General features: G+C 63.9%; 406 protein-coding genes, 3 tRNA genes, 7 pseudogenes and 1 riboswitch. Of the genes and pseudogenes, 267 read left to right on the top strand and 149 right to left on the bottom strand.

Annotated elements, in window-relative coordinates:
* Positions 1-161: 161 nt before the first annotated feature.
* Positions 162-1,124 carry a DUF2336 domain-containing protein gene (locus QXZ85_RS23700; RefSeq protein ID WP_315707186.1) on the bottom strand — a complete coding sequence of 321 codons (963 nt, stop codon included), beginning with the start codon at positions 1,122-1,124 and terminating at the stop codon, positions 162-164.
* A 409-nt stretch (positions 1,125-1,533) separates the two neighbouring features.
* On the opposite strand from QXZ85_RS23700, the gene QXZ85_RS23695 reads away from it, so the two are divergent.
* On the top strand, positions 1,534-1,728 hold the full coding sequence (locus QXZ85_RS23695; protein WP_315707187.1) for a hypothetical protein: 195 nt from the start codon (positions 1,534-1,536) through the stop codon (positions 1,726-1,728).
* A gap of 18 nt (positions 1,729-1,746) precedes the next feature.
* Positions 1,747-2,508, top strand: a complete 762-nt coding sequence (locus QXZ85_RS23690; RefSeq protein ID WP_315768054.1) for a hypothetical protein — start codon at positions 1,747-1,749, stop codon at positions 2,506-2,508.
* 132 nt (positions 2,509-2,640) lie between these two features.
* Here the strand turns inward: QXZ85_RS23690 and QXZ85_RS23685 are convergent, their stop codons facing one another.
* The 5 genes from QXZ85_RS23685 to QXZ85_RS23665 form a co-directional block, all read right to left on the bottom strand.
* Positions 2,641-4,131 (bottom strand): acetyl-CoA hydrolase/transferase family protein, encoded by a 1,491-nt coding sequence (locus QXZ85_RS23685; protein ID WP_315727848.1) that lies wholly within the window; start codon positions 4,129-4,131, stop codon positions 2,641-2,643.
* 110 nt (positions 4,132-4,241) lie between these two features.
* Positions 4,242-4,742, bottom strand: a complete 501-nt coding sequence (locus QXZ85_RS23680) for a CYTH domain-containing protein (RefSeq protein WP_315707193.1) — start codon at positions 4,740-4,742, stop codon at positions 4,242-4,244.
* A 113-nt stretch (positions 4,743-4,855) separates the two neighbouring features.
* A complete protein-coding gene (locus QXZ85_RS23675) occupies positions 4,856-5,440 on the bottom strand; it encodes a DUF1254 domain-containing protein (RefSeq protein WP_315707194.1) in 585 nt (194 codons plus the stop codon).
* Entirely contained in the window at positions 5,437-6,015 is a 579-nt protein-coding gene (locus QXZ85_RS23670) for a DUF1214 domain-containing protein (protein ID WP_315707190.1), read from the bottom strand. Before QXZ85_RS23670 ends, QXZ85_RS23675 begins: the two co-directional genes overlap by 4 nt.
* A gap of 13 nt (positions 6,016-6,028) precedes the next feature.
* Complete coding sequence (locus QXZ85_RS23665) at positions 6,029-8,311, bottom strand: PBP1A family penicillin-binding protein (RefSeq protein WP_315727850.1); 2,283 nt, start codon at positions 8,309-8,311, stop codon at positions 6,029-6,031.
* Between the two features lie 283 nt (positions 8,312-8,594).
* On the opposite strand from QXZ85_RS23665, the gene QXZ85_RS23660 reads away from it, so the two are divergent.
* The 4 genes from QXZ85_RS23660 (at position 8,595) to QXZ85_RS23645 (ending at position 11,396) form a co-directional block, all read left to right on the top strand.
* A complete protein-coding gene (locus QXZ85_RS23660) occupies positions 8,595-9,110 on the top strand; it encodes a YcgN family cysteine cluster protein (protein ID WP_315707355.1) in 516 nt (171 codons plus the stop codon).
* Positions 9,111-9,289: 179 nt separating this feature from the next.
* The gene (locus tag QXZ85_RS23655; RefSeq protein WP_315707356.1) at positions 9,290-10,876 is read left to right on the top strand and encodes an MDR family MFS transporter; all 1,587 of its coding nucleotides are present in this window, start codon (positions 9,290-9,292) and stop codon (positions 10,874-10,876) included.
* A 68-nt stretch (positions 10,877-10,944) separates the two neighbouring features.
* Positions 10,945-11,145: a hypothetical protein gene (locus tag QXZ85_RS23650; protein WP_315765775.1), complete on the top strand. Its 201-nt coding sequence runs from the start codon at positions 10,945-10,947 to the stop codon at positions 11,143-11,145.
* Positions 11,142-11,396 carry a hypothetical protein gene (locus QXZ85_RS23645; RefSeq protein ID WP_315768048.1) on the top strand — a complete coding sequence of 85 codons (255 nt, stop codon included), beginning with the start codon at positions 11,142-11,144 and terminating at the stop codon, positions 11,394-11,396. The genes QXZ85_RS23650 and QXZ85_RS23645 overlap by 4 nt, the downstream gene beginning before the upstream one ends.
* 39 nt (positions 11,397-11,435) lie before the next feature.
* Here QXZ85_RS23645 and QXZ85_RS23640 read toward each other — a convergent pair whose 3' ends face one another.
* Both QXZ85_RS23640 and QXZ85_RS23635 read right to left on the bottom strand, forming a co-directional pair.
* A complete protein-coding gene (locus QXZ85_RS23640) occupies positions 11,436-13,031 on the bottom strand; it encodes an MBL fold metallo-hydrolase (protein WP_315765776.1) in 1,596 nt (531 codons plus the stop codon).
* Positions 13,032-13,059: 28 nt separating this feature from the next.
* The gene (locus QXZ85_RS23635; protein WP_315729554.1) at positions 13,060-14,601 is read right to left on the bottom strand and encodes a thymidine phosphorylase family protein; all 1,542 of its coding nucleotides are present in this window, start codon (positions 14,599-14,601) and stop codon (positions 13,060-13,062) included.
* A 242-nt stretch (positions 14,602-14,843) separates the two neighbouring features.
* Here QXZ85_RS23635 and QXZ85_RS23630 point away from each other — a divergent pair, with 242 nt between their 5' ends.
* A complete protein-coding gene (locus QXZ85_RS23630; protein WP_315707361.1) occupies positions 14,844-15,008 on the top strand; it encodes a Flp family type IVb pilin in 165 nt (54 codons plus the stop codon).
* A 31-nt stretch (positions 15,009-15,039) separates the two neighbouring features.
* Here the strand turns inward: QXZ85_RS23630 and QXZ85_RS23625 are convergent, their stop codons facing one another.
* Entirely contained in the window at positions 15,040-16,029 is a 990-nt protein-coding gene (locus QXZ85_RS23625) for a Ku protein (protein ID WP_315729553.1), read from the bottom strand.
* A 249-nt stretch (positions 16,030-16,278) separates the two neighbouring features.
* On the opposite strand from QXZ85_RS23625, the gene QXZ85_RS23620 reads away from it, so the two are divergent.
* The 10 genes from QXZ85_RS23620 to QXZ85_RS23575 all read left to right on the top strand — a co-directional run bounded on the left by QXZ85_RS23620 (position 16,279) and on the right by QXZ85_RS23575 (position 26,613).
* The gene (locus QXZ85_RS23620) at positions 16,279-16,431 is read left to right on the top strand and encodes a hypothetical protein (RefSeq protein ID WP_315729552.1); all 153 of its coding nucleotides are present in this window, start codon (positions 16,279-16,281) and stop codon (positions 16,429-16,431) included.
* A gap of 364 nt (positions 16,432-16,795) precedes the next feature.
* Positions 16,796-17,473: a response regulator transcription factor gene (locus QXZ85_RS23615; RefSeq protein ID WP_315707364.1), complete on the top strand. Its 678-nt coding sequence runs from the start codon at positions 16,796-16,798 to the stop codon at positions 17,471-17,473.
* Between the two features lie 64 nt (positions 17,474-17,537).
* Positions 17,538-18,914: a sensor histidine kinase gene (locus QXZ85_RS23610; RefSeq protein WP_315707365.1), complete on the top strand. Its 1,377-nt coding sequence runs from the start codon at positions 17,538-17,540 to the stop codon at positions 18,912-18,914.
* Between the two features lie 115 nt (positions 18,915-19,029).
* On the top strand, positions 19,030-20,451 hold the full coding sequence (locus QXZ85_RS23605; RefSeq protein ID WP_315707366.1) for a hypothetical protein: 1,422 nt from the start codon (positions 19,030-19,032) through the stop codon (positions 20,449-20,451).
* A gap of 127 nt (positions 20,452-20,578) precedes the next feature.
* Positions 20,579-20,833: a hypothetical protein gene (locus QXZ85_RS23600; protein WP_315707367.1), complete on the top strand. Its 255-nt coding sequence runs from the start codon at positions 20,579-20,581 to the stop codon at positions 20,831-20,833.
* Positions 20,834-20,969: 136 nt separating this feature from the next.
* On the top strand, positions 20,970-22,103 hold the full coding sequence (ccmI, locus tag QXZ85_RS23595; protein WP_316174843.1) for a c-type cytochrome biogenesis protein CcmI: 1,134 nt from the start codon (positions 20,970-20,972) through the stop codon (positions 22,101-22,103).
* Positions 22,104-22,134: 31 nt separating this feature from the next.
* On the top strand, positions 22,135-22,662 hold the full coding sequence (gene ccmE, locus QXZ85_RS23590; protein ID WP_315707369.1) for a cytochrome c maturation protein CcmE: 528 nt from the start codon (positions 22,135-22,137) through the stop codon (positions 22,660-22,662).
* Positions 22,659-24,641, top strand: coding sequence for a heme lyase CcmF/NrfE family subunit (locus QXZ85_RS23585; protein WP_315807393.1), 1,983 nt, complete (start codon positions 22,659-22,661; stop codon positions 24,639-24,641). Before ccmE ends, QXZ85_RS23585 begins: the two co-directional genes overlap by 4 nt.
* Before the next feature lie 4 nt (positions 24,642-24,645).
* Entirely contained in the window at positions 24,646-25,134 is a 489-nt protein-coding gene (locus QXZ85_RS23580; protein WP_315807392.1) for a cytochrome c-type biogenesis protein, read from the top strand.
* 135 nt (positions 25,135-25,269) lie between these two features.
* Complete coding sequence (locus QXZ85_RS23575) at positions 25,270-26,613, top strand: methyl-accepting chemotaxis protein (RefSeq protein WP_315807391.1); 1,344 nt, start codon at positions 25,270-25,272, stop codon at positions 26,611-26,613.
* A gap of 815 nt (positions 26,614-27,428) precedes the next feature.
* Here the strand turns inward: QXZ85_RS23575 and QXZ85_RS23570 are convergent.
* The 4 genes from QXZ85_RS23570 to QXZ85_RS23555 all read right to left on the bottom strand — a co-directional run bounded on the left by QXZ85_RS23570 (position 27,429) and on the right by QXZ85_RS23555 (position 29,824).
* Positions 27,429-28,094, bottom strand: a complete 666-nt coding sequence (locus QXZ85_RS23570) for a hypothetical protein (protein WP_315807390.1) — start codon at positions 28,092-28,094, stop codon at positions 27,429-27,431.
* 224 nt (positions 28,095-28,318) lie between these two features.
* Positions 28,319-28,768, bottom strand: a complete 450-nt coding sequence (locus tag QXZ85_RS23565; protein WP_315807389.1) for a hypothetical protein — start codon at positions 28,766-28,768, stop codon at positions 28,319-28,321.
* Between the two features lie 10 nt (positions 28,769-28,778).
* Positions 28,779-29,297, bottom strand: a complete 519-nt coding sequence (locus tag QXZ85_RS23560) for a hypothetical protein (RefSeq protein ID WP_315807388.1) — start codon at positions 29,295-29,297, stop codon at positions 28,779-28,781.
* 59 nt (positions 29,298-29,356) lie between these two features.
* Complete coding sequence (locus tag QXZ85_RS23555; RefSeq protein WP_315807387.1) at positions 29,357-29,824, bottom strand: hypothetical protein; 468 nt, start codon at positions 29,822-29,824, stop codon at positions 29,357-29,359.
* A gap of 1,216 nt (positions 29,825-31,040) precedes the next feature.
* Here QXZ85_RS23555 and QXZ85_RS23550 point away from each other — a divergent pair.
* The 4 genes from QXZ85_RS23550 (at position 31,041) to QXZ85_RS23535 (ending at position 37,985) form a co-directional block, all read left to right on the top strand.
* Entirely contained in the window at positions 31,041-32,624 is a 1,584-nt protein-coding gene (locus QXZ85_RS23550; protein WP_315741842.1) for a Do family serine endopeptidase, read from the top strand.
* 282 nt (positions 32,625-32,906) lie between these two features.
* Entirely contained in the window at positions 32,907-33,587 is a 681-nt protein-coding gene (locus QXZ85_RS23545; protein ID WP_315741998.1) for a response regulator transcription factor, read from the top strand.
* On the top strand, positions 33,571-35,031 hold the full coding sequence (locus tag QXZ85_RS23540; RefSeq protein ID WP_315768040.1) for an ATP-binding protein: 1,461 nt from the start codon (positions 33,571-33,573) through the stop codon (positions 35,029-35,031). Before QXZ85_RS23545 ends, QXZ85_RS23540 begins: the two co-directional genes overlap by 17 nt.
* Positions 35,028-37,985: a bifunctional [glutamine synthetase] adenylyltransferase/[glutamine synthetase]-adenylyl-L-tyrosine phosphorylase gene (locus QXZ85_RS23535; protein WP_316174844.1), complete on the top strand. Its 2,958-nt coding sequence runs from the start codon at positions 35,028-35,030 to the stop codon at positions 37,983-37,985. The genes QXZ85_RS23540 and QXZ85_RS23535 overlap by 4 nt, the downstream gene beginning before the upstream one ends.
* A 79-nt stretch (positions 37,986-38,064) precedes the next feature.
* Here the strand turns inward: QXZ85_RS23535 and QXZ85_RS23530 are convergent, their stop codons facing one another.
* The 5 genes from QXZ85_RS23530 to QXZ85_RS23510 are packed head-to-tail and all read right to left on the bottom strand — an operon-like array spanning position 38,065 to position 44,070.
* On the bottom strand, positions 38,065-38,301 hold the full coding sequence (locus QXZ85_RS23530) for a formate dehydrogenase subunit delta (RefSeq protein ID WP_315705493.1): 237 nt from the start codon (positions 38,299-38,301) through the stop codon (positions 38,065-38,067).
* Complete coding sequence (gene fdhD, locus QXZ85_RS23525) at positions 38,291-39,136, bottom strand: formate dehydrogenase accessory sulfurtransferase FdhD (RefSeq protein WP_315765817.1); 846 nt, start codon at positions 39,134-39,136, stop codon at positions 38,291-38,293. The genes QXZ85_RS23530 and fdhD overlap by 11 nt, the downstream gene beginning before the upstream one ends.
* A 14-nt stretch (positions 39,137-39,150) precedes the next feature.
* The gene (gene fdhF, locus QXZ85_RS23520; RefSeq protein WP_315768038.1) at positions 39,151-42,030 is read right to left on the bottom strand and encodes a formate dehydrogenase subunit alpha; all 2,880 of its coding nucleotides are present in this window, start codon (positions 42,028-42,030) and stop codon (positions 39,151-39,153) included.
* A 10-nt stretch (positions 42,031-42,040) separates the two neighbouring features.
* Complete coding sequence (locus tag QXZ85_RS23515; RefSeq protein ID WP_315766727.1) at positions 42,041-43,597, bottom strand: NADH-quinone oxidoreductase subunit NuoF; 1,557 nt, start codon at positions 43,595-43,597, stop codon at positions 42,041-42,043.
* Complete coding sequence (locus QXZ85_RS23510) at positions 43,594-44,070, bottom strand: formate dehydrogenase subunit gamma (RefSeq protein ID WP_315705496.1); 477 nt, start codon at positions 44,068-44,070, stop codon at positions 43,594-43,596. Before QXZ85_RS23510 ends, QXZ85_RS23515 begins: the two co-directional genes overlap by 4 nt.
* A gap of 242 nt (positions 44,071-44,312) precedes the next feature.
* Here QXZ85_RS23510 and QXZ85_RS23505 point away from each other — a divergent pair, with 242 nt between their 5' ends.
* Positions 44,313-45,206, top strand: coding sequence for a LysR family transcriptional regulator (locus QXZ85_RS23505; protein WP_315705497.1), 894 nt, complete (start codon positions 44,313-44,315; stop codon positions 45,204-45,206).
* 26 nt (positions 45,207-45,232) lie between these two features.
* On the opposite strand, the gene QXZ85_RS23500 is transcribed toward QXZ85_RS23505, so the two are convergent.
* The 13 genes from QXZ85_RS23500 to QXZ85_RS23440 form a co-directional block, all read right to left on the bottom strand.
* Complete coding sequence (locus QXZ85_RS23500) at positions 45,233-45,655, bottom strand: ester cyclase (protein ID WP_315705498.1); 423 nt, start codon at positions 45,653-45,655, stop codon at positions 45,233-45,235.
* Positions 45,656-45,727: 72 nt separating this feature from the next.
* Positions 45,728-47,029, bottom strand: coding sequence for a sorbosone dehydrogenase family protein (locus tag QXZ85_RS23495; protein ID WP_316174846.1), 1,302 nt, complete (start codon positions 47,027-47,029; stop codon positions 45,728-45,730).
* Between the two features lie 169 nt (positions 47,030-47,198).
* Complete coding sequence (locus QXZ85_RS23490) at positions 47,199-47,711, bottom strand: isoprenylcysteine carboxyl methyltransferase family protein (RefSeq protein ID WP_315705500.1); 513 nt, start codon at positions 47,709-47,711, stop codon at positions 47,199-47,201.
* Between the two features lie 341 nt (positions 47,712-48,052).
* A complete protein-coding gene (locus QXZ85_RS23485) occupies positions 48,053-50,377 on the bottom strand; it encodes a PAS domain-containing sensor histidine kinase (protein WP_315768037.1) in 2,325 nt (774 codons plus the stop codon).
* Between the two features lie 208 nt (positions 50,378-50,585).
* Positions 50,586-51,974 (bottom strand): cation diffusion facilitator family transporter, encoded by a 1,389-nt coding sequence (locus tag QXZ85_RS23480; RefSeq protein ID WP_316174848.1) that lies wholly within the window; start codon positions 51,972-51,974, stop codon positions 50,586-50,588.
* A 110-nt stretch (positions 51,975-52,084) separates the two neighbouring features.
* The gene (locus QXZ85_RS23475) at positions 52,085-53,053 is read right to left on the bottom strand and encodes a zinc-binding alcohol dehydrogenase family protein (protein WP_316174849.1); all 969 of its coding nucleotides are present in this window, start codon (positions 53,051-53,053) and stop codon (positions 52,085-52,087) included.
* A 132-nt stretch (positions 53,054-53,185) separates the two neighbouring features.
* The gene (locus QXZ85_RS23470) at positions 53,186-53,602 is read right to left on the bottom strand and encodes a CBS domain-containing protein (protein ID WP_315705504.1); all 417 of its coding nucleotides are present in this window, start codon (positions 53,600-53,602) and stop codon (positions 53,186-53,188) included.
* A gap of 295 nt (positions 53,603-53,897) precedes the next feature.
* Complete coding sequence (gene oxlT / locus QXZ85_RS23465; protein WP_315727854.1) at positions 53,898-55,205, bottom strand: oxalate/formate MFS antiporter; 1,308 nt, start codon at positions 55,203-55,205, stop codon at positions 53,898-53,900.
* A 270-nt stretch (positions 55,206-55,475) separates the two neighbouring features.
* Positions 55,476-56,762, bottom strand: a complete 1,287-nt coding sequence (oxlT, locus tag QXZ85_RS23460; RefSeq protein WP_316174850.1) for an oxalate/formate MFS antiporter — start codon at positions 56,760-56,762, stop codon at positions 55,476-55,478.
* 298 nt (positions 56,763-57,060) lie between these two features.
* A complete protein-coding gene (locus QXZ85_RS23455) occupies positions 57,061-57,198 on the bottom strand; it encodes a hypothetical protein (RefSeq protein ID WP_315705507.1) in 138 nt (45 codons plus the stop codon).
* 233 nt (positions 57,199-57,431) lie between these two features.
* Positions 57,432-58,709: a formyl-CoA transferase gene (gene frc, locus QXZ85_RS23450; RefSeq protein ID WP_315705508.1), complete on the bottom strand. Its 1,278-nt coding sequence runs from the start codon at positions 58,707-58,709 to the stop codon at positions 57,432-57,434.
* Between the two features lie 64 nt (positions 58,710-58,773).
* Positions 58,774-60,504 carry an oxalyl-CoA decarboxylase gene (oxc, locus tag QXZ85_RS23445; RefSeq protein WP_315741833.1) on the bottom strand — a complete coding sequence of 577 codons (1,731 nt, stop codon included), beginning with the start codon at positions 60,502-60,504 and terminating at the stop codon, positions 58,774-58,776.
* A gap of 56 nt (positions 60,505-60,560) precedes the next feature.
* Complete coding sequence (locus tag QXZ85_RS23440; protein ID WP_315705510.1) at positions 60,561-61,292, bottom strand: GntR family transcriptional regulator; 732 nt, start codon at positions 61,290-61,292, stop codon at positions 60,561-60,563.
* A gap of 187 nt (positions 61,293-61,479) precedes the next feature.
* Between QXZ85_RS23440 and QXZ85_RS23435 the strand changes: the two genes are divergently transcribed.
* Positions 61,480-63,624 (top strand): acetate--CoA ligase family protein, encoded by a 2,145-nt coding sequence (locus tag QXZ85_RS23435; protein WP_315768034.1) that lies wholly within the window; start codon positions 61,480-61,482, stop codon positions 63,622-63,624.
* 144 nt (positions 63,625-63,768) lie between these two features.
* Here the strand turns inward: QXZ85_RS23435 and QXZ85_RS23430 are convergent, their stop codons facing one another.
* The 3 genes from QXZ85_RS23430 to QXZ85_RS23420 all read right to left on the bottom strand — a co-directional run bounded on the left by QXZ85_RS23430 (position 63,769) and on the right by QXZ85_RS23420 (position 67,949).
* Positions 63,769-64,446 carry a nitroreductase gene (locus QXZ85_RS23430; protein ID WP_316174852.1) on the bottom strand — a complete coding sequence of 226 codons (678 nt, stop codon included), beginning with the start codon at positions 64,444-64,446 and terminating at the stop codon, positions 63,769-63,771.
* 1,162 nt (positions 64,447-65,608) lie between these two features.
* A complete protein-coding gene (locus QXZ85_RS23425) occupies positions 65,609-66,961 on the bottom strand; it encodes an IS1182 family transposase (protein WP_315764670.1) in 1,353 nt (450 codons plus the stop codon).
* Positions 66,962-67,586: 625 nt separating this feature from the next.
* Positions 67,587-67,949 (bottom strand): DUF805 domain-containing protein, encoded by a 363-nt coding sequence (locus QXZ85_RS23420; protein WP_316168724.1) that lies wholly within the window; start codon positions 67,947-67,949, stop codon positions 67,587-67,589.
* Positions 67,950-68,319: 370 nt separating this feature from the next.
* Here QXZ85_RS23420 and QXZ85_RS23415 point away from each other — a divergent pair, with 370 nt between their 5' ends.
* The gene (locus tag QXZ85_RS23415) at positions 68,320-69,255 is read left to right on the top strand and encodes a hypothetical protein (protein WP_316174854.1); all 936 of its coding nucleotides are present in this window, start codon (positions 68,320-68,322) and stop codon (positions 69,253-69,255) included.
* Positions 69,256-69,471: 216 nt separating this feature from the next.
* On the opposite strand, the gene QXZ85_RS23410 is transcribed toward QXZ85_RS23415, so the two are convergent.
* The 4 genes from QXZ85_RS23410 to QXZ85_RS23395 all read right to left on the bottom strand — a co-directional run bounded on the left by QXZ85_RS23410 (position 69,472) and on the right by QXZ85_RS23395 (position 72,012).
* Complete coding sequence (locus QXZ85_RS23410; RefSeq protein WP_315705516.1) at positions 69,472-69,987, bottom strand: SRPBCC domain-containing protein; 516 nt, start codon at positions 69,985-69,987, stop codon at positions 69,472-69,474.
* Positions 69,977-70,348 (bottom strand): ArsR/SmtB family transcription factor, encoded by a 372-nt coding sequence (locus tag QXZ85_RS23405; protein ID WP_409998215.1) that lies wholly within the window; start codon positions 70,346-70,348, stop codon positions 69,977-69,979. The genes QXZ85_RS23410 and QXZ85_RS23405 overlap by 11 nt, the downstream gene beginning before the upstream one ends.
* A gap of 121 nt (positions 70,349-70,469) precedes the next feature.
* Positions 70,470-71,330, bottom strand: a complete 861-nt coding sequence (locus QXZ85_RS23400; RefSeq protein ID WP_315705518.1) for a DMT family transporter — start codon at positions 71,328-71,330, stop codon at positions 70,470-70,472.
* A 67-nt stretch (positions 71,331-71,397) separates the two neighbouring features.
* Positions 71,398-72,012 (bottom strand): TetR/AcrR family transcriptional regulator, encoded by a 615-nt coding sequence (locus QXZ85_RS23395; protein ID WP_315741823.1) that lies wholly within the window; start codon positions 72,010-72,012, stop codon positions 71,398-71,400.
* Between the two features lie 52 nt (positions 72,013-72,064).
* Here QXZ85_RS23395 and QXZ85_RS23390 point away from each other — a divergent pair, with 52 nt between their 5' ends.
* Both QXZ85_RS23390 and QXZ85_RS23385 read left to right on the top strand, forming a co-directional pair.
* Positions 72,065-72,247 (top strand): hypothetical protein, encoded by a 183-nt coding sequence (locus QXZ85_RS23390; protein WP_315741822.1) that lies wholly within the window; start codon positions 72,065-72,067, stop codon positions 72,245-72,247.
* An 846-nt stretch (positions 72,248-73,093) separates the two neighbouring features.
* A complete protein-coding gene (locus tag QXZ85_RS23385; RefSeq protein ID WP_315705519.1) occupies positions 73,094-73,483 on the top strand; it encodes a DUF1236 domain-containing protein in 390 nt (129 codons plus the stop codon).
* A gap of 60 nt (positions 73,484-73,543) precedes the next feature.
* Here QXZ85_RS23385 and QXZ85_RS23380 read toward each other — a convergent pair whose 3' ends face one another.
* The gene (locus QXZ85_RS23380) at positions 73,544-73,897 is read right to left on the bottom strand and encodes a VanZ family protein (protein WP_315705520.1); all 354 of its coding nucleotides are present in this window, start codon (positions 73,895-73,897) and stop codon (positions 73,544-73,546) included.
* Between the two features lie 529 nt (positions 73,898-74,426).
* Between QXZ85_RS23380 and QXZ85_RS23375 the strand changes: the two genes are divergently transcribed.
* Complete coding sequence (locus QXZ85_RS23375) at positions 74,427-74,639, top strand: hypothetical protein (protein ID WP_315705521.1); 213 nt, start codon at positions 74,427-74,429, stop codon at positions 74,637-74,639.
* Positions 74,640-74,666: 27 nt separating this feature from the next.
* Here QXZ85_RS23375 and QXZ85_RS23370 read toward each other — a convergent pair whose 3' ends face one another.
* On the bottom strand, positions 74,667-75,236 hold the full coding sequence (locus QXZ85_RS23370; protein WP_315705522.1) for a GNAT family N-acetyltransferase: 570 nt from the start codon (positions 75,234-75,236) through the stop codon (positions 74,667-74,669).
* A 10-nt stretch (positions 75,237-75,246) separates the two neighbouring features.
* A complete protein-coding gene (locus tag QXZ85_RS23365; protein ID WP_315705523.1) occupies positions 75,247-77,604 on the bottom strand; it encodes an Orn/Lys/Arg decarboxylase N-terminal domain-containing protein in 2,358 nt (785 codons plus the stop codon).
* 175 nt (positions 77,605-77,779) lie between these two features.
* On the opposite strand from QXZ85_RS23365, the gene cobT reads away from it, so the two are divergent.
* Genes cobT through QXZ85_RS23350 form a run of 3 tightly spaced genes read left to right on the top strand, consistent with a single transcriptional unit; the run spans position 77,780 to position 80,153 of the window.
* The gene (gene cobT, locus QXZ85_RS23360; RefSeq protein ID WP_315764932.1) at positions 77,780-78,835 is read left to right on the top strand and encodes a nicotinate-nucleotide--dimethylbenzimidazole phosphoribosyltransferase; all 1,056 of its coding nucleotides are present in this window, start codon (positions 77,780-77,782) and stop codon (positions 78,833-78,835) included.
* Positions 78,835-79,431, top strand: a complete 597-nt coding sequence (locus QXZ85_RS23355; protein WP_315705525.1) for a histidine phosphatase family protein — start codon at positions 78,835-78,837, stop codon at positions 79,429-79,431. The genes cobT and QXZ85_RS23355 overlap by 1 nt, the downstream gene beginning before the upstream one ends.
* Positions 79,428-80,153, top strand: a complete 726-nt coding sequence (locus tag QXZ85_RS23350) for an adenosylcobinamide-GDP ribazoletransferase (RefSeq protein ID WP_315705526.1) — start codon at positions 79,428-79,430, stop codon at positions 80,151-80,153. The genes QXZ85_RS23355 and QXZ85_RS23350 overlap by 4 nt, the downstream gene beginning before the upstream one ends.
* On the opposite strand, the gene cobD is transcribed toward QXZ85_RS23350, so the two are convergent.
* Positions 80,140-81,168, bottom strand: coding sequence for a threonine-phosphate decarboxylase CobD (cobD, locus tag QXZ85_RS23345; RefSeq protein WP_315764934.1), 1,029 nt, complete (start codon positions 81,166-81,168; stop codon positions 80,140-80,142). The genes QXZ85_RS23350 and cobD overlap by 14 nt on opposite strands.
* 23 nt (positions 81,169-81,191) lie before the next feature.
* Here cobD and cbiB point away from each other — a divergent pair, with 23 nt between their 5' ends.
* Positions 81,192-82,163 carry an adenosylcobinamide-phosphate synthase CbiB gene (cbiB, locus tag QXZ85_RS23340; RefSeq protein ID WP_315745347.1) on the top strand — a complete coding sequence of 324 codons (972 nt, stop codon included), beginning with the start codon at positions 81,192-81,194 and terminating at the stop codon, positions 82,161-82,163.
* Here the strand turns inward: cbiB and QXZ85_RS23335 are convergent.
* Genes QXZ85_RS23335 through cobU form a run of 3 tightly spaced genes read right to left on the bottom strand, consistent with a single transcriptional unit; the run spans position 82,153 to position 84,813 of the window.
* Entirely contained in the window at positions 82,153-83,640 is a 1,488-nt protein-coding gene (locus QXZ85_RS23335) for a cobyric acid synthase (protein ID WP_315764936.1), read from the bottom strand. The genes cbiB and QXZ85_RS23335 overlap by 11 nt on opposite strands.
* Positions 83,641-83,644: 4 nt before the next feature.
* Entirely contained in the window at positions 83,645-84,253 is a 609-nt protein-coding gene (gene cobO / locus QXZ85_RS23330; RefSeq protein WP_315705530.1) for a cob(I)yrinic acid a,c-diamide adenosyltransferase, read from the bottom strand.
* A 23-nt stretch (positions 84,254-84,276) separates the two neighbouring features.
* Positions 84,277-84,813: a bifunctional adenosylcobinamide kinase/adenosylcobinamide-phosphate guanylyltransferase gene (gene cobU / locus QXZ85_RS23325; RefSeq protein ID WP_315705531.1), complete on the bottom strand. Its 537-nt coding sequence runs from the start codon at positions 84,811-84,813 to the stop codon at positions 84,277-84,279.
* 38 nt (positions 84,814-84,851) lie between these two features.
* Positions 84,852-85,045, top strand: a riboswitch (cobalamin riboswitch).
* Between the two features lie 117 nt (positions 85,046-85,162).
* Between cobU and QXZ85_RS23320 the strand changes: the two genes are divergently transcribed.
* The 8 genes from QXZ85_RS23320 to cobJ are packed head-to-tail and all read left to right on the top strand — an operon-like array spanning position 85,163 to position 94,095.
* Positions 85,163-85,804, top strand: coding sequence for a HupE/UreJ family protein (locus QXZ85_RS23320; protein ID WP_315768028.1), 642 nt, complete (start codon positions 85,163-85,165; stop codon positions 85,802-85,804).
* Entirely contained in the window at positions 85,801-86,214 is a 414-nt protein-coding gene (locus QXZ85_RS23315) for a DUF1636 domain-containing protein (protein ID WP_315705533.1), read from the top strand. Before QXZ85_RS23320 ends, QXZ85_RS23315 begins: the two co-directional genes overlap by 4 nt.
* Positions 86,211-87,245, top strand: a complete 1,035-nt coding sequence (gene cobW, locus QXZ85_RS23310) for a cobalamin biosynthesis protein CobW (protein WP_315705534.1) — start codon at positions 86,211-86,213, stop codon at positions 87,243-87,245. The genes QXZ85_RS23315 and cobW overlap by 4 nt, the downstream gene beginning before the upstream one ends.
* A gap of 9 nt (positions 87,246-87,254) precedes the next feature.
* Positions 87,255-90,677: a cobaltochelatase subunit CobN gene (gene cobN / locus QXZ85_RS23305; protein WP_315768027.1), complete on the top strand. Its 3,423-nt coding sequence runs from the start codon at positions 87,255-87,257 to the stop codon at positions 90,675-90,677.
* Positions 90,674-91,951, top strand: coding sequence for a precorrin-3B synthase (cobG, locus tag QXZ85_RS23300; protein WP_315768025.1), 1,278 nt, complete (start codon positions 90,674-90,676; stop codon positions 91,949-91,951). The genes cobN and cobG overlap by 4 nt, the downstream gene beginning before the upstream one ends.
* A complete protein-coding gene (locus tag QXZ85_RS23295; protein ID WP_315745350.1) occupies positions 91,944-92,576 on the top strand; it encodes a precorrin-8X methylmutase in 633 nt (210 codons plus the stop codon). The genes cobG and QXZ85_RS23295 overlap by 8 nt, the downstream gene beginning before the upstream one ends.
* Positions 92,573-93,331, top strand: coding sequence for a precorrin-2 C(20)-methyltransferase (locus QXZ85_RS23290; protein ID WP_315745351.1), 759 nt, complete (start codon positions 92,573-92,575; stop codon positions 93,329-93,331). The genes QXZ85_RS23295 and QXZ85_RS23290 overlap by 4 nt, the downstream gene beginning before the upstream one ends.
* Positions 93,328-94,095: a precorrin-3B C(17)-methyltransferase gene (cobJ, locus tag QXZ85_RS23285; RefSeq protein ID WP_315768024.1), complete on the top strand. Its 768-nt coding sequence runs from the start codon at positions 93,328-93,330 to the stop codon at positions 94,093-94,095. The genes QXZ85_RS23290 and cobJ overlap by 4 nt, the downstream gene beginning before the upstream one ends.
* Here cobJ and QXZ85_RS23280 read toward each other — a convergent pair.
* Positions 94,059-94,832, bottom strand: a complete 774-nt coding sequence (locus QXZ85_RS23280) for a cobalt-precorrin-6A reductase (RefSeq protein WP_315705540.1) — start codon at positions 94,830-94,832, stop codon at positions 94,059-94,061. The genes cobJ and QXZ85_RS23280 overlap by 37 nt on opposite strands.
* Before the next feature lie 17 nt (positions 94,833-94,849).
* On the opposite strand from QXZ85_RS23280, the gene cbiE reads away from it, so the two are divergent.
* The 3 genes from cbiE to cobM are packed head-to-tail and all read left to right on the top strand — an operon-like array spanning position 94,850 to position 97,241.
* Positions 94,850-96,082 (top strand): precorrin-6y C5,15-methyltransferase (decarboxylating) subunit CbiE, encoded by a 1,233-nt coding sequence (gene cbiE, locus QXZ85_RS23275; RefSeq protein ID WP_409977569.1) that lies wholly within the window; start codon positions 94,850-94,852, stop codon positions 96,080-96,082.
* Positions 96,079-96,483, top strand: a complete 405-nt coding sequence (locus tag QXZ85_RS23270) for a cobalamin biosynthesis protein (protein WP_315705542.1) — start codon at positions 96,079-96,081, stop codon at positions 96,481-96,483. Before cbiE ends, QXZ85_RS23270 begins: the two co-directional genes overlap by 4 nt.
* On the top strand, positions 96,480-97,241 hold the full coding sequence (cobM, locus tag QXZ85_RS23265) for a precorrin-4 C(11)-methyltransferase (RefSeq protein WP_316174859.1): 762 nt from the start codon (positions 96,480-96,482) through the stop codon (positions 97,239-97,241). The genes QXZ85_RS23270 and cobM overlap by 4 nt, the downstream gene beginning before the upstream one ends.
* Here cobM and QXZ85_RS23260 read toward each other — a convergent pair.
* Positions 97,211-98,338, bottom strand: coding sequence for a cobalt-precorrin-5B (C(1))-methyltransferase (locus QXZ85_RS23260; protein WP_315705544.1), 1,128 nt, complete (start codon positions 98,336-98,338; stop codon positions 97,211-97,213). The two genes, cobM and QXZ85_RS23260, sit on opposite strands and share 31 nt — an antisense overlap.
* Before the next feature lie 47 nt (positions 98,339-98,385).
* Between QXZ85_RS23260 and QXZ85_RS23255 the strand changes: the two genes are divergently transcribed.
* A complete protein-coding gene (locus QXZ85_RS23255) occupies positions 98,386-99,726 on the top strand; it encodes a cobyrinate a,c-diamide synthase (protein ID WP_315745359.1) in 1,341 nt (446 codons plus the stop codon).
* Entirely contained in the window at positions 99,723-100,379 is a 657-nt protein-coding gene (gene bluB, locus QXZ85_RS23250) for a 5,6-dimethylbenzimidazole synthase (RefSeq protein ID WP_316168688.1), read from the top strand. Before QXZ85_RS23255 ends, bluB begins: the two co-directional genes overlap by 4 nt.
* Before the next feature lie 102 nt (positions 100,380-100,481).
* Here the strand turns inward: bluB and QXZ85_RS23245 are convergent, their stop codons facing one another.
* Genes QXZ85_RS23245 through QXZ85_RS23235 form a run of 3 tightly spaced genes read right to left on the bottom strand, consistent with a single transcriptional unit; the run spans position 100,482 to position 104,646 of the window.
* Positions 100,482-101,210: a formyltransferase family protein gene (locus QXZ85_RS23245; RefSeq protein ID WP_315705547.1), complete on the bottom strand. Its 729-nt coding sequence runs from the start codon at positions 101,208-101,210 to the stop codon at positions 100,482-100,484.
* Between the two features lie 19 nt (positions 101,211-101,229).
* Complete coding sequence (locus tag QXZ85_RS23240; RefSeq protein WP_315705548.1) at positions 101,230-102,576, bottom strand: hypothetical protein; 1,347 nt, start codon at positions 102,574-102,576, stop codon at positions 101,230-101,232.
* Between the two features lie 54 nt (positions 102,577-102,630).
* Positions 102,631-104,646: a hypothetical protein gene (locus QXZ85_RS23235; protein WP_316174862.1), complete on the bottom strand. Its 2,016-nt coding sequence runs from the start codon at positions 104,644-104,646 to the stop codon at positions 102,631-102,633.
* A gap of 24 nt (positions 104,647-104,670) precedes the next feature.
* Here QXZ85_RS23235 and QXZ85_RS23230 point away from each other — a divergent pair, with 24 nt between their 5' ends.
* From QXZ85_RS23230 to QXZ85_RS23205, 6 genes are all read left to right on the top strand, one after another.
* Entirely contained in the window at positions 104,671-104,991 is a 321-nt protein-coding gene (locus QXZ85_RS23230) for a hypothetical protein (RefSeq protein ID WP_315768022.1), read from the top strand.
* 648 nt (positions 104,992-105,639) lie between these two features.
* Entirely contained in the window at positions 105,640-106,344 is a 705-nt protein-coding gene (locus tag QXZ85_RS23225; RefSeq protein WP_315705551.1) for an RNA polymerase sigma factor, read from the top strand.
* Between the two features lie 137 nt (positions 106,345-106,481).
* Entirely contained in the window at positions 106,482-107,309 is an 828-nt protein-coding gene (locus QXZ85_RS23220) for a flagellin (RefSeq protein WP_315705552.1), read from the top strand.
* Between the two features lie 61 nt (positions 107,310-107,370).
* Positions 107,371-109,080 carry a flagellar filament capping protein FliD gene (gene fliD, locus QXZ85_RS23215; protein ID WP_315768021.1) on the top strand — a complete coding sequence of 570 codons (1,710 nt, stop codon included), beginning with the start codon at positions 107,371-107,373 and terminating at the stop codon, positions 109,078-109,080.
* Positions 109,080-109,508 carry a flagellar export chaperone FliS gene (locus QXZ85_RS23210; protein WP_315745369.1) on the top strand — a complete coding sequence of 143 codons (429 nt, stop codon included), beginning with the start codon at positions 109,080-109,082 and terminating at the stop codon, positions 109,506-109,508. The genes fliD and QXZ85_RS23210 overlap by 1 nt, the downstream gene beginning before the upstream one ends.
* 256 nt (positions 109,509-109,764) lie before the next feature.
* Positions 109,765-110,055, top strand: coding sequence for a hypothetical protein (locus tag QXZ85_RS23205; protein WP_315705556.1), 291 nt, complete (start codon positions 109,765-109,767; stop codon positions 110,053-110,055).
* A gap of 68 nt (positions 110,056-110,123) precedes the next feature.
* Here QXZ85_RS23205 and QXZ85_RS23200 read toward each other — a convergent pair whose 3' ends face one another.
* Positions 110,124-110,432, bottom strand: a complete 309-nt coding sequence (locus QXZ85_RS23200; protein WP_315768078.1) for a hypothetical protein — start codon at positions 110,430-110,432, stop codon at positions 110,124-110,126.
* Here QXZ85_RS23200 and QXZ85_RS23195 point away from each other — a divergent pair.
* From QXZ85_RS23195 to QXZ85_RS23095, 21 genes are all read left to right on the top strand, one after another.
* Entirely contained in the window at positions 110,362-111,024 is a 663-nt protein-coding gene (locus QXZ85_RS23195; RefSeq protein WP_315727865.1) for a flagellar hook assembly protein FlgD, read from the top strand. The genes QXZ85_RS23200 and QXZ85_RS23195 overlap by 71 nt on opposite strands.
* Before the next feature lie 22 nt (positions 111,025-111,046).
* Entirely contained in the window at positions 111,047-112,348 is a 1,302-nt protein-coding gene (gene flgE, locus QXZ85_RS23190; RefSeq protein WP_315745372.1) for a flagellar hook protein FlgE, read from the top strand.
* Between the two features lie 2 nt (positions 112,349-112,350).
* Entirely contained in the window at positions 112,351-112,623 is a 273-nt protein-coding gene (locus QXZ85_RS23185; protein WP_315727867.1) for a hypothetical protein, read from the top strand.
* Positions 112,624-112,644: 21 nt separating this feature from the next.
* Entirely contained in the window at positions 112,645-113,097 is a 453-nt protein-coding gene (locus tag QXZ85_RS23180) for a flagellar protein FlgN (protein ID WP_315727869.1), read from the top strand.
* 27 nt (positions 113,098-113,124) lie between these two features.
* Positions 113,125-114,882, top strand: coding sequence for a flagellar hook-associated protein FlgK (flgK, locus tag QXZ85_RS23175; protein WP_315768020.1), 1,758 nt, complete (start codon positions 113,125-113,127; stop codon positions 114,880-114,882).
* Between the two features lie 25 nt (positions 114,883-114,907).
* Positions 114,908-115,816, top strand: coding sequence for a flagellin (locus QXZ85_RS23170; protein ID WP_315705562.1), 909 nt, complete (start codon positions 114,908-114,910; stop codon positions 115,814-115,816).
* A 221-nt stretch (positions 115,817-116,037) separates the two neighbouring features.
* The gene (locus QXZ85_RS23165; RefSeq protein WP_316174866.1) at positions 116,038-116,589 is read left to right on the top strand and encodes an RNA polymerase sigma factor; all 552 of its coding nucleotides are present in this window, start codon (positions 116,038-116,040) and stop codon (positions 116,587-116,589) included.
* A gap of 290 nt (positions 116,590-116,879) precedes the next feature.
* Positions 116,880-117,842 carry a FecR family protein gene (locus tag QXZ85_RS23160; protein ID WP_315727873.1) on the top strand — a complete coding sequence of 321 codons (963 nt, stop codon included), beginning with the start codon at positions 116,880-116,882 and terminating at the stop codon, positions 117,840-117,842.
* A 46-nt stretch (positions 117,843-117,888) separates the two neighbouring features.
* Positions 117,889-118,332, top strand: a complete 444-nt coding sequence (locus QXZ85_RS23155) for a hypothetical protein (RefSeq protein ID WP_315727875.1) — start codon at positions 117,889-117,891, stop codon at positions 118,330-118,332.
* Between the two features lie 295 nt (positions 118,333-118,627).
* Positions 118,628-120,298, top strand: a complete 1,671-nt coding sequence (locus QXZ85_RS23150) for a ShlB/FhaC/HecB family hemolysin secretion/activation protein (protein ID WP_409998217.1) — start codon at positions 118,628-118,630, stop codon at positions 120,296-120,298.
* Positions 120,298-122,310: a DUF2341 domain-containing protein gene (locus QXZ85_RS23145; protein WP_315705567.1), complete on the top strand. Its 2,013-nt coding sequence runs from the start codon at positions 120,298-120,300 to the stop codon at positions 122,308-122,310. The genes QXZ85_RS23150 and QXZ85_RS23145 overlap by 1 nt, the downstream gene beginning before the upstream one ends.
* Positions 122,311-122,314: 4 nt before the next feature.
* Positions 122,315-122,719, top strand: a complete 405-nt coding sequence (locus QXZ85_RS23140) for an ExbD/TolR family protein (RefSeq protein WP_008967785.1) — start codon at positions 122,315-122,317, stop codon at positions 122,717-122,719.
* A gap of 20 nt (positions 122,720-122,739) precedes the next feature.
* On the top strand, positions 122,740-123,234 hold the full coding sequence (locus QXZ85_RS23135) for a hypothetical protein (protein WP_315705568.1): 495 nt from the start codon (positions 122,740-122,742) through the stop codon (positions 123,232-123,234).
* Positions 123,231-123,974: a TonB family protein gene (locus QXZ85_RS23130; protein ID WP_315768018.1), complete on the top strand. Its 744-nt coding sequence runs from the start codon at positions 123,231-123,233 to the stop codon at positions 123,972-123,974. The genes QXZ85_RS23135 and QXZ85_RS23130 overlap by 4 nt, the downstream gene beginning before the upstream one ends.
* Before the next feature lie 45 nt (positions 123,975-124,019).
* Positions 124,020-125,894 (top strand): putative porin, encoded by a 1,875-nt coding sequence (locus QXZ85_RS23125; protein WP_316174869.1) that lies wholly within the window; start codon positions 124,020-124,022, stop codon positions 125,892-125,894.
* Positions 125,895-125,897: 3 nt separating this feature from the next.
* Positions 125,898-126,497 carry a hypothetical protein gene (locus tag QXZ85_RS23120; RefSeq protein WP_316174870.1) on the top strand — a complete coding sequence of 200 codons (600 nt, stop codon included), beginning with the start codon at positions 125,898-125,900 and terminating at the stop codon, positions 126,495-126,497.
* A complete protein-coding gene (locus QXZ85_RS23115; RefSeq protein WP_410051616.1) occupies positions 126,494-127,570 on the top strand; it encodes a peptidylprolyl isomerase in 1,077 nt (358 codons plus the stop codon). The genes QXZ85_RS23120 and QXZ85_RS23115 overlap by 4 nt, the downstream gene beginning before the upstream one ends.
* 7 nt (positions 127,571-127,577) lie before the next feature.
* Entirely contained in the window at positions 127,578-128,333 is a 756-nt protein-coding gene (locus QXZ85_RS23110) for a hypothetical protein (protein WP_316174873.1), read from the top strand.
* A 68-nt stretch (positions 128,334-128,401) separates the two neighbouring features.
* A complete protein-coding gene (locus QXZ85_RS23105) occupies positions 128,402-128,941 on the top strand; it encodes a YbjN domain-containing protein (RefSeq protein ID WP_315705574.1) in 540 nt (179 codons plus the stop codon).
* Positions 128,942-128,971: 30 nt separating this feature from the next.
* Positions 128,972-129,745 (top strand): transglycosylase SLT domain-containing protein, encoded by a 774-nt coding sequence (locus QXZ85_RS23100; protein ID WP_315768012.1) that lies wholly within the window; start codon positions 128,972-128,974, stop codon positions 129,743-129,745.
* A 3-nt stretch (positions 129,746-129,748) separates the two neighbouring features.
* Entirely contained in the window at positions 129,749-130,204 is a 456-nt protein-coding gene (locus QXZ85_RS23095; RefSeq protein WP_315705576.1) for a hypothetical protein, read from the top strand.
* Here the strand turns inward: QXZ85_RS23095 and QXZ85_RS23090 are convergent.
* The 6 genes from QXZ85_RS23090 to QXZ85_RS23065 all read right to left on the bottom strand — a co-directional run bounded on the left by QXZ85_RS23090 (position 130,173) and on the right by QXZ85_RS23065 (position 138,834).
* Positions 130,173-130,976 (bottom strand): alpha/beta hydrolase, encoded by an 804-nt coding sequence (locus tag QXZ85_RS23090; protein WP_316174875.1) that lies wholly within the window; start codon positions 130,974-130,976, stop codon positions 130,173-130,175. The two genes, QXZ85_RS23095 and QXZ85_RS23090, sit on opposite strands and share 32 nt — an antisense overlap.
* A gap of 3 nt (positions 130,977-130,979) precedes the next feature.
* Positions 130,980-132,275 carry an O-acetylhomoserine aminocarboxypropyltransferase gene (locus QXZ85_RS23085; RefSeq protein WP_315730658.1) on the bottom strand — a complete coding sequence of 432 codons (1,296 nt, stop codon included), beginning with the start codon at positions 132,273-132,275 and terminating at the stop codon, positions 130,980-130,982.
* A 103-nt stretch (positions 132,276-132,378) separates the two neighbouring features.
* Positions 132,379-133,002: a nitroreductase family protein gene (locus QXZ85_RS23080; protein ID WP_315705579.1), complete on the bottom strand. Its 624-nt coding sequence runs from the start codon at positions 133,000-133,002 to the stop codon at positions 132,379-132,381.
* Positions 133,003-133,072: 70 nt separating this feature from the next.
* Entirely contained in the window at positions 133,073-134,077 is a 1,005-nt protein-coding gene (locus QXZ85_RS23075) for an aliphatic sulfonate ABC transporter substrate-binding protein (protein WP_315705580.1), read from the bottom strand.
* A 1,104-nt stretch (positions 134,078-135,181) separates the two neighbouring features.
* Positions 135,182-135,367, bottom strand: coding sequence for a hypothetical protein (locus QXZ85_RS23070; protein WP_315806339.1), 186 nt, complete (start codon positions 135,365-135,367; stop codon positions 135,182-135,184).
* Positions 135,368-135,669: 302 nt separating this feature from the next.
* Complete coding sequence (locus QXZ85_RS23065; RefSeq protein WP_316174877.1) at positions 135,670-138,834, bottom strand: TRCF domain-containing protein; 3,165 nt, start codon at positions 138,832-138,834, stop codon at positions 135,670-135,672.
* An 812-nt stretch (positions 138,835-139,646) separates the two neighbouring features.
* On the opposite strand from QXZ85_RS23065, the gene QXZ85_RS23060 reads away from it, so the two are divergent.
* Entirely contained in the window at positions 139,647-139,868 is a 222-nt protein-coding gene (locus tag QXZ85_RS23060; protein WP_315705583.1) for a hypothetical protein, read from the top strand.
* Between the two features lie 324 nt (positions 139,869-140,192).
* Here QXZ85_RS23060 and QXZ85_RS23055 read toward each other — a convergent pair whose 3' ends face one another.
* Complete coding sequence (locus tag QXZ85_RS23055; protein WP_315727883.1) at positions 140,193-140,588, bottom strand: response regulator; 396 nt, start codon at positions 140,586-140,588, stop codon at positions 140,193-140,195.
* A 79-nt stretch (positions 140,589-140,667) separates the two neighbouring features.
* On the opposite strand from QXZ85_RS23055, the pseudogene QXZ85_RS23050 reads away from it, so the two are divergent.
* The 4 genes and pseudogenes from QXZ85_RS23050 (at position 140,668) to QXZ85_RS23035 (ending at position 145,721) form a co-directional block, all read left to right on the top strand.
* Positions 140,668-141,332, top strand: a pseudogene (locus tag QXZ85_RS23050) (chemotaxis protein CheB).
* A gap of 42 nt (positions 141,333-141,374) precedes the next feature.
* Positions 141,375-141,626 (top strand): hypothetical protein, encoded by a 252-nt coding sequence (locus tag QXZ85_RS23045; protein ID WP_315705585.1) that lies wholly within the window; start codon positions 141,375-141,377, stop codon positions 141,624-141,626.
* A 202-nt stretch (positions 141,627-141,828) separates the two neighbouring features.
* The gene (locus QXZ85_RS23040) at positions 141,829-144,978 is read left to right on the top strand and encodes a CheR family methyltransferase (RefSeq protein ID WP_316174880.1); all 3,150 of its coding nucleotides are present in this window, start codon (positions 141,829-141,831) and stop codon (positions 144,976-144,978) included.
* The gene (locus QXZ85_RS23035; protein ID WP_315705587.1) at positions 144,975-145,721 is read left to right on the top strand and encodes a Crp/Fnr family transcriptional regulator; all 747 of its coding nucleotides are present in this window, start codon (positions 144,975-144,977) and stop codon (positions 145,719-145,721) included. The genes QXZ85_RS23040 and QXZ85_RS23035 overlap by 4 nt, the downstream gene beginning before the upstream one ends.
* A 19-nt stretch (positions 145,722-145,740) precedes the next feature.
* Here the strand turns inward: QXZ85_RS23035 and QXZ85_RS23030 are convergent, their stop codons facing one another.
* On the bottom strand, positions 145,741-146,688 hold the full coding sequence (locus tag QXZ85_RS23030; protein WP_315705588.1) for a LysR substrate-binding domain-containing protein: 948 nt from the start codon (positions 146,686-146,688) through the stop codon (positions 145,741-145,743).
* 207 nt (positions 146,689-146,895) lie between these two features.
* Here QXZ85_RS23030 and QXZ85_RS23025 point away from each other — a divergent pair, with 207 nt between their 5' ends.
* From QXZ85_RS23025 to QXZ85_RS22985, 9 genes are all read left to right on the top strand, one after another.
* A complete protein-coding gene (locus QXZ85_RS23025) occupies positions 146,896-147,930 on the top strand; it encodes an ABC transporter substrate-binding protein (RefSeq protein WP_315705589.1) in 1,035 nt (344 codons plus the stop codon).
* A 213-nt stretch (positions 147,931-148,143) separates the two neighbouring features.
* On the top strand, positions 148,144-149,187 hold the full coding sequence (locus QXZ85_RS23020) for an ABC transporter ATP-binding protein (RefSeq protein WP_315705590.1): 1,044 nt from the start codon (positions 148,144-148,146) through the stop codon (positions 149,185-149,187).
* Positions 149,184-150,077: an ABC transporter permease gene (locus QXZ85_RS23015; RefSeq protein WP_315705591.1), complete on the top strand. Its 894-nt coding sequence runs from the start codon at positions 149,184-149,186 to the stop codon at positions 150,075-150,077. Before QXZ85_RS23020 ends, QXZ85_RS23015 begins: the two co-directional genes overlap by 4 nt.
* Positions 150,074-150,883 (top strand): ABC transporter permease, encoded by an 810-nt coding sequence (locus QXZ85_RS23010; RefSeq protein WP_315705592.1) that lies wholly within the window; start codon positions 150,074-150,076, stop codon positions 150,881-150,883. Before QXZ85_RS23015 ends, QXZ85_RS23010 begins: the two co-directional genes overlap by 4 nt.
* 8 nt (positions 150,884-150,891) lie before the next feature.
* Positions 150,892-152,031, top strand: coding sequence for an FAD-dependent oxidoreductase (locus tag QXZ85_RS23005; RefSeq protein WP_315705593.1), 1,140 nt, complete (start codon positions 150,892-150,894; stop codon positions 152,029-152,031).
* A 36-nt stretch (positions 152,032-152,067) separates the two neighbouring features.
* Positions 152,068-152,364 (top strand): (2Fe-2S)-binding protein, encoded by a 297-nt coding sequence (locus QXZ85_RS23000; protein WP_315705594.1) that lies wholly within the window; start codon positions 152,068-152,070, stop codon positions 152,362-152,364.
* Positions 152,361-153,776, top strand: a complete 1,416-nt coding sequence (locus QXZ85_RS22995) for an NAD(P)/FAD-dependent oxidoreductase (protein WP_315705595.1) — start codon at positions 152,361-152,363, stop codon at positions 153,774-153,776. Before QXZ85_RS23000 ends, QXZ85_RS22995 begins: the two co-directional genes overlap by 4 nt.
* Positions 153,773-154,906 (top strand): FAD-dependent oxidoreductase, encoded by a 1,134-nt coding sequence (locus QXZ85_RS22990; protein ID WP_315705596.1) that lies wholly within the window; start codon positions 153,773-153,775, stop codon positions 154,904-154,906. Before QXZ85_RS22995 ends, QXZ85_RS22990 begins: the two co-directional genes overlap by 4 nt.
* Positions 154,907-154,913: 7 nt before the next feature.
* Complete coding sequence (locus QXZ85_RS22985) at positions 154,914-155,261, top strand: RidA family protein (RefSeq protein WP_315705597.1); 348 nt, start codon at positions 154,914-154,916, stop codon at positions 155,259-155,261.
* Positions 155,262-155,374: 113 nt separating this feature from the next.
* On the opposite strand, the gene QXZ85_RS22980 is transcribed toward QXZ85_RS22985, so the two are convergent.
* Together QXZ85_RS22980 and QXZ85_RS22975 are read right to left on the bottom strand one after the other, a co-directional pair.
* On the bottom strand, positions 155,375-157,753 hold the full coding sequence (locus tag QXZ85_RS22980) for a metallophosphoesterase family protein (RefSeq protein WP_316174882.1): 2,379 nt from the start codon (positions 157,751-157,753) through the stop codon (positions 155,375-155,377).
* 316 nt (positions 157,754-158,069) lie between these two features.
* A complete protein-coding gene (locus tag QXZ85_RS22975; RefSeq protein ID WP_315705599.1) occupies positions 158,070-158,936 on the bottom strand; it encodes an AraC family transcriptional regulator in 867 nt (288 codons plus the stop codon).
* A 284-nt stretch (positions 158,937-159,220) separates the two neighbouring features.
* Between QXZ85_RS22975 and QXZ85_RS22970 the strand changes: the two genes are divergently transcribed.
* Positions 159,221-160,102 carry a winged helix-turn-helix domain-containing protein gene (locus QXZ85_RS22970; protein WP_315705600.1) on the top strand — a complete coding sequence of 294 codons (882 nt, stop codon included), beginning with the start codon at positions 159,221-159,223 and terminating at the stop codon, positions 160,100-160,102.
* Between the two features lie 62 nt (positions 160,103-160,164).
* On the opposite strand, the gene QXZ85_RS22965 is transcribed toward QXZ85_RS22970, so the two are convergent.
* The gene (locus QXZ85_RS22965) at positions 160,165-161,118 is read right to left on the bottom strand and encodes a proline iminopeptidase-family hydrolase (protein ID WP_315729544.1); all 954 of its coding nucleotides are present in this window, start codon (positions 161,116-161,118) and stop codon (positions 160,165-160,167) included.
* 485 nt (positions 161,119-161,603) lie between these two features.
* Here QXZ85_RS22965 and QXZ85_RS22960 point away from each other — a divergent pair, with 485 nt between their 5' ends.
* Together QXZ85_RS22960 and QXZ85_RS22955 are read left to right on the top strand one after the other, a co-directional pair.
* On the top strand, positions 161,604-161,738 hold the full coding sequence (locus QXZ85_RS22960; protein ID WP_315705602.1) for a hypothetical protein: 135 nt from the start codon (positions 161,604-161,606) through the stop codon (positions 161,736-161,738).
* Between the two features lie 129 nt (positions 161,739-161,867).
* A complete protein-coding gene (locus QXZ85_RS22955; protein ID WP_315727901.1) occupies positions 161,868-162,044 on the top strand; it encodes a hypothetical protein in 177 nt (58 codons plus the stop codon).
* A gap of 40 nt (positions 162,045-162,084) precedes the next feature.
* Here the strand turns inward: QXZ85_RS22955 and QXZ85_RS22950 are convergent, their stop codons facing one another.
* Positions 162,085-163,806 (bottom strand): tannase/feruloyl esterase family alpha/beta hydrolase, encoded by a 1,722-nt coding sequence (locus QXZ85_RS22950; RefSeq protein WP_315727903.1) that lies wholly within the window; start codon positions 163,804-163,806, stop codon positions 162,085-162,087.
* Positions 163,807-164,048: 242 nt separating this feature from the next.
* Here QXZ85_RS22950 and QXZ85_RS22945 point away from each other — a divergent pair, with 242 nt between their 5' ends.
* Positions 164,049-164,432 carry a DUF302 domain-containing protein gene (locus tag QXZ85_RS22945; protein WP_315705605.1) on the top strand — a complete coding sequence of 128 codons (384 nt, stop codon included), beginning with the start codon at positions 164,049-164,051 and terminating at the stop codon, positions 164,430-164,432.
* A gap of 64 nt (positions 164,433-164,496) precedes the next feature.
* On the opposite strand, the gene QXZ85_RS22940 is transcribed toward QXZ85_RS22945, so the two are convergent.
* Positions 164,497-165,147, bottom strand: coding sequence for a Crp/Fnr family transcriptional regulator (locus QXZ85_RS22940; protein ID WP_315705606.1), 651 nt, complete (start codon positions 165,145-165,147; stop codon positions 164,497-164,499).
* A gap of 159 nt (positions 165,148-165,306) precedes the next feature.
* Here QXZ85_RS22940 and QXZ85_RS22935 point away from each other — a divergent pair, with 159 nt between their 5' ends.
* The 3 genes from QXZ85_RS22935 (at position 165,307) to QXZ85_RS22925 (ending at position 168,275) form a co-directional block, all read left to right on the top strand.
* Positions 165,307-165,699: a hypothetical protein gene (locus QXZ85_RS22935; RefSeq protein WP_315727906.1), complete on the top strand. Its 393-nt coding sequence runs from the start codon at positions 165,307-165,309 to the stop codon at positions 165,697-165,699.
* A gap of 222 nt (positions 165,700-165,921) precedes the next feature.
* Positions 165,922-166,293 carry a tRNA-binding protein gene (locus tag QXZ85_RS22930; RefSeq protein ID WP_315705608.1) on the top strand — a complete coding sequence of 124 codons (372 nt, stop codon included), beginning with the start codon at positions 165,922-165,924 and terminating at the stop codon, positions 166,291-166,293.
* An 80-nt stretch (positions 166,294-166,373) separates the two neighbouring features.
* Entirely contained in the window at positions 166,374-168,275 is a 1,902-nt protein-coding gene (locus QXZ85_RS22925; RefSeq protein WP_316174885.1) for an alpha amylase C-terminal domain-containing protein, read from the top strand.
* Between the two features lie 25 nt (positions 168,276-168,300).
* Here the strand turns inward: QXZ85_RS22925 and QXZ85_RS22920 are convergent, their stop codons facing one another.
* Entirely contained in the window at positions 168,301-169,236 is a 936-nt protein-coding gene (locus tag QXZ85_RS22920) for a sugar kinase (RefSeq protein ID WP_315768006.1), read from the bottom strand.
* Positions 169,220-170,272: an SPFH domain-containing protein gene (locus QXZ85_RS22915; protein ID WP_315768005.1), complete on the bottom strand. Its 1,053-nt coding sequence runs from the start codon at positions 170,270-170,272 to the stop codon at positions 169,220-169,222. Before QXZ85_RS22915 ends, QXZ85_RS22920 begins: the two co-directional genes overlap by 17 nt.
* A gap of 94 nt (positions 170,273-170,366) precedes the next feature.
* Here QXZ85_RS22915 and QXZ85_RS22910 point away from each other — a divergent pair, with 94 nt between their 5' ends.
* Positions 170,367-171,113 (top strand): NUDIX hydrolase, encoded by a 747-nt coding sequence (locus QXZ85_RS22910; RefSeq protein WP_315768004.1) that lies wholly within the window; start codon positions 170,367-170,369, stop codon positions 171,111-171,113.
* Positions 171,114-171,224: 111 nt separating this feature from the next.
* Here the strand turns inward: QXZ85_RS22910 and QXZ85_RS22905 are convergent, their stop codons facing one another.
* A complete protein-coding gene (locus tag QXZ85_RS22905) occupies positions 171,225-171,788 on the bottom strand; it encodes a hypothetical protein (RefSeq protein WP_315729539.1) in 564 nt (187 codons plus the stop codon).
* A 414-nt stretch (positions 171,789-172,202) separates the two neighbouring features.
* Between QXZ85_RS22905 and QXZ85_RS22900 the strand changes: the two genes are divergently transcribed.
* Together QXZ85_RS22900 and QXZ85_RS22895 are read left to right on the top strand one after the other, a co-directional pair.
* Positions 172,203-174,302: a HAMP domain-containing methyl-accepting chemotaxis protein gene (locus QXZ85_RS22900; RefSeq protein WP_315764995.1), complete on the top strand. Its 2,100-nt coding sequence runs from the start codon at positions 172,203-172,205 to the stop codon at positions 174,300-174,302.
* A gap of 190 nt (positions 174,303-174,492) precedes the next feature.
* Complete coding sequence (locus QXZ85_RS22895; protein ID WP_315705615.1) at positions 174,493-175,722, top strand: CaiB/BaiF CoA-transferase family protein; 1,230 nt, start codon at positions 174,493-174,495, stop codon at positions 175,720-175,722.
* Here QXZ85_RS22895 and QXZ85_RS22890 read toward each other — a convergent pair.
* Positions 175,715-176,386 (bottom strand): TetR/AcrR family transcriptional regulator, encoded by a 672-nt coding sequence (locus QXZ85_RS22890; protein WP_315705616.1) that lies wholly within the window; start codon positions 176,384-176,386, stop codon positions 175,715-175,717. The genes QXZ85_RS22895 and QXZ85_RS22890 overlap by 8 nt on opposite strands.
* A 266-nt stretch (positions 176,387-176,652) precedes the next feature.
* On the opposite strand from QXZ85_RS22890, the gene QXZ85_RS22885 reads away from it, so the two are divergent.
* The 3 genes from QXZ85_RS22885 to QXZ85_RS22875 all read left to right on the top strand — a co-directional run bounded on the left by QXZ85_RS22885 (position 176,653) and on the right by QXZ85_RS22875 (position 179,471).
* Positions 176,653-177,885, top strand: coding sequence for an acyl-CoA dehydrogenase family protein (locus tag QXZ85_RS22885; protein ID WP_315705617.1), 1,233 nt, complete (start codon positions 176,653-176,655; stop codon positions 177,883-177,885).
* Positions 177,886-178,102: 217 nt separating this feature from the next.
* Positions 178,103-179,161, top strand: coding sequence for a phosphotransferase (locus tag QXZ85_RS22880; protein ID WP_315705618.1), 1,059 nt, complete (start codon positions 178,103-178,105; stop codon positions 179,159-179,161).
* A 154-nt stretch (positions 179,162-179,315) separates the two neighbouring features.
* The gene (locus QXZ85_RS22875; protein ID WP_315705619.1) at positions 179,316-179,471 is read left to right on the top strand and encodes a hypothetical protein; all 156 of its coding nucleotides are present in this window, start codon (positions 179,316-179,318) and stop codon (positions 179,469-179,471) included.
* Between the two features lie 104 nt (positions 179,472-179,575).
* Here QXZ85_RS22875 and argE read toward each other — a convergent pair whose 3' ends face one another.
* Positions 179,576-180,772, bottom strand: a complete 1,197-nt coding sequence (gene argE / locus QXZ85_RS22870; RefSeq protein WP_315705620.1) for an acetylornithine deacetylase — start codon at positions 180,770-180,772, stop codon at positions 179,576-179,578.
* Positions 180,773-181,470: 698 nt separating this feature from the next.
* Between argE and QXZ85_RS22865 the strand changes: the two genes are divergently transcribed.
* Entirely contained in the window at positions 181,471-182,571 is a 1,101-nt protein-coding gene (locus tag QXZ85_RS22865) for an IS4 family transposase (RefSeq protein ID WP_315701243.1), read from the top strand.
* A 500-nt stretch (positions 182,572-183,071) separates the two neighbouring features.
* On the opposite strand, the gene QXZ85_RS22860 is transcribed toward QXZ85_RS22865, so the two are convergent.
* A complete protein-coding gene (locus tag QXZ85_RS22860; protein ID WP_315705621.1) occupies positions 183,072-183,857 on the bottom strand; it encodes an SDR family oxidoreductase in 786 nt (261 codons plus the stop codon).
* A gap of 149 nt (positions 183,858-184,006) precedes the next feature.
* Between QXZ85_RS22860 and QXZ85_RS22855 the strand changes: the two genes are divergently transcribed.
* Both QXZ85_RS22855 and QXZ85_RS22850 read left to right on the top strand, forming a co-directional pair.
* Complete coding sequence (locus QXZ85_RS22855; protein ID WP_315705622.1) at positions 184,007-184,714, top strand: histidine phosphatase family protein; 708 nt, start codon at positions 184,007-184,009, stop codon at positions 184,712-184,714.
* Between the two features lie 125 nt (positions 184,715-184,839).
* Positions 184,840-185,607, top strand: coding sequence for an SDR family oxidoreductase (locus tag QXZ85_RS22850; RefSeq protein WP_315705623.1), 768 nt, complete (start codon positions 184,840-184,842; stop codon positions 185,605-185,607).
* Positions 185,608-185,736: 129 nt separating this feature from the next.
* Here QXZ85_RS22850 and QXZ85_RS22845 read toward each other — a convergent pair whose 3' ends face one another.
* Positions 185,737-186,960 (bottom strand): serine hydrolase, encoded by a 1,224-nt coding sequence (locus tag QXZ85_RS22845; RefSeq protein ID WP_316174888.1) that lies wholly within the window; start codon positions 186,958-186,960, stop codon positions 185,737-185,739.
* A 150-nt stretch (positions 186,961-187,110) separates the two neighbouring features.
* On the opposite strand from QXZ85_RS22845, the gene QXZ85_RS22840 reads away from it, so the two are divergent.
* From QXZ85_RS22840 to rplQ, 43 genes are all read left to right on the top strand, one after another.
* Positions 187,111-187,186 (top strand) — tRNA-Trp (locus QXZ85_RS22840).
* A gap of 342 nt (positions 187,187-187,528) precedes the next feature.
* Positions 187,529-187,720 (top strand): preprotein translocase subunit SecE, encoded by a 192-nt coding sequence (gene secE / locus QXZ85_RS22835; protein WP_315705625.1) that lies wholly within the window; start codon positions 187,529-187,531, stop codon positions 187,718-187,720.
* Positions 187,720-188,277, top strand: coding sequence for a transcription termination/antitermination protein NusG (nusG, locus tag QXZ85_RS22830; RefSeq protein WP_315705626.1), 558 nt, complete (start codon positions 187,720-187,722; stop codon positions 188,275-188,277). Before secE ends, nusG begins: the two co-directional genes overlap by 1 nt.
* Before the next feature lie 231 nt (positions 188,278-188,508).
* Positions 188,509-188,937 (top strand): 50S ribosomal protein L11, encoded by a 429-nt coding sequence (gene rplK, locus QXZ85_RS22825; protein ID WP_011088164.1) that lies wholly within the window; start codon positions 188,509-188,511, stop codon positions 188,935-188,937.
* Between the two features lie 6 nt (positions 188,938-188,943).
* The gene (rplA, locus tag QXZ85_RS22820) at positions 188,944-189,636 is read left to right on the top strand and encodes a 50S ribosomal protein L1 (RefSeq protein ID WP_315705627.1); all 693 of its coding nucleotides are present in this window, start codon (positions 188,944-188,946) and stop codon (positions 189,634-189,636) included.
* Positions 189,637-189,726: 90 nt separating this feature from the next.
* Entirely contained in the window at positions 189,727-190,677 is a 951-nt protein-coding gene (locus QXZ85_RS22815) for a 2-hydroxyacid dehydrogenase (protein ID WP_316174890.1), read from the top strand.
* 595 nt (positions 190,678-191,272) lie between these two features.
* A complete protein-coding gene (gene rplJ, locus QXZ85_RS22810; protein WP_315705629.1) occupies positions 191,273-191,791 on the top strand; it encodes a 50S ribosomal protein L10 in 519 nt (172 codons plus the stop codon).
* Positions 191,792-191,851: 60 nt separating this feature from the next.
* Positions 191,852-192,229, top strand: a complete 378-nt coding sequence (gene rplL / locus QXZ85_RS22805) for a 50S ribosomal protein L7/L12 (protein WP_315705630.1) — start codon at positions 191,852-191,854, stop codon at positions 192,227-192,229.
* 561 nt (positions 192,230-192,790) lie between these two features.
* On the top strand, positions 192,791-196,909 hold the full coding sequence (rpoB, locus tag QXZ85_RS22800; RefSeq protein WP_315705631.1) for a DNA-directed RNA polymerase subunit beta: 4,119 nt from the start codon (positions 192,791-192,793) through the stop codon (positions 196,907-196,909).
* Positions 196,910-197,040: 131 nt separating this feature from the next.
* Positions 197,041-201,240, top strand: a complete 4,200-nt coding sequence (gene rpoC / locus QXZ85_RS22795) for a DNA-directed RNA polymerase subunit beta' (protein WP_315705632.1) — start codon at positions 197,041-197,043, stop codon at positions 201,238-201,240.
* 335 nt (positions 201,241-201,575) lie between these two features.
* Positions 201,576-203,630 (top strand): FAD-dependent oxidoreductase, encoded by a 2,055-nt coding sequence (locus QXZ85_RS22790; RefSeq protein WP_315767997.1) that lies wholly within the window; start codon positions 201,576-201,578, stop codon positions 203,628-203,630.
* Positions 203,631-203,877: 247 nt separating this feature from the next.
* Positions 203,878-205,971, top strand: a complete 2,094-nt coding sequence (locus QXZ85_RS22785) for an ABC transporter ATP-binding protein (RefSeq protein WP_409998212.1) — start codon at positions 203,878-203,880, stop codon at positions 205,969-205,971.
* Between the two features lie 1,046 nt (positions 205,972-207,017).
* The gene (gene rpsL / locus QXZ85_RS22780; protein WP_008969396.1) at positions 207,018-207,389 is read left to right on the top strand and encodes a 30S ribosomal protein S12; all 372 of its coding nucleotides are present in this window, start codon (positions 207,018-207,020) and stop codon (positions 207,387-207,389) included.
* Positions 207,390-207,418: 29 nt separating this feature from the next.
* Entirely contained in the window at positions 207,419-207,889 is a 471-nt protein-coding gene (gene rpsG, locus QXZ85_RS22775) for a 30S ribosomal protein S7 (RefSeq protein ID WP_315729537.1), read from the top strand.
* 33 nt (positions 207,890-207,922) lie between these two features.
* Positions 207,923-209,995, top strand: coding sequence for an elongation factor G (fusA, locus tag QXZ85_RS22770; RefSeq protein ID WP_315705636.1), 2,073 nt, complete (start codon positions 207,923-207,925; stop codon positions 209,993-209,995).
* 39 nt (positions 209,996-210,034) lie between these two features.
* Complete coding sequence (gene tuf / locus QXZ85_RS22765) at positions 210,035-211,225, top strand: elongation factor Tu (protein ID WP_315705638.1); 1,191 nt, start codon at positions 210,035-210,037, stop codon at positions 211,223-211,225.
* A gap of 85 nt (positions 211,226-211,310) precedes the next feature.
* Positions 211,311-211,619: a 30S ribosomal protein S10 gene (gene rpsJ / locus QXZ85_RS22760; RefSeq protein ID WP_002712302.1), complete on the top strand. Its 309-nt coding sequence runs from the start codon at positions 211,311-211,313 to the stop codon at positions 211,617-211,619.
* 57 nt (positions 211,620-211,676) lie between these two features.
* Positions 211,677-212,396: a 50S ribosomal protein L3 gene (rplC, locus tag QXZ85_RS22755; protein WP_315705639.1), complete on the top strand. Its 720-nt coding sequence runs from the start codon at positions 211,677-211,679 to the stop codon at positions 212,394-212,396.
* Position 212,397: 1 nt separating this feature from the next.
* Positions 212,398-213,018, top strand: a complete 621-nt coding sequence (gene rplD, locus QXZ85_RS22750) for a 50S ribosomal protein L4 (protein WP_315705640.1) — start codon at positions 212,398-212,400, stop codon at positions 213,016-213,018.
* Positions 213,015-213,314: a 50S ribosomal protein L23 gene (locus tag QXZ85_RS22745; RefSeq protein ID WP_315705641.1), complete on the top strand. Its 300-nt coding sequence runs from the start codon at positions 213,015-213,017 to the stop codon at positions 213,312-213,314. The genes rplD and QXZ85_RS22745 overlap by 4 nt, the downstream gene beginning before the upstream one ends.
* A 12-nt stretch (positions 213,315-213,326) precedes the next feature.
* Positions 213,327-214,160 carry a 50S ribosomal protein L2 gene (gene rplB, locus QXZ85_RS22740; protein ID WP_315705642.1) on the top strand — a complete coding sequence of 278 codons (834 nt, stop codon included), beginning with the start codon at positions 213,327-213,329 and terminating at the stop codon, positions 214,158-214,160.
* Between the two features lie 11 nt (positions 214,161-214,171).
* On the top strand, positions 214,172-214,450 hold the full coding sequence (rpsS, locus tag QXZ85_RS22735) for a 30S ribosomal protein S19 (protein WP_008963465.1): 279 nt from the start codon (positions 214,172-214,174) through the stop codon (positions 214,448-214,450).
* A 22-nt stretch (positions 214,451-214,472) separates the two neighbouring features.
* A complete protein-coding gene (gene rplV / locus QXZ85_RS22730; RefSeq protein ID WP_315705643.1) occupies positions 214,473-214,853 on the top strand; it encodes a 50S ribosomal protein L22 in 381 nt (126 codons plus the stop codon).
* Positions 214,854-214,871: 18 nt separating this feature from the next.
* A complete protein-coding gene (gene rpsC, locus QXZ85_RS22725; RefSeq protein ID WP_315705644.1) occupies positions 214,872-215,579 on the top strand; it encodes a 30S ribosomal protein S3 in 708 nt (235 codons plus the stop codon).
* 39 nt (positions 215,580-215,618) lie between these two features.
* Positions 215,619-216,032 (top strand): 50S ribosomal protein L16, encoded by a 414-nt coding sequence (rplP, locus tag QXZ85_RS22720; RefSeq protein WP_315705645.1) that lies wholly within the window; start codon positions 215,619-215,621, stop codon positions 216,030-216,032.
* Positions 216,033-216,037: 5 nt separating this feature from the next.
* Positions 216,038-216,244 (top strand): 50S ribosomal protein L29, encoded by a 207-nt coding sequence (gene rpmC / locus QXZ85_RS22715; RefSeq protein ID WP_315705646.1) that lies wholly within the window; start codon positions 216,038-216,040, stop codon positions 216,242-216,244.
* A 12-nt stretch (positions 216,245-216,256) separates the two neighbouring features.
* Entirely contained in the window at positions 216,257-216,505 is a 249-nt protein-coding gene (gene rpsQ / locus QXZ85_RS22710) for a 30S ribosomal protein S17 (protein ID WP_315705647.1), read from the top strand.
* Positions 216,506-216,598: 93 nt separating this feature from the next.
* The gene (gene rplN / locus QXZ85_RS22705; protein WP_006611848.1) at positions 216,599-216,967 is read left to right on the top strand and encodes a 50S ribosomal protein L14; all 369 of its coding nucleotides are present in this window, start codon (positions 216,599-216,601) and stop codon (positions 216,965-216,967) included.
* Complete coding sequence (gene rplX / locus QXZ85_RS22700; RefSeq protein ID WP_315705648.1) at positions 216,967-217,281, top strand: 50S ribosomal protein L24; 315 nt, start codon at positions 216,967-216,969, stop codon at positions 217,279-217,281. Before rplN ends, rplX begins: the two co-directional genes overlap by 1 nt.
* Positions 217,274-217,831, top strand: a complete 558-nt coding sequence (rplE, locus tag QXZ85_RS22695) for a 50S ribosomal protein L5 (RefSeq protein WP_315705649.1) — start codon at positions 217,274-217,276, stop codon at positions 217,829-217,831. Before rplX ends, rplE begins: the two co-directional genes overlap by 8 nt.
* 46 nt (positions 217,832-217,877) lie before the next feature.
* Entirely contained in the window at positions 217,878-218,183 is a 306-nt protein-coding gene (gene rpsN, locus QXZ85_RS22690) for a 30S ribosomal protein S14 (protein ID WP_315705650.1), read from the top strand.
* A 12-nt stretch (positions 218,184-218,195) separates the two neighbouring features.
* Complete coding sequence (gene rpsH / locus QXZ85_RS22685) at positions 218,196-218,594, top strand: 30S ribosomal protein S8 (protein ID WP_315705651.1); 399 nt, start codon at positions 218,196-218,198, stop codon at positions 218,592-218,594.
* Positions 218,595-218,607: 13 nt separating this feature from the next.
* Positions 218,608-219,141, top strand: coding sequence for a 50S ribosomal protein L6 (gene rplF, locus QXZ85_RS22680; protein ID WP_316174893.1), 534 nt, complete (start codon positions 218,608-218,610; stop codon positions 219,139-219,141).
* 11 nt (positions 219,142-219,152) lie between these two features.
* Positions 219,153-219,515 carry a 50S ribosomal protein L18 gene (gene rplR, locus QXZ85_RS22675; RefSeq protein WP_316174895.1) on the top strand — a complete coding sequence of 121 codons (363 nt, stop codon included), beginning with the start codon at positions 219,153-219,155 and terminating at the stop codon, positions 219,513-219,515.
* A gap of 53 nt (positions 219,516-219,568) precedes the next feature.
* Positions 219,569-220,144, top strand: coding sequence for a 30S ribosomal protein S5 (rpsE, locus tag QXZ85_RS22670; RefSeq protein ID WP_315705654.1), 576 nt, complete (start codon positions 219,569-219,571; stop codon positions 220,142-220,144).
* A 44-nt stretch (positions 220,145-220,188) separates the two neighbouring features.
* Positions 220,189-220,380 (top strand): 50S ribosomal protein L30, encoded by a 192-nt coding sequence (gene rpmD, locus QXZ85_RS22665; RefSeq protein WP_315705655.1) that lies wholly within the window; start codon positions 220,189-220,191, stop codon positions 220,378-220,380.
* Positions 220,381-220,396: 16 nt separating this feature from the next.
* On the top strand, positions 220,397-220,885 hold the full coding sequence (rplO, locus tag QXZ85_RS22660) for a 50S ribosomal protein L15 (protein WP_315743249.1): 489 nt from the start codon (positions 220,397-220,399) through the stop codon (positions 220,883-220,885).
* Between the two features lie 181 nt (positions 220,886-221,066).
* On the top strand, positions 221,067-222,401 hold the full coding sequence (secY, locus tag QXZ85_RS22655) for a preprotein translocase subunit SecY (RefSeq protein WP_315705657.1): 1,335 nt from the start codon (positions 221,067-221,069) through the stop codon (positions 222,399-222,401).
* A gap of 83 nt (positions 222,402-222,484) precedes the next feature.
* A complete protein-coding gene (locus QXZ85_RS22650; protein WP_316174897.1) occupies positions 222,485-223,429 on the top strand; it encodes an adenylate kinase in 945 nt (314 codons plus the stop codon).
* Positions 223,430-223,611: 182 nt separating this feature from the next.
* On the top strand, positions 223,612-223,980 hold the full coding sequence (gene rpsM / locus QXZ85_RS22645) for a 30S ribosomal protein S13 (RefSeq protein ID WP_315705659.1): 369 nt from the start codon (positions 223,612-223,614) through the stop codon (positions 223,978-223,980).
* 127 nt (positions 223,981-224,107) lie between these two features.
* Positions 224,108-224,497: a 30S ribosomal protein S11 gene (gene rpsK, locus QXZ85_RS22640; protein ID WP_012045029.1), complete on the top strand. Its 390-nt coding sequence runs from the start codon at positions 224,108-224,110 to the stop codon at positions 224,495-224,497.
* Positions 224,498-224,613: 116 nt separating this feature from the next.
* Complete coding sequence (locus QXZ85_RS22635) at positions 224,614-225,645, top strand: DNA-directed RNA polymerase subunit alpha (protein WP_315705660.1); 1,032 nt, start codon at positions 224,614-224,616, stop codon at positions 225,643-225,645.
* Positions 225,646-225,791: 146 nt separating this feature from the next.
* Complete coding sequence (gene rplQ / locus QXZ85_RS22630; RefSeq protein WP_315705661.1) at positions 225,792-226,205, top strand: 50S ribosomal protein L17; 414 nt, start codon at positions 225,792-225,794, stop codon at positions 226,203-226,205.
* Positions 226,206-226,262: 57 nt separating this feature from the next.
* Here the strand turns inward: rplQ and QXZ85_RS22625 are convergent, their stop codons facing one another.
* Positions 226,263-228,257, bottom strand: coding sequence for a methyl-accepting chemotaxis protein (locus QXZ85_RS22625; protein WP_315705662.1), 1,995 nt, complete (start codon positions 228,255-228,257; stop codon positions 226,263-226,265).
* A gap of 427 nt (positions 228,258-228,684) precedes the next feature.
* On the opposite strand from QXZ85_RS22625, the gene QXZ85_RS22620 reads away from it, so the two are divergent.
* The 4 genes from QXZ85_RS22620 (at position 228,685) to QXZ85_RS22605 (ending at position 232,723) form a co-directional block, all read left to right on the top strand.
* Positions 228,685-229,479 (top strand): SDR family oxidoreductase, encoded by a 795-nt coding sequence (locus tag QXZ85_RS22620; RefSeq protein WP_315767994.1) that lies wholly within the window; start codon positions 228,685-228,687, stop codon positions 229,477-229,479.
* A 111-nt stretch (positions 229,480-229,590) separates the two neighbouring features.
* Positions 229,591-230,901 (top strand): chloride channel protein, encoded by a 1,311-nt coding sequence (locus QXZ85_RS22615; protein ID WP_315705664.1) that lies wholly within the window; start codon positions 229,591-229,593, stop codon positions 230,899-230,901.
* A gap of 241 nt (positions 230,902-231,142) precedes the next feature.
* Positions 231,143-231,844: an alpha/beta hydrolase family protein gene (locus tag QXZ85_RS22610; protein ID WP_315767993.1), complete on the top strand. Its 702-nt coding sequence runs from the start codon at positions 231,143-231,145 to the stop codon at positions 231,842-231,844.
* 30 nt (positions 231,845-231,874) lie between these two features.
* A complete protein-coding gene (locus QXZ85_RS22605; protein ID WP_315767992.1) occupies positions 231,875-232,723 on the top strand; it encodes an SDR family NAD(P)-dependent oxidoreductase in 849 nt (282 codons plus the stop codon).
* A gap of 470 nt (positions 232,724-233,193) precedes the next feature.
* Here the strand turns inward: QXZ85_RS22605 and QXZ85_RS22600 are convergent, their stop codons facing one another.
* On the bottom strand, positions 233,194-234,207 hold the full coding sequence (locus tag QXZ85_RS22600) for a zinc-binding alcohol dehydrogenase family protein (RefSeq protein ID WP_315767991.1): 1,014 nt from the start codon (positions 234,205-234,207) through the stop codon (positions 233,194-233,196).
* A gap of 115 nt (positions 234,208-234,322) precedes the next feature.
* Here QXZ85_RS22600 and QXZ85_RS22595 point away from each other — a divergent pair, with 115 nt between their 5' ends.
* Genes QXZ85_RS22595 through QXZ85_RS22585 form a run of 3 tightly spaced genes read left to right on the top strand, consistent with a single transcriptional unit; the run spans position 234,323 to position 237,485 of the window.
* Entirely contained in the window at positions 234,323-234,700 is a 378-nt protein-coding gene (locus QXZ85_RS22595) for a helix-turn-helix domain-containing protein (protein ID WP_315705666.1), read from the top strand.
* Positions 234,701-234,759: 59 nt separating this feature from the next.
* Complete coding sequence (locus QXZ85_RS22590) at positions 234,760-236,154, top strand: DegQ family serine endoprotease (RefSeq protein WP_315705667.1); 1,395 nt, start codon at positions 234,760-234,762, stop codon at positions 236,152-236,154.
* Positions 236,151-237,485, top strand: coding sequence for a replication-associated recombination protein A (locus QXZ85_RS22585; protein WP_315705668.1), 1,335 nt, complete (start codon positions 236,151-236,153; stop codon positions 237,483-237,485). The genes QXZ85_RS22590 and QXZ85_RS22585 overlap by 4 nt, the downstream gene beginning before the upstream one ends.
* Here QXZ85_RS22585 and QXZ85_RS22580 read toward each other — a convergent pair whose 3' ends face one another.
* Positions 237,486-238,433, bottom strand: a complete 948-nt coding sequence (locus tag QXZ85_RS22580; protein ID WP_316174900.1) for an alpha/beta hydrolase — start codon at positions 238,431-238,433, stop codon at positions 237,486-237,488.
* Between the two features lie 101 nt (positions 238,434-238,534).
* On the opposite strand from QXZ85_RS22580, the gene QXZ85_RS22575 reads away from it, so the two are divergent.
* The 5 genes from QXZ85_RS22575 to QXZ85_RS22555 all read left to right on the top strand — a co-directional run bounded on the left by QXZ85_RS22575 (position 238,535) and on the right by QXZ85_RS22555 (position 243,799).
* Positions 238,535-239,929: an RluA family pseudouridine synthase gene (locus QXZ85_RS22575; RefSeq protein ID WP_315705670.1), complete on the top strand. Its 1,395-nt coding sequence runs from the start codon at positions 238,535-238,537 to the stop codon at positions 239,927-239,929.
* A 150-nt stretch (positions 239,930-240,079) separates the two neighbouring features.
* Positions 240,080-240,874, top strand: a complete 795-nt coding sequence (locus QXZ85_RS22570) for an ATP12 family chaperone protein (protein ID WP_315705671.1) — start codon at positions 240,080-240,082, stop codon at positions 240,872-240,874.
* A 57-nt stretch (positions 240,875-240,931) separates the two neighbouring features.
* Positions 240,932-242,578 (top strand): flagellar hook-length control protein FliK, encoded by a 1,647-nt coding sequence (locus QXZ85_RS22565; RefSeq protein ID WP_315743243.1) that lies wholly within the window; start codon positions 240,932-240,934, stop codon positions 242,576-242,578.
* The gene (locus QXZ85_RS22560) at positions 242,575-242,844 is read left to right on the top strand and encodes an EscU/YscU/HrcU family type III secretion system export apparatus switch protein (RefSeq protein WP_315705673.1); all 270 of its coding nucleotides are present in this window, start codon (positions 242,575-242,577) and stop codon (positions 242,842-242,844) included. Before QXZ85_RS22565 ends, QXZ85_RS22560 begins: the two co-directional genes overlap by 4 nt.
* Positions 242,845-242,980: 136 nt before the next feature.
* Complete coding sequence (locus QXZ85_RS22555) at positions 242,981-243,799, top strand: penicillin-binding transpeptidase domain-containing protein (RefSeq protein ID WP_315705674.1); 819 nt, start codon at positions 242,981-242,983, stop codon at positions 243,797-243,799.
* 3 nt (positions 243,800-243,802) lie between these two features.
* Here the strand turns inward: QXZ85_RS22555 and QXZ85_RS22550 are convergent, their stop codons facing one another.
* Positions 243,803-244,285, bottom strand: a complete 483-nt coding sequence (locus tag QXZ85_RS22550) for a hypothetical protein (protein ID WP_315743241.1) — start codon at positions 244,283-244,285, stop codon at positions 243,803-243,805.
* 353 nt (positions 244,286-244,638) lie between these two features.
* On the opposite strand from QXZ85_RS22550, the gene QXZ85_RS22545 reads away from it, so the two are divergent.
* From QXZ85_RS22545 to QXZ85_RS22495, 11 genes are all read left to right on the top strand, one after another.
* Positions 244,639-246,171 carry an acyl-CoA carboxylase subunit beta gene (locus tag QXZ85_RS22545; protein ID WP_315767987.1) on the top strand — a complete coding sequence of 511 codons (1,533 nt, stop codon included), beginning with the start codon at positions 244,639-244,641 and terminating at the stop codon, positions 246,169-246,171.
* A 48-nt stretch (positions 246,172-246,219) separates the two neighbouring features.
* The gene (locus QXZ85_RS22540; RefSeq protein ID WP_316174903.1) at positions 246,220-246,939 is read left to right on the top strand and encodes an N-acetyltransferase; all 720 of its coding nucleotides are present in this window, start codon (positions 246,220-246,222) and stop codon (positions 246,937-246,939) included.
* A gap of 220 nt (positions 246,940-247,159) precedes the next feature.
* Positions 247,160-247,621, top strand: a complete 462-nt coding sequence (locus QXZ85_RS22535) for a hypothetical protein (RefSeq protein WP_315705678.1) — start codon at positions 247,160-247,162, stop codon at positions 247,619-247,621.
* A 371-nt stretch (positions 247,622-247,992) separates the two neighbouring features.
* Positions 247,993-248,757 (top strand): phosphate ABC transporter ATP-binding protein, encoded by a 765-nt coding sequence (locus tag QXZ85_RS22530; RefSeq protein WP_315705679.1) that lies wholly within the window; start codon positions 247,993-247,995, stop codon positions 248,755-248,757.
* The gene (locus tag QXZ85_RS22525; protein ID WP_315727915.1) at positions 248,747-249,562 is read left to right on the top strand and encodes an ABC transporter permease; all 816 of its coding nucleotides are present in this window, start codon (positions 248,747-248,749) and stop codon (positions 249,560-249,562) included. The genes QXZ85_RS22530 and QXZ85_RS22525 overlap by 11 nt, the downstream gene beginning before the upstream one ends.
* Positions 249,563-249,661: 99 nt before the next feature.
* Entirely contained in the window at positions 249,662-249,976 is a 315-nt protein-coding gene (locus QXZ85_RS22520; RefSeq protein ID WP_315705681.1) for a hypothetical protein, read from the top strand.
* 163 nt (positions 249,977-250,139) lie between these two features.
* Positions 250,140-250,448 carry a hypothetical protein gene (locus tag QXZ85_RS22515; RefSeq protein WP_315705682.1) on the top strand — a complete coding sequence of 103 codons (309 nt, stop codon included), beginning with the start codon at positions 250,140-250,142 and terminating at the stop codon, positions 250,446-250,448.
* A 68-nt stretch (positions 250,449-250,516) separates the two neighbouring features.
* Entirely contained in the window at positions 250,517-250,789 is a 273-nt protein-coding gene (locus QXZ85_RS22510; RefSeq protein WP_315705683.1) for a GCG_CRPN prefix-to-repeats domain-containing protein, read from the top strand.
* 305 nt (positions 250,790-251,094) lie between these two features.
* The gene (locus QXZ85_RS22505) at positions 251,095-251,508 is read left to right on the top strand and encodes a MerR family transcriptional regulator (RefSeq protein WP_315705941.1); all 414 of its coding nucleotides are present in this window, start codon (positions 251,095-251,097) and stop codon (positions 251,506-251,508) included.
* Positions 251,459-251,878 (top strand): carboxymuconolactone decarboxylase family protein, encoded by a 420-nt coding sequence (locus tag QXZ85_RS22500; RefSeq protein ID WP_315705684.1) that lies wholly within the window; start codon positions 251,459-251,461, stop codon positions 251,876-251,878. Before QXZ85_RS22505 ends, QXZ85_RS22500 begins: the two co-directional genes overlap by 50 nt.
* The gene (locus tag QXZ85_RS22495) at positions 251,875-252,702 is read left to right on the top strand and encodes an NHL repeat-containing protein (protein ID WP_315705685.1); all 828 of its coding nucleotides are present in this window, start codon (positions 251,875-251,877) and stop codon (positions 252,700-252,702) included. The genes QXZ85_RS22500 and QXZ85_RS22495 overlap by 4 nt, the downstream gene beginning before the upstream one ends.
* A 17-nt stretch (positions 252,703-252,719) precedes the next feature.
* Here the strand turns inward: QXZ85_RS22495 and QXZ85_RS22490 are convergent, their stop codons facing one another.
* Together QXZ85_RS22490 and QXZ85_RS22485 are read right to left on the bottom strand one after the other, a co-directional pair.
* On the bottom strand, positions 252,720-253,739 hold the full coding sequence (locus tag QXZ85_RS22490; RefSeq protein ID WP_409977594.1) for an alpha/beta fold hydrolase: 1,020 nt from the start codon (positions 253,737-253,739) through the stop codon (positions 252,720-252,722).
* 111 nt (positions 253,740-253,850) lie between these two features.
* The gene (locus QXZ85_RS22485; protein WP_315727918.1) at positions 253,851-254,549 is read right to left on the bottom strand and encodes a winged helix-turn-helix domain-containing protein; all 699 of its coding nucleotides are present in this window, start codon (positions 254,547-254,549) and stop codon (positions 253,851-253,853) included.
* A gap of 75 nt (positions 254,550-254,624) precedes the next feature.
* Between QXZ85_RS22485 and QXZ85_RS22480 the strand changes: the two genes are divergently transcribed.
* The gene (locus QXZ85_RS22480) at positions 254,625-254,939 is read left to right on the top strand and encodes an NIPSNAP family protein (protein ID WP_315705687.1); all 315 of its coding nucleotides are present in this window, start codon (positions 254,625-254,627) and stop codon (positions 254,937-254,939) included.
* A 39-nt stretch (positions 254,940-254,978) separates the two neighbouring features.
* Positions 254,979-255,794 (top strand): isocitrate lyase/phosphoenolpyruvate mutase family protein, encoded by an 816-nt coding sequence (locus QXZ85_RS22475; protein ID WP_315743229.1) that lies wholly within the window; start codon positions 254,979-254,981, stop codon positions 255,792-255,794.
* Between the two features lie 93 nt (positions 255,795-255,887).
* Here QXZ85_RS22475 and QXZ85_RS22470 read toward each other — a convergent pair whose 3' ends face one another.
* Positions 255,888-256,316 (bottom strand): hypothetical protein, encoded by a 429-nt coding sequence (locus QXZ85_RS22470; RefSeq protein ID WP_315743228.1) that lies wholly within the window; start codon positions 256,314-256,316, stop codon positions 255,888-255,890.
* Positions 256,317-256,453: 137 nt separating this feature from the next.
* On the opposite strand from QXZ85_RS22470, the gene QXZ85_RS22465 reads away from it, so the two are divergent.
* Complete coding sequence (locus QXZ85_RS22465) at positions 256,454-257,098, top strand: trimeric intracellular cation channel family protein (protein ID WP_315705690.1); 645 nt, start codon at positions 256,454-256,456, stop codon at positions 257,096-257,098.
* Positions 257,099-257,107: 9 nt separating this feature from the next.
* On the opposite strand, the gene QXZ85_RS22460 is transcribed toward QXZ85_RS22465, so the two are convergent.
* The gene (locus QXZ85_RS22460) at positions 257,108-258,298 is read right to left on the bottom strand and encodes a cytochrome c (protein ID WP_315765039.1); all 1,191 of its coding nucleotides are present in this window, start codon (positions 258,296-258,298) and stop codon (positions 257,108-257,110) included.
* Between the two features lie 303 nt (positions 258,299-258,601).
* Here QXZ85_RS22460 and QXZ85_RS22455 point away from each other — a divergent pair, with 303 nt between their 5' ends.
* From QXZ85_RS22455 to QXZ85_RS22415, 9 genes are all read left to right on the top strand, one after another.
* Positions 258,602-262,093 (top strand): indolepyruvate ferredoxin oxidoreductase family protein, encoded by a 3,492-nt coding sequence (locus tag QXZ85_RS22455; RefSeq protein WP_316174906.1) that lies wholly within the window; start codon positions 258,602-258,604, stop codon positions 262,091-262,093.
* Positions 262,094-262,933: 840 nt separating this feature from the next.
* Complete coding sequence (locus QXZ85_RS22450) at positions 262,934-264,091, top strand: thiolase domain-containing protein (protein ID WP_316174908.1); 1,158 nt, start codon at positions 262,934-262,936, stop codon at positions 264,089-264,091.
* Positions 264,091-264,480 (top strand): Zn-ribbon domain-containing OB-fold protein, encoded by a 390-nt coding sequence (locus QXZ85_RS22445; RefSeq protein ID WP_315705694.1) that lies wholly within the window; start codon positions 264,091-264,093, stop codon positions 264,478-264,480. Before QXZ85_RS22450 ends, QXZ85_RS22445 begins: the two co-directional genes overlap by 1 nt.
* Before the next feature lie 254 nt (positions 264,481-264,734).
* Positions 264,735-265,595, top strand: a complete 861-nt coding sequence (locus QXZ85_RS22440) for a MaoC family dehydratase (RefSeq protein WP_315705695.1) — start codon at positions 264,735-264,737, stop codon at positions 265,593-265,595.
* 130 nt (positions 265,596-265,725) lie between these two features.
* Positions 265,726-266,604, top strand: coding sequence for an SDR family oxidoreductase (locus tag QXZ85_RS22435; RefSeq protein ID WP_315705696.1), 879 nt, complete (start codon positions 265,726-265,728; stop codon positions 266,602-266,604).
* Positions 266,605-266,714: 110 nt separating this feature from the next.
* Complete coding sequence (locus tag QXZ85_RS22430; RefSeq protein WP_315705697.1) at positions 266,715-267,668, top strand: dihydrodipicolinate synthase family protein; 954 nt, start codon at positions 266,715-266,717, stop codon at positions 267,666-267,668.
* A gap of 4 nt (positions 267,669-267,672) precedes the next feature.
* Positions 267,673-268,476 carry an NUDIX hydrolase gene (locus QXZ85_RS22425; protein ID WP_315705698.1) on the top strand — a complete coding sequence of 268 codons (804 nt, stop codon included), beginning with the start codon at positions 267,673-267,675 and terminating at the stop codon, positions 268,474-268,476.
* Between the two features lie 120 nt (positions 268,477-268,596).
* Complete coding sequence (locus QXZ85_RS22420; RefSeq protein ID WP_316168765.1) at positions 268,597-271,278, top strand: PAS domain S-box protein; 2,682 nt, start codon at positions 268,597-268,599, stop codon at positions 271,276-271,278.
* Between the two features lie 171 nt (positions 271,279-271,449).
* A complete protein-coding gene (locus QXZ85_RS22415) occupies positions 271,450-271,902 on the top strand; it encodes a hypothetical protein (RefSeq protein WP_315705944.1) in 453 nt (150 codons plus the stop codon).
* 36 nt (positions 271,903-271,938) lie between these two features.
* Here the strand turns inward: QXZ85_RS22415 and QXZ85_RS22410 are convergent, their stop codons facing one another.
* Positions 271,939-272,316, bottom strand: a complete 378-nt coding sequence (locus QXZ85_RS22410; RefSeq protein ID WP_315767978.1) for a VOC family protein — start codon at positions 272,314-272,316, stop codon at positions 271,939-271,941.
* A 307-nt stretch (positions 272,317-272,623) separates the two neighbouring features.
* Between QXZ85_RS22410 and QXZ85_RS22405 the strand changes: the two genes are divergently transcribed.
* The 5 genes from QXZ85_RS22405 (at position 272,624) to QXZ85_RS22385 (ending at position 275,261) form a co-directional block, all read left to right on the top strand.
* Complete coding sequence (locus QXZ85_RS22405; RefSeq protein ID WP_315743214.1) at positions 272,624-273,205, top strand: hypothetical protein; 582 nt, start codon at positions 272,624-272,626, stop codon at positions 273,203-273,205.
* A gap of 116 nt (positions 273,206-273,321) precedes the next feature.
* Positions 273,322-273,807 (top strand): hypothetical protein, encoded by a 486-nt coding sequence (locus tag QXZ85_RS22400; protein WP_315705701.1) that lies wholly within the window; start codon positions 273,322-273,324, stop codon positions 273,805-273,807.
* A complete protein-coding gene (locus QXZ85_RS22395; RefSeq protein ID WP_315762283.1) occupies positions 273,801-274,085 on the top strand; it encodes a hypothetical protein in 285 nt (94 codons plus the stop codon). Before QXZ85_RS22400 ends, QXZ85_RS22395 begins: the two co-directional genes overlap by 7 nt.
* Positions 274,086-274,362: 277 nt before the next feature.
* The gene (locus QXZ85_RS22390) at positions 274,363-274,773 is read left to right on the top strand and encodes a DUF3775 domain-containing protein (protein WP_315705704.1); all 411 of its coding nucleotides are present in this window, start codon (positions 274,363-274,365) and stop codon (positions 274,771-274,773) included.
* Between the two features lie 41 nt (positions 274,774-274,814).
* Positions 274,815-275,261: a host attachment protein gene (locus QXZ85_RS22385; protein ID WP_315705705.1), complete on the top strand. Its 447-nt coding sequence runs from the start codon at positions 274,815-274,817 to the stop codon at positions 275,259-275,261.
* Between the two features lie 157 nt (positions 275,262-275,418).
* Here the strand turns inward: QXZ85_RS22385 and QXZ85_RS22380 are convergent, their stop codons facing one another.
* The 5 genes from QXZ85_RS22380 to QXZ85_RS22360 all read right to left on the bottom strand — a co-directional run bounded on the left by QXZ85_RS22380 (position 275,419) and on the right by QXZ85_RS22360 (position 280,509).
* Entirely contained in the window at positions 275,419-275,616 is a 198-nt protein-coding gene (locus QXZ85_RS22380; protein ID WP_315727922.1) for a hypothetical protein, read from the bottom strand.
* A gap of 163 nt (positions 275,617-275,779) precedes the next feature.
* Positions 275,780-275,968, bottom strand: a complete 189-nt coding sequence (locus QXZ85_RS22375) for a hypothetical protein (protein ID WP_315705707.1) — start codon at positions 275,966-275,968, stop codon at positions 275,780-275,782.
* A 1,013-nt stretch (positions 275,969-276,981) separates the two neighbouring features.
* Positions 276,982-277,155, bottom strand: a complete 174-nt coding sequence (locus QXZ85_RS22370) for a hypothetical protein (RefSeq protein ID WP_315705709.1) — start codon at positions 277,153-277,155, stop codon at positions 276,982-276,984.
* Between the two features lie 597 nt (positions 277,156-277,752).
* A complete protein-coding gene (locus tag QXZ85_RS22365; RefSeq protein ID WP_315767977.1) occupies positions 277,753-278,394 on the bottom strand; it encodes a DsbA family protein in 642 nt (213 codons plus the stop codon).
* Between the two features lie 21 nt (positions 278,395-278,415).
* A complete protein-coding gene (locus tag QXZ85_RS22360) occupies positions 278,416-280,509 on the bottom strand; it encodes a protein-disulfide reductase DsbD family protein (RefSeq protein ID WP_315767976.1) in 2,094 nt (697 codons plus the stop codon).
* A gap of 360 nt (positions 280,510-280,869) precedes the next feature.
* Here QXZ85_RS22360 and QXZ85_RS22355 point away from each other — a divergent pair, with 360 nt between their 5' ends.
* On the top strand, positions 280,870-281,148 hold the full coding sequence (locus tag QXZ85_RS22355; protein ID WP_315705712.1) for a hypothetical protein: 279 nt from the start codon (positions 280,870-280,872) through the stop codon (positions 281,146-281,148).
* 376 nt (positions 281,149-281,524) lie between these two features.
* Positions 281,525-283,213 (top strand): methyl-accepting chemotaxis protein, encoded by a 1,689-nt coding sequence (locus tag QXZ85_RS22350; RefSeq protein WP_315743285.1) that lies wholly within the window; start codon positions 281,525-281,527, stop codon positions 283,211-283,213.
* 45 nt (positions 283,214-283,258) lie between these two features.
* Here QXZ85_RS22350 and QXZ85_RS22345 read toward each other — a convergent pair whose 3' ends face one another.
* From QXZ85_RS22345 to QXZ85_RS22330, 4 genes are all read right to left on the bottom strand, one after another.
* Positions 283,259-283,780: a DUF6789 family protein gene (locus QXZ85_RS22345; protein ID WP_409977595.1), complete on the bottom strand. Its 522-nt coding sequence runs from the start codon at positions 283,778-283,780 to the stop codon at positions 283,259-283,261.
* Positions 283,781-283,795: 15 nt separating this feature from the next.
* Positions 283,796-284,893, bottom strand: coding sequence for a YeeE/YedE family protein (locus tag QXZ85_RS22340; protein WP_315743207.1), 1,098 nt, complete (start codon positions 284,891-284,893; stop codon positions 283,796-283,798).
* Between the two features lie 99 nt (positions 284,894-284,992).
* A complete protein-coding gene (locus QXZ85_RS22335; RefSeq protein WP_315705715.1) occupies positions 284,993-285,343 on the bottom strand; it encodes a metalloregulator ArsR/SmtB family transcription factor in 351 nt (116 codons plus the stop codon).
* A 25-nt stretch (positions 285,344-285,368) separates the two neighbouring features.
* Complete coding sequence (locus QXZ85_RS22330) at positions 285,369-285,743, bottom strand: thioredoxin (RefSeq protein ID WP_315743205.1); 375 nt, start codon at positions 285,741-285,743, stop codon at positions 285,369-285,371.
* A 73-nt stretch (positions 285,744-285,816) separates the two neighbouring features.
* Between QXZ85_RS22330 and QXZ85_RS22325 the strand changes: the two genes are divergently transcribed.
* Positions 285,817-286,551 (top strand): cytochrome c biogenesis CcdA family protein, encoded by a 735-nt coding sequence (locus tag QXZ85_RS22325; RefSeq protein ID WP_315743203.1) that lies wholly within the window; start codon positions 285,817-285,819, stop codon positions 286,549-286,551.
* On the opposite strand, the gene QXZ85_RS22320 is transcribed toward QXZ85_RS22325, so the two are convergent.
* Positions 286,552-287,277: a hypothetical protein gene (locus QXZ85_RS22320; protein ID WP_315705718.1), complete on the bottom strand. Its 726-nt coding sequence runs from the start codon at positions 287,275-287,277 to the stop codon at positions 286,552-286,554.
* A gap of 125 nt (positions 287,278-287,402) precedes the next feature.
* On the opposite strand from QXZ85_RS22320, the gene QXZ85_RS22315 reads away from it, so the two are divergent.
* The 15 genes from QXZ85_RS22315 (at position 287,403) to QXZ85_RS22245 (ending at position 298,441) form a co-directional block, all read left to right on the top strand.
* Positions 287,403-287,945 carry a thioredoxin family protein gene (locus tag QXZ85_RS22315; RefSeq protein ID WP_315705946.1) on the top strand — a complete coding sequence of 181 codons (543 nt, stop codon included), beginning with the start codon at positions 287,403-287,405 and terminating at the stop codon, positions 287,943-287,945.
* 126 nt (positions 287,946-288,071) lie between these two features.
* On the top strand, positions 288,072-288,515 hold the full coding sequence (gene soxX, locus QXZ85_RS22310; RefSeq protein WP_315767974.1) for a sulfur oxidation c-type cytochrome SoxX: 444 nt from the start codon (positions 288,072-288,074) through the stop codon (positions 288,513-288,515).
* A gap of 20 nt (positions 288,516-288,535) precedes the next feature.
* The gene (gene soxY, locus QXZ85_RS22305) at positions 288,536-288,988 is read left to right on the top strand and encodes a thiosulfate oxidation carrier protein SoxY (protein WP_315705720.1); all 453 of its coding nucleotides are present in this window, start codon (positions 288,536-288,538) and stop codon (positions 288,986-288,988) included.
* A 15-nt stretch (positions 288,989-289,003) separates the two neighbouring features.
* Positions 289,004-289,330, top strand: coding sequence for a thiosulfate oxidation carrier complex protein SoxZ (gene soxZ, locus QXZ85_RS22300; RefSeq protein ID WP_315705721.1), 327 nt, complete (start codon positions 289,004-289,006; stop codon positions 289,328-289,330).
* A gap of 33 nt (positions 289,331-289,363) precedes the next feature.
* Entirely contained in the window at positions 289,364-290,188 is an 825-nt protein-coding gene (soxA, locus tag QXZ85_RS22295; RefSeq protein ID WP_315705722.1) for a sulfur oxidation c-type cytochrome SoxA, read from the top strand.
* A gap of 23 nt (positions 290,189-290,211) precedes the next feature.
* On the top strand, positions 290,212-291,903 hold the full coding sequence (gene soxB / locus QXZ85_RS22290) for a thiosulfohydrolase SoxB (RefSeq protein ID WP_315767973.1): 1,692 nt from the start codon (positions 290,212-290,214) through the stop codon (positions 291,901-291,903).
* Between the two features lie 5 nt (positions 291,904-291,908).
* A complete protein-coding gene (gene soxC, locus QXZ85_RS22285; RefSeq protein ID WP_315705947.1) occupies positions 291,909-293,195 on the top strand; it encodes a sulfite dehydrogenase in 1,287 nt (428 codons plus the stop codon).
* Positions 293,179-293,886, top strand: coding sequence for a c-type cytochrome (locus tag QXZ85_RS22280; RefSeq protein WP_409977596.1), 708 nt, complete (start codon positions 293,179-293,181; stop codon positions 293,884-293,886). The genes soxC and QXZ85_RS22280 overlap by 17 nt, the downstream gene beginning before the upstream one ends.
* 29 nt (positions 293,887-293,915) lie before the next feature.
* Positions 293,916-294,344: a hypothetical protein gene (locus QXZ85_RS22275; protein WP_409977726.1), complete on the top strand. Its 429-nt coding sequence runs from the start codon at positions 293,916-293,918 to the stop codon at positions 294,342-294,344.
* A 13-nt stretch (positions 294,345-294,357) separates the two neighbouring features.
* Positions 294,358-295,263: an alpha/beta hydrolase gene (locus QXZ85_RS22270; protein ID WP_315743198.1), complete on the top strand. Its 906-nt coding sequence runs from the start codon at positions 294,358-294,360 to the stop codon at positions 295,261-295,263.
* A 9-nt stretch (positions 295,264-295,272) separates the two neighbouring features.
* A complete protein-coding gene (locus tag QXZ85_RS22265) occupies positions 295,273-295,713 on the top strand; it encodes a DsrE family protein (RefSeq protein WP_315705727.1) in 441 nt (146 codons plus the stop codon).
* A 28-nt stretch (positions 295,714-295,741) separates the two neighbouring features.
* Entirely contained in the window at positions 295,742-296,842 is a 1,101-nt protein-coding gene (locus QXZ85_RS22260; RefSeq protein ID WP_315743283.1) for a YeeE/YedE family protein, read from the top strand.
* A gap of 88 nt (positions 296,843-296,930) precedes the next feature.
* The gene (locus tag QXZ85_RS22255; RefSeq protein WP_315705949.1) at positions 296,931-297,473 is read left to right on the top strand and encodes a YeeE/YedE thiosulfate transporter family protein; all 543 of its coding nucleotides are present in this window, start codon (positions 296,931-296,933) and stop codon (positions 297,471-297,473) included.
* A gap of 13 nt (positions 297,474-297,486) precedes the next feature.
* The gene (locus tag QXZ85_RS22250) at positions 297,487-298,038 is read left to right on the top strand and encodes a YeeE/YedE thiosulfate transporter family protein (protein ID WP_315705728.1); all 552 of its coding nucleotides are present in this window, start codon (positions 297,487-297,489) and stop codon (positions 298,036-298,038) included.
* A 49-nt stretch (positions 298,039-298,087) separates the two neighbouring features.
* A complete protein-coding gene (locus tag QXZ85_RS22245; protein ID WP_315705729.1) occupies positions 298,088-298,441 on the top strand; it encodes a rhodanese-like domain-containing protein in 354 nt (117 codons plus the stop codon).
* A 255-nt stretch (positions 298,442-298,696) separates the two neighbouring features.
* On the opposite strand, the gene QXZ85_RS22240 is transcribed toward QXZ85_RS22245, so the two are convergent.
* The 5 genes from QXZ85_RS22240 to QXZ85_RS22220 form a co-directional block, all read right to left on the bottom strand.
* Positions 298,697-299,584 carry an MBL fold metallo-hydrolase gene (locus QXZ85_RS22240; protein WP_315705730.1) on the bottom strand — a complete coding sequence of 296 codons (888 nt, stop codon included), beginning with the start codon at positions 299,582-299,584 and terminating at the stop codon, positions 298,697-298,699.
* A gap of 69 nt (positions 299,585-299,653) precedes the next feature.
* Positions 299,654-299,851: a DUF2892 domain-containing protein gene (locus QXZ85_RS22235; RefSeq protein ID WP_315705731.1), complete on the bottom strand. Its 198-nt coding sequence runs from the start codon at positions 299,849-299,851 to the stop codon at positions 299,654-299,656.
* A gap of 110 nt (positions 299,852-299,961) precedes the next feature.
* Positions 299,962-300,630 carry a Crp/Fnr family transcriptional regulator gene (locus tag QXZ85_RS22230; protein WP_315705732.1) on the bottom strand — a complete coding sequence of 223 codons (669 nt, stop codon included), beginning with the start codon at positions 300,628-300,630 and terminating at the stop codon, positions 299,962-299,964.
* A 148-nt stretch (positions 300,631-300,778) separates the two neighbouring features.
* A tRNA-Arg gene (locus tag QXZ85_RS22225) sits at positions 300,779-300,855 on the bottom strand.
* 123 nt (positions 300,856-300,978) lie between these two features.
* Entirely contained in the window at positions 300,979-301,248 is a 270-nt protein-coding gene (locus tag QXZ85_RS22220; protein ID WP_315705733.1) for a hypothetical protein, read from the bottom strand.
* A 235-nt stretch (positions 301,249-301,483) separates the two neighbouring features.
* On the opposite strand from QXZ85_RS22220, the gene QXZ85_RS22215 reads away from it, so the two are divergent.
* Complete coding sequence (locus tag QXZ85_RS22215) at positions 301,484-301,903, top strand: hypothetical protein (RefSeq protein ID WP_315705734.1); 420 nt, start codon at positions 301,484-301,486, stop codon at positions 301,901-301,903.
* 19 nt (positions 301,904-301,922) lie between these two features.
* On the opposite strand, the gene QXZ85_RS22210 is transcribed toward QXZ85_RS22215, so the two are convergent.
* The 3 genes from QXZ85_RS22210 to QXZ85_RS22200 all read right to left on the bottom strand — a co-directional run bounded on the left by QXZ85_RS22210 (position 301,923) and on the right by QXZ85_RS22200 (position 306,249).
* Positions 301,923-304,175: a cation:proton antiporter gene (locus QXZ85_RS22210; RefSeq protein ID WP_316167716.1), complete on the bottom strand. Its 2,253-nt coding sequence runs from the start codon at positions 304,173-304,175 to the stop codon at positions 301,923-301,925.
* A gap of 239 nt (positions 304,176-304,414) precedes the next feature.
* A complete protein-coding gene (locus QXZ85_RS22205) occupies positions 304,415-304,732 on the bottom strand; it encodes a histone (RefSeq protein ID WP_315705736.1) in 318 nt (105 codons plus the stop codon).
* Between the two features lie 74 nt (positions 304,733-304,806).
* Positions 304,807-306,249 (bottom strand): deoxyribodipyrimidine photo-lyase, encoded by a 1,443-nt coding sequence (locus QXZ85_RS22200; protein WP_316174911.1) that lies wholly within the window; start codon positions 306,247-306,249, stop codon positions 304,807-304,809.
* Positions 306,250-306,335: 86 nt separating this feature from the next.
* Between QXZ85_RS22200 and QXZ85_RS22195 the strand changes: the two genes are divergently transcribed.
* Positions 306,336-308,081 carry a methyl-accepting chemotaxis protein gene (locus tag QXZ85_RS22195; RefSeq protein ID WP_315705738.1) on the top strand — a complete coding sequence of 582 codons (1,746 nt, stop codon included), beginning with the start codon at positions 306,336-306,338 and terminating at the stop codon, positions 308,079-308,081.
* A 21-nt stretch (positions 308,082-308,102) separates the two neighbouring features.
* Here the strand turns inward: QXZ85_RS22195 and QXZ85_RS22190 are convergent, their stop codons facing one another.
* The 4 genes from QXZ85_RS22190 to QXZ85_RS22175 all read right to left on the bottom strand — a co-directional run bounded on the left by QXZ85_RS22190 (position 308,103) and on the right by QXZ85_RS22175 (position 314,560).
* Positions 308,103-309,761: a hydantoinase B/oxoprolinase family protein gene (locus QXZ85_RS22190; protein WP_316174914.1), complete on the bottom strand. Its 1,659-nt coding sequence runs from the start codon at positions 309,759-309,761 to the stop codon at positions 308,103-308,105.
* A gap of 2 nt (positions 309,762-309,763) precedes the next feature.
* Positions 309,764-311,848 carry a hydantoinase/oxoprolinase family protein gene (locus tag QXZ85_RS22185; RefSeq protein WP_315767968.1) on the bottom strand — a complete coding sequence of 695 codons (2,085 nt, stop codon included), beginning with the start codon at positions 311,846-311,848 and terminating at the stop codon, positions 309,764-309,766.
* Positions 311,849-312,217: 369 nt separating this feature from the next.
* Positions 312,218-313,318 carry an IS4 family transposase gene (locus tag QXZ85_RS22180; RefSeq protein WP_315701243.1) on the bottom strand — a complete coding sequence of 367 codons (1,101 nt, stop codon included), beginning with the start codon at positions 313,316-313,318 and terminating at the stop codon, positions 312,218-312,220.
* 639 nt (positions 313,319-313,957) lie between these two features.
* On the bottom strand, positions 313,958-314,560 hold the full coding sequence (locus QXZ85_RS22175) for a CGNR zinc finger domain-containing protein (protein WP_315762308.1): 603 nt from the start codon (positions 314,558-314,560) through the stop codon (positions 313,958-313,960).
* 85 nt (positions 314,561-314,645) lie between these two features.
* Between QXZ85_RS22175 and QXZ85_RS22170 the strand changes: the two genes are divergently transcribed.
* Complete coding sequence (locus tag QXZ85_RS22170; RefSeq protein ID WP_316174917.1) at positions 314,646-315,881, top strand: MFS transporter; 1,236 nt, start codon at positions 314,646-314,648, stop codon at positions 315,879-315,881.
* Here QXZ85_RS22170 and QXZ85_RS22165 read toward each other — a convergent pair.
* A complete protein-coding gene (locus tag QXZ85_RS22165) occupies positions 315,878-316,459 on the bottom strand; it encodes a LysE family transporter (protein WP_315705743.1) in 582 nt (193 codons plus the stop codon). The genes QXZ85_RS22170 and QXZ85_RS22165 overlap by 4 nt on opposite strands.
* 124 nt (positions 316,460-316,583) lie before the next feature.
* On the opposite strand from QXZ85_RS22165, the gene QXZ85_RS22160 reads away from it, so the two are divergent.
* Positions 316,584-318,536, top strand: a complete 1,953-nt coding sequence (locus tag QXZ85_RS22160) for a DEAD/DEAH box helicase (protein WP_315807123.1) — start codon at positions 316,584-316,586, stop codon at positions 318,534-318,536.
* A 59-nt stretch (positions 318,537-318,595) separates the two neighbouring features.
* Positions 318,596-318,997 (top strand): DUF2177 family protein, encoded by a 402-nt coding sequence (locus QXZ85_RS22155; RefSeq protein WP_315807124.1) that lies wholly within the window; start codon positions 318,596-318,598, stop codon positions 318,995-318,997.
* Positions 318,998-319,170: 173 nt separating this feature from the next.
* On the opposite strand, the gene QXZ85_RS22150 is transcribed toward QXZ85_RS22155, so the two are convergent.
* Entirely contained in the window at positions 319,171-319,830 is a 660-nt protein-coding gene (locus QXZ85_RS22150; protein ID WP_315705746.1) for a peroxiredoxin, read from the bottom strand.
* A gap of 353 nt (positions 319,831-320,183) precedes the next feature.
* On the opposite strand from QXZ85_RS22150, the gene QXZ85_RS22145 reads away from it, so the two are divergent.
* Positions 320,184-320,756, top strand: coding sequence for a hypothetical protein (locus QXZ85_RS22145; RefSeq protein WP_315705747.1), 573 nt, complete (start codon positions 320,184-320,186; stop codon positions 320,754-320,756).
* 42 nt (positions 320,757-320,798) lie between these two features.
* Here QXZ85_RS22145 and QXZ85_RS22140 read toward each other — a convergent pair whose 3' ends face one another.
* A complete protein-coding gene (locus tag QXZ85_RS22140; protein ID WP_315767958.1) occupies positions 320,799-322,649 on the bottom strand; it encodes an alkaline phosphatase family protein in 1,851 nt (616 codons plus the stop codon).
* 210 nt (positions 322,650-322,859) lie between these two features.
* On the opposite strand from QXZ85_RS22140, the gene QXZ85_RS22135 reads away from it, so the two are divergent.
* A complete protein-coding gene (locus QXZ85_RS22135; RefSeq protein ID WP_315705749.1) occupies positions 322,860-323,354 on the top strand; it encodes a ferritin-like domain-containing protein in 495 nt (164 codons plus the stop codon).
* A 17-nt stretch (positions 323,355-323,371) separates the two neighbouring features.
* Here the strand turns inward: QXZ85_RS22135 and QXZ85_RS22130 are convergent, their stop codons facing one another.
* From QXZ85_RS22130 to QXZ85_RS22120, 3 genes are all read right to left on the bottom strand, one after another.
* Positions 323,372-324,625, bottom strand: a complete 1,254-nt coding sequence (locus QXZ85_RS22130; RefSeq protein ID WP_315705750.1) for an arsenic transporter — start codon at positions 324,623-324,625, stop codon at positions 323,372-323,374.
* Between the two features lie 28 nt (positions 324,626-324,653).
* A complete protein-coding gene (locus QXZ85_RS22125) occupies positions 324,654-325,940 on the bottom strand; it encodes an MFS transporter (protein WP_316174922.1) in 1,287 nt (428 codons plus the stop codon).
* Between the two features lie 65 nt (positions 325,941-326,005).
* The gene (locus QXZ85_RS22120) at positions 326,006-328,477 is read right to left on the bottom strand and encodes a PAS domain S-box protein (RefSeq protein WP_315705752.1); all 2,472 of its coding nucleotides are present in this window, start codon (positions 328,475-328,477) and stop codon (positions 326,006-326,008) included.
* Between the two features lie 312 nt (positions 328,478-328,789).
* On the opposite strand from QXZ85_RS22120, the gene QXZ85_RS22115 reads away from it, so the two are divergent.
* From QXZ85_RS22115 to QXZ85_RS22095, 5 genes are all read left to right on the top strand, one after another.
* Positions 328,790-329,920, top strand: a complete 1,131-nt coding sequence (locus QXZ85_RS22115) for a putative zinc-binding peptidase (RefSeq protein WP_315705753.1) — start codon at positions 328,790-328,792, stop codon at positions 329,918-329,920.
* Positions 329,921-329,984: 64 nt separating this feature from the next.
* The gene (locus QXZ85_RS22110; protein WP_315705754.1) at positions 329,985-330,191 is read left to right on the top strand and encodes a hypothetical protein; all 207 of its coding nucleotides are present in this window, start codon (positions 329,985-329,987) and stop codon (positions 330,189-330,191) included.
* 146 nt (positions 330,192-330,337) lie between these two features.
* Positions 330,338-332,353: an acetyl/propionyl/methylcrotonyl-CoA carboxylase subunit alpha gene (locus QXZ85_RS22105; protein WP_315762324.1), complete on the top strand. Its 2,016-nt coding sequence runs from the start codon at positions 330,338-330,340 to the stop codon at positions 332,351-332,353.
* 226 nt (positions 332,354-332,579) lie between these two features.
* On the top strand, positions 332,580-333,446 hold the full coding sequence (locus QXZ85_RS22100) for an isocitrate lyase/PEP mutase family protein (RefSeq protein ID WP_315762326.1): 867 nt from the start codon (positions 332,580-332,582) through the stop codon (positions 333,444-333,446).
* A complete protein-coding gene (locus tag QXZ85_RS22095; RefSeq protein WP_316174924.1) occupies positions 333,443-333,748 on the top strand; it encodes an acylphosphatase in 306 nt (101 codons plus the stop codon). Before QXZ85_RS22100 ends, QXZ85_RS22095 begins: the two co-directional genes overlap by 4 nt.
* Positions 333,749-333,847: 99 nt before the next feature.
* On the opposite strand, the gene QXZ85_RS22090 is transcribed toward QXZ85_RS22095, so the two are convergent.
* Together QXZ85_RS22090 and lipB are read right to left on the bottom strand one after the other, a co-directional pair.
* Positions 333,848-334,828 (bottom strand): AraC family transcriptional regulator, encoded by a 981-nt coding sequence (locus QXZ85_RS22090; protein WP_315705950.1) that lies wholly within the window; start codon positions 334,826-334,828, stop codon positions 333,848-333,850.
* A gap of 179 nt (positions 334,829-335,007) precedes the next feature.
* Positions 335,008-335,730, bottom strand: a complete 723-nt coding sequence (gene lipB, locus QXZ85_RS22085; protein WP_315705758.1) for a lipoyl(octanoyl) transferase LipB — start codon at positions 335,728-335,730, stop codon at positions 335,008-335,010.
* A gap of 64 nt (positions 335,731-335,794) precedes the next feature.
* On the opposite strand from lipB, the gene QXZ85_RS22080 reads away from it, so the two are divergent.
* The 4 genes from QXZ85_RS22080 (at position 335,795) to QXZ85_RS22065 (ending at position 337,579) form a co-directional block, all read left to right on the top strand.
* Complete coding sequence (locus QXZ85_RS22080; protein WP_315705759.1) at positions 335,795-336,037, top strand: FliM/FliN family flagellar motor switch protein; 243 nt, start codon at positions 335,795-335,797, stop codon at positions 336,035-336,037.
* Positions 336,038-336,173: 136 nt separating this feature from the next.
* Positions 336,174-336,258: transfer RNA gene (locus tag QXZ85_RS22075), tRNA-Leu, on the top strand.
* Complete coding sequence (locus tag QXZ85_RS22070) at positions 336,217-337,152, top strand: N,N-dimethylformamidase beta subunit family domain-containing protein (RefSeq protein ID WP_316174925.1); 936 nt, start codon at positions 336,217-336,219, stop codon at positions 337,150-337,152. Before QXZ85_RS22075 ends, QXZ85_RS22070 begins: the two co-directional genes overlap by 42 nt.
* Positions 337,034-337,579, top strand: a complete 546-nt coding sequence (locus QXZ85_RS22065; protein ID WP_316174946.1) for a DUF3363 domain-containing protein — start codon at positions 337,034-337,036, stop codon at positions 337,577-337,579. The genes QXZ85_RS22070 and QXZ85_RS22065 overlap by 119 nt, the downstream gene beginning before the upstream one ends.
* Before the next feature lie 232 nt (positions 337,580-337,811).
* Here the strand turns inward: QXZ85_RS22065 and QXZ85_RS22060 are convergent, their stop codons facing one another.
* Positions 337,812-338,918, bottom strand: coding sequence for a Fic family protein (locus tag QXZ85_RS22060; RefSeq protein ID WP_315766709.1), 1,107 nt, complete (start codon positions 338,916-338,918; stop codon positions 337,812-337,814).
* A 212-nt stretch (positions 338,919-339,130) separates the two neighbouring features.
* Between QXZ85_RS22060 and QXZ85_RS22055 the strand changes: the two genes are divergently transcribed.
* The 6 genes and pseudogenes from QXZ85_RS22055 to QXZ85_RS22030 all read left to right on the top strand — a co-directional run bounded on the left by QXZ85_RS22055 (position 339,131) and on the right by QXZ85_RS22030 (position 342,503).
* On the top strand, positions 339,131-340,330 hold the full coding sequence (locus QXZ85_RS22055) for a CoxG family protein (protein WP_315766710.1): 1,200 nt from the start codon (positions 339,131-339,133) through the stop codon (positions 340,328-340,330).
* Between the two features lie 136 nt (positions 340,331-340,466).
* Positions 340,467-341,282, top strand: a complete 816-nt coding sequence (locus QXZ85_RS22050; protein ID WP_315705836.1) for a crotonase/enoyl-CoA hydratase family protein — start codon at positions 340,467-340,469, stop codon at positions 341,280-341,282.
* 102 nt (positions 341,283-341,384) lie between these two features.
* Positions 341,385-341,491 (top strand): annotated as a pseudogene (locus QXZ85_RS22045) (IS630 family transposase); the annotation flags it as partial.
* Positions 341,492-341,551: 60 nt separating this feature from the next.
* Entirely contained in the window at positions 341,552-341,824 is a 273-nt protein-coding gene (locus QXZ85_RS22040) for an ABC transporter substrate binding protein (RefSeq protein ID WP_315705837.1), read from the top strand.
* A gap of 83 nt (positions 341,825-341,907) precedes the next feature.
* A pseudogene (locus QXZ85_RS22035) lies at positions 341,908-342,203 on the top strand (NAD(P)/FAD-dependent oxidoreductase); the annotation flags it as partial.
* 15 nt (positions 342,204-342,218) lie between these two features.
* Complete coding sequence (locus tag QXZ85_RS22030) at positions 342,219-342,503, top strand: hypothetical protein (RefSeq protein ID WP_315729530.1); 285 nt, start codon at positions 342,219-342,221, stop codon at positions 342,501-342,503.
* 255 nt (positions 342,504-342,758) lie between these two features.
* Here the strand turns inward: QXZ85_RS22030 and QXZ85_RS22025 are convergent, their stop codons facing one another.
* Positions 342,759-343,559: a DeoR/GlpR family DNA-binding transcription regulator gene (locus tag QXZ85_RS22025; protein ID WP_315705839.1), complete on the bottom strand. Its 801-nt coding sequence runs from the start codon at positions 343,557-343,559 to the stop codon at positions 342,759-342,761.
* A 273-nt stretch (positions 343,560-343,832) separates the two neighbouring features.
* Here QXZ85_RS22025 and deoC point away from each other — a divergent pair, with 273 nt between their 5' ends.
* The 8 genes from deoC to QXZ85_RS21985 all read left to right on the top strand — a co-directional run bounded on the left by deoC (position 343,833) and on the right by QXZ85_RS21985 (position 353,344).
* Positions 343,833-344,828 (top strand): deoxyribose-phosphate aldolase, encoded by a 996-nt coding sequence (gene deoC / locus QXZ85_RS22020; protein ID WP_316174948.1) that lies wholly within the window; start codon positions 343,833-343,835, stop codon positions 344,826-344,828.
* 10 nt (positions 344,829-344,838) lie between these two features.
* On the top strand, positions 344,839-347,223 hold the full coding sequence (locus tag QXZ85_RS22015; RefSeq protein ID WP_316174926.1) for an aldehyde dehydrogenase family protein: 2,385 nt from the start codon (positions 344,839-344,841) through the stop codon (positions 347,221-347,223).
* A gap of 165 nt (positions 347,224-347,388) precedes the next feature.
* A complete protein-coding gene (locus tag QXZ85_RS22010; RefSeq protein ID WP_315705842.1) occupies positions 347,389-347,847 on the top strand; it encodes an RbsD/FucU family protein in 459 nt (152 codons plus the stop codon).
* Positions 347,848-347,849: 2 nt separating this feature from the next.
* Complete coding sequence (locus tag QXZ85_RS22005; RefSeq protein WP_315745155.1) at positions 347,850-348,782, top strand: ribokinase; 933 nt, start codon at positions 347,850-347,852, stop codon at positions 348,780-348,782.
* A complete protein-coding gene (locus tag QXZ85_RS22000) occupies positions 348,779-349,654 on the top strand; it encodes a sugar ABC transporter permease (protein WP_315745087.1) in 876 nt (291 codons plus the stop codon). The genes QXZ85_RS22005 and QXZ85_RS22000 overlap by 4 nt, the downstream gene beginning before the upstream one ends.
* Positions 349,651-350,688, top strand: coding sequence for a carbohydrate ABC transporter permease (locus QXZ85_RS21995; RefSeq protein ID WP_315705844.1), 1,038 nt, complete (start codon positions 349,651-349,653; stop codon positions 350,686-350,688). The genes QXZ85_RS22000 and QXZ85_RS21995 overlap by 4 nt, the downstream gene beginning before the upstream one ends.
* 37 nt (positions 350,689-350,725) lie before the next feature.
* Entirely contained in the window at positions 350,726-352,183 is a 1,458-nt protein-coding gene (locus tag QXZ85_RS21990; protein ID WP_409998211.1) for an extracellular solute-binding protein, read from the top strand.
* Positions 352,184-352,249: 66 nt separating this feature from the next.
* Positions 352,250-353,344 carry a sn-glycerol-3-phosphate ABC transporter ATP-binding protein UgpC gene (locus QXZ85_RS21985; protein ID WP_315767945.1) on the top strand — a complete coding sequence of 365 codons (1,095 nt, stop codon included), beginning with the start codon at positions 352,250-352,252 and terminating at the stop codon, positions 353,342-353,344.
* A 177-nt stretch (positions 353,345-353,521) separates the two neighbouring features.
* Here QXZ85_RS21985 and QXZ85_RS21980 read toward each other — a convergent pair whose 3' ends face one another.
* From QXZ85_RS21980 to QXZ85_RS21950, 7 genes are all read right to left on the bottom strand, one after another.
* Positions 353,522-354,004, bottom strand: a complete 483-nt coding sequence (locus tag QXZ85_RS21980) for a hypothetical protein (RefSeq protein ID WP_315705846.1) — start codon at positions 354,002-354,004, stop codon at positions 353,522-353,524.
* A gap of 58 nt (positions 354,005-354,062) precedes the next feature.
* Positions 354,063-355,499, bottom strand: coding sequence for a HAMP domain-containing sensor histidine kinase (locus QXZ85_RS21975; protein WP_315705847.1), 1,437 nt, complete (start codon positions 355,497-355,499; stop codon positions 354,063-354,065).
* A gap of 8 nt (positions 355,500-355,507) precedes the next feature.
* The gene (locus QXZ85_RS21970; protein ID WP_315705848.1) at positions 355,508-356,185 is read right to left on the bottom strand and encodes a response regulator transcription factor; all 678 of its coding nucleotides are present in this window, start codon (positions 356,183-356,185) and stop codon (positions 355,508-355,510) included.
* A gap of 506 nt (positions 356,186-356,691) precedes the next feature.
* The gene (locus tag QXZ85_RS21965; RefSeq protein WP_315705849.1) at positions 356,692-357,024 is read right to left on the bottom strand and encodes a hypothetical protein; all 333 of its coding nucleotides are present in this window, start codon (positions 357,022-357,024) and stop codon (positions 356,692-356,694) included.
* Positions 357,025-357,186: 162 nt separating this feature from the next.
* The gene (locus QXZ85_RS21960; RefSeq protein ID WP_315745090.1) at positions 357,187-358,842 is read right to left on the bottom strand and encodes a glycosyltransferase family 39 protein; all 1,656 of its coding nucleotides are present in this window, start codon (positions 358,840-358,842) and stop codon (positions 357,187-357,189) included.
* Positions 358,843-359,757: 915 nt separating this feature from the next.
* Positions 359,758-360,831: an ATP-binding protein gene (locus QXZ85_RS21955; RefSeq protein WP_315705851.1), complete on the bottom strand. Its 1,074-nt coding sequence runs from the start codon at positions 360,829-360,831 to the stop codon at positions 359,758-359,760.
* A complete protein-coding gene (locus QXZ85_RS21950; RefSeq protein ID WP_315705852.1) occupies positions 360,828-361,514 on the bottom strand; it encodes a response regulator in 687 nt (228 codons plus the stop codon). Before QXZ85_RS21950 ends, QXZ85_RS21955 begins: the two co-directional genes overlap by 4 nt.
* 331 nt (positions 361,515-361,845) lie before the next feature.
* Here QXZ85_RS21950 and QXZ85_RS21945 point away from each other — a divergent pair, with 331 nt between their 5' ends.
* The 7 genes and pseudogenes from QXZ85_RS21945 to QXZ85_RS33840 form a co-directional block, all read left to right on the top strand.
* Positions 361,846-363,054, top strand: a complete 1,209-nt coding sequence (locus QXZ85_RS21945) for an efflux RND transporter periplasmic adaptor subunit (RefSeq protein ID WP_316174928.1) — start codon at positions 361,846-361,848, stop codon at positions 363,052-363,054.
* A 3-nt stretch (positions 363,055-363,057) separates the two neighbouring features.
* A complete protein-coding gene (locus QXZ85_RS21940; RefSeq protein ID WP_316174930.1) occupies positions 363,058-366,219 on the top strand; it encodes an efflux RND transporter permease subunit in 3,162 nt (1,053 codons plus the stop codon).
* 74 nt (positions 366,220-366,293) lie between these two features.
* Complete coding sequence (locus QXZ85_RS21935) at positions 366,294-367,793, top strand: efflux transporter outer membrane subunit (RefSeq protein ID WP_315745096.1); 1,500 nt, start codon at positions 366,294-366,296, stop codon at positions 367,791-367,793.
* A gap of 796 nt (positions 367,794-368,589) precedes the next feature.
* Complete coding sequence (locus QXZ85_RS21930; RefSeq protein ID WP_315727938.1) at positions 368,590-368,883, top strand: LysR family transcriptional regulator; 294 nt, start codon at positions 368,590-368,592, stop codon at positions 368,881-368,883.
* A gap of 48 nt (positions 368,884-368,931) precedes the next feature.
* The gene (locus QXZ85_RS21925; protein ID WP_315767942.1) at positions 368,932-369,147 is read left to right on the top strand and encodes a hypothetical protein; all 216 of its coding nucleotides are present in this window, start codon (positions 368,932-368,934) and stop codon (positions 369,145-369,147) included.
* Between the two features lie 296 nt (positions 369,148-369,443).
* The gene (locus tag QXZ85_RS21920) at positions 369,444-372,548 is read left to right on the top strand and encodes a DEAD/DEAH box helicase (protein WP_316174932.1); all 3,105 of its coding nucleotides are present in this window, start codon (positions 369,444-369,446) and stop codon (positions 372,546-372,548) included.
* 53 nt (positions 372,549-372,601) lie between these two features.
* Positions 372,602-372,823 (top strand): annotated as a pseudogene (locus tag QXZ85_RS33840) (HupE/UreJ family protein); the annotation flags it as partial.
* Here QXZ85_RS33840 and QXZ85_RS33835 read toward each other — a convergent pair.
* A pseudogene (locus QXZ85_RS33835) lies at positions 372,758-373,051 on the bottom strand (RHS repeat-associated core domain-containing protein); the annotation flags it as partial. The pseudogenes QXZ85_RS33840 and QXZ85_RS33835 sit on opposite strands and share 66 nt — an antisense overlap.
* Before the next feature lie 705 nt (positions 373,052-373,756).
* On the opposite strand from QXZ85_RS33835, the gene QXZ85_RS21915 reads away from it, so the two are divergent.
* The 3 genes from QXZ85_RS21915 to QXZ85_RS21905 are packed head-to-tail and all read left to right on the top strand — an operon-like array spanning position 373,757 to position 378,226.
* Positions 373,757-374,755 (top strand): hypothetical protein, encoded by a 999-nt coding sequence (locus tag QXZ85_RS21915; RefSeq protein ID WP_315705858.1) that lies wholly within the window; start codon positions 373,757-373,759, stop codon positions 374,753-374,755.
* Between the two features lie 14 nt (positions 374,756-374,769).
* Complete coding sequence (locus tag QXZ85_RS21910) at positions 374,770-377,334, top strand: hypothetical protein (RefSeq protein WP_316174934.1); 2,565 nt, start codon at positions 374,770-374,772, stop codon at positions 377,332-377,334.
* A gap of 49 nt (positions 377,335-377,383) precedes the next feature.
* Complete coding sequence (locus QXZ85_RS21905) at positions 377,384-378,226, top strand: DsbA family protein (RefSeq protein WP_315767939.1); 843 nt, start codon at positions 377,384-377,386, stop codon at positions 378,224-378,226.
* A 171-nt stretch (positions 378,227-378,397) separates the two neighbouring features.
* Here QXZ85_RS21905 and QXZ85_RS21900 read toward each other — a convergent pair whose 3' ends face one another.
* From QXZ85_RS21900 to mdcA, 7 genes are read right to left on the bottom strand one after another with little or no spacing between them, the layout of a single operon-like run.
* Positions 378,398-379,318, bottom strand: coding sequence for an ACP S-malonyltransferase (locus QXZ85_RS21900; protein ID WP_315705861.1), 921 nt, complete (start codon positions 379,316-379,318; stop codon positions 378,398-378,400).
* Positions 379,318-380,166: a triphosphoribosyl-dephospho-CoA synthase MdcB gene (mdcB, locus tag QXZ85_RS21895; RefSeq protein ID WP_315705862.1), complete on the bottom strand. Its 849-nt coding sequence runs from the start codon at positions 380,164-380,166 to the stop codon at positions 379,318-379,320. Before mdcB ends, QXZ85_RS21900 begins: the two co-directional genes overlap by 1 nt.
* Entirely contained in the window at positions 380,163-380,783 is a 621-nt protein-coding gene (gene mdcG / locus QXZ85_RS21890) for a malonate decarboxylase holo-[acyl-carrier-protein] synthase (protein ID WP_315729494.1), read from the bottom strand. Before mdcG ends, mdcB begins: the two co-directional genes overlap by 4 nt.
* A gap of 19 nt (positions 380,784-380,802) precedes the next feature.
* A complete protein-coding gene (gene mdcE / locus QXZ85_RS21885; protein WP_315745105.1) occupies positions 380,803-381,543 on the bottom strand; it encodes a biotin-independent malonate decarboxylase subunit gamma in 741 nt (246 codons plus the stop codon).
* A complete protein-coding gene (locus QXZ85_RS21880; protein WP_315767938.1) occupies positions 381,530-382,444 on the bottom strand; it encodes a biotin-independent malonate decarboxylase subunit beta in 915 nt (304 codons plus the stop codon). The genes mdcE and QXZ85_RS21880 overlap by 14 nt, the downstream gene beginning before the upstream one ends.
* Positions 382,441-382,758, bottom strand: coding sequence for a malonate decarboxylase acyl carrier protein (gene mdcC, locus QXZ85_RS21875; RefSeq protein ID WP_315705866.1), 318 nt, complete (start codon positions 382,756-382,758; stop codon positions 382,441-382,443). Before mdcC ends, QXZ85_RS21880 begins: the two co-directional genes overlap by 4 nt.
* 10 nt (positions 382,759-382,768) lie before the next feature.
* A complete protein-coding gene (gene mdcA, locus QXZ85_RS21870) occupies positions 382,769-384,415 on the bottom strand; it encodes a malonate decarboxylase subunit alpha (RefSeq protein ID WP_316174937.1) in 1,647 nt (548 codons plus the stop codon).
* Between the two features lie 193 nt (positions 384,416-384,608).
* Between mdcA and madL the strand changes: the two are divergent.
* From madL to QXZ85_RS21855, 3 genes and pseudogenes are all read left to right on the top strand, one after another.
* Positions 384,609-385,042: pseudogene (gene madL, locus QXZ85_RS21865) on the top strand (malonate transporter subunit MadL).
* Positions 385,039-385,803: a malonate transporter subunit MadM gene (madM, locus tag QXZ85_RS21860; protein WP_315705868.1), complete on the top strand. Its 765-nt coding sequence runs from the start codon at positions 385,039-385,041 to the stop codon at positions 385,801-385,803. Before madL ends, madM begins: the two are co-directional and overlap by 4 nt.
* Complete coding sequence (locus QXZ85_RS21855) at positions 385,804-386,529, top strand: GntR family transcriptional regulator (protein ID WP_315705869.1); 726 nt, start codon at positions 385,804-385,806, stop codon at positions 386,527-386,529. It abuts the gene before it with no gap.
* Between the two features lie 444 nt (positions 386,530-386,973).
* Here QXZ85_RS21855 and QXZ85_RS21850 read toward each other — a convergent pair.
* A pseudogene (locus tag QXZ85_RS21850) lies at positions 386,974-387,184 on the bottom strand (transposase); the annotation flags it as partial.
* Between the two features lie 354 nt (positions 387,185-387,538).
* Here QXZ85_RS21850 and QXZ85_RS21845 point away from each other — a divergent pair.
* On the top strand, positions 387,539-389,686 hold the full coding sequence (locus QXZ85_RS21845; protein WP_410051514.1) for a PQQ-dependent dehydrogenase, methanol/ethanol family: 2,148 nt from the start codon (positions 387,539-387,541) through the stop codon (positions 389,684-389,686).
* 182 nt (positions 389,687-389,868) lie between these two features.
* Here QXZ85_RS21845 and QXZ85_RS21840 read toward each other — a convergent pair whose 3' ends face one another.
* Entirely contained in the window at positions 389,869-390,633 is a 765-nt protein-coding gene (locus QXZ85_RS21840; RefSeq protein ID WP_315765865.1) for a serine protease, read from the bottom strand.
* A gap of 394 nt (positions 390,634-391,027) precedes the next feature.
* Between QXZ85_RS21840 and QXZ85_RS21835 the strand changes: the two genes are divergently transcribed.
* From QXZ85_RS21835 to QXZ85_RS21770, 14 genes are all read left to right on the top strand, one after another.
* Positions 391,028-392,860 (top strand): methanol/ethanol family PQQ-dependent dehydrogenase, encoded by a 1,833-nt coding sequence (locus tag QXZ85_RS21835; RefSeq protein ID WP_409977851.1) that lies wholly within the window; start codon positions 391,028-391,030, stop codon positions 392,858-392,860.
* 168 nt (positions 392,861-393,028) lie between these two features.
* A complete protein-coding gene (moxJ, locus tag QXZ85_RS21830; protein WP_315705871.1) occupies positions 393,029-393,898 on the top strand; it encodes a methanol oxidation system protein MoxJ in 870 nt (289 codons plus the stop codon).
* Between the two features lie 75 nt (positions 393,899-393,973).
* The gene (moxG, locus tag QXZ85_RS21825; RefSeq protein WP_409977610.1) at positions 393,974-394,513 is read left to right on the top strand and encodes a cytochrome c(L), periplasmic; all 540 of its coding nucleotides are present in this window, start codon (positions 393,974-393,976) and stop codon (positions 394,511-394,513) included.
* Between the two features lie 75 nt (positions 394,514-394,588).
* A complete protein-coding gene (locus QXZ85_RS21820; RefSeq protein ID WP_315705958.1) occupies positions 394,589-394,879 on the top strand; it encodes a methanol dehydrogenase in 291 nt (96 codons plus the stop codon).
* 168 nt (positions 394,880-395,047) lie between these two features.
* Positions 395,048-396,079, top strand: coding sequence for a MoxR family ATPase (locus QXZ85_RS21815; RefSeq protein WP_315767934.1), 1,032 nt, complete (start codon positions 395,048-395,050; stop codon positions 396,077-396,079).
* Positions 396,076-396,924 carry an MxaS protein gene (locus QXZ85_RS21810; RefSeq protein WP_315705874.1) on the top strand — a complete coding sequence of 283 codons (849 nt, stop codon included), beginning with the start codon at positions 396,076-396,078 and terminating at the stop codon, positions 396,922-396,924. Before QXZ85_RS21815 ends, QXZ85_RS21810 begins: the two co-directional genes overlap by 4 nt.
* Positions 396,925-396,943: 19 nt before the next feature.
* Positions 396,944-397,882 carry a nonribosomal peptide synthetase MxaA gene (locus QXZ85_RS21805; RefSeq protein ID WP_315705875.1) on the top strand — a complete coding sequence of 313 codons (939 nt, stop codon included), beginning with the start codon at positions 396,944-396,946 and terminating at the stop codon, positions 397,880-397,882.
* Positions 397,879-398,901: a vWA domain-containing protein gene (locus QXZ85_RS21800; protein ID WP_315705876.1), complete on the top strand. Its 1,023-nt coding sequence runs from the start codon at positions 397,879-397,881 to the stop codon at positions 398,899-398,901. The genes QXZ85_RS21805 and QXZ85_RS21800 overlap by 4 nt, the downstream gene beginning before the upstream one ends.
* Positions 398,898-399,530, top strand: coding sequence for an MxaK protein (locus QXZ85_RS21795; protein ID WP_315705877.1), 633 nt, complete (start codon positions 398,898-398,900; stop codon positions 399,528-399,530). The genes QXZ85_RS21800 and QXZ85_RS21795 overlap by 4 nt, the downstream gene beginning before the upstream one ends.
* Positions 399,530-400,528, top strand: coding sequence for a vWA domain-containing protein (locus QXZ85_RS21790; protein ID WP_409998210.1), 999 nt, complete (start codon positions 399,530-399,532; stop codon positions 400,526-400,528). Before QXZ85_RS21795 ends, QXZ85_RS21790 begins: the two co-directional genes overlap by 1 nt.
* Positions 400,529-400,538: 10 nt before the next feature.
* Positions 400,539-401,057: an SRPBCC family protein gene (locus QXZ85_RS21785; protein WP_315745120.1), complete on the top strand. Its 519-nt coding sequence runs from the start codon at positions 400,539-400,541 to the stop codon at positions 401,055-401,057.
* Positions 401,058-401,249: 192 nt separating this feature from the next.
* Positions 401,250-401,759, top strand: a complete 510-nt coding sequence (locus QXZ85_RS21780; protein ID WP_315731360.1) for a hypothetical protein — start codon at positions 401,250-401,252, stop codon at positions 401,757-401,759.
* A 128-nt stretch (positions 401,760-401,887) separates the two neighbouring features.
* Positions 401,888-403,246 (top strand): LapD/MoxY N-terminal periplasmic domain-containing protein, encoded by a 1,359-nt coding sequence (locus QXZ85_RS21775; RefSeq protein WP_315705880.1) that lies wholly within the window; start codon positions 401,888-401,890, stop codon positions 403,244-403,246.
* Positions 403,243-403,881, top strand: a complete 639-nt coding sequence (locus tag QXZ85_RS21770) for a response regulator transcription factor (RefSeq protein ID WP_315705881.1) — start codon at positions 403,243-403,245, stop codon at positions 403,879-403,881. Before QXZ85_RS21775 ends, QXZ85_RS21770 begins: the two co-directional genes overlap by 4 nt.
* Positions 403,882-404,006: 125 nt before the next feature.
* Here QXZ85_RS21770 and QXZ85_RS21765 read toward each other — a convergent pair whose 3' ends face one another.
* Positions 404,007-404,888, bottom strand: a complete 882-nt coding sequence (locus QXZ85_RS21765) for a LysR substrate-binding domain-containing protein (RefSeq protein WP_315745121.1) — start codon at positions 404,886-404,888, stop codon at positions 404,007-404,009.
* Between the two features lie 107 nt (positions 404,889-404,995).
* Here QXZ85_RS21765 and QXZ85_RS21760 point away from each other — a divergent pair, with 107 nt between their 5' ends.
* The 6 genes from QXZ85_RS21760 to QXZ85_RS21735 all read left to right on the top strand — a co-directional run bounded on the left by QXZ85_RS21760 (position 404,996) and on the right by QXZ85_RS21735 (position 411,075).
* The gene (locus tag QXZ85_RS21760; protein WP_315705883.1) at positions 404,996-405,745 is read left to right on the top strand and encodes an SDR family NAD(P)-dependent oxidoreductase; all 750 of its coding nucleotides are present in this window, start codon (positions 404,996-404,998) and stop codon (positions 405,743-405,745) included.
* Positions 405,746-405,759: 14 nt separating this feature from the next.
* Positions 405,760-406,608, top strand: coding sequence for a transketolase (locus QXZ85_RS21755; RefSeq protein WP_315765851.1), 849 nt, complete (start codon positions 405,760-405,762; stop codon positions 406,606-406,608).
* Entirely contained in the window at positions 406,608-407,621 is a 1,014-nt protein-coding gene (locus QXZ85_RS21750; RefSeq protein WP_315765852.1) for a transketolase family protein, read from the top strand. Before QXZ85_RS21755 ends, QXZ85_RS21750 begins: the two co-directional genes overlap by 1 nt.
* A gap of 84 nt (positions 407,622-407,705) precedes the next feature.
* The gene (locus tag QXZ85_RS21745; protein WP_315729527.1) at positions 407,706-408,719 is read left to right on the top strand and encodes a TRAP transporter substrate-binding protein; all 1,014 of its coding nucleotides are present in this window, start codon (positions 407,706-407,708) and stop codon (positions 408,717-408,719) included.
* Positions 408,716-410,575: a TRAP transporter large permease subunit gene (locus QXZ85_RS21740; protein ID WP_316174941.1), complete on the top strand. Its 1,860-nt coding sequence runs from the start codon at positions 408,716-408,718 to the stop codon at positions 410,573-410,575. Before QXZ85_RS21745 ends, QXZ85_RS21740 begins: the two co-directional genes overlap by 4 nt.
* Positions 410,576-410,613: 38 nt before the next feature.
* Positions 410,614-411,075 carry an ATP-binding cassette domain-containing protein gene (locus QXZ85_RS21735; protein WP_316174942.1) on the top strand — a complete coding sequence of 154 codons (462 nt, stop codon included), beginning with the start codon at positions 410,614-410,616 and terminating at the stop codon, positions 411,073-411,075.
* 162 nt (positions 411,076-411,237) lie between these two features.
* Here the strand turns inward: QXZ85_RS21735 and QXZ85_RS21730 are convergent, their stop codons facing one another.
* From QXZ85_RS21730 to QXZ85_RS21640, 19 genes are all read right to left on the bottom strand, one after another.
* Positions 411,238-411,660 carry a 2Fe-2S iron-sulfur cluster binding domain-containing protein gene (locus QXZ85_RS21730; RefSeq protein WP_315745130.1) on the bottom strand — a complete coding sequence of 141 codons (423 nt, stop codon included), beginning with the start codon at positions 411,658-411,660 and terminating at the stop codon, positions 411,238-411,240.
* Between the two features lie 21 nt (positions 411,661-411,681).
* Positions 411,682-412,233: a hypothetical protein gene (locus QXZ85_RS21725; protein WP_315745132.1), complete on the bottom strand. Its 552-nt coding sequence runs from the start codon at positions 412,231-412,233 to the stop codon at positions 411,682-411,684.
* The gene (locus tag QXZ85_RS21720; protein ID WP_315745133.1) at positions 412,217-413,263 is read right to left on the bottom strand and encodes a 2Fe-2S iron-sulfur cluster binding domain-containing protein; all 1,047 of its coding nucleotides are present in this window, start codon (positions 413,261-413,263) and stop codon (positions 412,217-412,219) included. The genes QXZ85_RS21725 and QXZ85_RS21720 overlap by 17 nt, the downstream gene beginning before the upstream one ends.
* Position 413,264: 1 nt before the next feature.
* Complete coding sequence (locus tag QXZ85_RS21715) at positions 413,265-414,290, bottom strand: aromatic/alkene monooxygenase hydroxylase subunit beta (protein ID WP_315745134.1); 1,026 nt, start codon at positions 414,288-414,290, stop codon at positions 413,265-413,267.
* 20 nt (positions 414,291-414,310) lie between these two features.
* Positions 414,311-414,613, bottom strand: coding sequence for an MmoB/DmpM family protein (locus QXZ85_RS21710; protein ID WP_315705893.1), 303 nt, complete (start codon positions 414,611-414,613; stop codon positions 414,311-414,313).
* A 9-nt stretch (positions 414,614-414,622) separates the two neighbouring features.
* A complete protein-coding gene (locus QXZ85_RS21705; RefSeq protein WP_315705894.1) occupies positions 414,623-415,003 on the bottom strand; it encodes a Rieske 2Fe-2S domain-containing protein in 381 nt (126 codons plus the stop codon).
* Positions 414,996-415,241: a toluene-4-monooxygenase system B family protein gene (locus tag QXZ85_RS21700; protein WP_315705895.1), complete on the bottom strand. Its 246-nt coding sequence runs from the start codon at positions 415,239-415,241 to the stop codon at positions 414,996-414,998. Before QXZ85_RS21700 ends, QXZ85_RS21705 begins: the two co-directional genes overlap by 8 nt.
* 111 nt (positions 415,242-415,352) lie before the next feature.
* Positions 415,353-416,837: an aromatic/alkene/methane monooxygenase hydroxylase/oxygenase subunit alpha gene (locus tag QXZ85_RS21695; protein ID WP_315767927.1), complete on the bottom strand. Its 1,485-nt coding sequence runs from the start codon at positions 416,835-416,837 to the stop codon at positions 415,353-415,355.
* Between the two features lie 481 nt (positions 416,838-417,318).
* Positions 417,319-417,642: a 2Fe-2S iron-sulfur cluster-binding protein gene (locus QXZ85_RS21690; protein WP_315705897.1), complete on the bottom strand. Its 324-nt coding sequence runs from the start codon at positions 417,640-417,642 to the stop codon at positions 417,319-417,321.
* Between the two features lie 14 nt (positions 417,643-417,656).
* Positions 417,657-418,418 (bottom strand): SDR family NAD(P)-dependent oxidoreductase, encoded by a 762-nt coding sequence (locus QXZ85_RS21685; RefSeq protein ID WP_315767926.1) that lies wholly within the window; start codon positions 418,416-418,418, stop codon positions 417,657-417,659.
* Complete coding sequence (locus QXZ85_RS21680) at positions 418,415-419,032, bottom strand: HD domain-containing protein (protein WP_315745143.1); 618 nt, start codon at positions 419,030-419,032, stop codon at positions 418,415-418,417. Before QXZ85_RS21680 ends, QXZ85_RS21685 begins: the two co-directional genes overlap by 4 nt.
* Positions 419,029-420,474, bottom strand: coding sequence for an aldehyde dehydrogenase family protein (locus QXZ85_RS21675; RefSeq protein WP_315767925.1), 1,446 nt, complete (start codon positions 420,472-420,474; stop codon positions 419,029-419,031). The genes QXZ85_RS21680 and QXZ85_RS21675 overlap by 4 nt, the downstream gene beginning before the upstream one ends.
* A 16-nt stretch (positions 420,475-420,490) precedes the next feature.
* A complete protein-coding gene (locus tag QXZ85_RS21670) occupies positions 420,491-421,093 on the bottom strand; it encodes an HD domain-containing protein (RefSeq protein WP_315705901.1) in 603 nt (200 codons plus the stop codon).
* 56 nt (positions 421,094-421,149) lie between these two features.
* Positions 421,150-422,958 (bottom strand): PEP-utilizing enzyme, encoded by a 1,809-nt coding sequence (locus QXZ85_RS21665; protein ID WP_315705902.1) that lies wholly within the window; start codon positions 422,956-422,958, stop codon positions 421,150-421,152.
* Positions 422,959-423,014: 56 nt separating this feature from the next.
* Positions 423,015-424,094: a PEP/pyruvate-binding domain-containing protein gene (locus QXZ85_RS21660; RefSeq protein ID WP_315767924.1), complete on the bottom strand. Its 1,080-nt coding sequence runs from the start codon at positions 424,092-424,094 to the stop codon at positions 423,015-423,017.
* Positions 424,095-424,160: 66 nt separating this feature from the next.
* The gene (locus tag QXZ85_RS21655; protein WP_315705904.1) at positions 424,161-425,414 is read right to left on the bottom strand and encodes a cytochrome P450; all 1,254 of its coding nucleotides are present in this window, start codon (positions 425,412-425,414) and stop codon (positions 424,161-424,163) included.
* Positions 425,415-425,606: 192 nt separating this feature from the next.
* Entirely contained in the window at positions 425,607-427,106 is a 1,500-nt protein-coding gene (locus tag QXZ85_RS21650; RefSeq protein WP_315705905.1) for a bacterial transcriptional activator domain-containing protein, read from the bottom strand.
* 155 nt (positions 427,107-427,261) lie between these two features.
* Positions 427,262-429,223, bottom strand: coding sequence for a hydantoinase B/oxoprolinase family protein (locus tag QXZ85_RS21645; protein WP_315705906.1), 1,962 nt, complete (start codon positions 429,221-429,223; stop codon positions 427,262-427,264).
* A 4-nt stretch (positions 429,224-429,227) separates the two neighbouring features.
* Positions 429,228-431,252 carry a hydantoinase/oxoprolinase family protein gene (locus QXZ85_RS21640; protein ID WP_316168324.1) on the bottom strand — a complete coding sequence of 675 codons (2,025 nt, stop codon included), beginning with the start codon at positions 431,250-431,252 and terminating at the stop codon, positions 429,228-429,230.
* Between the two features lie 253 nt (positions 431,253-431,505).
* On the opposite strand from QXZ85_RS21640, the gene QXZ85_RS21635 reads away from it, so the two are divergent.
* Positions 431,506-431,958 carry a hypothetical protein gene (locus tag QXZ85_RS21635; protein WP_315765863.1) on the top strand — a complete coding sequence of 151 codons (453 nt, stop codon included), beginning with the start codon at positions 431,506-431,508 and terminating at the stop codon, positions 431,956-431,958.
* Positions 431,959-432,996: the final 1,038 nt, after the last annotated feature.

Genomic DNA, 432,996 nt, shown 5'->3' with positions numbered 1-432,996 from the left:
GGTTGGGCCTCGAAGCGTTCCGCCGCATCAAATACGGCACCACTCTGAGGCTCAAAAATGTGTGAATCGAATAGCCCGCAAGGGGAGAGGGCACAGTCACTGGCCCTCCGAATGACGATGCCCCTTTCCAGCAGGGGGCGAATAAGCTGCGAGACCTGTGCTCAGCGCTTGTACCCATCGGTGCCGGTGCGCACGGTGGGCGCCGTGCCTGCCTGCGGTCGCGCCGCGCCGCCGCGGGTACGCTGCCGCTCGTCGTCGTAGAGCGTGGGACGATGCTTGGACCGCGCCGCTGCGGCGAGGGCGGAGCCGCGCCATGCAGCGAGCATGATCAGTGCCGCACGCTCGCTCAGCCGCTCATAGAGGCGCGACAGCCTGAAGACAGTCTGGACGGACTGGCCGAGCTCCGGCTTCAGAAACAACAGCACGCGCTGGAACGCCGCGCTCGGCATGCCCAACGCTTTGGCTGCACATGCCAGCGGTTCGCCCGTGGCATCGTCGACGATCTGGGCCGCGATCCGGCCCGAGAGCAGCAGGCTCTCGCCGAGCTCGGCCGTGAAATTCTCCACGTCGGAAACGAAGGCCGCCATCTCCAACGCTTCGATCGCCCGATTTGCGCGATGTTCGGGAATCCTCATGGCCGGCTTGAGCGGCGTATCGGCCAGACTCTGCAGGATGGCGGTGCGCTCGCTGGCGCTGGCGCCGAAAAACATCTCGCAGAGCTCGGCGGCATCCTTCGGCTGCATCGACAGGCCGGTCGGAGAGGGCTCGACGATGCGAGGCTCGACCGCAGGTCTCGGCAGCATGGATGCCGGAATCGGCGCGGCCTGCGGCAGCGCCTCGTTCTCGCGGGTCGGACGCAGTCCGAGCTTGCGCAGGATCTCGGTCGGCGTCGACGGATAGATCGCAAGGCGCGCGCACACCGCGGCGCGGGTCGCATCATCGACCTCGTCGATCAGTCGCGAGGCGAGCTCGATGAATTGCCGTTCCTCGTCTGCGGAATGCGCGCTCGCCTGCACATAGAGATCGGTCAACACGCGCAAGAGCGTGGGTCGGATGTCGACCCCGTCGCGGCGGGACAACGTCATCAGCCCATCAAGGCCCAGGAAAAGCGATGATCTCGTCATGTCGGGGTACGCAACTTCGGCAATTGTTGCGTCAAATTATCCCCAGTTGTTTTAATAGGCCGTTAAGGAAAATAATTCGTGAAGATCGGCCGAAATTTCCCGGTGCAAGTCTCGCGGTGAGACAAAGGCGCAACGCTTGGCTGCGATCCGCAGCGATGCGTCAGCTCCCCGAGCTGCCGGTTAAGATGCCGTTAACCACGTCCTGATCTTAATCACATTCGTTCGAGGAGCAATTGGCGGCGATGATCGCCGCCGGTTCTCTGCAAGTCTTGAGTGCCGCGCGATCTCGTCTCGCAACGTGTCAGTCGACATGCGGCATCGGTTTGTCGGTTTGCGTGTGCCCCTCTGCCTTTGAAGTTCATGCATGGGGGGATGCAAGGTCACGAACTTCGGGGCAAGAGAGAAGTACATGGCGACCATCATCGAATTTCCGGCTGACGCCGCGCGTCGCGCGCGGTCCGCCGCGACGGGCGCGCCGCAGCAGGGCATGGGGAAGATCCTGATTCTCCCCGTTGTGCGGATCGAGCGCCAAACCTCGGAGCCTAACGACGATCGTGGACCGCGCGAAGGCGCAGCCCCGACTCGCCGCCGTCGCCGTCGGTAAGAGATCATGAGAATTGGAATGCCGGACATCTTGGTTCTGGTCCGGCGCGTCGTGCCGGCTATCACGCTTCTGGCCGCCGGCAGCACGCTCGCCGCCTGCAGCGGCGGCGATTTCGGCCGGACCCGTGCCGATTTCCGCAATGACGACATGCACAAATGGATCGGAGCGGAAGCCACCGCCAGCGTCGGCGTCGCTCCGTCTCAGTTCCAGCTGACGGACAATGAGCGCCAGCTCCGCGATCTCGCTTATCCTCTGATCGAGCCGCCGCATTCCCGCCCCGCCTGGAAGAGCGTGTTCGGTGACTACCAGCCCTCAGCCTCGCCGTGGCGGCAGAAGGTGGTGTTCGACCGCACCGCCTATGGCCGGGCCTTGATCGACGAGCCGCACCGCTCGCACGCCTCGCGCTATGCGCAGCTGATCGACGACGTCCGCGACGACATCACGCGCTTCGAGCCGTTCTTTGCGTCCGCGATTCGCGTCATCGATCTCGACCGCAAGCGTGACGCCAGCATGCGCTACATGGCCGAGCTGTCGCCGCGGGAGAAGGCCGATGCGGTGGCGCGGATGCAGGAGAATTCGCTGATCGTGCAATGGGTGCAGCTCAGCCTGGAGCAGCGCGTCTCGTCCTATCGTTGGGCGCTGGAACGCCTGGTGCTGCAGGCGCCCGACGGAATGGCCGCCGATGCCGACCGCCTGATCGGCGAACTCGCGGCACAGACCGCAAACCCGCCGGTCGCTGCGCGACCGCTGATTCAGCGTCCGCTGACGACGCGAGGCTAATGCAGTCGGAATAAGGAACAGTGTTCCGCCGTCATTGCGAGCGAAGCGAAGCAATCCAGAGCCACCAAGGAAATCTGGATTGCTTCGTCGCTACGCTCCTCGCAATGACGAGATCGCCAAGGGCGACGCTCTTTAGCTGGGCCGAATGACGTTGAACGCCTCCTCGAGCAGATGCGGCGTGTGCTTGCCGGGCGACAGCCGGCAGGCGCGCTCGAAATAATCGGCGAGGGCAGGGCGGAACGACGGATGCGCGGTCTTGTCGATGATGATGCGCGCGCGCTGCTTCGGTGACAGGCCGCGCAGATCGGCGAGGCCCTGTTCGGTCACCAGGATCTGTACGTCGTGCTCGGTGTGGTCGACATGGGTGACCATCGGCACGATGCAGGACAGCGTGCCGTTCTTCGCCGTCGACGGCGTCATGAAGATCGACAGATAGCCGTTGCGGGCGAAGTCGCCGGAACCGCCGATGCCGTTCATGATCGCCGTGCCGCGCACATGGGTCGAATTGACGTTGCCGTAGATGTCGGCCTCGATCAGTCCGTTCATGGCGATGACGCCGAGCCGGCGGATCACCTCCGGATGATTGGAGATTTCCTGCGGCCGCAGCACGATGCGGTCGCGCAGGAATTCGATCTCGCGATTGAATTCGAGCGCGGCTTCGGAGCTGAGCGACAGCGCGGTCGCGGAGGCGAGGTCCATGCGGCCGGAGCGGATCAGGTTCAGCATGCCGTCCTGCAGCACCTCGGTATAAGCCGTCAGATGCGGGAAGGGGCCGTCGTCAAGGCCGGCCATCACGGCGTTGGCGACATTGCCGACACCCGACTGCAGCGGCAGCAGGTTGCGTGGCAGTCGTCCCTGCCGCACCTCGAGCTCGAAGAATTCCAGGATATGGCCGGCGATCGCCTTGGAGGTCGCATCGGGCGCCGCAAATGTCGTGTTGCGGTCCGGCGCGTTGGTTTCGACGATCGCAATGACCTTGTCGGGATTGCAGCGATAGGTGGTCTCGCCGATGCGGTCGCCGGGGGCCAGGATCGGAATCGGCTTGCGGTCCGGCGGCAGACGCGTGCCGTAATAGATGTCATGCATGCCGAGCAGCGCCGGGTTCATCCAGGAATTGACCTCCAGGATGACCTTGTCGGCCTGGTCGAGCCAGGTCTTGTTGTTGCCGATCGAGGTCGAGGGGATCAGGCGTCCATCCGGCAGGATGCCGGCGCATTCGATGACGGCGACATCGAGATGGCCGAGGAAGCCGAACCAGGCGAACTGTGCGACGTGGCTGAGATGGATGTCGAGATATTCCATGCTGCCGGCATTGATGCGCTCGCGCGTGGTCGGATCTGACTGGTAGGGCAGGCGCAGCTCGATGCCGTTGGCCTTGGCGAGCGCGCCGTCGAGCTCGGGCGCGGTCGAGGCGCCGGTCCACACGCTGATGCGAAACGGCTCGCCGCGGCCATGCGCCACTTCGATACGCCGCGCCAGCGCCTGCGGCACCGCCTTCGGGTAGCCTGAGCCGGTGAAGCCGCTCATGCCAACATTGGCGCCCGCCGGGACCAGCGCAGCCGCGTCGTCTGCGGACATCAACTTTGCGCGCAGCGCGTGCGACATCACCAGTGATGAATTCATTATGCCAACACTCCTCCCGATGCCGCTGTCCGCGGCCATAACAGCGAGGCTGTTTAGGGCCCGCATCAACCCTCTGATTTGACCCGCATCAAATTACGGACGTCGGCGGGTCACGCCCCTGCCAGGGACGGTTGGCGGACAATGGCGCGCAGGGCGCGCGGGCCTTCCGCCAGCAGGTTGCTCTTGCTGTAGCGCGGATTGCCGGTGATCTCCTCGCCGACCCAGTCGGGCAGGTGAACGGTTGCGGATTCGCTCGGCAGCTCGATCTCGGCAATCACGACGCCGTCGAGAACGTCCTGATAGACGTCGACCTGCCAGATTCCACTCTGGCCGGGCACGTAGTAGCGGGTCTTTTCCAGGATGCGGCCGCCGCAATGGGCAAAGATCGCCGCGGCATGCTCGCGCGGAATCTCATACTCGAATTCTTCGCGCGAGATCCCCTGACGGCCGCCTTTCACGCACAGCGTGGTGCGATCCCCGTAACAGCGGATGCGAACCTTCAGATCGTGCTCACGGGCGACAAGGCCGTCCCGCAATCGTTCGCTATGGGTCGCCTGGTCCCGCCAGGAGTCGTTCTTGACGAGAAACTTTCGTTCGATTTCGACCGGCATGAGCAGATGAGGGGCGATGCGCTGATGTCGCTGATACGTCATATCAGCTTACCGCAGCAAGCCACTATGCAACAATGGGTGAAGAGCCGGCTCTTGAAGCTTCCACCGGGAGATCAACGCTTGCCGCGCGGCTTTTCGACCTTCGCCGGCGGCTCGCTCTGGATGCCGCATTTGGCCGCCGCGAGCGAGGCCTGGGCCTGCGGCATCAGTCCGGGCTCCGGCGCCAGCGCTTTCAACACGATCAGGCCGGTCGGCGTCGGCGAATCGATGATCAGCCGGTCGGCCGCGGTGATCTCCTCGTCCTCCGGCAGGTCGCCGTGCTGCGCCTCGGTCATCAGGTCGAGCTCGATGACGCGTTTGCCCGCGGAGCGGTCGTTGATCGCATAATAGGCGATCTCGTTGCGCGTGTAGAACGACACCGACGTATAGGCTTGGCTCACCGGCACCGTCAGGTTGAGCGGGCCGTCAGCGAGATCGTAGCGGCAGACGGCGACCGCAAATGCCGGATCCATGAACGGCATCGGCGAGGTGTTGGGATCGGCGAGCGGCAACGGCGTCACCGCGTTGAGCGCGGTCATCGGCGTCAGCCGCGAATAGGCGTCCTGGGTCGCAATCCGCGGCAGCGCCAATACGCTGACCAGATGCACGACGCCGCCGAGCAGCACGCCGACGATGATGGTGAACAGCAGCCGGATCACGGGCACCCCACTGTTCTGATCGAGGGCATCGGCGCGTCGCGCTGGGTGCGCGTCGCGACCCCGACGGGCGTGTCGTAGAGCCGCAGCATCAGCGCATAGCGCTCGATGCCGCCGGTCGGCAGCCAGTTCCCGGAGCGCGAGCGCGAGGCGATGTGGATCTCGAACGAGCCGTCGGCGGCGCGCACGATCTCCTGGCTGGTGAAGCCATAGCGTTGCAGCGCATTGGCGACGAGATGGCCCTTCCGGTCATAGAGCGTCAGAGTCCAGAACCGCGCCGGCGGCGTGACGCCGGAGACGAGGATATCGCAGCGGCCGTCGAGCGGCTTCTTCTTGTCGTCGGTCGTTGCGGAGAAGGCGATGCCGTCGCCGGTGCCGATCGGCAGCTCGCCGTTCCGCGTGATGGTGGCGCGCGCATAGGGGTCGATGTCGGCGGTGCCGGTCTTGGGGCGGGCGGTCCAACTGCCGATCGTCAGCGTGTTGAACTCGGTGCCGCGCGTCGTCGTCATCCAGGTCGCGCCGATGCCGACGCCGGTGGCGATCAGAAGAGCCAGCAAGGTGATGAGGAGCAGCCGCACGGGATCGCTAAAGTCAGTTTTTGCGCAAAGCAGGGTCGGCGTCGCCGGAAGGCGCCGCCGCGGCATAATTTTCCGGGAAGGCGAGCGCGCTTGACGACACCGGCTTGGCCGGCTTCGGGCCGTCGCTAGGGGCAGCCTTGTCCGCGGTTCGGGCGGCGTCGTCGAGCATTTTCTCGACCTGTACCAGGATCTCGGCGCCGCGCCGGGTCAGGACCGGCGGCGGACCCGGCTTGATTTCGGGCGCCTTCGGCGCGCCGGCCGACGCCATGGCCTGCGCCGCACCTTCGCGCGGCAGCTTCTCGCCCATGCCGACGCCGGGCAGTTCCTTGATCTCGACGCCCTCATGCGCGACCGTCATGATGTCGTGCCAGGTCTGCGCCGGCAGCGAGCCGCCGGTCATGCGGTTGGTCGGCGAATAATCGTCGTTGCCGTACCAGACGGCGCAGGTGAAGTTGCCGGTGTAGCCGACGAACCAGGCATCGCGATAGGCGTTGGTGGTGCCGGTCTTGCCGGCGGTCGGAATGCCGTCCAGCGCGGCGCGCCGCGCGGTGCCCTCGCTGACCACGTGGCTCATCATGCCCGCCATGTCGGCGGCGATGGAAGCCGGAATCGCCTGGCGCGGCTTCGGCCCGTCGCGGTCCCAGCGCCAGACCAGATCGCCGGTACCGGTGCGCACTTCGAGGATCGAATGCGGCGTCACCGCCTTGCCCCGGTTCGGGAACGTGGCGTAGGCGACCGCGTGCTCGAGCACGGTGACCTCGTCGGAGCCGATCGGCAGCGACGGCGTATCCGGCAGCGGCGCCTTGATGCCGAAACGGCGCGCCACCTCGATGATCTTGGCCCGGCCGGCCTTGGGTCCCTGCTTGCCGCCGAGCGCGATCGACAGCTTCACCGGCACGACGTTGATCGAGCGCGTGATCGCCTGGGTCAGCGTCACCGTGCCGGAGTAGGAGTGACCATAGTTCTGCGGGCACCAATTGCCGATGCAGACCGGCCCGTCGACGATGGTCGAGGTCGGCTTGTAGCCGTTGAGCAGCGCCGTCGTGTAGACGTAAGGCTTGAAGGACGATCCCGGCTGCCGATAGGCGTCGACCGCGCGATTGAACTGGCTGGCGCCGTAGTCGCGGCCGCCGACCATGGCGCGGACGCCGCCGTCGAGATCGGCGACCACGGTCGCCGCTTGCGTCGCGTGATAGTCGCGGCCGAACTGGCGCAGCTGGTTCTCGATCGCCTCGTCCGCGGCGTGCTGGACGTTCATGTCGATCGAGGTGCGGACGACGAACACGCGCTCGATGTAGGATTTCGGGAACGTGTCGACCAGCTTATGCATCTCGTCGAAGGCGTAGTCGAGGAAGTAGTTTGGCGAGCTTTCGTCGCGGCGATCGACCGCGAAGGCCGGGTTGCGGCGGGCGCCGAACACCTGGCCCTCGGTCATGAAGCCGGCATCGACGAGGTTGTCGAGCACCTGGTTGGCGCGGGCGCGGGCGGCCGGCAGGTTGATGTGGGGGGCGAATTTGGTCGGCGCCTTGAACAGGCCGGCCAGCATCGCCGCTTCCGCGAGGTTGATGTCGCGCACCGACTTGTTGAAGTAGAAATGCGCCGCGCCGTCGACGCCGAAGGTGCCGCCGCCCATATAGGCGCGGTCCAGATAGAGCTTCAGGATCTCGTTCTTGGTGAGCCGGGTCTCCAGCCAGATCGCCAGGAACGCCTCGTTGATCTTGCGCTCGATGGTGCGCTCGTTCGACAGGAACAGGTTCTTGGCGAGCTGCTGGGTGATCGAGGAGCCGCCCTGGCGCACGCCGCCGGCCTGGGCGTTGGTGACCAGCGCGCGGATGGTGCCGGCGACGTCGATGCCGAAATGATCGTAGAAGCGGCGGTCCTCGGTGGCGAGCGTCGCCTTGATCAGATTGTCCGGAAAGTCTTCCAGCGGGATCGAATCATTATGCTTGATTCCGCGGCTGCCGATCGGGTTGCCGTAGCGGTCGAGGAAGGTGACGGCGAGGTCGGACTTCTTCAGCCAATCCTCGTCCGCGGTCTCGCGGAAGGCCGGGATCGCAAGCGCCAGCAGCAGGACGAGGCCGCCGAGCCCGATGGTGGCGGCCTCCGACAGCGGCTCGACGAACACCCAGCGCTTCCAGCCACCGACATAGAAGCGGTCCATGAAGGCGGAATAGCGCTCGTAGAGCTCGCGGACGCCGCGGCCGGACGAGAATAGGGTGGAGTCGATCCGCGCGTCCCAATCCAGCAGCAGATGCCGGAATTTCGTCTTCCACTCTGGTGGGATGATCTGGCGCACGGAAAACCTGGTCTCTACGAAAGCCGATCAGCTGCAAGATGCGCTCGACCACCGGCTGGGCCATCGGATGGTCTTGCGGGACTGTTGCGGCAAACCCATGGCGCTTCGGTTGCGCCGGGCATGACTCGGTGTCTTATCTAGCCGAGCGGGGGGCACAAACCAATGGTGATGCTCACAAATTGATGGGGCAAGCCTCATCTGGTCTCATGGAACCGCGATGTGGCCCTTGCGCCGGCCTGCCGCGCACCCCTAGATGCCGGCCATCTGTGACCCGGACCCAAAAATGACCGCACCGCTCAAACGTCCCTCCGGCCAGGAAGGATCTTTCTGGAAAACCAAGACCTTGGAGGAGATGTCCGAGGCCGAATGGGAGAGCCTGTGCGATGGCTGCGGACGTTGCTGCCTGGAGAAGCTGGAGGACGAGGACACCGGCAGGATCTATTTCACCCACATTGCCTGCAAGCTTCTGGATGCCGGCCTATGTGCCTGCAAAAATTATGAAAATCGTTCCGAAATGGTACCGGATTGCGTTCGTCTGACACCTGAGAATGTTCGCACCATTACCTGGCTGCCGCCGAGCTGCGGCTACCGCTTGGCGGCCGAAGGGCGCGATCTCTATTGGTGGCACCCGCTGATCTCCGGGGATGCTCAGACGGTACATGAGGCCGGCGTGTCCGTGCGCGGCCGGGTCGAAGGCAGCGAGGACAACGTCCCCGTCGACGAGCTCGAGGACCACATCGTGCAGTGGCCGGTGCTGCTGCCCAAGCGTGCCAGGCTGAAGCGCCGGCCCACCAAATAGCGCGCAGAGGGGCCGCTCACTTCGCGCTCGCAGCAACTCACATCGCCGCGACCCGCTGCCCGGTGCAGGCATGCGGCCATGCGCAAGAGCCGCTGCCGCGAGGGAAACTTATCCCTTAGATGATTGGCTGCTCAGCGAATCTTCGCGGTGCCCATCGCGCGCCGGACAACATTATTCCCATGAACAAGTTTGAACGGCAGAGCCGCTATCCTGCCGCCGCCACTTCCGTGCCCGAAGAGATCGCCGCCGAATTGCCGGCGTTGCCGCCGCAGATGCAGGCGATCGAGGACGCGCCGTCGATCGCGCCACAGGCGCCGCTGACCCGGGCCGAGGTTCGCACCATCATCATGAGCCTGCTGCTCACGATGTTCCTGGCCGCGCTCGACCAGACCATCGTGGCCACGGCGCTGCCGACCATCGGCCGCGAGTTCCAGGACGTCGCCAACCTGTCCTGGGTCATCACCGCCTACCTCCTGGCGTCCACTGCGGTGGCCCCGGTGTTCGGCACCTTGAGCGATATCTATGGCCGCCGCGCCATGATCATCACTTCGCTCACTTTGTTCATCGCGGGTTCCGTGGTCTGTGCGCTGGCGCCGAGCATGCCGGTCCTGATCCTTGCCCGCGGCCTGCAGGGGCTCGGTGGCGGCGGCATCATGCCGGTGGTGCAGACGGTCATTTCGGACGTGGTCAGCCCGCGCGAGCGCGGCCAGTACCAGGCCTATTTCAGCAGCGTCTGGATGGTGGCCGGCCTGCTCGGGCCGGTGATCGGCGGCTTCTTCGCCGACCACCTGCACTGGTCGATGATCTTCTGGATCAATCTGCCGCTTGCGATCGGGGCGCTCGCGCTGCTGCTGCCGAACATGGCGCGGATCCCCGTCTATCACCGCATGCGTAAGGTGGATTGGGCCGGCGGCCTGTTGCTGATGGGGTCCGCCGTGGTGTTCATGCTGGTCCTCACCTGGGGCGGCCATAAGCTCGCCTGGCTGTCGCCGACCCTCCTGGCCATGATCGGCACCGCGGTGGCGCTGGCGCTCGTCTTCGTCTGGCATGCGCGCCGCGCGGCCGAGCCGTTCCTTCCCTTGTCCCTGATCGGCGGTACGGTCGTGCCTTACGGCCTGTTGACGAGCGGCTGCGCGCTCGGTGCCATGATCGGGCTCACGGTGTACCTTCCGCTCTATTACGAAGTGGTCTACCACCTGTCCGCCAGCGAAGCCGGGCTCGGGCTCATTCCGCTGGCGGCGATCTCCACGCTGGGTGCGGCCGTTGCCGGCCGCACCATGGCGCGGGTCAAGCACTATAAGCGCGTCGCGATCTTCGGCACCCTGGTCGCGACCGTGGCGGCTGCCGTCATGACGCTCACGACCCCATCGCTCTGGATGCTGCTGCTGCTGCTCTCGGTGTTCGGCATCGGCCTCGGCACGCCGTTTCCGATCTGCGTCGTGTCGCTGCAGAATGCGGTGCCGCGTTCGCAGATCGGCACCATCACGGGCGGAATGAACTTCTTCCGCGCCATGATGTGCTCCTTCACCGTGGCGGCCTTCGGCGCCATCCTGTTGACGGTGTTGGGCGCGGATGTCTCGCTGGCCGAGGGCGCGAGCGGCTCGGTCAGCGGCATCGCGGAAGCCGACATGGTCCACGCCTTCCGCTTCGTCTTCGGTGCGGCCACTGCCATGCTGGGCTGTGCCGCTGTCTGCATGATCCTGATGGAAGAGCGGCCGCTCGCCGGGCCAGCCGCGCGGCCGGAGGCCATCGAGATGGCGGAGTAGCGGGGGCGCAGGCTCAGCGAGCGGCTGCCGGGCTTCTCTGACACGGTGTTGCGTGGTATCGATGTGGCATGACAACCGCTGAAGAGATCGAAAAGGCCGTGGAACAGCTCGCTCCCGCTGAGCTCGTACGGTTTCGGGCGTGGTTTGAGGCGTTTGAGGCACGCAACTTTGATGCCAGGATCGAGCGCGACGCCCGTGCCGGCAGACTTGATGCGTTGGCGGCGGACGCGCTTGCGGAGCACCGCACTGGCCGCTCCCGGGACTTGTGAAACACCGCGCCTCCCAGAGGTTCTGGGCGGCGTATGAGGCGCTGCCGTCAGCAGTTCGACGGCTTGCTGATGAGAATTTCGACCTCCTCAAACGTGATCCGCGCCATCCCTCCCTGCATCTCAAGAAGGTCGGTAACTACTGGTCAGTCCGTGTCGGTCTGCAGTACCGGGCGCTCGCAGTCGAAGTCGAGGACGGATTGCTCTGGTTCTGGATCGGCTCGCATGCCGCCTACGACAGGCTGATTGGCTGACTGCCAATTGGCTTTCACCGCCACCACCCCTGATGAAGATTAGGTGCCTTCCAGCGCCCGCCGCAGCCGGCGGACGATGACGCCGCGGGCGCGGTCGTCGGCGGCCTGCTCGATGCGCGCGTTGATGTCGAGCATGAGCTCCGACATGTCGTTGTGCCAGTCCAGCCGGGTGACCGCCTCCGGCGCGAGCCGGCGGCGGTGGGCGACGTCGAGCGGCATCGGCACCGCGGTTGTGAGCTCATAGACGTCGTCGAGCAGCGGCTCGAACAGTTTTGCCGAGGGAAGGATCCGCTCGGCCACGCGCGCCGCAAGTCCGGAAATCGCGGCGTCTTCGCCATGGACCAGGAACAGGCCGCGGCCGATGGGACGGCGCGCTGCGATCCAGCGTGCGACCTCGGCACTGTCGGCGTGACCGGAGTAGTCGTCCAGCATGCGGATGCGCGCGGCGACCCTGATCTCTTCGCCCTGGATGCGTACCGCCTTGACGCCGTCCTGCAGGAAGCGGCCGAGCGTGCCGCGCGCCTGATAGCCGACCAGGAGCACGGTGGCATGGCTGTTCCAGAGCCAGCGCTTCAGGTGATGACGGATGCGGCCCGCATCGCACATGCCGCTTGCGGCGATGATGATGTGGAAGCCGGTGAGTTTCGCGATCGCCTTGCTTTCGTCGACCGTCTCGGTGAAGCGCAGATGCGGCGAGGAGAGCAGGCGGCTGACATCGATGCTGCTGTCGAGGCTTGCGGCATGCTGCCGGAACACCTCGGTGGCACGGATCGCCAGCGGCGAGTCCAGGAAGATTGGAGCCGGCGCGATCGCGCCGCTGTCCATGAGCGCGACGAGATCGACGATCAGCTCCTGGGTGCGCTCGACCGCGAAGGCCGGGATCAGCAGCGCGCCCTTCGCCGCCGCGGCGTCGCGCACCTCCGCGGCGAGCCGCTCGCGCCGCAGCTCCGGCGTCGTGCGCTCGCGGGTGCGGTCGCCATAGGTGGATTCCGAGAGGACGTAGTCGAACCCCGCCGGCGCCTGCGGATCGGGCTGCAGCAGCTTGGCATCGGGGCCGATGTCGCCTGACACGAGCAGCCGTAGCGGTGAGCCGTCAGCGCCTTCACCCGCAATCTCGATCTCGATCGAGGCGGAGCCGAGCAGGTGGCCGGCATTCCAGTAGCGGGCTCGCACACCGGGGATGACGTCGGTCCAGCTTTCATAGTCGACCGCTTGGAAGGCGCGCATCGCAGCCACCGCGTCGGCCTGGGTATAGATCGGGCTCACCTCGGGACGGCCGCGCGCGGCGTTGCGGCGGTTGAGTGCGAGCACCTCCTGTTCCTGAATGTTGCCGGCGTCCGGCAGCATGTAGGAGCAGAGATCGATGGTGCCGCGCGTCGCCAGGATGCGTCCGCGGAAGCCGTCCTTCACCAGCTTCGGGACCAGGCCGCTGTGGTCGATATGGGCGTGCGTCAGCAGCACGGCGTCGATGTCGGAAGGGCGGAACGGGAAGTCGCCGTAGTTCAACTCCTTGAGCGTTTTCTGGCCCTGGAACAGGCCGCAATCGACGAGAAAACGACCGGCATCCGTTTGCAGGAGATAGCAGGCACCGGTCACGGTGTGCGCTGCGCCGCAAAACCGCAATGTGACGCTCATAATTTGCGCTCCGAATCGTCGCTCGCCATCACCGTGTGCCGCCGTCGAGGAACGGCGACGGACCCAGCGTATAGCCGTCGGCCGCCTTGGCCGCCGCGGCGGCGAGATCATGCTCCGAGGGATCGCAGGTGAACACGCGATAAAGCGGCTCGCCCTGCTCGACACTGTCGCCGATCTTCTTGAACAGGCGGATGCCGGCGCCCTTGTTGATCGGGGCGCCGGCGGTGCGCGCCAGCCGGTTCAGCTGCAGGCAGTCGATCGCGCTGATGACGCCGTCGCGCTCGGCCTTGACGTCGAAGGCAAGATCGCCGAGCCGGCTCTGGCATTCCGGCGGCCCCTGCGCGTCGATGATCTTCTGCATCTGCTTCATGGCCGCGCCGCTGTCGAGCAGGTCGCGCGCGCGACCGTAGCCGGCGCCGCCGCGCAATTGCGGGTCGTATTCGAGCAGATGCGCGGCCAGCCGCAGCGACTTCTCGCGCAGATCGGCCGGCGCCGCCGGGTCATTGGCGAGGACCGCCATCACGTCTCTCGCCTCCAGCACCGGACCGATCCCGTTGCCGATCGGCTGGCGGCCATCGGTCGTGATCACCTCGACGGCGATGCCGAAGCGGCCCCCGACGAACTCGAACAGCTTGCGCAGCCGCATCGCCTCCGCGCCGCTGGTCAGCTTGGCGGTCGGCCCGACCGGCAGGTCGACCAACAGATGCGTGGAGCCGGCGGCAAGCTTCTTGGACATGATCGAGGCGACCATCTGCTCGCGGGTGTCCAGGCTAAGCGGACGCTCGACCGAGATCAGGATGTCATCCGCCGGCGACAGGTTCACGTGACCGCCCCAGATCAGGCAGCCGTTGCAGGCGGCGACGATCGATTTCATTTCCTCGGCACTGACATTGACCCGTGCAAGCACTTCCATCGTGTCGGCGGTCCCGGCCGGCGATGTGATCGCCCGCGATGATGTCTTCGGGATCGGGAGGCCATGGGCGGCGACGATCGGCACCACGACCATCGATGTGCGGTTGCCCGGAATGCCGCCGATGCAATGCTTGTCGACGACGATGGGCGCGTTCCATTTCAGCTGCGTGCCGGCGCTGGCCATGGCGCCGGTCAATGCCAGCAGTTCGCCCGAGGTCATGAAGCTCGCGGAGCCGATCAGGAAGGCTGCGATCTCCATGTCCGAGTAGCGGTAATGGCAGAGGTCCTCAATGACGGAGGCAATGGCCTTGTCGCTGAAGGTCTCACCGCGGATCTTGGCGCGGACGGCTTCCAGGCTCTCGGGAGGTGTAGCGGGCGAAACGCTCGCGAGGGTGCCGACCGGCTCGGCAAAGCGGCGCAGCGCTGGTTCGGACAGGCCGATTTCGTCGGGCCCGACCAGGCCGTCATCGTCCGTGATCAGGAGCGTGGCGAGCAGGACGCGCGAATTGCAGCGCAGCTCGACGCGGCTGAAGCCGCGGAAGACCTCGGGCCGCAGCGCCCTGGACCGGCGTGAAATCACCACGACGTTTTCGCGCCCCGTATCCAGGGCGACGCTTCGGATGCGGAGCTGCGGACGTGAGGTATCGGGAGCGGTCATGGGCCACAAATTGGATCGGGAACGTCATCCATAAGCCACTGGTTCGAGACGCCTTTGACCCAGATCATGCAGGTGCGATCGGCGTGCGGATGTCGCGGAATCTTGGCAATATTGGCCGGTCTATTCGATCGAATTAACCTATTTTTCAACCCGATCTCCGAGGGTCCATCGACTCGAAGCCCCTTCATTTGTACGTCCCAGAATGACGTAAGACGATTTTGACCCGCCGACCGGAGCCTGGCATGCGCGAGATGATTGCGAAGTTCTTCGAGGATCGGGCCGCTGCCACTTCGATCGAGTATGCGATCATTGCTGGGATGCTCAGCATCGTCATTCTGGCCGCCGTCAACGGCATGGGCACGACGCTGAGCGGCAAGTTCTCCTCGGTCAACAGCTCGCTCAAGTAAGATCGAGCGGCTCGCGGGGAGAGGAGGGACCTCAGCTGACCTTCCTGGTTCGCGTCGTGCTGCGGACCGGTTTTTCGGACTTCTTCGTCTCCTGCTTCTCGGCCTGCTTCTCTGTTTCCTTGGCCTTCTTGCCGCTGATCGGCAGCAGCATCTCGCGCTGACCTTCGACCCGCTTCTTCGTCCGCTTGGCCTTGGACTTCGCAACGGGCGTTTCCTTGGGCGCTGCGACCGCCGCCGCTTGGTCTGTGCCGGCGAGGCTGCGCTTGAGCGCATCCATCAGGTTGATGACATTGCCGCTGGTCTTGGGCGCCGCCTTGGCCGTGATCGTCATACCGCTGCGCTTCTTGTTGATCAGGTCGATCAGCGCCGTCTCGTAATGATCCTCGAACTTCTCCGGTTCGAAATCGGCCGACTTCCGCTCGACGATGTGCTTGGCGAGATCGAGCATGTCCTTGGTGATCTTCACATCCTGGATGTCGTCGAAATAGTCCTGCTCATTGCGAACCTCGTAGGGGTAGCGCAGCAGCGTCCCCATCAGCCCTTTGCCGAGCGGCTCCAACGCAATGATGTGTTCGCGGTTGGTCAGCACGATGCGGCCGATTGCAACCTTGTTCATGCTGCTGATGGTCTCGCGGATCACGGCGAAGGCGTCATGGCCGACCTTGCCGTCGGGGACCAGATAATAGGGGCGGATCAGATAGCGATTGTCGATCTCGCTGCGTGGCACGAACTCGTCGATCTCGATCGTATGGGTGGATTCCAGCGCGACGTCCTCGAGCTCGTCCTTGGTCACCTCGATATAGGTATCGGTGTCGACCTTGTAGCCCTTGACGATGTCCTCGTTGGCGACCTCTTCGCCGGTCTCCGCGTCGACCTTGGAATATTTGATCCGATGGCCGGTCTTGCGGTTGATCTGGTTGAACGCGACCTTTTCGGATTCCGACGTCGCCGGATAAAGCGCGACCGGACAGGTCACGAGCGACAGGCGCAGAAAACCCTTCCAATTGGCGCGCGGGGCCATGACCTACTCCGAACTGGGTGACTCCAAACTCGACGATTTGACCGATCGCAGCAATGACGGTCCGAAAGGATAACACCCGGCCTCCCGGATTCAAGCAACGCGGCAAGCCGAATTTTGCATCGGCGTTAACCGGTCGTCGCAGGCTGCCGGGGAGCCGGAACATCGTCTGGCATGGGACGTTGCACCGGGCATAACGACGAAAATCGCCTTTTGCTGATACACCTTGCAGATACCATGGAGCTGAGCGTCATGGCCACGAGACGACAGTCGCAGATCGTCGAAACCCCGACCGAGGCCTGGCAGGGCGAGCCTGGTCCGTCGGTTTTCGCGATGCTGGCCATTTCGACTGGACTGGCTTTGTTGATCCTCGGCCTGATCTGGTTCGTGTTCTTCCACACCTGAGCGAGCAGGCGGCGGCGTCGGGCTACCGGCGCTGCCGCATGGGGCATCCGCCAGCCGGCAGCCGAGGCGGGTGCAAGCCCAAGCCCAATAGAGCGCAAGTTGGCGTCCGGAACCTCGCCCCTTGCGATCTGAGCCCCGTCGCGCAGTGCGCCGTCGGCACCTCACCCAGGGTGCGGGCTTCCCCAATGCCTCATCCAACGTCTATACCCTCCAATATCTTTGCACGCTGGCCGGGCCGAACCTGCGCTGCGGCTTTGATGACCAAAAAGTAAGGTCGGCGACACGGTTCCGTTCATGGACGGTTCACGGCGTTCCGGCTCATCTTGAAGGCACGAAATCGTGCAGTTCACCTCTGGAGGCAAGCGTGCGCCTGCTCGTTGTCGAGGACGACCCGGATCTCAATCGCCAGCTCACGGCGGCGCTGACCGATGCGGGTTACGTGGTCGATCGCGCCTTCGATGGTGAAGAAGGCCACTATCTGGGCGACAGCGAGCCCTACGATGCCATCGTGCTCGATATCGGTCTCCCCAAGATGGACGGCATTTCGGTGCTGGAGGCCTGGCGTCGCAACGGTCGCTCGATGCCGGTGTTGATTCTCACCGCGCGCGATCGCTGGAGCGACAAGGTCCAGGGCTTCGATGCGGGCGCCGACGATTATGTCGCCAAGCCGTTTCATATGGAGGAGGTGCTGGCGCGCATCCGCGCGCTGTTGCGGCGCTCTGCCGGCCATGCCCAGAGCGAGCTGACCTGCGGCCCGGTGACCCTCGACACCCGCACCAACAAGGTCACGGTCTCCGGCAATCCGGTCAAGATGACCTCGCACGAGTACCGCCTGTTGCAATATCTGATGCACCATGTCGGCCGCGTGGTGTCGCGCAGCGAGCTGGTCGAACATCTTTACGACCAGGACTTCGACCGCGACTCCAACACGATCGAGGTGTTCGTCGGCCGCATCAGAAAGAAGCTCGACGTCGACGTGATCCAGACCGTGCGCGGTCTCGGCTATCTCCTGACCCCGCCGCCATCCTCGCCGAGCAGCTGAGCCGGGCGCGAGCGGCCTGCCGTCGCGGGTGGCCGAAGACGAGACCTTCCGCTAATTTGCCGCCATGCGCCAAAGTTCGCTCGCCACCCGGCTGTTCCTGTCCGCGACCGCGTGGCTCGTGGTGATCCTCGCGATCACCGGGATCGTGCTGTCGTCGGTCTACCGCAACGCCACCGAACGGGCCTTCGATCGCCGTCTCAACCTTTATCTCCGCACCTTGATCGCGGAAGTGGCGACTCCCGACGACCCGCCGGACCGCCAGTTCCAGTCCTTGGGCGAGCCGCTGTTCGAGCTGCCGCTGTCCGGCTGGTACTGGCAGATCACGCGCACGGATAGCGACAAGCCGGACGTGCGCGCCTCGCGCTCGCTGTGGGACAAGAAACTGCCGAAGCTGGAGGACGAGGGCATTGAGCTGTCCGCGGCCGGCATTCGGATCGGCTATGTCGAAGGGCCCGAGAACCAGGAGCTGCGCATGGTCGAGCGTCCGGTCGACCTCGGCGCGGACGGCAAGTTCCTGGTCAGCGTCGCCGGCGACGCCTCGGAGATCTTCGACGAGACCAGGAGCTTCGACTATTACCTCGGCGGCACGTTCACCGCGCTCGGCATCGTGCTGCTGCTCACCACGCTGTTTCAGGTCCGTTATGGCCTCGCGCCCTTGAAGCGGATTTCCGAAGGCATCGCGGACATCCGATCCGGGCGGGCGGAGCGGCTGGAGGGCGAGTTTCCGGTCGAGATCGCGCCGCTGGCGCGCGAGACCAATGCGCTGCTGGACGCCAACCGGGAGATCGTCGAGCGTGCCCGCACCCATGTCGGCAATCTCGCCCATGCGATCAAGACGCCGCTGTCGGTGATCGTAAACGAAGCCGCCGTGCATCGTGCCGATCCGTTCGCGACCAAGGTGATGGAGCAGGCCGATGTGATGCGCGACCAGGTCGCTCATCATCTCGAGCGGGCGCGGCTGGCGGCGCGCGTCACCATCGTCGGCACGGTCACCGAGGTGGCGCCGACGATCGAGGCACTCAGGCGAACCATGGAAAAGATCCATCGCGAGCGCGGCATCGTCGTGGAGGCGACCGCCGATCCGCAGGCCAGGTTTCGCGGCGAACGGCAGGACCTCGAAGAGATGGCCGGCAACCTGGTCGACAATGCCTGCAAATGGGCGACCTCGCGGGTCTCGATCGAAGCCGCGCTCATGCCGCCCGCGCAAGCAGGGGCCGCTCCGATGCTGCGGATCGTCGTCGACGATGACGGGCGCGGGCTGTCGGCGGCCGAGCGCGCCCAGGTCTCGCGCCGCGGCCAGCGGTTGGACGAGTCCAAGCCGGGCTCCGGGCTGGGGCTGTCGATCGTCAGCGATCTGGCGGCGCTCTATGGCGGGAGTCTGACCCTGTCCGACGCGCCGATCGGCGGCTTGCGGGCCGAGTTGAAGCTGCCGGCGATCTGAGGCCGAGGCCGGCGAAATTTGCCACCCTAAAGGGGTTCTTAACATCGCTCCCCCTATGTTGAGCGGGACGGGGACGCGTTTGGCGCGCCGCCTACGTTGAAATGCATGCCGGCGCATGGGTCAGACAGCTCACGAACGCTTAAGGGACTATCTCGGGCAGCTGCCGCCGCAGGCGCAGGCGCTGCTGATGCGGGAATTCGAGCGTGCGATCGAGCGTGGCCAGGATGTGGCGGTCGCGACACTGGTGCTCGAGCAGTTGCGCAAGGTGATTCGGACCGAGGCTCATGTCGCGTCTGCCAAGCCGGCGCCGGCTGCTGAGCCGCGCGAGAGCGGCGATGCGCCGCGCCGCCTGTTCCGGCCGATCGAGCCGTTTCTGACCGAAGCCAGCGGGGCCGTCAGGCCCGGACAGATCCGCAAGTCCTCGCTGATGCCGGTGTGGCTGTGGCTGGGGCGCGAAGGCGCGCCGGACAAGACCCGTGACTACGAGGACGCCATCTCCGCCCACGGCGAGAATTCACGCGAGGCCGACATGGCCGCGCGGAAGCTGCAGCTCGCGGCTGCCGAGGCGTTGATGAAGCTGGTCGGGCCGAACGCGACCGGCGACCGGCAGCGGGCGCTGGCCCGGATCGGGACGCCGACCGTGATCGAGGACCTGTTGCCGATCGCGCTCGTCCTGCAGAACCGCGAAGCCCTCGACGGCCTCAATGGCCGGCTGCCCGGCATGATCCGCGCCCTCGGCGATTCCCAGATCGCCTCGGTGACCGACGCCATCAACGTGCCCTCGCTGCAGACCCCGCAGATGCTTCCCTTCGCGCTGTCGATGGTGACGCAGCGGCTGGTCGCGCCGTGGCAGATCATCCGGCTTGCGATCAAGATCGCCGCCTCCGATGACGAGATCCGGGTCGCAGCCACGCCCTATGGCGTTGCCGTCACGATGGCGCTGTACGATCTGGCCAATCTCGCCGCGGGACTGCGCGCCGATATCAGGCGCGGCCATTTCGCCAATCTCGGCGACACGTTGAAGACCTTGCACGACGGCGTCCGCGGCCTGCGCACCGAGCTCGATCTGCGCAGCGAATCGACCTGGGGCAAGCAGCTGACGGCGATCCGGGCCGACATCTCCAACGCCTTGCAGTCCGAGATCGACAGTGTCCCGGGCCGCGTCCGGCGCATCCTGCGCCAGCGCGCCGACAAGGACATTCCGCCCGGCGCCGGCGTGGATGGCAGCGAGGTCGAGGAAGTCGCCGCGCTGATCGAGTTCGTCGCGGTCTGCCGCACCTATGCCAGCGAGCTTGCGATCAACGAGGTGACGCTGCGCACCTATTCCGACCTGCAGCAATATGTCGAGAAGGCAACCGAGGCGCTGGTGCAATCGCTGCGCAGCGGCGATGCCAGGGCGCGGGCCTACAGGCAGTCGCAGGTCAACGCCGCGATCAAGTTCTGCGGCGTGCTGTTCGGCCAGGATTATGCCGCGCTGATGAGCCGGGCCGCCGAGAATGCGGCGAGCGGTGAGCGCAAGACTTCACGCGCCGGTTAAGGATTCGTCCACGATAATTAGTACGAGATCGACTGGTACAATTACCGGTTGACCGTCGCGCAGCTTCGCGCGTACGGTCGATTATATCATTTCATTTGTTCATTCGATTACGTCCATGATTTCCATCTTGAATTTCGTCGAGCTCGAGAATCGAGTTGTTGCAGCTACGTATCGCAATCTCATGGTGAAGGCCAAGGTCGTGCTGATCGACGCGAGCGGCGCGCAACTGGCTGATCCCGTCGTCACGATCACCTCGCGGATGCCGGTGGGGGCGGTGCGCATGAGGCTCCCCGAGTCGGTCGGGCCGGGAACCTACTGCCTGATGGCGCTGAACTCGCGGGGCGACGTCGTCGCCAAAAGCTGCGCGTTCGAGGTGGCCTAACTACGTAGTGATCCTGAGTTTTTCGCCTCCGTCTGCCGGGGTACCAAGCGGCCAATTGTGAATTGCCGCAAGGAGCGGCGCTGGCTAAAAGCGGCGCACGGCGCTTGCCGGTGAGCGCCGCCTGGAACTCTGCCCGATGACCCCTTGGTTCGTGTTCGCGCTGATGACGGCCGCGGCGATCTTTGCCGTCCTGTTGCCCCTGGGGCTCGGCGCGCGCAGCGCCGCCGGGCAGGAGGTTGCCGTCTACAAGGACCAGCTGGCGGAGATCGAGCGCGATCTGTCCACCGGGCTGATCGGCAAGACCGAGGCGGAGGCGGCCCGTGTCGAGATCGGCCGCCGCCTGCTTGCGGCCGCAGACCAGGACGAGGCACAGCCGGCCGGCAAGAGCGTCGGCATGCGCCGCACGGCCGCCGTGCTGGCGCTGGTCGGCCTGCCGATCGTCGCGCTCGCGGTCTATCTGCCGCTCGGCTCGCCGCAGCTGCCGGATTTTCCGCTGGCCGCCCGCAGCAGCCAGCCGGGCGGCTCCCAGCCGCTGGAGGCGCTGGTGGCGCAGGTCGAGCAGCATCTGCAGACCAGCCCCACCGACGCGCGCGGCTGGAGCGTGCTGGCCCCAGTGCTGGCCCGACTCGGCCGCTCTGACGACGCAATCCGCGCCTATCGCAACGCCATCACGTACGGCGGCGACAAGGCCGCGCTCCGGGCCGATCTCGGCGAAGTTCTCATCGCGACCGCCGGCGGAGTGGTCACGGCCGACGCCAAGACCGAGCTCGAGCGGGCGCATGCGCTCGACGCCGACGAGCCGAAGGCGAATTATTTCCTGGGCCTTGCGGCCGAGCAGGACGGGCGCAAGGCGGATGCCGCCGCGATCTGGCGGGCGATGCTCGCCAAGGCGCCGGCCGATGCGCCGTGGCGCCCCTTGGTGACGGCCTCGCTCGGCCGCGTCGGCGGCGGCCAGCCTCCGGCGGGCCAACCTCCTGCGGGCGTCGAGGCCCCGGCGCTGCCTGCCGAGGCCATGGCGGCGGCCAAGAACATGAAAGAGGGCGATCGCGAGGCGATGATCCGTGGCATGGTGGATCGCCTCGCCACCCGCTTGAAGCAGAACGGGGACGACGTTGACGGATGGTTGCGGCTGGTGCGCGCCTATATGGTGATGGGCGATCTCGACAAGGCCAGGAGCGCATTGTCGGATGCCCGCCAGGCGGTCGCCAACGACGAGACGCGTTTGCGGCAGCTCAACGAGGGCGCCAAGACGTTCGGGTTGGATGGATGAGCAGGGGGCTCCCTGCGGTCAGGATGACGGGATGACGCGGAAACAAAGGCGGTTGACGATCATCGGCGGCGCACTCGCCGTGCTTGCGGTTGCGGCGGCGCTGGTGCTCAGCGCGCTGCGCGATTCCATCGTGTTCTTCTCGACCCCGACCATGGTCGCGGAAAAGCATGTCGCGCCCGGCACGCGCTTCCGGCTCGGCGGCCTGGTGCAGCCGGGCTCGCTGGTCCGCGGTCAGGACCTCGCGGTAACCTTCGAGGTCGCCGACGGCGGCGCCAAGCTCCCCGTCTCCTACAAAGGCATTCTGCCGGACCTGTTCCGCGAAGGGCAGGGCGTGATCGCCGAAGGCGCGCTCGATGCCGGCGGCGTGTTCAAGGCCGACACCGTGCTCGCCAAGCATGACGAGACCTACATGCCCAAGGAAGTCGCCGATGCCCTGAAGAAGCAGGGTCACTGGAAGGACGATTACGGCAAGCCGCGCCCGGCCAAGCCCGGCCCGGTCTCGATGCGCGACGGCGCCGAGCGCAGCGCGACGGCCACGGCGACGGGAGCGACGGAGTGATCGCCGAGAGCGGACATTATGCGCTGGTGCTGGCGCTGGGCCTTGCCCTGATCCAATCCGTCGTGCCGTTGATCGGGGCGCGCCTGCGCGATCCGGCGCTGATGAACGTCGCGCGCGCCGCCGCCCTGGCGCAGCTGGTGTTTGCCGGCGGCTCGTTCGTGGCGCTGGTCACGCTGCACGTGATCTCGGACTTCTCCGTCGCCAACGTGTTCGAGAACTCGCACTCGATGAAGCCGCTGATCTACAAGATCACCGGCGTCTGGGGCAACCACGAGGGCTCGATGCTGTTGTGGGTGTCGATCCTGGCGCTGTTCGGCGGCCTGGTCGCAGCCTTCGGCAACAATCTGCCGCTGTCGTTGCGGGCGCGGGCGCTCGCGGTGCAGGCCTGGATCGCCAGCGCCTTCTATCTCTTCATCCTGACCACCTCGAACCCGTTCGCGCGGCTGGCTAATCCGCCGCTCGAGGGCCGCGATCTCAATCCCATCCTGCAGGACATCGGCCTCGCCGTGCATCCGCCGATGCTCTATCTCGGCTATGTCGGCTTCTCGATCTCGTTCTCCTTTGCCATCGCCGCCTTGCTCGAGGGCCGGATCGACGCCGCCTGGGCGCGCTGGGTGCGGCCCTGGACCTTGCTGGCCTGGATCTTCCTCACCCTCGGCATCGCGATGGGCTCCTATTGGGCCTATTACGAGCTCGGCTGGGGCGGCTGGTGGTTCTGGGATCCGGTCGAGAACGCCTCGCTGATGCCCTGGCTGGCCGGCACCGCGCTCTTGCATTCGGCGCTGGTGATGGAGAAGCGCAACGCGCTGAAGGTCTGGACCATCCTGCTTTCGATCCTGACCTTCTCGCTGTCCCTGCTCGGCACTTTCCTGGTGCGCTCGGGCGTGCTCACCTCGGTGCATGCCTTCGCCACCGACCCGACCCGCGGCGTGTTCATCCTGTTGATCCTCTGCGTCTTCATCGGCGGCAGCCTGACCCTGTTCGCGGGACGGGCGTCGTCGCTGAAGCAGGGCGGGTTGTTCGCGCCGATCTCGCGCGAGGGCGCGCTGGTGCTCAACAATCTGCTGCTGACCACGGCCTGCGCCACCGTGTTCGTGGGCACGCTCTATCCGCTCGCGCTGGAGGTGCTCACCGGCGAGAAGATCTCGGTCGGTGCGCCGTTCTTCAATCTCACCTTCGGTCCCCTGTTCGTGCCGCTTCTGGTCGCGGTGCCGTTCGGGCCGATGCTGGCCTGGAAGCGCGGCGACCTCGTCGGCGCCGCCCAGCGCCTGCTGGCGGCCGGCATCGCGGCCCTGGTTGCGGTCGCCATCGCCTGGGCCTGGGCCCGCGGCGGCAGTGCGCTGGCCCCGCTGGCGATCGGGCTTGCGATCTTCGTCATCGCCGGCGCCGCGGTCGATCTCGCCGAGCGCCTCGGCCTGTTCCGGCTGCCGGCAAGGATCTCGCTGCATCGGGCGCGCGGCCTGCCGCGGGCGATGTGGGGCACCGCCTTCGCCCATGCCGGGCTCGGCGTCGCGCTGATCGGCGTGGTCTGCGAGACCACCTGGAACAGCGAATTCATCGGCACGCTGCGCCCGGGCGACGTCCGGGGGCTGGCGGGCTACGAGCTCAAATTCGACGGCATGTCGCAGCGGCAGGGGCCGAACTACAACGAGGTCGTGAGCAAGTTCACGGTGAGCCTCGATGGCAAGCCCATCGGCGTGATGGCGCCGTCCAAGCGCAGCTTCACCACGCGCGGGATGTCGACGAGCGAGGCCGCGCTGATGACGCGCGGCGTCAGCCAGCTCTACCTCTCGCTCGGTGATGCCACCCCCGACGGCGGCATCGCCGTGCGCGCCTATCACAAGCCGCTCGTGGCGCTGATCTGGTTCGGTCCGGTGCTGATGGCCTTCGGCGGCCTGTTGTCGCTGTCCGACCGCCGCCTGCGCGTCGGCGCGCCGCAGCCTGCGCGCAGCCTGCGCGGGCTTCAGCCGGCGGAGTAGGGCGATGCGGCGACTTCTCAGCGCAGCGATTCTGTTGCTCGCCCTGGCGATATCGCCGGCGGTGCACGCCGTGCAGCCGGACGAGATCATGGCCGATCCGGCCAAGGAGGCGCGCGCGCGCAATTTGTCGCGCGAATTGCGCTGCATGGTCTGCCAGAACCAGTCGATCGACGATTCCGAGGCGCCGCTGGCGCGCGACCTCAGGCTCCTGGTGCGCGAGCGCATCGCCGCCGGCGACAACGACAACCAGGTGATCGATTTCCTGGTGGCCCGCTACGGCCAGTTCGTCCTGCTGAAGCCGCGCTTCGAGCGGGAGACGCTGCTGCTCTGGCTGCTGCCGCCGCTGGTATTGCTGGGTGGCGGCCTCGCGCTGTGGCTGCAGGTGAGGCGGCGCGGACGGCGCGCAGGCACCTCCGCACCGGGGCTCAGCGCGGAGGAGGAGGCGCGGCTGGCCGCGCTGATGTCGGCCGGGCCGCCGCCGCCTGCGGCCTGAACGGTATTTTCGTGGAAATATAACGGCGCTGCAGCCTGTCCATCCGCATTCGCCACGGGATGGAGCTTACCGCTTATTTTACCTTTCTCTGAAACTTTGCTGGCAGTCCTTCCCTGTGGTGACTGAGCAAAGCCGATGTTCTCGAACAGCAATCTGACGATCCGCGTCCTGGTGGGAGGCGTCGTGGCGTCTCTTCTGTTCCTGCTGGCGATCGGCGGCGGCACCGGCTTCATCGCGGTGCTCTACCTCAACAATCACATCACCAGCCTGTCGTCGGATTTCGCCGCCTTGAGCGGACCGGCCCGCGACCACGCCATGCTGATCTATCAGCAGGCGCAATCGGCCTTCTCCTATTTCCTCCTCGCCTGCGCCGTCATCGCCGTGTTCGCCAGCATCGTGTGCCTTGCGACCTATGCGGCCGTGCAGAACGGCATCCTGCGCCCGCTCGCCGCGATGGTGAGCGCGATGCGTGACGTCGCCGACCAGAAGTTCGACACCCGCATTCCCGGCCTTGGCCTCTCCAACGAGATCGGCCTGCTCGCGGGTGCGCTGGAAGTGTTCAAGACCAACGGCATGGAGCGGCAGCGCCTGGCCGAGCGCGAACGCCAGGAGGCGCAGCGCCAGGGCGAGCGCTCCCGCTATCTCGGCGGTCGCATCGAGACCTTCAACGACATGGTGGCTGGCGTCGTCGGCAGCGTCGCGTCCTCGGCGATCAGGCTGAAGAGCAACGCGGAGACGCTGTCGCGCGCCGCCAACGACACCTCGACCAAGGCCAACGCGGTGGCCGCTGCGGCCAGCCACGCCAATCGCAGCGTGCAGACGGTCGCGGGCTCGACCGAGGAGATGACGCAGTCGATCGGCACGATCAGCCGGCGCGTCTCCGACGCCACCCAGCGCGCCGAAGGCGCCGCCGCCCAGGCCGAGAAGAGCAAGGATACCATCCACTCGCTGTCCGATGCCGCTGAGAAGATCGGCGCGGTGGTGCAGCTGGTGCAGGCGATCGCCTCGCAGACCAACCTTTTGGCGCTCAACGCCACCATCGAGGCGGCGCGGGCGGGCGAGGCCGGCAAGGGCTTTTCGGTGGTCGCCTCCGAGGTGAAGAACCTCGCCGACCAGACCAGCAAGGCCACCGACGAGATCTCCGCGCATGTCGCCAGCATCCAGGGCATCACCGCCGAGACCCGCGGCGCCATCGACGGCATCTCCACCACGCTGTCGGAGATCAGCGCGATCATGTCCGGCATCGAGGTCGACACCTCGCAGCAGCGCAACGCCACCCAGGACATCTCCAAGAGCGTCCAGGAGGCCGCGCGCGGCACCCTCGACGTCTCCAACCACATCGCCCAGATCACCTCGACCTCGGCCGAAACCGGCAAGATGGCCAACGACGCCCGCGACGCCGCGGTCGAGCTGTCACAGCAGGCCGAGACGCTGAAGCGCGAGGTGGATGCGTTCATCGTGAGTGTGAAGGCGAGCTGACGGAGCCGCGCGCTCCACACTCCGTTGTCATCCCCGCGCCGATGAGTCGTCGCGAGGAGCCGTAGGGTGGGCAAAGGCGCATTGCAACGCTGCCTATCGCGTTCGCGGTGTCAGAAGGCGCCGTGCCCACCGGCTGGAGTTCGCAACTGGATGGTGGGCACGATTCGCTTTGTCCACCCTACGACTGCTAACACGGTGAGGGTAGAGCTGATGACGGCGCCATTTCTCGGCTCGTCATTCCGAGGCATTCGCGAAAGCGAATGAGCCCGGAATCCATAACCACCAGCGGCCATTGCTGGCGCAGAGCGCCGATGCATCTCGATTCAAACAAACAGCAGTGGTCATGGATTCCGGGCTCGCGCTGACGCGCGCCCCGGAATGACGCCGGAGATATCAGCCGAGAAGAGTATGTGCCGCCTGGTGCGCTGCGGCTAAGCCGTCGCAGGTGATGAGCTGGCGCGTGCACACACCCCGCTGTCATCCCCGCGTAGGCGGGGATACAGTATCCGGAGGCGGTCGTTATGACCCGAGAAGCCGCGCTGTACTGGATTCCCCGCATTGAGTGTCGCGAGAGCTTACACCACACCGTCATCGCTGGGCTCGTCCCGCCCGTAGCTCGGATGAGCGCAGCGAAATCCTGGCTCTCGGCTCCGTATGTCGCCGTCACTTATTGGGGCTACGTTAGCTGGCGCTCCCTAGGGGAGACGACCAACAGCATTGGAAGGCACTGAAAACTAAGGTCAAATCAGCCCGGCTGCTTCGACACTGCTACCACGATATGCTACCACCTGCCAATAGCGGGTATCGCCGATTAACTACGCCTGCTCGGCTCGAACTTGGTCGCGCCACTCTTGCTGCTCGTGCTGACGCTCAGCACGTGTAACGGTTTCGACCGGCAAGCCGCGCGAGGTCCACTTTTGTAGCTCGCTCACGAGCGCCTTCATCGCATCGGCAACCTCCTGCTCTGGATTGCCGCCAACACGAGCCATGTCTTCGAACTGACGGATGTCCAGGTGGAATGTCTCCAAACGTACTCGCTTGCCAAGATCACGGTAGGAAACCTCGATTGAGAACGGCTTGAGCTTTGGCTCTCTAAACATCTCAGGCCCCATACCGAAAAAAGTTTCGTACCGTTCGCCTTGGGGGATGGCGGTCAATGCAACTTCTGGCGCGGGGAGGTGAGCACGGTTCTTAAAATCGTCGCCACCACCAACGATGCGGAAGCGAACGTCGAAAGCCGGACCTTGGCCCACGTTAGCCAAAATGAACTGTAGAGGCCCGCTGATGCGCGGGTGGACCGCCAGGTAGGCGATAACTTGCGGTTCAGTCCCTGCCTTGCGTAGAAGCCTGTTCTCTTTAGCCAGGATCGCGGTCAGCCAAGCGTAGGCCATCGTGGTCAAGGTGAGCACGACGGTGGAAATAGCTGTCGTTACGCTGGCCCCCTCGCTAGTTTTCAAGAAGTCCCAGATGCCTGAGAGCATAACGACGCCTCCCGCTTCCACAGTTGATACTCCTACCGGCAAGACAGAGGGCTAGTGGTCGCGTGCCTGTCGTTGAAGCTGCTGAATTGCATCGGCCATGTGCAGCAGGGCCAAGCTTATGTTTCTGAGAGCTTTTAGCTCCTTGCTATCACTATCCATTGAGTGGGATAGAGCTACATCGGTAAGTAACCTGCGTACCGTTTCTATTTCCATCGTAAGCTCCTCTATCTCGTCTTCGAGCGCAGAAATTGCAGCGCCTCGTTAGCGACTTGAAGGAGGTCACGACCATCAACAACAACCGCTCCCATGGTATCCCCTACCATCGACACACCCGCCATCATTCTCCCCGCAAGGGCAGGCGGGCGCTCGTAGACCTCTGATGCTTCGAGGCCTCTCTTGTTTCTGGTTTTCACATGCTTGAATGCGTTGGCCACATCGCTAGCTAGGCGGAATTGCTCGTTCTCTTCTTTGAACCGCTCTCGAAGTCGTTTGCGGTTGACCTGATGTTCTTTGCTGTCCCAGCGGCTGCGGTCTCCCGGAAAGGCCAGATAGTCAACGGAATGATCTATTGCCACGCAAGCAAGGAAGCCAATCCTGACGCTTGACGGTCGTTGGCGGAAATCATCCACGGTCGGCTCAACGATTTCATGCAGATAGCGCTCTAGGTCTTCCATTGTGGAGCTCCTACTCCGGTAAGAATTCGGAGGCTATTTCTGAGAGGAGTACGGACAGCCTTGCGGCGTCATTGCGCACGGAAATTAGATCAGAGATTGGTCGCTTCTTTTCGATATCTCTGGTGCGCACCGCGACAGCTTCGCCTCCTGTCGAGCGCCGGTGCTTCGCGCCCTTCGGCGCAACGTCAAGCATCCACATGCTTCCCTTTGGGGTGGCAAAAATTGCGTGAACGAAGTCGTTTCTTCCCTTAGTCGTCCTTTCCACCAAATCGAAGGCTGCCTCGGCTTTCCCTAGAATTGGCAGATCGTGGCATTTCTCACGAAACACCGCGATCCATATCTTTGCGTTCGTGTGAATGCTGCTTGATGCTAGCATCGTGCGTGCCGTTTCCAACGGCAAGTCCAGAATATAGTGCAGCGTATGCACTAGCAGATGTTCGACCTGCCCTTGAATTGCACAAAGTTCTCCAAGCGTCTGTAGCTCAGAGGCAGCGAGCGGAATGCGAAATGCGGGCGCGAGGCGTTCCATGCGCGCTCCTTTGGTAACTCTTCGCGCGGTCCTAGCAACGAACGTGAGTGCAATGGGCGTTACACTTCAGGATGATTGGCTTCCATTCTATCGAACTCTGATTTGACTACTGCGACGAAGGCCGCTTTGTCTAGTTTGCCTGATTTCCGAAAGGGCGCCCGAGCCAATGCATAGATGACGGAATCGTGCACCAGCAATTGCCCGGCTTCGTCCAACTGTATCACGCCCATCTTGGACAACCGCTCCATTCGAACAACTTCGCCCATGCTCAGAATGCGGAAGCTGATGCTCTCAAGGTCAGTCGCGCCCCGAAACTCTCGGTTGATCGCGAGCAGTCCTCGGTTTTCCGCCCGATCAGCTAGACGGATTTCCGTAACTGAACCGTCGTCGTCCACAAGGTTGATCGGAAACTGACTTGGATTGGGGGCTGGACCCTTCAACTCGGCAGCAGCTCCGAACACGCCTATCGCAAACTTGAACCTCTGTGGATCAACGGGCTTGATCCGCTCAGCAAAGTTTAGCGCCATGCGTAGGCCTCCTTCGATATAGGCTTGGGCGATGAACCCTTGCGCGGAAGTCTCGGTGATTCGGGCAGATAAATGGAGGCGTGTTCGTATTTGCCGTGTCTTTCCCCCGCAAACCACAGCGCCTTAACCTTCCGCGAACAAGCCATGCAAAAGGGAATCGCTGGGATTCCAAAACGCGCGTTGTCTAAAATCTAAATGGTCGTATGAGGATTGGATAGAGCAATACCAACTGTACACCAACTGCCTGCCGGGCAAATCACCTTACCGTTCTCCACCTCTCGTCAAGCCCTTCGGAAAAACATAAATCGCTTGGCGCTTCCCCCAAATCAGTCCTATCCTCCGCCCGTTCCGTTCCGCTGAGGGACGTATCGCGATCGTCACGGACGTTGGCAACGGAATGCGATGGACGCGGGCAGGCCGCAGCGAGCGCGCATGATCCGGAAAAGTGCGAAGCGGTTTTCCGTTTCAGATCAGGCGCAACAAAAGCTCGCGGACGAACGGCAGGACGCGGACGGGAAATCGTGTGGTCCTGGCATCCCGGAGCTGATGCCGAGCGCAACGCGCGCCGCGCGTTGTCGTGACATGGGGGCAAGAGAGCCGGTCCCCAGGGAGAGCACGTATAAGCGTTAAAACCATCGCGCAGGGAGGGCCGGGATGTCTCGGCCGAACCTGTGGTTCCTGCCCCGTGCATTTCATTCGCACGGGGGCCATGGGGGCGGCGAGCTCCCGGCCTTCCCTGCGTCCTCTGCTGCAAAGAGGGCGATATTGCCGCAAAGCTCGGGCGCGCAACGCGCCGCGAGGCGGCGGGCGTATGTCTGAAGCACTTGCTGTTTGACATGTGGATCGGACGATGCCGCGGGCATCATTGCGAGGCGCATCGCGGCAGCAATCCAGAGTCGCGGGGCGGGCGCCTGGATTGCTTCGCGGGGCCTGTCATCCGGCCGCGCCTTCGCGCGGACCGGGTGGCTCGCAATGACGGAGGGCTGGGCGGGCCGGCGGGCTTCAGGACGGTATCTCAGCGAGGGATTTACCGCCCCCAGGGGGGGGCCCAGAAGGAACGTCCACCCCTGCGCTATTCTGACGCAGGTCTATTTCCGTCCATTACAGAAGTTTAACGCGCCCGCCAGCACGCCGTAAGGCGGCAATCCCCATTTTCAGCACCGAACGGTGCTTCATCTCAACGACACCGAGTCCACCTTTTCTGGAGAAAAGCCGTATGACCGACCGTTTCACCGATCTGTCTTCCCTCCCATCATACCGGAAATCCCGGCGCGCCCTGTTTTCCGCGCGCAAGTTCGCGCTGATGGCCTCGGTGGTCGCGGGGCTGGGCGTCGCTGCCTATGGGCTGAGCCCCTCGAACGGTCCGGCGGACCTGTTCTCGAGCCCCGCCCATGCGCAGGTCGCCAATGAGGTGAGCAAGGTCGCCCGTCCGATCGGCTTCGCCGACATCGTGGAGCGGGTGAAGCCGTCGGTGATCTCGGTCAAGGTCAATATCAACGAGAAGGTCGCCAAGGACGACAGCAGCAGCGGCGGCGACGACGATACGCCGTTCCAGCCGGGCTCGCCGATGGAGCGCTTCTTCCGCCGCTTCGGCGGTCCGGACGGCTTCCCGGGCATGCGCGGCAATGGTCGCCGCCAGATCACGGGGCAGGGCTCCGGCTTCTTCATCTCGGCTGACGGCTTTGCCGTCACCAACAATCACGTGGTCGACGGCGCCAGCAAGGTCGAGGTGACGACCGATGACGGCAAGACCTACAGCGCCAAGGTGATCGGCACCGACCAGCGCACCGACCTCGCTCTGATCAAGGTCGAGGGCGGCTCGAACTTCCCGTTCGCGAAGCTGGCCGACGGCAAGCCGCGGATCGGCGACTGGGTGCTGGCGGTCGGCAACCCCTTCGGTCTCGGCGGCACGGTGACGGCCGGCATCGTCTCGGCGATGGGCCGCGACATCGGCAACGGTCCCTATGACGACTTCATCCAGATCGACGCGCCCGTGAACAAGGGCAACTCCGGCGGTCCGGCCTTCAACGTCGATGGCGACGTGGTCGGCGTGAACACCGCGATCTATTCGCCCTCCGGCGGCAGCGTCGGCATCGCGTTCTCGATCCCGGCCTCGACCGTGAAGAACGTCGTCGCCCAGCTGAAGGACAAGGGCTCGGTCAGCCGCGGCTGGATCGGCGTCCAGATCCAGCCGGTGACGCAGGACATCGCCGACAGCCTCGGCATGAAGAAGGCGGAAGGCGCGCTGGTCGCCGAGCCCCAGGCCAATGGCCCGGCGGCCAAGGCCGGCGTCCAGTCCGGCGACGTCATCACCGCTGTCAACGGCGAGCCGGTCAAGGATGCCCGTGAACTCGCCCGCACCATCGGCGGCATCGCACCGGGCACCGCGGTCAAGCTCAACGTCCTGCACAAGGGCCAGGAGAAGACGCTCGACCTGACGCTCGGCAAGCTGCCCGACAACATCGAGGCGAAGGCCGATATCGGCGGCGACAATTCCGCTCCGACCCGCGGCACCGACGTGCCGAAGCTCGGCCTGACGGTGGCGCCCGCGAACAGCGTGGCCGGCGCCGGCAAGGAAGGCGTGGTCGTGACCGAGGTCGATCCGAAAAGCGCGGCGGCCGAGCGCGGCTTCAAGGAAGGCGACGTCATCCTCGAGGTCGCCGGCAAGAATGTGAGCTCCGCGGGCGACGTCCGCGATGCGCTGGCCGCAGCCAAGAACGACAACAAGAACAGCGTCCTGATGCGGGTGAAGAGCGGCGGCCAGTCGCGCTTCGTCGCGGTGCCGCTCGCCAAGGGCTGATACCGGACGCTGACGAGATGGAGGGATCGCCGGCATGTTGCCCCCGCGTCGGTGGTTCCTCCTGGGGGCGGGCGTTAGGCCCGCTCCCTCAAAACCTTCCGTTGGACAATGCCCCCCTCCGTCGGAAGGAACTCGGGCGGTGAAGTCCCCCCAGCTTCACCGCCCACCTCTCTGTTGACTGCGTTTGCCTTGCTTAACCCCTTGGCGTGGTTCGCCTTGCACCGAAACGGCGGCCGCGCCATGTAGATGGAAGCAGAAACCGTGACCGCCCCCGTTTCCGAAATGCGCCTTTTGATCGTCGAAGATGACCGCGAATCCGCCGATTATCTCGTGAAGGCGTTTCGCGAGGTCGGCCATATCGCCGATCTCGCCAGCGACGGCGAGGAGGGGCTGGCCATGGCCGAAAGCGGGGACTACGACGTGCTCGTGGTCGATCGCATGCTGCCCAAGCGCGACGGGCTGTCCCTGATCGGCGCGCTGCGCGAGAAGGGCAACCGGACGCCGGTGCTGATCCTCTCGGCGCTGGGGCAGGTCGATGACCGCATCAAGGGCCTGCGCGCGGGCGGCGACGACTATCTGCCAAAGCCCTACGCCTTCGCCGAGCTGCTGGCCCGGGTCGAGGTGCTCTCCCGCCGCCATGGCGGCCCGGCCGAGGAGACGGTCTACCGGGTCGGCGATCTCGAGCTCGACCGGCTCTCCCATCGCGTCAACCGCGGCAAGGACGAATTGACCCTGCAGCCGCGCGAATTCCGCCTGCTCGAATACCTGATGAAGCATGCGGGACAGGTGGTGACGCGCACCATGCTGCTGGAGAACGTCTGGGATTATCACTTCGATCCGCAGACCAACGTCATCGACGTGCACATCTCGCGGCTGCGTTCCAAGATCGACAAGGGCTTCGAGCGCCCGCTGCTCCACACCATCCGCGGCGCGGGATACATGATCCGTGACGGCCTTCGGTAAACTGATCCGAACCACCGCGTTCCGGCTGACGCTGGTCTATCTGGCGCTGTTTGCGCTGTTTGCGGCCTCGCTGCTCGGCTACTTCGCCTGGAATACCCGCCGCCTGATCACCGAGCAGATCTCGACCACGGTGACCGCCGAGATCAGCGAGATGACCGACATCTTCTCGCGGCGGGGCTTGCGCGGTCTCGTCTTCAACATCGAAAGCCGGGCGCTGCGGCCCGGGGCCAATCTCTACCTCATCACCACGCCGACCGGGCAGGCGATCGCCGGCAATGTCGGCTCGCTGGCGCCCGGCGTGATGGGTTCATCCGGCTGGTCCGAGACCTTCTACCGCAGGCTCGACGACCGCGGTGAGGAGACCCACCGCGCGCTGGTCTATGTCACCCAGCTCTCCAGCGGCTTCCGCCTGCTGATCGGCCGTGACCTCGAAGAGCGGAAGCGGATGTTCGGCATCGTCGCCAAGGCGGCGCAATGGTCGGTGCTGGTCGTGGTCGTGCTCGGGATCGGCGGCGGCATCTTCGTCGCGCGGCGCGTGCTGCGCCGGATCGACGCGATGACCGGCACCACCCGCCGCATCATGGCGGGCGACCTGTCGGGTCGCCTGCCGGTCGGGCGCAGCGGCGACGAGATCGACCGCCTGGCCGAAAACCTCAATGCGATGCTGGAGCGGATCGAGGCGCTGATGACCGGCCTCAAGGAGGTCTCGGACAACATTGCCCACGATCTGAAGACGCCGCTGACGCGGCTGCGCAACCGCGCCGAGGAGGCGCTGGCGAAATCGCGCACCGAGGGCGAATATCGCGCCGCGCTGGAACGCACCATCGAGGAATCCGACGGCCTGATCCGCACCTTCAACGCGCTGTTGATGATCGCGCGGGCCGAGTCGGGGCAGGCGCGCGGCGACATGATCGATTTCGACGCTGCCGAGGTCGCAAAGGGCATTCACGAGCTTTACGAGCCGCTCGCCGAAGACGACGGCATGATCCTGCGCGTCAAGGCCCCGGCGGCGCCGCTGCATGGCAATCGCGAGCTGATCAGCCAGGCGCTCGCCAATCTGGTCGAGAACGCCATCAAATACGGCAAGCCGGGCGTCGTGCCGCTCGGCATCGATGCGGCGGGGCTGGCCAAGGAGATCCTGATCGAGGCGAAGCGCCAGGGCGATCAGGTGCTCTTGAGCGTGACCGATCATGGTCCCGGCATTCCCGAAGCCGAGCGCAAGCACGCGGTCGAGCGCTTCGTGCGGCTGGAAGCCAGCCGCACCCTGCCGGGTTCCGGTCTCGGCCTCAGTCTCGCATCGGCCGTCGCGACCCTGCATGGCGGCGAACTGCGGCTCGGCGACGCCAATCCCGGGCTGATCGCAACCCTGGTGCTACCTGCCGCCGCAGGTCTGCCCGCAAGGCTTGCGGCTCAAACGGCGGATGTGCCACAGAAGGCGGCATGACCTCATCCGCGCCGGGACACGCGGACGGGCATAGCTTGGCTGCGCGTTTCGTGACCGGCCCGCATGTCCGTACGCCCGCCGAAGCCGAACACCGCCTGAACGACTGGCTCGCCGATCTCGAGCCGGCCCAGGCGGCCGGCTTACGGTCCTTGCTTGGCGAGGGACATGCGCGAACGATCCTGCTCGGCATCGCCGAGCATTCGCCTTATCTTTTCGACCTCATCCGCGCCGACGGCGCCCGCCTGCTCCGCCTTTTGCGCAGCGAGCCGCAATCGCATCTGGCCGAGCTGATTGAAAACACCGCGCGCGAGGTGTTCGCCGCCGGCAGCGAGGCCGAGGTGATGCGGCTGTTGCGGCGGATGAAATCCGAGGCCGCGCTGCTCACCGCGCTTTGCGACATCGGCGGCGTCTGGCCGGTGATGCAGGTGACGGCCGCGCTGACCGACATCGCGGTCACCTCGGTCGAGATGGCGCTGCGCTATCTGCTCCGGCAGGAGGCCGTACGCGGTCGGCTCGCGCCTCCCGACGCCGAACGACCGGAGGCCGGCACGGGACTGTTCGTGCTTGCGATGGGCAAGATGGGCGCGGGCGAGCTGAATTATTCCAGCGACATCGACCTGATCGTGTTCTTCGATCCCGAAGTGTCGACCTTGGCGCCGGACATCGAGCCGCAGCCCTTCTTCGTGCGGGTCACGCAGGCGATGGCGCGCCTCCTGCAGCAGCGCACGGCGGACGGCTATGTGTTCCGGGTCGATCTGCGGCTTCGCCCCGATCCTGCCTCGACGCAGGTGGCGATGTCGACCGATGCGGCCCTGCATTATTACGAGCGGGAAGGGCGCACCTGGGAGCGCGCCGCCATGATCAAGGCCCGCGTCTGCGCCGGCGACGTCAAGGCCGGCGAGGCGCTGCTCGCAGAGCTCTCGCCCTTTGTCTGGCGCAAGCATCTCGACTTCCAGGCGCTCGCCGATGTCCATGACATGAAGCGGCAGATGCAGGTCTATCGCGGCCAGAGCGAGATCTCGGTCGAGGGCCATAACGTCAAGGTCGGCCGCGGCGGCATCCGCGAGATCGAGTTCTTCGCCCAGACCCAGCAGCTCATCGCCGGCGGCCGGCATGCGGATTTGCGCGTGCGCCAGACCCTGCAGGCACTCGATGTGCTGGCGGCGAGCAACTGGATCACCGATCAGGCGCGCGATGAACTCGGCGCAGCCTATCAGTTCCTGCGACGGGTCGAGCACCGCCTGCAGATGATCGCGGACGAGCAGACCCATAGCCTGCCGGAGGATCCGGAGGCGGTGGAGCGCTTCGCGCAGTTCTTCGGCTATGAGGGCCGCGACGCCTTCGCCAAGGACCTGCTGTTCCAGCTCAATATCGTGCAGGGCCATTACGCCAAGCTGTTCGAGGGCGATCCCACGGGAACGGCGAGCCTGCCGCCGGTCGATTACGGCGCGGGGCCGGACGAGCCGCGGCTGCTCGATCATCTGTCTGCGCTCGGATTCCGCGACCCGCTTATGGTGGCCAGGACGCTGCAGCAATGGATGGCGGGCGAGTACCGCGTGTTCCGGACCGAGACCACGCGCTCAGCCTTCACCGATTTCGTGCCGACGCTGATCGATTGTCTCGCGCATGCCGACGAACCCGACCGCGCCGTCGTGGCTTTCGACCGCTTCCTCCAGGCGCTGCAGCGAGGCGGGCGCCTCATCACTTTGCTCGGCCAGAACCGCGATCTGGTCGCACTGGTGGCGCTCGTACTCGGCGCCGCGCCCCGGCTCGGCGACATGCTGGCGCGGAAGCCGCAGTTGATGGACGGGCTGATCGATCCGCGCTTCTTCGGCGCCATGCCGGACAGGCGCGAATTGTCGGAACGGCTGGCGGCGACGCTCAAGGATGCCGGCACCTACGAAGAGTTTCTCGATCGTCTCCGCCTGTTCGGCCAGGAGAGCCTGTTCCTGATCGGCACGCGCATCCTCTCCGGCACGGTGTCGGCGCAGCAGGCCGGCACCGCCTTCGCCGATGTCGCTGAAGGCATCGTCCACACCGTGCATGGCCTGGTCACCGAGCGCTTCGCCGCCCAGCACGGCCGCATCAAGGGCCAGGAGACCGCTATCATCGCGATGGGGCGCCTGGGCGCGCGCGAGATGACGGCGTCCTCGGACCTCGACCTGATCCTGCTCTACGATTTCGATCCCGACGCGCCGGACTCCGACGGCGAGCGGCCGCTGCAGGGATCGCATTATTTCGCCCGCTTCACCCAGCGGCTGATTTCGGCCTTCACCTCGCGCACCAATTACGGCGTGCTCTACGATATCGATATGCGGCTGCGCCCGTCGGGCCGCGCCGGGCCGCTGGCCTCGCACATCTCATCCTTCGCCCATTATCAGGAGCACGAGGCCTGGACCTGGGAGCACATGGCGCTCACCCGCGCGCGGGTGATCTCGGCCTCGCCGGCGTTTCGTGCCACGATCGAACAGATGATCCGGGCGGCGCTGGTCAGGCCGCGCGATCCGACCGCCATTGCCCGCGACGTCGCCGACATGCGGCGCGCGATCGCGATGGAGAAGGGCGAGAGCGATCTGTGGGACCTCAAACATGCCGCCGGCGGCATGGTCGATATCGATTTCATCGCGCAATATCTGCAGCTCATTCACGCCGCCAGGCTGCCGGAAATCCTCGACGTCAGCAGCGTGCAGGTGCTGCACAACGCGAAGCGGCTCGACGTGCTGCCGCGTGCGGAAGCCGATATCCTGGGCCAGGCGGCGCGGCTCTATCATGACCTGACACAGATCCTAAGGCTCTGCGTCAGCGGCAAGTTCAAGCCGGAGCAGGCGGGCGAGGATCTGTTGCGGGTGATGGCCCGTGCCGGCGACGCGCCGGACTTCTCGGCGCTGGAGGCCCGCGTGCGCGAGACGCAGAGCGAGGTGCGGCGGGTCTTCACGGCGCTGCTGGAGGAGTGATCAAGTTTGAGAGAGGCTCGGGCGCCGCCCCGATGACCTTTCACTCCCCCCTTGAAGGAAGGGGTGCACCGAGGGGGCTTCAGGCCTTTTCCTTCACCGCCTGCTTCAGCGTTCCGATCGCTTCGTACACATCGGGATCGAGGCCGGCGCCACCGGCATCGTGATGCGCGAAGATCGACTTCAGCATGCGCGGGTCCCAGAACTTCTTGATATGCTCGGCGACGCCGGCAACAGTCTTGTCGTGGCCCTGGGGATGAAAGAACTTGCCGATCTGGTTGGCCATGTAGATCAGGCGGTCGTGGGTATCATGCGACATGCATCGTATCCGCTTGGCTGGATCGGGCGCTCTCGTCGGCGCCGATGATCCGTTCGGGGTGGGTGAAAATCTCAAATCCATCGCTGCGGGCGACCGCGACCAGCGTGATGCCGGCCGCCTGCGCCATGCGGATCGCGAGCGCGGTCGGGGCAGACACGGCGACCACGACCGGCGCGCCCATGGCGGCCGCCTTCTGCACCATCTCGACCGAGACCCGGCTGGTCAAGAGCACAATGCCCTCATGCGCCGCCGTGTGCGACTGCGCCAGAGCGCCCGCCAACTTGTCCAGCGCATTGTGACGCCCGACATCCTCGCGCAAGGCGACGATGCTGCGCGCCGGCGTCCAGAATGCTGCGGCGTGCACGGCGCGGGTCTCGCGATTGAGGTTCTGCAGCGGCTCGACGGCGGCCAACGCCGCCATGATGTCGCGCGGCGCGAAGCGCCGCCCCTCGGAAACAAGCGACGGCGCGCGCACCGCTTCCGCGATCGAATCGATGCCGCAGAGCCCGCAGCCGGTGGGGCCGGCGATATGCCGCCGGCGCTCGGCCATGCGCGCGGCAAGCTCGGGCGCGAGCCACATCCTGATCTCGATGCCATCGTCGAGCTCGACGACATCGAGCGAACGGATCTCGTCCGCCGTGTCGACGATGCCTTCGCTGAGGCTGAAGCCGATGCCGAAATCGGCAAGGTCCTGTGGCGTCCCCATCATGACGGCATGGGTGCCGCCATTATAGGTCAGCGCGATCGCGCTTTCCTCCGGCACGCGACGGCTACCTTCGCTGAAGGCCCCGTCGCGCCAGACCAGACGATTCGCGATGCGCACCGCATCCGACATCACTTCGCTCCAGCTCACTCCGCCGCTTCCACCACCGACGCGATCCGGCGCGACTGCCGGGCCTGCTCGTCATAGGCCTTCTGCCAGTCCGACGGGCCGTTGGAGGGGGAGATCTGCACCGCGGTCACCTTGTATTCCGGGCAGTTGGTCGCCCAATCCGAATAATCGGTGGTGATCACATTGGCTTGCGTCATCGGGTGGTGGAAGGTGGTGTAGACCACGCCCGGAGCCACGCGTTCGGTGATCAGCGCCCGCAGCGTCGTCTCGCCGGCGCGGCTTGCGAGCCGCACCCAGTCGCCGTCGCGGATGCCGCGCTGCTCGGCATCATGCGGATGGATCTCCAGCCGGTCCTCGCCGTGCCAGACCACGTTGTCGGTGCGCCGCGTCTGGGCGCCGACATTGTACTGGGAGAGGATGCGGCCGGTGGTCAGCAGCAGCGGGAAGCGCGGGCCGGTGCGCTCGTCGGTCGCGACGTATTCGGTGACGACGAACTTGCCCTTGCCGCGCACGAAGCCATCGATATGCATGATCGGCGTGCCCTCGGGCGCCTTCTCGTTGCAGGGCCATTGCACCGAGCCGAGCTCCTCGAGCTTGGCGTAGGAGACGCCGGCGAAGCTCGGCGTCAGGGCCGCGATCTCGTCCATGATCTCGGACGGATGGTCGTACTTCATCTCGAAGCCCATCGCCTTGGCGAGGCGGATGGTGACCTCCCAATCAGCGAGCCCGTTACGCGGGCTCATCACCTTGCGCACCCGTTGGATGCGGCGCTCGGCGTTGGTGAAGGTGCCGTCCTTCTCCAGGAAGGTCGAGCCGGGCAGGAACACATGGGCATAGTTAGCGGTCTCGTTCAGGAACAGATCCTGGACGACAACGCACTCCATTGCCGAAAGTGCCTGAACGACGTGGGTCGTGTTCGGGTCGGACTGCAGGATGTCCTCGCCCTGCACATAGAGGCCCTTGAACGTGCCGTCGATCGCGGAATCGAACATGTTGGGGATGCGCAGGCCCGGCTCAGGGTTGAGCTTGACGTTCCACATCGCCTCGAACTGGTCACGCACGGCATCGCCCGAGATGTGCCGGTAGCCCGGCAGCTCGTGTGGGAACGAGCCCATGTCGCAGGAGCCCTGCACGTTGTTCTGGCCGCGCAGCGGATTCACGCCGACACCGCGGCGGCCGATATTGCCGGTAGCCATCGCGAGGTTGGCGATCGCGATCACCGTGGTCGAGCCCTGGCTGTGCTCGGTGACGCCGAGGCCGTAGTAGATCGCGGCTTTGCCGCCGGTGGCGTAGAGGCGGGCGGCGCCGCGCAGCTCTTGCGGATCGACCCCGGTCATCGCCGCGACCGCCTCGGGGCTGTTCTTCTCCTGCGCGACGAAAGCCGCCCAGTCCTGGAACTCGCTCCAGTCGCAGCGCTCGCGCACGAACGCCTCGTTGACCAGCCCTTCCGTGACGATGACATGCGCCATTGCGGTCAGCACGGCGACGTTGGTGCCCGGCATCAGCGGCAGATGGTGATCGGCCTTGATATGCGCCGACTTGACCAGCTCGGTGCGGCGCGGGTCGATCACGATCAGGTGGGCACCCTGGCGCAGCCGCTTCTTCATGCGTGAGGCGAACACCGGATGCGCATCCGACGGGTTCGCGCCGATCACCATGACGACGTCGGTGTCCTCGACGGAGTCGAAATCCTGGGTACCGGCGGAGGTGCCGAACGTGGTGGCCAGCCCATAGCCGGTCGGCGAGTGGCAGACGCGGGCACAGGTGTCGACATTGTTGTTGCCGAAGCCGGCGCGGATCAGCTTCTGCACCAGATAGGTCTCTTCGTTGGTGCAGCGGGACGAGGTGATGCCGCCGATCGCGTCGCGGCCATACTTGGCCTGGATGCCGCGCAGCTTTTGTGCGGCGAAGTTGAACGCTTCGTCCCATGACACCTCCCGCCAGGGCTCCGCGATGGTCTCGCGGATCATGGGCTTCAGGATGCGTTCCTTGTGGGTGGTGTAGCCCCAGGCGAAGCGGCCCTTGACGCAGGAATGGCCGCGATTGGCCTTGCCGTCCTTGTACGGCACCATGCGCACCACTTCCTCGCCGCGCATCTCGGCCTTGAAGGCGCAGCCGACGCCGCAATAGGCGCAGGTGGTGACGACCGAATGCTCGGGCTGGCCGATTTCGATCACGGACTTCTCGGTCAGCGTCGCGGTCGGGCAGGCCTGCACGCAGGCGCCGCAGGAGACGCATTCCGAGCCCAAGAAGCTCTCGCTCATGCCGGGCGACACCCGGCTGTCGAAGCCGCGGCCGGAGATGGTGAGGGCGAAGGTGCCTTGCACTTCCTCGCAGGCGCGGACGCAGCGCGAGCAGACGATGCACTTCGCGGGGTCATAGCTGAAATAGGGGTTGGACTCGTCCTTGGGCAGCCATGCCGGATTGGCTTCGCCACAGGCCTCGGCGAACACGTGGTTCTCGCCCTGGTAGCCGTAGCGGACGTCGCGCAGGCCGACCGCGCCCGCCATGTCCTGCAGCTCGCAATCGCCATTCGCCGCGCAGGTGAGACAGTCGAGCGGATGGTCGGAGATGTAGAGCTCCATCACGCCTTTGCGCAGCTTCTTCAGCCGTTCGCTCTGGGTGTGGACGACGAGCCCCGGTGCGACCGGCGTGGTGCAGGACGCGGGCGTGCCGTTGCGGCCCTCGATCTCGACCAGGCACAGCCGGCAGGAGCCGAAGGCGTCGACCATGTCGGTCGCGCAGAGTTTCGGGATCTCGGTGCCGGCCTCCATGGCCGCGCGCATGATCGAGGTGCCCTCGGGGACGGTGATGCTCTGACCGTCGATGGTCAGCGTCACCATGGTCTCTGACTTCGAGCGTGGGGTGCCGTAATCGGTTTCCTGGATGAGCGACATGGCGATGTCCTTACTCCGCCGCTTGCAGGCGCGGCTGCTGCGGTCCGAAATCTTCGCGGAAGTGTTTGAGCGCGCTGAGCACGGGGTAGGGCGTGAAGCCGCCGAGCGCGCAGAGCGAGCCGAGTTTCATGGTGCTGCAGAGGTCTTCGACCAATGCGATGTTGTCCGAGACGCGGTCGCCGCGTCGGATCTTGTCGATGGTTTCCACGCCACGGGTCGAGCCGATTCGGCAAGGCGTGCATTTGCCGCAGGATTCGATCGCGCAGAACTCCATGGCGAAGCGCGCCTGCTTAGCCATGTCGACGGTGTCGTCGAACACGACGATGCCGCCATGACCGATCAGGCCGTCGCGGGCGGCGAAGGCTTCGTAGTCGAACGGCGTGTCGAACAGCGCGCGCGGGAAATAGGCCCCGAGCGGCCCGCCGACCTGTACCGCCCGCACCGGGCGGCCGGTGAAGGTGCCGCCGCCTATCTCGTCGACCAGTTCGCCCAGCGTGATGCCGAATGAGGTCTCGAACAGCCCGCCGAACTTGATGTTGCCGGCAAGCTGGATCGGCATCGTGCCGCGCGAGCGTCCCATGCCGAAATCGGCGTAGGTCTTGGCGCCTTCGTCCAGGATGTAGGGGATCGCGGAAAACGACAGCAGGTTGTTGATCACTGTCGGCTTGCCGAACAGGCCGTGATGCGCGGGCAGCGGCGGCTTGGCGCGGACGATGCCGCGCTTGCCTTCCAGGCTCTCGAGCAGCGAGGTCTCCTCGCCGCAGACATAGGCGCCGGCGCCGGAGCGCACTTCGAGATCGAACGCGAAGTTCGAGCCGGCGACCTTGTCGCCGAGCAATCCAGCCTTCCTGGCGATGGCGATCGCTTTCGTCATCGCCGCGATCGCGTGCGGATATTCCGAGCGGGTGTAGATGTAGCCCTTGGTGGCGCCCACCGCGATGCCCGCGATCGTCATGCCCTCGATCAGGACGAAGGGATCGCCTTCCATCAGCATGCGGTCGGCGAAGGTGCCGCTGTCGCCTTCGTCGGCGTTGCAGATCACGTATTTGCGGTCGGCCGCCGTCTGCGCCACCGTTTTCCACTTGATGCCGGTGGGGAAGCCGGCGCCGCCGCGGCCGCGCAGGCCGGAGGCCGTGACCTCGGCGATGATCTCATCGGGTTTCAGAGTGAGGGCGCGTGCGAGGCCGCGATAGCCGCCATGGGCGCGGTAGTCGTCGAGCGAGAGCGGATCGACGACACCGCAGCGGGCAAAGGTGAGGCGGGTCTGCCGCTTCAGCCAGGGGATATCGTCCGTCTTGCCCAGCGCGAGCGGGTGGGCCTTGCCGGCGACGATGGCGTCCAGCAGCGATGGGACGTCGGCAGTCGTGACCGGACCGAAGCCGAGGCGGCCGTCGGGCGTGGCGACTTCGACCAGCGGCTCCAGCCAGTACAGGCCGCGGGAGCCATTACGAACGATCTCGATGGTGAGGCCGCGCTCGAGCGCCGCGCCATGCAGCGCGCTCACAACCTCGTCGGCGCCAACCGCAAGCGCCCCGGCATCGCAGGGAACGAACAGACGCAGGCTCATCGCTGGGCCTCCGACACGAGGGCATCGAGCCGGGCTTCGTCGAGCCGTCCGACCAGGCGGCCGTCCAGCATGGCCGACGGTGCGGTGGCGCAGAGTCCGAGGCAGTAGATCGGCTCCAGGGTAACGCGCTCATCCGGCGTCGTGTTGCCGATGGCGACACCGAGCTTGGCTTCGGCGCGGGCGGCCAGAGCATCGCCACCGGCAGCCTGGCAGGCCTCCGCGCGGCACAGTTTCAGCACATGCCGCCCGGCGGGCTTGGCCCGGAAATCATGGTAGAAGGTGAAGACGCCGTAAACTTCCGCGCGCGACAAGTTCAGCGCGGAGGCGATCATCGGCAGCGCCTCCTCCGGAATGTAGCCGAAGGCCTCCTGCAGCGCGTGAAGGATCGGCAGGGCCGCACCCTCCATCTGGCTGTGCTGGGCGATGATCTCGGCGCCGCGCGCCGCCTCCCAAGGTTCGTAGACCGGCGTCATTCTTGTCCCATCGATACGTTGCTGGCTTGCCTTGATGAGAATTGGAATTGGTCCAAATATCAATAAAGCAGTCCCGTGCTGCGATAGCGAAAGACAATCGAAGGATCGCTAAATTTGGACCCAAAACAGGCGCTTAGCGGCCGGTTGTCGCAGCTTTGCCATGTTGCGACCGCGTTCGCCATGCTAATGAAACCCATGCCGTCCATGCGCCCGGCGGCACAACTTCCGGGAAGGCCTCGTTTTTGATCGACAAGCTCGAACTTCTGCTCGCGCTCGCGAAGGAGCGGCATTTTGGCCGCGCCGCGGAGGCCTGCGGCGTCACCCAGCCGACCATGTCGACCAGCATCAAGCAGCTCGAGGAGATCCTCGGAGTGATGCTGGTGCAGCGCGGCTCGCGTTTCCAGGGCTTCACGCCGGAGGGGGAGCGGACGCTGGACTGGGCCCGGCGCATTGTCGGCGATTTCCGGGCGATGCGGCAGGAAATCAATGGGCTGAAGGACAAGCTGTCCGGCGAAATCCGGATCGCGGCGGTGCCGACCGTGCTCGGCATGGTTGCGTCCTTGACGACACCGTTCCGGGCGCGTCATCCGGACGTACGGTTCCGCATCATGTCCTGCACCTCGGCCGACGTGCTTGGGCTGTTGGAAAATCTCGAGGTGGACGCCGGCCTCACCTATATCGAGAACGAGCCGATCGGGAAGGTGCGCACCATCCCGCTTTACAACGAGAGCTATCGGCTCCTGACCGCGCCGGATGCCATGTTCGGGGATCGCGACGAGGTGACGTGGAAAGAGGTCGGGCAGGTGCCGCTCTGCCTGCTGACGCCCGACATGCAGAACCGCCGCATCATCGATCGCGCGCTCCGCGCCGCGGGCAGCGAGGTGGCGCCGACGCTGACCTCCAATTCACTGCTGGTGCTCTACACCCATGTGAAGACCGGTCGCTGGGCGAGCGTGATGCCGGCCAAGCTCGCGGAGACCCTGGGGCTCGCCGACAAGGTGCGCTCGATCCCGATCGTCGATCCCGTGATCAACTACCAGATCGGGCTCGTGATCCCGCAGCGCGATCCGATGACCCCCCTCATTGCCGCGCTGGTGCAGATCGTCCGCGAGGTCGCGCCGAGCCTGCAGGCGTGATGTCCTCGCCCGTTGTTCGGCCGTGATCAGCCTATCGGGGGTGGGCTGGTCCAATGTTCCTGCGCCACGGTGTCGTTCCACGCCGACCCGATCGGCTGCAGTGTGACCCATGTTTCGGCAAGCTTGCCGCCTTCGATCCGATAGGCCTGCAGTCCTGCGCGGGTGCAGACCTTGCCGGTCGCCTGGTCGGTCCATGTCATCGTGAAGCGATACCAAGCGCGATTGTCGTGGAGCGCATGGTCGTAGACGATGATCCGGACGTCAGGTCTGTCCTGCCTCAGTCTGGCGAGTTCGGCCGCGTAGCTTTCCCGGGTGACGCTCCGGTCGCCGACCTCATCATGCCGGACGTAATGAGGGCAGACGCAGTCGGGCACCAGATCGTAGCGGCCGTCATGCCAGACTTGCTCCCACCGGTCGAACAGGTCGCGCAAGGCTGAATTGTCGGACATCATCGAACCTCTTTGGTGAGCCTATCCGTCCAGCAGCCGTCATGCTGGTTTGCGCGAGTTGTCGCGCGGCGCTCACGCCCCCGTGACGCGCCAGATGCAATCGCCGACGTCGTCGGCCACCAGCAGCGAGCCGGCGGGGCCGAGCGTGACGCCGACCGGCCGGCCGTAGGAGACGCGCTCGTCCGGGGCGAGGAAGTCCGACAGGATGTCGCGTGGCGGCCCTGACGGACGGCCGTTCTCGAACGGGATGAAGACGACCTTGTAGCCAGAGAGCTTGCTGCGATTCCAGGAGCCGTGCTGGCCGATGACCATGCCCTGGGGAAAGCCCGGCAGGTGGCCGGCCGGCATCCAGCACAAGCCGAGCGAAGCCGTATGGCCGCCGAGCGCGTAGTCCGGCGTGATCGCGGTGGCGACCATGGCCGGGTCCTGCGGCACGCGGTCGTCGACCGTCTTGCCCCAATAGCAATAGGGCCAGCCATAGAAGCCGCCCTCGCGCACCGAGGTCAGATAGTCGGGCGGAGTCTCGTCGCCGAGGCCGTCGCGCTCATTGACCACGGTCCACAGCACGGCGGTGGTCGGCTCGAAAGCGAGGCCGACGGGGTTGCGCAGGCCTGAGGCGAAGATGCGGCTCTCGCCGCTAGCAACGTCGAGCTCATAAATGCAGGCGCGGCCTTGTTCGACCTCGAAGCCCATCTCGGCGATGTTGGTGAGCGAGCCGACACCGCAATAGAGCTTCCTGCCGTCAGCGCTCGGCAGCAGGCTCCGGGTCCAATGGCCGCCGGGCTTGAAGGTCGTGAGCCGCCGCCCTTGCGCGGTGATGCGGTCCGCCCCGGCGGTGTAGGGGAAGGCCATGATGCCGTCGGTGTTGCCGACATAGAAAGTGTCGCCGAGCTGGGCCATGCCGAACGGCTGGTTCAAGCCCTCCATGAATGTCGTCTGGATTTCGGCGACACCGTCGCCATTGTCATCGCGCAGACGTGTGATGCGGTTGGCGCTGACGCCGAGCGCCGCCGCGCGCCGCATCGTGGCCTGCATCGCATAGTCCAGGACGCTCCTGGGCGATCGTGCGACCTGCGTCGCCTCGGCGACGAGCACGTCGCCATTGGGCATCACGTTGATCCAGCGCGGATGCTTCAGGCCGGTCGCGAAGGCATTGACCTTGAGCCCGGCTGCTGCCGTGGGGACGTGTCCCGCGCTCCAGCCCTGCGCGGTCGGCATCTTCAAGGTGGGGAGCGCACCTTGCGGCTTGGCGGCGGGGATCTGCGGCTGCTGGCCCCAGGCCGGCTTCGGCGTGTCACCCTGGAGCCGGCGCCACTGCAGCGCGGCGCCGCCGACCAGCGCGACACCGCGCGCAACGATGCTGGAAAAGCTCATGGGGTTCCCCTGTCGAATTTCTGCGCTCCGGCTGCCCAGCCGGCAAAACGCCCCCGATTAGACGCATTGTCGATCTGCAAGTCTACCGGCCGACGGCGCCGCCGATCGCATAGCTCCATCGCGTGCCACGGTCATGACAGTATGTGGTCCCTGCGCGGCAGCGGAGCGTTCAGTAGTCCGTGAAGGCCTTGCGCATCACCGCTTCCTCCTGCCGGATGCGTAAGGTGAGCGGGACGGCATAGATGATCAGGCCGGCGACCAGCGTCACGAAGGCGTGCAGCGTCAGCGCATAGCCGATCAGCTCGGGAAGGATGTTGAGGAAGTAGTTGGGGTGGCGCACGGCCCGGAACAACGGATGCGTGACCAGCTGATGATCGCGGGCGATGAACAGTTTCACCGTCCAGAACCGCCCGAGCAGCCGCGACACCACGAACAGCATCACTGCGCCGAACAGGTAGATGACGAAGCCGACCGCACTGATCACATCGAGCGGCGCGGCGCGGACGATGCCCTCGGCGGTTGCGGCGAGATAGAATGCAACATGGGCAATCGCGAGCCAGCGCGAGACCGACGCGCCATATTCGGTCGCGCCTTCCGCGCGTAGGCGCTTCTCGTTTCTGATGGAGACGGCGAGCATCGCGAAGCGATACGCGAAGGCGGCGACGATGAAGAGATACAGCACGGGAGATCCATTGTTCGGGAGGCCGCTAGCCATAGTTGCCGGCGTGTTGAACCGTCAACCATGATGATTGCAAGCCTCGCGCAGGGATGTGATCACCGCGTCGATCGGGCATTCGCGCCGCGAGAAGGCGAGGTCGTTGGGCGATGGGGCGTTCCACGCACGGTGTCATTCCGGGCGCCGCATCAGCGGCGAGGCCGGAATCCATAACCACATCGTGAATATGGATTCCGGGCTCGCGCTCCGCGCGCCCCGGAATGACGCTGGGGAAAGAGCGTCACACTACACTCTTTCGTCATCGCTTGGCTGAAGTAGAGCGGAACGATAGCGCGCGTTACTGCAGCTCACGCCGCGACGGGCATCGCCGCACCGTCTTTGACTGCATCGCGCGGCAGGGTCACGCGCACCACAGTGCCGGCCTCGAGCTTGGAGCGCAGCCGCATCGAGCCGCCATGCAATTGGGCGAGCGAGCGCGCGATCGCCAGCCCCAGCCCCGAGCCGTGATAGGTTTTGGTCATCTGGCTTTCGACCTGCTCGAACGGGCGCCCGAGCCGCGCCAGCGACTGCGGCGCAATTCCGATGCCGGTGTCGGCGATGACGAGGACGATCCTGTCCTCGAACACGCGGCTGCGCACCGTGACGCGGCCGCCGTCAGGCGTGAACTTCACCGCGTTGGAGAGCAGGTTGACGATGATCTGCTTGGTCGCGCGGCGGTCGGCCACGATCGGAACGCTGCCGCCGATCTTGGCGTCGAGCACCAGGCCCTTGTCGTGGGCGCGGCCCGAGACGACGCGCAGCGACTCCGCAAGCGTCGTGGCGAGATCGAGCGGCTCCATGTCGAGCTTCATGCGGCCGGCTTCGATCTTCGACATGTCGAGGATGTCGTTGATCACCTCGAGCAGATATTGGCCGGAGGTCAGGATGTCGTGGCAGTATTCCTGGTATTTCTCCGAGCCGAGCGAGCCGAACATGCCGCTGCCCATGATCTCGGAGAAGCCGATGATGGCGTTGAGCGGCGTGCGCAGCTCGTGGCTCATATTGGCGAGGAATTTCGACTTGGTCTGGTTGGCTTCCTCGGCGCGGGTCTTCTCTTTGGAATATTTCTCGGCGAGATCGGCGAGCTCGATCGCCTGGCGCTCCAGCGCGGCCTGCGAGCGCTGCAGGTCGATGACGGTCGCCCGCAGCCGCAGATCGTTGTCGATCAGCCTCTGTTCGTGCTCCTTGATGCGGGTGATGTCGGTGCCGACCGAGACATAGCCGCCGTCCTTGGTGCGCCGTTCGCTGATATGCAGCCAGCTGCCGTTATCGAGCTGGGCCTCGAAGGTGCGCGCGCCCGGGACTTGCGGGCCGCTGTCGTGCAGCCGGGTGCGGACCTCCGGCATCTTGCCGACCTCGATCACGGTCTCATAGGAGGTGCCGGGGATGACCGCCGAGTCCGGCAGCTTGTGCAGGCTCTGGAAGTGCGAGTTGCAGAGCACGAGCCGGTTGCTCGCGTCCCACAGCACGAAGGCCTCAGGGATGGTCTCGATCGCGTCGCGCAGCCGCAGATCGGCTTCGACGGACTTCTCGGCGAGGCTCTTCTGCTCGGTGATGTCGACCGCGATGCCGATCAGGTGCAGGCCGGACTCGGTGGCGCCGTGGCTGAGTTCGCAGCGCACCCGCAGCCAGATCCAGTGGCCGCCGGTATGCCGCATCCGGAAGCTCTGGTCGATATGGTCGATCTCGCTCGCGACCAGCTGATCGGCGATGGCGAACAGGTCGATATCGTCGGAATTCACCAGCGCATTGACCTCGCCGAAGGTGAGGAGGTCGCTGCGATTGTCCAGGCCGAGCATCGCAAACATCGAGTTCGACCAGAAGATGCGGCCGCGCGACAGGTCCCAGTCCCACAGTCCGCAGCGGCCGCGGTTGAGCGCGGTGTCGATGCGGCCGCGCACGGCGTCGTTGATGAGGTCGCCTTCGCGGGCGCGGGTGGACTGCCAGTGGAAGGCGAAGCCGAGGATCAGGACGACGAAGCCGGTGGTGGCCGACAGCGTCACCGACAGCGCGGCGTCCGATCCCCAGATCGGCTCGAGCTTCTCCTGGATCACGACGACCCGGCCGGGCAGCTGCTTGACGAGTTGCGAGATCGCGAGCGCGGCGCGGCCGTTCGGCAGGACGATCTCGGTGACGGTGCCCTGCAGGCCCGGCGTCGCCAGCAGCTGTGCCGTCGAGATCAGGTCGAGGATGCGGTCGTTCGCGCCGAGGCTCGCATCGACCGGCACCCTGGCGAGAATGCGGTGATCGGCGGCGGTGACGATGACATGGCGGCCCGGGGCAACGCCCCAGGTCGGAATGAGGTCGGGCAGCAGGCTCTGCAGACGCTCGATATTGGCGAGCCTGTCGGGCTTGACCGAGAGATGGCCGATCCGATCGGTGAGGAGATCGGCAAGGGCGGCGAGGTCGCGCTTGTTGGACGCGCGCTTCTGCCGGCTCTGATCGAGCACCTGGACGAAGGCGCCGAGACAGATCGTGACCAGGAAGGCGATGATCAGAGTAGGGACAGCACGACGCAACACCGGCTCAGCGGTCAACAGCCTCTGATAGGCCGGTTTCGCGATCGATTGCGCCAACCCTTTGATCGAGTCAGAAGATTGGACGCACGCGTTCGCGGCATGCGCACGCGCCATGCTGAAGACCCCCTCAAAACTTCAGTGAACACCTAAGTTTCGAAAGAGCCCCCAGCGCTTCCGAATCAACCTGATTTGAATCCAGTTTTTGCGGACTGTCGAGAGTCAACGATTTGGTTAAGACGAATAAATCTTATCCAATGAGGAATCGCGGTGACGAAAAGCAGGCCAAACGAGTCCGAAGCGAGAACACCGTGTGAAGCCGGTGTCAGGCGTGTGGCGGTTCGGCGTGACTGATGACACGCTTCACGCCCGGGAAAGCGCGGCGCACCCCGCGCTCGATGTGATCCACATTGTCATGCACCTTGAGCACGCTCATCGACGGCGCGGCGCGGCAGTGGAAGTTGACGATCTCGCCGGCCTCGGTGTTGCGCACGCGGACGTGATGGACGTCGTAGACCTCGGTCTCCGCGGCGAGGCGCTGCAGCGCGGCGGTGATTTGGCCGACGCGGTCGGGCGCGGCATCGGTGCCGAACGGCAATTCCGGCTCCAGCGGCTCGATATGGGTGTCGACCTCGACATCCGCCCCGAATTCGTCGCGGATGCTGGCCTCGAGTTGATGCGCGATGTCGTGGGCAGTCATCAGGCTCATATTGCCGTCGACCTCGAGATCGATGGCGACGATCAGCTGACCGCTGACGTCGTGGACCGTCACGTGATGGATGGCGAGGCCGGAGTTGCGTGCGATCACCATGATGCGTTCCCGCACGCTCTCATTGCTCAGCGCCACCGGCACCGTGGTGAAGGTGACGTCGGCTCCCCCGAGCTTGGCGTCGACGGCGGCCTGCGCCTTGCGCTTGATCTCGTCGACACGGTCGATCGGGTAGGTGCGAGGCACCTCGACGGTCACGTCGACGAAATGGATGGCGCCGACCAGCCGGACCCGCAACCGCTCGATGTCGACCACGCCCGCCACGGAGCGGATCGCAGCGCTGGCCTTCTCTGCGGCGCCTTCGGGGGCGCGGTCGAGCAGTGTTTCTACGGTGGAGCGCGCAAGCCGAAATCCGAGGACGGAGATCATCACGGCCACCGCGATGGCAGCCGCCGCATCACCCCACCAGAAGCCGAGCCCGGCCAAGACAAGTCCGATGATGACGGCCACGGAGCCGAGCACATCGGAGGCGAAGTGCAGGGCATCGGCGGCCAGCGCCTGGCTGTGGGTCTCGTGCGCGGCACGGTGCAGCGCGCGCGCGCGCCAGAAGTTCACGGCGATGTCGATCAGGAGCACCAGGAACGGAGCCGCCGAGATCGCCGGCGCAGGAGCGGCCTCGCGGAGCCGGCCGTAGGATTCGACCAGCACGCCGCCAGCCAGGACATAGAGCAGGGCGATGACGCCGAGCGCCGACAGGCTCTCCAGCTTGCCATGCCCGTAATGGTGCTCGTCATCGGCCGGACGGTCGGAGACGCGGACCACCATCCAGGTGATCACGGTGGCGACGACGTCGACGGCGCTGTGCAGCGCCTCCGAGACCAGCGCGAGACTGCCGATGACGATGCCAACGGCGAATTTGGCCGCGGCCATGCTGGCGCTCGCGGCAATCGAGATCGCCGCGACGCGGGTCTTGCCGTGGGGAGGGTGGACAAGGCTGTCGGTCATGGCGCGGATTTAGCAGCCCGCTCCCGGCCGTGAAAGCCGGGATCGCGCGGGAAGCTCTCTATTCACCGCGCAATCCGATTTTACTGCGTCTAAAACTCAAAAGCACGTCGTCAGAGCGTCACGACGATCTTGCCGAGATGCTTGTTGGCCTCCATGTGCGCGAACGCCGCGCCGATATCGTCGAAGCTGAAGATGCGATCGATCGGCAGCTGCAGCGTCCGCGATTCGACCGCGCCCCAGATATCCGTCCTGACCGCGGCGAAGATCTCGCGGATCTCCTCGATCGAGCGGGTGCGGAAGGTGACGCCGATATAGTTGATGCGGCGTGCCGCATGCAGGTCGAAGTTGAAGTCGGCGTGGGTGCCGCCGAGGCGGCCGACATTGATGATGCGGCCCTTGACCTTGGTGGCTGCGAGATTCTGGTTGGCGACCTTGCCGGAGATCTGGTCGACGATCAGGTCGACGCCCGCACCGCCGGTCGCCTTCAGCACCTCATCGACCCAGCAGGGGTCGCTGGAATCGATCGCAAGATCGGCGCCGAATTCCTTCAGCCGGCCGCGGCGCGCAGGATCGGTCGAGGAGCCGATCACGAATGCTGCGCCCTTGAGCTTGGCGATCTGCATCGCCATGAGGCCGACGCCGGAGCTTGCGCCCTGGATCAACACGCTCTGACCCGGCTGCAGCGCGCCGTTGGTGATGACGGCGTTGTGCATGGTGGTGAGTGCGATCGGCAAGCTGGCGGCTTCGTCGAAATTCATGTTCGACGGCGCGAGGAACAGCCGGCCGTGATCGGCCAGCGTGTATTCGGCGAAGGCGGCCGTGCCGGATCCCATCACCTTGTCGCCGACTTTGACGCCCTTGGCTTCAGGACCGAGTTCGGCAACTTCGCCGGCCCATTCCATGCCGAGCACGGTGCCGCGGCCACCGGCCGATCCGTGAGCATGACCCTTGGTCATGCCGAGATCGGCGCGATTGAGGCCGCAGGCACGCACACGGATCAGCACCTGCGTGCCCTGCGGCGTGGGCTTCGAAACGTCGGTAAGGGCGGCGCCGTCGGCACCGTAGACATAGGCCTTCATCGAGACTGTCCCTGTCAGGCGAGAGGAGCAGGGACATTACTCGGTCGGTCGATGATGTGCATCGGCCAACACTGCATCCCGGCTGCACCGTTCGTTGATCGATGCAGCCCGCGTGAAAGCCTCAGCGTCGGCTCACGCAGCCACTGCCGCGGCGTCGTCGAACACCGCCGAGACATCGCGCATGCTGATGACGCCGGCGAGGGCGAAATCATCGATGACCGGCAGGTGGCGGATATGATGCACGTTCATCAGGTGGCGGACGTGCTCGAGCGTATCGGTGGTGCTGCACGAGATCAGCCGCTGCACCGAGATCAACTGCGACACCTTCATGTTGACGCCGGCGGCGCCATGTTGGGCAACGGCCCGGACCACGTCGCGCTCGGTGAACATGCCGACCGCCGTATTGCCCTCGGTGCGCACCACGTCCTTGACCACCAGCGCGCTGATGTTGCTGGCGCGCATCAACTGCGCCGCCACACCCACGGTTTCGTTCATACGCACAGTGACCACACGCGCTGTCTTGTTGCGCAGGATGTCTCCGACGTTCACGGCAGCCTCCCTCGTTTGTTGTGCCCGAAAGTCTGGTATACAAAATGCCAATTGTCAACGCCGATGGCTCCTCCTGCGTGTCACGGGATATGATTTAACCGACAGTGATACTTACGTATTTGAGGAGCTTGCTGCGGTCGAACCGTGGTTGCGGGCAGGAGCAGTCACCGACGGTAAATGATCTGGCATGCCAAGAAACAGCAAAACAAACGAAAAAAAGAGAGGCGCCGCTGGAGGCGCCTCTCTTCACGGTTGATGGTTGTCGTTCTCTCCGAAAGCCGGCGACGCGGTCACGTCATTCGGCTGCAACCTGGCTGACGGAGTTCTTGTTCTCGGAGACGCTCATCGATTGCCGGACCGGCCGCACCACGAACAACGCCAAGCCCACCACGATGAAGTTCATGACCGCGGCCACGAGAAACACCGCGTGCCAATTGCCGGAGTAGGTCTTGAGAACGTTGGCGAGCGGGACGCCAAAGGCGGACAGTCCCTTCGCGGTGTAGAGCAGGCTGGTGTTGGTCGTGGCGTATTTCGGCCCGAACATGTCGGTGCAGGTCGACGGGAACAGGCTGAAAATCTCGCCCCAGGTGAAGAAGATCAGGGCGGCGCAGATGACGAAGGTCCAGGGCGTGGTGCCGGCAGTGCCGAGCAGCCAATAGGCGAGACCGCCGGCCGTGAATGCGATCGCCATCGTATATTCGCGGCCGATCTGGTCCGACACCCATCCGAAGAACGGACGTGCGCCGCCATTGGCTAAATTATCGATGATGCCCGCTACGGTCAGCGTGGTCGCGCCGAACAGGAGGACCGTCTGGCCAACGCCGTAATCCTTGGCGATCAGCGCGATCTGGGCCGCTACCATCAACCCGCTCGCCGAGACGAGTACGAACATGACGTACAGGACCCAGAAGAGCGGAGATACAAGCATCTGGCCTGGCGTGCTGTTGGTCTTGGACTGCAGCACCTTCACGGCGCTCGCCGCCGGGGCTTCGCCGGGCAGCGGAGAGCGCAACAGCCAGGCCACCAGGAAGATGATGCCGCCCTGACCCAGCGCAAACCAGAAGAAGGTGTCGGCATAGCCGACGGATGCAATCATCATCTGGATCGGGATGACCGTCACCGCCGCGCCCGCACCGAATCCGGCTGCGGTACAGCCTACGGCGAGCCCCCGCCGATCAGGAAACCATTTGACGGCGTTGCCGACACAGGTCGCATAGATGCCGCCGGCTCCGACACCGGAGACGACGGCGCCGAGATAGAGCATCTCGAGCGAGTTGGCCCAGGCGTTGATGAGCCAGCCGAGCGCAACGAAAATACCACCCGCGGCGACCATCAGTTTGGGACCGCGTTGCGGGCCGAGCGAGTCGACGATCCATCCTTCGATCGGCGTAAGCCAAGTTTCCAGCGCGACGAAGATGCTGAAGGCGATCTGGATGCTTCCGACGTCCCAGGAATGGGCTTTCGCCATCGGGCTGACGAAGTAGGTCCATCCGTATTGAAGATTGGCGATCATGGCCATGCAGACAACGCCAATGACGAGCTGCATCCATCGGAAAGCGTTGGATGACCCTTGAGTGGGTCCAGTGGCGGCGCTGATGGTCATTCCATTTCCTCCCGCACGCGCTGTCTGATCGCGACTTGGTGTCGCGAGATTGTGGTTTATTGTCGCAAGCGTCGAAGTAGCTTGGTATATATTATTCCAGGATGCAAGCGCGTTTTCTGTGCGGGTGGGCTTTGGTTGCGGCGCGTCATCCGGCTCGCGTCGTAGATGTCGAAAAGCACGCGATCGGCCGTGCCCGCTTTCAATCTCCACGAGTCAAAAGAAAACGCCCGGCCTTGCGGCCGGGCGCTCCAGAAAAGGTCGTGAAAAGTCTTAGACGTTGGCCTTTGCGATCACATTTCTCCGCCACGGCTTGAGCACCGCGATGGCCAATAGCGACGCCAGGATATTGGCGCCGGCCGCCATCAGGAACACCCCGTCCCAATTTCCCGCCGATTGCTGCACATAGTTTGCGATCGGCACCAGGAGCGCCGCGGTTCCTTTTGCGGTGTAGAGCAGGCCCGCATTGGTGGTCGCGAATTTCGAGCCGAACGTGTCGGTGCAGGTCGAGGGGAAAAGCGAGTAGATCTCACCCCAGGCAAAGAACACGAAGCCCGAGAGGATGACGAACCAGACCGGATTCTGGCCGAACATGTACAGCGCCCAAATCCCGATCCCCTCCATGCCGAAGGCGATGAACATGGTGTTCTCACGCCCGATCCTGTCGGAGACCCAGCCGAAGAAAGGCCGCGTCAGGCCGTTCAGGACCCGATCGATGGTTGCGGCGAAAGTCACCGCCGTCAGTGTCATGCCGGCGAGCGTGACGGGGACGCTATCGATCTTCCAGTCGACTCCGATCGGTTTCAGATTGGCGGTCACCATCAATCCCCCGGCGCCGACAATGACGAACATGAAATACATCAACCAGAAGATCGGGTGACGGATCACTTCCGGCGGCGTGTAGTTCCGTCGTGTCTGCACCAGGTTGCCGGTCTGAACTACGGCTGGGACTTGTCCGGACTTCGGAGCGAGCAGCAGGAAGGCGAGGAGGACGATGATGATTCCTTGTCCGAGCCCGAAGTAAAGGAATGTGCTTTGGAAGCCGGAATCCCGAATCATTGCCTGGATCGGCGCAACGGTGAGCGCAGAGCCGGCGCCGAAGCCGGCTGCCGTGATGCCGGCAGCCAGACCCCGCTTGTCGGGAAACCATTTCAGGGCGTTGCCGACGCAGGTGCCGTAGACGCCGCCGGCGCCGATGCCCGCGACGATCATGCCGAGATAGTAGCCATTGAGCGTCGTCGCATGCGCATTGATCGTCCAGCCGATCGCGCAGAGGATTCCGCCGACGAGGATCACGATGCGCGGACCGTATTTGTCGACGAACCAGCCCTCGACCGGCACCAGCCACGTCTCGAACAGCACGAACAGCGTGAATGCCCACTGGATCGATGCGCGATCCCAACCAAATTTTTTCTGAATGTCAGGGACGAAGAATGTCCAGCCATATTGGTAGTTGGCGATCATCACCATTGCGGCGACGCCGATCGCCAATTGTGTCCAGCGATAGGTATCGCTGACCCGTCCGGCCGCAGGGGCCCTCGCTTGAACCACGTCTGTCATATCGCCTCCCGATTCGCGCCTTCTGATTGTATGGGCACGCTGCGGAGAGCATCTTTGTATTCACAATGCCAAGGTTCAAGCGGCAGACGACTGCCGCGCGAAAATGCCGCAGATCAGTTCGAGCATGATCTAACGGGCGTGGCGCGGTGTCCCAAGCGCATCGTGCCTTCGAGAGGCAATGCGCAACGGGATTGATCACGGTGGAAAAAGAATCGCGGTGGAAAAAGAAATGGCCCCGGAAGCCGGGGCCGTTCTTGGGGCGCAGAACTTCGCGCCGTGCCGGATCGCCTAGAGGATCTTACAGACCGACCCGCGGCACGTCACCGTTGCGGATCTGAATCTCGGCGAAGGTCATCAACCAGCGGTCGATCGCGGCCAGGAGACGGCCGAACACGGATACGGGCTGGACGAAGGGAAGGGCAGCAGTCTTGGCCATGGCTCTCTCTCATCAAGGTGGTCACTTTCTGAGAGCAATTTACGTATACCAGATACCAGAGACAATTGGCTTTATTGCATAGCGGTATGAACTCTGTGCAGTGCAACAATATACCGCGATTTGGATTTTCAATCGATTCTGGAACTTTTAATGCAAATAAGCCGCCCAACAGGGCGGCTTATGGCAATTACGGTGCTGGTCAGTGGTAATTCGGGAGGGGGCTTGGTCGCCGCTTACTCCGCGGCTTCCTTGCGCGGGGGAGCCAGCGCGCCGGAATCGTGGATTTCGGCGACCTGGTGATCCCCGAAGCCGAGCACCTCGCGGAGGATCTCGTCGGTATGCTCGCCGAGTAGCGGTGAGCGTTTCACATCGGCCGGGCTGTCCGACAGCTTGATCGGATTGCCGACCGACAGGTACTTGCCGCGGGTCGGGTGATCCACCTCGACCAGGGTGCCGGTCTTGCGCAGCGACTCGTCCTCAGCGATCTCCTTCATCGACAGGATCGGGCCGCAGGGGATGTCGAACTCGTTGAGGATCTCCATGGCCTCGAACTTGGTCTTGGTCATGGTCCACTGCTCGATGCGGCCGAAGATCTCGTTCAGGCGCGGCAGGCGGGCTGCCGGCTTGGCGTAGTTCGGATCGGTCTTCCAGGTCGGCTCGCCGATCACGTCGCAGATCTTCTCCCAGACCGGAGCCTGGGTGATGAAGTAGATGTAGGCGTTCGGATCGGTCTCCCAGCCCTTGCACTTGAGAATGCGGCCGGGCTGGCCGCCACCGGAATCATTGCCGGCGCGCGGCACGGCATCGCCGAACGGAACGCCCTCGCCGAACTGGCTGTATTCCTTCAACGGGCCATGGGCGAGGCGTTGCTGATCGCGCAGCTTGACGCGGCAGAGGTTGAGCACGCCGTCCTGCATTGCCGCCGTCACGCGCTGGCCGCGGCCGGAGTGGGTGCGCTGATACAGCGCGGTGACGATGCCGAGCGCCAGGTGCAATCCGGTGCCGGAATCGCCGATCTGGGCGCCGGTCACCAGCGGCAGGCCGTCGCGGAAGCCGGTGGTCGAAGCGGCGCCGCCCGTGCACTGCGCGACGTTCTCATAGACCTTGCAGTCTTCGTACGGGCCGGGGCCGAAGCCCTTGATCGAGGCGACGATCATTTTCGGATTGATGCTCTGGATCTTCTCCCAGGGGAAGCCCATGCGATCGAGCACGCCGGGGCCGAAATTCTCGACCAGCACGTCGCACTTCTTGATCAGCTCGGTCAGCACCTCCTTGCCCTTCGGGTTCTTGGTGTCGAGCGTGATCGAGCGCTTGTTGTGGTTGAGCATGGTGAAATACAGGCTGTCCACGTTCGGGATGTCCTGCAATTGCCCGCGGGTGATGTCGCCCACGCCGGGGCGCTCAACCTTGATCACGTCGGCGCCGAACCAGGCCAGCAACTGCGTGCAGGTCGGTCCGGACTGGACGTGGGTGAAATCGAGAATGCGAACGCCCTCGAGCGCCTTGGTCATGTGTTTCTCTCCGTAACTGAATGGTCATCCCGCGCGAGCGGGCGTTGATGGCCGGCGGGTCGCCTTACTTCTTCTTGAGCACGCTCTGCGGATTGAGGTTGCCGATGCGGCCGCTCTCGGAGCCAGCCGCCGGATCGATCACAGCGTTGATCAAGGTCGGCTTGCCCGAATCCATCGCCGCGTTGACGGCGCGCTTCAATTCGTCCGGGCTGGTCGCGTTGACGCCGACACCGCCAAAGGCCTCCATCATCTTGTCGTAGCGGGCGCCCTTGACGAACACGGTGGTGGCGGGGTCGCTGCCGCCCGCATTGACGTCGGTGCCGCGATAGATGCCGTCATTGTTGAAGATCACGACGCAGACCGGCAGGTTGTAGCGGCAGATGGTCTCGACCTCCATGCCGCTGAAGCCGAAGGCGCTGTCGCCCTCGATGGCCAGCACCGGCTTGCCGGTTTCGACGGCCGCGGCGATCGCCGTGCCCATGCCGATGCCCATCACGCCCCAGGTGCCGACGTCGAGGCGCTTGCGCGGCTGGTACATGTCGATCACACCGCGGGCGAGGTCGAGCGTGTTGGCGCCTTCGTTGACCAGGATCGCATCGGGGCGTTCCTTGATGATGGTGCGGAGCACGCCGAGCGCGCCGTGATAGTCCATCGGCGAGTTGTTGTTCATCAGGCGCGGCGCCATCTTGGCGACGTTGTCCTCGCGCTTCTTCTGCACCGATGAGGTCCACTCGACCGGGGGAGCCGGCCAGTTGCTGCCCATCGCTTCGGTGAATGCTGATACGACCGAGCCGATGTCGCCGACCACGGGGGCCGCGATCTCGACGTTGGAGTCCATCTCCTTCGGCTCGATGTCGACCTGGATGAACTTCTTCGGCGCATCGCCCCAGCTCTTGCCCTTGCCATGCGAGAGCAGCCAGTTGAGCCGGGCGCCGATCAGCATGACGACGTCCGATTCCTTCAGCACGGTCGAACGTGCCGCGCCCGCGCATTGCGGATGCAGGTCGGGCAGCAGGCCCTTGGCCATGCTCATCGGCAGGAACGGCACGCCGCTCTTTTCGACGAAATTCTTGATCGCCTCGTCGGCCTGCGCATAGGCCGCGCCCTTGCCGAGAATGATCAGCGGGCGCTTTGCATTCTTCAACAAGTCGAGCGCGCGCTTGACGGCGGATGGGGCAGGGAGCTGGGCCGGTGCGGGATCGATCACCTTGACCAGCGATGCGGCGCCGGCCTGTGCGTTCATGACCTGGCCGAACAGCTTGGCGGGCAGATCGAGGTAGACGCCGCCGGGACGGCCGGAGACAGCGGCACGGATCGCGCGCGCGAGGCCGATGCCGATGTCCTGGGCGTGCAGCACGCGGAACGCGGCCTTGCAGAGCGGCTTGGCGATCGCGAGCTGATCCATCTCCTCATAGTCGCCCTGCTGCAGGTCGACGATCTCGCGCTCGGAGGAGCCCGAGATCAGGATCATCGGGAAGCAGTTCGTCGTGGCGTGCGCCAGCGCGGTCAGGCCGTTCAGGAAGCCGGGCGCCGAGACGGTCAGGCAGATGCCCGGCTTCTTGGTGAGGAAGCCGGCGATCGCCGCGGCATAGCCGGCATTCTGCTCATGACGGAACGAGAGCACGCGGATGCCTTCTGCCTGCATCATGCGGCCGAGATCGGTGATCGGAATGCCCGGTACGTTGTAGACCGTCTCGATCCCGTTCAGCTTCATGGCGTCGATGACGAGGTGGAAACCGTCGGTGAGGTCTTCTTGGGTGTCCGGTGCCTCGGCCTTGATCGCGGTCTGCGCCATGCGCTTCATCTCCCTGGTACTATCGAAGGCGCCTCGCGCGTCTTCTTTGTTGAACGTCAGCTGAACAATTCCTGGCCGTGCGTCTCGACATAGGTCGCAAGGCCAAGCGTGTGGTCGCGGGCGCGCTTCTCGGCGAGCTCGGTGTTGCGCTCTTCCAGCGCTTCGATGATCGAAAGATGCTCGGGCAGCGACGCCGCGATGCGGTCGACGCGCCCGATCGTGAGTTGCCGATAGCCGCGCACGTGGAGCAGAATGTCGTTGGTCATGTCGACCAGAACCGGCGACTCCGACAGCGAGATCAGCGCCTGATGGAAGGCGATGTTGGCCTTGGAGTATTCCTCGATATGATCCTGCGGCAGGCGGTCCGGACCGAAATCCTTGAAGAAGTCGCGCAGCGCCGAGATGTCCTTCTTGCGCGCGGTGGTGGTGATCAGGCGCGCGGCCATGCTCTCCAGCGCGGCCCAGGCGCGGATCATGTCGACGATCTCGCTCTTGGTCCGCCTGACCACGATGATGCCGCGGCGCGGCACGGTCTTCACGAAACCGTCCTGCTCCAGCATCGCGATCGCTTCGCGGATCGGCGTGCGGCTGACGCCGAGGCGCTCGGACAAAGCGCGCTCGTCGAGCATCACCGGTTCCGGGCTCGCGTAGATGTCCATCTTGAGGATGGCTTCCTTCAAGGCCTCGTAGGCCTTGTTCTTGAAGCTCGTCTCCGGGGCGATGCGAGCGATCGCGATGTCAGCCTCGGCCATCGGCGGCAATGCCTTAGTTGGTTTCTGCGTCGACAAGACCAATCTCCTCTCCAGCGGGAGACGTCTTCATACAGCAATTTACTGTCAAGTTTTTTGGCATGCCAGATGCCAGACTGTCAAGCTGAGTGATTTTTCAGCGTTTCCACATCTTCGCTGCGCTTGACAAACTTTGTGTCTGGCATACCAAATGCCATAAACACGTGCCCCCAAGGGAGGAAGCCCCATGTCTGACGCCGCGATACCCAACGCCAAGGCCACCATCCGCGAGGTTCTCGATCGGGTGAAGGCCGATAAGCGCACCAGCCTGACCGCGCCGGAAGGCAAATTGGTGTGCGATGCCTACGGCATCCCGGTGCCGAAGGAAGGCGTTGCCAAATCGGCCGCCGAGGCGGCCAAGATGGCGTCTGACATGGGCTTTCCGGTGGTGATGAAGATCGTCTCCCCCGACATCCTGCACAAGACCGAAGCGGGCGGTGTGATCGTCGGGGTCAAGACCGCCGACGATGCCCAGAAGGCCTATGAGACCATTCTCGGCAACGCCAAGAAGTACAAGGCCGACGCCAAGATCGAAGGCATCCAGGTGCAGCAGATGCTGACCGGCGGCACCGAGGTGATCGTCGGCTCGATCACCGATGGCTCCTTCGGCAAGCTGGTCGCCTTCGGCCTCGGCGGCGTGCTGGTCGAAGTCCTGAAGGACGTGACCTTCCGCCTGGCGCCCGCGACCAAGGACGATGCCCTGTCGATGCTCGACGGCATCCAGGCCCATGAAATGCTCAAGGGCGTGCGCGGCGGCGAGGCCGTCAGCCGCGAGGCGCTCGCCGACGTCATCGTCAAGGTCTCGCAGCTCGTCAGTGATTTCCCTGAGATCGTCGAGCTCGACCTCAACCCGGTCTTCGCCACCAAGAACGGCGCGATCGCGGCCGACGTCCGCATCGTCGTCGATTTCGACTACAAGCCGCGTCCGGCGCCGCGCTCGAACGAGGAAATCGTCACCGCGATGAACCGGATCATGAAGCCCTCCGCGGTCGCCGTGATCGGCGCCTCCGCCGAGGACGGCAAGATCGGCAATTCGGTGATGAAGAACCTGATCAATGGCGGCTACAAGGGCGCGATCTATCCGATCCACCCCAAGGCCTCCGAGATCCTCGGCTACAAGGCCTATAAGAGCGTCAAGGACGTCCCCGGCGTGATCGACACCGCGGTGTTCGCGATCCCTGCGAAGTTCGTAGCGGCGGCGCTGACCGAATGCGGCGAGAAGCAGATCCCCGGCGCGGTGCTGATCCCGTCGGGCTTTGCGGAGGCCGGCGCGCCCGAGCTGCAGGCCGAGATCGTCGAGGTCGGCAAGAAGTACAATATCCGCCTGATGGGGCCGAACATCTACGGCTTCTACTACACGCCTGCCAATCTCTGCGCCACCTTCTGCACCGCCTATGACGTCAAGGGCCATGCAGCGCTGTCGTCGCAGTCGGGCGGCATCGGCATGGCCATCATCGGCTTCTCGCGCTCGGCCAAGATGGGCGTCTCCGCGATCGTCGGCCTCGGCAACAAGTCCGATATCGACGAGGACGATCTGCTCGCCTTCTTCGAGCAGGACCCGAACACCAACCTGATCGCCCAGCATTGCGAGGACCTGAAGGACGGCCGCGCCTTTGCCGAAGCCGCCAAGCGCGTCTCCAAGAAGAAGCCGGTCGTCGTGCTCAAGGCCGGCCGCACCTCGGCCGGCGCCAAGGCCGCCTCGTCGCACACCGGCGCGCTGGCCGGCAACGACAAGATCTATGAGGACGTGCTCAAGCAGTCCGGCGTGATTCGGGCGCGCAGCCTGCGTCAGCTGCTCGAATTCGCCCGCGGCGTGCCGGTGCTGCCGACGCCGAAGGGCGAGAACGTCGTCATCATCACCGGTGCCGGCGGCTCCGGCGTGCTGCTGTCCGACGCCGTCGTCGACAACGGCATGTCGCTGATGGCGATGCCGCCGGATCTCGATGCGGCGTTCCGCAAGTTCATCCCGCCGTTCGGCGCGGCCGGTAACCCGGTCGACATCACCGGTGGCGAGCCGCCGATCACCTATGTCAACACGGTCAAGCTCGGCCTGTCGGACGATCGCATCCACGCGCTGATCCTCGGCTACTGGCACACGATCGTGACGCCGCCGATGGTGTTCGCCCGCAACATGGTCGAGGTGAAGAAGGAGATGGAGGCCAAGGGCTTCGTCAAGCCGATCGTGGCTTCGCTCGCCGGCGACGTCGAGGTCGAGGAGGCCGCCGAATATCTCTACCAGAACGGCATCCCCGCCTACGCCTATTCGACCGAGCTGCCGGTCGAGGTGCTGGGCGCCAAGTACAAATGGGCGCGCGGGGCAGGGCTGCTCTGAGCTCGCTCTAGCCTAAAGACGACCAATGACGCCGCTCCGGTGCAGACCGGGGCGGCGTTTTCTTTTGCTCGGCGTCCACCGCGCTGGAGACGTGCTCGGACAACCTGCTGATCGCGTACGCGCCGCTCTATTTGCGCGTTCCGCTCAATCGTCGAAACCGACGAACACCGTCGCTTCTTCGACCGATTTTCGTTCAGAGATAACGGCGTTGGCCGGGAAATCGTGATCCGGCCAGCCGAGCGCGATGCTTTTCATGATGACCTGATCGTCGGCGATCCCGGCGTGCTCGCGGACCACGGGCGATTGCATGATGCCCTGGCTGTTGATCACGGCGCCCAGCCCGCGCGACCAGGCGGCGTTGACCAGGGCGGTGGTCACGGCGCCGCAATCGAACGGCGTGTCGTCGCTGCCATCAAGCGTACGATCATAGGTCACGATGACGCAGACCGGCGCGTCGAACTGGCGAAAACCGCGCAGCACCCAATCCCGGCGCTTGTCCTTGTCGTCCCGCGCGATCCCCATGGCGGAGAACAACTGCTTGGCGACCTGCACCTGCCGCTCACGATGCTGGCCCGCGAACGGCTCGCCGATGCGGAATTCGCGCGACTGCGGGATGCCCGCCAGCATCCGCTCGGTGTTGCCGGCACGAATCCGGTTGAGCGGCTCGCCGGTGATGACGTAGAAATTCCAGGGCTGGCTGTTCATCGAGGACGGCGCGCGCATCGCCAGAGCGATGATTTCCTCGATCAGCGCCCTGGGGACGGGATCAGGCTTGTAGCCGCGGATGCTGCGCCGACCGAGGATGACGTCATCGAACTTCATGTGTCTGGATGTCCGGATAAGAGCTGAATTTGCGGAGATTTACGCGGCTTCTTGGCTCTCATGCAAGATCGACGTGAGCGTCAGCGGCGTTCGTCACCGCAAGCCGAAAATCGCTATCAGTGCACGTCGTTATTCTTGGCTCAGCTCATAGCCGGATCAGTCTTGCTGCGTCACAACCGACGTCATTCCGGGGCAGCCTGTCAGGGCTAACCCCGGAATCACGCCCGGCTAGGCCTTGAGACCTAAGTTGAAGTTGCGAGTGTCCTTAATTTGCATCCGGCACGGGGATCAAGTTCAACTCGCGGCAGATGCCCTTCCAACCGCACCTAGGACACTCGACGGCAGCCAATTCATCAAATCCAAATTCTTCCTGATACTCGACCTCCATGTTGCGACATTTCGGACAGCAAGGCGAACCTGAGCCGAGCCGCTGGACGATTCTTTCCCAAGCCATCGAATTGTTCTTTCACCGTCTTGGTTGAGGCCGCCTCAGTTGCGGGCCTCTTTCATTCGAATGTCAACTATTGGACCCAGTGCGGACTTGGTCCTTTGGCCGGTTTCGCGTTTATGCGTTTGAAAAACGCGATCGGATACGGCCGTTGTTCAATATGCCCCTTAACATCGAGGCAAACAGTTCATGCTACTGGCTCGCCTCTGACCGACAAGATTTTGACGGTTGGTATTAAGGATAGTGTCCGATGTACGTCCTCATTTCTGGTGTGATCGTGGCGGCCTTAAGTTTCGAGGTATCGTTTCGCCGATCCTGGAATCTGTCACGGAACTATGAGCTGCTTGGCCCCGCCCAGCGGCTCGCAGTTCGGCGGCGTGCGCTTTGGCCGGTAGGCTGCGGGCTAGTCTGCATGCTGGTAGAGTGGATTGTACTTCACTTTTTTCAAGGCACGCTGGTTTCCGCTCTAATATGGCTTAACGTCACTTTCGTCGGCGGATCGTTTATTGGCGTTATCGCCGGGACGACGAATCGGGTTTGATCGCCGCGATCAACGCAAAGCGAAAAAGTGCATCGGGCTATGGCCGCCGACAGGCGACCATGACTTTGTTATTGCCCTGTTGATGTCCAGTTTTGGCCGATTCCGTTGAAAAAGTCGGCAGTAGTTTCGTCGTGAACGCCAGCTGTTTCGAGGACGAATTGGCGCGGTGTGGTTCACGCGGGCGTCGGTGTGGACATCGGGATCAGCTTGGCCATCTTACGAAGATTTTGAGCGGCTGCAGCCAGGGTGAACTCGTCGCGTGCGCCGTTCGGCCCTCTTAGTCGCAGCCGATCCAGCTTGAGGATGCGCTTGAGATGCGCGAACAGCATCTCAATCTTCTTGCGGAGCCGGCGTGAAGTGCGGCCTTCCCATGAGCTTGCGATCTCGCGTGCCATGTCGCGAGCGCCCTCGTAGATCGAGCGCGGCACTTTTCGGGCCGGGGTGTTGGGGCAACACCTGCTTCTTAGAGAGCATGCTTGACAATCGTGCTTGCTCGCACGGTAGAGGACCGTCGTATCGTTGTTCACCAGCGTCCCTGTAGTGGTGAGGGGTTTGCCAGCGGGGCAGCGATAGACGTCCCTGGTATGGTCGTAGGTGAAGGCCTCACGCGAGAAGGTCCCGTCGGTGCGGGCCGACTTGTCGAAGACGGTCACGTGCGGCTCGATCCCCTGCTCGTAGACTAGCCACCCAAGCATCTCAGCTGAGCCATAGGCGCTGTCGCCGAGAAGCCGGCTTGGATAAAGATCGAACCTTTCGATTGAACGCTCAATCATGCGCTTGGCGGCCAATACTTCTGCCTGGCGGATCGCCGTGGTCGCTTCGACATCGACGATGATCGCATTCTCGACGTCGACCAGATAGTTCGTCGAGTAGGCGAAGAAGGCTTGGCCGCCGTGCGCTCCCGTCCAGCGCGCCGCCGGGTCGGAGGGCGACACAAACTTGGGCGTGACCTCCGTCGCGGCACCGAACGCGGCATCATCAAGAACGGCAAGGTACTCGTCGATCGCTCGACCCGCAGCCTCCGGCGGAAGCCCCTTATCGCCTTCGATTCCCTTCTGCCGATTGGCATCCGCCTTGATCAGGCTCGCGTCGACTGCGAACCCTTCGCCGCCGACCAGGCGCTCCCGGATGCAGCGGCGCAAGACGGTCTCGAACACGCGACGGAAGAGATCGCTCTCACGGAAGCGGCCGTGCCTGTTCTTCGAGAACGTCGAGTGATCGGGGACAGTTCCATCCAGACCCAACCGGCAAAACCAGCGGTATGCCAGATTGAGGTGGACTTCATCACAGAGGCGCCGTTCCGATCGTATGCCGAAGCAATAGCCGATCAGGAGCATCCTGATCATCAGCTCCGGATCGATCGAGGGCCGCCCGATGTTGCTGTAGAACGGCGCCAGCTCCCGCCGTAAGTCCTCAAGGTCGACGAACCTATCGATCGACCGCAGGAGGTGGTCGGCGGGGATGTGCCTTTCCAGCGAGAACTCATAGAACAACGCAGCCTGTTCGACTTGCCGATGCCCCATCATGACCTTCAGTCCTGCCCACTAGACAGACTGAATCACCGATATCTCTGCGTCGCAACCGCTGACTTTTTCAACGAAATCGGCCCGGAACGTGAGTGCTGGGCCGCACGGGGCATTTCCGGAGCTGGGGGAAGTGCGGCTGTGTCGTCCGCCTGCCGCCGACAGCCGTCCTTGACCCGACGCTGACATGTCGGCTCTGCAATGCGAGGTAGTGGACTGATATTGAGTATTCCGATAGAAGTTCCACTGGGTAATTCAATCTCGTGATGCGCAAGTGAGCAGCGACAAACGAAAAAAGCATATGCGCGCGATGGAATTCTTGCGCTGGCTTAATGCCGAGCGGCGGGGCTCATCAAAGGGGCTAATGAGAATCGAGCGTCGGCGTCTAGACCCCGTCGTTCGCTATTGCGTGGAGCGCGGTCTAGCGAAGATTAAGCGCAAGCAATTTAGCACAAGACTAAGTGTGACGCTCTTGGATTCCGGGCTACATCGCGACGAATAGTGCGCGAGTAAAGTCCGGTTGTGGCCCGAAACGTAAGTGCTGGGCCGCACGGGGTATTTCCGGGGCTGGGGGAAGTCCGGCTGTGTCGTCCGCCTGCCGCCGACAGCCGTCCTTGACCCAGAGCGGTCATCCTACGCTGTCGGGTCTGCCATCCGGAGAGGGCTGTCGAAAATCAAATCGATTGGCGCCTTCAGTACCTTGAAGAATGCCGAGTTCGATCAGCAGCACAAATGGGCCAATGACGGGAATTAGCCCAATCAACTGGTGCCACCCGGAGCGGTTTCGGTCATGGCAACGCTTTGCGCCGATGGCCAATGCTGGCCAAATCACAAGCAGAAACAGCGTCAGAAGGGCGCGATTGAAAGCGAGCGGTGGCGCTGCGATTGCCACGCCGAGAAATATTACGAAGACTGGCAGAACGAAATAGAGCCAGTAGCTGCGCCGACTAATTCGCCCCTCGAATGAGAATAAAAAGCTCAACAATCGCATCGCGGTCCACCGATCCAAGCGCTTAGCATAATTCAATTGCGCTCATGCTCAATGGCGGCTCCTGGTACCCAACCGAAAGCCGGAAGCCGCTGATCTACGCCAACACTGTCGTTGCGCGAGGCACGCCATGGGTCGAAAGCCCCGCCGTCAGTTAATGGTTGCTACGCGTTACTTGAACCCCTGCGCTTCCTTGAGGTGCAGCCCGAAAGAGGAGCTTTGAACGCCCGCGGCTTGATCTGGCTCAATCAATAGTTGCTGAATATTGTTCAGGTTGTGGTTAGTTCGACTGCACGGGCTCGCCAGGTCACGTCTCCCAAAAGGGCCTTGCATGACAATCCTCCGATGTCCATGGAACGGTAAGGATAGGCCGATGCTCTACATGGTAACCGCAGAAAGAATCCCCGGTGACGAGCGCTCGCGAGAGCGCTCTCTCGTCGACGCGACCAATGACCATAAGGCGCGCGACAAAGCCAGTGCCGATTCCAAGGGGCTGGGCGCACTGTCCATCGTCGTGGACCTTCAGATGGGGCCGTCCTGCACCACCTCGAACGCATTAGCCGGCCTGGCCAACTTTGCCCACAGCGACGGGAGGATCGGCGAGCCGACGAGGTCCAGCGACTTTCATTCGGCCGTGCGGGCGCGATTTCTTGTGAGCTTGGCGACTGTCGGATGTTTAGCGCTTGCTCCCGTACACGCGCAGCAGGCCGGCGGCGCGTCTGATGATGTCCAGAAAGGCCATTACTTGGCAGTCCTCATGTGCTCGAACTGCCATGTTGTCAGCTCTGCCCAAGCCATCGAACCGACCCTGCAGCCAGCTGCGCCACCGTTCGAATCGATTGCCCGACGCAGCAGCACCAGCTCCGAGACGCTAGGAGCGTTTCTGAGCACAACGCACCGCAATATCGGCAACTCCACCGGTATGCCGAATCCCGACCTTCGCGACTTTCAAATGAGGCAAGTGGGAGCTTATGTTTTGAGCTTGCGCACGTCCTCCGACGCTGCTCCCATGAGCCGGAAGCCGCCAGCAACCCGGCCGGAATTGTGCCGCGATGAAATCGCACGCGTGGAGTTGCTGATGAGCAAAGCCCGCGCGAGCGGTCAGGCGTTAGTGAGCGCCCCCGAATCGTCCGCTGCACGGCTTCATCGACAGCCTACTCTCAAATCTGTCGAGCAGGCGACGAGTGAAGCCAAGCAAAACGTCGAAACGGCTGTCGCATTCGCTCGCGAATTGGAAGCTGAAGGTCTGTATGCCGAATGCACGGCGATGCTCCAGAAAATTCAGCCGCCGTCTGGTTCACCGAACTGATTGGTTCCACCGGATTATGGTGACAGTGCTGGACTGTCACCATAACAGCTAAGGGGCCCACAAGCCGAACTAAATGCCGTTGGGAGGCCACTCAGGTCAGCTTGGGGGTCTTAGCCTCGAAGTGGCACGACTTATTCGCCATCGCGCCACTATGCTGCTGCCAGCCGAGCGTTCCGACCGGATGACGTCCGACGGAACGCGTTGCGGAGGCGACTGCTATTGACCCAAGGGTTCCAGGAGGGTCTGCAGAAGTTCGTCGAGGCGCTCCATCGTCGAAGCCAAGCCATCCTTCAGACCCATGTCGATGGCCTTCTGCAGGTCTTCGGGTGAGGCGTACACAACTTTCGTTGTGACGAGCGTACGGTCGGATGCATCGTCAAAAGTAACCTCCCAACTCGATCTCGGCATCTCAGGGCTTACGATCCCGGCTTCGTCGCAAAAGCCGTCCCGAGCAGTGTAACGGTCGATCGGCTCAATCTTCAGGTAATCCAGACGATTCCAGTAGTGCTGTCCATCCGGAGTGATCATCGCATAATGCCAGTAGCCACCCTCGCGGAAATCCATATGCTTGGTTTTGGTCGTCAGCGGCTTCGGCGCGAACCACTGGTCAAGCAGTTCGCTTTTGGTATGGCAGTCCCAGACGAGCTGACGCTTTGCGGCAAACTCCCTTGATATGGTAAGCGTGTGCTTCTCCTTGTCGGCGAGGAAATCGAACCGTAGGTCAGCCTTCATTTTCTACTCCATTCAACTTTGCTAGTAGCCCATCAAGATTGCTGTAGCGGCTTCCCCAGAGCGCGTGTTGCTTACCGAACCATCGCTCGGCGGCGATCAAGCGGTCTCGATTAAGCAAGCAGGTCCGGACTCGACCCGTTTTCTTCGAAACGATCAGGCGTGACCGCTCGAGCACGCCGATGTGCTTCATGAACGACGGCAGAGCCATCTCGAACGGCTGCGCCAACTCGCTGATCGTTGCAGAGCCACGTCCGAGCCGCTGGATTACGGCCCTGCGGGTCGGGTCGGCCAAAGCATGAAAGACGGAATCTAGTGCGGTATTTTGGTGAGCCATACGGCTAACTATAATGGTGACGATCACTTAGATCAATGGCTAAGTTTTGTGCGCCGGCGATTGGATCCCATGAGCGCACGCCCTCAGCGCAGACCCGAGGGGCCGAGATCGGCCAAATCCGATCTCGGTGGGACGCGGCTTCTGGAGTTCAAATCGACCGAGCGCGCGGCCTGACCTGTGTCATGGCGACGCCGGAGAGCGCGAGCAGCCCACCGACGATCAGCCTGGCGCTGATGCGGTCGCCGAGGAACAACACGCTCGACATCAGGGCGAACACCGGAAGCAGCAGGCCAAAAGGGGCGACGCGGCTCATGGAGCAGCGGGCGATCAGCCAGAACCAGAGGCCGAACCCAACGATGCCTCCGACGAAGATCGTGTAGGCGAGTGCCAGCCAGCCCCATTCATCTGCCGTGACGAGGCTCGCCGCTTGTCCATATTCAAGCAGCAGCGACATCAACATGACCTGCGGCACCGTGAGCAGCGACGACCACCCCATCAACATCAGGGGATCAAAGGGGCCGTAGCGTTTGGTCAGGATGTTGGACACCGCGAATGCGAAGGCCGCCCCGACCACAAGCAGCAGCGGCAGCACGTTTGCCGACCGGCCAGGCTCGGCTGCCAGCACGACCACGCCGACGAATGCAAGCACCACTCCGGCTGATGTGGCGAGAGACGGCCGCTCCGCGAGCAGCGGCCAGGCCAGCAGGACGGTGAAGGGCGTGGCGAGTTGATAGGCGACGGCGGACATGCTGCCGGAGCCGAGCCCAAGGCCAACATAGAACAGCCCGAAATTCAGTCCGCCCAGGAACAGCGAAATCGCTGCGATCGGGCCGGCCTGCCGGCGCGTTGGCCGTTTGACGAACGGAATGAGCAGCAGAGCGATCGCCAGGAAGCGCAGGGCGAGGAAGAACAGCGGCGGAAACTCCGCAACGCCCACCTTGATGGCCACGAACTGATAACCCCAGAGCAGGGGAACGGTGACCGCGCAGACGATCTGGATGGCAGACACGGCACCGTTCCTTTCAAGACCAATCGGTCTAAATATCGGCGCGCCAAAGGCGAACGCGCCTTGGTCTTTATCTGATGAAGCGGTCGAGAAGAGCGTCCGCGGTGGTTTTGGATGTGGCCCGTGCCGGCGCCGTTTTGCCGACCACGCGCAGCCCCTCAACGAAACAGACGAGAATCCGGGCGGCACTCGAAGGCTCGACACCTTCGGCCAGCTTGCCCGCCGTCTTCGCACGGGACAATGCAGCCGCCACCCTGGCCTCCATGGCTTTGAAAAAGCTCGCGATGCGACGGTTCACTTCAGCATCCTGGCCGGCCAATTCCATGGCCGTAGCCACCAGCAGGCACCCGCGCTGGCCATTGGCACCGCTGGCGCGGTCGACATAGCCGGCCAGGAAGGTCCGCAGGCCGTCGACCGGATCGTGGCGGGAGTCGAACTCGGCATCCATCCGCGTCAAGGCATCGGCGATGTAGCGATCAAGCGCCCGCAGGAACAGCGAGTGCTTGTCGCCGAACGCGGCGTAAAGGCTGCCGCGCGAGAGCCTGGTTGCATGAAGCAGGTCCGGGAGCGCGGTGGCGTGATAGCCCTGCGACCAGAACACACCCATCGCGCGTTCGACCGCGGCATCCACGTCGAAACTTCGGGGGCGGCCACGGGACAATTGCACTGGGATGTGGCGGCTCATCGTCAATATATGGACCGATCGGTCTTAAATTGCAAGTGATCGCAAGTCGCAGGTGATCGTTGTTGCTGCACGTCCAAGCCTGCACGAGGTCTCGCTGCCTGCCGGGCAAATCACCATGCGGCTTTGTGCGATTTTGCTCCACGGCATCGCCATTCGGAGGGTGAAAATCGCCTGCGTGGAAAAATTCATTTCAGAAGCGAATTCAGCAGGAAGCGCCGTGCAGGGCAGGCCATGACGAATATTTCTCTTTCGTTTTTACCGAAATCGTGGATCATGGACGCATCCCGCCTCGAGGAGAGGGGCGCTGCGCGCGATCGTCACGACACGTGAGGCGGGGATGCGGTGGCCGTGACCGCCTTGGCAAGCGTGCTTCGTCACGCCGACGAGCAGGGCGGATGCGGACGTGAAATCGTGTGGTCCTGACCTCCCGGTGCTGAGGTCGTGCTGACGCGAAAGCGTCATGCGCAGCGGGGGCAATCAAGCCGGTCCCCGGGGAGATCACGTATAAGCGTTAAGACCATCGCGCGGGGAATGCCGGGATGTCTCGGCTGAACCTGTGGTACCTGCCGCCTGCATTCTTTCTGCAGGCGGGCCATGGGTGCGGCCAGCGCCCGGCATTCCCCGCGCCCTCTCGATTCTCGAAGGGCAGGTCGATCGCAACACTCGGGCGTGATCCGCCGCGAGAATGCAGACGTGCATCTGCTATTTGAGCGCGCTGTTTGAAACGTGGATAGGAAGAATACGAAGCCTCTACCTGTCGTCATTCCGGGGCACGCGAAGCGTGAACCGGGAATCCATACTCTCGGCAGATGCTGTGGGAGCAAGGTCGGGCGGAGAATGTGCCTCGCATCACGCCCTGTGATTATGGATTCCGGGCTCGCGCCTTGCAGGCGCGCCCCGGAATGACGTCGCGGAGAGAGTTCGCCTCATCGCCTCGAGGGCGCGGCGCGGCCGACAGCAAGCACGAGCTCGAACGGAGGATTCGTTCCCTCGCCTGGCAAACTTTAGGTCGCATGGAACCCGGAACCGCGGGCGATCCCCCGTTGTTGAACGGCATCTTCAATCACACTGGAGGAGAATGATGAGGACCCGTTTTGCTGTTTCACTGATTGCGGCTTCGCTGCTGGCTTCGGGCGCGGCGTTCGCGCAGTCGACCACCGTGGAAGGCGCGCATAATGGTGCGGAGGCCGGCGGCGCGGTGGCAGGTCCGCTCGGTGCAGTGGTCGGCGGCACCGTTGGGGCGGCGGTGGGCGCCGGCCTCGAAATCCCGAATGCCGTCATCCACTCGATCGACGAGGAGCGTGCGCCATCCGTGGTCGTGCACGAGCGCGTCGTGGTCGGCGAGCCGCTGCCCGACACGGTCGTGCTGCGTCCGGTGCCGCGCTACACCGAGTATCGCTATGCCGTCGTCAACGATCGTCGCGTGATCGTCGATCCGCGCACCCGCCGCGTCATCAAGATCATCGACTGATCTGACGCCGAATGATCCGGCAAGGGCCTCGCCGCATCCGTGCGGCGGGGTTTTTGTCTGCTAGGCGGCTTGCCTTCGCACTCGCTGAGTGCACCAGTCTAGCATGGCCGCGAGCAGAAATCCCGCACAGGCCGCGAGGGCGTCGACGACGAAATCCTCGAGCCGGGCATGCCGCCCTGGCGCCCACAATTGCGCGACTTCAAGCGCCCCGATCAAGACCACGGCAAGTCCCGTGGCCAGCATACGACGACCGCGATAGGCGAGGCCGAAGGCAAGCCCGACAAGGATGAAAGCCAGCGCATGCTCGCCGTCCTGGCCCAGATTGGAATGCGGCCGGACGCGCGCCGGACCGAGGGTTGCGAATGTGACGGCGGCGGCGAGCAGCCAGGCGGCGAAGCGGGTGATGAAGGTCATCCCTCCGAATAGCACAAGCCGGGCTACTGATTGGGCTCACACCCCCTTGAGCCCTCCGTGTCGTTAATGGGTTCGCTGCCGCTTCAGAGCATCACGACCCGGCTCGGCAGGACTAGGCGATGAGAAGAATTTGATCGTCGGCGGCCGCGATGCAGTAATGAACGTTCTGCCGCTCCTGCGGTCGGCGATGTAACTTTTGCTATTTTTCTCAAGCCATCGACAGCTCTCTGAGACGAGGCCATTTTTCCTTTTGCGCCAAGGATTTGCTGAGGGTTTGCGAGCGAGGTGCTCGCGCCGCGCGAGGGACGTTCGATGCGTCGATTCAATTCAATGTTGTGGGCATCAGGAAAGCGCGTTCGGCGTGTGGTGGCGCAGTTCGTGGCCATCGCGGCGGCCAGCCTTCCGGCGGCCGGCGCCTGAGCGTCCGGCTTCCGCTGCTTCATTAATTATTGCGCGGCCGGCTTGATACCGCTCAACAGTCTCTCGCAAAGCGCGCTAACATGGAGGTGCGCTGGGCGAGGAGGGTTCGATGTCGCGTTACGTCGTCAACTTCATGAAAGACGTGCTCGGCGAAAACGGCCGGCAATGTGAGATCTGCCAGAGCACGCTCGAAATCGACGCCGCCGACGAAAAGCTGGCGGCCGAGCTCGCTAAGAAGAAGTTTTGCGAGATGCAGGAGCTACGCGACTGGTCCCTGCATGCGGATCGCATCCAGGTGAGGGCGGCCGATTTCCCGTCGTGATCGACGGCTTGAGACAGCCGAAGTCGTTCAACGCCCGGAGGTGGGTGGCTCAGTGCCGCCAGCGCCGAGCGAGCGCTGCACCATCACGGTGTCCGACCAGCGGCCGTACCGGAACGCGACTGCGGGGAGAAGCCCGACCCGGGTAAAGCCAAATCGCTCGTGGATGCCGAGCGAGGCGGTGTTGTCGGCGTCGATATAGCCGATCATCTGGCGAAAGCCGGCCGCCGCACAGGCGTCGATCAATGCCTGCATCAGCAGCCGGCCGACGCCGCGGCCGAGATGCTCGTGATGCACATAGATCGAGTGCTTCACGGCGAAGCGATAGGCGGGCCGCTTCCGGAACGGCACGACGTAGGCATAGCCTACGATCTCGGCGCGGAATGTCGCGACCAGATGCGGCATGCGATGGTTGCGCAGGTTCTTGCGCCGTTGCCTGAGATCGTCCGGCTCCGGCACGCCGGAATTGGCGGCGCCGTCTTCGACCCCGCGGCGGATGTGCCGGCGATAGATCGCGAGCATGGCCTCGACGTCCTCGTCGCGCGACGGGCGGACGAGCACCGGCGGCTCGCTCTGGACGGCTGCGATCGAATTCTCCATCGGCGCGGACTCACTCGGCTGCGACATAGGTGTAGAGGCGGATGCGGCCCGCCTCGTCGATCTCCTTGTAGAGCCCTTGGATCTCGACGTCGAAACCGGGGAAGGTGTTGAAGGCCTGTTCGAACATCTTCAGGTAATCGATCATCGGCTTGGCCCGTTCCGACAGGCGTTCGCCCGGCACGATGGTGGCGATTCCGGGCGGATAGACCACGAACGGCGTGGTCGCGATCCGGCCGGCGATCTTGTCGATCGGCAGATAATCGACGTCATTGCGCATCAGGGCGCGAGCGGCTTCGCGGGGGGAGATCGCAATCTCCGGCATGTGCTCGGGCAGGAACTGCTTGGCCTGCAGCGCACTCACGTCGGCCGCACGATAGAAACGGTGCATCTCGGCGCAGAGGTCGCGCAGCCGCACCTTGCCATAACGGCCAAAGCGGCGGCGGGTGAATTCCGGGATCGCATCCTCCAACAGCACGTTGTCGTCGTGCAGCCTCTTGAAGGCGACGAGGCCGCTGATCAGCGTGCCGGCCTTGCTGGCCTCCACGCCCGGTGTCAGCAGAAACAAGAGCGAGTTGAGGTCGTTCTTCTCGGCCACGATCCGGTTCTCGCGGAGATATTGCGCGACCACGGGCGCGGGGATGCCGTGCTCGGCATAGCCGCCGGTCGCCCGGTCGAAGCCGGGGGTCAGCAGCGTCAGCTTGTTCGGATCGGTCATGGCGAAACCGGCCTCCATGTTCGGAAAGCCGTGCCAGGTGGAATTGGGACCGAGCTGCCAGAGGGACGCGTCGGTGGCCAACTGGTCGGTCGAGATCGCCTCCCACGCGACGTCATGGACCCCGCCCGGGCTTGCGGCATCCGGGATCGCCACGCGGTCCGGCACGAACGGCTCGAAGAACCAGCGCCGCGCCGGATCCTTCTCCTTCTCCTCAAATTCCCGGCGCATCGCCCGGATCTTCTTGCGCAATTCGATGCCGAGCCGGATCGTGTCATCCCACAGCACTTCGCCGGAACGCCCCTTCATCATCTGCGCGCCGACATCGAGCGAGGCGAACAGCGGATAGAACGGCGAAGTCGAGGCGTGCTGCATGAAGCTTTCGTTGAAGCGCCGATGCTCGATCCGGCGCCGCTGGCCCTTGATGTGGCGATCCTTGACGTGGATCTGCGAGGCCTGGGAGAAGCTGGCAAGCTGCTTGTGCGTGGATTGGGTGGCGATGATCCCAGGCGCGTTCGGGCCCAGTTCCGAAAGCCCCATCGCGAAGCGGCCGGCATAAAGCGGGTGGAATTTCATGAACCCGGCCCAGGCCTCGTCGAACATGATGTACTCGCAGAGGTGACCGATCCGCTTCAGGATCATCTCGGCGCTGTGGATCGAGCCGTCATAGGTGCACTGCTCGACCACGGCGACGCGGAACGGGCGCTCCCTGCGCCAGGCGTCGGGGTCCTTGACCAGCGGGTTGTTGCGGATCTGCTGGCGCAGATGCTCCTCGTCGAGCAGGTCCCAGCGCATCGGGCCGATCAGGCCCCAGGCATTGCGGACCGTCGGGACATAAATCGGGATGCCGCCGGAGATCAGCAGCGCGCCATGGTGGGCGGCCTTGTGATTGTTCCGGTCGAACAGCACGAGGTCGCCGTCGGTGACCAGCGCTCCCAGCACCACCTTGTTCGAGGTGGAGGTGCCGTTCAGCACGAAATAGGTCTTTTCGGCGCCGAAGATCTGCGCCGCTTCCTTCTGCGCCCGCAGCGCCGGTCCCTCATGGGTCAGGAGGTCGCCGAGGTCGAGGACGGAATTGTCGAGGTCGTCGCGGAACACGGCTTCGCCGAGATGCTCGACGAAGATCCGGCCGATCGGGCTGCGGCTGTAGAACACGCCGCCATTGTGCCCGGGGCAGGTCCAGAGCTGATTGCCTTCCTCGGCATAGTCGACGAGCGTGCCGAAGAACGGCGTCTTCAACGTCTCGGCATATTGCTTGAGCCGGCTGATCAGGTTCTTGGCGATGAAGGGCGGCGTTTCCTCCGACAGGAACACATAGCCGTCGATGAAGTCGAGCACCTCGACCGGCAGATCCTCGAACCGCTTGCGCCGGATCAGGAGGATGATCGGAAAATCGAGGCCGCGCCGGCGCATCAGGTTGATCAGAGCCATGGTCTTGCCCTCGAGACCCTTCTTGCCCCAATCGACCACCATGCAGCCGATCGCGGCATCGGTCTGCACGGCGATCTCGGCGTCTTCGAGCTTGCGGGCCCGCACCACCTCGAACCCGGAACGCTGGATCTCTTCGATGATCTGGTTGAAACGGACGCCCGCGAGGTCGTCGGGCTCAAAGACCGGAGCGGCGAACAGGAAGGTGAAGCGTCGGAAATAGTCCATGCGGGTCTGCCAAGTTTGGGTCGGAGGCCAGCTGTCGGTACATTCCATGACAGTTCAATGACAGTGTAGAGTGTCGTCAGGGCCAGCGCGTTCAAATCAACGGTAGGACGCTGCTTGTCACGCCGCCGGCTCGATGGCAATCGAGCCAGTTCGAATCTGTGCCAAGGATCTCAGTGTGTTACCTGAATGGATCAGCCTTGAATGCCCGGCCACCTCGGAGCGTCACCGCCAGTCGGCGCTGGCGCGGCAGGCGCAATTGACCAAGCCGCTCGGCGCGCTCGGACGACTGGAGGAGATCGCAGTGGAGTTGGCGGCGCTCCAGGCCACCGACAGGCCGGTGGCGGAGCGGGCGCCGATCATCCTGTTCGCTGGCGATCATGGCATCGCGGCCCGCGGCGTATCGGCCTATCCGCCCGAGGTCACCGTCCAGATGTTGCACAACTTCGCCGGTGGCGGGGCGGCAATCTCGGTGCTGGCGCGCACGCTCGGTTGTCCGCTCGAAGTCGTCGACGCCGGTACGTTGGGCGATCAGCCGATACCGGGTGTGATCGTCGATAAGCCACGGCGCGGGACCCGCGATTTCGGCGTCGAGACGGCTCTGACATCCGAGGAGGTGGCTTTTGCGCTCGCCTGCGGGCAGCGCGCAATCGCGCGCCAGGCGGAGCCCAAGCCGCAGCTGGTGATTCTCGGTGAGATGGGGATCGGCAATACGACCTCCGCCTCGGCGATTGCGGCTGCGCTCCTGGGATGGCCCGCGGCTGAAATCGTCGGGAGCGGCACCGGGCTGGATGGGGAAGGGCGCGCGCGAAAGGCGCGCGTGATTGCCGACGCGCTCGCATTGCATGGACTGGAAGTTGGCACCCCCGTGGAGACCGTGCTCGCCGCGGTCGGTGGGCTCGAGATCGTCGCAATGACCGGCGCGATCATTGCTGCTGCACGAATGGGCGTGCCGGTTCTGATCGACGGCTTCATCGTCTCGGTCGCCGCCCTTGCTGCCGTGAAGCTCAATCCGTCGTGTCGGCCATGGCTCCTCTTCTCGCATCGTTCGGCCGAACTGGGCCACCGCGTCGTGCTGGACGCACTCGGTGCGCGGCCGCTGATCGATCTCGATCTGCGGCTCGGCGAAGCCTCGGGGGCGGCGACTGCGTTGCCCCTGCTGCGGCTGGCATGCGCGCTTCATAACGAGATGGCGACTTTTGCCGAAGCCGCGGTGTCGGGCCGCGACAGCTGATGCGGATCGATCTGCTGCGGCACGGCGACACCGGGCGCGAGCGCTATCTCGACGGCCGCAGCGATCCGCCGCTGAGCGAGATGGGGTGGCGGCAATTTGCCAAGCAGACCCAAGACGGAGCATGGAGGCACATCGTGTGCTCGCCGCGGGCGCGGGCGCGGGCTGCTGCCGACGATTTGGCCCGACGATCGGGCACGGTGGTCCATATCGACCCCGACTGGAGCGAACTCGATTTCGGTCGTTGGGACGGGCGATCACGGGACGAGATCGCGGCGCGGCCTGATCATGCCGCATTGCTGCAGGCGTTCTACGCCGATCCCACGGCTTTTACCGCGCCCGGCGGGGAAAGCTGGGTGTCTTTGCGCGATCGCGTCGGTCGAGCCCTCGACAGGCTGACGACAGAACCTGAGCTCTCTCCCGTGCTGATCGTGACGCACGGCGGGGCCATCCGTGCAGCGCTGTCGTTGATCTTGAACTGGCCGCTGCGGTCGCTGTGGAGTTTGCGCATCAATCCCGCGACGCGTATCACGCTCGAGATCGGGCGCGGCGAGGACGATGCGCTCTGGGGCGAAATCATCGAGATCATCCAGCCATGAGTCGTCGTGAATTCTGGATCGCGCTGCAGTTTCTTACGCGCCTCCCGACCCCGCGTGTCGCCGACATGCGACCCGGCGATCTCAAGCGCGCCGCGATGTTCTTCCCCGCCGTCGGACTCGTCGTCGGGATATGTCTTGCCTTGATCGCGCGCATTCTCCACGGCAGCAATCCTTGGGTCGTTGCGCTCGCTGTGGTCGTGGCCTGGATCTGGATCACCGGCGCGCTGCATCTCGATGGGCTCGGCGACGTGGCCGACGCATTCGGCGCCTCGCACGGCAAGCCGGATCGCTTCATCGAGGTGCTGGGTGATCCTCATGCCGGCAATTTTGCCGTGGTCGCGATCGCCTTGCAGATCGCGGCGAAGCTCGTGCTCATCGCGCATCTGCCGGCGTCGCTTGCGATCGGGGCGCTGGTGCTCATTCCGGCCTGGGCGCGCTGGGGCACGTTGGTTTGGAGCAGGCTGCTCGTATCATTGAAGCCGGGGCTCGGGGCCAGCGTTGCAAACAGTGTCGGTTGGCTCCTGATTGGCGGCTGGGCGCTGGCGCTTCTCCTACTGGCCCTCATCGGCGCGCGCCCGACGCTCGTGGCGTTGATCGTCATTCCCGCCGTTGCGCTTTATTGGCAATCGCGGCTCGGCAGCATTACCGGCGATGGCCTTGGCGCCAGTGTCGAGGTGACGGAGACATTGCTGCTGTTCGCCTGCGTGTTCAGCCTGCAGTGAGCGCATCGGCGAGCCGTTGCCATTCCTCCTCGCGACCCGGCAGGCCGAAACGCAGCCAAGTCTCATTATGGGCGAACCGCCTGACGTGAATGCCTCGCTGCGCGAGGCGATCGGCCAGATGTCGGGCGGCCACGCTCTCGGCAAGACGGAACAGCGGGGTGCCGCCAACAATGTTGCAGCCGGCGGCCATCAGCAGCGCGTCGAGACGGTCGCAATCCGCAGCCAATCGTTGCCGCGCCTGCTGCAGCCACACATCATCCCGCAAGGCTGCAGCTCCGATCGCGAGCGCAGGTCCAGAGACCGCCCAGGGGCCGAGGTCACCCCTTAAGCGTTGGCAGAGTTCAGGTGCCGCAATGGCGAAGCCGAGCCGCAGGCCCGCGAAACCATAGGCCTTGCCGAAGGAGCGCAGCACGATGGTTGCTGGCGGCAGCCGAGACGTCAGGCTCGCATCACCAGGTAGAAAATCCGCAAAGGCTTCGTCCACGATCAGGAGGCCGTCACGCCGCGCCAGCTCGGAGCCGAGCGAAACGAGCGTCTCGCGCGGCAGTAGACGACCGGTGGGATTATTGGGATTCACCACGACGGCAACGTCGGCCTCGGCCAGCGCCTCGACCTCATTGACCGTGCGGACTCGATGGCCGCAACGATGCCAGCACAGCGCATGTTCCTCATAAGTAAGGCCGAGCACAGCGACCGTTCCCGGGGAACGGAGGCGGGGGATGATCTGCAGCAGCGCCTGGGTGCCTGGGGCGGCGATCAAGGAAGCAGGGGCTTGAAGTCCGCAGCGGGCCGCGGCGGCTGCGAGCAGGGTGCGTTCGTCGGCGTTGGTCGGCAACCGCGTCCAGGCCTCGGCCGCAAGCCTCGGCAGCGGATAGGCGATCGGATTGATGCCGGTCGACAGGTCGACCCAGGGCTGCGGCGCGTCGGGATAGCGGCGGCTGATCTCGTCGATATTTCCGCCGTGAGCGACCGCTTCCGGCCGGATGCCCCGCGTGCTACTCGCTTTATGGTCCATACCAGTCCTTCGATCGGGGATCGATGTTTCTCGCCGTCGCGCTTGCCGCGCTCATCATCGAGGCGCTCTTTGGCTACCCGCAAGCGCTGGTCCGCCGTATCGGACACCCCGTGATGTGGATCGGCGCGCTGATAGCATGGGCTGATGCTCACTGGAACCGCGCATCGGACTCCTTCCGTGCCCGCCGCGTCCGGGGTGTGGTGCTGGTCCTTCTGCTGGGAATGGCTGTCGCGTCTGTGGGGCTGGCGCTCGCGGCAGCCGCGCATTGGGCATTGCCGGAACCATTCGCGGCGCTGGTCTTAGGTCTCGTTGCGAGCAGTCTGCTGGCGCAGCGCAGTCTAGATCAGCACGTGTCCGCCGTAGCCTCGGCGCTCGACAAGGAAGGGATCGCCGGCGGCCGCCGTGCCGTGTCGATGATCGTCGGCCGCGATCCTGAAAGCCTCGACCAGGCGGGCGTTGCGCGCGCTGCGATCGAGAGCTTGGCTGAAAATTTCTCCGACGGCGTGGTCGCGCCGCTGTTCTGGCTGGCGGTCGCCGGCCTGCCGGGCATGCTGGTCTACAAGGCGCTCAATACTGCCGACAGCATGATCGGGCATCTGTCAGAGCGTCACCGCGCCTTCGGCTGGGCGGCGGCACGCCTCGACGACCTCGTCAATCTGCCGGCATCGCGGCTTTCGGCGGTGTGGCTGGTGCTTGCTGCCTGCGTGATCCCTGGTGCCGCGCCGCGCGAGGCGATACGTGCAGTCTGGCACGGCGCCCACAAGCATCGCTCGCCCAATGCCGGTTGGCCAGAGGCGGCGATGGCCGGCGCGCTTGGCCTGCGACTGGCGGGCCCGCGTGTTTATCACGGCCAAATCGTCGAGGATGCCTGGATTGGCGCGGGGCGCGCGGAAGCGGAGGCGCGCGATATCAGGCGCGCGCTGTCGCTCTACCGGGCCGCCTGCATGATTCAAGGTCTGGTGATTGCCGGGCTGGTGATCGCTGTCAGCCAATGACCGGCAGCGTCGGTGTGCGTGCCAGCTCCAGAATGCGATCGATATCAACGTGTCGTTCGAGATGCGCAGCCAGCTCATCCAGCGTGGTCTCGACCTCGGCCTCGTAGTCCGAGACCGTTGAATCCGCGCCGAGGCCAGCCAGCCATTGGCTGCGCAAGCCGTCGGCGCTGAACAGCCCGTGCACATAGCATCCCGCGATGCGGCCGGTTGCGACGGCCGCGCCATCGCTGCGGCCGTCCTCGAACTTGAGAAATGGCTGCGTCGTATCGGGGCCGGTGGTCTGCCCGATGTGCATTTCATAGCCGCGGAAGGATGCGCCGCCGCTCAGCAGCGTACCGCCGACCTCACGCAGCGCCTTGTCCGAGGTGAGAACGGTCGTCACATCGAGCAGGCCGAGGCCGGGGACCGCGCCGGCCTGACCTTCGCGGCCATCAGGATCGCTGATGATCCGGCCGAGCATCTGATAGCCGCCGCAGATGCCGAGCACACGGCCGCGGCGCCGGACGTGAGCTGCAAGATCGATATCCCAGCCGGTTTGCCGCAGCGCGGTCAGATCGGCGATGGTCGCTTTCGAGCCCGGCAGAATGACGACGGCGGCATCACCGGGGATCGGGGTCCCGGGACGCAGAAACTGCAATTCGATTCTGTCTTCCAGCTGTAGCGGATCGAACTCATCGAAATTGGAAATCCGCGGGTAGGCCAGTACGACGACCTTAGGCGGGCCGCTTGGAGGTGAGGCCCCGCGCGAAGGAAGCCCCAGCGCATCCTCTGCCGGCAAGCGATGCGCGCCGGCGAAATACGGCACGAGCCCTAACGCCTGCCAGTTCGTCCGCGCCGCGATCTCGGCCATTCCAGCCGCGAACAGGGCCGGATCGCCGCGGAACTTGTTGACGAGAAAGCCTGCGATGAGCGCAGCATCCTCCGCCGCCAGCACGGCCTTGGTCCCGACCAGGCTCGCGATGACGCCGCCGCGATCGATATCTCCGATCAGGACCACCGGCAGGTCCGTCGCACGGGCAAAGCCCATATTGGCGATGTCGCCGGCGCGAAGATTGATCTCGGAAGCCGAGCCAGCGCCTTCCACCAGCACAACGTCTGCGTCGTCGGCGAGGCGCGAAAGACTGTCGAGCACCGCGCCCATCAGTTGTGGTTTCATCGCCTGATAGGCCGATGCCTTGGCGTTGCCGATCACGCGGCCTTGCACGACGACTTGCGATCCGACCTCGCTCTGCGGCTTCAGCAGCACCGGGTTCATGTGTACCGAGGTCGGCCGCTTCGCCGCGCGCGCCTGCAGCGCCTGAGCGCGGCCGATCTCGCCGCCATCTGCGGTCACGGCCGCATTGTTCGACATGTTCTGCGGCTTGAATGGCGCCACTTTGAGGCCGCGCAAAGTCAGCGCCCGCGCGAGCCCGGCAACGATGAGCGACTTGCCGACGTCGGAGCCGGTGCCCTGGAACATGATGGCGCGCGCGACCATGCGGTTAAAACTCGATGCCTTCCTGCGCCTTCACGCCGGCGGTGAAGTGATGCTTGACCAGATTCATCTCTGTGACGAGATCGGCGGCTTCGATCAATTCGGGCTTGGCATTACGGCCGGTGACGACGACATGCAGATCGGGGCGACGCGCACGCAAGGTTTCGACGACATCAGTGATCGGCAGGTGATCATAGCGCAGCGCGATGTTGAGCTCGTCGAGAATCAGGAGCCGGATCGAGGGATCGGCCATGAGCTCCTTGGCCTTGGCCCAGGCGCGCTCGGCCGCGGCGACGTCGCGGGCACGATCCTGAGTCTCCCAGGTAAAGCCTTCGCCGAGCGTGTGCCATGTGACCTGGTCGCCGAACTTTTCGATCGCCTTGCGCTCGCCGGTTTGCCATGCGCCCTTGCCGAATTGCACCACGCCGATGCGGAAGCCGCGGCCGAGGGCGCGCAGCATCAAGCCCCAGGCAGCCGTCGACTTACCCTTGCCCTTGCCGGTGTGGACGATCAGCAGGCCTTTTTCAACGGTCTTCGATGCGACCTCGGCGTCCTGGATCGCTTTGCGGTTCTCCATCTTGGCCTTGTGGCGCGCATCCTCGTTGTGGTCACTCATTCTCGTTTCCTCTCGATGCGCTGCTATTTCAACGTCAGCGGCAGGCCCGCCGCCATCAGGATCACGCGATCCGCGGATGTTGCAATATCCTGGTTGAGGCGGCCCTGCGCATCGCGAAACGCGCGGGCCAGCGCGTTATCCGGCACGATGCCGAGCCCGACCTCGTTGGAGACGGCAACGATTGGGCCCCTGGCGGCAGCTAATGCATCGGCGAGCTCACGACAAGCAACGGCAACGTCGCGGCCGCTCAGCATGATATTGCTGAGCCAGAGCGTGAGACAATCGACCAGAACAGGTGTTGCAGAATCGCCGTTCGCCGCCACGGCAGCTGCAAGATCGAGAGGTGTCTCGATCGTCCGCCATCCATCGGCGCGGCGCGCTTTGTGTTCGGCGATGCGCGACGCCATCTCGTTGTCGAACGCCTGCGCGGTTGCGAGATAGATCCAGGGGGAAGGGAGGGCGGTGATCAGCGCCTCCGCGTACCGGCTCTTGCCGGAGCGCGCGCCGCCGAGCACCAGGGTCAGGCGCGGCAGGGCAGGGCTAGGCGGGGCGGGTGGCATGACGGCAGGATTTCCGATTGACGGGCTTTGGCTCGATCCCGTATCTAACAGATGACGGTTCTCCGAAAGGAGAGATTTAGGGAACGCGGTGCGGGATCTCCTCCCAAGGCCGCGGCTGCCCCCGCAACTGTAATCGGTGAGTGCGAGGCCTTTGAACCACTGGGAAACCGGGAAGGTGGTCTCGCGCGGCGACCCGAGAGCCAGGAGACCTGCCGTCGACATTGCTGTTGGCCGACCCGTCGCGCGGGGAGTCGCGATGCAGGGTTCTGATCCCGGAACTGTCTGGGATGCCGTCGGGCGCAGCGTATCGCACGAACCCTGACAGGTTCGGGCATCGACGGAGACGGCCATGAGATTTCCCACCAGATTTCCAACCCGCATCGCGTTTGCAGTCGCAGTCGTGGCACTGTTCGCCGATCCTGCATCGGCCCACCATATGATGGGCGGCAAGCTGCCGCAGACCTTGGCGCAAGGCCTGCTCTCCGGGCTTGCTCACCCCGTCATCGGGCTCGATCATTTCGCCGCGATTGTGGGAGCGGGCATCGTCGCTGCGCTGATCGGCCGTGGCTTTGCGCCGGTGTTGGCCTTCACCACGGCTATGATCGCCGGCGTGATGCTGCATGTCGGCCGCGCTGATATTCCCGCCGCAGAGCTTCTCGTCGGGTTGTCGACGGCCGCAATCGGCCTGCTGATCCTGCTGCGCGCCGGCTTCGGTGTGCTGCCGGTCGCGATCCTGTTTGCGTTGACCGGGATAGTGCATGGCTACGCGCTGGGCGAATCGATCGTTGGTGCTGAAAGCGCGCCGCTGGGCGCCTATCTCGCCGGGCTGCTGGTGATCCAGAGCGTCATTGCCGCCGGTGCGTTACTGGCCACCCGGATGATTGCTGCGCGCGGCGTTTCCTTCTCGCTTTTCGCGCTGCGGATCGCGGGCGCCGCGATTGCGCTGGTGGGCGGTGCGGCAGCCGCCATGGCGGCTGGTCTGGCCGGATGAGCAGCACAGACCCGGGCGCGACGACGTTGTTCGTCTGCGTCACCTGCCGGATGCAGAGCGCCGAGCCTGCGTCCAGCGAGCAGCCGCGTGCCGGTGCGCGGCTACTCGAGGCCATCCATGCGGTCGCAGCCGAGCATCGCGATGTCACCGTGGTGCCGGTCGAGTGCCTCTCGAATTGCAGTCGCGCCTGCACGGTTGCGGTCACTGCGCCTGGCAAGTGGACCTATATCGTCGGAGCGCTCGATCCGGATGTCCATGCCGATGATGTGCTCGCTTTTGCCAGGCTGCATCAGGTCCACGAGGCCGGCCTGCCGCCGTGGCGGGAGCGTCCCGAATACGTGAGAAAAAACACGATCGCCCGCGTGCCGCCGCTGCCGTCGCGCTCATCCAAAGAGGCTTCGCTGCCATGAAATCCTTCGCAAAGACGCCATGCACGATCGTCACCGGTTTCCTCGGCGCCGGCAAGACCACGCTGGTGCGCAACCTGATCGAGACCGCGAACGGTCGCAGGCTCGCCATCATCGTCAATGAGTTCGGCGATGTCGGGATCGACGGCGATATCCTGAAAGGCTGCGGCGTGCCGGATTGCCCGGAGGATCGCATCGTCGAATTGTCGAACGGCTGCCTGTGCTGCACCGTCGCCGACGACTTTGTGCCCGCGCTGAAGAGCCTGCTCAATCAGAACGAACCGCCCGAGCACATCGTGATCGAGACTTCCGGCCTCGCGCTGCCGAAGCCGCTGGTGCAGGCGTTCAATTGGCCGGAGATCGCAACCCGTGTCACCGTTGACGGAGTCGTTGCAGTCGTTGACGGGCCGGCCGTGATCGCCGGCCGCTTCGCCGATGATCCGGAGGCGCTGGCGGCGCAGCGCGCGGCGGACGGCTCGCTCGATCACGACAATCCGCTCGAAGAGGTGTTCGAGGATCAGCTGCTCTGCGCCGATCTGATCGTGGTGAACAAGAGCGATCTCATGACGGATGCGGAGCGGCAGGCGGTCGCTGCCGAGATCGCAGCTAAGGTGCAGCGTGCCGTCAAGGTGATCGCGTCCGAGCACGGCAAGCTGTCGGCCTCCGTGCTGCTCGGGCTGGGTGCGGCGGCCGAAGGCGACCTCGGCGCGCGGCCATCGCATCACGACAATGAGGCTGAGCACGATCACGACGATTTCGAAAGCTTTGTGCTCGACGTGCCGGCGCAGGCCTCGCCCGACGTGCTCCTGGCCCGCATCGCGGATGCTGTCGGTGCGCACGATGTGCTGCGGGTGAAGGGTTTCGTGGAAGTCGCAGGCAAGCCGCTGCGGCTCCTGATCCAGGCGGTCGGCAACCGCATCCAGCATCAATTCGAGCGGCCCTGGCGCGCCGGCGAGGAGCGGCGTGGACGGCTCGTGTTCATCGGCGAGCGCGGCCTCGACGTGGCCGCGATCAAGAACCTGGTTGCCGGCTAGCGAGGGCCGATGCATCTCCTGGCGACATCGGGTGCCGCGCTCGACGACCTCGAACAGGCCGTCGATCTCGCGCAGTCGCCGGCCGAGGTTGTGGTTCTGTCGTTCTCCGACAGCGACCTGTCGGCACTGGCCGAAGCGTGGCGAGGATCGCCGTCAGAACTGCCGAGCTTGCGTCTCGCCAGCCTGAAGCGGCTGAAGCATCCGATGTCGGTCGACCTCTATATCGATCGTGTCGCCGTTTCGGCGCGCGCCGTCGTCGTGCGCTGTCTCGGCGGGCTCGATTATTGGCGCTACGGGCTGGAGCGCCTGGCTGATGTGTGCCGGAGCCGAGGCATTCTGCTGGCGGTGCTGCCGGGCGACGACCGCGCCGACGAGCGGCTCGATGCGCTCTCGACGCTGCCGCTCGACGTCACCTCGAGACTCTATGGCTACCTGCACGAGGGCGGCACCGCCAATGCGCGCGAGGCGCTGCGCTATCTGAATTCGCTGCTGGGGCGTGAAGCCACATTTGCGGAGCCGGTTGCGCTTGGCTCTATCGTTGGATTCGCGGCCGGGCGTGGCGCCGTTCCCGTCGAGGAGTTGTGCGTTGCGGGTGACACGAAGCCATGCGCGCTGATCGTGTTCTACCGCGCCAGCCTGCTCGCGGCCGACACCGCGGCGATCGAAGTTCTGCAGGCGGCGCTCGAGCGGGAAGGGCTTGCGTCCGCCGCCGTCGCGGTGACAAGCCTGAAAGATCCTGACGTTGCGGATGGATTGGAACGGCTGATCAAGGCGCGACGGCCAAGCGTCGTCCTTAACGCCACGGCCTTCTCGGCCCTGCGTGAGGACGGCACCACCGTGCTTGACCTCGCCGTCGCGCCGGTGCTGCAGATCGTGCAGGCCCAAAGCAGTGAGGACGCCTGGACCTCGTCTGCGCGCGGTCTGTCGCCGACCGATCTCGCCATGAACGTGGTGCTGCCGGAGCTGGATGGGCGTCTGCTGGCGCGCACCATCGCGTTCAAGGGCGAGGCGCCGTTCGATGACCAGCTCGAATTCGGCGCGGTCCGTTATGTACCGCAGCCTGATCGCATCGCCTTCGTCGCGCGGCTCGCAGCGCGCTGGTGTCGCCTGCGGACGACGCCAGCGGCGAACCGCCGCCTCACGCTGATGCTGTCGGATTATCCGGCGCGAGGCGGTCGTCGCGGCTATGCGGTCGGCCTCGACACCGCGCAAAGCGCGACCGAAATCGCGCAGCTGCTCGCCGAGCAGGGCTATGATCTCGGTGCGTCCAGCCCAACTGCCGCTGACATCGAGGCGCTGTTGAGAGGTCAAGCGTCGGAGCTCGCAGTGCCTCTTGCTGCGTATCAGAGCCATCTCGCGGCCTTGCCAGACGATTTGCAGCGCGAGCTTGCGGCGAGTTGGGGCGCAGCGGAGGCAGATCCGACCTTTGTTGACGGCGCATTCCGCTTTCCGGCGCTGCGAGCAGGACATCTGCTGATCCTGCTACAGCCGGATCGCGGCGCTCATGTCGATCGCAAGGCGGGTTATCACGACACCACGGTGCCGCCGCGTCATGCCTATGTCGCGCTCTATGCGCATTTGCGCGAAGTGGAGCAGATCGACGCGCTGGTGCATCTCGGCGCCCACGGCACCTTGGAATGGCTGCCGGGCAAGGCGCTCGCCTTGTCGCAGAATTGCTGGCCGGAGGCCGTGCTCGGTCCGCTGCCGGTGATCTATCCGTTCATCGTCAACAATCCGGGCGAGGCCATGCAAGCCAAGCGCCGGCTTGGCGCGGTGACGCTCGGCCATCTGACGCCGCCACTGTCGCAAGCAGGCTTGCACGGTCCGCTGCTCGAGCTCGAGGGGCTGGTCGAGGAATATGCGGAGGCCGATGGGCTCGATAAGCGTCGCCTGAAGCTTCTGGAGGACGAGATCGTCGGGCGCGCCTGGGCAAGCGGCCTCGCTGCGGATTGCGGCCTGAAACAAGGCGCAGGCGGACGGGAGGCCGTCGCCAAGCTCGATGCGCAGCTCTGCGACATCAAGGAGCTTTCGGTTCGTGAGCGGCTGCACGTGTTCGGTCGTGCGCCGGATGATGTTGCGATCGGACTGCTCGGCGATGCTATCGCCGCTGCTGGCGGTACCCGTAACGAGGCGAAGGATCGTGCCGGGATCGATGCCTGCATCCGCGCCAGCGCCGCGGCCGAACGTGCGGCGCTGCTCGCCGCATTAGACGGCCGACGCATCGGGGCTGGACCGGCCGGAGCGCCGAGCCGCGGCAGGCTCGATGTGCTGCCGACTGGGCGCAATCTCACCGCAATCGATCCGCGCGCGATCCCGACCCGCACCGCTGCCGTGGTCGGTGCCCGCGCCGCCGATGAGGTGATCCGCCGCTATCTGCAGGATCACGGCGAGTATCCGCGGACCCTGGTGCTCGATCTCTGGGCCTCCGCCTCGCTGCGCACCGGCGGCGACGATCTCGCGCAGGCGCTCGCTTATCTCGGCGTGCGGCCGCGCTGGGATTTTAATTCCAACCGTGTCACCGGCGTCGATGTGCTGCCGCTGGCCTCGCTCGACCGTCCACGCATCGATGTGACCTTGCGCATCTCGGGCCTGTTCCGCGATATCTTCGAAGCGCAGATCGCGCTGTTCGACCTCGCGGTGCAGACCGTCGCCGCCCGTGAGGAGGACGATGCCGACAATCCGCTCGCTGCCGCAAAGCGTCGCGGCGAGAGCTTGACGCGCGTGTTCGGCGGCGCCCCCGGGACTTATGGCGCGGTGGCTGCGAGCCTGGCGCTTGGCTCCGATTGGGAGAGCCGCCAACAATTGGGTGAAGCCTATCTGGCGGCGACGAGTCACAGTTTTGGTACTGCCCCCGAGATCGCACAGGCCCAGACTGGCTTCCGCGAGCGCGTCCGCAGCGCCGATGCGCTGGTGCATCCGCAGGACGACCGCGAGCGCGACCTGCTCGACGGCGAAGAGGTGGCCGATTTCGCCGGCGGCTTCGCTGCGGCAGCGTCCGCGCTGGGTGTCTCGCCAGCGCTTCTGCATCTCGATACCAGCCGTCCCGATGCGCCGAAGGCGCGGGCGTTCTCGGAAGAGATCGCACGGGTGGTGCGCGGCCGGCTCACCAATCCACGCTGGATTTCCGGCATGCTCGCGCATGGCTATCGCGGCATCGCGGAGATCGCCCAAGGCGTGGATGCGCTGTATGCTTTTGCCGCTACGTCGGACACGGTACCCAGCCATCTGTTCGATGCGACACATTCGGCCCTGTTGCTCGATCCATCGGTGTGCGACGCGATGCTGGCGCGCAATCCTGCAGCGGTGGCTTCCATCATCTCCCGGCTCGACGATGCACTGCGGCGCCGGATGTGGGTGCCGCGCCGCAACGCCGTCGCGGATGAGCTCGCTGCAATCGCAGCGCGTGTGAGAGTTGCGGAGGCGAAGGCATGACGGCTTCCTTCGACATCAAGGGATGGTGTCCTGGCGCACGACGCCCGATGCAGAGCGGGGATGGTTTGATCGTCCGCGTCAGGCCGCATGGCGGCAGACTGCCAGTCCGCGCGCTCGAAGCGTTGGCCGAGGCCGCCGCCCGGTTCGGCAACGGACAGATCGATCTGACGCGGCGCGCCAATCTGCAGCTTCGCGGCGTGAAGCCGGAGACGCTTGCACCCTTGTGGGAGGTCCTGTCCTCGCTCGATCTGCTTGATGACGATGCAGAGCTGGAGGCCATCAGGAATATCGTCATCAATCCGCTCGCAGGGATCGACCCGACTGAGATCGCCGACATGCGTCCGGTCGCGCACGCGCTCGAACGTCAATTGATGGCCGTCGCTTCGCTGCGGCAACTGCCGGGCAAGTTCAGCTTCTTGCTCGACGGGGGAGGGCGACTTCCGCTGACGGACCTCGAGGCTGATGTTTGTCTCGTCGCGTATCGCGACGGCGCCTCGGTCGCAATCGGACTTCAAGCTGCGGCCGGGCTTGAATGGCTGGGTACGGTGGATGCGGAGCAAGCAGCCTTGGCGGCCGCTCAGCTTGCGCTCGCGATCCTCAAACATAGTCCGACCAGCCGCGCGCGCGCGCTGCCGGATGATGCGGTTGTTGCCATCCGCGCCGAGCTCGGCTTGCAAGCGTCGGGTCTTCCGATCACGCCAGCAAGGCGTGAAGCTTCGCACCGCCGCGGCCTGATCGCGCTTGCGAGTGGGAGCTATGCCGCCGGACTTGGAGCGGCTTTCGGTCGCCTCGATAGCGAGACCGTGTCGGCATTGCTGAGCGAGCTAACCCGACTTGGTCTCACCGAAGTTCGGCTGTCGCCGTGGCGTACATTCTATGTTGCTACGTCGAGCCGCCCGGACGCTGAGCAGATCCTCGCGTTTGCCCGCAGCCTCGGATTCATCGTCGATGATTCCGATCCGCTGACGCGTATCGATGCCTGTTCGGGCGTCGGTTGCTGCAGCTCGACGACGCTGGCCACGCGTGACCATGCAAGGGCATTGGCTGATATCGCGGAGCGCAGCGGCTTTGCCGGCACGCTGCACGTCTCCGGCTGCCCCAAGGGCTGCGCGCGCTCGGCCCCGGCGGATCTGGTGTTTGTCGGGGACGGGGCCCATTATCGGGTGGTACGGCAGGGAACGGTAAGAGATCGCGCCTTCATCGAACTCGATCCGTCTGGGATCTCAACCGTTGTCCCGACCTTGCTGGCCCAGGAGCGCAGTACTCATGTCTGATGTGCGCGACTATATTCGCGACGGTGCCGAGATCTATCGACGCTCCTTTGCCACCATCCGCGCCGAGGCCGATCTGTCGCGCTTCCGGGGGCTGGAAGAGAAGATCGCCGTACGCATCATTCATGCCTGCGGCATGGTCGAGATCACATCCGACATCGAGATGTCGGAGAGCTTTGCGGCAGAAGCGCGGGCCGCGTTGAACCGCGGCGCGCCGGTTCTGTGCGATGCCAAGATGGTGGCGCAGGGGATCACGCGCGCGCGACTGCCGGCAAGGAACGAGATCATCTGCACGCTCGATGATCCCCAAGTCGCAGCGTTGGCTGCGCGCCACGGCACCACGCGCTCGGCGGCCGCGCTCGAATTGTGGCGCCCACATCTTGCCGGCGCGCTGGTTGCGATCGGCAATGCGCCGACCTCGCTGTTTCACCTCCTGGATATGTTGGACCAAGGGGCGCCGCGACCCGCGGCTGTCATCGGCACCGCGGTCGGGTTCGTCGGCGCCAAGGAATCCAAGGAAGCACTCGCGGCCGACGGCCGCGTCCCGTATCTGATCGTCAGGGGACGCAAGGGCGGCAGCGCCATGGCGGTCGCCGCCGTGAATGCGATTGCGAGCGACATCGAATGAGCCTGCTCGACACCATCGCCGGCACGGCGCAGGCCGGAACGCTCTACGGCATCGGCGTCGGTCCGGGCGACGTGCGCTATCTGACCTTGCGCGCGGCAGGACTGATCCGCGCGGTGGATGTGGTGGCCTTCTTCGCCAAGCGTGGTCTCGAAGGCAATGCGCGCCGCACCGTGGCGCCGTTGATGGACACATCGCGGCACGAGTTGCGACTTGAATATCCCATCACCGAGGAAGCGCCGGTTGCGGACGCGACGTATCAGACGGAAATCGCAGCCTTCTATCGGCGCGCCGCCGAGAGCATTGCCGCGCATCTACGGGCAGGCCGCTCGGTTGGTCTGCTTTCCGAAGGCGATCCGTTCTTCTATGGCTCCTTCATGCATATGTGGCGGCGGCTGGAGCGCGACTTCCCGGTCGAAGTCGTGCCCGGCGTGACCGGCATGTCCGGTTGCTGGACCCGCGCCAATGTGCCGATCACCTGGGGAGACGATATCCTGTCCGTGTTGCCCGGCACGTTGGCGGAAGAAATCCTGTGCGACAGGCTGCAACATTGCGAAGCGGCTGTCATCATGAAGGTCGGGCGTAACCTGCCGAAGGTCAAACGTGCGGTCGCAAGCGCCGGGCTGCTGTCGCGCGCGCTCTATGTCGAGCGCGGGACGATGGACAACCAACGCATCGTTCCGTTGTCGGCCTGCGACGATGAGCGAGGACCGTATTTCTCGATGGTTCTGATCCCAGGCCAGGGACGTCAGCTATGACCGGAACGCTCACAGTGGTCGGCCTCGGCCCGGGGCGGCCGGAGCTCATGACTCCGTCCGCGGCCGAGGCGATCGCGCGCGCGACTGATCTGGTCGGCTATGGCCCATATCTCGATCGCATTGCGGCGCGGCCGGAGGGCCAGCGTAGACACGCGAGCGACAATCGTGTCGAGCTTGATCGTGGCCGACACGCGCTCGAATTGGCTGCTGATGGCAAGCACGTCGCGGTGGTTTCGGGCGGCGATCCCGGCGTGTTCGCGATGGCAGCTGCAGTGTTCGAGGCAGTCGAGATGGGGCCGGCGGAGTGGCGCCAGCTCGACATCAGGGTGGAACCGGGCGTGACTGCCATGCTCGCGGCGGCTGCCGAAGTCGGTGCTCCGTTAGGGGGGGATTTCTGTGCGATCTCGCTCTCAGACAATCTGAAGAGCTGGAGCACGATCACGCGGCGACTGCAGGCCGCAGCCCGCGGCGATTTCGTGATCGCGCTCTATAATCCCCTATCGAGGGCGCGGCCGCATCAGCTCGGGGAAGCGTTCGATATTCTGCGCCGGACCAAGCCGGTTTCCACGGTCGCCATGATGGTGCGCGCGGCCGGCACCGGCGAGGTCGGCTGTATCGTGACGACGCTCGGCGAGATCGATCCGGCGCACGCCGACATGCGAACGCTGGTGCTGATCGGATCGTCGGCGACACGCCTCATCATGCGTGACGGCAAGGCGCCGTGGGTCTACACGCCGCGTCGGGAGATGGAGCCGACATCGTGAGCGGACAGTCCTTCCAGCCAACGCAGGGCGTCGCGCGCACCGTCGAGCGGAACGCCGCGGGGCTTGTCGGGGCGCGCGATCATCACCACCGGGATCTGCAGTCGGCATGCGGCCGCGATTTTCGGATAGGTGGCGGGGCCGCCGGAATTCTTCGATACGATGGCCTGAATGCGTTCGCGCCGCAGAAAGGTTTCTTCCTTGGCTTCATCGAACGGACCGCGGTCGTAGACAAAGCTGATGTCGGGCGGCAGCGGCACGTTGCCGGCAGCATCGATCGTGCGCGCAATATAGTGATGCCGGGGCGCTGCGCTAAAGGCGGCGAGTTCGAGACGGCCGAGACTGAGAAAGACGCGGGCGGGCTCGGCGCCGAGCGCGGCCGCTGCGGCGTGCGCCGTGTCGACGTCGATCCAGCGATCGTCGTCCGCACGCATCCAGGGCGGCCGAACGATGGAGGCGAGCGGGAGGGACAGCGTCTGGCACGCCGCAACCGCGTGAGCCGAAATCTGCGCGGCGTAAGGATGGGTGGCATCGACCACGGCGGCGATGTCGTTGTCCCGCAGCCACGCCTCAAGTCCGGCGATCCCGCCGAAGCCGCCGATGCGCGTCGGAATCGGCTGCGGTTTCGGCGAGGTCGTACGCCCCGCGAGCGAGAGCGTCGGCTGGAATCGGTTGTCGCCGGCCAGCAGTTGCGCCAGCTCCGAGGCTTCCGTGGTGCCGCCGAGAATGAGAACGCGCATGAAGGGTGTGGTCCGTGATGAGTTCGGCCGCAGCTTGCAACGCGACACGTTGGCTGTCCATCGTTGGAATCGGCGAAGATGGCCCGGACGGATTGTCGCCGCTCGCGCGCCGGCTGGTTGCAAGCGCATCGCTTGTCGTTGGTGGCGCGCGCCATCTGGAACTTGCGCGCTCCTTGATCTCCGGCGAGCGGCTGGCCTGGCCGAGCCCGTTGCATCTTGCCTTCGACGAGATCGCTGCGCGACGCGGTAACGCTGTCGTTGTGCTCGCGAGCGGTGATCCCTTCAACTATGGCGTGGGCAAACAGCTCGTCGAGCGGTTTGCCGCCGAAGAGATGTTGTGCCTGCCGCAGCCGTCGTCGTTCAGTCTGGCCGCGGCGCGGCTCGGCTGGGCGCTGCAGGACGTCACGCAAATCAGCCTGCACGGCCGGGCTCTGGAAGGCATCATTCGTCATCTCAGTCCGCGTGCGCGGATCGTCGCGCTGTGCTGGGACGGTTCGACGCCGAAGAAGCTCGCGGTGCTGTTGTCGTCGCGTGGCATGGGCCACTCGCGCTTGACCGTGCTGGAGGCAATGGGCGGACCGCAGGAGCGGGTGCGTCGGGCAATTGCCAAGGAATTCGATCTCACGGACATCGGCGCGCTGACGACGATCGCGATCGAAGTCGTTGCCGATCCGGATGCGCCGATCATCAGCTTGGCGCCTGGTCTTCCGGATGACCTGTTCGAGCATGACGGGCAGCTGACCAAGCGCGAAATTCGCGCCGTGACATTGTCAGCGCTGGCGCCGCGGCCGGGCGAATTGCTCTGGGACGTCGGTCTTGGGGCCGGGTCGATCGCGATCGAGTGGTTGTTGCGACATCCATCGCTGCGTGCCGTCGGGATCGAGGCGCGACAGGATCGTGCCGATCGCGCGGCGCGCAATGCCATTGCGCTGGGCACGCCGGATCTCCGGATCATCGTCGGCTCCGCGCCGGCCGCTCTGAACGATCTGGAGTGGCCTGACGTGGTTTTCATCGGCGGCGGCATCTCAGATGAAGGTGTGTTCGAAACAATCTGGTCTCGGCTGAACCCGGCCGGCCGATTGGTGGCGAATGCCGTCTCGCTCGAAGGCGAGGCGCGGCTGACTGAGTTGTTTCACAAACATGGCGGCGAATTGGTCCGCGTGGCTGTGGCTCATGTGAGACCAATCGGCACCATGCATGGCTGGAAGCCGGCGATGCCGGTCACGCAATGGCGGGTGACGAAGCCATGATCGCGCTCGGGATCGGCTGCCGCCGCAACGCATCAGCGGATGATATTGAGAGACTGATCGCCGAGGCACTCACGATGGCAGCGTTGCAGGCCGAGTCCATTGGCGTTGTCGCGACCGAGCGCGCCAAGGCAGAGGAGCCTGGGATCATTGAAGCCGCGCGTCGGCTGGGACGTCCGCTCATCGGTATCGTCGCCAGCGAGCTTGGCAGAGTGTCGCATAGCGCAGTCACCAACAGCGATCGCGTGCAGCACCTGAAAGGGGTGCCGTCGGTGGCGGAGACGGCGGCGTTGGCGGCCGCCGGCGCGCATGCACGTTTGATCCTGCCGCGCATCGCCAATGCGAGAGCGACCTGCGCGCTCGCGGAAGGAGAGGGGCAGGCTGCCGGGGAGTTCCAAGCATGACCGTGCATTTCATCGGTGCCGGTCCTGGCGCGCCTGATCTGATCACGGTCCGCGGCCGCGACCTGATCGCGCGCTGTCCGGTGTGCCTCTATGCTGGCTCGCTGGTGCCAAAGGCGCTGTTGGATCATTGTCCGCCTGACGCGCGCATCGTCGACACCGCGCCGCTGTCGCTCGACGAGATCATTGCGGAGATGGCGCGGGCGACTGCAGCCGGCGGCGACGTCGCGCGGCTGCATTCGGGCGATCTGTCGATCTGGAGCGCGCTCGGTGAACAGCTGCGGCGGCTCGATGAGCTTGGAATCCCATTCACGGTTACGCCGGGCGTGCCGGCCTTTGCCGCGGCTTCCGCGGCGCTGGGGCGTGAACTGACCCTCCCGGGCCTGGCGCAATCGGTGGTGCTGACGCGCACCTCCGGCCGAGCCTCGGCAATGCCGGAGACCGAGACGCTCGCCACTTTCGCGCAATCCCGGGCGACGCTCGCGATCCATCTCTCCATCCATGTCCTCGAAAGCGTGGTGGAGGAACTGGTGCCTCACTACGGCGCCGACTGCCCGATCGCGATCGTCTATCGCGCAAGCTGGCCGGATCAGCGCATCATCAGCGGCACGCTGGGCACGATCGTTGCGACGACGAAGTCCGATCCGATCGAGCGTACGGCATTGATCCTGGTCGGGCAGGCACTCGCTGCAAAGGATTTTCGGGCCAGCGCTCTCTACGATGCCGATTATCAGCGCCGCTTTCGTGGGAGAGGCGAATGATCAGCACCGTCGTACTGTCCGACCAGCAGCCCAACGCGATCGAACACCGCAATGTCGAGGGCGATACCATCGCCAAGCGCACGCCTTGCGGTGCGCCACGCTGCGCGTGCGACCACGTCGCCGGCCGGAAAAGCCAGCCGCTTGGCTTCGTCGAGAACCTGCAGCGCCGTATTGGCGCCGCGCGCGGCACCCACAAGCGCATCGGGCGCACCGGCGTCGGACAGCGCGTCCGCAAGCCAGGCGCGATCGACTTCTCCGGCCCGCGAATGCAGGTCGAGCAGGCCCTGGCCGAGCTTCGTCATCTTGGCAAAGCCACCGGCGATCGTGACGCGCTTGACCGGATGGCGGCGAAGATATTTCAGCATGCCGCCGACGAAATCGCCCATGTCGATCAGGGCCGCATCCGGCAGTCCGTACAAGTGCTGCACCGCCTTCTCGGAGGTCGATCCGGTCGCGCCGGCGATGTGCGCAAGCCCGGACGCGCGTGCGACGTCGATGCCGCGATAGATCGAGTGAATCCAGGCCGCGCAGCTGAAGGGAATGACGATTCCCGTCGTGCCGAGGATCGACAGACCGCCGAGAATGCCAAGCCGCGGGTTGAGCGTTTTCTTTGCAAGCTCCTCGCCGCCGGGAATGGAAATCTCGACGATTACGTCGGAAGGACTGTCGAATGCGGCGGCAGCCTCGCGGACCGCCGCGCTGATCATCTGTCGCGGCACCGGATTGATTGCGGGCTCCCCGGGCGGCAGCGGCAGTCCCGGCTTGGTCACGGTGCCGACGCCTGGCCCGGCCCGGAACACGATACCCGAACCATCAGGCCCGCGCCGTACGGTCGCCTTGATCAGTGCGCCGTGGGTGACATCGGGGTCGTCGCCGGCGTCCTTGATGACACCAGCGGTGGCGGCGCTCGCGTCACCCTCGTGCATCGCGACCGCAAAACTGACTCGCTGGCCGCTCGGCAAAGTGATCTCGACCATTGCGGGGCAGGTTCTCGTGATCAGAAATTCATAAGCCGCGCGGGCAGCAGCAGTGGCGCAGCTGCCTGTGGTCCAGCCACGCTTCAGGGGACGTTCCGGTGCTCCCACGGTTTCAGTCATCGTCGATCGCATAGCACAGTTTGCTGCGTTGGAACGGTACCACGGCCATGACGGTGGCCGGACCAAAAGGGCTGATCATCGCCGCGCCGCGTTCCGGCGCCGGCAAGACCACGATCGCGCTTGGGCTGATGCGGGCCATGGTCCGGCGTGGAACGCGGGTCCAACCGTTCAAGTGCGGACCGGATTACATCGATCTCGCCTTCCATTCGGTTGCCGCCCGGCGGACGAGCTACAATCTCGACTGCTGGGCGATGTCAGCGCCGCAGCTTCGTCGGTTGGCGAGCGACACGACGGCCGGTGCCGATCTCGCCATCGTTGAAGGCGTCATGGGCTTGTTCGACGGCGCGCCGGGTTCGGGTCGTGCGGGCAGGGGCTCGGCAGCCGACTTGGCGGCGCTGCTTGGTTGGCCCGTCGTACTGGTCATCGACGTCAGCGGTCAGGCCGAGACGGCCGCCGCGGTCGCGCTCGGCTGCGCACGCTATCGCGACGACATCGAGATTGCCGGCGTGATCCTCAATCGCGTCGCCAGTGCGCGGCATCGCGCGTTGATCGAGCCCGCTTTCGTGCGGATCGGGATCAAGCTGCTGGGCGCCCTGATCCGCGACCAAGAGCTCGTGCTGCCGGAACGGCATCTTGGCCTGGTTCAGGCCCAGGAGATCGGATCGATCGAGCAGCATCTTGATCGTTTAGCGGATCGGATCTGCGAAACCACCGATCTCGACGTGATCAGTTCGTTGGCCCGGCCGATGGCGGGCGGGTCACATGATGCGGGCGCCGCAGGCTTCGGGATCAAGCCACCGGGGCAACGGATCGCGCTGGCCTCGGATGCTGCATTCTCCTTCAGCTATCCACATCTCACGCGCCATTGGCGTGAGTCAGGTGCCGAGATCGTGACCTTTTCACCGCTGGCGGACGAGGCCCCGGACGGGTCGGCCGATGCCGTATGGCTGCCGGGCGGCTATCCGGAACTGCATGCCGGCCGGCTGGCCGCGGCCGATCGTTTCCTCGGCGGCTTGCGGCTTGCGGCCGAGAGAGGGGCGCGCATCCACGGCGAATGCGGTGGCTACATGGTGTTGGGGACCGGCCTGGAGGATGCGCAGGGGGCTCGCCACGCCATGGCGGGTCTGCTGTCGCTCGAGACCTCCTTCGCCAAGCGGCGGCTCCATCTCGGCTACCGTCGCGCGCGGCTGCTCGCCGATTGCGCGCTCGGCGCACGGGATGCGATCGTGTTCGGCCACGAATTTCACTATGCTTCGATCTTGGCGGAAGCCGACGATCCGCTGATCGAGTGTTGTGATGCAGTGGGCGGCGCCATCGCAGAGCCGGGGGCGCGCCGCGGTCCGGTCAGCGGATCGTTTCTTCACGCCGTGAGCGGAGAGGCGTCATGAGCGAGCCGAAACCGGAGCCGCCGAAGTTCGACGCCGCGTTCAAGGATCGCTTTGCACAGCTGGTGCGCTGGCGGCGCGACGTCCGCCGCTTCCTGTCCGCGCCGGTGAGCCCGGAGCTGATCGAGCGGCTGCTGGCGCTCTCGTGCTACGCCCCCTCGGTCGGCTTCAGCCAGCCCTGGCGCTTCGTGCTGGTCGAAGATCCGAGACGGCGTGCCGCCATCGTAGCCAACTTCAAGGCCGCGAACCAGGCTGCGCTGGAAGGCTATCACGGCGAGCGGCGTGCGATCTACGCACAGCTGAAGCTGGAAGGGCTGACCCAGGCGCCGGTGCATCTCGTGGTCTGCGCCGACGAAGCGACCGAGACCGGCCATGGTCTCGGTCGCAAGACGATGCCGGAAATGCTGCGCTATTCCGTCGTCGCGGCGGTCCAGACCTTCTGGCTTGCGGCCCGCGCAGAAGGACTTGGGGTCGGCTGGGTTTCGATCCTCGATCCGCAGGCAGCCTGCAGTTCGCTCGACCTGCCGCCGGACTGGACGCTCATAGCCTATCTCTGCGTCGGCTGGCCGGAGGAGGAGCATGACGATCCGGAGTTGGAGCGTCATGGCTGGGAGGCGCGGCTGTGCGACGCCGCGGTCAAGCCGCTCAAACGTTGAGTTAGAGCATGATTCGGAAAAGTGGAAACCGGTTTTCCGAAAAGATCATACTCAATCAAAGAGATGAGATCATGATGCGATTCCTTGTAATCGCATCATGATCTAGGACGCGAGCGCGAGCGGCGGCGCTTCCACGACCACCGCTGCAATCGGTTGGGGTGCGGTGGCGCCAACGAGCTGAAAGCGCATGCCATGCAGCGTCACCGTCAGCGGAATGCCGCGGAAGTCGTCGTGGAAGGCTCGGATGCGGCGCTTCATCTCGGTCGCCGCGATGCCGGCGGGCATGTCGCACATCGCAGCATACATCTGCTTCGTGCTCTTGATGCCGTGCCACGCAACCTCCAACGCCGGCAGCGGCGCGCTTTCGCAGGCGATGTCGCGAGCCATGCGCCAGAACAGATAAGCGAGCCGCACGAACGCCATCTGTTCCAGGCCGCGGACTTCGATGCCGTCGGGAATGTCGAATTCTTCGAGGCCAACGATAGCGCCGCAATCCACGCGCGCTTCCATCACATGCGCGGTCGCACCGAAGCGTTTGACATCGTCGTAGAGTGCGAAATGGGCCGGAGCCCAGCCCGGATAGTCCGGCGGACCTGGATGGAAATTATAGGCGCCATGGCCGAGCGCGCGAAGGATGCGTGCCGGGACGATCACGCCCGTCGTAAATGCGACGAGCCGCGCGTTGGTGAGCACCGCGGGGTCGATGGCTTCGAGCTCGGCCAGGGTGACGGCGCAGCGGAACGACAGGCCCGGATTGTGCGCTTTGAGCAGTTCGGTCAAAGCCATCTGCTGGTCGCGGCTGCCGGTCAGAAGGATGATCGTGTTGAGCATGTGGCTTCGGGTCCTGAATTCAGCGGGGATTGCGCATCACGCGGGCCGGTTGCATCGCGGACTCGGAGGTCGCGAGCGAACGGAACAGATCACTCGGAAGATTCTGTGTGGGAGCGATCTCGATCACCCGGTTGTCGGCGAGGAATGCGGCCTCTTTTGCGACTTGCACATCGTCCTGCCAGGGGCAGAGCGACAGCTCGAGCCGCGCGAAGCCGCCGCAGTCGGCAGCGAACGCGCTGGTCACGGCCTGGATGCTGGCTGCGGTGGCGCGCGCTCCTGCGGCTTCGAAGTCGCGCAGGATCACGGTGACCGCCTTGTTCGATCGGACCGCCGAATTGAGCACGAGCAACGCGTCCCGTGCGCCGATGCGGCCGGCACGTCGCGCGGCCCGGACCCTATCGGCAAAGTCCGAATCCGGACCGAGATCTGCAGTCGTCGGTCTGAGATTATGGACGATCGTCGCGAGTTTCGCGCCGGCTTCGCCGGCGATGGCGTGATAGGCGCGGGGCAGCCAGAGCGTGTCGAGCGGAATTTGCGACGAGGTCAGGCTCCAGGCCTGGTCTAGCAGATAGGCTTCCCACACGGCAGGATAGGAATGGGCGAGGGTCTGCCATGTCCGCAGCATCGCTTCGGCGGCATTCGAGCGCCCGAAATACAGGGTGCGCGCCGACATCTCCCAGCCGTTCCACTTGTGGACGGCGAAATCGCAGGCCGCTTCGACCGGCAGTTCCGGTGCGGACTGCAGCATCGTGTCGGTATCGACGAATAGTAGCGGCTGAGCGTGCCGTTCCCACATGCGGGCAATGAAGTCGGCCTTCTCGAATGCGAGCATGCGGTCGTCGTGAACGCTGTCGATAGCCTCGACAATGAAGCTCAACCCGAGCCGCTCCAGCGAGCTCTTCAAATGGTAGGCCGTCATATCGCCGAGTGCACGGGGATAGCAGGACACGACGAGGGGGCCCTTAACCTGTGTCGCGCTGGCCGGTGACCTCCAGTGGAGGCCGCCCCACCAGAGTTCATGAGGGCCGTCGGCACCGCATGTGCCGACCGTTCCGAATTCCGACAGCTTGGACTTCAGGAAGTCGAAGGCGGGATTTTCGCCGAACGGGATCACGACCGCAGCCGTCGGATCCAACGAGCGGTATAATAGCTCCGCGCCTGCGCCGCTCGGTGGGTCTATCACGATGACAACACGGCCGCTTCCGGGGCGGGCGCCGCTTCCCCAGATCTCGGCGCGACCGAAGCTGCGTATCAGCCATTCGATCCGGCGATTTTGCGCATCGCCAAGCTTGACTCCTTGAGACTTCAACACCCCTCCAAGCGCTGTGCTGGTATCGTCGGTCCGGTCGGTGTTGCTGCCCATCATGCTCCTGGCTCCTCGGAGCTAGAACGGATCACGACGTCGGATCAGGCGGACTAATCATGTCGCCGTTGCCGTGCCTTGTTCGCCGAGTTGGGACGCGATCATTCGCCAGGGGTTCTCATCGGACGCGGCCGGTCGGCTGGTGCTAATCCGATCATGGTTGAGAGACGTGAGAGCGACGGTGTAGACACTGACATCGCCCTTGGCGGCCAGCACTGGAACGATGAGGCAGCCGTCCTCGCTCGTGGCGTGATAGTGGCGGCCCTGACGTTCGAGGTTTGCAAACGTCAGTCTATCGTCGGGAAGGGCTGTTACGTCGGCAGACTTGGCTGCCTCCGCGACGGTCTCGCCGCTCTGAACGGTGATGCCATGCAGAATTCCCGCGCGTGCAAATTTGGCGAGCGGCAGCACGATCATCTCGATCTTCATCCCGCGTGAGACTGGAATGCGGATCCTGATGTCGCCGAGCCCCGTCCGGTATAGGGTAATTTGTTCCATCGAAGCAGAACCGTCGGCCTTGAATAGGCCAACCTCGAGCCTGTCGCAGGCCGCTTCGCCAAACACGTCGGGCGGCAGCCGGTTGGCGCCGAACAGCGTGTAGAGATAGGAATGCGCGGGCGAGATCGAGGCGAGACTTCCGGCCAGCCACATCGGCGGCTCCTCGGCGGCGCACGCAGAGCTAAGGCCACGGGCGATCAGCTGATTATCGATGAAGCTTCTGTCGATCAACGGTTGCAGCGTAGCGGTCCCGAGATTGACGTCATGTTGGAAGCCTCCGAGCAAAGCGAGTTCGTCGTCATCCGGGAGCAACAGCAGGCGGGCCAAGGTCGCCGCGGTCCAGCGTGCCGAGACATCCGACGGGATGAATGGCTGGAGCCGATAGGTCGCCGCCAAATCGCGCGCAGCTGAGGCAAACGCGATGGCGCCGGCCTGGACTTCGGCCACGCATGCGAGCTGCGCGGCGGGAAGCGGATTGGTTTCGTGGAGGACGTCTCTGCCGCAATAGTCGCGGACGGATCCTTCCGCAGAGCTGCACAGCTGTTCGAGCAGCGCGACGTTACGGAGGAGGGCGCGCTTCATGTGCGGCGTCACGACGAGGTCGGAGATCAGGCCGCTGGCGCTGTCGCCTCGCGGGAGATCGTGAAATGCATCGTCGACGGAGAGCAGATAGGTGCCGTGCAGCCTGATCTTGACGCCTTCGCGGTCGAAGACGCGGCGCAAGGCCTTCTGCACGCTGCCGGAATAGCCGAGATCGACCAGCACCAGGTCTGTGCAGGAGTCGAACTCGGGAATTGCAGCACGGAGATAATCGAGCAGACGCGACCGCATGCCGGAGGCGAGTTGCATGCTTTCACGCCGGCTCATGAGGTCGGGAAGGGCGTCCGCAAGTTCCGAACCCTTGACGACACCATCGGAATGGGTGGCGAAGAAGTTGGCCACAGCCGGTGGCAGGACCTTGCTGATACCGAAGAAGCTGTGTGCGTCGAGTGCGGGAATCGTCTCAAGCAGTTTGCGCAGCGGCTCGAGCGTGTCGGCGGCGGCGATCACGGCCACGCGGCGGTTCACCTCGATGTAGTGGGCATCATCACGTCGGTTCTGCCAAACGCGATGCGAGAGAAAGCCGTCACGCCCGAGAAAGCCCAGGGCCACCTTTCCGCTGGCCTGCCTCAACGCAGCACAGCGGGATTCGATAAAGGCCTCGAATGCAGCCATGACCGGGCCGATCACCGTCATGCCGAGATGGAACGCGGGATATCGTTCCGCGGTCTGGGCGGCGATCATTCGCCGCAAGGTGCGCAGCCCATGATCCAGTCGGGCCGGTCGGCCCGGCGACAAGAGCTCGAACAACGCGGCTTCCCGCTGCAGCTTGGAGGCCAATTGGGCGCTCGCCTGCGGATAGTAGCGGGGCCGAATGCCATGCCGGCGCGCACCCTGGATGTCCGCGCGCTCATTGTCTCCGATGTGAAACGACTTCGCCGGGTCGACCTTCTGCTCGGCAAGATATTTGGCGAACAGCTTTTCGCTCTTGCCGTGGCCATGCTCGCATGAGGCGTACAGAAAATCCCAGCTCAAGTCGGGACAGCAGTTGCGCAACAAATGAGCAAGCTGCTTCGTGGTCCAGTAGGTGTCCGAAATAAAGCCGACGCGAAAACCTTGCCGCTTCATTTCCAGATATTGCTGAAGCATGTCCGGGTTGGTGCGGCAGAGATCGAGCTCGGCGCGAAACTCGGCAACAGCCAGGTCGTTCAGAGCGTCGCGATCGAGGCCAAACAGCTTGAAAGGAAAGAAAGAATATATGTCGGTGATCCGGACTTCGGCCGATCCACGCTTCTTCTTGGCCTCACCGCGGGCGCGCGTTTCCGCGCGAATGCGATGCTGAGTGAAATGTTCTGTAACATTCGGATGCGTGACAGATAAGCCTGAGAGCTCATAAGTCCGTTCGAAAACGCCATCCGGCATAGTGCAGGCGCGTACTACAAACGTATCGAAAACATCGAACGAGCACGCAGCAACAAGCTTCGCTCGACGCATTGCGCCGACCGCTGCGACCTTCATCTGAAAAAATCCCCCGCTCCGTATGCTATTAACGGTCGGTCGCACCAAATCAGGCGCTCGAATTTCAAAAAAAATCATCGCGCAGTTCAAAAACGCGCGCGTGACGACTGACAGATTCGAAAAATCGGATAGTTTTGAGTTCGTGATTCGGAAAAAGTTGCCGAGTACGGAGATCGCTTCGTGCGAGACTCTGCTCAGCAGAGCCGGTCATCTTCCGCCTCGTGCGCCTGCCGCATGAGCCACGTAGAGTCCGCGTAACAGCTGCGTTTCCTGCTGATTTTCCTTTCCAGATGAATGTCCTGCGATGCGGACTGAATGCTTCACTTGGTCTCTGTTTGGACGGCGGCGTCGCTCCGTCCGGCATTTTTTGCCTGCAGGTGGGCAAAACATTCCCCCTAAGCTATTGAAAAATAACGAAAATAGTTCGCCTGACTTGCTCGCCTGCGGCGTTCAAGGGGTGGAAGCCGTTTGGAGTCTGTGCATTCGGCGCTGGGGGTTGGAGATTGAGGAATGAGCTACGCGCTTGATGTCTGGGCTCCCGCCGAGTTCGAGGCGGTCAAGGAACCGGCCCAGCAAGAGGTTGCGACGGTGCCTTGGCAAGAGTCGGCCGCAATCGTGCCGGACGGCGCGCCCCCCTGTAGCGATGCCGTATTCGACGAGGACAAGGATCTGCTCGATCGGCTGGCAACCGGGGATGAGACGGCTTTTCGGCAGCTCGTCGAGCGTCACATCGACCGCGCCTACGCGATCGCGTTGCGGATCGTCGGCAGCGCAGCCGATGCAGAGGATGTCGTGCAGGACACGATGTTGAAGGTCTGGACTCATCGGGGACGCTGGCAGCACGGCCGGGCGAAGTTCTCGACCTGGCTCTATCGTGTGGTGAGCAATCGCTGCATCGATCTGCGGCGCAAGCCGCGCACCGAGAATGTCGACGTCGTTCCGGAGGTTGCGGATTCCAAGCCTGACGCCAGCAGCGTCATCGAACGCGCCGAGATGAACGATCTGCTCGAGGCTGCGATGCAGAGGCTGCCTGAGCAGCAGCGCGTTGCAGTCATCCTGTCCTATCATGAGAATATGAGCAATGGCGAGATCGCCGACGTGATGGACACGACCATCGCCGCGGTGGAGTCGCTGCTCAAGCGCGGGCGCCAACAGCTGCGTGAATTGCTGCGTCGGCACGAGCGCGACATCCGCGGTGCGTTTACCGACTGCTAATCATAAGCTCCACGGCGGAAAGAATTTTCGCCTGATCCCGGCACGACTCTCCGTTTGATCGAACAGACGGGGCTGATCCGCACCGTCAGTCCTTCCACGATCCGGCCTGTCGCGCCGACCACTCAGGAGTCTTCACTGTGCCTGCAATTTCCACCAACGTTGCGGCCAACTCGGCCGTCCGCTACCTGAACATCAACTCGAACCAGGAAACAAGCGCTCTCTCGAAGCTGTCGAGCGGCTCGCGTATCACTTCAGCGTCCGACGACGCTGCCGGTCTCGCGATCTCCACCCGCATTTCCTCGGACATCACCACGCTGCAGCAGGCCGCGACCAACGTCTCCCAGGCAACGGCGATCCTGCAGACCGCCGACGGCGGGGCCTCCAACATCAGCGACATCCTGGCGCGCATGAAGTCGCTGGCCTCGGAATCGGATTCGGGCACCACGACCAACTCCAGCCGCACCTACATCCAGTCGGAGTTCTCGCAGTTGATCAGCCAGGTCAACTCGATCGCGTCGGGTACCCGTTACAGCGGCACCAGCCTGCTCGACGGCAGCAGCGCCACCTTCACGTCGGGCGTCGCCGTGATGGTCGGCTCTTCCAGCTCCGATACCATCAACATCACGCTCTCCAACCTGAGCTCGAGCTCTCTCGCGATCACCTCGCTCGACGTCAGCACCCAGAGCGGCGCCACCGCGGCCCTGTCGGCGCTCGACACCGCGATCGACACGGTCTCCAAGGCGCGCGCCGAGATCGGCGCGCAGGAATCGCGCTTCAACTTCAGCGCCGACTCGATCTCGACCCAGACCCAGAACCTGCAGTCCGCCAACTCGGCGATCAAGGACGTGGATATCGCCGCCGAGCAGGCGACGCTGTCGTCCGCCGAGGTGAAGACCCAGGCGGCCGTTTCGGCGGAAGCCGCGGCAAACCAGATGCCGCAATATCTGCTGAAGCTTCTCGGCTGATGTGCGATCTTCCGGGCCGGCGCGATGCCGGCCCGGCACTTGCTAAGGCGGGCCCCAAATCATGACAGTGAGCAGCGCGACCTCGGGCACGAGCAGTACGACGTCATCCTCGTCATCTTCGTCAAGCTCCAGCTCCGTCACGACATCAGGCACCAGCACGACCAGCTCCATCGACTGGACCGGTCTGATCGACTCCGCCGTCAATGCCAAGTTGACGCAGGCGACGCAGATCCAGACCAAGATCACCGCCAACCAGGCGAAAATCTCGGCCTACCAGACACTGCAGACTAATCTCAGCACGCTTTCGTCCGGCTTGGCCTCGCTGGCCACCTCGGTCGTCAATTCGCTCGCGACCAACGTTTTCGCAACCCGCGCGGCAACCCTCAGCTCGACCGGCGATGTGAGCGCCTCGTCAGCGCTGTCGATGTCGGTCAACAGTGGTGCGGCGACCGGTGATCACACGCTGACGATCAGCCAGATCGCGACGGCCCAGAAGGTCGCCGGCAGCAGCCAGTCCAGCCAGACCACCGCGCTCGGCTATTCCGGAACATTTACGCTCGGTCTTTCCGGGGGCAGCACAACGAGCATCACGGTGACGAGCAGCATGACTCTGCAGGACGTCGCCGACGCGATCAATGCCCAGACTTCCACCACGAATGTACAGGCATCGATCCTCCAGGTTTCGACCGGCTCCTACGAATTGGTGCTGACCGGAACCCAGGATGCCGCCAATATCACCTATTCGAGCACGTCCGGCGACGACATTTTGAACAAGCTTGGCGTAACCGACAGCTCGGGGGCGTTCTCGACGGTGCTGCAGACGGCGCAGGCGGCGAATTTCACCCTCGATGGTGTCTCATTGACCCGCGACACCAACGACGTTTCGGACGTGCTGAGCGGGGTTACCTTCAACCTGCTGCAGGCCACCCCGAGCGGCACCTCGATCGACGTCAGCATCGGCACGGATACGAGCCAGATTCAGTCAGCTCTGCAAACTTTCGTGACGAACTACAACGCGTTTCGGGACGCTGTGATCGCTCAACAGGCCACGAATTCAGACGGTACCGCCTCGTCGAGCGCGGTGCTGTTCGGCGACGGCACCATGCGCGACATCATGAACCAACTCCAGAGTGTGCTGAGCACTTCGGTAGGCGGCATGACGATGGCTGATCTCGGCCTTTCTTTCAACAGCAAGAACGAACTGCAGCTTGACACCGGGACGTTGTCGACGATCCTCAGCACCAATCTGAGTGGTGTGACGGCGCTGTTGTCGGCACAGACGACGACGTCGTCCAGTCAGCTTAGCATCGTCAACACCGGAACCTCGCCGCAATCGTTTACGCTCGACGTGGCCGTCGATTCCTCGGGCAATCTCACCTCGGCCTCGGTTGGAGGGGATAGCTCGCTATTCACGATCAGCGGTAACACCATTATCGGCAATTCTGGAACCATCTATGCGGGAATGGCCTTCACTTATACCGGTTCGACCTCACAATCGATCACGGTGACGTCGACCCAGGGCCTTGCCACGCAGATCTATCAGCTCGCAAAGGATGCTTCGGGAACCAGTGGCTCCTTGCAGACGCTGATCGATAATCTGACGAGCCAGGACGATACGATGACCAGCAAGGTCAACGATATCGAGAGTGCTGCGTCGACATATAAGGCCCAGCTCCAGACGCAATACGCCAAGTATCAAGCCGCGATTCAGAGCGCAAACAACACGCTGACCTATCTCAAAGCTCTTCTCAATGTGAATTCGAGTAACTGATGACACAGAGTTCGATGGCCTATCGCGCCAACCAGGCCTACCGCGGTGCAGCCGTTGCAGTTCCGCCGCTCAAAGCCGTGATCATGCTGCTCAACGGCGCCGCCATGTACTTGCAGAAATCGCTGCACGCCCAGGAGGCGCGACGTTTCGAGGAAGGGCATGAACACTTGACGCGGGCAACCGCCATCCTGCGTGGTTTGAGCCACCATCTCGATTCGGTCCGTGGCGGTGCGGTCGCGGAGCGGTTGTTCCGGACCTACAATTCGCTGATTTTGGCGGCCTTGCGCTCGTATGGTCGCCCGCACATGCGGGAGAACTACCAACGCATCATCGCAAGCATTGCCGAACTGCGGGATGCCTGGGAGGCAACCGATGCCGCGACCAAGGGTGGGCCACGCTCTGCCGGGCATTCGATCCCGCGACGTTGACGGTCGCCTTGCGGCGCAACTGAGCGCCGCTCCGGCCGGCTGGCCTGATTCGCGGACCTCGGCGAATCGGGTCTGGGAGGGGCTCGCCCCCGTCCGCGGTTTGGGTCGCGATTGTGCATCGTAGTGTGCATTTACGCTGCCGGTTCGCTTGGATTGAGGTATCAGGTTAGGGTGGTCTGCTGCGACAGGTGATATCAATTTCGTGTTGCCCACGAATGGTTTATGACGCTCCGGGAGACGCTGGATTGGGCGGACGATGGACGTCAGGGAATTCGAAGATCTGATCGATCGATTGGGAGAGGACGTCTCCTGCTGGCCCGAAGGGCAGCGTCAGATTGCAGCAGAATTATTGGCATCATCGCCGGAAGCACGCGCGCTGCTCGAAGAGGCGCGCGCGTTGCGTCAGGCACTTTCGTCGCCAGCGGTTCGCGCGCCGGCCGGTCTGGCCGACCGAATCGTCGCTGCGGCGGGCCGGCTCGAGGCGGTGACGCCAGCGGCGGACGAGGGGACGGTTGAGGCCGTCGTCGACGCGCCGCATCCGGGCTGATCGCTTCCAGGGCGCATAGGCTTCGCCGGCGCCTTACCGGACGCGACGTCGCGTCCATGTTTCTTATTTTAATCCATTCTGTTTGGGCACCGTGCTGCCGGTCTCGACAGGGCCGAGTCGATCGGCTTTTTTTGCCGCCTGCATGGCGGCGCGGCGGCAAATTCTGCCGTCTTATCAAATAATTCCGCCCAATCTTTCTCCGCCTGAATTCGGCGTGCCGTCCGTTTGATCTGCAAACGCCGCCATGATCGCAAGCTTGCGACGTGGCCCGGCGCGTGAGCCACACGAGCAGGTCCGGAGTTTGCCATGACGGTTTCGGCAACGAGTTCAACGACCTCGAATTCATCAACGTCGTCCTCCAGTTCGTCGTCGAGCACGGCGATGAGTTCGACCGATTTCTTGAAGTTGCTCGTCAGCGAACTGCAGAACCAGGATCCGCTGAATGCGACGAGCGTCACGGACTTCGTCAACCAGATGACGTCCTACGCCACCTTCACCGAGCAATCGGCGACCAACACCAGCATGAGCTCGCTGGCGAGCTCATTCTCCAGCCTGGTGACGCTGAATTCGGTCAACTACATCGGCCACACGGTCGAGGCGAAGAGCGATACTGCGACGCTGTCCAACGGATCGGCGACCTACGGCTATTCGTTGTCCTCAGTCGCCTCCAACGTGTCGATCTCGATCAAGGACTCCTCCGGCAACACTGTCTGGACCGGCACCGGAACCGGCAATGCGGGGTCTAACTCGTTCACCTGGGACGGCAAAGACTCATCCGGCAATCAGCTCAGTGACGGCGGACAGTACACGATCTCGGTGTCGGCGACCAACGCAGCCGGCACTTCGGTCCTCAACTACACGACGATCACGGGCACCGTGACCGGTATCGACACCTCGACCAGCACGCCCTCGCTTACCGTGAGCGGCGCGTCGGTCAGTGCCGCGAACATCATCGGCGTAACCTCCTGACAGCATTATTCGGAGTTGGATTATGAGTCTTTCTGGAGCACTTTCCTCGGCGATTTCTGCGCTCAATGCGCAGAGCTCGTCGCTTGCGATGATCAGCGACAACATCGCCAATGCCGATACGACGGGCTACAAGACCACCTCGGGGATGTTCGATCAGCTGGTAACGGGAACGAGCGGCAAAGCTTATTCGTCCGGCGGCGTCGCCGTATCCGGTCGCTCCAATATCACGCAACAAGGACTGTTGTCGGCTACGACAAATGCCACGGACGTTGCGATCTCTGGCTCCGGCTTCTTCGTCGTGACCAATTCTCTCAATGCAGGGGGATCCACGTCCTATACGCGAAATGGCGCGTTCACGACCGACAACAGCGGCTATCTCGTCAATAACGGTTACTATCTGGAAGGATATCGCACCGACGCCAACGGCAACGTCGTTGGCAGCGGGCTCGAGCCGGTCAAGACCGATATCGCGAAGTCGAACGGCGGTGCCACGACCAAGTCGACAATTACCGCCAATTTGCCGTCGGATGCGGTCGTCAACACCTCCACGACAACGACGCCGACGGACGGCAGCTCGTTCAGCAGCTCGATGACGGTGTACGATTCCTTAGGAGACGCGCACACGCTCGACGTCACCTGGACCAAAACCGCGAGTAACACGTGGAGCGCGACTTTCGCGCCGGCGAACGCCTCCGACGTCAGCTCGATCGGAGTCAATGGCGGCGCCGCCACCTATACGATCACGTTCAACGGTGACGGCTCCCTCAGCACCGTCTCGCCGACGGATGCCACCACGGGTGAGGTGGATCCCCTCAACATCCAGTGGACTGACGGCGCCAATAGCAGCGCGATCTCGATGAATTTCGGTACGCAGAACGGCGGCACGAATGGCCTGACCCAGCTGTCATCGGGCAGCACCACGCCGAGCGTCACTGACTTCAGCGCCAACTCGGACGGTACCGCGCTGGGTACGCTGACCAGCGTATCGATCGGCCAGGGAGGCGTCGTCGAGGCGACTTATTCGAACGGCCAGACCGTTCCGATCTACAAGGTGGCCGTCGCGACTTTCGCCGATCCGAATGGTCTGCAGGCCCATAGCGACGGCATGTATACCGCGACCGCGGACTCCGGCACGGCAAAGCTACAGACCTCGGGAGAGGGCAGCGCCGGCACCGTCTATGGCAGCGAGCTTGAATCGAGCACGACCGACACCACAGGCCAGTTCAGCAACATGATCTCGGCTCAGCAGGCCTATTCGGCGGCATCCCAGGTCGTCACGTCGGTGAACAAGATGTTCGACACCCTGATCTCGGCGATGAGGTGATCATGGCCGATCTGAAGGAAGAACGGCTCGGTGAGGGCGAGGCATTGCTGCGCCGGTTGCGCCGGCTGAAGATCCGTGCGGCTGGGGTTCACGGTGCGGATCGAATGCAGTTGCTCGCGCTGATCGACGATATCGAGACGGTACGTCGCAAGCTGCTGCGCGAGTGTGCGCTGCTCGACGAGGAACGGAAGCTGGCGGCGGTCAGGGTCGCGGCATTGAACACTTATGCGCGTGTGGCGCGGACGGCCGGCTCGCCGCAGCGGAACGGTCATTGAGAACGATACGGGAGCGACAAGATGAATCCAGCAATCCAGGCCGCACCCGGCCACGGCGGCGATGATGGTGTGAAATCGTTGATCGCATTGATCGACGAATTGGTGGCGGTGGTGTCCGAGGAGAACTTGGAGCTTGCCAAAGGCCTGCCGGCGTCGCGTTCGAAGCAGCTCGACGACAAGAACCGTCTTGCGGGTCTGTTTGAGCAGCGCGTCGCCGAATGCGCGGCAAGGACCGCGAGCCTGCATGTCCAGGATCGGGTCCTGCGCGAGCAGCTGATGGAGCGGATCCTGAACCTGCGGGTGGCCATGGACGAGAATCTGATGCGGCTGCGGGCGGCGATCGAGGCGAGCAATCGCCGGATCGAGGCGGTCATGCAGGCGATCCGTGAGCAGATCGCCAGCGTCTCGCCCTACGGATCGGGCGGTCGCCGCACCGCGCGTGCGGTATCCTACGGGACGAATGTTCAAGCCTGAGGCGCGGATAGGAGTGGAGCAAAAGCGATGTCGCTCGATGTTGCACGGCTGATCGCGTTCAGCGGAATCATGGCGACAGAGACGCAGATCAGCGTGGCGTCGTCGAACATCTCGAACGCAGATACGGCGGGCTATACCAAGAAGACTGCCGATCAGACCACCAGTGTGACGGGCGGTGTCGGCACCGGAGTAACCATCACCGGGATCAGCAGCAATGTCGACAAGCTGTTGTTGAAGTCGTTGATCTCTGCCACGTCCGATCTCGGCTCGGCCGACACCACCAACAATTACATGACGCAGCTCGAGCAGCTGTTCGGCAGCGCATCAAGCTCAGGTACCTCGACCTCGGGCACTTCGGTCGCCAATTCTCTGGCGTCGTTGGAGTCAGCGCTGTCGTCGCTGGCGAGTTCACCCAGCAGCGTCTCGCTGCAGTCGGCGGTGGTGAGCGCGCTCGACGATGTGGCCTCCCAATTGCGCGATACCTCGCAGGGCATCCAGACTCTGCGGTCAAACGCGGATCAGGACATCGGCTCGTCGGTGACCAGCATCAATAGCGACCTGAAGCAGATCGCCGACCTGAACGTCCAGATCAGGAAGATGGGCGCGGCCGGACAATCGACCGCGGATCTTGAGGATCAGCGAAATTCGGCACTGAAAGACCTGTCGTCCTATATGAACGTGAGCTACTACACGGCATCGAACGGGGACTTGCAGGTCTACACATCGTCGGGGCGAGCGCTCGTGGATTCGTCGGCGCATACACTGAGTTATTCGACGTCGGCAAATGTCACCGCGTCGACCAGCTATAGCTCGGGCGGCTTCAGCGGGATCACGGTCGACGGGGTCGACATCACCTCGCAGATCACTTCAGGCAAGATTGGCGCGTTGATCACGCTGCGTGACCAGACGTTGCCGGCCGAACAGTCGCAGCTCGACCAACTTGCGACGCAGTTGAAATCGACGCTGAACGCGATCACCAACGGGGCATCCTCGGTGCCGGCGCCGACCAGTCTGACCGGTACGGCGTCGGTCACGAGCACGGATGCCTTGTCGGCGACCGGTTCGGTCCGGATTGCGGTCTCCGACCAGAGCGGCAATCTGGTTTCCTATCAAGATCTCGACCTGTCATCCTACTCGACGGTCGGCGATCTCGTGACGGCGCTGAACGGCATCTCCGGCGTCTCGGCATCGATCGATTCCAGCGGGCATCTGGTGATCGGTTCGACCACGTCCGGCGACGGCGTGGCCATCAACGACATGACGAGCTCGGTGAGCGGGGTAGGCTTCTCCGACTATTTCGGGATGAACGATCTGGTCACCGGGACCGGCGCCTCCGACTTCGCGGTTCGGAGCAGCATCTTGTCCGGCAGTTCGGGGCTGCCGACGGATACGCTCGATGGCTCCGCCACGTTGACGACGGGCAGTCCGGTGTTGACCTCCGGTTCGGCGACCGTCATCAACAGTATCTACAACGCGTTGACCGGCTCCAGAAGCTTTTCGGCTGCCGGTGGGCTGAGCGCCACCACCGGCTCTTTCGCCAACTATGCCGCAGCGATCGTGGCCAATGTCGCCAGTAAGGCGTCGCAAGCGTCCTCGGCGTATACGGCAAAGACGACTGCGCAATCCACTTACGCAAGTTCGCTATCCTCGGAGACTGGCGTCAATATCGATGAGGAGACGGCGCGGATCAGCGCGCTGCAAAACAAATACGCGGCGGCCTCGCAGCTGATCTCGGCGGTCAACAGCATGTTCTCGTCGCTCATCACCGCGATGCAGTCGGGTTAGTTAGTCGGGACGAGAGAACAGTGTCATGATCATGCGGATTGCCACTTTCGCCAATACCGACCAGATGGTCTCCAGCGCGCTGCGGACGCAGGCGATCATGGCCAATATGCAGGTCCAGGAGGCATCAGGTCTGAAGTCGGAATATCTCGCCGGCTACGGCGCCGACACCCAGCACGTCGTCAATCTCCAGGTCTCGGTGACGCGCGCGCAATCCTACATCGACGCTGCGACGCTGGCCGACAGCAAGGCGCAGGTGCTGTATTCGGCAGTGGGCCAAATCTCGGACGTGGTGAGCCAGTTGCGGACCGCGCTCAGTGCCGCCACGACGGGCAGCAGCACGGAGCAGGCATCGGCGATCAGCACCGCGCAACAGCTGTTGCAGCAGATGGGAGGAATTCTCAACACGCAATACGACGGCCAATATGTCTTCAGCGGGGCCAAGACCTCGACCGCTGCCGTCGATCTGTCCAGCTTCGCCTCGGGGACCGGCTCGCTGACCGGAACGGATACCAGTTACTACCAGGGCGACAGCGAGCTCGCCTCCGTCCGTGTCTCGGACGGTCAGAGCGTGACCTATGGAATCAGCGCCGACAACTCGGCCGTCGAGGAGGTGATGCGGGTCTTGAAGTTCGTCGCCAACAGCTCGTCGCTGTCGGGCAGCGACATCACCAGCGCGCTGAAACTCGCCGACAGCGCCGTCGACGATGTTGCGACGGTTCAAGCCAAGCTCTCGAACGCCACGTCGCAGATCGAGAGCGCGAAATCGCTGCAGAGCGATTTCAAGAGCTACGCCGAGAGCCTCAACACCGATCTCACCAGCGTCGACGTGGCGTCGATCACGGCCCAGCTCTCGACCTATCAGGCCCAGCTTACTGCATCCTATACGGCGATTTCGAAGATCCAGAGCCTCACCCTGGCAAGTTATCTGCGATAGGTCGCGCGCTCGCTGCTCGCGCCGGGGGACTACGGGGATCGACAAGCGGGGGCCGCGGCGAGGCACGACCGGTCCGCCAGCCTCGCTCGGGCTCGATCTGGTTGGTGAGAGGCCTGTTCGGCCCCATCCACCGTCACGCCATTGTCACCCGCGGTCGATAGGTACGTTGGTGGGGCGGAGTGCCGTTGCGCGCCGAACGGCAGCGGGATGGGGCAGCGTAAGTGTCCGATTCGAATAGCAAATCGCTGCGAGAGTCCCTTGCGGCCGATTACGAAGGGCTGACCAGGCGCTTAGCCCGCCGCCTGGGCTCCGCGGACTTTGCCCGTGAGGCGCTGCACGAGACCTTCCTTCGTGTCGACCGGGTCAGTGATGCAGTCGAGGTCCGCAGCCCGCTCGATTATCTGTTTCAGACCGCGCTCAACGTTGCGCGTGACAGGCGCAGAGGCGATCAGCAGCTCCTGAGCGCGGCGGAGATTGAGACGATCGTCGATCTCGCCGACGAAGCACCGGATCCGGCAGCGGCGGCGGAATCGCGCATCGAAATGCAGGAATTCGAGAAGGCGCTGGCGGAACTGCCGACCCGTCGGCGCGACGTTTTCATCGCAGCCCATGTCCACCAGCTCCCGCATCGCGAGATTGCCGACCGCCTCGGGATCAACGTTCGGACGGTCGATTTCGATTTGCAATATGCTATGGAGCACCTCGGCCAGCGCCTCGGTCGCAAGGTTCTTCGCCGTTTTGGACCGAAAGCCAAGCCGCGAGCCTGCGACTGACAGACTGGCGCGGGAAGCGGCACTGGGATTTCGGCCGGAGCGGCCGGCCGGGAAGGACTTGGCCGCGAAAAATTCCACGCAAAAAGCTTTGAATGATTGATTGTTCCAGCCAACAAACAGCTTGAAAGCCCGCCGACGCGATGTTTTCGATTCAGTCCGGTCGGGGCTGGATCGTCTACTGATCAGGACCTGCGCGCTGTGATCGGGAATGCCGCCGCTTTCCGGCGGAGAGAGAAGAGCGACCGGCTTTGACTGCACGCAACGAAATGCCTTCCGAACTGGACCCGTTGTTGCGCCAAGCCCTCGCTTGGGTCATTCGCCTGCATTCGGGAGAGGCAACATCGGAGGATGCGGCCGCCCTCGCGCTGTGGCGGCAGCGCAGTCCTGAACATGATGCCGCTTTTCGCGACGCCGTCAGACTGTGGCGTGGTCTTGGAGATGCGGCGCGGACGCTGGCGGCGCAGGCCGAGCCGCACAGTGGCGGTCGCACCGAAGCGCGTCGCCTGGCCACGAATTCACACCTGAGCCGCCGCGTGCTGATCGGCGGCGGGATGGCAACTGCTGCGTCCTTGGCCGGCATCTATTTGGCTGCGCAACCGCCATTTGGCTTATGGCCATCTTGGGAGGAACTGTCGGCGGACTACCGGACCGCCAAGGGGGAGCGGCGTCGCATTTCTCTGGCGGAGGACGTCTCGCTCACGCTCAACACGCAGACAAGCGTTACCGTTCGGCGTACGCCGGGGCGGCCGTCGATCGAGCTGATCTCAGGTGAAGCCGCCGTTCAGGCCGCACGTGAGGCCGAGGTCCCGTTTGTGATCGGTGCAGCCGGTGGGCAGATCAGCGCGCAGCAGGCGATCTTCAACGTCAGATGCCTCGACGGCAGGGTTTCGGTGTCGTGCATCGAGGGAAGCGTCGAGATCGAATGGAAGGGGCAACGCGCGGCGCTCGCCGGCCGCCAGAAGCTCTCTTATTCTGCGCAAGCCGGCCTGATGCCGGTCTCGGATGCCGACATCGAGCAGACACAGGCCTGGTTGAATGGCCTCCTGATCGTCCGCGATTGGCCGGTCGAACGGCTGGTCCAGGAAATCAACCGCTATCGGCCGGGCCGGATCGTGGTGATGGGAGGACTTGGCCGACGCATGATATCGGGCACGTTCTATCTCGATCATCTCGATGATTTCATTGCGCAGGTGCAGAGTCTGTTCGGTGCCGATGCGCGGACTCTGCCCGGCGGTCTTGTCCTGTTGAGCTGAGGACATCACAGCGGCGCCCGAAGACCTTAAAGTGGGGAGGCGATAGATGGCATGGAGGTCGGGATCATCGGTCGGCTATCGATATTCGTCTGCGATCGCGATCATCTGCTGGCTGCTCTGCTTGCTCAACCCAGCACGGGCGCAGGATTATCGCCCGGTCGCCGGCGCGCCTTCGCATTGGGCGGCCTTTGCAAAGCTCGTGACGACTCATTTCGAAGCGAACATCAGCGCCGATGATGAAATCGCAAATCGGTTTCGGAGTTATCTGGTCGAGCACCGCGGCAAGGATGACGGTCCACCCCAAGCATTCACGGTGCAGACCTGGGTCGGTGCGCAAGGCACGATCGAGAAGGTGGCGTTTCCGCCGCTGAAGAATGTGCAGGCGGATGCGGATCTGCACACCCTTCTCGCGCGCGGGACGGTCGGCATGTCTCCACCGCCCGACCTGCTACAACCTCTGAACCTGCGCCTCTCACTCAATATAAATTAGATCTTGCTTGCACGACCCATTCGGATGGTCGCGCCTTGGAGCGATCGGCGCGTGGCGCAAATATCACAGTCATGCTTCGCGCTTCGCCGCCGGGCACATGATCGTTAAAATTTCGATTCAGTCTCGCCCTGCTTCAATCGTCTTTTGAACAAGGACACCATGAACCCGGCATCCCGCCGCGGGCTCATATGCGTGTTTGGGAGCCGAGCGAGCGTCCGTGCAGTTTGATCGGGATTTCAGGCGTGGCGGAATCGCATCCGCCCGAACGGTGATGTTTTGCCTGAGGCTGGCCATGATGGCGGTGATCGGCAGCGTTGCTGCCATCGGGCAGGCCTCGGCCGAGAAAGCTGCGCCGGCGCAAAGCGAGCAAAAGCCAACGGAGCAAAAGCCCGCGAGTTCTGCTGCGCCGGGCGCAGCGGCACCGCAGCAGCCGCTTGCGCATTTCGATATCGACGACTTCGCCGTTCAAGGCGCGGACAAGTTGCCGCAGATCGAGATCGAGGAGGCGATCTATCCGTTCCTTGGACCGAACAGGACATCGGAGGATGTCGAGAAGGCGCGAGCGGCGCTGGAGAAAGCCTATCACGACAAGGGCTTTCAAACCGTCAGCGTCGCGGTGCCTCAGCAGAATGTGAGCCAGAAGGTCGTCGTGCTCAAGGTGACCGAGCTCAAGGTCGGGCGACTGCGCGTCAAGAACTCCCGCTACTTCGATCTCGACAAGATCAAGGACAAGGCGCCGTCGCTCAAGGAAGGCACGGTGCCGAACTTCAACCAAGTCACCAAGGACATTGTCGCGCTCAACCAATGGCCGGATCGACGTGTGACGCCGGCGCTGCGCGCGGGTGTGACGCCAGGAACGGTGGACGTTGACCTCAATGTCGAGGACAAGGCGCCTATCCATGGCAGTCTCGAAGTCAATAATCGGCAGTCGCCCAATACGACCGCGACCCGCGTCAGTGCGACAGTGCACTACGACAATCTCTGGCAGCTCGGCCATTCCTTCAGTTTCACTTATCAGGTTGCGCCTGCGCGCCGGCAGGACGCCGAAGTGTTCTCGGCCTCATATCTGGCGCGTACGGATATCGACTGGTTGAGCGTACTGTTCTATGGCGTGAAATCGAGCAGCGACGTCGCAACCGTCGGCGGGACCAACATCGTCGGTCCAGGCGAGATCGTCGGCGGCCGTGCGGTGATGACCTTGCCGAGCCGGGACAACTTCTTTCACACCCTGTCGGCCGGCATCGACTACAAGCATTTCGAGCAGACGACGACACAACTCGGCTCCGGCAGCTTCGGTTCGCCTGTGACGTATTATCCGCTGGTCGCCAATTACGGCGCGACCTTCCAGTACGAGAAGTTCACCACCCAGTTCAACGCTGCGCTGACCTACAATCTGCGGCCGCTGTCGAGCGATTTTATCGCCTTCGACAATAAGCGCTACCATGCGTCGCCGAGCTTCACGCATTTCAACGTCGATATCTCGCACACCCAGGAACTGCCGGAAGGCTACCAGTTGTGGGGCAGGCTGCAGACCCAGATCGCCGACGGACCGCTGGTCTCGAGCGAGCAGCTCAGCGCTGGCGGTCTCGACACCGTGCGCGGCTATCTCGAGTCCGAGGTGCTCGGTGATGACGGTGTCATCGGCAATGTGGAAATTCGCAGTCCCGATATCGGCGCAATGCTGCAGAAGCAGATGAAGGACGAGACCGGGCAGGGTACGCCGCGATTCACCACCTTCAATGAATGGCGGCTGTTCGCCTTTTCGGACATCGGCCACGTCAACGTCCAGCATCCGTTGCCCGAGCAATTCTCGCAGTTCGACCTCTGGAGCTACGGCCTCGGGTCGCGCTTCAAGGTGTTCAACTCGATCAATGGCGTGGTCGTCGTCTCGATGCCGATGGCGAACCAGACCTATACCCGCGCGGGCGATCCGCGCGTCAACTTCCGGCTTTGGGGTGAATTCTGATGACGCTCGGATGGGATGACATGCTACGGGCCGGATATCGCCTGGCAGGCGCGGCAACGAGGGTGATGCTCACGGCCTTGCTCGCCATGGTCGGAGTGGCGCTCCTATCCGCCTCGCCGGCGCGAGCGTGGTGGAACGACGAATGGCAGCTGCGTAAGAAAATCACGATCGACGCGAGTGCGGCGGGCGCCAATATTACCGATCCGATCGGCACCACACCCATCTTGGTGCGACTGCACCCCGGCAATTTCCGCTTCAGCGCCACCAAGGATGATGGCAGCGATCTGCGCTTCGTTGCAGCTGACGACAAAAGCCCGCTGAAGTTTCACATCGAAAAATATGATGCGCTGCTCGGCGAGGCCCTGGTGTGGGTTTCGGTGCCGAACTTGCAGCCTGGTGCCAAGTCCGAGTTCTGGCTCTACTACGGGAACAAGAAAGCGGTGCCTGCGGCTGACGCCAAAGGGACATATGATCCCGACGCTGCGCTGGTCTATCATTTCACCGAGCGCGGCACGCCGGCGCTGGATTCGACGGTCTGGGCCAACAATGCCCAGAGCGTGGGCCAGCCGGCCGATGGTGCCCTGATCGGCACGGGGCTGCGGCTTGACGGGGTGACACCGCTGACCTTGCCGTCCTCGTCGTCGCTCGCGATCGCTGGCGACACCGGCTGGACGTGGTCGGTATGGGTCAAGCCGGCCGCGCTGCAGCCGAACACGGCGTTGTATAGCCGCCGCGACGGTGCGAATGCCTTCGTCATCGGCCTCGACAGCGGCGCGCCGTTCGTCGAGGTCAGCAACGGGGGAGCTACGCAGCGCAGCACCACGGCTGCGCCGATTGCGGTCAACTCTTGGCATCATATCGCGGTGGCCGCCGGCAGCGGCAAGGTGACGCTCTATCTTGACGGCAGCGCTTATGCCGCGCTCGACGTGCCGCTCCCGGCACTCAACACGCTTGCTTTCGTCGGCGGAGACACGGCTGCCTCCACCGTGGCTCCCGCGGCGGCGCCGGCATCCTCATCGCCGGCGCCGTCCGCCGATGGAAGTACAGCGACGCCGTCTGCGGATGGAAGTGCGCCGGCTGCGCCCGTAGCGGCGGCGCCGGCAGCGATGGCGGGGTTCGTCGGCGACATCGACGAGTTTCAGATCGGCAAAGTGGCGCGGCCTGCCGGCTTCATCCGCGTTGCAGCGATCGGGCAGGGCCCCGATCAGGGCAAACTGATCTCGTTCAGCGTCGACGAGGAAACCGCAAGCTGGCTGTCAGGCTATTTTGCGGTGATCCTGAAGTCGGTCACGATCGACGGCTGGGTCGTGATCGGCATCCTGCTCGTGATGGGTGCGATCAGTTGGGTAGTGATGCTTGACCGCGCCTCGTTTCTCAATCGACAGTCCCGCGGCAATGCGCGTTTCCTGCGCAGCTACCGCGACGTCAATTTCGATTTGACCCTGCTCAGCCGGGGCACGGAGCAGGAGGTCGCAACGCTCGGGGGACGGCTCAAGACCGGCGATGCGTCGCGGATAAGCTCGTCGTCGCTCTACCGCATCTATCATGTCTGCGCCGATGAAGTCCGCCGCCGGTCCGCCCGCACGGCAATGCCGGTGCTGTCGGCGAGCTCGATTGCGGCCATCCGGGCCTCGCTCGACGGCGCCGTCGTCAAGGAGATGCAGCGGCTGAACCGAATGATGGTGGTCCTGACGATCGCGATCTCCGGCGGTCCGTTCCTTGGCCTGCTCGGCACCGTGGTCGGCGTCATGATCACCTTTGCGGCGATCGCGGCGAGTGGCGACGTCAATGTCAACGCGATCGCGCCCGGCATTGCGGCGGCACTGGTTGCCACAGTGGCGGGCCTCGGCGTCGCGATCCCGGCGCTGTTCGGTTACAACTACTTGATCTCGAGGATCAAGGACCTGACCAGCGACCTGCAGATCTTCGTCGACGAGCTCGTTACCCGCATCGCAGAGCTTTATTCCGTCGATCGGCCGGACCCGGTCGATCACCGGCTGGCCGCGGAGTAGTGCGATGCAGGTCCAATCCGACTCGAAGCCCTATGACGACATCAACATCACGCCGATGTTGGACCTCGCCTATGTGCTCCTGGTGATCTTCATCATCATGACCACGGCCACCGTGCAGGGGCAGAAGGTCAATCTGCCGAAGGCATCTGCTGCGCCGAGCTTGGCGACGCAGACCACCAAGGCGATCACGGTTGCCAATGATGGCAAGATCTTTCTGGACACCATTCCCGTGACTTTGCCCGAGCTCGAGCAGCGACTGATCCAGCAAAAGGCGCTGACGCCGGAATTTCCGGTGGTGCTTCGCGGCGACGCGCAGGCTCAGTACCAGAGCGTGATGGACGTGCTCGATCTGCTCGGCCGCATCGGCCTCACACAGGTCGGCTTGGCGACCAAACCGCTCGTGAAATAAGCCGGGGGTGATCCGAACCGATGCGCAGCCCATTCCATCACACTCCAGTTCGCGACAAGGACGCGCATGATGGTGTCCTCGTGCAGATGCGCGACGCTCTGCTGCGCACGCTGGCCAGATTTCGTCCGGCCGTCGTGAGCACCGTCGCGATTGCGACTGCAGCCGAGGCGCATGTCGAGCATGGTGAGGGGGCGGTTCTGGCATTTCCTGTTCGCGGCGAGGCGCTGCTGGTCAATCTCGCGGGCACGCTGCGCGAGCGGGTGCTGCGGGCCGGTGCTGCGGACGATCCGTTCCTGATGACGATGTCGCGCAGCCCCCGGCCGCGGCTGTCGCTGGATCGCGATGCTTATGTCGAGTTTCACGCCGAGGACTCGACCTTTCACCTGAAAATCGACGCGGTACCGGCGTCGCGACTGACGCTGGAGACGGCCGAGTTCGCCACGCTGGTGAAGTTCGTCCTGCAATATCTCGCCGAGCGTCATGGCGAGCTGGACCAGAGCGGAGGCGCGCCATGAACCAACCGAGGACCGATTGGGAAGAGGATGCCGAAGCAGGGGAGGCCAAGGACCGTGGTCTGCGGGCCTATTTTGGACATCCCGGCTCGCGTTACGGTGCAGCGCTAACCGGCGTTGTGTTGTTGGTCGGTAGCGCAGCCTATTCGCTGTTTGGTGGGGACGATCTGCCTCCGCCGCGCCAGATCCATGAGATCACGATCGTCAACATTACGCCACCGCCGCCGCCGCCACCTCTACCGCCCGAACAGAAGATGATCGAGCAGCCGGTGGAGGCCGAGCAGAAGTTCATGGAGGAGAAGCCGCTCGAGAAGCCGCTGGAAAAGGAGCCGATCAAGGAAGCCAAGAACGAGGAGCCTCCGGGGCCGCTCGCGCTCGACGCCAAGGCCACTGGGCCGGGCGACTCGTTCAATCTCGGCAGCAAGGTCGGCGGCAGTCCGCTCGGGGGCGGCGGCGGAGGTGGCAGTCGCTGGGGTTGGTACGCCTCGCAGGTGCAGGCTCAGATGGAGTCTGCGCTGCGCGGCAATAACAAGACGCGAAATGCGATCATGCAGGTTCGCATCCGCTTGTGGGCGGAGAGCACAGGCCGCGTCAGCCGGGTTCAGCTCGTGTCGTCGACCGGCGATGCCGAGCTCGATTCGGCGATCCGCGATGAACTGGCGCGCCTGACCCTGCGTGAGCCGCCCCCGAAGGACATGCCGATGCCGATCGACACGCGCGTGACTGCGCGGCGGCCGACCTGACACGATTTGAATAAGCAAGACGACGAGTAAGAGGACAGGGGACCAATGTTGGACTTCACTTCAAACGCACGCCGGCGCACATTGATGCTCGCCGTTTCGCTGGCTGCGCTTGCATCCGGTATGCCCGCCTTCGGGCAGGACGCCAATCAAGCTTCTGCAAGCAAGGCCGACACCAAGCGGCCGAAGCTGTCGGATGCGAGGCCGACCTCGCCGAACGCGACGATCAATCTGGTCAATCTCCTGGTGAAGCAGGGTGTCCTCACTGAGGAGCAGGCTACGGCGCTGATCAAGCAGGCCGATGACGAGGCCTATGTATCGCGGCAGGCGGCGAAGAATGCGTCTGCCAAGGCAGATGAGGCGGCGAAGGCGGCCAATGCCGCGGCGTCCGCAGCCGAGCCGCCGGGCACTCGCCATGTCACCTACGTGCCGGAGGTCGTCAAGCGGCAGCTTCGCGAGGAGATCAAGAAGGAGGTCATGGCGAAGGCGGAGAAGGAAAATTGGGCTTCGCCCGGCCGCTATCCGGAATGGGCGCAGCGCGTCCACTTCTACGGCGACTTCCGCGCCCGCTATCAGGGCAGCTTCTTCCCGACCGGCAACGATCAGCTTGATGCGATGAATGTAACGGCGATCAATGCAGGAGCTCCGTACGATCTCAGTAGTAACGTCAACTTTCCAACCTACAATACGACGCAAAATCGAAATCAGGTTCGGTTGCGTGCACGGCTTGGGATGGACGCGGACCTCACCAACGGCTTTGCTGCCGGTTTCAGAATTGCCGCCGGCCAGGACAACTCGCCGGTCTCGACCAACCAGACGCTGGGCGGTGGCGGTTCGAATTTCTCCAAATATTCCCTTTGGCTCGATCGAGGTTATCTGACCTACCAGAACTGGAACCAGGATCTCGTGGCGTCGGTGGGCCGCTTCGATAATCCATTCTGGTCGCCGACCGATTTGGTGTGGTACCGAGAACTAGGCTTCGATGGGTTTGCGTTACAGGCCAAGCACCAGCTTTCCGAGGAATTTACGCCGTTCGGCGTCATCGGCGCCTTCCCGATCTTCAACACCGACTTCAATGCAAGTAGCAACAATTCCTTCTTTCTCGATTCAAAGTATAAGAGCCACGACAAATGGTTATTCGGAGCTCAGGCGGGCTTCGCGTCGCGTTTCGATCCGGTTCACGAATTCCGTCTCGCCGTCGCATATTACGATTTCGAGAATGTGCAGGGACAGCTTTCTTCATCCTGCGTCATCTATGTCAGCTCGGATAGCTGTAGTTCCGATCTGTCGCGGCCGCTGTTCGCGCAAAAGGGCAACACCTATATGTACCTGCGCAACATCGAGCCCGGAATTTGGAACAACAACGGCGCGATCCTGCAATATCAATATTTGGGCCTGGTGCAGAAATATCGACCGCTGGTCGCCGGCGGATCGGTCGATCTTGGCGACTTCCATCCCTACCACATCGTGATCGATGGCGAATTCGTCTGGAATACGGCGTTCAATCGGGCGCTGACTCTTCCGGGAACGGGAACGGTGCCGGCCTACACGCCGGGCATTGCAATCAACAATCGCGCCGGAACCAGCTCCAACGCGACCGGGACGGTCACATACGGGCCCTTCGACGGCGGCGATAAGGGCTGGATGGCGCGCGTCACCGTCGGCAACCGGGAGATCAAGCATCTCGGCGATTGGAACGCGCATGTCGGCTACAAATATCTGGAGTCCGACGCCACGCTCGATGCCTTCACCGATCCTGATTTCGGTCTCGGCGGCACCAATCTCAAAGGTTATTTCATCGGCGGCAATGTCGGCCTGAGCGAGAACGTCTGGGCCTCGGTGCGCTGGATGAGCGCCAACAATATCGGGGGCGTGCCTTACGCGGTCGACGTGCTCCTGGTCGATCTCAACGCGAAGTTCTGAGCCATGACCATGCGCATCATCACCCTGAGCGTTGCGTCCGTTATGTTGTGCTTGCAGACCGGAGCGGCGCGCGCGGAAACCGAAGCCGACAAGCTGCGGGAGGCCTTGCGCGCGGCGACGCTGCAGACGCGCCAGCTGGAAGACCAGCGCGCGCAGCTGCAGGCCAAGCTTGCCGCGGCGGAGCGCGAGAAGGCGGCGGCGAAAGCGCAGATCGAGGCGGCCAAGGCCGAGGTCCGCCAGGTCGAGAAGCAGCATCGCGAGGCGGTGGAGGAGTTCAACCGGCGGCTCGCCGAGCGGGACGAAACTCTGGAGAAATGGAAGTCGGCCTACGAGGAGGCCGCGAATGTCGCGCGCGACCGGGATGCCGCGCGCGCCAAGTTCGAGACTGAGGCCAACGCCTACGAGGCCTCGACCAAGGGCTGCGTCGCCAAGAATACGCAGCTGATCAAGGCCGGGCAGGAACTTCTCGGCCGTTATCAAAGTGTCACCATCGGCGACACAATTGTTGCGCGAGAGCCCGTGCTCGGGCTGCGCCGTGTCGAAATCCAGAACAGCCTCCAAGACACCAACGACAAGTTCCTCGATCAAAAGGCCGCACAATGACTTCCTTTTGCCTTGTCCGTGCTTTCCGTCCGCTTCGCTTGGCCGCTGTCGCCAGCGCGCTGAGCTGCGTTTCGCTGGCGGTGGCGGCGCAAAGCGCCGTCCCGAACCGCCCGATGCAAGCGCAGCCGGCCGTGAAGCCGAAGCCTCCGGCTCCGGCCGCAGTCGCTGCGCAGCCGGCAACTGCGCCTTCGGCGACGCAAGGTGCGGCCACGGCGGGAGCGCAAGGCGCGGCAGCTGCGAAGACCAGCGACGATGTGATTGCGCGCGTCGGCGCGACCAACATCTCGACAGATGAGATCCGCGCCTATGTCGCCTCGCTCGCGCCCCGCGAACGGGCTGCCGTCAGCCAGGATCCGGCGCTGCTCAGCCAGGCAGTCCGGATGATGCTGGCCAACCGCCTGGTGCTGCAGGAGGTCGCGGCGAAGAAGTGGGACCAGCAGCCGAACATTGCCGAACAGCTGGAGCGGGTGCGTGAGAGCGCGATAGTCGAGCTCTATCTGCAGTCGGTCTCGGCGCCACCGTCCAACTTCCCGAACGAGGACGATCTGCAGAAGGTCTACGACGCCAACCGTGCCTCGTTCCTGGTGCCGCGGCAATTCGAGCTCGCGCAGATCTTCGTGCCGGTGCCGAAGGACGCCGATAAGGCGACTGAGGACAAAGCGAAGAAAACCATCGACGAGGTGCAGCGCAAGCTGAAGGCGGCGGGCGCCGATTTTGCAGCTATCGCCGACGAGGTCAATGAGGCCAAGAACGGCGGCGAGCTCGGCTGGGTTGCCGAAGCTCAGATCAGGCCCGAGATCCGTCCGCGCGTCATGGAGCTCGCCAAGAACACGTACGCCGATCCGATCAAGCTGGACGACGGTTGGCACCTGATCAAGCTGATCGATACCAGGGCGCCCTACACACGGACGCTGCCGGAAGTCCGTGATGCGCTGGTGCAGCAGATTCGCAACGAGCGCGCGACGGCGGTGCGGCGTGCTTATCTCACCGAGCTCCTGAAGCAGCATCCGCCTGTCATCAACGAGCTTGCCCTGTCTGGCCTGGTCGGCGAACAGTCGCCGGCCGCGAGATAGCTGCGCGATGTCAGTCTCGTCGACACCACAAGCCGAGCCGGTACTGACCGCCGACCGCCTGCGCGCACTGCTCGCGGCGGGCGGTTTTGCCAGCGCGATGGCCGTCGCGCCCGGCCGGCATGTTCTGCCTGTGGGAAGCAGCATCGTGCTGCAGTTCGGCGATGAGATGACGCGCGATGAGGCGGGTAACCGGCGCATCACCGTCAAGTGCAGCATCGTGATCAACGGCGACGACAGGCGTGCCGCCAGAGTGACGCGTTGGCAGCTCTCAAGGTCCATCCCGATGGCGGTGGAGGACGAGCGCTTCAGCATCATGGTGGATGCCGATCTGCTGCTCGGCACCGTGCATCTCGACCGCCATCTGGTCGGCGGCGAGGAAGCCTTGCGCCATCTGCAGCTGTTGATTGCGGACGCGCAGGCGACGCTGCGCAATTTGCCGGTCAACGACCGGCTGGGTGCAGATGCAGGAGGGCCGGCGGTGCGGATCGAGGCAAGATTCAGTGGTGACATGGTTGTCGGCCGGTCAGGTGTCGTCCAAGCGTTCGCAGGCGGGCGGCGACCGGCCGCGCTGCGGGCCACGGCGCAGCACATCCGCATGGGGGTTGCGACCTGCGACTGCCTGGCTGGGCAGATCCTGCCGGATGTCCTCCGCGGCGTGCGAGCCGTGATGGGACCCGATCGACCGCCGGGACTCTCGCCGCAGCAAGATGCCGATCGCCGCGCCTGGCCCGAGCAGGTCACCCTTCGCGAGACGCTCCAGTGAGGCCGGGGACATAGGTTCGCCGGCCCAACGATGATCGACGTAATTGAACGACGCTGACGGAGTTTTCGATGTCCGATGCCACCATCACCCAGCTCTCGCTCGATGGCCTGCGCGACCTGTTTCAACTCGCCGGCTACCGTGTCGAGGCTTTGACCGATCCTGTTGTCAATGTTTCCTACCTGCGATCCGCAACCAACGGACTCGCTTTCGACATCCGTCCTGGCAATCGTTCGGCTGGTGACGAGCAGGGCTTCGTCGATGTCGCGCTGATCGCGGTGCTGCAGGTCCAGGGCGAATTGCCGATCGAGGTGGTCAACCGCTGGAATGCGACGCGGCGGTTCGCGCGCTTGCAGTTGAGCCCGCCGTTCCTGGCCCTGTCGCTCGATTTCTCGCTGGCCGGCGGCGTCACGCAGACCCATGTCCGTGCGCAGATCGAAATCTGGGATCATCTTGTGCAGCAGCTTGTCGGTTTCCTGCGCGAGGAGCTGGCGCATCTTGCCAGAGCGAATGCACCCGCTGCACAAACCGGCAATGCGGTGCCCGCGCAGCCGACCGCAACGATCCCTTCGCGCATTGCCGAATCCGATGCACCGCGCACGGTTCAGTAGCGGCGTCAGAAGCGGGCGCGCGGAGGGCTCATGAGGACGCAGCGGCAGCAAGCGTACGGGACAGGCAGGCGATGCGCCTACGGCCGCAGTGCGGCTGCGGCGCTCGGATTGACTGCCGCAACGATCGTCGCCGCGGCGCGCGCCGAGCCGGGCGAGGGCGAGGTGTCGTTTGCCCAGCGCGCCCCTGCGCCCGAGACATCGGTTCCCGCCGCCAAGCCGGACGAGCCGATCAACCGCGGCGATACGCTGTCGTATTATCGGGCGCTGATCACGAAAGAGGCCGGGCAGCAGGGGTTGGCGCCGGCGATCGCCGAGGCCGTGATGGCGGTCGAGAGCGGCTTCAATCCCAATGCGATCGGCGGCTCCGGCGAGATCGGGCTGATGCAGATCATGCCCTCGACCGCGCGCATGCTGGGCTTCAACGGTAACAATGCCGAACTCGCGGTGCCCGAGACCAATATCCATTACGGCGTGATGTATCTGGCGCAGGCGTGGCGGCTCGCCGGCGGCGATCTCTGCACGGCCACAATGAAATATCGGGCAGGCCATGGCGAGACGCGCTTCTCCTATCTGTCGGTCGATTATTGCGTGGCCGTGCGTGCGAAGCTCGTGGCGCGCGGCTTTCCGGTGACCGGCAGCGTGCCGGTTGCGAGTTTCGGGGCGCCCGGCAGTGTCGGGGTGAGGGCTGCGGGCGGCGGCTGCGGTCGCAAATGTCTCGGCGGCGGCGCGCTCGCGCGTGTGGACCTCGCCGCGCTGAATACAAAGCTGAGCACGCTGGTGATGCAGGTTCGTGGTGGGAGGTGAGCGATGCTGGTCTCCGTAGCAAGGCCTGCGATCATCGTCGTCGCGCTGGTCGCGGCGTTGAGCCCGGCGCGGGCGCAGGATCCGAGACCGTTGCCGCCGGTGACGGTCGATGCGCCGCCGCCAAGTCCGCTGCTGCCGAGCCCCTCCAACCCGGGCGCAGCGACGGCGGCGCCCGCCCTCGGCGGCGGGCAGGCCGGTGGCAACAAAGGGCGTTGCACCGAGGCCAAGGGCGAAACCGACACCTCGTTCGGTTGCATCAACGAGCGGCTGAGGCGCAAGGTCGATGAGGTCAATCCTCCCGTGCTCAACCTGCCGCCGATCGACGCGAAGTCGTCGGATCTCAAGGTGGGTACGGTGAACATCCCCGCCGTTCAGCAGCAATATGGCAGGAACTTCGGGCATTCCGCCGTGCCGTATCGCCCCACCGTCATCTACCCGTCGGGGATGGGGCACCGCTGAGGGCCGCAAGCAGTTCGTCGGGCCGCTCAGTCATCATCATGTGTCCCGCACCCTTCAGCACGATCGTGCGCGCATCTGCGATCGCGGCAGCCAGCGCCTTGCCGGCCTTCGCCGGCGTCATCATGTCCTTCTCGCCAATGATGACGGTCGTCGGCACCGCGATCTTGGCCGCCGAGCCCAGTGCGTCCTGATAGGCGTTGCAGGCCGAGAGGTCGCTGAACAACACACCCGGCGGACAGCGCTTCAAGATCGCCTGCGCCGCGCCATGCATCCACAGGCCCGGCGCGCGGCTGCCGCCGAGCTCGGCGCTATAACCGAGCCCCCAGATCGATACCATGTCGATCGCCGCGGGATCGTTGGCCTCCGCCGCCTTGAGCAGGTCGGGCCCGACCGTCATCGTCGCTGCCGTGCCGACCAGGCTGAGCTTGGTGACGCGCGCGGGATGGCGTGCGGCGGCATCGAGCGCGATCAGCGAACCCATCGAATGGCCGATGAGATGCGCAGGCTTGGCGCTGGCCGCATCCAGCAGCGCGGCCACCCAATCCGCCATCGCGGCAATGGTCTTGAGCGCAGGCCCGGCCGAGCGGCCATGGCCGGGAAGGTCGGGCACCAGCACGGCAAAGCCGTGATGCGCGAACCAGCGATCATGCAGTGCCCAGGCGGAATGATCGAAGCCCGCGCCGTGCAGGAACACGACCGCGGGCAGGGCGGGGTCGAAGCCGCGGCCGCCCGTTCCGACGAATACCTCGTGACCGTCAATGGAGAGCTGCATGGCTCACACCTTCTGCGAGGCGCGCAGCGCCTGTCCGAGATCGTCGATGATGTCGGTGGCTGCTTCGATGCCGACGGACAGCCGCACCAGCTCCTCGCCGATTCCCGCTGCTGCAAGCTGCGCAGCGTCCATCTGCTGATGCGTGGTGCTGGCAGGATGAATCACCAAGGTCTTGGCGTCGCCGACATTGGCCAGATGGCTGATCAGCTTCAGGCTTTCGATGAACTTGCGACCGGCAACGCGTCCACCCTTGATGCCGAACGAGACGATCGAGCCGGCGCCGCGCGGCAGCAGACTCTTGGCGAGCTGATAGTCCGGATGAGTTTCCAGCGTAGGATGCAGCACCCATTCGACTGCCTTGCTGCTCGCCAGGAATTCCAGCACGGCCTGCGTGTTCTGCACGTGGCGCTCCATGCGCACGGGCAGCGTCTCGACGCCCTGCAAAAGATGGAAGGCATTGGTCGGCGACATGCAGGCGCCGAAATCGCGCAAGCCCTCCGTGCGGGCGCGCATGATGAAGGCGGCCGGCCCGAACTGTTCGTCGAAGACGATGCCGTGGTAGCCGGCATAAGGCTCGGTCAGCTGCGGAAACTTGCCGGAGGCTCGCCAATCGAAATTGCCGCCGTCGATGATCGCGCCGCCGATCGCGATGCCGTGGCCGCCGAGCCATTTGGTGACGGAATGCATGACGATGTCGGCGCCGAGCGCGATCGGCTGGCTGAGATAGGGCGTCGCAAAGGTGTTGTCGATCAGGAGCGGAATGCCGGCCGCATGGGCGATCTCGGCCACTTTCGGGATGTCCAGCACTTCCAGCCCGGGATTGCCGATGGTCTCGCCGAGCACGAGCCGCGTCTTCGGCGTGATTGCCGCACGAAAGCCGTCGAGATCGCGCGGCTTGACGAAGCTGGTGGTGATGCCGAAGCGCGGCAGGGTGTGCGCGAGCAGGTTGATGGTGCCGCCATAGAGCGAGGCGGAGGCGACGATGTGGTCGCCGGCGTTCAAGAGTGTCGCGATTGCCAGGTGTAACGCAGCCTGTCCGCTGGCGGTGCAGACCGCGCCGACGCCGCCTTCGAGCGCGGCCAGCCGCTCTTCGAGGACGGCCGTCGTGGGGTTTGAGATCCGCGTATAGATGTGACCGGCGCGCTCCAGGTTGAACAGCGCGGCCGCGTGCTCGGCATCCTCGAAGACGTAGGACGTGGTCTGATAGATTGGTACCGCGCGAGCGCCGGTGGTGGGGTCGGGATGCTGGCCTGCATGCAGGCTCAAGGTCTCGAAGGCGGGTGGTTTTGGCGCTGGCATGCTGGACTCGCGGATTCGAACGGCGGATGGAGCATCCCTTGTGCCACAAATTGCAGCAGAGCGTCAGGGGCGGCGCTGCTGAGCATCGCCGCCCCGAAGTTCATCAGCCTCCCGCGAAGCGCTGCGGAAACAGGCCGGCTGCGGCGAACGCGGCGACCGGCTGGCGCGGACTCGGCTTTTCCCGCTCTTTCAGCTGCGGCGGCAGCTGCGCGCCGTCGCCCTGACGGCCGACCGCAACGGCGATTTCGACCGCGAAATCATCCGGCACCTGCAGCGCCTTCTGCGCGGCCTCGACATCGAAGCCGCTCATGCCATGGGTGACCCAGCCGGAGAGTGCGGCCTGATGGGCGAAATTGGCCCAGGCGGCGCCGGCATCGAAGGAATGGGTGCGCGAGACCACCGGCTCGGTCTTGCCGGCCGGTGTGAACGTCTTCTTGGAGAGCACGTAGACCAGCGCCGCCGCGTGCTGCGCCCAGCCACGATTGAATTCGACCAGCGGGCCGAGAAAGGTGTCGAACTCCGGCTGGCCGCGCAGAGCATAAAGGAAGCGCCACGGCTGCGAATTGTAGGAGGAGGGCGCCCAGCGCGCCGCTTCGAAGAAGGTCAACAATTCCGCCGCCGGAATGGCTTCGTCGCTGAAGCCGCGCGGTGACCAGCGGTCAACGAACAGACGATGGGCCGGATGGTCGGCGGTCCGGTCGGTCGGCGGGATGAGATGGGCAGTCACGGTGGTCTCCTTTGCTCTTACCTGTGCCCCGCACCCGGATCGGGACGGGACCTCTTATCACGCCGGAACCTCACGGCGCCTTCGGTGTCCAGATTTTGATCGCAGTGGTGTCGAGTTTCGCCGGCAACAGGTGCTCGGCGAAGAACGCATCGGCAATCTTCTGTTGTTCGGTCAGGCCCGCGGGCGTCACCGCACCGACCCGGTAGGAGCGATGGCTGTTGGCCTCCTCCACCGTGGCCGCATCGATGCCCCAGAGCCCGGCCAAGAGGTTTGCGGCTTCACCCGGGTGGGCTTTCACCCATTGCCCGGTCTCGACCAGCTTGACGAAGATCACGTTCAGCGTATCGGCGCGGCGATCGGCATAATCCGCGGAAGCGAGGTAATAGCGCTTGTAGCTCGCAAGCCCATCCGAGCCGTCGGCGAGCACGCGTGCGCCCGATTGCCTGGTCACGCTGGTGAGGAACGGATCCCAGGCGATCCAGGCATCGACATTGTTGCTGACAAAAGCGGCGCGGCCGTCGGCGGGCGGCAGATAAGCCGGCGTGATGTCCTTGAAGCTGAGACCAGCGCGTGCGAGCGCCGCGAGCAGCAGATAATGACTGCCGGCGCCCTTGGTGACCGCGATCTTCTTGCCCTTCAGATCAGCCAGCGACCTGATGGGGGAAGCAGTCGGCACCAGGATCGCCTGCGCCGAAGGCGAGGCGGCTTCTTCGGCGACATAAGCGAGCCTGGCGCCCGCGGCCTGGGCGAAGACGGGCACGGTATCGGCGACGTCGGCGCCGAAATCGATGCTGCCGATGTTGATCGCTTCGAGCAGCGGCAGGCCGCTGGAGAATTCGTGCCAGGTCACCTTGATGCCGAGCGGCGCCAGCGCCTTGTCCAATTCACCATTGGCCTTGAGGATCGCGGTCAGGGTCGATGATCTCTGGTAGCCGATCCGGATGTCCTCGGCCGCGGCGGGGTTCGCCAACGCCGAGATCGCGAGCAAAGCGAAGACGGCCGCGAGCAGCCCTCGCCGGATGAGGGTAGACCGCGCGAGGGCGGCCGAGCCGATGGATATGAGAGCGAATATCATGAAAGTCTCCCGGCGGCGGTGAATTCAGCGTGCCACCTTTTCATGGCATCATTTGCAGGAGCAGTGCCCCCGGTGCAATTTCACTGATTGGGGCAATGGAAGAGTAAAATTCTTCATCGGGTGATTGCGCGAGAATTATGTTCTTGCGCGTCCGCGCGAAGCCACGGCTTCGCAGTCTCGCGGCGCCATTTGCGTCCGAGTCTTGCTGCCGTCCGGCCCTCGGAAAAACGAGGGCGCAGGGAATGCCGGGCGCTGGCCGCACCCATGGCCCGCCTGCAGAAAAAAAAGCAGGCGGCAGTCACCACAGGTTCAGCCGAGACATCCCGGCATTCCCTGCACGATGGTTTTAACGCTTATACGTGATCTCCCTGGGGACCGGCTTTCTTGCCCCCATCCGCGTGATGCAAAGCATCATCGCGTCGCGACAACGCTGACGCGTTGCGCGGGCATCAGCACCGGGATGCCGGGACCACACGACTTCACGTCCGCAACAAGGTTGTTCCGTCCGCACGCTGCTTGCGTGCTGCAACCTGATGCGTCCACCGCGTCCCGCGCCCAACGTTCGTGACGATCGCGAAGCGCCCCTTGTACCGGGTGCGGGATGGCCATGGATAGCATGATTTCTGAAAAAAAGAAATAGAAATATTCGCCTTTCGTGCAGCCGCACGTCAGACCGGTTGAGCGCGCTCGCCCGCCATCTCTATCTCCACCTTGAGAACGCCGAAGGCGTCGGCAACGCGCGATTGCGGTGGAGAACAAATCATGCGCGCAGGGCTACGGCACCGACTGCATCCTGGTGGCCGAGGACGGACCCGTGACTGGCCAGGAAATGCTGGTCCGGCTGGTCGAGCGGATCATGCCTCGACGCCGAGGGCGCTCGGCTGTGTGGACGAGCTCGCGCGCTGCCAGATCGTCATGCAGTCCGGCCGACTCCCAGATCCGAGCCTATCGCAATGCCCGCGACGACCTTGCGCCGGTGACGCGATGGATCGAAGCTGCAACGCCGTCGCAGCTGCCGCGGCCATCGGTCCTGGCGGAGACGGTGGCTGACGCGAATCGAATGGTCGCGGCATTCAGAGCCGCGGCAAGCCTGCATGCGATCCGTCAGCTGGTATTCGCGCGCTTCCACTTCTCCAGATCGATATCGGGGCGATCGGGCGCGATCTGGTCCTTCTCGGGATTGCCCTGCCACGGCTTGTCGGTCTGCTTGTTGCTCGGCCAATCCGTGCGTTCCCTCGGATCGTCGTTCGGCGTTTCTCTGGGATCGTCCTTCGTCGTGTCCTTGACCATGCTCAGCTCCGTCGTCGAACGTTCTGGATCGAACGCGGGGGCGCGGATGGCGTTCCGGGATCGCGCTGAGATTACTCGGCCCACCTCATACTTTGGCTTGCTTTATCTTATGATGGTTGGTGGCCGGACCGTCCGCTAGGCTTGGCGTGCAGCACCGGATCGAACGCCTTGCGAATGACGAAGTCTGCGAGTTCCTGGCGAGTTATCGGCCATGATCGTCTCCATCTCCGTGATTTGCCGATGCAACGGCCACCGCCGGCAAAGGTTCTCATCCAACGGCGTACCCGCCGGTGCGGCGCGGCTTACGATGACCCGCCGATCGCGGTGGCGGGGCGGCCCGTCCTTTGCGCGCGGGAAGTGGTTCGCCGCGTCGGCCCGCTTGCGCTGGTCTTCTTGAGCGCGTTGATGAACTGGATCACGGTCTGCAGCATCTGGCTCTTGCTGACCCGGTGCTTGTAGACCAGCCGGTGGCGGCTGCGCGTGACGAGGTGCGACGGCGGCGCAACCGGCGCATCGGGTCTCAGCTGTGCCGCAATGCCGGTCGGCCCGACATCGATCCTGGTGATGCCGAGCGCGCGGCAGGACAGCCCGATGTCGGCGATGGCGAGAAGGTTCGAAACCTCCGGCGGCAGCGCCCCGAAGCGAAGCTCGATTTCATCCTCGATCTCGCCGAGCTCGGCCGGGCTCTCCGCCCTCGCCAGCCTGGTGTAGATGTCGAGCCGCGTCGCCTCGTCCTGCACATAGCTTGCGGGCAGCAGCGCGGGCACCTCGATGCGCAGCTCCGGCATCCACATCTCGGAGGCACGCCGTGGGCGGCCCTGCAGCGCCCGCGCCAGCAGGTCGTGGTAGAGCGCAGGCCCGAACACGTGGACGTGGCCTGCTTGCTGTTCCGATAACAGATTGCCGGCCCCGCGCAGGTCGAGGTCGCGTGCGCTGATCTGAAATCCGGCACCGGGGCGGCTCAGCTCCTGAAGCGCGGCAATTCGCTTTTGCGCCTCTTCCCCGGGCGCATCGGTGAGCAGATAGGCAAAGGCGCGCGTGCTCCCGCGGCCGACCCGTCCGCGAAGCTGGTGCAGTTGCGCCAGTCCGAAGCGCTCGGGCGCACAGATCAGGATCGTATTGGCGCGCGGGATGTCCAGCCCGTTCTCGACGATGTCGGTGGCGAGAAGTACATCTGCCTCACCGCCGACGAATTGCATCATGCGATCGTCGATGTCCTGCGCCGGCATCCGGCCGTGGACGACGACGACGCGCAGCTCGGGCACGCTGCGATGCAGCCGCTCCTCCATCGGACCGAGATCCTTGATGCGGGGGCAGATCACAAAGCTCTGGCCGTGTCGCCGCTGTTCGCGCCGCAGCGCCATCGTCAGCGTCGAATCGAGCAGGGGCGAGACCTTGGTCACGATGGGCAGCCGCTGCACCGGCGGGGTGGCGATGACGCTGAAGTCGCGCAGGCCCACCATGGCGGCGGCCATGGTGCGGGGGATCGGCGTAGCGCTCATTGTCAAGGTGTGGACGCCGGCACGCAGCGCCGACAGCTTGTCCTTGTCGGCCGCACCGAAATGCTGCTCCTCGTCGATGATGACGAGTCCAAGGTCCGCGAAGGCGATATCCTTTCCGGCCAGTGCGTGGGTGCCGATCACGATTTGCAGCGAGCCGTCGCGCAGCTGTTGTTTCACGGATCGCGCTTCGGCGGCGGCAGTCAGGCGCGACAGATGGCCGACCGCGATCCCGAACGGGGCGAAGCGCTTTTGGAATGTCAGCACGTGCTGGCGGGCGAGCACCGTGGTCGGAACGACGAGCGCGACCTGTTTGCCGGCGAATACGGTCGCCGCTGCGGCGCGCAACGCCACTTCCGTCTTGCCGAAGCCGACATCGCCGCAGACGACGCGATCCATCGGATGGCCGGCGGCGAGGTCGTTCAGCACATCCTCGATCGCCTTGGCCTGATCCGGCGTTGCGAAATAGGGAAAGCGGGCGACGAAGCGTTCGTAGTCGGCCGGCGGAGGCACCAGCCGCGGCGCCTTGGTTTGCCGCCGTGCCTGGATCGCCTGAGACAGCGTCTGCGCGGTCCGGTCGACCTCGCGTTCGGCCTCCAGGCAGCGCGCGGCCCATGAACGCCCATCGGCATCATCAAGCCGGATCCCGCTTGCATCGCTTGCATAAGGCCAGATCAGCGCAAGCTCGCCAACGGGCACCAAGACGGCTTCATCATCGGCGAAGGCAAGGCGTACCATCTCGCGGTCGCTGAGGTCGGGCGCCGACAGCCGCTCGAGACCTTGCAGCACCGCAAGTCCGCGCTGCAGGTGAACGACAGCGCTTCCGAGCGCCGGCCGGGTTGCGGCGTCGGCGGCGGCCGCGTTCTGCCGCGCCATCGGCTGCAGGTGGTGCGCCCTGCTGCCGAGCACATCCGCTGCGGCGATGACCAGCAGCGGCCGCGTGCGTCCGGTTCTGAACCCGGCATCGAGGTCGGCCAGCAGCGACGTGATCTTGCCCGCAGGCGGACGCGAGGCGCCGGCCCAGTCTGAGCGGCGCAGCGTCTTGAGCCCGGCGAGGCGCTCCATGCGCTGCAGATCTTGCTCGATCGCCGCGGCGAACAGCAGACGAGCGCCGCTCCGTCTGGCCCCGCTGATGAAGCGGCGCAGCGCCGTGCGCGCCGATGTCTCGCGCGAGAAATTGGGGATCGATTCGATCGTCGATGATTCCGGCAACACCGCCAGACCACGCATGACCTCCTGCCATTCGCGTCGGCCGATAAAGGTCGCTTCTCGGCTGCGCGCGTCGCCGCTCTCCTCGATTGCGGCGAGCCGCGCCGCCGCGCGCACCGGCACCTCGGCATCGGCAATGATCCTGACGCCATCCAGATAGGTGAAGATGCCAGCGCCGGTCGCGCCATTTCCAAGCAGGTTGCGCTCCGACATCGGATCGAGCACCAGCGCATCGAGGCTGGCGAGGTCGGTCTGATGCACCGGATCGCAGGTGTGGATGGCACGGATCAAGCCGTCGTCATGGTCGATCCGCACCGGACCCAAGGCCCCGGCGGGAAACAGCTCGATGGTCTGGCCGTGACATAACACACCGCCGGGATAATTGGCCGGCTCGTCGAGCTCATAGCCCGCCTCTGTGAGAAACCGCCGGAGCTCATCGACATCGATCGACTGCCCGACCGCAAGCCGCAGGCAGGCCTTGGACCAGGCCTGCGGCTGCGGCACACGCGGCAGCACGGCATCAACCGTGGCTATCAGAAGCGGCGGGGCGGCTCGCGCTGCGAGCCGCCGCAAGACGCTGGCGCGGCGGCCCGTGGTCTCCCGCGACGGCTCGACCTCGTCGACGAGCAACGCGTCGAAGCACGGCAGCACCAACACATCGCAGCTCGGGTCAAACGCGTGCAGGATCGCGCCAAGGCGCTCGGCGCGCACTTCGTCCTTTGCGAGAAATACGAGCCCTCGGGCGCCGGATTTTCCCAACGCCCTCAGCAAATGAAGCGCGATCAGTCCGGTCGGCGCGGCGGATGACAGTGCCTGGCGCCGTTGAGCGGATGGCGCGCGCTTGCCGGCTCTTCCGGCCTTTCTTGAACTTGGCGCGCGTGCAGGCTTGCCCATCTGGAAGGAAAACACCGCGGTTGCAGCGGAGTTCCCGCTGTGAGAGTCGACTACTACAAGTCTTGACCGCCAGGCGCAAATACAACCGGCAGCAAGCCCGCCGCAGAGAGCATGCCTCCCGCTGCTCGATAGGAACCGGCCTTCGGCTTGCACTTGGTTCGTATGGACGTCACGCAAGCCGACGGCGGTCGGTCAAGCGCCGCGCGCAAGAGATGCTCTCCTGATCGGGCGCATCGAGACGAATACGCCGGCAATGCAGGCCGAGTAGCGCGTAGGCGCTCCGCGCCTCCTGCTCGCGCTCAGCCGCATAGGCAGCATTTCCGGCGAAGCCGAACTGCCTCGCATCGATCGCTCGCTGGGACACCGTTCGTCAATTGAATGATCGTCAGATGCCGAAAAGTTCGGAGCCGGCCGTCGATCGCCAGGATCTCGTCATCCGGGTGCGTAACGACGGGCACAGCCGGCAAGTCGATCGGTCCGCCGGCTGCGAGCACTGCGGCCGTTCCCCTGGCGGGCAAAACGCTCGACGATGTTAGTCCGCTGGATGACCCATTTGCCTGCACGGTGACGAGCCGCGCGCCGACCAGGATCGTGGGCCGATTTACCTATGTTGATGCAGGTTGTTAGCCGGACTGTAAGTTCCGAGCAGGTTGAGGTCGCAACGTGGTCATGTTTGGATGGAAATCGAAACTCAGAAGAAGCGGCGCCGTCGCTTCAAACAGGCGACTCCCCTCGGAGAGCGTCTCCTAAAGTCAGCACGTGAAGCACGTGATGCGGCAAAGCAGTTGCCGCCAGGCGCCGATCAGGCGCGTCTCTTGAGGCGGGCACGAGAGGCGGAAGCCATTGCGCAACTCGAGGAGTTCTTGCGAGGGCCGACCCGATACCCACCGCGACGCTGATGAGTCCAGCGTCTCGGGCCGTGCCCCTGTGAGGTCGCGGCCATGCTGGTGGGCGGTTCGTCGCCGACGTGTCGCGATCTTGAGACGGATTCTCGGGGCCGTCTGATCGCGATGGGCTTATGTTACGAGTTGACGAGCGTTTGATCGACGATTCTGAGCCAATGCCCATCTTCGCTTCCCTTTGCGGAGCCGTTCAAGCAAATGTTGGCGCTGGCGCTCATCGGGCTGATAGCCGCTTCGTCTTCGAACTGCCGTCGCTTGCGGTGCCGGCCCGGCAGGAGCGCTGAGATCGCGTCCTCGCGCAAGGAAAGCACAAGGAAAGGATCACCGCCCCTTCAAGAGTTCGGCAACCCCTTCCGTGAAGGCGCGGATGTCGAGCGGCTTTTCCCAGAGCGGGACGTCGGCGAACTCAGGTCGGATCGATGTCTTGTCATAACCAGTGGTGAAGATGAAGAAGATGTCCAGCTCGCGCAGTGCGCGGGCGAAAGGAAAGATCATCTCGCTCCTGAGATTGATGTCGAGCAGCGCAGCGTCGATCGGCCGGCCCAATTGCAGAGCCTTCTGGGCTTCGACAACCTCCGAGACGGGGCCGATCACGTCGGCGCCAAGGCGCCTGAATTCATCGGCGAGGTCATCGGCAAGGAAATACTCGTCCTCGACGATGAGGATGCGTTTTCCCGCCAGTGGATTCGTCGGCGCAATGGGTGTGCCTTGCCCCATGAGGCTCTCCTGTCGTCGGCACGCGCTCAATAGGAACATCCGCCGGGTCCAGACCTTATGCAAAACGGCTTAGGAACCCGTGGGTTCCGAAAGCCGACATGGAAGGATCCTGATTGTGCCCAACCGCGACATCATCGTCATCATCAGTGGCTCCTCAGGGGCGACTGTGCCCCTGAAAGACATTCTCGGGCGCTTGCCCGTCGATGTGCCGTCGGCGGTGTTTGTCGTGCTGCACGTCCCGGCACGAGGGAACGGTGTTCTCTCGACCGTCGCCCGCGCCGCCGGCAAGCTGCCCGTCACGCAGGCTGCGAACGACTTGCCGATTCAGAATGGCACCGTCTATCTGGCTACGCCGGATCATTACTTGCTGATTGCAGACGGTCACCTGATGCCCGGCCGCGGTCCGCGTGAGACCTGGTCCGTCCGTCCATCGATCCGCTATTTCGCTCTGCGGCACTGCATTACGGACCTCGCGTCATCGGCGTGGCCCTCAGCAGACTTTTATCAGATGGTGCGGCGGGCCTCAACGCAATTAAGCGATGTGGCGGGGTGGCCGTGGTGCAGCATCCGTCGGATGCGGTTGCCGACGAGATGCCGCGGCACGCCATGGAGGCGAGTTCCATCGATTTCTGTCTGCCCGGTAGCGGATGTACGCGGCGCGGGGCGATCGAATATCGAGGATATGCCGATTTGATCGGGCAGATGGCGCTGCAGTTGCTCGATCCACTTCGACGGCCAGGGTGATGCAACATGGCGAGCGCTGCATCTTGTCCTGCCGAGTGGCAGGTGAACCGCGATATCCGCAGCGAAGAAGACCAGCTCCGCAAGAGCGAAGCCGATATCGCCTCAGGCTGGACACGCTTGCACAAACAGGAGGGCTTGGTCTTGCAATTGAAGGCGTCCGGCCGGGGTTACGCCGAAGCCGTGCGGTTGGCCGCCTTGCTGCGGGACAATCTGGCGGAATGGGAGCGGCACCGCGCCATGATCGAGCAGAGGATCGCCTATCTCAAACGACGACGCGCGGCCGGATCAACTTAGGCTTCAACTATCGGGCGGAGCCAGCTTCAGGAATTGCAGGCCCGACTCCGACCGGGCAAAGGCGCAGTTGCGGCCATTGGCGAAATTCCTGCTTCGACCGGTTGCGACGTCTGGAGTGCGGAACCGTTATTGCGCTTGCATATTGATCGAGCTGATTTTCACCTCTGTCCGACTGAGGCACGATTAGTATATACCGCAAGATATGACGAATAGTGGTCAATCTCAGTCGGTGGAACCGCCCAGATGGCGGCGGCCGCTGATCGTCGGGGTCGGCGCCTCGCCGAGCAACAGCGGCAGCCTGGAGCGGTTCCTGTCGAAGTTGGCGCTCGGCAATGATCTCGCGGTCGTGCTCGTGCTGCAGCATCGAGAGGCGCTGGATGAGGAATGGCTGCGCGCCGTGCTGCGGCCGCTCACGAGCGTCACCCTGAAAAACCTGGCGGATGGGGCCGAGATCGAGGGACAGACGATCTATCTTTGTCCCCCCAACATGATCGCGACCGTGCATGGCGACCGGTTCGGCGTACGTCCGGCCGAACAGGCGCCGGGTGAGCGGGCAACCATCGACAGCTTCCTGGTGTCCCTCGCCGAGGGGCGGGCCGAACAGTCGATCGGGGTCATCCTGTCCGGCACCGGCGGAGAAGGCACGCTCGGCGTTGCCACGCTGAAGAACCATGGCGGGCTTGCCATCGCCGAGCACGTCGCCGGAGACGAGAGCGACGGGTCGATGGACGGCAGCACGCCTGCGGCCATTGCGGATTTCGTGCTCCCGGCCGAGGACATTCCCGATCACATCACGGTCTATGCCCGCCATCTGCGGCGTCTGGAAGAGCGGCAAGGCTTTGACGAAGTGCTTGCGGCCGCCGCCAGCTCGATCAACCGCATCGTCGATATCCTGCGCAACAAGACCGGCAATGACTTCCACGGCTACAAGCAGAACACCTTCCTGCGCCGGGTGCAGCGCCGCATGCAGGTGGTTCAGATCGACGAGATCTCGGCCTATGTCGATTTCCTGCGCAACGACCAGGACGAGGTCCAGCATCTCTTCAACGATCTTCTGATCGGGGTCACCGAGTTCTTCCGCGACCAGCGGGAGTTCGACGTGCTCGAGCAGCAGGTCATTCCGCAAATCTTCGACGGCAAGCAGGCCGGCCAGCAGGTCCGTGTCTGGGTGCTCGGCTGCGCCACTGGCGAGGAGGCCTATTCGATCGCGATCCTGCTGTGCGAACATCTTGCGAAGCTTCATTCGCCGCCTTCGGTGCAGATCTTCGCAACCGACATCGACAGCCGGGCACTCGCCACCGCCCGGGTCGGCCGCTACTGCACCGACATCGAAGCCAACGTCTCGCCGGAACGGCTGGCGCGCTGGTTCGTGCGCGAGGGCGACACCTATTGCGTGGTCAAAGAGTTGCGGGAGATGTGCATCTTCTCCCAGCACAACGTCATCAAGGATGCGCCGTTCTCCAAGCTTGACCTGGTCTCGTGCCGCAATCTGCTGATCTATCTGGATGCCGAATTGCAGAACCTGGTGATTCCACTGTTTCATTTCGCGCTGCTGCCTGAGCGCTTTCTGTTTCTCGGCAGTTCGGAGAACGTGACGCGGCATCCGAAGCTGTTTGCTCCGGTCGACCGCCGCGCCCGGATCTTCAAGAAGCTCGATAACGGCACGCGGCTGCCGCCGGAATTCCCTATCACCACGACGGCCGCGCGGACTTCGGTCGAGCTGCCGCCGGCCCGGAGCTTCGGCTCCGATGTCGGGCTCGAACGCAAGGCGCACCGCATCGCCGAGCGCTACGCGCCGGCCTATGTGATCACCGACGATAGTTTTCACATCCTGCATTTCTCCGGCCGTACCGGGCGCTTCATCGAGCCGACCGCCGGCGCCGCCACGCTGGATCTGCTCGGCCTCGTGCATCGCGACCTTCGGCTGGAGTTGCGAACCGCCTTGAGCCGCGCGCGGGACACCAACGAACCGTCGCACACCGATCAGGTGCTGCTCGGGGTAAACGGCCACACGGTCGGGGTCGACATCACGGTCGAGCCGATCGACGCGCCGGAAGGGCAGCGCAGCTTCATCGTGCTGTTCAAGGACGGCGCGCTGCGGCCGTCCTCGGCGTCGTCCGGAAGCGCGAATTCGCTGGTGCGCAGCGAGCATGTCGAGCGCATCGAAAGCGAGCTGCGCGCCACGCGCGAGCGGTTGCATGCGACGATCGAGGAGCTGGAGAGCTCCAACGAGGAGCTCAAATCCTCCAATGAGGAATATCAGTCGCTGAACGAAGAGCTGCAATCGGCGAATGAGGAGCTCGAGACCTCGCGCGAGGAGCTCACCACGGTCAATGGCGAGCTTGCGCACCGGGTCCAGGAGCTGACGCGTGCGACCAGCGACCTGAAGAACTTCCTGGAGAGCACGCAGATCGCGACCGTGTTTCTCGACAACGACATGCGGGTGATGAATTTCACCCCGGCGATCACGCAGGTGCTGCATCTGGTGGAGACGGACGTCGGCCGTCCGATTGCCCACATCAAGGCGAGGATTCCGATCGAGGACCTCTACGACGATATCCGTCGGGTGCTGCGGACGCTGGCCAGCGCCGAGCGCGAACTGACCGCGCCGGACAGCGGCAAGCGCTATATCGTGCGCATGCTGCCCTATCGCTCCATCGACAATTTCATCGCCGGCGTCGTAATCACCTTCATCGACGTCACCGCGATCACGCGAGCGGAAGAACGTCAGCGGCTGCTGCTCGCCGAGCTGCAGCATCGCGTGCGGAACACGTTGGGCGTGGTGCGCTCGATCGCGCGGCGTTCCGCGCAGACGAGCTCGACGGTCGAAGAATATTCCGCCCATCTCGATGGCCGGCTGGGCGCCTTGGCGCGCACCCAGGCGGCCGTGACGCGCGATCCCGAGGTGGGCGTCGATCTGGAATATCTGCTCGCCGACGAATTGATGGCTTATAATGCACGCGAAGGCGAACAGGTGCGCATCTCCGGCCCGACGATAAGGTTGCAGCCGAAAGCGGCTGAGACGCTGTCGCTGGCGATTCACGAGCTGGCAACAAATGCGGTCAAGTACGGCGCCCTCAGCCAACCTGCCGGACGCGTCGAGATCAGCTGGCGCATCGACGAGGGCGTCACCCCGCCGGAACTGAATTTCGATTGGCGCGAGAAGGGAGGTCCACCGGTGAAGTCGCCGAAGCGGAAGGGTTTTGGAACGGAGATCCTGGAGCGGACGCTGGGCTTTGAGTTCAAGGGCAAAAGCGCGTTGATGTTCAGCCCGACCGGCGTGCATTTCTCGATCACGTTGCCGCTGAGCCGGGTCATCGTCCAAAAGCCCGGCCCTGACCAGGTGACATGAGCACGGCGCGCACGAGCGACCGGACGGCGGATGTCGTCATCCGTCGCCTGAGTGCATTCCGCAAGATTTCGCCGGAGACGGCGGCCATGCTCGACGATGCCATTCGCGGCCGCATCATCACGGCGATGGCCGGACAGGAGCTGGTCTGCGAGGGCGATCCGGCGGACCGGATTCGAATGATGCTCTCGGGCTGGGCTGCCCGCTACAAATCGCTCGAAGACGGGCGGCGACAGATCGTCAACCTGGCGCTGCCTGGTGATACCTGTGACGCGCAAATCTATTTGCTGGAGTGGATGGACCATTCGATCTCCGCGCTGACATCGGTGGTCTATGCGGAGATCGAGCGCGAGCGTTTCGAGTCTCTGGTCGCCGCTGACCGCGTGCTCGGCGAGGCCTTCTGGTGCGAGACGCTGTCCGACGCGGCGATCCAGCGCGAGTGGACGCTCAATCTCGGTCGCCGCGACGCATTCGAGCGGGTCGCGCATATCCTGTGCGAGGTGATCGAGCGGCTGCGGCCGGTCGGGCTATTGGATGGCGACAGTTGCGCATTTCCGATCACGCAGACCGACCTTGCCGACGCGACCGGGCTATCGGTGGTTCATGTCAACCGGACGCTGCAGGAATTGCGCTCGTCCGGCCTGATCGTGCTGCGGGAGCGGACGCTGACGGTCCACGATCTCGACGCGCTCAAGGACGCGGCCTTGTTCAACCCGGACTATCTGCACTATCGTGTGCCGGGTTGATGAGTCTTGCCGGGTAAAACTAGCCGGCGAGGACGGGATCAGAAGCCGCAGCATCGGCACTCGCAAGCCGCCGTTTCCACTCCTCCAGCTCCTGTCGCAAGGTCTCGACGAGGTCGAGCGCGACCGGGGAGGGGCTGCGCTGCGGCGGGAACACGGCGGCGAATTCGAAATCGATCTGCGGCAGGAAGCGTCGCGCGACGACGCCGCGGCCGTCGAACTCGCGCGCCGTGAACGGATCGCAGATGCCGACGCCGAGGCCGGACGACACCATTCCGCACATGATCTCGGATAACGTCGTCTCGACCCGCAGGACGCGGTGAACATCGACGCGATTGAAGACCTGATCGACCAGGTGCCTGCTGCTCGAGCCGGCCGATAGTGACACGAACGTTTCGCCCTCGAAGTCGCGCGGCTCGAGCGTCGTCTTCGCCGCCAGCCGATGTCCCGCCGGCAACACGGCGACGCGCGGCAATGCGGGAAGGCGGATGCTCGTCAAACCTGCATGCGCGATCGGCACTTCGGCGAAGCCGATATCGCATTGATGGTTCAGCACCCAATCGACCACGATCGGTGAGATCACGCCGAAGAACGAAAGATTGAGATTGGGGCGCTGGCTCAGGAACGTGCCGGCGAGCCGCGGCAGATAGCCGTTGGCAAGCGCCGGCAGGGCCGCAACGCGGAGCGTGCCGGTGCGGCGGCTGCGGATCTCCTCGGCGGCTGCGGTGATGCGGTCGAGCCCGACGAAGGATCGCTCGACCTCCATGTAGAGCGCGGTCGCCGCCGCGGTCGCCACCAGCCCGCTGCCGCGCCGCTCGAACAGCTCCATCTTCAGCAGCGCCTGGAAGTCGCGCAGCAGCCGGCTGACCGCGGGCTGTGTCACCGCCATCAGCTTCGCAGCCTCGGTCACGCTGCCGGTCAGCATCATCGCCCGGAAGGCTTCGACCTGCCGCGGGTTGATCCGGGCCATCAGGTGTCTCCATAATATTTCGGCATGAGAAGGGTGCCATTATTCATTGGACGACGGAAGAGTGCGCTGCGATCTTTTTGGTCAGATCGAGAGGTCGCCCGTTTTTTGTGCGGTGCCGTGACGTGAAGAACGCAGAACCGGCGGGATCTTTCATCGAGTGGTCTTTTGATACCGGCGAATGAGCGCCAATAGGGGAGATCTGTCCGTATGAAGCCCTTCAGCCTTCTGACAGCGGTGAGCCTTGCCGTCTTGGCCACTGCCACTCCGGGCCTTGCCCAGCAGAAGACGCTCTATGTCGCCGGCTATGGCGGCTCATTCGAGAAGACGATCCGTGACGAGGTGATTCCGCCGTTCGAGCAGGCCAATGGCGTGAAGGTCGAATACGTCGCCGGCAATTCCACCGACACGCTTGCCAAGCTGCAGGCGCAGAAGGGCAACCAGCAGATCGACGTCGCCATCCTCGACGACGGCCCGATGTACCAGGCGATCCAGCTCGGCTTCTGCGACAAGATCGTGGGCGTCCCCAGCGCCGAGCTCTACGACGTCGCGCATTTCAAGGACGATCGCGCCGTCGCGATCGGGCTCGTTGCCACTGGCCTGATGTACAACACCAAGGTGTTCGCCGAGAAGGGCTGGGCACCGCCGACCTCCTGGAACGACCTGAAGGATCCGAAATACAAGCAGCAGCTCGTCATTCCGCCGATCAACAACACCTACGGCCTTTATGCGCTGTTGATGCTGGCGAAGATGAACGGCGGCAGCGAGTCGAACGTCGAGGCAGGTTTCAAGATCTTCAAGACCGAGATCAATCCGAACGTGCTCGCCTATGAGCCGTCGCCGGGCAAGATGACCGAGCTGTTCCAGTCCGGGCAGGCGGTGCTTGCGGTGTGGGGCTCAGGCCGCGTGCAGAGTTTTGCCAATACCGGCTTCCCGGTCGACTTCGTCTATCCGAAGGAGGGCGCGGTGATGCTGCTCACCACGGCCTGTCCGATTGCCAAGCCCAACGTCTCGCCGCTGGCCTCCGCCTTCATCAAGCAGCTGCTCGACCCGAAGATCCAACTCGTGATGCTGAAGGAATACGGTTACGGCCCGGTGGTGAAATCGGTCGTGGTACCGCCCGGCGTCGGCACGATGGCTCCGATCGGCGAACGTGCCACCAAGGTCTATGCACCCGATTGGACCATCGTGAACGACAAGCGCGAGGAATGGACCAAGCGCTGGAATCGCGAGGTCGAGCGGTAAGTAGTGGCTGGTTGCAACTCTCTCGCCAGCGGCGGTCCGCTCCCTCCCCCCTTGCGGGGGAGGGTTGGGGTGGGGGGTCCCCAACGGCAGTGTTCCTGAAGACCCCCACCCCCACCCCCTCAGAGCGAGCTCTGCTCGTCTCGGCCCCGCAAGGGGGAGGGGAGTACACTGTGCGCTCGGCGACAGTGCTCATTTCCCACTCGGATATTCTTCATGTCCTTCCTCTCACTTGACCGCGTCGGCAAATCCTTCGGTCCGAACACGGCCGTCGAAGAGTTCAGCCTCGCGGTGAGCAAGGGCGAGTTCGTCTCGTTCTTGGGTCCGTCCGGCTGCGGCAAGACCACGACCTTGCAGATGATCGCGGGCTTCCTCGATCCATCGCATGGCACGATCCACCTTGAAGGCAAGGACCTCGTTGCAATTCCGCCGGCCAAGCGCGGGCTTGGCATCGTGTTCCAGAGCTACGCGCTGTTTCCCCACATGACGGCGGCCGAGAACGTCGCGTTCGGGCTTGAGATGCGCAAGGTCGCGCGCAAGGAGCGCGAGGAGCGGGTGCGCGCCGCGCTCGCGCTTGTCGGCTTGGCCGGTTACGAGGACCGTCATCCGCGGCGGATGTCGGGCGGCCAGCAGCAGCGCGTCGCGCTGGCGCGGGCGCTGGTGATCCGTCCGAGCGTGCTTCTCCTGGATGAGCCGCTGTCCAATCTCGATGCGCGACTGCGCGAGGACATGCAGATCGAGCTGCGCCAGATCCAGCGCAATCTCGGCACCACCACCATTCTCGTCACCCACGACCAGATCGAGGCGATGTCGCTGTCCGATCGCATCGTGGTCATGAGCAAAGGCCGGATCGAGCAGATCGGCACGCCGCAAGAGGTCTATGAACGCCCGGCGTCGGCCTTCGTCGCGCAGTTTCTCGGCAAGACCAATGAGTTCGCCGCGAGCATCGATCGCTCCGGCTCCACCGCCAAACTGGTTGCGGGCTCCTGGAGCACGCCGGCACCGGCTGGCCTGTCGGGCGTCGTCACCGTCAGCATCCGGCCTGAAAGGATCGGTTTCGGCGCGAGCGGATTGTCGGGCCGGATTCAGAGCCGCATCTTCCAGGGCAATCATTGGCTATTCCAGTGCGAGACCGAATGCGGCCCCGCGATCGTGATCCGCCAGAACGACGGCGAGCCGCAGCCCGCGCAGGGAGAGGCGGTGCATCTCACCTGGCGCACCGACGACATGAGCCTTCGCCCGACGCGAGGCGGTGCATGAGCGCGGCCCTCACCACAGCCCCTGCGGCAGAGCCGAGCGAGACGCGCACCGCCTTGGCGCTGGCCGTGCCGGCCTTGATGCTGTTCGTCGGCGTCGTCGTGATCCCGCTCGCAATGACGGTGATGCTCTCGTTCCACGACTGGGGACAGTATAAGGGCATCGAGCCGGTCTTCGTCCTGAAGAACTGGCAGGAGATCGCCAGCGATCCTTACTACGCCGAGATGTTCTGGCGTACCTTCCGCGTCGCCGTGCTCGCCACGCTGATCACCGCCGTGTTCGGCGTGCCCGAGGCCTACATCCTGCATCGCATGAGCGGGCGCTGGAAGGGCATCTTCCTGCTGGTCATCTTAGGGCCACTCCTGATCTCAGTGGTGGCGCGAACGCTGGGATGGGCGTTGCTGTTCGGCGGCAACAACGGCCTCGCCAACAAGCTCCTGATGTCGCTCGGCCTGATCAGTTCTCCGGTGCGTTTCATGTTCACCGAGACCGGCATGGTGGTGGCGCTGGCGCACGCGATGATGCCGTTCATGGTGCTCGCGGTCTGGACCGCGCTGCAGCGCCTTGATCCGCAGATCGAGAATGCGGCGGCCTCGCTCGGCGCGGGCTCGCTGACCGTGATCCGCCGCATCGTGTTGCCGCAGATCATGCCCGGCGTGCTCTCCGGCGCGATCATCGTATTCTCGCTTTGCGCGAGCGCCTTCGCCACGCCGGCGATCATCGGTGGCCGCCGGCTGAAGGTCGCGGCGACGCTCGCCTATGACGAGTTCCTCAACACGTTGAATTGGCCGCTCGGTGCGGCGGTCGCCGTGCTCCTGCTCGTCGCGCTGGTGCTGATCGTCGTCGGCAGCAATGCGCTGATCGAACGGCGCTATCAGGAGATGTTCCGATGAAAGGGAACGGACCGATCGCGCTCACCTTCCACGCGCTGTTCGTCGTCTTCATGCTGGCGCCGATCGTGGTGGTGTGCTGGGTGGCCTTCACGCCCGAGGGCTTCCTGTCGATTCCGACCACCAGTTTCTCGCTGCGCTGGTTCAAAGCGATCGCGGCCTATCCGGAATTCGTGCATGCCTTCGGCACGAGTCTGTGGCTCGGCGCGCTCTCGTCCTGCGTGAGCTTGCTGTTCGCGGTGCCGGCGGCGCTCGCCATCAGCCGCTATCGCTTCCGCGGCCGCGAGGCGCTGTCGGCGCTGTTCCTGTCGCCGCTGATGATTCCGCATGTCGTGCTCGGCATCGCCTTCCTGCGTTTCTTCACCTCGGCCGGCATCGGCGGCACGTTCATCGCCTTGCTGATCGCGCATATCGTCGTCGTGTTTCCGTTCGCGCTGCGCCTGACCCTGGCGGCCGCGAGCGGGATGGATCGCAGGATCGAGATGGCGGCGGTTTCGCTCGGCGCCGACGGCTGGACCATGTTCCGGCGCGTGATCCTGCCGTCGATCCTGCCGGGCTTGGTCAGCGGCTGGATGCTCGCCTTCATCCAGTCGTTCGACGATCTAACCATGACCGTGTTCCTGGCGGCGCCCGGCGCCGAGACGCTGCCGGTGCGCATGTTCCTCTACATCCAGGACAACATCGATCCGCTGGTGACGTCGGTCTCGGCCAGCGTCATCGCCATCACCATGACCATCCTGATCCTGCTCGATCGCTTTTACGGGCTCGACCGCGTGCTCACCGCCAAAGGCAGCGACGCGGGACGATAGGAGATACTATGAGTAAAGACTACGACGTCGCCGTCGTCGGCGGCGGACTGCTCGGCTCCGCCATCGCCTGGGGGCTCGGCCGGCTCGGCCAGCGCGTCGCCGTGCTCGACGAAGGCGACATCGCCAAACGCGCCTCGCGCGCCAATTTCGCGCTGGTCTGGGTGCAGAGCAAGGGGCTGGGCATGCCGGCCTATACCGGCTGGACCGTGCGCGGCTCGCAGGCCTGGCCGACACTTGCGGCCGAGCTGAAGCAGCAGACCGGACTGGACGTGGTGTTGCAGCAGAACGGCGGCTTCCATCTGACGCTGGGCGATGCCGAATACGAGCAGCGCAGTCAGCTCGTGGCACGCATGCACAACCAGGCCAGCGCGGCCGACTACCGGATGGAGATGCTGCCTGCCGCCGAGGTCAAGAAGATGCTGCCCTTGATCGGTCCAGAGGTCTCCGGCGGCAGCTTCTGTCCGTTCGACGGCCATGTGAATTCGCTGCGCACCTTCCGCGCTTTCCACACCGGCATGAAACAGTTCGGTGTCGACTATCTTCCGGAACGGCCGGTCTCATCGATCGCGCGCGATGGTGGCGAGTTCTGCCTGGCGACCGCGCAAGGCGAGCTGCGTGCGGCCAAGGTCGTGCTCGCCGCCGGCAACGCCAACCAGACGCTGGCGCCGATGGTCGGGCTGTCCGCGCCGATGGGACCGACGCGCGGCCAGATCATCGTGACCGAGCGGACCATGCCGTTCCTGCCGCATGCGCTGACGACGATTCGCCAGACCGACGAGGGCACGGTGATGATCGGCGACAGCAAGGAGGACGAACTAGACGATCGCGTGCAGAACCATCCGATCAATGCCGTCATGGCCGATCGCGCCCAGCGCATGTTTCCGCATCTGTCGCGGCTCAACGTGGTGCGCAGCTGGTCCGGCCTGCGCGTGATGCCGAAGGATGGCTTCCCGATCTACGACCAGTCGGAGACGCATCCCGGCGCCTTCGTCGCCTGCTGCCATTCCGGTGTGACCTTGGCCGCGAACCATGCCTTCGACATCGCGCGGATGGTTCAGCGTGGCGCGCTCGAGCCGGAGCTCGTCGAGCCGTTCTCGGCGCGGCGCTTCTCGGGCGACACCGCAGCGACCGGCAGCGGCTATTACTGACATCGATACGGCCGCGCGCGGCCAGGAGAATTGAGAATGTTCAAACGAACCGATGCTGACGGCAGGCCACCCGTGACGATCTATGTCGAAGGCGCGGCTGTGGAGGCGCGTGAAGGCGACAGCGTCTCCGCTGCGCTGCTTGCCTCGGGCCTTGATGCCCGCCGCGCCACTGCCGTCAGCGGCGCGAAGCGCCTGCCATATTGCATGATGGGCGTGTGCTTCGACTGCCTCGTCACCATCGACGGCGTCGGCAATCGCCAAGGCTGCCTCGTCCAGGTCGCGGAGGGGATGAAGATAGAGATCCAGAAGGGCAAGCGGGAGATCGGCCGATGAGCACGCCGAAACGGGATCAATACGACGTCGTCGTGATCGGCGCAGGCCCCGCGGGACTTGCCGCCACCGCAACGGCGGCCGGCGCGGGCCTGTCGACGTTGCTGCTCGACGAGAATGCCGGCCCCGGCGGCCAGGTCTGGCGCGCGATCGGTTCGACGCCGGTGAAGCGCGAGGCCGTGCTCGGCAGCGACTACTGGTCGGGGGCCGAGATCGCGAAGGCCGCGCGTGACAGCGGTGCGGAGATCATCCATCGCGCCACCGTGTGGAGCCTCGATCGCAATCTCGAGCTCGGCGTTTCCGTCGGCGGCGGCTCGGCCTTCATCAAGGCCAAGCGCGTGATCATCGCGACCGGCGCGCTGGAGCGGCCGTTTCCGATTCCCGGCTGGACATTGCCGGGAGTGATGACGGCGGGCGCGGCGCAGACCATGCTGAAATCCTCAGGCCTGGTGCCGGATGGTCGCACCGTCATTGCGGGGCAGGGCCCGCTGCTGTGGCTCCTCGCGGCGCAGATTTTGCGCCTGGGCGGCCGCATCGACCGCGTGCTCGATACCACGCCGCGCGCCAACTACCTGGCCGCGCTGCCGCACGCCTTTGCCTTCATGACCTCGCCCTATTTCATGAAGGGCCTGGCGATGATGCGCGAGGTGCGTGCGAAGGTGCCGGTGGTCAAAGGCGTTACCGAGTTTGCCGCCGCCGGCGATGGCAAGCTCGCGACCGTCAGCTATGTCGCTGGCGGCAAGCGCGAGACCATTCCGGCGGATCTCCTGCTGTTGCATCAGGGCGTGGTGCCCAATGTCAATCTGGCGATGGCCGCCGGTGTCGAGCATCGCTGGAACGAGCTGCAACTCTGCTGGTCGCCGGTGCTGGATCAGGACTGCAACAGCTCCGTTCCCGGCATCGCCATCGCCGGTGATGGCGCCGGCATCGGCGGTGCGCAAGCGGCGGTGTGGCGGGGGCGGATCGCGGCCCATGCTGCCGTTGTGGCGCTGGCGCCGCAGGCCGCAGCGAAGATGGCAGGGGTCGCCGATCTGCGCGCCGAGCGTGCGCGCGCTGAACGCGGGCGTAGGTTCCTCGACATCCTGTTTCAACCTGCCAAGCAGTTTCGCATTCCAAAGGGCGACACCATCGTGTGCCGCTGCGAGGAGGTCACCGCGCAGGATGTTCTGGACTCCGTGGCCATCGGTGCCACAGGGCCGAATCAGCTCAAGGCCTATCGCCGCACTGGCATGGGGCCGTGCCAGGGCCGGCTCTGTGGCCTCACCGTCACCGAGCTGATGGCAGAGGCGCGCGGCAAGACACCGCAGGAGATCGGCTACTACCGCCTGCGCGCGCCGGTGAAGCCGATCATGCTCTCGGAGCTTGCCGCTTTGCCAAAGAACGAACAGGCGACCAAGGCCGTGGTGCGCGGATGATCGTCAGGAAGGATGCCATCATCGTCGGTGGCGGCATCCATGGCTGCTCCACCGCGCTGCATCTCTGTCTCGCCGGATTGAAGCCGGTGCTGATCGAGAAGGATTATGCCGGCCGTCATGCCTCCGGCGTCAATGCCGGCGGCGTGCGCCAGCTCGCGCGTGATGTCGCGGAGATCCCACTGTCGATCCGCTCGATGGGAATTTGGGAAAGCATCGCCGATCTCGTCGATGATGATTGCGGCTTCGAGAGCCACGGCCAGGTGTTGGTCGCCGAGAACGAGACCGAGCTGACCGCGTGTCGCGCGCGCGTCGCCGACCTGAATGCGCGCGGCTTCATCCATGAGGAATTGATCGACGGCACCGAGCTGCGCCGGCTGGTGCCGGCGGTTGCCGAGAGCTGTCCGGGCGGCGTGGTGTCGCGGCGCGACGGCGCGGCACAGCCGGCGCGGACGACGACCGCGTTCCGCCGCAAGGCCGAACAGCTTGGCGCGATCGTTCATGAAGGCGTGCCGGCGACCAATATCCGCAAGGATGGCAAGCTCTGGCGCGTCGAAGTTGGGACCGAGAGCTATGCCGCGCCGGTGCTGGTCAACGCCGCCGGCGCCTGGGCCGGCCGTATCGCAGCCGCACTCGGCGAGCCGGTGCCGGTCGAGACCATCGCGCCGATGTTGATGATCACCTCACCCGTCGCCCATTTCATCGATCCCGTCGTGATCCTGCGCGGCCGCAAGCTCTCCTTCAAGCAGTTCAAGAACGGCACGGTGCTGATCGGCGGCGGCCATCTCGCCACGCCCTATCAGGACCGCAACGCGACCGTGCTCGACTGGCGCAAACTGTCGGAGAGCGCGCGCACCGTCGCCGAGCTGTTCGCGGTGATGCGCAACGCCACCATCGTGCGCGCCTGGGCCGGGATCGAGGCACGGATGCGCGACGATATCCCGGTGTTTGGCCCGAGCGCCGTTCACGAAGGCCTCTATCACCAGTTCGGCTTCTCGGCCCATGGCTTTCAGCTCGGCCCGGGTGCCGGCGCCGTCATGGCGGAGCTGATCGTCCATGGCGGCACGCAAACCCGCATCGGCGATCTCAGCATCGCGCGGTTCCGCAACTCTAGCCCTTCAACAACAGCATGAGGACATCATGACCATCACCCGCAAGATCCGCTCGGCCATCCATCATCGCATCGTCGAGGCCAACGGCTTCGTGTTCATCGGCGGCACCATCGCCGACGACACCTCCGTGTCGATGGGCGAGCAGACCCGCAACATTCTCGGCAAGATCGATGGCTTCCTCAAGGAGGCGGGCACCGACAAGTCGCGCGTGGTTAGCGGCCAGATCTTCGTTACCGACCTGTCGAAGAAGAAGGAGATGGACGCGGCCTGGACCGAGTTCTTCGGCGACGACCTGCCGACCCGCGCCACCGTCGGCGTCGCCGATCTCGGCGGCGGCGCGCTGATCGAGATCGTGGTCACGGCGCTGAAGGGCTGAAAGGCCCTCGGAAGCCGGGACGACCGCCACGCACGAAGCTGAAAAACAAGGGAGCGGATGGCGTTCGCGCCATCCGCTCCGACGATGCTTGCTATCCGGCTTGCGACCGGGATTTAGTCGCGCTCATAGTTGCCCAGCAGCTCCCGAATCTGATCCTCGACACGATCGCGGATGGAGTCGTAGTCATAATCACGGTCGCGGTTGCGATCGCAATCGACCTCGATCGGCTGGGCGGTCGCCGAGCGCAGCTTGCCGTGGATGTGACGGCTCTCCGTCGGCAGGTCGAGCGTCGCGCTGTCGCCGGCCGCGATGCGGCCCAGCGTCACGACCAGCTCGTCGCCGATCACGTTGTGGGTGTCGTCGATGGGACCGGAATAGGAGCCGGCTTCCAGCACGAGCTGCGCGCCGTTCAGCGCATATTGCGAACGGTTCTTCACCTTCAGCTTCAGCCCGCTGTCCTGGTAGACCAGCCGCACCGTGACCTTGTCGTCGAGATCGGGTTTTTCGATCGTCCATTTGTCGAGCAGAACGGACGGGCCGTCCTGGCTCGGCGTGACGACCTTGCCGGTCGCGGGATCCACCACGGTGTCCGGCACCGGATCCTTGACCGGATTGCCGTAATAATCGCGACCGTAAGGGGCCGGCAGCGCCGTGCTCGCCGAGGAGGTCGCAAGCAGCGGCTCGCTGATCTGATAGTGCGTCAGCCTGTTGCCGTCGACCACGACATGGCCGAACGAGAACACCTTGGCCTTGAAGTTGACCGTGATCTTCGCTCCCTTGCCGGCGCCGGCGATGAACGGCGACATCTCGGCGTTGGTCAGGTGGGTGTCGAGCCAGGAGGCCTGGCCCTGCGGGTAGCTGTTGCCGTCGCCCAGCACGACACTGCCGGTCGCGGAATCTTCCTGGTCCAGCCCGCGGCCGGAGCCGCGCGGGCTATCCTCGTCGCCGTCGAAGTCGCGGTTGCCGCCGGCGCCCTCGACCACGTGAAGCACGCCATCCGGCACGCGCCTCTTCACGCCGTCGAACACGGTGTCGACGGAGACCGCCTCCGGCCCGGTTGACGTCGGCACCGCCGCGACGGTCGCGCCGGCGCGCAGCGGACGTGTGCGCTGATAGTTGTGCTCATGGCCGTTGAACACGACGTTGACGCCGTGATCCTCGAGCAGCTTGGTGATCTGGCGCATCTGGTTGTTGCGGAGCGTCGCATGACCGGAGGAGAACGCCGGATGGTGGTAGACCACGATCTTCCAGGTCTTGTCGGAGGAGTCCAGGTCCTTGATCAGCCAGTCACGCAGGATCTTCGGGTAGGCCGGGAATGCCGACGGCGCCTTGGCGTAGATTGCGGCGTAATCGACCAGGGCATTGAAGAGATGCGGGTTGGAATCCAGGAAGACGAAATGGGCATTGCCATAGTCGAACGAGAAATTGCCCATGTGGTCGATCTGGCGTTTCATGCCCTGACCGGTGTCGACCGCGGTCGAGGCACGGAAAGCTTCCGCTGCCGCCGGCGATGAGTAGTTGGTGCCGTTATAGGCGAACTTGAAGCCGGTCATGTCCGAGGCGTTGGTGTCGCCGTTCAGCACATAGGCAGGATCGACACCGGTCGGACCGTTCAGCGGGAAATAATAGAGATTGTAGTAGGCGAGCGCGTCGCCGCCGCCGGTCTGGCCCTGATAGCGTGCTGCGCTCGTGGTCGTCGCGAGCAGGTTGACGTAATCGCCGCTGCCGCCGATGTCGTGGTTACCGACGACGATATAGTTCTGCATCGAGCGGATGAACGGCGCGCCCCGGTCGACGCTATCGACGTCGCTGTTCCAGACCGGCATCCAGTAGTCGCGGTAGCTCTGCTCCGAGCCGGTGTTGTAGACGTTGTCGCCGGTGTTGAGCGCGAACTCGCCGGCCGGTCGGGCCGGCTCGCCCGGCAGCGCGATCTTGCCCGAATTGTACATCAGGTGGACGATGCGGGCGAAATAGTCGGTGAGCATGCTCGAGTTGGCCTGGGCCGGGAAGAAGCCTTCGTCGCCCATCACCGTGAAGGAGAACTTGTTGCCGGTCTTGCGGGTCTGGAATTGCGCCTGGAAGCCGCCGGCGGGCAGGCCGGGGCCGGTGACACGGTAGGTGTAGGTGGTGTTCGGCTTCAGATTGCGCAGCACGGCGGTGTAGTTGGAGTGTGCGCCATAGGCGCCGGGCGGCACCGGCAGCGCCCGGTCGGCGGCGAGGTAATTGTCGACGACGCGCGCCTGAGGCTGCACGGCCGCGAACTGCTGCGGCGCGGCGGCGAACTCGACCTTGTAGGCCGACGGGTTCGGCGCGGTCTCGTCGGTCTGCCAGGCGATGACCACCTGGTCGCGGTTGCCGAGCGGGCCGAGATCGCCGGGCTGGATGTAGGGGGCGTAGGTGACCGTGGTCGCGAGCGCAGGAGACGCGAAGGCGAGCGCGACGAGCGAGATGGACGCAAGCGCAAGGCGCCGGCGTGAACCGAGAGCGGGCATCGATAACTCCTGAGGAGCGAAAACGGGAATCGGATGATGAGAATGCGCGAGAAATCGCGGGCGTGCTCTAGGGGCTCGGCGTCACCGGCCGATGACGACCTTACGAAAAGTTCATTAACTGCGGATGGCCGTTTAATGATGGATTCGTTACGCGCAGATGTTCGACAATTGGCGGTTGACGACGCGCCGGCCCGCTTCCTGCTTGTCTGATAACGGGTTGCAGGCGAGCTGCGGCGACCGCTGCCTGTTCGCAGATCGCAACCTTAGGCTGGCGCGGTTCGAGCGGAGGCGCTCGACCTTCTCTTCGACGAGAAGCCTATCGACGGCCGCGCAGTGCGCGCGGCGATACGCCGTAGGCCGACTTGATGGCGTGGGACAGGCTGGAGCTGTCGGGAAAGCCGTTGCGGAGCGCGATCGTGGTGAGCGGCGTTGCTCCGGACGGATCGTTCTCGATCTCCTGTCTCGCCTGCGCGAGCCGGACCATGCGGATGAACGCGGCGGGCGTCACTCCGTTGTCGGCGAAGCGATTATACAGCGAGCGGCGGGACAGGCCGAGGTCATGCGCCAGCCGCTCCGGTGTATAGCGGGGGTCGGCGATGTTCTGCCGGATCAGCTCGCGAGCCCGATACAGGCTCGGGGCGACCGGGTCCGACGCCGGCTTCACGATGCCGCGATTGGCGGAGCGGGTGACCAGCTCGAACAAGGACTGTACCGCGAGTTCGCTGGTGCTGTCGTGATTGGTCTGGCGCAACAGGGCCATGAAGCCGGCATGCGCCGCGGCTGCCGCGCTGCTGCAGCCGATGCGCAGCTCCTGCCCGCCGGCCTCGACGAGGTCGCGCCAGGCCGGATCGGCGCTGGGATGGAGTCTCAGCACCAGGCTTTCGTAATCGTCGCTGCCGGCCAGAAGACAATCCGAGGAATGGCGCGCCAGCAAGGCCTCGCCGGCCTTGATCGCAACCCTCCTGTCGCGGTCTTCAATGGCCATGCATCCGCTCAACAGCCAGACCAGCTTGATGCTCTCGCCGAATCCGAGCGCATCCGACTGCGCAGCCGATGTTTCGCCGGTCCATTTGCCCGAACGGATATAGGTGATCTGATGGGCGCCGATCCGGCTGTAGGCAATCTCGACGATCGAACGCGGCGGCGCGTCGAACAATATGTTCGGAAAGGCTTCAGCGAGCATGTCACGAACCTGGTGACCGCCATGGGGCAGGGTCGTTACAGCCGGTGCCGTTCGATTTGACGGCGAGCAGACAGACCCGGCAGCAGAAATGCGGGCACGTTGTTCGAGCATAGGCGACCTGATTCACGCAGTCGATGACGGCATAGGTCCGAACCGTTGCCTCAGTTTTGATCAACCGACAAGCCAATTCCATGCGAGGCTGAGGTGCGTGGGCAGAAGGAACCCGACCGCGAAGGGGTGGCGCGGCGTCGAAAAATGCACGCCTCGACAATCCGCTGCACGAGATGACAAGCGGTCTTGCTGGCCCCGTGATCAATCCGCCGGAGTGCAACCTCGAAGAGGCGGCGATGATGTATCATGACCGGCGTTGCCTGCAGGATCTGCCGGACCGCGCTGCCGGGTGGGGGACTTCGGAAGCAAGGGCCGATTTGCTCGACGATGCCGTGATCGTGAGCGACGATGGAGATTTCCGTGATCGCGTCATCTCGTTTCTCGACGGCCGCGTCCGTAGCGTCTGGTCGGCACAGCGGTCGGACCAGCTGGCGTCACTGCTGAAGAGCCCGCTGCTTGGCTTTCTGCTGATCGATCTCTGGCCCATCGTTGCGGACAGGGTGGACCAGCTCCGCTGGATCAGGTCGCAAGTCTCCATCCCCATCATCGCGACCGGGACCGAGCTCGATACCGCCGATCGCATTCTGGCGCTGAAGCTTGGTGCCGATGCCTGCTTTGCGAAGACCGGCGACTTACAGGAATTGTGGGCGATCGCGCGCGCCTTGTGCCGTCGCGAGTGCCTGGCGCGTCAGGCTCACGTTCCCGCCGGCGAACGCGGTGTCGATCGCTTCAACGGCTGGACGTTGAACCGCATGACGCGTGCGCTGATCGATCCCGAAGGCAAGGCGGTGAAACTCAATCGCGCCCAGCACGCGCTGCTTGCGGCGTTTCTGGCGGCGCCCGGACGAACCTTGACGCGGCTCCAGCTCTTGCAGGCGACGCGCCTGCGCGCGGATATTTCCGACCGGAGCATCGACGTTCAGGTTCTGCGGCTTCGGCGCATCCTTGAGCGAGCATCCTCCTCGGGGCCGATCATCGCGACGGAACGCGGCGTCGGCTACCGGTTCGTCGCGTCCGTCCGGCGCGACGACGAGCTTCTGCAGGTGCCGCGCTGAGCCTGCATCCGCCAACGATGGCGTGAACTTCGGACAAAAGGTACGAGCGTAGCGCCGCAACACTACGCCTTGTTCGACAGGAAGCCTCGCAGGATCCAGTTGTAGCTTTCCGGCTGCTCCAGCATCGCCAGATGTCGCGCATGGGGCATGACCACCAGATGCGCATTCCTGATCCCACGTTGAAGCGTGAGATGGCAGTCGAGCGTCACCTCGTCCAATTCACCGGTGAGTACCAGGGTCGGGATGTCGATCGCGGCGAGCGCGCCCTCCCGGTTCCAATCCCGCAACGTGCCGGTCATGGTGAATTCGTTGGGGCCATTCATCGGCGCGTAGGTTTTCGAGGTCGAGATGTTCTCGATCGTCTTCGCAAAATGGGGAGAGGGCGGGGTGTCGTGATAGACATGCGCATCGAGAAAGGCCTGCACGATGTCTTGATATTCCAGCGTGTCGGTCTTGCCGGCCGCTTCGAGCTCACGGCGCCTGGCGTCGAGCCCGCCGGGCATGGCCGCGAGCAGCTGCGCGGCGCCATCCGCGAATTGGCGCGCCGAAGCGGATGTTCCTGCCAGCACCAGGGCATCGACCTTGGCTTGATTGCCGTGCCGAGCGAGATACTCCAGCGCCAGCCATCCACCCCAGGAATGCCCATAGAGAATGACGCGATCCAAGCCGAGATCGGCGCGCAACAGGTCGATCTCCTGCACGAAATGGTCGATGTGCCAGAGATCGGCCGCATCGGGCTTGTCCGAGCGGCCGCATCCCAGCTGGTCGTAGAAGATCACGGGACGCTGATCGGCGAGCCTCGCCAGTGGCTCCAGATAATTGTGTCCGGCGCCGGGGCCGCCGTGTAGCAACAGCAACGGGGTGCGCGAGGTGGAGCCTTCGATCTTCCACCAGATCTTGCCGCGGGCGGTCTGGGTGTAGCCCTCGCGCGAAGGCGCGATCACGCTCGCAGCCACGGCAGCCGCAAGCGGCAGGCCGGCCGCGCCCCAGAGAAGCTCGCGTCGCGTCATGGACATCACCGGCGGACCTCCGGATGTCGGATGCCATCCGCGGCCAAGGCGGCCGCAAATCGGCTTGAACTGCTGCGCATGGATGCCATGCCTTCTTCAGGTGTCGTTCGTCTTCAGGGTGTTGTGGCGGGTTACACCGAGGGACGTCGCCTCCATCACATCGTTTTTACTGGCCGAGGCGGTCGCCGCTGGCGAACTGGCTCGGCGCGCGTGACACGGCGCGACCTGATTTGATTCGATGCGAGGTGCAACTTAGTGCGCGTTTGGCCGCCTGCAACCCGGATCGAATTACAGCTGAAACATATCTCGCGCATTCCCGGCATGCTGATGTCTTGGAGCAACGGTCCGAAAGCTGCGCTCAGAAGGCGACGTGCGCGCGCCTCAGATGTCATGGCCGCACTTTACGCCGGCAACCGTTTTGTCGGGCGCTGAAATCTGGCGGTAGCCCATGCGATCCGGAAAGGCTGCTCCAGCACGATCGAGATCAGCCGATGATTCAGACGCCGCACGAGATCCCGATCCGCCAGCCCAAGGCCGCGCCGCACGACATGCCGTTCATGTATCACCTCGCCTCGACCTCCAGGAAGCTGTCGGCCCAAGCCGAGCGGCCCGTGTCGAACCGATAGCGCGCGCACTGCGAACGGAGAGGATTCCATGCACAGCCTGGTCAAGACCTTCCTGCTTGCTGCGTTGCTCAATGGCCGCGCCGCCCTGTCCCAGACCGTGACTCAGACCGTGGTGCCCGGTGCTGCCCCGTGACCTCCGTGACGATGTCGGCGAGGTCGCGGCCGCATGTAGCTCCGCTGCCCGCGCCGATTGGCCACCGCCAGCCGAGCGTGAAGGACGTCGTCTACGACGAGTCCGGCATCGAAGCGATCGATGGGGAGAGTGCAGCGCTCGACCGCAAGCTCAGGATCTGCCGGGGATGCTGAGCGCTGCCCCGGCGGCTGTCCCGCCGGGGCAGTTCGGGTCTCACGGTCCGTATTGCGGGGCCGGCGTCTCGTTGAAGTCGTGTCCGTCGGGGACGCAGGTGAAATTCGCCGCGATGCTGGTGCTGCCGCTGCCATTATATTTCGCGACCTTGGGATAGACACAGAGCGGCCGCGTCATCTGTACGCCCGACGACGGCGTGTCGTTGACGAACTTCGTCGCAAGGATCGTCTCCGGCGCATCCGCGTGCTCGACCCAATTGACGAGCGGTGTCAGCGCGTCGAACACGTTCGGTCCCGGGCCTCCCGAGCAGTGATACATGCCGGGGACCATGAACAGCCGCGCATAGCTCTGGGTCTCCTTGAGGGCAGGGTCGTCGTCCCCCAAATGCGCCGGCTGCGCGAAGGCACGGCCATTGCGCACCAGCGCATTGAAATAGTTGATGCTGGCTTGCGATGGCAGCAGTGGGTCGGCCCAGCCGTGATACATCAACAGCTTGCCGCCATGTTCGCGGAACTCGCTTAGATCCGTGCTGGTCGCGTTCAGGACGGGCGCGAGCTGCTCGTCCACTCTTCCGATGTCGTGGTGGAAGTCGAAATTGGCGAAATTGGTCGGGCTGGTCGGAATGCCGAAGCTCGCGCCATAGACCCAATAAAACAGGCCGTCGAAGGCCGGCTCCGGAAGCTGCTCGGCGAACACGAGCCCGAGCGCCAGAACGTTGTCGGTCTCGCTGCCGCGCGCAGGACCGGGATTGATGACCTCTCCGGTCACGGGATCGACGGCGCCGAGATAATAGTTGCGCATCGTCGTCACCTGGTCGGGCGTGAGGCAGGCGGGCGGCGCCTCGCCGCCTTTACATTCCAGCACCTTGGGATCGAAGCGACAGTCCCGCGGATCGGTCAGGAACGCGTCCGTCTTGGCGCCGCCGTCGTGGCCGGCGCATTGCGCGAGCACGGCCTTGTTGATGACAGGCATCTGCGCCGGCAGCATGAAGCGCGTGGCGCTCGCATGCGTGTCCTGCCACACCGACAGCGCCCACATGTGGAGATGCGTCCGGTTGAATGCGGCGGCTCCGGCGACGATGCCATCGTAGTCATGCGGGAAGCGCTGCGCTTCCATCAGCGCATTCTGGCCGCCGGTCGAGCATCCCGCGAAATAGGCCTTGTTCGCAGCCCGCGGATAGAACGCCTTGACGATCTCTTTGCCCCTCACCGTCATCAGGTGGATCGCGCGGTAGCCGAAATCCTTGATCCGTTCCGGATGCCCGAACAGGCCGGTCGACGGGTTGGCCGGATCGCCGAACGCGATGGCGAGGGCGTTGCCCTTGTTGCCGTCGGAGCCGCAGAACAGCGGATTGCAGCCGGAGGAACCGGTGCCGAGATCGGTGTTGGCGACCGCGTAGCCGGTCTGGATGCTGGTGGCGAGCTCGGAATAGGTGATGACGCCCTGATAACCGCCGCCGCCGGTGCCGAGGAAGCGTCCGTTCCAATTGTTCTCCGGCAGCCAGACCTCGATCTTGATGTTGGAATCGGCGGTCGGCGTCAGCGTCGCGGTGACGCGGCAAAACGGCGGCAGTCCGGTGATCGGCGTGGAACCCGGCGGCGTGAACGTGCCGCCGGTGACATCGGTTGCCGAGGTGATCGTGGTGTGCATGAGGTTGAGCGTCTGCAGATTGGTGCAGGGCGAGGCAGCGGCGGGCGTAGCTATGATCGCGACTGAGGCGAATAGGCCCAGCGCCGCAGCGACGAGATCGGGTCGATGCATGGTCGTCCTCCCGGATTTCGTTATGGTTTTAAGGACGCAGGCTAGCTGCGTCGCATAACCGGCTGATGACGATCGGAGGTTGTGCGATGCGGCACGCTGCGCCGGCCACGCTTGCCGTCCCGCAGGGTCGAGGGGTAAACAATCACAACCGGTCAGCTCAGCAGCTGCCCGACAGGTCTTGGGCCTGCTGGTCATGATACGCATGATCGTATCGCGTCGCCGCCCGACCTCAGGAGAGCAGCATGAGCTACTACTTCGCCAAGACGGTCGATCTCCCATTTCAGCAGGCAGTCGATAAAGCGATCGCCGAACTCAAGGCGCGCGGATTTGGCGTGCTGACCCGGATCGATGTGCAAGCCACGCTGAAGGAGAAGATCGGTGCCGACTTGCGACCTTATGTCATTTTGGGCGCCTGCAATCCGAAGATGGCTTATCAGGCGCTGCAGGCCGAAAACAAGATCGGCACCATGCTTCCATGCAATCTCGTCGTGCAGGAGATCGATGGCAAGACCGAGGTCGCCGCCGTGGATCCGGTGGCGTCCATGCAGGCCATCCAGAACAATGCACTGGCAACGATCGCGGGTCATGTCGCCGGCGAGTTGAAGGCTGTGATCGAGGCGATCTAGCTTGCGGCCTGGTCGCTCGTTGCGAGACGGGCGGCCGCGCTGTTCAGCATGCAGCGACGTCGCGTCATCGCACGGTCAGTCGGGAATGCTCGACAATTAGTTCGCCGCGCTTCTCCATCTGCGCGAGCGTGCGATAGAGCGCCTCGTGGGTCAGTCCGAGTTCTGCCGCCCAGTCCTTCTTGGATTGTTTCAGGTCGATCGCACCTCGCTCGCCCTCGGTCTCGATGAAATGGAGGATGCGCTCCCTTGCCGTCTTGAGGCTCAATCGTTCCGAATGAGCGCGCACCCTGCGAAGCTCGCGCGCCAGATGGGCAATCCACCCGTCGCGGAACGCCTCGACGGATAGCGCCTTGCTGAAGGCCCCTCGCGGGATCGCCAGCACGGTCGAGGGCTCCGCGGCAATCGCGCCACAATGGTAGGCCGGCTGATCGATGCTGGCTTCGGCGAGAAAGCCGCGTCGCGTCCGCTGAAGGATGGTCTCTCCGCCGGAGCTTGATCGGCGGACAAGCCGCACATCTCCTGAAAGCACGAAGAACATGGCCTTGGGATGGTCGCCCTGGTTGAATACCGAAGCATGGCGCGGGATATCGAGCAATCGCGTCACCCGCCGGGCAGGTCCGGGCAGCGCAGCCAGCACGGGCGATCCGAGCGTCAGGGACTTCCAATCGAGGACTGGAGCCGCCCGGGTCTCGTTCGGGGTTTTCTCGATGGGCATATGATCGTGATCATATGCGAGGCGTCGTCTCGTTGCTATCCTTCAAGCCGTCCATCGGGAAAATTCGTCATGCGCGCTAGACTCGCTCTCCTGGTTTCGGGGACGCTGGTTCTGTCGGTCGGATATGCCGGCGCCCAGCATCAGATGCATCATGACCATATGGACCACGGCTCGTCCGAAGCCGACACGCGCGAGTTCGTCAGGTTTCCGCCGGAGCTGGTCGACCACACCACCGCGAACATGCGCGATCACCTCCTCGCGCTCCAGCAGATCAACGACGCGCTGGCCCGCAACGAGCCGGAGACGGCGGGAAAGATCGCCGAGGAGAGGCTGGGCATGAGTTCGTTGCGGCTGCATGGAGCCGCTGAGGTTGCGAAGTTTATGCCGCAAGGCATGCAGGATGCCGGAACAGCGATGCATAAGGCGGCCAGTCGCTTTGCCATCGAAGCGCAAAACGCCGCAGTGGCAGGCGACCTGAAGCCCGCCCTCGGAGCGCTCGGCGAGGTCATGGCCGCCTGTGTGAGCTGCCATGCCAGCTATCGCCTGAAATAGCGCAGTCCGCTATCGGCCGGGCGGCGGGCACGCGCTTGCAAGCGTTGGGGGCCGTTCTCGCACATAGATCAGACCGCGCGCCAGCGGATTGCCTCCGTCATACGTCTTGCGCAACCGCGGGCGCCACGATCGCATTGTCACATCCTCGGCCGGCCACTATGAAAGTCATCCGAGCCAAAGCGGCACATGTTCTGCGTCGCGCCCCCCATCGAGAAGTCCGCCATGCACCTCTCCCACGATCCCGCCGCGCCCGCGGCGCCACAGATCTCCTTCGACCAGTTTCTCGCCGTCGATATCCGCGTCGGCACCGTCGTGGCGGCCGAGCCGTTCCCGGAAGCGCGCAAGCCGGCCCTGAAGCTCTCGATCGATTTCGGCCCGGCCATCGGCATCAAGCGCTCGAGTGCGCAGATCACGCAGCATTATGACCCCGCGACGCTGATCGGCCGGCAGGTCGCGGGCGTCGTCAATTTTCCGCCGCGACAGATCGGCAAGTTCATGTCGGAGGTGCTGACCTTGGGCTTTCCGGACGAGCAGGGCCATGTGGTGCTGTTCGCGCCCGATCAGCGCGTCCCCAACGGCGCCCGCCTTTTCTGATCCTTCAACCGTAAGTCACAAAGATCGTGGATACTACTGTCGCTCGTGCTAACCTGCCGCTCTCCAGTGTCGGCTCACGCATGTCTCTAAGACAGTTGCACCTGCTGCAATCCCCGATGGGCGGCACCTTGGTGCCGGGCGGCGCGACGTTCCGCGTGTTCGCGCCGCACGCCAAGGCGGTCTATGTCTCCGGCGACTTCAACGATTGGGCCCAGGACGACAGCTGTCGCCTGGCGCCGATCGGCGCCGGCTTTTGGGCGATCTTCATTCCGGGCTTAAGGGACGGCGATGCCTATATGTACTTCATCGAGGGGACGGGTTCGGCTGGCTACAAGCGCGATCCGCATGCGCGTCTTCTCACCGTCGAGCCGCCGTTTCCGTACTGCCGTTCGGTGCTGCGCAATCCGTACGCTTTTCCCTGGCATGAGGTCGATTTCAAGCCGCCGGCCTTCAACGAACTCGTGATCTATCAGCTCCATGTCGGCACTTTCGACATGAAACCAGGCAATCCCGACGGCTGTTTTCTCGATGTGATCGAGCGGGTGCCGCATCTCGCTTCGCTCGGCGTCAACGCGATCGAGCTGTTGCCGATCCAGGAATTCCCGACCGCATTCAGCATGGGCTACAACGGGACCGACCTGTTCAGCCCGGAAACGGAATATGGCGAGGCCGACCCGGCCCACCTTGCGGGTTACCTCGCGCGCACCAACGACATCCTGGTGAAGGCGGGGCAGGCGCCTTACGAGAGCGCGGACGTGCTCCGCCATTGCGACGACCAGCTCCGCGCGCTGGTCGATGTCTGCCATGTGCACGGCATCGGCGTGCTGTTCGACGTGGTCTACAATCACGCCGGTGGCGGCTTCGACGAGAACAGCATCTGGTTCTTCGACCGCCAGCCTTACGGCAACGCCAACGACAGCCTGTATTTCACCGATCAAGGCTGGGCCGGCGGCCAGGTGTTCGCTTACTGGAATGCCGACATCCGGCAGTTCCTGGTCGACAATGCGCTGTCGCTCTATCGCGAATATCGCATCGACGGCCTGCGCTTCGACGAAGTCAGCGTGATGGACCGCTTTGGCGGCTGGGCCACTTGCCAGCAACTGACGGCGGCGCTGCGCGCCGAGAGGCCGGAGGCCATCCAGGTCGCGGAATACTGGCCGGTCAATCCCTGGGTGGTGAAGGACCATGCCGAGGGCGGCGCCGGCTTCGACGCAACCTGGAGCGATCGCTTGCGCGAGAGCGTGCGCGCGGCTGTTCACGCTGCGGCCGGGGGCGCGACCGCGCCGGTCGCGATGCAGGCGATTGCCGAAGCGATCGCCGACGACAGTCTTGGCAAACGGGCCCGCGCGGTGCATTCGATCGAGAACCACGACATCGTCTATGCCGGCCGTGAGCCGCGGATCGCGCGGCTTGCCGACGCGCTCTCGTCGCGCTCCTGGTATGCGCGCAGCCGCAGCCGCGTCGCCACGGGCCTGCTCCTGACCGCGCCGGGCATCCCGATGCTGTTCATGGGCCAGGAGCTCCTGGAGGAGAAACCGTGGAGCGACACGCCGCATCCCGACACCCAGATCGCCTGGGCGCGGCTCGACGGCGGCGATGAGACGACGCTGGATTTCCTGCGCTTCACCCGCGAACTGATCGGCCTTCGGCACAGCCTGAAGGCGTTGTCAGGCGGGGGCAGCGCGATCGTCCATGTGCATGATGGCAACCGCGTGCTCGCCTTCGAGCGCTGGGCGGAGGGCTCGGATGACGCGCTGATGGTGGTCGTGAGCCTGAACGAGACCGCGTGGACCGATTATGCGATCGGCTTCCCGGCCGGCGGCGCGTGGCACCTGGTGTTCTGCAGCGAGGATTATGAAGAGGGCGCCCATCCCGCGGAGAACCGCGAGGTGATGGCGGAAGGCCCGCCGATGCATGGCCGGCCCTGCTCGGCGCACCTGACGATTCCCGCCAATGGGCTGTTGGTGTTTGCGCGGGGGTGATGGCCGTGGCCGTGGTTTGCAGCCGTCACACGATCAGGCGGCCCTGACGTTCGGCAAGCGTAATCGTGGCCTCGGTGCCGGAATTGAAGTCGAGCCGGTCGGCCTCGATGCCGTCACTGAAGATGACGCCGTTGTCCGGCATCAGCGAGCGCAGCCGCAAGCTCTCATCCGCGCCAAGGTTGCCGCAGACCAGGCGCGTTTGCGAACTCCGGCTCGGGAACGGCTCGCGCACGGCAAACCGCAGCTCGCGCGCGTCCCAAGGCAGGGCGTCATAATGGGCGCTCGCGGACGGAGCGCCAAAACTGCCGGCGATCGCCAGCGAACCGGTGACGATGCTCTTGAACCAGGCGGTCGAGCCGAGGCCGGTGGCGACGATCAGGCCGCTGGAGGATTGACGCTCGCGCTCGCCCCCGGTCGCGATCTCGTAAACGGCAGAGACATGCGAGCGCGCGCCGATGAAAAGGTCGTTGACGGCGTACAGCGTCTGGCCGTCGGAGAGACGCGCCTTCGCCATCGTCACTGCCTTCGCCGCGCGCTTGTCAGCCGCGACCTCCGGCAGCAGGGTAGGGAGGTCGTTCGGCTTGAACGGCAGCAAAATGCCGTCATAGCGGCTGGCGTCAGGGTTCAGTCCGATCAGCGGCTGGCCCTCGAGATATTTCATCGTGTTGGCGACGACGCCGTCCTGGCCCAGCGCCACCACGATGTCATGGGGGCCGAAGAGAAAGTTGGGCAGGAAGCCGCGGTCGATGATCTGGTAGCGGCCCCATTGCTCCAGCGTCTGCACCGCACGGAGCCGTGCGGACCGATAGACCTCGTGCTCGCGTTCGTAGTCGGAGAAATCGGCGCCGAGATGCTCGACATAGAACTTCGCCTGCTCGGCGGTGAGGAACCTCGCGACGAGGTCCTCGAGCCGCGTCTTTCTGACGACCAGCACCACCTTGCGGTCATTGGCGGCGGACACGGGCGGCCTCCCGGTCGATCTGGGCGGGCTTGTCCATCAGCGCGTTCAGAAGCTCCGGCGAGACGTTCAATTGCCCGATCTTTTCGGCCTTTTCGGCAAGGCCAGAGAACGCCTGCGCGATCAGCTGCCCCGGCTGCATGCCGCTCGCAGCGAGCGCCTGGATGACCCGGGTGTCGACGCCCTCGAAGATCTTCATCAAGGCGCCGACCCGGTAGGCCTCGGCATCGGCGAGGGTGCGGGTGTTGGTGGCGTTGAGTTCGACGAAATCCCTGCGCCGGCCTTCCAACGCGATGTCGGCGACCATGCCGGCCTCGCGCAGCTCGTTCTGCTTGGCCGCGACGCTGGCCTCCGCATCCATCTGCGTCTCGCGGATCGCGCGCTTTTTCTGCTCGACTGCAATCTCGGTGTCGAGCTCGCTTTCGCGGATCGCGCGTTCCTGTTCGACGGCAAAATTGCGCCGGGCGAAGATCGCCTCGTCGGCGGTCTTCAGGATCGCCTCGCGCGCTTCGGCCTCCAGCGCCTTGGCGGTTTCGGGCGTCGGCTTCACCGCGCGCACGGAGACGCCGAGGATTTCCAGGCCGAGGGCCTCGACATCGGCGCGGCTCTTGAGGCCGTTTGCGATGGTATCGGCGATGTGGTCGGAGGCGCGCAACGCTTCTTTCAGCGTCATCTCCTTCACCGCCTGTTGCGCCAGCACCTCCACCGCACCGAGGATGCGCTGCGGCAGCTTCTCGGGATCGTCGGATTCATAGGTCTTGCCGTCCGCCCTGAGGGTGAAGTTCAGCATCGCGGCCGCCTTCCTCGGCTCGTTGATGCGGTAGGTGACATGGCCCTGCACGGTCAGGGTCTGAAAGTCGCGCGTGGTTTCCTGGAAGATGAAGGCGGCGTCGCGGCTGCCCACCGGGATCGCGACCAGCGAGGTGACCGGGCCGTAATAGAAGGTGGAGAGGCCGACGCCTTCCTGGGTCACCTGGCCGGCGCGGTATTTGAGCAGGTAAGTCGTGGGCTGGGCCTTGATGAAACGAATGCCGAACATGGCAAGCCTCCTATAAGTGCGTCACACCAACTAAGTAAGTTGGACAGTACAACTAAGCATGCTATTGTCAAGCGGCAAGCGAAGGGAGTCAGACGTGGCCGAGAAGCCGGGACAGAAGGCGCAGCAGGAGAGAGGCCGGACAGCGGCGGGCTTGGACTTCCCGCGGCCCCTGACCACGGTGGACGTCGTGATCTTCACCATCCAGGCGGACGCGCTGCATGTGCTGCTGGTTCAGAGGGGACAGGGCAACAGCGAGCCGTTTCCGGGGGCCTGGGCGCTGCCCGGCGGCTTCGTCGATGTCGCCAAGGACCGCGATCTCGAGGCCTGCGCCGCGCGCAAGCTGAAGGAGAAGACGGGCGTCGCCAGTCCCTATCTCGAACAGCTCGGAAGCTGGGGCAGCGCGGCGCGCGATCCGCGCGGCTGGTCGGCCACACACGCCTATTATGCGCTGATGCCGGCCTCCGTGGCGGAGCGCGCGCTGGCCGCGGATGCGCAATGGTTTCAGATTCTCGGAGAGCGAGTCAAAGTCAAGCTCGCCTTCGATCACGACGAGATTCTGGCGGCCGCCGTGCAGCGGCTGCGCAACAAGGTCGAATACACCTCGCTTCCGGCCTATCTGATGCCGGAGGAGTTCACCTTGCCGGAGCTGCAGCGCACCTACGAGATCGTACTCGGCCGGCCGCTGGAGAAGAGCGCATTCCGCACCCGCATGCTGTCGGCGGATCTGATCGAACCGGTCGCGAAAATGCGCAAAGGACCGAACCGGCCGGCGCAGCTCTACCGGCTCAAGGCGGCGAAGACGCCGGTGTACTTCACGCGGACGTTCAATCCGCCGGCATGATCCTTGCCGGCGGCGTGATGATCGTTCGGCAACAGAGCGTCCGATCCGAGGTCAAACCATCCGGCCGGACGCCTGCGAGGTCATGAGAGGGGAGATCGCTGTCCAGCCGGTTCAGGCCGAATAATCCAGCACCAACGAGGTGCCGCTCGTGCTCGACGAGGTCGAGCCGTTCGCGCCGTAGGATGACGAGGAGGCGTTCTTGTTGGCATCCTGCAGGGCAGCCAGCAGCTTCTTCAACAGATCCGCGATATCCGAATCCGTGCTCGACGATGACGACGAGGTCGTCGAGGCTGTGCTCGAGCTGGTGCTGGCGGAGTTATCACTCGTCTGGGCCGCGGAGGCGCCGCCGGGACCGGCTGAGAACGCGCTGGCGAACACGTTCTTCAGCTCGCTCGCCTGATTGGAGGTAAGCTTGCCGCTCGATACCTCTTTGTCGATCAGGCTGTCGATCTTGGACTGCATGTCCTGCGGCGATGGCGGCGCGCTGGAGCTCGTGCTGGACGACGAACTGCCGGCACCGCTTTTCAGCGCGGAATCGATATCGTCGAGCGCCGAGGACAACGCGGTCTGGTCGGACGAACTGACCTTGCCGGAGGAGACCTCCTTGGCGAGCTCCTGCTTCAAGAGGTCGAGCGGCGAATAGGCGGTGGTAGAGGCTGCAGAGATTGACGTCATGGCTTGCTCCCAGGTCAAACATCAAAACCTGTGAGCAGGTAAAATCGCCCGGAATTAACGGGCTCTTGCGCTGTGTTTCCCGATATGTACTGGCGCCGGTCACACACATAATGAAGCAATAAGTCCGGCGCCTCCGTGGATTTACGTGCCGCTCGACGCGCTGGCACCTTCCCGGCGAGGCGTTTTGCATCCGCCGACCGAATCAGCCGAATCGAACTGATTCGCGATATGCACGCGAACATGCGTGCAAAGCCATGTCGGCTCTCTTGCGAGCCCGGCATATGAGGATGATGATACCTTGTAACTAACAAGCGCCTCCCCTTGCGCGCGGAAACGATGGCGGCAGACAGAAAATTAACACTGATCGCGAACTAATTTCCCGTCGGAAAATCCTGACCGCAAATGGACATAAGCATGAAGCTGCTCGCCGGCCTTTCGATCCGCATCATTCTCGGTTTCATCATCGGGGCACTTGCGTTGCTCTTGGTCGGGTGTCTCGGAGTGAACCTGGTGGAATCCTTCGGCCGCTATCGCGCTGCCCAGCGCGTTGCGCAGCTCGCCGGTGCGGACCAGCAATTGTTCGCAACGTTGATCGGCTTCCGCATCGAACGTGGCACCTTCCTTGCGACGCTGGTCGCCGATGGCGCGGCTGATGCCGCTGCGGATGCGCGGATCGCAGCCAACCGTCAGGTTTCGGAGAGCGCTTATAGGAACGTGCTCGAGGCTCTGTCCGGTCTTGCCGATCCGAGGCTTGCCAACCGGCTCGGCGCGCTGGGCGCGGCGCATGACCGTCTTGCGGCGTTGCGCCCGGATGCCGAGCGAGCCATCCATCTGCCCAAGACGTCGCGCGATATGCAGGCCGCCGACGCCTTCCGCAAGGCTGCGCAGGATTATCTCGACGGCATCCTCGTCTTCGCCGCTGATCTCGAAGAGACGCTGAAGCTGGTCGACCCGGTGGTCGACCAGATGGTCAACATCAAGCAGTCTGCCTGGGCCGCGCGCAATTTCGGCGGCCTGTTTGCGGTAAGGATCGAGAACGCAGCCGCCTCCGGCAAGCCGTGGAGCCCGGCTGAGATCGTGGCGGGCGCCGAGGATGTCGGCCGGCAGGCCCAGGCATGGAGCCAAGTGCTGGTGGCAGCGGCGCGACCGGATGCGCCGCCTGCGCTGCTCGACGTGGTGAACCGCTCCAAGCAGCCGGATGTGCAGGCGATGGCCGCGCAGCAGGCCGCCTACGTTTCTGCGCTCCGTAACAACCAGAGGATCGACGTCACATTCGCCGACCTCTCGAAACTCAATACCGCCATCCTGAACTACAGCGTCGAAGCAGCCAATGCCGCGCTGGCGGAAATGGTCGCTGTCGCCGGGGCGCAGATCAGTGCGGCGCGCCAGGGCCTCGTCGCCGCCAGCGTGACGATGCTGGTCGCGATTTCAGTGGCGGTTACGGGTCTGCTCGTCGTGCAACGACGCATCTCTGCCGCGATCCTGGACCTGACGGCTGCGATGCGACGGCTCGCCGACCGCGACTATGCAGTCGAGTTGGTCGGCCTCGATCGCAGCGACGAGATCGGCGAGATGTCGCGCACCGTCGCCGTGTTCAAGGAGAGCTTGATCGCGGGCGATCGTCTGGCCGGTGAAAAGGAGGCCGATCAGGAACGCAAGGAACGGCGCCAGAGTGCGGTCGAGAAGCTGATCAAGGCGTTCGAATCCACGGTGACGACATCGCTGCGGACGCTCGCCTCGGCTTCGACCGAGTTGAACGCGACCGCGCAATCGATGTCGGCGATCGCGGACCAGGGGCGCTCGAAGGCCTCGTCGGTCGCCAACGTGTCGGAACAGGCGTCCGGCAACGTGCAGATGGTTGCAGCCGCCACGGAGGAGCTCTCGGCCTCGATCAACGAGATCAGCCGCCAGGTTTCCGAATCCACCGCGATCGCCGGTGCTGCCGCGACGCAGGCCGAGAAGACCAATGAGCAGGTTCGTGCGTTGTCGGACGCCGCGCAGCGCATCGGCGATGTCGTGGCTTTGATCAGCGGCATTGCCGAGCAGACCAACCTGCTCGCGTTGAACGCGACGATCGAAGCGGCGCGTGCGGGCGAAGCCGGCAAGGGTTTTGCGGTGGTGGCGGCCGAGGTGAAGACGTTGGCGAACCAGACCGCGAAGGCGACCGAGGAGATCATTGCGCAGGTCACCGATATCCAGGGCGCCACGCGCTCATCGGTCGAAGCGATCCAGGCGATCAGCAGTACGATCCAGCGCGTCAATTATATCGCCTCGGCGATCGCGGCCGCCGTAGAGGAGCAGGGCGCAGCGACACGTGAGATTGCGCGCAATGTATTGCAGGCCTCCGAAGGCACGACCGAGCTTTCGCGTCATGTCGTCGGCGTCTCCGAATCCACTGCCGATACCGGCCGTGCGGCCGGCGAGGTGCTGGACTCGGCAAGCACATTGGCGCTGCTGGCGGCGGATCTGCGCCGCGACGTCGATCAGTTCGTCGGCGAGTTGCGCGTGGCCTGAGCCGGGACGCGCTTCGTCCGCCCTGCGTGCACTCTCGGCGCTTCCAGCTCCGGAGGTCAGTCCCGCACAGCGGGATGGCGGCATGCCGACAGCGCAGTGCTCTTGCGCCAAAAATAGTGTATCGCGAGAGGCTTCGCGGAGAACGCTCGCTGTTCCCGCGACAAGGAATAAGACTCTCGGAGGAATGTTCATGTCGGCGCTGCCGCTCTCTGGCATCAAGATTCTCGATCTCACGCGCGTGCTTGCGGGACCGTTGTCGGCGCAGATGCTGGCCGATCTCGGCGCCGAGGTGATCAAGATCGAGCGGCCGGGCACCGGCGACGACGCCCGCGCCTTCGGCCCGCCTTATCTGCCGGACCCCGAAGGCAATGCGAACAACAACAATTCCTTCTATCTCTGCGCCAACCGCAACAAGAAGTCGGTCACGGTCAACATCGCCTGCAAGGAAGGCCAGGACATCATCCGCGAGCTGGCCAAGGACTGCGACGTCTTCATGGAGAACTACAAGGTCGGGGATCTCAAGCGCTATGGTCTCGACTATGAATCGATCCGCGCGGTCAATCCCGACGTGATCTATTGCTCGGTGACCGGTTTCGGCCAGACCGGCCCTTACGCGCCGCGCGCCGGCTATGACGCGATCTTCCAGGCCATGGGCGGGCTGATGAGCGTCACCGGCCACATGGACGGCGAGCCCGGCGCGGGGCCGATGAAGGTCGGCCCGTCGATCGTCGACTACATGACCGGCATGAACACCTCGATCGGCATTCTCGCCGCGCTCTACCACAGGGACGTCAAGGGCGGCGGCGGCCAGCACATCGACGTCTGCCTGTTCGATACCGTGATCGCCTCGCTGTCGCATTACGCGCAGATCTATCTCGTCAACGGCAAGTCGCCGCCGCGCCGCGGCACCTGGGGCAATGGCGGCATGCCGGCCGGCGTATTCCGCTGTTCGGACGGCGAGTTGATGCTGGTGGTCGGCAATGACGCGCAGTTCGCGCGCACCTGCGCCGTGCTGGGCGCGCCCGAGCTCGCGACCAACCCGAAATTCGTCAAGAACAACGACCGCGTTGTCAACGGCAAGGAGATCATGGCGATCTTCGCCGGGCTGTTCCTGAAGAACACCGTGCAGCACTGGCTGGACGAATTGGAGAAGGCCGGCGTCCCCTGCGGGCCGGTCAACGATTTCGCCCATGTCTTCGCCGATCCGCATGTGCGCTCGCGCGGCATGGAGGTGAAGGTCAACCATCCGTTCGAGCCGCATCTGTCGCTGATCCGCAACGCGCTGACCTTCTCGGAGACTCCGGTCACCGACTATCGCGCGCCGCCGCTGCTCGGCGAGCACACGCAGGAGGTCCTGTCCGGCAAGCTCGGCTATGACGCGGACAGGATCGCCGCGCTGAAGGCGAGCGGCGCTATTTGACGCTGGCGGCGGCGCGGCCCGTGGCACGCATGCCGGGGGCTGCGGCGCTCGTCAGCGCCATCGCGGCGACTTTGACCACGCGCTCGATCACGGCCTCGACATCGTCGACATCGCATTTGCCATCGGACAATTTGGTCAGCCGCTCGCTGTCGCGCACGGTCTGCTGCGCCATGGCGAGCGCGAAGTGCAGCCCCCAATAGAGTTCGACCTCGTCGCAGCCGGGCAGGGCGCGCGCCATCGCCGCGATGAATTTGCGCAAATGGTCGATCTCGCGGTTGCGGATGCGGCGGATCGGCGGCACCGACTCGATATTGACGCGGATCATGAAGCGCGCCGCGGTGGAGCGCTGGTTCTCCGGCCCCAGGCAGCCGCGCAAGGTTGGGCCGACCAGGGCGCGCAGGATGTCGTGGATATCGGCCCGCCCGCCGCCTTCCTGCTCCGCCGCCCGCAATTCGCGCAGCCGCGCACGGTTGAGCGCGATCGAATGCGTCACGAACAATTCCGCGATCAAATCGTCCTTCGAGCCGAAATGATAGTTCACCGCCGCGAGGTTGACGTTCGCCTCCGCCACGATGTCGCGCAAGGTGACGTCGGAGAAACCGCGCTCGGCATAGAGCCGCTCGGCCGCGGCGATGATGGCGGTTCGGGTCTGATCGCTGGCCATGGGTCAGCCCTCACTTTTTTCTCAGTCCGCCGCGCGCATGAGAAGGCGATAACGGCGCGGAGCAGGGGAGTTGCTTTTCAAACACTTGTATGAAACTATCGTTTGAGGAGGCCGTGATGTCAAGGCGAGCGATTTCGCGCGGCGGCATTTCGGCGCTGCGGTGGCTCGCATCGTGATCGGCGCAGGCAAGATAGAGGCTTGCGGGCGCGCGAGGGCGGGCGAACACTGCGGCCAAAGACGACGAGGAAACACCCAAGGAGGGCCCGATGGACTTCACGATGTCAGCGAAGCAGCAGGAATGGCTGGAGCGGGTTCGCAGCTTCATGACCAAGCACGTCCGCCCGGCGGTGCCGATCTACAAGCAGCAGGACGCCCAGGGCGACCGCTGGAAGGTGATCCCGGTCCTGGAGGAGCTGAAGGCGAAGGCCAAGGCCGAGGGCCTCTGGAACATGTTCCTGCCGCCCTCGCCGCATGAGGACGATGAATTCCGCGGCGCCGGCCTCACCAATCTCGAATATGCGCTGCTCTCGGAAGAGATGGGCCACATCTCCTGGGCCTCGGAGGTGTTCAATTGCTCGGCGCCCGACACCGGCAACATGGAAGTGTTGATGCGCTATGGCAACAAGGAGCAGAAGCGGCAATGGCTGCGGCCCCTGATGGACGGTGAGATCCGCTCCGCCTTCCTGATGACGGAGCCGGCGGTGGCCTCGTCGGATGCGACCAATATCGAGACCCGCATCACCCGCGACGGCGATCATTACGTGATCAACGGCCGCAAATGGTGGTCGTCCGGCGTCGGCGATCCCCGCTGCAAGATCGCGATCCTGATGGGCAAGACCGATCCCTCCGCCGCCAAGCACCAGCAGCAGTCGCAGATCCTGGTGCCGCTGGATACGCCCGGCATCAAGGTGGAGAAGATGCTGCCGGTGTTCGGCTTCGACGATGCGCCGCACGGCCACGCCCAGGTGCTGCTGGAGAATGTCCGCGTGCCCGCCAGCAACCTCCTGCTCGGCGAGGGCCGCGGCTTCGAGATCGCGCAGGGCCGGCTCGGTCCCGGCCGCATCCATCACTGCATGCGCACCATCGGCAAGGCCGAGGAGGCGCTGGAGAAGATGGTCAAGCGGCTGATGTCGCGCACCGCCTTCGGCAAGAAGATCATCGAGCATTCGGTGTGGGAGCAGCGCATCGGCGAGGCCCGCACCAATATCGAGATGACCCGGCTCCTGTGCCTCAAGGCCGCCGACATGATGGACAAGGTCGGCAACAAGACCGCGCAGGGCGAGATCGCGATGATCAAGGTGGCGGCGCCGACCATGGCGCTCAAGATCATCGATGACGCGATCCAGGCCTTCGGCGGCGCCGGCGTGTCGGACGAGGCGGGCCTCGCCAAGGACTACGCCAACATCCGCACGCTGCGGCTGGCCGACGGTCCGGACGAGGTGCACAACCGCGCCATTGCCAGGCTCGAAGTCAAGAAGTATGCAAACACGAACCACTGAGTGACGAAGATGTAGGGGGGGGCAAAGCGACCCGTCCGCCGTAGCCCGAAGGGCGTAGGCGGAAGCGTGCCCACCTGCTTCGTGACAAGGACGCAAGCCGTGGTGGGCGCGGCGCTTCGCGCGATGCATGAACGCGCCTTTGCCCACCTTACGCTTGCTGCCTCGGAACGACGATCGACGAAGAGACACAGAACTAAGTGAGACAGGGAGCCCCGTCTTGGCTGACGCCGTGAGGAAGGACGAAGATTTTTCCGGCACCAAGCCGGTCGAGGAGCGGCATCGCTTCGACGAGGCGAAACTCGCCGCCTGGATGGCGGAGCATGTCGCGGGCTTTGCCGGCCCTCTGACCGTGCTGCAGTTCAAGGGCGGCCAGTCGAACCCGACCTATCGCCTCAACACCCCGGCGCGCTCCTACGTGATGCGCCGCAAGCCGTTCGGCAAATTGCTGCCGTCGGCGCATGCGGTCGATCGCGAGTTTCGCGTCATTTCCGCACTCGGCAAGCAGGGATTTCCGGTGGCGCACGCCTATGCGCTCTGCCAGGACGATTCCGTCATCGGCGCCGCCTTCTACATCATGTCGATGGAGGAGGGCCGGGTGTTCTGGGATCCGACGCTGCCGCATGTCGATCCGTCCGAGCGGCCCGCGATCTTCGAGAGCAAGATCAAGACGCTCGCCAAACTGCATATGTACGACCCGAGCGCGATCGGCCTGTCCGAGTTCGGCAAGCCCGGCAACTACTTCGCGCGCCAGGTCGACCGCTGGACCAAGCAGTATCGGGCCTCCGAGACCCAGCACATTCCGGAGATGGAGAAGCTGATCGAGTGGCTGCCGCGCACCGTGCCCGCGCAGGAGCGCGTCTCGATCGTGCATGGCGACTACCGGCTCGACAACATGATCTTCCATGCCACCGAGCCGCGCGTCATCGCGGTGCTCGACTGGGAACTGTCGACGCTCGGCGATCCCATGGCCGACTTCACCTATCTGTTGATGCAATGGATCATGCCCGGTCTGGCCGGCGTCGATCATCGCGCGCTCAATATTCCGACCATGGAAGAAGCGGCGCAGATCTATTGCAGCGCCACCGGCATGAAGCTGCCCGATCTGAACTGGTACTTCGCCTACAATCTGTTCCGCCTGGCCGGCATCCTGCAGGGCATTATCGGCCGCATCCGCGACGGCACCGCCGCCAACGACAAGGCGATCGAATCCGTCAAGCGCATGGTGCCGATGACCAAGACCGCGTGGGAGTACGCCGAGAGGGCGGGCGCGAAGTAGGCAGCGGACCAGTCACGGTCACGAGGATTTTCTTAACTCGTGCCCGCTATGGTCATGTCAATCGCGGACGGCCTGCAAGGGCGACTCGCGAGCGTAATGCGTAAGGAAGCCCGCCGTCTCAACCCGGCGGGCTTTTCCGTGGGAAAGGTCGCCAATGTCAATCTCCTCAGCCAAGAACTACGCGCTGCGCGCCGAACGGTCGCAGGATCCCAAGGAGGCCGCAGACCTGCTGGCAAAAGCAGTGCTGGAACTGGCGGCCTCGATCGAGGCGACCGACGCCAAGGTGAAGAAGATGAACAAGTCAGGCTGATGGTTTTGCCGTCCGCCCGTCGGGACGGATGACGGGCTTCAGTTCGTAGCCCGCGTGCGCGATCCGCGAGGTCATTCCCCGAATGTCCTTGTCGCTCATCCGGGCTACTGCCGCAAAACATCCAGTCCATCAGCCTTCGAACACTGCGCGATCAATCTCTCGATCAAGCCCGCGCAACGTTCCAGCTCCGCCATCTCGACGTATTCATCGGCCTTGTGCGCCTGCGCGATCGCGCCGGGGCCGATCACCACGCTCGGGATGTCGGCCATCGCCACGAACAATCCGGCCTCGGTGCCGAACGACACCTTGATGTGGCTGTTGCGCCCGGCGAGAGTTTTGGCAAACGTCACCAGCGGATGATCGGCCGCCATGTCGAGCGCCGGATATTCGAGAATATCTTCGAATTCGACGCCGCTGTCGGCATGGCCGCGCCGCATCGCCGGCTCGATCTCGCGTTTGGCCCACGCGACGATCTCGCCGGTCTGTTGCCTGGCCTCGTGCACGCCGAGCCCGCGCGCCTCGAATTGCAGCTCGCATGTATCGGGCACGATGTTGAGCGCGGTGCCGCCCTGGATGACACTGCTGAGCAGGGTGGTGTGGGCGACCTCATAGAGCTCGTCACGTGCGCCATGTGCGGCGATCTCTCGCGCGCGGCGGCGCACCTCGGTGATCAGGTCGGCGGCATGTTCGACCGCGTTGACCCCGTGCGGCGCCAGCGCGGAATGACACGCCTGGCCGCGGAAGATCGCACGCAGCGCATGCTTGCCCTTGTGTCCGATCGCGACCTGCATCAGCGTCGGCTCGCCGACGAAGCAGGCGAGCGGCTTGACCGAGAGCTTGTTGATCTCATCGAGCAGCGGGCGCACGCCGACGCAGCCGACCTCCTCGTCATAGGACAGCGCCAGATGAATCGGCGAGGCCAGCTTCGCGCGCGCCATCTCCGGTACCATGGCGAGGCACACCGCGACGAAGCCCTTCATGTCGGCGCTGCCGCGGCCGTAGAGCCGGCCGTCGCGCTCGACGAGCGTGAACGGATCGGCGCTCCAGTCCTGCCCAGTGACCGGCACCACATCGGTATGGGCCGACAGCACGATGCCGGGCCTGTCGGCCGGCCCGATCGTCACCCACAGCGCCGCCTTACGGCCGGTCTCATCGACGATGCGCTGCGCGGTGAGGCCGAAGCCGGCGAGATAATCTTGGACGTAATCGACCAGCGCCAGATTGGACTTGTCGCTCACCGTGTCGAAGCCGACGAGATCGGCGAGGAGTGTCTTGATATGGTCGGTACGTTCACTTGGCATGATCGTCGGGAATCTCGGCCTGTATGCCCTTCGCCCAATGAGGACTGGAAGCAGGAATAGCGAAGCGCCATTATCGCTGATCGACGATGTGAATGAAAGATACGCGGCCCAACGGCCGGGTTAGGCAAATCACCTCCCGGGGGAAAGTGGCGCCGATGTGCTCGTGTGCCCGACGGGGCAGCACAAACAGCGTGCGCCGAGAAGCCAAATTCGCGTCCCCGATCAAGGCGATCACCCCTGTCCAGTCCCGGCGCGAAAAATATTTCTATTTCTCTTTTTCAGAAATTATGATTTCCTTACGCCATCCCGCCTCGATGAGAGGGGCGCTTCGCGATCGTCACGAGCGTTGGGTGCGGGATGCGGTGGGCGCATCGACGTTGCAGCGTGATCTCACGCGGACGAACAGCGTTGATGCGCGCGGTCAAGTCGTGTGGTCCAGGCATCCCGGTGCTGATGCCTGCGCAACGCGACGCGTAAGCGTCGTCGCATGGGGGCAAGAAAGCCGGTCCCCAGGGAGAGCACGAAGCAGCCGTTCCAACCATCGCGCAGGGAAGGCCGGGCGATTTCGGCTGCACCTGTGGTTCTGCCGCGTGCGTTTTTGCTGCACGCGGACCATGGGCGCCAGCCGGCGCCCGGTCTTCCCCATAGGCGTTAAGTTTATGCTTGAGTGTTGGAATCCGCCGTGATTCGAACAGGGGATGGCAGACGAATCGCTCCTGAACGAGGACTGGACGAGAGTGGTTGCGCAGCTGGGCGGGGCTGCGCAGCTCGAGAAAACTGCGCGCCAGACGAAGGCCTTCGCGCGTCGGCGGCAGATTCCAGATGCGGTGACGTTACTTCGGCTGATGCTGGCCTATTGTTTGGGTGAAAGAGGGCTGAGATCGACAGCCGCATGGGCGGCTTCTGTTGGCCTTGCCGACCTCACCAGCGTGGCGTTGTTCTATCGGCTGCGTCAATGTGGTGATTGGTTTGCGGTGCTGGTGGAGGGCTTGCTCGCTGCGGCAGCTCCGAAGGCGAGCCAAGGCCGCCTGATCCGCATCATCGATGCGACGACAGTGCCTCAGGCGGGACCGGCTGCGCGCAAGAACAGTGAGCTTTGGCGCGTTCATAGCGCATTTGATCTGCCCTATGAGCGCTTTGGTCACTTCGAGCTGACAGATCAGCAAGAGGGCGAAACGTTTGACCGGATACCAGTGGTCAAGAACGAGATCCGCATTGCTGACCGCGCTTATCTGCAACCTGACCGCATTGCGGCCGTCCGCGAAGCCGGGGCCGACGTTTTGATCCGAGCGGGCTGGAAGAACGCACGTTGGCTTGACGCCAAAGGCCTTCCGTTCGATCTGATGGCCCAATTGCGTGCCGCGAAGGCGCGCGGACTGGTCGATCGGGAGATTTGGATCAAGCGCAAGGGCGGCGCGCCTCTGGCTATGCGTCTGGTCGCAATCAAGAAGCCCACCGGTGCGGCTGCTGCTTCTCGGCGTAAAGCCCGGCAAGACGCAAAAGATGAAAACCGCATCATCTCCAAAGAAACTTTGGAGGCTGCGGATTGGGTCATTCTGATCACGTCGCTCGCGCGGGACGAGTTCTCCACCAAAGATGTGCTTGCGCTCTATCGATTGCGATGGCGGATCGAGCTTGGGTTCAAGCGACTGAAGAGTCTGATTGGCCTCAAGACGCCGCCAGGAACCGATCCGCGCTCTGCCAAGCCCTACCTGCTGGCCCACCTCCTGATCATCCTGTTGCTCGAGCCGCTTGCCAGCGACTTCGAGGACTCTCCCCACTGGACGCAGGCCGCTTAACGACGCCTGGCGCTTGGCGGGTCCTGCAGCAGCTCGTTGCATCCTTGCTGCAAGCAATCATTCCACAACCAACCATCCGTTGCTTGCGCCGCAGAAAACGCGCGTTGGGGCGCCACCTTCGCGAGCCTCCTCGAAAACGCAAGTATCAATCGATGCTCGCGCTACCTTAACGCCTATGCGGTCTTCCCTGCGCCCTCGATATCGAAGAGGGTTTCAGATTCAGCATCACCCGGGCGCAATCGTACCGCGGGAACGCGAAGGTGTGTGTTCCAGGATCGTCATTGCGAGGAGCGAAGCGACGAAGCAATCCAGACTGCCGATGCGGGGATGGTCTGGATTGCTTCGCTATCGCTCGCAATGACGTCGCGGCGGCGAGTAAAAGGCTGTCGTCTCGCGGCTACGTTGCTCGCGAGACTTCGCGGTATGGCGACGAGCGCACGGCGCTCGCGCCGAGGTCCCCCCTTTGTGGGCCGACTGGAGAAGGGGGAGCTGCTGCGGTGTTAAATCGGCTTGCCCGCATAGGGCATCGAGGCGGTCAGCCCGCCATCGACCGGGAACGCCTGGCCGTTGACATAGGAGGCCTCGTCGCTGGCGAGGAACAGGCCCATCGCGGCGATCTCGTGCGGCTGGCCGGCGCGCTTGAGCGGATTGAGCTGGCCGATCTTGCCTTCGGTGCCGCGCTCCTTGGCGCCGTCGAAGATCGGCTTGGTCATGCCGGTTTCGATCAGGCCGGGGCACACCGCGTTGATGCGCACGCCGGTGCCGGACAGCGAATAGGCGGTGGTCTGCACCAGGCTGATCACGCCGGCCTTGCTCGCCGCATAAGGATGGCCCGAGGCGCCCGACTTCAAGCCGGCGACCGATGCCGTGCAGACGATCGCGCCGCGCTGCTGCCGCACCATGTGCGGCATCGCATATTTGATCGCCAGGAACGGCCCGATCAGATTGATGCGCAGGATCTCCTGCCAATGCTCGACGGTCTGCTCGGCGATCGGCTTCAGCCCGCCGGAAATGCCGGCATTGGCCCAGATCACGTCCAGCCGGCCATAAGTGGCGACGGCGCGGTCGACGAAGCCGATCACGTCCGCCTCGGAGCCGGCATCCGCAAGCACGGCCTCGGCGACGCCGCCTTGTTGTTTCACCAGTTCGACCGTCTCCTTGACGCCGTCAGTGCGGTCGACCGCGATCAGTTTGGCGCCTTCGCGGGTGAACAGCAGCGAGGCGGCGCGGCCGATGCCGCTTCCCGCGCCGGTGATAATGACCGATTTGCCTTGAAGGCGGCCCATGCTTTCCTCCTGCTCGCTGTTGTCCCGGCGGGTTGCCCGCACGATGGAATTCAAACGCCGTTTCAAACGTGCCCCATCGCGCGAAGTCACTTGAGACGGCCGTGCGTCTCACGTACAGCCACAATGCTGGACAGGGAAGAGTGATCGTGATGTCGGACAATCAGGATAAGCCGGCCGTCGTCACCACGCGCTGGTGGTGGGTGCGCCACGCTCCGGTCCGCAACGACGGCGGCAACATCTACGGCCAGACCGACATTGCCTGCGACACCAGCGACCGTATCGTGTTCGAGGCGGTGGCGAAGATCCTGCCGCGCAACGCGGTCTGGTATGCGAGCAATCTGAGGCGGACGCATCAGACCGCGGAGGCGATCTGGGCCACCGGCTTTCCGCAACCTGAGACGATGATCAAGGAAGCGGCCTTCGCCGAGCAGCATCTCGGGCAATGGCAGGGCATGAACCGCGCGGCGTTCCTGGCGAGCCGGCCGCCCGGCAGCAACTGGTTTGCCGCGATAGATCAACCCGCGCCCGGCGGCGAGAGCTTCATGGATCTCTACAGCCGCGTCACGGGAGCGGTCGTGCGGATCGGCGCCGAGCAGGCGGGCCGCGACATCATCGCGGTTGGCCATGGCGGCACCATCAAGGCCGCGGTCGGCTTTGCGCTCGGCGGTTTGGTCGAAAAGGCGCTGGCCTTCGATATCGATAATTGCTCGGTGACGCGGCTCGACCATGTCGCGACCGGAGACCTGAGCACCTGGCGTTTGCCGATGGTGAACCAGCAGCCCTGGATGGCCGCTTCAGCGCAGGCCGCGATGCATCAGCCGGCGGGGCCGGAGGTGACGACCAGCAAGCTGGCTTGATGAGAGCCGTCATTCGGGGCGGCCCCGCAGGGCTAAACGCGGAGTGGCGTCACACGTTCGAGGCTGCGGGTTCGTCGCTGGTGCGCCGCCCCGGACCGACATTCATAAACGAGGAGGAAACACACATGACCCTGTTCGACATGACCGGCAAGGTCGCCGTCATCACCGGCTCCACCCGCGGCATCGGGCTTGCCATCGCCGAGCGCATGGCCGAGCACGGCGCCAAGGTGGTGGTCTCATCGCGCAAAGCCGATGTTTGCGATCAGGTCGCCAAAGAGATCAACGCCAAGTACGGCGCGGGCAGGGCGCTCGCCGTTCCCGCCAACATCTCCAGCAAGGAGAACCTGCAGCACCTTGTCGACGAGGCCAACCGCGCCTTCGGCAAGATCGACGTGCTGGTCTGCAACGCCGCCTCGAATCCATATTACGGTCCCTTGGCCGGCATCTCCGACGATCAGTTCAGGAAGATCCTCGACAACAACATCGTCGCCAACAACTGGCTGATCAGCATGGTCGTGCCGCAGATGATCGAGCGCAAGGACGGCTCCGTGATCATCGTGTCCTCGATCGGCGGCCTGAAAGGCTCGACCATCCTCGGCGCCTACGCGATCTCGAAGGCCGCGGACATGCAGCTCGCGCGCAATCTCGCCTGCGAGTACGGGCCGCACAATGTGCGCGTGAACTGCATCGCGCCTGGCCTGATCAAGACCGACTTCGCGAAGGCGCTGTGGGACAACCCGGACAATCTGAAGGCCGCGACGTCGCGCTCGCCGCTGCTTCGGATCGGCATCCCCGACGAGATCGCGGGCGCCGCGGTGTTCCTCGGCTCGGCAGCCGGCAACTTCATGACCGGCCAGACCATGGTGATCGACGGCGGCGCGACGATCAGTTGAGGGTAGGGATCATCTTAGTACTCCGTCATGGCCGGGCTTGTCCCGGCCATCCACGTCGAGCGACGGGCGCGGAAGAGCATTGGATGCCCGGGACGAGCCCGGGCATGACGAGCGGAGAGAGGTGCGAAACTACTCCACCGCCGCATACACGACGTCGCGCACGAGCGTGCGCAGGTAGTCGCGCTGGCCGGGACCTTGGGCCATGAAGACGCAAGTGAGCTCCTCCTTCGGATCGATCCAGAAGAAGGTGCCGGCGATCCCGCTCCAGAAGAAGGTGCCGGGCGAACCGGGGAAAGGCGCGACGCCGGCGTCCTTGCGCACCGCGAAGCCGAGGCCGAAACCGTGACCGGGGGAGAGGATCGTGCCCTCGATCTTGCAGCCGTGCGGCAGATGATCGGAGGCCATCAGCTCCAGCGTCTTGCGGCCGATCAGGCGGACGCCGTCCAGACTGCCGCCATTGAGCAGCATCTGGCAGAAGCGGGCATAGTCCATGGCGGTCGAGACCAGCCCGCCGCCGCCGGATTCCATGATCGGGCGCTCGATCATGTTGAAGAGCTGGACCTGCTCGCCGGTCCAGGGATCGCGCTCGAGCGGCTCGGCCAGACGTCCGGCATTGTGCTGCTCGGTATAGAAGCCGGTATCCGCCATGCCGAGGGGGCCGAGGATGCGCTCGGCGAGAAGGCTGCCGAGCGGCTTGCCGGAGACGATCTCGATGACGCGGCCGAGGATGTCGGTGGAGCGGCTGTAATTGAAGCCGGCGCCGGGCTGGCAGATCAGCGGCAGGCCGGCGACGATGGAGGCGTGTTCGGCATTGGTGATCTTGCGGCTGCGCACCCGCGACTGCTGATAGAGCTGGTGCACCGGGCCGGTCCCGGTGTGCTCGTAAGCGATCCCGGAGGTGTGGCGCAGCAGGTCCTGGATCGTGATGGGCCGCTCGAGCGGGACCAGTTCCAGCTCACCGCTGCCGGTCTCGACGCCGACCTTCTGGTCGGCGAATTCGGGAATGAACTTCGCGACGGGGTCGCTGAGCAGGAGTTCGCCGTCCTCGACCAGCATCATGATGGCGAGCGAGACGATCGGCTTGGTCATGGAGAAGATGCGGAAGATCGAATCCCGGGCCATCGGCGCATGGGAAGCCGGACTCTGCCGGCCGATGGCGTCGAACCAGCCGATCTGGCCGCGGCGGGCAACCAGCAGGGTCACGCCGGGCACGGTTCCCTTGTCGACCTCGCGCTTGAAGGCATCCGAGGCCCGCTGCAGCCGGGCCGCGGAGAGGCCGAGCTGCTCGGGTCGCGCTTCCGGGAGTGGCTGCGGGCGGGCACTCGAAGCGGGGCGGGCGGCGGGCACAGTCATGGTCTCTCCCTTGGATATTATTGTCGGCTTGCATCAAGTCTGGCCGAGATGCTGTGGTTTGAACAGCGGATTTGGCCCATTGCACCCTTGCATTCGGGGCTGCGACTATGCTTCAACGAGCGCGAACCGGCGACGCAGTCCCGGTTCGCTAGGAGTGTAGCTCAATTGGTAGAGCACCGGTCTCCAAAACCGGGGGTTGGGAGTTCGAGCCTCTCCACTCCTGCCAGCGAGATCAAGCACTTAAGCCCAGCTTTCAAAGAATCGGGTCGCGCAGGCGAAAGATCGGTTCGCGCTGTGAACGAGACGGGCGCAAGCGGCCTCGCGCATGCCCATATCTTGACCTTGGGCCCATCTGCCAGTAGATATCGCGCAACCTGCTGCCGGCCCGTGAGAAAAGCGGATTTCCGGCGCGGCTTTTCACTCCCCGAACAAGCGAGCCCGATTCCCGGCTCATCTCTCGAAACGAGGGTGGGCCAAAGACGGCTGTTCAAAAAGCACTGTTCGGATTCCATGCAAACTCTTTAATCGTCCGAAGACCTGATCGTCTGAAGACCACGCGGACCCCACGATGGCCACCAGCCCGTTCAAATTCCTGCAGGAAGTGCGCTCGGAGACCGCCAAGGTCACCTGGCCGAGCCGTCGCGAGACGATGATCACCACGATCATGGTGTTCGTGATGGTGGCGCTGGCCTCGGTCTTCTTCTTCGCCGCCGATCAGATCATTCGTTATCTCATCACCCTCGTGTTGGGCATTCACTGATGGCAACCGCAACGCAAACCGCCGACAAGCGCTGGTACATCGTCCACGCCTATTCGAACTTCGAGAAGAAGGTCGCTGAATCGATCCGCGAGCAGGCCAAGCAGCGCGGGCTGGAAGACCTGTTCGAGCAGGTGCTGGTGCCGATCGAGAAGGTCACCGAGGTGCGGCGCGGCCGCAAGTTCGATGCCGAGCGCAAGTTCTTCCCCGGCTATGTGCTGGTGAAGATGAAGCTGACCGACGAGGCGTTCCACCTGATCAAGAACACGCCCAAGGTGACCGGCTTCCTCGGCGCCGAGAACAAGCCGATGCCGATCTCCGAAGGCGAGGCGATGCGCATCCTGAACCAGATGCAGGAAGGCGTGGAGCGGCCGAAGTCGACCGTTTCGTTCGAGATCGGCGAGAACGTCCGCGTCGCCGACGGCCCGTTCGCCTCGTTCTCCGGCGTGGTCGAGGAAATCGACGAGGCCCGTTCGCGCCTGAAGGTCGCGGTGTCGATCTTCGGCCGCGCGACCCCGGTCGAACTCGAGTTCAACCAGGTCGAGAAGATCGCCGGCTAAGCTGGGAGCAGGGCATCCAGTCCTGCTTGAGACTTTCTTTTTCGCCCGATCTCGTGTATCGGGCGCCCTTCGCCCTCGACCGGTGTCGGGGGCATTTCGCTCGTGGGAGGCGCGGCCGGCATTGCCAGCCGGAGCCAAGCGTGCCGCACCACGGTCCCAAACCATCGCCGCGGGTTTTCCCGCAGCGGGCGTCCGTAACAGGCAAAGCGCGGGCGCATTGGAGATTGAATAATGGCAAAGAAAGTAACGGGATACCTGAAATTGCAGGTCCCGGCCGGGGCGGCGAACCCGTCGCCCCCGATCGGCCCCGCGCTCGGTCAGCGCGGTCTCAACATCATGGAGTTCTGCAAAGCGTTCAACGCGCAGACCCAGAAGGAAGAGAAGAACACCCCGATTCCGGTGATCATCACCATCTACGCGGACCGGTCCTTCACCTTCGAGATGAAGACCCCGCCGATGTCCTACTTCTTGAAGCAGGCCGCCAAGATCCAGTCCGGCTCGAAAGCTCCGGGCCGCGACAAGGCCGGCAAGGTGACCAAAGCGCAGGTGCGCGAGATCGCCGAGAAGAAGATGAAGGACTTGAATTGCGACACCATCGAATCGGCCATGAAGATGGTCGAGGGCTCGGCCCGCTCGATGGGTCTGGAAGTTGCGGGGTAAGGCGCCATGGCGATCGGAAAACGCTTGAAGACCGCCCGCGAGGGCATTGACCGCACGAAGCTCTATGCGCTTCCCGAGGCGATCAAGATGATCAAGGAGCGCGCAACCTCGAAGTTCGACGAGACCATCGAGGTCGCGATCAATCTCGGCGTCGACCCGCGCCATGCGGACCAGATGGTTCGCGGCGTGGTCATGCTGCCGAACGGCACCGGCCGCACCCTGCGCGTCGGCGTGTTCGCGCGCGGCGCCAAGGCGGACGAGGCCAGGGCCGCCGGCGCCGACGTGGTCGGCGCGGAGGATCTGGTCGAGAAGGTGCAGAACGGCAATATCGACTTCGACCGCTGCATCGCCACCCCCGACATGATGCCGCTGGTCGGCCGTCTCGGTAAGGTGCTCGGTCCGCGCGGCATGATGCCGAACCCGAAGATCGGGACCGTGACCATGGACGTCACCGGTGCGGTCAAGGGGGCCAAGGGCGGCTCTGTCGAGTTCCGGGTCGAGAAGGCCGGCATCATCCAGGCTGGCGTCGGCAAGGCCTCGTTCTCCGAGGAGAAGCTGGTCGAGAACATCAAGGCGCTCGCGGACGCGGTGGTGAAGGCGAAGCCGGCCGGTGCCAAGGGCACTTATGTCCAGCGCGTCGCGGTGTCCTCGACGATGGGCCCGGGCGTCAAGGTCGAGCCGGGCACCGTGCTCGCCTGATTTGGCGGCACATCATGTGAGAGTTTGAGAGCGGGGCCGGGCAACTGGTCCCGCTCTTGCTTTTTGAAGAGCGCGATGCCCGAGAGCGCCATGCCCGACAAAGTCCTGATCTACTCCCGCCTTCCCAAATCCCTGACCCAGCGTTTCTCTGCGGATTTCGACCTGCTCGACACCGCCGGCAAGCCGGCCAATGAAGTGTTTGCCGCCGAGGAATTGGCGCAGGTTCGCGCGCTGATCACCGCCGGCGGCACGCCGTTGCGCGCGGCTGACATGGACAGGCTGCCGGCGCTCGGGGCGATCATCTGCTACGGCACCGGCTACGATGGCGTGGACTTGAAGGCTGCCGCCGCGCGCAACATCGTGGTGGGTAATAGCCCGGGCGCCAACGCCTCGTCGGTCGCCGATGCCGCGCTGATGTTGCTGCTGGCGACGATGCGGCGGCTTCCGATCATCGATCCCTATGTGCGCAGCGGCGACTGGGTTGCGGCCAAGCCGTCGCCGCTGATGAAGCCGCCGTCAGGCCTGTCCGGCCGCAAGGTCGGCGTTTACGGCATGGGCGAGATCGGCCGCAAGATCGCGGCGCGCCTCGCGGCTTTCGAGACCGACATCGGCTATTTCAGCCGTACCCGCTACGACGACCTGCCGTATCGGTACTTGCCCAGCCTCGATGCGCTCGCCGAATGGTGCAGCGTGCTGATGATCGCAGTCCGGGCCGGCGCGGAGACGCATCATGCCGTCGATGCGGATCTCCTCAAGGCGCTCGGCGCCGATGGCTATGTCGTCAACATCTCTCGCGGTTCGGTGATCGATCAGGCTGCGCTGGTTGCTGCCCTGACCGATCATACGATCGCCGGCGCCGGGCTGGATGTGTTCGAAATCGAGCCGCATGCGCCTGACGAACTCACGCGACTGCCGAACGTGGTGCTGACCCCGCATATCGGCGGCAATACGCGGGAATCCCATGTCGCCATGCAGGGCTGTGTCGTCGCCAATCTGAAGGCGTTTTTTGCCGGGGAGAGGTTGCCGTTCCCGGTCAAGTGACACGAGACGGCCTGCGCGCAGGCTGGCGGTCCGAACGTGTTGGGCGCCCGAGCCGCTGGCCCCCGAACTGGTGTGAATTTTGCTCTTGGCAAGTCGGTGGAGACCGGCTAAATACCGCGCTCCGGACGTGCTGGCTTGGCTGGCACGTCCACGCTCGCATTCCGAATAGAGACGAACAGGAGATCATTCCTTTCAGGACGTCCCTCGCGGATCACCCGAAAGGAAGGATGGCCGTTCTCTTTTGCGGCGTGCGAGTCAGGGGCCTTTCGGCTTGCCGAGCGGCCCCGATCCTGTCCGAGACTGCAGGCGCCCGCGAGAATATGCGAATATTCTCTAAGGCTTAATCTGATGGCCTGCATAGACGGGTGAAGACCGGATTTCTCGCATCGCGCCGCTTTCGGCGGTTGGGATGCAGGTTTGGTTCGAACCTCGACACTCCGTCTCCTCAAAGGGGCGGAAGGGCAGGCTATTGAAGTCGTCGTGCCGCCCTGCGTGTCCTTAATGGTTCTTAACCGAAGGTCAGGTTTGGCGGGACGATGGGTGCAACCCGGCGGTCCCGCCTATGGCAAAGGCCGCCAACCGGAGAGAGCTTGCTGTGGAACGAGCGGCAAAGAAAGAGGCGGTCGAGCAGCTGCACGAGGTCTTCAAGACCACGGGCGTTGCCGTCGTCGCTCATTATTCCGGCCTCACCGTGGCCCAGATGCAGACCCTGCGCAAGCAGATGAAGCAGGCGGGCGCGTCGGTGAAGGTCTCGAAGAACCGTCTCGCCAAAATTGCTCTTGAAGGCACGGACGTCGTCGGCATCGGTTCCCTGTTGAAGGGGCCGACCGTGATCGCAACTTCGAACGATCCTGTCGCGGCGCCCAAGGTTGCCATGGAATTTGCCAAGGCGAACGAAAAGTTCGTCATCCTCGGCGGCTCCATGGGTAAAACCGTCCTGAATGTCGACAGCGTCAAGGCTCTCGCCTCGCTGCCGTCGCTGGACGAACTGCGCGGCAAGCTCGTCGGCCTGATCCAGGCTCCGGCGACCAAGCTCGCCCAGCTCGCCAATGCACCCGCGGCCAAGGTCGCGCGCGTCATTCAGGCTCATGCCTCAAAGGGCGAAGCGGCCTGACGCCCTTCGCAAACACTCACAACCTGGTTTCGAACCGAACCACATTAAGGAAGTACATCAATGGCTGACTTGCAGAAAATCGTCGACGACCTGTCGAGCCTCACCGTGCTCGAGGCCGCTGAGCTCGCCAAGCTGCTGGAAGAGAAGTGGGGCGTGTCCGCCGCGGCTGCGGTGGCTGTCGCTGCTCCGGGTGCTGGTGGCGCTGCCGCCGCTCCGGTCGAAGAGAAGACCGACTTCACGGTCGTTCTGGCCGCTGCCGGCGACAAGAAGATCGAGGTCATCAAGGAAGTCCGCGCCATCACCGGCCTGGGCCTGAAGGAAGCCAAGGACCTCGTCGAGGGTGCGCCGAAGCCGCTGAAGGAAGGCGTGAACAAGGACGAGGCCGAGAAGATCAAGGCTCAGCTCGAGAAGGCTGGCGCCAAGGTCGAGCTCAAGTAAGCACGGCTTGCTTCAGCTGAGATTCTGGCCGAGCGACGGCGAGGTTGGGGTCTTTTGCCAAATGTTTCGGTGGTCGGGAGGACGAAAGTCACCCGGCCATCGCGCACGAGAGATTGTGGTGGTATCCCGTGCTGGATCGGGCGCCCTGCGGGAGCTGGTGCAAAAGGCGTGCAAAGGGAGCGTCCAATGCGCGTCAAACACGAAAATGTGTGGGGATCTAGGGGCTTGCCCCTCGAATCTCGGTTATTGTCGCCCCATATTGGGTCGGCAGCACGAAAAGCCGATCGTGCAGGGAGCGGCGAGGTTTCCTGTGCAGGCCGTTGGGAGATAGGCAATTTCGGGCTTTTGCAGTCCGTAACGAGATGGTTCTGACGAGCGGGTGCGTCTTTGCGCCCCGCGCGTCGTTTTGCGTTTTGATGGTCTGAAGAACGAATTTGGGACGCTTCGGTTCCGAACCTTGTGCTTCCGATCTTCGAGATGGATCGAAATTCAACCCGAATAGCGGTGGCAGCCGCAGGTTCGGAAGGTCCGCCCCTCCGGGCGACGAAATGAGAGGCCACGATGGCGCAGCAGACATTCACCGGTCGCAAACGCGTTCGCAAGTTTTTTGGACACATCAAGGAAGTCGCCGAGATGCCGAACCTCATCGAGGTTCAAAAGGCGTCTTATGACCAGTTCCTGATGGTGGACGAGCCGGCAGGCGGCCGGGCGGACGAAGGCTTGCAGGCGGTGTTCCGCTCGGTGTTCCCGATCTCCGATTTCTCGGGCACCTCGATGCTGGAGTTCGTTCGCTACGAGTTCGAGCCGCCGAAATACGACGTCGACGAGTGCCGTCAGCGCGGCATGACCTTTGCTGCGCCGCTCAAGGTGACGCTGCGCCTCATCGTGTTCGATATCGATGAAGAGACCGGTGCGAAGTCGGTCAAGGACATCAAGGAGCAGGACGTGTACATGGGCGACATTCCGCTCATGACCATGAACGGCACCTTCATCGTCAACGGCACCGAGCGCGTCATCGTCTCGCAGATGCACCGTTCGCCGGGCGTGTTCTTCGACCACGACAAGGGTAAGACCCACTCCTCGGGCAAGCTCCTGTTCGCCGCTCGCGTCATTCCCTATCGCGGCTCCTGGCTCGACATCGAGTTCGACGCCAAGGACGTAGTGTTCGCGCGCATCGACCGTCGCCGCAAGATTCCGGTGACGTCGCTGATGTTCGCGCTCGGTCTCGATGGCGAGCAGATCCTGTCGACCTTCTACAAGAAGATCATCTACAAGCGCGCCAAGGACGGTTGGCGCGTGCCGTTCGATGCCAACCGGTTCCGTGGCTACTCGACCGCCAACGACCTGATCGATGCCGATACCGGCAAGGTCGTGCTCGAAGCCGGCAAGAAGCTCACCGTGCGTGCCGCCCGCCAGCTTCAGGAGAAGGGGCTGAAAGCCCTGCGCATGGGCGACGAGGAACTGCTCGGCAATTACATCGCCGAGGACCTCGTCAACCCGAAGACCGGCGAGATCTTTGCCGAAGCGGGCGATGAGATCACCGACAAGCTCATGAAGGTGTTGAACGAGCAGGGCTACAAGGACCTGCCGCTGCTCGACATCGACCACGTCAATGTCGGTCCCTACATCCGCAACACACTTTCGGCCGACAAGAACATGACGCGCGAGGACGCGTTGTTCGACATCTACCGCGTGATGCGTCCGGGCGAGCCGCCGACGCTCGATTCGGCGCAGGCGATGTTCCAGTCGCTGTTCTTCGATGCCGAGCGTTACGACCTCTCCGCGGTCGGTCGCGTCAAGATGAACATGCGCCTCGAGCTCGATGCGCCGGATACCCAGCGCACGCTGCGCAAGGAAGACATCCTGGCGGTCATCAAGACCCTGGTCGACCTGCGCGACGGCAAGGGCGAGATCGACGACATCGACCATCTCGGCAACCGCCGTGTCCGTTCGGTCGGCGAGCTGATGGAGAATCAGTACCGCATCGGCCTGCTCCGCATGGAGCGTGCCATCAAGGAGCGCATGTCGAGCGTCGACATCGACACCGTGATGCCGCAGGACCTGATCAACGCCAAGCCAGCCGCGGCCGCGGTGCGCGAGTTCTTCGGCTCGTCGCAGCTGTCGCAGTTCATGGACCAGACCAACCCGCTGTCGGAGATCACCCACAAGCGCCGCCTGTCGGCGCTTGGCCCGGGCGGTCTGACCCGCGAGCGCGCCGGCTTCGAAGTGCGCGACGTGCACCCGACGCATTACGGCCGTATCTGTCCGATCGAGACGCCGGAAGGTCCGAACATCGGCCTGATCAATTCGCTCGCGACCTTTGCCCGCGTCAACAAATACGGCTTCGTCGAGACGCCGTATCGCAAGGTAAAGGACGGCCGCGTCACCGACGAAGTGGTCTATCTGTCGGCCATGGAAGAGGGGCGTTATCGCGTCGCGCAGGCCAACGTGCCGCTGGATGCGAAGGGGCGCTTCACCGAAGACCTCGTGGTCTGCCGTCATGCCGGCGAAGTCGTGCCGATGACGCCGGACAAGGTCGACTACATGGACGTGTCGCCGAAGCAACTCGTCTCCGTCGCCGCGGCGTTGATCCCGTTCCTCGAGAACGACGACGCCAACCGCGCGCTGATGGGCTCGAACATGCAGCGCCAGGCGGTGCCGCTGGTTCGCGCCGAGGCGCCGTTCGTCGGCACCGGCATGGAGGGTGTCGTGGCCCGCGACTCGGGGGCTGCGATCGCGGCCCGCCGTTCGGGCGTCATCGACCAGATCGACGCCACCCGCGTCGTCATCCGCGCCACGGAAGATCTCGATCCGACCAAGTCGGGCGTCGATATCTACCGGCTGATGAAGTATCAGCGCTCCAACCAATCGACCTGCATCAACCAGCGTCCGCTGGTGAAGGTCGGCGATATCGTCAAGAAGGGCGACATCATCGCCGACGGTCCGTCGACCGATCTCGGCGAGCTCGCGCTCGGCCGCAACGTGCTGGTCGCGTTCATGCCGTGGAACGGCTACAACTTCGAAGACTCGATCCTCTTGTCCGAGCGGATCGTGAAGGAAGACGTCTTCACCTCGATCCACATCGAGGAGTTCGAGGTGATGGCCCGCGACACCAAGCTCGGTCCTGAGGAAATCACCCGCGACATTCCGAACGTCTCGGAAGAAGCGCTGAAGAACCTCGACGAGGCCGGCATCGTCTATATCGGCGCGGAAGTGCGTGCCGGCGACATCCTGGTCGGCAAGATCACGCCGAAGGGCGAAAGCCCGATGACGCCGGAAGAGAAGCTGCTCCGCGCCATCTTCGGCGAGAAGGCCTCCGACGTGCGCGACACCTCGCTGCGGGTGCCGCCGGGCGTGCAGGGCACGATTGTCGAAGTGCGAGTGTTCAACCGCCACGGCGTCGACAAGGACGAACGTGCTCTGGCGATCGAGCGGGAAGAGATCGAGCGTCTGGCCAAGGACCGCGACGACGAGCAGGCGATCCTGGACCGCAACGTCTACAGCCGTCTCGCCGACATGCTGGAGGGCCGGCAGGGCATCTCCGGTCCGAAGGGCTTCAAGAAGGACACCAAGATCACGCGCGCGGTGCTCGACGAGTATCCGAAGTCGCAGTGGTGGCTGTTCGCCTCGCCGAACGACAAGCTGATGGCCGAGATCGAGGCCATGCGGAAGCAGTACGACGAGTCGAAGAAGGGGCTTGAACAGCGCTTCCTCGACAAGGTCGAGAAGCTGCAGCGTGGCGACGAGCTGCCGCCGGGCGTGATGAAGATGGTCAAGGTCTTCGTCGCGGTGAAGCGCAAGATCCAGCCGGGCGACAAGATGGCCGGCCGTCACGGCAACAAGGGCGTCGTCTCCAAGATCGTTCCGATCGAGGACATGCCGTTCCTCGAGGACGGCACCCATGCGGACATCGTGCTGAACCCGCTCGGCGTGCCCTCGCGCATGAACGTCGGGCAGATCCTCGAGACCCATCTCGGCTGGGCTTGCGCCGGCCTCGGCAAGCGCATCGCCCAGACGGTCGATGCCTACCTGTCGAAGCAGGACGTCAAGCCGCTGAAGGAGACCTTGAAGCGGATCTACGGCGATGACGAGACCATCAAGACGCTCAACGACAACGAGTTGATCGAGCTTGGTCACAATCTGAGCCGCGGCGTGCCGATCGCCACGCCGGTGTTCGACGGCGCCAAGGAGGCCGACATCGAGGAGATGTTGAAGCTCGCCGGCCTCGACGCATCCGGTCAGTCGACGGTCTATGACGGCCGCACCGGCGATGCGTTCGATCGCAAGGTGACGGTCGGCTACATCTACATGCTGAAGCTGCACCATCTGGTCGACGACAAGATCCATGCGCGCTCGATCGGCCCGTACTCGCTGGTCACCCAGCAGCCGCTGGGCGGCAAGGCCCAGTTCGGCGGCCAGCGCTTCGGCGAAATGGAGGTGTGGGCGCTCGAAGCTTACGGCGCGGCCTACACGCTGCAGGAGATGCTCACGGTGAAGTCGGACGACGTCGCCGGCCGCACCAAGGTCTACGAGGCGATCGTCCGCGGCGACGACACGTTCGAAGCCGGTATTCCGGAATCGTTCAACGTGCTGGTCAAGGAAATGCGCTCGCTCGGCCTCAACGTCGACCTGCACAACTCCAAGATGGGACCGGCGCCGACATCGGAAGCCGCAGAGTAGTTCAAGTCATCAGGCCCGGCCGTGAGTGACGGCCGGGCATCGGCATCTTGCCCACGGGTCAGGGCAGGGCGCTTTATGAAAGAGATTTTCGAATTTGCTGCCGGCCCCGATCGGCATGCGAGGAGAAGACGATGAACCAAGAAATTATGAATCTCTTCAATCCGACGACGCCGGCTCAGGTCTTCGACCAGATCCGGATCTCGATCGCGAGCCCTGAGAAGATTCTGTCCTGGTCCTACGGCGAGATCAAGAAGCCGGAAACGATCAACTACCGCACCTTCAAGCCCGAGCGCGACGGATTGTTCTGCGCCCGCATCTTCGGGCCGATCAAGGACTATGAGTGCTTGTGCGGCAAGTACAAGCGGATGAAGTACAAGGGCATCATCTGCGAAAAGTGCTCGGTCGAGGTGACGCTGTCGCGCGTCCGGCGCGAGCGCATGGGCCATATCGAGCTTGCAGCTCCCGTCGCCCACATCTGGTTCTTGAAGTCGCTGCCCTCGCGCATCGGCCTCCTGCTCGACATGACGTTGAAGGATCTCGAGCGGATCCTGTACTTCGAATATTACGTCGTGCTGGAGCCGGGAACGACCACGCTGAAGGAACGTCAGCTGCTGTCGGAAGACGAGTATCTGAAGGCGCAGGACGAGTTCGGCCAGGACAACTTCACCGCCATGATCGGCGCCGAAGCGATCCGCGAGCTGTTGCGCGGGCTCGAGCTTGAGAAGCTCGAGGCCACCTTGCGCGTGGAGATGCAGGAGACCGACTCCGACATCAAGCACAAGAAGCTCGCCAAGCGGCTGAAGATCGTGGAAGCGTTCCGCCATTCCGGTAACAAGCCGGAATGGATGATCATGACCGTGGTTCCGGTGATCCCGCCGGATCTGCGGCCGCTGGTGCCGCTCGACGGCGGTCGTTTCGCGACTTCGGACCTCAACGACCTCTACCGCCGCGTCATCAACCGCAACAACCGCCTGAAGCGGCTGATGGAGCTGCGCGCTCCTGACATCATCATCCGCAACGAAAAGCGCATGCTGCAGGAGGCTGTCGACGCATTGTTCGACAACGGCCGCCGCGGCCGCGTCATCACCGGCGCCAACAAGCGGCCGCTGAAATCGCTCGCCGACATGCTGAAGGGCAAGCAGGGCCGCTTCCGTCAGAACCTGCTCGGCAAGCGCGTCGACTATTCGGGCCGTTCGGTGATCGTGGTCGGTCCCGAGCTGCGCCTGCATCAGTGCGGCCTGCCGAAGAAGATGGCGCTCGAGCTGTTCAAGCCGTTCATCTATTCGCGGCTTGACGCGAAGGGCCTGTCGACGACCGTCAAGCAGGCCAAGAAGCTGGTCGAGAAGGAGCGGCCCGAGGTCTGGGACATCCTGGACGAGGTCATCCGCGAGCATCCGGTGCTCTTGAACCGCGCGCCGACCCTGCATCGCCTCGGCATTCAGGCGTTCGAGCCGGTGTTGATCGAGGGCAAGGCGATCCAGCTGCATCCGCTGGTCTGCTCGGCGTTCAACGCCGACTTCGACGGCGACCAGATGGCCGTGCACGTTCCGCTGTCGCTCGAAGCGCAGCTGGAAGCGCGCGTCCTGATGATGTCGACCAACAACATCCTGCATCCGGCCAACGGTCAGCCGATCATCGTGCCGTCGCAGGACATCGTGCTCGGCCTCTACTACGTCTCGATCATGCGCGAAGGCATGGCCGGTCAGGGCATGGCGTTCGGCAACATGGCCGAGCTCGAGCATGCGCTGCATGCCAAGGCCATCCATCTCCACAGCAAGATCAAGTATCGCTGGGAGGGCATGGACGAGACCGGCAAGGTCGCCAAGCGCTGGATCGAAACCACCGCGGGCCGCGTGATGCTCGGCAATCTCCTGCCGAAGCATCCGCGCGTGACGTTCGAGGTCATCAACAAGCTGATGACCAAGCGCGAAATCTCGGGCGTCATCGATCAGGTCTATCGTCACTGCGGCCAGAAGGAGACGGTGATCTTCTGCGACCGCATCATGGCGCTCGGCTTCTACAACGCCTTCAAGGCGGGCATCTCGTTCGGCAAGGACGACATGGTCGTGCCGCAAGGCAAGTGGAAGATCGTCGACACCACCCGTACGCTGGCGAAGGATTTCGAGCAGCAGTACAATGACGGTCTGATCACCCATGGCGAGAAGTACAACAAGGTCGTCGACGCTTGGTCGAAGGCCAGCGAAGAGATCGCCAAGGAGATGATGAAGGAGATCTCCGTCACCAAGAAGACGGCGACGGGGGCGGATGCCGACATCAACTCGATCTACATGATGTCGCATTCCGGTGCGCGCGGTTCGCCGGCCCAGATGCGTCAGCTCGCCGGCATGCGCGGCCTGATGGCCAAGCCGTCGGGTGAGATCATCGAGACGCCGATCATCTCGAACTTCAAGGAAGGTCTCTCGGTTCTCGAGTACTTCAACTCGACCCACGGTGCCCGCAAGGGCCTCGCGGACACCGCGTTGAAGACCGCGAACTCGGGTTACCTGACCCGTCGTCTGGTCGACGTCGCGCAGGACTGCATCATCACGCAGGACGATTGCGGCACTCATCTTGGCATCAAGATGCGCGCGATCGTCGACGCCGGCACCCTGGTGGCTTCGCTCGGCTCGCGCATCCTGGGCCGCGTGCCCTGCGATGACGTGCGGGATCCCGCCACCAACGCCGTGTTGGTCAAAGCCGGCACGCTGATGGAGGAGAGCCACATCGACGCCATCCAGCAGGCGGGCGTGCAGGAGGTGAAGATCCGTTCGGCGCTGACCTGCGAGCTGGTCAACGGCATCTGCAAGATGTGCTACGGCCGCGACCTCGCACGCGGTACGCCGGTCAACCACGGTGAGGCTGTCGGTGTCATCGCCGCGCAGTCGATCGGTGAGCCCGGCACCCAGCTGACGATGCGCACCTTCCACATCGGTGGCGCTGCGCAGCTGAACGAGCAGTCCTTCGTCGAATCGAACTTCGAAGGCAAGGTGGTCATCAGGAACAAGGCGATCGCTCGCAACAGCGAAGGTCACCTGATCGCGATGGTCCGCAACATGGTCGTGACGATCGTCGACCCCGACGGCACCGAACGTGCGACGCACCGTATCCAGTACGGCTCGCGCATGCATGTGGACGACGGCGACATGATCAAGCGCGGCCAGCGCATCGCCGAGTGGGATCCTTACACCCGCCCGGTGCTGTCGGAAGCCGAGGGCACCATCGACTTCGAGGATCTGCTCGAAGGCCAGTCGATCTCCGAGACGCTCGACGAGTCGACCGGTATCGCCAAGCGTGTCGTCATCGATTGGCGCTCGACGCGTGGCGGCGCCGATCTGCGGCCCGCGATCGTGGTCAAGGGCAAGGACGGCAAGGTGCTGAAGCTCGCCCGCGGCGGCGACGCCCGCTACATGCTTCCGGTCGACGCCATCCTGTCGGTCGACGTCGGATCGACGGTCAAGTCGGGCGACATCCTGTCCCGTATCTCGACCGAGAGCGCCAAGACGCGTGACATCACCGGCGGTCTGCCGCGGGTGGCGGAACTGTTCGAAGCGCGCAAGCCGAAGGACGCAGCGATCATCGCTGAGATCGCAGGCACCATCCGCTTCGGCCGGGACTACAAGAACAAGCGTCGCATCTCGATCGAGCCCGTCGACAAGACCGAGGAGCCGCGCGAGTACCTGATCCCGAAGGGCAAGCACATCCACCTGCAGGACGGCGATATCGTCGAAAAGGGCGATTTCATCGTCGAGGGCAATCCGGCACCGCACGACATCCTGGCCATCAAGGGCATCGAGGAACTCGCAGCCTATCTGGTCAACGAGATCCAGGAGGTCTACCGGCTGCAGGGCGTGCTCATCAACGACAAGCACATCGAGGTGATTGTCCGTCAGATGCTGCAGAAGGTGGAGATCACCGACCAGGGCGACACCGACATGATCTCGGGCGAACAGGTCGACAAGATCGAGTTCGACGCGACCAACGCGAAGGCGAAGGAGGAGGGCAGGAAGCCCGCCACCGGCACCCCGGTTCTGCTCGGCATCACCAAGGCGAGCTTGCAGACCCGTTCGTTCTTCTCGGCGGCATCGTTCCAGGAGACCACGCGCGTCCTCACGGAAGCGGCGGTCAACGGCAAGATCGACCCGCTCGAGGGCCTGAAGGAGAACGTCATCGTCGGTCGCCTGATCCCGGCCGGCACCGGCGCCTCCATGGCGCGCATCCGCGAAGTCGCCGTGAAGCGGGACAAGCTCATTCTCGACGAGCGCGAGAAGCAGGCCGCGATCGTGCCGAGCACTCCGGAGCCGCAGCCGCTCGCGTTGCCGCCGGCGGAGTAGCCGTAAATCTACGGAGCGCGCGTCGGCGCGCTCCGGCGTTCATTCATCGAACGGAGAAAAGGCCGGCTGTCGCCGGCCTTTTTTTAACATTTTTTTGTCCTGTTGCAGGGGCACATCCCCGTTGTTCATCTTCCCTTCAGGCAAAGAGGCGCTTCTGGTGCCGTCTGATCCGCCATAATGATCTCCACCGACCGCCATCACGACGCGCCGATTTGCTTAAGCGCAAACCCTGTGTGGACTGGCTGCGCTATGGCCGATCGAGCCCCGAGGGTGGCAGACCCCCCTGAGATCGACGACCGGCGACGTCACGGACGTCCGGAGATAGCGGAACGCAGATGCTTGACCTTGCGATTGTAGGCGGTGGCCCCGGCGGGCTGATGAGCGCCTGGTACCTCAGGAAAAAGTTGGGTGACCTTTGCAAGGTCACGATCTTCGAAGCGTCCGATCGGCTGGGCGGCAAGATCGTCACGCGCAAGTTCGATACCGCGCCTGCGATCTACGAAGCGGGCGTCGCCGAAATCTACGATTATTCGATGAGCGGGCCGGATCCCCTGCGCGAGCTGATCCAGCATTTCGGCCTGCAGACCATCCCGATGGATGCGCTCCAGGTGCAGCTCGACGGCGAGTTGCTCGACGACGTTCCCGGCCTGCGCCGCAAATATGGGCCGAAGACGGCCGCCGCCGTCGAGGCGTTCCGCCAGCGCTGCACCGAGGTGATGTCACCGGTCGAATATTACGAGGGCGTCGGCGCGCACGATAACGAGCATCCCTGGGCCTATGTCTCCTGCGAGGAGCTGCTCGACAAGGAAGTCGATGATCCCACCGCCAAGCGCTTCTTCAAGGTGATGGCGCGCTCCGACATCGCGACCGAGGCCCACAACACCAATGGGCTGAATGCGCTGAAGAACTTCGTGATGGATATCGACGGCTATATCGGCCTGTATTCCATCCAGAACGGCAATGAGCAGCTGATCGAGGGCTTGCGCTCCGAGGTCGACGCCGACATCCAGCTCAATCATCGTGTGCTGAAGGTCGGCAAGACCGCGTCCGGCCGCTACCGGATCAACATGATGAACGGCAAGGGGCCGGAGACGCGGGAGTTCGACCTGGTGCTGGTCTGCCTGCCGCATTCCTGGCTTGCCACCCTCGGCTGGGAAGGTGAAAGCCTGCGTAAGTCGATGGTCAAGCACGTCGCCTATTTCGACCGTCCTGCGCATTACTTGCGCGTCTCGATCCTGTTCGACGAGCCGTTCTGGGGTGACAAGATCCCGGGCTCCTGGTTCATGTCGGAAGCGTTCGGCGGCTGCTGCATCTACAATGAGGGCTCGCGCCATGATGTCGGCCGGCACGGCGTCCTGAACTGGCTGATTGCCGGCTCGGATGCGCTCGCCTTCGCCAATCTGTCAGATCAGGAATTGATCGACGCTGCGCTGAAATCGCTGCCGGCGGCGTTTGGCGACGCCCGCGCGCATTTCATGGAAGGCAAGATCCATCGTTGGCTGTCGTCGGTGAACGCCTTGCCGGGCGGCTTGCCGGTGCGCGATGTCATGACCAATCATCGGCCCGATCCGAAGGAGCATCCCGGCATCGTGCTGGTCGGCGACTATCTGTTCGATTCGACCTTGAACGGTCTGCTCGATTCGTCGGACGCCGCGACCGACATCATCCTGACCGAGATGATACGGCTACGTCGCGCCCGGGCGCAGTCCGAGAAGCCGCTCTCGGACAAGATCGATCGCGAGTATTTCGAGAACTATCGCGGGCAAGGGCCTTATAGCGAGGCCTGGCAGCAATTCACCGATCCGGCCTATCTGACCGACCTGATCAAGATCGTCTGGAACCGCGCCCGCGGCTACAAGCTCCTGGTTGCCGGGTCGGCGAGCGGCGAACTGGTCGGCGCGTTGCGCGACCGCGGTATCGATGCCTGGGGCATCGAGAACAACCGCTACATCCATGGCAAGACGCCGAAGGCGCTGAAGAAGTTCAACAAGCTCGGTTCGGTCACCGACATGCCGTTCAAGGATGGCGAGTTCGACTTCGTGTTCGAAACCAGCCTCTGCCATGTGGCGGAAAGGCAGGTGCCTCGCGCAATCCGCGAACTCAACCGCGTGGTCAAGACGGGCCTGGTGTTCGGCTCCATCACCTCCGACATGGCGCCGGCGCTGATCGACCGCTACGATCTGTTGCGGGGCGTGAAGAAGCTCGGCACCTGGTGGGAATGGTCGGAGCTGTTCTTCGGCAACGGCTTCGACCTGTCGATGCATCGCCACGACTGTACCGACGCATTGTGGGCGGCGACGCTGGCCGCCAACAAGGGGCCGGGCCACTGGTATGCCGACGCGGACAGCCTGCGCTATTCGTTCTTTGACAAGGTCAAGGACGAGGACTGAGGCGGCCGCGCCTGTCGTGCCCCTATGTGCCGGGGGCATGTTCCGAAAAACGGAAGCCGGACGGCAAATGCCCGCCCGACTGTGCAGAAGGCCCGCGAGCAACGGTCTTCTGTCATCCATGATGCGTCGCGTTGTCGTGGGAATGCTGGCTGCGGCGGATCGCAGATGTTAAAGCCGGAGCGCTCGAGTCTTCTACGGTCAGGCCGGCCGTGCAGCATCGGTTGGTTCAATGGCGTCCAAAACTTCAATGTCTGACGGTCGGCAACCTGCGTCCGAAGGCGATCCCGCCTCGGATCCGGCCAAGCTCGTTGTGGCCAAATCCGAAGCCCTCAAGACCGAAGCTCCAAAGACGGGCGCGCCGAAACCTGCCGTGCCCAAAGGGCCGGCCGCCGGCAAACCGCCGGCTCCGGTCGACGATGAGGATGACGAGGACGAAGACGAAGACGAGCAGGACGAGGAGGAGGAGGGCCTCGACCTCGATGATGATGACGACGACGAAGACCTCGTCGTCTTTACTGCACGCGAAGCCGCCGGTGCGTTGGCGACGGTCTATGGCTTCGTCGCGCCGCTGCTGGCCAAATACAAGAAGATGCTGGCCTTCGTCACCTTGGGCGTCCTTGTCGAGACGCTGTTCAACGTGATCATGCCGCTCAGCCTCAAGTTCCTGATCGACGACGCGCTCGGCGAGGAGGATTTCGAGGCGCTCTATCGCATCCTAGGCGTGCTCGCCGCCGCCGGCATCTTCACCTCGATCGTCGCTGTGCTGTACGAGCGCTGGGACGCGCGGCTCGCCGCCTGCGTCATCTCGGATGTGCGCACGCGGCTGTTCGAGCACGTCCAGAATCTCCCTGCAGCCTATTTTCAGCGGACCAAGCGCGGCGAGATCCTGTCGCGTTTCTCCGTCGACATGTCGGCGTTCGAAGGGGTGGTGAAGAGCTTCTCGAACAGCGCGGCACTGCCGTTTCTGGAACTGATCGCGGGCATCATCCTGATGCTCTTCCTGAACTGGCAGCTGGCCGTGGTGGCGCTCCTGGTGTTTCCGATTACGCTGATCGGTCCGCGTATCCTCACGCCCATGGCGGTGGTGGCCAATTACGAGCAGAAGGTCAACGAGGCCTCGCTGCTCGGCGTGATCCACGAGAACATCGCAGCTCAGGCGGTGATCAAGGCGTTCAGTCTGCACCGCAAGGTGTTCGGCTGGTTCACCCTGCGCAATGACGCGGCCCGGCAGAAGATGGCCTCTGCCATGTTCCTGTCGACCATGGTCGAGCGCACCGTGACGATCGCGGTGCTGTTGCTCCACCTCGTGGTGCTGGCGCTCGGCGCCTATCTCGCCACCAAGGGCCAGATCACGGTCGGGACCTTCGTCACCTTCGAAAGCGCGTTCTGGGAGGTGTCCTACAACATCGCCCATGTCATGCATTTCATTCCGGTGTCGATTTCGTCGGCCGCGGCCATCCGCCATATGCAGGAGCTCTTGGACGAGCCGACCCGCGGCGCCGACCGAGCAGGCGCGCCAGACCTGCCGCGCATCAGCCACGACATCACCTTCGAGCGCGTCACCTTCCAATACGAGGGCAGCGCGACGCCGGTGCTCGACAATCTCAGCCTCAAGCTTGAGGTCGGCAAGCGGATTGCGATCGTCGGCCCGTCAGGCTCGGGCAAGAGCACGCTGCTCAACCTGATCCTGCGGCTCTATGTTCCGGACGAAGGGCGCGTCACCATCGACGGCGTCGACATCCGCAAGGTGACCCGCGACTCGCTGCGCCGGAGCATGGCGGTCGTGTTCCAGGAGAACATGTTGTTCAACATGTCGCTGCGGGAGAACATCCGACTCGGCAAGGAGGGCGCAACCGACGCCGAGGTCGTGGAAGCCGCGAAGAAGGCCGAGATCCACCGCTACATCATGAGCCTGCCGCAGAAATACGATACGTTGGTGGGTGAACGCGGCGACACGCTGTCGGGCGGGCAGCGCCAGCGCATCGCCATTGCGCGGGCGATCATCCGCAATCCCTCGGTGCTGCTGCTGGACGAGGCGACCTCGGCGCTCGACCAGACCACCGAGGCTGCCATCAACCACACGCTGCTGAAGGTCGCCAAGGGCCGTACCATGATCTGGTCGACCCATCGCCTGACCTCGGTCGTCGAGATGGACGAGATCATCGTGATCTCCGGCGGCCGCGCGATCGAGCGCGGCACTCATGCTGAACTGCTCGCCAAGAACGGGGTCTATCGCAAGCTCTGGGATGACCAAGGGCACATGCCGCAGACGGCCGATTCGGCCAATCGGACCGATCCCGACGATGATGATGATGACGACGAGGACGACGACGCGGCGTGAACGGGATCGTCGCGCGGGGTGGTGGCCGGCCATTTGCGTGGGTTGCGTAGGCCGGGGCGGTCGGGCGAATCCCATCGCGGCAGAATCGATCTGTCTGCGGCGCCAAGCGCCTCCGGGCGCCCTGACGAACTTGCGATTCCCGGCGCCCCGTCTGCATGCTCCTGATCTGAATTCGAAAAAAATCAAATAAAATCAATTACTTTTCCGAGATCTTCAATCCGAAGCTCGCAAAGCGAATCGACCGCGAAAGGGCGCGAACTGTTGGAATCGCAACGTTGGCGGGCGCAAAATCCAGCGGATCGGGCCGTCAAGATCGGCGAGGGGGCACAGTTCGGCGGCGACGCCGACAGGGGCAAGCCGGCCGGCCGCCGCCAAGGGATGACGGTCCTCAATGCCAACACCTGCGCTGTCTTTGGTGGCCGCTCGATGCTGCCTTGCGGAATGCAAAGAAAGACTTATCTCGTTGGAACATCGGTATATTCTCAATCGGATGCACATGCGGACAGGCGCCCTCGCGGGGGCACGTCCCGGCTCGGGCCGCCGCCTGCGGTGCCGCGGAAAGCGCAGCTGCCAGAGGCCTTTCTTCTGGTCTCTTGCAGCATCGTTTTGCTTGACTTGGGTATTTACCGCTTATAAAACGCGCCCACTTAACGACAGGCGGTGAGCTTCGCCAGCGTCGGTACGGAACACCCGGACCACCCCGAAACGGGCAGGGATGGGCACCACCCTCGACGAATGCCGCTCAAACGCTGTCGATTATAGCTAGGCAATGCCAGGACGATTTTAGTTCTCTTGAGCAAGTCCTCTTGAGATCGAATTCGGATGCATGACCTCAGGTGGTGGCCGTCGGCTGTGCCGACCGGCTCTGACTGCGGTCCTCTGTGGCGTCAAGCGCTTTCCGTTCAGCGATGAGCGGTTGGCGCGCTTTCGCTTTGCGCAGATGTTTTTCGCGCTGGCGGCCCGGTGAGGCGGGGAACCTCAGTAGGAATTTGCGGGCACCACGCGACGTGGTTTTCGTAAGAACGTTGAGAAGGGTGAAGGCCAAGATGCCGACGATCAACCAGCTGATCGCAAATCCGCGCGTTGTGCAGAAGTCGCGCAAGAAGGTGCCGGCGCTGCAGCAGTCGCCGCAGAAGCGCGGTGTTTGCACGCGCGTCTACACCACGACGCCGAAGAAGCCGAACTCGGCGCTTCGTAAGGTCGCCAAGGTGCGCCTGACCAACGGCTTCGAGGTGATCGGTTACATCCCGGGTGAAGGCCATAACCTTCAGGAGCACTCGGTGGTCATGATCCGCGGTGGTCGCGTCAAGGACTTGCCGGGCGTGCGCTACCACATTCTCCGCGGCGTCTTGGATACCCAGGGCGTCAAGAACCGTAAGCAGCGCCGTTCGAAGTACGGCGCCAAGCGGCCCAAGTAAGACGTTCGAGATAAGCGGGAACAGAACACATGTCGCGTCGCCACTCTGCCGAAAAGCGTGAAGTGCTTCCGGATCCGAAGTTCGGGAACGTCGTCATTACGAAGTTCATGAATTCGGTGATGTATGCCGGCAAGAAGTCGGTCGCCGAAAGCATCGTTTACGGCGCGCTCGGCATCATCGAGAGCAAGACCAAGCAGAATCCGCTGACGGTGTTCGAGCAGGCGCTCGACAACGTGATGCCGACCATCGAGGTGCGCTCCCGCCGCGTCGGCGGTGCGACCTACCAGGTTCCGGTCGAAGTGCGTTCGACGCGTCGGCAGGCTTTGGGAATTCGTTGGCTGATCTCCGCGGCGCGCGATCGCAACGAGAAGACGATGACCGAGCGGCTCTCGGCGGAGCTACTCGACGCCTCGAACAACCGGGGGAACGCCGTCAAGAAGCGTGAAGACGTGCATCGCATGGCGGAAGCCAACCGCGCCTTCTCGCACTATCGCTGGTAACGGCGACCCGAACGGAAATTTAGGAACAGGTCCATGCCCCGCCAACATGCCATCGAGGACTACCGTAACTTCGGTATCATGGCGCATATCGACGCCGGTAAGACCACGACCACCGAGCGCATTCTGTATTACACCGGCAAGAGCCACAAAATCGGCGAGGTGCACGAGGGTGCCGCGACGATGGACTGGATGGAGCAGGAGCAGGAGCGCGGCATCACGATCACGTCGGCCGCGACCACCGCGTTCTGGAACGGCAAGCGTCTGAACATCATCGATACGCCCGGCCACGTCGACTTCACCATCGAGGTGGAGCGTTCGTTGCGCGTGCTGGACGGCGCCGTGTGCGTGCTCGACTCCAACCAGGGCGTCGAGCCGCAGACCGAGACTGTCTGGCGCCAGGGCGACAAGTACAAGGTGCCGCGCATCGTCTTCGCCAACAAGATGGACAAGACCGGTGCCGACTTCTTCAAGTGCCTGGCGGACATCGTCGATCGCCTGGGCGCGAAGCCGGTTGCGATCCAGCTGCCGATCGGTGCTGAGAACAATTTCAAGGGCGTTGTCGACCTCGTGAAGATGCAGGGCATCGTCTGGAACGACGAGTCGCTCGGTGCGAAGTTCGACTATGTCGACATTCCGGCGGATCTTGCCGACCAGGCCAAGGAATATCGCGAGAAGCTGGTGGAAGCCGCCGTCGAGCTCGACGACGACGCCATGGCTGCCTATCTCGACGGCAAGGAGCCGGACGAGGCGACCTTGAAGAAGCTGCTCCGCAAAGCGGTTCTGACCGGCGCCTTCTATCCGGTGCTATGCGGCTCGGCCTTCAAGAACAAGGGCGTGCAGCCGCTGCTCGACGCCGTTGTCGACTATCTGCCGTCGCCGCTCGACGTGCCTGCGATCAAGGGCACTGACGACAAGGGCAACGAAGTCGTGCGCAAGGCGGACGACAAGGAGCCGCTGTCGCTGCTCGCGTTCAAGATCATGGACGACCCGTTCGTTGGCACCATCACCTTCTGCCGCATCTATTCGGGCATCCTGCAGAGCGGCACCGGCGTCGTGAACTCGACCCGCGAGAAGAAGGAGCGCATCGGCCGCATGCTCTTGATGCACGCGAACAATCGCGAGGACATCAAGGAAGCCTATGCCGGCGACATCGTCGCGCTGGCTGGCCTCAAGGAAGCGCGCACCGGTGATACGCTTTGCGATCCGACCCACCAGGTGATCCTGGAAAAGATGGAATTCCCGGAGCCGGTGATCGAGATCGCGATCGAGCCGAAATCGAAGGCGGACCAGGAGAAGCTCGGCATCGCGCTGGCGAAGCTGGCGGCGGAGGATCCGTCGTTCCGGGTGTCGACCGATCACGAGTCCGGCCAGACCATCCTGAAGGGCATGGGCGAGCTTCATCTCGACATCAAGGTCGACATCTTGAAGCGGACCTACAAGGTGGACGCCAATATCGGCGCGCCGCAGGTGGCGTTCCGTGAGCGCATCACCAAGCCTGCCAATGTGGATTACACCCACAAGAAGCAGACCGGCGGCACCGGCCAGTTCGCGGCCGTCTCGCTGGTGGTCGAGCCGAACGAGCCGGGCGGCGGCTACGTGTTCGAATCCAAGATCGTCGGTGGTGCGGTTCCGAAGGAATACATCCCCGGTGTTGAGAAGGGCATCGAGAGCGTGCTCGGCTCTGGCGTGGTCGCCGGCTTCCCGGTGGTCGACGTCAAGGTGGCGCTGGTCGACGGTAAGTATCACGACGTCGACTCTTCGGCGCTGGCCTTCGAAATCGCATCGCGCGCGGCCTTCCGCGAGGCGCTGCAGAAGGGCAAATCGGTTCTGCTCGAGCCGATCATGAAGGTCGAAGTGGTGACGCCGGAAGACTACACCGGTTCCGTCATCGGCGACTTGAACTCGCGGCGTGGCCAGATCCAGGGCCAGGACATGCGCGGCAATGCCAACGTCATCAACGCGATGGTGCCGCTCATGAACATGTTCGGTTACGTGAATAACCTGCGCTCGATGAGCCAGGGGCGCGCGACCTTCACGATGCAGTTCGACCACTACGCGGAAGCGCCGGCCAACGTGTCGGCGGAAGTCCAGAAGAAGTTTGCCTGATTGTCGTTAGCTCAAGTTAGCGACTGAACGGAGAGTCAAATGGCCAAAGCAAAGTTTGAACGTAACAAACCGCACTGCAACATCGGCACCATCGGTCACGTCGACCACGGCAAGACGTCGCTGACGGCTGCGATCACCAAGATCCTGGCCGAGACCGGTGGCGCGACGTTCACTGCATACGACCAGATCGACAAGGCGCCGGAAGAGAAGGCCCGCGGCATCACCATCTCGACCGCGCACGTCGAGTACGAGACCAAGAACCGCCACTACGCGCACGTCGACTGCCCCGGCCACGCCGACTACGTGAAGAACATGATCACCGGCGCCGCCCAGATGGACGGTGCGATCCTGGTCGTGTCGGCTGCTGACGGCCCGATGCCGCAGACCCGCGAGCACATCCTGCTCGCCCGCCAGGTCGGCGTTCCGGCGCTGGTCGTGTTCCTCAACAAGTGCGACATGGTCGACGATCCGGAGCTGCTCGAGCTCGTCGAGCTCGAGGTCCGCGAGCTGCTCTCGAAGTACGAATTCCCGGGCGACAAGATCCCGATCATCAAGGGTTCGGCGCTCGCCGCTCTGGAAGATTCGGACAAGAAGCTCGGTCACGACGCGATCCTCGAGCTGATGCGCAATGTCGACGAGTACATTCCGCAGCCGGAGCGTCCGATCGACCAGCCGTTCCTGATGCCGGTGGAAGACGTGTTCTCGATCTCGGGCCGCGGCACCGTGGTGACCGGCCGTGTCGAGCGCGGCATCATCAAGGTTGGCGACGAAATCGAGATCGTCGGCATCCGTCCGACCCAGAAGACCACGGTCACCGGCGTAGAGATGTTCCGCAAGCTGCTCGATCAGGGTCAGGCGGGCGATAACATCGGCGCGCTGCTTCGCGGCACCAAGCGCGAGGAAGTCGAGCGCGGCCAGGTGCTGTGCAAGCCGGGTTCGGTCAAGCCGCACACCAAGTTCAAGGCTGAGGCTTACATCCTCACCAAGGAAGAGGGCGGCCGTCACACGCCGTTCTTCACCAACTACCGTCCGCAGTTCTACTTCCGCACGACCGACGTGACCGGTGTCGTGCATCTGCCGGAAGGCACCGAGATGGTGATGCCGGGCGACAACATCGCGATGGAAGTGCACCTGATCGTGCCGATCGCGATGGAGGAGAAGCTGCGCTTCGCCATCCGCGAGGGTGGTCGCACCGTCGGCGCCGGCGTCGTCGCCGCGATCATCGAGTAACAAGCGATAGGGAATGGCGAGTGGCGGGTGGACCAGATCCATTCGCTACTCGCTACTCGCCACTCACTAGAGAAAGCATACGGCAATGAACGGCCAGAACATTCGCATCCGTCTCAAGGCGTTCGACCATCGTATCCTCGATACGTCGACGCGGGAGATCGTGAACACGGCGAAACGGACCGGCGCGCAGGTTCGCGGACCCATTCCGCTGCCGACCCGCATCGAGAAGTTCACCGTCAACCGTTCGCCGCACGTCGACAAGAAGAGCCGCGAGCAGTTCGAGATGCGCACCCACAAGCGCCTGCTCGACATCGTCGATCCGACCCCGCAGACCGTTGACGCGCTGATGAAGCTCGATCTGGCCGCCGGTGTCGACGTCGAGATCAAGCTCTAAGATTTTTGGATTCACGTCCGCGTGTTGCGGACACACAGAAGAACAGGATGCACGCCGATGCGCTCCGGAGTGATCGCACAAAAGGTCGGGATGACGCGGGTCTTCACGGAGACCGGCGAACATATCCCCGTGACCGTGCTGAAGCTCGGCAACTGCCAGGTGGTTGGTCACCGCACCAAAGACAAGAACGGCTACGTCGCGCTGCAGCTCGGCGCCGGCAGCCGTAAGACCGTGTACATGCCGAAGGCCGAGCGCGGTCAGTTCGCGGTCGCCAAGGTCGAGCCGAAGCGCAAGCTCGCCGAATTCCGCGTCAGCGAGGACGCGCTGATTCCGGTCGGCGCCGAAATCCAGGCTGACCACTTCGTTGTCGGCCAGTTCGTCGACGTCACCGGCACCTCGATCGGTAAGGGGTTTGCCGGCGGTATGAAGCGCTGGAATTTCGGCGGTCTGCGCGCCACTCACGGCGTGTCGATCTCGCATCGTTCGATCGGTTCGACCGGTGGTCGTCAGGACCCCGGCAAGACCTGGAAGAACAAGAAGATGCCCGGTCACATGGGTGTGGAGCGCGTCACCACGCTGAACCTGCGTGTGGTGCAGACGGATGTCGAGCGCGGCCTGATCCTGGTGGAAGGCGCGGTGCCCGGTTCCAAGGGCGGCTGGATCTCGGTGCGCGACGCCGTGAAGAAGCCGCTGCCGAAGGAAGCGCCGAAGCCCGGCAAGTTCAAGGTCGCTACCGAGCAGGCTGCGGAAGCTGCGGCCGTGCAGGAGGGCGCATAACATGGAACTGAAAGTCACCACCCTCGAGGGCAAGGAAGCCGGCTCGGTCCAGCTGTCCGACGCCATCTTCGGTCTTGAGCCGCGCGCGGATATCATCGCGCGTTGCGTTCAGTGGCAGCTGAACAAGCGCCAGGCCGGCACTCACAAGGCCAAGGGCCGCGCCGAAGTCTGGCGCACCGGCAAGAAGATGTACAAGCAGAAGGGCACCGGCGGTGCTCGTCACGGCTCGGCTCGCGTGCCGCAGTTCCGTGGCGGCGGCCGCGCCTTCGGTCCGGTGGTGCGTTCGCACGCCACTGATCTGCCGAAGAAGGTGCGCGCGCTTGCGCTCAAGCATGCGCTGTCGGCCAAGGCAAAGGACGGCGACCTGGTCGTGCTGGAGAACGCGACGCTCGAGACCGCCAAGACCAAGGCGCTGGTCGGGCACTTCTCCGGCCTCGGGCTCACCAACGCGCTGATCATCGACGGCGCCGAGCTGCACGGCGGGTTCGCCAATGCGGCCCGCAACATCCCGAACATGGACGTGCTGCCGATCCAGGGCATCAACGTCTACGACATTCTGCGCCGTCAGAAGCTGGTGCTGACCAAGGCGGCGATCGATGCGCTGGAGGCGCGCTTCAAATGAAGACCATCGATCCGCGCCACTACGACATCATCCTTTCGCCGGTCGTGACCGAGAAGGCGACCTACGCCTCCGAGCACAACAAGGTTCTGTTCAAGGTGGCCGCCAAGGCGACCAAGCCGCAGATCAAAGAGGCGATCGAGAAGCTGTTCGACGTCAAGGTCAAGAGCGTCAACACGCTCGTGCGCAAGGGCAAGACCAAGATGTTCCGCGGCCATTTCGGGTCGCAGTCGGACTCCAAGCGCGCGATCGTGACCCTCGAAGAGGGCCACCGCATCGACGTGACCACCGGGCTATAAGGCTGTACTGCCATGGCATTGAAGACATTCAACCCCACGACGCCGGGCCAGCGCCAGCTGGTGATGGTCGATCGTTCGGCGCTCTACAAGGGCAAGCCGGTCAAGGCTCTGACCGAAGGCAAGCTGTCGAGCGGCGGCCGCAACAACACCGGCCGCATCACCGTCCGCTTTCTTGGTGGCGGCCACAAGCAGTCGTACCGCACGGTCGATTTCAAGCGCGACAAGGTCGACGTTCCCGCCACCGTCGAGCGGCTGGAATATGATCCGAACCGCACCGCCTTCATCGCCCTGGTCAAGTATCAGGACGGCGAGCTGGCCTACATCCTGGCCCCGCAGCGCCTTGCGGTCGGCGACACCATCGTCGCCGGCAACTATGTCGACGTGAAGCCGGGCAACGTCATGCCGCTCGGCAACATGCCGGTCGGCACGATCGTCCACAACATCGAGGTCAAGATCGGCAAGGGTGGTCAGCTGGCGCGTTCGGCCGGCACCTACGCCCAGATCGTCGGCCGCGACCAGGACTACGTGATCCTGCGCCTGAACTCGGGCGAGCAACGCCTGGTGCACGGCCGTTGCCGTGGCACGATCGGCGCGGTGTCGAACCCGGACCACATGAACACCTCGATCGGCAAGGCCGGCCGCAAGCGTTGGATGGGCCGTCGGCCCCACAACCGCGGCGTCGCCATGAACCCGATCGATCACCCGCACGGCGGCGGCGAAGGCCGTACTTCCGGCGGTCGTCACCCGGTCACGCCGTGGGGCAAGCCCACCAAGGGCAAGAAGACCCGCACCAACAAGTCGACCGATAAATTCATTCTGTTGAGCCGCCACAAGCGGAAGAAGTAAGGAACGCCGAGATGGTTCGTTCAGTCTGGAAGGGCCCGTTCGTCGAGGCGTCGCTGCTCAAGAAGGCAGATGCGGCGCGGGCGTCTGGCCGGCACGACGTGATCAAGATCTGGAGCCGCCGTTCGACCATCCTGCCGCAGTTCGTCGGGCTGACGTTCGGCGTCTACAACGGCCAGAAGCATGTGCCGGTGGCGGTCAACGAGGAGATGGTCGGTCACAAGTTCGGCGAGTTCTCGCCGACCCGGACCTTCCACGGCCATTCCGGCGACAAGAAAGCCAAGAAGGCCTAAGAGTAGGCTTGAGGATTAAGCGATGAGCAAACCAAAGCGCGAACGGAGCCTCCCGGACAACGAGGCCAAGGCGGTCGCCAGGATGTTGCGGGTGAGCCCGCAGAAGCTCAACCTGGTCGCCCAGATGATCCGCGGCCGGAAGGCCTCTTCTGCGCTCGCCGACCTGCAGTTCTCGCGCAAGCGGATCGCGGTCGACGTCAAGAAGTGCCTGGAATCGGCGATCGCCAATGCCGAGAACAACCATGACCTCGACGTCGACGCCCTCGTCGTGTCGGAGGCCTTCGTCGGCAACGGCATCGTCATGAAGCGGTTTTCGCCGCGCGGCCGTGGCCGCTCGGGCCGGATTTTCAAACCATTTTCGCAGCTGACGATCGTCGTTCGTCAGGTCGAGGCGAGCGCGTAAAGGCGCTGGGAGAATACGATGGGTCAAAAGATCAATCCGATCGGCTTGCGTCTCGGCATCAACCGGACCTGGGATTCGCGCTGGTTCGCGGGCAAGGCCGAATACGGCAAGTTGCTGCATGAGGACGTCAAGATCCGCGAGATCCTGCACAAGGAGCTCAAGCAGGCGGCCGTCGCGCGCATCGTCATCGAGCGTCCGCACAAGAAGTGCCGCGTCACCATCCACTCGGCGCGTCCGGGTGTCGTGATCGGCAAGAAGGGCGCCGACATCGACAAGCTGCGCAAGCGCGTCGCCGACATCACCTCGTCGGACGTCGTCATTAACATTGTCGAGATCCGCAAGCCCGAGCTCGATGCGACCCTGGTTGCGGAATCGATCGCGCAGCAGCTCGAGCGCCGCGTCGCGTTCCGCCGCGCCATGAAGCGGGCGGTGCAGTCGGCAATGCGTCTGGGTGCCGAAGGCATCCGTATCAACTGCTCGGGCCGTCTGGGCGGCGCGGAAATCGCCCGCATGGAGTGGTATCGCGAGGGACGGGTGCCGCTGCACACGTTGCGCGCCGATATCGACTACGGCACGGCGACCGCATTCACCACGTTCGGCACCTGCGGCGTGAAGGTCTGGATCTTCAAGGGCGAGATTCTCGAGCACGATCCGATGGCGCAGGACAAGCGGATGGCAGAAGGCGACGGTGGCGGCTCGCAGCGCTCCCGCCGCGACGCGGCCTGATCGATCGCCGCGAGAACACAGGTTTGAGGGCTAACAGCCATGATGCAACCAAAGAAAACCAAGTTCCGAAAGGCGCATAAGGGCCGTATCCACGGCGTTGCGTCCTCGGGCGCGACGCTGGCCTTCGGCCAGTTCGGGCTGAAGGCCATGGAGCCGGAGCGCGTCACCGCGCGCCAGATCGAAGCCGCCCGTCGTGCGCTGACCCGTCACATGAAGCGCGCCGGCCGCGTCTGGATCCGCATATTCCCGGACGTTCCGGTGTCGAAGAAGCCGGCCGAAGTCCGCATGGGCTCCGGCAAGGGCTCGCCGGAATTGTGGGTGGCGCGGGTGAAGCCGGGCCGCGTGATGTTCGAGATCGACGGCGTGAGCAACCAGATCGCGCGCGAGGCGCTGACGCTGGCGGCCGCCAAGCTGCCGATCAAGACGCGCTTCGTCGAGCGCATTGCGGAGTAACGGTCATGGCCGAGATGAAAGTTTCCGATATTCGCGCGATGAGCCCCGATCAGATGGAGGACGCGATCCTCAACCTGAAGAAGGAGCGCTTCAACCTGCGTTTCCAGCGCGCCACCGGGCAGCTGGAAAACACCTCGCGGCTGCGTGAGGCGCGCCGCGACATCGCCCGCATCAAGACCATCGCCGCGCAGCAGCGCGCCAAGACGAAGTAAGAGGCTCGACACATGCCGAAACGGACCCTCCAGGGCGTTGTCGTCAGCGACAAGCAGGCCAAGACCGTGGTAGTGCGCGTCGACCGGCGCTTCACCCACCCGATCTACAAGAAGACGATCCGCCGCTCGAAGAACTACCACGCCCATGACGAGAACAACGAGTTCAAGCCGGGCGACACGGTCTGGATCGAAGAGAGCCGGCCGGTCTCGAAGTTGAAGCGCTGGACCGTGATCCGGGGCGAACACAAGAAAACCGCCTGAGGCGAGCGGGCCCTTTCGGGGCCGGTTTCGCTTTCGGGAGCAATCAAGGCGCGACTGTCTCGCGCGAGCATATAAAGAGGACGAGGTGCATCAATGATTCAGATGCAGACCAACCTCGACGTGGCCGACAATTCTGGCGCACGCCGTGTCATGTGTATCAAGGTGCTGGGCGGTTCCAAGCGCCGCTACGCCACCGTGGGCGACATCATCGTGGTGTCGATCAAGGAAGCCATTCCGCGCGGCAAGGTGAAGAAGGGCGACGTCATGAAGGCCGTCGTGGTGCGCGTCCGCAAGGACATCCGCCGCGCCGACGGCTCGGTGATCCGCTTCGACCGCAACGCGGCCGTTCTGATCAACAACCAGTCGGAGCCGGTCGGCACCCGTATCTTCGGGCCGGTGCCGCGCGAGCTGCGCGCCAAGAACCACATGAAGATCATTTCGCTTGCGCCGGAGGTGCTGTGATGGCTGCCAAGATCCGCAAGGGCGACAAGGTGATCGTGCTGACCGGCCGCGACAAGGGTCGCACCGGCGAGGTGTTCGAGGTGCGTCCCGACGAGAGCACCGCATTGGTGCGCGGCATCAACATGGTGAAGCGCCACCAGAAGCAGACCCACAATCAGGAGGGCGGCATCATCTCCAAGGAAGCGCCGATCCACCTGTCCAACATCGCGTATGTCGGCAAGGATGGGAAGCCGACCCGCGTCGGATTCAAGGTTCTGGCAGACGGCAAGAAGGTTCGCGTCGCCAAGAGCTCGGGAGCAGAGATCGATGGCTGAGACCGCTTACGTGCCGCGCCTGCGCGCGGAATATGACCGCAAGATCAAGAGCCAGCTGACCGAGAAGTTCGGCTACGCCAACGTCATGCAGGTGCCGCGGCTCGAGAAGGTCGTGCTGAACATGGGTGTCGGCGAGGCTGTGAACGACCGCAAGAAGGCGGAGACGGCGGCGGCCGACCTGTCGCTGATCGCCGGCCAGAAGGCGGTTGTGACCTATTCCCGCAACGCGATCGCGACCTTCAAGCTGCGCGAGAACCAGCCGATCGGCTGCAAGGTCACCTTGCGGAAGGCGCGCATGTACGAGTTCATCGACCGCCTGATCAACGTCGCGCTGCCGCGCGTCCGCGACTTCCGCGGCCTGAACCCGAAGAGCTTCGATGGCCGCGGCAACTACTCGCTCGGCATCAAGGAGCACATCATTTTCCCCGAAATCGACTTCGACAAGGCGGGGGAGAGCTGGGGCATGGACATCACGGTGTGCACCACGGCGAGCAACGACGAAGAGGCGCGTGCCCTTCTGACCGCATTCAATTTCCCGTTCCGGCAGTGAGACGCTGACTTCGAGCCTCTCAAACGCGGATACCTAGGAGCCAAGCATGGCAAAGAAGAGTTCAATCGAGAAGAACAACCGGCGCAAGCGGATGGCGAAGAACGCCGCCCCGAAGCGCGCGCGGTTGAAGGCGATCATCGCCGACAAGGAAAAGCCGATGGAGGAGCGGTTCGCCGCCACCCTGAAGCTCGCCGAAATGCCGCGCAATTCGTCGGCGACGCGCATCCGCAACCGCTGCGAGCTGACCGGGCGTCCGCGCTCGAACTATCGCAAGAACAAGCTGAGCCGCATCGCGCTGCGCGAGCTCGGCTCGAAGGGCCTGATTCCGGGCCTCGTGAAGTCGAGCTGGTAAGGAGGATCGCTCATGTCAACGCACGATCCCATCAGCGATCTGATCACCCGCATCCGCAACGCGCAGATGCGCTCGAAGTCGAAGGTCTCGACCCCGGGTTCGAAGATGCGCGCCAGCGTGCTCGAGGTCCTGAAGTCGGAAGGCTACATTCGCGGCTATGCCACGGTGGAGCATTCGTCGGGCCGCAGCGAGATCGAGATCGAGCTGAAATATTTCGACGGCGAGCCCGTGATCCGCGAGATCGAGCGGGTTTCGAAGCCCGGCCGCCGCGTCTACACCTCGGTGAAGAATTTGCCGCGCGTGAACAATGGGCTCGGAATTTCAGTGTTGTCGACCCCGAAGGGAATCATGGCCGATCATGACGCGCGGGACGCGAATGTCGGCGGTGAAGTTCTCTTCACGGTGTTCTAAGAAGGATTGAGCAATGTCACGTATTGGCAAGAAGCCTGTGGCGGTGCCGTCCGGTGTGACGGCCTCCGTCGATGGCCAGACCGTCAAGATGAAGGGGCCGAAAGGCCAGCTTCAGTTCATCGTCCATGATGATGTCGAGGTGAAGTTCGAGAACGGCCAGGTCAAGGTTGCCCCGCGCGCCGAGACCAAGCGTGCGCGTTCGCTCTACGGCACCGCGCGCGCCCAGATCGCCAACCTGGTCGAAGGCGTCACCAAGGGTTTCGAGAAGAAGCTCGAGATCACCGGCGTCGGCTATCGCGCCGCGATGCAGGGCAAGAACCTGCAGCTCGCGCTCGGCTACAGCCACGACGTGGTCTATCAGATCCCGGAAGGGATCACGATCACCGTGCCGAAGCCGACCGAGATCACGGTCACGGGCATCGACTCCCAGCGGGTCGGGCAGGTCGCGGCCGAGATCCGTGCCTATCGTCCGCCGGAGCCCTATAAGGGCAAGGGCGTGAAGTACGCGAACGAATTCATCTTCCGCAAGGAAGGCAAGAAGAAGTAACGGAGCCGGTCATGTCGAGAGCCAAGGTTACGAATGCCCGGCGCAAGCAGCGCGTCAGGCTGGCGTTGCGCCGCTCCGCGAACGGTCGGCCGCGTCTGTCGGTGTTCCGTTCGTCGAAGCACATCTATGCGCAGGTCATTGACGACCAGAGGGGCGAGACGCTCGCCTCTGCCTCGTCGATGGAGAAAGAGATGCGTTCGTCCAGCAACACCGGCGCCAATATCGACGCCGCCAAGGCGGTGGGCAAGCTGCTCGCCGAGCGGGCGGTGCAGGCGGGCATCAAGGAAGTTGTGTTCGATCGCGGCAGCTATCTCTATCACGGCCGCGTCAAGGCATTGGCGGATGCGGCGCGCGAGAGCGGGCTGAGCTTCTAACTTATTCGGATAGATCAAGAGGCTCAGGGCCTCCTTAGAGATTGGATAGCACCATGGCAGGTGAACGCGAACGCGGCGGCCGCGAACGGAGCAGGGAGCGCGAGGAGCGCGACAGCGAGTTCGTCGACAAGCTCGTCCACATCAATCGTGTCGCGAAGGTCGTGAAGGGTGGTAAGCGCTTCGGCTTTGCCGCGCTCGTCGTGATCGGCGACCAGAAGGGCCGGGTCGGGTTCGGCCATGGCAAGGCCCGTGAGGTGCCGGAGGCGATCCGCAAGGCGACCGACTCGGCGAAGCGCAACCTGACCCGGGTGGCGCTCCGCGAGGGCCGCACGCTGCACCACGACATCTTCGGCCGCCACGGCGCCGGCCGCGTCTACCTGCGTGCCGCTCCGGCCGGTACCGGCATCATCGCCGGCGGCCCGATGCGCGCGGTGTTCGAGACGCTCGGCATCCAGGACGTGGTTGCGAAGTCGATCGGCTCGTCGAATCCGTACAACATGGTGCGGGCGACCTTCAACGCGCTGAAGCACCAGGACTCGCCGCGCTCGGTGGCGGCGCGCCGCAACATCAAGGTGTCGACCCTGCAGGCTCGCCGCGTCGGCGGCGATGCCGAGGCCGCGGCCGACTAATCATTCGCGCTGCGGGGCTCGCAGCGCATCTTGGAGTTAAAACGATGGCTAGCGCCAAGACGATCAAGGTCGAGCAGATCGGCAGCCCGATCCGCCGCCACCACTCGCAGCGTTCGACGCTGATCGGGTTGAAGCTCAATAAGATTGGCCGGGTCGCCGAGCTGCCGGATTCGCCGGAGGTTCGTGGCATGATCACCAAGGTTCAACATCTCGTCCGCGTCGTCGACGAGAAGTAATTTAAGGAGAAGGGCGATGAAGCTCAGCGAGATCGCCGACAATCCCGGCTCGCGCAAGCAGCGCATGCGGGTCGGCCGTGGCATCGGGTCGGGCAAGGGCAAGACCTCGGGCCGCGGCGGCAAGGGCCAGACCGCGCGTTCGGGCGTGCGCATCAAGGGCTTCGAAGGCGGCCAGATGCCGATGCATCGCCGTCTGCCGAAGCGTGGCTTCAACAACATCTTCCGGCTCGATTTCGTCGAGATCAATCTCGACCGCATTCAGCAGGCGATCGATGCCAAGAAGCTTGACGCCGGCAGCGTGATCAACGCCGAGGCGCTGGTGAAGTCCGGTGCGCTGCGCCGCGCCAAGGACGGCGTACGGCTGCTTGGCCGCGGCGAGCTCAAGGCCAAGGTCAATATCGAGGTGCACGGCGCCTCGAAGTCGGCGATCGCGGCCGTTGAGAAGGCCGGCGGCACCGTGAAGATCCTGGCGCCCGCGCCCGTCGAAGACGGCGAGGCGGCGTAACATCTGCGTCATCGCTCTGCCTTAAGCGTCAACGGCGCGGGCAGGGCGATAGACAGATTAAACCCGCGCACCAAATATATCCGGCGCTCGCCTTCGGAAACGAAGCACTCGTCCCGCGAGCCCATCGCGGGATATGCGGCCAAAATCGGCGGCCAAGAAGGGCGGCGGGAGAAAGCCAAAGATGGTCTCAGCAGCGGAACAACTGGCGGCAAACATCAATCTTGGCGATTTTGCCAAGAACGAGGAGCTGAAGAAGCGCATCTGGTTTACCCTTGGCGCGCTGCTCGTTTATCGTCTTGGGACCTACATTCCGCTGCCGGGCATTGATCCCGCGATCTGGGATTCGGTGTTCCGTACCCAGGCCGGCGGCATTCTCGGCATGTTCAACATGTTCGCCGGCGGCGGCATTCACCGCATGGCGATCTTCGCGCTGAACATCATGCCGTATATCTCGGCATCGATCATCATTCAGCTCCTGACGACCGTCTCGCCGCAGCTGGAAGCCCTGAAGAAGGAAGGCGAGGCGGGCCGCAAGACGCTGAATCAGTACACGCGCTACCTCACCGTGATTCTCGCCGCCGTGCAGTCCTACGGCATTGCAGTCGGCCTGGAAGGCGCCGGCAACGTCGTCAGCGATCCCGGCCTGTTCTTCCGCCTGTCGACCGCGATTACGCTCACCGGCGGCACCATGTTCCTGATGTGGCTGGGCGAGCAGATCACCTCGCGCGGCATCGGCAACGGCATTTCGCTGATCATCCTGTCAGGTATCGTGGCGGAGCTGCCGTCGGCGCTCGCCAACATGCTGGAACTCGGCCGTCAGGGCGCCATGTCCACCGGCGTGATCCTGCTGGTGATCATCATGGCGGTCGCCGTGATCGCCTTCATCGTCTTCATGGAGCGGGCCCAGCGCCGGCTCCTGATCCAGTACCCGAAGCGCCAGGTCGGCAATAAGATGTTCGAGGGGCAGTCCTCGCATCTGCCGCTGAAGCTCAACACCTCGGGCGTGATTCCGCCGATCTTCGCCTCGTCGCTGCTCTTGCTGCCGACCACGGTCGCCAACTTCAACGCGGGCAAGGGACCGGAGTGGTTCCAGTGGATCACGACCCAGCTCGGTCACGGCCGGCCGCTGTTCCTGATCCTGTACCTGGCGCTGATCCTGTTCTTCGCCTTCTTCTACACTGCGATCGTGTTCAACCCGACCGAGACGGCCGACAATCTGAAGAAGCATGGCGGCTTCATCCCGGGCATCCGGCCGGGCGAACGGACCGCAGAATATATCGACTACGTGCTGTCCCGGATCACCGTCATCGGCGCCATCTATCTGGCAATTGTTTGTTTGATTCCGGAAATTCTGATTTCCTACGCTTCCGTGCCGTTCTACTTTGGCGGCACCTCGCTTCTGATCGTGGTCAGCGTGACGATGGATACCGTGGCGCAGATTCAGGGGTATCTGCTGGCCCATCAATATGAGGGCCTGATCAGGAAGTCGAAATTGCGGGGGCGGCGCCGCGGCTAGCGGCTGGTCGCGCCCGGAAAACCAACAGCCAAGAACAAGGTGCGCGGTCACTTCGCTCACCATGTGCCGGGGGGCGAATAGAGATGAGACTGATTCTTCTGGGACCGCCGGGATCGGGCAAGGGAACGCAGGCGCAGCGCTTGGTACAGCGCTACGGCATCGTCCAGTTGTCGACCGGCGACATGCTCCGCGCCGCGGTGGCGGCCCAGACCCCGATCGGGCTGAAGGCCAAGGACATCATGGCTGCCGGCGGCTTGGTGCCGGACGAGGTCGTGGTCGGCATCATCGCCGACCGGATCGAACAGCCGGATGCTGCCAACGGCTTCATCCTGGACGGCTTCCCGCGGACGGTGCCGCAGGCCGAGGCGCTCGACGTGCTGCTCAAGAAGAAGCAGATGAACCTCGATGCCGTGATCGAGCTCAAGGTCAATGAGGGCGTGCTGTTGGAGCGCGTGGAGCGGCGGGCCGCGGAAACCCGGGCGCGTGGCGAGGCTGTGCGCGCGGACGACACGCCGGAGGTGCTGACCAAGCGGCTGGCGAGCTATCGCGAGCAGACCGAACCCCTCGTTCATTACTATTCCGATCATCGCAGGCTCGCCACGGTCGACGGCATGATGTCGGTCGAAGAGGTGACGGAGGAAATCAGCCGGATCCTGGCTGCCGTCGGCGCCAGTGGCACCAGCCGCGCCGCCAAGAAGGCCAGCGCCGCCAAACGAGGCCCCAAGGCTGGGAAGAAGGCTGGCAAAAAAGCTGCCAAGACGACGGCCAAAGCGGCTGCCAAGACCACCGCCAAGGCAGGGGCAAAGAAGGCGGCAAAGGCTGGCGTTGCCAAGAAAGCGGCAAAGGCGGCCCCCAAAAAGGCTGCCAAAGCAGCCTCGAAAGCCAAAAAGGCTGGAAAATCGGCGAAAAAGGCCGCCAAGAAGGGGGCCAAGCACGCCGTCGCTGCGGCCAGCAAGGCGTCCAAGGGAGCGCGTAAGACCGCTGGAAAGGCTGCAAAAAAGCAGCGAAAAGCGGAGTCAAGAGCCTAGGGGCGGTTGACGACAGGCGTATGAATCCATTAATAAGCCCACATCCAAGTCGGATAGTTTTCAAAAAGATGCCGGGCCCCACGAATCGAGGGGTGGGCGTCTTGTTCGCGTTTGCGGACATCTGCCCGAGATAGCGAGAACGAAAGCCGCTCCGCAACGGATCGGCGACAGGAGAGAAGTCCGTGGCCCGTATTGCCGGTGTCAACATCCCGACCAATAAGCGCGTTCTGATCGCGCTCCAGTACATCCATGGCATCGGCCCGAAGATCGCGGCCGACATCCTGGACAAGGTCAAGATTGCCGAGGATCGCCGCGTCAATCAGCTGAGCGACCAGGAAGTTTTGCAGATCCGCGAAGTGATCGACCGCGACTATGTGGTCGAGGGCGACCTGCGGCGCGAGACCGGCATCAATATCAAGCGGCTGATGGATCTCGGCTGCTACCGCGGCCTGCGTCATCGTCGCGGCCTGCCGGTGCGCGGCCAGCGCACCCATACCAATGCGCGTACGCGCAAGGGGCCGGCCAAGGCGATCGCCGGCAAGAAGAAGTAATTGGCGGATTGCGGGTGGCGAATGGCGAGTAGGGGAAGCCCTATTCGCTTTTCGCCGTTTACCATTCGCCTTTTTGGTGTAGCCGCTGGCACTACGGCGGCGTTGAGATCGTAAGAAAGGTACTTATATGGCCAAGGAAGCCACACGCGTTCGTCGTCGCGAGCGTAAGAACATCGCCTCCGGCGTCGCGCATGTGAACTCGTCGTTCAACAACACCACCATCACCATCACCGACGCACAGGGTAACACCATTGCCTGGTCGTCGGCCGGCACGATGGGGTTCAAGGGATCGCGCAAGTCGACTCCTTATGCTGCGCAGGTCGCGGCGGAGGACGTGTCCAAGAAGGCCCAGGAACACGGCATGCGCACCCTCGAAGTCGAGGTCGCAGGCCCGGGTTCGGGACGTGAATCGGCGCTCCGTGCGCTGCAGGCTGCGGGCTTCACCGTTACCTCGATCCGCGATGTGACGACGATCCCGCACAATGGCTGCCGTCCGCGCAAGCGTCGGCGTGTGTGATGTGACGGAGGCGGGCCCATCGTCCGCCTCTTTGTGCTTTTGAGATATTTCGATGGCCGCGATCTGATGCGCGGATCTCCAACGCCAGTCGATCAGACCGGGATAGACTGGCCCGTATGGGTGAAACAGTGACGATCCAGAAAAATTGGCAAGAATTGATTCGGCCGAACAAGCTCCAGGTCACGCCGGGTTCCGACGCGACCCGTTTCGCCACCGTGGTTGCCGAGCCGCTGGAGCGCGGCTTCGGCCAGACGCTGGGCAATGCCCTGCGCCGCATCCTGCTGTCCTCGCTGCAGGGCGCCGCCGTGCAGTCGGTGCACATCGACGGCGTGCTGCATGAGTTCTCCTCGATCGCCGGCGTCCGCGAGGACGTCACCGACATCGTGCTGAACATCAAGGACATCTCGATCAAGATGCAGGGCGAAGGCCCGAAGCGGATGGTCGTGAAGAAGCAGGGGCCGGGTGTAGTCACCGCCGGTGACATCCAGACCGTCGGCGACGTCGTCGTGCTCAATCCGGATCTGCAGATCTGCACGCTGGACGAGGGCGCCGAGATCCGCATGGAATTCACGGTCACGACCGGCAAGGGCTACGTGCCGGCCGAGCGCAACCGTCCTGAGGATGCGCCGATCGGCTTGATTCCGATCGACAGCCTGTTCTCGCCGGTCCGCAAGGTCTCCTACAAGGTCGAGAACACCCGCGAGGGCCAGATCCTCGACTACGACAAGCTCACGATGACGATCGAGACCAACGGCGCGATCTCGCCGGAGGACGCGGTGGCCTATGCCGCCCGCATCCTGCAGGACCAGCTCAACGTCTTCGTCAACTTCGAAGAGCCGCGCAAGGAAGTCGCGCAGGAGATCATTCCGGATCTCGCTTTCAACCCGGCCTTCCTCAAGAAGGTGGACGAGCTCGAGCTGTCGGTCCGTTCGGCGAACTGCCTGAAGAACGACAACATCGTCTATATCGGCGACCTCGTGCAGAAGTCGGAAGCGGAGATGCTGCGCACCCCGAACTTCGGCCGCAAGTCGCTGAACGAGATCAAGGAAGTGCTGGCCCAGATGGGCCTGCATCTCGGCATGGAAGTGCCGGGTTGGCCGCCGGAGAACATCGACGAGCTCGCCAAGCGCTTCGAGGATCACTACTGAGCGAATGGTGAGTAGGAGTAGCGAATAGGGCAGACCTACTCGCTATTCTCCATTCGCCACTTGCTGCTACCGGGCGAACGCAGGCAGCCCACCTGAGCAAATGTCCGACGAACCGTCGCGGCAGATTGAAACTGAAGGAATAGACAATGCGTCACGGCAAGGTTCATCGGAAGCTCAACCGCACCGCCGAGCATCGCCGCGCGATGTTCGCGAACATGTGCGCCGCGCTGATCAAGCACGAGCAGATCGTCACCACGCTGCCGAAGGCCAAGGAGCTGCGTCCGATCGTCGAGAAGCTGGTCACGCTCGGCAAGAAGGGTGGCCTTTCGATGCGCCGCCAGGCGGTCTCGGAGCTGCGCGACGAGGCGATGGCCAAGAAGCTGTTCGACGTGCTGGCGCCCCGCTACAAGGACCGCAACGGCGGCTACACCCGCATCATCAAGGCCGGCTTCCGCTACGGCGACAATGCCGCGATGGCGGTGATCGAGTTCGTCGACCGCGACGTCGATGCCAAGGGCCAGGATTCCGGTCCGGTGCAGGAGACCTCGGAAGCGGCCTGAGGCTGATCCGATCACTGGTTTCAAAGCGGCGCCTTCGGGCGCCGTTTTTTTTGCGCCTCAGCCGGCGCGAACGGTGGCGATGAAGCTGTCGAGCTCATGCCGGAGACGGTCGTTGCCCTCGCTGAGCAGCGTCGCGGCGTTGAGGACGTGCGCGGACGCCTCGCCTGTCTTGGACGCGCCCTTGGTCACTTCGCCGATGCTGCCTGCGACTTGGGAGGTCCGCTCCGACGCACCCTGGATGTTCCGGGCGATGTCGCGGATGGCGCAGCCTTGCTCCTCGATCGCGGTCGCGACCGTGGATGCGATCTCGGAGATGCGGCCGATGGTGCCGACGATTCCGCTGATCGCACCGACCGATTCCTTGGTCGCGGTCTGGATGCCGGCGATCTGCTCGCGGATTTCCGCGGTCGCATCGGCGGTCTGCTTGGCCAGCGTCTTCACCTCCTGCGCAACAACGGCGAAGCCGGCGCCGGTTTCGCCGGCTCGGGCGGCCTCGATCGTCGCATTCAGCGCCAGCAGGTTGGTCTGCTGTGCGATCGCCGCGATCAACTGGATGACGCTGCCGATTCGCTCGGCCGCCGACGCCAGCTGACCCATATGATCGTCAGTCTGCTTGGCCTGCTGTACGGCCTCCCGGGCGATCGAAGCGGACTCCTCGACCCGCCGTCCGATCTCGGAGGCGGACATCATCATCTGCTCGGTCGTGGCGGCCACGTGCTGGACGTTGGCCGAGGCTTCCTCGGACGCGGTCGCAACGGCGGTGGACAGCGCCTGCGTGTGATGCACGGTATCGGTCAGGCTATGCGCTGATGTCGCGAGCTGCTCCGAGGCGGACGAGACCTGCTCGATCACCTTGCCTGCCGCGGCTTCGAAAGCGGCCGCCAGCGTCGCAAGTTCGGCCTTGTGCCGCTCGGCGGCGCGACGGTCCTCCTGCAGCCGCGCCTCGAGCTCGAAACGAGCCTTCTCCTCGGCCTTGCGCTTGAAGGTTTCGACGGCGCGCGCCATCTCGCCGATTTCGTCGCTGCGCTCGAGTCCGGGCAGGACCACATCGAAGCGGCCGGCGGCGAGTTCATGCATGGCGGCACTCATTCGGCTGATCAATCCGGCGACGCGCCGGCCGAACAACACGGCGAGCAGCGCAAGCGTCAACGCGGTGATCGCGGTGACCCAGGTCAGCATCTGCCTGAAATCCTCGGCCTTGCGCTCGGCGGCCTGCGAGCGCGCGGACGCGGCCGCCGCCGCCTTGACGAAGGCCGGCCGGGTGCGGTCGTAGATCTGTTCCAGGTCTTCCACCTGGTCGGCAAGCGTCTGGCGCGAGACCATGACGCCGGCGAAGGCCGATTTGTAGCCGCGCGCCAGCGCCACGATGTCGGACTTGGCGCCGGCGCCTAAGGTGGTCGCGGCAAGCGCAGTCTCGAACTCGCTCTCGCGTTCATTGAGCTGATCGCCGAATTTCTCCTCGCCGCGCAGCATGAAATCCTTTTCGTGCTGGCGCATCGAAAGCATCAGCACGCGCAACCGCGGCTCGTCGACGTCGGCGAGCTTCGCTTCGAGCTGCCGCACGGCAGTGCTCAGCTTGCCCTGCAATCCGTCGCTTTCGCTCAATCCAAGGATGCGCTGAGCTCCGACGATGTTCTGGAAGCGCGTCGCGTAGAGATTGATGCCGCTGCGTAGCGCGCCGATCTGCTTGACGGGATCGCCATCCGGCGCCGCCGCCGCATAAGCCTCGATCGTCTCCAGCGCCTGCAGTTCCTTCGCGATGCGGTCGGTGTGCTTCTTGATCAGTCCTTCGTCATGGGTGCGAAGGAAGCGCGCGGTGAGCTGCTGCGACTCCAGAAATCCATCCGAGAGCGAGGCTAGTTCCGCTTCAAATCGCATGCTGTCGTCCGACACGCGTTGAATTCGCGCGGCATGATCCAGGCCGCCGAGGCAGGTGGCGCTGACGACCAGCACGCCGGAGATGCCGAGCATCGCGATCTGGGTCTTCAGACTTGGGCGTAGACGGCGCAGGATCTTCGAAGTTCGGCTGTCGGGATGAGCGATCGCAAACATGTCCTGCATTCCTGTCGAGAAGGTCCGACGCCAGTATGTGGGGGACTTTGTTGTTGTTTGAGGCAGCAGTCTGCGATGCGCATCGCTGAAGCCGCCGGTCCTTTTGCGCGCACGGCCTAGCGAGCAGGGGTTGAGAATTCGTGAAGTAATTAGGTAGGGAGGGCTCTATGTCGCATGTGACGAATTCATGACCTTCTGTGCGCGCGTCCTTGTAGTTGCCGCTCGCGACGGATCGACGTTCGCGTTGAGGTGTCGTGAACGTCGTTTCTCCAATGAGCCGAGAGCGATGAACGCGCCGCGCCGGTGTCGCGCCGTTATTTCCGTCGTGCGATTGTCAGTCTCGATAGGCCTGCTTCACAGATGAGTGAGCTGTAATTGCGACTCGATCTCACGATGCCGACATCGTCCGCACATGAGGAGATTTTGAATGAAGATCGATCTTTCCGGAAAAACTGCTCTGGTGACGGGGTCCACTGCCGGCATCGGCTTTGCAATCGCCAAGGGCCTGGCGGGTTCGGGCGCGGAGGTGGTCCTGAACGGCCGCAGCCGGGATCGCGTCGATGCGGCGGTTGCCAAGCTCAGGGCCGCGCATTCGGCCGCCAAGGTTCGCGGCGTCGCCGGTGACGTCGCGACCGTCGCAGGCTGCAACGAGATCGTCACGGCGCTGCCCGAGGTCGACATTCTCATCAACAATGCCGGCATCTTCGAGCCGAAGGACTTTTTCGAGACTCCCGACGAGGACTGGAGCCGCTTCTTCGAGGTCAACGTGATGTCGGGCGTGCGGATGGCCCGCGCTTACATGCAGGGCATGCTGAAGCGCAATTGGGGGCGCGTCATTTTCATTTCCTCGGAGTCGGCGCTGAACATCCCGACCGAGATGGTCCATTACGGCATGACCAAGACCGCGCAGCTTGCGATCTCGCGCGGGCTCGCCAAGCTGACGCGCGGCACCGGCGTGACCGTCAATGCGGTTCTCCCCGGACCCACGATGTCCGAAGGCGTCGAGAGCTTCGTGAAGGACCTCGCGCGCCAGAACGGTCAATCGGAAGACGAGGCCGCATCCTCCTTCGTCAAGCAGCACCGCCCGGGCTCGCTGCTGCAGCGCTTTGCCGGGGTCGATGAGGTCGCCAACATGGTGGTCTATGCGGCCTCGAAAGAAGCCTCCGCGACCAATGGCGCCGCGCTGCGGGTCGAAGGCGGCATCATCGATACGATCGCATAGCGCATGCTTCCGCCGGCGGCCTGTCGGGTCCGTGGCCGCACTGGACCGCCGGCGGATTTTCGTCGAGGGTAGGGCGCCGGGATACCCGTCCCTTGAACCGAATCTTGCTTGATGACCATGATCTCTCGCCGCCGGAAGCGGTGGCTGAAGCTGACCTCGGCGCGCTGGCAGCGGCGCGCGATCTTTCTCGCCGGCGGCCTCGTTGTCGGCGCCGCGGCGGTGGCGCTGGCAAAACTCGCCGACCAGGCCCAACTCGCCTTCAACTGGCTGCTGTCGTTCTCTCGCTACGCCGCGCTGGTCGTGACGCCGGCAGGCTTTGCGCTGTCGGTGTATCTCACCCGGCGCTTCTTCCCCAATGCGCAAGGGAGCGGCATTCCGCAGGCCATCGCGGCACGGCACCTGTCCGACACCAGCGCGCGCAGTCCGCTGGTCTCGATCCGTATCGCGATCGGCAAGATCGTTCTGACGCTGTTGGGTCTGTTATGCGGCGCCTCGGTCGGCCGTGAAGGTCCGACCGTGCAGATCGGCGCCTCCATCATGTTCGCACTCGGCCGGTTGTCGCCGCGGCGACAGCCGGGCCTGATCCTGGCGGGTGCGGCGGCGGGCGTCGCCGCCGCGTTCAACACCCCGCTCGCCGGCATCGTGTTCGGGATCGAGGAGATGAGCCGCGCCTACGAGACCCGAACCTCGAGCCTCGTCATCGCGACGGTCATTGCCGCCGGTCTCACCTCGCTGGCGTTGATGGGCAATTACACCTATTTCGGCTCGACCCCGATCGCGCTCGGCAAGGGCATCGATTGGCTGGCGATCCCGCTTTGCGGAGTCGTGGGCGGCGCCATGGGCGGGCTGTTCAGCCGCATCCTGATCACGATGGCGCGGGGGCTGCCTGGGGCTGTTGGTCGAACGATCAAGGGCTATCCGCTTGCGTTCTCGCTGGTGTGCGGCCTCGCGGTTGCGCTGTGCGGGCTGGTCTCGGGCGACATGATCTATGGCACCGGCTACGCGCAGGTGAAGTCGGCGCTGGAGACCGGCACGCCGCTGCCGCAGAATTTCGGCGTGTTGAAATTCCTCGCCACCACCTTTGCCGCGATCAGCGGCATTCCCGGCGGCATCTTCGCGCCGTCGCTGGCGGTCGGAGCCGGGCTCGGCGCCAATGTCGCCTCGCTGTTTCACGATACGCCGCTGGCGCCGATCATGCTGCTCGGCATGGTGTCTTATTTCGCCGGCGTCGTGCAGGCGCCGATCACCGCCTTCGTCATCGTCACCGAGATGACCGACAACCACGCGATGGTGGTGCCGGTCATGATGGCCTCGCTGATCGCCTACGGCACTTCGCGGCTGATCTGCGAGGAGGGGCTCTATCACGCGCTCGCCAAGGGCTTCGTGGCGAAGGCGGAAGAGGCGGCTGCATCGAAGTCGTGATGATGCAGGGCGGCAGGGAGGCTGTGGTCAGGCGTCGCGGAGCCCTCCATTCGTCGCGACCCTTGTCGGGTGTTCTTGGGTAAGTCGCCTAGGCCCAGCCATACGGTACCGATGTGCGACGATACGTTCTCTCTCCGAATCTGGTGAGTTAGAAGTATTGTGGACCGCCTGATCCTGCCGCATTGAGCTGAGACTGGCTGTACGTCTGATCAGGGCGTGGTTTCTCAATCAGGAGGCGCCGATGACGACCTTCGTGCTCGTCCCAGGTGCGTGGCTCGGCGGCTGGTGCTGGGGTGACGTCGCGGCTTACCTCCGGGCCGGTGGTCACAGGGTGATCTGCCCGACGCTGACGGGCCTTGGCGAGCGAGCGCACCTGGCAACTCCCGACATTGGGCTCGATACCCACATCTTTGACATCACCAGCGTTTTGCATTTTCAAGACCTCAACGACGTCACTCTGGTGGGGCACAGCTACGGCGGAACTGTCATAACGGCAGTCGCCGAGCGGGTCCCGGATCGCATCCGTTACATGGTGTACTTGGACGCGGCCGTTCCCCAGGATGGAGAATCCACGAACGATGTCCTTGGACCTGAGCTCGCGGCTCGCATTCGGTCGGCCGTCCGTGGCGATAAGAAATGGCTCGTGCCCCCCGCCTCGGTGGCGGATTGGGAGCTGCCAGATGCGTTGCGGCCATGGGTCGAGGAGCGGCTGACGCCGCATCCTCTTCGCACTCTGGAGGAGCCTGTGCAGCTTCGTTCAAAAGCCGCAGCGATGCTGCGACGGGCGTTCATTCGGTCGTCCCAACGATCCCCGCTTTACGGCCGGCTGATGGAGCAAGGGCGCAGCGCGGGTTGGTATTGTCGCGATATGGATGGAGGACACTATCCTATGCTGACGCAGTCACAGGCGCTTGCTACGTCGCTGACCGAACTACCGCCGTAGCTCTCGTTTCCTCGATCAAGGTAGCCCGCGATGTCCGCACATGCCGATCAACAACCCATCCGCTTTGACGGCCAGGTCATCGTCGTAACCGGAGCGGGACGGGGGCTTGGAGCTGCCTATGCGCGGCTCTTTGCCGCTCGCGGCGGCGCCGTCGTCGTCCATGATGCAGGCGTAGCGCAAGACGGCAGCGGCTTCGACCCCTCGGTCGCGGACGCCGTCGTTGCAGAAATCGTGGCAGCAGGCGGAATCGCTGCCGCATGCTACGAGAATCTGGAAGATCCAGTCGCCGCGGTTCGCATCATTGAATTCGCCGTTTCCCGCTTTGGCCGCGTCGACGTCCTGGTCAACAATGCGGGGCTCGTCGTTTTCGCGAGCCTTGAAACGACGGATCACGCGCTGTGGGATCGCATGCTGTCCATCGGTGTTGATGCTCCTTTTCATCTCGCTCGTGCCGCCGTTCCCCATATGAAGCGGGCAGGCTATGGGCGTATCGTCCTGACCACATCGGGGCGGGCTGCGCGAGTTGAGCATTGCGCCCCTGAGCTAGTCGCCTATTCGGCAGCCAAGATGGCGCAGGTCGGTCTGATGGTCGGTCTCGCTGCAGAGCTGAAAGATACGAATATTCGCGTGAACGCCATATCTCCGGTGGCTGCGACGCGTGTACTCCGCCGGAATGCGCCGGAACTGACGCCTGAACTGGTCGCCCCCGGGGTTGTATTCCTGGCGTCCTCCGCATGCACAGCATCCGGTGTCGTTTTAAACGCCGCAGGAGGGAAGTTCTCGGCGGAATGCTGGGAACGCACTGGCGGGTTGGATCTTGGACCGGCAAATGCGTCCCCCGAGGAGATCGCGGCTCACTGGCAACGAATAGCCAATTGATGGAGTTATCAAATGGAGCAAGCGGGATGAGTGGTTGAGGCGATGTCGCAGAGCGACGCTGAGCGTCACTATGACCTTGTCACGAGCGCGCATTTGCCCATCCTACGATCAATCCGAAGCCTCTAAGCGAACGATGAGCACAAAGCCGTTGGCACGGGCTTGCGCCAAGCTTTCATCTAACGCGCCGGATTCCAATTGCACCTTTGCAAGAGATATCAGTTGTTCGGTACTCATGGCCCGGAGTTGATCGTATCCAGCGGAGTCCGGATGGCAGGAAAATTGGATTACGTTCAGTATTTCGCCCTCAGGCTCGTAACGAATACTTACGTGAAGGCCGTGCCCCACGGACGATTGCTCTGGACGGCGATGCAATGATGCTGTCCGGCAACAAAGGTGAACTGGCTTTCCATCGTTCCCTCGCCTGCCGGACAACGTGCGCCTATAATTTTGGACCTATAGCAATGGCGCGTCTACCACCCCTCCAGCACGACCTTGCCGCGCGCCTTGTTGCTCTCGATCAGGGCGTGCGCGCGCTTGAGATTGGTGGCGTTGATGGTGCCGTAATGCTCGCCGAGCGTGGTGCGGATCACACCCTTGTCGATCAGGTCGGCGACGTCGTTCAGCAGGTTGTGCTGGGCGATGATGTCGGGCGTCGTGAACGAGGAGCGCGTGAACATCGATTCCCAATGGATCGAGATCGCCTTGCCCTTGAAGGCGGTCGCGGCAAACTCGGCCGGGTCATCGATCAGGCCGAACTTGCCCTGCGGGGCCATGAAATCGACGATTGGCTTATAGTGCTGCTCGGTGTGGGTGAGGCTCGCGACGAGCTCGACCGGCGGCAGCTTCAAGGCCTCGATCTGCTCCTTCAGCGGCTTGTTGTGATCGATCACCGCATGCGCACCAAGCGACAGGCACCAGTCGCGCGATTCCGGCCGGGTCGCGGTGGCGAGCACGGTGAGGCCGGTGAGACGGCGCGCGAGCTGGATCAGGATCGAGCCGACGCCGCCGGCGCCGCCGGTGATCAGCAGCGTGCGCGGGTCCAGGCTCTTGCCAGGGACGGCGCCGAGCCGGTCGAACAGCAGCTCCCAGGCCGTGATCGAGGTGAGCGGCAGAGCGGCGGCCTCGGCAAAGGACAGGCTCTTGGGCTTGCGGCCGACGATGCGCTCGTCGACCAGGTGGAATTCGGAATTGGTGCCCTGGCGCTGGATCGACCCGGCATAGGCCACCTCGTCGCCAGGCTTGAACAGCGTGACCTCGGGACCGACGGCCTCGACCACGCCCGTCGCGTCGTAGCCGAGGATCTTGACCTCGCCCTCGGGCGGAGCGGCGCGCTTGCGCACCTTGGTGTCGACCGGATTGACCGAGACCGCCTTCACCGCGACCCGGAGGTCGCGCCCCTTGGGCTCGGGCTTGGCGATTTCGACATCGATCAGGGCGTTCGCATCCTCGATCGGCAGGGATTTCTTGTAACCGACGGCCTTCATCGTGAACCTCCGTTTGAATGGCGCGTGCGCGCTTCCTCTCCTGCTGGCGCTGAATACGCAAGTACTGTAAAAACAGGGAACTAGTCCCTGTTTGGATACTATTGGGGAAGTCTCGGTGAAACGGCGCGATTTTGAACGCAGGCCCGGCTGCGCGGTGGAGGCTACGCTCGATCTGATCGACGGCAAGTGGAAGGGGGTGATCCTCTACCACCTGCAGGAGGGCAGCCAGCGCTTCGGCGAGCTGCGGCGGCGGATGCCTGGGATCACCCAGCGCATGCTGACCAAGCAGCTCCGCGCGCTGGAGGAGGACAAGCTGATCATCCGGACGGTCTATGCGGAGGTGCCGCCGCGGGTCGAATACCGTCTGTCCGAGGTCGGCGAGAGCCTGCGGCCGGTCATCGACATCCTCAAGGCCTGGGGTGAGAGCCATCAGGAACGGCTGTCCTGCGGGCCCGTTCACGACACCGTCAAAACGCCTCATCCCGCGGCCTAAGCTTGGCCGTCCCTCACGTTCCGCCTATATCGAAGGCATTCAATTCCAGGATTCGCCGAATGACGTTGATCAGAACTTTCGCCGCGCTGCTGCTCTCGGTCTTGGCTGCGGCTCCCGCGCTGGCGCAGGACCGCCGCGTGCCGTCCTCGCCGGCCGAACTGAGGCTGTCCTACGCGCCGATCGTACAACGGGTGCAGCCCGCGGTGGTCAACGTCTACGCCGCCAAGATGGTGCAGAACCACAACCCGTTCCTGGATGACCCGATCTTCCGCAAATTTTTCGGGCTGCAGGGAGGCCAGCAGGAGCAGATGCAGCGCTCGCTCGGCTCCGGCGTGATGGTCGATCCGTCCGGCCTCGTCGTCACCAACGTGCACGTGATCGAGGGCGCCGACGAGGTGAAGGTCTCGCTGTCGGACAAGCGCGAGTTCGAGGCCGAGATCGTGCTCAAGGACACCCGCAGCGATCTCGCGGTGCTGAAGCTCAAGAACGTGAAAGAGAAGTTCCCGACGCTCGATTTCGCCAATTCGGACGAGCTGATGGTCGGCGACGTCGTGCTCGCGATCGGCAACCCGTTCGGCGTCGGCCAGACCGTGACGCACGGCATCATCTCGGCGCTGGCGCGGACGCAGGTCGGCATCACCGATTATCAGTTCTTCATCCAGACCGATGCGCCGATCAATCCCGGCAATTCCGGCGGCGCGCTGGTCGACATGACCGGGCGGCTCGCCGGCATCAACACCGCGATCTATTCGCGCTCCGGCGGCTCGCAGGGCATCGGCTTCGCCATTCCGGCCAACATGGTGCGCGTCGTCGTCGCCTCGGCCAAGAGCGGCGGCAAGGCGGTGAAGCGTCCGTGGCTCGGGGCAAAGCTGCAGGCGGTGACGCCTGAGATCGCCGACAGCTTGGGCTTGCGCTCGCCGACCGGTGCGCTGGTCGCCAGCGTGGTGCCGAACAGCCCGGCGGCACGCGCCGGATTGAAAGCCTCGGATCTGATCACGGCGATCGACGGCCAGGCCGTCGAGGACCCCAACGCCTTCGACTATCGTTTTGCCACCCGTCCGCTGGGCGGCACCGCCGATGTCGAGGTGCAGCGCGCGGGCAAGCCGGTGAAGCTGGCGATGCCGCTGGAGACTGCGCCCGATGGCGGCCGCAACGAGATCGTCATCAGTGGCCGCTCGCCGTTCCAGGGCGCGCGCGTCGCCAACGTCTCGCCTGCGCTCGCTGACGAGCTGCATCTGGATGCCGATACCGAAGGCGTCGTCATTGTCGAGCCGGGCGACGGCACGGCGGCCGCCAATGTCGGCTTCCAGAAGGGTGACATCATCATGGCCGTGAACAACCAGCGCATCGCCAAGACGACGGAGCTCGAAAAGGCCTCCCGTGACGCTGCTCGGGTCTGGCGCATCACGCTCCTGCGCGGCGGCCAACAGATCAACGTCACGCTCGGCGGATGAGCGCGAAGCGCCCACAACAGGGACCAAGTCTCTTCGCCGCCGCGGGGCTGGAGCAGGATGCGCCCCGTCCGCTTCCGGAGAAGTTGCGGCCGCACAAGCTCTCCGACGTGGTGGGCCAGGATCACATCCTCGGCCCCGACGGCGCACTGACGCGCATGCTGGAGACGCGCACGCTCGGCTCCCTGATCTTCTGGGGGCCGCCGGGCACCGGCAAGACCACGGTCGCGCGGCTGTTGGCCGACGCGACCGAGCTGCATTTCGAGCAGATCTCGGCAGTGTTCTCCGGCGTCGCCGACCTGAAGAAGGTGTTCGACGCCGCGCGTGCGCGCCGCGAGACCGGCAAGGGCACGCTGCTCTTCGTGGACGAGGTGCACCGCTTCAACCGCGCGCAGCAGGATTCCTTTCTGCCCGTGATGGAAGACGGCACCGTGGTGCTGGTCGGCGCCACCACCGAGAATCCATCCTTCGAGCTCAACGCCGCGTTGCTGTCGCGCGCGCGTGTGCTGGTATTTCATTCGCTCGATGCGGCCGCGATCGAAAAGCTCTACGCCAATGCGGAAGCGGTCGAAGGCCGCAAGCTGCCGCTCGATCCGGAAGCTCGTGCCGTGCTGATCCGCATGGCCGATGGCGACGGCCGCGCCGCGCTGACGCTCGCCGAAGAGGTCTGGCGCTCCGCGCGCAAGGACGAGATCTTCAATGCCGTGCAGCTGCAGGACATCTTGCAGCGCCGCGCGCCGATCTACGACAAATCCGCCGACGGCCATTACAACCTGATCTCGGCGCTGCATAAGTCGGTGCGCGGCTCCGATCCCGATGCCGCGCTGTATTATTTCGCGCGGATGCTCGATGCCGGCGAGGACCCGCTGTTCCTGGCGCGGCGCATCGTGCGCATGGCGGTGGAAGACATTGGCCTCGCCGATCCGCAGGCGCTGGTGATCGCCAATGCGGCCAAGGATGCCTACGATTTCCTGGGCTCGCCCGAGGGCGAGCTCGCGATCGCGCAGGCCGTGATCTATGTCGCGACCGCGCCGAAGTCGAATGCGGCCTACAAGGCGTTCGGTGCGGCCAAGCGGGTGGCAAAGGAGGGCGGTTCGCTGCTGCCGCCCAAGCACATCCTGAACGCGCCGACCAAGCTGATGCAGAACGAAGGCTACGGCACCGGCTATCAGTATGATCACGACGCGCCAGATGCCTTCTCCGGCCAGGACTACTTTCCGGAAAGCCTGGGTCGGCAGCAGTTCTACGATCCGCCGGAGCGCGGCTTCGAGCGCGAGATCAGGAAGCGGCTCGACTATTGGGCCAAGCTGCGCAAGGAGCGCGGCGGCATCTAGCTATTTTCCCGTCCGCACGAACTCCAATATCTCGCGCGTCAGCCGGTCATCCTCGGTGTTGATCGAATAGGCCTCCGACATATGGCTGTGCTGCGGCAGCATCACCGCGTGCGCACAGCCGGCCGGGCGCTTGCATGCCGCCTGTTTCAGGAGATCGAACTGCTCGACGAAGCGCGGCGGGTCGAGTTCGGCGGAGGCGATCATCAGCGGCAGGCTGGACGCCTGCAAGCCCTGCAGCGACGAGCGCTCCTGAAAGCGCGAGGGATCGGTGCCGAAATAGGCCATCTCCTTGTCGCCCAGTGGCGAGGCCGTGAGATCGTAGATGCCGGAGACCATGATGGCGCCGGCAAGGCCGCCGCCCTGAATCTTGTGAAACTCGGGATGCGCGACATAGGTCGCGACATGCACCGCGCCCGCCGAATGCCCCATCAGGAACACGCGCGAGGGATCCCCGCCATTCTGTGCCGCGTTCGCGCCAACCCATTGCACGGCGCTGGCGACGTCCTCGACGCCGGCCGGCCACGGCCATTTCGGCGCCAGGCGGTAGGTCATGTTGACGCCGACGAAACCGTTCTTGGCGGCCCACAGCATGACGTTGTCGTAGAATGGGCTGTCCGGCGTCGTGCGCTTGTTACCGGCGATGAAAGCGCCGCCATGCACGAAGATCAGGATCGGGTGCGACGACGCGCCGTACTCCGGCGTGAAGACGTCGAGCAGATTGCGTTCGGCCGGACCGTACCGGATATCCCGCTGCACCTTGACGCCGGTATACGGCTCCTTCTGCTGCAGCGGAGCGTAGATCGCAGCCGTCTTCGACGGATCGATCACGCGGCCGATCTCGATCAGCTTCCAGGCGATGTCGTCCGGCATAGGGGTCTGCTGGGCCTGGGCAGGCGTCGTCGCCAGCCACGCCGCAGCAAGCATCAGCGCCGGCTTGATCCGTCTCATCCGATTCGTTCCTCGCCTCTGCAGCCTACAAAGCCCGATTTCAGGCGGATTTATCGTGATTCCGCCGTGACTGACAGGGGCTTTTGGGGTACCCAGCTTCCATGAGCCGCCGCATCAAGCGAACAGAAACCCGATCGGATCGTTCGGCCGCGCGCAAGGATGCGCGCGTACGGACTCCTCGTCCAACCGGCGATCGCGCCAAGGGCGATCGTCCAAGCCGCGACAATCCGAGCAGCGATCGCTTCAAGAGCGAACGCGTCGCAGGTCTTCGCAATGAGACCAGGAGCGATCGGGACCGCGCGCCGCGCGGCGAGCGCAAGGATGAGCGCAAAATCAGTCGCAAGGATAGCCGGAAGGATTTTAGCGAGGAGCGGCGCTCGCGTGAGCGTCCCTCGCTCAAACGTCCCGCCGGCAAGCCGGCGCGGCCGGCCTTCGAGCGAACGGAGCGGCGGGCTGCTGCGGAGCCGGTTACGCGCAAGCCTGAACCGGAAGCGCAGCCCTTGCCGACGAAGGTGCAGACCGTCGTGGTGACCGCCGACGAGAACAACATGCGGGTCGACCGCTTCCTCGAGGCGCGTTTTCCCGGCCTGTCGTTCTCCCACATCCAGCGCATCGTCCGCAAAGGCGAGCTCAGGGTCGACGGCAAGCGCGCCGACAGCAAGGATCGGCTGGAGGAGGGGCAGAGCGTGCGCATCCCGCCGCTCAAGCTCGATGCGCCGAAAGAGCGCGGCGCATTGTCCGAGGCCGAGCGGAAGACGCTGGAAAGCCTGAAGGCGATGACGCTCTACGAGGACGACGACGTGCTCGTCCTCAACAAGCCGGCAGGGCTCGCAGTGCAGGGCGGCTCCGGCATGACGCGTCACATCGACCAGATGCTGGAGGTGATGCGCGATGCCAAGGGCCAGAAGCCGCGGCTGGTGCATCGCATCGACCGCGAGACTTCCGGCTGCCTGTTGATCGCCAAGACCCGCTTTGCCGCGACGCATCTGACCGGCGCATTCCGCAGCCGATCGGCGCGCAAGATCTATTGGGCGCTGGTGGCCGGTGTGCCGAAGCCGAAGCAGGGGCGCATCTCGACCTATCTCGCCAAGGATGAGGGCGAGGACGACACCATCATGCGTATCGCCGCGCATGGCGATGAAGGCGCGAGCCATGCGGTGACCTATTACGCCGTGGTCGAGGCCTCCGCGACCAAGCTCGCCTGGGTGTCGCTGAAGCCGGTCACGGGACGCACCCATCAGCTCCGCGCCCACATGGCCCATATCGGCCATCCGATCGTTGGCGATCCCAAATACTTCAACAAGGAGAATTGGGCGCTGCCGGGCGGCCTGCAGAACCGGCTGCATCTGCTGGCGCGGCGCATCGTCATCCCGCATCCGCGCGGCGGCGTCATCGACGCGACCGCACCGTTGCCCCCGCACATGCTGCAGTCTTGGAATCTGCTCGGGCTCGAGGCCGATCGCTTCGATCCGATCGAGAACGCGCCGGAGGAGTAAGCTCCGCTTGCTGTTCGGCGCGAGATGACGACATTGACAGGATATCCATCGGCAGCGTTGCAGCCATGTGGCGCTTGCCGCCGGGGCCAGGAGACACAAGGCCGGGAACATCCGATGCTCTCATTCATTTCGATCTGAAGGCACGTGCGCATGCGGGAATTGTTCGACGAGGTTGGTCAATCGCCGCCGGATCCGCAGGAGAAGGCGCGCGAAGCCATGCGCAGCCCTCAGCGCAAGCGGTTCTACAAACAGGCTGGCGTAAAGGAGGCCGAGGGCGGCGGCTTCGTGATCACGCTCGACGACCGGCCGATCCGCAGCCCGTCTGCGCGGATCATCACCGTTCCGGTCAAGGAACTGGCCGATGCAGTGGCGGCCGAATGGCAGGCGCAGGCCGAGACCATCGATCCCATGACGATGCCGCTGACCCGATTTGCCAACAGCGTCATCGAGGGTGTGGTCGACCGCACCGAACTCGTCCGCGATGACGTCGCCAAGTACCTGCAATCCGACTTGTTGTTCTATCGCGCCGGTCATCCGGAGGCGCTGGTGCAGCGCGAGGCGCAGCATTGGGATCCTGTGCTGGCCTGGGCGCGCGACAGCCTGGGGGCGCATTTCATCCTGGCCGAGGGCGTGATGCATGTCCTGCAGCCTGATGCCGCCGTGGAGGCGGCCCGTGCGTCGCTGCCGCTCGATCCCTGGCGGATTGCCGCCGCGCACGTGGTCACCACCATCACCGGCTCCGCGCTGCTGGCGCTGACGCTGCTCCATGGCGTGCGGGATGCCAACCAGGTCTGGGCTGCGGCCCATGTGGACGAGGATTGGAATGCCGAGCAATGGGGCGCTGACGAGGAGGCGCTGGCGCGCCGGGCGGCCCGGAAGGTCGATTTCGGCGCTGCCGCGGAGATCCTGCGCGCCTTGGACCGCGCCTGGGACAATGCCGGTTAACGCGAGGTTTAGAGGGTCCGCTTAAGCTCCGGACCCGTAACCTCGAGTGCGCGTACCATGGTTCTGAGTATCACCCCGTCACCTCCGGTGAACGGCGTCCGCAACGTCGGCACCTCGACGGCCGGGACGGCGCTGCAGTCCGGCACCGTGCTCAGCGCCAGGGTGCAGCAGGTGCTGGCGGAGAACCTGGTCCAGGTCGCGATCGGCAATCTGTCGATGGAGCTTGCCAGCGACCTGGCGCTGCAGGCGGGGCAGACCGTGCAGGTTGCGGTCACCCAATCCGGACAAGGCCTTCAGCTCGCGATCGTCGGGCAGGGCGGAGCAGCGGCCGCAACGAATGGGGCCGCATCGACCGCAGCAACCGTGATCGATGTCGCCGTGCCGCTTGCGCCCGTGGTGGCGCCCCCGGCAGACCCGCTGACCGGATTGGAGCGGATCGCGGTCGCGATCGCGACGGAAGAGGCCGCGACCCATCAGGGCGGCCAGGGGCAATTGTTCGCCGATCTTGCGACGGTCGCCAGTTCACCCAATCTGCCGCCGGCTTTGCGCGCGGCGATCGCCCAGGTGCTCGGCCAGCAGATGCCGCTCGCTCAAAGCTTGAGCGGCGAGGACGTCCAGAAGGCGTTCCAGAATTCCGGCCTGTTTCTGGAAACCTCGCTTGCGGCGGGCGTGCCGGTCGCAAGCGGCGTCGCGCCGGACCTCAAGGCGGCACTGATCGTGTTGCGGCAGACCCTCGCCTCCGTCCTGCTGAGGGAAGGGGACGTCGCACCGGGCGCAAGCGCCAGCGTGGTCACGACACCTTATGGGCCGGCCACGCCGCAGCCAGCAAAAGCACCGGCGCAGCTCGTGCAGATGCCGGCCCCGTCGCTGGTGCCGGACCCACCTGAGCAGGCCGCGCAGGCAGCCTCCATGTCGGGGCGTCCACCGGCGGATGGGCCAGCGCCCGGCAATGCGCTTGGCGCCACCTTGGCGAGCGCGCTGGCGCAGGCCAAGCCTCAATCGCTCAATCCCGGCACGGTGCTGGCCCTTCTGCAGGAGGCGCAGCAGCAGGTCCCGCGTGCGGCGGGATCGTTGCCGGCGCGCAGCGCGGCCCCGAGCGGCCGTGGCGGAGATGTGATCGTCCGGACCAGCACCCCGCCGCCGCCGTTCCGCGGCAATCTGCCGACGCCGCAGCCGGTGTCGACGCCATCGCTGGCCTCGGAAGCGCCGCTGTCGGCCATCGCGCATCGGCTGCTCGATGAGACGGACGCCGCGCTGTCGCGGCAGACGCTGTTGCAGATCGCATCGTTGCCGGATCGCACCGACGCTTCCGGCGCGCACGCCGATCCGTTGCAGCCGCGGTGGAATTTCGAGATCCCGTTTGCCACCGGCCAGGGCACCGCGATGGCGCAGTTCGAGATCTCGCGAGACGGCAGCGGTGCCTCGTCCGATGCGCCGAAACGGGTCTGGCGCGCGCGCTTCTCGATCGATGTCGAGCCGGCCGGTCCCGTGCACGCGCTGATCAGCCTGGTCGGTGAGCGGACCTCGGTGCGGATGTGGGCGGAGCGTCCGGTGACATCGGCGCGCTTGCGCGCCGGGCTGGGCGAATTGAGCCAGGCGCTCGCCCGCGCCGAGTTGTCGCCGGGCGACATCGTCATCCAGGACGGCGCGCCGCCTCCGGTGGCGCCGCCCAAAGCCGGCCATTTCCTGAATCGCGCATCATGAGCACGGACAGCAAGACGCAGCTCGCGGTCGCCCTGCACTATGACAAGGGCCACGGCGCCCCGCGCGTGGTCGCCAAGGGCAAGGGGGCGATCGGGGCCAAGATCATCGAGGTCGCCAAGGCGCACGACATCCCGATCGAGGAGAACGAAGTGCTCGCCGGTGCGCTCTCCAATGTCGAACTCGGTGACGAAATTCCGGAAGAGCTCTACAAGGCTGTCGCGGAGGTGCTGGTGTTCGTGCTCAAGCTGTCGGGACGGGTGGTCTAGCCGCGTCTCGCTGGATCGCGTGGCACGCGATGAGGATGACAGATAGCACACCTTTAATGAGCATCTTGGGCCGCCATGGTTTCACCATGATGTGGTCGCCAAAGGGGCCGCCTGTTCAGCTGCCGAGGTGTTACGCGTGATCCATCGCCGCCATGTGCTCCAACTGATTGCCGCAGCCGGCCTGTTGCCCGCCCGCGCCTTTGCGCATGTCGCGCCACAGCGCAGCGAGATCCGCGCGTCGCTCGCCAAGCGCTTCACCGACGACGGCACCAACGGCACCTTCGTCGGCTACAAGGTCGAGGATTATCTCGTCATCGCCAGCGACGCCGAGCGCTCGGGCGAGGCGAAGCTGCCGGCCTCGACCTTCAAGATCGCGAATTCGCTGATTGCGCTCGAGACCGGCGTCGTCGAAGACCCCGACAAGGATGTCTTCAAATGGGACGGCGTGGTCAGGCCGATCGAGGCCTGGAATAAGGACCACACCATGCGCAGCGCGATCGCAGCGTCCGCGGTGCCCGTCTATCAGGAGATCGCGCGCCGCATCGGCCCCGAGCGGATGCAGACATATCTCAATCTGCTCGATTACGGCAATCGCGACATCGGAGGCGGCATCGATCAGTTCTGGCTGACGGGCGCCTTGCGCATCGACCCGGTGCAACAGGTCGATTTCGTCGACCGCTTGCGGCGTGGCACGCTGCCGGTCTCAAAGCGCAGCCAGGATCTGGTGCGCGACATCATCCCGACCACCAAGGTCGGTGAAGCCGTGATCCATTTCAAATCCGGCCTGCTCGGCGCCGAGCGCGGCGAGCGTTCGCTGGGCTGGATGGTCGGCTGGGTGGACAAGGGCGACCAGCCGACCGTGTTCGCGCTCAACATGGATTGCCCGGAGCAGCGTCACGTCGCTGACCGCATGACGCTGACCCAGGCCTGCCTGACGGAGATCGGCGCGATCTGAGTGTCAGCGCCGCCGCATCTCCAGGCTCACATCCGTGACCTCGGTGCCGGCGGGCCGGATCGAGATCACTTGCCGGTTGCCGCGCGTGGTGAGTGCGAGCCCGGCCGAGAAGGTCTGCCCGCGTGCCTGTGCCTCGATGCGCTCGCCGGCCGCATGGCCCTCGATGGTGCCGGTGGCATTGTGGCTCGCCTCGCTCCATTGGCCGGAGATTGCTCCGCTGCGATAGGCGACCTCGCTGGACAGGTCGATATTGTAGCTGTCGCTGGCGCAGCGGATGTTGAGCCGCAGCTGGTCACCGTCACCGCCGACATCATAGGCGGCCCGGCAGCGCAGCCGCTGCTGCTCGCCGTTCTGCATGCTCAGCGTGCCGCCGCCGGCCCAGGAGCCCGCTATGGCGCGGAACGGCGACATTGCGGCGTGCGCTGCGCCCGCGACGATGAGCGCGGTCAAGACGGTCGTGGTGGTCGCGAGGGAAGAGACGCGCATGGCTGGTTCCTTGATCGGCATTGCAAGCAGGCGTCAACGCCGCAATCCCACAACGGTTCACGAGGGTGGCAAAGTGCGCGCCCATCGTGATCCGGCTGCTGCCTTGAGCCGATCGGCCCCCTGACGGGCGAGCCGAATCCGTCCTGATATTTGGACCATCGTGGGCCGGTGGTGGCCTACGGCCGATCCGCCCCTTCGCAGACAGCTGGAATTTCGGCGGACATCACCATGATTATGCAATCGATTCCTGCCTGGGTGACCTGCGGCAGGACGCCCGATATCCGCTTTTCGCCTCCGAAATAGCCGTGTTAGAACGGCGCCAACAGTCATGAGATCGGAATGGGCGGAGACGCATGAAGGACATCCTGGACACCCTTGAGAAGCGGCGCGCGGGCGCACGTCTCGGCGGCGGCGAGAAGCGCATCGAGGCGCAGCATGCTCGCGGCAAATTGACCGCGCGCGAGCGTATCGAGCTTCTTTTGGACAAGGGCAGCTTCGAGGAATTCGACATGTTCGTCGAGCATCGCTCGACCGAGTTCGGCATGGAGAAGACCAAGGTGCCGGGCGACGGCGTCGTCACCGGCTGGGGTACCGTCAACGGCCGCAAGACCTTCGTCTTCGCCAAGGACTTCACCGTGTTCGGCGGCTCGCTGTCGGAAACCCATGCGCTGAAGATCACCAAGCTGCAGGACATGGCGATGAAGGCGCGGGCGCCGATCATCGGGCTTTATGATGCGGGCGGCGCCCGCATCCAGGAGGGCGTCGCGGCGCTCGCCGGCTATTCCTATGTCTTCCGCCGCAACGTCATCGCGTCGGGTGTGATCCCGCAGATCTCCGTCATCATGGGGCCGTGCGCCGGCGGCGACGTCTATTCGCCGGCCATGACCGACTTCATCTTCATGGTGAAGAACACCAGCTACATGTTTGTCACCGGGCCCGATGTGGTGAAGACCGTCACCAACGAAGTGGTCACGGCCGAAGAGCTCGGCGGCGCCTCGGTGCATGCGACGCGCTCCTCGATCGCCGACGGCGCCTTCGAGAACGACGTCGAGACGCTGTTGCAGATGCGCCGGCTGATCGACTTCCTGCCCAGCAACAACAGCGACGGCGTGCCGGAATGGCCGAGCTTCGACGATATCGAGCGGGTCGACATGTCGCTCGACACGCTGATCCCGGACAATCCGAACAAGCCCTACGACATGAAGGAACTGATCCTGAAGGTCGTCGACGAGGGTGACTTCTTCGAGATCGCGGAGGCGTTCGCCAAGAACATCATCACCGGCTTCGGTCGCATCGCCGGCCGCACCGTCGGCTTCGTCGCCAACCAGCCGATGGTGCTGGCGGGCGTGCTCGACAGCGACGCGTCAAGGAAAGCCGCGCGCTTCGTCCGCTTCTGCGACGCCTTCAACATTCCGATCGTGACCTTCGTCGACGTTCCCGGTTTCCTGCCGGGCACGGCGCAGGAATATGGTGGGTTGATCAAGCACGGCGCCAAGCTCCTGTTCGCGTATTCGCAATGCACGGTGCCGCTGGTGACCGTCATCACCCGCAAGGCCTATGGCGGCGCCTTCGACGTCATGGCGTCCAAGGAGATCGGCGCCGACATGAACTATGCATGGCCGACCGCGCAGATCGCGGTGATGGGCGCCAAGGGTGCGGTCGAGATCATCTTCCGCGCCGACATGGCCGATCCCGACAAGATCGCCACGCGCACCAAGGAATATGAGGATCGCTTCCTGTCGCCCTTCATCGCCGCCGAGCGCGGTTATATCGACGACGTCATCATGCCGCACTCGACCCGCCGCCGCATCGCCCGCGCGCTCGCGATGCTCCGCGACAAGAAGATGGAAATGCCGGCGAAGAAGCACGACAATCTGCCGCTATAAGGCGCAGACGGTCGAACGTCTGCACCACATCCGGGAGGAGTGCAGACGATGGGCGAATTTCGCGACAATGCGGCCGCCAGCCGTTTCGAGCAGGATGTTGACGGCATCACCGCTTTCGTTACCTACCGGAAATCGCCCGGGGCGATCACGCTCGTGCACACCGAGGTGCCGCCGGAGCTCGGCGGCCGCGGGGTTGGCTCGAAGCTCGGCCGTGCCACGCTCGATGCGGTGAGGGTGCAGGGGCGCAAGCTGTCGGTGGAATGCGATTTCATCCGTGGCCTGATCCGGAAGACGCCTGAGTACAAGGATCTCCTTGCGCCGGAAGATGCAGCGCCCAGGACCACGGCCGCCTACAAAGCCAGCTGCTTCTGTGGTGCAGTCGAAGTGGAGGCGATCGGCCAGCCTGTATTTGCCGGCTATTGTCATTGCCGGGACTGTCAGGCCTGGTCGGCGGCGCCGATCAATGCGTTCAGCCTGTGGAGGTCGGACGATGTCCGCGTCGTCAAGGGCGAAGCCGAGATCGGGACCTTCAACAAGACCGAACATTCCTACCGCAAGTTCTGCCGGCGCTGCGGCGGACATCTCATGACCGAGCATCCGCGGATGCGGCTGACCGACGTCTATGCGAACCTGCTGCAGGGTTTCGTCCATCAGCCGACACTGCATGTGAACTACGCGAGCAAGATGATCTCGGTGAAGGACGGCTTGCCGAAATTCGCTGACCTGCCGGCCGATCTCGGCGGCTCCGGCGAGACGCTGCCGGATTGAGGGCGGGGCGCGCCCCCCATCCGTGGACTTGGGCCGGGATTGCACAGCCGCAAGCGCTCGGCTCAGCCTGGCTAAAGTGGGCGCGTGCCCTGGCGCGTCTGTTCCGTCGGCGCTAAGCTCGCGCGTTAACCACTCCTTAACGACGGGTTTGCGGTGCCTCGCTTGCCGGCCTAGCTTCGATCCTGGGGGGTGGTCAGTCACAAGCGGTAAGGTGCGTGCCATGTTGCGTAGACCATCGGCTCATCGAACATCTTGGGCTTTGCTCGCCTGCCTCGGCGCAGCCGCGTTGATCCTGCCGGTCGAGACGGCTTCGGCGCGGTCCGGCGGCGTGGTTGGGGTGGGGCCCGGCGCAAGAGGCGCTCCGATCCATGTTGCACCTCGTGTGCACGGCGCACGCGGCTTCCGCCATCATCAGCGCGGCTTCGCTTATTGGCCCGGTGCCTACGCCTACGGTCCCTATGACGGCGCGCCGGTCACGGAGTCCGCGCCGCCGCCGCCACCGCAGGGGCCGGCGGATGTGCATTACACCTATACCGAGGACGTTCCGTGGGATTGGGCGCATCGCTTTCCGCCCAATGTCACGCCCTCCGATCACCCCTATGTCTCCAGCTGTCCGACGGAGACGGTGAAAGTCCCGGGACGTGGCGGCGAGCAGACCGTCAACATCATGCGCTGCTACTGACCGGCTGCTTCCTGCGGTGACATGCGCCCGGGCATGTTCCGGCAGGCGCATCTGAGGTCACCTCAAGACACCTTGATCCAGACCCGCTCAGCGGCATCGGAACGCCTTGCAATGCCGAGGCGTTCTGGTGACGAGGCCCGGACTCCTAGGCACTCCGGGCCTCGTCCTCTCGCCGCAACCCGCGCGCATCTTGCGAGCGCAAGTCAGGTCTGCTCGCATCTCGCCGTTCCCTTGCGTGCCGACACGTGCATAATCGACGTCGTAATCGTCGGCGAGGCGAGCCCCTTCTTGCAGATATTGTCCTGTAGATCTTGCGGATCGGAGGCTCAGGCGGATGTCGCTGACCGAAGCCTCAGAATGAAGGACGTCGCGTGACGACAGCCGCTTCATCCAGCGACCTCGGCGGCGCGGCTGCGCCGATGTCGTCTCCGGATCAGAATGCTGGGCAGCCGCGCGAGGCCGCTATCGTGCTCGAAACCCGCCATCTGTCGCGTCGGGTTGGCACTCGCACGCTGGTCGATGACGTCAGCGTGCAGATCGCACGCGGCGAGATCGTCGCGGTGGTCGGGCCTTCCGGGGCCGGCAAGTCGTCATTCCTGCGGCTGCTCAACCGGCTCGACGAGCCGACCTCCGGCGCCGTTCTCCTTAACGGCACCGACTGCCGCAGCATGGCCCCGCAGGAGTTGCGGCGGCGCGTCGGCATGGTGATGCAGACCGCCTATCTGTTTCCCGGTACGGTCGCCGCCAATATTGCGTTCGGTCCGCAGCAGCGCGGCGAGGCTCTGCCACGGGAGAGGATCGCCGCGCTGCTGGAGCGCGTTGGCCTTGCCGGCTTTGCCGATCGCGATATCGGCCATCTCTCCGGTGGCGAGGCCCAGCGGGTGGCGCTGGCGCGCACGCTTGCGAACGCGCCCGAAGTGCTGCTGCTGGACGAGCCGACCTCGGCGCTGGACGAGGCCTTGGTGCGCGGCGTCGAGGAACTGATCCTCGGGATCGTGCACGAGCGGCGCATGACCTGCATCATCGTGACCCACAATCGCGCCCAGGCCGAGCGGCTCGCCGACCGGACGATGGTGATGGAAAAGGCACGGCTGGTGACGATCGGCCCGACCGCAGAGGTGCTGCATGCTGGCTGAGCTGCGCGATATGATCGGCCATGACGTCATGATCGGGCTTGCGCAGGCCGCCGGCGCCATCGCGCTGTGTGCAGCCGTCGTGCTGCTCTGCCGCTGGCAGGCCATCCGTGTCGAACGCGAAGCGGCGGTGTCGCTGCTGCGCGGGCTGGTGCAGATGGTGCTGGTCGGCGTCGTGCTGACCGTGCTGCTGCATGGCAGCCTGCTGGTCGGCACGCTGATCCTGCTGTTGATGACCGGTGCGGCGGCGGTCACCGCGGCCGGCCGCATCAAGGGCATGGGCGGGGCGCTGATGCTCTGCTTCTGGTCGATTGCGGTGGGCGCCGGAATCGTGCTCGCCGTGATGCTCGCGACCGGCAGCCTGCGCTCCGATGTCGCCGTGCTGGTGCCGGTGGGCAGCATGATCATCGCCAATGCGATGAACTCCTGTGCGCAGGCGATCGAGCGCTTCCGCGCCGAGATCACGGCCCATGTCGGACAGATCGAGGCGGCGCTGTCGCTCGGCGCCGAGCCTGCGGTGACGGTCGCGCCCTATCTCAGAAGCGCGGTCTATGCCAGCCTGCTGCCGCGGCTCGACATGATGAAGTCGCTCGGCTTGGTGTGGATTCCCGGCGTGATGGCCGGCATGGTGGTCTCGGGGGTGAGCCCGGTCTATGCCGGAATCTATCAGTTCATCATCGTCGCCATGATCCTGGCCGCGTCCGGCATCACCGGCCTCGTCGCCACCGTCCTGATGCGGCGGCGCGTCTTTTCCGCCGCGGCTCAGCTCACGTTGCGGCCGGCGGAGGAGTCGGCGACGCGGCCCTGAACGCCCATCAAGTACCAATGACCCGCGGCCTCTATGGTCCGGCTTGTTGCAACGCATGGACCGCGATAGTGATCGGCTAACCAAATACCGGAGGAGCCAATGCCCGCTGCCATGTTCGTCGTGCGCGCCACCGTGACCGATGCCGCAAAGCGCGAGGCCTTCGATCGATGGTATCGCGACGTCCACCTGCCGGATGCGATCAAGAGCTTCGGTGTGCGGAAGGCGTGGCGCTTCTGGAGCCTGACCGATCCTGCAGTGCACCAAGCCATGTATCAATTCGACGATGTCGCGATGATGGAGCGCGCCGTCGGCGGTGACGCGATGCAGCGACTCATTGCCGATTTCAGTCGCGATTGGCCCGACGTCGCGCGCACCCGCGAGAGCTTCGTCGTCACGGAGACGGTCTCGGAGTAATCGTTGGGAGCGCCGGTGTCGGCATGCCGCGGCGGCACCTGTCCGGCAGCCGCCGCCGGAGCAGATCATGAAATCTTTGTCATCCGGCAGCGTAGTTCAGCGCCCATTCAGGTGACCGCGCACAAGCTCCTCCCGATCTGCTGATCACCTCATGGAGGATAACATGGAACGTCGGAGCTTTCTGAACCTGACCATGGCCCTGGGATGCGTGGTCGCCGCAAGTGCCGCACTCCTCGCCCCCCCGTCGATCGCCGCTCCGCTGTCGCCGGCACCGCTCGTCGACAAGGCGCCGGTTGACGGCAATGCGCAGCGCGCCGTCACATCAGCCGGGGAGGCTGAACGGCTCGCGCCGCAGCAGGTTCACTGGGGCCATCATCATTGGCATCACCGCCACTGGGGCTGGCATCACCGGCACTGGCACCATCGTCACTGGGGCTGGCATCATCACCATTGGCATCACCGCCATTGGTGAGCGGCAGCCGCGAATGAACCCAGACGATGGTGACTTGACTTAAGTTTGATCCGCGGATTTGCAGCACATTGAGAAGGACGCAATTAACGAAGATTCTTGCTGCTTCTGCCTTGGCGATTGGCCTCGGCCTGTTCGGTCTGAGCGGTGCGCAGGCTGCGCCGGTGTCGCCGATCGCACCGGCGGTCGAACAGGGGACTTCCGCAGGGGAGATCATTCTGGTTGCACAGGGCTGCGGGCCGGGCTTCCATCGCGGGCCGCGCGGCGCGTGTCGGCCGCTCTACAACTGCCCTCCGGGCTGGCACATCGGCCCGTACGGCAAGCGTTGCTTCCGCAACTTCTAAGCTGACAGGACTGGGCGGAGGTCGCATCAAGGCGGCCTCTGCCGGCTCTCTTTTCTCGATTTATCTTTTGCCGATTTTTCGATCCAATCCATTGCTCACTCGTGCGGCAAGTTCGACGTTCCGATCCGTCTATCCGCACGTTGTTCCATCGATCCGACCCTCGCGAGCGGGCGGCCGCGACACCTGGCGCCAGCGAACTGCGGGTGAGGAGACTCCTGCCTTTTGACTCCGGCTTGAATCGCGCTTGACTTAGAGCGCGCTCGAAGTCGTATGTTCCTGAGCGTCGTGATGAGAGACAGGTGCTCATGAAGATCGGCGAGTTGGCCAAGCGGACCGAATTGACGGCTCATACGATCCGCTACTACGAGCGGATCGGGCTGCTTCCTGAGGTCGCGCGGGACCGGTCGGGCCGAAGAGACTATGATGCTTCGATCCTGACCTGGATCGCGTTCCTCACCCGTTTGAAGCAAACGGGCATGCCGATCCGCGAGATGCTGCGTTATGCAGCTTTCAGGGAACAGGGCGCTGGTACGGAGGCGCAACGACGCGAATTGCTCGAGAAGCATCGCGATCGCGTCCGTGCTCGCCTCGATGAGTTGAATGCCTGTCTTCTCATCCTCGATACCAAGATCGGCGGTTATGCCGATACGGAACAGAGGATGAAGTACTATGACGCAACTCTACCAGAACGGCGGCGAAAGCCGCTTCGAGCGCGGTAAGCGCGCGCTTGTCGAAATCGACGCGGAAGCGGGCGAGCGGGTCATCGCCGCGCTTGCCGACATTGCCCCGGACTTCGCCACCTATGTGATCGAATTCCCGTTCGGGGATATCTACTGCCGGCCGGGCCTCGATCTGCGTTCCCGCGAGATTGCCACGATCGCTGCGCTCGCGGCCATGGGCAATGCGACGCCCCAGCTGAAGGTCCACATCGAAGCCGGTCTTAATGTGGGGCTGACGCAGAAGGAGATCATCGAGGTTCTGATCCAGATGGCGGTCTATGCCGGATTCCCCGCGGCGCTCAACGGCCTGTTCGCTGCAAAGGACGTGTTCCGGGACCGTGCGACCGCCACGGCTGGGGCCACGTCGTGAGCACCACCCGCAGAACTCTGTTGGTCGGCGCGACCTCGCTGTCGGCGGTCGCCGCAGTCCCGCTGTCGACGACGCAAGCATCGCGGGCCGAACCGGTCCGCGCGGTGAAGCGTTATGAGGGGTTCAGCGCGCCGGTCGGCATGGCCTTCGATGCGGCGGGCAACCTTTATGTTGCCGAATGGAGCGCCGGCCGGGTTTCGCGCATCGCAGCGGACGGCACGCGGAAGGCGTTCGCGACGGGCTTGGAAGGGCCGGCCGGGCTTGCGATCGGGCCGGACGGCGCAATCTATGTCGGCTCCTATGCCCGCGATGAAATCTATCATTTCACGCCGGAGGGCCAGCGCAGTGTGTTCGTTGAAGGGCTGGCCACCCCGGCCGGGATCGGCTTCGACCGGTCGGGACGTCTGCTGATTGCCAATCGGCGGACCAACCAGGTTCTGGCCGTCACTGCCGACCGCCGTCTCGTGCCGGTCATCAGCGATCTGCAAACCCCGGTCGGCGTGGTGCAAAAGGCGGACGGTGGCTATGTCGTCGCCAACATCGCCGGTGGCATCACCATCGTTCGTGTCGACGGAAGCAGGGTCGAAGCCGGTCAGGGATTTCGCGCGCCCGGCGCCGGCATCGTGCAAACCAGCGGCGGGCGCGTATTTGTTGCCGATTACGGCGGCACGACGGTACGCGAAATCCTGATGAGCGGATCCTCGCAGGCCGTCGCCGATGGCTTCTCCAGTCCGGTCGGCCTGGTGCTGACCCCGGACCAGACGGCCCTGCTGACGGCGACTTGGGGAGACGGGTCGATCTACCAAATCGACGTCCCGCAATAGGATAACCGGCGCCGTCGTTACTTGCCGAGGAAGTCGAGCAGCAGCGCGTCGTACTTCTCTCGCGCTTCCAGGAACACCAGATGTCCTGTGTTGGGGATCACCTCGGCGCGGGCGTTGGGCATCAGCTTGGCGAGGGCGACCGCGAGCTCGGCGTTCTTGCCCATCTTGGCGCGCAGCGCTTCCGGGGCGTAAGGCCGCCCCGGCGCGTTGTGGTCGTCGGCGCCCATGATGAACAGGGTCGGCTGCGATACCAGCGGGATCTCATGGACCACCGGTTCGCGGTAGATCATCTGGTAGGAGGCGACGAAGGCGCGCAGCCAACGGGGATAATCGGCGCTGCCCTTGATGTTGAAGCGGGCCTCGATATAGGGCGCGATCTGGTCCGGCGGCAGTTTCAGCGCGTAGTTGGTCTCGAGCTGCTTGCGGTAGCCTTCCGCGGTCAACTTGGTCTCGGCTTCGATGATCTTCTCGGTCGGAACCGGCGGCACGAAGAAGCGGTAGTCTTCGAGCCCGATCGGCGCCGTCAACACCAGGTGCGCGACGCGGTCGGGGTAGGCGCGTGCGATGCGCACCGCGAGCATGCCGCCGGTCGAATGCGCCACCACTTCGGTCTTCGCGATCCCGAGATGGTCGAGCAGGGCCATGGTGTTGCGCGCGAGCGTGTCGAAATGCAGATCGCCCGATTGTTTTGAGGATTTGCCGAACCCGATCTGGTCCGGCACCACGACGCGGTAGCCTGCCTCCGTCAGCGTCTTGATCACCGGTGCCCAATAGCTCGACGGAAAATTCCGGCCATGCAGGAGCAGCGCGGTGCGGCCGTTCGGCTGCGCCGGCGCGACATCCATATAGGCCATCTGCAACTGCTCGCCGTCATTGACGACCGGGAAGAGCTGCACGGGATAGGGATAGGGGAAGCCTTCGAGGTTGATGCCGTAGGGTTCCTTGGGTTGAGGGTCCGCGGCAAAAGACGGCGAGGCGACGAGCACGGCGGCGCAGAGCAAGCCGAGGGTAAGACGGGACAGGGCAAGACGGATCATTGTGCTTCCGGCAAATCGAGAAATGGGACAGATCACTCGCCGCGCGAGCACGACAGGCGCTTCCCAGATAGGAGCAAGTTCACCGGTGCGCAGCTAAACTGCGCGTGATGGTCAGTTGTCCACCGGCCCGAACAGCTCGGCGAACCGCTTCTCGCCGGTGCGGCTGAAATTGACGACGCGGCTGCCGGGCGTGGGATCGCGCGCCGCCCATTTCAGCTCGGTGAAGCGCTTCATCAGCGCGGCGCCCAAGGTGCCCGCCAGATGATGGCGCCGCTCGCTCCAGTCGAGGCAGGCCTTGCATATGGGGCGCCGCGGATGGGCCAGCATATCGGGAGAAATCTGCAGATGCGTCGCCAGGAACTGTTCGCCTTCCGGGGTGAGGCTGATCTCCTGCTTGCGGTGGCGCACCAGCTTCCGGTCGGTCATGCTGTCGAGCATCTGCACGCCGAGATCGCCCGCGAGATGGTCGTAGCAGATGCGGGCGCGCCGCAGCGCCGGCTCCTTCGGCCCGGTGCGCACCCGCATATGACCGGCGCGCGCGGCAAGGCCGGCGAGCCGCTCGAGCACATCGGCGACATCGTTGTCGGCCAGCCGGTAGTAGCGGTGGCGGCCCTGCTTTTCCGGCTCGATCAGGCCGCCGGTCTCGAGCTTGGCCAGATGCGAGCTTGCGGTCTGCGGCGTCACGCCGGCTTCCTGCGCGAGCTCGGTCGCGGTCAGCGCACGCCCCGAGAGCAGCGCGATCAGCATGTTGGCGCGGGCGGGATCGCCGACCAGGGCGGCGACCATGGCAATGTCGGGTCCTGATTTCATGCTTCGATCTTAGCCGAAGCATCGATGCGCGGCAAGCGGGTAGATTGCGTGCGTCGCAATCCATCGGAGCTTGTCATGACCATCACCGTGTTCATCCGCTATCAGATCGATCCGTTCCAGCGCGACAAGTTCGAACGTTACGCGCAGCGCTGGCTGGCGATCATTCCGCGCTGCGGCGGCGAACTGATCGGCTATTTCATGCCGCATGAGGGCACCAACAACATCGCCTTCGGGCTGATTTCGTTCGACGGTCTCGCCGCCTATGAACGCTACCGGGCCGCCCTGCGGGACGACGAAGAGGCGCGCGCCAATTTCGCTTTCGCGGAACAGCACAAGCTCATTCTCGCCGAGCAACGCAGCTTCCTGCGCCAGGTGGTGGTCCCGGCTTGAGCGGGCCGCTAGCCTGCTGCCCTAAACAAGGAGGACGACATGATGGTTTCGACTGCGGACAAGCGCGCGACATTTCGCAGGATGCACGAGGCGGGCTGCTTCGTGCTGCCGAATCCGTTTGACGTCGGCAGCGCGAAAGCCCTGCAGCGCCTTGGCTTCAAGGCGATCGCCTCGACCAGCGCCGGCTTTGCCTGGTCGATCGGCAAGGCGGACAACCACGTCACCGTGGACGAGGTGCTCGCGCATCTGACCGCGCTCGCTGCGAGCGTCGACATTCCCGTCAACGCCGATTTCGAGGGCGGCTTTGCGCATGACACGGAGGGCGTCGTGGCCAATGTGACGCGCGCCGTTGCAACCGGCATCGCGGGGCTGTCGATCGAGGATTCCACCGGTGACAAGGCCAATCCGCTCTATGCGCGCGAACTTGCGGTCGCACGTATCAAAGCTGCGCGGCGCGCGATCGATGCGGCGGGCGGCGAGGTGCTGCTCACCGGCCGCTGCGAGGCCTTTCTGTGGGGCCAGCCCGACATCAAGCTCGTGACGGATCGGCTGATCGCCTATGCGGAGGCAGGCGCCGATTGCCTTTATGCGCCTGGGATCAAGACACGGGAGGAGATCGAGGCGGTGGTGAAGGCAGTGGCGCCGAAGCCGGTCAATCTCCTGATCGGCGCCTCCGGCCTGTCGCTGCGCGAGGCCGAGGCGCTCGGGGTTCGCCGCATCAGCGTCGGCGGCTCGCTGGCGCGCGTGGCCTGGGCCGGCTTCATGCGTGCGGCAAAAGAGATGGCGGAGCAGGGCACTTTCACCGAGCTTTCAGCGGGCTATCCCGGCGGCGAGCTGAACAAGCTGTTCGGGTAGGAATCGCCTGCATATGAGAGCGCGGCGGTGAGAGGCTCACCGCCGCGCTTGTCATCACAACTTCGTCTTCACATCCACTGTCGCGAGCGCGCGTCAGTGCGTGTTGTTGTTCTGTCCGGTCGGCTGCGGCGCCGACTGATCGACGTCCGAGCCGCCCTGCTGCTGCGAAGGGGTCGGCTGCGCGGGCCGGTTGCTGGCCGCACCGGTGGTCACGCCGGGCGCAGTGTTCGGCGCGGGGCTGTTCGGAGCCGGCTGGGTGGCGGCCGACTTGGTCGGCGGCGGATTGCTGGCCTGGTCGTGGTTCGACGAGTTGCTCAGGCCATAGAAGACGGCACCGAGCAGGATCGCGATGCCGAGCGCATAGGCTGCGATCTTTCCTCCCGAAGTCCGGCCTTCGCTGAGTTCTGGATCCGGCTGCATCTGGCTGTCGGTCTGGGCCGCGCGGTTATACTCGGTGTCGGTCATTGCAGGATCGCTCATTGCCGGCCGATACGGATCGTTCGGAAAGCGTTCGTTGGCCATGTTCATCTCCTCTTCTTCTGTGCCGGGACAACCAGCGCCTCCGCTGGCCGTTCCCGGAACTGCGGCGGTTCCGCGCCCTGGCCAGGGTGCCGCCACAGCTTTAAGTTCCCAGGCAAGAATCGACTTCGGAGCTTGCGATGTGGAACCTGCCGCCATCGGACAGCGTGCTGCACCTGCTGTCGTGGGTGGCACTGGCGGCGCAGGCCATGACGGCCGCGCTGGCGGCGGGACGCCGCAGCATGGACTGGATGGGCGTGTGCCTGCTCGGCGCGATCACCGCGCTTGGTGGCGGCACCCTGCGCGACGTGCTGCTCGGCCATTACCCGCTGGTCTGGGTCGAGCGGCCGTCCTATCTCGCACTCACGGTGCTCGCGCCGTTTGTGACCATCGCGATGGCGCGCTTGGTGCATCGGTTGACCACCGCCTTCCTGGTGCTGGACGCGATCGGGCTCGTGGTGTTCACGATGGCCGGCTGCGACGTGGCCTGGCAGATGGATGTCTCATTCGGCATCGTGATCGTCGCCGGCATGATCACCGGCTGCGCGGGTGGCGTGTTGCGCGACATCCTGTGCAACGACGTGCCGCTGCTGTTCCGCGCCGAGCTCTACGCCAGCGTCTCGCTGTTGACGGGGCTCGTCTACGCCACCGGCTTTGCGCTGAATGCCGGCGGTGAGCTGTGGACCATCATGACCTTCATCTTCGGTCTGAGCTTCCGGCTGCTTGCGATCCGCTACAAATGGAATATGCCGAAATTCGTCTTCACCGGCGAGGAGCGGAGCTGAACCGAGCGATCAGGGCCGTATGCGCCGGACGTCGTCGGCGCTCACGGTCGGCGCGGCGTTGCCCCAGGCATTGCGGATGTAGGTCGCGACGTCCGCGATCTGCTGGTCGGTGAGCTCCCGCGCATAAGCCGGCATCGGCGGTGCGTTCGGCGCGCGCGTCATGACTGCATTTTGGGTGCCGTCGAGGACGACGCGGAGCGTGCTGAGCGGGTCGCCGGATTGCAGCAGCGCATTGCCGGGGAGTGGCGGCGTGACGCCTGGAGCGCCGGTGCCGTCCGCCTGGTGGCAGCTGATACAGGCACGCGCGTAGACGGTCTGTCCCGCGATCATCGTGGCATCCGAGGGCGGGGAGATCGTCGCTTCAGACGAGCCGGCCGGCAGCTCCTTGAGGTAGACCGCGATCGCGCGCAGGTCGGCGGCCTCCATCTTGGACGTCGAACGCGCGATCACCTCCGCCATCGGTCCGGCCGCATGGCTCTTCGCATTGCGGCCGGTCTTGAGGTAGTCGACGATATCGTCGACGCTCCAGCGCTTCAATCCGCTGCGCGGCGCGTTGTCCAGGCGCGGCGCGAACCAGCCGGCGACGCGGTTGCCGCGATAGGCTGCACGGCGCTTCTCGGCGCCGAACAGGTTCTTGGGTGTGTGGCAGGCGCCGCAATGGCCGAGCCCTTCGACCAGGTAGCCGCCGCGATTCCACTCGGCGCTCTTGCCCTGATCGGGCTCGAACAGGCCAGGCTTGAGGAAGACGTAATTCCACAGCCGCAGCAGCGGCCGGTAGCCATAGGGAAAGCGCAGCTCGGGGCTGGCTACCTTGTTGCTCACCGCGGGTAGCGAGGCCAGATAGCTCCTGATCGCCAGGATGTCGTTGCGGACCAGCTTGGTGAAATGCGGGTAGGGGAAGACGGGATAATAGCGTGCTCCGTTCGGCGCCACGCCCTCGCGCAGCGCGCGCCGGAAATCGTCGTCGCTCCAGGCTCCGATGCCGGTGTCCCGATCGGAGGTGAGGTTGGGCGCGGTGATCGTGCCGAACGGTGTCTCGATCCGCTTGCCGCCGGCAAAGGGCCTGGCGGAATCGGTGGTGTGGCAACCGCCGCAGTCACCGATGGTGGCGAGCATCTCGCCGCGGGCGATCTCCTCGGCGGGATCGGCATGGGCCGCTGATGCGGTGCACAATAATAGACCCAGCAGAATCGCCCGCATGCCCCGCTCAGCTCTTCATGCCCTGACAACCTTCATCCTACGTTATAGCGCAGCGCGCCATGAAAGCGAGCGTCACGCCGTTTCGTGGGACCCGGGCTTCCCGACAGAAACCGCAACGGCGTGCGCAGCTTTCGCCATGAAATTGCGATTTGCTACACCATTACAAATGCATCGATATTTCTGGTGCGCGCGGCGGGAAAGCCGACATAGACTACATAAGTATACAGATGCGCGCGGGCGCACCGCCTCGATTGAAGCGAGGAGCTGCCGGCGCGACAGGCTGAAGGACGGCAAGAGGGCGGAATGGGACTCAACGAGAGCGCAATCAATCTCGATCAGAAATACACCGCTGACACCGGCCATATCTTCCTGACCGGCATCCAGGCCCTGGTGCGGCTGCCGATGGCCCAGATCCGGCGTGACCGCGCCGCGGGCCTCAAGACTGCGGGCTTTATCTCCGGCTATCGCGGCTCGCCGCTCGGCGGCTACGACCAGCAGCTGTTCTCGGCACGCAAGCATCTCGAGCAGTACAACATCAAGTTCCAGCCCGGCGTGAACGAGGATCTGGCGGCGACCGCGATCTGGGGCTCGCAGCAGCTGCATCTGTCGCCGGGCGGAAAATACGACGGCGTGGTCGGCATCTGGTACGGCAAGGGCCCCGGCGTCGACCGCTGCGGCGATGTCTTCCGCCACGGCAACGCGGCGGGCTCGGCCAAGAACGGCGGCGTGCTGTGTCTGGCCGGCGACGACCACGGCGCCAAATCCTCCACCGTGCCGCATCAATCGGACCACGCCTTCATCTCCGCTTTGATGCCCTATCTCTATCCGTCCTCGATCCACGAGATGATCGAGATGGGCCTGCTTGGGATTGCGATGTCGCGCTATTCCGGCTGCTGGGTCGGCATGAAGGTGATCACCGAGACGGTGGAGACCACGGCCGAGATCAATCTCAATGACGAGATGACGCCGTTCGTCATCCCGACCGATTTCGAAATGCCGCCGGGCGGATTGAACCTGCGCTGGCCCGACGACCGCTTCGAGCAGGATCGCCGGCTGCAGGACTACAAGGGCTTCGCCGCGATCGCCTTCGCCCGCGCCAACAAGGTCAATCGCGTCACGATGGATTCGCCGAACGCACGCTACGGCATCATGGCGTCCGGCAAGAGCTATGAGGATGTCCGCCAGGCGCTGCGCGAGCTCGGCATCACCGAGGAGGTCGCCGCCAAGATCGGCCTAAGGCTCTACAAGATCGGCATGCCCTGGCCGCTGGAGCCGGAAGGTGTCAGGCAGTTCGCGGTGGGGCTCGAGGAGATCTTCATCGTCGAGGAGCGGCGCGAGATCGTCGAGAACCAGGTCAAGCAGGAGCTGTTCAACTGGCGCGACGACGTCCGCCCGCGCATCATCGGCAAGATGGACGACCACGACAAGCGCTTCCTGCCCTTCGCCGCCGAGCTGAGCGTGGCCTCGCTGGCGAGCTCGCTCACGGAGCGCCTGCTGCGGCTAGACCTCAATCCCGAGATCGCGCAGATGCTGCGCGCGAAAGCCGACTGGTTCAACGGCCGCGAGGCCTCGCAGATGCAGCTGACCTCGCCGGTGGCGCGCACGCCGTATTTCTGCTCCGGCTGTCCGCACAACACCTCGACCAAGGTGCCCGAAGGCAGCCGCGCCATGGCCGGCATCGGCTGCCACTTCATGTCGCTGTGGATGAACCGCAACACCGAGACCTTCACCCATATGGGCGGCGAGGGCGTGCCGTGGGTCGGCATCGCGCCGTTCACCGAGGAGAAGCACATCTTCGCCAATCTCGGCGACGGCACCTACTTCCACTCGGGCAGCCTCGCGATCCGCCAGGCGATCGCCTCCAAGGCCAACATCACCTACAAGATCCTCTACAACGACGCGGTCGCGATGACCGGCGGCCAGCGCCATGACGGCGACCTGTCGCCGCAGCAGATCACCTTCCAGCTCCATGCCGAGGGCATCCGCGAGATCTACCTGGTCTCGGAAAATCCCGACGCCTATGCGCCGGAGACGATCGCCCCCGGCGTGAAGACCGCCCACCGCGACGAGCTCGATCACGTGATGAAGACCCTGCGCGAGACCAAGGGCGCGTCCGCCATCGTCTTCGTGCAGACCTGCGCCGCCGAGAAGCGCCGCCGCCGCAAGCGCGGCACGATGGAGGACCCGCAGCGCCGCATCTTCATCAATCCCGCGGTCTGCGAAGGCTGCGGCGACTGCTCGGTGCAGTCGAACTGCATCTCGGTCGAGCCGCTGGAAACCGAGCTCGGCCGCAAGCGCGTCATCAACCAGTCCTCCTGCAACAAGGACTATTCCTGCGTGAAGGGCTTCTGCCCGTCCTTCGTCACCATCGACGGCGGCAAGCCGCGCAGCCGCGCGCCGGCCGAGCTCGGCGAGATCGGCGCGCTGCCGGAGCCCGCGACCAAGCCGTCGCTCGATCGCCCGTACAATGTCGCGGTCGGCGGCGTCGGCGGTACGGGTGTCTTGACGATCGGCGCGCTGCTTGGCATGGCCGCCCATATCGAGGGCAAGGCCTCGATGATCCTGGACATGTCGGGCCTGGCGCAGAAGGGCGGCGCGGTGCTGAGCCATGTCCGTCTCTCCGAGCACACCGCTGATGTGACCTGCTCGCGCATCGTCACCGGCACCGCGGATCTCGTGATTGCCGCCGATGAGGTCGTGGCCGGCTCCAAGGAGACGATCACGCTGTGCGATTCGTCACGCACTTGCGGTGTGATCAACAGCCACGTGATCCCGACGGCGGATTTCGTGCTCAACCGCGACTACAACTTCCAGAACCGCAAGGTGACCAGCATCCTGGAGACCGCGCTGCGCAAGGACTCCAGCTTCCTCGATTTCACCCATCCCGCCGAAGCACTGCTTGGCGACGCCATCGCCACCAACATGATGATGATGGGGTACGCCTATCAGAAGGGGCTGTTGCCGCTCTCGGCCGAAGCGATCGAGAAGGCGATCGAGATCAACGGCGTCGCGATCAAGATGAACACCGAGGCGTTCCGGCTCGGCCGTCTTGCCGTGGTCGATCCCGCGCGTCTCGACGCGATGATGACGGGACATGACGAGGTCGCCGCGCCGAAGCCGCTGGAGGCGATGACGCTCGACGAGATCATCGCGCATCGCACCGCATTCCTGACCGACTACCAGAACGCGCGGCTCGCCAAGCGCTACCGCAAACTGGTCGATCAGGTCCGCGAGGCCGCCGACAAGGGCGGCTACGGCGAGGCGCTGCCGCGGGCGGTGGCCGTCAACTATGCCAAGCTGCTCGCCTACAAGGACGAGTACGAGGTGGCGCGGCTGTTCTCCGACGGCACTTTCGAGAAGCAGCTCCATGACGCGTTCGAAGGCGACTACAAGATCAGCTTCAATTTGGCGCCGCCGATCCTGAACTCCGGCGTCGATGCGCTGGGCCGGCCGAAGAAGCGCAGCTTCGGCCCGGGCATGATGAAAATGTTCCGGCTGCTTGCCAAGCTGAAGGGACTGCGCGGCACGCCGCTCGACATCTTCGGCTATGCGGCCGAGCGCAAGATGGAGCGCAACCTGATCGCCGGCTACGAGAAGGACGTAGCGACGGTGCTGAACCTATTGTCGCCGGCCAATGTCGAGATCGCGGTGGAGCTGTTGTCGCTGCCCGATCGCATCCGCGGCTACGGCCCGGTGAAGGAGAAGGCGGTGCAGGAGGCGAAGCTTCGCTACGCCCAGCTCGCCGCCGACCTCGCCAGCCCGCCGCCCGCGCCGCGGCAGATGGCGGCGGAGTAGGGCAACACTCCGTCATTTCGGGCTCGACACTTCGTGTCGCCCCGGAATGACGGTGGCCGGAGTGCTCAACGCGAGGTTCGGCTTGTACGCTCAATAGTTCGGAAGGGCAGGTGCATATTTGCCGTGCGCGCACTGCCCGTCGGGCACAACGGGCTGCAAGATTTCGCTTTACGAAAATCAGAAATTGTGTTTTGATGTGCGCATCCCGCCTCACCACGGAGGGGCGTTGCGCGCGATCGTCACGACACGCGAGGCGGGGAGGCGATGGCCGCGATGAAGCCGCAGCGCATCTTTGGATGCGCGGACGAACGGCAACATGCGGACGTGAAGTCGCAGGGTCCTGATACCCCGACGCTGGTATCACGCGCGTGACAATGCTCCGCATTGCACGGGCTATGGTGGCCAGAAAGCCCGGCGCACCAGGGAGACTGCGTATAAGCGTGAAAACCATCGCGCAGGGAAGGCCGGGCGTTCTCGGCTGCACCTGTGGTACCTGCCGCCTGCATCTTTTTTAGCAGGCGGGCCGCAGGCGTCAGCCGACGCCTGGCCTTCCCTGCGCCCTTCGATTTTTCAAGGGTGAGCGAGATCAGCATGACCCGGGCAGTATCTGCCGCGGGAGCGCGGCGCCGTGTGTTGCGAGATCGTCCGATTCACACGCTGTCATTCCGGGCTCGCGCGTTCCGCGCGCCCCCGAATGACAGCCAAAGAAGTGCACCGGTGTGTCAGACGTCGCGTATCGCCATCTCCACCGCGCGGAATATTTTCACCGCTTGCCAAGCTCTATCTAACGGTCCAAAAAATCTCCAACCACAAGGGACGAAACGCCAAGCGGAGAGAGTATTGACCATCAAGGGCAAGGCCTACATCGCCGGGATCTATGAGCATCCGACCCGGCATGCACCTGACAAATCCACCGCACAGCTGCATGCGGAAGTCGCCAAAGGCGCGATCGAGGATGCCGGGCTCAGTGTCCAGGACGTGGACGGCTATTTCTGCGCCGGCGACGCGCCGGGCGGGCTGTGGCCGATGGTCGACTATCTCGGCCTCGACACCAAGAGGCTGCGCCACGTCGACTCCACCGAGACCGGCGGCTGCTCCTATCTGATCCATGTCGGCCATGCGGCCGAGGCGATCGCCGCCGGCAAGTGCTCGGTCGCGCTCATTACGCTGGCGGGCAAGCCGCGCACCGGTCCGATGCCGCCGCGCGCCGCCGGCGCCGAGGCCGATTTCGAGATGGCCTATGGTGCCACGACGCACAACGCTTACGGCATGTGCGCCATGCGGCACATGCACGACTACGGCACCACAAGCGAGCAGCTCGCCTGGATCAAGGTCGCGGCCTCGCATCACGCGCAGTACAATCCGCATGCGATGCTGAAGGAGGTCGTCACGGTCGAGGACGTCCTGAACTCCCCCATGATCTCCGATCCGCTGCACCGGATGGATTGCTGCGTGGTGACCGATGGCGGCGGCGCGCTGATCGTGACGTCTCCCGAGATCGCAAGAAGCCTGAAGAAGCCGTTGGTGCGACTGATCGGCCACGGCGAGGCGATGAAGGGCCCGCGCGGCGGCAAGGATCTCGATCTCACTTATTCCGCCGGCGTCTGGTCCGGCCCGCGCGCCTTCGAGGAGGCGGGCGTGACGCCCAAGGACATCAAATACGCCTCGATCTATGACAGCTTCACCATCACCGTGTTGATGCAGCTCGAGGACCTCGGGTTCTGCAAGAAGGGCGAGGGCGGCAAGTTCGTCGCCGACGGCAATCTCATCTCGGGCGTCGGCAAGCTGCCGTTCAACACCGATGGCGGCGGCCTCTGCAGCAACCATCCGGTCAACCGCGGCGGCATGACCAAGGTGATCGAGGCTGTGCGTCAGCTGCGCGGCGAAGCCCATCCGAAGGTGCAGGTGCCGAACTGCGATCTCGCCATTGCCCACGGCACCGGCGGCCTGCTCGGCGTCCGCCACGCCGCCTCGACCTGCATTCTGGAGCGCGTGTGATGTCTGAAGCGAAGAAATATCCGGCCCCCGTCACCAATCCCGAAACAAAGGCGTTCTGGGACGCTGCGGCCGAGGGCAGGTTCATGATCAAGCGCTGCACGGCATGCGGCGAGGCGCATTATTTTCCGCGCTCGATCTGCCCGTTCTGCTTCTCGGACCAGACCGTGTGGGAGCAGAGCTCGGGCGAGGGGGTGATCTACACCTTCTCGATCATGCGGAAGTCCCCGACCGGTCCTTATGCGATCGGCTACGTGACGCTGAAGGAAGGCCCGTCGCTGCAGACCAATTTCGTCGATTGCGATTTCGATGGTTTGAAGATCGGCCAGAAGGTGAAGGTGGTGTTCAGGCCGACCGACGGCGCCCCGCTGCCGTTCTTCACGCCGGTGTAGTGCGTGAGGGAAACATGCGGGCCCGTACCGCCATTGCGAGCGAAGCGAAGCAATCCTGCGGCCAAGCAGGACATCTGGATTGCTTCGTTGCTTCGCTCTTCGCAATGACGGAGCCGCGAGTAGCGTCGTGGTCGTAGGGTGGGCAAAGGCGTGGCGCGCCGTGCCCACCGTTCCAACATGATGAAGTCGGTGGGCACGCTTCGCTTTGCCCACCCTACGAAGCCAAAGAATGACTTCGGGAGGTAACTGACAAGATGCCGATCAACTATGATGAGCTGATGGCCCTGAAGAACATCGGCCAGACATATGCCTACAGCGATCGCGAGGTGATGCTCTATGCCTACGGCATCGGCATGGGCGCCGACCCGATGGACGAGAGGGAGCTGGCGTTCGTCAATGAGGCCTGCGCGGAGCCTCGGCCGCTGAAGGTGGTGCCGACTTTCGCCTCCGTCGCCGCCTGGGGCGCCGGCCCCGGCGAGATGAATCTGAATCGCGTGCTGGTGGTCGACGGGGAGCGCGACATCACCTTCCACAAGCCGTTGGCGGTCGCAGCGAAGATCACCGCGGACTCTTCGGTGCTGGCGGTCTCTGACAAAGGCAAGGACAAGGGCGCCGTCATCCGTCACCAGACCGTCCTGCGCGACGAGAGCGGCGTGGCTTTGGCGACACTGGTGGCTTCGCGCTTTGCGCGCGGTGACGGCGGCTTCGGCGGCCCGTCCGGCGGCATCCCCGATCCGCATCCGGTGCCGGCCCGCGCGCCGGATCTCAGCGTCGACATCTCCACGCGGCCCGATCAGGCGCTGGTCTACCGCCTCTGCGGCGACCGCAATCCGCTGCATTCCGATCCCGAGTTTGCGCGGCGCGCCGGTTTCCCGCGGCCGATCCTGCACGGCATGTGCACTTACGGCATCACGTGCCGTGCCGTGCTGCAGACCTATGCCGACTACGATCCGGTCGCGTTCAAGCAGCACGCGGCGCGGTTCTCTTCGCCTGTCTTTCCCGGCGAGACCGTCACGGTCGATCTCTGGAAGGACGGTAATGTCATTTCATTCGAGGCGAGGGTGAAGGCCCGGGGTGTCACGGTAATCAAGAACGGCAAGACGATGTTGAAGTGATTGGGGCCGTCATTCCGGGGCGCGCGTGAAACGCGCGAGCTCGGAATCCATAACTACGATCCTGAGTATGGATTCCGGGCTCATCGCTTCGCGATGCCCCGGAATGACAACAAGGGTAAGGAGACGCACCATGGGATTGCTCGACGGCAAGGTGGCGCTGATCACGGGCGCAGGCGGTGGCCTGGGCGAAGCCTATGCGAAACTGTTCGCGCGCGAGGGCGCCGCTGTGGTCGTCAACGATCTCGGTGGTCCGCGCGACGGCTCCGGCTCGGACCTGTCGATGGCGGAGAAGGTGGTGGCCGCGATCGAGGCCGAAGGCGGACGGGCGGTCGCGAACGGCGCCGACATCTCGACCATGGCGGGCGGGCAATCCGTGTTCGACGATGCGATCCGGCATTTCGGCCGTGCCGACATCCTGGTTAACAACGCCGGCATCCTCCGCGACCAGACCTTCGCCAAGGCGAACGAAGCCGATTGGGACAAGGTGATCCAGGTGCACCTCAAGGGCACGTTCTGCTGCACGCTTCCGGTGTTCCGCTGGATGCGCGAGAACGGCGGCGGGGTGATCGTCAACACGTCATCCACCTCGGGCCTGATCGGTAATTTCGGCCAATCCAACTACGGCGCGGCCAAGGGCGGCATCTGGGGCCTTTCCAATGTGCTCGCGATCGAGGGCCGCAAATACAACATCCGGGTGTGGACCTTGGCGCCGGGCGCGCTGACCCGGATGACCGAGGACCTGCCGCGCTACAGGGAGAATCCCTCCGCGGCGCTTGGTCCTGAGGGCATCGCGCCGGCCGTGCTTTACATGGTCAGCGACCTCTCGGGCGATCAGACCGGCAAGGTGCTCGGCGTCTCCGGCCCGCGCGGCGTCCGAGAGATGCGGATGATGGAGATGGAGGGCTGGAAGCCGCCGTTCGCCGGCTGGAAGGCCGAGGATATTGCCGCCCACGCAGACGAGATATTCTTTTCCGAAGCGGACATCAGGAAGTCCGCGCGGCGGTTCTAGGTTATACGTCGTTCCGGGACGGTCCGAAGGACCGGACCCGGAACCTCGAGATTCCGGGTTCGCCTCTAATCGAGGCGCCCCGGAATGACACGCTGACAAAGAGGCTCCCGATGAAACTCACCGCCGATGCCAAGGGCACCTTCGCGATCGCGCCGACGCCGTTCCATGATGACGGCCGGATCGACCACGCCTCGATCGACCGCCTGGTGGATTTCTACGCGGAGGCCGGCTGCGACGGCATCACGGTGCTCGGGATCATGGGCGAGGCGCCGAAGCTGGATGCGGCCGAGGCGGCGGAGGTCGCGATCCGCTTCGTCAAGCGGGCCAAAAATATGCAGATCATCGTCGGCGTGTCCTCACCCGGATTTGCTACCATGCGCGCGCTGGCGAGGGCCACGATGGATGCCGGGGCGGCAGGCGTGATGATTGCGCCGCCGCCCAGCCTCCGCACCGACGACCAGATCACCGGCTATTTCAAGCAGGCGCAGGAGACGATTGGCGAGGACGTTCCCTGGGTGCTGCAGGACTATCCACTGACGCTCAGTGTCGTGTTCACGCCGGCGGTGATCCGGAAGATCGTGATGGATAGTCCGTCCTGCGTGATGCTCAAGCATGAGGACTGGCCGGGCCTGGAGAAGATCTCGGCGCTGCGCGGCTTCCAGAAGGATGGCTCGCTCAAGCCGCTCTCGATCCTCTGCGGCAATGGCGGGCTGTTCCTGGATTTCGAGATGGAGCGGGGCGCCGACGGCGCGATGACCGGCTATGCCTTCCCGGAGATGCTGGTCGACGTGGTGAAGTTGTCCAAGGCGGGCAAGCGCGACGCCGCACATGATCTGTTCGACGCGCATCTGCCGTTGGTCCGCTACGAGCAGCAGCCGGGCGCGGGCCTCGCGGTGCGCAAATATGTGCTGCAAAAGCGCGGCGCGATCGCTTCTGCCGCGCAGCGCAAGCCGGCATCCGGCATCAGCGCTGCTGCAAAGGCCGAGGTGGACTATCTGCTCTCGCGCGTGGCGCGCCACGACCGCCGGGCCAATCTGCAACCGCAAGCCAGCGCTGCGGAGTAAAGCGATGACTGAACCCGCCGCGATCCGTTCCGCCTCGACGGTGCTCCTGCTGCGCGACAGCGCCGAAGCGGGCGAGATCGAGGTGTTCATGATGGTGCGTCACCATCAGATCGAGTTCAACTCGGGTGCGTTGGTGTTTCCCGGCGGCAGCGTCGACAAGGCGGACCAGGCGGTCGCGGCGCGACCCGAGTTCTATTCGGGCGGCGAGGGCCTGGATGCGGACACGCTCGGCTTCCGCATCGCCGGCATCCGCGAGACCTTCGAGGAGAGCGGCATCCTGCTCGCGCGACCGCAAGGCGCGGCCACGCTGATCGATGCGGAACGGGCGCGCGAGATCGAGGCGGGCCATCGCGCGGCGCTCTGCGAAGGCAAGACGAGCTTTCTCGATGTGATCAGCAGCAACGGCATCGTGCTCGCGCTCGATGCCCTCGTGCCCTATGCGCATTGGATCACGCCGGAAGGCATGCCCAAGCGGTTCGATACCTGGTTCTTCCTGGCCGCGGCGCCACCGGATCAACTCGGTGCCCATGACGGCAAGGAATCTACCGACTCGATCTGGCTCTCTCCGCGTGAGGCATTGGCCGGCGGCGAGGATGGCCGCTTCAAGCTGCCATTCCCGACCACGCGCAACCTGATCAGGCTCGGCCAGCAAGCCGGTGTCGCAGCCGCGCTGGCGGCGGCGCGGGAGATGAACATCGTCACCGTGATGCCGGTCATGACCAAGACCGCCGATGGCGGTCGCCAACTGCGCATCCCCCGGGACGCCGGCTATGATGGCGAGGTCTTTGCGTTCGGGCCGGCCGGCTGATCGGGCATTGAATTCGCCGGGCCGAAAGGTATAATTGTTCTTTATTTGTTCTCGCGATGATCGCGTCGCCCGTATATAATAGGGTTCCGTAGTGCGGATCCCAGCGCGTATACCATGCGTATGCCAGCAGCCTTGGCGGCAGTTTTGAAGCGTATCCGACCGAAGTCGCTGTCCATCGGTCAGTTGACCTTTGGCAGCTTTCTTCTGCTGCTCGCCGTCATCACCGCCACCAGCATGGCGAGCGTGATCGCGATCCGCCATATCGATGCGACCTTTGCCGAGTTGCAGCGGTTGCAGGATGTCGGCGACCTCTCCGAGGAGATCGACCGCCGCATGAACGAGCTTCGGCTGGCGGCGCGTGACTTCGTCACCGATCCGGGAGCGCGCTCCGATCGGGTCGAGCAGGCCGCCACCGAGCTCGGGACGCTTCTGAAGAAGACCCGGCTTGGGCTCGCGCCCGAGCAGCAGGTCACGATCGACGGTGTCGCGCAGCGGCTCGCCAATTATCGCGAGGGCATCGATCGCATCAGCGCCTTGATCGCCCATCGCGCTGAGCTTCTCGCCACGCTCCCGGCCGCCCGGGTGCAGTTCGAGGCGGCGATCGCCGATAATCCGGATCGGATGACGGCGCGGGCGCTGTTCCGGTTGCAGAACCAAGTGGGCTCGGCGCTGCTGGCGCGCGATCCTGCCGATGCCGAGCAGGCTGCGCGCAGCATGCGGGCGCTGCAAATCGATGGTCCTGCGCTGCGTTCGGCGACCGACCGCTACGCCGACGCCATCATTGCGATCGCCGGGACCGAGGACGAGATCGCGCGGCTCGACAAGGAAGTGCTGGGGACCGAGGGGCGGCTGATCGGGCGCGTCACCGAGCTGTTGCGGTCGCTCAGTGCCCAGCAGGGCCGCGTCCTGTCGCGCGATTTCGCCCGCACGCTCGCCGAGACGAAGTGGCAGAGCATCATCCTCGGCGCGGCCGGCGTCCTGATCGGCATCTTTGCAGCACTCTTCGTGGTCCGCCGCACGGTGCGGCCGCTCGCCTCTATTGCGGGGTCGATTCGCTCACTGGCCGCAGGCGAGAAGGACACTTCGATTCCGCAGACCGATGTCGACAACGAGATCGGCGATATTGCCCGTGCAGCAGAAGTGTTTCGCCGGACTTTGCAGGAAGCCGACGCGGCGCGCGAGGCCGCCGTGCGTGCGCTCGCCGAGCAGCGGCTGGCCGAAGAAAGCTATCGCAAGCTGTTCGAGGCCTCGATCGACGGCATCTACGTCACTACGCCCGGCGGCCTCGTGCTCGACGCCAATCCTGCGCTCGCCAGGATCATGGGGTACGACACGGCCAGTGAGCTGATCACCAGCGTCAACGATATCGCCGATACGATCTATGTGCATGCCTCCGCGCGCGAAGAATATCAGCGGCTGATGCGGCGCAACGGCATGGTGCGCGAGTTCGAATACCAGGTGCGTAGGCGCGATGGCGATATCCGCTGGCTGTCGGATAGCGGAACGGTGGTGCGTGACGAAAGCGGCGAGGGGATCCGCTACGAGGGCATTATCCGCGACATTACCGATCAGAAGCGCGCGGAGGACGCGATCGCGGAAGCGCGCAAGCTGCTGCAACAGGTCATCGACACCGTGCCCGCCGTCATCAACGTCAAGGATCGCAACCTGCGCTATGTGCTCATGAACCGCTACATGGCCGGCATCTTCAAGGTCGAGCCCGAGGAAGCGCTGGGCCATACCACCGGCGAATTGATGGTGCGTTATGGTGCAAGCAAGACCGACGGGAACGACAAGCGGGTGCTTGCGACCCGATCCGGACTCGGCTTTTACGAGGAGGAGTATCTCGACGCGACCGGCAGTATGCGGCAATGGCTGGTCAACAAGCTGCCGATCCTGGATGCCGATGGCGAGGTCGACAGGATCGTCACCGTCGCGCTCGACATCTGCGAGCGCAAGAAGAGCGAGCAGGAGATGCGCAAGGCGAAGGAGGCGGCTGAGACCGCGCTGCGCAACTTGCGGGAGACGCAGGCCTCGCTGATCGAGGCCGAGAAGCTCGCCGCCCTCGGGCGCATGGTTGCCGGTGTCGCCCACGAGATCAACAATCCCGTCGGCATCAGCCTGACAGTTGCCTCGGCGCTCGAACGCAAGACGGAGCGTTTCGGCGAGGAGGTCGCGCGCGGTGAACTCCGCCGTTCCTCCTTGAACGATTTCCTCGAGACCAACCGCGACGCGGCAGGACAGCTTGTCGCGAATTTAAACCGCGCTGCCGAATTGATCCAGTCGTTCAAGCAGGTCGCAGCCGACCGCAACTATTCCGATCAGCGCACCTTCGACCTTGCCGATCTGACTGAACAGGTCGTGATGAGTCTGCGGCCAAGCCTGCGCAAGCACAATCTGACGCTCAACGTCGACTGTCAGCCGAACCTGATCATGAACAGCCATCCTGGCCCGTATGGCCAGGTGTTGACCAATCTGTTCCTCAACGCTGTCGCGCACGCGTTTCCCAACGGACGGCCTGGTCTGATCGAAATCCGTGCACGCGAGTCGGGCCGGGATAATGTCGAGATCATTTTCTCCGACGATGGTTGCGGCATGAGCCTCGATGTGCGCCGCCGCGCGTTCGATCCGTTCTTCACCACCCGCCGCGACCAGGGCGGTACCGGGCTTGGACTGCACATCGTCCACAACATCGTCACCAATCGGCTCGGCGGCCGGCTCGAACTCGATTCCGAGCCTGGGGCTGGCACGCGGATCCAGATCATTCTGCCGCGTGTCGCGCCGTTGGAGCAGGCCGCCGAGTAGGCAAGGCGCGCGGCTTCGATGGTGCTTCGTTCGCGCTGCTTTGCGGGAAGAGCAGCCGGGTTTCCTTTGCACCGCGTCTTGACTGTCACGAAGTCGCGAACGAATCGAAACATGGCCTGGTTGATGCATATCCATTACCGCACCGTGGGGTGGTGCTGGAGCAAGGTGGAAATGAGCAACAGGATCTTTTCCGGCGGCCATGCGCCGCACCTGGTCGGAACGGTATTTTCCCGCAACCCGCACCGGCGGCAGCAGGCAGCCGGCTTGAAGCCGCGCTTTCAAGTCACAGGTGCCGCATTGCTGATCGCGCTCAGCGTGCCGCTCGCTTTGGCACGTGATCGCGGCCAGTTTGCCAACTCGTCGCCGGAGATGAAGGCCTGGTTCGACGGCCTGCGCAGCGGCAAGGGGCCGTGCTGCTCCGATGCCGACGGCACGGCGGTGAGCGATGTCGATTGGGAGACCCGCGACGGACACTATCGCGTGCGGCTCGATGGCGAATGGCTCGACGTCCCGGACGATGCCGTGATCACCGAACCGAACCGGGTCGGCCGCACCATGGTGTGGCCGATCCGCGGCTATCAGGGCATATCGATCCGCTGCTTCATGCCGGGCAGCATGACGTAGGCCGGCGACACTAGGACCGAGGGCTTGCGTTCACGCTTATTTCCTGTCGCGCTCAAGCAACTCGATCGAGATGTCTTGCGGACCGCGGATGAAGCAGACGCGCACGCCGGGCCGGATCGTGGTCGGCTCGGTCGTGAAGGTCACGCCCTTGGCTTTCAGTTCGGCCGCAACGATGTCGATGTCTTTCACCGTCAGGCCGAAATGATCGAGGCCTTGATGCGGCGTCGCCGGCGCTGCGTTGACGCCGTCGCCCGGCTCGACCTTGGCGATGAATACGCTCGCTCCGACAAGTCTGACGTCGACACGGCCCGGGCTGCGGATGATCTCAGCGCCGAGAACATCGCGGAGCCATATCGCGGTCGCCTCGGGGTCGGGGCTGCGCAGGTGAATATGGTCCCAGGTGACCTCAGGCATGGTTGGAGTCTCTCGTGATGGTTGACCACGCCGCGGTGGCCGGCGGTGGGAATGGAGGGTGATGGGATCATGGTAGCGAGCGGCGATCGGCAAGGCCATCCCTGCCAGCAGGATTGCGTCGGGTTGCTTGGCTGCCCTCCAATTGTCGGCTTTGCCTGGAACCAATGTTGCTGTGGTCGATTGATAGTTTCGGTGCGCTGACTGGGCAGTCGATGGTGCCGATATGAGCACAGGGCTTTACCGTTTGCTGTGGCGCCGATTTGGCGGGATGGGCACGTCCGCTGCCCCTCGCGCGTCGAAGTCCGGCGTGGCTTTGAAGTCCGCGCTGATCGGTCTGGCCGCACTTGCGATCCTGTTGTTCGGTACCGTCGGGTGGCTCGTGATGTCGGTCGACGACAGCGAGAGCGCAGACGGCACGGTGGCGCAGTCGACCGGCAGGTCGACTGGCGACGATTCAGGCGCGAGCGCGACGGCTTCGGAGCCGCCGCCGGAGACATCGGAGTCCGAGGCGCGGCATGCATCGCTCGGCGAGGGGCGGGCCGATGTTGCGAAACCCGCTGCCGTTGACGACAAATCAACCGCGGCGGTCGAGCCATCACCCCTCGAGGGGCTGAAGATCAGCTCGCAATCCTGGCGGCGCGGTGGCCTCGGATCCAAGGCGCTGGTGACGTTCACACTGCGCAACAACAACCCTTATGCAGTGAAGGATGTCGAAATCGCCTGCGCCTTTCGCCGGCGGGACGGTACCCACCTGACCGACCGACGGCGGGTCATTCCCGGCGAGGTGGACAAGAGGGGGCGGAAGACCTTTACCGCCGTCCACGTCGGATTCGTCAACGTTAACGCCAGCAAGGCCAGCTGCACCTTGGTGGCGGCGAGCAAAAGTTAAAAATTTCTTTCTAAAGTTGTGATTGCGTTTGAACCATGGCGGCCACGCGTGGAACATATCTTTGTGGACTCCGTTGTAGCGAAGGCACGCGGCATCGCGGCCGGAGTGGTATTGTTATGCCCCTATTGCGCTATTTTGTGTTCGTCGGCGGTGTTCTGCTCGCGCTGCTGTTGATCTGCGATGCGATTTTCCCGAACATTCCGCTTCCGTCGACACTGACCTCCGGTACCGATCGTCCCGCCATTCGCATCTGGTCCGAGCGCAAATGGCCGGAGCGGGTGGTGATCGATACGTCCATTCCAACGCCGGTGCATTCGCAGCTCGCCGCCGCCGAGCCGAATGCGAAGGCGGCTGCCGCGCCGGCGCCAGCGCGTGAGGCGTTCGCCCAGATGATGCCGACCGAATCAAAGCAACGGCCGACCGAGGCTCAACGCTCGGCGAAGCCGACTTCGGTCCATGTTGCGGATGCGAGCTCAAGGTCAAGGGCAGCCGGGCCGAAGGCGCAGCTGAGGCGGAAGATTGCCAGGGCTCGTCCAGCTCGTCCGATCGTTGTCGCGCAGCAGCCGCATTTTGGCTTTGGCTGGTTCGCTTCGACTTGGTGACCACCTACGGCCTAGCAGCCGCGGCAGATGCTCTTCATCTTGGTGTCGAGCAGTTTGTCGAGTTCATCGGAAGCGGCTTTGACATAGGGATCGTCGGTGCGCTTGCCGCTGCTTGCGAAGGACGACGTTCCCGCACTATGGAAGCCTCGGCCAAATCCGTGTCCGCCAAAGTGATGACCAAGACCGTGGCCGCCGCGAGCGGCAGCCGGAAGAACGGTCGCGCCGATCAGAAGGGCGGCGATTCCGGTTGCCGCTGCTATGCTCTTCACCATCTGTGATTCCGTCGATGTTGCTGATATCGATCGTCGACCTAATGGGCTGGCCGGCAGGAGATGTTGCGCAGCTGGTCTCGCCGGGCAAGAGTGCTCGTGTTCAGAAGCTTGGCCGCTCCCGATCATGTGAGTTTTGGTGAGTTCCTGCCGGCGCTGCGGTGCGCCGGTCCGCCCTTGTGCCCCGCCGCGGCCTTGATCCTGCGCAAGGTACGCCCCCTCCGGACCGCTTAGCGTGTTTGTGTTGACACCAAGGGCGTTGCCCGGTCGCTCAGGGAGGCGCCGCATGCAAACAACTCCAAATTTGACGATTTCGCCGGACAAAGTCGCGTTCGTCGTGAACAAGGTCCATCAGTACGAGATGGAGTCGACCGAGCCCGAGCTGCTCTCCGACCTGACCGATGACGACACGGTTCACGGTTCGGGCGGGCGTGGCAGGAGCACCGACCGCGCTGAAGTGGCGAGCTTCATTCAAGGCCTCAATGTCGACGAGCAGATCGATCTGGTCGCTCTGATGTGGCTTGGTCGGGGTGACGGTGGGCTCGAGAATTGGGATGAACTGCGGGCGCAGGCCGCTCAGGCCCACAATAACCGCACAGCGGCGTATTTGATCGAGACTCCGATGCTCGGCGACTATTTGGAAGAGGCGCTCTCGGAGTTCGGGCTGTCGCTGGAAGATTTTGAAGAGAGCATCTAGCTGGCCGGAAGGTTGGCTGGCTGCAAGGTTGGAGCATGCTCATGGATAAGATGAAAATTGGAACCGGAGACTGGGTCGTCGTTTGCGACGGGCGCAAGGCATTGATCCTGGAAAACATCGGGGACAGCATGTTTCCGAACCTGCACACCAAGGAAGTGCGTGAGCATCCCGATGAGCGTACGGCTGCGCTCGGTGCCGATGAGCCTGGTTCGGTGCAACCGTCATTTGGCACGGCCCGCAGCTCGGTCGACCAATCCGATTGGCATGACGAAGCGGAACGAATGTTTCTGAAGTCACTGGCTGGGCGGCTGCATCAGGCTGTTCTCGCCGGAGAGACAAGGGCGCTGACGGTTGTCGCATCACCGCGGGCGCTTGGCATGATACGTGCCGACTATTCTGATGCGGTCCGCAAGGCGCTGCATGGCGAGATCCATAAGGACCTCGTGAAGATGCCGGTCTACGAGATCGAGAAGCAGCTCCTGGCGTGACCTCTCCGCGCCAACGCCCTCGCGGAAGGCGCCTCGGCCTCATGTAAGATCCTCAAAAGATACAAGGCGGGATCATTTGTGAGCCCGCCTTGCCATGCGTTCGCTCAAAAGTGAAGCGCACGTGATGCGTGCGACCGTCGGAGCTCGCTGCAACGAGTTAGTGGGCCGGCTCCAGTTTCGTCCGATCCTGAGGCTTGGCATCGGCAGGAACCAGGCTTGCGTCCCGGTGGGAATCCTTCTCGACAATTTCGTAACCACAATCGCCGAGCCAGGCGATCAGTCGGTCGGCCATGGCGTAGTCCCAGGTCGGATAGGAGCGGGCAATGACCTGCCGCGGCGTAAGCTTGCGAGACATCGTTGCGAATCCTCTTGGCTTGCGCTGTCCTCAATCGTCTCGACACAAACCGTGAAGTACCGGGCGGGTTCCATGTCGGGTCCGGACCATACTCACAACCCGGTGTGCAGGGCGTTCCTAGGCCCGCATGTTGGTCTGAGCCGGCTGTCCAAGTTGCCCGTGGTCAACAGGCGGGAGCAAGCCTTGCGTCGGCGTCCGATAGAAGAAGTTGATCGCTCCCGTTGATCTCGGATTTCTCGACGATTGTGTAGCCACAATCATCAAGCCAGGCGATCAGTCGATCGGCCATGGCATAGTCCCAGGTCGGGTACGATCTGGCGATGACCTGACGCGGCGTGAGCTTAGGAGACATGCGATGACCCTTCCTGATGCTGTCCCGAACTACTTAGAAACGCCCGTATTGTTGGGAAGAAGATTGGCTAATTTGCGGGAATCATTTTGGCGTGAAGCTGTGACTAAATGTCTCGCGCGTGCAGCTGCTCACCGGATCGATCATTCGCCCGATCGGGTTAATTACCGGCAGACCTCTTGCCATCCGCAGCCGGACGGGCCGCATACCTGAGCCTGCCGGCATTGCGAGGTCCCGAGCGGCGGCAGGGTGGGCCGATTGAGCGGCGCAACCGACGGCGCCGGAAGCGGGCAGAGTGTCGGCGGACACGGGCGTGGAAGATCGCCGGCGCGGTCGCAGATCGGCTGGACCTGGCCATCAACGCAGCGGCAGGTGCAGGCCGCGTTCGCCTTGCTGGCGATCAGCAGCAGGGCCAAGCCGATTGATAACCAACGCATGCTCCGATCCTCCCGAGCGACGATTCAGGGCTAACCGACGGACGCTGCGCGCGCAAGCGCTGCCGGAGCGGCCTTATCAATGACCATGGGGCGGCTGAGCGCGTGTGAAAAGTGTGCGCAGTTTGGTGGCGTTTCGTTGCGCTGCTAAGTCTGCCAGGAACCGGACCACTTGGCCCGGAATTGCAAACTGAGCCTCGATTCGTCTCATTTTTGAACGCAGGAATCAGGGAGGAAACCATGGCAAGACTTTTCCTGGCGGTCCTGTTCGCGTCCGCACTGATGGTGGGCATCGGCCCGGTGCGGGCCGCTGACGGATGTGGGCCTGGCTGCCATGCCGGGAGCAACGGCGGCTGCATGGTGGACGGCTGGGACAGAGGTGCACCGGTGCGGAACGAATGCCCGGCCGGGATTCAGCCGCGGCCCCCGTGCGGACCAGGCTTTGCGTGGAGCAAGCGCGATCGCGCCTGCAGGATCAAGTGAAGGCGTAAAGTTGAGAATACCATTCGCTCGGCTCTTTCATCGGTCGCGATTTGGGCGCGATCGTGAGCCAGCATTCGCATCTGTTGCGGGGCGAGCGACCTAATCGTCATTTCCGGAGCTCGTCCCCGGTCCGGCCTCCGCGAGCAGCTCCAAGGCAGCTTCGATCTTGCGCAGGAGGTGCTGAATCTCTTCGGATTCCTGCGGACCGGGATTTTCGTCCAGGCGCTCGATCAACTGTTGCTTTTGGGCTAGCAGCTTCGCGACCGTGCTCATCGACGCCTCCATGGGCCTGCTCCCAAGAACCTATAGGGCAGCTCGGCCGGCCTCCGTGATCCTGTATGCGACCTCGCCAGAGGCGAGCGGCTCAGTTTCCACCAATCCGAGTTCGATAAGTCTTGCGATGCGCTCATGGTCGAACATGGGCGGGCTGATCCAGGGCTCGGAAACCAGCCGAGCCAGGAAATGGCGCTCGATCTCGGTAAGATCCATTGAGCAAAACCTATTGAGCAAAACCTATGTTGCGCGATCAGCTCGCCCAAATCCAGAATCTTAACCTACGTCGAGGCGATGCGAATTTGGAGCCCGAACACAGGCGACGCCGAGGCATCGCCTGCGTTTCACTTCATGATCAAGCTTGCTGCTCGCGGTACGGCTCTTGAAACGATTTCAAGGGTGCCGTTGGGCGCTTCGGCGTCAAAAACGATGGCCCCACGGACCAATTGAAGCCTGGACCAGGCTGGGTCCCGGGACCGCAGTTCCGTCTCGGAGCTGACCGCTGAGACTCAACCGCGGCCCGTCGTTACGGTTCCTTGGGCCGAGACGCCGTTTAACCGCGACGGTGGCTTCTAAGCTGAACGATGCGCCGCCGCGTCATTTGCGGCGCGCGGCCGCACGCGCGTCAGCGATCGCCTGCTTGAACGCCTGTGCGTTGGGAGCGCCGGGGACGCGGAAGTGCCCGATGATGAAAGCGGGGGTCCCGCGGAAACTAAGCGCGACCGCTTGTTCGTGATTGCGTGCCAGAACGGCATCGATGGTGCTGCTGTTAGCGGCAAGATCGTTCTTGGCGCGGGCGATGTCGATGCCGGCCGCAGCGAGCGCCGCGTCGACCTTGTCCTCCGAAAGCTTCTCATGCTGCGCGATCAGCGCTTCATATGCTTCCTTGAACTTGTCCTGATATTTCGCCGCCAGCGCCAGGCGAGCGGCGTAGATCGAGGGGCCGCCGAAAATGGGCCAATCCTTGATGATCCATCTGACATGGCCGTCCTCGCGCACGACCTTGGCGAGATCGGGGCTGACCTTGCGACAATAGGGGCACTGATAGTCGAAATATTCGACGATGGTGATGTCTCCGTCCGCATTGCCGAAGGCTGGAATGTCGGGATCATGGAGGATGCGAGCTTCGCTCAGGATGTCGCCATCATCGTCGTCGGCAGCACGAACGGTGCCCGGCAGAGCGGCGACGGCGAGGAGGAGAGCCGCGGCGAGCGATGCGGCCAGTGTCTTGATTGTCATATTCTATCTTTCTTTCGGTGGTCAGTGAGAGGTGGCGGATGCGGTATCGATGGCGTCGAGCACGAGCTTCTGCGTCAGGAGCTCTGGCAGCAGGATGCCGGTCGGCGCTTTCGGTCCGAACACGGCATTGAAGGGCAGGCCGTAGCGGTCGTAGGATCTGAGATAGGCGGAGATCGCCTCGTTGGGCGTCGTCCAATCCGCCTTGACGGGAACGACATCCGTGGTCAGGCGGTGTCTCACCGCAGAGCTGTCGATGACCAGCTTCTCATTGACCTTGCACGTGACGCACCAGGCGGCTCCGATATCGACGAAGACGGTGCGGCCGGCACGCACCTGCGTGGCGATATCGGCAGGCACCAATGGCTGCCACGCGATCTCTCTGGCGGCGGCCGTTGCGGCGGGCTCGGTGATGCGGGTGGCGGCCATTACCGCCAGGCCGAGCATCACGGCAACGCCGGCTGCGCCCATCGCACGTCGCATTTGGAAGCGGCGTGCCGCCAGCACCGTGACCAGCGAGAGCAATGTGATCGCGAGCAGGGCGGCCGACGTCGGCCCACTGATCTCGGCGAGGATCGTGAGCAGCCACAGCGCGGTCGCGAGCATGGCGGCAGCCGCGAGGGCGCGTAGCGTCAACATCCAGCGGCCGGGTCGCGGGAACAGCGCGGCGAGGCCCGGCGCTGCCGCGAGACTGAGATACGGCAAAGCCATGCCGAGGCCGAGACCAGTAAAGACGAGCATGATCTGAGGTGCTTGTTGCGACAGCGCGAAGGTCACGGCCGTTCCAACGAAGGGAGCCGAACATGGCGTCGCCAGCAGCGTCATGACGAAGCCGTTGAAGACATGCGCCGTGGCCGTTCGGCCCATGCCTGCATTGCCGATGCGGCCGGTGATCCAAAAGGGCAGGGTGATTTCGAACAGGCCGAGCAGATTGGCGCCGAATGCGGCCAGCACGACGATCATCGTGATGAGGAAGGCGGGCTGCTGGAATTGCAGGCCCCAGCCGACTTCGCTGCCGCTCGCCTTGAGGATGGAGAGCGTCGCGGCCAGCACCCCGAATGACGCCACGATGCCGACTGCCGTCGCCAGGAACGCCGACCGCGGTGAGCCTGAATCGGGATGCCCGTGATCGACCAGCGAGACCAGCTTGAGCGACAGCACCGGGAATACGCAGGGCATGAAGTTCAGGATGAAGCCGCCGAGCAGGGCGATGCCGAGGATTGCCCAGATCGACGCCGATCTGCCGGCGGGCGTGGGCTTGGCCCCGATCGCTGTGGAATCTGAGGGCGACTTGGCGGCCTCGTCGGGGACGACCGCTTCCAGCGACCTGTCACCGTCCACGAGGGTGACGCGCAACTTTGCGTATGGTTTGGCCTGATCGAGACCCAGCACAGGTAGGGTCAGGCTTACATCGCTCTCCGCGCGCCGGCTCGCCTGGACGCGTCCGCCCGACACGGCGACGTCGCCATCGATGAACACGTCCATGGCGCTCAGCGATGGCGAGGCATGCACCTCGAGCCTCAGCTGCGGCGAGGGCTGCCGCTCCAGGCGCAGCGAAGTGATTGAGAGAGTGGGAGACGTCTCGCGTGGCACCCGCTGCCGCCACGCATCGATTTGCGCCTGGTTCTCGGGCTGGCTGGATGTCGGCGAAATATCGGCCTGTAGGTTCGCCTCTTGCTGCGTACAGATTTCGGAACAGACGTACAGCACAGCTTTCAGCGCCAGGTGCGCCGGCGCCGAGCCGTCCTGCAGGCGTACTCGCAGCGGAAACAGGACGTGATCGACATAGCCGAACGTGTCGACGTCCTGTTCGCTGAAGCGACGGGGAGCCGGCCATTCGACGCTGACATCGGCGACGTTGCGCGAGCCCGACCAGTCGAATTCGGGTGGCGCACCGGCATCCCCGGCGGAGCGCCAATAGGTGTGCCAGCCCGGCGCGAGGCGGACATCCAATCCGGCCCATGCCGCGGCCGTGCTGCCCTCTGCCGTGGCGTCGCCGATCAGCAAGCGTGCATCGACCTCGGCCTGCTGCGGCAGTCGGCCGGCAACTGCGACTTCCGGGGAGGATTGCAGTGCTCCGAGCAGCAGCGCGGCCAAGCCGGTAAGACGGATGGACATGATGATCTCCCTTGGCATTGATGTGCGGGCATTGATCGTGCCGCGTGAGCGGCTGCGCAGCCGGTACGGCCACAGGGCCGTCACAACTCATGGGACGCTCGGCGCCGATCTTTAGCGTGCGATCAATGATGGATGTTCGTCTGTTCAGGTCGCAGCGTTACGTTGCGCGCGACAAGATCAAGACCGCGTGCCTAGGAGATGTGGCTGGGCGGGCGATAGGGGGACGATGCGTTGCACTGCGCCGGCAAGACATCATTGTGCGGGCGCCACGTTACGACCTGGACGGCCGGGAATGGCTGAACAGTGTCGCTTTCGTTCGCTGGCACGGCCGTGAGGCTGAGACCGGCGAACGGGCACGTGTTGACGGCGCCGGGCAGGACGGCCCTCTTGCAAGGCTTCGGGGCGGCGGTCGTGGAGCCCGACCATTCCGAGATTTCGCGGGGGCCGGAATTGCTGGCCGATGCGGAATTGAACGTTCCGAGCAAGGAAGCCAGGCTCAACACGAGCACCAACAGCGCCGCCGTCATGCGGCGGATCGTCGGGGGCAACGTGATCGTCTGGGCTCTCATCGAAGGACGGTCGTCTCCATTGTGGATGGGTGGCGCGGGCGAGCCCGTGTGGCAACTGACATCTTCGTGACGGTGCAGCGTTGTCCAGATCGCTGCGATGGACTCGAAGGAAGGTCTTGCCCGCCGGTATTGGGTGCCACCAAAGGCTTCGCGCGGACGTTGGCCCGAAGCAAGGGAACTAATCCCGTCCATGAAGGTGACACGCTTCAGTCATTGACGCAGCGCTTGGCCGCCGGTCCGGCCGATCTGCTCCGAATCGGTCGTGGCCCATCCGCAAGCCGTGGCTGGCCGCTCATGATCTGAGCTTGTTAGTCCGCAGCACACAGATGCGCTCTGTAGCCAGCCGCGTTAACCATTTCACGAACGTTGGATGTTACCTTTTATCGTTGGGACGGCGCCATCACTGGTCGGGCGACACAACCGTCGAGCAACGAAAAGGACGCGAGATGTCGCAACTGTCGATCCGGGGAAAGATGGTCGTCGTCATCGCGCTGCTGCTGGCTGCCATGACGGCGCTCGGTTTGCTCGCCGTCCGGGGCATGCAGGCGATCAACACGCACACGGAGCAGATCGCCAACAATTGGCTGCCGAGCGTACGCGTACTCGGCGAATTGCGATCCGCAATCAATCTCAACCGGGCCCAGCTTCGTGCCTACATGACGGCCGACTCCGCCGAGGAGAGGGACACTCTCGACCGGAACATGAAGGCGACGCTCGCGGTCATTGGAGGAGCACGCCGGTCCTACGAGGCGATGATTTCGTCGGCCGAGGAGCGCAGCCTGTTCGACAATTGGTCGCGCGGCTGGGAGCAATATGTGAAGGCGGCGGATGGGGTGCTCGACGTTCTGCGCAACGGGAACGGTAATGCGACCAAGCAGGCGAGCGAGCTGTTCAACAAGACGGTCCGGAGCATCGCCAATCAGTCGGACGAATATCTGAAGAAGGCCATCGACCTCAACAATCGAGGCGCCGACGCCGAGACCAGGATCGCCGCCGAGGGCTATGCGCAGGCATTCACGACGGTGTCGACAATCGTCGTCCTTGCCGTCCTCATCGGCATCGGTGTGGGCTTCTGGTTCATTCGCGACATCGCCCGGTGCATCGCCTCGATCATCCGGCCCATGCAGGCGCTGGGCGAGGGGGATCTCGCGACGGAAATACCGCATCGTGGGGAGAGGACTGAGATCGGCATGATGGCCGATGCGCTGCAGGTCTTCAAAACGGCGCTGATCGCCAAGAGGGAAGCCGACGACATCGCGCAGCAAGAGGCGCAGGTGAAGCTGGAGCGCAGCAGGCGGCTCGATGAACTGACCGGCCGATTCGAGGCGGCGGTGGGCGAGATCGTCGAGACCGTCTCCTCCGCATCAAGCGCGTTGGAAGGTCACGCCGGTGGCCTCAGCAACACCGCCAATCGCGCGGAGAATCTGGCGACCGCCGTCACCACGGCGTCCGAGGAAGCCTGCACCAACGTGCAATCCGTGGCATCGGCGACCGAGGAATTGTCGGCGTCCGTCAACGAGATCAGCCGACAGGTCCAGGACTCGGCTCGCATGGCCAACGAGGCCGTGGCGCAGGCGCGCCGGACCAATGAGCAGGTCAGCGAGCTCTCCAAGGCAGCCGCGCGCATCGGCGATGTGGTCGAACTGATCAATACGATCGCCGGGCAGACCAATCTGCTCGCGCTCAACGCCACGATCGAGGCTGCGCGGGCCGGCGACGCCGGCCGCGGGTTTGCGGTGGTCGCTTCGGAGGTCAAGACGCTGGCCGAGCAGACGGCCAAGGCCACCGGGGAGATCGGTCAGCAGATCTCCGGCATCCAGGCCGCGACGCAGGAGTCGGTCGGAGCGATCAGGGAGATCAGCGGCACGATCGAGAAGCTGTCGGAAATCTCCTCCACCATTGCTGCGGCGGTGGAGCAGCAGGGCGCAGCAACCCAGGAGATCTCGCGAAACGTTCAGCATGCCGCGGCGGGCACCCAGCAGGTCTCGGCCAACGTGACCGACGTGCAGCGCGGTGCCGTCGACACCGGCTCGGCGGCGTCGCAAGTTCTGTCGGCGGCGAAGTCGCTGGCCGGCGACAGCGCAAGGCTCAAGCTGGAGGTCAAGAAGTTCATCGACGGTGTGAGGGCCGCTTGATCCGCTCCGCGTCCCGCGCGACCGGGTCGCGATGAGATTGGACCATCAGCTGCCTGCGCGATCGAGCGCGCCATAGACGCTGCCGAGAACCACGCTGTAGGTGAGCAGCATGGCAAGTGAGAACAGGGCGGGAGCGACGCCAAGCCCGGCGCCTGTCGCGAAGGCGCCGAGACCGATCATCGGGAAGAATAGAACTCCCATGACGAGCCAGCCGAGCAGGCCGTACACCGCGCCTTTGACTGCGCCGGAGGAGCCTGGCAGCGATCGATAAAGCTGACCGAAGACCAGGCCGATGATTGTCGAGCCATTCAGGAAGGACAGTGCCCAGGGCACGATTGGATCGACCGAGCTGCCCGTGATCTGGTTGAGAGTGGCTTGCAGGCTTTCATAGGGCTGGAACGAGGGAAGCAGTCCCGACCAAGACTTGAAGGACATCAACAGCAGGTGGGCCAGGCTGCCGCAGACTCCAGCAACGATCGCCTTGACGATTTCGCTTCGCGCGGCCGTTGGTTTCTCTCCAGAGTTCGGCGAATGCCCATCGCCCCCTGCTGAGGAAGAGTATGCCAATTTTCCGCGTCCGATCTATTTGGTCGACCAGGAATGCACGCTCAAGAGATTGCGCAGCGCCGGCCGCCACTCACCGGTCATCGTGTATTCCAGGCCGACGCGCGCGCCACAAGCGATCGCGAGCATCGTGAGGGGGGCCGAGACGGCCAGCGTCGAAAAGGCGGACAAACCCTGGCCGATGGTGCAGCCCATCGACATGATGCCGCCCGTTCCCATCAGCAGGGCGCCGATCATGTGACGCTTCAGCTCGCGCGCATCGTCGCAGGCTTCCCAGCGGAAAACGCGTGAAAACATCGCCGCGACAAAGGACCCGAGGATCACGCCGGCGACCGAGCCGATGGAGAAGTCGGCATGGGTGCCCGACATGGTCGCGATATACAAGACGGCGTTGCCGAGCGGAGCGACGAAGGTGAGGGAAGCGAGGCGGGCGGGATCGAAATCATCGCTTCCCAACCATCCGGTCGCGAACCAGCCGAAAACAACAGCGAGGCCGACGCCGATTCCCGACAGCAGGAGCCGCGGTGACTTGATCAGACGGCCGTCCGCGAGCGACCAGATCGTCAGGGCCACAGCTGTCGCCGATACGGCGATCGGCCGCGCGAGCGCACCGAGCCGGGGTGACAGCAGGGAATCCAGCGCCTGGGTGGTTCCTTCGGGCATCCGCACGGAGAGCGGCTCGATCAGCGCCAGTCGCAGGAATCCGGTCAGCCCGCGCATCGCCGCCAATGCCGAGATTCCAAGCACCAGGAAGACGACGATCGCGCGCAGGTCTCCGCCGCCGATGCGGACCAGCGTTCCGAAACCGCACGTGCCCACCAGCGCCATGCCGACGCCGAACGCAAACCCGCCAATAATAGCGCCGCCGAGCGGAATGGAGGGCGCGAGATAGATCGATTGGGTGAGGTCGATCAGACCGAGCGCGGCCAGACACTGAGTGCCCACCAGCGCAACGGCCGCAGCCAGCGTGAATGATTTGAGACGCCGCGTGTCTGAGCCGAAGAAGGCATCCTCCAGCATCGCGAGCGTACAGAAGCGCCCGGCTCGCCCTGCCACGCCGAGCACGGCCCCGGCGAACAGCCCGCAAGCAAACATGATGGCAGATTGGTTGAGCATTCCTCCGGACTTTTCTGCGCGCGTTGGCTGTATTGTGCGCCAAGTCGACCGGGGAATCCAGCACCGTCCTCTAGCGGAACGACGGTTCGCGTCGGGTCGCTAGCGCTTTCGTTTGCGCACCGGTTCGCAATAAACGTCGTAAATCGCCGTCAGGATCTTGCGGACGTCATCGCTGGCCAGGCTGTAGTAGATCGTCTTGCCGTCGCGACGCGTCGTGACCAGCCGGTCGAGCCGGAGGCGGGCGAGCTGCTGGGACACCGTCGACTGCCGCTCGCCAAGGAATTGTTCGAGCTCGGTGACCGATTTCTCGCCTTCTGCGAGGATGCAGAGCAGCAGCAGCCGGGATTCGTGGGATAGCGCCTTGAGCATTTCGCTCGCTTCCCGCGCCTTCTCGATCATCTGCTCCAGTTCGGCAGACGTTCCGAGATCCTTGAGCTTCGGTAGCGGCATGAGTTCGTGATCCCTTGCATTCCGTTCAAGAATGAATCTGCGATGGAGGTGCGCTCGTCAAGATACGGCCGAGCAGCCCAAAGAAGAATGAATCCCCTGGGTACCCCCGGATTCGTCCGATTTCGCGGCCCTGGTCCACGACCACGAAGGTCGGCGTGAATGCGCCGGGATCGATCCCGGCGAGGTCCGCTGGAAGCGGCTTGTCCAGATCGATCCGCCGGAGCGGAAGGGCGCGTCCTTCGTCGGTCTTGGGATAGATCGGCGCGATCTCGGCGTTGAAGCGGGCGCACCAGGCGCAACCGGGGCGTTCGAACATCACGAGCTCGGATGCGAAAGCGCAGCTCGGCAGGACCGCGCCGAGCAGCCAGGCCACGGCAAATTTTGCAATCGTATGGGACATGTAGCCATCCTATGGACTTCCACCCATATCTATCATTAAATTCGAATATGTACCAGGGATGGGTGGGGAGACGATGGATCTGGACGTGACCTTGGGGGCCGCACTGCTGGCTGGCCTGTTGTCCTTCCTCTCCCCCTGTATTTTACCGCTCGTGCCGCCCTTTCTGTTCTACATCGCTGGGGTCTCGGCAGCCGAGGCGGGGAGCGAGCCCGACGCTTCCAGGCGCGGCCGGACGGTGGTGTCGGCGCTGTGTTTCGTTGCCGGATTTTCGGCCGTCTTCGTCGGGCTCGGTGCCACCGCCTCGGTGTTCGGTCGGTTCATTTCCGGCCATCTCGCCCAGCTCGGAATCATGGCTGGGCTCGTGATCATCGTGATGGGCCTGCACTTTCTGGGCATCCTGAAGATTCCGCTGCTGTATCGCAGCGCCACGATCCAGATGGGACAGCGGCCGGCCGGCTTTCTCGGCGCGTTCGCGATGGGGCTGGCCTTCGCGTTCGGCTGGACGCCCTGTGCGGGTCCGGTGCTGGCGGCCGTCTTGATGATGGCAGGTGCCGAGGCGACGGTCGGCAAGGGCATGCTGCTGCTGTCGGCCTATTCGATCGGCACCGGCGTGCCCTTTCTGATCGCAGCGGCGTTCACCGGCCGGTTCATGACGATGTTGAAGGGCATCCGTCCTCATCTCGGGCTGGTCGAAAAGACGATGGGGGGCTTTCTTGTCCTGACGGGGGCTGCCTTTCTGACGGGCGTGATCCCGCGTATGTCGCAGTGGATCTTCGAGCTGTTCCCGGGCCTCTCTGCCATCGGCTGATCAGCCGAATCGGAAGTCCAGCAGACTGATGAAGGACTGCAGCTCGATCTGGTAGCGATGAACCAGATCGGCGTCGCCTTTGAGGGCGGCGGATCCGATCTCGCTGGCGCTCGCAATCGCGCCGTCGAGCAGCCGGCGGAATTCGGCCTCTCCGGCGACCTCTGAGGGGGCGAGAGCGTTGCAGCGTTGCAGACGCTCGCGCAGCGCCTCGCCGGATTTCTTCACCCGATCGGGATCGCTCTTCGTCGTGCTGAAGCGCGTCGCCGCAGTTCGCAACTCTTCCATGATTGGCGCCAGTTCGAAGACGCAGCCGCTGAGATCATTGACTCCGGCTTCGCGACTCAGAGCGTGAATGGCCCGTCGCAGCGAGAGAATCTCCGTCCCGGCCCGCGCCGTATCACCTGCAGCCAGCGCGTCAGCTGCGCTGGCGAGCCCGGTGTCTCCACGCACCAGCAGTTCGTGAAGAGCCTGGTTTGGGTAGATCGAAACCTGATCGGCGTGCTGGTCGAGCCGGTGCCAGTCGCTTCTTGCATCATCGATCTCGATCTGGGCCAGGGCAACGTTGCCGGTGCGCGCATAGCTTGCCGCGGTGCGCAGGCTCGCCATGGCGCCTTGAAATAACGTGGAGACATCCAAAGCCTCTGCAGCATGCGTAGTTGCAGCACAGCCGATCCAGGTGAGGACGGATGTGAGGAGAAGTGAGAGGGTGATGGCGCGATGCAACATCGAATGTCCTTTTCACATTCGTTTATTCGAATATCATGTATCGTCCGTCGTAAGCTTTGGCAAAATCCATGAAGTTCCTCAAGCTCTCGCATCGCCCGATGACGCGGCGCAGTTTCGTTGTCGCGATGCCGTCTCTCATCGCGGCAACGGCCCATTCTCCTGCGCGGGCCGAACCCGCGCTGGGCGACGACGGGCTCTATCACGAGCCCTGGTTCCTCAACAGTTTCCTCGACCTGCGTGACGATCTCGAAACTGCTGCGTCCACAGGCAAGCGGCTCGCCATCATGTGGGAGCTGCGCGGCTGCCCTTATTGCCGCGAGACGCATCTGGTGAATTTCGCCGATCCGGAGATTACGGGCTACATCCGCGCCAATTTCGAGGTGTTGCAGCTCAACCTGGTCGGCGCGCGCAAGGTGACCGATTTTGACGGCAAGGAGTTCAGCGAGAAGGAGCTGGCCGAGCGCTATGCCATTCGCTTCACGCCGACCTTCCAGTTCTTTCCCGCTTCCGGCGATGGCCTCGCTGCGAAAGAGCCGGCCGCGCGCGAAGTCGCACGCGCACCGGGCTATCTCAAGCCGCAGCACTTTCTTGCGATGTTCCGCTTCGTGCGCGAGATGGCCTACGAGCACGGCTCGTTTCGCGACTACCTGACCGCATTGAAAGGCTGAGTGCACTGCCGCACCGAAACCTGCTTGACACCATAATTATTCTAATATCATAATTTGTGAATGTGGTGGGGCCGTAAGCCCCGTTGATAAAACCGGCGAGGGTGGCCTCGTCTCAAGGGTGGAAACATGCGTAGCTGGCTTCCGGCCGCTTGCCTCTATCTGTTGCTTGCGTCGACCGTGCAGGCCGATGAGCCCATCGTGCTCACTGTCGTCGATGGCGCGCTGCCGAAATCCCTGACGGGCACGGCCGGAAATGCGGATGCGGGACGGAAGGTTTTCCTGACGCGGACGCTGGGCAACTGTCTCGCCTGTCATCAGGTTTCCAGTCTCAAATCCGAAGAATTTCACGGCGAACTCGGCCCTTCGCTCGATGGCGTCGCCGGGCGCTACACCGAGGCGCAGCTGCGCCTCATCGTTGCCGATCCCAAACGCGTCTTCGACGATACGGTGATGCCTGCGTTCTATCGCAATGAGGGCCTCAGTCGGGTCCGTCCCGAGTTCGTCGGCAAGCCTATCCTGACCGCTGCGCAGGTCGAGGATGTGGTCGCCTTTCTCGAAATCCTGAAATGACTGCCTTTGGAGGATGATGCATGAGGCCAATCAACAGACGACAGGCATTCGTTCTCGGCGGCGGTCTCGTCGCCCTGACGATGCTGCCGATGGCTGCGAATGCCGAGGTAAGCAACGATGCGGCCGAACTGATCAAGAAGTTCACGGGCGGCAAGGAAGCGGCAAGCGGCAAGATCTCGCTTGACCTGCCTGAGATAGCCGAGAACGGCAATACGGTGCCGTTGTCGTTGACCGTCGACAGTCCGATGACCGCCGATAATTACGTCAAGGAAGTGCTGTTCGTCGCCGACGGCAACCCGAATGGCGGCGTCGCGACGCTCATGTTCACGCCGTTGTCGGGCAAGGCCGAGGCGTCGATCCGTATCCGCCTCGCGCAGACGCAGAACGTCATTGCCGTGGCGAAGATGAGCGACGGGTCGCTCTTCACCGAGCGCAAGACCGTCAAGGTCACCATCGGCGGCTGCGGCGGCTGAAACAGGAGAGAAAAAATGGCAGACAAGCCGCGGATCAAGCTTCCGAAGGAAGCCAAGCAGGGCGAGATCATCCAGATCAAGACCCTGGTCTCGCACCTGATGGAATCAGGCCAGCGCAAGGATGCGCAGGGCAAGACGATTCCACGCAAGATCATCAACAAGTTCTCTTGCGAGTTCAACGGCAAGCCCGTGTTCGCCTGCTCGCTGGAGCCGGCCATCTCGGCCAACCCCTACATCCAGTTCAATGCCAGGATCGAGCAGGAGGGGACGTTCAAGTTCGCCTGGACGGACGATGACGGCTCGGTGATTTCGGCGGAAGAAAAGATCACGCTGAAGGCCTGATTGCTGCTGCGCCACGGTCACGGGGAGGGACGGATGTATACGCGCTACGGTGCACTGGCCGTCCTGGCCACGGCTGCGCTCACGTTGTCGGCGATCGCCTCATCGGGCCAGGAGGCGGAGCGAAAGGGCATTCCGGCGCCTCTCGGCCACGTCTTCAAGACCATCATCTCGGGTTACGAGTTTCGCAGCAAGGAAACGCGTGCCCTGCAGGATGACGATCTGGAGAACCCAGGCTTTCTCGCGATCGAGCGGGCGGCCGACGCATGGAAGGCGGTCGACGGTGCTGAGGGCAAGTCCTGCATGAGCTGTCACGGCGAGGCCGAGAAAAGCATGAAGGGTGTCGGCGCCGCGATGCCGAAATGGAGCGACAAGCTCAACAAGCCGGTCAATCTGGAACAGCAGATCAACATCTGCCGCACCGAGCACATGAAGGCGCAGCCTTGGGCCTTCAAGTCGCAGGAGCTGACCGACATGACGACCTTTGTCCGCTACCAGTCGCGCGGCATGCCGGTGACGGTGAAGACCGACGGCCCGATGTCGCCGTGGTTCGAGAAAGGCAAGCAGATCTACTACACGCGGACCGGCCAGCTCGACCTCGCCTGCGCCTCCTGTCACGAGAAGAACAACGGCAAGTTCATGCGCGCCGATTTCCTCAGCCAGGGCCAGACCAACGGCTTTCCGACCTACCGGCTGCGCGATCAGCGGCTGGTCCCGCTCCACGAGCGGTTCGAGGGCTGCATGTTCGACGTTCGGGCCGTGCCCTATGCGCCGTTATCGGACGAGTTCCTCGCGCTCGAGCTGTACGTGGCCTGGCGCGGGATCGGCCTGCCGGTCGAGACGCCATCGGTCCGTAACTAATCAATGCCGCAAGGAGAAGAGCGATGATATCGCGCCGGGAATTCGTTCAGGTTGCGCTTGCGACCGCCGCCCTAAGTGCCGGCGCGGGCGGCGCAGCGACGCGCGCCTTTGCCCAGCAGAAGTTGACCGAGAAGGAGCTGCTGGCTTTCGAGCCGCTCGGCAATGTGACCCTGGTGCACGTCACCGACATCCACGGCCAGCTGATGCCGCTCTATTTCAGGGAGCCGTCGACCAATCTCGGCGTCGGCGACGCCAAGGGCCAGCCGCCGCATGTCACGGGCAAGGAATTCCTGGCTCGCTTTGGAATCGCGCCGGGCTCGTCGGCGGCCTACGCGCTGACCTCGGAGGATTTCGAGGCGCTGGCCAAGACCTATGGTCGGATCGGCGGGCTCGATCGCGCCGCGACGGTGATTAAGGCGATCCGTGCCGAGCGCGGCGACAAGGTGGTGCTGCTCGATGGCGGCGACACTTGGCAGGGCTCGTGGTCGTCATTGCAGACTCGCGGCCAGGACATGATCGACTGTATGGCGCTGCTGAAACCCGATGCCATGACCGGCCATTGGGAGTTCACTTACGGCACCGAGCGCGTCAAGCAGGCCGTCGACGGGCTTGGCTTCCCGTTCCTCGGGCTGAACATCCGCGATACCGAATGGAACGAACCGGCCTTCGAGCCCTCGACGATGATCGAACGCGGTGGCGTCAAGATCGCGGTGCTTGGCCAGGCCTTTCCCTATACGCCGGTCGCCAATCCGCGCTGGATGATCCCGAACTGGTCGTTCGGCGTCCGCGAGGAGGACGTCCAGGCTCAGGTCGACAAGGCGCGCAAGGCTGGTGCCGGTCTCGTCGTGCTGCTGTCGCACAACGGCTTTGACGTCGACCGCAAGCTGGCGAGCCGGGTCAAAGGGCTCGACGTGATCCTGACCGGACATACGCATGATGCGCTGCCCGAAGCGATCAAGGTCGGCAAGACGCTGCTGATCGCATCGGGCTCGTCCGGCAAGTTCGTCTCGCGGCTCGATCTCGACGTCAAGGACGGCGAGGTGAGGGGATATCGCTACAAGCTGATCCCGCTGTTCTCCGACGTCATCACGCCGGATGCGCAGATGGCCGCGAAGATCGCCGAGGTGCGCAAGCCGTTCGCTGCCGATCTCGGCCGCGCGCTCGGCCGCACCGAGACGCTGCTGTATCGGCGCGGCAATTTCAACGGCACCTTCGACGATCTGATCTGCCAGGCGCTGCTGCAGGAGCGGGATGCGGAGATCGCGCTCTCGCCCGGCTTCCGTTGGGGCACCAGCGTCATGCCGGGCCAGGACATCACCTTCGAGGACGTCACCAACGCGACCGCGATCACCTATCCTGCAGTCTATCGGATGGGCATGACCGGCGCGCGGCTCAAGGAGATCATTGAGGACGTCGCCGATAACCTGTTCAACGTCGATCCTTACTATCAGCAGGGTGGCGACATGGTCCGTATCGGCGGCATGTCCTACGCGATCGACGTCAACAAGCCGCAGGGGCAGCGCATCTCCGACATGCGGCTGATCAAGACCGGCACCGCGATCGATCCATCGCGCGAATATCAGGTGGCCGGTTGGGCCAGCGTCAACGAAGGCACGCAGGGGCCGCCGATCTGGGAGGTCGTGTCCTCCTATTTGCAGCGCCAGAAGACCGTGCGTCTCGAGCCCAACCGCGCCGTCAAAGTCACCGGAGTGTGAGGATGATGTCCAAGGACAACAAGAATCAACCAGCCTCGCTGGCCCGGCAGTCCCGGCGCGGTTTTCTCGCTGCGGCCGGCGGGCTTGCGGCATCTGCGGTTGCACCTTCGGCGCGGGCGGACGGCAACCCGGCCAATCAACCGCCGAACGTGCCCGAATGGACGCGTTCGCTCGGTGAGGGCGTCGCAGCGCGCCCCTATGGCAAGCCGTCGAAATTCGAAAAGGACGTGATCCGCCGCGACGTCGAATGGCTGACGGCATCGCGCGAATCCTCGGTCAGCTTCACGCCGCTGCATGAGCTCGAAGGCATCATCACGCCGAACGGGCTGTGCTTCGAGCGGCATCACGGCGGCATGGCCGATGTCGATCCGGCCGATCACCGCCTGATGATCCACGGTTTGGTCGAGCGGCCCTTAATACTCTCTCTCGAAGAGTTGAAGCGCTATCCGCGTGTCAACCGCATCCACTTCATGGAATGCGCTGCCAATTCCGGCATGGAGTGGCGCGGCTCTCAGTTGAATGGCTGCCAGTTCACTCATGGCATGGTCCATTGCGTGCAATATACGGGCGTGTCGCTGCGTACTCTGCTGGAGGAGGTCGGCGTCAAGAGCAACGGCAAATGGCTGCTGGTCGAGGGCGCGGATGCGGCCGCGATGGACCGCAGCCTGCCGATCGAGAAGGCGCTCGACGACTGCATGATCGCCTACAAGATGAATGGTGAGGCGCTGTATCCGGAGCAGGGCTATCCGATGCGGCTCGTCGTGCCTGGCTGGCAGGGCAATCTCTGGGTCAAGTGGCTGCGCCGGATCAAGGTCGGCGATCAACCCTGGCAGACCCGCGAGGAGACGTCGAAATACACCGACCTGTTGCCAAACGGCAAGGCGCGGCGCTTCACCTGGGTGATGGATGCAAAATCCGTGATCACGAGCCCGAGCCCACAGGCGCCGATCAAGCACGGCAAGGGCTTCACTATCTTGTCCGGCCTCGCCTGGTCGGGCCATGGCAAGGTCAAGCGCGTGGACGTCTCGCTCGATGGCGGCCGCAATTGGTGGCCGGCGCGACTCGACGGTCCGGTGCTCGATAAGGCGCTGACCCGCTTCTATTATGAGTTCGACTGGAACGGTGAGCCGCTCCTGCTGCAGTCGCGCGTCCAGGACGAGACTGGTTATGTGCAGCCTTCCAAGGCGGAACTGCGCAAGGTGCGCGGCTACAACTCCATCTATCACAACAATGGCATCCAGACTTGGCACGTGCAGGCCAACGGTGAGGTCGAGAATGTTGAAGTCGCCTAAGCTTGTCGCAGTAGCCGCGCTGGCGTGCCTGACCGGGTCCGCCGCATTGGCCGGTGGGCTGAGCGGGTCCAAAGCCGAGTCGAAGCCAACTGTTGCACACTACGATATCGGCCGTGCACCGACGCCCGAGGAGATCCGCGGCTGGGATATCGACGTACGCCCCGACGGCCAGGGGCTGCCGGTCGGCAAGGGCACGGTCGCCCAGGGCGAGAAGCTGTTCATGGACAATTGCGCGACTTGCCATGGCGAGTTCGGCGAGGGCAATGGCCGCTGGCCCGTGCTGGCGGGCGGCAAGGGATCGTTGACCGCGGACAATCCGGTCAAGACCGTCGGCTCCTACTGGCCGTATGCGTCGACGGTGTTCGACTATGTTCGGCACGCGATGCCGTTCGGCAATGCCGAGTCGCTCGGCGTCAACGACTACTACGCGCTGGTCGCCTATGTTCTGTACCTGAACGACATCGTTACGGATCAGAATTTCGAGCTGAACGAGAAGAATCTCGCCTCGATCAAGATGCCGAACGAAGCCGGATTCATCATGGATGACCGTGCGACCAGCGAAAAGTCCTTCTGGCAGAAAGACCCGTGCATGAAGGATTGCGTCGCGCCGGTGAAGATCACCGGGCGTGCGACGATCGTTGACGTCACCCCTGAAGACGCCAAGGAAGGAAAGTCTAGAGGAGTCGAATGACGCTGGCTGCGCCCAGTGGCCGCGGTCTGATGCTGGCGATCATCTCTGCCGGCCTTCTACTCATGACTGCCGCGCCGCTTCGAGCGGCCGAACCGCACAAGCTGGCGCTGCAGATCAGCGATGACGATCCGGTGAAGATGAACGCGGTGCTCGATGTTGCGGCCAATGTCTCGCGGCACTACACGGGACAAGGCGAAGAGGTCGACATCGTCGTCGTCGCCTTCAACGGCGGGCTCGACATGCTGCTGGCCGACCGCTCGCCGGTCAAGGAGCGCATCGTCGGTTTTGCCAAATCGATGCCCAATGTCAGCTTCATCGCTTGCGGCAACACGCTCGAGACTCTCGCCAGAAAGGAAGGCCGGCAGCCGCGCTTGATTGAAGGTGTCAGCGTCGTCGACACCGGAGTTGCCGCGCTGATGGATCTTGCGGAGAAGAACTGGACGATCGTGCGTCCTTGAATGGGATCATCCGATGCGCTGCCGGTTCGCGCTTGCGTTTCTCTTTCTGACCTCTGCATCGGTGCTTGCCGCCGAAGAAGCGCGCGAATTGACCATCGCCGGGCATGTTACCCTGGGAACGTTGCGGCTGCCGCCCCAGCCTTCGGCGGACATGCCCATCGTCGTGATGACCCACGGCACCCTCGCGCACAAGGACATGGGGACGGTGCAGGGCCTGTCGAAAGCGCTGGCCGAGCGAGGCATCGCCACCCTCGCTCACACGCTGTCGCTCGGTGTCGACAGGCGCAAGGGCATGTACGATTGCGCGATCGCCCACGACTATACGTCGGAGGATGCCGTGGCCGAGATCGCGGCGTGGATTGCCGAAGCGCAGCAAACGTCGTCGCGCGTGTATCTGCTGGGCCATTCGCGCGGCGGCAACCAGGTCGCGCGCTATCTGGCGTCGCATCCGCCCGGATCCATCAAGGGAGCCATCCTGCTGGCGCCGGCCACGACCGCCGTCGAGACCGGTTTGCGCGCAGCCTATGCCGAAACTTTCGGGCAGCCGCTCGAGCCGTTGCTTGCACGCTCCGACGCTGCCGTGAACGCCGGGCGCGGCGGCGAGTGGATGACGATGCCCGGCTTCATTTATTGTCGCGACGCCAAGGTGACGGCTCGCGCTTTTTCGGCTTTCTATCGGGCCGACCCGCGCCAGGACACGGCCGGCCTGATCGCCGAAATTGCAGTTCCGGTCCTCGTGCTTGCCGCGGCTCAAGACAAGACAGTGCCGGATGTGCAACAGTCATTCGCACCGCTGGTCTCGCGGACAGGGCGTCGCGTGCGGCTCGAGACCGTCGAGGACGCCGATCATTTCTTTCTCGATCTCGCCGCCGATGATGCCACCGATCGCATCGCAGGCTTCATCACGGACGTGCGTTAGGAGGACTTCATGGAACGACGGTCGATCATGCGCGCCGGATTTGCCGGCCTCATCGGAGCTTTCGGCATCAGCCGGGCGATGGCGGCGCCTGAACGACCGCGGCAGCGCGTCGTCTACCATCTGGCGGATCAGGATCGCGTCCTGTTCGTTCTCGGTAATATCCAGAATCATATCGACGGTACCGGCGGGCCGGGCAAGGCGGATATCAGGCTGGTCGTGCATGGTCCCGCTCTGCGCGCCTTCCACGCGATCTCTGTCGATACCAATATCGCGGGACTCGCGGACCGCCTGATCAAGGCCGGCACCGTGTTCGAAGCCTGCGCCAACACGATGAAGGCGCAGGGCGTGAAGCTGGATGATCTCACGGATGGCTTCATCGTGGCCGAGAAGGGCGGGGTGGTCAGGCTGACCGAGCTGCAGCAGGACGGCTACGCCTATCTGCGCCCTTAGCGGCGAGGTCTAACGCGAGACCGTGGCCGTGTTCACCGAAGCGATCGATCTCCTGGGCGAAGATCTGGTCTCCCTGTTGGGCGGGCTCTTGGTCGGAGGCCTGTTCGGTTTCTTCGCCCAGCGCAGCCGCTTCTGCCTGCGTGCCGCGACCATCGAGTTCTCGCGCGGGGAAGGCGGGGCACGCCTGTCGGTCTGGCTGCTCACCTTTGCCTCCGCCGTGCTGGGGACGCAGGCCTTCGTCGCGGCCGGTCTGCTCGACGTCTCGGAAGCCCGCCAGCTCGCGCAGCAGGGCAGCATCTCCGGTGCCATCATCGGTGGCCTGATGTTCGGCTGCGGCATGATCCTGGCGCGCGGATGTGCCAGCCGCCTGCTGGTGCTGTCCGCCAACGGCAATCTGCGTGCCCTGTTGTCCGGCCTCATCTTCGCGGTTGCGGCCCAATCCGCCTATCGCGGACTGCTGTCGCCGGCACGGGAGTGGCTGACCAATCTCTGGTTGGTCGACGGCGGGCCTTCCCGTGACATCATGAGCTTGTTCGGCGGTGGCACGCCTGAGAAGCTCGGCTTCGGAATGTTGTGGCTGCTCGCCGGCCTCGCCGGCGCGCTGCGTTTCGGGGTCAGCCGGCGCATGATGCTGGCCTCTGTTGCCACCGGGGCAGCGGTCGTTGCCGGCTGGATCTTCACCTACCATCTGGGGCATGCCTCGTTTGCGCCCGTGACCTTGAAGAGCCTGACATTCAGCGGGCCCTCCGCCGAGCTCCTGATGCAAGTGGCTGCCAACCAGCATCTCAAGCCCGATTTCGACCTCGGCGTGATCCCCGGTGTTTTCCTCGGCTCCTTCGTTGCGGCGGCGCTGGCGCATGAGTTGAACCTCGAAGGCTTTTCCGACGGCCGCGGGATGCGCCGCTATCTCATCGGCGCCGTGCTGATGGGATTTGGCGCGATGCTTGCGGGTGGTTGCGCGGTCGGGGCTGGCGTGACCGGCGCCTCGGTGTTTGCGCTCACGGCCTGGCTGGTGCTGGGCGGAATGTGGTTCGGCGCAGCGGTCACCGATCTCGTGGTCGACCGCTGGATGGCGGCTCCCAAATCGGACCTGCGTCCCGGCGATCTCTCCGGATCGGCGGCGTCATAAATATCTTCACAAATTCGAATATACGAATATAGTAAATTTCATCAGCGTTGACGCTGTCGAAGGCAGGGAGGTGTTCGCCGTGACGATGATGACCGATGTCATGGTCCGTGACGTGCCAAGATCCGAACCGAGCAGATGGTCGCCTTATCTCGTCGGTGCAGGGATCGGCGTGTTGAGCTGGGTCGCTTTTGCCGTGTTCGGTGATCCGCTGGGCGTCACGACCGCTTATTCTCGCGTGGCATCGCTGTTTGCGCTTCCGGTGTTGGGGCCTGATGCCGTGGCGGCCAACAGCTATTGGAAAGCAATGCCGCTCAAATGGGATTATGGCGTCTGGTTCCTGGTCGGCATTCCGCTCGGCGCTTTCCTGGCCGCAATCGTCTCGGGTACCTGGCGGCTGGAACTGGTTCCGGAGGTCTGGAAGGAGCGGTTCGGCCCGTCAGTCTTCAAGCGCTTCGTCGCAGCGTTTTTCGGCGGCATTGTCATCATGTATGGCGCGCGGCTGGCCGGCGGCTGCACCAGTGGCCACGGCATCTCCGGCGGGCTTCAGCTTGCCGTGTCGAGCTGGCTGTTCTTGGCTGTGATGTTCGCGACCGGCCTGTTGGTGTCGCGCCTCATGTTTCGCAAATCGTGAAAGGGATCAGGTCATGACCTCGATGATGAGCATTGCCGGCCCGCTTCTGATGGGCGCCGTGTTCGGATATCTGCTGCAACTGGGCAAGGTCACAAGCTGCAACGTGATCGAGAACCAGTTCCGGCTGCGTGACTTCACCGTGCTGAAAGTGATGGGCACGGCAATCGTGGTCGGCGGCGTCGGTGTGCTGCTGCTGGTCGATACCGGCAATACCAAATACTATGTCAAGGACGCCAATATGCTGGCGGTTGCGCTGGGTGCCGCGTTGTTCGGCATCGGCATGGTCGTCTATGGCTATTGCCCCGGAACGGCTCTCGGCGCGATTGCCAGCGGCAGCGTGCACGCCGCCGTCGGCGCGTTCGGCATGATCGTCGGCGCCGTTCTCTATGCGCTCAGCTTCGACTGGGTGAAGGCGCATGTCCTCAACGTCTGGACGCTTGGCAAGGTGCGGTTGCCCGACATCACCGGCGTGCCCGACGCGGCCTGGTTCGTCCTTCTCGCGATCGGCGCCGGCGCGTTCTTCTTCTGGGTCGAGTCGTCGGAAGCCAAGCGGGCGCGTCGCTAGAGCGACCCCGGGAGGGGCGCAATGCAGTCAGATCATGGAGAGACCAACGATGTTGTCCGGATTATTGAGCAAGCTGACGGGATCAGCCAGCGTCCCGGCGATCGAGCACGATGAATTGGTTCGCGCGCATCAGGAGCGTAGCTGCGTCATTGTCGATGTGCGCGAGCCGCACGAGTTCAAAAGCGGGCACATTCCGGGCGCCGTCAATCATCCGCTGTCGCAGTTCGACCCGGCAAGCCTTGCCAAAGACCTTGCCGAGGACAAGCCGGTCGTCCTGATCTGCCAGGCGGGCGGCCGCTCGGCCACGGCATTGCGCCGCGCACTCGCTGCAGGCGTCGAGGGGGTGCGACACTACGCCGGCGGCATGAGCGGCTGGCGCGCGCGGGGCGGTCCGGTCGCTTAGCGCGGCGTCACCCGGGGCGGCTTGGCCATGGGCCGGCGAACTCGCCGGCGAACTCCTGGCGGCGTTCGACACTTCCGCGGGCGGTCGCGCTGCCGCCCAGGCCAGTCGAGGCGGCGCAGCTGAAGGCCCCAAGCTAGGCTGTCAGCGGACCTCTTGTCGTAGGACCGGGCTCTCCCGCCAAGTCGTACGGAGCTTCGCATCAGGCAACTGACGTGCCTGTGACGTTGAGGGGCGACGCAGAGCTATTGCGCGCTGCTAGAGCACATTGATCGGGACCTTCAAAAAGGTCTTGCCGCTGGCATCCGGTGGGGGCAGGTGCCCGGCGCGGATGTTGATCTGAAGCGAGGGAATGATCAGGCGCGGCATGCCGAGCGTCTTGTCGCGCGCCTCGCGCATGGCGACGAACGCGTCTTCGCTGACGCCGTCGCGGGCGTGGATGTTGTGCAGCCGTTCTTCGCCGACGGTCGTTTCCCAGCGAACCGCCCGGCCGTCGGGCGCATAGTCGTGGCACATGAACAGCCGGGTGCCGTGAGGCAGGGTTTCTAGGATCTTACGGATCGATCGGTATAGCGTGCGCGCATCGCCGCCGGGAAAATCCGCGCGTGCCGTCCCGCCGTCCGGCATGAACAGGGTGTCGCCGACGAAGGCGGCATCCCCGATGACGTGTGTAGCGCAGGCCGGCGTGTGTCCAGGCGTGTGCATCACGAATGCCGTCGTCTTGCCGATGGCGTAGGTATCGCCGTCCTTGAACAGCCGGTCGAACTGGCTGCCATCGCGGCGAAACTCCGTGCCCTCGTTGAACACCTTGCCGAACGTCTTCTGCACCGTCAGGATATGTTCGCCGATCCCGATCCGCCCGCCGAGCTTGCTTTGAATATAGGGCGCCGCCGAAAGATGATCGGCATGGGCGTGGGTCTCAATCAGCCATTCGAGCTGAAGCCCGTTCAACTTCACGTAATCGATCAGAACGTCCGCGGATCTCGTGCCGATGCGAGCGGCCGCATAGTCGATATCCATGACAGGATCGATGATCGCGCACGACGACGAGGATGGGTCCTTCACGACGTAGCTGATCGTGTTGGTCTCCGGATCGAAAAATCCTGCCACTTTCGGCTGGACGCTGATGTCGATGGGATAGGGCATGGCTGCTCCAGGGCTAGGGCAAGGAAGGCGTCGCGGCTCGTCCGCGTCGCCTTCCTCCGGGCGGCCCAATCATCTAGCGGATTTGGCTCCGCAAGTGTTGATGCCGAGCATCGCGTAGGGCGGGCACCAACCGATCAGCGCCGTTCCGAGCGGGATCAATCCCAGCAGTCCCCACAATGTCTTGGGGCCGACGAATACAAGGCTCAGGACCGCCAGTCCAACCACGAGCCGGATCAGCCGATCCGTCTTGCCGACATTCTGTGTCATCGAGGTGCTCCCCTTGGCTTTGCGATGATGACCGAAAGAGTAGGGCAGGGCGCGCCGGACGTATGTAACTAAGTCACCGAGCGGCGAGCGTCGGATTGGGACGGACCATATCAGCTGTGTTGCGCGAGCCGCGTGAGCGCTGCCCGGTCGACAATATCGACTGTCCCGCGCGACACTTTGAGCCAGCCTCGGCGGGCGAATTCGTTGAGCTGCCGGCTGATGACCTCCCGCGCGCTGCCGAGCTCGTTGGCAAGGTCCTGGTGCGTTGCGTTGATGTGTCCCTTCGGGCCGGAAAGCTCGACCAGCTTCTGCGCCAGTCTGACGTCGATGCGCGCGAAGGCGACTTCCTCGATGACGCGAAACAGGTTGGTGACGCGGCGACTGAAGGCGGTAAAGACGAACTGGCGGAATTCCCGCGAACTGGCGATCAATTGGTCGAACAACGCGCGCGGGATCGCAACCGCCCGGACCTTGGTTTCGGCTATTCCTTCGGCTTGGTATTCCTCGTAGCCCATCAGGCAGGCCGTGGTCAGCGCGCAGCTCTCGCCGGCCTGGACGCGGTAAAGCACGATCTCGCGGCCCGACTCCGATGTCTGCTGAACGCGAATCGTTCCTTCGAGCAGGAGCAGGAAAGACTCCGGGGCCTGGCCGGGCCCGAAGATCCGGCTGTCTTCGGGCAGCTCGACGATCAGGCTCGTGTCACGCAGTTGGACGAAGACGTCGCGCGGCAACTGCCGGATCGGCGGGAAGGCGTGCGTCCAGTCCTCGTTCGGCGACATGGCAGGATCCGTGCAAGTGCAGGCCCACTTGAGGTGGTCTGCCACAGCATCATGAATGCGTCCAGCCGAGGGGGATGGCACGATCAATCGAGACTGTTGCCGCAAGAAGCGCGTCCAGCGCCGACGGAAATGCCTGGCGAAGTGGCCTTGGCGCGCTCGGAGAGATTCGAACTCCCGACCCTCGGAATCGAAATCCGATGCTCTATCCAGCTGAGCTACGAGCGCGTGCTGGGCCTATCGGCCACGGGGCCTCCGGATAGCAGACTTGGCGAGAGAGGGCCAGTGTCCGCTGGCCCTTACGCGCGGATCATTGCGCGGTTATGCCGGGCTACCGGTCGTTGCACGAGATCAGAAGCAGGGATGGCGGGCTCGGTCCTGGCCGACATAGGCGGCCGAGCTCTGATAACAATGGTTCGTCGACGGCCCGTCATAATAAGCGAAGGTTCCGGGTACCTCGCCGGGGCCGTAATTGTGCAGGTAGCTGATCGGATAGGGCAGTCCGAGATAGCTGCGATGACCGTGATGGTGGCGATGGTGGCTGCGCGCTTCTGCCAGCGAGGGGACCAGGCTTGCCGCTGACACAATCAAGGCGGCGGCGAACAGCTTCGACATGCTCATCTCATTTCTCCGGAAACAACGCTAAGGCCCGTTGTCGAACCAATAATCTAGCGCGAACGGGCCGGAAAAGCTGCGCAAAAGCGAATGAGGATTGCCAAAATTTTGGCCTTTTCCGGATGCTTAACCGATTCCTAAGACAGTCCGGCAAAAGTCCTGCAACGTAAGGTGGGGGGTAGCGCCCCGCTGACATCCACCGGGGTTCTCTCTTTTGAAGCGCCGCCTCTCGCCTCTGCTGATGCTTTTGCTCGTCGCCGCGACGCCGGCGCGCGCCGACCTGCACATCACGCGCGACCATGGCGGCTATATCGAGGAATACAAGGCCAAATACCAGCACATCCGCGATACCAAGCAGCGCGTCATCATCGACGGTATCTGCAATTCGGCCTGCACCCTGGTGTTCGGCATCGTGCCGATGAACAAGATCTGCGTCACCCCGCGCGCAAGCCTCGGCTTCCACCTGGCCTATTACGACAAGGCCTTCACCTTCGGCATCAAGGTCACCAGCGTTGAGGGGACGTCTGAATTGATGTCCTATTACCCCGACACGGTGAAAGATTGGATCCGTCGCAATGGCGGGCTCACGACCGAGATGAAGAAGATCAAGAACGGGGTCGAACTCTGGAAGATCGTCGATCCCTGTCCCGACGCCTGGTAACGGCATCCCGTCGCCCCCGTCACGCGGCCGCGCGCTTGGCGGGCTGATTGGTTTCGGCCGAGACCAGGAGCACCGGCGCGCTCGAGCGGGCGAGCACGGTTGCAACGATCGCACCGAAATCCAGCGTCTCGCCTTGCAGGCGGTCGGCGCCCAGCACAACCAAGTCTGCGTTCATCGTGGCCGCTTCCTCCAGGATCGCTTCGTCCGGCGCAGTGTTGCCACGGGCGGATGTCGTCGCGCTCAACCGATAGTGTTCCGCGGCGATTGCGGCGTCCGCCAGCACCTGCCGCGCGCGTTCCTGTTCGCCGTCGGATCCGGCGCAGCTCGCGCCGTTGCCGCTTGTCGTGGAGATGTAGAGCAGATGCAGGCGCGCGCGACTCGTGCGGGCAATCGCAATCGCGACTTCGGCGCCACGGCGCGCTACGCTGCGCCCGGAGACCGGCACCAGAATGCGCCCGTTGTGCGGCGGAAGCTCAGCGCCCCCCTTGGCCAGCACGAGGGCCAGCGGCCCCTCGAAGCCAGCGGCGAGCTCTTGTACGGCCGGGCTGAACCCGCCCTCGGGGGACAAGACGCCCTCGATCCCGACGATCATAAGGTCAAAACCCTTGCGGGCCTCGTCCTCCACAGCTTCGCGTAGCGTGGTCTCACGCGCGCGCGTCATCACATCCAGCGCGCCCTGCGTTCCGCTCTCGCTCGCGCCTTGCTTCGCAGCATCCTTGACAGCTGCTTCCGAATTGCCGGTGGGGGCCGAACTCGAGGCATGCGCGCGCTCGTTGACCTTGAGCACGGTGATCGGCCGTGCCTCCGGTCCGGCCAGAAGCCCCGCGATCTGCGCAGCGAGGCGGGCACTCGCGCTATCATCCACCGCTAGCAACAGCCGTTCGAGATTGCTGACGAAGCTCTTGTCTTCGAACTCCTCGCGCTCCAGCCGGTCTTTCTCGTCCTGTCGTGGCGGCAAGCGCGCCAGCGCGGCGCGCAGCATTGGCGGCATTGCCAACGTGGTCAGGATCGCCATGATCACGATCATCGAGAACATGGTCTGGCTGAGAACCCCGATCGAGAGGCCGATCGAGGCGATGATCACCTCGGTCGAACCGCGTGCATTCATGCCGCTGGCGAGCGCCAGCGACTCCTTGCGGTCGAGCCCGCCAACGGCACCGCCAACCAGCGCGCCGGCAAATTTGCCGAAGCTTGCGATCACGATCAGGCCGGCCGTGAAGAGCAGCAATTCGGGCGTGCGCAACTGCGTGAGATCGGTTTCGAGACCTGCCAAGCCGAAGAATACCGGCGTGAACAGGCTCGTGATCAGGCCGCGCAGACGTTCGTCGATCTGTCGGGTCAGGATCGGGGATTCGCCGACCAGCACGCCGGTGACGAACGCCCCGAGCACCGTGTGAACCCCGATCAGATGCGTGATCAGTGCCATCGCGCTCATCAGGAGCAGGATCACGGTGACGACCGGTGATGAACTCACCAGGTGGTCATTGGCAAGCCTGATCAGCAGGAAGACCAGCCGCCGTCCGACGGTAAAGCTTAGAGCCAGAAACAGCAGTGTGCCGAGCACAGCCTGGCCGATCGAGCGCAGATCCAATGTGTCGTGCGCGGCGATGCTGAAGATCATCGCAATGATGATCCAGCCGATCGTGTCGTCGATGATCGCAGACGCCACGATGATCTGGCCGACGTTACGGCGCATGAAGTTCATCTCGCGCACGACCACAGCGACGATCTTGACCGAAGAGATCGAGAGCGCCGTGCCGAGGAACAGCGAGGCAACGAGCCGGGCCTCGGGCTGGGGCAACAGGCTCGCAGGCATCACCTCGCCAAGCGCAAAGCCGCAGGCGAACGGAACCGCAATCCCGAACAGGGAGATGGTCATCGCGGGGCGGCCGACCTTGCGCACCAGCTTGAGGTCGATCTCCATGCCTGTAAGCAGCAAAAGCAACAGGATGCCGAACTGGGCGAGGCCCTCGATCATCGCCTTCTGCGCCGGCGCATGCGGGAAGATTGCGGCTTGCGCCGAGGGCCAGATCCAGCCGAACACGGAGGGGCCGAGCAGAAGGCCGGCGAGCAGTTCTCCGATCACCGAGGGCTGGCCGATGCGCTGCATCACCTCGCCGAGCCCGCGGCCGATCCCGATCAGCAGGGCGACCTGGACGAGCAACAGGAACTCCGAGCCACGCTCGGCACCGCCGACCTCGGCATGCGCGGCCGGCGCGATCAGAACGACGGCGAACCCACCCCACACAATCGTTCGGAGCCTGCGGCCCATCGCATCCTCCGCGTTCACGACCGGTATTGTCGGTCGCAGCGGGCTAAGCGTGGTCGTACGGAGAAGTTCCAGCCCTCGCGCCGGTGGCCGGCGCGAGCAGGGCGGTATCGATCGAGCTCGCGACGGCGCGGAGCTCAAAACGAAACAATCCAGCACCAGACTGTCCCTCATCGGGCACTGGATTGTTTCGCGACAGCCAATCTCTGAGCGCCAAATGCGCTCTCGGATCGGTCTTGATCTCAGCGCTTGGCCTTCTTGGTCTTCTTCTTGCTGGCCTTCTTGGCCGTCTTGGCGGAACTCTTCGCGCTCTTCTTGGCGGCTTTCTTGACCGTCTTTTTCGCCGCCTTCTTGCCGGTCTTCTTGGCAGACTTCTTGGTCGCGACCTTCTTGGCCTTGGCGGCCCGCTTCGGCGCGGCCTGCTTCGGTGCGGCTGGTTTGGCAGCCTTCTTGGTCGCGCGTCCGACCTTGGCGACCACGGTCGTCACCGCTTCTTTCGCGGTGTCGGCCGCAGTGCTGATCGCATTCGTCGCTTGTTCGATGAGAGGCGTATCGTCCATATCGGTCCCCCGATGTGTTGAAACGCATGAACGATAGCTGGATTCTCGGACCTGTCAAAGCGAAGCGCAACTAATCAGCTCCGGCGAAGCGTTGCGTGGGCTGCGAGGGCGCGTTCCCGCGCTCGCTTGTGCTCGACGATCGGGGCCGGATAGGTTCGGCCGAGTTCGATGCCGGCGCCGGCAAGCTCGAGCGGCGGCGCGGTCCAGGGCTGATGGATGAGCGGTGCGGGGAGGCGCGCCAACTCGGGCACCCAGCGCCGGACGTAGGCGCCGTCGGGGTCGAACTTCTCGCCCTGCAACACCGGGTTGAACACCCGGAAATAGGGGGCGGCGTCGGCGCCGCAACCTGCAACCCATTGCCAGCCGGCGGGATTGCTGGCGGGGTCCGCATCCACCAGCGTGTCCCAGAACCATCGTTCGCCGGCCCGCCAGTCGATGAGCAGATGCTTGACGAGGAACGAGGCGACCACCATCCGCACGCGGTTATGCATGGTTCCGGTGTGCCAGAGCTGGCGCATGCCGGCATCCACGATCGGATAGCCGGTCTGACCACGCTGCCAGGCGGCCAGCGCTCGGCCGTCGTCACGCCAGGGGAAATCGTCGAACGATCGCTGCAGGTTGCGCCTCGCGAGGTCGGGGTTGTCATAGAGCAGCTGGCGGCTGAACTCGCGCCAGCCGAGTTCGCTGAGAAACTTGTCGATCCCAGCCGAGCGAGCCGGCTGTTCGGCCGCGGCAAAGCGCGCGGCGTGCCAGACCTGCCGCGGACTGATTTCGCCGAACCGCAGATGCGGCGACAAATGTGAGGTCGCATCGAGATCCGGACGGTCGCGATCGGCGGCATAGGTCTGCACGGACTGCGCGAGGAACGCGGCGAGCTTTGTCCGCGCGGCTTGCTCGCCGACGTGCCAGGTTGCGCGCAGCCCACCGGCCCAGTCGGGCCTGGTTGGCTCGAGCCGGAAGTCGTCGATGGCAAGGCTCGTCAATCCTGCAACCGAGCGAAAAGAATGGGGCGCCGGCAGGGGATGCGGCGGGTCGCCCATCGCCTGCACGCGTCTCCAAAACGGGGTGAACACGCGCGGTCCGCGGCCATCCTTGCCCCGCAGCACGGCGGGGTCGACCAGAAGATCGTCGGGAAAGCTCTCGCTTTCGATGCCAAGGGCGGCCACTGTCTCTGCGACCTCGGTTGCCACGGCTTGCTGCTGCGCCTGCGCGACATCGTTCCAGAACACGGCTGCCGCATTGGTCTCAGATGCGAGCGTGCGCAACACCTCGGCCGCCGCACCACGCCGCAGGACGAGGTCGGCCCCAGCGGCACGCAGACTTGCCTGCAGCGATTGCAGCGATTGCGCCAGCCACCAGCGCGTCGCGCCGCCCAGCGGGCGTAAGCCTGGACTCTCCTCGTCGAAGACATAGACGCAGATGACCGGCGCTCCGGTGCCGACGGCTGCGTGGAGGGCAGGGTGGTCCGATAGGCGGAGGCTCTCGCGGAACCACAAAATAATAGGACGCACCGGCATCTTAGGTGTCCTTCTACCGCGTGAGGGGCCCGAGTCCGTAATTCTCCGTGCCGGAAATAACGGGATCGAAACGAAATACGGGCAAGATGCGAACCGGTTGCAATTCCCAAAAAAGGTCGAATCCGTTGTCCGTCAAGCTCAAGCTGGGCACGAAGGCGCTTGTCGGCGCCGCCCTCGTCATCGCGCTCAACACCGCGCTCGTCATCGGCGCGGCCTATTGGTCGCTGACCTCCGACTTCGACGAGCGCGCCAAGAAAGATATCGAGGGCAATCTGCGCACCCTGGCGCTGACCTTTGCCGAGTCGTTCAAGGACGCCAAGGTGAGCTTGCAGGACGGCTCGGTCGTCCGCATCGAGATTCCGGCGTTTCCCGAACTCAAGGATCACGCCATCGTCGACCGCGCCGTCTCCTATGCCGGCGGCAACGCAACCTTGTTCGTCTACGACGATGCGAGCGGGCAGTTCGTGCGGCGTTCGACCAATGTGAAGAAGGAGAACGGCGAGCGCGCGGTCGGTACCCAGCTGGCATCCGATCATCCAGGGCAGGCCGCCCTGCGGCGCGGTGAAGCCTACAAGGGCCCGGCGACGCTGTTCGGGAAAACCTTCATGACGGCCTATTTTCCGCTCACCAATCCGGCCGGGAAGGTGATCGGCATCCTCTATGTCGGCGTGCCCATGGCCGAGCTCGACGCCATGCTGACGCAGGCGATGCGGACCATGATGATCGCAGCCGCCATCGCGGCGCTGCTCGTGCTCGGGCTCACCGTGGTGGTCGTACGCCGCCTCACTAAGCCGCTGTCCTCGGTGACCGCCGCGCTGACCGGCATTGCCGAAGGCCGTGACGACATCGCGATCGATTGCGATGACCGCGGCGACGAGATCGGCGAGATCGCGCGGACCTTGGCGGTGTTCCGCAGCGCCTCGAGCGAGCGGCAGCGGCTGCGCGAAGAGCAGGCGGCTGCGGCCACTGCCGCCGCGGAGCAGCGCCGGGCCGAACTGCGGCGGTTCGTGGATGGCTTCCAGGCCAGTGTCGGCGGCATCATCGAGCATGTGATGCGCGCGTCCGGCGAATTCGAGCAGGTCGCACAGCAGCTGACGCAGACCGCGCGCAGCACGGCGGAATTGTCCGGCCGGTCGGCGGGCGCATCGGAAGCGGCTTCCGAACACGTCCGCTCCGCGGCTGCGGCCTCTGAGGAGCTGTCCGGCGCGATCGGCGAGATCACCCGGCGCGTGGTGGAATCGACCTCGATCGCCGCCGAGGCGGTCAAGCAGGCCGTGGCCACCGACCAGCGTATCAAGGAGCTGTCGGAAGCCGGCAACCGCATCGGCGACGTCGTCAAGCTGATCACGACCATTGCCGAGCAGACCAACCTTTTGGCGCTGAACGCCACCATCGAGGCGGCGCGAGCGGGCGACGCGGGCCGCGGCTTCGCCGTGGTGGCCCAGGAAGTGAAGACCCTGGCGGGACAGACTGCCAAGGCCACGGAAGAGATCTCCAGCCAGATCGCCAACATGCAGCTGGTGACGCAGGAATCGGTCGAAGCCATCAAGGCGATCGGCCAGACCATCGAACGGATCAGCGAGATCGCCACCTCGATCTCGTCCGCCGTCGAGCAGCAGCGTGCGGCGACGCAAAACATCACCCAGAGCGTCCGCTCGGCCGCGAGCGGCACGAGCGAGGTCGTCAGCAACATCCGCAACGCGGCGCGCGGGGCGGATGAGACCGGCGAAAGCTCGCGCCGGATGTTCGCGTCCGCTCAGGCGCTGTCGGGCGAGAGCCTGCGCCTGAAGCAGGAGGTCGAAAACTTCCTGAACGGCATGCGCGCGGCATAACGCCGGCGCGAGGCCGTTCACTCAGTCCCTCCATCCATAGATCGTCCCGGCCTCGCCGGCCGAGACGAGTCCGCTTTCGACATCTTCGCGCACGGCCTCCGCCGTGCGGGCCTTGGGATCGCCGATGCCGGCGCCTCCGGGCGTCAGCACCACCAGCCGGTCGTCCGGCGGAATGGTCTGAAAACCTTTGCCGCGCAGCTTCTTTCCGCTCTTGAGGCCGACATAGCCGGCCTCGCCGTCACGGCCGCCGTCGCGGCCGCGCGGTGGATGATCGATGCGGTCGAAGGCGGCGAGAATGTCGAACGGCGCATCGACGCCGCTCGCCACCTCGATGATCTGGCCGAGCCCTCCGCGGGTGCGGCCGGCGCCGCCGGAATCCGGCCGCAGCTCCTTGCGCCAGAAGATCAGGGGCGTCTGCGTCTCCGCGATCTCGACCGGCGTGCCGCGCACGCCGCTGGGATAGGCCGTTGCCGACAGCCCGTCCTTGCCAAAGCGGGCACCCGTGCCGCCGTTCGAGGTCACCACCATCGAGAACCCGTAATTGCCGCCGGCGCCCGAGCGGGTCTGGCCGCGCACGTTGAGATTCCACAGGCAGGAGGTGCCTTCGGCCGGCACCCGTTCGGGGATGATCTGGCGCAGGCAGCCGAACACGACGTCCGGCAGCATCTGGCCGATCACATGGCGCGAGGCGACCGGCGCCGGCTTCGGCGCGTTGAGGATCGCGCCCGACGGCGCCGAGACCGTGAGCGGCGCCAGCGAGCCGGCGTTGTTCGGGATCTGCGAGGCGACCACGCAGCCGAGCCCGAAGACCGTGTAGGCGGTGGTGTAGGCGAGCGGCACGTTGATGCCGAACTTCGAGGCTGTCGAGGTGCCGTCGAAATCGACATGGACGCCATCTTCGGAGATGGTCAGTGCGGCCTTGAGCGTGACCGGAGCATCGTAGCCGTCCACGATCATTTCATTGCGCCAGGTGCCCTTCGGCAGCTTGGCGATCTCGGCGAGCACGGCCTCGCGCGAGCGATCGCAGATGTAGTCGCCGAGCTGATCGAGGCTTTCGATCCCGAACTCCTCCATCATCTCGACCAGACGCTGACAGCCGACGTCGTTGCAGCCGGCCAGCGAATAGGTGTCGCCCTCGGTATCGATCGGCAGCCGCGTATTGCTGCGGATCATCGCCATCAGGGTCTCGTTGACGGTGCCCTGATCGATCAGCTTCAGCATTGGGATATAAAGACCCTCCATGAAGACGTCGGTAGCATCGGGGCCGAAGCCGATGCCGCCGATATCCATCAGATGGCTGGTGCAGGAGAACAGTGCGACGACCTTGCCGTCCTTGAAGCAGGGCGTGGTGACGACGAAGTCGTTGAGATGGCCGGTGCCCATCCAGGGATCGTTGGTGATGTAGGCGTCGCCCGGCTTCATCGTGTGCAGCGGAAAATGCGCGATGAAGTGCTTCACCGACTCCGCCATCGAATTGACGTGGCCCGGCGTGCCGGTGACGGCCTGTGCCAGCATGCGGCCCTGAAGGTCGAACACGCCGGCCGACAGATCGCCGCATTCGCGCATGATCGGGCTGAAGGCCGTGCGCAAGAGCACCTGCGCCTGCTCCTCGACCACGGCGATCAGCCGGTGCCACATGATCTGGAGGTCGATCAGGCTCGTTCCAACAGTATCGCTCATGGTCAGGCTGCCTTCCGTTCCATGACGATGCTGCCGGCACCGTCGATATGGGCGTCGAAGCTCATCGACACGAAGGTCGAGGTTTCGTCTTCCGCGATGACGGCGGGGCCCGAGATGGTCGCGCCCGGCGCCATGTCTTCGCGACGATACAGCGGAATCTCGACCACGCGGCCGGCGCGGCCGTCGAAGAACTTGCGGTAGCCGGAGGCCTTGCCGGCCGGCTTGCGCGCCATCTCCGACACCTTGGCGGGATTGCGCGGTTCGGTCGTCACCAGCACCGACCAGCTCAGCACCTCGATCGCCGCATTCGGGATCGCGCGCTCGAACAACGCCGCGTAATCCGTCTCGAACGACTGCCGAAGGACAGGGAGGTCGGTCGCGGTGAGCGGCCGGTTCGGCAACTCGACCGTGATCTCATGACCCTGGCCGACATAGCGCATGAAGGCGGCGCGCCGCTCCCGCACGGGCGCGCCGGCTGCGCCAGGCTCGACCAGGGCGCGAGCTTCGCGCGCCATTTCGGCGAGCAGCTCGGAGACCGTCTTGGTATCGAAATCCTCTAGCCGGACGTGACGGCTGCGCACCAGCTCATAGGCGATGGGGGCTGCAAGAAAGCCGACGGCCGAGCCGACGCCAGCATTGGACGGCACGATGACCTTGGCGACGCCGATCTTCTCGGCGACGCGCGCCGCGTGCAGCGGCGCCGCGCCGCCGAACGCGATCAGCGTATGCTGGCCGACGATGGCGCCGCGCTCGACCGCATGCACGCGCGCGGCGCTGGCCATGTTCTCGCACACGACCTCGTGCACGGCGTAGGCGGCGGTTTCCGCCGACAGTCCCAGCGGTTCACCGATGTCGCGGAGCAGGGCTTGTTTCGACAGCTCGGGAGCGAGTCTGATGGTGCCGCCGGCGAAGGCGTCGGGATCGATCATGCCGAGCGCCACGTCGGCGTCCGTCACCGCGGGGCGCTGGCCGCCACGGGCGTAGCAGGCGGGGCCGGGCTCCGACGACGCGCTCTCGGGGCCGACGGTAACACGCTTGAGCGCATCGATATGCGCGATCGAACCGCCGCCGGCGCCGATCTCGACCATCTCGATCACCGGGATGCGCACGGGCAGGCCGGAGCCTTTGAGGAAGCGCGCGGCGCGATCGACCTCGAAGACCCGCGAACTCTCCGGCGCGAAGTTCTCGATCAGGCAGATCTTGGCGGTGGTGCCGCCCATGTCGAAGGACAGCACCTTTTCCTCGCCGAGCCTTGCCGCGATCTGCGCTGCGAAGATGGCGCCGCCGGCCGGGCCGGACTCGACCAAGCGTACCGGAAAGCGCCGCGCGGTGTCGATCGAGGTGACGCCGCCGCCTGATGTCACGAGATAGATCGCGCCGCGGAACTGCTCGACTTGGAGTGCCTCTTCCATGCGTGCGAGATAGCTGTCCATCAACGGCTGCACATAGGCGTTCGCCACCGCCGTGGAGGTGCGCTCATATTCCCGGATTTCGGGACAGACCTCCGAGGACAGCGTCACGGCGACGCCGGGCAGCTCTTCCTGAAGGATGGCGCCGGCGCGCCGTTCATGCTCGGGATTGGCATAGGCATGCAGGAACGCGAAGGCGACGCTCTCGACGTTCAGTCCGCGCAATTGCGGCACGAGCGCGCGCACGGCGGTCTCGTCGAGCGGCAGCCTGATTTCGCCATGTGCATCGATGCGTTCGGGCACGGTGAAGCGCAGGCTGCGCGGCACCAGCGGCTTGGGCTTGTCGATGGTGAGGTCGTATTGATCGTAGCGGCTCTCAGTTCCGATATCCAGAACATCGCGAAAGCCTTGGGTGGCGATCAGTGCGGTCTTGGCGCCGCGGCGCTCGATGATGGCGTTGGTCGCAAGCGTGGTGCCGTGAACGAAGACATCGATGTCGCAGATATGGGCATGCGCGTCGGCAAGAATGAGACGCGTGCCGTCCAGCACCGCTTGTTCGGGCCGCGTGGGCGTGGTCAGCACCTTGCGCGTCCTGCGCTGCTTGCCCACGTCCAAGACGATATCGGTGAACGTGCCTCCGATATCGACGGCCAGCCGCACTTCGGCGCCCTCAAGCATTCCAAAACCTCCGCATCGCAATCGACCCAGTTCGGCTGCAGTTTGAGCAAGTTCTATGCCTTGATGCCAGGGCGGCAAATGCAGGGGACCATTGCGGACAAGAGGCCACGCCTTCGCTTTCTCGCGATGCATTCGGCACCCGAGTTTTGCGAGGCGACACCCTCGAAATCGAGAGGGTGCAGGGAATGCCGCATAGGCGTTAAGGTAGCGCGAGCATCGATTGATACTTGCGTTTTCGAGGAGGCTCGCGAAGGTGGCGCCCCAACGCGCGTTTTCTGCGGCGCAAGCAACGGATGGTTGGTTGTGGAATGATTGCTTGCAGCAAGGATGCAACGAGCTGCTGCAGGACCCGCCAAGCGCCAGGCGTCGTTAAGCGGCCTGCGTCCAGTGGGGAGAGTCCTCGAAGTCGCTGGCAAGCGGCTCGAGCAACAGGATGATCAGGAGGTGGGCCAGCAGGTAGGGCTTGGCAGAGCGCGGATCGGTTCCTGGCGGCGTCTTGAGGCCAATCAGACTCTTCAGTCGCTTGAACCCAAGCTCGATCCGCCATCGCAATCGATAGAGCGCAAGCACATCTTTGGTGGAGAACTCGTCCCGCGCGAGCGACGTGATCAGAATGACCCAATCCGCAGCCTCCAAAGTTTCTTTGGAGATGATGCGGTTTTCATCTTTTGCGTCTTGCCGGGCTTTACGCCGAGAAGCAGCAGCCGCACCGGTGGGCTTCTTGATTGCGACCAGACGCATAGCCAGAGGCGCGCCGCCCTTGCGCTTGATCCAAATCTCCCGATCGACCAGTCCGCGCGCCTTCGCGGCACGCAATTGGGCCATCAGATCGAACGGAAGGCCTTTGGCGTCAAGCCAACGTGCGTTCTTCCAGCCCGCTCGGATCAAAACGTCGGCCCCGGCTTCGCGGACGGCCGCAATGCGGTCAGGTTGCAGATAAGCGCGGTCAGCAATGCGGATCTCGTTCTTGACCACTGGTATCCGGTCAAACGTTTCGCCCTCTTGCTGATCTGTCAGCTCGAAGTGACCAAAGCGCTCATAGGGCAGATCAAATGCGCTATGAACGCGCCAAAGCTCACTGTTCTTGCGCGCAGCCGGTCCCGCCTGAGGCACTGTCGTCGCATCGATGATGCGGATCAGGCGGCCTTGGCTCGCCTTCGGAGCTGCCGCAGCGAGCAAGCCCTCCACCAGCACCGCAAACCAATCACCACATTGACGCAGCCGATAGAACAACGCCACGCTGGTGAGGTCGGCAAGGCCAACAGAAGCCGCCCATGCGGCTGTCGATCTCAGCCCTCTTTCACCCAAACAATAGGCCAGCATCAGCCGAAGTAACGTCACCGCATCTGGAATCTGCCGCCGACGCGCGAAGGCCTTCGTCTGGCGCGCAGTTTTCTCGAGCTGCGCAGCCCCGCCCAGCTGCGCAACCACTCTCGTCCAGTCCTCGTTCAGGAGCGATTCGTCTGCCATCCCCTGTTCGAATCACGGCGGATTCCAACACTCAAGCATAAACTTAACGCCTATGGGGAATGCCGGGTGAAGGCCTCACCCATGGCCCGCCTGCGAAAGAAAAGCAGGCGGCAGTTACCACAGGTGCAGCCGATCAACCGGCATTCCCTGCGCGATGGCTTACGGCTTATACGCGCTCTCCTCGGGGACCGGCTTTCTTGCCCCCGTCCGCGTGATGCGAAAGCATCATCGCGTCGCGACAACGCTCAGAAGCGTTGCGCAGGCGCCAGCACCGGGGCGCCAGGACCACACGACTTCACCGTGCGCACCGGGGTGTTCGTCGGCATGATGAGATCATGCTGCAACCCGCTGCGCCCACCGCATCCCGCCTCGACGTTCGTGACGACGCGCGTACGTCCCTCTGCATGAGGCAGGATGCGCGGAAAGATCGTCCTGATTTGCCCGACGCCGCAAGCGTAGCCACGTGCGACAGAGTGGCACGACAGGCAGTTCGTGCATGCCGCGCACGCGGGAATTGCTCGTCGGGCAGTGTGAGGGATTCGCGTGCGAGTCGTGCGCCGGATTTCAACGCGCGTTAACCGGCGCCGTCCAGGCGTCGGCGTCAACGATGATCGGCTTTCCTCGCCACTCCTGTACGCCTCACGACGACGCGTTCGTCTGCCGCAGGCGTTCGCGATAGGCCCGCGTCTTCATGCGATTGCCGCACAGGTCGGACATGCACCAGCGGCGCGTCGAAGGTTTCGACCGGTCGTAGAACACCCTTCGGCATTCGTCCGAGGCGCACATTTTCAGCCGATCGAGCATGCCGCGAACGTTGCCGTCGTGGAGTTCGATCGCAATGGTGGACAGGCCGGCCAGCGCATCCTTGCGCATGCCGCTCAGCACTGTCCCGCCTTCTTCACGCATCTCAACATGTAACGGTAACCCCGCGAGCGCCGCGGTCAGCGCTTCGCTGACTGCCCTGTTGCTGCGCCGTCCGGCGGGCTCGCATTGCAGATAGTCCCGTAACGCCTGTCGCAATTGCAGCGCCTCATCGAACAGCGCGGACGTGATCCTGGCGGGGGCAGGCATGAGCGCGCGCTCGGCCAGCCAACGCGCCAGATCGGCCGGCGTGGCAAGTTCATCGGCCTGCGGATGCTGCACACCGAAACGCGTGAAGTGGCGCAGGTCGAGGGAGTTGGCGAAGTCGTAGACATTCGCCAGCTCGTCCGGAACCTTGAATTTGCGTGATTGCCGGGACATCGACACCAGTAAAGCAGCTTTAGCTGTTGACGGCAACAGAATCCGGTATAATAGTTTTAGTGGTGTTGTAACGCTCGAGGTTCCCATGCAAATCGAAACCACGCTGCGTCCCCGCATCTTCTACGGCTGGTTCGTCGTCGCCGGGGCCTTTGCCGTGACCTTCGTCGGCTTCGGCTGCGCCTATACGTTCAGCGCCTTCCTGGAGCCGCTGCAACGCGAGTTCGGCGCATCGCGTGGCTCGACGTCGCTCGTGTTCTCGCTTGCCGGATTCCTTTATTTCGCGCTTGGCGTGATCAGCGGGCCCCTGGCGGACCGGTTCGGTGCGCGCCCGCTGGCGGTCGCCGGCATGCTGCTGATCGCGGCCGGACTTGCGGCGGCGAGCCGCGCGCATGGCCTTATCGAAGTCCATCTGGCCTATGGGCTCGGCGTGGGCCTTGGTGTCGGTGCCGCCTATGTTCCCGCCGTCGGCGCCGTGCAGCGCTGGTTTGTCCGCCGACGCGGCTTCGCCTCGGGTCTTGCCGTGAGCGGGATCGGCCTTGGCAATCTCCTCATGCCGCCCTTGGCATCGCAATTGATCGGCGGGTTCGGTTGGCGCAGCGCCTATGTCGTGCTCGCGGCGATCGCGCTGATCATGGGTGGCGGGCTCTCGCTGTTGATCGAGAACGATCCGCGCGACCGTGGAGCCGCGCCGGACGGCGATGCACCTGCGCCATGGCGTGCGGCCTCCAGGAGCGAAGGCGTCGCGGTCGTCGATGCGATCCGGTCGCCGCGGTTTCTTGCGTTGTACGCTTCATGCCTGATCTGCTCGTTCGGCGTGTTCGTGCCGTTCGTTCATCTCGTGCCCTACGCCAGGGACCATGGCGTGAAGGCCGAAACGGCGGTGCTGCTTCTCGGCATGATCGGCGTGGGGAGCACCGCAGGCCGGTTCTGCCTCGGCGGGATCGCCGATCGGCTAGGCCGGGAGCGCGCATTGCTGATGATGTTGATTGGGATGGCGCTGGCGACGGCGATCTGGGCCGTCTCCACCGACGCCGCCTCACTGGCCGTCTTCGCCGTCATCTATGGCGTGTTCTATGGCGGGTGGGTGGCTGTGCTGCCGTCGGTGGCAATGGACTCGTTCGGCGGCCGCAATGTCAGCGGTATCATCGGTGTGCTCTACACCAGCGTTGCCTTCGGGACACTGATCGGGCCGACAGCCGTCGGCTTCGCTTACGACGCGAGCCACAGCTACACGCTGGCCATTCTGCTCAGCGCCGCGGCCAGTTTCGCCGCGGCCGCGATCGTCGGCGTCCTCTGCACCAACGCCGCGTTCCGGCGCTAAACGCTGAGCGATGGCAGCCAGATCAGGCTCGCGACCCCGACCAGCGCGATCGCGCCGCTGCGCGTGACGAGGTCGGGATGGCCAAGACGGCGAACGCCGCGTCCAAGCGTTGCACCGAGCGCGAGCCATGCCGCTCCTGCGGTGACGATCTGGACTGCCAGCACCACCAGCCACGGCAACAGAGCGGGCAACTCCAGCTGGAGCGGCAGCAGGACGAAGGCGAAGACGATCGCCTTCGGGTTCAACAGCGTGGTGAGCAGGACATGGCGGAACGTCACGGCACGAGCTGCGCTCAGCTCACCCGCGCGGTGGCGCCAGAGCATCCCGGCCAAGCCGAGGATATAGATCGTGAGCGCCGCGCGAAGAACCAGGCCGATCAGCGGAATCTCGGCCACGACCGGGCTGACGACGACGCGGAGCAGCGCGATGGCCGCGAGATAGCCGCAGACTTCCGCCGCCAGCAAATGCAGCGAGCGAGAGATGCCGGCGCCCGCGCCCGACGTGGCGAGCAGCGTATTGGTCGGCCCGGGCACGGCCAGCAGGGAGTAGGCGGCGATGAAGAAGGTCAGGAAACTCATGTGCGCATCTAACCGGATGCGGGGCGCAGGACTTTGATCTCCGTCATTCCGGTCCCGCGGAGAGGCATGGTGATTTCGCTCCGCTTGGCGTAAAGCAGCCGAATCAAACGAGGTTTTCGGTCAATTGTCATTCCCCGCCACAAGTCCGCCGCTCGCCCGAGCTCTGGCCGAGCGCAGTTACGAGCATCCGACCCCCGTCCAGCTTGCGGTGCTTGCGGACGAGGCGGTCGACCGCGACCTTCTCGTCTCGGCGCAGACCGGCTCCGGCAAGACCGTGGCCTATGGCCTGGCGATCGCGAACAACCTGCTGGGCGAGGCCGAGCGGTTCGAGCGCGCGGCCGCGCCGCTGGCGCTGATTGTGGCGCCGACGCGCGAGCTCGCCTTGCAGGTCCAGCGCGAGCTCGCGTGGCTCTATCAACATGCCGATGCGCGTGTCGTCTCCTGCGTCGGCGGCATGGATCCGCGCCGCGAACAGCGCGAGCTCGAGGCGGGCGCCCACATCGTCGTCGGCACCCCCGGCCGATTATGCGACCATCTGCGGCGCGGCCGTCTCGACGTGTCGGAATTGAAGGCGGTCGTGCTCGACGAGGCCGACGAGATGCTCAATCTCGGTTTTCGCGAGGATATGGAATTCATCCTCGAGACCACGCCGGAGACGCGCCGGACCTTGCTGTTCTCGGCAACCTTTCCGCGCGGCATCGTGGCGCTGGCCAAGCAATATCAGCAGCACGCATTCCGGATCGAGGTCGCGGGCGACGAAGGCGGGCACGCCGATATCGAGTACCGTGCCATCCGTATTGCGCCTGGCGATGTCGAGCACGCGGTGGTCAACGTGCTGCGTTTCTACGAATCGCCGAGCGCGATCGTGTTCTGCAATACGCGCGAGGCGGTCAGGCATTTGCAGGCTGCGCTGCTGGAGCGCGGCTTTTCCGTCGTCGCCCTGTCGGGCGAACTGACACAGAACGAGCGGACCAACGCCCTGCAATCGCTGCGCGACGGGCGGTCGCGCGTGTGCGTGGCGACCGACGTGGCGGCGCGCGGTATCGACCTTGCGAACCTCGATCTCGTCATCCATGCGGAGCTCCCGAACGATCCGGAGGTCATGCAGCATCGCTCGGGTCGCACCGGCCGCGCGGGGCGCAAGGGTGTCAGCGTCCTGCTGGTGCCGCCCGCACGGCGGCGGCGGGCGGAATTGCTGTTGAATCTGGCCGGCATCGATGCCGTCTGGGGCGCGGCGCCGCAGGCGGACGAGATCCGCAGGCTCGATCAGGAGCGCATGCTGCAGGATTCGATCTTCACCGAGGAGACGACGCCGGACGATCTGACGCTCGCACAGGCCTTGCTCGCGGAGCGCTCGCCCGAGGACATTGCCGCGGCGCTGGCGCGGCTCTATCGCGCCCGGCTTCCCGCGCCCGAGGATATTCTCGATCCGGGCCAGGATGGCGGCCGTCCTCGCAGCGATCGCGGTCGCGACGCCGTCAGGCCGGCGCGGGATGACGATCGCGTACCGACTCCCCGATCGAAAACGGGAAAGCCGTCGCCGCGTCATGGCATGGGCGAGCCGAGCGTCTGGTTCCGGGCTGCCATCGGACGCAAGAAGAATGCGGAAGCGCGCTGGCTGCTGCCGATGATCTGCCGTCGCGGCGGTATCGACAAGCAGGACATCGGCACCATCCGCATCATGGACACCACGACCGAGTTCGAGATTTCCGAGCGCGTCGCGGACGCCTTTGCCGCCAACATCCGCCGTCCGGACAAGGAGGACAACATTCGGATAGAGCCGCTGGCCGGCCCGCCGTCAGGGCAGGCGCGGTCGGACAAGCGGCCGCACGGGCGCGAAGCGGAGGCCGCCGACCAGCGTGCACCGCGACGCGAGGATGCTCGCGGGGGGACGGCGTCCAAGGAACGCAGCAAGCCGCAGCGGGACAGCCGACCGAAATCCGGCAATGAGCCGGCTTTCGCGAAGAAAAAGAAACACGGCAACAAGTCCAATCACACCGGGCAAACGTTTCCGGTGAGCAGCTCACGGGGAAGGACGCCAGGCGGAAAGAAGGCGACGAACAAACGTCGCCGCTGATTTGTGCCGAGTGCTCCGCTTCCCAGGTTCGCATCATATTGCCGCATGTGGAGCAGGGCATGAGCCGGTATGCCGTTCTTTATCTGTCGACGCTCGCCGCGTTGCTCGGGCTCGATCTGCCGTTCCTCGGGCTGGTCGCCAAGGGCTTCTTCCAGTCGCAGGTCGGCGACATGCTGGGCGAGATCAGGCTCGCGCCTGCGGTGCTGTTCTATGTGCTCTATGTCGCGGGCGTCGTCATCTTCGTCAGCGGGCAGGGGGACGCGAGCTGGCGGTCCACCTTGCTCTACGGTGGGCTGTTCGGGCTGTTCTGTTACGCGACCTTCGAGCTGACATCGCTCGCGATGCTCAGGCACTGGACCTGGCCGGTGGCGCTGCTCGACATGAGCTGGGGTGTCGCGCTCACCGCGGTCGCGGCGACCGCGGGCCTCTTGATCGCGGATTGGGCCACGCCGCGCGGATAGTTCAAACTCGTTCGGGGACGCGACGAAGTCGCGACCCCGGACTCTCGAGATCCGGGGTTCGCCTCTGCCCGCACAAAATGGCTTTGCCATTTTGTCGCGTCCGGCGCCCCCGGGACGACGTTGGCGAACTTCGTTCGCCGCCGTCACGTAGGGGCACTTGGGCTTAGTTGGGCTTACTTGGGCTGCGGCACGATGCGCAGGTAAGGCTTCGGCGCCTTCCAGCCGTTCGGATAGATGGTCTTGGCCTCGTCGTCCGACACCGAGCCTGCGATGATCACGTCCTCGCCCTGCTTCCAGTCGGACGGCGTGGCGACGCGGTGCTTGGCGGTGAGCTGCAGCGAGTCGACGACGCGGAGAATTTCCTGGAAGTTGCGGCCCGTGGTCATCGGGTAGACCAGGATCAGCTTGATCTTCTTGTCCGGGCCGATGATGAAGACGTTGCGGACGGTCTGGTTATCGGCCGCGGTGCGCTTGCTTGCATCGCCGGACACCGCCGCAGGGAGCATGTTGTAGAGCTTGGAGACGTTGTAATCGGTGTCGCCGATCATCGGATAGTTCGGCGCGGCACCCTGCGTCTCGCGGATGTCCTCCGACCATTTGGTGTGGTTTTCGACCGGATCGACCGACAGACCGATCAGCTTGACGCCGCGCTTGTCGAACTCCGGCTTCAGCCTGGCGAGCGCGCCGAGCTCGGTCGTGCAGACCGGGGTGAAGTCCTTGGGGTGCGAGAACAGCAGCGCCCAGCTGTCGCCGATCCAGTCGTGAAACTTGATGCGTCCTTCGGTGGTGTTGGCCTCGAAATCCGGGGCCACGGAGCCAATCTGCAGTGCCATAGTCGACCTCACGTCATTGCGGGTAAATTCTTTCTCCGCACTATAAGAAACGGCCGGCGCGAAGGGAACCTCCGGTTAAAAAAGAGAAGCTAATTCTCTGCATCCGCAAAAGCACAACAACTTCTTTTGAGTTCCCGGGCTGCGACGAAACATCCGTGAGAGGACCGGCCGCCCCGATTTTGCCATGTCTGGAGACCACCACGCCGGCCCCCGGGAGCCGGGCGAACCCTGACCGGGGTCACTGCGACATATCGGCAACCGGGCCGAAAACCCACCGCGGAGTTTACAGCCGTTAACCACCCGTTCAGACCAAGACCGACATGGTGGGTCTAACCAGCAACTGAGAAGCGAAAATGTCTGCCTCTGCAATGAAGGACGTCGAGACAGCCGACGTCCTTGAGCCATCCTGTTGTCAAAGCGCAGCCTCGGCGCTCGAAATCGTGCGCGACGGCGTCATCACGGGCGAAGGCCCGACCACGAGCGGCCGGGTGCATTTCTCCCGCGTGCTCGACGCCGATGACGTGGCCTGGTGCGCGCGCATCCTGACCTCTGCCCCCGTCGACGACATCCCGGTGAGCCGCGCCGAAGCCGAGGTGCTGTTCGCCATCGACGAGGCCGCGACCGAGCGCAACGACCAGGGGCGCTTCGAGGACCTGCTTGCCAAGGCGATCGCGCATCACGCGGCCTCGAGCTCCGGCCTGCCGGTGCCGCCGCGCCATGTCGCGCTGTCGCCGGACACCGCGATCGAGAGCTGGGCGCCGGCCAACGCGCGCGGCGTCAAGACCGACGTATTGGAATGGGTGGCGCGCCAGATGCGCGGCAAGCGCCCGGGCAACAAGGCGCTGATGGCGATGGTGGCGACCTTCGTCGGCGTCACCGTGCTGCCGCTCGCCAAGCTGCCGTCGATGATCGATATCGGAATGTGAGGACATCCCGATATCGCTGAGTTTGTCTTGAGAGCGGCGGGGTTATTTCCCCGCCGTTTTCTGTTTGGCGCTCTCGGCATCGAGGCCGACGGTGCGGCCGGGGAAGCCGGCGGCATCGAAATAGCGCTGGCTGCCGACCCGCTGCAGCTTCAGCACGGTGCGCAGGCCACCCTCGGCACGGTCCGAGCGGATAGTGTCGGAGACCGCCTTCGGCGTCTGGCCGTTCGGCATCGCTTCCGTCATCACCCGGCCCACCAGCTTGCCGTTCGGCTTGGCCTTCAGGTCCATCAGCCTCGCCGCGGTGGCGCCGACATCGGCGTTGCTGACGGGCAGGGGATCGGCAAAGCTTGCCTTGAAGTCCGGTCCGATGGCGGCCATGAAGTTCATGGTGTCGCCGCGGCCGAATGAGCCGTGCATGCCCTGGCCCTGGCGCAGCACGGTGTCGGCGACCTCGACCGAGCAGTTGGTCGGCTCGTTGCAGCCCGCCACGTAGGAGCGGAAGTTGACCACGATGGCGGGGACCGGCGTCACCGCCTTGCCCTTCAGGTTGATCTGCGACAGCGGCAGCGTGCCCGGAATCTCGCCGAGGCTGTCGTCGACGAACAGGCCGGACACGTAATCCTGCGCGAGCAGCGCCTTGACCGTGCGGCGGGCGAGCTTCTTGTCCTTGGTCGGCAGATAGATCAGGTCCGAGCCGCCATTGGTGGCGACCACCAGCTCAGGCTTTTCCGGATCCTTGCCGAGCAGGCCGTTGCCGGCCTTCGGGTGGCTGCCGTCCTTCACGGCTGCGTTCTTGTCGTTGGGATCGAACAGCGGCAGGTCGAGCGCCTTGGCGAGGTCGAGCGCCAAAAAGCCCATCGGCAGGAAATCCTTCGGCGTATCGTCGTAGGCGACCTTGGCCGAGGGGCTGGTCTTGCTTTCCTTGGAGATGGTCGAGAAACCGTGGTCGGCCGAGACGATGATGTTGGTCGAGGAGGCGAGCCCCAAATCGTCGAGCGCCTTGCGCAGCTGAGCCAGGTTGTCGTCGGCATTCTTGATGCTGGCCATCGTGGTCGGGCCATTGATGCCGGGGGTGACGGTGTTGAGGCTGTCGCCCTGATTATGCTGGCTGCCGTCCGGGTCGCGCGACCAGAACACCAGCACGAACGGCTTGTTGCGGACCTTGAACATCGGCAGCACCACCTTGGTGGCGACATCGGCGAAATAGGCCTGCTGGGTGGTATTGGCCGAGGTCGTGCCGGGCGTCTTGGCATCGCCCGCCTTGCCGTTGTCGCCGCGCGAGGGCGCAGCCAAAGCGAGGTTGGCCTTGGTCAACGCATCCTTCACCGCGTCGGACAGGGGAACGCCGGCCTTGCCGCCGGTGGAATCGTCGACCACGATCGAGTGGGTGGCGCCCTTGCAGGGGCAGTCGGTGTGGTCGAACAGGTAGGTCGGGCCGACCTTGCCGATCGCCGCGGTCGAGTAGCCGGCCTTGCGGGCGAGCTTCAGGATCGTCTCCTCGTCGAGATAATCGTCCTGGAAATGCTCGTCGACGTCGCCCAGCACGGCATCGTTTTCGAGGAACGGCACCACCGTGTCGCCGGCCGGCTTGGAGACATAGCCGGTCCAGATCGTGTTGGAGAAGGTGCCGGTATCGCCGAGATAATGGCCGGTTGCCATCGCCGAGCTGTTGGCCATGGTGAAGGTCGGGAACATCGAATGCGGGTTCTTGAAATTGACGCCCTTGTCGCGGATCGCGGCCATGGCCGGTGCGGTCTCCGGCGTCACCTTCAGGGCGCGCAGGCCATCGGGAATGAACAGGATCAGGTTATGGGGGGCGGCATTCTCCGCGGACGCCGCGCCGGCCGACAGCAGGGTCAGTCCGGCGCATAGCAGCACGAGCGAGCGGCGCATCAAAAACTCCTAAAAGCGAAAAGCGGAATCGCGACCTTCGGTCGCACAGAAGGGGTTTAGTTTTGCTGCATGACAGAATTGTTGCAAGCGGCCGCGTTTGCCGGAGCCGCGTCCGAAATTCGGAAAGGGCGAATTTGCGAGGCTTGCGGGTTCTGCCAGGAACCAGGGTCTTGCTGCGCGGTTGTCGCTCACAACAACAAGGAGCACACCATGCCTGCAGACAAGGACCTCAACGAACTCTTCCTCGATACCCTCAAGGACATTTACTACGCCGAGAAGCAGATCTTGAAGACGCTGCCGAAGATGGCCAAGGCGGCGCAGTCGGAGAAGCTGCAGCAGGCCTTCCAGAATCACCATGACGAGACCGAAGGCCAGATCGAACGCCTGGAGCAGATCTTCGAGCTTCTCGGCAAGCCCGCGCGCGGCAAGAAGTGCGACGCGATCGAGGGCATCATCGACGAGGGCAAGGAGATCATGGACGAGTACAAGGGCACCAGTGCGCTCGATGCCGGCCTGCTCGCTGCGGCTCAGGCCGTCGAGCACTACGAGATCTCCCGCTATGGCACCCTGAAGTCGTGGGCCACCAAGATGGATCTGAAGCAGGCGATCAAGCTGCTCGACCAGACCCTCGCGGAGGAGAAGAAGACCGACGAGCTGCTGACCAAGGTCGCCGAGAGCGAGGTCAACTACGAGGCCGCTGCTTAGAGCCTGCTCGGCTCGCCTCACCACATCGCCGCCGCCAGCGCTGCCAGCAGCGCCGGCGGCGTTGCTATGAGCCCCACCTTAAGGAACTGCCAGGCGCTGACGTCGATCTTCTCGCGCCGCAGCGCCGTCAGCCACAGGATGGTGGCGAGCGAGCCGGTGACGGAGAGATTGGGCCCGAGATCGACCCCGATCAGGATGGCGCTGACGACCTCGCGCGGCAGATGATCGCTGGCCGCCACCGAGCCCGCGACCAGGCCAACCGGAAGATTGTTGGCGATATTGTCCGCGATCGACGTGATGAAGCCCGCCGCCCAGGCCGTGCCGGCCGGCGATCGCGCCACGCCCTGATGCAGCCAGGCACTGAGCTGCCCGATCGTGCCGATCCGTCCCAGCGCCTCCACCATTACGAACAGGCCTGCGACCAGCGGCAGCACGCCCCAGGACACGCCTTTGATGATCGGCCAGGGCGATTGCCGGCTGATCAGCAGGATCGCGGTGGCGGTGACGATACCGCAGATGAAGGTCGGCAATCCCAGCTGGACGTCGAGCGCCGATGCCGTGAGCAGCACCACAGCGATGGCGAGAATCCCGAGCGCCGCCAGCCGGCCCTCGTGGCTGAGATGCGGCTTCTCCACGTCGGCCCGGATCGTCTCTTGCTTCAGCGGGCGGCGCTGCGTCAGCCACAGCGCGGCATAGGTCAGGGCGATTGCAGCGATCGAGGGCAGGGTGAACTGGCGCAACCAGTCCACCAGGTGCGGCATGCGCGTGCCGAACACCACGAGATTGGCAGGGTTGGAGATCGGCAGCACGAAGCTCGCGGCATTGGCGATGAAGGCGCAGACGAAGAGATAAGGCAGCGGCGAGGCCCCCGCGGCGCGCGTCGCGGCATAGACGGCGGGCGTCAGAACGATCGCGGTGGCATCGTTGGACAGCAGCACGGTGACCAGCGTGCCAACCGCGTAGACCAGGAGGAACAGCCGCTGCGGCGAGCCGCGCGCGTGCTCGACCGCATAGGCCGCGAGATAGTCGAACAGGCCCTCGCGGCGGGCGAGCTCGGCGATCAGCATCATCCCGATCAGGAACAGGTAGACGTCGACGCCCTTGCGGATGCCGGCAAGCGCATCGGTCGCCGGCAAGAGGCCGAATCCGACCAGTGCGATCGCGCCGGCGACGGCCCAGATCGCCTCCGGCCAGCGAAACGGGCGGATGATCACGCCGGCAGTGGCGGGAACGATGATGCTCCAGGCGAGCAGAGTGTCTTGCGGGGGCATGGTCAAAGGATGTGCTCGATAGGCGATGTCATTCGGCTGCGATAGCCGAAGGCGAGGGCGATGTCTGCCGGTTTGGCACGGAGGCTGCGGCGGTTTCCCGCCTCTCAGGCAGCATCCACCAGCACACCGCGAAACCGACAGCCGCGATCGCGCCCAGCGCGAGGAACGCCGCGCTGTAGCCGGCCTCCACCACGACTAGGCCGGCCAGCGCCGTCGACAGCGCAGCGCCGATGCTTTGCGCCGTGATGACGGCGCCCTGCGCGACGTTGAAGCGTCCGGTGTTGCGCATCAGATCGGCGACGATCACCGGCATGATCGCGCCGAAGATGCCGGCGCCGACGCCGTCGAGCAGTTGCACGCCGACCAGCCAGGCTTTGGCGTCGGAGAAGGTGTAGAGCACCGCGCGCAGCGGCAGGATCAGCAGGGCCGCCAGGAAGAAGCGCTTGTGGCCCCAGCGGTCGGCGCGCGCGCCGACCAGCATCGCCATCGGCACCATCACCACCTGCGCGGCCACGATGCAGGCTGACATCAGGCTGGTGCCGAGGTTCTCGTCCTGCAATGCGAGCTTCTGGCCTACCAGCGGCAGCATCGCGGCGTTGGCGAGGTGGAACAGAGCGACGCAGATCGCGAAGATGAGAAGCGGCCGGCAGGTCAGGAGGATGCTCAAGCCCGACGGCTGCTCGCCGCCGGCCGGCGCCGCGCGTTGCTCGTGCAGCCCGCGCGCCAGATCGTGATCGATCGCACGTTCGGGAATCGCAAGCACGCTGGCAAGGCTTCCCACCGCCATGACCGCCATCAGATAGAACACCGCCGTGGGGCCGAGCGCATAGGCGGCCGCGCCCGCAATCAGCGCCGCGGCCGCGTTGCCGGCGTGATTGAAGCTCTCGTTGCGGCCGATCCGCGCCGCGAAGGCCGCCGGACCGACCACACCGAGCGAGACGGCGGCAATCGCCGGCGGGAAGATCACGCCGGCCGCGTGCGCGATGCTCTGTGAGATGGTGATCGGCCAGAAGCCCGACATCAGCGGGAGCAGCACAGAGGCCGCGGTGACGATGAGAGCCGCAACCACCATCACCATGCGCTTGGCCCTGGTCGTATCGACCAGGGCGCCCGCCGGCGTTTGCGCGAGGATGCCGGCGATGGTTGCGATCGACATCACCACGCCGATGCTTGCTTCGTCCCATTTCTGCTCGGTGAGCAGGTAGACGGCGAGATAGGGGCCGAGGCCGTCGCGTACGTCGGCGAGGAAGAAGTTGGCGGCGTCAAGCGCCTGGCCCGCGCGGGTCAGCTGTGCGCCGTCGTCCCATCCTGCCATGCAGCCTCCCTGCAAGCCGAGCAGATGTAACAGAGAACGTCTGCGTCGGTTCCCGGCCGGGCGCGTTAGCGCGACGCCGTGGTCTTCTCCGCCATCGCCTTGCGCAGGATGCGTGACAGCGATTCCACCGAATACGGCTTCTTGATCAGCTCGAAGCCGTGATGCGCATTCTCCGCGAGCACATGACTATAGCCGGACGTCAGGACCACCGGAAGGCCGGGATAGCGCTCGCGGATGATGCCGGCGAGCTCGAGGCCGTTCATGCCGGGCATGATCACATCGGAGAAGACGAGGTCGACCTCGAACTCGTTTTTCGCGAGGATCGCGAGCGCATCCTTGGCATTGGCCACGCGACGCACGACATAGCCGAGATCTTCGAGCAGTTCCGTCGAGAAGCGGCCGACCTCGTCATTATCCTCGACCACGAGCACGCGGTAGCCGCGGCCGATCGTGGCGGGTTCGTGACGGATCGCGTTCACCTCAGCGTCGGCATGCGGCGCGTCGGCCTGCGGCAGGTAGATCGTGAAGGTGGCGCCGTGGCCGAACCGGCTCGTCACCGCAATATCGCCTTCGGACTGCTTGGCGAAGCCGAACGCCTGGCTCAGGCCGAGGCCGGTGCCTTTGCCGACCTCCTTGGTCGTGAAGAACGGCTCGAAGATCGCAGTGATGTGCTCCGGCGGGATTCCGGAGCCGGTGTCCATCACCGAGATCGCGATGAAGGCGCCGGCCCGCGCCGGCTGGCCGCGCAGGGCCGGGATCGCATCCGCGCGCCGCACCGCGATCTTGAGCTCGCCTTCGCCATCCATCGCGTCGCGCGCATTGACCGCAAGGTTGATCAGCGCAGTTTGGAACTGCGCGACATCCGCCAGGGTGAACAGGTTGCGATCGGGCACCCCGACGTCGATCTGAATGCGGGTGCCGACCAGCGGACGGATCAGTTGAGCGATGTTCTCGACCTGATCGCCGACATTGAACACCTGCGGCGTCAGCGGTTGGCGTCGCGCAAAGGCCAGCAGCTGCGCGGTCAGCTTGGAGGCGCGTTCGACCGTCTCTGAAATCGCATCGACATAGCGGCGGCGGCGTTCCTCGGCCAGATCTCGCCGGCGCAGGAAGTCGGTGGCCGAGCGGATGATGGTGAGCAGATTGTTGAAATCGTGCGCGACCCCCCCGGTCAGTTGTCCGATCGCCTCCATTTTCTGCGACTGACGCAGCACTTCCTCGCCTTGAATGCGCTCGGTGATGTCGACCACTTCGGCCACCGCGCCCGTGATCACGCCGTGCTGGTCGGACAATGGACGCATCGAGAATTCGAAGTGGCGCTCGCCGATCGGCAGCAGCAGCCGCATGTCGGTGCGGACCGTCTCGCCATTCAGCGCGGCCGCAAAAGCCTTGCGTACGATCTCGGCCATGCCTTCGCTGGCCGAGAACCAAGGTGTGTCCCAGAACGGATGGCCGAGGATGTCGTCAGCCTCCGCGCCAATCGCGGCCAGTGCCGTCTTGTTGACGTGCAGAACATCGCCGTCGATGTCGAGAATGGCCTGATACTGGTTGCTGGTCTCGAAAATGGCGCGCATCTGCGCCTCGTTCGCTTCGAGCTGGGCGGTGCGCTCCTTGATCCTCTGCTCCAGGGTCTCATTGATGCGGCGGAGCTCGATCTCGCCCTGCTTGGCCGCGGTGATGTCATGGGCTACGCCGATGAAGCCGATGTGCTTGCCGGTGGGGTCCCAGCGCGGCTGCGATTCCGAGCGCAACCAGCGCCATTCGCCGTCGGTGCGGCGATAACGCGCCTCCAGCACGAACGGTTTCAACGATGACTCGCCCGTGAACTGCTCATTGAGAATGCGCGGCAGATCGTCGGGATGCAGCACCTTGCGCCAGTCAAAGACCAGTGCATCCTCGTAAGGTTGGCCGAGGAAGTCGACATAGGCCTGGTTCACGAACGAGCGGGTGCGATCGAGCTTCGTCACCCAGATCGGCACCGGCGCGGAGTCGGCGATAAGGCGGAAACGCTGCTCGCTCTCGCGCAGCTTGGCCTGGGCCAGCATCTGATCGGTGATGTCGATATGCGCGCCCACCAGCCGCAGTGCGCGGCCGTTCCGGTCGCGTTCGATCTCCGCGATCACACGGATCCACCTGACCTCGCCGTCAGTGGGGCGGATGATGCGATATTCTGCAGTGTAATCCTCAGCCGTGCCCTTGATCGCATCGATGAAGTGCTGCTCTGCCCGCGTGCGGTCTTCGGGATGAACCCGCTGGACCCAGGCTTGATGCGTTTCGTTGGCGGCCTCGGGCGGCAGGCCGTGCAGGATCAGATATTCCGGCGAGCGACGGTTGCGCAAGCCATCGCGCAGGTCCACCTCGAACCCGCCGACCCGGCCGATGCGCTGAATGCGCGCAAGCTCCGCCTCGCGCTCCTGCACGGCGCGATAGGCTTGATCTCGGTCGCGCGCGACTTCTTCAAGGTGCTGGCGCAGTTCGGCCGCGGCAACGCCGTCGGAATCGGGCAGGACGTCGTGCGGAGCGTCCGGGGAAGTCATAGGTACCTTCGTTATTGTTATTGGAGCCGGCAATCACCTTGAGCAATGACACCTTGGGCAATGCACCTCCCGTGCAGCGCTAATGTGGCGTCTCGCAATTGCCGGTCCGGCTTGCGACAAGCACCGATCGGCAATTGCGAGACATACGCCACGATGGAGGAACGTCAATCGATCTGCAGACGAGAAGGCTCAGCGAACACCCGCGCGTGATGGGAACGTGAGGACGCAGAAAAAGTTCCGGCACCCCCGGAACGACTGATAGGGTCGGGCGTCGTCAGGCGCTGAACAACTGCAACGCGCTGGGAGCTCGTCGTGAAGCTGTTCGTTTGCCAGGCCTGTCAGAACGTCCTCTATTTCGAGAATCGCGTTTGCGCGCGGTGCGGCCATCAGCTCGCCTTCATGCCGGAGCGGCAGGTCCTGTCGGCGATCGAGCCTGCAACCGATGGCTTTGGCTTTCGCACCTTGGCCGACAACAAGGAAGGCCGCTTCTTCTGCGCGAACGCGGAGCATGACGCCTGCAACTGGCTGCTCGAGCCGGGCGAGGCTGGAGGCTTTTGTCGCGCCTGCCGCCACAATGGTACCATCCCGAACCTCTCCGACCCCGCCCAGCTCGCCGGCTGGCGCGAGCTGGAGGTGGCCAAGCACCGGCTGTTCTATTCGCTGATCCGTTGGAAGCTGCCACTGAAAACGCGCCTGGAAGATCCGCAGCACGGCCTAATTTTCAATTTCCTGGCGGACGGTCCGGACAGTCATCAGCGCGTCCTGACCGGGCACGACAACGGTCTCATCACCATCGCGCTCGCGGAGGCCGACGACACCGAGCGTGAGCGGCGCAGGCTCGAAATGGGCGAGCCCTATCGCACCTTGCTCGGCCATTTCCGCCACGAGGTCGGGCATTATTTCTGGGACGTGCTGGTGCGCGATGCCGGCCAACTGGATGCCTGCCGGGCCGTGTTCGGCGATGACAGCCAGGATTACGGCGCGGCGCTACAGCGCCACTATGACCAGGGCCCGCCCGCCGACTGGCAGCAGAATTTCGTCTCGGCCTATGCAACCATGCACCCATGGGAGGACTTTGCCGAGACCTGGGCGCACTATCTGCACATCGTCGATACGCTCGAAATGGCGTCCGAATTCGGCATGGAGGTGAACCCGCCGGCCGACCGGATCGGCGGGCTGACGGCGCGCGTCACCTTCGATCCGTATGCGATCAGGGACTTTGAGGTGATCGTGACGGCCTGGCTGCCGTTCACCTTTGCGATGAACAGCGTTGCCCGGGCGATGGGCGCGCGCGACCTCTATCCCTTCATCCTGACACCCCCAGTGATCGGCAAGCTCGGCTTCGTCCACGAATTGGTGCAAGACGCGGGGAAGGGAAGGATCGAGGAAAAGCTCGGCGACAGAACGAGGGAAAAGACCAAGGAAGCAGTCCGGATGGGGTGATCCCACCTTGACTCGAAAGAACATAAAGTGAACAATCGGGCACGAGCGGAGACGAGGGTTCGCCATGTCGCCTGATCACAAGCCAACATCCGAGGATAGCGAACTGGAGGTTGCGGTCGATCAGGCCATCGCCGCCTGCGGCGGCGACCTGCGCGGCACCATTCGCGCGCTGATTATTGCGAACGATTATCTCGAGACCGAAGTGGCCGAACTGATGAAGGCCGTGTCCAACGCCTATGCGCGCGGACGTTTCCACAGCTATTCCGGATGACGGGATCGGGGCCGGCGGCTGCGGCGCAGCCCTGCCGTGCGGCATGTGTTGCGCGCAGCCGATTTTGCTATAGACGAACCGAGAAGATCCGTGGCCCACGCCATCGCCGCGGACGGGGAGCCCGCCCAAAGGTACCAAGCAAAAACATGTTCAAGACCATTCTGATCGCAAACCGCGGCGAGATTGCTTGCCGGGTCATCAAGACCGCCCGCCACATGGGCATCAAGACCGTTGCAGTCTATTCGGAAGCCGATCGCGATGCTCTCCATGTCGAGATGGCCGATGATGCCGTGCTGATCGGCCCGCCGGCTGCGGCCGAGAGCTATCTGTTGATCGACCGCATCGTCGAGGCCTGCCGCAGGACCGGCGCGGAAGCCGTGCACCCGGGCTACGGGTTCCTCTCCGAGCGCGAGGCTTTTCCGCGCGCGCTTGCCGAGGCCGGCATCGTCTTCATCGGGCCGAACCCGAAGGCGATCGCCGCGATGGGCGACAAGATCGAATCCAAGAAGGCGGCGGCCAAGGCCAAGGTCTCGACCGTGCCGGGCTTCCTTGGCGTGATCGAGGACGAACGGCACGCGGTGCGGATTGCCGACGAGATCGGCTATCCCGTGATGATCAAGGCCTCCGCCGGCGGCGGCGGCAAGGGCATGCGCATCGCGCATTCGAAAGCCGAGGTCGCCGAAGGGTTCACCCTCGCCAAGGCGGAAGCGAAATCCTCGTTCGGCGATGACCGTGTCTTCATCGAAAAATTCATCATCGATCCCCGGCACATCGAGATCCAGGTGCTCGGCGACAAGCATGGCAATGTGATCTATCTCGGCGAGCGCGAATGCTCGATCCAGCGCCGCAACCAGAAGGTCATCGAGGAGGCGCCGTCGCCGCTGCTCGACGAGGAGACGCGCCGCAGCATGGGCGAGCAGGCGGTCGCGCTTGCGAAGGCCGTGAACTACGACTCCGCCGGCACCGTCGAGTTCGTCGCGGGGCAAGACAAGAGCTTCTACTTCCTGGAGATGAACACGCGCCTGCAGGTCGAGCATCCCGTGACCGAGCTCGTCACCGGCATCGATCTGGTCGAACAGATGATCCGGGTTGCCGCCGGCGAGAAACTGGCCATCGCGCAGAAGGATGTGAGCCTGACCGGCTGGGCGGTGGAATCGCGCGTCTATGCCGAGGACCCGTTCCGCAATTTCCTGCCCTCGATCGGGCGCCTGGTAAAGTACCGTCCGCCGGCGGAGAGCAAGAGCCACGGCATCACCGTGCGCAACGACACCGGCGTGCAGGAAGGTGGCGAGATATCGATCTACTACGATCCGATGATCGCCAAGCTGGTCACGCATGCGGAATCGCGTGCAGCCGCAATCGAGGCGCAGTCGACTGCGCTCGATGCGTTCTATGTCGACGGCATCCGGCACAACATCCCGTTCCTGTCCGCGCTGATGAACCATCCGCGCTGGCGAGAGGGGCGGCTGTCGACCGGTTTCATCGCCGAGGAGTTTCCGAAGGGCTTTGCCGCGCATGCGCCATCCGGCGAGATTGCGCGTCGGCTGGCCGCCGTGGGCGCGGCGATCGATCACGTGCTCGGCGAACGCAAGCGGCAGATCTCAGGGCAGATGATCGGCCGTCCGGTGAAGCGGGAAGGGCGTCGTGCGGTCTGGCTCGACCGCGAGGAGATCCTGCTCGACATCGTCCGCGACGGCGGCAGCATTGTCGTACGCTTCGTCGGCGCCGATGACAGCGCGGGGCCGGCGCATCGTCTCAACTCGAGCTGGAAGCCCGGCGACCCGGTCTGGCACGGGACCATCGACGGGCAGACGGTCGCCGTCCAGGCGCGCCCGATACCCAATGGCGTGCGCCTCGCTCATCAGGGCGTCGAGGCTGCGGTCTATGTCTACACCGAAGCGGAAGCGGGTTCGGCCCGGCTGATGCCGGTCGTCACCGCCGGCGACAGCGGCAAGAAGGTGCTGTGCCCGATGCCGGGCCTGGTGGTTTCGATTGCGGTGACCGAGGGGCAGGAGATCAAGGCCGGCGAAACGCTCGCCGTGATCGAGGCGATGAAGATGCAGAACGTGCTGCGCGCCGAGCGCGACGGCACCGTGAAGAAGATCCACGCGTCGGCCGGCGCGACCCTGGCCGTGGATGCGCTGATCCTGGAGTTTGCGTAAGTCTGGGCTTCGTCATTCCGGGACGGTCCAAAGGACCGGGCCCGGAATCTCGAGATTCTCAGGTGCCCAATCGCGCACCATAGTTCGATGCTGCTGCATCGCCCCGGAATGATATTGAGAAACAACATCCGTCATTGCGAGCGGAGCGAAGCAATCCAGAACCTGACGCGTTATTCTTGGATCGCTTCGTCGCTTCGCTCCTCGCAATGACGGGACGAGAGGTGCAATGACCTTCCGTGCACGTCGCGACAAACTTCGATCGATCCTGACGGGTGCTCGCTGCATCCGTCCCGGCTCCGTCTATGACGCGATCTCGATCCGCATCGCCGAGGATATCGGCTTCGAGCTCGGCATGTTCGGCGGCTCGGTGGCCTCGCTCGCGGTGCTCGGCGACCCCGACATCACGCTGATCACGCTCACCGAGCTTGCCGAGCAGATGCGGCGGATGTCGCGCGCGGCGTCCTTGCCTGTGCTGGTCGATGCCGATCATGGCTATGGCAATGCGCTGAATGTCCGCCGCACCGTGCAGGAACTGGAGGCGGCGGGCGCGGCCGGGCTGACGATCGAGGACACGCTGTTGCCGCAGGCCTTCGGGGAGACCAAGACGCAGCTGATTTCGCTCGACGAGGGTATTGGCAAGATGAAGGCGGCCCTCGACGGCCGCGGCGATCCCTCGCTGGTGATCCTCGGGCGCACGGGAGCCGTGTCGATCATCTCGCTTGAGGATGCGGTCGCACGGGCGCGGGCCTATGAGGCCTGCGGCGTGGACGGCCTGTTCTTCACCGGCATCAAGTCGCGCGCCGAGCTCGATGCGATCTCCGAGGCGACGAGCTTGCCGATCGTGCTCGGTGGCGCGCCGGAGGAGATGTCAGATCTCGATTACCTCACGTCTCGCCGCGTGCGAATCGCGCTGCAGGGCCATGCCCCGATTGCTGCAGCAACCCAGGCTGTGCATGAGACGTTGAGGGCGCTGCGCGACGGCACATCGCCGAAGCAGCTGAAGGGATTGGCTTCAGGAGAACTGACCGCGCGCGTGACGCGCGAGGCCGACGTGAAGGCGCGCAGCCGTGATTTCCTCAAGTTGAAGCCATGACGAGCCACCATACCATCGTGCATGTCATGATCCGCGGCCGCGTCCAGGGCGTCGGCTATCGGGCCTGGGTCGAGGACCAGGCGACGCTGTCAGGCCTCGACGGCTGGGTGCGCAATCGCCAAGACGGCAGCGTCGAGGCGGTGTTCGCCGGGCCGGCGGCCGATATGGCCGAACTGGTCGAATTGTGCCGCAAGGGTCCACCGGCCTGCCGGGTCGATTCGGTGCACGACATGCCGGCACATGCGGATCAGCTCCAGCTGCGCCGGGCAGGGGAAGAATTCTCGGTGTTGCCGACGGTTTGATTGCTCAGCCGGCCGCCGAAATGTGATCTGAGCGCCGCCATAGCCGTATGTGTTGTCCCCCCCAGGCGCCGGCGCGCCGCCAAGCAATGCCGCGATGCTTCAGCGCGGGGATCTGGCTAGCGTCGCCGACGGCAGTTCGCCATAGGTCTCGCGATAGTAGCGAGCGAAGTGCCCGGGATTGACGAAGTTGCAGGCCGCGGCGGCCGATGCCACCGTGATGGCGGGATCGCCAGTGAGCAGCATCTCGCGGGCGCGGCGCAGGCGGACCGATTTGGCGTAGGCGATCGGCGAATAGCCGCGCACGCGCTCGAACGCCCGAAACAGCGAGCGTGCGCTGACGCCGGATTCCGCGACCAGCCGCTCGATCGTCATGGCCTCGCGCCAATTCGCCTCGATGAAGTCCTCCAGCCGCTTGACCAGGCCGAAGTCCGGCATCTGGCCGGGCGCGGCAATCAAGTCCCTGAACTTATGACGGCTCGTGGACAGGAAGGCGATCTGCACGGCGTCTTCGAGTTCGCGATAGACTGCAGGCGCGAAGCCGGACGGATTCTCGTCGAGCTGCCACGCCAGGAACTTGAGCAGTCGGACCAGGCCGCGCGCCTGCGGATCGTCGGCAGCGATAGCGCCCTCGAATTCGTAGTCGGCTCTCGGCTTGACGTCGACCAGCGCAGCGAGGCGCCGCAGCAGTGGCTCCTGCTTGATGCGCAGGGTGAGGCGCTCGTGGCCGCCCTGGCAAACCATCTGCCAGGATACACCGGCCGAGGTGACTGCGTGCTGCCGCTCATTGATATCGGTGACCTGGCGACCGACGCAGGCGAGCCCGCGCCCCTTGAGCGCGATCTGCAGGCGCACGAAATCGGCGGCGAAGGTGTCGGCGACCAGATCGCAGCTCGTGGCCCCGAAGCCGAGTGCGATCGTCTCCAGCTCGACGGCGTTGAGCCGGGCCTGAAGGCCGCCGATGTTGCGCAAATCCAGGCGATCGGCGCCCAACCAGCGCGTCCCGAGTTGCCGCAGTTCCTCGGGGTCAGAGGTCCTGACCAGCGAGAAATGGTGCAGGGGATCAGGATGGGCTTCGCTCATCGTCACGCAGTATCTTCACGCACATGATTCGCGAGGAATTCGCATCGCTCGCGCAGCGGACGCGCGATCTGATCATGCTACATGACGAGGGGATCGCGTCAATTCCGCCGGTCTTGGCGGGCGCAGGTTCCAGGCAACGCGCGTCTCCCGGCCTTGGAACGACCGCAGCGCAGTGAGGCTCACGCCGTTTCCGGCAGTGTGGCGGCGGCCGCACCGAACACCTCGTCGAACGCTTGCCGAAGCGCGATATCGACGTCGGCCATCGCAACGGGATGACCGAGATCGACGAGGCTGGTGACGCCATAGCGCGGATCGACCACGCCGCACGGCACGATCGCTTTGAAATGCGACAGATCGGGATCGACATTGATGGCGATGCCGTGGAACGAGACCCAGCGCTTCAGCCGCACGCCGATCGCGGCGATCTTGTCCTCGTAACCGTCGCCCTTGTCCGGGCGCTTCACCCAGACGCCGACACGGTCCTCGCGCCGCTCGCCGCGCACGTTGAACGCGGCGAGCGTGCGGATGATCAGTTCTTCGAGCGCCGCCACATAGGCGCGGACATCGGGCCGTCGCCGCTTCAGGTCGAGCATTACATAGGCCACACGCTGGCCGGGACCGTGATAGGTGACCTGGCCGCCGCGGCCGGTCGAAATCAGCGGGAAGCGCGAATCGAGCAGGTGCTCGGCCTTGCCCGAGGTGCCGGAGGTGTAAACCGGCGGGTGCTCCAGCAGCCAGACCATCTCCGGCGCCTGGTGGGCCGCGATCGCAGCCACGCGCGCCTCCATGAAGGCGGCGGCCTCGGCATAGTCCACAGGCGCGTCCGAGATGCGCCATTCGACCGCGTCCGCAGAGCGGGCGGCAAAGGTCGTCAGGTCGAGGTTTTCGCGGCTGTTAACCATTGGCTAACCGTAACATGGTGTTCTCTCGGGCAGGAAATCCAGTCGTGACTTCGGTGGTCTTGCAGTGTCAACCCTCGATAAAGTGACCGTCGACCTCATGGTCGTTCTCGGGACCTCCAGCATGCCCATCCACCAGGTTCTGCGCCTGTCGCGCGGTGCCATCATCGAATTGGACGCGACCGAAGCCGACGAGGTCAAGGTGCTGGCCAACAATCTGCCGATCGCCAGCGGCGTGGTCCTGGTCGACCGCAACCGCATCGCGGTCGAGGTCAAGCAGATGCTGCCGAAATCCCCCGGCGGCGCGTAGGCGAGGAAAACCTCCACAAACCTCCCAATTGGGGAGAAGCAGGCCTTGTGGCCCCTGCACCGATTTGTTACATCGGCGCCACTGATCCGGACCGGCCCTGAGGCTGGTTCCTGGGGCCGGTTTCGGCCTTCCCTTCGCGCTCGTGGCGGAATTGGTAGACGCGCTGCCTTGAGGTGGCAGTGGGTAACACCGTGGGGGTTCGAGTCCCTCCGAGCGCACCACCCCCACGTTTAGGGTTGGAATCCTTATACTTTTTTCCGGAAGTTGCTGATCGGCGTCACGCCGACGCGCTGACGGACTGCAATTGGAAGGCGACCAAGGTCGTTACGCTGCCGCGCGAGCTCAAAAGTGGCTGCTATGCCATACGGCTGCGTTCCGGTAGCGGTGAGAGCCTCAGCGAGGAGCACGTTGTTTTTTTCGTGCGACCGGAAAAGCCGCGGGCGCGTATTGCATTCCTATTTCCAACGTTGACCTATCTTGCCTTTGCGAACGAGCGCTTGAGCTTCGACCATCCCGAACGCGAGGCATTGACCGGTCAGCCCGCCGTGCTGTCCGAGATCGATATAGAGATGTACAGGCGATTCGATTTCGGTCTGTCGACCTACGATACGCACGCCGACGGCAGTGGAGTTTGCTACAGCTCCTATCACCGTCCAATCATGAACATGCGGCCGAAATACAGGATGCCGAGCCTCGACGTGCCAATGGGATTGGCTGCGGATCTCTCCGTCATCGCGTGGCTCGATCAGAGCGACTTCGAATACGAGGTTCTGACCGACGAAGACCTGCATCGCGATGGACCGGCGGCATTGTCGCCGTACGCCTGCGTTATCAGCGGTGCTCGGCCCGAATACTACACCGAGCGTATGCTGGACGCGACCGAGGACTATATCGCCGGCGGCGGCCGATACATCTATGCCGGTGGCAACGGATTCAACGCCACGGCAGGTCTTCGCGATGGCGAACCGTGGATCGTGGAGTGTCACCGCCGCGATGATGGATACAAGCCGTGGATATCGCGCTACGGCGAGCACTACATGGCCACGGACGGGATGCGCGGCGACCCGTGGAAAGTGCTCGGACGGGCGACCCAGAAGTGGTCGGGATCGGCCTAGCGCCAGGACGCCGGAGGCGCTCGGCCCTGCCGGAATGGGCGCAGACGTCGAGACCGCGCTGCGGGCCAAACGGCAATGGTTGATCGAGCAGGGTCTGGCCCGTGAGCACGAGGGCCAAATGCGTTACGCGCGCGATCTGCTACGGACGCTGGAGACGATCGAGCTTCGTCGGGCAGCAGCTGACATAACTGTCCAAACCGGGCTTGAACGTCTGGAGGTTGGAACCGGCGACAGCATCAGCGGCGTCTGCAGGCGAATGCTGACACTCAACAGTGGCCGGTTTGCTTTGATCGAGCGCTCCCACGACTTCGCGCTGGTGCCGTGGCGGCCGGTGCTGGAGCGTGCGCGCGGCCAATTGGTCACCGGCCGCGTGGGCGGGGAGGGGATATCCTGGTCCGTCGGGATCAAACGCGGGATCGGACGCTGAAGGACGCTGGGTGTTGCGAGAGCGGGTTCAGTTTCCCCTGAAGCCGTTCGCGCAAATCCTTCCGAATGTCGCACAAGGTGCTGCGATTATTGCTGGTTATGCCATTCTCTTGCGAAGATCGTATAACCCGCGCGCGCGTTTTGGATCCTATCTCCGCCGGCTTGAGGTGGAGCCTCCGCTCTGATGCCACGCCCGAGCTTGCGTCCGATCCCGCGTCCCTTTGCGATTGGCCTCAGGAGGAGACGAGGGAGTAGCTCGTGCTCCGACCACCACCTGGATCCTTGACGAGGACGTCCTGATCAACAAGGCCCTGAATGTCGCGCAACGCCGTGTCAGGCGAGCATTTCTCGATTTTCGCCCATTTGCTCGATGTGAGCTTACCATCGAGACCGTCCAGCAAGCGGTTGAGCATATCCCGCTGCCGATCGTTGATCTGGATTGTGGCGTGCCGTTTCCAGAAATCCGCCTTTTCGAGCACGGCTGCGAGAATGGTTTCGGCTCCAGTGAATGCGCGGTCGAGACAGCCCAGGAACCACTCGAGCCAAGGCGTGATGTCGAGGCTGCCCTTTTGCGTGCTCTCCAGCATGTCATAGTAGGTCTTGCGTTCCGCCCGGATCTGCGCCGACATGCTGTAGAAGCGCTGCGGAATCCCTTCCGAGCGGGCAAGCGACATGTCCGCGATGGCGCGGGCGATACGGCCGTTGCCGTCCTCGAAAGGATGGATCGTCACGAACCAGAGATGGGCGATCGCTGCCTTGATGATCGGATCGATCTTCTCTTCGGCGTTATACCAGTCAAGAAGCCCAGCCATTTCGGCGTTGAGCTTTGCGGCGGGTGGTGCCTCGTAATGGACATGCTCGCGTCCGTAGTCGCCGGAGACCACCTGCATCGCTCCCGCCGAGGCGTCGCGCCAGGCTCCCACGGCGATCTTCTTCATATTGCTGCGGCCAGTTGGACACAGAGACGCATGCCAGCCGAACAGCCTCTCTGCCGTGAGTTCGGTTTTGAATTTCTGGGTGGCGTCGAGCGTCATCTCGACGACGCCTTCGACGTTGCGATCAGCGGACGGCAAGGCGCCCGCGTCCATGCCGAGCCGACGGGCGAGTGACGAGCGCACCATGTCGTTGTCGAGCTTCTCTCCCTCGATCTCGCTGGACTTGAGAACCTCCTCGGTGAGGGTGGTGAGGGCGGCTTCCTCCTGCTGGGGGAAACCAAGGGCCTGCATGCGGCCGATGAGTTGCCCCTGCCGCAGCCGGACAGCTGCAAGCTGCTTGGCCAAGGCAGTGGCATCCCAGGAAAACCGAGGCCATTCAGGCAGCTGATGGATATAGACTGTCATTCTCCGCATTCCTTGCGGAGAATATGGAGGTCTATCCCCGCATCCGCAAGAGTATTCTCCGCAAATCTTGCGGAGAATAAGGTTGGCATTCTCCGCGCGATCGGCCTGAGAACGGTATCATAAAACCGTGGCACTACCCCTTGCGGTTCAGCAAGGTCCCGCGGACTCCGCCGGGAAAGAGGGACGACAGCGGGATCCGCTCCGCTCAGCGAATGTTTCCAGCAAAGATCTGTGTCGGTCAGATCATTGGAGAAAGACTGATCCCCACGCCGATTGGCGCCACCTGGGAGGCGCTCAACGACCCCGAGGCGCTCAAGGCGTGCATTGCGGGGTGCGAGTCGCTGGAAGCCGTGGAGGCGGATACGTTTGTGGCCGTGCTGGCTGCCCGGGTGGGACCTATCAGCGCGCGCTTCAAGGGCATGGCGAGATTGAGCAATATACAACCGCCGAACAGTTATGAGGTGACTTTCGAAGGGCAGGGCGGGATCGCGGGTTTCGGCAAGGGATCGGCGGAGGTCTCGCTCACGGAACAGGGCTATCAGACGCTTCTGCGTTACTCGGCCCGAGCCCAGGTGGGTGGTCGCCTGGCGCAAGTCGGATCGCGCCTGATCGATGCCGCGGTAGGGAAAATCACCGAGGATTTCTTTTCGGCGTTTGAAGCGCGATTGAAGGCGGCATCGGGCAATGAAGCGGCGAACGAAAATTCCGTCCTCCGCCAGTCCTGGGCGTTCGTGCCTTCTCACCAGAGCCAGAGCAATGCCGCGTCGAAGAACGCCGCGCTGGTCTCGCCGCCAGTCCATGCCTTTTTGCGGCCACCCCTGACTCAGACCTTGGTGCACGATGCCAACGTTCAGCGCATGGCCGAGGCGCCGGCAAGGCGGCGCCTTGTCAGGAGGGCGACGCCGATCGAGCTCGTCGGAGAAAGATTGATCGACGCGCCGTTGTTCGTGACTTTCAATGCGCTCAACAATGTTGAAGTGCTCAGGCGCTGCATTCCAGGATGCAAGAGACTGGACCAGGTGCGGGCGCACGTGCTGGAGATCGAGCTGGCGATGGGCGTCGGGCCGCTCAGCCTCGGCCTGGAGGGCACGATTCAAGTGAGTGACGTTCATGTGCCGACCAGTTATGTGCTGTCGTTCAAGGGCAGGCGCGGCACCAAGGGCTCGGGCAAGATTTCGCTGACCGAAGAGGGCAGACAGACCCGCGTGCGCTATGTGCTCCAGGCCGAGATCAGCGGTCATTTGGCCAGAGTGGGTTCGCGGTTGAACGAAATGGTTGCCGCGATCCTTGTCAGGATCTTCGTCTCGGCGTTCAAGGCCCGCCTGCGGGCGGAGGCGGCGGAACTGTCCACTGGTCGGAGCAAGATCGGATCGCCGGCTTCCAAATTGGGGGCGGCATCGTCTGGTGATTAGGGCAATGGTAAAAAGTCCTTGTGCGCCGGACATCCCATTCGTTTGGCTTGTTGGCTCAGTGTGGGGGTGGCGACCGCGCGTCAGATTTTAGCCTGCGATCCTCCATTTCTCCTGCATTGCGAAAAGGCCCATCTTCATGAAGGAAACCAAATTGAGCGATCAGCGAGTCAGCATCAGTGTGGATGACGACGGCGTTGCGGATGTCGCCATGGTTCGGGCCGACAAGATGAATGCGCTGGACGACGCGATGTTTGAGGCGCTTGCCTCCGCAGTCGACCGCCTGCATGCAGACCGGTCGGTGCGCGCCGTCGTCCTGCACGGCGAGGGGCGCGCCTTCTGCGCGGGGCTGGACAAGAGCCTGTTCGATCGGATTGTCGCCCAGGGCGCGGCCGCGATGGGCGATCTCGCCGAACGCACGCATGGCCTCGCCAATCTCTGGCAGCAAGTGTCGTGGGGCTGGCGGGAGCTGCCTGTGCCGGTGATTGCCGCGGTGCACGGTGTCGCATTCGGCGGCGGCCTGCAGATCGCGCTGGGCGCTGACATTCGCTACTTGCATCCCGAGGCGAAGCTCTCCGTGGCTGAGACCAAGTGGGGATTGGTGCCCGACATGGCGGGGTGCGTGATTTTGACGGAGCTCGCGCGTGCGGATGTGGTTCGCGAGTTGGTCTTTGGCGGCCGGGTGGTTTCAGGTGTTGAGGCACTCGCTCTCGGTCTTGCGACACGAGTAAGCGATGACCCCTTGAAGGAAGCTCGCGAGCTTGCGCGGCGGATCGCTGCCCACAACCCGGAGGCCGTTCGTGCAGGCAAACGCCTGCTCAACGCCGCCGCTCCTGTAGACGCCGGGCGGGTGCTGATGGTGGAGTCGTTAGAGCAGCAGCGGCTTCTCGGCAGCTCCAACCAGATCGAAGCCGTGCGGGCCGCAACGGAGAACCGTACGCCCGAATTCCGGTGACGACATCGCGATGCGGTTCGCGCCCCGTCAGAAGTCGTCCACGATTGCCCGTGGCGCGGATGCTGAGCGCCTCGACGGTCTCGCCTGGGTCGAACTGATGATGGCGCCAAACTCCTCTATCTGTCCCCCACCGTCCCGACTTCAATCCGATTGAAAATGCCTTCGCCAAGCTCAAGGCGCATGTGCGAAAGTCCGCCGCGCGCACCCTCCGAGGAACAGGATTGGCTGGACGGAGAGCAATCACCCGTCGGCCCCACCTTGCCAACCTCATGCTTGCCGTCCTGGTTGAGCTGGGCGCGATAACTCTGTTTCCCGAGTTTGCAAAGGTCGGCGGCTTCATGGCCTCCGGTACGAACCTTATCGATCTACTTTATCAAGCAGGCGTTCTGGTCGGGAAGGTTCTTGATGAGACAAAGGCTGAAGACTTGCCGGTCGAGCGGCCGTCGCGGTTTCAACTCGTAGTCGTTCTTAAAACGGCCAAAGCGCTCGGCCTTACCATTCCAACTTCGCTGCTTTTGCGTGCTGACGAAATCGTCGAGTGAGCTTCCGCGGACGGAATGCGATTTCGATGCCGATCAAGGCCAAGGGCGGTGAAACGACTCTGAACAAAACGTGGCGGGAATAGGCGACCATCCGCCTCACCCATGGGCGCGCGGTGGAGCTGCTCCCGGCGTTGAAGCAGAGCCAGATCACGGCGACTTGGGCGAGCTATATCGATTCTACGCCGGATGGAGTGCCTGCCATCGGCGAGCTCGCCGCGCTGCCCGGCCTGATTGTAGCGGCCATGGCTTCGGCATCGCCCCCGGCACCAGCCATCTCATCGCCGATCTTGTCACCGGCGCCACGCCGATCGTCGATCCCGAGCCCCACGAGCCCGCGCGTTTCGCGCGGCATGAGTCCAAGAAGGTCGCAGACTTCTGACGATCGGATGCGACTATGCGAGCGTCTGCCGGAAATGACGTCAGCCGGCTGACCTCACCGGATATCGATCGCTGCGCGAGAGGCGCGATGCGCGCCTTCACGATCGTCGCACCAGAATTCAACGTGTTCGAAATTCAAATCTGTTGCCGTGACGATGTGACCATCCGTAACAACCAATCGCGACGAGGACGGCGTGCGGTTTTGGGTAGCGTTCTTGAAACGTCTCGCAAAACAATGATGCCATCCTTCCCAAAACGGTTTGTCAGCCCGCTGATTTTGTTGGCTTCCCCGCTTCCCTAGCGGGAGCCAGCCAGGTTTGAACCTGCTCGTCCACCCATTTTCCGGCGACGAATTGCGAAGGAGCGGCGGCCTTCGGCGAACTATCGAGACTGACGTTCCGAGTAAGGTTCGCCGGCAGGAAAACAGAGCCTGGGGGCGCGATGTAGCGCCCCCGCTACCAATCGTGGCGATTTCTACGCCAAGCTACGACTGTGATTTTTGCCGAAGATGCGATGACCTCAGCGGCGCGGCAATTTGCCAGGCGAAACGACGGCTTCAGCCCGTCCTGGTTACATACTCGACAGGGAGATGCTTGAATGGCTTGCGGTGTTCGCGCGATACGGCGCCACCAATGATGATTTTGGAGAACGCATGGAGGTCGGCGAAGAAGGCCGGCTTTAGGCTGTCGAGCTTGCTCGCATCGGCAACCAGAATGCTTTCGATCGCCGTTGCCATCGCCGCCTGTTTGACCGCCGTCTCATGAAAATTCGAGCAGCTCGCGCCCCGGGCCGCATGTACGCCGCCCGCCGAGATGAAGGCCTTGTTGATGCCGAGCCTGCGCAAATAGGACAGACCTTCTTCCGATGAGAAGGACTGCGATGAGGGATGATAGAGCCCGCCCACCAAAATCAGCTGCGTGGCGGGACGTCGCGTCACCAGCGCCGCCACGTTCATCGAATAGCAGATCACCGACAGCGACATGCCCTCCGGCAGCACCTCTGCGAGCGACTGCATCGTGGTGCCGCAGTCGATGAAGATGGTGTCGCCGTCCTGCAATGACGCCACCGCCGCGCGACAGGCGAGGCGCTTGTCATGGGTGTGCTGATCGATCTCCTGCTCGAGCGTGTACTTTGCCGCGCTCGGCGCGGCTGCATTCACGACATGGCCGCCAAGGCAGACCAGCGCGGCATCGGATGCTGCGAGATCGCGGCGCACCGTCATCTCGGAGACGTTCAGGAGTTGAGCCGCATCCTTCAGATGCAATGCGCCGTTTTCGGCGATGGCGCGCCGGAGCCGTTCCAGGCGCTGGGCGCGCGCGTCGCGCTGAGCTGCCGCGCCGATGGGGAGGTCGACCATGCTTTTCGATAACCCTGCCTTTGCTGGTTGACAATAGTCTCACATGATGTGAAAAATCCAACAAGAAGACGTTACGAATCTAACAAATCCGCCGGACGCAGAGACCGGCAGCATGGGGAGGCGGCGGCAGAGCCTGCGAATGCAGGGCTCGCAGTCGGGCTTCTTCAGGGAGGAAGCCGATGTTTCGATCCAAACATTCAGTGCGCCGCGCGGCCGGGTAGCAGGAGGCTGCGTTTGATGTCGCAGAGCGCTTCGATACCGGAGGCATCCCGCATGCCGTTGTGCGGACACGAGCGGCCGGTCTCGGTCCAGGCCGCCGCCCTCGCTCGCAATGCAGGCCGAGCCCTCGAGCTAGACTGGATCGACGAAATCAGGGTGAATCTGTCGGCGGCAGAGCGGCGCATCGCGAGCCTGCCGGGCCGGCGCACGGTGAAGAACGAGGCGCAGGCGGCGTGGCTGCTGAAGGCGATCGCCTGCATCGATCTGACCACGCTTAATGGTGACGACACGGCCGGGCGGGTCAAGCGGCTTTGCGCAAAGGCCAGGGCGCCGGTGCGGGCCGATCTTCTCGATGCGCTCGGTTTCGCCGGCCGCAAGCTGCAGACGGGGGCAGTCTGCGTCTACCATCGTTTCGTGGCGACTGCGGTCGAGTCTCTCGACGGCTCCGGCATTCCGGTCGCTGCTGTCTCCACCGGCTTCCCCGCGGGCCTCGTGCCGCACGACGTCAAGCTCAGGGAAATCGAGGCCTCGGTGAACGACGGGGCCGAAGAGATCGACATCGTCATCACCAGGGAGCACGTGCTGACGGGCGACTGGCGCGCGCTATATCAGGAGGTCAGAGACTTCCGTGCCGCTTGCGGGCGGGCGCATCTCAAGACGATTCTCGCTACCGGCGACTTGAAGACTTTGCGCAACGTCGCCAAGGCTTCCATGGTCTGCATGATGGCAGGCGCCGACTTCATCAAGACGTCGACCGGCAAGGAGAGCGTCAATGCGACGCTGCCAGTGTCGCTGGTGATGCTGCGGATGATCCGGAGCTATCACGATCGCACCGGGTTCAAGATCGGTTTCAAGCCCGCCGGCGGCATCTCGACCGCCAAGGATGTGCTCAACTACCAGATCCTGATGAAGGAAGAGCTCGGGCGTGACTGGCTCGAGCCTTCGTTGTTCCGCATCGGTGCGTCCAGCTTGCTCGCCGATATCGAGCGTCAGCTCGAACATCACGTCACCGGTCGTTACTCGGCCTTCAACCGTCATCCCTTGGCATGAGGACCCGGCCGTGACCGTCGCACACTACTACGACACGATGGACTACGGTCCGGCGCCCGAGGCAGATGCCGAGGCGCGAGCGTGGCTCGCCAGGCACGAGGCCCGCTTCGGGCATTTCATCGATGGCGCTTTTGCAGTTCCTTCCGACGGCAAGTACTTCACGACGTCGGAGCCTGCCGCCGGCAAGGCGTTGGCGAAGCTCGCGCAAGGGTCTGCTGCCGACGTCGGCGCGGCCGTCGCCGCGGCGCGCAAGGCGCAGCAGGCATGGCAGAAGCTCGGCGGCCACGGCCGTGCCAGGCATCTCTACGCGCTCGCGAGAATGTTGCAGCGTCATGGCAGGTTGTTTGCAGTCCTGGAGGCGATCGATAACGGCAAGCCACTCCGCGAGACGCGCGATATCGACGTTCCGCTCGCGGCACGGCACTTCCTGCATCATGCCGGCTGGGCTCAGCTCCAGGAGCGCGAATTCGGCGCCTACGCGCCGCTCGGCGTGATCGGGCAGATCATCCCGTGGAATTTCCCGCTGCTGATGCTGGCCTGGAAGATCGCGCCGGCGCTGGCGATGGGCAACACCGTGGTGCTGAAGCCCGCCGAGTTCACCTCGCTCACTGCGCTGCTGTTTGCCGAACTCGCCGCGCAGGCGGGCCTGCCCATGGGTGTGCTCAACGTCGTTACCGGCGACGGCACCACCGGGGCTGCGTTGGTCGCTCAGCAAGGCGTCGACAAGATCGCCTTCACCGGTTCGACCGAAGTCGGCCGGCTGATTCGCCAGGCCACCGCCGGCACGGCCAAGTCGCTGACGTTGGAGCTCGGCGGCAAGTCGCCCTTCATTGTGTTCGACGACGCCGACCTCGATGCCGCCGTGGAAGGAGTGGTCGACGCCATTTTCTTCAATCAGGGGCAGGTGTGCTGCGCCGGCTCGCGGCTGCTGCTGCAGGAAGGTATCGCGGAGACCTTCCGGGAGCGGCTCGTGCGGCGGATGGAGACGCTCCGTGTCGGCCCGCCGCTCGATAAGGCGATCGATATGGGGGCGATAGTCGATCCCGTGCAGCTCGAGCGCATCAGGTCCCTGGTCGAGACCGGTGTGACCGAAGGTGCGCAGAAATATCAGTCGCCGGGCGCGTTGCCGCCGCATGGCTGCTTTTATCCGCCAACCTTGCTGTGGAACGTGCAGCCGTCGTCGACCGTGGCTATCGAGGAGATATTCGGTCCGGTGGCGGTGGCGATGACGTTCCGCACGCCGGACGAGGCCGTGCTGCTCGCCAACAACACGCGCTATGGTCTCGCCGCCAGTATCTGGAGCGAGACCATCGGGCGGGCGCTCGATATCGCGCCAAAGCTGTTGGCGGGCGTGGTCTGGATCAACGCCACCAATCTGTTCGACGCTGGTGTCGGCTTCGGCGGTTATCGCGAATCCGGCTTTGGCCGTGAAGGCGGCCGCGAGGGCATCTACGAGTATCTCAAGCCAGTGGCTTGGAGCGGACGAAAGGCACGCATAGCGCAGCCCGCGCCCAGCGTAGCTGAAGAGCGCGCAGGTTTTGCGCTACCGCCGATCGATCGGACGCCAAAGCTGTTCATCGGCGGCAAGCAGGTCAGGCCTGACGGCAATTACTCGCGCGCGGTGCTGTCGCCTAAGGGAAGACTTCTCGGCGAGGTTGGCGACGGCAATCGCAAGGACATCCGCAACGCGGTGGCGGCAGCGCGCGCTGCCGAAGCGTGGAGCCGGGCGACGGCGCACAACCGTGCGCAGATCCTGTATTACCTGGCCGAAAACATGTCCGCCCGCGGCGACGAACTTGCCGCGCGTATCGCCGCGATGACGGGAGTTACGGCTGTCAAGGCGAAAGCGGAAGTTGATGCTGGAATCGCGCGCTTGTTCAGCTACGGCGCCTGGGCCGACAAGTATGAAGGTGCGGTGCACACGCCGCCGTTGCGCGGCGTCGCGCTCGCCATGCACGAGGCGATCGGGGTAGTCGGCGTCGCCTGTCCAGACGAGGCGCCGCTGCTTGCCCTCATCAGCCTGGTCGCGCCGTTGATCGCGATGGGCAATCGGGTGGTCGTGGTCCCGAGCGAACGGCATCCGCTGGTCGCGACCGATTTCTATCAGGTGCTGGAGACCTCCGACGTTCCGGCCGGCGTGATCAATATCGTCACTGGCCGACGCGACGCCCTGGTCAAGGTGCTGGCTGAGCATGACGATGTCGACGCGCTCTGGGTGTTCGGCTCCAAGCAGGCCGCAACCGACGCAGAGCGGTTGTCCGTCGGCAATCTCAAGCGAACGCTGGTCGATCACGGGCTGCTCACGGACTGGTACGACGCCGCGGCATCCGAAGGTCTCATTTTGCTGCGCCACGCGGTGCAGGTGAAGAATATCTGGATTCCTTATGGCGATTAGTGACGTGACAGAACGGACCTGAGCATGATCCGAACCAGCGGGAGCCGGTGTTCCGAAAGATCATGCTCCAAAAATCGATGAGATCATGATCCGATTTCTTGTCCTCGGATCATGATCGGGACCGCTGAGGTCCCCGCAATGACAAAACAACAGAAGGGAGGGAATATGCTGAAGACCATCGATCCGCTGCTCAACGCCGATGTCCTCTACGCGCTGCGCGCGATGGGCCACGGCGACCGTCTGGTCATCTGCGACACCAACTTCCCGGCCGATTCGATCGCGCGGCAGACTGTGTTTGGCGAGCTGTTGCGTATCGACAATGTCAGTGCTGCGCGCGCTATCCAGGCTGTGCTTTCGGTGATGCCGCTCGACACCTTCGTCGACGATGCCGCGATCCGCATGGAGATCGTCGGTGCGCCAACGGAAGTGCCCCCTGTGCAGCAGGAGGTGCAGGCCGTGGTCGATCGCGCGGAGGCCAGATCCTGGCCCCTGGTCGGCGTCGAGCGTCATGCCTTCTATGAGCAGGCGAAGCGCGCCTATTGCGTGATCGCCACTGGTGAGCGCCGGTTCTACGGCTGCTTCCTGTTCACCAAGGGTGTCATTCCGCCGGAGGCCGCGCAATGACCATGAGCAGGCAGGGCGTGGCCATTCTCGGCGTGTTCGTGGCCGATCTGGCATTCCGCGCAGCGCGGCTGCCGGCGATTGGCGAGACGATCATCGGCTCGGGCTTCGCGGTCGGACCGGGCGGCAAGGGCTCGAACCAGGCGGTGGCGGCGGCGCGCGCGGGTGCGAGCGTCAGCTTCATTTCAAGGATCGGCCGAGACACTTTTGCCGAACTCGCGCTCAAGACCTGGGCGGCGGAGGGCATCGTGCCGCAGGTGACGCAGGTGGAGACCCCGACGGGCGCGGCTTTCATCTATGTGCACGAGACTCGTGGGGAAAACGCCATCATCATCACACCGGGCGCGGCCGGCGGCATCTGCGTCGCCGATGTCGATGCGGCGGCGGATGCGATCCGGGCGAGCAGGGTGTTCGTCACGCAGCTCGAGCAGCCGGTGGAGGCGGCGCGGCATGCGCTGGAGACTGCGCGCGGCGCCGGCAGCATCACCGTGTTCAATCCGGCACCGGCCGTCCCGTTTGACGACGCGCTCTATGAACTCTGCGATTACGTCGTGCCGAACGAAACCGAGGCCGAAGCGCTGACGGGCATCGCGGTTTCCGATCTCGCCGGCGCGCGCCGTGCAGGCGACGCCTTGCTCGCCAAGGGCGCCGGTACTGCACTGATCACGCTTGGTGAGCGCGGTGCGCTGTTTCATGGCAAAGGTCGATCGGTTCACGTGCCGTCATTCGCCGCTGGAAAGGTCGTCGAGACCACCGGCGCGGGTGATGCTTTCGTCGGCGGCTTTGCTGCAGCGCTCGCCGGCGGTGCCGATCCGCTCGACGCCGCGCGCTTCGGCGCGGCGACCGCCGGCATCTCGGTGACGCGGCCAGGCACTGCGCCGTCCATGCCGCGCCGTGCGGAGATCGAGGCGCTGCTGAAGGAGCAGCCCGCGCCATGATGCGCAACGATCCGATCAAGCACGTCTTCATCTGGCCGGCGGTGCTCGTCGTGCTCGCGATTTCGATCTTTCCTTTGATCTTTTCCCTGACCACGAGCTTCCTGAGCTACCGACTGATCCCACCGATGCCGCCGCGTGTGGTCTGGCTCGGTAACTACGGGCAGCTTCTGCAGGAGCCGCGGTTTTGGAACGCGATCCTGACCACGACGCTGATCGCCGTCGTGGCGGTTGGCCTGCAATATGTGATCGGATTTGCGGTGGCATTGGCGCTGAAAGCGCGCATCCCCGGCGAACGGCTGTTCCGGGTCGCCTTCTTGCTGCCGATGCTGCTGGCGCCAGTCGCAGTCGCGCTGGTTGCGAGGATGATGTTCAATCCGACGATGGGGCCGCTGAACCAGCTGCTCAGCCATTTCGGCCTCGTCAACCTGCCGTTCCTGACCAATGGTCGCTGGGCACTTGGCTGCATCATCGCGGTGGAGGTCTGGCAGTGGACGCCATTTGTGATCTTGATGTTGCTCGCCGGCTTGCAGACCTTGCCGGAGGACGTCTACGAGGCGGCCGAGCTCGAGAATGCCAGCAACTGGCAGCAGTTCTGGGGCATCACCTTTCCAATGATGCTGCCGATATCGGCCGCGGTCGTCTTCATCCGCCTGATCGAGAGCTACAAGATCATGGACACGGTGTTCGTGATGACGGGTGGCGGTCCGGGCGTCGATACCGAGACTCTCACCTTGTTCGCCTATCAAGAGGGATTCAAGAAGTTCAATCTCGGCTACACCTCGGCATTGAGCTTCTTGTTCCTGATCGCGATCACCATCATCGGCGTAACCTATCTGGCGCTGCTGCGGCCGCATCTGGAGAAACGCCGATGAGCGCGAGCAGCCTCCGAGGACTGTCGCCATGGTCGCGGCGCCTGATCGCGCTCGGTTGTTTCGCCTGGTGCCTGATCACGGTGTTTCCGCTCTACTGGGTTGTTGTCACCGCGTTCAAGACGCCGCCCGGCGTCGTGGGCGGGCCAACCTATATTCCCTTTGTCGATTTCACCCCGACATTGCAGCCCTTCATCGATCTGTATCAGGGCATCCGCGGCGAGTTCTTTCGCACCTTCCTGAATTCGACCATGGTCGGCTTCTCGGCGGCGCTGATTGCGACGGCGATCGGCGCGATGGCGGCCTATGCGCTCGTACGCTTCGAATTCAAGGTGCGGCTCGGCGCTGGACTCGTGTTCTTCGGTCTCGCGCTCGGCGGATATCTCGCCTTCAATACCTATCTCGGGCTGACGCGGCCGCAGGCACTGTTGTTGGCGTTTCCGCTGGCGCTCATATCGGCGATCATCGCCAACCGGCTGCCTTTGCCGGGGCCGATCCTGGGCAATGAGGACATCCTGTTCTGGTTCGTCAGCCAGCGCATGTTTCCGCCGATCGTGGTCGCGTTCGCGCTCTATCTGCTCTACAGCGAGATCGGCCGGTTCGGCTTTCAGCTCATCGACAGCTTCATCGGCCTGACCCTGTGCTACGTGGCTTTCTCGCTGCCGATCGTCGTCTGGCTGATGCGCGACTTCTTCGAGGCACTGCCGATCGAGGTCGAAGAGGCGGCGATGGTCGATAACGTGCCGAGCTGGCGCATCTTCCTCGGCATTGTGGTGCCAATGTCGATGAACGGGCTGATCGCGACGTTCATGATCACGCTCGCCTTCGTCTGGAATGAATTTCTGTTCGCGCTGTTTCTGACGAATTCGCGCTGGCAGACACTGCCGATCCTGGTCGCGGGGCAGAATAGCCAGCGCGGCGACGAATGGTGGGCGATTTCCGCGGCTGCGCTGGTCGCCATCGTTCCGATGATGGTGATGGCAGCTCTGCTGAGCCGGATGATGCGGTCGGGCATGCTGCTCGGCGCAATCAAGTAACGACCAAAAAGGAAGCCTATAGGAGGGAGAAGACACCATGCTGAGAAGAACTGTCCTGATGCTGGCGACATCGCTCGCCACGGCCTGCACCTTCGGTCCGGCGCTGGCCTGCAGCCCCGATTACACGGGCGTGACGCTGACCGTCGCGACGCAGACCGGTCCCTACATTGCGTCGGCGCTCAAGCTCGGTGCCGATGAATGGGCCAAGAAGACCTGCGGCAAAGTCAACGTCGTCGAATTTCCCTGGTCGGAGCTCTATCCCAAGATCGCGACGTCGCTCACGTCGGGCGATGCCACCTTCGACATGGTGAGCTTCGCTCCCGCCTGGCTGCCGGACTTCGTGCCGTATCTTTCCGAGATGCCGAAGGAGATGCGGTCCGGCAAGGATTGGGATGACATCGAGCCGGCCTATCGTGAGCGCCTGATGGTGTGGGACGGCAAGATCTATTCGCAGTCGATGGACGGCGACGTCCACACCTATACTTATCGCAAGGATCTGTTCGACGATCCCAAGGAGAAGGAAGGCTTCAAGACCAAGTACGGCTACGATCTTGCGCCGCCGAAGACCTGGAAGCAATATCTCGACATCGCCGAGTACTTCCAACGGCCTGATAAAGGGCTGTGGGGCACGGCAGAAGCATTCCGCCGAGGTGGCCAGCAGTTCTGGTTCTTCTTCAGCCACGCTGCGGCCTACACCAACAATCCGAACTATCCCGGCGCGATGTTCTTCGATCCGGAGACGATGGATGCGCAGATCAACAATCCCGGTTGGGTAAAGGGGCTGGAGGAATATATTCGCGCCTCCAAGCTCGGGCCGCCGAACGCGCTGAACTTCTCGTTCGGCGAGGTCAACGCGGCGGTGGCCGGCGGCCAGGTCGCGGAATCGATCGGCTGGGGCGACACCGGCGTCATCGCCGCCGATCCGAAGCAGTCGAAGATCTCAGGCAAGGTCGGCTCGGCGGTGCTGCCTGGCTCCGATGAGATCTGGAACGCCAAGACCAAGAAGTGGGATAAATTCCCCGAGGTGCTGCCCGCTCCGTTCATGGCGTTCGGCGGCTGGCAGATCGCGGTGCCGAAGTCGGGCAAGAACCAGCAGGCGGCCTGGGACTTCGTCAAGACGCTGACCAGCCCTGAGGTTTCGGGGCAAGCCGCGATCACCGGCGGCACCGGTGTCAATCCGTACCGCAAGTCGCATACGGCGAACATCGCGCTATGGAGCAAGATCTTCACGCCCGAGGAGGCCAAGGAATATCTCGGTGCCCAGGCGGATTCGATCAACGGCAAGAACGTCGCGCTCGACATGCGTCTGCCCGGCTATTTCTCCTACACCGAGGTAGTGGAGATCGAGCTCGGCAAGGCGCTGGCCGGCCAGACCACGCCGCAGGCCGCGCTTGATGCGATGGCCAAGGAATGGAACAGGCTGACTGACGAGTTCGGCCGCGAGAAGCAACTCGCTGGCTATCGCGCTGCGATGGGCCTGCCGCCGAAGAAGTGATGTGAGGATGACAGGTCCCGGACGGTGCGAACCGTCCGGGATCGCATGAGAGACAGAAAGCGAATCATGGCCGACGTTCTGATCGACAGCGTCTCCAAAGCCTATGGGTCCTACCGGATCATCGAAGGGCTCGACCTCCACGTCGCTGACAACGAGTTTGTGGTGCTGGTGGGGCCCTCCGGCTGCGGCAAGACAACGACCTTGCGGATGATCGCAGGGCTGGAGACGGTGACGTCAGGCACGATCCGGATCGGGCAGCGCGATGTCACGGATCTGCGGCCGGGACTACGCAACTGCGCGATGGTGTTCCAGAATTATGCGCTCTATCCACACATGAGCGTCGCCGAGAACATTGGTTACGGCATGAAGGTGCGCGGGGAGCCGCGGCCGCAGATCGACGAGGCGGTCAAGGAGGTCGCACGTGTGCTCGATCTCGATCCTTATCTCGATCGCCGTCCCAAGCAGCTCTCCGGCGGCCAGCGCCAGCGCGTGGCGATTGGCCGCGCGATCGTGCGCAGCCCGGACGTGTTCCTGTTTGACGAGCCGCTGTCCAACCTCGACGCCAAGCTCAGGATCGAGATGCGCACCGAGATCAAGGCGCTGCATCGCCGGCTCGCAAAGACCGTCGTCTACGTCACGCACGACCAGGTCGAGGCCATGACGATGGCCGACCGCGTCGTGGTGATGAACAAGGGGCGCATCGAACAGGCGGCCGACCCGATCTCCCTTTATGAGCGGCCATGCAACCTGTTTGTCGCCGGTTTCATCGGCGCGCCCAGCATGAACTTCATCGAAGGCGAGGTGATCGCGCGCGACGGTGCACTTGTGTTCGCCGAAGCGTCAGGCGTGGCGCTCGCTCTGCCGAAATGCAGAGAAGCGGTCTACGGCAGACATGTCGGAAAGCCGGTGGTACTCGGCGTGCGGCCCGACCATATCGCCCGACATGGCACTGCGGCAGGCGCGGTGGCCAGCATGATTGTGAAAGATGTCGAGCCACTCGGCCCGCACACGCTGGTCATCGGTTCGGTCGGCCACTCCCCCTTCACGGCGCAGATGCCGGTCGGCGTGGCGGCCGAACCCGACAACCGCTTCGACGTGCCGCTCGATCTGGAAAAGGCGCACCTGTTCGACAAGGCCACCGGGAGGGTGATTGCGGTGTGAGATACGCGGTCTGCCAGAAGGCTGCGGCCGAAGCACACGCCGTGAGGGCGGGCCACTGGAGGCGGTTTGCGTGCCTCGTGACTGCCCGATTGCTCGTCGCCGGCCGAGCAAGAGTGAGCAGAGGCGCGTCGCTTTCGCAGATCAGTACTGAGATCTTCGTAATCGACGCCGCGTTGCCTATTGCACCACGAAACGGGAGTGATACGGCAGGTTGGCTGCGCCTACGGCCTTGGGCGCAACAAAGTTCGCGCCGTAGAGGAAATCCACCTCGGGTACCTCCTCATGAAGCTGGGAGCACAGGGTCTCTCCGAGTTTCGGTGGCGCATAGCTCGAAACGACAACGGAGTTGAAGCTGACCAAGCTCAGGAGGGAACGAACCGAATCGACGAGTTGGCGGCAACACAGACGACGCCATTCGGTGTAGTATTCCGCGGCAGCTCTCGGCAGGGCTTCCGATCCGACATCGTTCAGCGTAAGCCCATGCCGCTTCAGCTCCTCGCGCAGGCGCAGCAGCCCGACGTCATGGCTCAAGCCAAACCTGCCCCTGTGGATTTGATAGTTCAGGACGAGCCGGCTGTGCAGGTGCGGGCCAAGATAGAAGAAGAGAAAATCGGATAGCGAACGTGCTACTCCGAGCGGGGCGAGACGCTCGATATGCATATCATGATATGCAATACGCCTGCCTGTCGCCCTCGTACACTTCAATCAGTCGAAGCCCTCATGCCGCCGATACGGAGTCGCTTGTCTGCGCATCGGTCGACGTCTGATCGATCATTCTCGGTTTGGCTGGAGCCGAAGTTGGTGGTCGGCGGTCTGTAATCGGAAAATTCAATTCAATCGTGGTGCCGCCACCGGGTGTCTCGCAGATTGCGACAGTGCCATTATGCGTGGCCATGACCTGGGAAACGATGGAGAGACCTAGGCCCATCCCCTCAGCTCGGGTGTCTCCACGCCGGAACGGCTCAAGCAGAAGGTCAGGTTGGCTGGCCTTCATACCAGGTCCTGTGTCGACCACACTCAGTTGTCCCGAGGCCCTGACGTTGACATGAATGGGACTGCTGGTCGCTGCGTGAAGCACCGCGTTTCGGATCAGGTTCGAAAGCGCAACAGAGATCGCCGCTTCCGAGCCGAGGACCCAGACGGCGCAACCGGGGTCGGTGAACGCGATCTCACGCCCGCTTCTCAAGGCCATGGGCACATGATCGGCTGCAACTCTGCGCGCGAGTGCCACAAGGTCGATCTCTGTACGTTCGGCAGGCTCTATCGAAATGCGGGCCAGCTGAAGGAGCATCGTGACGATCGATGAGAGTTTCTGGTTTTCGGCAATGAGCCTGGTACGGAGCTCGGGATCGTCGACCTGCTCAAGCGTCGTGCGCGCGTTGGTGAGCGGAGTTCGCAGCTCATGGGCCGCATTGGACAAGAACGCCCGTTGCGCGTTCGATGCGCGATCAATTCGCGACAATGCCCGATTGAATGCCGCGATCAGCGGTAGCAGTTCCGCGGGAGCGTCCTGTTCCGGCAATCTGCGACCGTCAGGAACACCGTCGATCATCTCGGCCGCAGTTGCGACCGCGCGGACCGGACGTGCAATCAGCGTTGGTACAAAGACCAGGGCCGTAAACGCCGTCGCGACGAGGACGATGAGGATCGGGAGCGCGACAAACGTCGCATCGGTGAGCGTTCCGATCATGAGCTGTGTTGCAGTGTAGGCGACGCCTCCTGTCTCGATCCAGACTTCGCCGGCGGGCGTATCTCGAACGGCCACCATTTTCCTGATGTTTCGGGTCTGGCCGTCAACCGCGTAAGCAAGGAAACTTGTTCCCGGCTGTGGCATAAGTGGTTTCTGTGGGCGCCACTTTGGAATTGCGCCAAAACTGACCTCCCCACTCTTGTCAGACACAACGTACCAGAACGTTGGGAAGTCGCGAACGATCTTGTCGAGTCGCTTGGTCTGTTTGACCTCGAGCTGTCCCTGCTCGTTGCGCGCGACAGCCTCTTTCAGAGCGTCGGCCACGTCGGCGGCCCCCCACGTGCCGTCGTCATCGCCGCCAAGTCGAAGAAGCAGGGCGGCTGCGCACAACAGCATGATGGTGGTCACGACTCCGATAAGAGTCGCGGACAAGACCGTGATCGAGCGACGAAGGCGTCTAAGCATTTGACACTTCAGAATTGTTGTTCAGCCAACAGATACCCGAGGCCGCGGACCGGTCGAATTACAACCTTGCAATTTGCCTCGCGAAGGCGACGGCGCAGTCGAGAGACATGCGACTCGATCGCGTTCGACTGGATTTCGTCCTCAAAACCATAGGCCGCGAGCTCGAGCGTTTCGCGCAACACGACGCGACCGGTCCGTCGAACCATGGCCTCCAGGATCGCCAATTCACGTCGCGGAACAACGATGGGAGTCTGGTCGATGCAGACCACGCGGTTGACGATGTCGTAGCTCAGATTTCCGATGCTCACCACGGCACCCTTGTCAAGGAAGAGACGTCGCAGCACGGCCTTTGCCCTTGCCAGCAGTTCAACCGGTTCGAACGGCTTGGGTACATAGTCATCGGCCCCGTCGTTCAGCGCACGAGCAATATCGAGGGGATCGTCGAGCGAGGTCAGGACGATCGTTGCGGGGCTCGGCTTCTGCAACCTTAGGTCAGGTAGCAACGCCAGTCCGTCGCCATCCGGAAGTCCTCTATCGATCACGACGAGCTCGAAATTGCGGACTGCGACCGCGGCTCTGCCCTCGTCGAGCGTCGTCACCATATCGGAGGAGCCAAAGGCGGTCGCGAGCGCATCCCGCAGCCAAGGCCCCAATTGGGGATCATCCTCCACGACCAGAACTCGCACCATTCTCTCCTAGGGTTCTCTAGGTCATAACTCTCTCCAATCATTACCGTTAGATTGCAATAGGATTACGAGCCCAGCTCGAATTGGGCTGTTTGAGAAACAATTGATTATGCGTGTTTTTTTGTGTCTTTGCGTCAGGTCGCGAGCACTTTGGGCCGGGACCCAAGGGCGTCCCTGCTATCTCGCCAACTCGGGCGGCGGCGACACCTGCCTGGTGTTGTAGAACGATGTCATATCTCGTTGAGGTGGTGGATGGGGCTGTTAGTTTTGGTTCCCTCTAAGATCACCCACGGTCACGCAAGGCGAAAGAACGAGAACCGGTTCGCGCCGCGTAGTGACGTACTGCCGACTGGGGTGGGGGCGGATACTTCGTCCAGGATTGGAACCGCAGCACGCGCGCCGCGCGCCGAGCGGACGCCGGGAATCAGGCGCGCAAGCGAAGAGGGCGTCGTCTTCCGTTGAAGACCACGCCCTCAGCGTTCACCTGCCAGAGTCCGCCTCAGGGTTCACCAATCAGATGAGGCGTCATAGTAGCCGTCACGATAGCCTGAGGAATAGTCGTAATCCGGGTAGTCGTACCCAGAATAGGCCGGCACCTCATAGTATCGGTGAACGTGAACACGTCGCCGATACGACGGAACATAGGCGTGTTGATCCTCATAGACATAGACTGGCGCGCGATGGGAGTTCGCAATGGCAGATCCGGCCAAGGCGCCAACGGCCAGTCCGCCGATCACGCCGGCCGCAATGGCGCCGCCGTCACCGGCTTGCGCCCCCGACGGCGAAAACGATGCAACAGCGATCAGCGCCGCCGCCGCGATCACAACTGGCTTATTCATGGGATGCTCCTTCCGGATTCGTCGATGCGATGCCCTGCCATTTGCCTACCGAACATTGCCGGAGAATTACGCCTGCGATCTCCCGAGATCATCAAGCTTTGGACGCGAGATGTTGTCGGGCGACCGGAGCGTGTCCGGCAAAGCGTGCCCGCGTTGCTGCGGCTAGGGCAGAATCGGCTGCGTCTCATCGGAAGACGCGGGGGTCTCGTCGGTTGGCATCCCATTTTGGGCTCGGAGAGCCTCGGGCGCGCAAGGACGTCGCACCGCCATCAAGGCAACGATATTTCGCTTCAGCCCAGGCAAGCCGAGCAGATCAGATTGGACGGTGAACACGCGCCTGACGAACGCGACGTTCTCCGCCTGGAGCGCCGTCCGGTGCATCCAAGCGAGACAATCGATCTGGTCCTGGAAGCAGAGGGCAGCCCAGCCGCGTTCCATAGCCACCTTGTTTGGCAATTTCCATCCGTACGGATAGGCGAAAGCCCGTGCATACTGCGGATGATCAGGACTATAAAAGGCGACAGCAAAACCAAGGCTTTCATTTCCGTCGACGACTGCAAGCGGGACTCCGGTCAGCTCGCGCCAGAGCCGGGTAAGTTCGTTCGCCGCCTCGGGGTAGAAGGTACGCCCCTCCTGATAGCCGTAGCTGTTGCGGTAAAGCGCATGGATCGGAGCTGCGATCACCACGGCTACGGCAGCGATGCAGGCCACAAGGACCGTTGTGTTTACAGTATAGAACCGCTCGATGCGATAGCGCGTGCTGCACACTGCGACAACGACGAACAGAAATAGCCCTTGCAGGGCCCACAGGGAGGGCAGGTCGGTGCCGACCACGACCGCCGTGACGATTGGCAGAGCAATCGAACCAAGGGCGATGTAGAGAAGCAGTCGAAGACCGGCGTTCAGTGCCGCAAAATCGTGACCAAGGCGCCTGAGGCGATAACCAGCAATCATTGCCCAGGTTATCGCAGGGACGCTCATCGCCGCCGCAAGGCCGGCCAGGAAAGAGGCGACCTCTCGAAGCGATGTCGCTAGATCGGTGTGAGCGTGCGCCAGCGCATAGGAGAATGGTGGAGCTCCCTTCTTTATGAGCCAGAAGATATGCGGTGAGAGCGCGATCAGTCCCGTCGCCACGGAGATCCACGGCGCGGCCGTCGTAAAATATGCGCGCCGCGAGGGGTGGGCAATGGCGGCCAGAACAAAACTGGCTACCAAAAAGATGGAGTAGTATTTCCCCAACATCGCCAGGGCGGCGGTCACTCCTGCAGCGATGGCCCAGAGCGCAGTCCTCGTTTCAAAAGCGCGCAGAAAGCAGTAGGTTGCTAGTGGCCACGGCACCAGCAGGACAGCATTGGCATTGAAGCGTTGGGCGTGGAACTGATAGGCGGGAGTCAACATCAGCAAGAGCAACACGATCAGTCGCTTGTGACCGGTCACGAATTGTCTCGAAATGAGATCGACGAGCCAGAGCGCAAGAGCGGCGTTCGACATTGCCATCAATTGCAGCGACCAGTTGGTCGAAGGAAATATCGAGCTCCACGCGCCTGTGACCCAGCCCATCAATGGCGGATGTTTGACAGAGCCCCATGAGAAGTGCCGGCCTAGCGTCCATGTCTCAAGTACGTCGGGATGTAGGCCGGAGCCGACATAGGCAATCGACAAGGCGAGCGTCCAGACAACGACAAAGCAAAGGAGCAGGAGGGGCACCGCCCAACCTGCTTCGACTCCCTCGATCCATCGTATGAAGGGACGTCGCCATGGCGCGGGGCAACGATCCGATTGTCTGGCCATTACGGAAAACGCAAAGTCTACCGGCATATGATCCGCTGAGGACGCAAGAGGGGCAGGACGGAGATGCTGGAGCGCCGGAATTGGATCGGCGCCGAGACATTCCGAATGGGCTGGCTGGTCCTGAGGCTCGCTGGGCGCGATGGTGAAGCGGTCGCATTTGATCCTCGCGGACCGCGATCGTGCGTCGGCTTCGCTATGCGCCTTTCACAGGCGTTCCGTCAGGCATTCGGTGACAAGAGCTTTGCTCAGTCGCTTACCAAAGAATTACGCCGCGCTCTTCGTTGTGCGATTATGATGGCCGTGAGCGATTTTGATGCCCTACGCCGACGTTTGGCGTTGCAACTCAATGTAGGGTGAGAGGAGCGCAATTGCGTATCAGACGTGCTTCGTGGAGTGCATGAATCGAAATCCATCACACTAAGAGGAGCGGGCCGATAACGCGGCGGCCGTAATGTTTCGGTAATGCAGGTAGGCGAGTTCGGTTTAGGAAACGGACTGGAGGTGCGAATGAGAAAGTTTGCGCTCATTGAGCGGGCATTATAGGGGACCGTGCCTGCGAGCCCGTTTGGTCCCGCTGAGTTTGTGGTGCGCACCGCCGACGGCAAATCGAACGAAAAATCAAGAGCATTCACTTTCAGCAATAGCTGGCGTTCCTAGGTGCTGGAACACGAGGTTCGATGTCAGGCGGCACTGCAATCCCACGTGGTGCAACGCCCGATGAGCAGGCCGTCCGGGACGCGTCTCCAGCCCCCGTGACACCCGGACGGCCTGCGGCCGGGGATGCGTCCATGCGATTCGCTGACCTCGATGATCCGAATCTTGAGTGGCGTCGTGTAGTCGCAGCGGTTGCCACGTCGTCGGCCCGGATCGCGGCGCCAACCGCGTAGCATCGTGTCGCGCCTCGTGGCCCCGTCACCAGCGCCAACGACTGCGATATCGGTGCTAAATCTGCGACGCGGTATCGAAAGGAAGAATGATCTCGAAAATCGAACCGCCGACAACGGATGGTCTGTACTGGGCTCGCCCGTGGTGAGCTTCGGCGATCGCGCGGACGACTGAGAGACCAAGCCCGGAACCACCGAATCGTCGTGACCGGGAATGCTCCGCCCGTGCAAATGGATCGAAGGCGCGCCCTGCGAATGCCAGGCTCAAGCCTGGTCCCTGATCCTCGACGGCCAGGGTGACAACAGCTTCTTCGGTGCACAGCGAGATTTTGAGCAGCCCCGGGTCAGCGTAGCGGCGCGCGTTTTCCAGAAGGGCGAGCAGCGCTTGGCGAAGTCTGGTGCCGTCACAACACAGCGTCAGGGGGGGAGCAATCATTTCGATCGAGAAGCCTGTTTCGGCGAGAGCAGGGCGCATTGCATCGACCGCCTGCGCAACTTCCGCGGTCAAATCCGTCCGTTCGAAGTGCATTTCCAGCCTGTGGCTATCCGAAAGCGTTACGATCCGCAGATCATCGACCAGCCGTGACAGGCCTTCGACCTGGGACAACAGGTTGCGGAGCAATTCGTCGCTGGGTTCGAACACGCCTTCGGTCAGTCCCTGCAACGTGCCGCGTAGGATGGTCAGTGGTGTCCGCAGCTCGTGCGCTGCCGCGGCATTCCATGACAGCATTGCGTCTGCCACGTCTTGTAGCCTTTGGGCCATGGCATTGAAATCGTCCACCAGCTGGGTGGTCTCGCCCAGGGAACGGTCGCCGGCGGAAGCGCGCGCCGTAAGATCGCCATCGGCGATCTTACGGGCGCTTTCGGCCAATGAATTGAGGGGGGTGAGGATTCGGTGGGCCAGCCGAAGCGCGACGTGAATGGCGATCGCAAGGCCGAGAAGCAGAAAGACGGCGATCAACATGACATCCGGTGCCTCCGGAAGAAGGGGAGGCGGGCCGGGCGGCTGCGGAAACCAGGTCAGATAAATTCCATAGAAGAGGAACGAGCCGACGAAGACCATCAGGATCGCGATGACCGCGACGGCGCTCATCGAGAGTGTGATCTGCCGACCGAGACGATGTCGTCTCATATCGCTGCCAACCGGTAGCCGATCCCGCGGACAACCGCCAGCATTCCTGCTGCTCCGGCCTCATCAAGCTTGCGGCGAAGGTTGCTGACATGGCTGTCCACGGTTCTTTCGAGCGCATCACCGCCCGGAAGGCAGGCATCCACGAGTTCGCCGCGGCTAAAGGCCCGCGTCGGCGATTTTGCCATATGAACGAGAAGCCGGAATTCGGTCAGGGTCAGCTGCAACGGCACTGTGGCATCGTCGGCGCGCACGCGCGCGAGATGGCTTTCCAGGTCGACTTCGAGCTTGCCAATCCGAAAGACGGCACTGTTTCCTGAGGGCCTCGATCTTCGGAGGACGGCCTTGGCGCGGGCCACAACCTCAGCAGGGTTGAAGGGCTTAACCACATAGTCATCGGCCCCTAGACGCAGCCCCTGCAGACGGTCGATGTCCTGATCGAGGGCGGTGATCACGATGACAGGCGTGTCGCCGCGCCGCCGCAGCTCGGTCAACACCTCCCAGCCGTCGACCTTCGGCATCTTGAGGTCCAGAAGAACCAGATCGGGCTTGAGGATGACGTGCTGATCGAGCGCAGCCTTGCCATCCGTAGCACCTACGGTCCGGAATCCTTCCCGCACCAGATATGCGTCCAGAATCTTGGCGATTTCCGGCTCATCTTCCGCAACCAGAATAAGTTCGTTCATGTCTGGTAGCCCGGCTGATCTGCAAGCGTACTCTTCATCCGATCAACAGAACTCCTATCGTCGCACCGGTTCAGGAACCGCCTGCCTGACCCTCTAACGTTGCGACCGACTTCGCCCTCGATCAGGTGAGTGCTGATCCAAACCCGATTTCTCGATTTGGCATATATCCTGCTACGAGCGCGCTTGCGACGCGACGATCTGTCGCCTCCATCAGACCTCCATCAAATCTCCACGATCGCCCAATGCACGCCGGATAGGTGGCGCGTGCACTCCGCATCGCGTCTCGGCAACGGCTGGGACCGATCGCTGTGCGCTCGGAATGTGGAAGCTCATGGGTTATCGTTCAAAGATCGTAAACATCGCTGCCGTCGCGGCGAGCGTTGCGCTGGCCGGCTGCAAGCCGGTATCAAACGATGCGGTCCCTGCTGCTGGAATGACCACTCCAGAGGTCGGCATCGTCACCCTACACCCGCAGGCTGTCGCGATCACCGCAGAACTTCCCGGTCGCATCGTTGCTTCATTGACGGCCGAGGTTCGTCCCCAGGTCGCCGGCATCATCCAGAAGCGGCTGTTCACGGAAGGGGACGAAGTCGCCGCGGGCGCGCCGCTCTACCAGATTGATCCGGCCCCCTATCAGGCGGCGCATGACAGCGCCGTGGCCGCGTTGCAGAAGGCGGAAGCGGCCTTGCCGAGCGCGCAGGCGAAGGTCGAACGATACCAGGGCCTGGTCAAGCACGACGCCGTCAGCAAGCAGGATCTCGATGATGCCGGTGCCGCGCTGGCCCAGGCCAGGGCAGAGGTGGCGACTGCCAAGGCCAACGTCGAGACCGCGAGGATCAATCTCGATTACACGACCATCAAGGCGCCGATCAGTGGGCGAACCGACAAGTCTTCGTTGACGCCAGGTGCATTGGTCACCGCCGGTCAGGCGACGGTGCTCACGACAATTCGCAAGCTTGACCCGATCTATGTCGACGCCACCCAGTCGAGCACGAACCTGCTCAACCTACGTCAAGCGATCGACACCGGGCGGGTCAAGGTTACCGGCACCAATATCGCCGTGAAATTGAAGCTCGAGAATGGAGCGTTCTATCCGTTGACGGGCAGACTCGAATTCTCGGAGGCCAACGTCAGCACAACGACGGGCACGTTCACCGCCAGGGCCGTCTTTCCCAACCCCCAGCGGTTGCTACTGCCGGGCATGTATGTCCGCGCGAGCGTTGAGGAGGGCGTGGCGCAGAACAGCTTCCTCGTGCCGCAGCGCGCCGTTGCCCGAAATGCCAGGGGCGAGGCGACGGCCATGTTCATCGACAAGAGCGGCAAGGTCGAGGAGCGCGTACTGTCGGTCGCGCGCAGCGTCGGCAACAACTGGCTGGTTGGCGCCGGCGCCCGCGACGGCGACCGGGTGATCGTCGAGGGCACCCAGTTCGTGCGCATTGGGCAACAGGCCGCCGGCACCGAAGTCGTGATCGACGAGACGACGGGCGAGGTACGCGAGCGCGGGATGAGCTCACCGCGCGATCAGGACATCAAGGGCTGACAGATGATCTCCGCCTTCTTCATCAACAGGCCGATCTTCGCCTGGGTGATCGCCATCGGGATCATGCTCGGCGGCCTCCTGGCGCTGAACACGCTATCGGTTTCGCAATATCCGGAGATCGCACCTCCATCGATCCAGATCAGCGCGAGCTATCCCGGCGCCGATGCGCAGACGGTCGAGAATTCGGTGACGAAGATCATCGAGCAGGGCATGACCGGCCTCGACAACCTCGACTACATGACGGCGTCGTCGACCTCGACCGGGCAGGCCGAGATCACGCTCACCTTCACCAACAGGGCCAATCCCGACGTCGCGCAGATGCAGGTGCAGAACAAGCTGCAACTCGTCACCGCCTTGCTGCCGGCCATGGTCCAGACCACAGGTCTCACCGTCACCAAGTCCTCCAGCGGCTTTCTGATGGTCATAGGCTTCGTCTCGACAGATGGCCGGATGAGCGAGACCGATCTGTCCGACTACGTCAAAAGCTCGCTCAATGACGCGCTCAAACGCGTCGAAGGCGTCGGCAATACGCAGCTTTTCGGCGGCGGCTATGCGATGCGGATCTGGCTCGATCCGGACAAGCTCGTCAAATATGCGTTGATTCCGGCCGATGTCGCGGCCGCGATCCAGGCCCAGAACACCCAAGTGTCGGCCGGCCAGCTTGGCGGTTTGCCGGCCCGCAAGGGGCAGCAGCTCAATGCGACCGTGACCGCCCAAAGCCGCCTGCAGACGCCGGCGCAGTTCCGCAACATCATTCTCAAGAGCACGGCCGATGGTTCGCTCGTTCGTCTCAATGATGTCGCAACCGTCGAACTCGGCGCCGAAGACTATACGAGCTCATCGACCTATAACCGCCTGCCGGCGACCGGGCTTGCCATCAATCTCGCAACCGGCGCCAATGCCATCCGCACAGCCGTTGCGGTCAAGGACCTCATCGATCGGCTCGCGCCGACCTTCCCGCAAGGTTTGAAGGTCGTCTACCCCTATGACACCACCCCTTTCGTCCGGATCTCGATCGAGGAGGTGACCCGCACCCTGGTCGAGGCGATTGCGCTGGTCTTCCTCGTGATGTTGGCATTCCTGCAGAACGTCCGCGCCACGCTCATCCCGATGCTGGCGGTGCCGGTCGTGCTCCTCGGGACATTCGGCGTCCTGGCGCTTGCCGGTTATTCGATCAACACATTGAGCATGTTTGCCATGGTGCTCGCCATCGGCCTCCTGGTCGATGACGCCATCGTGGTGGTCGAGAATGTCGAACGCGTCATGCACGAGGAGGGCTTGTCGGCGCGCGATGCGACCGCAAGGTCCATGACGGAAATCACCGGCGCGCTGGTCGGCATCACCACCGTGCTGTCGGCCGTGTTCGTGCCGATGGCGTTCTTCGGCGGCTCGGTCGGTGTCATCTACCGCCAGTTCTCCGTGACCATTGTGTCGGCCATGGTGCTGTCGGTGCTTGTTGCGCTGATCCTGACGCCGGCGCTGTGCGCGACCATTCTGCGTCCGCCGAAACCGCACGATGGGAAGAGGAGGGTATTCGGCTGGTTCAACCAAGCGCTCGAACGAAGCGCGGATGCTTACTACGGCCGCACGGGCGCGATCCTGCGGCGGCCATGGCCTGGGCTTATTGCGTTCGCTTTGATCGTCGTCGGCGCGGTCCTTATGTTCGTCCGCTTACCCAGTTCGTTCCTCCCGGAGGAGGACCAGGGCCTTCTCATGGTGGTGACGCAATTGCCGGTCGGTGCCACGGCTGACCGGACCGAGCGCGTGCTCGATGAGGTCACCCGGTATTTTCTCGATCGCGAGACGAAGGCCGTCGATGGCATCATGACCGTGACGGGTTTCGCCTTCTCGGGCCAGGGCCAGAATGTCGGCATGGCTTTCGTGCGGTTGAGGGATTTCGCTGAACGCAAGACTCCTGATCTTTTTGCCGGTGCTGTGATGGGCAGGGCAATGGCGGTTTTCGGCGGTATCAGGGACGCTCGGGTTGTTGCCTTGGCGCCGCCCGCGATCGAGGGGCTGGGCACGAGCAACGGGTTCGACTTCTACCTCAAGGACATCGCCGGCGCCGGCCACGACAAGCTCATGGCCATGCGCGATCGATTGCTCGGCGCTGCCGCGCGGAGCAGGCTCCTGCGCGGCACCCGTCCAAATGGCCAGGACGACACGCCGCAGTTTTCGGTCGGTATCGATCAGGACAAAGCGAGCGCGCTCGGCGTCAATCTTGCCGATATCAACACGACGCTCTCGATGGCTTGGGGCAGCAGCTATGTGAACGATTTCATCGATCGCGGTCGCGTCAAGAGAGTTTACCTGCAGTCGGCACCGGGTTTCAGGATGCAGCCCGAGGACCTCGATCGCTGGCATGTTCGCAATGCCTCCGGCACGATGGCGCCGTTCTCTGCCTTTGCGTCAGGCCGCTGGACCTTCGGTTCGCCACGCCTGGAACGCTACAACGGATCGCCGGCCGTCGAGATCCAGGGCGACGCGGCGTCCGGCGTCAGCTCCGGCGATGCGATGGCCGAGATCAACCGTCTCGTCGCCGCGTTGCCCGCAGGCGTCGCCCATGAATGGACCGCGCTCTCGCGGCAAGAGCAGCTGTCCGGCAACCAGGCGATATCGCTCTATTCGGTCTCTATCCTGGTCGTCTTCTTGTGTCTTGCAGCGCTCTACGAGAGCTGGTCGATCCCCTTCGCCGTCATGCTCTCCGTTCCGGTCGGCGTCCTGGGTGCGCTGGTCGCGGCACTTCTACTCGGCCAGAGCAACGACGTCTACTTCAAGGTCGGCCTGCTGACGACGATCGGCCTTGCCGCAAAGAATGCCATCCTGATCGTCGAGTTCGCGATCGCTCGCCAAGACGCAGGACTGGAATTGATCGACGCTACATTGCTCGCCGCCAAACAACGCTTGCGTCCAATTCTGATGACCTCCTTCGCCTTCATCCTCGGGGTTGCGCCTTTGGCCGTCGCGAGCGGCGCCGGCTCGGGCGCCCAGAACTCGATCGGTGTCGGCGTGATGGGCGGCATGATCGCCGCAACCGTGCTCGGTATATTCTTTGTACCGTTGCTGTTCGTCTCCGTGCGGCGCGTCTTCAAGGGCGGTTCCCGGACGGATGCATCGATGGACGGCCCCAGGGCGAGCGCGACAGATGCGCAGCGCTGGGGATAGCAATGAGAACGCAAGGAGCGACAGCACAGGCGCCTGGCGCCTCTTCGAAGCGCATCTGCTCGCTGTCTAGCGGGATGTCCTTGTTGGCCGTGGGCGCAATGATGCTGGGCGGATGCGCGGTCGGTCCGGATTATCAGGCGCCGCTGCTCGCATTGCCATCGCATTGGAGCAGGGCAGAAGCCGCAAGTCCATCCCGGCCGCCTGACCTGGCGCATTGGTGGACCCGGTTTCGCGATCCGCTGCTGGATCAACTCGTCGAGGAGGCGGTTGGCGGCAATCTCGATGTCGCCGCCGCTAGGGCGAGAATCCGCGAGGCGCGGGCCAGCTATCGGCAAGCCGTCGGCGCGCTATTTCCGACGCTCAGGAACACAGAGTCGGCAATGCGTTCCAAAGGCCCTGGCTTTTCATCGCAGGGGGTGTCGGGCTTGCAGCCAATGGGCAACACACCTTCACCATCCCGACCTGGGTTCGACGGACCCTACACGCAGTTTCAGGCTGGTTTCGATGCGAGTTGGGAGCTCGATTTGTTCGGCGCGAACCGGCGGGCGGTCGAGGCGGCGGCCTATGGCGCGGAAGCGTCCGAAAACAATCTTCGCAGCGTCCTCCTGACGCTCGTCGGCGACATTGCTTCCAACTATGTTCAACTGCGCGGATATCAGGCGCGCATCACGCTGGCCCGTCGTACTGCAGTTTCTCAGGACGTGACGATCCAAATTACGCGCAATCGCCTGGCCGCCGGCTCCGGCTCTGCCGCCGACGTCGCAAATGCAACAGGACAGGCCGCAACCACGCGCGCAGCGATTCCGACGCTGGAGATGTCTTACGCCGAAGCGGTGCATCGGTTGTCGGTATTGATCGGGCGGCCACCGGCAGCCTTGGATGGCCGTCTGGCCAAACCGGCGTCGATCCCAATGCCGAAATTGCCGATCACGGCCGGCATTCCGGCCGATATCTTGCTCACGCGTCCGGATGTGCGTCTCGCCGAACGTCAGTATGCGCAATCCACCGCCAGGATCGGGCAGGCCGAGGCTGCGCGCTATCCCAGTGTCAATCTCACCGGAAGCATTGGGACCTCGGGGACGCAACTGGGTGATCTCGGCAGGAATTCGTCGATCAGTTGGTCGTTCGGTCCGAGCTTGAGCGTGCCGGTCTTCAACGGTGGCAAGCTGCGGGCAGCGGTTGAGATCGCGCAAGCCCAGCGAGACCAGTCCTTCATCGCCTATCAGTCGTCGGTCCTTGTCGCCCTCAGGGACGTCGAAGACGCGCTCCTCTCACTTGGTAAGGAGCGGTCGCGGAGCCGTATGCTCGCCGCTTCCGCAATGGCCTATCGGCAGGCGGCAAGCCTGTCTCAATCCCTCTACAGGGCGGGATCCTCGAGTTTCCTCGATGTGCTGACTGCCGAGCGCTCGCTCTACAGCGCCGAAGACACGCTCCTTCAAAGCCAGGTCCTCATCGCCGCCAACTATATTGCGCTCAATAAGGCGCTCGGTGGTGGCTGGGATGGCCAGATCGATGTCGCAAAACCAGAGGTGGCCGACACCAACACGGGGCCGCACGCGCTGGAAACGGACTAGTACCCAAACCTAAGCCGAACGGTGATGCCGCTTTGACCCGTGCGTTCTGCGGATCGGTCTGGCGCAGCACGCAATTTTATCTCGGACCGGAGTTTCATGTCTCAGCGCAACCGAACCGGTCATCCTTGCCGCAATATAAGGGGCCAGGGCGGCGTGTTGCGTCAGCCGCCCGTGTGCGGGGCGGCAGCCTGGCCGCTCGAGACGAGGAGCCCCCAGGTTGCGCGAATAAGCACCGTTCGGCTGCGGTTGTAATCTGCCGGTAATCTTGATCGAACAATTCGGAGACGGCTTTTGGGAGATAAGGCAACAGTGGCGCTTCGATCGAGGCTTGATCATCAAGGCCTATTTCGTGAGGATGTGCGGTCCCCGCTCACACTCAACGATGCTCTGTCGCTGGTCTTCACGATATTGTTCGTTTTGATATGCCTTGCCCTGTTAACGCGGCCTGTGCAAAGACAGCTCATTAGGGTCGCGCCCGATGCGAGCGAGCACGCCAAAGTCCATCAGCGCATGTCGCAGAGGTCTGTGACAGAATGGTACAGCTGAAAGCGGCACTCGACAGCGCTGCGCGCCAATATTGAACCGGTAGAAATCCGGATCCATCTCATAAAGAGGCGGTTCTCATCGGAGCTGCAGATCTCTGGCGAGCTTCGGTTCTTAAGATTGGCGGCACGATTATTCCGGATCGGAATAGGATAACGGAATCCGGCAGGGGCACGGGAAGCTCGCTGCGATTGAAAAAGCGCTATAGTGAACAGTCGTAAGGATACGATCGAAGACGGCCAAAATCGATCTTTTGACGCTGCAATTGTTCGTGGCGATCGTCGAGGAGCAGAGTATCGCGAAAGCGGCGGAAAAGAAGAATATCGCCGCGTCCGCAGTGAGCCGCCGCATCTCGGATATCGAGCACCTATTTAAGGTTGAATTGTTGCGTCGCCATTCGAAAGAGATCGCGCCGACACCTGCCGGCTTTGCCTTGCTTGAGCACGCCCGCGTCATCCTGGGAAACCTGAGTAAGGCTCGAGACCGAATTGACGGGATATCGGCAGGGCAAGCGTGGGTTGATCCGGATCTGCCAACAAGTCTGTGATCCTCGAAGCCCGCGGACGAGCTCAGCCTCTTCCTTGAGCGGCCCCCGTTGGTCCGCATCGACCTCGAGGAGGATCTCAGCCCCGCGATCGTGCGCGCGCTGGTGGAGAACCGGGCCGATATTCACATTTTCGGGGCCAACATCGACGGCCAGGATATGGAGTTGCCGCCCAATCGCTGCGATCTTCATCGTTGCTTTCGTTCGATCTGCCTTGCGCACCGCTTTCCGGGGAATGCCGGTGGTGCGGCTGATGCTGATCGGTGACACCTTCGAGCTCGAGGTCTGCCCGGTGATCAGGCTGCCGAAGTTCGGTCCCCTTTAACGACCGAATCCGCTAAAGCTCGGGCAGATTCGCTGGGGCTCCCTGGCGTTTGCCCATCACGCACGAGATCTCGTTGTCCTCTGTTCTTCGTACCCCTCGCAGCTCGGCGCGGCGAAAGACCGCTTCACCAAAGCACTCCACGGCACCAAAGAAGGTCGCTCCTCGGAAGAAGGCGACACGTGCGCCCAAGAAGGCGGCGCCACCCCGGATTGGCGTTTCCTCCTCATCTCCGCTCGGCATGTTGGCGCTGCATGTCGTGACGCAGTGGCGTATGTCGGGGCGCCGCGGTCTCGTGTTTCTCGCCGAGAACGAGCGCCGCGCCGAGCGGTTGGGTTCCATCATCCAGGTCGTCGAGCCCACTTGTGACGTGCTCGTCTATCCGCGCTTGAACACGCTGCCATTCGATCAGCTGGAGCCGTCACGTGATATCGCGGGCAGGCGGAGCTCTGTGTTGAGACGTCTTGCGGGCGCAAAGAAGCCGATCCTGCTGATCACTACGGCGGAAGCAATAATGGAACGCTTGCCGTTGCCGGCGAACTGGTCTCGGCTCGGCTTGCCACTTCGCATCGGGGGCGTCTATTCCGAAGACGATCTCGAAGCCCGCTTGCGTGCTCTCGGATACGATCTGGACGACAGTCCGGATTATCCCGGTGGCGTTCTGTTTCACGGCAATACGTTCGAGATCTTTCCAGCCGGTGCGCTCGGCCCCTTCAGAATTGAGCATTCCGGAGGCAGGATACGGCGGATCGCAGCCTTCAACCCGATGGATCAGGAGGTGATTTCCGAACCCAAGGAGCTCCTGATCGATCCAATGTCCGAGCGCCTGGCGTTCAAGAAGCGAGCTGGGAAAAAATCTAACCTTGTCGAGTACTGCGCGCGCGCCAAGTGGATCGCTGACACCGCCGTGCCCAGGAACGCCGCCACCTGGCTGAGCACGATCGAGGATGCGGCCGCCCGCGGCGAGCGTGATCGTGCGTATCTGAGCCGACGCGAATGGGAGCAGGCGGCGAAGAGGATCGCCCTGTTGCCCCCGACCGCCCCGTATCGGGCGACGCCGGAGTTCTACAAGGAACCCTCTCCGCGGAAGGCGTTACGAGCGTTTATCGAGGAGGCCCAGCGTGGCGACGCACGTCTGCTGTTCGTTGCCGCGGTGGAAGCGGATTTGCGTCTCATGGCCCGGATGAGCGCGATCAAGGCCGAATGCGTCCCTGATTGGGCGCAGGCGACCGCGAAGGGCAGGCGAGAGGCCGCGATGCTGGCTGGCTTCGATGCCGGTTTTGTCGTTCCCGGACGAAAGCCGCTCGTGGTCATCACTGCTGCCGACGTGCTCGGCAGCAGGGCGCATCAACCGCAACCGGCGAACTGGGCATGGACGCCGGGCTTCGATGCGGTGGACCTGCCTGAGCTCGGATCTGTGGTCGTCCATCTGCAACGTGGGCTGGCACGCCTTGGCGGTTTGCGGTCGATGGGCACAGGAGATCTCACCGCACGCGAGATGGTCAGGTTGGTGTTTGCCGGAAACGACGCTGTTTTGGTGCCTCTTGCGGAATTGGCCTTGATCTGGCCGTACGCCGGTGAGCTTGGAGACATCTCGTTGGACAGGGCCGACGGCAGCTCATGGCGGCCGCGGCGAACTGCTGCCGAGACCGAGATTCACGTGGTCGCCAACGAGCTCGCCAAGCAGATGAGGCAGCGCAGGCGGCGCCCAGCACCGAAGCTCGTGCCGCGCCCAGCCAGTTATGAGCAGTTCGTCGCGCGGTTTCCGTATTTCACCACCCCCGATCAGGCCAAGGCCATCCGCGACGTTCTGGATGACCTTGGGTCGGGGCATCCGATGGACCGTATCGTCTGCGGCGACGTCGGCTTTGGCAAGACCGAAGTGGCGTTGCGCGCGGCGGCGGCAGCTGTGCTCGCCGGAAAGCAGGTTGCCGTCGTCGTGCCGACGACGGTGCTGGCACGACAGCACGTCGAAACATTCCGCAAGCGCTTTGCGCCGCTCGGCATCGAAGTCGGAAACCTGTCGCGGGTCGCGTCGGCTGCCGAGGCGCGGCAGGTGAGAGAGGGACTGAAGAGCGGAGAGCTCAAGGTCGTCGTCGGAACGCTCTCGCTCGCATCGAAGGACGTGAGGTTTGCCGATCTTGGTCTGATCATCCTCGATGAGGAGCAGCATTTCGGGGCGGCCGAAAAAGCCACGCTGTCGGGCCTCAATAAGAACGGTCACCGGCTTTGGATGAGCGCGACGCCGATCCCCCGCACACTTGCGGCCGGTTTGACCGGCCTTCGGGATCTCAGCGTGATCGCAACCCCGCCGGCCCATCGTGTTCCGGTCGTCACCAAGGTGGCGCCGCTCTCGGACATAGCGATCGCCGCCGCTCTGGTCCGCGAGCATAGACGCAATGGTCAGAGTTTCGTCATTTGTCCCCGGATTCAGGATCTGGATCCCATGCTCGCCAGCATCCACTCGCTGGCGCCTGAACTACGTATCATCACGATTCACGGCAAGCTGCCCGCAGATGAGATCGACGAGAGGTTGATGGACTTCGTCGAAGGCAAGGCCGATGTCTTGCTTGCGACCAACATCGTGGAAAGCGGGCTCGACATCCCGCGTGCAAATACCATCGTGGTGTGCTGGCCGGAACGATTTGGCTTGGCACAACTGCATCAGCTCAGGGGGCGGGTGGGGCGCGGCGGTATCCGGGCGTTTGCGTATTTTCTGACGGAGGGTGGCTCCGATCGCTCGGAGAAGCGGCTGGCCGTTCTCGAGGAGCTGAATCGTCCGGGCGCAGGTTTTGCGATCAGCGCGCGCGATCTCGACCTCCGCGGCGGCGGCGACATGCTCTCGGATCGGCAGTCCGGCCACATGCAGGTGTTCGGCCCGACCCTCTACGGCCATCTTCTGACCCTAGCCCTGGACGGAGATCGCGACGGAATGGGCGCGCTCTGGGTTCCGGAGCTGAATTTGCCTATCGCTGAGCTGCTTCCCTCAGTCTATGTGCAGTCGGAGGCGGTCAGGCTCGAGATCTATGCTCGAGCCGCTCGGTGCCGAAGTTATGACGAGCTGGAGGAGCTCGAGGATGAAACGCTGCGCCGGTTCGGCAAGTTGCCGCCTGCGGCCACCAATTTCTTCGCTGTTGCCAGGCTCAGGGTAAGCTGCAGGGAGCGGGGCATCATGCGCCTTGATGTCGGACCGGAGGCGATTGCCGCAACGATGCTCGGGGGAAGGCTCCGGAAGTCATATTCACGGTTGCTGCAGCGCGACGGCAATCGGGTCATCTATGTCGGACGGAGCAGCGAGGACGCGTTGCGAAGGGTCGAACAGTTCTTGGATCTGCTGGACGAATGACGGATCACGCGTAGCTTCGCTGACGCAAATGAAATTAGTGCTTTGCGGGGGCGCTACGCGAGCTCCGTCTGTCGAAAGCTGAGGTTCTACCAGCCTTGGCTGGATTCAACGTCGGAATCGAGCTGGCGCAACTCGCGATCATTGCTACCGTATTTCTGACAGTCGCTATGTGGCATCGCGAAAAGCGGTGGTATCGGGTCCGCATCGTTCTACCTGCTTCGTCCGCCATTGCGGTCACCGCACTGTTCTGGACATTGCAACGCATCGTCAGATAGCGATGCGGTCGCCCAATCGAAACGAATCCGGCTTTTGCGGCCCGGTGCGGCGCGCTTTGCGGCCGATCGTACTTCCGCGCCTACGGCAACACAGACTGGACAATTGCCAGTCGCATCACCGAAACTCAGGGGATTATTAGCTGCGTAGGCATACAGGTTTATACCACCAGCAATGCCAATCCGATCCTCTGAGATAAAGCGGCCCCAGGCCGGATATATGCGATAGCTGTAAGTTGCGAGTTTGCATACCGTTGCTCATTCAACGGATATTCGACGGTTTCTTCAAAACGAGGCTAAGTCGTAGAACTCTTGGTGCGTCTAGGGGGAACCGTTCCCTGTTCGACCTTGAGCGAGACTCTTCGCTCTTCACAAGAACACTCCCGAAAGTCCGGCCACGGTTCGCCCACGCATTCGGTGACGCTCGGACTTACGATGTACGGCATCATTTCGCTGTCGCCGGGTATCGTCGAACCGCTCATCGCTCTCTCGTGCCATGTTGATCTTCCGCTTCATCGCAGCATCGAGCGATGCCCTCGCGCAAGACCACGAACAGCGGCAGAGACCGGAGCTGCGGTGGCGCCGATCTTCGTCGGTGTTCCCAAGGGACCGAGTCGGGCAGGGACGCGGAAGGCTTCAGAGGTGCCACCTGTATGTGCCCGACGGGGCGCGTGTCGATTGACGCATCTCAATGTCAACAGATGGGAGTCTGCCTAGACTTGAAGTACCCGGACTGGGGCAATGACCATGAGAGTTCCAGCAGGTTGGCGGGCCCAAGGTATAGCCATCATGGCAGCGGTGACGCTGCTTGCCTCTCCCGCGCGCGCCGGGTGCAGCTTCGAGGACATCGGCAACGCCTTCTACGGCACGCTGAAGGCAACATTGGATTGCAAGTCGGTCTGCGAGGATGAGGCATCCTGCGCTGCGGCGGTCGCCTTGGACATCGCGCTTGGGGGAGTAGCCCTCCAAGGATCGGACACCGGAAAAGGACAAAAGCTGGTCGATCAATTCTGTGCGGAAGCGCAGGTGAAAGGCAAAGATATCGTCGGTGCGTTGAACACGATATTCGGCAACGCCATCGCAAAGGAGGTGCTCGGCGATCTATCCGCGCAGCTTGCGGCGGTCGGCTCGGCTGCCAAGGTTGTGCAGTGCGCCTGCGAGACGGAGCAGAGCACAAACTCGATCGGTGGCGATATCGGCGAATGCATTGAAGACGCGCTGTGCGGCGGGCTGGGAATCGGCTGCAACTGTAAGCGGCCGCCGCCTCAGATGGCCTTTTGCGGATCGGTCGACGTCAAGCATTGCCAACCGCAGGGCCACTACGATCAGATGAAGGACCCCGCCTGCATCCCCTACAGCTCGATCGCGAACTGTAACGACAAATGGCAGAAGTGCGGCTACGGCGACAACATCCCAACGGTGGAGAGGATCGAGTCGCCAGAGGGAACGCTGGCCATTCAACTGCCGCCGACGCAGGAGAACACGGGCTGTGACCCCGTCCAATCCTGCTTCTGTCCCAAGCCGATGGTGCCCGCCTGGCATGAGGTCGCCAATCCAGGCACCGACGTGCATCGCTGGCTGTTCGCCTGCGATTGTCCGTATGAGGCCGATAATCCGGATCATCAAACACATCCGGGCCCGATCCTACCAAGCGGCCTATCGCAGTGCCTCTGCGACAACACGGGCCAGCCAGCGAACCTGGGCTTCGCACCATTCGGCATGTGTCCGCCGCCGGCATGTCCCACCGGACAGGTCCGCATCGGCGGGGTCGGCGCCTGCGTAACACCGTGCGCCGATCCAAGCCAGGGCATGGCGTTCGATGGGAGCTGCTGCAATCCCACCCAGATGTCTTCCTGTGGGCAATGCTGTCCGCCGAGCACCGTGCCTGACCCGAAGAGCGGCACCTGCGTCCCCCGACCTCAGCCTCCGAAATGAGGAGACAGAGCGTCATGGAACCTCGTCGACATCGGTCGTTTGTCATCGCAGCCCATGCGATACGCTGTATCGCCGTCGCAGCAAGCGTGGCTCTCGCGCACGGCAACACGGCCTCGGCTCAGGCGCCCCGCGGCATCTACGCGCCGGGCCAGGCCGTGGTCACCGGCTTCTCCGGCGGTCTCCGGCCGTTCGAGATCGAGCCCGGCCAGGACGCCGATGCGCACTCCTTCCTCAATCCCGACGGGTCGTCGCTGCGCGTCGTCGATCTCAGTCGCATGGGCGCTCCGCCGGAGGCGCAGCTCGTCGGCGCGCCAAAACCCTTTACGGTGAGCGCGAAGTGGATTGGGCAAGTGTTCGGTGTCGCGCTCGATGACCAATCGCCCGCCAACATCTACGTCGCGGCGACGTCGGCCTATGGGCTGTCGATCGTCGCACCCGGAGCCGATGGCAAGCCGCAGCACATCAGGTATGGGACGAACAATGCGGCCTTCATGCCGGCGCAGTGGGGACCCGGAGGCGGGCCTGGGTCGATCTGGAAGATCGACGGCCTTACCGGCGAGGTGAAGCTGTTCGCCAATGTCGTCACTGGCGGGCGGACGAATTCGGGCGCAGCGCTCGGCGGATTGGCCTACGATCCTGCCACGAAATCGTTGTTCGTCGCCGATCGCGAGACCGGCCTCATTCATCGCTTCGGCATGAACGGCACCGATCTCGGCGCCTATGACCACGGTGTTTCCGGCACCGCCGCCATCGGTCTTGCTCCGGTCCCCGCAGCTGCCGGGCCCGGCATTGATCTCGCGAGCCCGCAATTCGACAGCGCAGGGCCCGAGACCTGGGAGTACACCGCGCCGGAACGGCGCGTGTTCGGCCTCGCGATCCGCGATCACCGTCTCTACTACGCTGTTGCCGACGGACTGCGGGTCTGGTCGGTCGGACTCGACGCGGACGGCTCGTTCGGCTCGGACATCAGGATCGAGGTGGCCGCGCCGCCAGCGGCCGGCCCCACTGAAATCTCGCGCATCACGTTCGACGATGCGGGGCGGATGTATCTCGCCGAGCGGCCGGCGCCGACCGGCGCGCAGGATTTCGAAGCGCTGTCGGTGCCGTCGATCGGCCGCGTGCTGCGCTACACGGTGATCGGCGTGACCGAGGCAAAGCAGCCGATCTGGCAGGCTGTGCCGGATGAATACGCGGTGGGTTTCCCCGAGACCTTCCGCAACGACAATGGCGGCGTTGCCATCGGTTACAGCTATGATGATCGCGGCAACATCAATCCGCGCTCCTGCGGCGGTTTTGTCTGGACGACCGGAGAGCAGTTGCGCCACGCCACGGATCCGAAAGCCGCCGCACAGCTTGGCCAGCCCGACATGCTCGCCATCGATGGACTGCAGGGCAATCCGGCCTGGCGTATCCGCCGCGACCACGAGCCGCCGCGGCTCAGCTATTTCATAGACTACGCCGATGCGCCGCCCGATCTGTCGGCGCGGGGACATCTGGGAGACATCGCCATCCTCCGCACCTGCGCTGACCAGCCGGCGCAACTCCAGCCGGGCATACTCCCGTTCGGCGTGCCGCTGCCGCCGCCGAGCTTCCGTGCCTGTCAGACCCATGTGTGCGGTCCGCCGGGTTGGCCGGTCTGTCCCGTCAACCAGGTCTGGAGCAAGGGCGCCTGCGCGCCGGGTTGCGCGCAGTCCGAAATCCTCATTGGCGGCAAGTGCTGCTCGTCTGCCGACCTCCAGCCAGGCGGTGCCTGCTCGAGCGGAGGCTCCTCGATTCCGTCGACCGACATCGCCAAGCCGATGTGTGGCACGACCCAGACGGCGATCGGCCCCAACCAGGAGTGCTGCAACAATGATCACATCTATTCCGGTCCGGGCGGGGGCCAGCTCTGCTGCCTGAGTGCGCTGGTGAACGGGGTTTGCGAGCCGTCGATCCCGAAAATCCCGAACGGAACATGCACCGATTGCTGTTCTCCGGGTTATGTGAAGATCGCGGGCAAGTGCTGCCTGAAGAGCCAGGCGACCTCGAAAGGGGTTTGCTGTCCGGCCGGACAGTCGCCGAGCGCCGACGGGACGCAGTGCCAGCCGACGTTCAAGATTCCGAAGATCTCGCTTTGCTGTGTCGCCGGCTACGTTCCGACCGCGGCGGGCAAGTGCTGTGCGACTGCGAACTTGACGACGAGCGGCGAGTGCTGTCCGGCTCCCGTCAATCCGAAGGACCGCTCGCAGTGCATTGCGCCCGCCCAGAAGAAGTTCGTTCCGCAAGAGCCCTGTCGCGTGGGCGAGGTTCGCGACGATAAGGGCGCCTGCGTGGCGCGCAAGCCGGCGGCTGTGCCGATTGTGCCCGGGCCGGTGCGGCGGCAGCCCTCAACACCGAAGGTGCCGGAAAAGCGCGCGCCGGAAAGACGTGCGCCATCCATCACTGGCCCGATCACGTGTCCTCCCGGAATGGTTCCCGGGCCGCTTGGGAAGCGCTGCTGGCCGATCGCGCGTGGTCGTATTGCGCCGCTCGCCCCGCGACGGCTTGCGCCGCCGCTGCTTGAGAGGCGACCGTTAGGAGGACTGTCGGGGGGCCGGTGATTGCGGCTGCCGTTCGATGGCGACAAGACATGAGTGGAGGAACTGAGCGATGATTGGACTGGCTGATATGCCAAAGCGCGCCTTGGTCCGGATACGCGCAGTCGCCGCGGTGGCGCTCGTCGCCGCGACGATCGCCGTGCCCGGGACATCGCACGCTCAAATGCGGCGCGCGGACGTCGACGAGGCGATCCAGCAATATCTCGCCGCGCATCCGGAAGCTCTGGGGCCGGCGATCGAGAAATACCTGGCCGATCACCCGGAGGCGGTCCGCACTGCGCTGATGGCGCTGATTGCCAAGCGCAACGCTACCGCGCAGACCGCACCGACGCTTGCGGCGAACAACGCCAAGCAGGTGATCGGCGACAATGCCAAGGCGCTGTACATGGCGCCGCTGCAGACGACGCTCGGCGCCGCTGATGGCGCGCGCACGGTGGTCGAGTTCTACGACTTCAACTGCGGCTATTGCCGCAAGGCCGTCGGCGATACGCTTGCGCTGATCGCCGACGCGCCGAATGTGCGCATCGTGCTCAAGGAACTCCCGATCCTAGGCCCTGACTCCGTCGAGGCCGCGAAGGTCGCGATCGCGCTGCAGATGCATCATCCAAGCGCGGCGGAATCGCTTGAATTTCATCGCCGCCTGTTGACGAAGCAGGGACGGGTCGATCGCGCAGCGGCGCTCGCGGTTGCAGCTGACCTCGGCTTCAATGCCGGCGAGATCGAAAAGGAGGCGGCGAGCGCCGAGGTGAACGAGGCCTTGCAGCAGAACATGCGCCTAGCCTCCGCGCTCGGCATCAACGGCACGCCCGGTTATGTGATCGGCGATAGCGTCATTCCCGGTGCGGTCGGCGCTGCGGCGCTGAAGGCGCGCATCTCGGCTGTGAAGGAGCCGTAGGGCGCGAGGGATTGGATGAGATATCGCAGCTTCGGTTGATATGGGTAAAGGCGGTCGCGTTCCCCCGCTACCAACGGATCCCCCACCTTTCTTTTTTGCGCGTTGATATGCCTGTGGGCGGTCGATGAACTGAGCGGGGCCGGGTGAGCCACGTGACGACGGCTGTTGCGCCTAATTGGAAGCGATCCAATTGCGCAAACCTTCCACCGAGTGAAAGCCGTCGGCGGCGTAGCAGCGGATGGACGGAACAAAGTCCTGCATCATCTCGGCGAGCGCATGCCCTGGACCTAGATCCAGCGCACGGTCGACCCCAAGCTCGGAGAGGGCCTCCAGCGTCGCCGACCAGTCGATGGGTTGCGCGATCTGGCCCGCGAGCTTCGCTGTCGCATGCCCTGCATTGAAGATGCGCTCGCCCTCGCTACCGGAGAGCAGGATGCGCTGGTCTGCGATAGGAGAACGCTTGCTGGCATCGAGCGCTCTCTCCAGCGGCTCGCAGGCGAGCTTGAGCCGTGACGTGTGCGAGGCGATCTTCACGGCGAGAAGGCCAGTGCGCGCGGCGCCGAGTTCGGCGGCCTCCCGGCAGACTGCGATCACGTCCCGCTCCGCGCCGCCGACTACAAAGAGAAGGCTGGGATTCTCGATCGCGATCTCGCAGCGATGTTGCTTGACCTGGCGTTCGAGCGTGGCCCGATCCAGCCCGCGGACGTAGCCAAGGCGCCCATCGGCCCCAGCCGCCTCTTCCATCAGCCGCGCGCGAACGTCCGTCAGCCGCAAGGCTTCGTTCGCTGTCCATACTCCCGCAATGCTCCAGGCCGCCATCTCGCCGACGCTGTAGCCCGTGACGGCGGTCTGCTCGTCCAGCAGGTCGGCAACGCAGGCGTGGATTGCGAGGGCTGATGTGACCGTCAGAATCTGACTGACATGGTTGGCGGACAATTCGTCAGCGCTCCGCTCGCGGACCAGCATGCGCGGATCTTGCCCGAGATAGAGGCTTGCAGCGGTGAAGACCGGCTGCGCCGCAGGCTGGTCGGCGACCAGATCGAAGATCTTGCCTGAAAGAGTGCCTTGTCCACCGCAGAGCAGTGCGAGCATCAGCAGTCCAGCCGATCGACGAACAGTGCCATGGCGAGCAGGTCCGCGGAGCCGCCGGGGCTCAGGTTGCGCTCGACGAACGCGCGATGAATGCCGGTGGCGCGCTCGCGCCATCCTGGAGATTCGATGCCTCCCGCGGCCAGGAACGCGGATGCGCTGGCTTGCGCGAAGTGCAATCCCGTCGGACCGCCTCTGTGCAGGAGGTTGGTATCGTTGACATCGGCGATAAGCGCCATACACGTCTGAATGCGGACCGCCTCTTCATCGTGAGGTGTGCGCGCGCGCGCAGCACGAAGCGCGGGGAGGGCGACGTCATAGACCGATGGGAAGCCGTGTGCCGCTTCCGCCCTGGCACCGCCGGCACCATAGCGACGGGAGGCCACAGCGCCATGGCTGCGCAAGGATACGGGGCCGGCGAGGATGTCCTCGCCCCAACGCTGCGACACCAGTTCGCCGAGCGGTTTTCTGATTCCGAGCGCGCCGCGATATCCGGCCGCGGCACAGAGCAGACCCAAACCGAAGATCGCGCCGCGATGCGTGTTCACGCCCGAAGTCACGTCGAGCATGGCGCGCTCCGCGGCAACGCCGATCGCGCGCAAGCGGCTCATGCCGGCGCCTTCAGCGCCTGCAGCTGCCAGATTGCGGAAGAATGGCCGCAAGGTATTGGCACTTCGGCGCAGCAGCTCAGCGTGCATGTCGTGGTGGGCACCATTGTCGACATGGCTGACGAGACCCGGCTTCGGGTAGGTCTCGACTTCGAGCCTCAGGCACATCGATGCCAACTGGCCAACTTGCTCCGCATGGAGCGGGTGCTCCGGCAGCGCTTGCCAATTCAGCGCTAGATTCATGACACGGCACCGGAGAGAAATGCAGCCTTCGTCATGCCGTGGACGCCATTGAGCCGCTTGACGAGAACTTCGTCCGTGTCCTCACACATCAGTTCGCGCCATTGCACGTCGCCGACAGGGCAGGTGATCTCTCCATCCAGCCGAATTGGAGCGTTTCGTGCGATGTTGGCGATGTCGGCGGGCAGGGTGCTTGCTTGCTGGGCCGAATACAGCGGCCAAATCAGGTCGAGGTCCGAGGACGCCGTCAGATAGCGCAGGCCCGTGAGATGCTGCCAGGCCAGGCTGCCGAAGGTCCGGGTCTGCGGGCAGAGCCGGAGAAGTCGATCGATCGTCTCCCGCCATGCGGGTGGTGCTGTGGCTGCGGCATCAGCGAGGAGCGGAGGCGGCTCGCGTTCGATTATCTCGCGGGCTTCGAGCGTGACCGCGATGCGTCGCTTGCCGTGAGAGGGCGGAAGCGGCAAGCCGAGCGGGATGGCTCCGGCCGAATCGCTGCAACTTTGCCGTCGCACGACCAGAGGGCGACCATCGCGCACCCAGCCCTCAACGATCGCGTGCTCGGCGAGTTCGGGATGACGTGCCATGAGCGCGGCCCAGGCTGCCGCGGAGGGTGTCACCATCGTATGCCGGCTCAGAGGTTCACACATGCTGCTGCTCGGGATCTGTGCTCGCCGCGATTGCCGCGACCCGCTCAGCGATCTCGGAGGCCTTGCGCCGTCCGCCACGCTCCAAGCCGAGTCGGGCGCGATCATCCTCTCCTGTCGGCCGTGCCAGCGCTGCCGCAAGCTGCTGCGCCAGAGGTGCGTGTTCGTCCCAGACGACGTGAACGCCGCCGGTCTGCACCATGTTGTCGAGCCCGGGCGCGAACACAGGCGTCGCTTCGGCCTTGGCTTTCAGCACGTCGATCGGCAGCTTCGTCACCCGCGCCATCGACGGCAGATCCATCACGGCGGGATGCGCGCCGGGCAGCGCCGCCAGCGTGCCGGTCGCGAGCGCCGTGGCGATGAATGCGCCAGCTGCGCTGCCGCCGTAGAGCAGGCCGACCGTGCGATGTCCTTGCGCTTCCGCGAGCAGCAGGGTCTTGGCGAGATGGGCGAGGTATTCGCTGAGGCCAAGCAGCTCGTCACGCTTGCTCATGCGCTGGCTGGCAGAATCCACCAGGACCAGGATTGGCGCACGATCGCCTGATTTGATGATCTCGATCACGCGCCCTGCAAGCTCGATGGCCTCGTCGACGCCGAGCGGCTGGCCTTGGGTGATCCCGAGCACGTGGATCGGTTCCCCACCGGGCAGGGTTGCCGTCCCGGCGATCATCGTGCCCGTGAGGTCGATCCCGCTGTCGTTCGGGAACAGAGCGCCCACAATCTCATCGAGCGTCATCGGCGTTCTCCCTGACCTGGGCCGCGCGAAGAAACCGATCGGTCGGCAGGGCGGGGATTTCGGACGGCTCGTCGATGCCGAGTCCCTGCCAGATCTCGACGGCATCCTTGGCCTCGCCGAAGCGCTGCAGCCGCCGCTCCAGGCGCGTTTGTTCGGCTTCCAGATATGCGACGCTGCAAGCGCGTTTGATACGAAGTACGTCGATCGCGGCTTCGCGAAACGCGCGAGCGTCATCGTCCACGAATACGTCGGCCCCGCCGATGAGGTAGCGGTGCTTCCCACCCATCGTGCGCCAGACCAGCGCGCGGTCGCGCGAGTCGAATTCTTCGATGCCCTTGTTGGTCTCGATCACTTCGGGGCCACTGACGCTGATCCGCCCCTGCTCGGAAACGATCAGGCGCGAGCAGGTGCCCGCAATCAGGCTGCCGCCGCCATAGCATCCTGCGCGACCGCCGATCAGCCCGATGACGTTGACGCCCGCGCGCCGCGCTTCCACGACCGCGCGCATGATTTCTGCGATCGCGAGCTCGCCGGCATTGGCCTCCTGAAGGCGCACGCCGCCCGTGTCGAACAGGATCAGCACGTCCTGATGCAGTGCGCAGGCCGCGCCCAACAGACCGGTCAACTTCGCGCCGTGAATTTCACCGAAAGCGCCACCCATGAAGCGACCTTCCTGCGCGGCAACGAGCACCGGCGCGCCCTCGAGGCGCCCGCGGCCGATGACGATGCCGTCATCGAACTGTTCCGGCAGATCGAAGATGGCCAGATGCGGGCTCACCTCGCGCAGCTCCGGTCCGATGAATTCAGAGAAGCTGCCGGTGTCGATCAGCGCATCGATTCGCTGCCGGGCGCTTGCCTCATACCAGCTGAGCGGTTCCATGTTGGTTGCGGCCGCTCTCATCGTTCCGGCTCCTCGATCTTGCGGATGCCTTGTGCAAGGCGCAGCGCGACCGTGTCCGGCCGGGCGCCGCCGTCATTGATGGAGATGCGCAAGCCTCCAGCTGAGCGGCGAGCAACGAAGTCCCGAACCACGGCGTCCCAGACCATGCCGAAGCCATGGGCGGCTGTGGCAATGTCGATGGTGCAGACGTCGGCCGGCGCGCTCCGTTCGAGCAGCACTTCGAGATTGCCGGAAGCGACGACGCCGACGATCGCCTGGGTACGGGTGCCGCCGGCGGATCTTGCTGCGGTCAGCCTGAAGCTGAGCTTTTCCATGCGAAACTCCTCACCAGTTGCGGAAGCGGCTGGGCGGACGGTACAAGCCGCCGGAGGCCAGCATGAGATCCTTGATCGAGCGTGCCGCCAGCAGGCGACGATCGGCATCGAGCGGATCGATGCCGAGATCCTCGGGCCGGCGGATCGCGCCACGTGCACGCAACGTCTCGACCATCTTCGCATCGCGAGCCCGGCCGATGTCGGTGTATCCGGCGACGCCGCGGATCGCCTGCTCGCGCTCGTCCTTGGTCCGGCACATCAGGAGGTTGGCGATGCCTTCCTCGGTGACGATGTGTGTCACGTCGTCCGAGTAGACCATCACCGGCGCGAGATCGAGCTTGAGCTCGCGCGCCAGGTCGAGCGCATCGAGCCTCTCGACGAACAGCGGTGCATTGCGCTCACCGAACGTCTCGCCGATCTGCACCACCAGCTTGCGGCCGCGGCGTAGTGCGGCGTTGTCCTCGGGCGCCGCCTCGGCGCCGGCCTTGAGCCAGGGCTCGCTCGGGTGGCGGCGGCCGCGCGGATCGGAGCCCATGTTCGGCGCGCCGCCGAAACCGGCGATGCGGCTGGTCGTCACGGTCGAGCTGTGGCCTTCGAGGTCGATCTGGAGTGTCGATCCGATGAACATGTCGCAGGCATAGAGGCCCGCGGTCTGGCAGAAGGCGCGATTGGAGCGCAGCGACCCGTCGGGCCCGGTGAAGAAGATATCGGAGCGCGCCGCGACGTAGTCCTCCATGCCGACTTCCGATCCGAAGCAATGGATCTGGTCGACCCAGCCGGATTCGATCGCCGGAATCAGCGTCGGATGCGGATTGAGCGCGAAATGGGTGCAGACCTTGCCCTTCAGGCCGAGCTTCTCGCCATAGGTCGGCAGCAGCAGCTCGATTGCGGCGGTATTGAAGCCGATACCATGGTTGAGCCGGCGCACGCCGTAGGGCGCGTAGATGCCCTTGATGGCGAGCATCGCTGTCAGGATCTGGGTCTCGGTGATGGCGGCCGGATCGCGGGTGAAGAGCGGCTCGACATAGAAGGGGCGACCGGCCTCGACCACGAAATGCACGAGATCGCCGGGAATGTCGACCCGCGGCACCTTGTCGACGATCTCGGTGACCTGCGCCACGACGAGGCCGTTCTTATAGCTGGTCGCCTCGACCACCGTCGGCGTGTCTTCGGTGTTCGGCCCCGTGTAGAGATTGCCGTCCTTGTCGGCGCTCACCGCCGCGATCAGTGCCACGTTCGGCGTGAGATCGATGAAGTAGCGGGCGAACAGCTCGAGATAGGTATGAACGGCGCCGAGCTCGATCTTGCGGCCGAACAGCATGCGCGCGATCCGCGCCGATTGCGGGCCCGAATAGGAGAAGTCGAGCCGCCGAGCGATGCCCTTCTCGAAGATGTCGAGATGCGCAGGCAGCACCACGCCCGATTGCACCATGTGAAGGTCATTGATGTCCGCGGGGTCGAGGCTCGCGAGCGCCGCAGCGAGGATGTCGGCCTGCTTCTGGTTGTCGCCCTCAAGGCACACCCGGTCCCCTGACCGGATCACCGCCTTCAGAAACGCGGGAAGGCCGGGGACCGGGACGACCTTTCCCTTGGCGTGCTGGCGGCCAGCCGCCAGGCGCAGTCCGAGGGCGGTCCTTTGCATACCCCAATCGCTCATTTCGACTCCCTGGCATGCCGGAGTGGGTGTGATGTACTTCAATGTATGCGTATTTCCTTAAATCGTCAATTGAAGTATACGAAAAGCTATAAACGAGAAGTGTTCGCATACACAGGAGGAAGTATACGATGCGAATGCATACAAGGTGTCCAAGTCCTGCGACCGCTACTCCGCCCGCAGAAGGGAGGCGCCCGTGACCATTTCCGGCGTAGCGCTGCTCGCGATCTGCACGCTGTTGGGGGCTTCCTTGGAGATCTGCTCGGCGTCGCACTCGGCGTGAAGGCCAATGTCGGCGGCGTCGGCATTGCCATGATGTTCCTGATCGCGGCCCGGCTCTGGCTGGTGCGGCACAAGCTGCTCAGCCACGGCCTCAAGACCGGCGTCGAGTTCTGGGGCAGCTTCTACATCCCGATCGTGGTCGCCATGGCCGCGCAGCAGAACGTGGTAGCTGCGGCAAAAGGCGGTCCGATCGTCATCATCGCGGGGGTCGGCGCGGTCGTGGTGTGCTTCGCGATGGTCGCCCTGATCGGCCGGCTGAGCGGTCGTGTCGAGACAATGGACGAGATCGAGGCGCGAGAGGCAGCGGATCTCGCCGCGCCTCACTTTAAGTCCGGGAGGATCGCATGACCATGATCTCTCACGTGCTGGTCGCCAATGCGCTGCTCACCGCCTTTGCCGCCGTCGGGATTCTGATGTGGATCTCCGGGGTGATCTCGAAATACCTCACCTTCGGGCGCGTTCACGGCTCGGCGATCGCAATCATGCTGGGCCTTCTGCTGGCCTTCTTCGGTGGGCTTGCGACCGGGGGCGAAAAGGGCGTGGCCGACCTGCCGGCGCTGACCGGAATTGCTTTGATGGGCGGCGCGATGCTGCGGGATTTCGCCATCGTCGCCACCGCCTTCGAGGTCGATGTCGTCCACGCGCGGAAGGCCGGCGCAATCGGTGCAATCGCGCTCGGGCTGGGCACGGTCGTTCCCTTCATTCTCGGCGTGTTCGTCGCCGCGGCCTTCGGCTACACCGATGCCATCTCGCTGACGACGATCGGCGCCGGCGCGGTCACCTACATCGTCGGTCCGGTGACGGGAGCGGCGATCGGGGCGTCCTCCCCGGTTATTGCGCTTTCGATCGCGACCGGTGTATTCAAGGCGGTCATCGTGATGATCGGCACGCCGTTTGTCGCGAAGATGATCGGCCTCAACAATCCGCGCAGTGCGATGGTGTTCGGCGGCTTGATGGGGACGGTCAGCGGCGTGTCCGGAGGCCTTGCGGCAACCGATCGGCGTCTGGTGCCTTACGGTGCATTGACCGCGACGTTTCATACCGGATTGGGATGTCTGGTCGCGCCGTCGATCCTTTATTTCGCGGTGCGCGCGATCATAGGAGCGTGAATGGCAGGTTTGCTCAAGGTCGCAACCGATGCGGAAGACGATGGAGGGCTGCTCTCCGATCGCATCCGAAATGCGCTCACCGACGAGATTGCGTCAGGTGCGCTCGTCGCCGGCTCGGCCCTGGAGGAGCAACAGCTTGCCGATCGCTTCGGGGCTTCCCGCACGCCGGTGCGGGAAGCTCTTCGGCAACTCGTCATCAGCGGGCTCGTCGAGGTCCGCGGCCGCCGCGGAGTCGTGGTTGCTCGCCTGACCCCCGAGCGCATCATGGACATGTTCGAGACCAGCGCCGAGGTGGAGGCGATGTGCGTCAGGCTCGCCACCTATCGCATGACGCCGCTCGAGCGAAGCCAATTGATCGAGTTGCACGAAAACTCGCGGGCGATGGTCGAGGCGAGCGACGTCGATGCCTATGACGCGTTCAACCGCCAGTTCCACGAATGCATCTACAGCGCGACGCACAACGCGTTCATGGCGGAACAGGCACAAGACGTGCGCGCGCGGCTCAGCGCCTTCCGTCGTACGCAATTGCGCCAGGGTGATCGCATTCGAAAGTCCCGTGACGAGCATGATGCCATCATGCAAGCGATCGCGGAGGGCGATGGTGAGACCGCATCGCGCAGAATGCGTGCGCACATGTTGAATGCGGCCGCCGCGCTCAGGCGCTACATCGACGATCGCTTCGGCAGAGATGCGCCGCCGGGCGTCGGCGACGTGCCACACGAGTAGAGGATCGGAGATCCGATCTCCTCAATGGAGCGACTGAGTTCAGCACGTCTTCAGAACTATTGATCCAGCCGCAGTTGTCCCGACCAGCAAAGGTCCCTACGGTCCGTACCTCGAACCAGGCAGATCGGAGTCCATCGCAACCTGAGCTGTCGCCGGGAGAGCCGTTTTTGACAGACCGCCACGCTCTGCCGGGTTCGCGATCCTGAACGGGAAGCAAATCAGTTGCGGCGGAGCATCCGAAATCTGAGGGGCAGGGGAGTACTCGGCACTCGCGCTGGCCGCCCGGAGTCTGCGCTTGAGCTCACGGCATCCTTCCTCGAGACGAGCGATGTCCGCGCGCGCTGCACGTTCCTGATCACGCCGTTCCATCACGCGGATCTTCCGACCGGTGCGCTTGTAATGAACGATGCTCCAGCACGGCAAGCGAATTTCGGCAGCAGCGGTCCATTCGTCCTTCTGCTCGAGCAGGATGGTGCTGACTATAGGCGGACGATGGCGTCTTCGTTGGGGAAGATGCTGACGACCTCGGTCCTGGCTTGATCTCGCCGTTGAGGCGCTCGATCGGATTGGTCGAGTGCAGCTTGGCCCGATGCTGAGGCGGGAAGCTCATGTAGGCGAGCACGTCGGCCTCGGCTTCATCCATGAAGGCGGCGAGCTACACCACTCGCGGGGACACACGGTAACAAGGCGGATTTTTCCGTCCACTGAACTTAGTGCGGCATCTTGAGGCATATGTCTGATAACAATCGGGAAACATTCCCGCAAAATCTACGTTTTCTTCATGTTGCTTCACGATGATCGAGATTTCATGTTTATAGCTCTGCGCATTTTGGCACCTTGCGTAGATCGTTCATTCTATCCCAACTCAAGCCCGTCTCTCTGAGGCGGGCTTGTTTTCTATCCGTATCATTCACGCCTGTCTTGTACTGCTCCAGAATTGACGCTTCCCTCGATAAACGCCTACGATGCGCGAAGGTCCGTTAGTTAGAGACCAAAGGGAGGAAACATGATGGGATGGCTACATCCGGCTTTCGCGCGTCTTGCGTCACGAACAGCTACGCTTTTGGTGACTCTTGCGCTGCCCGCAGGCGTTGTTATCGCTGACGAGCTGACGCCGGCGCGTATCAGGACCGCGATTTCCGCTGTCGATGAAACGATGATCAAGGCCAACACCGCGACGTCGAAAGACTGGCCTACCATCGGCCTCGATTATGCCGAGACGCGCTTTTCCAAGCTTGACCAGATCAATGCCGACAACGTCAAGGGGCTGGGACTGGTATGGAGTTATAGCCTCGATTCCGAGCGTGGCGTCGAGGCGACGCCTGTCGTGGTCGACGGCATCATGTACCAGAGCGCCTCGTGGAGCATCGTGCATGCGATCGATGCACGCACCGGCAAGAAGCTCTGGACATTCGATCCCGGTGTCAACCGGGAGCTCGGTTACAAGGGGTGCTGCGATACGGTCAATCGCGGCGTCGCCGTCTACAAGGGCAAGGTGTTCGTCGGCGCCTATGACGGCAGGCTGATTGCGCTTGATGCCGCAACCGGTCAGAAGGTGTGGGAAAAGGATACGCTGATCGACCACGCGCATTCCTACACCATCACCGGTGCGCCCCGGGCATTCAACGGCAAGGTCCTGATCGGGCAGGGCGGAGCTGAATACGGCGCGCGCGGCTATATCACCGCGTATGACACCGAGACTGGCAACCAGATATGGCGCTGGTTCACCGTACCCGGCGATCCGTCGAAGCCGTTCGAGGATGACTCGATGGCGGCTGCCGCCAAGACCTGGGATCCCGCCGGCAAATACTGGCTCAATGGCGGCGGCGGCACGCCGTGGGACACCATCACATTCGATCCCAACCTGAACATGGTCTATATCGGCACCGGCAACGGCGCCCCGTGGAATCGAGCGATCCGTAGTCCGTCCGGCGGCGACAATCTTTATCTCAGTTCGCTGGTCGCGCTGAACGCCGATACCGGGAAATACGTCTGGCACTATCAGGAGACGCCCGGCGACAATTGGGACTATACCTCGACGCAGCCGATGATCCTCGCCGACATCACGATCGACGGGGCGCCGCGCAAGGTCATTCTGCATGCGCCGAAAAACGGTTTCTTCTTCGTCGTGGATCGGACCAATGGCAAGTTCATCTCGGCAAAGAACTTCGTCGATGTGAACTGGGCCACCGGCTATGACGTCAACGGGCGGCCGATCGAAGTGCCGGCCGCGCGCGGCGCTGCGCCCTATGATAGCGTGCCGGGCCCCTATGGTGCGCATAATTGGCACCCGATGTCGTTCAATCCGCAGACCGGCTTGGTCTATCTGCCGGCTCAGAACGTGCCCGTGAACCTGACGCCGGAGCAGAAGTTAGAACAGAATGCAGCGACACCCGGCAAGTTTGGCGGCGCGACCGGCTGGAATGTCGGCTTCGTACTGAACGGCACGCCGCCGAAGGCGCCTGCCTTCGGTCGACTCGTTGCCTGGGACCCGGTGAAGCAGCAGGAAGCGTGGCACATCGACTATGCGTCGCCCTGGAACGGTGGCACGCTGACAACGGCCGGAAACCTGGTATTCCAGGGGACCGCGGACGGGCGTTTCGTCGCCTATGATGCAAGGACCGGCAAGAGCCTATGGGAGACCCCGACGGGCACCGGCGTGGTGGCGGCGGCGTCGACCTACATGCTCGACGGTCAGCAATATGTCTCAGTCGCTGTCGGCTGGGGTGGCGTTTATGGAATCGTGCAGCGTGCGACCGAGCGCAGAAGCCCCGGCACGGTCTATACGTTCGCGCTCAACGGCAAAGCCAAGCTGCCGGAGTTCGTGAAGTATCAGGTCGAAGGCTTGCTGCAGGGCGTCAAATACGATCCGAAAGATGTGGCCGAGGGGGCCGCGATCTATGTCGCCGCTTGTGCCACCTGTCATGGTGTCCCTGGCGTCGACAAGGGCGGCAATGTCCGCAATCTCGGCTACGTGCCGGCCGAGGAGATCGCCAACCTGAAAGACGTCGTGTTCAAGGGGCCGTTCCGCGAACGCGGCATGCCGGACTTCACCGGCAAGCTGCAGGACGAGGACGTCGTCAAGATCCAGGCCTTCATCCAGGGCACGGCCGACGCGATCAGGCCGAAAACGACGGTGAGTCAGGACAGCAAGTAAGGGCGCGAGCCTGCCGTCGCGTCATGGCCGAGGCGTCACATATGTCTCGGCCATGTCCCGAATTTGATATCGTGCTTGACCATCAGCGCGATGGAGCCAGCATGTAAGCGCCTATCACGGTCAGCTGGCATCAGGCATCAGAATGGCGAACACAAAGGGAAATGCAGCTTATACGTTTGAGCTTATGGTGCCTTCTCAAGGATCTTCACGATCGCGCTGCGAAGCTCGCCCTCGATCACCAGGGCTGAGCCGTAATGCCGCTCGATATCGAAGGCGAGACGCCGGTTCATGTCAAGCGAAGCGCTCTGCATCGCGATGAGGTGATCGCTGTCATCGAATAGGCCGGAGCCCGAGCCGCCATAACCGTCGTTGCAGTCATGCCGGGCCCTGCGGATGCCGCCTTCAGTCGGCGGATCGATCAGGTGGATCCGGCATGGCTCTATGCTGGTGGGTCCATTGTAGTTTCCGTGCCCCGCGGGCGAGACCATCGTCACCTGGAGGACGCCATAGCCGGTCGTCAATGTCGAAGCCTTCGGGACCGGTTGAGGGGCGACGTCCGCGGCAACCGCATGCTCGAGGCGCGCAAGCGCCCAGTCGTCGGTGATGTGCAAGGCATCTGCGTCTGCAGGGATGCCGAGCTGCAGATCGCCGCCAAAATCGTAATTCTTGCCGCCGACCTGAAAATAGCAGTCATTGATAGGACGCGTCTGTCGTCCATGACGGTCGCGAAAGTTATGCGCGTTCATCATCACCAGCGAGCGGCTTCCAATCAGCCAGGCAGCGGCAGCTTTCTGGAATAGTCGGGCTTCGTCGCGGCAGAACAGCACGCCAGCGCCGGGGTAACGCTGGTAATCGCTGCTCGACATCGCGCGGCGATGCTCTTCCAGATAGAGAGCTGCCGGCATTGGCTTGATCCCGTGCGGATGTGTCAGGCCAAGCAGGATCATAAAGCCGGCGCCAATGGCGGAAGCGATCTTGAGCGGCATCCACGCGATTCCTTCCATCCATATCCGGGTTCTTTGCCGTAGTAGAGGCCGACGCCTCCCCGGGGGAGCGCGAAGCCATTCCCGGCAAATGATGCCCTGGGAATTTTTCCCGCATTAATAGCAAGATTGCCATAGGAAGTTTGAGACATCCTCTTGCTGCGCAGAAGAAGAAGACGACTTAGGATTGTTTGATGCAATCCTCAACATAGCGAGGATCGCAGGAAGTGCGACCAAATGGCACTTCTTAAAATCATGGGCGCGGCACCTGCCGAATACAGGCAGGGCAGGAAACAGCAGGAGATGGGCCTAAATGCACAGGCTTTTACAAACCGCATCATTTGCAGCGCTTCTTGCGATGGGTTCGCTGGGAGGGGCAGGCCTTGCAAGCGCGAACGACAAGCTCGACCAGCTCTCGCAGAGCGACGAGAACTGGGCAATGCCCGGCAAGGACTATAAATCGGACAATTATAGCAAGGCTAACCAGATCAATACGGATAACGTCAAGAATCTGAGGCCGGCTTGGACGTTCTCGACAGGACTGCTCAACGGCCACGAAGGCGCGCCGCTTGTCGTCAATGGCACGATGTACATCCACACATCGTTCCCGAACAACACCTTCGCATTAGACCTCAAGGATCCAACACGGATCTTGTGGCAGGACAAGCCGAAGCAGAACCCGGCGGCGCGAGCGGTCGCGTGCTGTGACATCGTCAACCGAGGTCTTGCCTATTGGCCGGGAGACGCGAAGACACCACCGCTGATTCTGAAGACACTGCTCGATGGGCATATCGAAGCGCTGAACGCCAAGACGGGCGAGTTGCTCTGGAAGATGGAGAACTCGGACATCAAGGTCGGCTCGACGTTGACGATCGCGCCCTACGTGGTCAAGGACACCGTGCTGGTGGGCTCCTCCGGCGCCGAGCTCGGCGTTCGCGGCTATCTGACGGCCTATGACGTGCACGATGGTGCACAGAAGTGGCGCGCCTACGCGACCGGTCCGGACAAGGATTTGCTGCTTGCATCAGACTTCAATATCAAGAATCCCCAATACGGGCAGAAGGGTCTCGGCCTCTCGACGTGGGAAGGGGATGCCTGGAAGGTTGGCGGCGGCACCAACTGGGGTTGGTACGCCTTCGATCCGAAGACCAATCTCGTCTATTTCGGCACCGGCAATCCGGCACCCTGGAACGAGACCATGCGTCCGGGCGACAACAAGTGGACGATGACCATTTTTGGTCGCGATGTCGACACCGGCGAAGCCAAGTTCGGCTATCAGAAGACGCCGCACGACGAGTGGGATTATGCAGGCGTCAACGTCATGATGCTCTCCGAGCAGAAGGACAAGGACGGCAAGACTCGAAGCCTGCTGACGCATCCGGACCGCAACGGCATCGTCTACACACTCGATCGCACCAATGGCGAATTGGTGTCCGCCAACAAGATCGACGATACGGTGAACGTGTTCAAGACCGTCGATCTGGCGAGCGGCCAGCCGGTACGAGATCCGGAATACGGCACAAGGATGGACCATCTCGCGAAGGACATCTGTCCGTCCGCGATGGGCTATCACAACCAGGGGCACGACTCCTACGATCCCACCAAAGAGCTCTTTTTCATGGGGATCAATCACATCTGCATGGATTGGGAGCCCTTCATGCTGCCCTACCGTGCCGGACAGTTCTTCGTCGGCGCGACGCTCAACATGTATCCTGGTCCCAAGGGCGATCGCCAGAATTATGAAGGTCTCGGCCAGATCAAGGCCTACAACGCGATCACCGGCAAATTCAAATGGGAGAAGATGGAACGCTTCGCCGTCTGGGGCGGCACGCTGGCGACTGCCGGAAACCTGGTCTTCTACGGGACGTTGGATGGCTTCATCAAGGCCCGCAACAGCGATACCGGCGAATTGCTGTGGAAGTTCAAGATGCCTTCCGGGGCCATCGGCTATCCGATCACCTACATGCATGACGGCACCCAATATGTCGCCATCTACTACGGTGTCGGCGGCTGGCCGGGCGTCGGTCTCGTATTCGACCTGCAGGATCCGACGGCTGGTCTTGGTGCGGTCGGCGCCTTCAAGCAGCTCGCCAATTACACCCAAATGGGCGGTGGCGTAATGGTCTTCTCGCTGAACGGGAAAGGCCCCTATGACGACGTGAACCTCGGCGAATACAAGGCGTCGAACTAACCTCGTCGGATGTTACGCAGAGCCGTCGACAACAGTGCTCTTTCCGGCCGCATGGCTGGAAAGAGCGGGGTGTGGTGGTTCGCGCGCTCGCTGGCCGAGTAATCCCTCAACGTCAATTGGCTTCATCCAAGGTTTGGAATTGTGATGTCGCGACCATTAATGGTTTCTATGTTCGCCTCTGCCGGCGTGATCGCCTGTCTGCTTGATCCTTTGCCGATTGCGGCTGCGGCGTCCGATCCGGATGCGTCGGGCCGTGCGACGCAGGCAGGCACGAGCGACGAGTCGAAGTTGCGCATTTGCGCTGCCGGAAGCGAATTGCCGTTCTCGTCCAAGGATCGGACCGGCTTCGAGAACAAGATCGCCGCGACAGTCGCAAAGGCGATGGGCCGTGAGTCCGTGTTCGTGTTCTCCGACAAGCCGGCGATCTATCTCGTCCGTGACTGGCTGAACAAGCAGAAATGCGATGTCGTGGTCGGCCTTGACAGCGGCGATCAGCGGGTGCTGACCACCAAGCCATATTACCGGGCGGGCTATGTATTCGTGACTCGCAAGGACAAGAACATCAATCTGGAATCGTGGGGAGACCCGCAGATCAAGTCGCTCGGACATATCGTCGTCGAGTTCGGATCGCCCAGCGAGGTCATGTTGAAGGAGGTCGGAAGATACACCGACAACATGGCATATCTCTATTCGCTGGTCGGCTTCCGTTCGCCCCGCAACCAGTACACTCAAATCCCGCCGCAGAAGATCATATCCGAGGTCGAAAGCGGTAACGCAGATCTGGCGGCTGTGTTCGCCCCTGACGTCGCGCGTTACGTCAAGACGAACGCGGCGCTGAGGATGACGCCTGTCAAGGACGATGCGGACCGCGATGGCGAGCGGGTGCCGCAGCAATATGACCAGTCGATGGGCGTGCGGCTCGGAGATGACGCGCTTCTCGTCGCACTCGATACCGCCCTTGCAAAAGCGGCTCCAGAGATCGCGGACATCCTCCGGGACGAGGGTATACCGACCATGCAAGTTGCGAAATCAAACTAGATAGAACTTGCCGAAATCGTGTTGGGATCAGGAATGAGAAAATTATCGCTCATCATTGGTTATCTTGTCTTTGGTATGACTGCGCAGAGCCTGTTCGCGACACCGGCCGAGCCCATACCGCCCACCTCGCTCGACCTTCGCAACACCGACACCGGAGAGCCGCTCGATCTGTCGGAAGCGCAGAAAGAGGGGCGCAATACGGAGGGCGTGCGCAAGTTCCTTCAGACCGGGGTCAATCCTTACGCCGAGGACGTCAGTTGCTTGAAAGTGGGCGAGTCATTTTATCTCACCTCCTGCTCGGGCTGTCACGGAGAAATCGGCGAAGGAAAAATCGGTCCGGGTCTTAATGACGACTACTGGACTTACCCGAAGAACACGACCGATCAGGGATTGTTTGAGACGATCTTTGGCGGTGCAAGAGCTCAGATGGGGCCGCATTACGACGATTTGACCCTCGATCAGATGCTCGAGGTCATGGCTTGGGTGCGGCATATCTACAAGGATGATGTCAAGGCGGCGACGTGGCTGACGGCGGATCAGAAGAAGAAGTTCAAGCCGTTCACGCGGGGAGAAACCTTTCCGGATGATCCGCCGGGCCTATGCAAGGCACCATGACATTCCGGCCGACTGTCGAGAGCCGTCAAGGAAAGAACTGCTTCAGCGAGAGGAGAAGACCAAGTGACAAATGCCCTGAACTCTATCACCTTGGGAATCGTCGTGGTTGCGGCGGTGGCCTTAGCCGCGCCGGCGTCGGCCTATGACGGCACCAAGTGCAAGGCGCCTGGAAATTGCTGGGAACCGAAGCCTGGTTTCCCGGACAAGATCGCCGGCTCGAAATATGATCCCAAGCTCGATCCGAAGGAGGTCGCCAAGCAGGACGCCTCTGAGCGGGAGATGGAAGCGCGTAACGCCAAACGTGTCGAGAATTTCCGCAAGACCGGAAAGTTCGTCTACGAGATCGATAAGATATCCGAGAAGTAGTCGGGATCGGGCGTACCGATCCAGCGCAACAGTCTCGCGCTGACAAATCGGCAGAGTGAGACATCTCGGCCGGACCGTATGACGTTGAAGCCGATCGTCAAGGATCCGTTCGGCTTCATGTCCTGCCGTCCGGGCGGCAATCCGTGACGGTCATCCCGCGGAGTCTCGATGAACGATGCCGTTTCAACCGCCTCCCTGTTGGAGCGCTGGCGATCCGCCGCGTCGGCATTTGAGGCGTCGGTCGAGCAGGTCATTGTTGGACAAGCGCGTGCGGTCCGCCTGATCACGATCGCGGTATTCGCGCGCGGGCACGTGCTGCTCGCTGGCGATGTCGGCGTGGGAAAAACCACGATCCTGCGAGCGGTGGCGCGGTCTCTCGGTGGCAGCTATGAGCGCATCGAGGGAACCGTGGACATGATGCCGAGCGATCTGCTCTATCATACTTATCTCGGGGATGACGGCCGGCCGAGGGTCGAGCCTTCAGCGGTTCTCGAACGATCGAAGGAATTATCGGTCTTCTTCTTCAACGAGATCAACCGGGCGCGGCCGCAGATGCACTCGCTGCTGCTGCGGCTGATGGCGGAACGAAGCGTTTCGGCCTTCAACCGCACGTTCGAGTTCCCCTATATGCAGGTCTATGCCGATCGCAACCGCGTCGAAAAGGAGGAGACCTTCGAGCTGCCTGCCGCTGCGCGAGACCGCTTTCTGATGGAGATCGCCATCGAGACGCCGATCGAAGCGGATGTGCGCCGACAATTGGTATTTGATCCACGCTTTCATGACACCGAAGAACTGTTGCAAGCGATCGCTGCACCGGCCCTCGATTTCAAATCCCTGACCGTTTGTGCGCCATTGATCCAGCGCAGCATTCATACCAGCGAGGCGGTGCAGGCCTATGTGGTGCGCCTGTGGGACGCCATCGTGCACCCTGGGGCGGCCGGGATCTCGATCCCCGGTGTCGATACCGGGCGTCTCGTTCAGGGCGGCGGAAGTCCAAGAGGGCTGGCATTCGCTGTCCGCGCCGCGCGCGTACGTGCCTGGCTGGAGGGCCGTGACATGCTGGTCCCGGAAGACATCCGCGACGTCTTCATCGAGACCATGGCGCACCGGATCTTCCTCGATCCGATCTATGAGCTGCGGCGCGAAGAGATCGTCCACGATCTCTGCACAGCCGTGGTTGCCAGCGTGCCAGCGCCATGACCGAAGCCCGCGACATCCATTACCGGCCGCGTGGCCGCATCTCGGGCCTCCGGGCGGGCGCGCATTCGAGCTTGGGTATCGGTGCTTTCGGCACTTTTCGTGATCAGGTGCCGTTCATGGCGCATCCCGATGCGAGGCGGATCGATGTCCGTGGCACGCTTCGCGACCCGTTCGAGAACACGCTGGTCCGCCGCTTTCAACAGCGCAGTGCGATCGACGTTTATGCATTGGTCGATCTCACGCGGTCGCTATCCTATGAAGGGCGGGCACGCAAGCAGGACCTGGTTGCCGAGCTCTGCGGTGCGCTGGCGCGCTCGGTCGTTCGCAGCGGCGACCGCTTTGCGCTGATCGGCTTCGATTCCGGGATCAGGGAAGACTGTGTCATCCTTCCAAACCGCCGTCTCGGTGCCACTCTGGAGGTCGAGGCACGCCTGCGGCAGGCAGAGTGGAGCGGGCGGAATGCCGATGGCCTGATCGAAGCCGCACGATGCGTTGCCGGCAAGCGGAAAATCGTCTTCGTGATCTCCGATTTCCTATTACCGCTCGATATGCTGAATTCGGCATGCGAGGCGCTCAGCCGGCACGATCTTATCCCCGTTGTGATCAACGATTCCTCGGAAAATGAAGCATTGCCGGATTGGGGGCTGATGGAGCTCACCGATCTCGAGACCGGGCAGTGCAAGATCGTCTTCATGCGCCCGGCCTTGAAACGGCGCTGGCGCGAACAGGCGGCCGAACGACAGGCCGGAATCAAGCGAACCTTGCTGCGGTTCGGGCGCGCGCCCATCGTGATCTCAGACGCGTTGGATGTCGACCGGATCTCCCGGCAGCTCATGGAGGCTTAGAGCCGTCATGTGCAGCCTCATGCGGGGTATCCTTGCCATTGCGTCGATGCTGGTGGTCTGCGCGATCGCCCCGGCATCGACCTTGGCGGCGGCCGACGCGCCCGCAGTGAAGCAGGTGACGATCCGTACGCCGCGCGACATCGGCTATTTTGTCGGCGATTTGATCCGAGCGGATATCACGCTGGTTGTCGATGGCCGTACCGATATCGATATGGCGTCGTTGCCGCGTCCTGGCGCCGTCGCTTATTGGCTCGACATTCGTTCCGTCGATATCAAGCAGCGAAGTGACGGCGCCGATCGTCGCTACGTCCTGACGATCATCTACCAGAATTTCTATGATGCGCTCGATGTGCGGCTGCAGGAGATTCCGGCCTTCTCGCTGCTGTTTCACCGGGCGGATGAGACCGCATCGTTCGATGTTCCGGCCTGGACCATTGGTGTTTCGCCGCTGCGGGAAGTGGCGCCGCCGGCCAAGAGCGATCCAAAGGACTATCTGCGGCCGGACCGCGGCGCATCCGTGATCGATCTCAGTCCGCATGTCTGGTCCCTGACCGCGGCAGCCGTTGCTGTGCTGTTCTGTCTGGTCCTGGTGGCTCATGACCGCGCCTGGTGGCCGTTCGTGCGGCGTCCGGCGCGTGCGTTCTCGCTGGCCTCAAATCGACTGCGGGGCTTGCGCAGCCGGAAGAACGAAGTCGCGGCCTATCTCGAGGCGTTGGAAGCCCTTCATCGCGGTATCGATCAGGCCGACAATCGATCGGTGCTGGCCGATGATCTCGAAATATTTCTGCAGCGTCATGCGGCCTATCGGGCTTTGCGAGAGGGCTTAGGCGGCTTTTTCGGCGCATCGCGGCTGGCATTCTTCGCCAACGATCCCGAGCGCGCGCGGCGGGAGTTTTCGTTCGATCGGATCGAGATGCTGGCGCGGAAGCTGGCTGTTGCGGAAAGGACCGGGGCATGAACCTGGCGGTGGATCGGCCATGGGTGCTGTTGGCGCTGGCGTTCGCGCTGTTGCCCCTGGTCTTCTCCGGGCATCGCGCAGCGCAGGTCGGCTCCGTGGCCGTGATTCCGGCCGACGCGGTTTCGATGCTGATCGGCTGGGTCTTGCGCTGTTCCGCAATGGCGGCGATTGCGCTGGTGGTCATCGCACTCGCCGGTCCATATCGCCTTGGCCAGACGATCAGCCGGGCCGGCGAGGGGGCTCAGGTCGTCATCCTGCTCGACCGCAGCGGAAGCATGAACGATACGTTTGCCGGCCGTACGCCCGAAGGCAATGAGGAATCGAAGGCTTCGGCAACCAAGCGCCTGCTGCGCGAATTCGTCGGCAGGCGACCGCACGATCTGTTCGGAGTCGCTGCCTTCTCGACCTCTCCGATGCTGGTGCTGCCGCTGACCGATCATCATGACGCCGTCAGGGCGGCGATCGATGCTAGCGATCGTCCAGGCTTAGATTTCACCAACATGGCGCGCGGCCTCGGCATGGCGCTCTCGATGTTTGCCGCCGATCGGCCGGACGAGCACCACGCGATCCTGCTGGTCTCCGATGGAAGCGCTGTAATCGAAGCCCGTCTGCAGGACCAGTTGCGCGCGGAGTTCCGGAAATTCAAGGCGGACCTGCTTTTCCTGTTCCTGCGAACGGCCGGAAGTCGTGGCATGTTCGACAAGCCCGGTCCGGACGAAGACACGCCACGCGCCATGCCGGAGCGCTTTCTCAATCTTTTCTTCCAGACGCTCGGCGTCCCCTATCGGGCATTCCAGGCTGAGAATCCGGATCAGGTCGCCGATGCCATCAATCGGATCGACCAGCTCGAACGCTATCCGATCACCTATGCCGAGCGCGTTCCACGCAGGGATTTGACGGGATTGGCTTACGCTGCAGCCTGCGGCGCCATTCTTGTGCTGGTCGCAGGCAAGCTGGTTGAGGTGCGTCTGGTCACACGCCGCGCGGCCTCTGAAACGGCGATCGGAGTGCCGATATGACCGGAGCTTCCAGCCATGCGCTCGGTCTCCATCGGACCAGGTCTCGGCCGGGCAGGATATCCTGGACGCTGCTGTGGCCACGCTGGCGGTCGCGCCTGCTGGTCGCGCTATTGGCGCTGTTTGTCTTGGCGTTTCTTGCGCTGCTTGTCGAGATAGCTCTCATCGTCAAGGCCAATGAGGCGATCCGTCGGTTGAAGACGAACCATGATGTTCCGGTCGCCGTGGACGCACCGGCAGAATTGCTGCTGGCACGGGTGTCCTTCCTGCTCGATCACGACCGCATCGACGAGGTGCGACCTTATGTCCAAGCACTCGACAAGCAGGACGCCGGGCGGCTTGCCGCGATCGCGCATTACGATCTTGCCAACAGCCGCCTGCGGCAGGCGTTCGATCTGATCACGGCAAGCAAGCTCGACAGTGCAGGCCCCTTTGTCGTGCTATCGCGCGAAGAATATCGGCGGGCGCTCACGCTATCGCCCGATGATTGGGATGCGAAATTCAATTTCGACGTGGCCTCACGGCTGATCCGAGATTTTCCGACGTTCGAACGCACGTCCGGCGACGACGTCAAGGCGGACCGGAAGAAGATCTGGACCGACATCCCCGGCAAGCCACAGGGGCTTCCCTGATGATCTTGCATGGTGACATGGTGATGTGGAACTGGCGGCAGAATCTGCGCGATCCGATGGCCCTGCTGCTGCTCGCAGCGTTGGCGCTGGCGTGTGTCGCGATTGCGTTGCCGCCTATGCCCATGACCGTGATCGGGGTCGACGTCCTGGCGATCGTCGATATCACCGGCAGCATGAATACACGCGACTATCAGGTCGCTGGCAAGCCGACCAGCCGGTTGCTCGTTGCCAAGGCGGCCCTGAAGGACATGATCGGCAAATTGCCATGCCCGAGCCGGCTGGCGTTGGGCTTGTTCAGCGAGCGCGTACCGTTCCTGCTGTTCGAGCCGGTCGATGTCTGCCAGGACTATGGTGCGGTCTCCGGCGCGATCGAAGCGATCGACTGGCGCGAAGCCTGGGAAGGCGACAGTCACGTGGCTGCCGGTCTTTATAGATCGATCGAGATGGCCAAGAGCCTCGGCGCGGATCTCATCTTCATCACCGACGGCCAGGAGGCGCCGCCATTGCCGGCCTCAGGCGCTCCCGCTTTCGAGGGCAAGCGCGGCGAGGTGAGGGGGCTGATTGTCGGGGCCGGCGGTTACTCTCTGTCTCCGATCCCGAAATTCGACGATCGCGGTAACGAGGTCGGATTTTGGGGTATTGATGATGTGCCGCATGAGAATCGCTTCGGATCGCCTCCGCCCGATGCCGAGAGCCGGCCGGGCTATAATCCGCGGAATGCGCCGTTCGGGGCCGCCGCCGCAATCGGGACGGAACACCTGTCCTCCGTTCGCGAGCCCTATCTGAAGCAACTCGCTCAGGAGGCGGGCCTTGGCTACGCGCATATGGACGGTTCGTCCCACCTCGCACAAGGCTATCTCCCGATCGCAACATCTCATGCGAGCCCTGGCCTGACCGATCTGCGCTGGGTGCCCGGGGCTCTCGCGCTCCTCGCTTTGCTTGCCGTTTTCTCGCCGTTGGGCCGGCGCCTCGCCGGTCTGAAGTCCGCCAACCTGTGAGGGTCTTCCGATGCGCCTTTATCCTGTCTACGCCGCCACCTGTCTTCTCGCCTGGACGGCGGGAGCCCTTGCGCACGGCCCGACGCCGCAGAAGGTCGACGAGACGATCGCGATCAAGGCGGCGCCGGACAGGGTCTGGGCGATTGCGGGCGACTATGCAGGCATCTCGAAATGGGATGCTGTGGTGAAATCGAGCGAGGGTTCGACCAAGAAACGGGTCATGACCTTTGGCAATGGCGAGCAACTCGAGGAGGAAGTCGACGAGTACGATCCGGCAAAAATGACCTATTCCTATCGGATGCTTAATCCGAACGTACGAGCCTTGCCGGCGAGTTCTTATTCCGCGACGCTTGTCGTGACATCGGACGCACATGGTGGCAGCAATGTCGAATGGACCGCGCACGTCTACCGCGGTGACACTGACAACGAGCCGCCGGATGATTTGAATGACGAAGCGGCGAAGTCGGCCCTGCGCAGATTATTCCGGGCCGGACTGGAAGGGATCAAGGCGAAGGCCGAGGCAGAGTGACATGGTTTTCGAACGGCCGACCCCGAAGATCGCCACGGGAGGCGGAGCAGGTCTCGGGTGGTCGGGGCCCGCCGGCCGCCGCGGGATTCCTCGCATCAAGGTTGCCGACCGATCGGGAAGCCTCGTGCCGTGCGCCGTGCGGAAATAGGGGCGCAAATGCTCTCGGTGGCGCGCAGCAGCCGATCCTTTTCCGTGCTTCTGTTCCTGTGTACGGCTTTCCTTGCCGCCTGCAATGAGGAGCCGGAGTCGCGAGACGAACGGACCGTTGTGGTCAAGAAGCCGGAAGACGTTTCGACATGGCTTGCGGTCACCGACAAAATCGAACCTGCGGTCTGGTTGCGGGGCCGGGAGGTCGGCCATGAGGTGCTGGCGACCGATCCGGAGGTCGATCGGCTGCGGAGGGCGATCCGGCAGGCCGTGTCCCGCTTCTATGAAGACGAACGCATGATCGCGAACCGGACGGTGCAAACGGCGGATGCGTTGGCGGAAGCAGGGCAGCCCGAGCGATACGTCGATATCATGGCCGGCATGGTCGATGCGGCCGACGTGTCGCCCGACCGTAAGCTCTATGGCGACATGTGCCAGCACTATCTGATCCTCAGGCGCAATGGTGAGGGCCGGACTCAGGCGCTCGAACATGTCGGCGCCTCCTATAGGCATGCGGCCTCTTGCAAGGACGCCGCATGCACGGATCCGAAGTGACGAGAGAACCACTGGTACCGGCGAAGTGAAATGAAATGACGAGTTATCACCCGTCCTGGCGACACGCGAGCAGGACTCTCTTGCGGTCCCTCTCCTTCCGTTCGTTGCGGATACGCCTGATCGCGATCGTGCTGCTCATCGACTGCATCGCCGCCGCACTGACGACCACAGTCGTGATCATGAATGCGCGAACCAACACGAGACGTGAAATCGCATCCTCGATGCAGCTTGCCGATGCCCTGGTTGGAGATACCATCCGGTTGCTACGGGATATGCCGCCGGCCATTCTGCTACGGAGCATCGATCTGCATTTTCAACCCGTTCGTCACATCAAGATATCGGTGATCGATGCAGAAGGAAGGTCTGTCGCGGCACTGGCATCGTCGTCCGATAAGGCCACGGATGACACGGATATCCACGACGCTCCCGAATGGTTTACTCGCCTGATCGCGCCACCGATCGAGCGAAATCGGTTTCAGATCGTTGCGTCAGGCCAGAAGATTGGAACTGTGGTGATTACGTCCGAGCCAAGCGACGAGATCAATGAAGCCTGGAATTATGTTCGAGCTCTTGTTCTGACCGCGTTCTGCTTGAATGCAGCTGTTCTGTTCGTCCTGTTTATTCTCTTCGGCCGAATATTGGAGCCCCTCACGCGCCTCGTGTCCGGCTTGAAACACCTCGAGGACAGAAATTACGCCGTGCGCCTGCCGAGCCCGTCGATGTCGGAGCTTTCCATCATTGCGGATCATTTCAACAAGACGGCCGAAGCGCTGGCTGTCGCGTATCAATCCAACCGCAGTCTGAATGTAAAGCTTCTGACGGCGCAGGACGAAGAGCGGCGGCGAACCGCTCTGGAGCTCCACGACGAGGTCGGCCCATGCCTGTTCACGCTCGAAGCTGGCGCGACCGCGATCGCTCGTATGTCCAAGGATCGACCCGAGCTCACGCGATTGCACGATAGGGCGTTGGACGTCATCGATATCGTTTCGCAAATTCAGAGCATCAACCGGCGGCTGCTTGACCGGCTTCGTCCGATGGCCTTGGGGCAGATTCCCTTGAAGGATTGTCTAATCAAGCTGATTGTTGAATTCGATAGTACGGATAATGCTCCGGAATTCGAACAGACAATTGGCGAGTTGCAGGAGAGCTATGGGGCTGTCATCGATCTGACCATTTATCGATGCGTTCAGGAAGGCATGTTCAACGCGGTCCGGCATGCTCAGGCGCAGAAGATCGTTTTGACGATAGATCAGAAGGACGCCTTGAAAAGACAGTTTGTGTTCGTGCAACTATCGGATGATGGAATTGGCCTGCGGAGACCGTTCAAGCCTGGGGTCGGGCTGGCCGGAATGCGCGAACGTGTCGAGGCGCTGAGCGGTGCGTTCAATCTGGAGAGTTCGTCGTCCGGAACCATTTTGACGGTGATCCTTGCCGCGGATGGAGGTGACGTGCCGGTTGAAGCATTTGAAGGGAGCGTTGTGTCATGACAAGCGCGCTTCTCGTTGACGATCACCCCATGATGCTGAAAGGCTGCCGGAATCTTTTGCAGGATATCGGCGTTGCGCCGATTCACGAGGCGACCGACGTCAGGACCGGCTATGGGGCGTTCCTGAAACATCGGCCCGATGTCGTCATCGTTGATCTCACGCTCGCCGGGGATGATTTGGGCGGGCTGTCGCTGATCCAACGCATCATTCACTGCGAGCGAAAGACGCGGATCCTCGTCCTGAGCATGCACAATGATCCTGCGATCGTGAAGCGAACGCTCGACAGCGGGGCGGCCGGCTATGTGCTCAAGGACTCGCCGTCTTCGGAATTCGTCAGCGCGTTCGAGCGCGTGGCTGCTGGCTCCACGCATCTCAGCCACGACATGGCGGTGCAGGTGGCTCTCTTGCACTCCAAGAGCAACGAACTGGCGGCCAAGAATCTCTCAGATCGCGAGCTGCAGATCCTCTCGCTGCTCGCAAAAGGAAATAACTATGACCAGATCGGCGTCAAATTGGGCATCAGCTATAGCACGGTGACCAACGCCTGCTCGTCGATGCGAACGAAGCTGCAGGTCAGGACACTCGCGGACTTGATCCGTTTTGCGATCCAGAATGACCAGGGTGGTTCGCAGTAAGGTGCGGGACGACGCGACTTGTCGGCATGGCGTCACCGACAATCTTTGCGCCTTGGATCTCTGCGGTTGGGCTCCGGCTGGGCCGTGATGCCCACGGGACCTTCGCCATTTTGGCGCAAGCATGCTCAATGCTCCCGACCCAGCTCGGATGTGATCCAGTGGGCAAAGGCGCGCACGGCCATGCGCTGGTGATCGTTGCGAGGAAATACCAGGCGATGGCCCACATAACGGATGTCCGTGGCGCGGCCGGCCAGCGGCGCGACGAGCCGACCTGACGCGAGCTCACGCTCGGCCAGCAGGGTCGATTCAAGCGCGACACCGAGGCCTTCGGCCGCGGTCGCAAGCGCCAGGAAGCTGCGGTCGAAGCGCATGCCGTGAAGGGCGGGAGATTCAAGACCGTTGGCAGCGAACCATTGATGCCATTGGATCTGCTTGACGTCGGAGCGGATCAGCGTTCGTTCCAGCAGATCCGCCGGTCGCTTGATCGTTGCTGCGAGCGCAGGTGAGCACAGCGGCGTGATCGTCTCCTCCGCCAAGGGCACGATCTCGACGCCTTCGGCATGTGGCTCGCCGTAGACGATATCGATGTCGAAATCATCGTTCTTGAAGCGTGCGTAGTCTGTGTTGGCCGAGAGTCGCACCTCCAACTTGGGATGCGCGGCGAGGAATTGTGCCAGGCGCGGCGTCAGCCATTGCGCGGCAAAGCTCGGTGCAGAATGAACGCGCACGAGCTGGGGGCCGCGTGCGGCGACTTCTTCCAATCCTCTGCGCAGTTGGTCGAAGGCGGCGCCGGCGTGGCGCATCAGGTTTTCGCCGGCCGGGGTGAGGTGAACCGCGCGCGCCTTCCGTTCGAACAGCACGGTGCGCAGGGTGGCTTCCAGCTTGCGGATCGCATGGCTGACGGCTGATGGCGTCAGGTGAAGCTCATTTGCTGCATCGCGAAAGGAGCCGGTGCGCGCAGCGGCCTCAAACGCCTTGATCGACGAGATCGGGATGTTCGATAGCATCCGATAAGTGAACCAGATTCATCGATCCATGACAACTGCGCGTTTGTCGCCGTCACTTCCGCCGGTCATGGTTGCGCCCACGAAAACGAGACATCGGGAGGACAAGGATGCTGCTGAGCGGCAAGACGGCGATCATTTCGGGTGCAGCCTCGCGGCGAGGCATCGGGCTTGCGACCGCGCGGCGGTTTGCGGCCGAAGGGGCCCGCGTCGCCATCCTCGATATCGATGCTGCCGCGGCCGCCGATGCGGCTGCCACGCTCGGCGATCAGCATATCGGGCTTGCCTGCAACGTCGCCGATAAGGCCTCATGCAACGACGCCGTCGCGCAAGTGGCCGCAAAGTTCGGCGCCATCGACGTCCTGATCAACAATGCCGGCATCACCCAGCCGGTCAAGCTGCTCGACATCACGCCGGAAGACTGGGATCGCATCCAGGACGTCAACCTCAAGGGCGTGCTGTTCCTGTCGCAGGCCGTGATCCCGCACATGCGCGCCCGTAAATCGGGCTCGATCGCCTGCATGTCGTCCGTCTCGGCGCAGCGCGGGGGTGGCATCTTCGGCGGCCCGCATTATTCGGCAGCCAAAGCCGGCGTGCTCGGCCTTGCAAAGGCGATGGCGCGCGAGTTCGGCATCGATGGCATCCGCGTCAACTGCGTGACGCCGGGCCTGATCGGCACCGACATTACCGCAGGCAAGCTGACCGACGAAATGAAGGTCAAGATCCTTGAAGGCATTCCTCTCAACCGTCTTGGCACCGCCGACGATGTCGCTGGCATCTACACGTTCCTTGCGTCGGATCTGTCCGCCTACGTCACCGGCGCCGTGATCGACGTCAACGGCGGCATGCTGATCCATTAACAAGGTCTTAGACGATGGACACCGCAACGACTCGGCTCGTCAACGCACCGACATTGGCGCAGCGCGCCTACAACATCCGCCGCAATGCGCTCCGCATGGGCGAGGTGCAGGGGCAGGGTTATATCGCCCAGGCGCTCGACATCTCGGACGTCCTGGCGGTGGCCTATTTCCATGCGATGCGCTACCGGCCCGATGATCCGGATTGGGATGAGCGGGATCGCTTTCTGCTGTCAAATGGTCACTATGCCATCGCGCTGTACGCCGCGCTGATCGAGGCCGGGATCGTCCCGGAGGCTGAGCTCGAAACCTATGGGAGCGACGACAGTCGGCTACCGATGTCGGGCATGGCATCCTACACGCCGGGCATGGAAATGTCCGGCGGCTCGCTCGGTCTCGGCCTCAGCATCGCCGTTGGCATGGGCCTCGGGCTCAAGCGCAAGAAGTCGAGCTCGCGCGTCTACACGCTGTTCTCCGACGGCGAGCTCGACGAAGGCTCGGTGTGGGAGGCGATCTCGTCCGCCAGCCACTACAAGCTCGATAATCTCATCGGCATCGTCGACGTCAACAATCAGCAGGCGGATGGTCCCTCGACGCAGGTAATGGGATTCGAGCCGCTGGTGGCGAGGCTCGAGGCGTTCGGCTGGTTCGTGCAACGCGTCGACGGCAACGATCTCGACGCCGTCGTGGCGGCCTTCGATGCCGCCAAGACCCATGAGGCGCCGAAGCCGCGGATGATCGTGGCCGACACCTTAATGGGCAAGGGCGTGCCGTTCCTCGAACAGCGAGAAAAGAATCATTTCATTCGCGTCGAGCAGCACGAGTGGCAACTCGCGCTTGCCGCGCTCGAAGCCGGGAGGCCGTGATGAAGACGCCGCGAGCAGCACCAGATCTGAGCAAGCCGCGCCTGACGACATCGGCGATGATCGCCTCGATCGCTTCAGAGGGCCAGCGCACCAAAGCCGCGCCATTTGGTCATGCGCTGATCGAGCTGGCACGCAGCCGTCCCGAGATCGTCGGCATGACCGCCGATCTCGGCAAGTACACCGACCTGCACATCTTCGCCAAGGAATTTCCCGACCGCTATTACCAGATGGGGATGGCCGAGCAGCTCTTGTTCGGCGCCGCTTCGGGTCTAGCCGCCGAGGGATTCATGCCGTTCGCGACGACCTACGCCGTGTTCGCCTCGCGCCGCGCCTACGATTTCATCCATCAGACCATCGCGGAGGAAGACCGCAACGTGAAGATCGCCTGCGCGCTGCCCGGCCTGACCTCCGGCTATGGTCCAAGCCATCAGGCGGCGGAGGATCTCGCGCTGATGCGCGCGATGCCGAACATGACCGTGATCGATCCTTGCGATGCGCTGGAGATCGAGCAGGTGGTGCCGGCGATGGCGGCGCATCAGGGGCCGGTCTACATGCGGCTGCTGCGCGGACAGGTGCCGCTGGTGCTCGACGAGTATGATTACAAGTTCGAGCTCGGCAAGGCCAAGCTGTTGCGCGACGGCAGGGACGTGCTGATGATCTCGTCCGGCCTGATGACGATGCGTGCTCTCGAGGTGGCCAAGGCGCTCGCTGACGATCGTGTCGACGTCGCCGTTCTGCATGTGCCGACCATCAAGCCGCTCGACGCCGAGACCATCGTGCGCGAGGCCGGCCGGTCCGGCCGCCTGGTCGTCGTCGCCGAGAACCATACGGTGATCGGCGGTCTCGGCGAGGCCGTCGCGGGACTGCTGATGCGCTCCAGCGTGCACGCGCGCTTCCGGCAGATCGGCTTGCCCGACGAATTCCTCGACGCGGGCGCGCTGCCGACGCTGCACGACCGCTACGGCATCTCTCTGTCGGAGGTCGCCAGGCAGGTGAAGGGCTGGCTCAAATAGCCAGCCGCCTCTCACGATCATCGTCGATACTCCGGTGCGCTTGAGCGCCGGGCATAACAACAAGCTCATATTGGAGGAATGGTAATGCGCAAGGGGAAGACGCGTCGACAATTCCTGGCGGGGACGGCAGCCCTGCCTTTCGCCATCGCCGTCTCGCGCTATGCAAAGGCGGCCGAGTTCACGATGAAGCTCGCGACCGGCCAGGATCCGTCGCATCCGGTCAACAAGCGCGCGCAGCAGGCCGCCGACCGCATCAAGGAAGCCAGCGGCGGACGGCTCGAGATCAATCTTTATCCGGCCAACCAGCTGGGCTCGGACACCGACCTCATCTCGCAGGTCCGAGTCGGCGCCGTCGATGCGATCAACATCTCGAGCTCCGTACTCGCGACACGCGTGCCGCTCGCCGGCATCGTCAATACCGGATTTGCCTTCACATCTTACGACCAGGTCTGGAAGGCGATGGACGGCAACCTGGGTGACCACATCCGCAAGGACATCGAGAAGACCGGCGCCATCGCGCTCTCCAAGCCGTGGGACAACGGATTCCGTCAGGTCACCTCGTCGACCCGCGAGATCAAGACGCCGGACGATCTCAAGAGCTTCAAGATCCGCGTTCCGGCCGCCCCCATCCTGACCAGCCTGTTCCAGGCGCTTGGCGCGGGTCCGACCCCAATCAACTTTAACGAAGTCTATACCGCGTTGCAGACCAAGGTCGTCGAGGGGCAGGAGAACCCGTTGCCGATCATCGCCACGGCCAAGCTCTATGAAGTCCAGAAGTACTGCTCGCTCACCAGCCATGTCTGGGATGCCTACTGGATTCTCGGCAATCGGGCCGCCTTCGGCAAGCTGCCGTCCGACCTGCAGACGCTCGTCCTGCGCGAGTTCAGCAAGTCGGCCGATGACGAGCGCGCCGACATTGCCGCGCTGAGCCAGAGTCTGCGCGCGGATCTCGCAGCGAAGGGCTTCACCTTCATCGATGTCGACAAGAGCACGTTCCGCGCCGTGCTCGCCAAGAGCAGCTTCTACAAGGATTGGCGCGGCAGGTTCGGCGAGGAGGCCTGGACGATCCTGCAGTCGAATGTCGGAGAGCTAGGATGAACACCGTCGACGCGTCTCTGGCAGCATCCACGAAGTACAGCGTCGTCGACGGCCTCGAGCGGGCGCTGACGAAGCTGATCGAGATTCCCGCGATCGTCGCCTTGGTCGCGGAGGTTGGAATTCTCTTCACCAGCGTGACGGCGCGCTTCGCCTTCAACCGGCCGCTGACCTGGGCTGACGAACTCGCGTCGATCACCTTTCTCTGGCTCGCCATGCTGGGCGCGGTGCTCGCCCTCGGCCGCGGCGAGCACATGCGGATGACTGCGCTGGTCGATCGCGTCGCGCCGCGCACGCGCGCGGTTCTGGAAAGCGCAGCGCTGATGGCGCCGGCATTGTTCCTCGCCATCCTGCTGCATCCCGCGATCGACTATGCGAGCGGGCAGGCGTTTGCGGAAACGCCTGCGCTCGGCCTGCCAGACAGCGTGCGGGCCGGCGCGGTGCCGGTTGGAATCGCGCTGATGCTGGCAACCGCGCTGCTGCGGATGGCACGCCACGCCTCGCGTGACATCGCGATCACGCTCGCACTCCTGGCGACGATCGGAGCCGCATTGTGGATCGCAGCGCCGGCGCTGAAGGCGCTCGGCAATTGGAACCTCGTGGTATTTTTCGCGATCCTGCTGGGCGCGGCGGTCCTTTCGGGTGTTCCGATCGCGTTCTGCTTCGGTCTTGCCACGGTGGCCTATCTGCTGACGGTGACCACCGCGCCGCTCGAGGTCGTCACCAGCCGGATCGACGAAGGCGTCTCCTCGCTCGTGCTGCTCGCGATTCCGCTATTCATCCTGCTTGGCCATCTGATCGTGATGACGGGAATGGCAACCGCGATGGTCGGCTTCCTGGTCTCGCTGGTTGGGCACGTGCGAGGTGGCCTGTCCTATGTGCTGCTTGGCGCGATTCTCCTTGTCTCCGGTATCTCCGGTGCCAAGACCGCCGACATGGCCGCGGTCGCGCCGGTGCTGTTTCCGGACATGAAGCGGCGCGGCATTCATGACGGTGAGCTGGTCTCGCTGCTCGCCGCCTCCGGCGCGATGGCGGAGACCATTCCGCCCTCGATCGTGCTGATCATCATCGGCTCGGTCGCCGGCGTTTCGATCTCGGCGCTGTTCACCGGCGGCATCGTGCCGGGCCTCGTGCTCGCGGCGGCGCTGGCCATCGTCGCCAAGCGCCGCATGGTCGAACCAGAAGGCATCATCCGGCCGCGCCCATCGTGGACCACCATCCGCTCTGCGCTGATCACTGCGATGCCGGCCCTGCTACTGCCCGTGCTGATCCGCACGGCGGTGACCGAGGGTGTCGCGACTGCGACCGAGGTCTCGACCATAGGCATCGCCTACACGGTCCTGGTCGGGCTGTTCGTCTACCGCCGCTTCGATTGGCGCAATCTCTATCCGGCGCTGGTCCACACCGCGGCGCTGTCGGGGGCGATCCTGTTCATCATCGGGGCCGCCACTGCGATGGCTTGGGCGCTAACGCAATCGAACTTCTCGCATGCGCTCGCGGCGATGATGGTCGCGGTGCCCGGCGGCAAATATGGCTTCCTCCTGATCTCGATCGTCGTGTTCATCCTGCTCGGCAGCATCCTCGAAGGTCTCCCCGCCATGGTGCTGTTCGGCCCGCTGCTGTTCCCGGCGGCGAAGCTGCTCGGCGTACACGAGGTGCACTACGCGATGGTGATCATTTTGGCGATGGGCATCGGCCTGTTCGCGCCGCCCTTCGGCCTCGGCTACTACGCGGCGTGCTCGATCGGGCAGATCGATCCCAATGCCGGACTGACGCGCATTTGGCCCTATCTCGGTGCGCTGGTGCTCGGGCTGCTGCTGGTCGCCTTCGTGCCCCGGCTGTCCATCGGCTTCCTCTGAGACGATGCAATGAAACAGCCCGCATCATGAGCACCGAAATGCCAGTCGCGCGTGAGATGATGACGCAAGAGACGAACGCGACAGCATCCGTCCTCGAAGCCCGGGACATCGAAAAGAGCTTTGGCGCCACCCAGGTGCTTCGCGGCGCCAATCTGTGGATTCGCCGTCGCGAGATCCACGCGCTGCTGGGCGGCAACGGAGCCGGCAAGTCGACCCTGATCCGGATCATCTCCGGCTCGCATCGCCACGACGGCGGATCGATCAGCATCGACGGCCGGCTCGATCCGGATGCCAAGGCGATCGCCGTCGTGTTCCAGGAGCTCGCGCTGCTGCCGCATCTGTCGGTGGCCGAGAACATCTATCTGCCGCATCGCAAGCGTGCTTTTGCCAGATTGAGTGAAGCCGAGTGCTTCGAGGAGGCGCGCGCCGCGCTGGCGCTCGTCGACGAAAGCCTGGCCGGACACGTTGGATTGGCCGGTCGCCAGGCTCGATCTACATGAGCGGCAGTTCGTTGAAATCGCTCGGGCGTTGAGCTCCGGGGCGCGCTTGCGGTAAGAACCTCCGCGAATGATTCCGGCGCTCGGGCTGTCAGCGAGTGCCGATGCACAGGCGGAGTCACCGTTGCGCTCGAGAGATACTGCGCGAACGATCAGTGCCGGGCGCTAGTCATGACGGTTCGTTTGCGCGGTGGCGCGGCCGCGGCGGAAGCGGGAGCGTGTGCCGGGCGGGTAGGCTCGCGCGAGCTGATTGTGCTCGATCCGATGCTGCATCATGTCCCGGCGGGTTTGATGCTCGTCCAGCATCAGGACGAGATCTGAACACGGCTTGGTCGAGCACAGCAGCACGAAGCCGGCTTCGGCGTCCTCGGGATAGACTGTGAGCGCGGCGGAGCGGTCGACCTCGCCCTGGAGCAGTCGCGCCGCGCAGGCGAGGCACCAGCCCTGCTCGCAGATGAAGGGGCTCTCGATGCCGGCATCGATCATGCTGTAGAGCAGATATTCGTCGGCTGCAGCCTCGAAAGTGAGTGTTCCATCGCTACGCTCGAGCCTGACGTGAAAACGGCTGGCGTCGGCTTCGTCGTTCATGTTCGTGCTCTCCGTCACAGCTCACCAGCGGCTGTCGGGCAAGGCGACCTCGCCGATGCAGCCGCGCGCGTAGCAATGCGCCGCCGCGATGATGCGGGCCGCGATCGCCAGTTCGCGGGGATCGCGCGGCGCGTAGACGATGAGGCTCTGCGGCGGCACGGCGCCGGCCATGTAGCGCGCGAACGGATGCACCGTGCCCCAGCCCTTGGCCGCGACCTTCTGCGCCCATTCTGGTCGCAGGGTGAGGTGCAGCGACCCGTCCGGACGAACCACCAGCCAGACCGGCGCGAATACGAAGGCCTCCGGCTGGCCCATGGCATTGGTGTCGTCGAGCGCGAAGGCGCGGCCTGCAGTGTTGAGCGGCGGCGGCACCTCTTCGACGCCGGCCAGCGCGCATGCGCATGAGGCAAGCTGCCCAGCATATCCGGCGGGCGAGGCGTCATCGAGCTGATGGCAAGGCCATGTCGGCGCGAGCCGCGGGGCGTCGCCCTGCCGCGCGGCGAGACGGCGCAGTCCTGGTGCCATGACCCAGACCGGCGCGCCGTGCAGCCACATGCTAGCCGAAGCTGTCATAGTGGACCTGCGTGATAGGCACGTCGGCGCTGCGCAGCAGCGCCTTGACCGCGTTGACCATGACCGGTGGCCCGGCGACATAGAACTCCGCCGCGGCGGGATCGGTGACCGTTGCCTTGATCGCATCGGTGATGAAGCCGGCTGCATGTGGCCAGCTCGCCGGCGCCTGTTCGACGACCGGCAGGTAGCGACTGTGGGCCACGTGCGCGATCGCCGCTTCCAGCATGTCGGCCGCGGCGAGATCGGCCGGCGCACGCGCGCCGTAGATCACGTCCACGGGCGATCCGAAATCGAGTTGCGTTTGCGCCGCCTCGCGTATCATCGACAGGATCGGCGCAAGGCCTGTGCCTCCGGCCACGAACACCTTGCGGCCCGGCTGGCGCCGTAGCGTGCAGGTGCCGAACGGGACCTCGACGGTGATGCGAGCGCCCGGCTGCAAGGCGGCAAGCGTATTGCTGCCGTGGCCGCCGTCATAGCGCTTGGCGATGAACTGCAGGATGGCGCTGCCCGGCAGGTTGCACATCGAGTAGCAGCGTCGTAGGCCTTCGCCGAGATGCAGGATCGCATATTGGCCAGGCCGGAAGTCGATCGGCGCGGCGGTCTCGAAGGTGAACTGGCGAATCTCCGGCGCAAGATGTTCGACCTCTCGCAGGATCGCCTGTTGCTCGACGCATCGAGGCGTCGGCGCGGACCAGTCGCCGGCACCGCGCGCGATGGTGACATCCGAGACTGCGCGAGATTGACATGCGAGGATGTGGTTGCGCCGCGCGTCGCGTGGATTCACGGCTGGCGCGCTGGGGAAGATCAGTGCCACTTGTCCGTCGACGAGGGTCACCTTGCAGGAGCCGCAACTGCCCCAGCCGCATTCGTAAGGCAGCGCGACTCCGCTTCGCCGCGCGGCCTGAAGGATGGTTTCGTGTTCGGTCGCGTCGATTGCGACACCATCGGGCTCGATGCGGAGTTGCCGCGTCATCAACGCCATCCTTTCGGCCTTGGCGGTCGGCTGCTCGATGCCGACCGTACTTGCCAAACTACAGTCCGCAATCCGCGATCAGCCTTGTCTGCGCCGTCATGGTCCGCTCCAGGATCGCTTGGGCACTGTCGGCCCCTGGCGCAGCCGCGAGCGCCTCGCTGAGACCACGCGCGGCTCGTTCGCCGAGCTGCATCCATTTCGCGGCCCATTCTCGCAACAGCACCGCATGTGCGGGAACCTTGCCGGTGGCGTATCGCACCAGAGCCTTCGTGGTCTCGACGGCGTAGGATTCGTCATAGTTGCGGAAGTCGTCGTGCATGAGCGCCAGCAGGTCGTCATCGTTCGCTCGAGCCAGATCGGCGATCTCGCGATTGAACACGTGATCGAAGATCGGCCGCAGCACGAGATTGCGGGAGACGAAGGCCTCGCCCCAATCGTAAGCGACCAGCTGCTTCTCGATCAACTCGCGCAGAGCCTGCCATTGTGGCGCCTGCGTCCAGATCGCGCGGGTCCTGTTGCTGTCGGCAAGCTCCGGGCGTCCGGTGTCGAGCGCAAGCGCCTTGGCCAGATAGGCCTGGCGCTGCACGCGGCGCATTTCGTTGCCCATCTGGAAGTAGAAAGTGTTGGTGACGAAGGCCGACGGCGCCATCTGCGCGACATAGGCTGCGCTCATCTGCATCGCGTGCCCGGGAAACCGGACCGGCAGATAGGCCTGGCCGAGGAAGTCGAGCCAGGGCGTCGGAAGCTTGCGGTAGCTGTCCTGCCGCTCGAACTCGTCGATCAGATTGTCGCAATAGACTTCGCGGTCCTTCTGATCGGTGACGTAGCGGCGATAGGTATAGGTGAGGGGATCGCGATAACCCTCCCAGTCGTCCAGCGAAAGTTTCGAGCCCTCGCGATTTTTGAGATAGAACTGGTTGATCGGCCAGTTCTCGGACAGTTCGAACGGGGCGGGCGCGCGCCGGAAATGACTGTGGAACTTGTATGTGACGGCTTCGTATTCCGACGGCAGCCGCCGCTCGGTCCACAGGCTCCAGGTCTTCTTCTGCTTGCGCGCAGCCGGCTTCGCGGTCATCGCGGTCATGGCGTTTCCTCCCAGGATTTTTATGTATGGATGGTCCAGACCCACTCGTCGTCCATCGAATCCAGCCGTCCGCCGAACGACACTAGGCTCGGCTCGATCTCGGCGAGCCGGAACGGCCGGCCCAGTGCCGCCTGCATGCTTTTCTGCGTCAGACGGAAGTTCCTGTCGGCCTGGATGCGGACGTAACCGCCGCGGTCCTCGACCACGATCTCGACGTCCGGATTGTCCTGCTCGCTTGCCGCGATCACTGCGTCGATGATGTCTTCGTCGACGCCCCTGATGACGGGACCGACGAGCTTCGGTGCTGCTGCTGTTGTGGTCATGGTCTTGTCCTACGCGTCCTGTTCGGCCTTGTGGCGCAGGCGGCGCGGCCGGCCGTCATTCGGCACGCCGACCAGAATGGTTTCGCCGTCCTTCTTCACCGCGTAGCGGAAGAGCCGGCAGTCTCGCGGGTTGAGGCCGCGACCGTCATCCATGCTGAACTCCCACTCATGAGCCGAACAGGTGATGGTGCCGGCTTCGAAGTCGACCGTGCCGTCCGCCAGCAGGATTTCCTGGTGCGGGCACATGCCCTGGAAGCAGCGCAACTCGCCGCCGGGCAGGTGCACGACGATCACTTCCTCCCCGTCGACCTCGACGCCGAGGAAATCGCCTTCCCACAGGTCATCCAAGGTTGCGACCTTTATCCACGAGACGTCGGCATCGTCAGACATAGGCCACCTCGATCCAATCCATCGGCTGGATTCCGGACTGGGCGACCGTCATCCCGGACGGCAGTTCCTTGCCGTTGTAGTAGACGCATTTTGACGCGCTCTTCTCGGCCACGCGCAGTCCGACCGCGTGCTGTGCGACCTTGTCGGCCACGATGCTCATGTTATCGCCGTCGTCGACGGGGATCAGCATGACGACGAAATCGCCGCGAAAATTGGCTTGAAGCGGGAACAAAGCCACGCTTACCTCCCATGTCTGTTGTTGTATCGATTGGGCGGGCCGCTCGTGAGCGGCGCTTCTCAATCCCTGTTGTGTCTGTCCTGTCGCCTGTCTCTCGCGCCGGTCGACGCGTTACTCGGCGGCCAGGCGTGACACGCCGTTCCAGGCATAATTTTGCGCGTCGTTGCCGGCCACGTCGGGCGTAATGCCCATGTACTGCAGTGCGCCCTCGAGCGTCGGAGGCTGGATCTGGCCCGCCAGGAAGCGATCGACGACCGAGAGATGGGTATCGTAGCGCTCGGGCTGGCTCTTCCAGACCCACTCGCAGACCTCGCAGCAGAAGTTCAGCTTGCGTCCGTTATGCGTGGTGATCCGCGGCGCCTGGCCAATGCTCGGGCTGCAGATCGGAATGTGGCAGCAATTGCAGACGATCGGCAGCGTTGCGGGATAGGTCTTCTCAATCTGACCGGTGCGCACGTTGTGGCCGATCACGTCCCACAGCTTGCCGAACCGATCGTTCCAGCCGGGATATTTCTGCTCGAGCCAGTCTCGCTCGGCGGCGGACACGCCCGCGTCCGGATTCCACCACACCGTCGGCCGCCAGAACCACACGCCCATGTGATAGGCGTGATGGACCCAGTCGAGCTCGGGTAGGAAATGCTTTTCCCAGTACCACGGCACGTTCATGCCGAGGTCCTTGAACTGGTCCATGAACTGCCGACAGATCCAGTCCTGCATGAACTCCTTGAACGACATTGTCCGGCTTTCCAGCGGCGTATAGTAGTCCATGGAAATGCCGGTCAGTAGCGCGAACAGCTTCCACGAGCGCCAGAACATCTGGTCGACCAGCTTCTGCGCCTCCGCCTTCTTGCCGTTGTTGATCATGATCTTCAGCGTCGGCTCGCCCTGCTGCGAATGCCGGGCCTCGTCGGTCTGGATCGAGGAGATCAGCGCGCCGAACTCGATGTCGCCGACATGCAGCGCGTCCGAGGCCATGCCGAGGAATTGCAGATTGGTGAAGCCGGTCTCGAAGGTGAAGGTGAGCTGGATGGCCGTCGACACCGCATCGTTCGCGGTGAACATGTCGTCGAACAGGCTGCGCGCTGCGATCACGCCCCATTCGTTGGTGTGCATCGCCTTGTGAGCCCAGTCGAATTGCGGATCCTTCGCCAGCAGGCAGTAGGGGAAGTAGATCTGCGCCTGGCCGTGGCGGCATTCGTCGAGCGTGCCGAACGCGGCCATGTTGCGCCACGCGGCAGCGCGGCCGAAGCGGGCCATGCGCGCCTCGCCGATCGAGGCAAAATACTCCGGGACCGGTATCGCGCCGTAATGCGCCTTGATGGCCGACTTCCAGCCGGCGTCGAGATTGTCGTACAGGTTGGAGCGCGCGATGGTCGAACGGATGGAGTAGATGCCGTCGTCCTTGCCGGCCTGGTTGTGGACGTATTCGCGATAGGTCAGCTTGTAGGGCTCGTCCCAGCCCCACCATTGCTCGCCGTGGATGCCGAAGCTCTTCGAGAGCGCCTCGGGAAAGGCCTCTTCCTCGCTGACATAGGAGAAGGTCCAGTTCATGTCGCGGGCGATATCGTAGTAATCCCGCCGCTGCAGCTTCGGCATGCGCGCTCCTCCCGAGCTATGATCGCGTTTCGCTCTTGTGTCGTTCCGGACCGCGCCGCCCGTCTTGAACAGGTTGCTTTGCGCGGTTCGTGATCGATGCGTCCGATCTTCAACAGCAGATATGAAGATCGCCGATCGAAATTTGTCGGACAGTGTATGTCTCGTTCTTTGGTTTTTCTTTAGCCTGGTTCACGCACGTGATTGAGTTGGTATGCAGGCCTGATGGAAAGCGCGAACGCGGACGCGCGGAGATGAATGATGCAGTGCGGGGGAATGATGCGAGCAGGCCCTCAGCGCGTCGGCTTCGCTGAAGCGAGACGAGAATCGATTGACCTGAGAAGGGCGGCTATCCTCGTCAGACGAGTGAGTTCGGATGAGCAGGCATCGCAAGGCGACGGATCGGCTGTCTGCGGTGCAGGACGTCAGCTCAGAGCCGTCAGGTGAGAAGAAAGTGCGCGAGAACAGCGTGGGCTTGTCGCGATCAGCGGCTGCGGCCGACGACCCGCAGCAGCAGCCCGTCGAGGGACTCGGTGATCGGGATCTGGCAGGCGAGGCGGCTCTCCGGGCGGACGTCCGTGGCCTCGAATTCGAGCAAGTCGGCCTCGATGTCGCCCGCTGCGCCGACGCGCGCGATCCAGGTCTCGTCGACGTGACAATGGCAGGTGGCGCAGATGCACGATCCACCGCATTCGCCGATGATGCCGTCGACGCCGTTGCGCTTCGCCGCCTGCATGGCGCTCTCGCCGGGCTCGGCGTCAACGAGGCGCACGGTGCCGTCGGGCTCGATGAACGTGATCTTGGGCATGGATCTTCGAATTCCTAGATGAACTGCCGGCCGCCATCGATGATCAAAGTCTGGCCGGTAACGAAGGTCGCGGCAGGCGAAGCGAAGAACAGGGCGCCGCCGACCATGTCGTCGACATCGGCTGCGCGCTTCAGCGCTCCCCTGGAGACGCCATATTCCGCAGCATTCTCCATCAAGCCGAGGCTGGCTTCTGTGAGGGTGAAGCCGGGGGCGATGACATTGACCGTGATCTTGTCATCGCCCAGCTCACGCGCCAGCGCGCGCGTCATGGCGATGACGGCGCCTTTCGACGACACGTAGTGAAGCCACATCGGCGAGCCGCTCATGACCGTCGCCGACGACACGTTGACGATCGCGCCGCCGCCGGCGCGGCGCATCAGCGGCGCCACGGCCTTGCTCATCATCCACACACCCTTGACATTGACGCGCATCACCCGGTCCCATTCGGCCTCGGGTATCGCCTCGAAGCCGCGTCGTTCGAGTCCGGCATAGATGGCAGCATTGTTGACCAGTACGTCGACGCCTCCCATGCGCGCCAACGCTGTTTGCGCCAATGCTGCAGTGGACGTCTCGTTCGCGACGTCGACCTCTGCGGCATGTGCCTTGCCGCCGCGGTCGCGGATCAGCCGCGCGGTTTCCTCGACGCCGCTGAGGCGGATGTCAGCGGCGACGACCTCGGCACCTGCCGCGGCGAAGGCGAGTGCGAATCCGCGGCCCAGCCCGCCGGCGGCGCCGGTGACGATCACGCGTTTCCCAACCAGTTGGATCGTACTCATGCAGGAACCTCGATGTGCAGGAGATCCGCCATGAACGCGGACGCGACGCCCTCCGCGATCAGCGCCTGAGCCATGCCGGCGCCAGCGTCGGTCAGCATCGACGGCAGCACGAAGCTCTCGAGCATCGCGAGCGTCTCCTTCGGCGGGGTATCGAACCAGCCGCCGATCGTCGCGATGCCGTGAGCGGTGAAGCGCCACAGCTTGTCGGCGTCCTTCATCAGCGCATCCTCGCGTGAGATCGCAGATTTTCGCGTGTCATGCCCATCGATGATCGCAAGGATCGCATCGGCCTGCAGCCAGGGAAACGCCAGTTGCGAGAAAGCCTTGGCCGCGATCTTGACGCCCTCGATCTCATGGGCGCGCTGCAACTCTGGATATTTGGGATTGGGGCCGACCGCTGCGGCGAGCTGCTCTGGCGGGAATTTCTTCCAGCCGACGTCGTGCATGAGGATCGCGGGCAGGACCACGGAGGCGTCCGCTTCGGGATGAATCCGCAGTAGCGCCTGGCCAAGACGATAAGAGATCAGGGTGTGCTCGTCGTTGGACCGCACATCCAGCCATGGCCGCGCGGCAAGCCAGATCGGCAGATCCTGTTCGCGCAGAAAGTGCGTCATCGCAGCTCCGCGTCGTAGGTGAGGTAGATCGTCTTGTATTCGAGATAGTCCTCGACGCCGTAGCGGCCCTTCTCGCGGCCGATCCCGCTCTGCTTCATGCCGCCGAACGGCGCGCGCTGGTTCGATCGCTGGATGTCGTTGACCCAGACCGAGCCGGCTTCGAGGCGCTCGGCTAGGGTCAGCCCCGTCGCGAGGTTGCGCGAGAAGACGAAGGCGGCCAGTCCATAGACCGTCGCATTGGCGAGCCTCACCACCTCGCTGCGATCGTCGAATGGGGCAACGCCGAGCACCGGCCCGAAGGTCTCCTCGGTCATCACGAGAGAAGAGGGGCCGGCATCGGCGATGACGGTCGGCGGCAGGAACCAGCCCTTGTCGTAGATCCCGCCCGTCAAGCGGGCTCCGCCGGTCAGCACAGTCGCGCCGTGGGCGCGGGCATCGGCGATCTGTCGCTCGCTGTTGAGATAGATCTTTTCGTTGATCAGCGGGCCGAGCGCGCAATTCGAAGTCAGGCCGTTGCCAACGTCGAGCTGCGAGACCTTGTCGACGAGCGCATCGAGAAACGCAGCGTAGGCCGCGCGCTCGACATAGACGCGGTTGACGCGATAGCAGAACTGGCCGGAATTGGCGAAGGCGTGACGCGCGATCGCCGCAGCGGCGGCGCCGATATCGGCGTCGGCGCAGACGACGGCCGGGCATTGGCCGCCGAGCTCGAGCGTGACGCGCTTCATCGTTCCCGCTGCTGCGGCGGCGATGGCCTTGCCGGCCCTGGTCCCGCCGGTGAAGGCGATCTTGCGCGGCGTCGGATGCTCGATCATCTGCATGCCGATGTCGGGGCCGCGGCCGGTGACGACGTTGAAGCAGCCGGCCGGAAAGCCCGCCGTTCGGAAGAGTTCAGCGAGCCGCAAGGTCGACAGCGGCGTCTCCTCGGCTGGCTTTGCGACGACCGTGCAGCCGGCCATCAGCGCGGCTCCGAGCTTGAAACAGAGCAGCGTGACCGGATAGTTGAACGGGGTGATGGCGACAACGACGCCGACCGGCTCGCGGGTGATGATGATCTTCTCGCCGGCCATGCCCGTCAGCGGCATCTCGGCATGCAGGCGCTGGCCTTCCTCGGCATAGACGTCGAGCAACTCGGCCGAGCGCCGGATTTCGGTGATCGCGCCCGCCAGGGGACGGCCAAGTTCTCTGGTCAGCAGACGGCCGAGTTCGTCGGCCGCCTCGCGCATCAGCCCGGCGGCGCTCTTCTGCAGCCGCGCACGCTCGGCGACCGGCGTCGCCTTCCAGGTCTGGAAAGCCGTCTCGGCCGATCGGATCGCGGCATCGACATCCGCGCGGCCGGCATCCGGAACGCTATCGATCGTCTCGCCCGTCGCAGGATCGAAGACGGCGAAGGTCGCGCCGCTGCGCGCCGCAACCCAACGGCCGTCGATGAAAATGTCCATGTCCGCGGCCTCTGGTTCAAATCAGATCGAGCATCAGCGCTGCCCGGGTCTTGTCCAGTGCCTCCTCGGCCATCAGCCGTCCGGCCTCGGTCTCCAGCAAGGCAAGCTGCGTCGTCAGACGCGTCGCATATTGGTGCGGCGTCATCTTGAACCAGTCGCAGGCGACAGCGACACCGGTGGTCGTGAAGCGCCACAGCTTGTCGGCGTCGCGTACGATCCTATCGTTGAGGGAGCGCGGGTAGGGACGGGTGTCGTGGCCGTCGATGATCTCGGCGACCGCAACGATGACCGGCTCCGGCCAGTCGGCCTGCTCCAGCACCTCGCGCGACATGCGGACACCTTCGCTCTCGTGCAGGAAGCGCACGTCGGACTGCATCATGTTGGGGCCGAAGCCCTTCTCGATGATGTCGTTCATGTCGATCGAGTACCAGCCGATGTCGTGCAGGATGATCGCGAGTGAAACGATGTCCTCGTCCGCGTCGGGGTAATGCTCAAGCAGCCTGCGGGCATAGGCATAGGACAGCGGGATGTGAACGTCGTTCTTGCGGGCGCGCATGTATGGCTCGCTGATGCGCCAAACTTCATCGTACCGGCTGCCGATCTCGGGCCTGTCGAGCATTGCAATTTCCAATCTTGCGGGGGAAGGCCGGCATCGTCGACCTTCCTGTTTCGGGGTCAGGACAGAACGGTCACTTCGCCGGTCGAGCCGTTGACGCGCAGCATCTGTCCGTTCTTGATCGAGGAACTCGCGCGACCCGTGCCGGTGACGGCAGGCAGGCCGTATTCGCGGCACACGATGGCGGCGTGGGACATCATGCCGCCGATATCGGTCACGATCGCGTTGATCTTGCCGAAGATCGGCGCCCAGCTCGGCGCGGTGACCGGCGCGACCAGGATCTCGCCCTGCTCGATCTGGCCGAGCTCATCAGCCGACCGCACCACGCGGGCGCGACCTTCGACGATGCCGGGGGAGGCGGCCATGCCGGAGAGCTTGGTGGTGTTCGCGGCGCCATCGAGCCAGCGGCCGATGCTCTCTGTGGTGATGCCCCAGAGCATGATCGTGAACGGCTCGGTGATGACATCGGGCGGATTGTTGAGCGCGGGCTGCGGCGGCGTCGTCGCCAGCGCGGCAAGAATCGTCTTGCGCCGCTCGATCTCGGGCGGCCAGTAGGTCGGACCGATCGCCGGTGCGCCGACCGCCCAGCCATTGCCGTAGTCGAACAGCGCGTCGCGGACTTCCTGACGGTTCAGATAGAACAGGTCGTCGGCGTCCTTCCAGAAGCCGGCATCGCGGAAGATGGCGCCGAGCTCGCGCATCTTGCGCCAGAACACGCTCATCGACCAATGCTCGATATAGAAGTTGTGGTTCTCGACATAGGGAAACACGGTGCGGGCGAGACCGAGCTTACCCTCGAAGGCGGCACGGGCGTCCGTATCGAGCATGTCGGCATATTCGGACGTGATCCGGTCGCGCTCCTTGGCGATGGCTTCGGTCGGCCGCTCGATTTCCTCACCCCGCTGCACGCGGACGATGTAGTCCCTGATGTAGCCGAGCGGGATGTCGAGATGCTCGATCCAGTACTTGTCGGTCGAATAGAAGCCATTGCCGGAGGTAAAGTTGAACCAGGGATCCTGCGCCTCCTTCCAGGCCTTCAGCCATTCGGCGCCGTTCGGCGCATCGCTGACGGCGGCGAGCGCTTCGTCCACGGATCCGCTCTTCATCGCGTCGGCCACACCGAGCTTCACCGCGAGCTTGGCGAGCTTCTTCAACTCGTCGTCGGGACGAAACAGGTCTACCTCGACACCCTGCACCATCTTGGCGATGGCCTGGTCCGGAATCGTGGGGAACTGGCCCTTCATGAAGCTGAAGAAGTCGAGATAGGCGGCGTAGCCAAGGTTCAGGAACTCGAAATGATACTGCCAGGTCTTGTAGAGCAGCTGGATGGCTCGATCATAGGTCTCCGTCAGCGCATAAGTGTTGTCGAGGCCGACGCCGCCCGTAATCCAATCGAGCGGCACGGCCTCGGGCAGCGGCTCGAAGTTCAGCGCTTCGAGCTCGGCGATGTTGGCGCGGACCTTCTTGTCCCAGTTTGCGAGCAGACGGTCCCAGTTCTGGAAGTAGTAGCCGGCGCGCTCCATGAAATGCGGCACGCGGCCGCCGATCAGCTCGGGCGCAACGGCAACCGGGCTCATGTAGCAGTAGCCATTGTGGATGCGGTATTCGACGCCATTCGCCGGCGGGATCAGGTAATGCCGCGTGTTGTATTGACCGAGGCACTTGACTGCGAATTCGACCGTGACGGCGTCGAACGGCTTGAACGGGCTCGGCCAGTGCTGCGAGTCGCAGAACCAGAACTTGCCGTCCTCCTTGTCGCGCAGGCTGTTCTGGAACTGAAGGTAATAGGGGTAGAGCGTCTCCCAGCCCTCGGCGCCCACAGGCGTCTTCAGATCATAGGGACTTGGAAATTTCGCATGCGCTGTCATGGATGTTTCCCCTGCTTGGTGTTTTCTCTGTTTGTTGTTTGCTTGCTTGGTGACGATCACCGCTTGGCTTGAACCGGGGCCAGCAGCGTCCCCAGCACGCCCGCGATTCCGGTTTCGTAGATGGCGGTCGACTGCTTCTTCTTCTGGCTCCAGACGGTTTCCGGCCGGCTCTGCAGCGCGACGAGGTTCTCGTCATCGGGGAGATCTGCATCGATCGCCCATTCCACATCCTGTGGGCAGCCCATGCTGCGCTCCAGTGACTTGGCGAGCTTGGCCACGGCGAGGACCTGCGCATTGCTCAGGGAGGGCAGGGTGCGGCGCTCCGGCGCAATCACGCGCTCGACGGTTCGGCGCTCTGCGCGATCAGCCACGAGCTCGAAATCCTTCTCAGCGATCCGCTGCTTGGTCACCTGCAGAAGCACCTTCTCGACCACGAAATTGTCGGGTGTGATTTCTCCTGAGACCACCGGCTCACCGAGCCCGAAGGCGGAATCGATCACGATCTTGGTGCGGTCGCCATTGATCGGATCGAGCGTCATCGCAACGCCCGCGGCGCTGGCATTGACCATCTTCTGGACGCCGACCGACATCAACACGTCGATCTGGCCGAGCCCGTTCTCGGCGCGGTAGGAAATGGCGCGGGCATTGAAGAGGCTGGCCCAGCACGCCTTGACCTTCTCGACCACGGCGTCCTCGCCGACCACCCAGAGATAGGTGTCCTGCTGGCCGGCAAAGCTGGCGTCGGGCAGGTCTTCCGCCGTTGCGGACGAGCGTACCGCGACCGGCAGCTGGCCATCGGGCGACAGGCGACGATAGGCCTCGCGGATCGACTGCTCGACCACGCCCGGCATCGGCTGCGCCAGGATTGCGTCGCGGATCTCGTGCGACAGTGTCTCTTCGTCATCGACATCGTCGAGCACGATCCGCGACAGGCGCTCGCGGATCGTTGCCTCGAGGCCGTTGCCTCGAAGATGCAGGGCGTAGGCTGCGGTCGCAACCGCAAATCCCGGCGGTACGCGGACGCCTTGCGCGATCATACGTGCCAGGCTTGCGCATTTGCCGCCGATGCGCGGGAAGTCGTCCTCGCGTGCGGCTTCGAACGGCACGATGAAGGATGCGGCTGCGTTGGCGCACATGCGTTTGTTCCCCACCTTGTGATCCGGATCGACTCCGGACTTGTTGTTGCTTTCGACCGCGCGCGGTCAGACGTCCCATTCGATACGCAGGGCCGTCGGCACGCGAAACGAGATGTTGTGAACGAAATCGATCTTCTGGTCCGCTGCGAGGCGGAGGCCGGGGAGCCTGCGGGTCAGTTCACCCAGGGCGATCGCAAATTCGATGCGTGCCAGCTGCTGGCCGACACAGGTGTGAATGCCGTAGCCGAACGCCAGATGGCTTCTCGCATCGGAGCGCCGGACATTGAAGCGGGTGGGATCGCTGAACACAGCCTCGTCACGATTGGCAGAGCCGATCAGCAAGAGGATGTTGGAGTCCTTCGGCACCGGGACGCCACCGATCTGGGTGTCCTTCAGGGCGCGCCGGCGCCAGGCTACGATCGATGGGCTGAAGCGCAGGGATTCCTCGACCGCGTTCGGAATGAGCTGCGGTTCCGCGATGATGGCTTCCCAGTTTTCGCGCCGCTGCAGCAACTCCCGCATGCCATTGGCCATCAGCGTCGTCGTGGTCTCGTGTCCGGCGAACAGCGCGCTGTAGAGGACGCCGGCGATCTCCTCGTCGCTGATCTCGGCACCTTCGTTCTGAAGCCGAACCAGATCGCCCGGCAAATCGTCGCTCGGGTCGTCATGGCGCAGGCGCACCAACTCGCGGCAGTAATTCCAATACTCGACCATGTTGCGCGCGTGGCCGACCTGCTCCTCGTCGCTCAGGTCGCCCCAGGTCAGCAGCGCGCGGCTGACGGCCCAGGACTTCACGCGCGGCACGTCCATGTTGGGAATGCCGACCAGCTTGAATAGGACCAGTGCCGGCACGTCGTAGGCGAATTCGCGGAAGAAGTCGGCATGGCCGCGATCTGCGAAGGCATCGATGGCTTGGTTGACGATGGCCTTGATCTCCGGCTCGATCGCCCTGAACCGGCGCGGCCCGAAGCAGCCCTGAACCAGCTTGCGAATGCGGGTGTGATCGGGCGGCACACGGGCCGACAGGCCGGAATAGGCCGTGAAGCCGCCCTCACGCATGATGCGCTTGCCTTCCTCGCACATCGGACGCAGCGGCGCCTGCGCGTTCTCCGAGGAGAAAGTCCGCCAGTCGTCGAACACGGCCTTGATGTCGGCGTGGCGCGCGACCACGAAATAGTTCAGCTCGTCGGAGAAGAATACCGGCGCCTCGGCCCGCGCCCATTCGTAGAACGGGAACGGATCGCGCATTTCGAAGGGATCGAAATCCTTTGCGGCGTCGCCAAAGGGGCATCGCGCCAGCTGAGCAGCCGAACCGGGCATATCATCCTCCCATTCGCCGCCCGCGATGGCGACGTTGTTATGGGCACACTCTAAGCGGCGGCCTTTGGGTTTTCTTTAGTCGGTAACTCTATGGCAAATTTGGATAAATCGTCAATGTGCGGGCGCACGGCGTCTTTTCCAGCTTGCGAACTCGGGACAGCGAGCGGCCTTTCGACGCAGCGAATGGGCCGCTCAAGCCGTGAGCTTGCGGTGCAGCTCCTGAAGCGAGGCGCTCTTCGGCCGGTCGTCGAAATGCTTGAGCGAGTCGAGATAGAGCTTGAACTGGCGGTCGATCGCCTCGCGTCGCCCCTGCGCCTTGAACACCTGCATGGCCTCGGCATGCGCCATTTCGCACAGCGGATCGATCGCGAGCGCTTTCTGGCAATGCGCAAGCGCGGCAGAATAGTCGTTGCGTTCGAGATAAATCCGCGCCGCGTCGCGCTGGACCTTGAAGAACATGTCACGCAGCCAGTAACGCTTGCTCCAGCACCAGTCGCGTTCGCCATCGTCGGCATACTCGACCGGAATATCCTCGAACAGGTCTCCGGTGTAGAGACGATCCGCCGCCTGCAGGCAGATCAGCGCCTCGTCGCTGGCACCGGCCTTGATATGGCCCTGCGACTGGCGGCACAATTGTTCGAAGGTCGAGATGTCGAGCCAGCTGCGCTCCGGCGGCACCAGCACATAGCGCGAGCCCTCGCGCCGGATGTAGTTGCGGCCGTCCTCGCGTCCGCTGGGCTGGCCGAGCGCCAGCCGCAGGTAGCGGACGGTGTGATAGAGACGGTTGCGCGCGGCCTCGATGTCCTCGGCATCGGGCCAGAGCAGATCGGCCAGTTCGTCGGTGCCGGCGCCGTGGCCGCCCTTCTGCAGCAGATACGCGAATAGCGTCTTGGTCTTGCGGGTGGCGCCGCCGGGCGGATCCCAGTTCACCTGGCTGCCGTCATTACGGTAGATCCGCAAGCGCCCGAAGCATCTAATCTTCCAGCGGTCGCGGCTGTCGAGATGAATGGTCCCGGTTTCTTCCGCCGACCGGCGCAACAACCACATGGGATCGGCGCCCTCGGCCGCATGCAGCGCCGCGGCCGAGGTGTCGATCCGCAATTCCGGCGCGATCGCGCCGAGCCAGAAGTCGACCTGCTCGCGCAACGCGCCGCGCGTCTGCAGCCGCGAGGGAAGCCAATGCGGATTGTCCACCAGCCCGCCGCTGGTCAGGATTTGCGGGTGGCCGCGCAGCGCCACCAGCAATTGCTCGTCGATCAGCACACGGCGATTGTAGAGCGAGGCGATCGAGAGTTCGGACTGCCGCGCGAGTGCCTCGGCCAGCGCCGGCCAGCCCTCGAAATTCGCCGTCGCCGAGTTGGTCTCCAGGCCCCAGCTCATGTCGACGACGAGCAGCGCAGGGCCTTGATTGCGGGTTGGCGACATCCACTTCTCGATCCGCGCCCCGACGTCGCGAAACGAGATCGGCACCTGCAGCAGCGCCATCTCGTTGAAGCTCTTGCCTTCGACGAGACCGATCTTTTTGACGTGTCTTGCGAGCTTCTCGACGCGTGCAATCGCATTCGCGTCGGCCGCGATTGCGAACAGGCGGCAGGGTTGTGCAACCGTCTGGTAAAGTTTGAAGAAGTCCGCAAAAAGCCGCTTTTGCTGCGTTGCAAATAGCGCGAGGTTGACGGATCGGTTTTCAGCCATGGGTATTCAGCCGCGACAACCTCATTGGGATCGGCAGACTGAAGCAGTCTAAAAGCGGCTGTCAACGCGATGCAAGCCTTTGTTTCCCAAGCTTTCCTCACAAGGCTCGAAGCAGTTCGCTCGGCTATTCATCGGCTCGGAAGCCGCGAGCTGCGCTAATTGTCGTTCCACATCGCGACCGATCGTCGCTCGAACATCTCGCGGAACTGACGGGTCGATTCCGGAAGCAGGGCCCCGCTGCCCCAGTCGAGGATGACGGCGTGCTGGCGGACCGCGTCGAATGCGTCGATCTCGCCATTTCGATAACGCTCGGCGACGATCTCCGGATCGAGCCTCGCATTGTGGATGCGCTCGGCCTTGACCTTGGCGCGCAGCGCTTCTGTCGCGGATAGATCGACCACGTAGTCGCAAAGCTCCGCGTCCACGGTCTGGACCACCACGCCGTAATCCTTGGCGGCGCGATCGACCGAGACATAATCGTCCTTGATGTCTTCGAGCACGAGGTTCGGGTCGCGTGCGAGCGGATCGCCGAAGCCGCCGCCGCCCGCCGTGGGGCGAGAGAACACGTCGCCTTCGCCGAGCGGCACGTCGGAAAAGATCGAGCCCAACCGTTCCTCAGCATCAGCGCCGGCACGCTGCAGGGTCAGGCCATGCGGCATGGAGGGCAAGCCGCCCTCGATGCCCCACACCACCGCGCGTTCGCGGTCGCAGATGTAGGAGATGACAGTCTTTTCGGCCTCGAGCATGCGCGAGGTCTTCACCACGCCGGCGCCGCCGCGCCATTTGCCGGGTCCAGGGGAGTCGGTGAGGATCTCGCATGCCGTGGTCAGGATCGGGTTGGCGCGCTCCTGGCCTTCGACCGGCTGCGACATCAATCCGGTGCCGAAGCAGGCGGTGGTGACGTTGCTGCCGTCCTTGCCGTTGCGGCCGCCCCAGCCGCCGGGCAGCCAATCGTAGAACATGAAGATCGGCTTGTCCGGACTGCGCGCGTCGAGCCCGCCGGTGAGCAGATATTCGAGATTGAAGGCGCAGGCGAGCGCGCGCTCCGGCATCAGCTTCGACCACATCTCGTAGATCGAGTTCATGATCTTCTCGAACGGCATCAGGAAGCCGGTGACCGCGATCGGCCATTTGGCGTCGACGATCGAGCCTTCCGGCGCGATGATCTCGAAGCAGCGGTAGAAGCCGGAATTGAGCGGCAGGTCGGGGAAGAACGTTTTCATGCCGGCCGCGACGGCGGAGAAGGTGGCGCCGAAGGCCGAATTGTAGATCGAGCCGATCGTTGGATGGCTGCCGGTGAAATCGTAGATCGCCTTGTCGCCCTTGATCGTCATCTTGATCCGGATCGGGATCATGCCTTCGCCGCCGGCCGGATCGCGGTCGATGAAGTCGACCGTCTCCCATTCGCCGTCGGGCAGGGCGGCGATGCGCTGCCGCGCCGAGCGCTCGACATAGTCCTGCACCGCAGCGAGCCCAGTCTCCACAGTGTCGCGGCCGTATTTGTTGACCAGGCGCAGGATCTCGCGCTCGCAGACCTGGGTCGCCTGCGCCTGCGACTGGATGTCGCCGATGATCGAGGCCGGATCGCGCGTGTTCGACGCGATCAGGTGGGCGACATCCTTGCAGAAGCGACCGCGGTCGAACAGGCGCACCGGCGTGATGCGCAGGCCTTCGCGGAACATCTCGCGTGCGGCGACGTCGAACGAGCCGGGCACGCTGCCGCCGACATCCGACCAGTGCCCGTTGGACTGGCTGAAGGCGATGATCCTGCCGTCGGCGAAGATCGGCCGGATCAGGCGCACATCGGAGAAGTGCGTGCCTCCGGCATAGGGATCGTTGATGGCGAAGACGTCGCCTTCGTGCATGTCGCCCTCGAAGTGACGGATCACCTCCTGGCAGGTGAAGTGCAGGGTGCCGACGTGAACCGCGATATCCTGGTTGCCCTGTGCGGCGCATTCGCCCTTGGCATCGTGCAGCGCGCTGGAGAAGTCGTGGTTATAGATGACGAAGGAATAGCAGGTCCTCAAGACCTGCTCGCCCATTTGGTCGACGCTGGTGATGAAGGAGTTCTTCAGAACCTCGAAGGTCACGGGATCGAGCGCGAGATCTTGCGTCATCGCCTCACTCCTTCACGCTGATGATGATGTTCAGATATTTGTCCACCTCCGCCTTGGCGCCGGGCGGCACCACGGTGGTCGCGTCGATCTGCTCGACGATGGCAGGGCCGCGGAAGGTGAAGCCGCATGGCAGGCTTCCGCGCTGGAACACCGGAGTGTCATGGGCCTCGCCGTCGAACCAGACAGGACGCCGAGCCACCGGCTCCGGCGTTACGCCGGTCGGCTCATGGACGGCGAACTCCGCTTTGGGCACGATGCCGACCGCCTTCAGGTTGAGGCGGAAGAAGCTCACCGGCGCGCTGTCGCGGCGGAAATTGTATTCGCGCTGGTGCTCGGCGTGGAAGCTGGCGACGAGATCGGCGATCGCGCCGATCGGACGTGGCGCGTTCACCGCGAGCGAGCGCCACTGGCCGCGATACATCATGTCGATGGAACGCTGCAGGACGATGTTCTCGGGAGCGACGCCCTCATGGGCCAGCCGATCCAGGGCTTCTTTTTCGATCGCGGCAAACTGCGCTTCGATATCGGCGGGATCGGCTTCCGCTGCGTCGACCATGCAACTCTGCGAGAAGTCGTGCTGCATGTCGACCAGGAGACAGCCGAGCGCGGAGGTCACGCCCGGATTGGGCGGCACGATCACGACGGGAATCGCGAGCTCGCGGGCGACATCGACCCCATGCAGCGCGCCGGCGCCGCCGAAGGCGACCAGGGCAAAATCGCGCGGATCATAGCCGCGGCTGATCGAGATCAGCCGGACGGCATCCGACATGTTGGCGTTGGCGACCTTGAGGATGGCGTCTGCGGCCTCGTGCAGGCCGAGTCCGAACGGCTTGGCGACGCCGTCTTCGACGGATTGGCGGGCGAGGGCAGGGTCGAGAGTCACCTTGCCGCCGGCAAGGCTGGTGCCGAGGCGACCGAGCGTGACATTGGCGTCCGTATTGGTCGGCTGCGCATTGCCGTTGCCGTAGCAGGCCGGACCCGGATAGGCGCCGGCCGATTGCGGCCCATTGCGCAGCGAGCCCGCGGGATCGGTCCAGGCGAGAGAGCCGCCGCCGGCGCCGATGGTCAGCACCTCGATGGAAGCGAAGCGGATCGGATAGCCGAATTCGACGTACCAGTCCTTGGTGATGCGCGACTGGCCCTCATAGGCCAGCGAGACGTCGGTCGAGGTGCCGCCCATGTCGAGCCCGATCGAGTTCGGATAGCCGCACAGGCTGGCGATGGTGCGGCTGGCGATGGCGCCGGCGGCAATTCCAGAGCCCGCAAGCCGTGCGGCAAAATCCTTGACGCTTGCCGGCGTCATCACGCCGCCGCCGGTGTGGAGCAGCAGGAGGTCGCGGGTATAGCCCTCGTTCGCCAGGCGCTCGCCGAGCCGGCTGGTGTAATCGACGACCACCGGGCTCACCACGGCGTTGGCGACTGTGGTTGAGAAACGCTCGTGCTCGAAGATCTCGGGTAGCACCTGCGAGGAGATCGAGACCGGAATCTCGGGCATTGCTTCCAGCAGGATGTCGCGCATGGCGCGCTCATTCTCGCCGTTGAGATAGGCGTTCATGAAGCAGACCGCGACCGCGGCGACGCCGCGGCGCTTGAGGATGCGGGCGACCTCGCGCGCGGCTTCGATATCGAGCGGCTCGATCACGCGGCCGGCGGCGTCGACACGCTCGGGAACGGTCAACCGGTCGCGGCGCGGCACGTAGGGCCTGACCACGTCCTTGTAGGTGTCCCAGAGATCTTCCTTGTTGGCGCGACGGATCTCGATGACGTCGCGAAAGCCCTTGGTGCTGACCACGGCGGTGCGGGGCAGGCGGCGGGTGATCAGGGCGTTGGTCGCAACGGTCGTGCCGTGCGAGAACAGCGCGACCTCGGCAAGGTCGATGCCGGCCTTGGAGACGCCGTCCATGATCCCGTCGATGGGATCTTGCGTCGACGCCGTCTTCTCGACCCGGATGAGGCCGGTCGCCTCGTCCATGATACAGATGTCGGTAAAGGTGCCGCCGACATCGACGGCCACGCGGAGAGTCTGCACGATGCGAGGTTCCTTCGAACGCGGGATCGTAAAGATTATGGACATGCGGTGGCGGCCGCGCTTGACGCTGAGTGCAGGATGTTTTGCGTCAGAGCGCAATCGATTGCCGAAATGACGAGTCACGGCTCTCCGCAGATTCAGGCTCACATCGCGGACAGCATCGGACATGAGATCACGTTCCCGCGGCGTTGATGCCCGAGTTGTGCGTTTGGAGAGGCCCTTCGAAAGATCGAAAGGGCGCAGGGAATGCCGGATGCTGGCCGCACCCATGGCCCGCCTGCAACAAAGAAAGCAGGCGGCAGTCACCACAGGTCAGCCGAAACAATCCGGCATTCCCTGCGCGATGGTTTTACGCTTATACGTGGTCTCCCCGGGGACCGGCTCGATTGCCCCCGTCCACGTGAAGCAAAGCTTCATCGCGTTGCGACAATGCGCTGTCAGCGCATTGCGCAGGCCTCAGCACCGGGAGGCCAGGACCGCACGACTTCACGTCCGCATCGATGTTGTTCGTCGGCGCGAGCAAATCACGCTGCAACCCGACACGGCCACCGCAACCCGCCTCGCGCATCGTGACGACCGCGCGTACGCCCCTTCTCATCGAGGCGGGATGGACATAGTCATACACGATTTCTGGAAAAACGAAATAGAAAAATTTCGTCGGCGGGGGGCGCTTTGCCGTTCGGCATTGAAATCTCTCGCGAAATGAATGTTTACGCGCAGGCGGTTTGTCGCGTTTCCGCCGATGCTGTGCGGCGAGGTCGCGCAATCATGGTGAGGTGATTTGCCCGACAACGCGGAGCGGGGCCATCTCGGACCTTCCGGCCTGCGGCAGAAGTGTCCGCTATCAGGGTTCAACCGGAAAATGAGCTGCTGGTGATCCGAAAAGCGGCCTTTGACCCGCACCGGACCTTCCCTCGCTGACCAGTTCACGTTCGGATAAGACTTGCAGACTAGGTTGAGCTGACTGAGCCAAAACACGCATTTGGACAATTCCATGGTCGCGCTTTGGCACGAAGCGCTCCTTGCATTTGCCGTCACCAGAGTCGGAATATGCCAAATTGGATCGGACTTCTCTTTCTGTTGGCTCTCGCGTCAACGTCTGTTGCTGGCCCTGCCGTCGCGCAAGAGGACCTCGAGGGCGCCTGGCAACAAATCGAGTCGAATGCCGGCTCTTGCCCGAGATGTTGTGTCTCGATTGCGCAGAAAGGCACGTCCCTGGCCGTTGTGGCAAATAACGGGTGGTCAGCCGTGGTTGGTGTCGAAGGAACTGCCGGCCCAATCGAAGCGATGGGGACGGGCGAATGGGCACCAGGAAAGACGGGCACGACGGCTGGCAGGCCATTCAATGTGACCTTTCGCTTAGTGGATCAACGTCTCTACATGTCTATGCGCGTTGAGATGGGAGATGGTTCACGACGCATCATCAAGGCAGTGTTCGGACGGGTGTGGTTCGGAGCTTGAGATAAGCCTCTCGTAGTCGCTCTTGGCCCGTCCCGGACGTTCCGGCTTGCGCACGCCATGTTGGCTCCGGGGCTCAACCGGAAGCGAGCAGTCGGGGGACCGATAGGCTGCCTTTGACCCATTTCTGACCGTCCGGCCGACGCCCAGGACGTCCGCTCACACGGCTCGGCCGGAAGTAAGTGATCGGAGAGCCGGTCGGGCGCTTTTGACCCTGGCTGCGTGAAAACGACGAGTCAGATAGAGATCGTCTCGGGGTTTTCGGAGACGACCGATGCGACGGTTC

The sequence above is a fragment of the Bradyrhizobium sp. SZCCHNGR1005 genome (assembly GCF_032489995.1).
Lineage (GTDB): Bacteria > Pseudomonadota > Alphaproteobacteria > Rhizobiales > Xanthobacteraceae > Bradyrhizobium.
Note: the sequence above shows the minus strand (reverse complement) of the source record. Positions and strands in the feature narration are given on the sequence as shown.

What these genes read in the sequence shown, in the direction of transcription:
- QXZ85_RS23700 (WP_315707186.1), bottom strand. Translation starts at nt 1,124, where the DNA reads ATGACGAGATCATCGCTTTTCCTGGGCCTTGATGGGCTGATGACGTTG.
- QXZ85_RS23695 (WP_315707187.1), top strand. Translation starts at nt 1,534, where the DNA reads ATGGCGACCATCATCGAATTTCCGGCTGACGCCGCGCGTCGCGCGCGG.
- QXZ85_RS23690 (WP_315768054.1), top strand. Translation starts at nt 1,747, where the DNA reads ATGCCGGACATCTTGGTTCTGGTCCGGCGCGTCGTGCCGGCTATCACG.
- QXZ85_RS23685 (WP_315727848.1), bottom strand. Translation starts at nt 4,131, where the DNA reads ATGAATTCATCACTGGTGATGTCGCACGCGCTGCGCGCAAAGTTGATG.
- QXZ85_RS23680 (WP_315707193.1), bottom strand. Translation starts at nt 4,742, where the DNA reads ATGCCGGTCGAAATCGAACGAAAGTTTCTCGTCAAGAACGACTCCTGG.
- QXZ85_RS23660 (WP_315707355.1), top strand. Translation starts at nt 8,595, where the DNA reads ATGACCGCACCGCTCAAACGTCCCTCCGGCCAGGAAGGATCTTTCTGG.
- QXZ85_RS23655 (WP_315707356.1), top strand. Translation starts at nt 9,290, where the DNA reads ATGAACAAGTTTGAACGGCAGAGCCGCTATCCTGCCGCCGCCACTTCC.
- QXZ85_RS23650 (WP_315765775.1), top strand. Translation starts at nt 10,945, where the DNA reads ATGACAACCGCTGAAGAGATCGAAAAGGCCGTGGAACAGCTCGCTCCC.
- QXZ85_RS23640 (WP_315765776.1), bottom strand. Translation starts at nt 13,031, where the DNA reads ATGAGCGTCACATTGCGGTTTTGCGGCGCAGCGCACACCGTGACCGGT.
- QXZ85_RS23635 (WP_315729554.1), bottom strand. Translation starts at nt 14,601, where the DNA reads ATGACCGCTCCCGATACCTCACGTCCGCAGCTCCGCATCCGAAGCGTC.
- QXZ85_RS23630 (WP_315707361.1), top strand. Translation starts at nt 14,844, where the DNA reads ATGCGCGAGATGATTGCGAAGTTCTTCGAGGATCGGGCCGCTGCCACT.
- QXZ85_RS23625 (WP_315729553.1), bottom strand. Translation starts at nt 16,029, where the DNA reads ATGGCCCCGCGCGCCAATTGGAAGGGTTTTCTGCGCCTGTCGCTCGTG.
- QXZ85_RS23620 (WP_315729552.1), top strand. Translation starts at nt 16,279, where the DNA reads ATGGCCACGAGACGACAGTCGCAGATCGTCGAAACCCCGACCGAGGCC.
- QXZ85_RS23610 (WP_315707365.1), top strand. Translation starts at nt 17,538, where the DNA reads ATGCGCCAAAGTTCGCTCGCCACCCGGCTGTTCCTGTCCGCGACCGCG.
- QXZ85_RS23605 (WP_315707366.1), top strand. Translation starts at nt 19,030, where the DNA reads ATGGGTCAGACAGCTCACGAACGCTTAAGGGACTATCTCGGGCAGCTG.
- ccmI (WP_316174843.1), top strand. Translation starts at nt 20,970, where the DNA reads ATGACCCCTTGGTTCGTGTTCGCGCTGATGACGGCCGCGGCGATCTTT.
- ccmE (WP_315707369.1), top strand. Translation starts at nt 22,135, where the DNA reads ATGACGCGGAAACAAAGGCGGTTGACGATCATCGGCGGCGCACTCGCC.
- QXZ85_RS23580 (WP_315807392.1), top strand. Translation starts at nt 24,646, where the DNA reads ATGCGGCGACTTCTCAGCGCAGCGATTCTGTTGCTCGCCCTGGCGATA.
- QXZ85_RS23575 (WP_315807391.1), top strand. Translation starts at nt 25,270, where the DNA reads ATGTTCTCGAACAGCAATCTGACGATCCGCGTCCTGGTGGGAGGCGTC.
- QXZ85_RS23570 (WP_315807390.1), bottom strand. Translation starts at nt 28,094, where the DNA reads ATGCTCTCAGGCATCTGGGACTTCTTGAAAACTAGCGAGGGGGCCAGC.
- QXZ85_RS23565 (WP_315807389.1), bottom strand. Translation starts at nt 28,768, where the DNA reads ATGGAAGACCTAGAGCGCTATCTGCATGAAATCGTTGAGCCGACCGTG.
- QXZ85_RS23560 (WP_315807388.1), bottom strand. Translation starts at nt 29,297, where the DNA reads ATGGAACGCCTCGCGCCCGCATTTCGCATTCCGCTCGCTGCCTCTGAG.
- QXZ85_RS23555 (WP_315807387.1), bottom strand. Translation starts at nt 29,824, where the DNA reads ATGGCGCTAAACTTTGCTGAGCGGATCAAGCCCGTTGATCCACAGAGG.
- QXZ85_RS23550 (WP_315741842.1), top strand. Translation starts at nt 31,041, where the DNA reads ATGACCGACCGTTTCACCGATCTGTCTTCCCTCCCATCATACCGGAAA.
- QXZ85_RS23545 (WP_315741998.1), top strand. Translation starts at nt 32,907, where the DNA reads ATGCGCCTTTTGATCGTCGAAGATGACCGCGAATCCGCCGATTATCTC.
- QXZ85_RS23535 (WP_316174844.1), top strand. Translation starts at nt 35,028, where the DNA reads ATGACCTCATCCGCGCCGGGACACGCGGACGGGCATAGCTTGGCTGCG.
- QXZ85_RS23530 (WP_315705493.1), bottom strand. Translation starts at nt 38,301, where the DNA reads ATGTCGCATGATACCCACGACCGCCTGATCTACATGGCCAACCAGATC.
- fdhD (WP_315765817.1), bottom strand. Translation starts at nt 39,136, where the DNA reads ATGTCGGATGCGGTGCGCATCGCGAATCGTCTGGTCTGGCGCGACGGG.
- fdhF (WP_315768038.1), bottom strand. Translation starts at nt 42,030, where the DNA reads ATGTCGCTCATCCAGGAAACCGATTACGGCACCCCACGCTCGAAGTCA.
- QXZ85_RS23515 (WP_315766727.1), bottom strand. Translation starts at nt 43,597, where the DNA reads ATGAGCCTGCGTCTGTTCGTTCCCTGCGATGCCGGGGCGCTTGCGGTT.
- QXZ85_RS23510 (WP_315705496.1), bottom strand. Translation starts at nt 44,070, where the DNA reads ATGACGCCGGTCTACGAACCTTGGGAGGCGGCGCGCGGCGCCGAGATC.
- QXZ85_RS23500 (WP_315705498.1), bottom strand. Translation starts at nt 45,655, where the DNA reads ATGTCCGACAATTCAGCCTTGCGCGACCTGTTCGACCGGTGGGAGCAA.
- QXZ85_RS23495 (WP_316174846.1), bottom strand. Translation starts at nt 47,029, where the DNA reads ATGAGCTTTTCCAGCATCGTTGCGCGCGGTGTCGCGCTGGTCGGCGGC.
- QXZ85_RS23485 (WP_315768037.1), bottom strand. Translation starts at nt 50,377, where the DNA reads ATGGCGCGTGCGCATGCCGCGAACGCGTGCGTCCAATCTTCTGACTCG.
- QXZ85_RS23480 (WP_316174848.1), bottom strand. Translation starts at nt 51,974, where the DNA reads ATGACCGACAGCCTTGTCCACCCTCCCCACGGCAAGACCCGCGTCGCG.
- QXZ85_RS23475 (WP_316174849.1), bottom strand. Translation starts at nt 53,053, where the DNA reads ATGAAGGCCTATGTCTACGGTGCCGACGGCGCCGCCCTTACCGACGTT.
- oxlT (WP_315727854.1), bottom strand. Translation starts at nt 55,205, where the DNA reads ATGACCATCAGCGCCGCCACTGGACCCACTCAAGGGTCATCCAACGCT.
- oxlT (WP_316174850.1), bottom strand. Translation starts at nt 56,762, where the DNA reads ATGACAGACGTGGTTCAAGCGAGGGCCCCTGCGGCCGGACGGGTCAGC.
- QXZ85_RS23455 (WP_315705507.1), bottom strand. Translation starts at nt 57,198, where the DNA reads ATGGCCAAGACTGCTGCCCTTCCCTTCGTCCAGCCCGTATCCGTGTTC.
- frc (WP_315705508.1), bottom strand. Translation starts at nt 58,709, where the DNA reads ATGACCAAGGCGCTCGAGGGCGTTCGCATTCTCGATTTCACCCACGTC.
- oxc (WP_315741833.1), bottom strand. Translation starts at nt 60,504, where the DNA reads ATGGCGCAGACCGCGATCAAGGCCGAGGCACCGGACACCCAAGAAGAC.
- QXZ85_RS23435 (WP_315768034.1), top strand. Translation starts at nt 61,480, where the DNA reads ATGTCTGACGCCGCGATACCCAACGCCAAGGCCACCATCCGCGAGGTT.
- QXZ85_RS23430 (WP_316174852.1), bottom strand. Translation starts at nt 64,446, where the DNA reads ATGAAGTTCGATGACGTCATCCTCGGTCGGCGCAGCATCCGCGGCTAC.
- QXZ85_RS23425 (WP_315764670.1), bottom strand. Translation starts at nt 66,961, where the DNA reads ATGATGGGGCATCGGCAAGTCGAACAGGCTGCGTTGTTCTATGAGTTC.
- QXZ85_RS23420 (WP_316168724.1), bottom strand. Translation starts at nt 67,949, where the DNA reads ATGCGATTGTTGAGCTTTTTATTCTCATTCGAGGGGCGAATTAGTCGG.
- QXZ85_RS23415 (WP_316174854.1), top strand. Translation starts at nt 68,320, where the DNA reads ATGCTCTACATGGTAACCGCAGAAAGAATCCCCGGTGACGAGCGCTCG.
- QXZ85_RS23410 (WP_315705516.1), bottom strand. Translation starts at nt 69,987, where the DNA reads ATGAAGGCTGACCTACGGTTCGATTTCCTCGCCGACAAGGAGAAGCAC.
- QXZ85_RS23395 (WP_315741823.1), bottom strand. Translation starts at nt 72,012, where the DNA reads ATGAGCCGCCACATCCCAGTGCAATTGTCCCGTGGCCGCCCCCGAAGT.
- QXZ85_RS23385 (WP_315705519.1), top strand. Translation starts at nt 73,094, where the DNA reads ATGAGGACCCGTTTTGCTGTTTCACTGATTGCGGCTTCGCTGCTGGCT.
- QXZ85_RS23380 (WP_315705520.1), bottom strand. Translation starts at nt 73,897, where the DNA reads ATGACCTTCATCACCCGCTTCGCCGCCTGGCTGCTCGCCGCCGCCGTC.
- QXZ85_RS23375 (WP_315705521.1), top strand. Translation starts at nt 74,427, where the DNA reads ATGTCGCGTTACGTCGTCAACTTCATGAAAGACGTGCTCGGCGAAAAC.
- QXZ85_RS23370 (WP_315705522.1), bottom strand. Translation starts at nt 75,236, where the DNA reads ATGGAGAATTCGATCGCAGCCGTCCAGAGCGAGCCGCCGGTGCTCGTC.
- QXZ85_RS23365 (WP_315705523.1), bottom strand. Translation starts at nt 77,604, where the DNA reads ATGGACTATTTCCGACGCTTCACCTTCCTGTTCGCCGCTCCGGTCTTT.
- QXZ85_RS23355 (WP_315705525.1), top strand. Translation starts at nt 78,835, where the DNA reads ATGCGGATCGATCTGCTGCGGCACGGCGACACCGGGCGCGAGCGCTAT.
- QXZ85_RS23350 (WP_315705526.1), top strand. Translation starts at nt 79,428, where the DNA reads ATGAGTCGTCGTGAATTCTGGATCGCGCTGCAGTTTCTTACGCGCCTC.
- cobD (WP_315764934.1), bottom strand. Translation starts at nt 81,168, where the DNA reads ATGGACCATAAAGCGAGTAGCACGCGGGGCATCCGGCCGGAAGCGGTC.
- cbiB (WP_315745347.1), top strand. Translation starts at nt 81,192, where the DNA reads ATGTTTCTCGCCGTCGCGCTTGCCGCGCTCATCATCGAGGCGCTCTTT.
- QXZ85_RS23335 (WP_315764936.1), bottom strand. Translation starts at nt 83,640, where the DNA reads ATGGTCGCGCGCGCCATCATGTTCCAGGGCACCGGCTCCGACGTCGGC.
- cobO (WP_315705530.1), bottom strand. Translation starts at nt 84,253, where the DNA reads ATGAGTGACCACAACGAGGATGCGCGCCACAAGGCCAAGATGGAGAAC.
- cobU (WP_315705531.1), bottom strand. Translation starts at nt 84,813, where the DNA reads ATGCCACCCGCCCCGCCTAGCCCTGCCCTGCCGCGCCTGACCCTGGTG.
- QXZ85_RS23320 (WP_315768028.1), top strand. Translation starts at nt 85,163, where the DNA reads ATGAGATTTCCCACCAGATTTCCAACCCGCATCGCGTTTGCAGTCGCA.
- QXZ85_RS23315 (WP_315705533.1), top strand. Translation starts at nt 85,801, where the DNA reads ATGAGCAGCACAGACCCGGGCGCGACGACGTTGTTCGTCTGCGTCACC.
- cobW (WP_315705534.1), top strand. Translation starts at nt 86,211, where the DNA reads ATGAAATCCTTCGCAAAGACGCCATGCACGATCGTCACCGGTTTCCTC.
- cobN (WP_315768027.1), top strand. Translation starts at nt 87,255, where the DNA reads ATGCATCTCCTGGCGACATCGGGTGCCGCGCTCGACGACCTCGAACAG.
- cobG (WP_315768025.1), top strand. Translation starts at nt 90,674, where the DNA reads ATGACGGCTTCCTTCGACATCAAGGGATGGTGTCCTGGCGCACGACGC.
- QXZ85_RS23295 (WP_315745350.1), top strand. Translation starts at nt 91,944, where the DNA reads ATGTCTGATGTGCGCGACTATATTCGCGACGGTGCCGAGATCTATCGA.
- QXZ85_RS23290 (WP_315745351.1), top strand. Translation starts at nt 92,573, where the DNA reads ATGAGCCTGCTCGACACCATCGCCGGCACGGCGCAGGCCGGAACGCTC.
- cobJ (WP_315768024.1), top strand. Translation starts at nt 93,328, where the DNA reads ATGACCGGAACGCTCACAGTGGTCGGCCTCGGCCCGGGGCGGCCGGAG.
- QXZ85_RS23280 (WP_315705540.1), bottom strand. Translation starts at nt 94,832, where the DNA reads ATGCGCGTTCTCATTCTCGGCGGCACCACGGAAGCCTCGGAGCTGGCG.
- cbiE (WP_409977569.1), top strand. Translation starts at nt 94,850, where the DNA reads ATGAGTTCGGCCGCAGCTTGCAACGCGACACGTTGGCTGTCCATCGTT.
- QXZ85_RS23270 (WP_315705542.1), top strand. Translation starts at nt 96,079, where the DNA reads ATGATCGCGCTCGGGATCGGCTGCCGCCGCAACGCATCAGCGGATGAT.
- cobM (WP_316174859.1), top strand. Translation starts at nt 96,480, where the DNA reads ATGACCGTGCATTTCATCGGTGCCGGTCCTGGCGCGCCTGATCTGATC.
- QXZ85_RS23260 (WP_315705544.1), bottom strand. Translation starts at nt 98,338, where the DNA reads ATGACTGAAACCGTGGGAGCACCGGAACGTCCCCTGAAGCGTGGCTGG.
- QXZ85_RS23255 (WP_315745359.1), top strand. Translation starts at nt 98,386, where the DNA reads ATGACGGTGGCCGGACCAAAAGGGCTGATCATCGCCGCGCCGCGTTCC.
- bluB (WP_316168688.1), top strand. Translation starts at nt 99,723, where the DNA reads ATGAGCGAGCCGAAACCGGAGCCGCCGAAGTTCGACGCCGCGTTCAAG.
- QXZ85_RS23245 (WP_315705547.1), bottom strand. Translation starts at nt 101,210, where the DNA reads ATGCTCAACACGATCATCCTTCTGACCGGCAGCCGCGACCAGCAGATG.
- QXZ85_RS23240 (WP_315705548.1), bottom strand. Translation starts at nt 102,576, where the DNA reads ATGATGGGCAGCAACACCGACCGGACCGACGATACCAGCACAGCGCTT.
- QXZ85_RS23230 (WP_315768022.1), top strand. Translation starts at nt 104,671, where the DNA reads ATGAGCAAGCTGCTTCGTGGTCCAGTAGGTGTCCGAAATAAAGCCGAC.
- QXZ85_RS23225 (WP_315705551.1), top strand. Translation starts at nt 105,640, where the DNA reads ATGAGCTACGCGCTTGATGTCTGGGCTCCCGCCGAGTTCGAGGCGGTC.
- fliD (WP_315768021.1), top strand. Translation starts at nt 107,371, where the DNA reads ATGACAGTGAGCAGCGCGACCTCGGGCACGAGCAGTACGACGTCATCC.
- QXZ85_RS23210 (WP_315745369.1), top strand. Translation starts at nt 109,080, where the DNA reads ATGACACAGAGTTCGATGGCCTATCGCGCCAACCAGGCCTACCGCGGT.
- QXZ85_RS23205 (WP_315705556.1), top strand. Translation starts at nt 109,765, where the DNA reads ATGGACGTCAGGGAATTCGAAGATCTGATCGATCGATTGGGAGAGGAC.
- QXZ85_RS23195 (WP_315727865.1), top strand. Translation starts at nt 110,362, where the DNA reads ATGACGGTTTCGGCAACGAGTTCAACGACCTCGAATTCATCAACGTCG.
- flgE (WP_315745372.1), top strand. Translation starts at nt 111,047, where the DNA reads ATGAGTCTTTCTGGAGCACTTTCCTCGGCGATTTCTGCGCTCAATGCG.
- QXZ85_RS23185 (WP_315727867.1), top strand. Translation starts at nt 112,351, where the DNA reads ATGGCCGATCTGAAGGAAGAACGGCTCGGTGAGGGCGAGGCATTGCTG.
- QXZ85_RS23180 (WP_315727869.1), top strand. Translation starts at nt 112,645, where the DNA reads ATGAATCCAGCAATCCAGGCCGCACCCGGCCACGGCGGCGATGATGGT.
- flgK (WP_315768020.1), top strand. Translation starts at nt 113,125, where the DNA reads ATGTCGCTCGATGTTGCACGGCTGATCGCGTTCAGCGGAATCATGGCG.
- QXZ85_RS23170 (WP_315705562.1), top strand. Translation starts at nt 114,908, where the DNA reads ATGATCATGCGGATTGCCACTTTCGCCAATACCGACCAGATGGTCTCC.
- QXZ85_RS23155 (WP_315727875.1), top strand. Translation starts at nt 117,889, where the DNA reads ATGGCATGGAGGTCGGGATCATCGGTCGGCTATCGATATTCGTCTGCG.
- QXZ85_RS23150 (WP_409998217.1), top strand. Translation starts at nt 118,628, where the DNA reads ATGGCGGTGATCGGCAGCGTTGCTGCCATCGGGCAGGCCTCGGCCGAG.
- QXZ85_RS23145 (WP_315705567.1), top strand. Translation starts at nt 120,298, where the DNA reads ATGACGCTCGGATGGGATGACATGCTACGGGCCGGATATCGCCTGGCA.
- QXZ85_RS23140 (WP_008967785.1), top strand. Translation starts at nt 122,315, where the DNA reads ATGCAGGTCCAATCCGACTCGAAGCCCTATGACGACATCAACATCACG.
- QXZ85_RS23135 (WP_315705568.1), top strand. Translation starts at nt 122,740, where the DNA reads ATGCGCAGCCCATTCCATCACACTCCAGTTCGCGACAAGGACGCGCAT.
- QXZ85_RS23130 (WP_315768018.1), top strand. Translation starts at nt 123,231, where the DNA reads ATGAACCAACCGAGGACCGATTGGGAAGAGGATGCCGAAGCAGGGGAG.
- QXZ85_RS23125 (WP_316174869.1), top strand. Translation starts at nt 124,020, where the DNA reads ATGTTGGACTTCACTTCAAACGCACGCCGGCGCACATTGATGCTCGCC.
- QXZ85_RS23120 (WP_316174870.1), top strand. Translation starts at nt 125,898, where the DNA reads ATGACCATGCGCATCATCACCCTGAGCGTTGCGTCCGTTATGTTGTGC.
- QXZ85_RS23115 (WP_410051616.1), top strand. Translation starts at nt 126,494, where the DNA reads ATGACTTCCTTTTGCCTTGTCCGTGCTTTCCGTCCGCTTCGCTTGGCC.
- QXZ85_RS23110 (WP_316174873.1), top strand. Translation starts at nt 127,578, where the DNA reads ATGTCAGTCTCGTCGACACCACAAGCCGAGCCGGTACTGACCGCCGAC.
- QXZ85_RS23105 (WP_315705574.1), top strand. Translation starts at nt 128,402, where the DNA reads ATGTCCGATGCCACCATCACCCAGCTCTCGCTCGATGGCCTGCGCGAC.
- QXZ85_RS23100 (WP_315768012.1), top strand. Translation starts at nt 128,972, where the DNA reads ATGAGGACGCAGCGGCAGCAAGCGTACGGGACAGGCAGGCGATGCGCC.
- QXZ85_RS23095 (WP_315705576.1), top strand. Translation starts at nt 129,749, where the DNA reads ATGCTGGTCTCCGTAGCAAGGCCTGCGATCATCGTCGTCGCGCTGGTC.
- QXZ85_RS23090 (WP_316174875.1), bottom strand. Translation starts at nt 130,976, where the DNA reads ATGCAGCTCTCCATTGACGGTCACGAGGTATTCGTCGGAACGGGCGGC.
- QXZ85_RS23085 (WP_315730658.1), bottom strand. Translation starts at nt 132,275, where the DNA reads ATGCCAGCGCCAAAACCACCCGCCTTCGAGACCTTGAGCCTGCATGCA.
- QXZ85_RS23075 (WP_315705580.1), bottom strand. Translation starts at nt 134,077, where the DNA reads ATGATATTCGCTCTCATATCCATCGGCTCGGCCGCCCTCGCGCGGTCT.
- QXZ85_RS23070 (WP_315806339.1), bottom strand. Translation starts at nt 135,367, where the DNA reads ATGGTCAAGGACACGACGAAGGACGATCCCAGAGAAACGCCGAACGAC.
- QXZ85_RS23060 (WP_315705583.1), top strand. Translation starts at nt 139,647, where the DNA reads ATGGAAATCGAAACTCAGAAGAAGCGGCGCCGTCGCTTCAAACAGGCG.
- QXZ85_RS23055 (WP_315727883.1), bottom strand. Translation starts at nt 140,588, where the DNA reads ATGGGGCAAGGCACACCCATTGCGCCGACGAATCCACTGGCGGGAAAA.
- QXZ85_RS23040 (WP_316174880.1), top strand. Translation starts at nt 141,829, where the DNA reads ATGACGAATAGTGGTCAATCTCAGTCGGTGGAACCGCCCAGATGGCGG.
- QXZ85_RS23035 (WP_315705587.1), top strand. Translation starts at nt 144,975, where the DNA reads ATGAGCACGGCGCGCACGAGCGACCGGACGGCGGATGTCGTCATCCGT.
- QXZ85_RS23030 (WP_315705588.1), bottom strand. Translation starts at nt 146,688, where the DNA reads ATGGCCCGGATCAACCCGCGGCAGGTCGAAGCCTTCCGGGCGATGATG.
- QXZ85_RS23025 (WP_315705589.1), top strand. Translation starts at nt 146,896, where the DNA reads ATGAAGCCCTTCAGCCTTCTGACAGCGGTGAGCCTTGCCGTCTTGGCC.
- QXZ85_RS23020 (WP_315705590.1), top strand. Translation starts at nt 148,144, where the DNA reads ATGTCCTTCCTCTCACTTGACCGCGTCGGCAAATCCTTCGGTCCGAAC.
- QXZ85_RS23015 (WP_315705591.1), top strand. Translation starts at nt 149,184, where the DNA reads ATGAGCGCGGCCCTCACCACAGCCCCTGCGGCAGAGCCGAGCGAGACG.
- QXZ85_RS23010 (WP_315705592.1), top strand. Translation starts at nt 150,074, where the DNA reads ATGAAAGGGAACGGACCGATCGCGCTCACCTTCCACGCGCTGTTCGTC.
- QXZ85_RS23005 (WP_315705593.1), top strand. Translation starts at nt 150,892, where the DNA reads ATGAGTAAAGACTACGACGTCGCCGTCGTCGGCGGCGGACTGCTCGGC.
- QXZ85_RS23000 (WP_315705594.1), top strand. Translation starts at nt 152,068, where the DNA reads ATGTTCAAACGAACCGATGCTGACGGCAGGCCACCCGTGACGATCTAT.
- QXZ85_RS22995 (WP_315705595.1), top strand. Translation starts at nt 152,361, where the DNA reads ATGAGCACGCCGAAACGGGATCAATACGACGTCGTCGTGATCGGCGCA.
- QXZ85_RS22990 (WP_315705596.1), top strand. Translation starts at nt 153,773, where the DNA reads ATGATCGTCAGGAAGGATGCCATCATCGTCGGTGGCGGCATCCATGGC.
- QXZ85_RS22985 (WP_315705597.1), top strand. Translation starts at nt 154,914, where the DNA reads ATGACCATCACCCGCAAGATCCGCTCGGCCATCCATCATCGCATCGTC.
- QXZ85_RS22980 (WP_316174882.1), bottom strand. Translation starts at nt 157,753, where the DNA reads ATGCCCGCTCTCGGTTCACGCCGGCGCCTTGCGCTTGCGTCCATCTCG.
- QXZ85_RS22975 (WP_315705599.1), bottom strand. Translation starts at nt 158,936, where the DNA reads ATGCTCGCTGAAGCCTTTCCGAACATATTGTTCGACGCGCCGCCGCGT.
- QXZ85_RS22970 (WP_315705600.1), top strand. Translation starts at nt 159,221, where the DNA reads ATGACAAGCGGTCTTGCTGGCCCCGTGATCAATCCGCCGGAGTGCAAC.
- QXZ85_RS22965 (WP_315729544.1), bottom strand. Translation starts at nt 161,118, where the DNA reads ATGTCCATGACGCGACGCGAGCTTCTCTGGGGCGCGGCCGGCCTGCCG.
- QXZ85_RS22960 (WP_315705602.1), top strand. Translation starts at nt 161,604, where the DNA reads ATGATTCAGACGCCGCACGAGATCCCGATCCGCCAGCCCAAGGCCGCG.
- QXZ85_RS22950 (WP_315727903.1), bottom strand. Translation starts at nt 163,806, where the DNA reads ATGCATCGACCCGATCTCGTCGCTGCGGCGCTGGGCCTATTCGCCTCA.
- QXZ85_RS22945 (WP_315705605.1), top strand. Translation starts at nt 164,049, where the DNA reads ATGAGCTACTACTTCGCCAAGACGGTCGATCTCCCATTTCAGCAGGCA.
- QXZ85_RS22940 (WP_315705606.1), bottom strand. Translation starts at nt 165,147, where the DNA reads ATGCCCATCGAGAAAACCCCGAACGAGACCCGGGCGGCTCCAGTCCTC.
- QXZ85_RS22935 (WP_315727906.1), top strand. Translation starts at nt 165,307, where the DNA reads ATGGACCACGGCTCGTCCGAAGCCGACACGCGCGAGTTCGTCAGGTTT.
- QXZ85_RS22930 (WP_315705608.1), top strand. Translation starts at nt 165,922, where the DNA reads ATGCACCTCTCCCACGATCCCGCCGCGCCCGCGGCGCCACAGATCTCC.
- QXZ85_RS22925 (WP_316174885.1), top strand. Translation starts at nt 166,374, where the DNA reads ATGTCTCTAAGACAGTTGCACCTGCTGCAATCCCCGATGGGCGGCACC.
- QXZ85_RS22915 (WP_315768005.1), bottom strand. Translation starts at nt 170,272, where the DNA reads ATGTTCGGCATTCGTTTCATCAAGGCCCAGCCCACGACTTACCTGCTC.
- QXZ85_RS22905 (WP_315729539.1), bottom strand. Translation starts at nt 171,788, where the DNA reads ATGACGTCAATCTCTGCAGCCTCTACCACCGCCTATTCGCCGCTCGAC.
- QXZ85_RS22900 (WP_315764995.1), top strand. Translation starts at nt 172,203, where the DNA reads ATGAAGCTGCTCGCCGGCCTTTCGATCCGCATCATTCTCGGTTTCATC.
- QXZ85_RS22895 (WP_315705615.1), top strand. Translation starts at nt 174,493, where the DNA reads ATGTCGGCGCTGCCGCTCTCTGGCATCAAGATTCTCGATCTCACGCGC.
- QXZ85_RS22890 (WP_315705616.1), bottom strand. Translation starts at nt 176,386, where the DNA reads ATGGCCAGCGATCAGACCCGAACCGCCATCATCGCCGCGGCCGAGCGG.
- QXZ85_RS22885 (WP_315705617.1), top strand. Translation starts at nt 176,653, where the DNA reads ATGGACTTCACGATGTCAGCGAAGCAGCAGGAATGGCTGGAGCGGGTT.
- QXZ85_RS22875 (WP_315705619.1), top strand. Translation starts at nt 179,316, where the DNA reads ATGTCAATCTCCTCAGCCAAGAACTACGCGCTGCGCGCCGAACGGTCG.
- argE (WP_315705620.1), bottom strand. Translation starts at nt 180,772, where the DNA reads ATGCCAAGTGAACGTACCGACCATATCAAGACACTCCTCGCCGATCTC.
- QXZ85_RS22865 (WP_315701243.1), top strand. Translation starts at nt 181,471, where the DNA reads ATGGCAGACGAATCGCTCCTGAACGAGGACTGGACGAGAGTGGTTGCG.
- QXZ85_RS22860 (WP_315705621.1), bottom strand. Translation starts at nt 183,857, where the DNA reads ATGGGCCGCCTTCAAGGCAAATCGGTCATTATCACCGGCGCGGGAAGC.
- QXZ85_RS22855 (WP_315705622.1), top strand. Translation starts at nt 184,007, where the DNA reads ATGTCGGACAATCAGGATAAGCCGGCCGTCGTCACCACGCGCTGGTGG.
- QXZ85_RS22850 (WP_315705623.1), top strand. Translation starts at nt 184,840, where the DNA reads ATGACCCTGTTCGACATGACCGGCAAGGTCGCCGTCATCACCGGCTCC.
- QXZ85_RS22845 (WP_316174888.1), bottom strand. Translation starts at nt 186,960, where the DNA reads ATGACTGTGCCCGCCGCCCGCCCCGCTTCGAGTGCCCGCCCGCAGCCA.
- secE (WP_315705625.1), top strand. Translation starts at nt 187,529, where the DNA reads ATGGCCACCAGCCCGTTCAAATTCCTGCAGGAAGTGCGCTCGGAGACC.
- nusG (WP_315705626.1), top strand. Translation starts at nt 187,720, where the DNA reads ATGGCAACCGCAACGCAAACCGCCGACAAGCGCTGGTACATCGTCCAC.
- rplK (WP_011088164.1), top strand. Translation starts at nt 188,509, where the DNA reads ATGGCAAAGAAAGTAACGGGATACCTGAAATTGCAGGTCCCGGCCGGG.
- rplA (WP_315705627.1), top strand. Translation starts at nt 188,944, where the DNA reads ATGGCGATCGGAAAACGCTTGAAGACCGCCCGCGAGGGCATTGACCGC.
- QXZ85_RS22815 (WP_316174890.1), top strand. Translation starts at nt 189,727, where the DNA reads ATGCCCGACAAAGTCCTGATCTACTCCCGCCTTCCCAAATCCCTGACC.
- rplL (WP_315705630.1), top strand. Translation starts at nt 191,852, where the DNA reads ATGGCTGACTTGCAGAAAATCGTCGACGACCTGTCGAGCCTCACCGTG.
- rpoB (WP_315705631.1), top strand. Translation starts at nt 192,791, where the DNA reads ATGGCGCAGCAGACATTCACCGGTCGCAAACGCGTTCGCAAGTTTTTT.
- rpoC (WP_315705632.1), top strand. Translation starts at nt 197,041, where the DNA reads ATGAACCAAGAAATTATGAATCTCTTCAATCCGACGACGCCGGCTCAG.
- QXZ85_RS22790 (WP_315767997.1), top strand. Translation starts at nt 201,576, where the DNA reads ATGCTTGACCTTGCGATTGTAGGCGGTGGCCCCGGCGGGCTGATGAGC.
- QXZ85_RS22785 (WP_409998212.1), top strand. Translation starts at nt 203,878, where the DNA reads ATGTCTGACGGTCGGCAACCTGCGTCCGAAGGCGATCCCGCCTCGGAT.
- rpsL (WP_008969396.1), top strand. Translation starts at nt 207,018, where the DNA reads ATGCCGACGATCAACCAGCTGATCGCAAATCCGCGCGTTGTGCAGAAG.
- rpsG (WP_315729537.1), top strand. Translation starts at nt 207,419, where the DNA reads ATGTCGCGTCGCCACTCTGCCGAAAAGCGTGAAGTGCTTCCGGATCCG.
- fusA (WP_315705636.1), top strand. Translation starts at nt 207,923, where the DNA reads ATGCCCCGCCAACATGCCATCGAGGACTACCGTAACTTCGGTATCATG.
- tuf (WP_315705638.1), top strand. Translation starts at nt 210,035, where the DNA reads ATGGCCAAAGCAAAGTTTGAACGTAACAAACCGCACTGCAACATCGGC.
- rpsJ (WP_002712302.1), top strand. Translation starts at nt 211,311, where the DNA reads ATGAACGGCCAGAACATTCGCATCCGTCTCAAGGCGTTCGACCATCGT.
- rplC (WP_315705639.1), top strand. Translation starts at nt 211,677, where the DNA reads ATGCGCTCCGGAGTGATCGCACAAAAGGTCGGGATGACGCGGGTCTTC.
- rplD (WP_315705640.1), top strand. Translation starts at nt 212,398, where the DNA reads ATGGAACTGAAAGTCACCACCCTCGAGGGCAAGGAAGCCGGCTCGGTC.
- QXZ85_RS22745 (WP_315705641.1), top strand. Translation starts at nt 213,015, where the DNA reads ATGAAGACCATCGATCCGCGCCACTACGACATCATCCTTTCGCCGGTC.
- rplB (WP_315705642.1), top strand. Translation starts at nt 213,327, where the DNA reads ATGGCATTGAAGACATTCAACCCCACGACGCCGGGCCAGCGCCAGCTG.
- rpsS (WP_008963465.1), top strand. Translation starts at nt 214,172, where the DNA reads ATGGTTCGTTCAGTCTGGAAGGGCCCGTTCGTCGAGGCGTCGCTGCTC.
- rplV (WP_315705643.1), top strand. Translation starts at nt 214,473, where the DNA reads ATGAGCAAACCAAAGCGCGAACGGAGCCTCCCGGACAACGAGGCCAAG.
- rpsC (WP_315705644.1), top strand. Translation starts at nt 214,872, where the DNA reads ATGGGTCAAAAGATCAATCCGATCGGCTTGCGTCTCGGCATCAACCGG.
- rplP (WP_315705645.1), top strand. Translation starts at nt 215,619, where the DNA reads ATGATGCAACCAAAGAAAACCAAGTTCCGAAAGGCGCATAAGGGCCGT.
- rpmC (WP_315705646.1), top strand. Translation starts at nt 216,038, where the DNA reads ATGGCCGAGATGAAAGTTTCCGATATTCGCGCGATGAGCCCCGATCAG.
- rpsQ (WP_315705647.1), top strand. Translation starts at nt 216,257, where the DNA reads ATGCCGAAACGGACCCTCCAGGGCGTTGTCGTCAGCGACAAGCAGGCC.
- rplN (WP_006611848.1), top strand. Translation starts at nt 216,599, where the DNA reads ATGATTCAGATGCAGACCAACCTCGACGTGGCCGACAATTCTGGCGCA.
- rplX (WP_315705648.1), top strand. Translation starts at nt 216,967, where the DNA reads ATGGCTGCCAAGATCCGCAAGGGCGACAAGGTGATCGTGCTGACCGGC.
- rplE (WP_315705649.1), top strand. Translation starts at nt 217,274, where the DNA reads ATGGCTGAGACCGCTTACGTGCCGCGCCTGCGCGCGGAATATGACCGC.
- rpsN (WP_315705650.1), top strand. Translation starts at nt 217,878, where the DNA reads ATGGCAAAGAAGAGTTCAATCGAGAAGAACAACCGGCGCAAGCGGATG.
- rpsH (WP_315705651.1), top strand. Translation starts at nt 218,196, where the DNA reads ATGTCAACGCACGATCCCATCAGCGATCTGATCACCCGCATCCGCAAC.
- rplF (WP_316174893.1), top strand. Translation starts at nt 218,608, where the DNA reads ATGTCACGTATTGGCAAGAAGCCTGTGGCGGTGCCGTCCGGTGTGACG.
- rplR (WP_316174895.1), top strand. Translation starts at nt 219,153, where the DNA reads ATGTCGAGAGCCAAGGTTACGAATGCCCGGCGCAAGCAGCGCGTCAGG.
- rpsE (WP_315705654.1), top strand. Translation starts at nt 219,569, where the DNA reads ATGGCAGGTGAACGCGAACGCGGCGGCCGCGAACGGAGCAGGGAGCGC.
- rpmD (WP_315705655.1), top strand. Translation starts at nt 220,189, where the DNA reads ATGGCTAGCGCCAAGACGATCAAGGTCGAGCAGATCGGCAGCCCGATC.
- rplO (WP_315743249.1), top strand. Translation starts at nt 220,397, where the DNA reads ATGAAGCTCAGCGAGATCGCCGACAATCCCGGCTCGCGCAAGCAGCGC.
- secY (WP_315705657.1), top strand. Translation starts at nt 221,067, where the DNA reads ATGGTCTCAGCAGCGGAACAACTGGCGGCAAACATCAATCTTGGCGAT.
- QXZ85_RS22650 (WP_316174897.1), top strand. Translation starts at nt 222,485, where the DNA reads ATGAGACTGATTCTTCTGGGACCGCCGGGATCGGGCAAGGGAACGCAG.
- rpsK (WP_012045029.1), top strand. Translation starts at nt 224,108, where the DNA reads ATGGCCAAGGAAGCCACACGCGTTCGTCGTCGCGAGCGTAAGAACATC.
- QXZ85_RS22635 (WP_315705660.1), top strand. Translation starts at nt 224,614, where the DNA reads ATGGGTGAAACAGTGACGATCCAGAAAAATTGGCAAGAATTGATTCGG.
- rplQ (WP_315705661.1), top strand. Translation starts at nt 225,792, where the DNA reads ATGCGTCACGGCAAGGTTCATCGGAAGCTCAACCGCACCGCCGAGCAT.
- QXZ85_RS22625 (WP_315705662.1), bottom strand. Translation starts at nt 228,257, where the DNA reads ATGTTTGCGATCGCTCATCCCGACAGCCGAACTTCGAAGATCCTGCGC.
- QXZ85_RS22620 (WP_315767994.1), top strand. Translation starts at nt 228,685, where the DNA reads ATGAAGATCGATCTTTCCGGAAAAACTGCTCTGGTGACGGGGTCCACT.
- QXZ85_RS22615 (WP_315705664.1), top strand. Translation starts at nt 229,591, where the DNA reads ATGACCATGATCTCTCGCCGCCGGAAGCGGTGGCTGAAGCTGACCTCG.
- QXZ85_RS22610 (WP_315767993.1), top strand. Translation starts at nt 231,143, where the DNA reads ATGACGACCTTCGTGCTCGTCCCAGGTGCGTGGCTCGGCGGCTGGTGC.
- QXZ85_RS22605 (WP_315767992.1), top strand. Translation starts at nt 231,875, where the DNA reads ATGTCCGCACATGCCGATCAACAACCCATCCGCTTTGACGGCCAGGTC.
- QXZ85_RS22600 (WP_315767991.1), bottom strand. Translation starts at nt 234,207, where the DNA reads ATGAAGGCCGTCGGTTACAAGAAATCCCTGCCGATCGAGGATGCGAAC.
- QXZ85_RS22590 (WP_315705667.1), top strand. Translation starts at nt 234,760, where the DNA reads ATGACGTTGATCAGAACTTTCGCCGCGCTGCTGCTCTCGGTCTTGGCT.
- QXZ85_RS22585 (WP_315705668.1), top strand. Translation starts at nt 236,151, where the DNA reads ATGAGCGCGAAGCGCCCACAACAGGGACCAAGTCTCTTCGCCGCCGCG.
- QXZ85_RS22580 (WP_316174900.1), bottom strand. Translation starts at nt 238,433, where the DNA reads ATGAGACGGATCAAGCCGGCGCTGATGCTTGCTGCGGCGTGGCTGGCG.
- QXZ85_RS22575 (WP_315705670.1), top strand. Translation starts at nt 238,535, where the DNA reads ATGAGCCGCCGCATCAAGCGAACAGAAACCCGATCGGATCGTTCGGCC.
- QXZ85_RS22570 (WP_315705671.1), top strand. Translation starts at nt 240,080, where the DNA reads ATGCGGGAATTGTTCGACGAGGTTGGTCAATCGCCGCCGGATCCGCAG.
- QXZ85_RS22565 (WP_315743243.1), top strand. Translation starts at nt 240,932, where the DNA reads ATGGTTCTGAGTATCACCCCGTCACCTCCGGTGAACGGCGTCCGCAAC.
- QXZ85_RS22560 (WP_315705673.1), top strand. Translation starts at nt 242,575, where the DNA reads ATGAGCACGGACAGCAAGACGCAGCTCGCGGTCGCCCTGCACTATGAC.
- QXZ85_RS22550 (WP_315743241.1), bottom strand. Translation starts at nt 244,285, where the DNA reads ATGCGCGTCTCTTCCCTCGCGACCACCACGACCGTCTTGACCGCGCTC.
- QXZ85_RS22545 (WP_315767987.1), top strand. Translation starts at nt 244,639, where the DNA reads ATGAAGGACATCCTGGACACCCTTGAGAAGCGGCGCGCGGGCGCACGT.
- QXZ85_RS22540 (WP_316174903.1), top strand. Translation starts at nt 246,220, where the DNA reads ATGGGCGAATTTCGCGACAATGCGGCCGCCAGCCGTTTCGAGCAGGAT.
- QXZ85_RS22535 (WP_315705678.1), top strand. Translation starts at nt 247,160, where the DNA reads ATGTTGCGTAGACCATCGGCTCATCGAACATCTTGGGCTTTGCTCGCC.
- QXZ85_RS22525 (WP_315727915.1), top strand. Translation starts at nt 248,747, where the DNA reads ATGCTGGCTGAGCTGCGCGATATGATCGGCCATGACGTCATGATCGGG.
- QXZ85_RS22520 (WP_315705681.1), top strand. Translation starts at nt 249,662, where the DNA reads ATGCCCGCTGCCATGTTCGTCGTGCGCGCCACCGTGACCGATGCCGCA.
- QXZ85_RS22515 (WP_315705682.1), top strand. Translation starts at nt 250,140, where the DNA reads ATGGAACGTCGGAGCTTTCTGAACCTGACCATGGCCCTGGGATGCGTG.
- QXZ85_RS22505 (WP_315705941.1), top strand. Translation starts at nt 251,095, where the DNA reads ATGAAGATCGGCGAGTTGGCCAAGCGGACCGAATTGACGGCTCATACG.
- QXZ85_RS22500 (WP_315705684.1), top strand. Translation starts at nt 251,459, where the DNA reads ATGACGCAACTCTACCAGAACGGCGGCGAAAGCCGCTTCGAGCGCGGT.
- QXZ85_RS22490 (WP_409977594.1), bottom strand. Translation starts at nt 253,739, where the DNA reads ATGATCCGTCTTGCCCTGTCCCGTCTTACCCTCGGCTTGCTCTGCGCC.
- QXZ85_RS22485 (WP_315727918.1), bottom strand. Translation starts at nt 254,549, where the DNA reads ATGAAATCAGGACCCGACATTGCCATGGTCGCCGCCCTGGTCGGCGAT.
- QXZ85_RS22480 (WP_315705687.1), top strand. Translation starts at nt 254,625, where the DNA reads ATGACCATCACCGTGTTCATCCGCTATCAGATCGATCCGTTCCAGCGC.
- QXZ85_RS22475 (WP_315743229.1), top strand. Translation starts at nt 254,979, where the DNA reads ATGATGGTTTCGACTGCGGACAAGCGCGCGACATTTCGCAGGATGCAC.
- QXZ85_RS22470 (WP_315743228.1), bottom strand. Translation starts at nt 256,316, where the DNA reads ATGGCCAACGAACGCTTTCCGAACGATCCGTATCGGCCGGCAATGAGC.
- QXZ85_RS22465 (WP_315705690.1), top strand. Translation starts at nt 256,454, where the DNA reads ATGTGGAACCTGCCGCCATCGGACAGCGTGCTGCACCTGCTGTCGTGG.
- QXZ85_RS22460 (WP_315765039.1), bottom strand. Translation starts at nt 258,298, where the DNA reads ATGCGGGCGATTCTGCTGGGTCTATTATTGTGCACCGCATCAGCGGCC.
- QXZ85_RS22455 (WP_316174906.1), top strand. Translation starts at nt 258,602, where the DNA reads ATGGGACTCAACGAGAGCGCAATCAATCTCGATCAGAAATACACCGCT.
- QXZ85_RS22445 (WP_315705694.1), top strand. Translation starts at nt 264,091, where the DNA reads ATGTCTGAAGCGAAGAAATATCCGGCCCCCGTCACCAATCCCGAAACA.
- QXZ85_RS22440 (WP_315705695.1), top strand. Translation starts at nt 264,735, where the DNA reads ATGCCGATCAACTATGATGAGCTGATGGCCCTGAAGAACATCGGCCAG.
- QXZ85_RS22435 (WP_315705696.1), top strand. Translation starts at nt 265,726, where the DNA reads ATGGGATTGCTCGACGGCAAGGTGGCGCTGATCACGGGCGCAGGCGGT.
- QXZ85_RS22430 (WP_315705697.1), top strand. Translation starts at nt 266,715, where the DNA reads ATGAAACTCACCGCCGATGCCAAGGGCACCTTCGCGATCGCGCCGACG.
- QXZ85_RS22425 (WP_315705698.1), top strand. Translation starts at nt 267,673, where the DNA reads ATGACTGAACCCGCCGCGATCCGTTCCGCCTCGACGGTGCTCCTGCTG.
- QXZ85_RS22420 (WP_316168765.1), top strand. Translation starts at nt 268,597, where the DNA reads ATGCCAGCAGCCTTGGCGGCAGTTTTGAAGCGTATCCGACCGAAGTCG.
- QXZ85_RS22415 (WP_315705944.1), top strand. Translation starts at nt 271,450, where the DNA reads ATGAGCAACAGGATCTTTTCCGGCGGCCATGCGCCGCACCTGGTCGGA.
- QXZ85_RS22410 (WP_315767978.1), bottom strand. Translation starts at nt 272,316, where the DNA reads ATGCCTGAGGTCACCTGGGACCATATTCACCTGCGCAGCCCCGACCCC.
- QXZ85_RS22400 (WP_315705701.1), top strand. Translation starts at nt 273,322, where the DNA reads ATGCCCCTATTGCGCTATTTTGTGTTCGTCGGCGGTGTTCTGCTCGCG.
- QXZ85_RS22390 (WP_315705704.1), top strand. Translation starts at nt 274,363, where the DNA reads ATGCAAACAACTCCAAATTTGACGATTTCGCCGGACAAAGTCGCGTTC.
- QXZ85_RS22385 (WP_315705705.1), top strand. Translation starts at nt 274,815, where the DNA reads ATGGATAAGATGAAAATTGGAACCGGAGACTGGGTCGTCGTTTGCGAC.
- QXZ85_RS22380 (WP_315727922.1), bottom strand. Translation starts at nt 275,616, where the DNA reads ATGTCTCGCAAGCTTACGCCGCGGCAGGTCATTGCCCGCTCCTATCCG.
- QXZ85_RS22375 (WP_315705707.1), bottom strand. Translation starts at nt 275,968, where the DNA reads ATGTCTCCTAAGCTCACGCCGCGTCAGGTCATCGCCAGATCGTACCCG.
- QXZ85_RS22370 (WP_315705709.1), bottom strand. Translation starts at nt 277,155, where the DNA reads ATGAGCACGGTCGCGAAGCTGCTAGCCCAAAAGCAACAGTTGATCGAG.
- QXZ85_RS22365 (WP_315767977.1), bottom strand. Translation starts at nt 278,394, where the DNA reads ATGACAATCAAGACACTGGCCGCATCGCTCGCCGCGGCTCTCCTCCTC.
- QXZ85_RS22360 (WP_315767976.1), bottom strand. Translation starts at nt 280,509, where the DNA reads ATGTCCATCCGTCTTACCGGCTTGGCCGCGCTGCTGCTCGGAGCACTG.
- QXZ85_RS22350 (WP_315743285.1), top strand. Translation starts at nt 281,525, where the DNA reads ATGTCGCAACTGTCGATCCGGGGAAAGATGGTCGTCGTCATCGCGCTG.
- QXZ85_RS22340 (WP_315743207.1), bottom strand. Translation starts at nt 284,893, where the DNA reads ATGCTCAACCAATCTGCCATCATGTTTGCTTGCGGGCTGTTCGCCGGG.
- QXZ85_RS22335 (WP_315705715.1), bottom strand. Translation starts at nt 285,343, where the DNA reads ATGCCGCTACCGAAGCTCAAGGATCTCGGAACGTCTGCCGAACTGGAG.
- QXZ85_RS22330 (WP_315743205.1), bottom strand. Translation starts at nt 285,743, where the DNA reads ATGTCCCATACGATTGCAAAATTTGCCGTGGCCTGGCTGCTCGGCGCG.
- QXZ85_RS22325 (WP_315743203.1), top strand. Translation starts at nt 285,817, where the DNA reads ATGGATCTGGACGTGACCTTGGGGGCCGCACTGCTGGCTGGCCTGTTG.
- QXZ85_RS22320 (WP_315705718.1), bottom strand. Translation starts at nt 287,277, where the DNA reads ATGTTGCATCGCGCCATCACCCTCTCACTTCTCCTCACATCCGTCCTC.
- QXZ85_RS22315 (WP_315705946.1), top strand. Translation starts at nt 287,403, where the DNA reads ATGCCGTCTCTCATCGCGGCAACGGCCCATTCTCCTGCGCGGGCCGAA.
- soxX (WP_315767974.1), top strand. Translation starts at nt 288,072, where the DNA reads ATGCGTAGCTGGCTTCCGGCCGCTTGCCTCTATCTGTTGCTTGCGTCG.
- soxY (WP_315705720.1), top strand. Translation starts at nt 288,536, where the DNA reads ATGAGGCCAATCAACAGACGACAGGCATTCGTTCTCGGCGGCGGTCTC.
- soxZ (WP_315705721.1), top strand. Translation starts at nt 289,004, where the DNA reads ATGGCAGACAAGCCGCGGATCAAGCTTCCGAAGGAAGCCAAGCAGGGC.
- soxA (WP_315705722.1), top strand. Translation starts at nt 289,364, where the DNA reads ATGTATACGCGCTACGGTGCACTGGCCGTCCTGGCCACGGCTGCGCTC.
- soxB (WP_315767973.1), top strand. Translation starts at nt 290,212, where the DNA reads ATGATATCGCGCCGGGAATTCGTTCAGGTTGCGCTTGCGACCGCCGCC.
- soxC (WP_315705947.1), top strand. Translation starts at nt 291,909, where the DNA reads ATGTCCAAGGACAACAAGAATCAACCAGCCTCGCTGGCCCGGCAGTCC.
- QXZ85_RS22280 (WP_409977596.1), top strand. Translation starts at nt 293,179, where the DNA reads ATGTTGAAGTCGCCTAAGCTTGTCGCAGTAGCCGCGCTGGCGTGCCTG.
- QXZ85_RS22275 (WP_409977726.1), top strand. Translation starts at nt 293,916, where the DNA reads ATGCTGGCGATCATCTCTGCCGGCCTTCTACTCATGACTGCCGCGCCG.
- QXZ85_RS22270 (WP_315743198.1), top strand. Translation starts at nt 294,358, where the DNA reads ATGCGCTGCCGGTTCGCGCTTGCGTTTCTCTTTCTGACCTCTGCATCG.
- QXZ85_RS22265 (WP_315705727.1), top strand. Translation starts at nt 295,273, where the DNA reads ATGGAACGACGGTCGATCATGCGCGCCGGATTTGCCGGCCTCATCGGA.
- QXZ85_RS22255 (WP_315705949.1), top strand. Translation starts at nt 296,931, where the DNA reads ATGACCGATGTCATGGTCCGTGACGTGCCAAGATCCGAACCGAGCAGA.
- QXZ85_RS22250 (WP_315705728.1), top strand. Translation starts at nt 297,487, where the DNA reads ATGACCTCGATGATGAGCATTGCCGGCCCGCTTCTGATGGGCGCCGTG.
- QXZ85_RS22245 (WP_315705729.1), top strand. Translation starts at nt 298,088, where the DNA reads ATGTTGTCCGGATTATTGAGCAAGCTGACGGGATCAGCCAGCGTCCCG.
- QXZ85_RS22240 (WP_315705730.1), bottom strand. Translation starts at nt 299,584, where the DNA reads ATGCCCTATCCCATCGACATCAGCGTCCAGCCGAAAGTGGCAGGATTT.
- QXZ85_RS22235 (WP_315705731.1), bottom strand. Translation starts at nt 299,851, where the DNA reads ATGACACAGAATGTCGGCAAGACGGATCGGCTGATCCGGCTCGTGGTT.
- QXZ85_RS22230 (WP_315705732.1), bottom strand. Translation starts at nt 300,630, where the DNA reads ATGTCGCCGAACGAGGACTGGACGCACGCCTTCCCGCCGATCCGGCAG.
- QXZ85_RS22220 (WP_315705733.1), bottom strand. Translation starts at nt 301,248, where the DNA reads ATGAGCATGTCGAAGCTGTTCGCCGCCGCCTTGATTGTGTCAGCGGCA.
- QXZ85_RS22215 (WP_315705734.1), top strand. Translation starts at nt 301,484, where the DNA reads ATGCTTTTGCTCGTCGCCGCGACGCCGGCGCGCGCCGACCTGCACATC.
- QXZ85_RS22210 (WP_316167716.1), bottom strand. Translation starts at nt 304,175, where the DNA reads ATGGGCCGCAGGCTCCGAACGATTGTGTGGGGTGGGTTCGCCGTCGTT.
- QXZ85_RS22205 (WP_315705736.1), bottom strand. Translation starts at nt 304,732, where the DNA reads ATGGACGATACGCCTCTCATCGAACAAGCGACGAATGCGATCAGCACT.
- QXZ85_RS22200 (WP_316174911.1), bottom strand. Translation starts at nt 306,249, where the DNA reads ATGCCGGTGCGTCCTATTATTTTGTGGTTCCGCGAGAGCCTCCGCCTA.
- QXZ85_RS22195 (WP_315705738.1), top strand. Translation starts at nt 306,336, where the DNA reads ATGCGAACCGGTTGCAATTCCCAAAAAAGGTCGAATCCGTTGTCCGTC.
- QXZ85_RS22190 (WP_316174914.1), bottom strand. Translation starts at nt 309,761, where the DNA reads ATGAGCGATACTGTTGGAACGAGCCTGATCGACCTCCAGATCATGTGG.
- QXZ85_RS22185 (WP_315767968.1), bottom strand. Translation starts at nt 311,848, where the DNA reads ATGCTTGAGGGCGCCGAAGTGCGGCTGGCCGTCGATATCGGAGGCACG.
- QXZ85_RS22180 (WP_315701243.1), bottom strand. Translation starts at nt 313,318, where the DNA reads ATGGCAGACGAATCGCTCCTGAACGAGGACTGGACGAGAGTGGTTGCG.
- QXZ85_RS22175 (WP_315762308.1), bottom strand. Translation starts at nt 314,560, where the DNA reads ATGTCCCGGCAATCACGCAAATTCAAGGTTCCGGACGAGCTGGCGAAT.
- QXZ85_RS22170 (WP_316174917.1), top strand. Translation starts at nt 314,646, where the DNA reads ATGCAAATCGAAACCACGCTGCGTCCCCGCATCTTCTACGGCTGGTTC.
- QXZ85_RS22165 (WP_315705743.1), bottom strand. Translation starts at nt 316,459, where the DNA reads ATGAGTTTCCTGACCTTCTTCATCGCCGCCTACTCCCTGCTGGCCGTG.
- QXZ85_RS22155 (WP_315807124.1), top strand. Translation starts at nt 318,596, where the DNA reads ATGAGCCGGTATGCCGTTCTTTATCTGTCGACGCTCGCCGCGTTGCTC.
- QXZ85_RS22150 (WP_315705746.1), bottom strand. Translation starts at nt 319,830, where the DNA reads ATGGCACTGCAGATTGGCTCCGTGGCCCCGGATTTCGAGGCCAACACC.
- QXZ85_RS22145 (WP_315705747.1), top strand. Translation starts at nt 320,184, where the DNA reads ATGTCTGCCTCTGCAATGAAGGACGTCGAGACAGCCGACGTCCTTGAG.
- QXZ85_RS22140 (WP_315767958.1), bottom strand. Translation starts at nt 322,649, where the DNA reads ATGCGCCGCTCGCTCGTGCTGCTATGCGCCGGACTGACCCTGCTGTCG.
- QXZ85_RS22135 (WP_315705749.1), top strand. Translation starts at nt 322,860, where the DNA reads ATGCCTGCAGACAAGGACCTCAACGAACTCTTCCTCGATACCCTCAAG.
- QXZ85_RS22130 (WP_315705750.1), bottom strand. Translation starts at nt 324,625, where the DNA reads ATGCCCCCGCAAGACACTCTGCTCGCCTGGAGCATCATCGTTCCCGCC.
- QXZ85_RS22125 (WP_316174922.1), bottom strand. Translation starts at nt 325,940, where the DNA reads ATGGCAGGATGGGACGACGGCGCACAGCTGACCCGCGCGGGCCAGGCG.
- QXZ85_RS22120 (WP_315705752.1), bottom strand. Translation starts at nt 328,477, where the DNA reads ATGACTTCCCCGGACGCTCCGCACGACGTCCTGCCCGATTCCGACGGC.
- QXZ85_RS22110 (WP_315705754.1), top strand. Translation starts at nt 329,985, where the DNA reads ATGTCGCCTGATCACAAGCCAACATCCGAGGATAGCGAACTGGAGGTT.
- QXZ85_RS22105 (WP_315762324.1), top strand. Translation starts at nt 330,338, where the DNA reads ATGTTCAAGACCATTCTGATCGCAAACCGCGGCGAGATTGCTTGCCGG.
- QXZ85_RS22100 (WP_315762326.1), top strand. Translation starts at nt 332,580, where the DNA reads ATGACCTTCCGTGCACGTCGCGACAAACTTCGATCGATCCTGACGGGT.
- QXZ85_RS22095 (WP_316174924.1), top strand. Translation starts at nt 333,443, where the DNA reads ATGACGAGCCACCATACCATCGTGCATGTCATGATCCGCGGCCGCGTC.
- QXZ85_RS22090 (WP_315705950.1), bottom strand. Translation starts at nt 334,828, where the DNA reads ATGAGCGAAGCCCATCCTGATCCCCTGCACCATTTCTCGCTGGTCAGG.
- lipB (WP_315705758.1), bottom strand. Translation starts at nt 335,730, where the DNA reads ATGGTTAACAGCCGCGAAAACCTCGACCTGACGACCTTTGCCGCCCGC.
- QXZ85_RS22065 (WP_316174946.1), top strand. Translation starts at nt 337,034, where the DNA reads ATGGATACAAGCCGTGGATATCGCGCTACGGCGAGCACTACATGGCCA.
- QXZ85_RS22060 (WP_315766709.1), bottom strand. Translation starts at nt 338,918, where the DNA reads ATGACAGTCTATATCCATCAGCTGCCTGAATGGCCTCGGTTTTCCTGG.
- QXZ85_RS22055 (WP_315766710.1), top strand. Translation starts at nt 339,131, where the DNA reads ATGTTTCCAGCAAAGATCTGTGTCGGTCAGATCATTGGAGAAAGACTG.
- QXZ85_RS22050 (WP_315705836.1), top strand. Translation starts at nt 340,467, where the DNA reads ATGAAGGAAACCAAATTGAGCGATCAGCGAGTCAGCATCAGTGTGGAT.
- QXZ85_RS22040 (WP_315705837.1), top strand. Translation starts at nt 341,552, where the DNA reads ATGCTTGCCGTCCTGGTTGAGCTGGGCGCGATAACTCTGTTTCCCGAG.
- QXZ85_RS22030 (WP_315729530.1), top strand. Translation starts at nt 342,219, where the DNA reads ATGCGAGCGTCTGCCGGAAATGACGTCAGCCGGCTGACCTCACCGGAT.
- QXZ85_RS22025 (WP_315705839.1), bottom strand. Translation starts at nt 343,559, where the DNA reads ATGGTCGACCTCCCCATCGGCGCGGCAGCTCAGCGCGACGCGCGCGCC.
- deoC (WP_316174948.1), top strand. Translation starts at nt 343,833, where the DNA reads ATGCCGTTGTGCGGACACGAGCGGCCGGTCTCGGTCCAGGCCGCCGCC.
- QXZ85_RS22010 (WP_315705842.1), top strand. Translation starts at nt 347,389, where the DNA reads ATGCTGAAGACCATCGATCCGCTGCTCAACGCCGATGTCCTCTACGCG.
- QXZ85_RS22005 (WP_315745155.1), top strand. Translation starts at nt 347,850, where the DNA reads ATGAGCAGGCAGGGCGTGGCCATTCTCGGCGTGTTCGTGGCCGATCTG.
- QXZ85_RS22000 (WP_315745087.1), top strand. Translation starts at nt 348,779, where the DNA reads ATGATGCGCAACGATCCGATCAAGCACGTCTTCATCTGGCCGGCGGTG.
- QXZ85_RS21995 (WP_315705844.1), top strand. Translation starts at nt 349,651, where the DNA reads ATGAGCGCGAGCAGCCTCCGAGGACTGTCGCCATGGTCGCGGCGCCTG.
- QXZ85_RS21990 (WP_409998211.1), top strand. Translation starts at nt 350,726, where the DNA reads ATGCTGAGAAGAACTGTCCTGATGCTGGCGACATCGCTCGCCACGGCC.
- QXZ85_RS21985 (WP_315767945.1), top strand. Translation starts at nt 352,250, where the DNA reads ATGGCCGACGTTCTGATCGACAGCGTCTCCAAAGCCTATGGGTCCTAC.
- QXZ85_RS21980 (WP_315705846.1), bottom strand. Translation starts at nt 354,004, where the DNA reads ATGCATATCGAGCGTCTCGCCCCGCTCGGAGTAGCACGTTCGCTATCC.
- QXZ85_RS21975 (WP_315705847.1), bottom strand. Translation starts at nt 355,499, where the DNA reads ATGCTTAGACGCCTTCGTCGCTCGATCACGGTCTTGTCCGCGACTCTT.
- QXZ85_RS21965 (WP_315705849.1), bottom strand. Translation starts at nt 357,024, where the DNA reads ATGAATAAGCCAGTTGTGATCGCGGCGGCGGCGCTGATCGCTGTTGCA.
- QXZ85_RS21960 (WP_315745090.1), bottom strand. Translation starts at nt 358,842, where the DNA reads ATGCCGGTAGACTTTGCGTTTTCCGTAATGGCCAGACAATCGGATCGT.
- QXZ85_RS21955 (WP_315705851.1), bottom strand. Translation starts at nt 360,831, where the DNA reads ATGAGACGACATCGTCTCGGTCGGCAGATCACACTCTCGATGAGCGCC.
- QXZ85_RS21950 (WP_315705852.1), bottom strand. Translation starts at nt 361,514, where the DNA reads ATGAACGAACTTATTCTGGTTGCGGAAGATGAGCCGGAAATCGCCAAG.
- QXZ85_RS21945 (WP_316174928.1), top strand. Translation starts at nt 361,846, where the DNA reads ATGGGTTATCGTTCAAAGATCGTAAACATCGCTGCCGTCGCGGCGAGC.
- QXZ85_RS21940 (WP_316174930.1), top strand. Translation starts at nt 363,058, where the DNA reads ATGATCTCCGCCTTCTTCATCAACAGGCCGATCTTCGCCTGGGTGATC.
- QXZ85_RS21935 (WP_315745096.1), top strand. Translation starts at nt 366,294, where the DNA reads ATGTCCTTGTTGGCCGTGGGCGCAATGATGCTGGGCGGATGCGCGGTC.
- QXZ85_RS21920 (WP_316174932.1), top strand. Translation starts at nt 369,444, where the DNA reads ATGTTGGCGCTGCATGTCGTGACGCAGTGGCGTATGTCGGGGCGCCGC.
- QXZ85_RS21910 (WP_316174934.1), top strand. Translation starts at nt 374,770, where the DNA reads ATGGAACCTCGTCGACATCGGTCGTTTGTCATCGCAGCCCATGCGATA.
- QXZ85_RS21905 (WP_315767939.1), top strand. Translation starts at nt 377,384, where the DNA reads ATGATTGGACTGGCTGATATGCCAAAGCGCGCCTTGGTCCGGATACGC.
- QXZ85_RS21900 (WP_315705861.1), bottom strand. Translation starts at nt 379,318, where the DNA reads ATGCTCGCACTGCTCTGCGGTGGACAAGGCACTCTTTCAGGCAAGATC.
- mdcB (WP_315705862.1), bottom strand. Translation starts at nt 380,166, where the DNA reads ATGAATCTAGCGCTGAATTGGCAAGCGCTGCCGGAGCACCCGCTCCAT.
- mdcG (WP_315729494.1), bottom strand. Translation starts at nt 380,783, where the DNA reads ATGGTGACACCCTCCGCGGCAGCCTGGGCCGCGCTCATGGCACGTCAT.
- mdcE (WP_315745105.1), bottom strand. Translation starts at nt 381,543, where the DNA reads ATGACGCTCGATGAGATTGTGGGCGCTCTGTTCCCGAACGACAGCGGG.
- QXZ85_RS21880 (WP_315767938.1), bottom strand. Translation starts at nt 382,444, where the DNA reads ATGAGAGCGGCCGCAACCAACATGGAACCGCTCAGCTGGTATGAGGCA.
- mdcC (WP_315705866.1), bottom strand. Translation starts at nt 382,758, where the DNA reads ATGGAAAAGCTCAGCTTCAGGCTGACCGCAGCAAGATCCGCCGGCGGC.
- mdcA (WP_316174937.1), bottom strand. Translation starts at nt 384,415, where the DNA reads ATGAGCGATTGGGGTATGCAAAGGACCGCCCTCGGACTGCGCCTGGCG.
- madM (WP_315705868.1), top strand. Translation starts at nt 385,039, where the DNA reads ATGACCATGATCTCTCACGTGCTGGTCGCCAATGCGCTGCTCACCGCC.
- QXZ85_RS21855 (WP_315705869.1), top strand. Translation starts at nt 385,804, where the DNA reads ATGGCAGGTTTGCTCAAGGTCGCAACCGATGCGGAAGACGATGGAGGG.
- QXZ85_RS21845 (WP_410051514.1), top strand. Translation starts at nt 387,539, where the DNA reads ATGGGATGGCTACATCCGGCTTTCGCGCGTCTTGCGTCACGAACAGCT.
- QXZ85_RS21840 (WP_315765865.1), bottom strand. Translation starts at nt 390,633, where the DNA reads ATGATCCTGCTTGGCCTGACACATCCGCACGGGATCAAGCCAATGCCG.
- QXZ85_RS21835 (WP_409977851.1), top strand. Translation starts at nt 391,028, where the DNA reads ATGGGTTCGCTGGGAGGGGCAGGCCTTGCAAGCGCGAACGACAAGCTC.
- moxJ (WP_315705871.1), top strand. Translation starts at nt 393,029, where the DNA reads ATGTTCGCCTCTGCCGGCGTGATCGCCTGTCTGCTTGATCCTTTGCCG.
- moxG (WP_409977610.1), top strand. Translation starts at nt 393,974, where the DNA reads ATGACTGCGCAGAGCCTGTTCGCGACACCGGCCGAGCCCATACCGCCC.
- QXZ85_RS21815 (WP_315767934.1), top strand. Translation starts at nt 395,048, where the DNA reads ATGAACGATGCCGTTTCAACCGCCTCCCTGTTGGAGCGCTGGCGATCC.
- QXZ85_RS21810 (WP_315705874.1), top strand. Translation starts at nt 396,076, where the DNA reads ATGACCGAAGCCCGCGACATCCATTACCGGCCGCGTGGCCGCATCTCG.
- QXZ85_RS21805 (WP_315705875.1), top strand. Translation starts at nt 396,944, where the DNA reads ATGCGGGGTATCCTTGCCATTGCGTCGATGCTGGTGGTCTGCGCGATC.
- QXZ85_RS21800 (WP_315705876.1), top strand. Translation starts at nt 397,879, where the DNA reads ATGAACCTGGCGGTGGATCGGCCATGGGTGCTGTTGGCGCTGGCGTTC.
- QXZ85_RS21795 (WP_315705877.1), top strand. Translation starts at nt 398,898, where the DNA reads ATGACCGGAGCTTCCAGCCATGCGCTCGGTCTCCATCGGACCAGGTCT.
- QXZ85_RS21790 (WP_409998210.1), top strand. Translation starts at nt 399,530, where the DNA reads ATGATCTTGCATGGTGACATGGTGATGTGGAACTGGCGGCAGAATCTG.
- QXZ85_RS21785 (WP_315745120.1), top strand. Translation starts at nt 400,539, where the DNA reads ATGCGCCTTTATCCTGTCTACGCCGCCACCTGTCTTCTCGCCTGGACG.
- QXZ85_RS21770 (WP_315705881.1), top strand. Translation starts at nt 403,243, where the DNA reads ATGACAAGCGCGCTTCTCGTTGACGATCACCCCATGATGCTGAAAGGC.
- QXZ85_RS21765 (WP_315745121.1), bottom strand. Translation starts at nt 404,888, where the DNA reads ATGCTATCGAACATCCCGATCTCGTCGATCAAGGCGTTTGAGGCCGCT.
- QXZ85_RS21760 (WP_315705883.1), top strand. Translation starts at nt 404,996, where the DNA reads ATGCTGCTGAGCGGCAAGACGGCGATCATTTCGGGTGCAGCCTCGCGG.
- QXZ85_RS21755 (WP_315765851.1), top strand. Translation starts at nt 405,760, where the DNA reads ATGGACACCGCAACGACTCGGCTCGTCAACGCACCGACATTGGCGCAG.
- QXZ85_RS21750 (WP_315765852.1), top strand. Translation starts at nt 406,608, where the DNA reads ATGAAGACGCCGCGAGCAGCACCAGATCTGAGCAAGCCGCGCCTGACG.
- QXZ85_RS21745 (WP_315729527.1), top strand. Translation starts at nt 407,706, where the DNA reads ATGCGCAAGGGGAAGACGCGTCGACAATTCCTGGCGGGGACGGCAGCC.
- QXZ85_RS21740 (WP_316174941.1), top strand. Translation starts at nt 408,716, where the DNA reads ATGAACACCGTCGACGCGTCTCTGGCAGCATCCACGAAGTACAGCGTC.
- QXZ85_RS21735 (WP_316174942.1), top strand. Translation starts at nt 410,614, where the DNA reads ATGCCAGTCGCGCGTGAGATGATGACGCAAGAGACGAACGCGACAGCA.
- QXZ85_RS21730 (WP_315745130.1), bottom strand. Translation starts at nt 411,660, where the DNA reads ATGAACGACGAAGCCGACGCCAGCCGTTTTCACGTCAGGCTCGAGCGT.
- QXZ85_RS21725 (WP_315745132.1), bottom strand. Translation starts at nt 412,233, where the DNA reads ATGACAGCTTCGGCTAGCATGTGGCTGCACGGCGCGCCGGTCTGGGTC.
- QXZ85_RS21715 (WP_315745134.1), bottom strand. Translation starts at nt 414,290, where the DNA reads ATGACCGCGATGACCGCGAAGCCGGCTGCGCGCAAGCAGAAGAAGACC.
- QXZ85_RS21710 (WP_315705893.1), bottom strand. Translation starts at nt 414,613, where the DNA reads ATGACCACAACAGCAGCAGCACCGAAGCTCGTCGGTCCCGTCATCAGG.
- QXZ85_RS21705 (WP_315705894.1), bottom strand. Translation starts at nt 415,003, where the DNA reads ATGTCTGACGATGCCGACGTCTCGTGGATAAAGGTCGCAACCTTGGAT.
- QXZ85_RS21695 (WP_315767927.1), bottom strand. Translation starts at nt 416,837, where the DNA reads ATGCCGAAGCTGCAGCGGCGGGATTACTACGATATCGCCCGCGACATG.
- QXZ85_RS21690 (WP_315705897.1), bottom strand. Translation starts at nt 417,642, where the DNA reads ATGCCCAAGATCACGTTCATCGAGCCCGACGGCACCGTGCGCCTCGTT.
- QXZ85_RS21685 (WP_315767926.1), bottom strand. Translation starts at nt 418,418, where the DNA reads ATGAGTACGATCCAACTGGTTGGGAAACGCGTGATCGTCACCGGCGCC.
- QXZ85_RS21680 (WP_315745143.1), bottom strand. Translation starts at nt 419,032, where the DNA reads ATGACGCACTTTCTGCGCGAACAGGATCTGCCGATCTGGCTTGCCGCG.
- QXZ85_RS21675 (WP_315767925.1), bottom strand. Translation starts at nt 420,474, where the DNA reads ATGGACATTTTCATCGACGGCCGTTGGGTTGCGGCGCGCAGCGGCGCG.
- QXZ85_RS21670 (WP_315705901.1), bottom strand. Translation starts at nt 421,093, where the DNA reads ATGCTCGACAGGCCCGAGATCGGCAGCCGGTACGATGAAGTTTGGCGC.
- QXZ85_RS21665 (WP_315705902.1), bottom strand. Translation starts at nt 422,958, where the DNA reads ATGACAGCGCATGCGAAATTTCCAAGTCCCTATGATCTGAAGACGCCT.
- QXZ85_RS21660 (WP_315767924.1), bottom strand. Translation starts at nt 424,094, where the DNA reads ATGTGCGCCAACGCAGCCGCATCCTTCATCGTGCCGTTCGAAGCCGCA.
- QXZ85_RS21655 (WP_315705904.1), bottom strand. Translation starts at nt 425,414, where the DNA reads ATGCCCGGTTCGGCTGCTCAGCTGGCGCGATGCCCCTTTGGCGACGCC.
- QXZ85_RS21650 (WP_315705905.1), bottom strand. Translation starts at nt 427,106, where the DNA reads ATGGCTGAAAACCGATCCGTCAACCTCGCGCTATTTGCAACGCAGCAA.
- QXZ85_RS21645 (WP_315705906.1), bottom strand. Translation starts at nt 429,223, where the DNA reads ATGACGCAAGATCTCGCGCTCGATCCCGTGACCTTCGAGGTTCTGAAG.
- QXZ85_RS21635 (WP_315765863.1), top strand. Translation starts at nt 431,506, where the DNA reads ATGCTGGCCGCACCCATGGCCCGCCTGCAACAAAGAAAGCAGGCGGCA.